The 450,489-nt window shown below is 61.9% G+C and carries 418 protein-coding genes, 5 pseudogenes and 2 riboswitches (2 of these 425 cut by a window edge); of the genes and pseudogenes, 234 read left to right on the top strand and 189 right to left on the bottom strand.

Annotation, left to right across the window (positions count from 1 at the left end; genetic code table 11):
• From M2396_RS03280 to M2396_RS03290, 3 genes are all read left to right on the top strand, one after another.
• A protein-coding gene (locus tag M2396_RS03280) for a YebC/PmpR family DNA-binding transcriptional regulator (protein WP_101320340.1) crosses the window boundary here: on the top strand, positions 1–633 show its 3' portion. Its footprint begins 81 nt before the window's first position; 633 of the gene's 714 nt are visible here — the last part of the coding sequence; the start codon falls outside the window, past its left edge; the stop codon is at positions 631–633.
• Positions 634–696: 63 nt separating this feature from the next.
• Positions 697–1,641, top strand: coding sequence for a LysR family transcriptional regulator (locus M2396_RS03285; RefSeq protein ID WP_259073132.1), 945 nt, complete (start codon positions 697–699; stop codon positions 1,639–1,641).
• Positions 1,642–1,737: 96 nt separating this feature from the next.
• Positions 1,738–3,150, top strand: a complete 1,413-nt coding sequence (locus M2396_RS03290; protein ID WP_188036242.1) for a DOPA decarboxylase — start codon at positions 1,738–1,740, stop codon at positions 3,148–3,150.
• Positions 3,151–3,184: 34 nt separating this feature from the next.
• Here M2396_RS03290 and M2396_RS03295 read toward each other — a convergent pair whose 3' ends face one another.
• Positions 3,185–4,561, bottom strand: a complete 1,377-nt coding sequence (locus M2396_RS03295) for an MFS transporter (RefSeq protein WP_150568932.1) — start codon at positions 4,559–4,561, stop codon at positions 3,185–3,187.
• A 304-nt stretch (positions 4,562–4,865) separates the two neighbouring features.
• Between M2396_RS03295 and quiC the strand changes: the two genes are divergently transcribed.
• The gene (quiC, locus tag M2396_RS03300; RefSeq protein ID WP_101320331.1) at positions 4,866–6,773 is read left to right on the top strand and encodes a 3-dehydroshikimate dehydratase QuiC; all 1,908 of its coding nucleotides are present in this window, start codon (positions 4,866–4,868) and stop codon (positions 6,771–6,773) included.
• 129 nt (positions 6,774–6,902) lie between these two features.
• Positions 6,903–7,574: a TetR/AcrR family transcriptional regulator gene (locus M2396_RS03305; protein ID WP_101320329.1), complete on the top strand. Its 672-nt coding sequence runs from the start codon at positions 6,903–6,905 to the stop codon at positions 7,572–7,574.
• A gap of 5 nt (positions 7,575–7,579) precedes the next feature.
• Here M2396_RS03305 and M2396_RS03310 read toward each other — a convergent pair whose 3' ends face one another.
• A complete protein-coding gene (locus M2396_RS03310; protein WP_259073135.1) occupies positions 7,580–8,587 on the bottom strand; it encodes a GlxA family transcriptional regulator in 1,008 nt (335 codons plus the stop codon).
• Between the two features lie 141 nt (positions 8,588–8,728).
• Between M2396_RS03310 and M2396_RS03315 the strand changes: the two genes are divergently transcribed.
• From M2396_RS03315 to M2396_RS03330, 4 genes are all read left to right on the top strand, one after another.
• Positions 8,729–9,199 (top strand): FAD/FMN-containing dehydrogenase, encoded by a 471-nt coding sequence (locus tag M2396_RS03315; RefSeq protein ID WP_259073136.1) that lies wholly within the window; start codon positions 8,729–8,731, stop codon positions 9,197–9,199.
• Between the two features lie 73 nt (positions 9,200–9,272).
• Positions 9,273–9,485, top strand: coding sequence for a PLDc N-terminal domain-containing protein (locus M2396_RS03320; RefSeq protein WP_101320321.1), 213 nt, complete (start codon positions 9,273–9,275; stop codon positions 9,483–9,485).
• A 67-nt stretch (positions 9,486–9,552) separates the two neighbouring features.
• Entirely contained in the window at positions 9,553–9,981 is a 429-nt protein-coding gene (locus M2396_RS03325; RefSeq protein ID WP_259073137.1) for a RidA family protein, read from the top strand.
• Between the two features lie 112 nt (positions 9,982–10,093).
• Positions 10,094–12,217: an EAL domain-containing protein gene (locus tag M2396_RS03330; protein WP_259073138.1), complete on the top strand. Its 2,124-nt coding sequence runs from the start codon at positions 10,094–10,096 to the stop codon at positions 12,215–12,217.
• A gap of 21 nt (positions 12,218–12,238) precedes the next feature.
• On the opposite strand, the gene M2396_RS03335 is transcribed toward M2396_RS03330, so the two are convergent.
• A complete protein-coding gene (locus M2396_RS03335) occupies positions 12,239–12,607 on the bottom strand; it encodes a response regulator (protein WP_103437753.1) in 369 nt (122 codons plus the stop codon).
• Between the two features lie 254 nt (positions 12,608–12,861).
• On the opposite strand from M2396_RS03335, the gene M2396_RS03340 reads away from it, so the two are divergent.
• From M2396_RS03340 to M2396_RS03365, 6 genes are all read left to right on the top strand, one after another.
• Entirely contained in the window at positions 12,862–16,320 is a 3,459-nt protein-coding gene (locus tag M2396_RS03340) for a response regulator (RefSeq protein WP_220633854.1), read from the top strand.
• A complete protein-coding gene (locus tag M2396_RS03345) occupies positions 16,317–17,138 on the top strand; it encodes a protein-glutamate O-methyltransferase CheR (protein WP_101320309.1) in 822 nt (273 codons plus the stop codon). Before M2396_RS03340 ends, M2396_RS03345 begins: the two co-directional genes overlap by 4 nt.
• Positions 17,135–17,710, top strand: coding sequence for a chemotaxis protein CheB (locus tag M2396_RS03350; RefSeq protein WP_150568939.1), 576 nt, complete (start codon positions 17,135–17,137; stop codon positions 17,708–17,710). The genes M2396_RS03345 and M2396_RS03350 overlap by 4 nt, the downstream gene beginning before the upstream one ends.
• Positions 17,704–18,930 carry a hybrid sensor histidine kinase/response regulator gene (locus M2396_RS03355; RefSeq protein ID WP_101320304.1) on the top strand — a complete coding sequence of 409 codons (1,227 nt, stop codon included), beginning with the start codon at positions 17,704–17,706 and terminating at the stop codon, positions 18,928–18,930. Before M2396_RS03350 ends, M2396_RS03355 begins: the two co-directional genes overlap by 7 nt.
• A gap of 44 nt (positions 18,931–18,974) precedes the next feature.
• The gene (locus M2396_RS03360) at positions 18,975–19,352 is read left to right on the top strand and encodes a response regulator (protein ID WP_101320302.1); all 378 of its coding nucleotides are present in this window, start codon (positions 18,975–18,977) and stop codon (positions 19,350–19,352) included.
• A gap of 98 nt (positions 19,353–19,450) precedes the next feature.
• Positions 19,451–19,852, top strand: a complete 402-nt coding sequence (locus M2396_RS03365; protein WP_101320300.1) for a hypothetical protein — start codon at positions 19,451–19,453, stop codon at positions 19,850–19,852.
• A 1-nt stretch (position 19,853) separates the two neighbouring features.
• On the opposite strand, the gene M2396_RS03370 is transcribed toward M2396_RS03365, so the two are convergent.
• The gene (locus M2396_RS03370; RefSeq protein ID WP_103437747.1) at positions 19,854–20,471 is read right to left on the bottom strand and encodes a LysE family transporter; all 618 of its coding nucleotides are present in this window, start codon (positions 20,469–20,471) and stop codon (positions 19,854–19,856) included.
• Positions 20,472–20,662: 191 nt separating this feature from the next.
• On the opposite strand from M2396_RS03370, the gene M2396_RS03375 reads away from it, so the two are divergent.
• From M2396_RS03375 to M2396_RS03390, 4 genes are read left to right on the top strand one after another with little or no spacing between them, the layout of a single operon-like run.
• The gene (locus M2396_RS03375) at positions 20,663–20,884 is read left to right on the top strand and encodes an MbtH family protein (protein ID WP_101320296.1); all 222 of its coding nucleotides are present in this window, start codon (positions 20,663–20,665) and stop codon (positions 20,882–20,884) included.
• 10 nt (positions 20,885–20,894) lie between these two features.
• On the top strand, positions 20,895–21,614 hold the full coding sequence (locus M2396_RS03380; RefSeq protein WP_259073140.1) for a thioesterase II family protein: 720 nt from the start codon (positions 20,895–20,897) through the stop codon (positions 21,612–21,614).
• Positions 21,615–21,670: 56 nt separating this feature from the next.
• The gene (locus tag M2396_RS03385) at positions 21,671–22,222 is read left to right on the top strand and encodes an isochorismatase family protein (protein ID WP_259073141.1); all 552 of its coding nucleotides are present in this window, start codon (positions 21,671–21,673) and stop codon (positions 22,220–22,222) included.
• 23 nt (positions 22,223–22,245) lie between these two features.
• Positions 22,246–23,301: a DUF1615 domain-containing protein gene (locus M2396_RS03390; RefSeq protein WP_310504216.1), complete on the top strand. Its 1,056-nt coding sequence runs from the start codon at positions 22,246–22,248 to the stop codon at positions 23,299–23,301.
• A gap of 44 nt (positions 23,302–23,345) precedes the next feature.
• Here the strand turns inward: M2396_RS03390 and M2396_RS03395 are convergent, their stop codons facing one another.
• From M2396_RS03395 to M2396_RS03435, 9 genes are all read right to left on the bottom strand, one after another.
• Positions 23,346–24,233 (bottom strand): metal ABC transporter substrate-binding protein, encoded by an 888-nt coding sequence (locus M2396_RS03395; protein ID WP_259073143.1) that lies wholly within the window; start codon positions 24,231–24,233, stop codon positions 23,346–23,348.
• A complete protein-coding gene (locus M2396_RS03400; RefSeq protein WP_101320288.1) occupies positions 24,230–25,129 on the bottom strand; it encodes a metal ABC transporter permease in 900 nt (299 codons plus the stop codon). Before M2396_RS03400 ends, M2396_RS03395 begins: the two co-directional genes overlap by 4 nt.
• Positions 25,126–25,875 (bottom strand): metal ABC transporter ATP-binding protein, encoded by a 750-nt coding sequence (locus M2396_RS03405; RefSeq protein WP_259073144.1) that lies wholly within the window; start codon positions 25,873–25,875, stop codon positions 25,126–25,128. Before M2396_RS03405 ends, M2396_RS03400 begins: the two co-directional genes overlap by 4 nt.
• Positions 25,872–26,789, bottom strand: coding sequence for a metal ABC transporter substrate-binding protein (locus M2396_RS03410; RefSeq protein WP_101320284.1), 918 nt, complete (start codon positions 26,787–26,789; stop codon positions 25,872–25,874). The genes M2396_RS03405 and M2396_RS03410 overlap by 4 nt, the downstream gene beginning before the upstream one ends.
• A 16-nt stretch (positions 26,790–26,805) precedes the next feature.
• Positions 26,806–27,375, bottom strand: coding sequence for a DUF6162 family protein (locus M2396_RS03415; RefSeq protein ID WP_259073145.1), 570 nt, complete (start codon positions 27,373–27,375; stop codon positions 26,806–26,808).
• Positions 27,372–27,692 (bottom strand): hypothetical protein, encoded by a 321-nt coding sequence (locus M2396_RS03420; RefSeq protein WP_101320278.1) that lies wholly within the window; start codon positions 27,690–27,692, stop codon positions 27,372–27,374. Before M2396_RS03420 ends, M2396_RS03415 begins: the two co-directional genes overlap by 4 nt.
• Positions 27,689–28,228, bottom strand: a complete 540-nt coding sequence (locus M2396_RS03425; RefSeq protein ID WP_101320276.1) for a thiamine pyrophosphate-binding protein — start codon at positions 28,226–28,228, stop codon at positions 27,689–27,691. Before M2396_RS03425 ends, M2396_RS03420 begins: the two co-directional genes overlap by 4 nt.
• Positions 28,225–29,424, bottom strand: a complete 1,200-nt coding sequence (locus tag M2396_RS03430; protein WP_259073146.1) for a PepSY domain-containing protein — start codon at positions 29,422–29,424, stop codon at positions 28,225–28,227. The genes M2396_RS03425 and M2396_RS03430 overlap by 4 nt, the downstream gene beginning before the upstream one ends.
• Positions 29,425–29,553: 129 nt before the next feature.
• Positions 29,554–30,882 carry a lysine N(6)-hydroxylase/L-ornithine N(5)-oxygenase family protein gene (locus M2396_RS03435; RefSeq protein ID WP_101320271.1) on the bottom strand — a complete coding sequence of 443 codons (1,329 nt, stop codon included), beginning with the start codon at positions 30,880–30,882 and terminating at the stop codon, positions 29,554–29,556.
• Positions 30,883–31,074: 192 nt separating this feature from the next.
• Here M2396_RS03435 and M2396_RS03440 point away from each other — a divergent pair, with 192 nt between their 5' ends.
• On the top strand, positions 31,075–31,506 hold the full coding sequence (locus tag M2396_RS03440) for a hypothetical protein (RefSeq protein WP_150568948.1): 432 nt from the start codon (positions 31,075–31,077) through the stop codon (positions 31,504–31,506).
• 45 nt (positions 31,507–31,551) lie between these two features.
• On the opposite strand, the gene pbpG is transcribed toward M2396_RS03440, so the two are convergent.
• The 8 genes from pbpG to M2396_RS24160 form a co-directional block, all read right to left on the bottom strand.
• On the bottom strand, positions 31,552–32,472 hold the full coding sequence (pbpG, locus tag M2396_RS03445) for a D-alanyl-D-alanine endopeptidase (RefSeq protein WP_259073147.1): 921 nt from the start codon (positions 32,470–32,472) through the stop codon (positions 31,552–31,554).
• 129 nt (positions 32,473–32,601) lie between these two features.
• Positions 32,602–33,726: a site-specific integrase gene (locus tag M2396_RS03450; protein WP_259073149.1), complete on the bottom strand. Its 1,125-nt coding sequence runs from the start codon at positions 33,724–33,726 to the stop codon at positions 32,602–32,604.
• A complete protein-coding gene (locus tag M2396_RS03455) occupies positions 33,636–33,980 on the bottom strand; it encodes a hypothetical protein (protein ID WP_224785494.1) in 345 nt (114 codons plus the stop codon). The genes M2396_RS03450 and M2396_RS03455 overlap by 91 nt, the downstream gene beginning before the upstream one ends.
• Positions 33,981–34,019: 39 nt before the next feature.
• A complete protein-coding gene (locus tag M2396_RS03460; RefSeq protein WP_259073151.1) occupies positions 34,020–34,343 on the bottom strand; it encodes a hypothetical protein in 324 nt (107 codons plus the stop codon).
• A gap of 57 nt (positions 34,344–34,400) precedes the next feature.
• Positions 34,401–34,685: a hypothetical protein gene (locus M2396_RS03465; RefSeq protein ID WP_259073152.1), complete on the bottom strand. Its 285-nt coding sequence runs from the start codon at positions 34,683–34,685 to the stop codon at positions 34,401–34,403.
• 43 nt (positions 34,686–34,728) lie between these two features.
• On the bottom strand, positions 34,729–35,064 hold the full coding sequence (locus M2396_RS03470; RefSeq protein WP_101320258.1) for a hypothetical protein: 336 nt from the start codon (positions 35,062–35,064) through the stop codon (positions 34,729–34,731).
• A gap of 94 nt (positions 35,065–35,158) precedes the next feature.
• Positions 35,159–35,482 (bottom strand): hypothetical protein, encoded by a 324-nt coding sequence (locus tag M2396_RS03475; protein WP_259073154.1) that lies wholly within the window; start codon positions 35,480–35,482, stop codon positions 35,159–35,161.
• On the bottom strand, positions 35,479–35,835 hold the full coding sequence (locus M2396_RS24160; protein WP_310504228.1) for a hypothetical protein: 357 nt from the start codon (positions 35,833–35,835) through the stop codon (positions 35,479–35,481). Before M2396_RS24160 ends, M2396_RS03475 begins: the two co-directional genes overlap by 4 nt.
• Before the next feature lie 97 nt (positions 35,836–35,932).
• Between M2396_RS24160 and M2396_RS03480 the strand changes: the two genes are divergently transcribed.
• A complete protein-coding gene (locus M2396_RS03480) occupies positions 35,933–36,583 on the top strand; it encodes a hypothetical protein (protein WP_259073155.1) in 651 nt (216 codons plus the stop codon).
• A gap of 13 nt (positions 36,584–36,596) precedes the next feature.
• On the opposite strand, the gene M2396_RS03485 is transcribed toward M2396_RS03480, so the two are convergent.
• Positions 36,597–37,520, bottom strand: a complete 924-nt coding sequence (locus M2396_RS03485; protein ID WP_259073157.1) for a DNA cytosine methyltransferase — start codon at positions 37,518–37,520, stop codon at positions 36,597–36,599.
• 100 nt (positions 37,521–37,620) lie between these two features.
• Between M2396_RS03485 and M2396_RS03490 the strand changes: the two genes are divergently transcribed.
• A complete protein-coding gene (locus M2396_RS03490; protein WP_259073158.1) occupies positions 37,621–38,454 on the top strand; it encodes a hypothetical protein in 834 nt (277 codons plus the stop codon).
• Between the two features lie 73 nt (positions 38,455–38,527).
• Here the strand turns inward: M2396_RS03490 and M2396_RS03495 are convergent, their stop codons facing one another.
• Entirely contained in the window at positions 38,528–39,091 is a 564-nt protein-coding gene (locus M2396_RS03495; RefSeq protein ID WP_259073160.1) for a hypothetical protein, read from the bottom strand.
• A 116-nt stretch (positions 39,092–39,207) separates the two neighbouring features.
• Between M2396_RS03495 and M2396_RS03500 the strand changes: the two genes are divergently transcribed.
• Complete coding sequence (locus M2396_RS03500) at positions 39,208–40,008, top strand: DUF2971 domain-containing protein (protein ID WP_259073161.1); 801 nt, start codon at positions 39,208–39,210, stop codon at positions 40,006–40,008.
• A 167-nt stretch (positions 40,009–40,175) separates the two neighbouring features.
• Complete coding sequence (locus M2396_RS03505; protein WP_259073163.1) at positions 40,176–40,403, top strand: hypothetical protein; 228 nt, start codon at positions 40,176–40,178, stop codon at positions 40,401–40,403.
• Here the strand turns inward: M2396_RS03505 and M2396_RS03510 are convergent.
• Positions 40,393–40,749 (bottom strand): hypothetical protein, encoded by a 357-nt coding sequence (locus tag M2396_RS03510; protein WP_259073164.1) that lies wholly within the window; start codon positions 40,747–40,749, stop codon positions 40,393–40,395. The two genes, M2396_RS03505 and M2396_RS03510, sit on opposite strands and share 11 nt — an antisense overlap.
• Positions 40,750–41,097: 348 nt before the next feature.
• Here M2396_RS03510 and M2396_RS03515 point away from each other — a divergent pair, with 348 nt between their 5' ends.
• A complete protein-coding gene (locus M2396_RS03515) occupies positions 41,098–41,796 on the top strand; it encodes a hypothetical protein (RefSeq protein ID WP_259073166.1) in 699 nt (232 codons plus the stop codon).
• 4 nt (positions 41,797–41,800) lie between these two features.
• Here the strand turns inward: M2396_RS03515 and M2396_RS03520 are convergent, their stop codons facing one another.
• Positions 41,801–42,670, bottom strand: a complete 870-nt coding sequence (locus tag M2396_RS03520) for a hypothetical protein (protein ID WP_259073168.1) — start codon at positions 42,668–42,670, stop codon at positions 41,801–41,803.
• A gap of 175 nt (positions 42,671–42,845) precedes the next feature.
• Here M2396_RS03520 and M2396_RS03525 point away from each other — a divergent pair, with 175 nt between their 5' ends.
• Positions 42,846–43,697: a hypothetical protein gene (locus tag M2396_RS03525; protein ID WP_259073170.1), complete on the top strand. Its 852-nt coding sequence runs from the start codon at positions 42,846–42,848 to the stop codon at positions 43,695–43,697.
• Positions 43,698–43,773: 76 nt separating this feature from the next.
• Here the strand turns inward: M2396_RS03525 and M2396_RS03530 are convergent, their stop codons facing one another.
• Entirely contained in the window at positions 43,774–44,412 is a 639-nt protein-coding gene (locus M2396_RS03530; protein ID WP_259073172.1) for a hypothetical protein, read from the bottom strand.
• Positions 44,413–44,489: 77 nt separating this feature from the next.
• Here M2396_RS03530 and M2396_RS03535 point away from each other — a divergent pair, with 77 nt between their 5' ends.
• Positions 44,490–44,849, top strand: a complete 360-nt coding sequence (locus M2396_RS03535; RefSeq protein ID WP_259073173.1) for a hypothetical protein — start codon at positions 44,490–44,492, stop codon at positions 44,847–44,849.
• Positions 44,850–44,958: 109 nt separating this feature from the next.
• Here M2396_RS03535 and M2396_RS03540 read toward each other — a convergent pair whose 3' ends face one another.
• From M2396_RS03540 to M2396_RS03565, 6 genes are all read right to left on the bottom strand, one after another.
• The gene (locus tag M2396_RS03540; RefSeq protein WP_259073174.1) at positions 44,959–45,774 is read right to left on the bottom strand and encodes a YfdQ family protein; all 816 of its coding nucleotides are present in this window, start codon (positions 45,772–45,774) and stop codon (positions 44,959–44,961) included.
• Positions 45,775–45,800: 26 nt separating this feature from the next.
• The gene (locus tag M2396_RS03545; RefSeq protein WP_181106607.1) at positions 45,801–46,148 is read right to left on the bottom strand and encodes a hypothetical protein; all 348 of its coding nucleotides are present in this window, start codon (positions 46,146–46,148) and stop codon (positions 45,801–45,803) included.
• Positions 46,149–46,236: 88 nt separating this feature from the next.
• Positions 46,237–46,785, bottom strand: coding sequence for a helix-turn-helix domain-containing protein (locus M2396_RS03550; protein WP_259073176.1), 549 nt, complete (start codon positions 46,783–46,785; stop codon positions 46,237–46,239).
• Positions 46,782–47,042, bottom strand: a complete 261-nt coding sequence (locus tag M2396_RS03555) for a hypothetical protein (RefSeq protein ID WP_259073177.1) — start codon at positions 47,040–47,042, stop codon at positions 46,782–46,784. The genes M2396_RS03550 and M2396_RS03555 overlap by 4 nt, the downstream gene beginning before the upstream one ends.
• 17 nt (positions 47,043–47,059) lie before the next feature.
• Entirely contained in the window at positions 47,060–47,443 is a 384-nt protein-coding gene (locus M2396_RS03560; RefSeq protein WP_103437451.1) for a response regulator transcription factor, read from the bottom strand.
• 151 nt (positions 47,444–47,594) lie between these two features.
• On the bottom strand, positions 47,595–47,900 hold the full coding sequence (locus tag M2396_RS03565) for a hypothetical protein (RefSeq protein ID WP_259073179.1): 306 nt from the start codon (positions 47,898–47,900) through the stop codon (positions 47,595–47,597).
• Between the two features lie 491 nt (positions 47,901–48,391).
• On the opposite strand from M2396_RS03565, the gene M2396_RS03570 reads away from it, so the two are divergent.
• The gene (locus M2396_RS03570) at positions 48,392–48,715 is read left to right on the top strand and encodes a DUF1654 domain-containing protein (RefSeq protein WP_259073181.1); all 324 of its coding nucleotides are present in this window, start codon (positions 48,392–48,394) and stop codon (positions 48,713–48,715) included.
• A 52-nt stretch (positions 48,716–48,767) separates the two neighbouring features.
• Here the strand turns inward: M2396_RS03570 and M2396_RS03575 are convergent, their stop codons facing one another.
• Both M2396_RS03575 and M2396_RS03580 read right to left on the bottom strand, forming a co-directional pair.
• Complete coding sequence (locus tag M2396_RS03575) at positions 48,768–49,919, bottom strand: hypothetical protein (RefSeq protein ID WP_259073183.1); 1,152 nt, start codon at positions 49,917–49,919, stop codon at positions 48,768–48,770.
• A gap of 96 nt (positions 49,920–50,015) precedes the next feature.
• Complete coding sequence (locus tag M2396_RS03580) at positions 50,016–50,858, bottom strand: S24 family peptidase (protein ID WP_259073185.1); 843 nt, start codon at positions 50,856–50,858, stop codon at positions 50,016–50,018.
• 113 nt (positions 50,859–50,971) lie between these two features.
• Here M2396_RS03580 and M2396_RS03585 point away from each other — a divergent pair, with 113 nt between their 5' ends.
• Positions 50,972–51,208, top strand: a complete 237-nt coding sequence (locus M2396_RS03585) for a hypothetical protein (protein WP_259073187.1) — start codon at positions 50,972–50,974, stop codon at positions 51,206–51,208.
• A 352-nt stretch (positions 51,209–51,560) separates the two neighbouring features.
• On the opposite strand, the gene M2396_RS03590 is transcribed toward M2396_RS03585, so the two are convergent.
• Positions 51,561–52,055 (bottom strand): hypothetical protein, encoded by a 495-nt coding sequence (locus tag M2396_RS03590; RefSeq protein ID WP_259073188.1) that lies wholly within the window; start codon positions 52,053–52,055, stop codon positions 51,561–51,563.
• Between the two features lie 250 nt (positions 52,056–52,305).
• On the opposite strand from M2396_RS03590, the gene M2396_RS03595 reads away from it, so the two are divergent.
• The 44 genes from M2396_RS03595 to M2396_RS03810 all read left to right on the top strand — a co-directional run bounded on the left by M2396_RS03595 (position 52,306) and on the right by M2396_RS03810 (position 83,550).
• A complete protein-coding gene (locus tag M2396_RS03595) occupies positions 52,306–53,019 on the top strand; it encodes a DnaT-like ssDNA-binding domain-containing protein (RefSeq protein WP_259074216.1) in 714 nt (237 codons plus the stop codon).
• An 11-nt stretch (positions 53,020–53,030) separates the two neighbouring features.
• Positions 53,031–53,714, top strand: coding sequence for a replication protein P (locus M2396_RS03600; protein WP_259073190.1), 684 nt, complete (start codon positions 53,031–53,033; stop codon positions 53,712–53,714).
• The gene (locus M2396_RS03605; protein WP_259073192.1) at positions 53,711–53,923 is read left to right on the top strand and encodes a hypothetical protein; all 213 of its coding nucleotides are present in this window, start codon (positions 53,711–53,713) and stop codon (positions 53,921–53,923) included. The genes M2396_RS03600 and M2396_RS03605 overlap by 4 nt, the downstream gene beginning before the upstream one ends.
• Positions 53,905–54,201: a DUF1364 domain-containing protein gene (locus M2396_RS03610; RefSeq protein WP_259073194.1), complete on the top strand. Its 297-nt coding sequence runs from the start codon at positions 53,905–53,907 to the stop codon at positions 54,199–54,201. The genes M2396_RS03605 and M2396_RS03610 overlap by 19 nt, the downstream gene beginning before the upstream one ends.
• Positions 54,198–54,623, top strand: a complete 426-nt coding sequence (locus tag M2396_RS03615; protein ID WP_259073196.1) for a VRR-NUC domain-containing protein — start codon at positions 54,198–54,200, stop codon at positions 54,621–54,623. Before M2396_RS03610 ends, M2396_RS03615 begins: the two co-directional genes overlap by 4 nt.
• Entirely contained in the window at positions 54,620–55,918 is a 1,299-nt protein-coding gene (locus tag M2396_RS03620; protein WP_259073197.1) for a site-specific integrase, read from the top strand. Before M2396_RS03615 ends, M2396_RS03620 begins: the two co-directional genes overlap by 4 nt.
• Entirely contained in the window at positions 55,918–56,235 is a 318-nt protein-coding gene (locus M2396_RS03625; protein ID WP_259074217.1) for a hypothetical protein, read from the top strand. Before M2396_RS03620 ends, M2396_RS03625 begins: the two co-directional genes overlap by 1 nt.
• A 10-nt stretch (positions 56,236–56,245) precedes the next feature.
• A complete protein-coding gene (locus M2396_RS03630; protein WP_259073198.1) occupies positions 56,246–56,932 on the top strand; it encodes a hypothetical protein in 687 nt (228 codons plus the stop codon).
• Between the two features lie 169 nt (positions 56,933–57,101).
• Positions 57,102–58,058 (top strand): hypothetical protein, encoded by a 957-nt coding sequence (locus tag M2396_RS03635; protein ID WP_259073200.1) that lies wholly within the window; start codon positions 57,102–57,104, stop codon positions 58,056–58,058.
• A gap of 64 nt (positions 58,059–58,122) precedes the next feature.
• A complete protein-coding gene (locus M2396_RS03640; RefSeq protein WP_259073202.1) occupies positions 58,123–58,437 on the top strand; it encodes a phage holin, lambda family in 315 nt (104 codons plus the stop codon).
• Positions 58,438–58,440: 3 nt separating this feature from the next.
• The gene (locus M2396_RS03645) at positions 58,441–58,761 is read left to right on the top strand and encodes an HNH endonuclease (RefSeq protein WP_259073203.1); all 321 of its coding nucleotides are present in this window, start codon (positions 58,441–58,443) and stop codon (positions 58,759–58,761) included.
• Positions 58,762–59,034: 273 nt separating this feature from the next.
• Positions 59,035–59,364: a phage terminase small subunit P27 family gene (locus M2396_RS03650; RefSeq protein WP_259074218.1), complete on the top strand. Its 330-nt coding sequence runs from the start codon at positions 59,035–59,037 to the stop codon at positions 59,362–59,364.
• Positions 59,324–61,132, top strand: coding sequence for a terminase large subunit (locus tag M2396_RS03655; RefSeq protein WP_259073204.1), 1,809 nt, complete (start codon positions 59,324–59,326; stop codon positions 61,130–61,132). The genes M2396_RS03650 and M2396_RS03655 overlap by 41 nt, the downstream gene beginning before the upstream one ends.
• Positions 61,129–61,317 carry a DUF2207 domain-containing protein gene (locus M2396_RS03660; RefSeq protein WP_259073206.1) on the top strand — a complete coding sequence of 63 codons (189 nt, stop codon included), beginning with the start codon at positions 61,129–61,131 and terminating at the stop codon, positions 61,315–61,317. Before M2396_RS03655 ends, M2396_RS03660 begins: the two co-directional genes overlap by 4 nt.
• A 2-nt stretch (positions 61,318–61,319) precedes the next feature.
• Positions 61,320–62,591 carry a phage portal protein gene (locus M2396_RS03665; protein WP_259073207.1) on the top strand — a complete coding sequence of 424 codons (1,272 nt, stop codon included), beginning with the start codon at positions 61,320–61,322 and terminating at the stop codon, positions 62,589–62,591.
• Positions 62,588–63,562, top strand: a complete 975-nt coding sequence (locus M2396_RS03670) for a S49 family peptidase (protein ID WP_259073208.1) — start codon at positions 62,588–62,590, stop codon at positions 63,560–63,562. Before M2396_RS03665 ends, M2396_RS03670 begins: the two co-directional genes overlap by 4 nt.
• A gap of 60 nt (positions 63,563–63,622) precedes the next feature.
• Positions 63,623–64,936: a phage major capsid protein gene (locus M2396_RS03675; protein ID WP_259073209.1), complete on the top strand. Its 1,314-nt coding sequence runs from the start codon at positions 63,623–63,625 to the stop codon at positions 64,934–64,936.
• Between the two features lie 54 nt (positions 64,937–64,990).
• Positions 64,991–65,236 (top strand): hypothetical protein, encoded by a 246-nt coding sequence (locus M2396_RS03680; RefSeq protein WP_188036003.1) that lies wholly within the window; start codon positions 64,991–64,993, stop codon positions 65,234–65,236.
• A gap of 2 nt (positions 65,237–65,238) precedes the next feature.
• Positions 65,239–65,790: a hypothetical protein gene (locus M2396_RS03685; RefSeq protein ID WP_259073210.1), complete on the top strand. Its 552-nt coding sequence runs from the start codon at positions 65,239–65,241 to the stop codon at positions 65,788–65,790.
• A 44-nt stretch (positions 65,791–65,834) separates the two neighbouring features.
• Entirely contained in the window at positions 65,835–66,170 is a 336-nt protein-coding gene (locus M2396_RS24245; protein ID WP_409035088.1) for a phage head closure protein, read from the top strand.
• Positions 66,148–66,582, top strand: a complete 435-nt coding sequence (locus M2396_RS03690) for a hypothetical protein (protein ID WP_259073211.1) — start codon at positions 66,148–66,150, stop codon at positions 66,580–66,582. Before M2396_RS24245 ends, M2396_RS03690 begins: the two co-directional genes overlap by 23 nt.
• Positions 66,583–66,590: 8 nt before the next feature.
• Positions 66,591–67,190, top strand: coding sequence for a hypothetical protein (locus M2396_RS03695; RefSeq protein WP_259073213.1), 600 nt, complete (start codon positions 66,591–66,593; stop codon positions 67,188–67,190).
• Complete coding sequence (locus tag M2396_RS03700; RefSeq protein WP_259073215.1) at positions 67,187–67,366, top strand: DUF2635 domain-containing protein; 180 nt, start codon at positions 67,187–67,189, stop codon at positions 67,364–67,366. The genes M2396_RS03695 and M2396_RS03700 overlap by 4 nt, the downstream gene beginning before the upstream one ends.
• Positions 67,363–68,859, top strand: coding sequence for a phage tail sheath subtilisin-like domain-containing protein (locus tag M2396_RS03705; RefSeq protein WP_259073217.1), 1,497 nt, complete (start codon positions 67,363–67,365; stop codon positions 68,857–68,859). Before M2396_RS03700 ends, M2396_RS03705 begins: the two co-directional genes overlap by 4 nt.
• 58 nt (positions 68,860–68,917) lie before the next feature.
• Positions 68,918–69,265 (top strand): phage tail tube protein, encoded by a 348-nt coding sequence (locus M2396_RS03710; RefSeq protein ID WP_181087283.1) that lies wholly within the window; start codon positions 68,918–68,920, stop codon positions 69,263–69,265.
• Complete coding sequence (locus M2396_RS03715) at positions 69,265–69,564, top strand: phage tail assembly protein (RefSeq protein ID WP_188035996.1); 300 nt, start codon at positions 69,265–69,267, stop codon at positions 69,562–69,564. Before M2396_RS03710 ends, M2396_RS03715 begins: the two co-directional genes overlap by 1 nt.
• A gap of 129 nt (positions 69,565–69,693) precedes the next feature.
• Positions 69,694–72,081 carry a phage tail tape measure protein gene (locus M2396_RS03720; RefSeq protein ID WP_259073218.1) on the top strand — a complete coding sequence of 796 codons (2,388 nt, stop codon included), beginning with the start codon at positions 69,694–69,696 and terminating at the stop codon, positions 72,079–72,081.
• Entirely contained in the window at positions 72,078–73,484 is a 1,407-nt protein-coding gene (locus tag M2396_RS03725; protein WP_259073219.1) for a DNA circularization protein, read from the top strand. The genes M2396_RS03720 and M2396_RS03725 overlap by 4 nt, the downstream gene beginning before the upstream one ends.
• Before the next feature lie 4 nt (positions 73,485–73,488).
• Positions 73,489–74,601 (top strand): phage baseplate assembly protein, encoded by a 1,113-nt coding sequence (locus M2396_RS03730; protein ID WP_259073220.1) that lies wholly within the window; start codon positions 73,489–73,491, stop codon positions 74,599–74,601.
• Positions 74,598–75,089 carry a phage baseplate assembly protein V gene (locus M2396_RS03735; protein ID WP_259073221.1) on the top strand — a complete coding sequence of 164 codons (492 nt, stop codon included), beginning with the start codon at positions 74,598–74,600 and terminating at the stop codon, positions 75,087–75,089. The genes M2396_RS03730 and M2396_RS03735 overlap by 4 nt, the downstream gene beginning before the upstream one ends.
• Before the next feature lies 1 nt (position 75,090).
• Positions 75,091–75,492, top strand: a complete 402-nt coding sequence (locus M2396_RS03740) for a phage GP46 family protein (RefSeq protein ID WP_259073222.1) — start codon at positions 75,091–75,093, stop codon at positions 75,490–75,492.
• Positions 75,482–76,522 (top strand): baseplate J/gp47 family protein, encoded by a 1,041-nt coding sequence (locus M2396_RS03745; RefSeq protein WP_259073224.1) that lies wholly within the window; start codon positions 75,482–75,484, stop codon positions 76,520–76,522. Before M2396_RS03740 ends, M2396_RS03745 begins: the two co-directional genes overlap by 11 nt.
• Positions 76,519–77,109 (top strand): YmfQ family protein, encoded by a 591-nt coding sequence (locus tag M2396_RS03750; protein ID WP_259073225.1) that lies wholly within the window; start codon positions 76,519–76,521, stop codon positions 77,107–77,109. The genes M2396_RS03745 and M2396_RS03750 overlap by 4 nt, the downstream gene beginning before the upstream one ends.
• A gap of 6 nt (positions 77,110–77,115) precedes the next feature.
• The gene (locus M2396_RS03755; protein ID WP_259073226.1) at positions 77,116–78,867 is read left to right on the top strand and encodes a pyocin knob domain-containing protein; all 1,752 of its coding nucleotides are present in this window, start codon (positions 77,116–77,118) and stop codon (positions 78,865–78,867) included.
• Positions 78,868–78,879: 12 nt separating this feature from the next.
• Complete coding sequence (locus tag M2396_RS03760; protein WP_259073228.1) at positions 78,880–79,308, top strand: phage tail assembly chaperone; 429 nt, start codon at positions 78,880–78,882, stop codon at positions 79,306–79,308.
• Between the two features lie 48 nt (positions 79,309–79,356).
• Positions 79,357–79,986, top strand: a complete 630-nt coding sequence (locus M2396_RS03765; RefSeq protein ID WP_259073230.1) for a hypothetical protein — start codon at positions 79,357–79,359, stop codon at positions 79,984–79,986.
• Positions 79,986–80,612: a glycoside hydrolase family 19 protein gene (locus M2396_RS03770; RefSeq protein ID WP_259073232.1), complete on the top strand. Its 627-nt coding sequence runs from the start codon at positions 79,986–79,988 to the stop codon at positions 80,610–80,612. Before M2396_RS03765 ends, M2396_RS03770 begins: the two co-directional genes overlap by 1 nt.
• The gene (locus M2396_RS03775; protein ID WP_259073235.1) at positions 80,609–81,106 is read left to right on the top strand and encodes a DUF2514 domain-containing protein; all 498 of its coding nucleotides are present in this window, start codon (positions 80,609–80,611) and stop codon (positions 81,104–81,106) included. Before M2396_RS03770 ends, M2396_RS03775 begins: the two co-directional genes overlap by 4 nt.
• 13 nt (positions 81,107–81,119) lie before the next feature.
• Positions 81,120–81,329: a hypothetical protein gene (locus tag M2396_RS03780; protein ID WP_259074250.1), complete on the top strand. Its 210-nt coding sequence runs from the start codon at positions 81,120–81,122 to the stop codon at positions 81,327–81,329.
• Positions 81,330–81,376: 47 nt separating this feature from the next.
• A complete protein-coding gene (locus M2396_RS03785; protein ID WP_259073237.1) occupies positions 81,377–81,586 on the top strand; it encodes a hypothetical protein in 210 nt (69 codons plus the stop codon).
• A 293-nt stretch (positions 81,587–81,879) separates the two neighbouring features.
• Complete coding sequence (locus tag M2396_RS03795; RefSeq protein ID WP_310504217.1) at positions 81,880–82,245, top strand: S24 family peptidase; 366 nt, start codon at positions 81,880–81,882, stop codon at positions 82,243–82,245.
• The gene (locus M2396_RS03800) at positions 82,233–82,526 is read left to right on the top strand and encodes a hypothetical protein (RefSeq protein WP_181106521.1); all 294 of its coding nucleotides are present in this window, start codon (positions 82,233–82,235) and stop codon (positions 82,524–82,526) included. The genes M2396_RS03795 and M2396_RS03800 overlap by 13 nt, the downstream gene beginning before the upstream one ends.
• A gap of 481 nt (positions 82,527–83,007) precedes the next feature.
• Positions 83,008–83,208 carry a hypothetical protein gene (locus M2396_RS03805; protein ID WP_150569012.1) on the top strand — a complete coding sequence of 67 codons (201 nt, stop codon included), beginning with the start codon at positions 83,008–83,010 and terminating at the stop codon, positions 83,206–83,208.
• Positions 83,209–83,364: 156 nt separating this feature from the next.
• Positions 83,365–83,550, top strand: coding sequence for a hypothetical protein (locus tag M2396_RS03810; RefSeq protein ID WP_101320128.1), 186 nt, complete (start codon positions 83,365–83,367; stop codon positions 83,548–83,550).
• Positions 83,551–83,632: 82 nt separating this feature from the next.
• On the opposite strand, the gene M2396_RS03815 is transcribed toward M2396_RS03810, so the two are convergent.
• Positions 83,633–83,815, bottom strand: a complete 183-nt coding sequence (locus M2396_RS03815; RefSeq protein ID WP_101320126.1) for a hypothetical protein — start codon at positions 83,813–83,815, stop codon at positions 83,633–83,635.
• 237 nt (positions 83,816–84,052) lie between these two features.
• On the opposite strand from M2396_RS03815, the gene M2396_RS03820 reads away from it, so the two are divergent.
• Positions 84,053–84,874, top strand: coding sequence for a shikimate 5-dehydrogenase (locus M2396_RS03820; RefSeq protein ID WP_259073243.1), 822 nt, complete (start codon positions 84,053–84,055; stop codon positions 84,872–84,874).
• A gap of 10 nt (positions 84,875–84,884) precedes the next feature.
• Here the strand turns inward: M2396_RS03820 and gloA are convergent, their stop codons facing one another.
• Together gloA and M2396_RS03830 are read right to left on the bottom strand one after the other, a co-directional pair.
• The gene (gene gloA / locus M2396_RS03825) at positions 84,885–85,406 is read right to left on the bottom strand and encodes a lactoylglutathione lyase (protein WP_101320122.1); all 522 of its coding nucleotides are present in this window, start codon (positions 85,404–85,406) and stop codon (positions 84,885–84,887) included.
• Positions 85,407–85,630: 224 nt separating this feature from the next.
• Positions 85,631–86,005, bottom strand: a complete 375-nt coding sequence (locus M2396_RS03830) for a histone-like nucleoid-structuring protein, MvaT/MvaU family (RefSeq protein ID WP_259073245.1) — start codon at positions 86,003–86,005, stop codon at positions 85,631–85,633.
• Positions 86,006–86,280: 275 nt separating this feature from the next.
• Here M2396_RS03830 and cobF point away from each other — a divergent pair, with 275 nt between their 5' ends.
• The 4 genes from cobF (at position 86,281) to pssA (ending at position 92,146) form a co-directional block, all read left to right on the top strand.
• Positions 86,281–87,030: a precorrin-6A synthase (deacetylating) gene (gene cobF / locus M2396_RS03835; protein WP_259073247.1), complete on the top strand. Its 750-nt coding sequence runs from the start codon at positions 86,281–86,283 to the stop codon at positions 87,028–87,030.
• 193 nt (positions 87,031–87,223) lie between these two features.
• Positions 87,224–88,102, top strand: coding sequence for a DMT family transporter (locus M2396_RS03840; RefSeq protein ID WP_101320118.1), 879 nt, complete (start codon positions 87,224–87,226; stop codon positions 88,100–88,102).
• A gap of 287 nt (positions 88,103–88,389) precedes the next feature.
• Positions 88,390–90,639 carry a catalase/peroxidase HPI gene (gene katG, locus M2396_RS03845; RefSeq protein ID WP_259073249.1) on the top strand — a complete coding sequence of 750 codons (2,250 nt, stop codon included), beginning with the start codon at positions 88,390–88,392 and terminating at the stop codon, positions 90,637–90,639.
• 193 nt (positions 90,640–90,832) lie between these two features.
• Positions 90,833–92,146 carry a CDP-diacylglycerol--serine O-phosphatidyltransferase gene (gene pssA / locus M2396_RS03850; RefSeq protein ID WP_259073251.1) on the top strand — a complete coding sequence of 438 codons (1,314 nt, stop codon included), beginning with the start codon at positions 90,833–90,835 and terminating at the stop codon, positions 92,144–92,146.
• On the opposite strand, the gene M2396_RS03855 is transcribed toward pssA, so the two are convergent.
• The 4 genes from M2396_RS03855 to M2396_RS03870 form a co-directional block, all read right to left on the bottom strand.
• Positions 92,130–93,317 carry a cupin-like domain-containing protein gene (locus M2396_RS03855; protein WP_259073252.1) on the bottom strand — a complete coding sequence of 396 codons (1,188 nt, stop codon included), beginning with the start codon at positions 93,315–93,317 and terminating at the stop codon, positions 92,130–92,132. The two genes, pssA and M2396_RS03855, sit on opposite strands and share 17 nt — an antisense overlap.
• Before the next feature lie 59 nt (positions 93,318–93,376).
• Positions 93,377–93,880 (bottom strand): DoxX family protein, encoded by a 504-nt coding sequence (locus M2396_RS03860; protein ID WP_259073254.1) that lies wholly within the window; start codon positions 93,878–93,880, stop codon positions 93,377–93,379.
• Positions 93,881–93,997: 117 nt separating this feature from the next.
• Positions 93,998–95,284, bottom strand: a complete 1,287-nt coding sequence (locus M2396_RS03865; RefSeq protein WP_259073257.1) for a HAMP domain-containing sensor histidine kinase — start codon at positions 95,282–95,284, stop codon at positions 93,998–94,000.
• Positions 95,281–96,021 carry a response regulator gene (locus tag M2396_RS03870; RefSeq protein WP_101320108.1) on the bottom strand — a complete coding sequence of 247 codons (741 nt, stop codon included), beginning with the start codon at positions 96,019–96,021 and terminating at the stop codon, positions 95,281–95,283. Before M2396_RS03870 ends, M2396_RS03865 begins: the two co-directional genes overlap by 4 nt.
• Before the next feature lie 210 nt (positions 96,022–96,231).
• Between M2396_RS03870 and M2396_RS03875 the strand changes: the two genes are divergently transcribed.
• Positions 96,232–96,507 (top strand): DUF2790 domain-containing protein, encoded by a 276-nt coding sequence (locus tag M2396_RS03875; RefSeq protein WP_259073259.1) that lies wholly within the window; start codon positions 96,232–96,234, stop codon positions 96,505–96,507.
• 41 nt (positions 96,508–96,548) lie between these two features.
• Here M2396_RS03875 and M2396_RS03880 read toward each other — a convergent pair whose 3' ends face one another.
• The 4 genes from M2396_RS03880 to M2396_RS03895 all read right to left on the bottom strand — a co-directional run bounded on the left by M2396_RS03880 (position 96,549) and on the right by M2396_RS03895 (position 99,446).
• Entirely contained in the window at positions 96,549–97,397 is an 849-nt protein-coding gene (locus M2396_RS03880; RefSeq protein ID WP_150571855.1) for a shikimate dehydrogenase, read from the bottom strand.
• Positions 97,394–97,843 carry a type II 3-dehydroquinate dehydratase gene (gene aroQ / locus M2396_RS03885; protein WP_150569023.1) on the bottom strand — a complete coding sequence of 150 codons (450 nt, stop codon included), beginning with the start codon at positions 97,841–97,843 and terminating at the stop codon, positions 97,394–97,396. The genes M2396_RS03880 and aroQ overlap by 4 nt, the downstream gene beginning before the upstream one ends.
• Positions 97,844–97,956: 113 nt before the next feature.
• Positions 97,957–98,916 (bottom strand): FecR domain-containing protein, encoded by a 960-nt coding sequence (locus M2396_RS03890; RefSeq protein ID WP_101320100.1) that lies wholly within the window; start codon positions 98,914–98,916, stop codon positions 97,957–97,959.
• Positions 98,916–99,446: a sigma-70 family RNA polymerase sigma factor gene (locus tag M2396_RS03895; protein ID WP_259073263.1), complete on the bottom strand. Its 531-nt coding sequence runs from the start codon at positions 99,444–99,446 to the stop codon at positions 98,916–98,918. The genes M2396_RS03890 and M2396_RS03895 overlap by 1 nt, the downstream gene beginning before the upstream one ends.
• Positions 99,447–99,616: 170 nt before the next feature.
• Between M2396_RS03895 and M2396_RS03900 the strand changes: the two genes are divergently transcribed.
• On the top strand, positions 99,617–101,812 hold the full coding sequence (locus M2396_RS03900) for an OsmC domain/YcaO domain-containing protein (RefSeq protein WP_259073264.1): 2,196 nt from the start codon (positions 99,617–99,619) through the stop codon (positions 101,810–101,812).
• A 33-nt stretch (positions 101,813–101,845) separates the two neighbouring features.
• Here the strand turns inward: M2396_RS03900 and M2396_RS03905 are convergent, their stop codons facing one another.
• Positions 101,846–102,028, bottom strand: coding sequence for a DUF1289 domain-containing protein (locus M2396_RS03905; RefSeq protein ID WP_101320094.1), 183 nt, complete (start codon positions 102,026–102,028; stop codon positions 101,846–101,848).
• A 148-nt stretch (positions 102,029–102,176) separates the two neighbouring features.
• On the opposite strand from M2396_RS03905, the gene M2396_RS03910 reads away from it, so the two are divergent.
• The 4 genes from M2396_RS03910 (at position 102,177) to M2396_RS03925 (ending at position 106,573) form a co-directional block, all read left to right on the top strand.
• A complete protein-coding gene (locus M2396_RS03910; protein WP_101320092.1) occupies positions 102,177–102,614 on the top strand; it encodes a DUF2231 domain-containing protein in 438 nt (145 codons plus the stop codon).
• Positions 102,611–103,903, top strand: a complete 1,293-nt coding sequence (locus M2396_RS03915; RefSeq protein ID WP_259073266.1) for a sorbosone dehydrogenase family protein — start codon at positions 102,611–102,613, stop codon at positions 103,901–103,903. The genes M2396_RS03910 and M2396_RS03915 overlap by 4 nt, the downstream gene beginning before the upstream one ends.
• Positions 103,904–104,088: 185 nt before the next feature.
• Positions 104,089–105,591, top strand: a complete 1,503-nt coding sequence (proP, locus tag M2396_RS03920) for a glycine betaine/L-proline transporter ProP (protein WP_101320088.1) — start codon at positions 104,089–104,091, stop codon at positions 105,589–105,591.
• A gap of 85 nt (positions 105,592–105,676) precedes the next feature.
• Entirely contained in the window at positions 105,677–106,573 is an 897-nt protein-coding gene (locus M2396_RS03925) for a PA4780 family RIO1-like protein kinase (protein WP_150571859.1), read from the top strand.
• Between the two features lie 179 nt (positions 106,574–106,752).
• Here the strand turns inward: M2396_RS03925 and M2396_RS03930 are convergent, their stop codons facing one another.
• The gene (locus tag M2396_RS03930; RefSeq protein WP_101320085.1) at positions 106,753–107,046 is read right to left on the bottom strand and encodes a hypothetical protein; all 294 of its coding nucleotides are present in this window, start codon (positions 107,044–107,046) and stop codon (positions 106,753–106,755) included.
• A gap of 153 nt (positions 107,047–107,199) precedes the next feature.
• Here M2396_RS03930 and M2396_RS03935 point away from each other — a divergent pair, with 153 nt between their 5' ends.
• From M2396_RS03935 to M2396_RS03945, 3 genes are read left to right on the top strand one after another with little or no spacing between them, the layout of a single operon-like run.
• On the top strand, positions 107,200–107,865 hold the full coding sequence (locus tag M2396_RS03935) for an ABC transporter ATP-binding protein (RefSeq protein WP_188036144.1): 666 nt from the start codon (positions 107,200–107,202) through the stop codon (positions 107,863–107,865).
• Positions 107,865–110,327, top strand: coding sequence for an ABC transporter permease (locus M2396_RS03940; protein WP_259073268.1), 2,463 nt, complete (start codon positions 107,865–107,867; stop codon positions 110,325–110,327). The genes M2396_RS03935 and M2396_RS03940 overlap by 1 nt, the downstream gene beginning before the upstream one ends.
• Positions 110,317–111,384 (top strand): lipocalin-like domain-containing protein, encoded by a 1,068-nt coding sequence (locus M2396_RS03945; protein WP_259073270.1) that lies wholly within the window; start codon positions 110,317–110,319, stop codon positions 111,382–111,384. The genes M2396_RS03940 and M2396_RS03945 overlap by 11 nt, the downstream gene beginning before the upstream one ends.
• 30 nt (positions 111,385–111,414) lie before the next feature.
• On the opposite strand, the gene M2396_RS03950 is transcribed toward M2396_RS03945, so the two are convergent.
• Positions 111,415–112,371 carry a ribonuclease Z gene (locus M2396_RS03950; protein WP_259073272.1) on the bottom strand — a complete coding sequence of 319 codons (957 nt, stop codon included), beginning with the start codon at positions 112,369–112,371 and terminating at the stop codon, positions 111,415–111,417.
• Positions 112,372–112,593: 222 nt separating this feature from the next.
• Here M2396_RS03950 and M2396_RS03955 point away from each other — a divergent pair, with 222 nt between their 5' ends.
• Positions 112,594–113,961 (top strand): PAAR domain-containing protein, encoded by a 1,368-nt coding sequence (locus tag M2396_RS03955; RefSeq protein ID WP_259073274.1) that lies wholly within the window; start codon positions 112,594–112,596, stop codon positions 113,959–113,961.
• 627 nt (positions 113,962–114,588) lie between these two features.
• Here the strand turns inward: M2396_RS03955 and M2396_RS03960 are convergent.
• Complete coding sequence (locus M2396_RS03960) at positions 114,589–115,137, bottom strand: lipocalin family protein (protein WP_101320073.1); 549 nt, start codon at positions 115,135–115,137, stop codon at positions 114,589–114,591.
• Positions 115,138–115,307: 170 nt separating this feature from the next.
• Between M2396_RS03960 and M2396_RS03965 the strand changes: the two genes are divergently transcribed.
• The 3 genes from M2396_RS03965 (at position 115,308) to tcuB (ending at position 118,975) form a co-directional block, all read left to right on the top strand.
• Positions 115,308–116,234 (top strand): LysR family transcriptional regulator, encoded by a 927-nt coding sequence (locus M2396_RS03965; protein ID WP_101320071.1) that lies wholly within the window; start codon positions 115,308–115,310, stop codon positions 116,232–116,234.
• A gap of 124 nt (positions 116,235–116,358) precedes the next feature.
• Positions 116,359–117,813 (top strand): FAD-dependent tricarballylate dehydrogenase TcuA, encoded by a 1,455-nt coding sequence (gene tcuA, locus M2396_RS03970; protein ID WP_188036140.1) that lies wholly within the window; start codon positions 116,359–116,361, stop codon positions 117,811–117,813.
• Positions 117,794–118,975 carry a tricarballylate utilization 4Fe-4S protein TcuB gene (gene tcuB, locus M2396_RS03975; protein ID WP_188036139.1) on the top strand — a complete coding sequence of 394 codons (1,182 nt, stop codon included), beginning with the start codon at positions 117,794–117,796 and terminating at the stop codon, positions 118,973–118,975. The genes tcuA and tcuB overlap by 20 nt, the downstream gene beginning before the upstream one ends.
• Before the next feature lie 41 nt (positions 118,976–119,016).
• On the opposite strand, the gene M2396_RS03980 is transcribed toward tcuB, so the two are convergent.
• Positions 119,017–119,910: a LysR family transcriptional regulator gene (locus M2396_RS03980; protein ID WP_101320065.1), complete on the bottom strand. Its 894-nt coding sequence runs from the start codon at positions 119,908–119,910 to the stop codon at positions 119,017–119,019.
• 147 nt (positions 119,911–120,057) lie between these two features.
• Between M2396_RS03980 and M2396_RS03985 the strand changes: the two genes are divergently transcribed.
• From M2396_RS03985 to M2396_RS03995, 3 genes are all read left to right on the top strand, one after another.
• Complete coding sequence (locus M2396_RS03985; protein WP_101320064.1) at positions 120,058–121,131, top strand: 4-oxalomesaconate tautomerase; 1,074 nt, start codon at positions 120,058–120,060, stop codon at positions 121,129–121,131.
• A 125-nt stretch (positions 121,132–121,256) separates the two neighbouring features.
• Positions 121,257–122,561 carry a CitMHS family transporter gene (locus M2396_RS03990; RefSeq protein WP_150572467.1) on the top strand — a complete coding sequence of 435 codons (1,305 nt, stop codon included), beginning with the start codon at positions 121,257–121,259 and terminating at the stop codon, positions 122,559–122,561.
• 67 nt (positions 122,562–122,628) lie between these two features.
• On the top strand, positions 122,629–123,882 hold the full coding sequence (locus tag M2396_RS03995; RefSeq protein WP_150572466.1) for an OprD family porin: 1,254 nt from the start codon (positions 122,629–122,631) through the stop codon (positions 123,880–123,882).
• A gap of 23 nt (positions 123,883–123,905) precedes the next feature.
• Here M2396_RS03995 and M2396_RS04000 read toward each other — a convergent pair whose 3' ends face one another.
• Positions 123,906–124,967, bottom strand: coding sequence for an AbrB family transcriptional regulator (locus tag M2396_RS04000; RefSeq protein WP_259073278.1), 1,062 nt, complete (start codon positions 124,965–124,967; stop codon positions 123,906–123,908).
• Between the two features lie 113 nt (positions 124,968–125,080).
• Between M2396_RS04000 and M2396_RS04005 the strand changes: the two genes are divergently transcribed.
• Positions 125,081–125,983, top strand: coding sequence for a LysR family transcriptional regulator (locus tag M2396_RS04005; protein ID WP_101320056.1), 903 nt, complete (start codon positions 125,081–125,083; stop codon positions 125,981–125,983).
• Between the two features lie 9 nt (positions 125,984–125,992).
• Here M2396_RS04005 and M2396_RS04010 read toward each other — a convergent pair whose 3' ends face one another.
• The 9 genes from M2396_RS04010 to nikA form a co-directional block, all read right to left on the bottom strand.
• Positions 125,993–126,355 carry a VOC family protein gene (locus tag M2396_RS04010; protein WP_188036137.1) on the bottom strand — a complete coding sequence of 121 codons (363 nt, stop codon included), beginning with the start codon at positions 126,353–126,355 and terminating at the stop codon, positions 125,993–125,995.
• A gap of 115 nt (positions 126,356–126,470) precedes the next feature.
• A complete protein-coding gene (locus M2396_RS04015) occupies positions 126,471–127,193 on the bottom strand; it encodes an anti-sigma factor domain-containing protein (RefSeq protein WP_188036136.1) in 723 nt (240 codons plus the stop codon).
• Complete coding sequence (locus M2396_RS04020) at positions 127,190–127,756, bottom strand: sigma-70 family RNA polymerase sigma factor (protein ID WP_101320050.1); 567 nt, start codon at positions 127,754–127,756, stop codon at positions 127,190–127,192. The genes M2396_RS04015 and M2396_RS04020 overlap by 4 nt, the downstream gene beginning before the upstream one ends.
• Positions 127,757–127,845: 89 nt before the next feature.
• Entirely contained in the window at positions 127,846–128,388 is a 543-nt protein-coding gene (locus M2396_RS04025; RefSeq protein WP_181089267.1) for a DUF3455 domain-containing protein, read from the bottom strand.
• A gap of 98 nt (positions 128,389–128,486) precedes the next feature.
• Positions 128,487–129,296, bottom strand: coding sequence for a nickel import ATP-binding protein NikE (nikE, locus tag M2396_RS04030; RefSeq protein ID WP_150569042.1), 810 nt, complete (start codon positions 129,294–129,296; stop codon positions 128,487–128,489).
• Positions 129,293–130,063 carry an ATP-binding cassette domain-containing protein gene (locus M2396_RS04035; protein WP_259073283.1) on the bottom strand — a complete coding sequence of 257 codons (771 nt, stop codon included), beginning with the start codon at positions 130,061–130,063 and terminating at the stop codon, positions 129,293–129,295. Before M2396_RS04035 ends, nikE begins: the two co-directional genes overlap by 4 nt.
• Positions 130,064–130,909: a nickel ABC transporter permease subunit NikC gene (nikC, locus tag M2396_RS04040; RefSeq protein WP_259073284.1), complete on the bottom strand. Its 846-nt coding sequence runs from the start codon at positions 130,907–130,909 to the stop codon at positions 130,064–130,066. It lies immediately after the preceding gene.
• Complete coding sequence (gene nikB, locus M2396_RS04045) at positions 130,906–131,847, bottom strand: nickel ABC transporter permease subunit NikB (protein ID WP_101320041.1); 942 nt, start codon at positions 131,845–131,847, stop codon at positions 130,906–130,908. The genes nikC and nikB overlap by 4 nt, the downstream gene beginning before the upstream one ends.
• A gap of 3 nt (positions 131,848–131,850) precedes the next feature.
• Positions 131,851–133,413: a nickel ABC transporter substrate-binding protein gene (gene nikA, locus M2396_RS04050; protein ID WP_259073287.1), complete on the bottom strand. Its 1,563-nt coding sequence runs from the start codon at positions 133,411–133,413 to the stop codon at positions 131,851–131,853.
• 225 nt (positions 133,414–133,638) lie between these two features.
• On the opposite strand from nikA, the gene M2396_RS04055 reads away from it, so the two are divergent.
• A complete protein-coding gene (locus M2396_RS04055) occupies positions 133,639–134,745 on the top strand; it encodes a Gfo/Idh/MocA family protein (RefSeq protein ID WP_150572456.1) in 1,107 nt (368 codons plus the stop codon).
• On the opposite strand, the gene M2396_RS04060 is transcribed toward M2396_RS04055, so the two are convergent.
• Genes M2396_RS04060 through M2396_RS04075 form a run of 4 tightly spaced genes read right to left on the bottom strand, consistent with a single transcriptional unit; the run spans position 134,746 to position 138,210 of the window.
• Complete coding sequence (locus M2396_RS04060; protein ID WP_259073299.1) at positions 134,746–135,309, bottom strand: membrane integrity-associated transporter subunit PqiC; 564 nt, start codon at positions 135,307–135,309, stop codon at positions 134,746–134,748.
• Positions 135,310–135,324: 15 nt separating this feature from the next.
• Positions 135,325–136,980 carry an intermembrane transport protein PqiB gene (locus tag M2396_RS04065; protein WP_101320032.1) on the bottom strand — a complete coding sequence of 552 codons (1,656 nt, stop codon included), beginning with the start codon at positions 136,978–136,980 and terminating at the stop codon, positions 135,325–135,327.
• Positions 136,961–137,617, bottom strand: coding sequence for a paraquat-inducible protein A (locus M2396_RS04070; RefSeq protein ID WP_259073301.1), 657 nt, complete (start codon positions 137,615–137,617; stop codon positions 136,961–136,963). Before M2396_RS04070 ends, M2396_RS04065 begins: the two co-directional genes overlap by 20 nt.
• Positions 137,614–138,210: a paraquat-inducible protein A gene (locus tag M2396_RS04075; protein WP_101320028.1), complete on the bottom strand. Its 597-nt coding sequence runs from the start codon at positions 138,208–138,210 to the stop codon at positions 137,614–137,616. Before M2396_RS04075 ends, M2396_RS04070 begins: the two co-directional genes overlap by 4 nt.
• 162 nt (positions 138,211–138,372) lie before the next feature.
• Between M2396_RS04075 and M2396_RS04080 the strand changes: the two genes are divergently transcribed.
• Complete coding sequence (locus M2396_RS04080; RefSeq protein ID WP_259073303.1) at positions 138,373–139,089, top strand: DUF72 domain-containing protein; 717 nt, start codon at positions 138,373–138,375, stop codon at positions 139,087–139,089.
• On the opposite strand, the gene M2396_RS04085 is transcribed toward M2396_RS04080, so the two are convergent.
• Complete coding sequence (locus M2396_RS04085; RefSeq protein ID WP_259073305.1) at positions 139,075–141,723, bottom strand: excinuclease ABC subunit UvrA; 2,649 nt, start codon at positions 141,721–141,723, stop codon at positions 139,075–139,077. The genes M2396_RS04080 and M2396_RS04085 overlap by 15 nt on opposite strands.
• Positions 141,724–141,919: 196 nt before the next feature.
• Here M2396_RS04085 and M2396_RS04090 point away from each other — a divergent pair, with 196 nt between their 5' ends.
• Together M2396_RS04090 and M2396_RS04095 are read left to right on the top strand one after the other, a co-directional pair.
• Positions 141,920–142,624 carry an SDR family oxidoreductase gene (locus M2396_RS04090; RefSeq protein ID WP_150572450.1) on the top strand — a complete coding sequence of 235 codons (705 nt, stop codon included), beginning with the start codon at positions 141,920–141,922 and terminating at the stop codon, positions 142,622–142,624.
• A gap of 85 nt (positions 142,625–142,709) precedes the next feature.
• Positions 142,710–142,961, top strand: coding sequence for a hypothetical protein (locus M2396_RS04095; protein WP_101320022.1), 252 nt, complete (start codon positions 142,710–142,712; stop codon positions 142,959–142,961).
• A gap of 37 nt (positions 142,962–142,998) precedes the next feature.
• Here M2396_RS04095 and M2396_RS04100 read toward each other — a convergent pair whose 3' ends face one another.
• Together M2396_RS04100 and M2396_RS04105 are read right to left on the bottom strand one after the other, a co-directional pair.
• Entirely contained in the window at positions 142,999–144,324 is a 1,326-nt protein-coding gene (locus M2396_RS04100) for an MFS transporter (protein ID WP_259073310.1), read from the bottom strand.
• A gap of 164 nt (positions 144,325–144,488) precedes the next feature.
• Positions 144,489–145,181, bottom strand: a complete 693-nt coding sequence (locus M2396_RS04105; RefSeq protein WP_101323040.1) for a FadR/GntR family transcriptional regulator — start codon at positions 145,179–145,181, stop codon at positions 144,489–144,491.
• 287 nt (positions 145,182–145,468) lie between these two features.
• On the opposite strand from M2396_RS04105, the gene M2396_RS04110 reads away from it, so the two are divergent.
• From M2396_RS04110 to M2396_RS04130, 5 genes are all read left to right on the top strand, one after another.
• Positions 145,469–146,254 (top strand): transporter substrate-binding domain-containing protein, encoded by a 786-nt coding sequence (locus M2396_RS04110; RefSeq protein WP_259073312.1) that lies wholly within the window; start codon positions 145,469–145,471, stop codon positions 146,252–146,254.
• Between the two features lie 23 nt (positions 146,255–146,277).
• Positions 146,278–146,943, top strand: a complete 666-nt coding sequence (locus M2396_RS04115; RefSeq protein WP_259073314.1) for an amino acid ABC transporter permease — start codon at positions 146,278–146,280, stop codon at positions 146,941–146,943.
• Complete coding sequence (locus M2396_RS04120) at positions 146,940–147,590, top strand: amino acid ABC transporter permease (protein WP_181107562.1); 651 nt, start codon at positions 146,940–146,942, stop codon at positions 147,588–147,590. The genes M2396_RS04115 and M2396_RS04120 overlap by 4 nt, the downstream gene beginning before the upstream one ends.
• Positions 147,577–148,314 carry an amino acid ABC transporter ATP-binding protein gene (locus M2396_RS04125; RefSeq protein WP_103437627.1) on the top strand — a complete coding sequence of 246 codons (738 nt, stop codon included), beginning with the start codon at positions 147,577–147,579 and terminating at the stop codon, positions 148,312–148,314. The genes M2396_RS04120 and M2396_RS04125 overlap by 14 nt, the downstream gene beginning before the upstream one ends.
• Before the next feature lie 84 nt (positions 148,315–148,398).
• Positions 148,399–149,127 carry a bifunctional 2-polyprenyl-6-hydroxyphenol methylase/3-demethylubiquinol 3-O-methyltransferase UbiG gene (locus tag M2396_RS04130; protein ID WP_101320008.1) on the top strand — a complete coding sequence of 243 codons (729 nt, stop codon included), beginning with the start codon at positions 148,399–148,401 and terminating at the stop codon, positions 149,125–149,127.
• Between the two features lie 7 nt (positions 149,128–149,134).
• Here the strand turns inward: M2396_RS04130 and M2396_RS04135 are convergent, their stop codons facing one another.
• From M2396_RS04135 to M2396_RS04165, 7 genes and pseudogenes are all read right to left on the bottom strand, one after another.
• Positions 149,135–151,285 carry a TonB-dependent siderophore receptor gene (locus M2396_RS04135; RefSeq protein WP_259073317.1) on the bottom strand — a complete coding sequence of 717 codons (2,151 nt, stop codon included), beginning with the start codon at positions 151,283–151,285 and terminating at the stop codon, positions 149,135–149,137.
• 66 nt (positions 151,286–151,351) lie between these two features.
• Positions 151,352–151,759, bottom strand: a complete 408-nt coding sequence (locus tag M2396_RS04140; RefSeq protein WP_101320004.1) for a DUF2946 family protein — start codon at positions 151,757–151,759, stop codon at positions 151,352–151,354.
• A 72-nt stretch (positions 151,760–151,831) separates the two neighbouring features.
• Positions 151,832–152,604 (bottom strand): annotated as a pseudogene (locus M2396_RS04145) (ParA family protein).
• Positions 152,605–152,800: 196 nt separating this feature from the next.
• The gene (locus M2396_RS04150) at positions 152,801–153,169 is read right to left on the bottom strand and encodes a hypothetical protein (protein ID WP_150569058.1); all 369 of its coding nucleotides are present in this window, start codon (positions 153,167–153,169) and stop codon (positions 152,801–152,803) included.
• An 85-nt stretch (positions 153,170–153,254) separates the two neighbouring features.
• The gene (locus M2396_RS04155; RefSeq protein ID WP_259074220.1) at positions 153,255–154,286 is read right to left on the bottom strand and encodes a UV damage endonuclease UvsE; all 1,032 of its coding nucleotides are present in this window, start codon (positions 154,284–154,286) and stop codon (positions 153,255–153,257) included.
• A gap of 60 nt (positions 154,287–154,346) precedes the next feature.
• A complete protein-coding gene (locus M2396_RS04160; RefSeq protein ID WP_150569059.1) occupies positions 154,347–155,942 on the bottom strand; it encodes a sensor domain-containing diguanylate cyclase in 1,596 nt (531 codons plus the stop codon).
• 77 nt (positions 155,943–156,019) lie between these two features.
• Positions 156,020–156,487: a hypothetical protein gene (locus M2396_RS04165; protein ID WP_101323038.1), complete on the bottom strand. Its 468-nt coding sequence runs from the start codon at positions 156,485–156,487 to the stop codon at positions 156,020–156,022.
• Positions 156,488–156,784: 297 nt separating this feature from the next.
• Here M2396_RS04165 and M2396_RS04170 point away from each other — a divergent pair, with 297 nt between their 5' ends.
• The gene (locus M2396_RS04170; protein ID WP_150569060.1) at positions 156,785–157,282 is read left to right on the top strand and encodes a GNAT family N-acetyltransferase; all 498 of its coding nucleotides are present in this window, start codon (positions 156,785–156,787) and stop codon (positions 157,280–157,282) included.
• A 139-nt stretch (positions 157,283–157,421) separates the two neighbouring features.
• On the opposite strand, the gene M2396_RS04175 is transcribed toward M2396_RS04170, so the two are convergent.
• The 7 genes from M2396_RS04175 to M2396_RS04205 form a co-directional block, all read right to left on the bottom strand.
• Positions 157,422–158,768 (bottom strand): OprD family porin, encoded by a 1,347-nt coding sequence (locus M2396_RS04175; protein WP_259073322.1) that lies wholly within the window; start codon positions 158,766–158,768, stop codon positions 157,422–157,424.
• Positions 158,765–159,205: a pseudoazurin gene (locus M2396_RS04180; RefSeq protein WP_150569061.1), complete on the bottom strand. Its 441-nt coding sequence runs from the start codon at positions 159,203–159,205 to the stop codon at positions 158,765–158,767. Before M2396_RS04180 ends, M2396_RS04175 begins: the two co-directional genes overlap by 4 nt.
• A 17-nt stretch (positions 159,206–159,222) precedes the next feature.
• Entirely contained in the window at positions 159,223–160,011 is a 789-nt protein-coding gene (locus M2396_RS04185; RefSeq protein WP_150572440.1) for an ABC transporter ATP-binding protein, read from the bottom strand.
• A complete protein-coding gene (locus tag M2396_RS04190) occupies positions 160,008–161,024 on the bottom strand; it encodes an iron ABC transporter permease (protein ID WP_220633756.1) in 1,017 nt (338 codons plus the stop codon). The genes M2396_RS04185 and M2396_RS04190 overlap by 4 nt, the downstream gene beginning before the upstream one ends.
• Positions 161,021–162,034 carry an ABC transporter substrate-binding protein gene (locus M2396_RS04195; protein WP_259073327.1) on the bottom strand — a complete coding sequence of 338 codons (1,014 nt, stop codon included), beginning with the start codon at positions 162,032–162,034 and terminating at the stop codon, positions 161,021–161,023. The genes M2396_RS04190 and M2396_RS04195 overlap by 4 nt, the downstream gene beginning before the upstream one ends.
• 126 nt (positions 162,035–162,160) lie before the next feature.
• A riboswitch (cobalamin riboswitch) is annotated at positions 162,161–162,363 on the bottom strand.
• Positions 162,364–162,391: 28 nt separating this feature from the next.
• The gene (locus tag M2396_RS04200) at positions 162,392–163,558 is read right to left on the bottom strand and encodes a DUF1624 domain-containing protein (protein ID WP_101319984.1); all 1,167 of its coding nucleotides are present in this window, start codon (positions 163,556–163,558) and stop codon (positions 162,392–162,394) included.
• 140 nt (positions 163,559–163,698) lie between these two features.
• Complete coding sequence (locus tag M2396_RS04205; RefSeq protein ID WP_259073330.1) at positions 163,699–165,822, bottom strand: TonB-dependent siderophore receptor; 2,124 nt, start codon at positions 165,820–165,822, stop codon at positions 163,699–163,701.
• 111 nt (positions 165,823–165,933) lie between these two features.
• Positions 165,934–166,138: riboswitch (cobalamin riboswitch) on the bottom strand.
• A gap of 162 nt (positions 166,139–166,300) precedes the next feature.
• Between M2396_RS04205 and M2396_RS04210 the strand changes: the two genes are divergently transcribed.
• The gene (locus M2396_RS04210; protein ID WP_101319980.1) at positions 166,301–167,047 is read left to right on the top strand and encodes an outer membrane beta-barrel protein; all 747 of its coding nucleotides are present in this window, start codon (positions 166,301–166,303) and stop codon (positions 167,045–167,047) included.
• A gap of 57 nt (positions 167,048–167,104) precedes the next feature.
• Here M2396_RS04210 and M2396_RS04215 read toward each other — a convergent pair whose 3' ends face one another.
• From M2396_RS04215 to lpxO, 3 genes are all read right to left on the bottom strand, one after another.
• Positions 167,105–167,674 carry a GNAT family N-acetyltransferase gene (locus M2396_RS04215; RefSeq protein ID WP_259073333.1) on the bottom strand — a complete coding sequence of 190 codons (570 nt, stop codon included), beginning with the start codon at positions 167,672–167,674 and terminating at the stop codon, positions 167,105–167,107.
• 77 nt (positions 167,675–167,751) lie between these two features.
• The gene (locus M2396_RS04220) at positions 167,752–168,096 is read right to left on the bottom strand and encodes a carboxymuconolactone decarboxylase family protein (RefSeq protein WP_181089237.1); all 345 of its coding nucleotides are present in this window, start codon (positions 168,094–168,096) and stop codon (positions 167,752–167,754) included.
• Positions 168,097–168,241: 145 nt separating this feature from the next.
• The gene (lpxO, locus tag M2396_RS04225; RefSeq protein ID WP_259073335.1) at positions 168,242–169,141 is read right to left on the bottom strand and encodes a lipid A hydroxylase LpxO; all 900 of its coding nucleotides are present in this window, start codon (positions 169,139–169,141) and stop codon (positions 168,242–168,244) included.
• A 216-nt stretch (positions 169,142–169,357) separates the two neighbouring features.
• On the opposite strand from lpxO, the gene thpR reads away from it, so the two are divergent.
• Positions 169,358–169,903 (top strand): RNA 2',3'-cyclic phosphodiesterase, encoded by a 546-nt coding sequence (thpR, locus tag M2396_RS04230; RefSeq protein ID WP_259073337.1) that lies wholly within the window; start codon positions 169,358–169,360, stop codon positions 169,901–169,903.
• An 8-nt stretch (positions 169,904–169,911) separates the two neighbouring features.
• On the opposite strand, the gene M2396_RS04235 is transcribed toward thpR, so the two are convergent.
• The 4 genes from M2396_RS04235 to M2396_RS04250 all read right to left on the bottom strand — a co-directional run bounded on the left by M2396_RS04235 (position 169,912) and on the right by M2396_RS04250 (position 174,630).
• Positions 169,912–172,347 (bottom strand): TonB-dependent receptor, encoded by a 2,436-nt coding sequence (locus M2396_RS04235; protein WP_259073339.1) that lies wholly within the window; start codon positions 172,345–172,347, stop codon positions 169,912–169,914.
• A gap of 94 nt (positions 172,348–172,441) precedes the next feature.
• On the bottom strand, positions 172,442–173,416 hold the full coding sequence (locus tag M2396_RS04240) for a FecR domain-containing protein (RefSeq protein WP_259073340.1): 975 nt from the start codon (positions 173,414–173,416) through the stop codon (positions 172,442–172,444).
• Positions 173,413–173,919 (bottom strand): sigma-70 family RNA polymerase sigma factor, encoded by a 507-nt coding sequence (locus M2396_RS04245; RefSeq protein ID WP_150569071.1) that lies wholly within the window; start codon positions 173,917–173,919, stop codon positions 173,413–173,415. The genes M2396_RS04240 and M2396_RS04245 overlap by 4 nt, the downstream gene beginning before the upstream one ends.
• A gap of 111 nt (positions 173,920–174,030) precedes the next feature.
• A complete protein-coding gene (locus tag M2396_RS04250; RefSeq protein ID WP_259073341.1) occupies positions 174,031–174,630 on the bottom strand; it encodes an NAD(P)H-dependent oxidoreductase in 600 nt (199 codons plus the stop codon).
• A 90-nt stretch (positions 174,631–174,720) separates the two neighbouring features.
• Between M2396_RS04250 and M2396_RS04255 the strand changes: the two genes are divergently transcribed.
• Entirely contained in the window at positions 174,721–175,317 is a 597-nt protein-coding gene (locus M2396_RS04255) for a TetR/AcrR family transcriptional regulator (RefSeq protein ID WP_259073342.1), read from the top strand.
• Between the two features lie 31 nt (positions 175,318–175,348).
• Here the strand turns inward: M2396_RS04255 and M2396_RS04260 are convergent, their stop codons facing one another.
• Complete coding sequence (locus M2396_RS04260) at positions 175,349–176,284, bottom strand: AraC family transcriptional regulator (protein ID WP_150572428.1); 936 nt, start codon at positions 176,282–176,284, stop codon at positions 175,349–175,351.
• A gap of 179 nt (positions 176,285–176,463) precedes the next feature.
• Between M2396_RS04260 and M2396_RS04265 the strand changes: the two genes are divergently transcribed.
• The gene (locus tag M2396_RS04265; protein ID WP_101319963.1) at positions 176,464–177,516 is read left to right on the top strand and encodes an NAD(P)-dependent alcohol dehydrogenase; all 1,053 of its coding nucleotides are present in this window, start codon (positions 176,464–176,466) and stop codon (positions 177,514–177,516) included.
• Positions 177,517–177,531: 15 nt separating this feature from the next.
• Here the strand turns inward: M2396_RS04265 and M2396_RS04270 are convergent, their stop codons facing one another.
• Positions 177,532–178,848, bottom strand: a complete 1,317-nt coding sequence (locus M2396_RS04270; RefSeq protein WP_259073345.1) for a hypothetical protein — start codon at positions 178,846–178,848, stop codon at positions 177,532–177,534.
• A 200-nt stretch (positions 178,849–179,048) separates the two neighbouring features.
• Between M2396_RS04270 and M2396_RS04275 the strand changes: the two genes are divergently transcribed.
• Entirely contained in the window at positions 179,049–180,251 is a 1,203-nt protein-coding gene (locus tag M2396_RS04275; RefSeq protein ID WP_150572425.1) for a sugar transporter, read from the top strand.
• Between the two features lie 8 nt (positions 180,252–180,259).
• Here the strand turns inward: M2396_RS04275 and M2396_RS04280 are convergent, their stop codons facing one another.
• Entirely contained in the window at positions 180,260–180,844 is a 585-nt protein-coding gene (locus tag M2396_RS04280) for a LysE family translocator (protein ID WP_150572424.1), read from the bottom strand.
• A 50-nt stretch (positions 180,845–180,894) separates the two neighbouring features.
• Positions 180,895–181,725, bottom strand: coding sequence for an AraC family transcriptional regulator (locus tag M2396_RS04285; protein ID WP_101319953.1), 831 nt, complete (start codon positions 181,723–181,725; stop codon positions 180,895–180,897).
• Positions 181,726–181,916: 191 nt separating this feature from the next.
• Between M2396_RS04285 and nfsB the strand changes: the two genes are divergently transcribed.
• Positions 181,917–182,567 carry an oxygen-insensitive NAD(P)H nitroreductase gene (gene nfsB, locus M2396_RS04290; protein ID WP_259073346.1) on the top strand — a complete coding sequence of 217 codons (651 nt, stop codon included), beginning with the start codon at positions 181,917–181,919 and terminating at the stop codon, positions 182,565–182,567.
• Here the strand turns inward: nfsB and M2396_RS04295 are convergent.
• Positions 182,554–183,489 (bottom strand): LysR family transcriptional regulator, encoded by a 936-nt coding sequence (locus M2396_RS04295; RefSeq protein WP_259073348.1) that lies wholly within the window; start codon positions 183,487–183,489, stop codon positions 182,554–182,556. The two genes, nfsB and M2396_RS04295, sit on opposite strands and share 14 nt — an antisense overlap.
• Before the next feature lie 113 nt (positions 183,490–183,602).
• Between M2396_RS04295 and M2396_RS04300 the strand changes: the two genes are divergently transcribed.
• Positions 183,603–184,802, top strand: a complete 1,200-nt coding sequence (locus M2396_RS04300) for an MFS transporter (protein WP_101319945.1) — start codon at positions 183,603–183,605, stop codon at positions 184,800–184,802.
• Positions 184,803–184,817: 15 nt separating this feature from the next.
• Here the strand turns inward: M2396_RS04300 and M2396_RS04305 are convergent, their stop codons facing one another.
• Both M2396_RS04305 and M2396_RS04310 read right to left on the bottom strand, forming a co-directional pair.
• Entirely contained in the window at positions 184,818–185,972 is a 1,155-nt protein-coding gene (locus tag M2396_RS04305; protein WP_259073349.1) for a cysteine desulfurase family protein, read from the bottom strand.
• Positions 185,973–186,104: 132 nt separating this feature from the next.
• Positions 186,105–187,031 carry a LysR family transcriptional regulator gene (locus M2396_RS04310; protein ID WP_101319940.1) on the bottom strand — a complete coding sequence of 309 codons (927 nt, stop codon included), beginning with the start codon at positions 187,029–187,031 and terminating at the stop codon, positions 186,105–186,107.
• 139 nt (positions 187,032–187,170) lie between these two features.
• Between M2396_RS04310 and M2396_RS04315 the strand changes: the two genes are divergently transcribed.
• On the top strand, positions 187,171–188,400 hold the full coding sequence (locus M2396_RS04315; RefSeq protein WP_188036111.1) for an acyl-CoA dehydrogenase: 1,230 nt from the start codon (positions 187,171–187,173) through the stop codon (positions 188,398–188,400).
• 39 nt (positions 188,401–188,439) lie between these two features.
• Here M2396_RS04315 and M2396_RS04320 read toward each other — a convergent pair whose 3' ends face one another.
• Positions 188,440–189,531, bottom strand: a complete 1,092-nt coding sequence (locus M2396_RS04320; protein ID WP_259073351.1) for a TerC family protein — start codon at positions 189,529–189,531, stop codon at positions 188,440–188,442.
• A gap of 164 nt (positions 189,532–189,695) precedes the next feature.
• Positions 189,696–191,003, bottom strand: a complete 1,308-nt coding sequence (locus M2396_RS04325) for a phosphate ABC transporter substrate-binding/OmpA family protein (protein ID WP_259073353.1) — start codon at positions 191,001–191,003, stop codon at positions 189,696–189,698.
• 193 nt (positions 191,004–191,196) lie between these two features.
• On the opposite strand from M2396_RS04325, the gene M2396_RS04330 reads away from it, so the two are divergent.
• From M2396_RS04330 to M2396_RS04345, 4 genes are all read left to right on the top strand, one after another.
• On the top strand, positions 191,197–192,081 hold the full coding sequence (locus M2396_RS04330) for an EamA family transporter (RefSeq protein ID WP_101319933.1): 885 nt from the start codon (positions 191,197–191,199) through the stop codon (positions 192,079–192,081).
• A gap of 53 nt (positions 192,082–192,134) precedes the next feature.
• A complete protein-coding gene (locus M2396_RS04335) occupies positions 192,135–192,455 on the top strand; it encodes a YbjQ family protein (protein ID WP_150572418.1) in 321 nt (106 codons plus the stop codon).
• Between the two features lie 138 nt (positions 192,456–192,593).
• A complete protein-coding gene (locus M2396_RS04340; RefSeq protein WP_101319928.1) occupies positions 192,594–192,782 on the top strand; it encodes a hypothetical protein in 189 nt (62 codons plus the stop codon).
• A gap of 182 nt (positions 192,783–192,964) precedes the next feature.
• Entirely contained in the window at positions 192,965–193,258 is a 294-nt protein-coding gene (locus tag M2396_RS04345) for a hypothetical protein (protein WP_101319926.1), read from the top strand.
• A 47-nt stretch (positions 193,259–193,305) separates the two neighbouring features.
• On the opposite strand, the gene M2396_RS04350 is transcribed toward M2396_RS04345, so the two are convergent.
• Complete coding sequence (locus M2396_RS04350; RefSeq protein ID WP_101319924.1) at positions 193,306–193,635, bottom strand: hypothetical protein; 330 nt, start codon at positions 193,633–193,635, stop codon at positions 193,306–193,308.
• 296 nt (positions 193,636–193,931) lie between these two features.
• Positions 193,932–195,071 carry a class C beta-lactamase gene (gene ampC, locus M2396_RS04355; RefSeq protein ID WP_259073358.1) on the bottom strand — a complete coding sequence of 380 codons (1,140 nt, stop codon included), beginning with the start codon at positions 195,069–195,071 and terminating at the stop codon, positions 193,932–193,934.
• Positions 195,072–195,194: 123 nt separating this feature from the next.
• Between ampC and M2396_RS04360 the strand changes: the two genes are divergently transcribed.
• Entirely contained in the window at positions 195,195–196,193 is a 999-nt protein-coding gene (locus M2396_RS04360) for a bile acid:sodium symporter family protein (protein WP_101319920.1), read from the top strand.
• Between the two features lie 34 nt (positions 196,194–196,227).
• Here M2396_RS04360 and yghU read toward each other — a convergent pair whose 3' ends face one another.
• Entirely contained in the window at positions 196,228–197,067 is an 840-nt protein-coding gene (yghU, locus tag M2396_RS04365) for a glutathione-dependent disulfide-bond oxidoreductase (protein WP_259073361.1), read from the bottom strand.
• Positions 197,068–197,328: 261 nt separating this feature from the next.
• Here yghU and M2396_RS04370 point away from each other — a divergent pair, with 261 nt between their 5' ends.
• The 6 genes from M2396_RS04370 to M2396_RS04395 are packed head-to-tail and all read left to right on the top strand — an operon-like array spanning position 197,329 to position 202,761.
• Entirely contained in the window at positions 197,329–198,180 is an 852-nt protein-coding gene (locus tag M2396_RS04370; protein WP_188036107.1) for an STAS domain-containing protein, read from the top strand.
• A gap of 3 nt (positions 198,181–198,183) precedes the next feature.
• A complete protein-coding gene (locus M2396_RS04375) occupies positions 198,184–198,546 on the top strand; it encodes an STAS domain-containing protein (protein WP_101319914.1) in 363 nt (120 codons plus the stop codon).
• Positions 198,543–198,947: an anti-sigma regulatory factor gene (locus M2396_RS04380; RefSeq protein ID WP_188036106.1), complete on the top strand. Its 405-nt coding sequence runs from the start codon at positions 198,543–198,545 to the stop codon at positions 198,945–198,947. Before M2396_RS04375 ends, M2396_RS04380 begins: the two co-directional genes overlap by 4 nt.
• Complete coding sequence (locus tag M2396_RS04385; RefSeq protein ID WP_409035074.1) at positions 198,938–199,954, top strand: ATP-binding protein; 1,017 nt, start codon at positions 198,938–198,940, stop codon at positions 199,952–199,954. Before M2396_RS04380 ends, M2396_RS04385 begins: the two co-directional genes overlap by 10 nt.
• A complete protein-coding gene (locus M2396_RS04390; RefSeq protein WP_150572414.1) occupies positions 199,947–200,819 on the top strand; it encodes a sensor histidine kinase KdpD in 873 nt (290 codons plus the stop codon). Before M2396_RS04385 ends, M2396_RS04390 begins: the two co-directional genes overlap by 8 nt.
• On the top strand, positions 200,809–202,761 hold the full coding sequence (locus M2396_RS04395; RefSeq protein WP_259073365.1) for a response regulator: 1,953 nt from the start codon (positions 200,809–200,811) through the stop codon (positions 202,759–202,761). The genes M2396_RS04390 and M2396_RS04395 overlap by 11 nt, the downstream gene beginning before the upstream one ends.
• A gap of 33 nt (positions 202,762–202,794) precedes the next feature.
• Here M2396_RS04395 and M2396_RS04400 read toward each other — a convergent pair whose 3' ends face one another.
• The 4 genes from M2396_RS04400 to M2396_RS04415 form a co-directional block, all read right to left on the bottom strand.
• Positions 202,795–203,898 carry a sigma-54-dependent Fis family transcriptional regulator gene (locus tag M2396_RS04400; RefSeq protein WP_101319906.1) on the bottom strand — a complete coding sequence of 368 codons (1,104 nt, stop codon included), beginning with the start codon at positions 203,896–203,898 and terminating at the stop codon, positions 202,795–202,797.
• Between the two features lie 10 nt (positions 203,899–203,908).
• Entirely contained in the window at positions 203,909–205,126 is a 1,218-nt protein-coding gene (locus M2396_RS04405) for an acyl-CoA dehydrogenase family protein (RefSeq protein ID WP_259073367.1), read from the bottom strand.
• Between the two features lie 225 nt (positions 205,127–205,351).
• The gene (gene mrdA, locus M2396_RS04410; RefSeq protein ID WP_259073370.1) at positions 205,352–207,238 is read right to left on the bottom strand and encodes a penicillin-binding protein 2; all 1,887 of its coding nucleotides are present in this window, start codon (positions 207,236–207,238) and stop codon (positions 205,352–205,354) included.
• 275 nt (positions 207,239–207,513) lie between these two features.
• Entirely contained in the window at positions 207,514–209,019 is a 1,506-nt protein-coding gene (locus M2396_RS04415) for a PLP-dependent aminotransferase family protein (RefSeq protein WP_259073372.1), read from the bottom strand.
• A gap of 92 nt (positions 209,020–209,111) precedes the next feature.
• On the opposite strand from M2396_RS04415, the gene M2396_RS04420 reads away from it, so the two are divergent.
• Positions 209,112–210,341, top strand: coding sequence for a benzoate/H(+) symporter BenE family transporter (locus tag M2396_RS04420; RefSeq protein ID WP_259073374.1), 1,230 nt, complete (start codon positions 209,112–209,114; stop codon positions 210,339–210,341).
• A 49-nt stretch (positions 210,342–210,390) separates the two neighbouring features.
• On the opposite strand, the gene M2396_RS04425 is transcribed toward M2396_RS04420, so the two are convergent.
• Entirely contained in the window at positions 210,391–211,758 is a 1,368-nt protein-coding gene (locus M2396_RS04425) for an APC family permease (RefSeq protein WP_259073376.1), read from the bottom strand.
• 138 nt (positions 211,759–211,896) lie between these two features.
• Positions 211,897–213,279 carry an aspartate aminotransferase family protein gene (locus M2396_RS04430; protein WP_259073377.1) on the bottom strand — a complete coding sequence of 461 codons (1,383 nt, stop codon included), beginning with the start codon at positions 213,277–213,279 and terminating at the stop codon, positions 211,897–211,899.
• Between the two features lie 241 nt (positions 213,280–213,520).
• On the opposite strand from M2396_RS04430, the gene M2396_RS04435 reads away from it, so the two are divergent.
• Positions 213,521–215,011: an aldehyde dehydrogenase gene (locus tag M2396_RS04435; protein WP_259073379.1), complete on the top strand. Its 1,491-nt coding sequence runs from the start codon at positions 213,521–213,523 to the stop codon at positions 215,009–215,011.
• Between the two features lie 33 nt (positions 215,012–215,044).
• Positions 215,045–215,896 (top strand): response regulator transcription factor, encoded by an 852-nt coding sequence (locus M2396_RS04440; protein ID WP_150569098.1) that lies wholly within the window; start codon positions 215,045–215,047, stop codon positions 215,894–215,896.
• Between the two features lie 9 nt (positions 215,897–215,905).
• Here the strand turns inward: M2396_RS04440 and M2396_RS04445 are convergent, their stop codons facing one another.
• The 3 genes from M2396_RS04445 to M2396_RS04455 are packed head-to-tail and all read right to left on the bottom strand — an operon-like array spanning position 215,906 to position 218,953.
• Positions 215,906–216,397: a DUF1543 domain-containing protein gene (locus M2396_RS04445; RefSeq protein WP_259073382.1), complete on the bottom strand. Its 492-nt coding sequence runs from the start codon at positions 216,395–216,397 to the stop codon at positions 215,906–215,908.
• 44 nt (positions 216,398–216,441) lie between these two features.
• On the bottom strand, positions 216,442–217,695 hold the full coding sequence (locus M2396_RS04450) for an arsenic transporter (RefSeq protein ID WP_188036097.1): 1,254 nt from the start codon (positions 217,693–217,695) through the stop codon (positions 216,442–216,444).
• A gap of 7 nt (positions 217,696–217,702) precedes the next feature.
• Positions 217,703–218,953: an MFS transporter gene (locus M2396_RS04455; RefSeq protein ID WP_181107498.1), complete on the bottom strand. Its 1,251-nt coding sequence runs from the start codon at positions 218,951–218,953 to the stop codon at positions 217,703–217,705.
• Positions 218,954–219,336: 383 nt separating this feature from the next.
• On the opposite strand from M2396_RS04455, the gene pstS reads away from it, so the two are divergent.
• The 11 genes from pstS to M2396_RS04510 all read left to right on the top strand — a co-directional run bounded on the left by pstS (position 219,337) and on the right by M2396_RS04510 (position 230,093).
• The gene (gene pstS / locus M2396_RS04460) at positions 219,337–220,368 is read left to right on the top strand and encodes a phosphate ABC transporter substrate-binding protein PstS (RefSeq protein WP_150569102.1); all 1,032 of its coding nucleotides are present in this window, start codon (positions 219,337–219,339) and stop codon (positions 220,366–220,368) included.
• Positions 220,369–220,435: 67 nt separating this feature from the next.
• Entirely contained in the window at positions 220,436–221,401 is a 966-nt protein-coding gene (gene pstC / locus M2396_RS04465) for a phosphate ABC transporter permease subunit PstC (protein ID WP_101319855.1), read from the top strand.
• Positions 221,401–222,294, top strand: a complete 894-nt coding sequence (pstA, locus tag M2396_RS04470; RefSeq protein WP_101319853.1) for a phosphate ABC transporter permease PstA — start codon at positions 221,401–221,403, stop codon at positions 222,292–222,294. Before pstC ends, pstA begins: the two co-directional genes overlap by 1 nt.
• Positions 222,295–222,368: 74 nt before the next feature.
• On the top strand, positions 222,369–223,130 hold the full coding sequence (gene pstB / locus M2396_RS04475) for a phosphate ABC transporter ATP-binding protein PstB (protein ID WP_217862385.1): 762 nt from the start codon (positions 222,369–222,371) through the stop codon (positions 223,128–223,130).
• 54 nt (positions 223,131–223,184) lie between these two features.
• Entirely contained in the window at positions 223,185–223,886 is a 702-nt protein-coding gene (locus M2396_RS04480) for a hypothetical protein (protein WP_101319849.1), read from the top strand.
• Entirely contained in the window at positions 223,883–224,524 is a 642-nt protein-coding gene (locus M2396_RS04485) for a hypothetical protein (RefSeq protein WP_188036095.1), read from the top strand. The genes M2396_RS04480 and M2396_RS04485 overlap by 4 nt, the downstream gene beginning before the upstream one ends.
• Positions 224,525–224,636: 112 nt before the next feature.
• Positions 224,637–224,810 carry a hypothetical protein gene (locus M2396_RS04490; RefSeq protein WP_259073391.1) on the top strand — a complete coding sequence of 58 codons (174 nt, stop codon included), beginning with the start codon at positions 224,637–224,639 and terminating at the stop codon, positions 224,808–224,810.
• Positions 224,811–224,867: 57 nt separating this feature from the next.
• Positions 224,868–225,965 carry a catalase family protein gene (locus tag M2396_RS04495; protein ID WP_220633722.1) on the top strand — a complete coding sequence of 366 codons (1,098 nt, stop codon included), beginning with the start codon at positions 224,868–224,870 and terminating at the stop codon, positions 225,963–225,965.
• Positions 225,966–226,139: 174 nt separating this feature from the next.
• A complete protein-coding gene (locus M2396_RS04500; protein ID WP_181107512.1) occupies positions 226,140–226,649 on the top strand; it encodes a sigma-70 family RNA polymerase sigma factor in 510 nt (169 codons plus the stop codon).
• The gene (locus M2396_RS04505; RefSeq protein WP_259073395.1) at positions 226,649–227,596 is read left to right on the top strand and encodes a FecR domain-containing protein; all 948 of its coding nucleotides are present in this window, start codon (positions 226,649–226,651) and stop codon (positions 227,594–227,596) included. The genes M2396_RS04500 and M2396_RS04505 overlap by 1 nt, the downstream gene beginning before the upstream one ends.
• An 85-nt stretch (positions 227,597–227,681) precedes the next feature.
• A complete protein-coding gene (locus M2396_RS04510; RefSeq protein ID WP_259073396.1) occupies positions 227,682–230,093 on the top strand; it encodes a TonB-dependent receptor in 2,412 nt (803 codons plus the stop codon).
• A 93-nt stretch (positions 230,094–230,186) separates the two neighbouring features.
• Here the strand turns inward: M2396_RS04510 and M2396_RS04515 are convergent, their stop codons facing one another.
• The 6 genes from M2396_RS04515 to M2396_RS04540 all read right to left on the bottom strand — a co-directional run bounded on the left by M2396_RS04515 (position 230,187) and on the right by M2396_RS04540 (position 237,286).
• On the bottom strand, positions 230,187–230,546 hold the full coding sequence (locus tag M2396_RS04515) for a cupin domain-containing protein (RefSeq protein ID WP_259073398.1): 360 nt from the start codon (positions 230,544–230,546) through the stop codon (positions 230,187–230,189).
• Positions 230,543–231,136: a GNAT family N-acetyltransferase gene (locus tag M2396_RS04520; RefSeq protein ID WP_191622733.1), complete on the bottom strand. Its 594-nt coding sequence runs from the start codon at positions 231,134–231,136 to the stop codon at positions 230,543–230,545. The genes M2396_RS04515 and M2396_RS04520 overlap by 4 nt, the downstream gene beginning before the upstream one ends.
• A 257-nt stretch (positions 231,137–231,393) precedes the next feature.
• Positions 231,394–233,517, bottom strand: a complete 2,124-nt coding sequence (locus M2396_RS04525) for a TonB-dependent siderophore receptor (protein ID WP_259074221.1) — start codon at positions 233,515–233,517, stop codon at positions 231,394–231,396.
• A gap of 191 nt (positions 233,518–233,708) precedes the next feature.
• Positions 233,709–233,891: a hypothetical protein gene (locus M2396_RS04530; protein ID WP_259073402.1), complete on the bottom strand. Its 183-nt coding sequence runs from the start codon at positions 233,889–233,891 to the stop codon at positions 233,709–233,711.
• 22 nt (positions 233,892–233,913) lie between these two features.
• Positions 233,914–236,082: a methyl-accepting chemotaxis protein gene (locus tag M2396_RS04535; protein ID WP_259073404.1), complete on the bottom strand. Its 2,169-nt coding sequence runs from the start codon at positions 236,080–236,082 to the stop codon at positions 233,914–233,916.
• A gap of 289 nt (positions 236,083–236,371) precedes the next feature.
• Complete coding sequence (locus M2396_RS04540) at positions 236,372–237,286, bottom strand: LysR family transcriptional regulator (protein WP_259073406.1); 915 nt, start codon at positions 237,284–237,286, stop codon at positions 236,372–236,374.
• Positions 237,287–237,498: 212 nt separating this feature from the next.
• Here M2396_RS04540 and M2396_RS04545 point away from each other — a divergent pair, with 212 nt between their 5' ends.
• From M2396_RS04545 to M2396_RS04585, 9 genes are all read left to right on the top strand, one after another.
• Positions 237,499–238,521 (top strand): zinc-dependent alcohol dehydrogenase family protein, encoded by a 1,023-nt coding sequence (locus M2396_RS04545; RefSeq protein ID WP_259073409.1) that lies wholly within the window; start codon positions 237,499–237,501, stop codon positions 238,519–238,521.
• Positions 238,522–239,031: 510 nt separating this feature from the next.
• Complete coding sequence (locus M2396_RS04550) at positions 239,032–240,441, top strand: hypothetical protein (RefSeq protein ID WP_259073412.1); 1,410 nt, start codon at positions 239,032–239,034, stop codon at positions 240,439–240,441.
• Between the two features lie 25 nt (positions 240,442–240,466).
• Positions 240,467–242,119, top strand: coding sequence for a VRR-NUC domain-containing protein (locus tag M2396_RS04555; protein ID WP_259073415.1), 1,653 nt, complete (start codon positions 240,467–240,469; stop codon positions 242,117–242,119).
• Positions 242,116–244,377 carry an ATP-dependent DNA helicase gene (locus M2396_RS04560; RefSeq protein WP_259073417.1) on the top strand — a complete coding sequence of 754 codons (2,262 nt, stop codon included), beginning with the start codon at positions 242,116–242,118 and terminating at the stop codon, positions 244,375–244,377. Before M2396_RS04555 ends, M2396_RS04560 begins: the two co-directional genes overlap by 4 nt.
• 86 nt (positions 244,378–244,463) lie before the next feature.
• Entirely contained in the window at positions 244,464–246,101 is a 1,638-nt protein-coding gene (gene pgm, locus M2396_RS04565; RefSeq protein WP_259073419.1) for a phosphoglucomutase (alpha-D-glucose-1,6-bisphosphate-dependent), read from the top strand.
• Between the two features lie 198 nt (positions 246,102–246,299).
• Complete coding sequence (locus M2396_RS04570) at positions 246,300–246,773, top strand: MarR family winged helix-turn-helix transcriptional regulator (protein WP_259073420.1); 474 nt, start codon at positions 246,300–246,302, stop codon at positions 246,771–246,773.
• A gap of 30 nt (positions 246,774–246,803) precedes the next feature.
• A complete protein-coding gene (locus tag M2396_RS04575) occupies positions 246,804–247,997 on the top strand; it encodes an HlyD family efflux transporter periplasmic adaptor subunit (RefSeq protein ID WP_259073422.1) in 1,194 nt (397 codons plus the stop codon).
• On the top strand, positions 247,994–249,529 hold the full coding sequence (locus M2396_RS04580; protein ID WP_150572569.1) for a DHA2 family efflux MFS transporter permease subunit: 1,536 nt from the start codon (positions 247,994–247,996) through the stop codon (positions 249,527–249,529). Before M2396_RS04575 ends, M2396_RS04580 begins: the two co-directional genes overlap by 4 nt.
• Positions 249,530–249,587: 58 nt before the next feature.
• Complete coding sequence (locus M2396_RS04585; RefSeq protein WP_101319807.1) at positions 249,588–250,334, top strand: SDR family oxidoreductase; 747 nt, start codon at positions 249,588–249,590, stop codon at positions 250,332–250,334.
• A 557-nt stretch (positions 250,335–250,891) separates the two neighbouring features.
• On the opposite strand, the gene mapR is transcribed toward M2396_RS04585, so the two are convergent.
• The 3 genes from mapR to M2396_RS04600 form a co-directional block, all read right to left on the bottom strand.
• Positions 250,892–252,301 (bottom strand): GntR family transcriptional regulator MpaR, encoded by a 1,410-nt coding sequence (gene mapR, locus M2396_RS04590; RefSeq protein ID WP_188036084.1) that lies wholly within the window; start codon positions 252,299–252,301, stop codon positions 250,892–250,894.
• A 39-nt stretch (positions 252,302–252,340) separates the two neighbouring features.
• Positions 252,341–253,750 (bottom strand): cytochrome c oxidase accessory protein CcoG, encoded by a 1,410-nt coding sequence (ccoG, locus tag M2396_RS04595; protein WP_259073427.1) that lies wholly within the window; start codon positions 253,748–253,750, stop codon positions 252,341–252,343.
• A gap of 121 nt (positions 253,751–253,871) precedes the next feature.
• Entirely contained in the window at positions 253,872–254,111 is a 240-nt protein-coding gene (locus M2396_RS04600; protein WP_101319796.1) for a DUF3203 family protein, read from the bottom strand.
• A 127-nt stretch (positions 254,112–254,238) separates the two neighbouring features.
• On the opposite strand from M2396_RS04600, the gene M2396_RS04605 reads away from it, so the two are divergent.
• The gene (locus M2396_RS04605) at positions 254,239–254,760 is read left to right on the top strand and encodes an MgtC/SapB family protein (RefSeq protein ID WP_259073429.1); all 522 of its coding nucleotides are present in this window, start codon (positions 254,239–254,241) and stop codon (positions 254,758–254,760) included.
• A gap of 542 nt (positions 254,761–255,302) precedes the next feature.
• Here the strand turns inward: M2396_RS04605 and M2396_RS04610 are convergent.
• Positions 255,303–256,202, bottom strand: coding sequence for a hydroxymethylglutaryl-CoA lyase (locus M2396_RS04610; protein WP_259073432.1), 900 nt, complete (start codon positions 256,200–256,202; stop codon positions 255,303–255,305).
• A 20-nt stretch (positions 256,203–256,222) separates the two neighbouring features.
• Complete coding sequence (locus M2396_RS04615; RefSeq protein WP_101319790.1) at positions 256,223–256,624, bottom strand: MerR family DNA-binding transcriptional regulator; 402 nt, start codon at positions 256,622–256,624, stop codon at positions 256,223–256,225.
• A gap of 157 nt (positions 256,625–256,781) precedes the next feature.
• On the opposite strand from M2396_RS04615, the gene M2396_RS04620 reads away from it, so the two are divergent.
• The 3 genes from M2396_RS04620 to M2396_RS04630 all read left to right on the top strand — a co-directional run bounded on the left by M2396_RS04620 (position 256,782) and on the right by M2396_RS04630 (position 259,139).
• On the top strand, positions 256,782–257,663 hold the full coding sequence (locus M2396_RS04620; RefSeq protein ID WP_150569121.1) for a LysR substrate-binding domain-containing protein: 882 nt from the start codon (positions 256,782–256,784) through the stop codon (positions 257,661–257,663).
• Between the two features lie 108 nt (positions 257,664–257,771).
• Positions 257,772–258,656, top strand: a complete 885-nt coding sequence (locus M2396_RS04625) for a pirin family protein (protein ID WP_259073435.1) — start codon at positions 257,772–257,774, stop codon at positions 258,654–258,656.
• 216 nt (positions 258,657–258,872) lie between these two features.
• Entirely contained in the window at positions 258,873–259,139 is a 267-nt protein-coding gene (locus tag M2396_RS04630; RefSeq protein ID WP_101319784.1) for a DUF1652 domain-containing protein, read from the top strand.
• Between the two features lie 74 nt (positions 259,140–259,213).
• Here the strand turns inward: M2396_RS04630 and M2396_RS04635 are convergent, their stop codons facing one another.
• From M2396_RS04635 to M2396_RS04680, 10 genes are all read right to left on the bottom strand, one after another.
• Positions 259,214–260,050: a bifunctional allantoicase/(S)-ureidoglycine aminohydrolase gene (locus M2396_RS04635; protein ID WP_101319782.1), complete on the bottom strand. Its 837-nt coding sequence runs from the start codon at positions 260,048–260,050 to the stop codon at positions 259,214–259,216.
• Between the two features lie 133 nt (positions 260,051–260,183).
• A complete protein-coding gene (locus M2396_RS04640) occupies positions 260,184–261,548 on the bottom strand; it encodes an LLM class flavin-dependent oxidoreductase (protein WP_259073439.1) in 1,365 nt (454 codons plus the stop codon).
• 18 nt (positions 261,549–261,566) lie between these two features.
• The gene (locus tag M2396_RS04645) at positions 261,567–262,547 is read right to left on the bottom strand and encodes an aliphatic sulfonate ABC transporter substrate-binding protein (protein WP_150569124.1); all 981 of its coding nucleotides are present in this window, start codon (positions 262,545–262,547) and stop codon (positions 261,567–261,569) included.
• Positions 262,548–262,684: 137 nt separating this feature from the next.
• A complete protein-coding gene (locus M2396_RS04650) occupies positions 262,685–263,368 on the bottom strand; it encodes a bifunctional 2-polyprenyl-6-hydroxyphenol methylase/3-demethylubiquinol 3-O-methyltransferase UbiG (protein ID WP_259073442.1) in 684 nt (227 codons plus the stop codon).
• A 68-nt stretch (positions 263,369–263,436) separates the two neighbouring features.
• The gene (locus tag M2396_RS04655) at positions 263,437–263,694 is read right to left on the bottom strand and encodes a PAAR domain-containing protein (protein WP_150572562.1); all 258 of its coding nucleotides are present in this window, start codon (positions 263,692–263,694) and stop codon (positions 263,437–263,439) included.
• Complete coding sequence (locus M2396_RS04660; protein WP_259073445.1) at positions 263,660–264,865, bottom strand: DUF6708 domain-containing protein; 1,206 nt, start codon at positions 264,863–264,865, stop codon at positions 263,660–263,662. The genes M2396_RS04655 and M2396_RS04660 overlap by 35 nt, the downstream gene beginning before the upstream one ends.
• Entirely contained in the window at positions 264,865–267,513 is a 2,649-nt protein-coding gene (locus tag M2396_RS04665; RefSeq protein WP_259073447.1) for a T6SS effector BTH_I2691 family protein, read from the bottom strand. Before M2396_RS04665 ends, M2396_RS04660 begins: the two co-directional genes overlap by 1 nt.
• A gap of 10 nt (positions 267,514–267,523) precedes the next feature.
• Positions 267,524–268,411, bottom strand: coding sequence for a DUF4123 domain-containing protein (locus M2396_RS04670; protein WP_259073449.1), 888 nt, complete (start codon positions 268,409–268,411; stop codon positions 267,524–267,526).
• The gene (locus M2396_RS04675; RefSeq protein WP_259073450.1) at positions 268,408–270,591 is read right to left on the bottom strand and encodes a type VI secretion system Vgr family protein; all 2,184 of its coding nucleotides are present in this window, start codon (positions 270,589–270,591) and stop codon (positions 268,408–268,410) included. The genes M2396_RS04670 and M2396_RS04675 overlap by 4 nt, the downstream gene beginning before the upstream one ends.
• A gap of 198 nt (positions 270,592–270,789) precedes the next feature.
• Complete coding sequence (locus tag M2396_RS04680; RefSeq protein WP_259073452.1) at positions 270,790–271,671, bottom strand: DMT family transporter; 882 nt, start codon at positions 271,669–271,671, stop codon at positions 270,790–270,792.
• A 207-nt stretch (positions 271,672–271,878) separates the two neighbouring features.
• Between M2396_RS04680 and M2396_RS04685 the strand changes: the two genes are divergently transcribed.
• Both M2396_RS04685 and M2396_RS04690 read left to right on the top strand, forming a co-directional pair.
• Positions 271,879–272,853 carry a quinone oxidoreductase gene (locus M2396_RS04685; RefSeq protein ID WP_259073454.1) on the top strand — a complete coding sequence of 325 codons (975 nt, stop codon included), beginning with the start codon at positions 271,879–271,881 and terminating at the stop codon, positions 272,851–272,853.
• Positions 272,854–272,873: 20 nt separating this feature from the next.
• Positions 272,874–273,800 carry a LysR family transcriptional regulator gene (locus M2396_RS04690; protein ID WP_150569133.1) on the top strand — a complete coding sequence of 309 codons (927 nt, stop codon included), beginning with the start codon at positions 272,874–272,876 and terminating at the stop codon, positions 273,798–273,800.
• Positions 273,801–273,842: 42 nt separating this feature from the next.
• Here the strand turns inward: M2396_RS04690 and M2396_RS04695 are convergent, their stop codons facing one another.
• Positions 273,843–274,172, bottom strand: coding sequence for a hypothetical protein (locus M2396_RS04695; protein WP_101319757.1), 330 nt, complete (start codon positions 274,170–274,172; stop codon positions 273,843–273,845).
• 205 nt (positions 274,173–274,377) lie between these two features.
• Between M2396_RS04695 and M2396_RS04700 the strand changes: the two genes are divergently transcribed.
• Positions 274,378–275,127: a FadR/GntR family transcriptional regulator gene (locus tag M2396_RS04700; protein WP_101319755.1), complete on the top strand. Its 750-nt coding sequence runs from the start codon at positions 274,378–274,380 to the stop codon at positions 275,125–275,127.
• A 32-nt stretch (positions 275,128–275,159) separates the two neighbouring features.
• On the opposite strand, the gene M2396_RS04705 is transcribed toward M2396_RS04700, so the two are convergent.
• From M2396_RS04705 to M2396_RS04755, 11 genes are all read right to left on the bottom strand, one after another.
• Positions 275,160–276,740 (bottom strand): aldehyde dehydrogenase (NADP(+)), encoded by a 1,581-nt coding sequence (locus M2396_RS04705; protein WP_259073459.1) that lies wholly within the window; start codon positions 276,738–276,740, stop codon positions 275,160–275,162.
• Between the two features lie 85 nt (positions 276,741–276,825).
• A complete protein-coding gene (garD, locus tag M2396_RS04710; RefSeq protein ID WP_259073461.1) occupies positions 276,826–278,379 on the bottom strand; it encodes a galactarate dehydratase in 1,554 nt (517 codons plus the stop codon).
• Positions 278,380–278,457: 78 nt separating this feature from the next.
• Positions 278,458–279,825, bottom strand: a complete 1,368-nt coding sequence (locus M2396_RS04715; RefSeq protein ID WP_259073462.1) for an MFS transporter — start codon at positions 279,823–279,825, stop codon at positions 278,458–278,460.
• 99 nt (positions 279,826–279,924) lie between these two features.
• Positions 279,925–280,836, bottom strand: a complete 912-nt coding sequence (gene kdgD, locus M2396_RS04720) for a 5-dehydro-4-deoxyglucarate dehydratase (protein ID WP_150569136.1) — start codon at positions 280,834–280,836, stop codon at positions 279,925–279,927.
• A gap of 357 nt (positions 280,837–281,193) precedes the next feature.
• Positions 281,194–282,006, bottom strand: a complete 813-nt coding sequence (locus M2396_RS04725; protein ID WP_188036069.1) for a gamma-glutamyl-gamma-aminobutyrate hydrolase family protein — start codon at positions 282,004–282,006, stop codon at positions 281,194–281,196.
• Positions 282,007–282,316: 310 nt separating this feature from the next.
• Complete coding sequence (locus M2396_RS04730) at positions 282,317–283,099, bottom strand: amino acid ABC transporter ATP-binding protein (RefSeq protein ID WP_150569138.1); 783 nt, start codon at positions 283,097–283,099, stop codon at positions 282,317–282,319.
• A gap of 20 nt (positions 283,100–283,119) precedes the next feature.
• Positions 283,120–284,364, bottom strand: a complete 1,245-nt coding sequence (locus M2396_RS04735) for an FAD-binding oxidoreductase (protein ID WP_259073464.1) — start codon at positions 284,362–284,364, stop codon at positions 283,120–283,122.
• Positions 284,365–284,380: 16 nt separating this feature from the next.
• Positions 284,381–285,091 (bottom strand): ABC transporter permease, encoded by a 711-nt coding sequence (locus M2396_RS04740; RefSeq protein WP_259073466.1) that lies wholly within the window; start codon positions 285,089–285,091, stop codon positions 284,381–284,383.
• Complete coding sequence (locus M2396_RS04745; protein WP_259073468.1) at positions 285,088–285,807, bottom strand: ABC transporter permease; 720 nt, start codon at positions 285,805–285,807, stop codon at positions 285,088–285,090. The genes M2396_RS04740 and M2396_RS04745 overlap by 4 nt, the downstream gene beginning before the upstream one ends.
• A gap of 80 nt (positions 285,808–285,887) precedes the next feature.
• Positions 285,888–286,640 (bottom strand): transporter substrate-binding domain-containing protein, encoded by a 753-nt coding sequence (locus M2396_RS04750; RefSeq protein ID WP_259073470.1) that lies wholly within the window; start codon positions 286,638–286,640, stop codon positions 285,888–285,890.
• 25 nt (positions 286,641–286,665) lie between these two features.
• Entirely contained in the window at positions 286,666–287,538 is an 873-nt protein-coding gene (locus M2396_RS04755) for a MurR/RpiR family transcriptional regulator (RefSeq protein ID WP_150571725.1), read from the bottom strand.
• Positions 287,539–287,682: 144 nt separating this feature from the next.
• On the opposite strand from M2396_RS04755, the gene M2396_RS04760 reads away from it, so the two are divergent.
• The 9 genes from M2396_RS04760 (at position 287,683) to M2396_RS04800 (ending at position 303,650) form a co-directional block, all read left to right on the top strand.
• Positions 287,683–288,708, top strand: coding sequence for an Ldh family oxidoreductase (locus tag M2396_RS04760; RefSeq protein WP_150571724.1), 1,026 nt, complete (start codon positions 287,683–287,685; stop codon positions 288,706–288,708).
• A gap of 142 nt (positions 288,709–288,850) precedes the next feature.
• Positions 288,851–290,047 (top strand): amino acid aminotransferase, encoded by a 1,197-nt coding sequence (locus tag M2396_RS04765; protein ID WP_150571723.1) that lies wholly within the window; start codon positions 288,851–288,853, stop codon positions 290,045–290,047.
• 216 nt (positions 290,048–290,263) lie between these two features.
• Positions 290,264–291,556 (top strand): serine/threonine transporter, encoded by a 1,293-nt coding sequence (locus tag M2396_RS04770; RefSeq protein ID WP_101319726.1) that lies wholly within the window; start codon positions 290,264–290,266, stop codon positions 291,554–291,556.
• Between the two features lie 167 nt (positions 291,557–291,723).
• Entirely contained in the window at positions 291,724–292,224 is a 501-nt protein-coding gene (tpx, locus tag M2396_RS04775; protein WP_101319724.1) for a thiol peroxidase, read from the top strand.
• Positions 292,225–292,435: 211 nt separating this feature from the next.
• Positions 292,436–293,704, top strand: coding sequence for an MdtA/MuxA family multidrug efflux RND transporter periplasmic adaptor subunit (locus M2396_RS04780; RefSeq protein ID WP_150569144.1), 1,269 nt, complete (start codon positions 292,436–292,438; stop codon positions 293,702–293,704).
• Positions 293,701–296,799 carry an MdtB/MuxB family multidrug efflux RND transporter permease subunit gene (locus M2396_RS04785; protein ID WP_150569145.1) on the top strand — a complete coding sequence of 1,033 codons (3,099 nt, stop codon included), beginning with the start codon at positions 293,701–293,703 and terminating at the stop codon, positions 296,797–296,799. The genes M2396_RS04780 and M2396_RS04785 overlap by 4 nt, the downstream gene beginning before the upstream one ends.
• The gene (locus M2396_RS04790; protein WP_101319715.1) at positions 296,796–299,903 is read left to right on the top strand and encodes an efflux RND transporter permease subunit; all 3,108 of its coding nucleotides are present in this window, start codon (positions 296,796–296,798) and stop codon (positions 299,901–299,903) included. The genes M2396_RS04785 and M2396_RS04790 overlap by 4 nt, the downstream gene beginning before the upstream one ends.
• The gene (locus tag M2396_RS04795) at positions 299,900–301,405 is read left to right on the top strand and encodes an efflux transporter outer membrane subunit (RefSeq protein WP_259073477.1); all 1,506 of its coding nucleotides are present in this window, start codon (positions 299,900–299,902) and stop codon (positions 301,403–301,405) included. Before M2396_RS04790 ends, M2396_RS04795 begins: the two co-directional genes overlap by 4 nt.
• 163 nt (positions 301,406–301,568) lie before the next feature.
• Entirely contained in the window at positions 301,569–303,650 is a 2,082-nt protein-coding gene (locus M2396_RS04800) for a bifunctional diguanylate cyclase/phosphodiesterase (protein WP_259073479.1), read from the top strand.
• Here M2396_RS04800 and M2396_RS04805 read toward each other — a convergent pair.
• Positions 303,647–303,907 (bottom strand): DUF1652 domain-containing protein, encoded by a 261-nt coding sequence (locus M2396_RS04805; RefSeq protein WP_220633693.1) that lies wholly within the window; start codon positions 303,905–303,907, stop codon positions 303,647–303,649. The genes M2396_RS04800 and M2396_RS04805 overlap by 4 nt on opposite strands.
• Positions 303,908–304,082: 175 nt before the next feature.
• Positions 304,083–304,730: a DUF1345 domain-containing protein gene (locus tag M2396_RS04810; protein WP_150569150.1), complete on the bottom strand. Its 648-nt coding sequence runs from the start codon at positions 304,728–304,730 to the stop codon at positions 304,083–304,085.
• A gap of 213 nt (positions 304,731–304,943) precedes the next feature.
• Here M2396_RS04810 and xerC point away from each other — a divergent pair, with 213 nt between their 5' ends.
• Positions 304,944–305,858 (top strand): tyrosine recombinase XerC, encoded by a 915-nt coding sequence (gene xerC / locus M2396_RS04815; RefSeq protein WP_150569151.1) that lies wholly within the window; start codon positions 304,944–304,946, stop codon positions 305,856–305,858.
• Between the two features lie 18 nt (positions 305,859–305,876).
• Here xerC and M2396_RS04820 read toward each other — a convergent pair whose 3' ends face one another.
• On the bottom strand, positions 305,877–306,575 hold the full coding sequence (locus M2396_RS04820; protein ID WP_150569152.1) for a pirin family protein: 699 nt from the start codon (positions 306,573–306,575) through the stop codon (positions 305,877–305,879).
• Between the two features lie 223 nt (positions 306,576–306,798).
• On the opposite strand from M2396_RS04820, the gene M2396_RS04825 reads away from it, so the two are divergent.
• The gene (locus tag M2396_RS04825) at positions 306,799–309,264 is read left to right on the top strand and encodes a UvrD-helicase domain-containing protein (protein WP_259073484.1); all 2,466 of its coding nucleotides are present in this window, start codon (positions 306,799–306,801) and stop codon (positions 309,262–309,264) included.
• Positions 309,265–309,269: 5 nt separating this feature from the next.
• Here M2396_RS04825 and M2396_RS04830 read toward each other — a convergent pair whose 3' ends face one another.
• Complete coding sequence (locus tag M2396_RS04830) at positions 309,270–314,147, bottom strand: NEL-type E3 ubiquitin ligase domain-containing protein (protein WP_259073486.1); 4,878 nt, start codon at positions 314,145–314,147, stop codon at positions 309,270–309,272.
• A 263-nt stretch (positions 314,148–314,410) separates the two neighbouring features.
• Here M2396_RS04830 and M2396_RS04835 point away from each other — a divergent pair, with 263 nt between their 5' ends.
• Positions 314,411–316,081: an MFS transporter gene (locus M2396_RS04835; RefSeq protein ID WP_259073488.1), complete on the top strand. Its 1,671-nt coding sequence runs from the start codon at positions 314,411–314,413 to the stop codon at positions 316,079–316,081.
• Positions 316,082–316,135: 54 nt separating this feature from the next.
• Here the strand turns inward: M2396_RS04835 and M2396_RS04840 are convergent, their stop codons facing one another.
• The 13 genes and pseudogenes from M2396_RS04840 to M2396_RS24255 form a co-directional block, all read right to left on the bottom strand.
• Positions 316,136–316,705 carry a hypothetical protein gene (locus M2396_RS04840; protein WP_101319694.1) on the bottom strand — a complete coding sequence of 190 codons (570 nt, stop codon included), beginning with the start codon at positions 316,703–316,705 and terminating at the stop codon, positions 316,136–316,138.
• Positions 316,706–316,736: 31 nt separating this feature from the next.
• The gene (locus M2396_RS04845) at positions 316,737–317,123 is read right to left on the bottom strand and encodes a VOC family protein (protein ID WP_101319692.1); all 387 of its coding nucleotides are present in this window, start codon (positions 317,121–317,123) and stop codon (positions 316,737–316,739) included.
• A gap of 138 nt (positions 317,124–317,261) precedes the next feature.
• A complete protein-coding gene (locus M2396_RS04850; protein ID WP_259073491.1) occupies positions 317,262–319,460 on the bottom strand; it encodes an LTA synthase family protein in 2,199 nt (732 codons plus the stop codon).
• 134 nt (positions 319,461–319,594) lie between these two features.
• On the bottom strand, positions 319,595–320,878 hold the full coding sequence (locus M2396_RS04855) for a hypothetical protein (protein ID WP_103437478.1): 1,284 nt from the start codon (positions 320,876–320,878) through the stop codon (positions 319,595–319,597).
• Positions 320,879–320,924: 46 nt separating this feature from the next.
• Complete coding sequence (locus M2396_RS04860) at positions 320,925–321,671, bottom strand: hypothetical protein (RefSeq protein WP_101319688.1); 747 nt, start codon at positions 321,669–321,671, stop codon at positions 320,925–320,927.
• A 37-nt stretch (positions 321,672–321,708) separates the two neighbouring features.
• Positions 321,709–322,389, bottom strand: a complete 681-nt coding sequence (locus tag M2396_RS04865) for a C39 family peptidase (protein WP_259073494.1) — start codon at positions 322,387–322,389, stop codon at positions 321,709–321,711.
• 61 nt (positions 322,390–322,450) lie between these two features.
• Complete coding sequence (locus tag M2396_RS04870) at positions 322,451–323,887, bottom strand: heme utilization protein (RefSeq protein WP_101319684.1); 1,437 nt, start codon at positions 323,885–323,887, stop codon at positions 322,451–322,453.
• Between the two features lie 51 nt (positions 323,888–323,938).
• Positions 323,939–324,511 carry an adhesin gene (locus tag M2396_RS04875; RefSeq protein WP_150569159.1) on the bottom strand — a complete coding sequence of 191 codons (573 nt, stop codon included), beginning with the start codon at positions 324,509–324,511 and terminating at the stop codon, positions 323,939–323,941.
• A gap of 1 nt (position 324,512) precedes the next feature.
• The gene (locus M2396_RS04880) at positions 324,513–324,950 is read right to left on the bottom strand and encodes a hypothetical protein (protein ID WP_101319680.1); all 438 of its coding nucleotides are present in this window, start codon (positions 324,948–324,950) and stop codon (positions 324,513–324,515) included.
• Positions 324,951–325,249: 299 nt separating this feature from the next.
• Positions 325,250–325,801 carry an AAA family ATPase gene (locus M2396_RS04885; RefSeq protein ID WP_259073497.1) on the bottom strand — a complete coding sequence of 184 codons (552 nt, stop codon included), beginning with the start codon at positions 325,799–325,801 and terminating at the stop codon, positions 325,250–325,252.
• Positions 325,798–326,364: a nicotinamide riboside transporter PnuC gene (gene pnuC / locus M2396_RS04890; protein WP_150569160.1), complete on the bottom strand. Its 567-nt coding sequence runs from the start codon at positions 326,362–326,364 to the stop codon at positions 325,798–325,800. The genes M2396_RS04885 and pnuC overlap by 4 nt, the downstream gene beginning before the upstream one ends.
• Before the next feature lie 117 nt (positions 326,365–326,481).
• Positions 326,482–327,216, bottom strand: coding sequence for a methyl-accepting chemotaxis protein (locus tag M2396_RS24250; RefSeq protein WP_371411612.1), 735 nt, complete (start codon positions 327,214–327,216; stop codon positions 326,482–326,484).
• Between the two features lie 138 nt (positions 327,217–327,354).
• Positions 327,355–328,116, bottom strand: a pseudogene (locus M2396_RS24255) (cache domain-containing protein); the annotation flags it as partial.
• A gap of 300 nt (positions 328,117–328,416) precedes the next feature.
• On the opposite strand from M2396_RS24255, the gene M2396_RS04900 reads away from it, so the two are divergent.
• Complete coding sequence (locus M2396_RS04900; RefSeq protein ID WP_259073501.1) at positions 328,417–329,247, top strand: undecaprenyl-diphosphate phosphatase; 831 nt, start codon at positions 328,417–328,419, stop codon at positions 329,245–329,247.
• Position 329,248: 1 nt separating this feature from the next.
• Positions 329,249–329,689, top strand: a complete 441-nt coding sequence (locus M2396_RS04905; RefSeq protein ID WP_259073503.1) for a DUF1294 domain-containing protein — start codon at positions 329,249–329,251, stop codon at positions 329,687–329,689.
• A gap of 16 nt (positions 329,690–329,705) precedes the next feature.
• On the opposite strand, the gene M2396_RS04910 is transcribed toward M2396_RS04905, so the two are convergent.
• Together M2396_RS04910 and M2396_RS04915 are read right to left on the bottom strand one after the other, a co-directional pair.
• Positions 329,706–330,065, bottom strand: coding sequence for an MmcQ/YjbR family DNA-binding protein (locus tag M2396_RS04910; RefSeq protein ID WP_259073505.1), 360 nt, complete (start codon positions 330,063–330,065; stop codon positions 329,706–329,708).
• Positions 330,058–330,960 (bottom strand): LysR substrate-binding domain-containing protein, encoded by a 903-nt coding sequence (locus M2396_RS04915; protein WP_101319665.1) that lies wholly within the window; start codon positions 330,958–330,960, stop codon positions 330,058–330,060. The genes M2396_RS04910 and M2396_RS04915 overlap by 8 nt, the downstream gene beginning before the upstream one ends.
• Positions 330,961–331,092: 132 nt before the next feature.
• Here M2396_RS04915 and M2396_RS04920 point away from each other — a divergent pair, with 132 nt between their 5' ends.
• Positions 331,093–331,704, top strand: coding sequence for an FMN-dependent NADH-azoreductase (locus M2396_RS04920; protein WP_101319663.1), 612 nt, complete (start codon positions 331,093–331,095; stop codon positions 331,702–331,704).
• A 149-nt stretch (positions 331,705–331,853) separates the two neighbouring features.
• Entirely contained in the window at positions 331,854–332,897 is a 1,044-nt protein-coding gene (locus tag M2396_RS04925) for a dienelactone hydrolase (protein ID WP_259073510.1), read from the top strand.
• Here the strand turns inward: M2396_RS04925 and M2396_RS04930 are convergent.
• The 3 genes and pseudogenes from M2396_RS04930 to M2396_RS04940 form a co-directional block, all read right to left on the bottom strand.
• Positions 332,865–334,055 (bottom strand): MFS transporter, encoded by a 1,191-nt coding sequence (locus M2396_RS04930; RefSeq protein WP_259073512.1) that lies wholly within the window; start codon positions 334,053–334,055, stop codon positions 332,865–332,867. The genes M2396_RS04925 and M2396_RS04930 overlap by 33 nt on opposite strands.
• Before the next feature lie 211 nt (positions 334,056–334,266).
• Positions 334,267–335,853, bottom strand: coding sequence for an ABC-F family ATPase (locus M2396_RS04935; protein ID WP_150571703.1), 1,587 nt, complete (start codon positions 335,851–335,853; stop codon positions 334,267–334,269).
• Positions 335,854–335,873: 20 nt separating this feature from the next.
• Positions 335,874–336,347 (bottom strand): annotated as a pseudogene (locus M2396_RS04940) (hypothetical protein); the annotation flags it as partial.
• An 845-nt stretch (positions 336,348–337,192) separates the two neighbouring features.
• Here M2396_RS04940 and M2396_RS04945 point away from each other — a divergent pair.
• Entirely contained in the window at positions 337,193–337,414 is a 222-nt protein-coding gene (locus M2396_RS04945) for a hypothetical protein (RefSeq protein ID WP_259073514.1), read from the top strand.
• A 575-nt stretch (positions 337,415–337,989) separates the two neighbouring features.
• Positions 337,990–338,277, top strand: coding sequence for a hypothetical protein (locus M2396_RS04950; protein ID WP_259073516.1), 288 nt, complete (start codon positions 337,990–337,992; stop codon positions 338,275–338,277).
• Between the two features lie 51 nt (positions 338,278–338,328).
• Here the strand turns inward: M2396_RS04950 and M2396_RS04955 are convergent, their stop codons facing one another.
• From M2396_RS04955 to M2396_RS04980, 6 genes are all read right to left on the bottom strand, one after another.
• On the bottom strand, positions 338,329–338,892 hold the full coding sequence (locus tag M2396_RS04955; protein WP_150571700.1) for a DUF1003 domain-containing protein: 564 nt from the start codon (positions 338,890–338,892) through the stop codon (positions 338,329–338,331).
• A 246-nt stretch (positions 338,893–339,138) separates the two neighbouring features.
• Positions 339,139–339,867: a Crp/Fnr family transcriptional regulator gene (locus M2396_RS04960; RefSeq protein WP_259073518.1), complete on the bottom strand. Its 729-nt coding sequence runs from the start codon at positions 339,865–339,867 to the stop codon at positions 339,139–339,141.
• Positions 339,868–339,989: 122 nt separating this feature from the next.
• Positions 339,990–348,647, bottom strand: a complete 8,658-nt coding sequence (locus tag M2396_RS04965) for a GH36-type glycosyl hydrolase domain-containing protein (RefSeq protein ID WP_259073520.1) — start codon at positions 348,645–348,647, stop codon at positions 339,990–339,992.
• Positions 348,648–349,009: 362 nt separating this feature from the next.
• Positions 349,010–349,588 carry a molybdenum cofactor guanylyltransferase MobA gene (mobA, locus tag M2396_RS04970; RefSeq protein WP_220633660.1) on the bottom strand — a complete coding sequence of 193 codons (579 nt, stop codon included), beginning with the start codon at positions 349,586–349,588 and terminating at the stop codon, positions 349,010–349,012.
• A gap of 60 nt (positions 349,589–349,648) precedes the next feature.
• Positions 349,649–352,765, bottom strand: coding sequence for an efflux RND transporter permease subunit (locus M2396_RS04975; protein WP_101319623.1), 3,117 nt, complete (start codon positions 352,763–352,765; stop codon positions 349,649–349,651).
• An 11-nt stretch (positions 352,766–352,776) separates the two neighbouring features.
• The gene (locus tag M2396_RS04980; RefSeq protein WP_101319621.1) at positions 352,777–353,952 is read right to left on the bottom strand and encodes an efflux RND transporter periplasmic adaptor subunit; all 1,176 of its coding nucleotides are present in this window, start codon (positions 353,950–353,952) and stop codon (positions 352,777–352,779) included.
• A 157-nt stretch (positions 353,953–354,109) separates the two neighbouring features.
• Between M2396_RS04980 and M2396_RS04985 the strand changes: the two genes are divergently transcribed.
• From M2396_RS04985 to yiaY, 5 genes are all read left to right on the top strand, one after another.
• Positions 354,110–354,811 (top strand): response regulator transcription factor, encoded by a 702-nt coding sequence (locus M2396_RS04985; protein WP_101319619.1) that lies wholly within the window; start codon positions 354,110–354,112, stop codon positions 354,809–354,811.
• A 7-nt stretch (positions 354,812–354,818) separates the two neighbouring features.
• Entirely contained in the window at positions 354,819–356,114 is a 1,296-nt protein-coding gene (locus M2396_RS04990; RefSeq protein ID WP_259073524.1) for an ATP-binding protein, read from the top strand.
• A gap of 54 nt (positions 356,115–356,168) precedes the next feature.
• Complete coding sequence (locus tag M2396_RS04995) at positions 356,169–356,600, top strand: PACE efflux transporter (protein ID WP_101319615.1); 432 nt, start codon at positions 356,169–356,171, stop codon at positions 356,598–356,600.
• 186 nt (positions 356,601–356,786) lie between these two features.
• Positions 356,787–358,343, top strand: a complete 1,557-nt coding sequence (ilvA, locus tag M2396_RS05000; protein WP_101319613.1) for a threonine ammonia-lyase, biosynthetic — start codon at positions 356,787–356,789, stop codon at positions 358,341–358,343.
• A gap of 105 nt (positions 358,344–358,448) precedes the next feature.
• A complete protein-coding gene (gene yiaY / locus M2396_RS05005; RefSeq protein WP_259073527.1) occupies positions 358,449–359,597 on the top strand; it encodes an L-threonine dehydrogenase in 1,149 nt (382 codons plus the stop codon).
• Positions 359,598–359,639: 42 nt separating this feature from the next.
• Here yiaY and M2396_RS05010 read toward each other — a convergent pair whose 3' ends face one another.
• Entirely contained in the window at positions 359,640–360,833 is a 1,194-nt protein-coding gene (locus M2396_RS05010; protein ID WP_259073528.1) for a hypothetical protein, read from the bottom strand.
• An 88-nt stretch (positions 360,834–360,921) separates the two neighbouring features.
• Positions 360,922–362,541, bottom strand: coding sequence for an NADP-dependent glyceraldehyde-3-phosphate dehydrogenase (locus M2396_RS05015; RefSeq protein WP_259073529.1), 1,620 nt, complete (start codon positions 362,539–362,541; stop codon positions 360,922–360,924).
• A gap of 175 nt (positions 362,542–362,716) precedes the next feature.
• On the opposite strand from M2396_RS05015, the gene M2396_RS05020 reads away from it, so the two are divergent.
• The 8 genes from M2396_RS05020 to M2396_RS05055 all read left to right on the top strand — a co-directional run bounded on the left by M2396_RS05020 (position 362,717) and on the right by M2396_RS05055 (position 372,465).
• Positions 362,717–364,921 carry a putative bifunctional diguanylate cyclase/phosphodiesterase gene (locus tag M2396_RS05020; protein WP_409035075.1) on the top strand — a complete coding sequence of 735 codons (2,205 nt, stop codon included), beginning with the start codon at positions 362,717–362,719 and terminating at the stop codon, positions 364,919–364,921.
• Positions 364,922–365,133: 212 nt separating this feature from the next.
• Positions 365,134–366,288 (top strand): hypothetical protein, encoded by a 1,155-nt coding sequence (locus M2396_RS05025; protein ID WP_259074222.1) that lies wholly within the window; start codon positions 365,134–365,136, stop codon positions 366,286–366,288.
• 50 nt (positions 366,289–366,338) lie between these two features.
• Positions 366,339–367,457, top strand: coding sequence for a glycosyltransferase family 61 protein (locus tag M2396_RS05030; RefSeq protein WP_259073531.1), 1,119 nt, complete (start codon positions 366,339–366,341; stop codon positions 367,455–367,457).
• Positions 367,458–367,902: 445 nt separating this feature from the next.
• A complete protein-coding gene (gene eppA / locus M2396_RS05035; protein WP_178080767.1) occupies positions 367,903–368,079 on the top strand; it encodes an EPS-associated small membrane protein EppA in 177 nt (58 codons plus the stop codon).
• A 291-nt stretch (positions 368,080–368,370) separates the two neighbouring features.
• Positions 368,371–368,928: a polysaccharide biosynthesis/export family protein gene (locus M2396_RS05040; protein ID WP_101319602.1), complete on the top strand. Its 558-nt coding sequence runs from the start codon at positions 368,371–368,373 to the stop codon at positions 368,926–368,928.
• Positions 368,929–368,954: 26 nt separating this feature from the next.
• Positions 368,955–370,070, top strand: coding sequence for a hypothetical protein (locus M2396_RS05045; RefSeq protein ID WP_259073533.1), 1,116 nt, complete (start codon positions 368,955–368,957; stop codon positions 370,068–370,070).
• A gap of 20 nt (positions 370,071–370,090) precedes the next feature.
• Positions 370,091–371,656, top strand: coding sequence for a Wzz/FepE/Etk N-terminal domain-containing protein (locus M2396_RS05050; RefSeq protein WP_101319597.1), 1,566 nt, complete (start codon positions 370,091–370,093; stop codon positions 371,654–371,656).
• 11 nt (positions 371,657–371,667) lie between these two features.
• Positions 371,668–372,465 carry a CpsD/CapB family tyrosine-protein kinase gene (locus tag M2396_RS05055; protein ID WP_101319595.1) on the top strand — a complete coding sequence of 266 codons (798 nt, stop codon included), beginning with the start codon at positions 371,668–371,670 and terminating at the stop codon, positions 372,463–372,465.
• Positions 372,466–372,496: 31 nt separating this feature from the next.
• Here the strand turns inward: M2396_RS05055 and galE are convergent, their stop codons facing one another.
• From galE to M2396_RS05070, 3 genes are all read right to left on the bottom strand, one after another.
• Complete coding sequence (gene galE, locus M2396_RS05060; RefSeq protein WP_259073536.1) at positions 372,497–373,459, bottom strand: UDP-glucose 4-epimerase GalE; 963 nt, start codon at positions 373,457–373,459, stop codon at positions 372,497–372,499.
• 123 nt (positions 373,460–373,582) lie between these two features.
• Positions 373,583–376,171 carry a cellulase family glycosylhydrolase gene (locus tag M2396_RS05065; RefSeq protein WP_259073538.1) on the bottom strand — a complete coding sequence of 863 codons (2,589 nt, stop codon included), beginning with the start codon at positions 376,169–376,171 and terminating at the stop codon, positions 373,583–373,585.
• 5 nt (positions 376,172–376,176) lie between these two features.
• On the bottom strand, positions 376,177–377,700 hold the full coding sequence (locus tag M2396_RS05070; protein WP_259073540.1) for an O-antigen ligase: 1,524 nt from the start codon (positions 377,698–377,700) through the stop codon (positions 376,177–376,179).
• A 93-nt stretch (positions 377,701–377,793) separates the two neighbouring features.
• Between M2396_RS05070 and M2396_RS05075 the strand changes: the two genes are divergently transcribed.
• The 12 genes and pseudogenes from M2396_RS05075 (at position 377,794) to M2396_RS05125 (ending at position 391,998) form a co-directional block, all read left to right on the top strand.
• Positions 377,794–379,170 carry an oligosaccharide flippase family protein gene (locus M2396_RS05075; RefSeq protein WP_101319586.1) on the top strand — a complete coding sequence of 459 codons (1,377 nt, stop codon included), beginning with the start codon at positions 377,794–377,796 and terminating at the stop codon, positions 379,168–379,170.
• A gap of 251 nt (positions 379,171–379,421) precedes the next feature.
• Positions 379,422–380,888, top strand: a complete 1,467-nt coding sequence (locus M2396_RS05080) for an FAD-dependent oxidoreductase (RefSeq protein WP_150571685.1) — start codon at positions 379,422–379,424, stop codon at positions 380,886–380,888.
• Between the two features lie 122 nt (positions 380,889–381,010).
• Complete coding sequence (locus M2396_RS05085) at positions 381,011–381,628, top strand: acyltransferase (protein ID WP_101319580.1); 618 nt, start codon at positions 381,011–381,013, stop codon at positions 381,626–381,628.
• Positions 381,621–382,577 (top strand): glycosyltransferase family 2 protein, encoded by a 957-nt coding sequence (locus M2396_RS05090; protein WP_101319578.1) that lies wholly within the window; start codon positions 381,621–381,623, stop codon positions 382,575–382,577. The genes M2396_RS05085 and M2396_RS05090 overlap by 8 nt, the downstream gene beginning before the upstream one ends.
• A gap of 8 nt (positions 382,578–382,585) precedes the next feature.
• Entirely contained in the window at positions 382,586–383,107 is a 522-nt protein-coding gene (locus M2396_RS05095) for a serine O-acetyltransferase (protein ID WP_150571683.1), read from the top strand.
• A gap of 56 nt (positions 383,108–383,163) precedes the next feature.
• Positions 383,164–384,141, top strand: a complete 978-nt coding sequence (locus M2396_RS05100; RefSeq protein ID WP_150571682.1) for a glycosyltransferase — start codon at positions 383,164–383,166, stop codon at positions 384,139–384,141.
• A 7-nt stretch (positions 384,142–384,148) separates the two neighbouring features.
• Positions 384,149–385,051: pseudogene (locus M2396_RS24165) on the top strand (DUF535 family protein); the annotation flags it as partial.
• 732 nt (positions 385,052–385,783) lie between these two features.
• Positions 385,784–387,127 (top strand): glycosyltransferase family 4 protein, encoded by a 1,344-nt coding sequence (locus M2396_RS24170; RefSeq protein ID WP_310504229.1) that lies wholly within the window; start codon positions 385,784–385,786, stop codon positions 387,125–387,127.
• Between the two features lie 43 nt (positions 387,128–387,170).
• Complete coding sequence (locus tag M2396_RS05110) at positions 387,171–388,373, top strand: glycosyltransferase family 4 protein (protein WP_259073546.1); 1,203 nt, start codon at positions 387,171–387,173, stop codon at positions 388,371–388,373.
• Entirely contained in the window at positions 388,370–389,560 is a 1,191-nt protein-coding gene (locus tag M2396_RS05115; protein ID WP_220633647.1) for a glycosyltransferase family 2 protein, read from the top strand. The genes M2396_RS05110 and M2396_RS05115 overlap by 4 nt, the downstream gene beginning before the upstream one ends.
• Positions 389,557–390,327 carry a WecB/TagA/CpsF family glycosyltransferase gene (locus M2396_RS05120; protein ID WP_259073548.1) on the top strand — a complete coding sequence of 257 codons (771 nt, stop codon included), beginning with the start codon at positions 389,557–389,559 and terminating at the stop codon, positions 390,325–390,327. Before M2396_RS05115 ends, M2396_RS05120 begins: the two co-directional genes overlap by 4 nt.
• Before the next feature lie 252 nt (positions 390,328–390,579).
• Positions 390,580–391,998, top strand: coding sequence for an undecaprenyl-phosphate glucose phosphotransferase (locus M2396_RS05125; protein WP_103438780.1), 1,419 nt, complete (start codon positions 390,580–390,582; stop codon positions 391,996–391,998).
• Between the two features lie 6 nt (positions 391,999–392,004).
• Here M2396_RS05125 and M2396_RS05130 read toward each other — a convergent pair whose 3' ends face one another.
• Entirely contained in the window at positions 392,005–392,949 is a 945-nt protein-coding gene (locus M2396_RS05130) for a LysR substrate-binding domain-containing protein (protein WP_101319567.1), read from the bottom strand.
• Between the two features lie 146 nt (positions 392,950–393,095).
• Between M2396_RS05130 and M2396_RS05135 the strand changes: the two genes are divergently transcribed.
• Positions 393,096–394,472 (top strand): L-serine ammonia-lyase, encoded by a 1,377-nt coding sequence (locus tag M2396_RS05135; protein ID WP_150571677.1) that lies wholly within the window; start codon positions 393,096–393,098, stop codon positions 394,470–394,472.
• 106 nt (positions 394,473–394,578) lie between these two features.
• The gene (locus tag M2396_RS05140) at positions 394,579–395,886 is read left to right on the top strand and encodes a serine/threonine transporter (RefSeq protein ID WP_103437375.1); all 1,308 of its coding nucleotides are present in this window, start codon (positions 394,579–394,581) and stop codon (positions 395,884–395,886) included.
• A 47-nt stretch (positions 395,887–395,933) separates the two neighbouring features.
• Here M2396_RS05140 and M2396_RS05145 read toward each other — a convergent pair whose 3' ends face one another.
• The 3 genes from M2396_RS05145 to M2396_RS05155 form a co-directional block, all read right to left on the bottom strand.
• Positions 395,934–397,229, bottom strand: a complete 1,296-nt coding sequence (locus M2396_RS05145) for an FAD-binding oxidoreductase (protein WP_181106200.1) — start codon at positions 397,227–397,229, stop codon at positions 395,934–395,936.
• A 14-nt stretch (positions 397,230–397,243) separates the two neighbouring features.
• The gene (locus M2396_RS05150; RefSeq protein ID WP_150569215.1) at positions 397,244–398,332 is read right to left on the bottom strand and encodes a polyamine ABC transporter substrate-binding protein; all 1,089 of its coding nucleotides are present in this window, start codon (positions 398,330–398,332) and stop codon (positions 397,244–397,246) included.
• A gap of 72 nt (positions 398,333–398,404) precedes the next feature.
• Positions 398,405–399,763: a glutamine synthetase family protein gene (locus tag M2396_RS05155; protein WP_101319556.1), complete on the bottom strand. Its 1,359-nt coding sequence runs from the start codon at positions 399,761–399,763 to the stop codon at positions 398,405–398,407.
• A gap of 149 nt (positions 399,764–399,912) precedes the next feature.
• Here M2396_RS05155 and M2396_RS05160 point away from each other — a divergent pair, with 149 nt between their 5' ends.
• The gene (locus M2396_RS05160; protein ID WP_150569216.1) at positions 399,913–400,809 is read left to right on the top strand and encodes a helix-turn-helix domain-containing protein; all 897 of its coding nucleotides are present in this window, start codon (positions 399,913–399,915) and stop codon (positions 400,807–400,809) included.
• Between the two features lie 68 nt (positions 400,810–400,877).
• The gene (locus M2396_RS05165) at positions 400,878–402,791 is read left to right on the top strand and encodes an AAA family ATPase (RefSeq protein ID WP_259073555.1); all 1,914 of its coding nucleotides are present in this window, start codon (positions 400,878–400,880) and stop codon (positions 402,789–402,791) included.
• A gap of 58 nt (positions 402,792–402,849) precedes the next feature.
• Here M2396_RS05165 and M2396_RS05170 read toward each other — a convergent pair whose 3' ends face one another.
• Complete coding sequence (locus M2396_RS05170; protein WP_259073557.1) at positions 402,850–404,235, bottom strand: aldehyde dehydrogenase family protein; 1,386 nt, start codon at positions 404,233–404,235, stop codon at positions 402,850–402,852.
• A 107-nt stretch (positions 404,236–404,342) separates the two neighbouring features.
• Here M2396_RS05170 and ptrR point away from each other — a divergent pair, with 107 nt between their 5' ends.
• Positions 404,343–405,221: a putrescine utilization regulator PtrR gene (ptrR, locus tag M2396_RS05175; protein ID WP_207074213.1), complete on the top strand. Its 879-nt coding sequence runs from the start codon at positions 404,343–404,345 to the stop codon at positions 405,219–405,221.
• Here ptrR and M2396_RS05180 read toward each other — a convergent pair.
• The gene (locus M2396_RS05180) at positions 405,218–405,802 is read right to left on the bottom strand and encodes an NTP transferase domain-containing protein (protein ID WP_259073559.1); all 585 of its coding nucleotides are present in this window, start codon (positions 405,800–405,802) and stop codon (positions 405,218–405,220) included. The genes ptrR and M2396_RS05180 overlap by 4 nt on opposite strands.
• Before the next feature lie 148 nt (positions 405,803–405,950).
• On the opposite strand from M2396_RS05180, the gene hisN reads away from it, so the two are divergent.
• Together hisN and M2396_RS05190 are read left to right on the top strand one after the other, a co-directional pair.
• A complete protein-coding gene (gene hisN, locus M2396_RS05185) occupies positions 405,951–406,742 on the top strand; it encodes a histidinol-phosphatase (protein WP_150571671.1) in 792 nt (263 codons plus the stop codon).
• A 135-nt stretch (positions 406,743–406,877) separates the two neighbouring features.
• Positions 406,878–407,609: a hypothetical protein gene (locus tag M2396_RS05190; protein WP_101323027.1), complete on the top strand. Its 732-nt coding sequence runs from the start codon at positions 406,878–406,880 to the stop codon at positions 407,607–407,609.
• A 6-nt stretch (positions 407,610–407,615) separates the two neighbouring features.
• Here M2396_RS05190 and M2396_RS05195 read toward each other — a convergent pair whose 3' ends face one another.
• On the bottom strand, positions 407,616–408,500 hold the full coding sequence (locus M2396_RS05195) for an alpha/beta hydrolase (protein WP_259073564.1): 885 nt from the start codon (positions 408,498–408,500) through the stop codon (positions 407,616–407,618).
• A gap of 376 nt (positions 408,501–408,876) precedes the next feature.
• Here M2396_RS05195 and M2396_RS05200 point away from each other — a divergent pair, with 376 nt between their 5' ends.
• The 15 genes from M2396_RS05200 to M2396_RS05270 all read left to right on the top strand — a co-directional run bounded on the left by M2396_RS05200 (position 408,877) and on the right by M2396_RS05270 (position 425,576).
• Positions 408,877–409,833 (top strand): AraC family transcriptional regulator, encoded by a 957-nt coding sequence (locus tag M2396_RS05200; protein ID WP_101319540.1) that lies wholly within the window; start codon positions 408,877–408,879, stop codon positions 409,831–409,833.
• 151 nt (positions 409,834–409,984) lie between these two features.
• Positions 409,985–411,343, top strand: coding sequence for a benzoate 1,2-dioxygenase large subunit (benA, locus tag M2396_RS05205; RefSeq protein ID WP_101323026.1), 1,359 nt, complete (start codon positions 409,985–409,987; stop codon positions 411,341–411,343).
• Positions 411,340–411,828: a benzoate 1,2-dioxygenase small subunit gene (benB, locus tag M2396_RS05210; RefSeq protein ID WP_101319538.1), complete on the top strand. Its 489-nt coding sequence runs from the start codon at positions 411,340–411,342 to the stop codon at positions 411,826–411,828. The genes benA and benB overlap by 4 nt, the downstream gene beginning before the upstream one ends.
• 73 nt (positions 411,829–411,901) lie before the next feature.
• Positions 411,902–412,912, top strand: a complete 1,011-nt coding sequence (gene benC, locus M2396_RS05215; RefSeq protein WP_101319536.1) for a benzoate 1,2-dioxygenase electron transfer component BenC — start codon at positions 411,902–411,904, stop codon at positions 412,910–412,912.
• A 109-nt stretch (positions 412,913–413,021) separates the two neighbouring features.
• Positions 413,022–413,783, top strand: a complete 762-nt coding sequence (locus M2396_RS05220) for a 1,6-dihydroxycyclohexa-2,4-diene-1-carboxylate dehydrogenase (RefSeq protein WP_181087962.1) — start codon at positions 413,022–413,024, stop codon at positions 413,781–413,783.
• 54 nt (positions 413,784–413,837) lie between these two features.
• Positions 413,838–415,166, top strand: a complete 1,329-nt coding sequence (locus M2396_RS05225) for an aromatic acid/H+ symport family MFS transporter (protein WP_101319531.1) — start codon at positions 413,838–413,840, stop codon at positions 415,164–415,166.
• A 30-nt stretch (positions 415,167–415,196) separates the two neighbouring features.
• Positions 415,197–416,318, top strand: coding sequence for a muconate cycloisomerase family protein (locus M2396_RS05230; protein WP_186698013.1), 1,122 nt, complete (start codon positions 415,197–415,199; stop codon positions 416,316–416,318).
• Between the two features lie 26 nt (positions 416,319–416,344).
• Entirely contained in the window at positions 416,345–416,635 is a 291-nt protein-coding gene (gene catC, locus M2396_RS05235) for a muconolactone Delta-isomerase (protein ID WP_259073574.1), read from the top strand.
• A gap of 44 nt (positions 416,636–416,679) precedes the next feature.
• Positions 416,680–417,606, top strand: coding sequence for a catechol 1,2-dioxygenase (gene catA / locus M2396_RS05240; protein WP_101319525.1), 927 nt, complete (start codon positions 416,680–416,682; stop codon positions 417,604–417,606).
• Between the two features lie 73 nt (positions 417,607–417,679).
• Positions 417,680–418,879, top strand: a complete 1,200-nt coding sequence (locus tag M2396_RS05245; protein ID WP_259073578.1) for a benzoate/H(+) symporter BenE family transporter — start codon at positions 417,680–417,682, stop codon at positions 418,877–418,879.
• 64 nt (positions 418,880–418,943) lie between these two features.
• Entirely contained in the window at positions 418,944–420,194 is a 1,251-nt protein-coding gene (locus tag M2396_RS05250) for an OprD family porin (protein WP_259073580.1), read from the top strand.
• A 128-nt stretch (positions 420,195–420,322) separates the two neighbouring features.
• Positions 420,323–421,414 carry a metal-dependent hydrolase gene (locus M2396_RS05255; RefSeq protein ID WP_259073582.1) on the top strand — a complete coding sequence of 364 codons (1,092 nt, stop codon included), beginning with the start codon at positions 420,323–420,325 and terminating at the stop codon, positions 421,412–421,414.
• Positions 421,363–422,133: a conjugal transfer protein TraX gene (locus M2396_RS05260; protein ID WP_259073583.1), complete on the top strand. Its 771-nt coding sequence runs from the start codon at positions 421,363–421,365 to the stop codon at positions 422,131–422,133. Before M2396_RS05255 ends, M2396_RS05260 begins: the two co-directional genes overlap by 52 nt.
• Before the next feature lie 115 nt (positions 422,134–422,248).
• Positions 422,249–423,403, top strand: coding sequence for a nitric oxide-sensing protein NosP (gene nosP / locus M2396_RS05265; protein WP_259073586.1), 1,155 nt, complete (start codon positions 422,249–422,251; stop codon positions 423,401–423,403).
• Positions 423,333–425,576 (top strand): NahK/ErcS family hybrid sensor histidine kinase/response regulator, encoded by a 2,244-nt coding sequence (locus M2396_RS05270; RefSeq protein ID WP_259073588.1) that lies wholly within the window; start codon positions 423,333–423,335, stop codon positions 425,574–425,576. Before nosP ends, M2396_RS05270 begins: the two co-directional genes overlap by 71 nt.
• Before the next feature lie 136 nt (positions 425,577–425,712).
• On the opposite strand, the gene M2396_RS05275 is transcribed toward M2396_RS05270, so the two are convergent.
• Positions 425,713–426,720: an aldo/keto reductase gene (locus tag M2396_RS05275; protein WP_259073590.1), complete on the bottom strand. Its 1,008-nt coding sequence runs from the start codon at positions 426,718–426,720 to the stop codon at positions 425,713–425,715.
• A gap of 221 nt (positions 426,721–426,941) precedes the next feature.
• Here M2396_RS05275 and M2396_RS05280 point away from each other — a divergent pair, with 221 nt between their 5' ends.
• The 3 genes from M2396_RS05280 to aldA all read left to right on the top strand — a co-directional run bounded on the left by M2396_RS05280 (position 426,942) and on the right by aldA (position 431,343).
• Positions 426,942–427,514, top strand: coding sequence for an MFS transporter (locus M2396_RS05280; protein WP_259073593.1), 573 nt, complete (start codon positions 426,942–426,944; stop codon positions 427,512–427,514).
• 240 nt (positions 427,515–427,754) lie between these two features.
• Positions 427,755–429,902 (top strand): PQQ-dependent dehydrogenase, methanol/ethanol family, encoded by a 2,148-nt coding sequence (locus M2396_RS05285; protein WP_409035089.1) that lies wholly within the window; start codon positions 427,755–427,757, stop codon positions 429,900–429,902.
• 7 nt (positions 429,903–429,909) lie between these two features.
• The gene (aldA, locus tag M2396_RS05290; protein ID WP_259073599.1) at positions 429,910–431,343 is read left to right on the top strand and encodes an aldehyde dehydrogenase; all 1,434 of its coding nucleotides are present in this window, start codon (positions 429,910–429,912) and stop codon (positions 431,341–431,343) included.
• A 54-nt stretch (positions 431,344–431,397) separates the two neighbouring features.
• Here aldA and M2396_RS05295 read toward each other — a convergent pair whose 3' ends face one another.
• Positions 431,398–433,326, bottom strand: a complete 1,929-nt coding sequence (locus tag M2396_RS05295; protein ID WP_150571658.1) for a sigma-54-dependent Fis family transcriptional regulator — start codon at positions 433,324–433,326, stop codon at positions 431,398–431,400.
• 158 nt (positions 433,327–433,484) lie between these two features.
• On the opposite strand from M2396_RS05295, the gene M2396_RS05300 reads away from it, so the two are divergent.
• A complete protein-coding gene (locus tag M2396_RS05300) occupies positions 433,485–434,018 on the top strand; it encodes a cupin domain-containing protein (RefSeq protein WP_259073601.1) in 534 nt (177 codons plus the stop codon).
• A gap of 39 nt (positions 434,019–434,057) precedes the next feature.
• Here M2396_RS05300 and M2396_RS05305 read toward each other — a convergent pair whose 3' ends face one another.
• Complete coding sequence (locus tag M2396_RS05305; RefSeq protein ID WP_150571656.1) at positions 434,058–435,386, bottom strand: MFS transporter; 1,329 nt, start codon at positions 435,384–435,386, stop codon at positions 434,058–434,060.
• A gap of 161 nt (positions 435,387–435,547) precedes the next feature.
• Between M2396_RS05305 and M2396_RS05310 the strand changes: the two genes are divergently transcribed.
• Together M2396_RS05310 and M2396_RS05315 are read left to right on the top strand one after the other, a co-directional pair.
• Entirely contained in the window at positions 435,548–436,645 is a 1,098-nt protein-coding gene (locus M2396_RS05310) for a sugar diacid recognition domain-containing protein (RefSeq protein WP_259073605.1), read from the top strand.
• A 114-nt stretch (positions 436,646–436,759) separates the two neighbouring features.
• A complete protein-coding gene (locus tag M2396_RS05315) occupies positions 436,760–437,902 on the top strand; it encodes a glycerate kinase (RefSeq protein ID WP_259073607.1) in 1,143 nt (380 codons plus the stop codon).
• Here the strand turns inward: M2396_RS05315 and M2396_RS05320 are convergent.
• Both M2396_RS05320 and M2396_RS05325 read right to left on the bottom strand, forming a co-directional pair.
• Positions 437,893–439,077, bottom strand: a complete 1,185-nt coding sequence (locus M2396_RS05320) for an MFS transporter (protein WP_188035946.1) — start codon at positions 439,075–439,077, stop codon at positions 437,893–437,895. The two genes, M2396_RS05315 and M2396_RS05320, sit on opposite strands and share 10 nt — an antisense overlap.
• Entirely contained in the window at positions 439,068–440,303 is a 1,236-nt protein-coding gene (locus tag M2396_RS05325) for a 3-deoxy-7-phosphoheptulonate synthase (RefSeq protein WP_259073608.1), read from the bottom strand. The genes M2396_RS05320 and M2396_RS05325 overlap by 10 nt, the downstream gene beginning before the upstream one ends.
• Before the next feature lie 371 nt (positions 440,304–440,674).
• On the opposite strand from M2396_RS05325, the gene M2396_RS05330 reads away from it, so the two are divergent.
• The 7 genes from M2396_RS05330 to asnB are packed head-to-tail and all read left to right on the top strand — an operon-like array spanning position 440,675 to position 448,555.
• Positions 440,675–441,916 carry a phenylacetate--CoA ligase family protein gene (locus M2396_RS05330; protein ID WP_259073609.1) on the top strand — a complete coding sequence of 414 codons (1,242 nt, stop codon included), beginning with the start codon at positions 440,675–440,677 and terminating at the stop codon, positions 441,914–441,916.
• On the top strand, positions 441,913–443,646 hold the full coding sequence (locus M2396_RS05335; RefSeq protein ID WP_188035943.1) for a prenyltransferase/squalene oxidase repeat-containing protein: 1,734 nt from the start codon (positions 441,913–441,915) through the stop codon (positions 443,644–443,646). The genes M2396_RS05330 and M2396_RS05335 overlap by 4 nt, the downstream gene beginning before the upstream one ends.
• Positions 443,647–443,657: 11 nt before the next feature.
• Positions 443,658–444,065: a hypothetical protein gene (locus M2396_RS05340; RefSeq protein WP_150569239.1), complete on the top strand. Its 408-nt coding sequence runs from the start codon at positions 443,658–443,660 to the stop codon at positions 444,063–444,065.
• On the top strand, positions 444,062–444,346 hold the full coding sequence (locus tag M2396_RS05345; RefSeq protein WP_103437340.1) for an acyl carrier protein: 285 nt from the start codon (positions 444,062–444,064) through the stop codon (positions 444,344–444,346). The genes M2396_RS05340 and M2396_RS05345 overlap by 4 nt, the downstream gene beginning before the upstream one ends.
• Complete coding sequence (locus M2396_RS05350; protein ID WP_188035942.1) at positions 444,343–445,338, top strand: AMP-binding protein; 996 nt, start codon at positions 444,343–444,345, stop codon at positions 445,336–445,338. Before M2396_RS05345 ends, M2396_RS05350 begins: the two co-directional genes overlap by 4 nt.
• Positions 445,325–446,707 carry an amidase gene (locus tag M2396_RS05355; protein WP_188035941.1) on the top strand — a complete coding sequence of 461 codons (1,383 nt, stop codon included), beginning with the start codon at positions 445,325–445,327 and terminating at the stop codon, positions 446,705–446,707. The genes M2396_RS05350 and M2396_RS05355 overlap by 14 nt, the downstream gene beginning before the upstream one ends.
• Before the next feature lie 12 nt (positions 446,708–446,719).
• Complete coding sequence (asnB, locus tag M2396_RS05360) at positions 446,720–448,555, top strand: asparagine synthase (glutamine-hydrolyzing) (protein WP_259073611.1); 1,836 nt, start codon at positions 446,720–446,722, stop codon at positions 448,553–448,555.
• Here asnB and M2396_RS05365 read toward each other — a convergent pair.
• Entirely contained in the window at positions 448,544–449,515 is a 972-nt protein-coding gene (locus tag M2396_RS05365; RefSeq protein WP_101319480.1) for a LysR substrate-binding domain-containing protein, read from the bottom strand. The genes asnB and M2396_RS05365 overlap by 12 nt on opposite strands.
• A gap of 267 nt (positions 449,516–449,782) precedes the next feature.
• Between M2396_RS05365 and M2396_RS05370 the strand changes: the two are divergent.
• Both M2396_RS05370 and M2396_RS05375 read left to right on the top strand, forming a co-directional pair.
• Positions 449,783–450,385, top strand: a pseudogene (locus M2396_RS05370) (SDR family NAD(P)-dependent oxidoreductase); the annotation flags it as partial.
• 57 nt (positions 450,386–450,442) lie between these two features.
• A protein-coding gene (locus M2396_RS05375; RefSeq protein ID WP_256585772.1) for an SMP-30/gluconolactonase/LRE family protein crosses the window boundary here: on the top strand, positions 450,443–450,489 show its start. Its footprint extends 1,006 nt past the window's final position; the window shows 47 of its 1,053 coding nt (coding positions 1–47); the start codon lies at positions 450,443–450,445; the stop codon falls past the right edge of the window.

Genomic DNA, 450,489 nt, shown 5'->3' on the forward strand with positions numbered 1-450,489 from the left:
ATTCAGATCGCTGCCAAATCCGGCGCCGACCCTGACTCCAACTCGCGTCTGCGTCTGGCGATAGAACAGGCCAAAAAGGCCTCGATGACCCGCGAGACCCTCGAGCGGGCGATCCGCAAAGGCGCAGGCCTGGATGGCGACGCGGTGCAGTACACCGCCGTCAGCTACGAAGGCTTCGCGCCGCATCAGGTGCCGCTGATCGTCGAGTGCCTGACCGACAACGTCAACCGCACCGTCGCCCAGATCCGCGTGCTGTTCCGCAAGGGCCAGTTGGGCGCCAGCGGTTCGGTAGCCTGGGACTTCAACCATGTTGGCCTGATCGAAGCCACCCCGGACAACGCTGACGCCGATCCGGAAATGGCTGCCATCGAAGCCGGCGCGCAGGACTTCGAAGAAGGTGAAGAGGAGGGCGCGACCCTGTTCATCACCGACACGACCGACGTCGACGCTGTACAGAAGGCGTTGCCAGCGCAGGGCTTTACCGTGATTTCGGCAAAAATCGGCTACACCCCGAAAAACCCGGTAAGTGCTGCCAGCCTCAGTGCCGAGGCTCTGGCCGAAGTTGAAGCGTTCCTCGAAGCGATCAACGACAACGACGACGTGCAGAACGTCTACGTCGGCCTGACTGACTGATCAGTGCACGGGGGCCGCACTGCGGCCCTTTCGCGGCGCAACGCTGCTTTTGTGTGGTACGTCATGCATCCTGTCTTCGCCTCGCTCAGTCTCTCCCATCTTCGGACCCTCGATTGTCTGCTTGAGCTGAAAAACCTCAGCCATGCCGGTGCGCGCCTGGGCGTCAGCCAGTCGGCTTTGAGCCGGCAGTTGGCCAGCTTGCGCGAGGCGTTCGATGATCCATTGCTGGTCCGTCAGGGCCGTGGTTACGTGCTCAGCGAGCATGCCGAGGCGCTGGTCGAGCCGCTGCGCCAGGTCCTCGAAGCCTTGCAGGCGCTGCGCGAGCCGGCTGTGTTCGACCCAGCGAGGTGCGAGCGGCGCTTTTGTCTGGCCGCGTCGGATTACGTTGCCGAGCATATGTTGCCGTTGCTGGTGGCGGCGCTTGAAGTTGAGGCACCAGGGGTGTCGCTGGATTTTCGTACCTGGCAGGCAGGGCAGTATGCGCAGCTCGCCAGCGGTGAGATCGACCTGGCCACGACGCTGTTCGACGAGTCGCCGGCCAACCTTCATGGCCGCCTGCTCGGCGAAGACCGCGCCGTATGCCTGATGCGCGCTGATCACCCACTGACCGCCCCTGAGCTTTTGAGTCAGGATGATTATCTGGCCTTCAAGCATGTGCGTATCAGTGGCGGCGGTGACAAGGACAGCTTCATTGATCGCCACCTGCGGGCGCAGGGGCTGCAGCGCCGGATCAGCCTGGAGGTGCCGTTCTTTTCGGCTACCGTACAGGTGATTGGCAACAGCCAGGCGCTGGTGACGGTGCCCGAGCACATTGCTCGGCAGCTGGCCCGGTTGCACGGCCTGGCCTGGCGGCCGTTAGCCTTTGTCGAGCACAGCCAGCGCTACTGGGTGGTCTGGCATCAGCGCTTGCAGGCGTCGGCCGAGCACCGCTGGCTGCGCAACCGAGTCTACGAAGTGTGGCGTCAGTCGCAGTTCGGTGTGCACGGCGGGCATGCGCCTTCGCCATAGTACCTATGCACCAGGCGGGGTTATTGCGCGATGGCCGTGCGCCTAGACTGGGCTGCAGCAACAGCAGCCCATTCTCAGCCCGCGAGGAGCCCGCGCGTGACCCCCGAACAATTTCGCCAACACGGCCACCAACTGATCGACCTGATTGCCGACTATCGCCAGACCATCGCCGAGCGCCCGGTCATGGCGCAGGTCGAGCCCGGCTATTTGAAAGCCGCCTTGCCTGTAGCTGCGCCGGATCAAGGCGAGCCCTTCGAAGCCATCCTCGACGATTTCAACAAGCTGGTCATGCCCGGCCTGTCGCACTGGCAGCATCCAGACTTCTATGGCTACTTCCCCTCCAACGGCACCCTGTCGTCAGTTTTGGGCGACTTTCTAAGTACCGGCCTGGGCGTGCTCGGCTTGTCCTGGCAATCCAGCCCGGCCCTGAGCGAGCTGGAAGAAACCACCCTCGACTGGCTGCGACAATTGCTGGGTTTGTCTACGCAGTGGAGCGGGGTGATCCAGGACACTGCATCGACCAGCACCCTGGTGGCGTTGATCTGCGCCCGCGAGCGCGCCAGTGACTTTGCCCTGACCCGTGGTGGTTTGCAGGGCCAGCCCAAGCCGCTGATCGTATATGCCAGCGCCCACGCCCACAGCTCGGTGGACAAAGCGGCTTTGCTGGCAGGGTTCGGTCGCGAAAACATCCGCCTGATCGCCACCGACGAGCAATTCGCCATGCAGCCAGCGGCGTTGCAGGCGGCCATCGAGGCTGACCTGGCGGCGGGTAATCAACCGTGCGCGGTAGTCGCCACCACCGGTACCACGACCACCACTGCGCTGGACCCGCTGGCAGCGATCGGCGCTATCAGCCAGGCGCACCAACTATGGCTGCATGTCGACTCGGCCATGGCTGGCTCGGCGATGATCCTGCCTGAGTGTCGCTGGATGTGGGACGGTATCGAGCTGGCCGACTCGGTCGTGGTCAACGCGCACAAGTGGCTTGGGGTGGCCTTCGATTGCTCGATTTACTACGTGCGCGACCCGCAGCACCTGATTCGGGTGATGAGCACCAACCCGAGTTACTTGCAGTCGGCGGTCGACGGCGAGGTGAAGAACCTGCGTGACTGGGGCATTCCGCTGGGGCGGCGCTTCCGTGCGCTGAAGCTATGGTTGATGCTGCGCAGCGAAGGGGTGGAGGCCTTGCAGCAGCGCTTGCGCCGCGATCTGGACAACGCTCGCTGGCTGGCCGCTCAGGTCGAGGCCGCAGAAGATTGGCAGGTGTTGGCGCCGGTGCAGTTGCAGACGTTGTGTATTCGTCACTGCCCGGACGGGCTGGAAGGTGCGGCGCTGGATGCGCATACCCGGGCCTGGGCTGATCGACTCAATGGTTCGGGGTTGGCGTACGTCACGCCGGCAACGCTGGAAGGGCAGTGGATGGTGCGGGTATCGGTAGGGGCGCTGCCCACCGAGCGTGAGCATGTCGAACGCTTGTGGGCCAACTTGCAGGCGGTGGTCAGCGCTTGAAACGGCTGGGGCTGCATGCAGCCCCAGGCAGTTTTTACTGAGTTGCAGCAGTGTTGAGGCTGCCTTTGCGGGTGGCTTCGTAGGTATCTTTGTCCATCGGTTTGGCATTCGGGTTGCCGAGGTCTTCCATCGCCAGACGGTGCGTCTCGGGAGCCACGTAGGCAGCCAGGGCGCAGATGCAGGTGATGAAGAACGCCGAGCCACCTACCACCAGCCAGATGTTTTCCGAGCCTGGCGGCGCGATGGCGGCGAATACCGCTGGCAGCATGGCAGTGAACATGGTGCCGATGTTCTGCGCGATAGCCATGGCCGAGACGCGGTAGCGAGTATTGAACAGCTCCGGGAAGAAGCTTGGGAATACCGCGTTGTAACCTTGGTAGACCATACCCCACATCAGGATCGATGCGCAGAAGGCCAGCGGCACGTTCTGAATGCTGATCGCATACAGGTAAGCGAAAGCCAGCAGGCCCGAGCCCATGCAGCCGGCAATCATGGTTGGACGACGGCCGATCTTGTCAGACAGGTTGCCAACGAACGGGATCACCAGCACTGCGACGATGTTGCCGACTACCGGGATCCACAGGTACACGCTCTTGTCGAAGCCGATGCCGTAAGCCGGCTGCACCGCATAGGCTGCACCGAACACGGTGGCAACGACTGGAATCACGTTCATCAGGGCCATGAACATGACCAGGACCATGTGCTTCCAGCTGTACTTGAACGCTTCCTTGACTGGCGAGCGGGCGATCTTGTCCTGCTTCTCTTCCTTGACGAAGGCCGGGGTCTCGTGGACTTCCTTACGGATGATGAAGCCGGCTACCAGGACGAATGCGCTGAGCAGGAACGGAATGCGCCAGCCCCACTCGTTGAAGGCTTCGCTTGGCATGAAGTAGGCCAGTGGCAGGAACACCGCCGCAGCCAGTACCTGACCTGCCTGAACCCCTTGCAGGGTGAAGCTGGCGAAGTAACCTCGGCGTCCGAACGGCGCATGCTCCATGATCATCGAGCTGGCACCGGAGATCTCACCGGCGACCGCAAAGCCCTGAACCAGGCGCAGCAGCACAAGAATGATCGGGGCAATGATGCCAATGTCATGGTAGGTCGGCAGCAGGCCAACGGCCATGGTCGAGATACCCATGAGGAACATGCACAGCAACAGAACGTTTTTGCGGCCGCGGGTATCACCCCAGTGACCGAGCACAACGGCACCCACCGGACGGGCCAGGTAACCGACACCGTAAGTCGCCAGCGAGGCGATGATGGCCATTTTCGGGTCCATCGACGGGAAGAAGATCTGCGGGAAGATCAGTGCTGCGGCTTGGGCGTAGATGAAAAAGTCGTAGTACTCGAGGGCCGAGCCTATCCACCCACTGGCGGTCGCTTTCTTGGCTTGAGAGCTGGAGTGAGCCATTGTTGTCTCCGTTGTTCTTGTTATTGAACTTATTATGTCGTGACGCTGGGCTTGTCGGTACAGGGTCCGCTGAACGTTCGCAGGGCAGTGAGGAGTTCGAATGGTCTGTAACTGGATTCATGGTTGCCCAGGCTCGAGCACCGAATCAATTCGCCAAATTCGCTTTTGTTCGGTAATCGAACAAAAACTAACTGTTTCGTACAAAAGTCATTGATGGCGGGACTTTACCCGCGAATAATCGATTCTGCCAAGCACCTGCAAGGGTTTTTTGGCTGACGCTTCTCAAATAACAAGGAACTCCAGCATGCAGCGTTCGATTGCCACCGTGTCCTTGAGCGGCACTCTGCCAGAAAAACTCGAAGCCATCGCCGCAGCCGGCTTTGACGGCGTCGAGATTTTCGAAAATGACCTGCTCTATTACGCCGGCAGCCCGCGCGAGATCCGCCAGATGTGCGCCGATCTGGGCATCGCCATCACCCTGTTCCAGCCATTTCGTGACTTCGAAGGCTGCCGCCGCGACCGTCTGCAGAAAAACCTCGACCGCGCCGAGCGCAAGTTCGACCTGATGCAGGAGCTGGGCACGGATTTGGTGCTGGTGTGCAGCAACGTGCAGGCGGACGCGCTGAGCGATGAGCAGATCCTGGTCGACGACCTGCGCCTGCTGGCCGAACATGCTGGTGCCCGCGGCCTGCGTATTGGCTACGAAGCCTTGGCCTGGGGCCGTCACGTCAATACCTACCAGCAGGTCTGGAACCTGGTACGCCAAGCCGATCACCCGGCGCTGGGGGTGATCCTCGACAGCTTCCACACCCTGTCGCTCAAGGGCGACCCGAGTGCAATCCGGCAGATTCCGGGCGACAAGATTTTCTTCGTGCAAATGGCCGATGCGCCCATCCTGGCCATGGACGTGCTGGAGTGGAGCCGGCACTTCCGCTGCTTCCCGGGGCAAGGCGAAATGGACCTGGCGGGCTTCCTCGCGCCGATTCTGCAGACCGGTTACCGCGGGCCGTTGTCGCTGGAGATCTTCAACGATGGCTTCCGCGCTGCACCTACCCGGCAGAACGCTGCCGATGGCCTGCGTTCGCTGTTGTACCTGGAAGAAAAAACTCGCCTGCAATTGCAGCGTGAGGCCCAGCCGATCGAGCCTGAGGTACTGTTTGACCCGGCGCCAGCCAGTACCTACGACGGTGTCGAGTTCCTTGAGTTTGCCGTCGATGAAGCGGTAGGGGCACGTCTGAGTGGTTGGCTCAAGCGCCTGGGCTTTGTCGAGGCGGGTGCACACCGCAGCAAGGGTGTCCGGCTGCTGCGCCAAGGCGATATCAACATCGTGCTCAACGCTGAGCCCTATTCATTCGCGCATAACTTCTTCGAAGCCCATGGCCCTTCGTTGTGCGCCACCGCACTGCGGGTCAAGGACGGCCAGGCTGCCTTGCAGCGTGCCACCGCCTACCGTGGCCAGCCATTCCGTGGCCTGGTCGGGCCCAACGAGCGCGAGATCCCGGCCGTGCGTGCGCCGGATGGCAGTCTGATCTACCTGGTCGAGCAGGCCGGTGCCGGGCATACCATCTACGACAGTGACTTCCGTCTGGATGCCGCCAGCGGCGCCAGTGGTGGCCTGCAACGCATCGACCACATGGCCCTGGCCCTGCCGGCCGAATCGCTGGACAGTTGGGTGCTGTTCTACAAGAGCCTGTTCGACTTCGAGGCCGACGACGAGGTGGTCTTGCCCGACCCCTACGGCCTGGTCAAGAGCCGTGCCTTGCGCAGCCAGTGTGGCACCCTGCGCTTGCCGCTGAATATCTCGGAGAACCGCAATACTGCGATTGCCCACGCGTTGTCCAGCTATCGTGGCTCGGGCGTCCACCACATCGCCTTTGACTGTGCCGACATCTTCAGTGAAGTGGCGCGGGCAAAAAACGCCGGTGTGCCGCTGCTGGAAATCCCCCTGAACTACTACGACGACCTCGCTGCGCGGTTTGATTTCGACGACGAGTTCCTCAGTGAGCTGGCCTACTACAACGTGCTGTACGACCGTGACGCCCAAGGCGGCGAGCTGTTCCACGTGTATACCGAGCCGTTCGAAGAGCGTTTCTTCTTCGAAATCATCCAGCGCAAGGGTGGTTATGCCGGTTACGGCGCAGCCAACGTCGCGGTCCGCCTGGCGGCCATGGCCAAGGCCCGCAGCGGGGCAGCACGCAAACCTGTGTTGTAAGGCAAGCGCCGGCCCAGCGGCCGGCGCACCTGTCACAAAACCTGACCAATGCGACCATCTGCGTGCTTCCCTGCGTCGCAGCAGTCACGGATAATCCCTCCAATTCCAATAATTAGCCTGTGAGTGGGTATGAGTGATTCCGTAGTCAGCCTCGGCGAGCCCGCCCTGGAAGGGGCGCGCAAATCGCGCAAGAACAACCCGGAGAAGACCCGCGAGGACATCCTCCAGGCCGCCATTGGCGAGTTCGTTCAGCAAGGCCTGGCCGGCGCCCGCGTCGACGCCATCGCCGAGCGTACTGCCACCTCCAAGCGCATGATCTATTACTACTTCGGCAGCAAGGAGCAGCTCTACGTCGAGTGCCTGGTCAAGCTCTATGGCGACATTCGCAAGACCGAGCGCAGCCTCGATCTGGAGACCTTGCCGCCAGAGCAGGCCATCCGCCGGCTGGTGGAGTTCACCTTCGACCACCACGACCACAACGTCGACTTCGTACGTATCGTCTCGACTGAAAACATCCACTATGGCGAATACGTCAAGCAATCACCGGTCATCCGCGAGATGAGCAGCGTGGTGCTGGAGACACTGGGTCACACGCTCGAGCGCGGCGTTGCCGAGGGCGTGTTCCGCGAGGGTATAGAAGTCATCGACCTGCATATGCTGATGAGCTCGTTCTGCTTCTACCGGGTCTCCAACCGGCACACCTTCAGCGAGATCTTCCAGATCGACATGACCGATGACCAGGTCAAGCAGCGCCACAAACAGATGATCGGCGACGTCGTGCTGCGCTATATCCGTGCCTGAACGGGCTATTCGCCCAGGCGTTGCTCGCGCGACGGCGGATAGCCAAAGTAGGCTGCATAGCACTTGCTGAAGTGCGACACCGAGACAAACCCGCAGGCGACGGCGACTTCCATCACCGACAGGTCCGAGTACTGCAGCAGGCGGCGGCTCTTGGTGATGCGCAGCTCCATGTAGTAGCGCCGCGGCGAGGTGCCCAGTTGCGCCTGGAACAGGCGGTCGATCTGGCGCCGCGAGCGGTCACTGTAAGCGGCCAGCTGGTCCAGGCTGAGGGTCTCTTCGAGGTTGTTTTCCATCAGTTCGACAATGGTGCGCAGGTGCAGGCTCATGGATTTTTTCGCGCCAGGTCCGACCTGGCGGTAGCGCGCCCCGGAGAACGATAGAATCTCCTCGACGCCTTCGGCCAGGGCGTCACCGTACAAGCGCCGTACCAGCCCAAGCATCAATTCCATCGCGCCATTGGGGCTGGCTGCTGTCAGCCGATCACGGTCGAGGGTAAAGCTTGCCGGGGTGATCCGCGTTTGCGGGCTGCGCTCGGCCAGGCTGGCACGCTGTTCGGGGTGAACGCTGCAGCCATAGTCACTCAAAACTCCGGCCCGCCCGAGAAACCACGCACCGTTCCACAGCCCGCCCAACGCCAGGCCATGATGGTTGCAATCCTGCAGTAGACGATCCAGCGCCGGGTATTTGAGTGGAGTACGCAAACCGCCGCAGATGATCAACAGATCAGCCTGCTTGAGGGTTGTCGGATCCAGATCGGTGGCGATCAGCTCAAGGCCCAGGTCGCTTTGCACGCGTTCGCCATCCAGCGACAACGGGGTGAAGCCGAAGCTGTCGGCGCGCAGCAGGTTGGCCGTGACCAGTACGTCCATGGCCACGGTGAAACTGGCCATCGAGAAGTGTTCGAGCAAGACGAAATCGACCTGGTAGGGCTTGTGCACGCTGGCATCTGCGGACTTGGTCCGGAACATGTTGCTGGTGCTGGTCTTCTTGCTGAATTGACGAGGTGTGGCCACTGCCGGCTCCGCTTCCTGGCTGACGCGGTGAGTGTGCTGCGGGCACCGGGCAAAGACAACAGAGGCGGCGCTGGGGTGGTAGTTGAGGTCGTTATTGGCGACATGCTCTATGCTGGCAGGCCGTCAATCCGAGTAATCCAGATGAAATTCGCCGCCGCCCTGTTACTTGCCTGCCTGCCGCTCGTGGCCAATGCCGTTGCAGTTGGTGATCAACTCGCGCCCTGGACCCTGCAGGATCAGCACGACCAGAGCTACACTCTGGATGGCAACACGCGCATTCTGCTTGTGGCCCGCGACATGGACGGCGCCAAGCTGGTCAAGGCGGCCATCGCCGAGCAGCCCAAGGGGTATCTGGAGGCGCGGCATGCGGTGTTCGTCGCGGATATCCAGCGTATGCCGTCTATAATCAGCAAGCTGTTCGCCATTCCAGCCATGCGTGACTACAGCTACCGGGTCATGCTTGATCGTCAAGGTGAAGTCGCCAGCCGTTACCCTGGGCAGGAAGGCCAGGTGCTCTGGTTGCAACTGGACCACAGTCGCGTGGTAGCACAACAGCAGTTCAGCAATGCCAAGGCGCTGCAAAGTGCGCTGGATCAGGTGACGAAGCCCTGAGACGGGCCGAATCGGAATGAACCCTTGCGCCCTCTGCGGGACCAAAGCATTACATGCTCACGGGAGGACGCTTATGGAAATCGGAACGATCTGGATCATCGTCGCCGCTGTGGTCATCGCCCTGGAAATCTGGGCGATCTGGAACATCATCGGCAGCGAACGGCGAGCGGAGCGAAAAATGCTCTGGATCGTCTTTGTCGTCTACGCGCCAGTGCCTGGGCTGTTGTTCTGGATGTGGCGCGGCCCGCGGGCGGTCAAAGGCCGTCATGTGCTGGAAGAAAAATAATCCTCTTGACCTCGAGTTAACCTGAGGTTTGATACTCGGTCGTTCTTTCACTCGATGGAGCGACCGCATGTCCCCCGTTTTCCAATTGTCCAATCCCGACAGCCTTTATGACCCCAGCGCCAATGCTTATTCGCATGTTGCTCAGGTCCGCTCCGACAGCTGCCTGATGTATGTAGCCGGGCAGGGCGGCGAAGACGCGCAGGGTAACCGATCTGCACTGTTTGCTGAGCAGGCGGCCCAGGCGTTGCTCAACCTGCAGCTCGCGCTGGCTTGCAAAGGTGCCGGTTTGGGCGATGTATTCAAACTCACCTTGCTTATCGTTGATCACAGCGAAGAGCGTCTGCGCCAATGGGTGCAGGCGGCAGATCAGGCCTGGGGCGAGCACATGAAGCCCACCTGCACGCTAATCCCGGTGCCACGTCTGGCGCTTGATGGGATGCTGATAGAGGTTGACGCAGTCGCTGCCATCGCAGGGCAGGGCGCAAGCGGCCGCTAGGCTCTGATCAAGTTCACAAAGAACTCTCCTGCGCGGCATAATGCCATTGTCTGCTCCGGCCCGGCCCACCCGCCGGGCCTTTTCTTGTGCGTGTTGCCGATCAGAGAAGCTCATGTCGCTAGTCAGTAATCCCGACGTCATGTATCGCCTGTTGATTCAGAGTGTGGTGGATTACGCCATCTACATGCTCACGCCCGAAGGCGTGGTCGCCAACTGGAACCCGGGGGCGCAACGCGCCAAGGGCTACAGCGCCGAGGAAATAGTCGGGCAGCACTACTCGCTGTTCTACGACCATGAGGATCGCGCTGCCGGGATCCCGCAGCGCAATCTGGAACTGGCCCGCAGCACCGGACGGTTTGAAGAGCAGGGGTGGCGACTGCGCAAGGACGGCAGCGCGTTCCGTGCGCATGTGGTCATCGATGCGGTGCTCGATGCTGACGGGCAACTGCTCGGTTTTGCCAAGATCACCCGCGACGTGTCCGAGCGCCATCGCTACGAGCAGGAGTTGCTCAAGGCCAAGGAGCTAGCCGAGCAGCATAGTCAGGAAATGGCCGACCTGTCGCGTTTTCTCGACTCGGTGATCGCCAACATTCCGGCCAGCCTGATCGTCCAGGATCTCGACAGCCATCGCATCCTGTTGGCCAATCAGCAGGCCGAACGTCTGTTTGGCGGCCAGGGTGCGAGCATGATCGGCCAGTTGCCAGAGGACTGCCTGCAGCCAGAGGCGGCCGATTACCTCCAGCAGCAGTTGACGCGTGGTTCGCGCAGTAGCAAGGGCTACGCCTCGGAAACTCGGGTGAATACGGCCTCTGGCCCGCGAATCTTGCGCAGCCGAGCATCGCTCAGCGAAAACCGCGACGGCCAGCCGGACTATGTGCTGTTCGTGGCTGAGGATGCGACCGAAGAGCTGGCCGCGCATGCGCAGATCCATCACATGGCGCACCACGATGCTTTGACCGGGTTGCCTAACCGCACGTTGTTCCATGAACGCCTGAAGCAGGCGCTGCTGCGCGCAGAGGAGAGTGGCAAGCTCACCGCCGCGTTGTGCCTGGACCTGGACAACTTCAAGAACATCAACGACTCCCTCGGCCACGCCTTCGGTGACAAGCTGCTGCGTGCGCTGGGCACTCGCCTGCGCGGTGAACTGCGCGATCAGGACACCTTGGCGCGGCTTGGCGGGGATGAGTTCGCTGTCGTCCTCAACGGCATGGACAGCCCGCAAGCCGCCTGTGTCACCGCCCGTCGCCTGATCGAGGCGATGGCCCCGGTATTTCGTATCGAAGGCCATCAGTTCAGCGTTGGCGTCAGTATCGGCATCGCCATTGCGCCGAATGACCATGAACACGCCGAGCAACTGCTGGGCTACGCCGACATGGCTTTGTACGAGGCCAAGCGCAACGGCCGCAATCGTTATGAGTGCTTCCATCTCGAACTCGACAATGCCGCCCGTCAGCGCCGTCTGGTTGAAACCGATCTGCGCACTGCCTTGCACCTGGGCCAGTTGCAACTGCATTACCAGCCGGTGGTCGACCAGCAGACCCATGCGGTCACGGGTTACGAAGCATTGCTGCGCTGGGAGCATCCCATTCGCGGCATGATCATGCCGATGGACTTTATTCCGATCGCCGAAGAAACCGGGCTGATTCACGAGATAGGTGCCCGCGCGCTGAATCTTGCCTGCCAGGAGGCGGCCACCTGGGGCACCGATCAGGTGGTGTCGGTCAACCTCTCGCCCGTGCAGTTCAAAAGCGGCAACCTGTTACACGTCGTGACTTTGGCATTGGCGGACTCGGGCTTACCTGCTCACCGTCTGGAGCTGGAGATCACTGAATCGGTTCTGTTGGGTAACAGCGAAGAGAACGTCAATACCCTGCGGGCGCTGAAGGAGCTCGGTGCGTCGATCTCGCTGGACGATTTCGGCACCGGCTATTCATCGCTGGGGTATCTGCGCTCGTTCCCGTTCGATCGAATCAAGATCGACAAGTCGTTCGTCAATGACATGTGTGACAGTCGCGAAGCGATGTCGATCATCCGCGCCATCACTGAACTGTCCAGCAGCCTGATGATCAAGACCACTGCAGAAGGGGTCGAGACGCCCGAACAGATGGAACTGCTGCGCGCCGAGGGTTGCTCGCACTTCCAGGGATTCTTGTATGGACGGCCGGTGCCGGCCAGCGAGCGCTTGATTACAGTGAGCCAAATCGACGGCGCCCGGCCCGCTGCAACCAAGTTGTGACAGCTGGCTTTTAGCTGTGAGTCAGGCCTGCGTTGAGTCTGCAGGCCCGATCATCTGCACGACCTTGTCGCGCAACTGGTCGATACTAAACGGCTTGCCGATCGAGTGCATGCCTTCCGGCACGCTCAAGCTGTCGGCATAGCCACTGGCAAACAGCACGGGTAGCAGCGGGCGAATTTCCCGTGCTTTACCCGCCAGATCCTGACCGCTCATATCTGGCAAGCCGACGTCGGTCATCAGCAGGTCCAAGGGCGTTGCAGGGTCATTGAGGATAGCCAGGGCACTGGTGGCGTCTGCTGCTTCGATCACCTTATAGCCAAGATCCTCGAGCACTTCGACCATCAGCATACGTACGATGCCGTCGTCTTCGACTACTAGAAGGGGGTGCATGTCGGGGTCCTGTACCAGATAAGTGTCTCTACTCTGTGCCCGTATCAGGCCCAGAAGTTCCCAATATAACGTTCACTGCAATCAGATGGAACGATTGGCGCACCCCGTTCTCAAATACTGGCTAAATGCCCCTGCCATAAATGGCAAAGCTGGTTAGACTTCGCTGTCAGACCCGCCAGTGGGACACTGCAGCAGCATCTTGCAGGTGCCGGCACCCTCGGTATTCAACGGTTAATTCGCTCGGGCGTTATCAGATGATTCAAGCAGCTTCTATGGACCAGCAGAGCTTTCGCAAGCTGTTAAGCCGCAACGTCGGCTTGCCACTTGGCGTGGGCCTGCTTGGCGCCGTGGCGTTTGTCGCGGTAATCAGCTACCTGCTCTCGGCCATGCAATGGGTCGAACACACCGACCGCGTGATTGGCAATGCCAACGAAACGCTGAAACTTTCGATCGACATGGAAACCGGCATGCGCGGGTTTCTGATCACCGGTGACGAGCGGTTCCTGGACCCTTACGAGGTGGCCAGGCCGCGTATATTCGCAAGCCTGGACAGCTTGCGCGAGCTGGTGGCAGACAACCCGGCGCAGGTCGACCGGATTGATCGGCTGAGCGCGCTGCAGCATGCCTGGAACGATTTTGGCCAGGAGATGATCACCCTGCGCCGGACTCAGGGCGGATTCCAGCAGGCGATCGCCAACGGCCGCGGCAAGCGTATCACCGACGAGGTACGCAAAGAGTTCGACGACTTCATCGGCAACGAACAGCAACTGCGCCAGGTCCGTAACCAGACCGTCAACACGGTTACCGTCACGGCGATTACCACCTTCGTACTGTTTATCGTCGCGCTCAGCGGCCTGCTGGCGTATCTGGGACGCCGCGATTTGCTGGCGTTGTCGGACAGCTACGTAGGTAACATGCAGGCGCAGCAGCGCGCCAATGAACGCCTTGAACACAATGCCTGGCTGCGTAATGGCCAGACCCAGCTGGCCGAGCAAGTGCTGGGGCAGTTGACCCTGCCGATGCTGGGCGACAACATCCTGCAGTTTTTTGCGACGTACCTGGGCAGTGTGGTTGGCGCGTTGTATGTGCGTAACGAGCACGGCAGCCTGGTCCGTGTCGCCAGTTACGGCCTGAGCGCCGAGGAGCAACTGCGTACGCAGGCGCTGGGCGTCGACGAGGGCTTGGTGTCGGAAGCGGTGCGCCAGTCGCGCGTGGTGCGCCTCGATCAGCTGCCGGAAGATTACTTCCGCCTGAGCTCGGGTCTGGGCAGCGGCTTGCCGCGCAGCGCACTGTTGATGCCGACTCGCGACAATGGCCAGATCAATGGCGTCGTCGAACTTGGCTTCCTGCGCCCGCTGAGCGAGCGTGATCAGGAGATCGTCGAGCGCGTTGCCGAAAACCTCGGCATGTCGATCGAGAGCGCCCGCTACCGTCAGCGCCTGCAAGAGGTGCTGGCCGAAACCCAGCAGCTCAACGAAGAACTGCAGGTGCAACAGGAAGAGCTCAAGACTGCCAACGAGGAGCTGGAAGAACAGTCCCGCGTGCTGAAGGAATCGCAAGCGCACCTTGAGACGCAGCAGGCCGAACTTGAGCAGACCAACGAGAGCTTGTCCGAGCGCACCGAGGCACTCGATCGCAAGAACAGCGAGCTCAATGAAGCCCAGCAAGAGCTGCAGGCCCGCGCCGAAGACTTGCAGCGCTCGAGCAAGTACAAATCAGAATTCCTCGCCAACATGTCCCACGAGCTGCGCACGCCGCTGAACAGCTCGCTGATCCTGGCCAAGCTGCTCGCCGAAAACGACGAGGGTAACCTCACCGCCGAACAGGTCAAGTTCGCCGATTCGATCTATTCGGCCGGCAACGATCTGCTCAACCTGATCAATGACATTCTCGACATCGCCAAGGTCGAGGCGGGCAAGCTTGAAGTGCGCCCCGAGACGACCCAGGTCGAGCGCCTGGTCGAAGGCCTGCGCAGCATGTTCGTGCCGCTGGCCAAAGACAAAGGCCTGGACTTCCAGGTCGTGCTCGAACACCCGCTGCCGGCGACGCTGTTCACCGACCGCCAGCGCCTGGAGCAGATCCTCAAGAACCTGCTTTCGAATGCGATCAAGTTCACCGAGCGTGGTCAGGTCAGCATGACCATCAGCAAGCAGGCCGGCGTCGGCCTGGTGTTCGCCGTGCGCGACAGTGGTATCGGCATTGCGCCGGATCAACAGCAGGCGATTTTCGGCGCCTTCCATCAGGTCGACGGCACCAGCAATCGCCGTTACGGTGGCACCGGGCTGGGCCTGTCGATTTCGCGCGACCTGGCCCATCTGCTCGGTGGCCAGATCAGCCTCGACAGCAGCCCCGGCCAAGGCAGCGTGTTCAGCCTGATCATGCCCGAGCGCTATGAGTCGGATGAGCCGGTCGAGGTGCAGACCCTGCGCCCAGCTGTCGATCAGTTGCCGGCTGCGCCGCAGGTGCCAGCAGCAGTACCGCTGCCGCGCCACGCGTTTGCCGATGACCGCGAGCTGGCGCCGTTCAGCAAGCGCTGCATTCTGGTGATCGAGGACGAGCCGAACTTCGCCCGTATTCTCTTCGACCTGGCCCATGAGCTGGGTTACAACTGCTTGGCCGCGCAGAGCGCCGACGAGGGCTTCCGGCTGGCGGCGCAGTACCTGCCGGATGCGGTCCTGCTCGATATGCGCCTGCCTGACCATTCCGGCCTTACCGTGCTGCAGAGGCTCAAGGAGCAGGCCAGCACGCGCCATATTCCTGTGCATATCATCTCGGTCGAAGACCGTGTCGAAGCGGCCATGCACATGGGCGCGGTCGGTTACGCGGTCAAGCCGACCAGTCGCGAAGAGCTCAAAGAGGTGTTCGGCCTGCTCGAAGCCAAGCTGACCCAGAAGCTCAAACGCATCCTGCTGGTTGAAGACGACGACCTGCAGCGCGAGAGCATTGCCCGCCTGATCGGGGACGACGACATCGAAATCACGGCGGTGGCGTTGGCTCAGGATGCACTCGAGCTGCTGCGCGAGAACATCTATGACTGTATGATCATCGACCTCAAGCTGCCCGACATGCTCGGCAACGAGCTGCTCAAGCGAATGACGGCTGAAGATATTCGCGCGTTCCCGCCGGTCATCGTCTATACCGGGCGCAACCTCACCCGCGAAGAAGAAACCGAGCTGCTCAAGTACTCGCGCTCGATCATCATCAAGGGCGCGCGCTCGCCGGAGCGTCTGCTCGATGAAGTGACGTTGTTCCTGCACAAGGTCGAGGCGCAGTTGTCCAACGAGCGTCAGCGCATGCTGAAGACGGCGCGCAGCCGTGACAAAGTGTTCGAGGGCCGCAAGATCCTTCTGGTCGACGACGACGTGCGCAACATCTTCGCCCTGACCAGCGCCCTGGAACACAAGGGCGCCATCGTCGAGATCGGCCGCAACGGACGCGAAGCGCTGGAGCAGCTGGAGCTTCACGACGACATCGACCTGGTGCTGATGGACGTGATGATGCCGGAAATGGACGGCTACGAGGCTACTCGCTTGATTCGCCAGCAAGCGCGCTGGCGCAAACTGCCGATCATTGCCGTGACCGCCAAGGCGATGAAAGACGACCAGCAGCGCTGTCTGCAGGCTGGGGCCAATGATTATCTGGCCAAACCGATTGATCTGGACCGGCTGTTCTCACTGATCCGCGTCTGGCTGCCGCAACTGGAGCGAATTTGACTAGCGAGCGCAACACCGACATCGAGATCCGATTGCTGATCGAGGCGATCTATCTCAAGTACAGCTACGACTTCCGCGATTACTCCGGAGCGTCGATCAAGCGCCGCATCCTGCACGCGCTGCGTCAGTTCGACTGCCGTACGGTGTCGGCGCTGCAGGAGCGGGTGCTGCATGACCCGGGCATGTTCATGCAGTTGCTGCAGTACCTGACGATCCCGGTCAGCGAGATGTTTCGCGACCCTGGGCATTTTCTTGCACTGCGCGAAGAAGTCGTGCCGTTGTTGCGCACCTGGCCGTCGCTGAAGATCTGGATCGCTGGTTGCAGCACCGGTGAAGAGGTGTACTCGATGGCCATCCTCCTGCGCGAGGAAGGCCTGCTCGAGCGCACCATTATCTACGCCACCGATATCAACCCGAATTCGCTGGAGAAAGCCAAGCAGGGCATCTATTCGATGCAGAACATGCAGGGCTATGAAGAAAACTACCGCAAGGCCGGTGGCCGCCGGGACTTCAGCGAGTACTACACCAGCGCCTACGGCAACGCGATCATGGACAGCAGCCTGCGCGACAACGTGACCTTTGCCGACCACAGCCTGGCCACCGACAGTGTGTTCTCGGAAACCCAGTTGGTGTCGTGCCGCAACGTGCTGATCTACTTCAACAAGAGTTTGCAGGACCGCGCCTTTGGCCTGTTCCACGAGTCGCTGTGCCACCGCGGCTTTCTGGTGCTGGGCAGCAAGGAGTCGGTGGATTTTTCTGCTTACAGCGAGCAGTTCGAGCCCTTGGTCAAACCTGAACGGATCTTCCGTAAATCATGACGGGCGTCGATGCGGTAGTGATCGGCGCTTCGGCGGGTGGCGTCGCAGCCCTGTTCACCGTACTCGGCAGCCTGCCGCAGGGCTTCGCCGTGCCGGTGCTGTGCGTGCTGCACCTGCCGGATGACCGCCACAGCCAGCTTGCCGAAGTGTTGCAGCGCAAGGTGCAGCGACCCGTGCGGGAGGCGCGTGACAAGGCGTTGATCGAGCCTGGGCTGATCTACGTGGCCGGGCCGGCCTATCATTTGTCGGTCGAGCAGGATTTCAGCCTGTCGCTGAGCCAGGAAGAGCCGGTGCATTTCTCTCGCCCGGCGATTGATTTTCTGTTCACCTCGGCAGCCGATGCCTATCGCCAGCGGCTGCTTGGTGTGCTCCTGACCGGTGCCAATGAAGACGGCGCGCGCGGGCTCGCCTACATCAAACAATGCGGAGGCCGGACAGTGGTCCAGGACCCGCAGGACGCACAAGTCGCGCTGATGCCGGAGGCCGCCTTGGCCCTGCACAGCCCTGACTACATCCTTACTCTGAGCGGCATCGGGCAATTGCTCGGCAGCCTGGAAACCAGCGCATGTTAAGCCAGATTACCGCCAAACTGCTGATCGTCGACGATCTGCCAGAGAACCTGCTGGCCCTCGCCGCGCTGATCCATGGCGAAGACCGCGAAGTGCACCAGGCGCAGTCTGCCGAAGACGCGTTGGGACTGTTGCTTGAACACGAATTTGCCTTGGCCATTCTGGACGTGCAGATGCCCGGCATGAACGGCTTCGAGCTGGCGGAGTTGATGCGCGGCACGGAAAAAACCAAGCACATCCCGATCGTCTTCGTCAGTGCCGCCGGGCGCGAGATGAACTACGCGTTCAAGGGCTACGAAAGTGGCGCAGTCGACTTTTTGCACAAACCACTCGACACCATGGCGGTGAAGAGCAAGGTGTCGGTGTTTGTCGATCTGTACCGCCAGCGCAAGGTGCTCGACCGCCAGCTGCAGGACCTGGAGCGCAGCCGTCAGGAGCAGGAAGTGTTGCTCGGTCAGTTACAGGTGGCGCGGGGCGAGCTGGAGCGCGCGGTGCGCATGCGCGACGACTTCATGTCGATCGTGTCCCATGAAGTGCGCACGCCGCTGAACGGGCTGATTCTGGAAACCCAGCTGCGCAAGATGCACCTGTCGCGAGGCAACCTGGCTGCATTCAGCGAAGACAAGCTACAGGCCATGGTCGAGCGCGACGAGCGGCAGATCAACAGCCTTATCAGGCTGATCGAGGACATGCTCGACGTATCGCGCATCCGCACCGGTAAATTGTCGCTGCGGCCGCGCCAGTTCGACCTGGCGCAGCTGGTCAGCGGCCTGGTGGAGAACTTCGAAGCGCAGGCGCTGGCCTCCAACACCCACATTGAGCTGCAATGCTGCGATACAGTTGAAGGTGAGTGGGATGAGTTTCGGATTGAACAAGTGGTAGCCAACCTGTTGTCCAATGCATTGCGTTACGGTCAACGGCAACCGGTGCAGGTACGGGTGTTCGAGCAGGCCGGGATGGCCTGGGTGCAGGTGCAGGACCACGGTATCGGCGTCAGCGCCGCCAACCAGCAGCGGATCTTCCAGCAGTTCGAGCGTGTTGCAGCAGAGCAGGCCATCGGAGGCCTGGGCTTGGGTCTGTATATCTCCGAGCAGATTGTCAGGGCCCATGGTGGGCAGATCCAGATCGACAGCGAGGTAGGCCAAGGCGCGACATTCAGCGTGCTGCTGCCACTGACGGCGCTGTCACAACAAACCGACCAGGCGCAGGCAACCTCTGCTTAAGCCCGGGGTCAGATGGCCAACTTGCTGAATTCCAAGGCGTTGTCATGAGCGAAGATGCACAAGATGTTGTACTGGTAGTCGAGGATGAACCGGCCATTCGGATGATCTTGCGCGACTATCTTTCAGGTGAGGGCTACCACGTGCTGGTTGCCGAAGACGGCCAGCAGGCGTTCGAGATTCTCGCGCGCAAGCCTCATCTGGACCTGATCGTCACCGATTACCGGTTGCCGGGTGGGATCTCCGGGGTACAGATCGCCGAGCCAGCGGTCAAGCTGCGGCCTGATCTGAAGGTGATTTTCATCAGCGGCTATCCAGCCGAGATCCTCGAATCCGGCAGCCCGATTGCGCGCAAGGCGCCGATCCTGGCCAAGCCGTTCGACCTGGATACGCTGCGTGACAAGATCCAGGATCTGTTGCAATGACAGGTTGCTGGCTGATCTGAGCACGGGTATCGATTTGCCCGCTCTCGGATCAGCAACGGCGGTGGTTGCGGCTCGGTGACAACGGCTATGCTAGGCACATGACAGCCAGCCAGCCGATACGTCAACCTTGCCCGCCCGGTGCCTGCGACTGCGGGCGCGATGACTTGCAAGCCGCATCGCCTGCAGCGCAGCGTATCCTGCGCCTGACCCGCCACGAAGAAAAACGTCTGCTCGAACGCCTGGAAAACCTCAAGGGCCTTGAAGATCTGCACCGTTTGCAGCAGCTGATGCATGATCAGCTTGGCATCCGCGTGCACATTGCTCCCAGTTTCAACGAAGTGCGCACCATGCGCGGTATCCTCATCGAACTGGCCGAGCAGCCCGGTCTGTGCCGCAAGACCCGCCAGGCCATCCCCGCAGCCATCCGCCGGGGGCTGGAGCGCAACCCGGAAGTTGCTTTCCGCCTGCTCGATGCGCACGACCTGTTGCGCGACGCCTGAGTCAGCGCATCGCCGCCAGTTTGATCCCGAAGCCAATCAGGCAAGCACCCGCCAGGCGCTCGAGCACATTCGACAGTTTGGGGCTGGCGCGCATGCGTTCGGCCAGGTGATGGGTCAGCAGCACGGCCACCAGCCCGTAAAGCAATGTCAGCGCGGCGATGGTTACCGCCATGAAGGCGAAAGTGACCATGCCTTGGTGCCGAACCGGGTCGATGAACAGCGGAAAGAACGCCATGTAAAACATGATCGCCTTGGGGTTGAGCAGGGTGATCATCATCGTCTGGCGCAGGTAATGGCCGCTGTCCATGCGGCTGACGCGCGGTGCGCCGCCGGCCTTGCTGAGCAGCATGCGCAGTCCCAGATAGGCGAGATAGGCCGCGCCGGCCCACTGCACCACATGGAACGCCGCAGGGTAGGCCGCCAGCAGCGTGGCAACCCCAGCCACCGCCAGCCACATCAATACCTGATCGCCGAGAATCACCCCGCACGTGGCAGCCAGGCCACCTTTGATGCCCGCCTTGCCGGTAGCGGTGATCAGCGCGAAGTTGCCAGGACCGGGGATGGCCAGCAGGATCAGAAAGGCGATGACGAAGGCGCCGTAGTCGGTCACACCGAGCATTGTTGTTCTCCTTGAAGTGCTGGGCAGATGTAACTGGATGTATGACAGCATTGGCGGCGCTTGCAAAGACCACGGGTGACTAATTTTGCCCGGGGCTTTTACGTTCTCTTGAAGTCAGTGCCGTTGAGACGGCCGCAACCATCGCCCCGCGCCGACCGTGCTGGGGCGGGCAACTTCCAAGGAGACAGGCAATGACTTCCGTTTTCGACCGTGACGATATCGTTTTTCAGGTGGTGCTCAACCATGAGGAGCAGTACTCGATCTGGCCTGAATACAAAGCGATCCCGGCGGGCTGGCGCGCAGCGGGCAAAAGCGGCCTGAAGCAGGAATGCCTGGCCTACATCGATGAGGTCTGGACCGACATGCGACCGCTGAGCCTGCGCCAGAAGATGGCAGCAGCGGCGGCGCAGTGAGCGTCTGCCGGTGAGCGTAGTCAACCTGTTGTGCCTTCCCTACTCAGGCGCCAGTGCAATGGTCTATAGCCGCTGGCGGCGCAAGCTGCCTGCCTGGCTGCAGGTGCGTCCGGTGGAGTTGCCAGGTCGCGGTGCGCGCATGGGCGAGGCGTTGCACACCGACCTGCTGGGCCTGGCCAGGCAACTGGCCGCTGAGCAACGGTTGGCAGCCAACGCGCCTTACGCGCTGCTTGGGCATAGCCTTGGCGCACTGCTGGCGTTTGAGTTGGCCCACGAGCTGCAGGCGCTGGGTTGCCCGCCGCCGTTGGCGTTGTTTGCCTGCGGTACCGCCGCGCCCACTCGGCGCGAGGACTACGACGGCAACCGCTGGCGCGAGCCACGCAGCGACGTCGAGTTGATCGCCGAGCTGCGCAGTCTGCAAGGTACGCCTGAGGAGGTGTTGAACAATCAGGAGCTGATGAGCCTGACCTTGCCGATCCTGCGCGCTGACTTTCTCCTGTGTGGCCGCTATGCCTATCGTCAGCGGCCATTACTGCGCTGCCCGTTGCGGGTGCTCGGTGGCGAGACGGATCGCGCCAGCCCCGATCAGTTGCAGGCCTGGAGCCGAGAAACGCTTGGGGAGTTTTCTCTGCAGCACTTCCCGGGTGGGCACTTCTTCATTCATGAGCACGAAGACCGCGTGCTGAGCGTGCTGAGCGAGGTCCTCGAGCCGCTGCGCCTGACTGCCTGATTGACGTCCTCCCTTGCTTGCGAGAGGCTTGAGTTTTCCTCTGCAAGGGATGGGCAATGTTGATTGATCCGCTCAAGGCCACGCTGCTGGTCGTCGATATCCAGGAAAAACTGATTGGCGCCATGAGCGACCCGGCCGGTACCCGGGCGCGAGCGCGCTGGTTGCTCGCGGCAACTGCCGAGCTGCAGCTGCCAACGGTAATCTCCGAACAATACCCGCAAGGCCTCGGGTCAACCCTGACCGAGCTCACGGCTTCGGCTCCGGCCGCGCAGGTGGTCAGCAAGCAGCACTTTTCCTGCGTGGCCGCGCAGTGTCTGCCGGCCAGCTTGCTCGAGCGCGAGCAGGTGATCGTGTGCGGCATGGAGACCCACGTGTGCGTACTGCAAACCGTGCTTGGCCTGCTCGGTTTGGGCAAGCAGGTCTTTGTCGTCGAGGATGCCTGCGACAGCCGTACCGTGGCGAATAAGGCTGCAGCGCTGGCGCGCATGCGTGCCGCCGGTGCGCAGATCGTCACCCGCGAGATGGTCGTGTTCGAGCTAATGGGCAGCGCTGCCCATCCGCAGTTCCGCCATATCAGCAAAACCTACATGGTCGGAGAACAACCCTGAACCGGCGTCTGGCCGGGGCCGGCGTGGTGATTCTGGCCCTGCTGCAAGGGTGTGCCGGTCAGCGCGAGAGTGCTCCCGAAGCAGACCCGGCCAAGGTTCGCGCGCAACTGCTGCGGCTGCTGCCCGCCCAACTCAACGACCGTCAGGGCTGGGCCGAAGACATCCAGACGGCGTTTACAGCTCAGCAACTTGATCCGAGCAAGAGCAACCTGTGCGCGGTATTGGCCGTGACCGAGCAGGAGTCGACCTTTACCGCCGACCCGCAGGTGCCCAACCTGGGCCGCATCGCCCGCGCCGAGATCGACCGCCGGGCCGGCCGGCTGCATATCCCCAAGCTGCTGGTGGACGCTGCGTTGCTGACGCCCTCCGGCAACGGCAAGTCCTATCAGCAGCGGCTGGCGGCGGTGCGCAGCGAGAAGCAGCTCAGCGCGCTGTACGACGAGGTCATCGAACGTTTGCCGTTGGGCAAGACGCTGCTCGGCGGGCTTAACCCGGTGCACACCGGTGGGCCGATGCAGGTCAGTATCGACTTTGCCCAGCGTCATGCCAGCAATTACCCCTACAGCTATCAGGGCACCATTCGCCAAGAGGTGTTCAGCCGACGCGGCGGCATGTACTTCGGCATCGCCCACCTGTTGGGGTATCCGGCGCATTACCCGCGCCAGTTGTACCGTTTTGGCGACTTCAATGCCGGTTGGTACGCCAGCCGCAACGCGGCGTTTCAGGCGGCGCTGAGTCGCGCCAGTGGCGTCAGCCTGGCGCTCGATGGTGACCTGATTGCACCGGGCTCGATCATGCCCGGCGCTACCGAGCAGGCAGCACGCAAGCTGGGGGCGAAGCTGGGCTTGCGCAACACGCAAATACGCAGCCAGCTGGAGGAGGGCGACAGCCTTGCGTTCGAGGAGAGCGAGTTGTATCGCGAGGTATTTGCTCTGGCAGATGCCAAAGCCGGCAAGTCGCTGCCGCGCGCGGTGTTGCCAGGGATCGAGCTGAAGAGCCCGAAGATCACCCGCAAGCTGACCACGGCGTGGTTCGCTGGTCGAGTAGATGAGCGTTATCAGCGCTGTATGAAGCGCTGATGGATGAGCATTTCAGGGGCTGTTGACAGCCCCTGAAACCAGGTCTAGCCGAGCAGAGCGGCGATGACCTGTTCGACACTGGCTTTGAGCCCGGCAACGCTGTCTTGTGGATCACTTTCAACTATGACCAGTTTTGCTCCGGCCGCCTTGATAACCTCGGCGACTTCGGCAGCAGGTTGGCGATGGTGAACCACCAAGGCCACGTCCTGACCTTTGAGCGTGTCGGCCAAGGCCTTGAGCGCCGCGGCATCCCACTTGTCATCCGCCGGCAGCGGCTGATCGACCATATCCAGATTGAGCCCGCTGACCAGATAACCGAGGCGCTCGGACAGGTTCACCACACTGAGGTTGTCGGCCTCGGCCAGGCGCGTCTGGCTGCTGGCGTTGAGTTCCAGCATCTGCCGTTTCAGGCCTGCCAGATTGGCCTGGATCCTGGCCTTGTCGTTCGGCGACAAACGCTCGAGATCGTTGGCCACGACGTCGGCCATGCGCCCCATGTTGGTGGGGTTGAGCCATGGATAGCCGGCAAACGCGTTGTCTCCCTGTACCGCAATGCCTGGCAGCGCGCCGTCTACCGGGCGTGCGGCATCGATCTCGACGATGCGGATGTTGCTGCGTCGGGCCATTGGGTAGAGCGGGTCATCGCGCCAGATCGAACGCAGGCCAATGGCGGCGTCGGCCGTCTGCGCGGCCTTGTCCAGGCTGGCGCCACCGCGGCCACTGAAGTACGACGGCTGGCGGGTCGCTGGCAGGTTTGCCGGCGCCGCGCTGTTGAGCTGTACCGACGTGCCTTCGAGCAGCGCGGTGGCCAGGCTGTGGGTGACCGGCAGGCTGGTCAGCACGGTAACCGTTGCCGGTTTGGCCGCCAGCGTCAGCGCGGGCAGGCCCGCCAGGGCCAAGGCCAGAGTCAGTTGCTTGAGGGTAGAAGTCATGCCGGGTTTCCTTGCAGGCGTGGTACCAGAGCGCGGGCGAGGGCGGCAAGGGCGAAGCAGACGCCGGCCACCAGAATGATCGCCGCACCAGACGGCACCGGCAGGTCGAAGACGATCGGCAGCAGAATGCCGCACAGCGTGCTCACCGTAGCGATCAGCACCGAGATGAAGAAAAAGCCTTTCAGCGACTGGCTGACCAGGCGTGCTGCCGCTGCCGGGATCACCAGCAGGGCGCCGACCAGAATCGCGCCGATGACCTTGACCGAAGCCACGGTCACCAACGTCACCAGCACGACGAACAGATAGTCCAGGGTCTTCACCGCTACACCGCGGACCGCCGCCAGCTGCGGGTTGAAACTGGCCAGCATGATCCGGTTGTACAGCGGCAACGCCAGGGCCAGCACCAGCACTGCGACGATGCCCAGCACCAGCAGGTCCTGAGCACTGACCGTCAGCACCGAGCCGAACAAGACGTTTTCGAGGATGTGCACGTTGATCTTGCCCGCGAGCATCAGCAGCAGGCTTGCGCCCAGTGCCAGCGACACCGACAGGAACACCCCGATCAAGGTGTCCGGCGACAGCCCGGTGCGGTTGCGCAGGAAATTGAGCAGGATGCCGAACAGCAGGCAGTAGCCGAACAGGCTGCCGTACGGCCCGGTGTAGGGCTCGCCGAGCAGGATGCCGATGGCAACCCCGGTCAGCGCGGCATGGCCGACCGCTTCGGAGAAGAAGGCGAAGCGTTTGACCACCACCAGGGTGCCGAGGCCACCCAGCACCGGCCCGATCATCACCCCGGCAATCAGCGCGTTGATGACGAAGCCGTAGGCCAGCGCCTCCGGCAGATAGCCAGCGCTGGCCCATTCCTGGATCAGTTGGCGGAAGGCTTCAAAGCTCATCGGGCGAGGCTCTCGCTGCGAGGGTGGACGGAGAACAGACCAAGCAGCCGCTCGGGGGTCAGGGCTTGGGCCGGTGGCGCATCGAACAGTACTTTGCGGCTGAGGCCGGTCACTCGGTCGGCCAAGCGCAGCACCGCTTCCAGGTCATGCTCGATCCACAGCACAGTGGTGCCGCTCTGGCGCCAGCTGTGCAGCAGTTGCTCGAACACCTGGATACCGGCTTCATCGAGGGCCGACATGGGTTCGTCAAGCACCAGCAGTTGCGGCTCGGGGATCAGCCCTTGGGCCAGCAGCACGCGCTGGCGCTCGCCACCAGACAGCGCGCCCATGCGCCGCTTGCGCTTGTCGAGCATGCCCACCCGGGCCAGTGCTGCATCGATGGCAGGTTGGACCCGGCGCGACAGGCCGAGAAAGGCCGGTCGACGCTGGCACATGGCAGCCATGAAGTCGTCGACAGTCATAGGTAGGCCACGATCGAACTCCAGCGCTTGTGGCACATAGCCGATCACTTCGCGCTCGCCCGGCCAGTGCAAGGTAAGCTGACCCTGATGCGGCATCTGCCCGAGCAGGGTCTTGATCAGCGAGCTCTTGCCGCCGCCGTTGGGGCCGACGATGGCATGCACGCTGCCGGCGACCACGCTGAAACTGACCTGTTCCAGAATCGAAGTCCGCCCGAGAGTCAGGTCGATGCCGGCGAACTCGATGCGCGGGCCCATAACCACGCTGAGGTTGGCCGCCGCAGTCATGCGTTGTTCTCCTGAATCGCTCGGACCACGGTATCGAGGTTGCGCTGCATCTCGACTTCGTACTTCTCCTTGGTGTATTCGCCGTAGGAGATGTGCGTCAGCGGGTAGATGCGCACGCCAGACTCACGCTGGATGGTTTCGACGTAGGCCGAAGGGAAGTCCATCTCCGAGAAGATCACTTTGACGTCGAGCGCCTTTAGCTGGTCGATGGTCTTTTTCAGCTGCGCTGGGCTTGGCTCGATGCCGTGAGCTGGCTCGACCACGGCGGTGACCTCCAGGCCGAAGTCGCGCACCAGATAGTCGTAGGCGGCATGAATGGTCGCTACGCGAAAATCCGCGTGGGGCGCTTCGGTGACCTTGGCCAGGGCGTCGGCGCGCAGCTTGCGCAGGCGCTTGGCATAGGCACGGGCGTTTTGGGTATAGAACTTGGCGTTGTCCGGGTCGAGCTTGCCCAGCTCGCGGGCGATATTGTTGACTTGGGCGATGGTGGTGCTGATCGACAGGAAGGTGTGCGGGTTGACCACCTTGCCTGCACCACGGGCGGCAATCCCGGTCGCGGCCAGCAGCGGCACGTTGGCATTGGCCTCGATGGTTTTGACATCAGGGGTTTCGCTGGCGGCGATCATGCGGTCGGCGAAGTCATCATGGCCGACGCCGTTGAGCACGATCACATCCAGGCCGCCAATGCGTTTGATGTCTTCGGCGCGCGGCTCGTAGGCGTGCGGGTTGAAACCGGCAGGAATCAACGGCACCACTTCGGCCTTGTCGCCGACGATGTTGCTCACGTAGCTGTAATAAGGATGCAGGGTGATGCCGATGCGCAGTGGCTTGCCGGCCTCGGCATGGGCCAGGGCCGGGAGGGCGCAGGCCATGAGCAGGGCGAGGGCGCGGCGGGCGAGGGCGGAGCGAAGCATGGAGGAGTCCTTGGATTCAGTGACGGTGTTGACGGGTAACCCCGGCGTCGTAATGGCTGACCACTTGCTGCCAGCCAGCGGCGATCAGGGCCACCGGCTGCAGGTCGTCCGGGACCACGGCTGCGGTGTCGCGGCGCAGCCAGACATCGGCCCGTTCATCCGCCTGCGCGGGCACGATCAGCAGGAAGCTGCCGGCGACCGCGCTGTCCTGGCTGCGTCCCAGATAGGCGCCGGCAGCCAGCCACTGCCATTGATGGCCACCGCGGCTGACGCTGCTGGCATCGCTGACAAACGGCGGCAGGCCTTCCTCGGCGAGGCTGGCCACTTCAGGCATGGAACCGGTATCTTCGCGCAACTGGCGGATCTCGTCGAACGCTACCAACAGGTCTGTGAATACCCCTTGTTCGGCCGCTGTCAGGTCGCGACGGGCGTCGATCTGGTGGCTCTCGATGCTGACTTCATCCTCACGCTCGCCGCGCAGCGTTACCACCGTGGCGGCCAGCGCCAGGATCAGCAGGGCTGTCAGCAGTACATATAGCGTCTCGTGCCCGGCACCGGCCGGGCGGATCACCTGGGCGCGGCTCATGGCTCGCCTATATCGGCATGGTCGATTTCAACGACGTGCCCGGGGCCGGCGTCGAACAGCACGTAGAATTCACCGTCGGGGCGCTTGAAGGTCAGCGTCGAGTCGTCTCCCAGCTTGCTGCCGACCAGCACCTGCTCGTCGTAGCCGATCACGTCCAGGGTCACGCCGGGTGCGCCGCTGCCATCGGAGAAGCCACCGGTGCATTTGATCTGCTCGGCATCAACCGGTGCGCACTCGCACATCGGATTGTGCGCTAGGGCAGGGCCCGCGCAGAGCAGCAGAATTGGCAGGGCCAGCCTGCGAGTCAGGTGTTTCATTTGGTGCCTCCTTGTTTCTCGAGCCAGGCCACGGTTGCCGGTGAGGCCTGGGCCAGGGGGACGGATGCCTGGTGCATGCTGCCGTCCCAGCCTTCGATAGTGATCCAGACCTGTGCGTCAGACCGTGTGCGCGGCGGTACCGGCAGCGAAGTGATCATGCGGTACGGTGCCCCGAAGAAAATCGTCCCCGCAGCGCGCAGGCTGCGCGGCTTGCCGATACGCAGGTAGACCGCTTTAACCTCCGTGGTGCAGGCTTTGCACAGGGCTGCGTTGAACAGTTTGAAATGACCCGCCGGGCCATCCGCCCTGGGCGCCTCGTCGCGCAGCTCGGCCAGGTCGAGCGTGTACGGGCCTACCTGAATGTCGCTGACCTGATTGGCGCCCAAACCACTGTCGCCGCGGAACATGGCCGCGTCGGCGAAGTACTTGGGCATGAACCCCAGCGGGATCAGGATCAGCAGGATGTTGATGTGGAATCGCCACTTCAGCCAGAACTGCTTGAGCGGGCTCACCGGTACTGCTTGCGCCTTGCTCATGGCTGCGCCTCCACTGAAGTTTCACTGCGTGCCAGTTGCGCACGCGCGACTCGATCGGTGCGCTTGAGCGCTGCGGCGGTGGCCTGGGCGGTGCGCTTGGTCCAGATCAACAGCCCGCTGAGTACCATCAGGGTCAATACCAGGCCGAAGAAGAACCAGATCAGCTTGATCGCCAGGCCGCCGAAGTCGCCGGTGTGCAGTGGACGCATCGACTCGGTGACGAACTCCAGCGCGGAGCGGTCTTCGAGCAGGAACTTGCTGTCGACATTGCTGGTGTAGGGGTTGACCGATGCGGTCTGGAACATCAGCGGGTACCAGCCGCGGCCACCCATTTCGACATGGCTGTAGGCCGTGCTGGGCAGGCTGATGAAGGTGATCTCAAGGCCGGGAATGGCCTCGGTGGCGATGCGCGCCGCTGCATCCAGGTCGATCCGCGGTGCCGGGCTGCCGTCGGCAGTCAGCGGCACGTCTTCGCGGGCAATCACCGGCACGATCGGCTCGCTGGAGATGGTTATATGGTTGTCACCGAGAATGGCCTGGATCAGGAACCAGATGCCGGTAATCGAAATGACCGTGATGAACCAGATCGACCAGACCCCCGCCAGCCGGTGTACGTCACCCCAGAAGATCCGCGAGCCGTGGCCGCTGCGCACCGGCTTGAAAAAGCCGCGCCAGAACTTTTTGTACACCACCAGGCCGGTCACCAGCGAGGCCAGCATCGGCAGGCCGAGCAGCGACACCAGGTACCAGCCCCAGCTGTAGCCATTGGTGAACGGCACCAGCCACCAGCCGTGCAGGGCACGGGTGAAGGCTTCGAAGTTGAAGTCCGGCGCCTTGCCCTGGATCACCCCGGTGTACGGGTTGACGTACAGGGTTGGCGTGGTGCCATCCGGGTTGGTGACGCTGGCGGCGAGGGCAAAGTGCGAACCCTCAGGCTGCACCAGCATGCGCACGGCCATGTCTGGCTCGGCCTTGTGCAGGGCGTCGATGATCTGCTGAAAGCTCAGCCGCTCGGCGCCGTCGCTGGGTTTGCTCGCGCGCACGTCGGAGTTGGCCAGCCAGACGATCTCCTGGCTGACTACGGCCAGCATGCCGGTGAAGCAGACGATCAGGACAAAGAACCAGATCGGCAGGGCGAGCCAGCTGTGGACGAGGAACCACAGCTTGGACTTGGACTTTTTCGTAGATTGGGCCATCGGTCATCTTCTGAAAATAAGGGTCGAGCGCATGCTCAACCGTGTAAGGCTGCATTAATAAAGACGAATGAGAATGAAAATCCTGCCTTTTTAAATGCAACCAGATATTTCAGAAGGCGTCCTGTACCCTCAGGCGTTGCTCGCGGCGGCCATTACCGCCGGGCGGGCGCAGCGCTGGGCGAGGTCCTGATAGAGCGCCTGGCCGATTTCCGCGGCACGGGCGGGCAGCACCGACAGCAACGTATCGCTCAGGCCATGAGTGGTTTCGCAGAAGCCTTGCAGGTACACCGAGGCGTGCATGTCCGGGCTGGCCAGGACTCGATAGTTGCGATCGGCACTGAAGTCGTCCAGGTAGCCCTGCAGCGGCGCCAGCAGTTCTCGGTGCGAGCGGCGTTCGTAGCCGGTGGCGAGGATCACCGCGTCATAGCGGTGAGTCTGTTGCTGGCCGGTGGCGAGGTCGCGCAGGGTCAGTTCGATGCCATCGGCAGTGGCTACGACCGCATCCACGTTGCGCCGGCACAGTACGTTGTGGCGATACTGGTGGGAGACCTTCTGCCGGTAGAGGATGCCGTAGATGCGGTCGATCAGGTCGAGGTCGACCACAGAATAGTTGGTGTTGTGGTACTCGCCGATCAGCTTGCTGCGCAGTTCGGCAGGCTCGTTGTAGACGAGGTCGGTGTAGTCGGGGGCAAAGATCTCGTTGACGAAAGGACTGTCATCGGCAGGCTTGAGCGCAGTGGCACGCAGGATCATGTCGACCTTGACCGACGGGTAGCTGTCGTTGAGGTCGATAAAGGCCTCGGCCGCGCTTTGCCCGGAACCGATCACCGCGATACGCATCGGCTTGCCCTCGGCGCAGGGTAGTTTGGCCAGGCCGCTGATGTAGCGGGAGTGGTGGAAGACGCGCTTGTCGTCCTTGAACCCGGCGAATTTCTCCGGGATTTTCGGCGTGCCGCCGCTACCAATTACTACCGAACGCGTGCGCCGGCTGTACTCACGGCCCTGACCGTCGCGTGAGACCAGCCGCAGGTGCTCGACCCGGCCAGCGTGCAGTTCCGGTTCTATACGCAGTACTTCTTCGCCGTACACGGCCTGGTCGGCAAAATGCTCGGCGGCCCAGCGCAGGTAGTCGTTGTACTCCAACCGGCACGGGTAAAAGGTGCCGAGGTTGATGAAGTCGGCCAGGCGCTGCTTCTGGTGCAGGTAATTGACGAAGCTGTACGGGCTGGTAGGGGTGCGCAGCGACACCAGGTCCTTGAGGAAGGAGATCTGCAACTCGCTCTGAGTGGCCAGCGTATCGCCGTGCCAGCGGTAGTCTTGCTGCTTGTCGATGAACAGGGCGTCCAGGGCATGGCCCTGGCTCTGGGCGAGTTCTTCGAGGGCGATGGCCAAGGCCAGGTTGGAAGGGCCGAAACCCACGCCGATCAAATCTTTGACTGTTTCTGGGGTCTGGCTCATGGCTGCGTTCCCTGAAGTTCGAATGAACAGGCGCGCCGGAGTTTGGCCCCTGCGCCTTCTACACATTTTGGAACGAGCCAGCTTTGAGGGAATTTAGCCAGCCTGCAGCGCAGGTGCTGCTCACTTCAAGATCTGCTGCGCGCGGCCGATAACCTGGTCAACGCAAGGACCACTTCAGGGCAGGTACGGAACATGGTTACAGTTACAGGCATCTCGATCGCTGGCGCTGCTTCGGCGCAAGTCGCCGGCAAAACCAATCAGCGTGATGACGTCGAGCAGGTCGAGAAGGGCGGCGCCATGCCTGTCGACCTTTCAAAAGTCGCTGGCGGCGCCAAGGCGGCACAAGCAGATAGCGGCTCGGACAGCAGCGAGCCGCCGCACATCAAGCAACTGCGCGAACTGATCAAGCAACTGCAAAAGCAGCTCGCCGAAGAGCAGAAGCAATTGGCCGAGATGATGGCTAAAGACACAGATGATGGTGCCATGATCGCTTTGATTACCGCCAAGCAAGCCAGCGTCAGCACGCTGACTGGCCAGGTCATGGCGGCGACCGCGCAGTTGCTCGAAGCCCTGACCAAGACCGGTGACAGCAGCGCCGGCGGTACGGTCAATACCCAGGCCTGAGACGACGCCCGGCGGTTGGCCTGGCGTCGCCCTGGAGCGTCAGGCTCAGTCGGCAACGACCTTGCGTCGCTCCGCTTTGTACTGCATGGCCACGGCCGGTGCAGGTTTGGCCGCACCGGTTTCCAGCCACTGGCGCATGCGGCTGGCGTCGGCGAAGTGGGTGTACTTGCCGAAGGCATCCAGAATCACCATCGCCACGGGGCGGTTGTCCATCCGGGTCAGCAGCACCAGGCAGTGCCCTGCTTCATTGGTAAAGCCGGTCTTGGTCAGCTTGATGTCCCAGTTGCTCTTGTTGACCAGATGGTCGGTGTTGCGAAAGCCCAGCGTGTAGTTAGGCTTGCGAAACGCCACGGTCTTTTCGCGAGTGGTCGACAAGTCGCTCAACAACGGGTACTTGCGCGATGCCAACAGCAGCTTGCCAAGGTCGCGTGCGGTCGACACGTTCAGCGTCGACAGGCCTGTAGGCTCGACATAGCGGGTATGGCTCATGCCGAGGCTGCGCGCCTTGGCGTTCATGGCCTTGATAAAGGCACCATAGCCGCCTGGGTAGTGGTTGGCGAGGCTGTTGGCTGCGCGGTTTTCCGACGACATCAAAGTGATCAGCAAGGTCTCGCGGCGATCAAGCTGGCTGCCCAGGCGGACCCGCGAGTACACACCCTTCATTTCCGGGTTGTTGGCGATGGTCATGGTCAACTGCTCGTCCATAGGCAGTTTCGCGTCAAGCACTACCATGGCCGTCATCAGTTTGGTCACCGAGGCAATCGGCACCACCCGGTCGGCATGGCTTGCGTACAGCTCCTTGTTGCTGTTGAGGTCGATCAGCAGCGCGCTGCCCGAGGCCAGGTGCAGTTTGGCCGGATCGCGCTGAGTCTGGCTCGGCGGCGGCGCAGCGGCAGCGCTAGTTGCGAGGGTCGAAGTTCCAGTGAGCAACAGCAGCAGGCTGAGGATGGACAGAGAAGTTTTCACGTTGAGGCTCACTAAAAGGAGGTATGTCGTTGGCTTTGCAGGGTTTTCCCCAAAAAACCGCTGCATTGTGGAGTATGGCCGAAAGCGTGTCGAATGCCTTATGACTAAAGGGCGCAAGGTGAAAGAATTTTAATCCTGTACCAATTCTGTACCAATTACGCACATTTCCAGCTTCGCCAGTTCCGACCAATCATTGGCCGAATTCAACCACTTCGCATAGGTGGTCAGCAGCACCTGAACAGAGTGCCCGAGCTGCCCTGCAATAAAGGCCGGGTTCATGCCCGACATGAGGCACATGGTGGCGTAGGTGTGCCTGCAATTGTACTGCGGCCGAGGCCTTACCTGCCGCCCAGCGATCGCTTCATTGAAGTGAACTCCAGGCGTGTCAGGCCCTTTCATGAACGGAGATCGACCGGACGGCTGGAAGACGTATGGCGAAACCGTGGACACGCGCCGCGTCTGCGTCTCCCTGTCATCGGCGATCTTCCTTGCCTTCGTGAGCGCGGCCAGTGCCCTGCTGTTGAGCATCACCGTGCGGGTGTATTTGGTCTTGGTCCGCTCCATCACCTGGTTCTCGACCACGATCCGGCAGACGTGCGCAGTCCTTTTATCCATGTCGACCTCGTCCCACCTCAGGGCCATGATCTCGCCCGTGCGCATCCCGGTGTAGAACGCAAACTCGTAGAAAGCGGCGAAGACCTGATTGCACCTGGAGAAGTTGGCGTACATCCACTCGATGAGCGTGTCCGCCTCTTCGACTGTGAACGGGTCCACTTGCTTGCGCGTCTTCTGCGGCAGCTGGATCGCGGCAGCTGGGTTCCTGTCCACCACTTCGTCGTAAACCGCCGCTCGGAACATTGCCTTGACCCGGGCGATCGCGGCGCGCTTGACGGTCGAACTCTTCCACTCGGTCCTCGCGACCACCTCCCTCAGCACCATCGGCGTAACTGCCTTGATAGGCAGTCTCGCCAGATGCGGCATCCAATAGTTGTTCATAATCCCTTTGTAATTCACCCGCGTGTCGTGCACGACCTCCAGGCTGTTGAGCCAGCTTTGCGCGTACTTCCCGAATGAAATCTCGCTGACTGTCGCGTTGTAGCTTGAACACGGGAACAGCTCGGCATAGCGCTTCTCGTCCAGCACGCCATGCTTGGCCAGGCTGACTACTTGAGCGCGTAGATCGGCTGCCGCTTTGATCCCCTTGGCAGTTTGGGGATATGCGAGCGTTTCTGATCGCCGTTCGCCGTTGACCATAAAACGGATGCGGATGGCGTTGCCGATGAACTCGACTCCAGTGGGTAACCCCATTCTCCTTCCAGCCACGCTTCATATCTCCTGATGCTGTAGAAAATCCTGCCGTCGACCTTTTTCCAGACCCCTTCGGGGATGACGCCGCGGCATCGCTTGCCTTCCAGCGCCCGCTTGGTGGTGCCTACCAGCTCCGCCATGCGGTCTTCGGGCACCTTGTCCGACGCCCAGGCAATCGGCTCTCTTTGTTCGTTTTCCATGGGATGGTCTCCACGCCGCCGGTGGCGGCAGGTTGGTGGTCAGTCCAGCTGGTAATAGACGTAGCAGTCGACGCCCTGGTCCTTGAGCGAACGGCACATAGCCTGCACGCCCGCGTAACGCCGGTTGCCGATACCTGCAAACGGCGCCGAGAGGTGCAGCCCGCGCGGGTGATACGTGCTGGCTGGGTAAACATCTCCAGGCAAGCCTTTGATCAGGCTGGCACACAGCCCGCGCAGTGGGATCACAACACGGTCCAAGTTAGCGCTGCCGCCGTCGTCTTGGCATTCGTTGGCAGCCGTCTTGCCGGCCTCGGTAGCGATCCGGATCTTCTCCGGCAGAGTGGCCAGTTCTTCTTTCGTCATGGCAATAGCTCTCCATGCCCGCGCATGTCGGCGGGCTTGAGTTGTAAGGGACAGGGGTTAGGCGCCCTTGAACGGAACGACGTTTTCGAGCTCGCGCTTCACGCCGCCGGCGTCGCGGAAGGCTTTCCACTCGGTATGGTGGGCAGCGCAGTAATGAACGTCAGGGGCAACTTCGGTCGAGCAGTATCGGCACAGGGTGCGATCGCAGGTTTTTCCATCACCAACCGGGTAGTCGCATAGGTACGCCGAGACATCGCCGCATTCAGCGCAGTGCGGCCCTAGGTCGCCGCAGATATGCCCGCATGGATTGCGGTTTTCGTCGTACAGCGTGTAGCAGCTCATCGCGGCCCCCTGTAGATCAGGTAGGCCATGTAGGCGAGGGCGATCATGGCTTCCACCTCTTGCCTACGCGATACACCATCATCATGTTGTGATGGCGCGGAACTTTGAGGACGTGGTCGAAGAAATCGCCCTTTCCAGAGATAAATCCGGTAGGCACCTTGGTTCCTCCGGCGCCGAACTCACGCCAGCACTCTTCGCCGCCGTTCTTTTCCCAGTAGGCGCGCTCGCGCTTTGGGATTTCATCGTAGGTTTTTTCGAACACGGAGATATCTGGGATATCACAGATCCGGCGCCATGCGGGATTGCGTTTGCACCAGTCTGCGGCATGCTGAGAGGCTTGATCTACAGAGTAGAATTCTTTGGTGCTTTGCTCGGTCACGGCATCACCTCCTTCGGCGGATGAACCGGGCACGGCCAGCGCAGTGAGCCGTCGCCGGATGGGCAGGTGCAGGTCTTCGCTTCGATCAGGTCGGTCATGCTCGCCTACGCTCGGGGTTGCCGTAGATGTCGTACTCAGGCCGCGCCGGCGGGTACGCCTCTGCCGTCAGCGCTTGGTCTATGGCCGCGCGCAAGTTCTCGTTGTAGTTCTCACCGAGCACGCGCCGGTTTGGCCTGCCCATGTAGTGGCCGATGATCTCGATACCGATGCTGTAATCGCCGTCCATGCCATTTGAATGGCTTTCGAAGCTGACATCCCAGCAGCACGACTCCAGTGCGCTGAGTCGGTCCCGGTCGCGCCGCAGCTCGGCCAGCTCGTCGCTGGAGACGATGGTGAAATTGGTCTTTTTCTTACTCACAGCTCATACCTCTCATCAATCCAGCGCCCAGGCGCCAGTGCGGGTGTAGGTCCTGAATCTTTTTCGTGCGGGGAGAGCTGGCGCTCGTTGCAGGCCTGGTGGTTGCCGCCCGATATCTCTTGCGCCGACGGGCAGCCTTTACCGCAGTCTTGGGACCAGGAGGCTGACCCTGAGCAGTTGGTAAAGTAGCGAGTCCATCCGCCATCTAGAAAGCGGTAGACGGCGCAGCCATCAACGGCGAATAGCTTCTCTACTTTGAATCCGCTGATGACGGACGAGGTTGCTGGCGGTGTAGCCTCACGACAGCCCGCCAGGGTGGCCAGCAGCAGGAAGCAGAGGGCGAGGCGGGTAATGGCTTCAGCGCGCTTTTTGTAATCCGAAGATGACCGCGGTCGCGCAGGCTCTAGCAAACCTATAATATCCCGCGCAGCCGAATCACGAGGGATGAGTATGGATATCTGTTTCACTATAAATGAGGTGGATTGGGCGCTTACTAAAGATGTCTTTGGCATAGTCAGTACACTTGTTTCCGTTGTCGGTGTCGTGGCCGCAATTTGGTTTGGGCGGAAAGGATTGTCTGCATGGCGACAGCAGCTCAGGGGGAATTCCGATCATGCCCTTGCCATGGGGGTTCTAGTGGAATTGTATAAGTTTAGAGATTCAGTAGCTGCGGCTCGGGAGCCAATGTTTGGACCAGACTTTTTAAACTTCGGAGGACTTTTTTTATCTGCGGATGACAGGTTGCAGAACTACAATGGATTTTCTAAGGAATTAACAGCGAGAGATGATAGGGTTTCTGCAGCCAGAAGTAAGCTAGAGGCTGCAGCAGTGCCTTGTGAAGCTCCATGGAACGATTCGTTAAGAGAGCCGCTTGAAAAGCTTTTGAGCTTGCACAATCAACTGCATCGAGACTTTAGGAGGGTTTTGTTTGTGTCAAATCCTGAGGTTTCTCAAGAAGGTATTAATTTCTACGATAATTTATATGGTGCGTCGCACGTGGCGTTTAACGATGACAAAGAGCCGGCTTCAAGTTTCACTAAAGATTTTGCTCTCTCGTTACAACAGCTGGAGCTGCACCTCAAAGGCAAAATCGCCAAGTAGCAAGTGCTCTAAGTTAAGCGCAATCTAGTAGCGCTGCGATGATCCGTTGTCCGGCTAATGGTGGTACTGCGTTGCCGGCCATATGCATGGTCAGCCGGTGGCTGTCTGGGCGGAGGGTGTCAGGTGGGAACGACATTGCTGCCAGCGCCTCGCTAGCGCCGAGCATCCGCATGCGGTCCCCGTCGACCAGTGCCCAGCGGTCCAGTGTGGTGATGGTTCCGATCGGCCGGTTGATGTCGCGGCCGGTGGTGCCGGAGCCTTTGCCGTAGTAGGGCATGATGAATCGGTCGCCGAAGCGCTGGCGGCCATTGCGTACCCGGTCGAGCGTGGCCTGCGCGCGCCCGGGCTTCTCGATCGGCGACCAGCGACCGGCGTCGAAGTCGAGGAAGCTGGCTGCCGAAACATGCCGCTCTTGAGGCAGTTGAAGCATCAGCGGAGTCTTGCTGCGCGTCAGCACCATGAACAGGCGTCCCCGGTGCTGCGGCACTCCGAGGTCGGCACAGTCGACGATGTGCGGCGCCGCCTGATACCCCAGAGCCTGAACAGCCTGCAACCAAGCCGGGTAGAGCACCCAGTCGGTGAACTCCGGCACATTCTCGATCACTGCCGCCTGCGGCCGGTGGAACTCAAGGGCCGATACCGGCGCCCAGGCCGTCGAGCGCGATGCGTCGTGCTCAGGGTTGCCCGACTTCTTGCCGCGCGCCTTGGCGTGGCCCTGGCAGCAGGGGGAGGCAAGCAAGATGTCGTGCGCTGGCACTTGCTCCCAGCGGGCCTGGTGAAGGTCCTGGCAGACGTGCTGCGTATCGGGGTGATTGGCGCTGTGCCATTGAACGGCCTCTGGCCAGTGGTTTGCCGCCCAGAGAACCTGGACGCCTGCGGCGCGCGCGCCGGTGCTCCATCCGCCGAGGCCGGCGAACAGGTCAATTGCGGTAGTCATAGGGATATCGCCTACTGAAATGTAATGATCTAATGCCGCCGCTTTCAACGAAATACAGCAAACGGAGCTGAATTCCGAGATACCTAGCAGGAGTACAGGTTTGGACAGAGTGTGGTGTTATATTTTGGCTGCTGTAGCTGCAGTAGCGTCGGTGGTAGGGATCGTAATCTGGCGTTATGTCGATGCGTTCTCTACCCATGTGGTTGCCAATAATGAGATGTGGGGGCAGTTCGGCGACTATTTTGGCGGGGTTTTGAATCCTATTCTTTCGTTTTGTGCCTTTATAGCGCTCTTAATTACGTTTAGGCATCAAATTGACTCGGGAGAATTAGCCGATAAGCGCTACTTGGAGCAGCAGCGCGAGCAGCGGTTCTTCAATCTGCTTGATATGGTCGCTTCAAGTGCGAGGGGTGTTACATACACGCCTATACACTATGTCGATAAAAGCCTTAACGTTGTTTACGAGGGTAGAGCTGCTACTGAGGAAATGTGGAGTGTTTTTTGTAGTCGGGTATTGATCGGGGTGTCAGGTCAATTTGAGAGTGATATGCATAGATATCATGCGCTTGAAAGTAAGTATCGATTCCTGGGTAAGGAGTTTGCTGCGTGCTTTGAAGTTTATATAAGTTCGGTGGTTCTACTGCTAGAGTATGTTTCGCGTAATTCAAAATTAGGAGATGATTTCGAGAGATTTGCTATTGGTGTGATTAAGTCGCAGATGACAGAAGCTGAACGACTGCTTCTATATTACTTCTCGATCCTCAATGAGAGATTTGCAGTTCACTCGATACTTCTAAAGTACAAGGGATTTGGCGAAAATATTTTGCTGGAGGACCCCCTGAAAGAATGGCGGGACAGCCTACATAAATGCGCATTGGTCACAAGACATCTGCAGGCTCAAGATAACTCGGGTGCTGCAAGTCCGCCAGCATAAATCGGTTTGAATGAATCAACGCCTGTCGAAGTGTTATCGTTGAATAGGGGAAGGCGCTGGCGGGCATCGCGGGTCAGGCGGCTTTGCGTTGCTGGAGGATTTGCTGGCGCGCAGCATCAAGCTCGCTTGCCATGATCTCCATGGCGCCTTCCACCTGGTCGCCCTCATCGCTGAGCTTGAATCCGAGATGCAGGTACACGGTGCCCTCCAGCTCGAAGAACACCCCGCCACTGAGCCAGATCGTTCCCCAGTCCAGGCCAATGGCCTTCCATGTGTCATCGGCGCTGATTCGTGCCGGGCAGTGCTCGACCCACAACGCTTGCAGTCGAGCATGCTCCGCCTTGATCTCGGCCCGGACCGGTTTTTCGGTGCCTTTGGGTATCTTCGGGGCGTTGCGGAGCGACCGGTAGCCGTGGTCGTCAGGTCGGCACCAGTGGACATCCATCTCCTTGCTGGCGCTGATCTTGACGCCGCCGACGTACTTGTCGTTTCCGCTGTACATCGGTGAGCCTGGGCCGCCGAAGACCTCGGCGAGCTTCTCGCGCTTGAGGTGGAAAGCCTTGAGTTTTTCATCCCAGGCGCGCAGCGCGTCGAGCACAGCCGGGGAGGTGGTTTTGTAGTGGTAGCTGGTGCTCATGGCTTTCTCCATGCATTCGCCGCCCTCCGTGCTGGTGGCGGCATGGTGGCAATTTAGATGCATATGAGGTAAATAGGAGACCAGCATGCCGCTGGGCCCTACTATGGAAAAATTGAATGCAGCTGTTTCATTACACTGACGCTTCTGCGGTTAAGGCGATCCTAGAGTTTGGTAAGATGAGACTCACGGACATGAGATTCCTTAATGATTCAGAAGAGGTTTCCCATGCGACTAAGATGTTGCTCGCTGACTTGCAGAATGGAACTTTTCTTCATCGATTGAGCGAGGATTACGCTGAAACCTCAAGCGCACATGTATTAAATGGTTTGTCCGGGCTGTTGGAGAATAAGTTCTCTGGACATCCCCTATATTCAATGTCGTTCAGCGCGGCCCCAGACTTGCTTAGTCAATGGCGATCTTACGGGTCTTATGCCATAGAGATCAGCAAAGATAAATGGGATGTATTCCTGACGCGGTGCATATATGATGATAAGGAAGCAAAAAGCCGACTGTTTTCCAAAGCGGTGGAAGCATTAAGAGAAATCGGCAGGGATCAGCGCACATATGCCGGTGAGCTTAAATTTAGAGGCGCAGAAAGTTACATGGATTTGGTAAAGGTCCTGGCAAGCATAAAACACTCTGGATTCGCTGAGGAGAAGGAGTGGCGTTTACTTTTGGACTCCAGGTCAGAGCACGCAGATGTGGTTCAGTATCGTGTGAGAAGTGACATGTTGATTCCATTTATTGAAGTTGAATTGCCACTTGAGTGCGTGGATGCTATTCACGTCGGGCCGATGAGGTATCAAGATATGGCTTATGAGTCGATGCTTGAGTACGCTCAGCAGTTAGGCCATCTTAGAAGCTTGGAAAAGGCCATCAAAGTTGTTAAGTCTCCGATTCCCTACCGTCCAGCATAACGGAGTTGTATAAATTCCGGAGCGCGGCCGTGGCTGCCGATGTTCGATGCGACTCATCAATGATTCTGCTGTCAGGCAAGCTGTCCACTGACCATCAATGATGGCAATTTGGCTTGGTATGGGGTATTACGGGTGATCGGCATGGGGCCGGTCATAAGGAGATCGGAATGAGCTTCGAAAAATTCCTGCAGCACAACCTGGAAGACTTGCTGAAAGCTGGCGCATCGCTTGAGCTGAATGCAGCTGTGCGCCTGCAACACAACCTAGAAGATCTCGCCAAGTGCGCAAAGCGCGGCGGCGCAACCTTGACGTTGACGAACGCATCAGGAATTCTTCAGCACAACCTCATTAGCATCGCTCGCGCTGGTGAGGGGGCCGTGACTTTCAAGGACTAGCTGGCGGTATAGCCTCGTCGTCCGGGTCGCAGTGAAGTTCGGCCATGCTGGCTTCATTAAACTGGCGCGCCAGTTTTGGAGATATGTAAAAAGCTGGCGCGTCAGGTCGTTCAAGGCGACGCGCCCGCTCTTCAGGCTCCTGCGCAATCCACGACAAGGCCATGTCCTGCCACAGTTCCTGCACCTGCTTGTATCCGTGACGCTTGAGCTCGGCCGCGAACGCCTTCTTGATCCCAGCCGGCATCGTGATTGTCACCTCCTCGATGCCCAGCTTCTCGGCCTTTGCTTTCTCGCGGGCCCGGTAGTCCGCAGAGTGCTTCGAGGCTCCGGTATTCTGCTCGGCCATGGCCGATACCTCCCAAGCCGCTGGGCGGCAGATTGATGTGCTGCTGGCGCCGGCCGTGCCGGACGCGCGCGGTGATTCGTTTCATAGCTTTCGCTTCGCTTTCTTCTCTGCGGTCGTTGGGAAGCCCAGGTCGAACCCGCGCAGGATTCGGGGCAGCTGCTTTCTCCGATTGATACGTTGCCTGTCGCTCCTTCGAGCAGGCCTTGTGGTTGCCGTGGGCGCGACTACCGCCGCACTCGTCGCATACGTTGGATAAAGTGAACTGGGGCATGCCGACTCGGGGCCGGGAGTAGGAGCGGGGGATGGGCTTCATGCGGCCTCCGCGTTTTCTGTGGGCATGGGGATACCTTGTGTGAGACGATTATTTTTAGATTGGCTACTTCATGGACGGCGAAAAATATGATGGGTTCAAGCTCTGAACGGGAGTCTAGGGACTACAAGTTGGTATTAGCTCTTGGCGTGCTCGCGCTAACTGCACTATTTACAGTTTTCTACGCATACAGAACTCAATTTCCCGGTGATTTTTCTACCGAGTCAGGGGACTGGTCTGATTTTGGAAGTTACTTTGGTGGTGTTTTAGGGCCTATTGTTTCCGTGCTGACATTGATAACCGTCTTCAAAACAGTTCTGCTGCAAAGAGAGATGATTAGGATTCAGGATGATACTTTCAGGTCACAGGTGTCTCAAGCAGCTTCACTCGCAGCAGATGCGCAAAAGGCACGAGTCGATAATAGAAAGTCAGTTGTAATGGATATGATCGACAAGATTGAGCATTCAGTGGTTAGAGATATCGAGTCTAACTACCGAGCTAGTTTTGAAGCGATCAAGATTATGGACGGAATGACCAATCGTGATGAGATAGCGAGAATTGCAGAGGGTGTGGAGATACTCCAAGGCCAGGCAGGTATACTGAACGAGAGGAGAAATGCACTTCAGCGTTTGGTGTTCAGTGTTTCCATGAAGGCTTATACTGAAATTGAGGAAGTTGATGCTGATTTCCAAAGTGGTATGCGACAGATTCGCCCCGATCTTTTCGCTCCCGTGTAATTGATTAATCACCGCAGAAGCAGTCGATGTCTTCTGCCAAATAGTCAAAGTCAAAATCTACCTGCCTGGCGCGCTGATCGGCCGACCAGGCTAGCGAGCGGTAATTAGGGCGGTCCTTCCGGAACACCTGGCCGAACCGCTCTTCGGTACCAGACCACCAGATAACCCTGGACGGATCTTCCTGAATGGTCCTGATCAGCTTGGCCTCGTTCTTCTTCCAGCACAGGTCACAATTGCCGTAATCCGAATCCATGCCCAGGTCGAAAGGCTGATCGGCCCAGAAAGCCGCCACGTCCTCCTTGATGACGCCCGCGACGTAGGAGGGGCAGACGCTGTCCCACCGCGCGCTGCCGCGCTCATTGGCGGTCATCATCCGGCTGTAGCGCCGCGGTTCGTCGTAGCGGATGCCGACGATGCAATCCCATTCATCGTAGCCCAGGGCGCGCATGTGCTTCTCGCCGATCTTCACCTTCAAGTAGGCGGTGCACATGTTGTTGCTGAAGTTCGGCAGCACTGCAGGAAGGTTCTTCTCCGCCTTCCGGTAGTCCTCGTAATACTCGAGCATCATGGTGAAGGGCTCGCCGTTGCGGCTGGCTGTCTCGAAGTCGACGATCTTGTACCAGGGCGCGTCGTCCGGCTGGCCGTATACCCGGCACCACTCCATCCAGACGATGTTAACGCCCCAGTGCTTGGCCATGGCTTCGATGAAGACCAGCGTCTCCTCGCGCTCCTTGCCGGTGTTCTGGAAGAAGGCGTGCACATCTGCCGGGAGCTTGCCGCCGTTGGCCTCTAGGATTTTCCAGAGCATGTGCCCGCTGGTCCGGCCACCACTGACGCCGATCTGCGCCGGCCCATTGATCTGGTAGGGGTTCATGGCATTCTCCATTGCAGGCGCCGCCCTCTCAGGGGGGCGTTCATCGTTGAGAAAGGGATATCTTTGCCGCTTACCAAGCACGGTCAGCGTTTAAGAGATTTCGGAAGCGTTTAAATTGCTGTAAAAAGATCGTATTATGCAACATTAGGTATTAATTTTGCTGCATGGAGCTAGCATGCCTTCTTTTGCATCTATAAATGAAACTAAAACATATAGCGATGTTGCTGAGTCCGTACTTGTTGCTAAGGGTGTTCTGTCAAGTCTCGAGATAGTCGTCGGTCAGTCGAGTGTTTTGCATAAGATATTTCAGGATGCAATTAAAGTGGCAGCGCTTTGGGAGGAGGGGGAAGAGAAGCTAGATTTCAAGATGGCCCTCAATCTACTTTATGCGGATATAATTAACTCGGCTATAATAAATCTAAAGGATGATCCGGGGGTACGCAATCCGCTGATTCATATGGCTAAAAGCGATATGGCAAGAGGAAGTCGATCTCTATCGCGGGGGAAAGACGCGCTATGGGAGCTGGCCCTCGCGGATTCTATGCGTAAGGCAGCGATTACATCTCGGCTTATTGATCCTCCAGACATAATTGCTGATATGAGCTTTGGTTCCTACTCCATAGCGTGCAAAAAAGTCTATTCGGACAAAAATGTTGATACTCAGTTAAAAAAAGGAGTTCGGCAAGTGATTGAGTCTGGAGGCAATGGTATCGTGGCCTTTAATTTAGATGATCTCACTCCGGCAGATACAATTCTGTCGCAGGCCGATGCGGAAGCTAGTTTAAGAAGGCTGTCGCGTTTTAATGACGAATTTATTGAACGGCACCGCTGGGCGCTCCAGGGCGCAGTTAAGGCTAAGAAGATCGATGGCGTTCTTGTATCGACATCAGTTCCGGCGGATATTCATACTGATGCGCGAAGACTGAATAATGTCACGCAGTATACATTCTGGACTTTGAAGGGTGAAACAAAAGGCAGTCAACGTATAAATGAGTTTGTGCAGATATTGGCAAACAATCGTCGTTAAACCCTCCTAAATTCTCTGAATGCCCAGGCGCCGTGATTGAACAGCGAGGCTCGAGTTGGCGAGCAGCACCGGAGGGTCAGGGGCAGTTGTTCGCGCCGCAGTTTGGGCAATTGTTCAGGAATCGGCCATCCCAGCTGATGAAGCGTCCGCAGCCGGAGCAGTTGAGCATCGGCTCGCGGCGCTTGGCGACTGTGGGCGGGCTGGGCATCTTCAAGCCGGCCACGCGCAGGGCCAGCTTATGATCGACGTTCTGGCGATGTACTAGGCGCCGGCGGATCTTCTCGATGTAGGCCGCCGGCCAGAATACTCGCTTGCCCTGGCCGGCGTGGTGGGCATATGTGAACTGGGCGTTTTCCAGAACCATGCTGATGGCCTGTTGCAGGTTCTCGGTCAACTTGCCGCGTTGCTCACTGACCCAGTAGACATCGTTCCCGTTCCAGTCGCCTGGCACGTGCACGTAGACGCGGGCGCCGGGCTGTAGCCCCGCTATGCGCTTGTCCTCCTCCATCAGTTGGCAGTCGACGCCGTAATGCGCCCTGGCATCGATGTACTCCTTCGGCCAGGGGATATCCGTGTCACGGTGGAGGCATGCCTCCTCAAAAGTGAACAGCTCAGCCTGGTCCAGGTTGGTCACGTAGCCCCGGCCTTCCTTCGCCCAGAACGTCATGCCGTCACCCACATGGCTTTTACTGTCCTGCAGGTAGAACTGAGTCATGGCTTTCTCCATGCATGCGCCGCCCTCCGTGGCCGGATGCGGCATGGTGGCAATTTGGTTGGGGATGAGGTATTCGTATGCCTTTGTTACCAAAGGAAATTATCGTGGCGGATTTTGTTCACAAAGGAAACGTGGTAGTTCAAGCAGCAACAGTGGCTATTCATCTTCAGCAATTGGAGGATGAGGGCTTCATCACTAGCGTCCAGCCAAATTATCCACTGGCAATGCACGACGGCCAGCTTGCCGACTACTGTGAACACCTCAACTCTGAGGTGGGCGAGGAGGATGCATTTGGCAGCAGCTGGATCTGCACTCGTGTTGGGGCCTTTTTGACCATCTATCGCCTGGATGGTGAGTCTGGAGACCTTGGGAGAAAAGCCATCAATGATGCTGCGGATGCTTTAGCTCTTGCTGAAGGGTCTAGGCGCGACTGGTAATGGTATTTGGTGCAAATACCTCATCACCCGGGTCCTGCTGAATCATATGCTCTTACGGCTTCAGCTTCGCGCCACGACGGACTGTTGGTGTCGTGACGCGAGTCTAAAGTTATTTCGCGTCGAAGGTACCGAGGGACAGAGCAGCATCAGTCCCTACCTTTTCTTCAAGCACCGCCTTGAACTCTTGCGCGATGGCTTCGCGCTGCGCCTCCTCTCCGAGCCAGCGAAGTTTCAGCACAGGTTGCGAGCCGCTGGTGATCACAGACACGCGCAAGCGGATCACTTGCTCGCCAAGGCCTTCGAACGGGATGACCTTGAAGTCCAGCCATGCCGGCAAGGTCTCCTTGCTGCTGGCCTCGATTGCATCCATGGTGCTGCGGCTTGCGCGAGTTTCGGTGACGGCGTGATCGCTTTCGGACGAGGCCTTGACGGTGATGGTGCGCACTGCGGCGATGGCCTTCGCGATCGACATGGTGGCGCCACTCTCATCGGTCGCAGTCAGGTGCTGGTTCCAGTCTTCGATCCAGTCGCTCATCGCTTTCTGGGCCAGGCTTTGGCCGCACACGGCTTGCACTGCAGCAAATGCCGCCGAGGCTTTCAGGCGCAGCACCGCGCGGTCGTCGGCGTGGCCGGGCTGGCCGGGAGTGCCGATGTTGAACAGGGCAATGCAGCTCATGGCGTCTTGATCGATAAAGCCGCGGGCGTCCGGAGCGGATCGCTCAACCACATAGGCGCTGAAGTCGGCCAGCGAATGGGTAGAGTAGGTGCCACGGAAGCGGTTCCGGCCTTCCTGGTAGCGTTCCAGATCGACCACGTTGAAGTTCTGCGGGACCACTACGACCGGTCCCAGCGCAGGCAGGTCACGGCCGACTGCGGCGATGGCGGTTTCTTGAATTAGTTCGAGAGTTTCTTTGGTGAGTGACATGCGTAGGTTCCTTGCTGTGGGAGGGATCAGGTGCGCGGGTGGACCGGTGCTTCATCGCGGGTGAACAGCTGGTCGTGCTTTTCGGGGAACAGCGAGATGTTGCCGCCGGTGCCGACATACATCGGCGTGTCGAGGCTGGTGTTCTCGCTGCGGGTACCGCGCTTGGTCGGCACCTTGTAGTCGAGCTTGTGTTTGATCTTCACCTGGTGGGAGTCGCCGATCTGGCTGAAGTCCAGGGTAATGGTGATCTTGCCGGCCTTGCCGTGGTCGACTACGCCAGCCGCTACTTCCGACAGGGCGTGGCCGATCTGGCTAGCGAATGCACCACCGTTGAGCTCTTGCAGGAACTCGGTGGTATCAGTTGGTTTGGACATTGAGGCGTCTCCTGATGGGCGATGCCGCTTGGCGGCAGATTGATGTGCTGCTGGCGACGGCCGTGCCGAACGCGCGCGGTGATGCGTTTCATAGCTTTCGATTCGCCTTCTTCTCGGCGGTCGTTGGGAAAGTGAGATTGAATTCCCGCAGGATTCGAGATAGCTGCTTGTAGGAGATCCCCAGCAGCTCGACGGCGTCTTTCCTTTTCAGGCCCGCGTCGCGGTAGGCAACGAGCTTCTCGGCCTTTCTCCTGTCCTCAACGGGGTCGCTGAGCTTTCTGCCGAGGTTGCCCTTTCCCCGCCGGGGGTCAGGCTGGAATTTGAAGCCTCCGTCAGCGGCATAGCGCACCAGAACGCCCTGGCAGATGCCTGTGTGAGCCATTGCCTGGGCATAGGTCATCGTTTTGGCCAGCTCGCGAATCTCTGCAATTCGCTTGAGGCGCGCCGCTGTCTTCTTGTTGACTGGCTTACGGGAAGCATCGCCGAGCTGACCTGGTTCGCGGCGGGCGGGCAGCGGCACATGACCGGGGCCAGGCAGTACCTCCACTGTTCCGCCATGGACGATGAAGCTATCGACGCTCGAACTCAGCCAGTCGCGAGCGATCTGGCGCTGATCCGGAATGTTTTGGCCAATCACTGCAGGCCTCTCTTGCTGGCGGCGCCGGCCTCCATCGCTGAGGCGAAGCGCAGAGCGGCCTGATAGCTGAATGCGAAGCCCAGCACCGAGTCGGTGGCCATGTCGACCACATCCCAAGCCGGTCCTTTGCTGACCACCTGGTAGCTCGGCGCGCCGATCTTCGCACGGGTCTCAGCCCGCAGCGTGCGGCTGTACTCGAGCAGAGCCGCGAGCACAGCCAGCTTTTCCTGAAACGCAGGATGCATGATGGTTTGCATGGGTGTTCCTCGGTGGGTCAGGCGTGAAGTTCGAAGGCCTCAGCCCTGCGAACGATTCGAACTTGGGCGGTGCGCCGCTCGGGCGCTCGGCGATCGCGGCGAATAGGGTCGCCGTCGTTTACTGCTGAGTGCATGGCCATGATCCCGACCAGCAGGATGCAGAGCGGGCTGATGATCTGTTGGCGCATTGCCTTGGTGACAGCTTCGATGCGCCTGCCGGCTTCCAGCTTGAACAGCGCGGCCTCAATGCGGTTAGCCACGGTGCCCGGGCTGACCGCCATCTGGCGGGCGATCTCTTTGGTGGTGAGGCCTTGGGCCACCCACAGGATTGCTTCGAGCTCGCGGGGAGCCAGCGCCTTGCCGAGCTGGCCAATCCATGAGCCGCAGGTGATCGTTTCCATGAAGTGTCCTCGGTGGGCTGCATTGGTCGTGACGCTCGCTGCCGTGAGCCTCCCGGACCAAGGGGAGGGCGAGCGCCACGACAGATGCAGCCTGGTGATGGGGAACCAGGTGGATCGGGCAGTTAACGTCAGGCTGACGCGGTGCTGGTGTTCAGATGACGGCCGTCAGTGTTCTCGACCCATCTGCGTGCTCTGTGGTCAGGTGCATCACGGAGCAGTGATGGCTGCGGGCTTGGATGACCTGCGCGGCCTCAGCGAAGCGCTTGTTGGGCTTCGCCTCACCATCCGGCAAGTGGGTGGTACAGGTGAGACTGGAGCAGTCCTCGCCGTTTGGCCCTTCGCCATCGTGAGCAATATCGAAGCTCGCAACCATCGCGATGCCGTGCTCACGGGTAATGGCGATGATCTGCTGCATCAGCGGGCTGATCTTCTCGTCGTAGGCCTGTTCTTTGTTCATGGTGCTGATCCTCGGTTGATTTCCCGTCTGGCCCTGTTGCCAAGGCCAGCCAGTGAAATCTTGCTTCCGCCCCATGCCGTTGCCGCGGCTATCCCCACCTGGCCGGGTCACACATTTCGTATTCGGTGTTCTTCCCGGCTGGCTGCATGGTTTGGCGTCCTCCGATGGCGGAGTCCGGCAGCTATCCAGAGGCTGCATGGTCGACGACTTAGCTTGTCCCGACCCAGGTGATGGCTTGGGTGCGTCGAGGTGGTCACGTCTGGTTGTGTAAAGAGCGTTGAGCCGTCCGGGCCTCTGCAATCTAAGAGTGACTGCATGCGGTTAAATTTAGCCTTACGCTAAAATTCAGTCAATAGCTCAGAGCTAAATTATTTTCGCTGGGTAGTAAATTGCTCTGGAGAGAAATTCCGATTTGGGGCTTTACGCTCGATTTAGCAGTGAGATAAGCTTCCTCAAGTACTGTACGAATATACAGCTTTCAAGGAGGGAATATGGCTAAACAGAAGATGTCGACACCGCAGCAGCCTCAGGAAATGACGGGCCTAGAGCGGTTAGGTCTGAGGGTTTCATCGATGCTTAATCATCCGGTGGCACAAACACAGCGCTGGGTAACGATCCATCGCCTCGAGACGGATGGGCCGGCGGACTGGGAGGAGGTGATGGGACTGCTGGCCGAGACGCCAGAGCTGGATTTGACGTTCAGCGACAACGGAAGCGTCACGGTGAGGTGGGAGCGAAGCGCCCTTCAGGAGCGCGACGACTTCATAATTGAGGAGGGCAGCGAGGTTAAGTTGGCGGAGGAGGCTCCATTCTGAAGCTCAATGCAAAAGCCCGCCAGTAAGGCGGGCTTTCATGCTACTAGAGGTTTCAAAGCGAACCAGTTTTTCGCTGATTTTCTTCAGCTTCGCACGTGGGTTCGTTAGCAAAAGAATATTGAGCCACTATGTAGCCTTTATCAGTGCTTTGAGCGCGGGCAACCATGGTGATGCTTTTTACGTCACTTTTAAGAGGCGCTGACTGAGTCGATTTCCATTCTGCAATCAGCGAGCGGTCCTTCTTTCGTAATGACATCATCCAGTCTCGAGAGTCCTTCCAGATACTCCCTGGCATAAGAGCATCGAGCACCTGGGGTTTTCCATAGACGGTGGTCAGTGCCGATTGCAGGCCATCGAACGCGTCGCGCAACTGGTGCCCGTAATCGTTGGTATTGACTGTTTTACCTACAGCGCGGATCTCGCACAGCCCGACCGTTGGGGAAATGACAAGACCATATTGTTCAAAGGCGTCGTTGGGTTTGGGTGGAGAATCTAGCATGTAGAGGCTCTGAGCTTCATCTGCTACGGTAAGCAGCTGCCCGGTCATTCTCTCAATCAGATCTTTACTCAATCCGGCCTCTAGGCCAAAAGGTCCACTGCCTGCAGGTAATTCAGGGGCTTGCTTCCCCGCGGATGAAAGCGTCGAGCTCTCCTGAGCGCTGGGCGCGGCCTCAGCAGTAGCGGGCAGCGCCTGCGCTGCAGGCATTGGAAGACTCAAACCGTATTTCGCAACTAGGTACCTCTGCTGCAGCATTGCAAGCGTTTGCTCTTTGGTGGCCACGGCTGCAGCTTTCATCACACCGACTAATCCTCCGTTCACGGCCGCATCGGTTCGTGCTTTAACCAGATCGTCGTTCAAGACTGAGATTTCTGTCTCAATTTTTTTAGCCAGCTCCGGGTCAGCACTGCTGACCTGTATGACTTGTTTAATGGGGGATCCGGATTGGAGAGCATTGAGGCGCTGCTCCAGTAAGCCCACATTGGTCCCGAGTATTTCGACACGGATGCCAACTAGGGCTTTCATAAGCCCACCCGACAGCGTTGCATCCTTTGCTTTCGCGTCACTGAGTTCTGATTGGGTCGCTTTTAGCTCTGTGCGAAGGCTGTCAACGAGCGCCTTCTCTTCAGGGCTCAATTCATTCTTGAAGCAACCAGATGTTATGCTTATAGCTAAAAGCAGTAATGCGGCACTTACCCTGCGCATGACAATCTCCGTGAAAAAATCAATCCTACCACTATGGCTATAAGCTATCACTAGACATAAAAGCCCACCTTAGCGGGCTCGCTCTTCAAGCATGCTTCAAACCAAATGAGCATTCCATACGAGAAGCACCCGAGCCTGGATATAGGTCTCATCCCGGCGAATCATCCGATCCTTATGCTTAGGATTGTCCGAGATCATCTCAAAGTACTCCTCGTCCGCTATCTGCAGCCGCTTTATGTACTCATAACCACCCCAGGAGAAGTAATAAATTCCGTCGCCGATGAAATCCCGGATGCTGACATCGACTATCAGCGGGTCGCGGTTCTTGATCGTCGGCGCCATGGACTGTCCCCATCCAGTAACGAGCTTCAGGTGGTAGTGCTCTTTAAACTCCACGCCCAGTTCACGCAGATGCCTAGGGCTGACGCGTACGTCCTGCAGCATCTCGGGAAAATCATGGGTTTGTTCACCTCCACCCATGGCGCCACGCACATCGTAGTGGGCAATCCACACCTCGTCGCCCACCAGCCCAGGCCGATTGAGATCTGCCTTCAAGATTCCGCGATCGCCGCAGTCCGCTGCACTAGATGGCTCTTCAGCCGCCGCAAGCAACCGTTGCCGCGTTTCTTCGGAAATGCCTTTACCGCTTTTGGCGAGCATTTGCTTGACCAAGTCAGCGGCTGAAAGCCTGCTGTCCGGAGCTTCAGAATGGAGTGGAGGTTCTTCAGTTGCAGGGATCGAATCGAACCAGCCTCTCGGCAAGCCCTCGACCTCCTCAATTCTCCTGGCCACGTCATCGCCTAAATTCTTCGCCGTCTTGGCCGAAAGTATCTGGCTCAAATGGGCAGGGGCCATCCCCCAGCGCTCTGCGCAGGATCCTTTCCTTTGGTTGCCGATCAGCCTGACCAGGTTGCTCTTGCGAATCTCGTAGATATCCATGGAGCGAAGAATGCCAGTGTTTAGCTTTCTGCTAAATGTGCGCAAAGCTAAAATCTCCTTGCTTAGAAATTAGCCATGAGCTAAATTTTGATTTATGTGTAAGGAGAACCCTCATGAATGATCACCTCCGTGATTGGTTGGGCGGCGCCACGAGTGAGCGGCGGCAGCAGGTAGCTTCTAGCGCAAACACCACCGTCGGCCACCTTTGGCAGCTGGCAGGGGGGCATCGAAAGGCATCTGCCGACCTCGCTGAGCGACTTCAGGATGCATCAGGCGGCGAGATAAAAATCGCCGGATTGCGCCCTGATCTCATCCCGTTTGCCCGCAAAGCGCTCAATGGCGTCGTGTAGTCCATAAGCCGATGGGTCGCGCGGATTAGCGTGTTGAGTCGCGGACTTGTTGCAATTGAACGGCTGACCGCGAAACCAATTATTCGTCTACTCGCGTCGCGCCAGTAGATGACCAAAACACCTGTGAATGTAACCAGTAGGAGAGAGTGGATGGACAGGATTTCACAGGGACAAGCAGTGCTGGTCATGATGGCTGGCCGCTGTTCGCAGCTGAGTACCGAGTTGATCCCTTCGATTACCGGTCTTGAGCTTCCGTTTTTTTGGCTTGAGCTTTGGACTGGGGCTGGCGGGACGAGTGAGCTGCTGGGATATGCGAAGTTCGAACGCTCAGAAGCCAGCAGCCCAAGGTGCGTTACGGAAGGAACTTACCAACTAGCGCAACTGCTCCAGGCAAACGCTCCAGTCCCTCATCCAATAGTTTCAGTGTCAGGTGTTTTATGGCCTCGGCGGAGAGTCCTTTCAGACCTTGCACGAGGCGACTCTTCTCTTCGGGCGCAGTGTCACTCTCAAGGATTTTCCTTTCCAGGAGCTCACGGAGGGTGTCCTCGTGAATCTTGATTGTAACCGTGCCGAGAATGGCGCTCAGGCCGCCGTCATCGGCAATGAAATCCATCCCTGCCTCAGTGCAGCACATACCCGAAACATTGAAGAGGATGTCGCCGCCCATCCCAATTTGGACAGCCTCTTTCAACAGGCCATGCTGGTGAAGGTATACCAGGTTTGCCGCGAGCAACTGCTCTTCGAGCGCATCAAAATCCGCGTCCCACTCTTCCATAGGCAGTGCGCGAGGGTAGTGGGCTGCGCAGGCGTTAAGAATGCGCTTTTGAAGGTCTCTGTCCAGCTTCATATGTCCGGCCTCCGATCGGCTTTTCGTGTGGAAGCAAAAAGCTACCACGGATGCGCCGGACACCAATAACGCCCGAACTGCGGGCATAAAAAAACCGCCTGGCAGGGCGGTCTTCTGAAACAACTACGAGGTCGATTATGCAGTCCGCAATCGATACAGGCAATACCCAGCCTGTTGCATCAGCTTTGCCTGTGTTCACCAGTCTGTCGCGCCATGCTGCGCAAGGAGCTCAGTGGTGAGTGTTCAAGCTATGACCTGGGCATTGGCCATTCCTAAGGCCTCGCTGGAAAACCCTGCGGCGCGCCATGTGCTTCTATGTCTTGCGAACTATGCCGGCAGCGACGGCCGCGGGGCTTTCCCTTCTGCTGGAACCCTCTCCTTGGACACGGGCCTCTCTGAGCGCACGGTACGCCTGAAACTGGATGAGTTATCGATTGGCGGGTGGATTGTAGAGGGTAACCAGGCCATCGCTGCAGCTTACATCGACCGCCGCGATCGTCGCCCGGTGGTCTATGACCTTCAGCTAAAGCGGGGTGCATCTACTGCACCTCGTCCTGAGCGGGGTGCAGGAAACCGCACGGGGTGCAGCTCACAGCGGAACGGGGTGCAGGAAAACGCAGAACGGGGTGCAGCAGCTGCACCCAATACGTTAACTAACCATTCTACTCACTCTCTGCGCGACCCTTTCGAAATGTCACTCGACTGGACGCCAGATCAGGATCAACTGAAAGCCTACGCGGTTCGGGCCGGTCTGACTCTCGATCACTTCACCGCCGACGCAATGTCGGGATTCGTACTCCACCACGATGCGAAGGGCCTTGCCCGCACTGAGAAGCAGTGGCTGGCAGCACTGGTCAACTGGGTGAAGACCGATCTTGCTCGAGCAGCTCGCGCTGTAACTCCACGCACTGACGGTGGGCAGAGCAGCAGCTTCGATGATGAAGACACCACATGGATCGACTAGAGGGGCAGCGAATGAACCAGGTATCTGTGGTCGCTCATGGCCTTTGGGCCAAAGTCCAGTCGGGGCAGCCAATCCCCGCAGAGTATTCAATCCCGGCTGACGTGAAGGCTGAACTCAACCGAAAAACCGCTGCCGTGATCAACGACCTGTTCCGCGACCTGCGCACGATCTGCAGTGCCTGGAAGCAGGCTTGGCCAGATGAGGCGACTTACAAGGCCGCCAAGCAGCAATGGCTGACCGCCTTCCTCGAGGCAGGAATCAACACTACGGAGCAGCTGCAGTTCGGTCTGATGCGCTGCCGCCAATCTGGTCGCGAGTTCATTCCCGCGCCGGGCAAGTTCATCGAATGGTGCCAGCCATCCCCTGAAATGCTTGGCCTGCCCCCACTGGCCGCTGCATTCCGAGAGGCGTGCCGCAACGCCCATCCTTCAATGGCCGGCCAGGCCAAATGGTCGCATGACGCCGTGTGGCACGCCGCGAAAGAGGGCGGTTTCGAAAGCTTGAACCGCCTCGCGACCGACCTGAGCCTGAAGCTTTTCGAACGCAATTACACGATCGCAGTACGCCGCTTGGTGGCTGGCGAGCCGCTGCAGAAGATGCCGCTGGCTCTTCCGGCCGAGGTCGCGACACGCAGTACTCCGGAAGTTGGTCACGCCGCACTGGCCGCGCTCCGCGCCCGGATGGCAGGCCAATGATCAAGCTGCCAGCGCCCGACCCCGTCGAGTACCGCTGGGCCCTGTACTGCCGTGGCGATCTGTTCGGCCTTGCAGTCACCGAGCACCCACCCATCGCGCTCTACCGGGATGAGGCTTTGGCCATCGCCCATGGCCAACTCATGTGGCCGAGCGCGTACACGATTATCGATCTTCACGGAGAAGACAGCCCATGCGGCAATCGAAACTGACCAAGGCCGCGCGCGGTCGGGAGTGCCAGGTGCGCATTCCCGAGGTGTGCAACGGCAATCCGGAAACCACCGTGCTCGCACATTATCGTTCGGCTGGCACCTGTGGCGCCGGCAGGAAACCGCACGACATGCAGGGCGCCTGGTGCTGTAGCGCCTGCCATGATGCCTGCGACGGCCGTAGTCGCACTGTCGACCGCGACACCGCCCGTCAGTACCACGCAGAGGGCGTAATGCGTACACAGGCTGCACTCCTCAACGAAGGGGTGCTGGTCGCATGAAACCGCTCGGTATCCATTCAGTTAAGCCGCGCGTCCCACGCGCCAGGCCCGTCGACCGCGAAGGCCAAGAGCAGGCCGCCCTGATGCGGGAAATCGAGCTCCGTTACCCTGAGGTTTTCGAGCTGATCTACCACGTCCCGAACGGCGGTCATCGGGTGAAGGCTATTGCCGCCAAGCTCAAGGCTCAGGGCGTAAAGGCCGGCATCCCTGACCTGGTGCTGCCGATGGCCCGCGGCGGCTACTTCGGCCTGTACATCGAATTCAAGGCGACCGTCGAACCTGCGCCGGTCTCGATCAGCCAGAAGGACTGCCTGCGCCGGCTGAATGCCCAGGGCTACCTGGCCATCGTTTGCCGTGGGCACTTCGACGCCATGGAGCAACTGCGGGCCTATCTGCTGCTGCCCGCCACGGTGGCTGCATGAACTCGACGCGGGCTGTAAAGCTCACTGAGGCCGAGATTCGCCGGCATGGTGCTGACAGGTCGGTGCGCGACCTACGCGACCCGCGCCATCCCGGTCTGTACCTTCGCTTCTGGAGTAGCCGCGACCGTGGCACTTGGCATCTGGTGCGTGGCAAGCGCTGGGTACCGATCGCCCGCTGGCCGGACCTGAGCGTGGCCGCGGTTGTGGCTGAACTGCCTGCGATCCGTCAGCGCCTGCTATGCGATCCAGCCACCGCGTTGGTAGCTTCTGGCATGGTGACTGTGGGTCAGCTGCTGGACTGGTACGGCGACCGTATGTCGCGGGACCGCTCGCTCTCTGCGAAGCGCAAGGCCGGCGCCCGTTCGGCCATTGCCCAGCACCTGAAACCGCGCCTGGAAAGCCTGACCGTGGCGCGCATTACCGCTGACTCTCTGGATAAACACCTGATGTGGCCGTGCCAGGCTGAGGTGTCGCTGTCCTATCTGCGTCAGATGTTCGCGCTGCTGCTTACCGCATTTCGCCAAGCATCAAAGCTGGGGATGATCGATGGCAACCCCATGGCCGGCATGCGATTCAGTGACTTCACCAAGGCAAGGATCCTGCCCAAGGCGGCGCACCTTCGTGACGTGCAGTTGCCTGAGCTGATGCAGCAGTTGGCCCAGGCATTCGCGATGACCCCGGGTGACGCCATGCTGGCCCTGATGATGCTGAGCCACGGCACCCGAATCGGTGAGACCCGTTTGGCGCGGTGGGCGGATGTATCGCTGGCGGCCGCCGAGTGGTTCATTCCCGCTGTGCACACCAAGACCCGCATCGAGCACCGCCTGCCGCTGACTGCTCAACTCAAGGCATTGCTGACCCGTTACCGGGCGATCCTGCAGGCTCAAGGCTATGACGGTGCCTACCTGTTCCCGAATCGCCGTGGTGAGCCCTTGACCGAGACCCAGGCCAGCGCCGTGTTCACTCGTCTGGGGCGGGGCGCCTGGACCAGCCACGACCTGCGCAAGGTCTCCCGCACAACTTGGACCGACCTCGGCATCGACGGGCACATCGGCGAGATGTTGCTGAACCACACGCTCGGCAAGATCGCCAGCACCTACATCCATACCCAGGCCATGCAGCAGCGTCGGGCGGCACTGGAGAAGTGGCACGCGTGGCTTGATCAGATCGGTTTCGCAACCATCCACGGCCTTACAGAGGCCTTATTTGAAATCCCGCAGAATTCGCTACAGGCCACTATCGGCGAGGCCTCGGGCCACCTTACTGAATTTGTTACTAGCGAGGATTCGAAATGATGAGAAAGAGCCATGGTCCGGCCCTCAAGAAGCCGATGATCGACCTGGCTCAGTGCCCTTTGTGCCGTGGGAGAGCGGTTGTCAAGGGCGTGTTTTACGAACTGCCATGCGACCACTGCAGCGCCTCGGGTTGGGTAGCGGCTGCAACAGGCGAGGCCCTGGCCCTGGATGACCTGGTGACCCAGCTCAGCATGAGGTTGCAGGCCGCGATACGGCAGCTCGAGCAGTTGAAAAGACCTCAGGCCGGCGGGCCCGAGGCGGGATATCAGGGAAGCAACCGGCGCGGCGCCGGTGGCACCAACTACACCGGGGATTGAGGGGAAGGACATGGCTTACAGCAGCGTATCGGGTGCGGTAGTTGCCGCTCTGGCGGCGGGCGAGAAGGGATCGGCGAAGGCCCAGGCCTGGCAGAAGCTTTACAAGTCGGCAGAGGAGGAGGGTGGTTGCCTGGCGTCACTGGGTGGCCGCTCTGGCGGTATCGACCGCACCCAGGTCGATTACTGGTTGTCGGCGCGCCTGCACCGCATGCTCAAGGGGCGGCACTGGGATGCCTTGGTCGCCAAGTACAGCACCAACAAGGCGAAGAAGGTTCAGGCGATTACGTTGGTCCGGCCGCTGATCGCGAGCCCGGCGCCGACACTCTTCATCTACAAGGCTGTCACTGCCTGGGCCATTCCGAAGCTCAAGGGAGCGCGTCGCAAGGCCCCGCAATCTGTTTCGGTGAACATCCCGTTGGATGCTTCGTCATGGCGCCGCGAGGCCACCATGAATGCTGCGGTCGCCGCCGGCCATGCCGCAAAGAAGCGCATCGAGGCACTCGAAGAGGATGTGATCATCCTGCCGGACAGCTTCTACGACATGAATACTTGGGACGTCGATGCTACGCCAGAGCCGACTCGCCGGAGATGGAGGCAGTGTATCAACGAAAAACTTGACGGCCTGATTGACGACGCTATGGCCGAGGTTCGGTTGCTCCTGGAAGCTGAGGGCCTGCTGATGGAAGAGGCTGCGTGAATAACTGTTGACATCAGTGAGCGACTGAGCGAAATTAACTCCATCCTGTCATTCCTGCGCTTGTTGAGGGATGTAGCGAACAGCCCGGCTATCTAAGCCGGGTTTTTTTATGGCGATTGGCCATCTCTTGGGTTATGGTTGCCGCGATTTCGATACGGTAGTGATACACATGGACGAACGAGAGCCGCTTAGAATATTAATCACTTCCGAGGCTCAAGCATTTGAGCACCTGTATCGCGCACGGAATGGCGAGTTCAAAGGCAAGGAAGTGCTGATAACATTTTCAGGGTGGCCGACCCTGGATATAAACGTTAAAGGCGATAGATACCACAGCACCATCCCCGCAGGGGTGATGAAAGGGCTTGTGGAGTACCAGGGGGCGCTGAACAAAGCTTTCGCTCTGGTGTCAAACAGTGATACATCGAAATCTTTGACTGACGATGATCGGAAAGCACTTGATGTAACCTTTGAAGTAAAAGAGGGCAGCTCGGATATTTCGAGTGATTTGGCGAAGCAGCTCAGTTTAATTGCGCAGCAGGCGATGAGCCATATGAGTGGGACAGAGATAGTTATCACGGTGCTCGGCATTGCAGTTATTGCAAGCTTAACTTATTTGGCTGCTACTAAAATTCGTACAACTGGTGAAACAGCAGCTGAAAAGCAGCGGCTGGACTTTGCTAAGGAAGTTGTAGAAAGCAATGTCAAACTCGCTCAAATTAACAAGGAAGTCACCGAGTCTGCTTTGTCGGTCATCAAAGGGGCGCACGATGCGGAGCTGATGAAGCTCGGTAAGTCAGTGCTGACGAGGACAGATATCGAGTTCCTGAACCGCCGAACGCGCTCGTTGTCAGATAAGCGACGTATTGATGACTCTTTCCATGTGATAAAGCTTCACACTACGGATCATAAGTGGAAATTGATCCTAGAGCATTCTGTTTATGGTCAGATAAAGGTCGATCTTTATAAGAGTGAGGAGGCCGGGAAAGTTCTTGATGAAATTCAGGCTGCTTTCCGGCAAGAGAAACCAGTGAAGCTATTTATGGTGGCTTCATTCAAAAAAGAAGTTTTGGTGTCCGCTAGTATCGTGGGCACTCCGACCTTAGGGTTGCTATATGAAGATGAGTGAATGAAATTTCGGAAAGCCCGCAGAGATGCGGGTTTTTTTTGCCTTTTTCTGAGCGTGCAACAACATGAATGAAAAAGACCCAGCACTTTGGGCTGTTGTAATGACATGGCTTGCCGCCCACCAGCCGCAGCTCTTTGCTGCCGGCTTGTCTATAGGCATTGCAGTGTTGCGCGTCGTGTACGGAGGCGGCACACGCCGACAGATGTTCTTGGAGGGTGCCTTATGCGGCCTCATCACCCTGGCCCTGGTGCCGCTGCTGGAGTGGATGGGATTGCCGCAGGGCATGGCCACCTTCGCAGGCGGTGCTGTCGGCTTCATGGGAGTGGAGAAGCTGCGCGGATACTCCGATTTGTTTCTATCGCGCAAAGCACAGGGGTGACAGATGTCGCTAGCTGAGGCACGCACAAATCCAAGCCCATACGGCTATCGATGGCAGCAGGCCCGTGCGGGGTGGTTACGCAAGAATCCGCTCTGCGTTAGGTGCGAAAAGACGGGCCTAACCAAGGCAGCCACAGTCGTTGACCACATCACGCCACACCGCGGTGACATGACTCTGTTCTGGGACCGCACCAACTGGCAGGCGCTATGCACCAACTGCCACAGTTCTTACAAGCAGCGCCTGGAGAAGTCAGGGCGCGAGGTAGGGTGCGAAGTCAGCGGTAGGCCGCTCGACCCCCGGCACCACTGGAATCGGCCTTCCTAAGGCCTTCCGGGCGGCGCTGGGGCCCATCCCAGGGGCAGGGGGGGTGAAAATGTTTCTTCGCAATAACTTCTTGACCGTTCGCCCTTCTCCGTGCGCACAGCCGCGAAATGAAATGATTTTTTTTGGGATCAAAAAATGGCCGGGAGACGACCCACCCCGACAGAGCTGAAGCTTGTCAGGGGCAACCCGGGCAAGCGCGCAATCAACAAGAACGAACCCAAGCCCGCCAGGCGTATCCCCAGCGCCCCGGCGCATTTGACGAACGAAGCCCAGGTGGCCTGGGGGCGTCTGACGGTCCTACTTGACCGCATGGGCGTACTCACTGAGGCAGACGGCTTTGCCCTCGAGCGGCTGTGCGACTGCTATGCCGAAATCCTCGCGCTGCGCGAAATCGTCGACGCGCAGGGGCGAACCTACGAGACCACCAGCACCCAAGGTGAAGTGGTGCTCAAGGCAAACCCGGCCGTTGCCATGCTCGCCGACGTTGATCGTCGATTCAAAAGCTACCTGGTCGAGTTCGGCCTCACTCCAGCCGCCCGTTCCAAAGTCCAGGTAAAACAGAATGACGACGAAGAAGACCCGCTCGCGGAGCACTTCGGTTGACGATCCTGCGACCCAGTACGCCAGAGAAGTACATTCGGGCGAGCGAATCGCAGGGCCGGACATCCGAAATGCGTGCGCTCGGCACCTTCGCGACCTGGAGGAAGGTCCAAAGCGCGGGCTGTTCTGGGATCGTGAAGAGGCCAACAAGGCAATACGTTTCTACCGCGCAGTTCTGAAACTCAATGGCGGCGAGTTTGAAGGGCAGCCGTTCGAGCTATTGCCCTGGCAGAAATTCATCGTCGGCAGCATCTTCGGCTGGAAAGGCAGTGACGGCTATCGGCGGTTTCGAGTGGTGTACGTCGAAAGCGGCAAGGGTTCGGGCAAATCGCCGTTGGCTGCAGGTGTTGGATTGAGGGGATTGGTTGGGGACAACGAAGCCCGCGCCGAGATCTACGCAGCTGCAACCAAAAAGGATCAGGCCATGATCCTGTTCCGCGATGCTGTCGCAATGGTGCAGCAGTCGCCGGAGCTGACCAAGCGTCTGGCCTGCAGCGGCACCGGTCAGAACATTTGGAACCTCGCCTACCTAAAAGCCGGCTCGTTCTTCCGGCCGATCAGCTCGGACGATGGCCAGTCCGGCCCCAGGCCGCACATGGCGCTGATCGACGAGGTGCACGAACACAAAACCAACCTGGTCGTGGAGATGATGCGAGCCGGCACCAAGAGCCGTAAGCAAGCACTCATTTTCATGATCACCAACAGCGGCTCGAACAAGCGCGGCCCGTGCTGGGAGTATCACGAATACGGCGCCAGGGTGGCTTCTGGGGCGCTCGTCGACGATGGTTTTTTTGCCTACATCTGCTCCCTGGATGAAGGCGATGATCCCATTCAGGATGAAAGCTGCTGGTTCAAATCCAATCCGTCACTGCAGGACGCCGATCTGCCCGGCATGAAGTACCTCCGCGAACAGGTAACGGAGGCGCGAGGGATGCCGAGCAAAGAAGCCATGGTGCGTCGGCTGAATTTCTGTGAGTGGACGGGGGCCGAATCGCCCTGGATCTCATGGGATGTCTGGAGCCAGGCGGAAGAGCGCGTACCGATGTCGCTTCTGCGTAACCGGCCTTGTGTAGGTGGGCTGGATCTTTCCAGCACCACCGACCTGACGTCTTTTGTTCTGCTGTTCTACCCAACCCATGAGGATCCGCAATGGCGGCTACTACCTTACTTCTGGATCCCTGACTACGAGCTGGATAAGCGCGAGGCCCGGGACAAAGTGCCGTATGCGGCCTGGGTTAAATCGCGAGACCTTGAAACAACACCGGGGCGCGCCATCAGCAAGCTGCATGTACTTCGCCGGATGCAAACAATTTGCGATTTTTTCCAGGTGGACAAAATTGCCTTTGACCGGTGGCGGATCGAGGACATGCGCCAACTGATGACGGAGTACGGGATCGAATTGCCCCCGCTGGTCGAATTTGGCCAGGGCTTCAAGGATATGGGGCCGGCAGTGGACGAGTTCGAGCGGCGTCTGCTCGGGATGGCCGAACTACCTGGTGACGATGACGATGCCTCATCGGAGTTTTTTGACGATGCCCTGCCTGCCGAAACGGTGGAGTCATTGCGGCATGACGGCAACCCCGTCATGACCTGGTGTGCGGGTAACGCTGTAATCGTTTCTGACCCGGCGAACAATCGCAAGGCTGACAAAGCAAAGGCGACCGGCAGAATCGACGGGATTATCGCGTCGATCATGGCGACGGGCATCAGTGGTTCGGCCTCGGCTGGCAGCAGCGGCTCATCTATCTACGACGAAGGAGTCGGCGTTTGAACATCATTGCTATTGCTGCCTGGTTGGCCGGCTTGGTCGGTTTCGGCCTGCTGGTCTATGGGGTCGCCTTGGTCTACGTACCCGGCGCATTCATCATCTCGGGACTCGGCCTGATCGGCTGGGCATGGCTGGCTGACAAAGCCGCCGCCCGTATCCAACCCAAACGTACTCCCGAGGGGGGCTGAGCATGTTTTTCAGCAATCTGCTTGGTGCCAGCGAGGGCTCGGTTTCTGATGGTGGTGGCGGGTTTTGGCGCAGCCTAATCGGCTCTGGTCGTGCGTCATCGGGCGTAACGGTTACCCCCGATAGCGCCTTGGCGATCACGGTATTGCAGAATTGCGTCACTCTTCTGGCAGAGAGCATCGGTCAACTACCACTCGAGATGTACCGGCGGCTCGGCGATGGCAAGCGCGAAGCCGCATCAGACCATCCGCTTTACGACGTACTCCGCTACCAACCCAACCCTTGGCAGACTCCCTATGAGTATCGGGAAGCCAGCCAGTTGGCGTTGGGATTGCGAGGTAACTGCTACAGCTTTATCGAGCGGGGCGACGATGGTGCGGTAAAGGCTCTCTACCCGCTGCGCAACGACAAAGTGCTGGTGATGAAGGGCGGAGATCTCCGGCCGGTGTACCGTATCGGCGGGCACGAACCGCTGCCTATGCGGCTGGTCCACCATGTGCGATGGCACACAAAAAATCACTACACCGGTCTGTCGCCCATTGAACTCCACGCAGATGCGGTGGGCCTGGCTCAGGCCGTCCGGCAGTACGCCGGTAAGTCATTTGCCAATGGCACCGCCGTCAGCGGCGTGATTGAACGCCCCGCGGGTTCTGCTCCAATCAAGGAGCAAGGCAGCATTGACCGCATCCTTGATCAGTGGGGCAACAAATTCTCCGGCATCGACAATGCGAAGAAGGTCGCGATGCTGCAGGAGGGGATGACCTTCAAGCCGGTATCGATGAACAACGTTGATGCCGAGTTGCTTGGCATCCTCAAGGCCACCGGCCTAGATCTGGCGAGGATCTACAAGATCCCACCGCACATGGTCAATGACCTGGAGAAGGCGAGCTACAACAGCCTGGAACAGCTGCTGATCCAGTACGTGATCTTTGCCCTGATGCCGTGGGTCAAGCGGCACGAGCAGTCCATGATGCGCGACTTTCTCCTGCCAGCCGAACGGCGCCAGTACTTCATCGAGTTCAACCTCTCTGGCTTGCTGCGAGGCGACCAGAAAAGCCGCTACGACGCATACGCCATCGGTCGTCAGTGGGGCTGGCTGTCGATCAACGATATTCGCCGCCTCGAGAACATGCCGCCAGTGGCCAACGGCGACAGCTACCTACAGCCGCTGAACATGACCGACGTGGCGCATGGCCTGCCCAATATGAATAACCCTGACGTCCGCGCCCAGCTCGAGCAGCAGCGCGACGACATCTTGAGGATGCTTGCCGCATGAAACGACACCTGCGCGCCGCCAGCCTGCTGTTCAATCAGCCGCTGTTGACGACCCCCGATATGCTGGACCTGGCCGTGCGCTGGGCCAACCAAACCATGAGCCTGAACATCGTCAACTTGAGCATGGGTGGCGGGCAGGCCGATCCCGCGCTGTTCTATGACGAGGATGATTACCAGGCCCAGCAGGATCGCCGTGAGGAGCAACGACGGGCTGCGATAGCCCAGACAGGCGTTGAGGTGATCCCCGTACACGGGGTGCTGGTGAGCCGGGGCAGTCACCTGAATGCCTGTGAAACCATGACCAGCTACGAAGGGCTGCGTGCGGCCCTGAACCAAGCGGTTGCAGACCCGATGGTCGAGCATATCGTCCTTGATATCGACAGCCCCGGCGGGAGCGCCGTCGGTGCCTTCGAGCTGGCGGCAGACATTCGCGCCGCAACCAAGGTCAAGCCCATCACCGGCCTGGTCAACTTCATGGCGTACTCCGGCGGCTACCTTATCGCCGCTGCCTGCTCCGAGATCGTGGTCAGCCTGACATCAGGCGTGGGTTCTATTGGTGTCATCGCCAGCCATATGGACCGCTCGAAGATGATCGACGGCATGGGCGTCAAGGTCACCACGGTGTTTGCAGGGGCGCACAAGAACGATCTGAGCCCAAACGAACCGCTCACCGAGCAATCACTTCAAGTGCTCAACGATATCGTGCAAGAGAGCTACCAGCTCTTTACCACGCACGTAGCTGAATACCGCGGCCGCGATGTGGCCGACATCATTGCTACCCAGGCCGCCTGCTATCGGGGGCCCGCCGCCATCGCTGCTGGTCTGGCGGATCGCCTGGAGTCACCCCAGCTTGCGGTCGACAACCTGTCCCAGGCCGTTGCCTTCAGTCGCGCCCAGCGACAGGGCGGCGCGCAGGTCAGGCAGCGCATCAGTGTGCAGGCCTCGGCCTTCGCCATTCAGTCTCAACTCTGACCGCGTTCGCGGCAGTGACCCAACCGCCAGCTGGCGGTTTTTTTATGCCCAGGAGGCAGCATGTCCCTCGTAACTCAATTGCGTAGCGAACGCGCCACTATCAACAGCCAGATCCAGGCCTTGGCTCAGCTTGAAGTCGCCGGTACCTCGCTCAGCGCAGAGCAGCTCGCGCAGTTCGAACAGCTCAGCGTTCAGTTCAAAACCCTCACCGAGAAACTCACCCGTGCCGAGGCCGCCGAGCAGATGGCAGCAGCCAGCGCGGTGCCCGTGGATGAGGGGGCTCAAGGCCTGAATGGGCCGCCCAGCCACATCAGCGGTCCATTCACTGCCAAGCCTGTGCCTGGCGCCAATATGGCCCAGATGGTTCGCGTACTGGCCGCGGCGCGCGGGGATCAGCACGCTGCAGCCAAGATGGCTCAGAGCTCTGGCTACAACCCTGAAATCGCCATGGCACTCAGCACGGTGACGCCTGGCGCAGGCGGCGTGCTGGTTCCGCAGAGCTTCTCCAGCGAAGTGATTGAGCTGCTGCGACCGAAGTCGGTGGTTCGCAAGCTCGGCGCCGTTTCCCTGCCGCTGCAAAATGGCAACCTGACTGTGCCGCGGATCAAGGGCGGTGCAGTGGTTGGCTACATCGGCAGCGAAGAGGATATGCCGACGACCGATCTGCAGTTCGATGACTTGAAGCTGTCGTCGAAAAAACTGGCGGCCCTGGTGCCGATCAGCAACGACCTGTTGGCGTACTCGGGCACCAACCCCAGCGTTGACCGGCTCGTCGTGAATGACCTGACCGCTTCGGTGGCAACAGCGGAAGACCTGTCTTTCCTGCGCGGCGCGGGTACCGGGAACCTGCCGAAGGGCCTGCGCTTCTGGGCGCCTGCCTTCAACGTTTTTGCGGCGCCGGCAGCGGTGACGCTCGAGGCGGTTGAGCTCGCCTTGTCTGCGCTGATCCTGCGCCTGGAAAACGCCAACTCGAACATGACGGCACCAGGCTTTGCCATGGCGCCGCGGACCAAGCGCTGGCTTGCTGCATTGCGTGATGGCAATGGCAACAAGGCCTATCCAGAGCTGGATCAAAACCTGTTGAAAGGTTTCCCGGTCGGTTCCACGACCCAGATCCCGATTAACCTGGGCGGCGATGGCGATGCTTCGGAAATCCATTTCGCCGACTTCGCGGATTGCTTCATTGGCGAAGACGACGCCATGGTCATCGACTTCAGCAAAGAGGCTACCTACAAGGACAGCAGCGGCAACGTCATTAGCGCCTTCCAGCGCGATCAGACGCTGGTGCGCGTAATTGCCAAGCACGACTTCGGCCCGCGCCACGTGGAGTCGGTAGCGGTAATGACTGGCGTCAAATGGGGTAGCGCCCTCTAACACCACTGGCCCGGAATCCCGGGCTTTCTTGCATTCGGCTTAGGGGAGCATCCCATGTCCAAAGTAATCGTGACTTTTGAAAAAAACTGGCGCGGCTATGCCGCCGGAGAAACCGCTGGCTTTGAGTCCAGCCTTGCCGAGGGCCTGATCGACGGAGGTTATGCGGTCGAGGCTGACAAAAAGGCCACCAAGAAATCGCGGGCTGGTGCGAGCGGTGGGGCGGCGACCGATGACGCCGGGCCTGATGGTGACGCGGCTGCCAAGTCTGATACCAAGCCGGACACCGACGGGAAGCCCTGACCATGGCGCGCCGCATTGAGTACACCGGGCCACCCGTGCTGACGTTAGAGCAGGTGGCATATCAATGCAGGGCCGAGCCAGAGGATCTTCAGCCCGAACTCATTGACCAGATCATCATCCCGGGCGTGACGAGCCAGGGTGAGTCGAAGACCGGCGCGGCGATCCGTGAAGCGATTTATGAGGAGGACTGGCCGCAGCACTACCCGTCGGGGCATCCGCTGGACATCGGCCAGGTGGTCGCCGTCGAGTCCGTTCTGCTGTTGGGGGATGGGGGCCAAGTCATCCCGTTTACTGGTCCGTCCGAGTTAAGCCGGGGAGGGAAGGAGAGCTACCTGCACTTTCCGAGTGGCCGGCCGCACGGTCGGCTGCGCATTCGCTACCGCGCTGGCGTAGATGTGGCGGCTTATCCCGGGGTGTTGAACTGGTTGCTGATGGCCGCCGAAACGGCCTTTACGCAGCGGGGAATGCTGGTTGTCGGGCAATCACTGGCTGAGATGCCCTCCAGCTATCTGGACTATCTGCTGGCGGATATCACCGTGCCTCCGAGGTTCTAGCCATGGACATACGCGAGCCTGCGTCCGGCGAGTTGAAGCACCGGATGGAAGTGAGGAAAAGGTCCGACAAGCCTGTGGGGCCGGGCCTGGAGCCAGAATTCACGCTCGTCTGCCGCCGTTGGGTGAGGGTCGAACCGTTGGGAACGGCGACCTACGCCCATGCTCAACAAATCAAATCGGGGATAACCCATCGCCTCTACTGTCGTTTCATCCCTGATTTGCAGTCGGACTTCGAGTTTGTAGGCCGCGGGCGGGTTTATCGGGTGAGGCGCCCTACGGATCTCGCCGGCCGCCAGGTTTGGTCAGTGGTCGAGGTTGAGGAGCTAGGGCCGGTGAGCCGAGAGGAGGGCAGGCCAAATGGCCAACTCCGTTTCGATTGACGGTTACTTACACGTTGACGGCTTCGACAAGTTCGACCAAAAGGCCTTCAACAAGCGAAAGATTCGCGCTGGCATGCGCAAGGTTGGCCAGCTGATAACCGGCCGGGCGCAGATGAACTTGGCGCTTGGCGGTGGCCAGGAGGGCTATCCGATCAATCGCACGGGAGCTACTACCGATTCGATCGGCTTCAAGCTGTCACGTTCGGGCTTTCTGGTGCGAGTGGCCCCCAACAAGACCGCTAGCATGCAGGAGTTCTACCCGGCTTATCTGCATTACGGCGTTCGCCGAAAGCAGGGAGGCGGGTGGCGTATCAGGCCTCGCGACAACTACATGACCGACGCACTGACAGATAGCCGATCTGACGTGCAACGCATCCTGCAGCAGGCCTTCGCCGCCGCGCTGCTCAACTGAGAACCGACATGAAAATCACGCCTGTGATCGAGCAGCTGCGCGCCTATGCGCATGGGTTTGAACAACGCGTGGCCGGCGGCCTGGATTGGGACCCGACCGCCGACAGCGCCAAACTGGAGATTCCAGCGGCCTATGTGATTGCGGTAGGCGACTCGGCCGATGAGCCAAGCGCGCAGAACGTGATCACCCAGGACGTGCGCGACGCGATCGACGTGTGCGTGGTGCTGCCTACGGTAGACGAGCGCGGGCAGTCGGTGGTCGACGTGCTGCACGACGTGCGCGCCCAGTTGTGGCGTGCGCTGGTGGGTTTCGAGCCTGACCCGGAAACGGGGCCATTGCTGTACGACGGCGGCCAGCTCTTGTTGCTCGACCGCGAGCGGGTGGTTTACCGCTACCGCTTCTATGCCGACCTGCAGTTGGGTCGCTGGGAGCAGACCGGCGAGGGCAAGCCGCAGACCTGGCAGGAATGGAAGCTGGCCGGCCTGCCAGCGCTGGAGGGGATCGACACCCGCTTTGACTTCATCAACCCCCTGAAAGACTCCAACGTCACGGCCCCCGGCCCTGACGGGCGAGTCGAGTTCACCACTCGGGAGAACCTGACCCAATGAGAACCGTAGACCTCAAGCCGGCACCAGGGCGCGATTGCCCGATGCCGCACAACCCCCGCGAGCTGCTGCCCGCCGGCGGCGCCAAGGTGCCCCGTAACGCGTATTGGGAGCGTCGCATCATCGACGGTGATGCCGTCGAGCAGAAAGCCAGCACCCGAGGGAGCAAGACGCCATGAGCGTGAGTTTCAGCAATATTCCCAGCGACATTCGCGTGCCGCTGTTTTACGCCGAAGTCGACAATTCGATGGCCAACAGCGGGGCGTCCAGCCTGCGCCGTCTGATCGTCGGCCAAGTCAACGACGATGCTGACGGCCCGGAAATCGGCCGCCTGGTGCTGGTATCCCGTACCAGCGAAGCCAAGGACATTGGCGGCAACGGTTCAATGTTGGCGGCGATGCACGCTCGCTGGCGTTCCGTGGACGTGGCCGGCGAGGTCTGGTGCCTGCCGCTCAAGTTGACCACCGGCGCCGCTGCAAAGGCCACCGTTACCGTAACGGGTTCGGTCGAGTCGGCGGGCCTGGTCAACCTGCACGTAGCCGGGCAGCGGGTACGCGCCTCGGTGGTTGCCGGCGCATCGGCCGAGGCTGTTGCCACCGCGTTGGCGGCTGCGATCAATGCCGCGATTGACCTGCCGGTAACGGCCACCGTTGAAAACGCAGTGGTCACCGTCGTTGCCAAGTTCAAGGGCGACCTGGGCAACGATATTCAGCTGCAGCTCAATCGCCTCGGGCGCGTCAACGGCGAGGTCACGCCGGCGGGCCTGACGGTTGTGACCTCGGTCATGACGGGCGGGGCTGGCTCGCCTGATGTGGTCACGGCATTGGCGGCGCTGGGTGATGAAGAGTTTGAGTTCATCGCCCAGCCGTGGACCGACTCCGCGACGTTGGACGCGTGGAAAGAGACGATGGACGACAGCGCCGGCCGCTGGTCGTGGGCCAAGCAGCTGTACGGCCACGTCTACAGCGCGAAGCGCGGCACCCTCGGCGAGCTGGTTGCGGCCGGCCGCCTTCGCAATGACCCGCATGTCAGCGTGCACGGCTTTGAACGTGGTGTGCCGCAGCCAGTGTGGGAAGTGACGGCGGCCTGGGCGGCGCGCACGGCTGTGTTCATCAGCGCCGACCCGGCCCGGCCAACCCAGACCGGCGTGCTGGTGGGCATCGACCCAGCAGCGGCAAGCGATCGTTTCACGCTGACTGAACGTCAGTCGCTGTTGACCAGCGGCGTCGCAACGGCCGTCTACAACGGCGGCAGCTACCGCATCGAACGGGCGGTTACGACCTACCAGCGCAATGCGTACGGCCAGCCGGATGACTCCTACCTGGACAGCGAGACGCTGCACCAGTCGGCGTATGTGATCCGCAACCTGCGCAGCATCATCACCAGCAAGTACGGCCGCCACAAGCTGGCCAACGACGGCACCCGCTTTGGCCCCGGCCAGGCGATCGTCACGCCCAAGGTGATTCGCGGCGAGCTGATCGCGGCCTATGGCGCAATGGAGCGCGACGGCATTGTCGAGAATGCCGAAATGTTCCAGCAGTACCTGATCGTGGAGCGCGACCCGAACAACCCGAACCGGCTGAGCGTGCTGTTCCCGCCGGACCTGGTAAATCAGCTGCGCGTGTTCGCGCTGTTGTATCAGTTCCGCCTGCAGTACCCCGACGCGGCCTGATCCGCATCGTTAAACCCCCGGCCCGCCTAGCGCGGGCTTTTTTATGGGAGATCCCTTAATGGGTCAGAAAGTCGCAGGCACCTGCTTTATCAAGGTCGACGGCGATCAGCTGGTGATCACCGGCGGTGTCGAAGCGCCGTTGTCCGCTGTTAAGCGCGAAACCATCGTGCTGGGTCATTACAAAGAAGAAGACCTGATTCCCTACGTCGTTGTAGACGCAGTGAAAACTGCCAACTTTCCTCGGGCCAAGCTGGTCGCGGGCAGCTCGATGACCGTCACGGCTGAACTCGCCGATGGCTCGGTTTACGTGCTGAGCGGCGCGTACCTGGTCGATGAAACCAAAGTGACCGGCGATGACGCCAAGGTCTCGCTCAAATTCGAAGGCATCCAAGGAGACTGGCAGTAATGAGCACCGTTAACCATAAACTCGCAGAACCTATTCAGGCCCACAACGAAGAAGTCAAAGAGCTGACTGTGCGCCGTCCTACTGTCCAGGAATGCCGCGCTATCAAGTCGCTGCCCTACACCATCGGGGAAAGCGGTTATCCCATTCTCGACGTGGAAGTCGCGGCCAAGTACATCGCCGTATGCGCCGCCATCCCGTCCAGCTCGGTGAATCAGTTGGGGTTGCCCGACCTGAATGCCATTGCCTGGCTCATTGTGGGTTTTTTCATGCCCCGCGATTCGAATCAGTCGGAAGCCTGACCGAGCTGGCCTTTGACCTTGCCTGGTGGTGGAAAACCACCCCGGGCGAGGCGCTGGGCTGGACCCTCGACACGCTCTTTGAGTGTGAAGAAAACGCGTGGCGGATTCATAGCCTGACTGGGGGTGGTGGTGGCGGATAAATTCCAGCTAAAGGCCCTGATTACCGGCGTCGACAAGCTGTCGCCGGTCCTCAGCGGCGTGCGCAAGAACGCGGCCATGCTGCGCAAGCAGCTGAACAGCTCAGGCCTTGGCAAGATCACCTTTGGTGAAGCCCTGCAGGGCGGTGCCATTGCGGCGCCGTTCGTCATGGGTATCAAGGCTGCGATGGGCTTTGAAAGCGCCATGGCGGACGTGAAGAAGGTCGTTAACTTCGACACGCCGGAGCAGTTCAAGGCGATGAGCGACGACGTGTTGGGCCTGTCCGAGCGGCTGCCGATGGCGGCTGAGGGCATTGCTCAGATCGTCGCCGCCGGCGGGCAGTCGGGCATCGCCCGGGAAGAACTCAATCGCTTCGCCGAAGACGCGGTGAAGATGGGTGTTGCTTTCGACACGACCGCCGAGCAATCCGGTTCGATGATGGCCAAGTGGCGCACCGCGTTCAAGATGAACCAGAACGAGGTGGTAACGCTGGCTGACCAGATCAACTATCTGGGCAACACTGGCGCGGCCAGCACCGGGCAGATTTCCAACATCCTGACGTCCATTGGTCCGCTGGGCGAGGTGGCCGGCGTCAGTGCGGCCCAGTTGGCGGCGATGGGTTCCACCCTTGCCGGCGTGGGCATCGCGCAGGACGTGGCCGCGACGGGCATCAAAAACTTCATGCTGACCCTGACTGCCGGCACGGCGGCGACCAAATCGCAGAAAGAGGCCTATAAGGCGCTGCGCCTGGACGCCAACGAGATGGCCAAGGGGATGCAGACCGACAGCGAAGGCACCATTACCCGCGTGCTGCAGACCTTGGCCAAGGTCGAGAAAAGCAAGCAGGCGGCAGTGCTGACCAATCTGTTTGGCAAGGAATCGGTGGGGGCGATCGCGCCGCTGCTGACCAGCTTGCCCACCCTGCAGAAGAACTTTAAATCGGTGGGGGACGCGAGCGAATACGCCGGTTCCATGAACAGCGAGTACGCCGCTCGAGCAGCCACCACGCAGAACGCCATGCAACTGCTGATGAACCGGGTAACCCGCCTGGGTATCAGCGTCGGCACGGTGCTGTTGCCGCCGCTCAACGACTTCATGGCGACCATTGGCCCGATCGTGTCTGGTGTCACCAGTTTAGCCGCGGCTAACCCCTGGTTGATCAAGGGCGTGCTCGGCGCCGCTGTGGGCTTCACCGTGCTGCGCTTGGCCACCGCCGGCGCTACTGCAGCGCTGGCACTGATGAACGGCGTAGCAAGCATGAGTCCGATCGGGCTGGTGGTGCGCGGTGTCGCGCTGGCCGCCGGCGTGCTGATCGCGAACTGGTCGACCGTTGGGCCGTACTTCGAAAAAGTGTGGGACATGATCAAAGGGCCGGCGATGGCCGTGTGGGGGTGGATGAAAACCGCTTTCGCCTGGACGCCGCTGGGCCAGATCGTGGCCAACTGGCAGCCGCTGGTGGGCTTTTTCAGCAGCCTGTGGGGGCTGGTGAAGGCGCTGGCCGTGCCGTTCATGGGCTTCATGAAAACCCTGTTTGCGTTCACCCCGCTCGGGATGATCGTCAACAACTGGGGGCCGATCAGCGAATTCTTTGACAGCCTCTGGGGGCTGGTCAAAGCGGTGTCTGTGCCGTTCCTGGACTTCCTCGGGACCATGTTTGATTTCAGCCCGTTGGGCCAGATCGTCAAGCACTGGGAGCCGATCACGGCGTACTTCAAGGGACTATGGGACAAGCTGCGCCCGATCGTTGAACCCATGATGAAATTTATGGGCTTCGACTCGGACGGCGGCGGGGTGATCCAGGCCGCGACGCAAAAGGTCAATGCCTGGACCGAGCAACAGCAAGCGCGTAACGGCGAGGTGCAGCCTGTTCCGGGTGCGCTGGTCAAGCCGATGGCGCAGCCGGTGCAGTTGATGCCGGCGGCCACCAGTACGGCCAGCCTGCTACGGGCGCCGGCGTCAGCGTTTCCACCGATGCCGCTGGGTCAAAACGCTCCTGCGCCGATCGCCAAACAAGCGCCGTTGCCGGCGGTGTCCTATGACCCGCGTGACCCGAGCAGCAAAGACCCGTTCCTGTTGCCGGCCTTGACGGCCAATAAGGTGCGCTTCCCCGGGGCGGGGTTGACGGCCCCGCAAGCGCAGCCCGCCGGCGGGCCATCTTTGGTCCAGCAGGCAGGTACGCCGGGCAGCTTGCCGGCGTCTCGGGGTTCGCTGGTCGAGCAGTCGGGGCGGGCGAACAAAGCCCAGCTCGAAGGCTCGATGGTCGTGCGTTTCGAGGGCGCGCCGCCGGGCATGCGCGTGGAGCAGGGGCAAACCAATCAGCCAGGTCTGCAGGTCAGTCCGCAGGTGGGTTACCGATCGTTAGGAAGGGGTGAGGGATGACAACGTGGCGTGATCAGTTGCACCCGGCCTCCTTTCGGGGGGTGCCGTTTTTTGTCGACAGCGACAGCATGCCCGCCGGGCGGCGCACGCAGGTTCATGAGTACCCCCAGCGGGATAAGCCGCTGGTGGAAGACATGGGCCGCGTCACCCGTGAGATCAAGCTAGAGGCGTTCGTGATCGGCGAGCAGTTCATTGAGCTGCGTGACAACCTGCTGAATGCGCTGGACAAGCCCGGCGCCGGGGAGCTTATCCACCCGTGGTATGGCCGGCTGATGGCCACGGCCACCGAATGCGACGTCAGTCATGAGCGCCGGGAAGGGGGCATGGCCCGGTTTAGCCTGATGTTTGTCGAGGATGGCGAAAAGGGCTTTCCTGCAGGCGTGCCGAACACGGCGCGCCAGTTGGAGGATTCATCCGAAAGCCTGCTGGAATCGGCGATCGCCCGTTACAAGGCGGTCATGGCTGTGGTCAACCGGGCGCGCCTGGCGGTGGTCGCGCTGCAGAACGGGATCGCCGGCATACAGATGGCCATCGCTGCCGAGCTGCGCCAGATCACCGGCCTGATCAGCTCGGTTGAAGCGCTGGTGGACATGCTGATCAATGCCCCGGGCAACTTCGCGGCGATGATCCGAGGGCAGTTCGCCAGTGTCGGCGGCAGCTCGCGGTCGTCGGGTTACCGTTGGGGGGCAACCGACGGCGCTTCGTCGGCAACCGCCGCGAGCCTGGAGGCCGACCCCGAGTTTGCCCGCACGGTCGCAGCGCTGCCCGAGCAGCAACCGGAGTTCGCCAGCTTCGCCAACTCGGCGCGGGCGATCACGGCGCAGATCGAGCAGGCTCAGTTGCTGGCTACCGAAGTACTGCAGGCGGCAGCGAGCAGCGGCAGCAGCCAGGGTAACAGCGTCACCGCCGTGCTGGGCGGCACGGCCACGGCGCAGGTGGTGAACGCCGCCCGCGAGCTGGTCCGTGATGCGCTGATCGTTTTGGCCGTGCGTACTGCAGCAGCCATGCCGGTGGTGCGGGCGCCTGAGCCTCTGAGCGGTTTCCCGTCTCTGGAGCAGCAAGCGATCGCGCCTATCCAACGCCCTGACGTGCCGGTCACTGCCGACGTGGTGGCGGTGCGCGACGCGATCGAGGCGGCGTTGTGGTCCGCTGGCCAGCTCGCCCCGCATGAGCATTTCGAGGTGCTGCAGGTGGTCCGCAAGCAAGTGCGGGCGCACCTGACTGAGGTGGCCCGCGCAGGGGTTCGCCTGACCGTTGTCACGGCGCGTGAGAGCGTGCCGGCGGTGGTGCTGGCTTACCGGCACTACGGCGACGCTACCCGCGCTTCGGAAATCGTTACGCGTAACAAAGTGCAGCACCCGGGGTTCTTGCCTGCCGGGCCGCTGGCCATCGCTCAAGAGTAAGCCTATGGACAACATGAACGCTGTCACGCTGAGCGTGAACGGCCTGGATTATCGCGGCTGGAAGAAAGTCAGCATCAGCGCCGGGATCGAGCGGCAAAGCCGGGATTTCACCCTGGGCGTGACGTGGCGTTGGCCCGGGCAAGATGTAGAAATTCCGGTACGACAGGGCGACTTTTGCGAAGTGCTGATCGGTGAAGACCTGGTGCTGACGGGCTGGGTCTTTTCCACGCCGATCAGCTACGACAGCAAGACCGTCGATCGCTCGGTCTCTGGTCGTTCGCTGACGGCGGACCTGGTCGACAGCTCGGCCGTCAACAAACCCGGGCAGTGGCGCGGGCAGAGCGTGCAAAAGATCGTCCAGTCGCTGGCCGAGCCGTATGGGGTGAAGGTGCTTAGCCAGGTGCCGGAAACCACGCAGCTTGGCGATCACAGCATTGAGCCGGGGGAAACGGTGTTCGAGTCGATCGACCGCCTGCTGACCCTTTCCCGCCTGCTTTCGACCGATGACGCGCAAGGCCGGGTGGTGATCATCCGCCCGGGCAGCGCGGGTCGGGCAGTGGATCGCCTGCAGCTGGGCGAGAACATCCTGACCGGCAGTGCCGAGCTGGACTTTTCCGGGGTGTTTTCTGAATACCGCGTCACCGGCCAGCGTTCGGGATCGAACACGGCGTTTGGCGTTGAGGCCAGCGAGGTCAAGTCGGGCGTGGTCGATCCTCGGGCCACGCGTAATCGGGTGCTGCTGATTCATGAGAGCGGCCAGATGACCCCGGAGCTGGCTCAGGCCCGGGCCAATTGGGAGCGCGGTAGCCGCATGGGCAAGGCGCTGACCCTGCGCTACAAGGTGCAGGGTTGGCGGCAGTCCAACGGCGCGCTGTGGCTGGCCAACATGGTGGTGCGGGTGGTCGACCCGCTGATCGGCATTGATCGCGACATGCTGATCAGTGAAATCGAGTACGTGCTAGATGACGGCGGCACCGTGGCCAACATCGTGGTAGCCCCGCCCGAAAGCTTCGACCCCGAACCGACAGACCCACACAAGGCACGCAAGCTCAAGAAGGGCGGCAAAGCCGACAACTTCGAATACCTGATCCCCGTCGACTGGAAGCCCAGCCAATGAAGCCGCTTAAAAACCTGATTGCTCGAGGTGTCGTCGCGTTGGTCGATGCCGGCAGCAAGCTGCAGGGTCTGCAGATGCGCCTGACCGCCGACGAAGTGAAAGACGGGATGGAGCACTTCGAACCCTACGGCTTCACATCCAACCCGCAGCCCGGCGCTGAGGCCGTAGCGCTGTTCCTGGGCGGCGATCGCTCGCATGGGGTGGTTGTGTGTGTTTCGGACCGTCGCTTTCGCCTGCAGGCGCTGGAGAGCGGCGAGGTGGCCTTGTACACCGACGAAGGCGACTTCCTGCACTTCAAGCGCGGCCGGGTGATCGAGGTCGAGACGCTGACCCTCAAGATCAAGGCGCAAACAGGGGTGGACTTTGATACGCCTTTGATCCGCACCACCGGCCGTATTGAGGCGGCCGGCGATGTGGTTGCCGCCGGGGTCAGCACCTCGCTGCACGTTCATGAAGGCTCGGATAAGCGCCCGGTCAAAGGGGCCTGACATGGAGCTATTCACCGATGAGGCCACCGAACAGGCCTGGCGCCGCGCCGTGGTGATCAGCTTGTTGACCTGGCGGCGCGCTGAGGACGGTGACGTCCTGGACGATGACGAGCGTTACGGCTGGTGGGGTGACACGTTCCCGACGGTCGAGCGCGATCGGATCGGCTCGCGGCTGTGGCAGTTGCGCCGGCGCACGCTGACCGATGACACGGTGCGCGACGCCGAATCATTCGCCCGCGAGTCGCTGGCCTGGCTGGGCGATGACGACCGAGTACGCGCCGTTACCGTAACGGCATCACGCCGAATCAACCGGCTCGACCTGCTGGTCGTGCTGACCATGCGCGACGGTTCGCTGATTGATATTCAACTCGACACGCTATGGCAGGTGATCAATGCCGTTTGAAACTCCTACGTTACCCGCCCTGATTGCCCGTTCACAGTCCGACCTGGCCGGCAGTAGCGCGCTGGTCCGCTCTGATTCCGAGGTGTTGGCCAGGGTGCTGGGCGCAGTGGCCTACGGTCGCTATGGCCATCAGCAATACATCGCCGACCAGATACTGCCTGACACTGCCGACGAAGAAACGCTGTTGCGTATGGCATATGCCCGCCTCAAGCGGGGCCGTCTGGAGGCCGTCAAGGCGTCCGGGCCTGCCGCCTTTACCGGTGGCGCCTCGGCGCTGCTCGACGCCGGCACGCTGCTGCAGCGCGACGACAAGGTGCTGTTTCGCGTGCGGGCCTCGGTGAAGTTGGCCGGCACCGCCGGTAGCGTGGTGCTGGAGGCGCTGGAAGCCGGCGAGCTGGGCAACACGTCGGCCGGCACCCAGTTGCGCCTGGTGTCGCCGGTGCTGGGAGTAAACGAGGTGTTCACCGTGACCGCCCCCGGCCTCACCGGCGGCTCTGAACAGGAGAGTATCGAGACGCTGCGAGGCCGGGTGATCCGTTCGTACCGGGTCATTCCCCACGGCGGCAGCAAGATCGACTACGAGACGTGGGCGCTTGAGGTGGCCGGGGTGACGCGTGCCTGGGTTGTCCGCCACTGGCTCGGCCCGGGCACCGTGGCGGTGTTCTTCGTGCGTGACGGTGACGTGAATCTGATCCCCAATGCCGAGGCGATCGCCACGGTGGCGGCCTACATCGAGCAGGAGCGCCCGGTAACCGCCGAGGTTTACGTTCTGCCGCCGGTTGAAAAGCTGGTGGCCTACCAGTTATCGGTCACCCCCGACAGCAGCGCAGTGCGCCGGGCCGTGGAAGCGGCCTTGATCGACCTGCACAACCGTGAATCGGATTTGGGCGGTGTGCTGCTGGCCACTCACATCAGCGAGGCGATCAGCGCGGCGAGTGGCGAAGTTGACCATAAGGTCTTGGCGCCCCTCGGTGACGTGTCTGCAGCGCGCAATGAGCTGCTGACCTATGGCGGGGTGAACTGGGTATGAGGACTGCAGACGACTACTACGCACAGCTCTGCGCGCTGCTTCCCCCGGGGCCGGCGTGGGAGCGGGAATTTAACCCGGGCATTGACGAAATCCTGCAGGCCGCTGCGCAGGAGCTGGCCCGCGAGGATCTGCGCGCTGAGGCGCTGTTAGCCGAAAGCGAACCGGCCACGGTGCGTGAACTGGTGCCCGACTGGGAGCGGGTCATGAGCCTGCCCGACCCCTGCATGGGTGAAAGCCCAACGTTTCAGGACCGCCAGCTGGCAGTCCGCCGGAGGTTGCTGGAGGTCGGCGGGCAGACGCCGGCGTACTTCGTGGAACTGGCTTTCAGCATGGGTTACCGGCAAGCGCAGGTGATCGAGCACCGGGCACCGCGCTTTGGCCGCTCGCGTATGGGGTTGGCCCGCTTCGGAACCTGGTCGGCGCAGTTCATGTGGACCCTGCAGACGGGGCCGCGCCTGGCTCAGGGGAGCCGCTTCGGATTCAGCCATTGGGCGCAGACCTTCGGCGGCGCCTCTAACGGCGCCCTTGAATGCCTGGTCAGCCGCGCCGCGCCGGCGCACACACTCGAAACAATCAACTACGGATAAGCACCTATGGATTACCCGAAAAGCACGCCCAATGTGGGCTTGGTCGGCGGCAAGTTTGTTGACGAAAACACCGGCACCGGTCAACCCGGTTCGCTGATTCCGGCTACCTGGGGCAACGCGGTAACCGACGAGCTGCTGGCCGTGATCAAGGCCGCAGGCATCGTTCCTGCCGAAGGCGATTTGTCCCAGCTGTTGAAGGCCATTCAGGCTATTGCCGCGAGCGATATCAAGCGCAGCGTACGCGTAGCCACTACTGGCCCGATCGCGCTGTCGGGCCTGCAGACGATTGACGGCGAGGTGGTCAAGGCCGGCGATCGAGTTTTGGTCAAGGATCAGGCCACCGCTTCACAGAACTGGATTTACACCGTCGCCGCCGGCGCATGGGGCCGTGCTCAGGATGCCAACGAGAGCGCCGAATGCACCCCGGGGCATATGGTGATTGTCGAGGCCGGCACGGCCCACGGCGGCTCGCTGTGGCAGCTGTCGAATACCACACTACCCACCCTCGGTACGACCGCGCTGGCCTTCGCCCGCGTGTTCGGCAAAACCGGCGTAGGCGCTGGTACTTATCGTTCGGTGACCGTCGACGCACAAGGCCGGGTCACGGCCGGCAGCAATCCGACCACGGTAGCTGGCTACAGCATCACCGACGTGCACACGAAAACTGAGGTAGTCAATCTGCTGGCTGGCAAGGCCGGCAATGCGACGACGTTGGCTGGCTACGGCATCACCGACGCGTACACGAAAGCCCAGGTGGATGCTTGGATGGCCGGCAAGGCCAACAACGCGATCACGCTTGGCGGCTATGGCATCAATGATGCGTACACGAAAACTGAGGTGAACAACCTGCTTGCCGGTAAGGCCGGTACCGCGACCACCTTGGCTGGGTACGGTATTACTGATGGGCTTAAGGCGGGCGACTACGGCAGCCCAATGGCATCCACGGCCCGGCACTTCCGAATCACTGGCAACCTTGAGGATGACACGACCAGCTGGAACAGCCTGGTAAACGAAGGGCTTCATTGGAAGCTTGTGAAGGGCAGCAACCCAGAGGGTCCAGGTGGCTCTGAATACTATTACTGCAGGACCTACGTGCGCCTGCCTTTTGTCTCTTCGACTGGCTCCGGTGCATTGCAGCAGTTTGCAGAACCCTACGCGACACCGAACGGCGCTTCGGAGTACTGGTATCGCGGCTTGAACGGCACTGGTTGGTCGCCTTGGGTAAAGATTCAGACCTCCGCTGATCATGCCTCCCAGTTGCAAGCCGAGGCCGGTGTTTCGATCGCGAGCTGGATGAGTCCGCTGCGCGTATCCCAAGCCATTGCAAAGGCTGTGGTCCAGGCAACCGAGAGCGTGTTCGGCATCGCAAAGATTGCCACCCAGGCGCTGACGAACGCCGGCGCCGACGATACGTCGATTGTGACGCCGAAAAAACTGCGCTTCGGGTTCAGCATCAACTTGGGGGTCAATGGCTACATCGTGTTGCCCAGCTGGATGCTCGGCTTGATCTTTCAGTGGGGGCGTGTGGCTACCCCTACGGCTGACATTGAATATGCCGTGACTTTCCCCTTGGCATTTCCAACGGCGGTGCGAGCGATCATCCCGACATATGGCTACAGCGGTAACCGCCTGAATGACGGCGTCGTCGCCCAGGTTGGTGACTTCACGCTGCAGGGCTTCCAGGCGAACAGGCAGGATATTTATTCACAAACTAGCGTGCCGAGCGCTTACATCAGCTACTTCGCTGTAGGTTACTGAGGAGGTTTTAGAATGTTTTATAGCCCTGGAACCCTCGGGTTCTACCATCCGAATGTGCACGGCAAGAACATCCCCGCTGATGCGGTGGAGATCAGCGACGAGGATTACAACGGACTGCTAAGTCAGCTCACCGCCGGCAAGCGGATCGTGCCGGGCGACGACGGTTTTCCGTGTGCGGTTGATCAGGTACTGCCGACCGAAGAGCAAACGACAGGCCGTGAGCGCGCCTGGCGTGATGCGCAGTTGTTGGAGTTCGGCGGCCTGCGCGATCGACACCGTGACGAGCAGGACCTAGGCCGCGAAACCACGCTTAACGGGGAGCAGTTCGGCGAATTGCTGGGCTACCTGCAGGCGCTGCGCGACTGGCCCCAGTCAGAGAATTTCCCCGTGCTCGAGCACAGACCGATCGCGCCGCCCTGGATCGTTGATCAAACCCTATAAAGCCCCGCACTGACGGGGCTTTTTCTTACCTGAGATTTGAGGTTCACCATGTTCAAACACTTTGTTCGGGCGGTCATTCAGTGGCTGCTCCTTTTCCCTGTGCGCGTCGTTCTGATCCTGATGGGCGCGCTAGTGGTGCCCTTGGCGTTGCCGTTTGCTCGAACCCTCGGCACTGCCGTGCCTTTCACCCAGGCGCCGGGCAACTGGCAACTGGTAGTGCTGCCCGCTTGGGCGTGGCTGTGGTCGAACGATCGCGACGGTGCCCTAGGCGACAAGCGCGGATGGTGGCACCTGAATGCGCCGTTCGACTTGGGCGCCTATCACTGGTTCTCGAAGCTCTGGTGGCTGGCCCTGCGCAACCCGGCCAACAACATGCGCTTTACCTCGCTGTTCGGCTGCCCGGTGACGGAGTGCGATTACCGCTACTGGGGCGACGAGAACGTTGAGGATCGCCCGGGGCAGGGCGGTCGGCGCTTCCTGTTGGCCACACACAAGCCGACCGGCCGGCGCTACTACGGGTTCTACGGCGTGTGGCAGTGGTCGGCGACACGCGCGGTGGTGGTGCAGATCGGCTTCAAGGGTGAGCCGAAAGACTGGGCGGAGGACTACACCGGCGACCTTTCCCGGCAGTGGGCTGGCATGACGTTTGAAATCAATCTGTTCAAGGATATCTCGTAATGCCAATCACTGAGCAGCAGCTGCTGCAGGTTCTACCCAAGGCCCGCACAGTCGCGGGCATTTTTTTGCCTGCGCTGAGCCGAGCCGCGTCGCGCTGGAAGATCGACAGTAGGCTGCGTGCCGCCGCCTTCCTGGCGCAGATAGGCTACGAGTCAGGCCAACTGCGTGTGCTGGTGGAGAACTTGAACTACAGCGCCGACGCGCTGGTGCGCACCTGGCCCAACAGGTTCACCGACGACACTGCGCCGGCATATGCCCGGCAGCCGGAGAGGATCGCCAATCGCGTCTATGGCGGCCGCATGGGGAATGGCCCCGAGTCATCGGGCGATGGCTGGCGGTACCGGGGACGCGGCCTGATCCAGCTCACCGGTCGCGACAACTACCGGGCGGCTGGCGCCGCGCTGGGCCTGCCGCTAGAGGATCAGCCGGATCTGCTCGAGCAGGCCGATCATGCCGCGCAGTCCGCTGCGTGGTGGTGGGCAAAGCACGGCCTCAACGAGCTGGCCGACGCAGGCCGCATCCAGGACATCGGCAGCATCATCAACACCGGCAAGCCTGGGCGCGTGCCGCATGGCGCTGCTGAGCGCCAAGCGCTGTACGACATCGCCGTGCGGGTGCTCGCATGAATTCATGGATCATCAGGTCCGGCCTGCTGCTGGCGCTGCTCGCCTCATATTGGGGCGTCTACCAGCACGGCCGGTCAGTCGAGCGGGCAGATGCAGCGGCTGTAGCAGCAACACGCGACAGCGGCGATCGCCTGGCCGAAGTGCTCGGTGAGCGGAATGCTCGAGCAGAAGAACAACGACGCGCCCAGGCGCAGGAGGAGGCGAGAGCCAATGCACACGAAGAAAGGACCATTTCTGATGCTGGCGCTGCTGGCGCCGATGCTGTTGGCCAGCGGCTGCACGACGAAGCCGGCAAGCTCGCTGCCACTGTCAGTTGCCCCGGCACGGATACCGCCGCTGTCGCGAGAGGCCAAGCAGCCACCCGCGCCGCCATGGTGCTCTCCGACCTGCTCGCACGGGCTGACGCTCGAGCGGGAGAGCTGGCGAAAGCGTATGATCGAGCCCGAATAGCGGGCTTAGCGTGCGAAGCGTCCTATAATGCGCTGACGCCATAATTGGAGAACTTCATTGAAGCGCACGATCAATGGGTTGCTCGAGGCGGGTGAGCCTCTCATGCTTGAAGCGATCGCAGCACTTCGTCGATACCATGAGGCGGAAGACGCTAATGAGCCGTTCGATCAAGTAGAGCGCTTGCGTCTGATCGCCGAGTCGGCCTACCAAGCTGTGACCGACTATCAGCTTTACGCATTTGATCGTAAGCCACTTACCAGGCATTGAAAGCCTGCTCAACGGCCGAAACGTGCCATTCCACTGAGGGATAGTCTGTGAGCTCGGATGCCAATGACGTATTGATGCCTGACCATGAGATGTATCTGCAGGTCACGGCGGCGTTGAAGCGCTATCACGAAGCGAAAGACATGGGCGCTCCAGCCCTTGAGGTTGAGCGGCTGCGCCAGATTTACGAGGCACACGCCCAAGCCGTCACCGATTACCAGCTTAAGGCTCTGAGCGGCAGAGGCGCGCCCGCGCACTGATCCTTGCCCGCCAGGCGGTGATTGCCGGCGGCGGTCCCCGGCCTTACGATACTGTTTTTATATACAGTACTGGGTGCCGCCATGTCACAACACTTACCTGCGCTTTGGGTCGCTGAGCTCGATGATGTCGCTGCCTTAACAGACGACCCCGAGGGAAGGGCGGCTGTGCTCGAGGTCATGGCCTTGGCCGCTCACCGCAGAAAGGAGGTAGACGCTGACCAGCTCGCGGACATGCTCGAGCTGGCAGAGGCGGCTCGTATCTATGGCCTTGAGGCTGGCCAGCCATGCAGCCCATGAGCGACTTCGCAGAAGCTGGCGGCCTGCAGGCTATTTCCCTCGATGATCTGCTGCAAGTCCGCTCGCCCAGTGTGTACCTGGTCAGGATCGGCGGCGACAGTATGGAGGGTGCCGGGATCTTCGACGAGGACGTGGTGATCGTCGACAAGGCGATCGATGCGCGGTCCGGTCACATAGTCATCGCGGGGGTCAACGGCGAGCCAGTCTGCAAGCGGCTCGACTACGTCGGCCGTCAGATCGTGCTGCGCTCGGAGAATCCCCGGTACGCGCCGCGGTTCATCATGGAGGGGGACGAGTTCTCGGTCTGGGGTGTGGTCACCTACAGCCTGCGCAGCCACTGGCCGATGTCATGTATTTCCTGATCGTCCGGCGGCGCAAGCTGGGCGTAGCCATCCCGACTGATCAGCTGGGGAAGATCCAGGCCCTGAAGGCGGACATCCACATTGGCGATCATCACAGCGCGCCGTTGGGCAGGGTGGCGACGCAGGCCTGGGTGTTCACGCACTCGCCAGGCGCCGATGTCATTCCGCGGCTGCACGATGCGAAGGTGAATGGCATGGCGCAGCTCGGCATCAACATCAATGGTGTGGAGGAGGTCGACGGTGTGCTGTATGCGCAGTCGTGGTGGTGTCGGACGGTGTAGCCATATAAAGAAAGGGGGAGGTCGGCAGAACGCCGGGGAGGGGGATTTGCAGCAGCGCTCAGCCCATCAGAGCCGCGCCTTTGGCAATACTCAAGTATCTACTACGCATGCCCAGCTTTCGCTGGATGGACGTACAGCTGCCTCGTACCACTTTTTGTACCACTGGCATCGTTTTCGAGCGTGTTGCAGGGTGTCGGTGAGGGCTGGAAGGCCCGTAAACACGGGCTTTCCTCCCTTTCCAAAACGTGCCAAACCGCGAAAAACATCTGTGGAGTATGGCCGAAAGCGTGTCGAATGCCTTATGACTAAAGGGCGCAAGGTGAAGGAATTTTAATCCAGTATCCATCTTTTAACGCCATATGCGGCGAAACTGTGGGAGTGGGGCATAGCGCGAACGGGCTACTTCGTAGCTCGAGGTTGCCGAAGACGATAGGCACTTTGTCGATTCATGATTAAATACCGCACTTCAAGGAGGATCATCATGAGCAAGCACAGCACTACCCCTTTTTACGCCGCAGGCGGGTCCATGCTGGTTATCGGTGTTGTTTTCGCCGCTGTAGGCGCTTCTGGTCAGCCTGCGTTTGGCTGGACCGCGGTCGGCCTGTTGATTCCCAGCGCTGTATTGTTGCTGCAGGCGGTTCGGCGCAAACGTCGTTTTAATGACGATGGAGCGTCGAATTGATCAGCACCGGGAAAAAACGATCGGCTTAGCCAATACCCACTGTTAAGAGTTGCTTCTCGAGAGTTAGCGCCGTTGGTCTCGTCGCGGGCACTTGCGTCAATCCCGCGGCTCTCACGCTAAGGCACGGATCATCCGTGCATTGACGAGGGTAGCGCTATGGATATCGACGAAAAAGCACCTGGCAACATCTCTCAGCAGGGCGTGGGCGGTACGACCGACAACGAGACGGCTCATGACCCAATGCCTCCGCTGCCTGAAGATGAAGATGCCGGCCTGGACGAAGAAATGTCTGACGTAGAGACCAACAACACAGTCTCCAGCGAGCATCCAGATCCAGCCTGAGGCGTGCCCCAGCGCGCAAAAAAAAAGCCCGCCAAAAATGGCGGGCAACAAGGGCACAAGGAGCAACACACAACACATTCGTTCAAGCCATCAAGCTGCCGCTCTGCAGCTGATCGGCCATCGCTACTGCACAGGCTTTGGACGCCAGCGGGCCGCTCACCGGCTCGCCATTGCGCATCAGATACCAGCAGGCCAGCAGCCCCTGCTCACGCAAGCGAGTGGGAACTGCGCTACCAACAACCGACATGATCTGGATAGTGGCCATGCTGACCTCCTGTAAGACGTGCGCCAACCTTACCCAGCTGCTGACGGCGTTTGAAATCAACTTTCTCAATAGTGGTCATCAGCTCTATCAACAGTAGTGTCGAGACCACGCTGCGCGATGGCTCCTACTATGGCCGTTGTTACTGTCAACTGAGCGCCGGGAAAGGGTAAAGGTTGTGTAAGCAATGCCCTCTGGTACGCTGGAACAACGATTCAGCTCAGGCAAACGGAGCAGTAGATGAGCCACATTCCCAGCAGAAACACGCAGTTGTGCATCTCCCTGGCCGGCCGTCCCGGGACCTTTGGCGTGCGCTTTCACAATCATCTCTATGAACAGCTGGGCCTGGATTACTACTACAAGGCCATGACCACACATGATCTGCCCGCCGCGGTGGCTGGTATTCGAGCATTGGGGATTCGCGGTTGCGGTGTATCGATGCCGTTCAAGGAAGCTTGCCTGGCGTTGGTCGACGAGGTTGATGCGTCTGCGGCTGCCATCGAGTCGGTTAATACGCTGGTCAACAGCGACGGCTACTTGAAGGCTTACAACACCGATTATCTGGCCGTGCAGCAGCTTTTGGCCAAACATAAGGTAGACCCGGCTACAGCGTTCGCGCTGCGTGGCAGCGGCGGGATGGCCAAGGCAGTAGCCTGTGCGTTGAGTGACGCCGGCTTTCGTGAAGGGCTGATTATTGCCCGTAATGAACAAGCTGGGCGGCAACTGGCCGACATGCTGGGTTATCGCTGGCAGGCAGAACTGGGCGACTTGGCGCCGCCGATGCTGATCAACGTCACGCCGATTGGTATGGCCGGCGGCCCTGAGGCGGAGCAACTGGCGTTCCCCGAAACCGCGATTGCAGTGGCAGAACGGGTATTCGACGTGGTGGCGATGCCGGCGCGCACGCCACTGATCTGCCGCGCCGAAGCGCTCGGCAAACCGGTCATCACAGGGCTTGAGGTGATTGCCCTGCAAGCGCTGGAGCAGTTTGTGCTGTATACCGGCGTGCGCCCCACGGCAACGCAGATCGACGCTGCAGTTGCCTATGCGCGGGGCGCCTAGTCAGCTGTGCTTACAAGGGCGTCGGCTGAATCACTTCGACCCAGTAACCATCGGGGTCTTTGATGAATGCCAGATGGTTCATGCGGCCGTCGCTCAGGCGCTTCTGGAACGGCACCTGCAAAGCTTCAAAGCGTTCGCACGCTGCAACTACATCAGGCACCGAAATGCAGATATGACCAAAACCGCGTGGGTCAGTGTTGCCATCGTGATAGGCAAACGCTGCATCACTTTCAGTGCCGTGGTTATGAGTCAGCTCCAGCACGCCCGGGATCGACTTCATCCACTGGTGACGAGCATCGTCATCAGCCGGAATTTGCGCGGGGTCAACCAGTGCCAGGAAGTACAGGCTGAACTTGGCTTCGACGAAGTCGCGCTTGTCCACCAGTTTGAAACCGAGCACGCGGGTGTAGAAGTCCAGCGACTTCTCGATGTCCTTGACGCGCAGCATGGTGTGGTTGAAAACGAATTGCGCAGTGGCAGCGTCCGTTTGAGCGGTAACGCCAGGCAAGGTGTTGAGATCGTTCAGGCTCATGAAGGCTCCAGAGACGAGGCCGGGCCCGCAGGCACCAGCGGTAAGACAGGCCGTCCATAATACGGGACGTGAGCGGGGAGGCAAAATGAAAGCGCCCTGCACGAGGGCAGGGCGCTGAAATTAGAGGCCCGCGTGTGCGGGCGCAGATGGGGTCGCTAATCCGTTAGCTGGAATTGATCATGGCCCACAAACTGTGAAAAAAGTGTGAAGTGTATGTCCATGTTTCATGGGCGCAACCAGCCGTCGACAGTGCTGGCGCCGTGTTCTTCTTTCCAGGCTTTCAGACCGCGGTGGTTACCGCCCTTGGTTTCGATCAGTTCGCCGGTGTGCGGGTTCTCGTAAACCTTGACCACGCGGGCGCGGCGCTGCTGTTTTGGTGCTGCCCCGGACGCCTTGGTGGCGGGTTTGCTGCTGCCTTTTGGATCAAGGATGGCGACGATATCGCGCAGGCCCTTTTCGTAAGTTTTCATAAGGCCCAGCAGCTTCTGCTCGAACTCGATTTCGCGTTTGAGACCGGCATCCTGCTTGAGCGCCTCGAGCTGGGCGATCTGTTCCTGAAGCGCTTTTTCGGCAGCGCGAAACTCTGCAAGTCTGGACACTTTCATCACTCCTTAAATACGACTGCGTCAAAACGTGACGAACATTGTAAGAAGATTTAACGTCGGTCACGCAGGGATAGTGCTGTTCACTAGTCCCGAGTGTAGTTGCCGACGGCGTCACGGTAAACCATAAACTTTGCAAGTACTCAGGGAACTTTACTAGTTTTATGTGCGTTAATTTATTTGCTGTTCACCCACAGCCTTAACTGCTCGACATAGTGTCGGCTCAAGCCGACACTCAGGGGAATCACAGCAAACCCGAGCGGGAGTGGCTAATGAAGCAGTTGTTATTGATCGGCATCGGCCCTGGTGATCCGCGGCAGGTGACGTTCGAGGCAGTCGATGCGCTCAAACGGGCCACGGTATTCTTCGTCCTCGACAAGGGCGCCCGCTCTGATGAGCTGATGCGCATGCGCCGGGCAATTCTCGAGCGCTACCTGCCCACTGGCGACTACCGGGTGCTGCAAGTCGATGATCCGCAGCGTGATGCATTGGCCAGCGATTACATTGAGGCAGTACAGGACTGGCACCAGCAACGCGCAGCGCTCTACGCAAGATTGATCGATGACGAACTCGGCCCGGACGACGTGGGTGCTTTCTTGCTGTGGGGCGAACCAAGCCTGTATGACAGCACGCTGCGGATTCTCCAGTTGGTACGCCAGCACGGTACACAACTGCAACTCCAAGTCATCCCCGGCATCAGCAGCATTCAGGCCCTGGCAGCTCGTCATCAGATCCCGCTGAACCGCATTGGCGAGCCGCTGACCGTACTTCCCGGGCGGCAGCTCGGCGCAGTGAAGCAGATCGACAATGTGCTTGTCATGCTTGATGGCCAGTGCGCGTTCGCCGACATCGACGACCCACAACTGCATATTTACTGGGGCGCCTATCTCGGCACGGCGGACGAGCTGCTGCTTGCCGGGCCTTTGTTGCAGATGAAGGCGCAGATTGTGGCCGCACGTGAACACGCGCGGCAACGCAAGGGCTGGATCATGGACACATACCTGTTGCGCCGGGAGCTTTAGCGCATCGGTGCTGTCGTACCTGCTGTGAAAAAGTGTTCGATCAGCGAACGCTAAAGCGGCCGGTAGACACGGCAATCCATTACCGGCTATCGCAATTGCGCGCATCTCTTCTAGAATTCGCCCATATCCAGGCCGCCTTTGATGGCAGCCGGATCTTGGCGGAGTAGCTGCCAAGTCCCTATTTGAGTACGCCATGAGTTCGAGTACACCGCTGTCCGGAGTCAATCAGCCGCTGCGAGGCATCGCCCTGGTAGTGGTCGCCACTTTCCTGTTTGCCAGCCATGATGCGCTGTCCAAGTTCCTCGGTGGTCTGTACCCGATCATCATGGTGGTGTGGGTCCGCTATCTGGTGCATACATTGCTGATGGCTGGGATCTTTCTGCCCAAGTCGGGCATGGCGGTGCTGCGTACCCGCAAGCCTGTGTTGCAGACGCTGCGTGCACTGAGCCTGCTGAGTACCAGTCTGCTGTTTACCGCGGGCCTGCAGTATCTGCCATTGGCCGAGGCCACTTCGGTAAACTTTCTTGCACCGGTGTTGGTGACGGCATTGTCGGTACCGCTGCTCAAAGAGCATGTCACCACTGGCCAGTGGGTCGCGGTAGTAATGGGCTTCATTGGCGTGTTGGTAGTGGTACACCCAGGCGGCTCGATGTTCACCCCGGCGATTCTTTTCCCGTTCGGCTCTGCATTGGGTTTCTGCTTTTATCAGCTACTCACCCGCAAAGTAGCTGCCTACGACAGCCCGACCACCAGCAACTTCTTTGCCGGGCTGTGCAATACCCTGGTGATGACGGCATTGGTGCCGTTTTTCTGGAAGATGCCCGAGTGGGACCACCTGCTGCTGATGCTGGCGCTGGGTGGTTTCGGGATGTCTGCGCACCTGCTGCTGACCCAGGCCTTCCGCTTTGCCGCACCAGCCATGCTGGCGCCGTTCAGCTACTGCCAGATCGTGTTTGCCGGGCTGTTGGGCTTTGTGGTCTTCGGCCAGGTGCCAGACCACCTGAGCATGGTGGGCATCGCGATCATCTGCCTCAGTGGTCTGGGCGCTGCTTGGATGCAACGGCGCAAGTAATCTGCTGGCGCGCACGCTGGCTTCGGGGTGCTGACATATTCACGCTATCGGTGGGTAATACTTGCTCTATTAGACCTCTGCCCGCGCTCAGCTAGTCTTGGTGAAGGGACAAGCCTGCGGCTGCGCAGCGCCTGCTGCACAGCACGCCGTATTCAGGCAACCCCTTTGCACGCTTGTGGCGGCCTGACCGCTCCAACTGATGAGCAGACGGCCGAGCCTATGTGCTCGGCTGATCAAGCTGGCCTAGACCGGAACTCTGACAGAACCCGACCCGAAGGTACCCGCAGATGTCGAACGAATCGAAATGCCCGTTCCATCAAACCGCAGGTGGTGGCACCAGCAATCGTGACTGGTGGCCTGACCAACTCAACCTGAACATTCTGCACCAGCATTCAGACAAGTCCGATCCAATGGACCCCGATTTTGACTACGCCAAAGCCTATGCCAGCCTTGATTTTCAAGCGCTCAAACAGGACCTGACCGCGCTGATGACCGATTCGCAGGAGTGGTGGCAAGCCGACTTTGGCCATTACGGGCCGTTGTTCGTACGCATGGCCTGGCATAGCGCCGGCACCTATCGCATTGGCGACGGGCGCGGTGGTGCAGGCTCCGGACAACAACGCTTTGCGCCGCTCAACAGCTGGCCAGACAACGTCAGCCTGGACAAGGCGAGGCGTCTGCTGTGGCCGATCAAGCAGAAATACGGCAAGGCTATCTCCTGGGCTGACTTGATCGTACTGACCGGCAACGTCGCCCTCGAATCGATGGGCTTCAAGACCTTTGGCTATTCCGGCGGCCGAGTCGATGTGTGGGAACCTGACGAAGACGTCTACTGGGGTTCGGAAAAGGTCTGGCTGGGCGGTGACACCCGCTACGGCAAGGCCCAGGCGCCGGGCCAGGGTGACCTGGTTGCCGAGCCCGCCAAGCATGGTGAGGAACAAAGCCGCACCAATGCCGGGCGCGACCTGGAGAATCCGCTGGCGGCGGTGCAGATGGGCCTGATCTACGTCAACCCGGAAGGCCCCGAAGGCAATCCGGACCCAGTCGCATCGGCCAAGGATATCCGCGAGACTTTCGGCCGCATGGCCATGAATGATGAAGAAACCGTGGCCCTGATCGCTGGCGGGCACGCCTTTGGCAAGACCCACGGCGCCGGTCCGGCCGACAACGTTGGCGCCGAGCCCGAGGCTGCCGGCCTGGAACAGCAGGGTCTGGGTTGGCACAACAAGTTTGGCACCGGCAAAGGCCCCGACACCATCACCAGTGGCCTCGAAGTGACCTGGACCTCGACGCCGACGCGCTGGAGCAACGAGTATCTGGAAAATCTGTTCCGCTTCGACTGGGAACTGAGCAAAAGCCCTGCTGGCGCCCATCAGTGGCGGCCAAAGAACGGTGATGGGGCAGGGCAGATCCCCGACGCGCACGACCCAAGCAAGCGCCATGCGCCGTCAATGCTGACCTCCGACCTGGCGTTGCGCTTTGACCCCATCTATGAGCCGATAGCGCGTCGCTTCAAGGATCACCCCGAGCAGTTGGCGGATGCCTTTGCGCGCGCCTGGTACAAGCTGATCCATCGCGACATGGGCCCGCTGGCGCGCTATCTGGGGCCGGAGCTGCCGCAGGAAGAGCTGCTCTGGCAAGACCCTCTGCCCAAAGCCACCCCCTCGGCACTGAGCGAGCAAGACATCGCCTCGCTCAAGAGCAAAGTGCTCGCCTCGGGCCTGAGCGTAAGCGAGCTGGTCAATACCGCCTGGGCTTCGGCCTCGACCTTCCGTGGCTCGGACAAACGTGGCGGTGCCAACGGCGCGCGCATACGCCTGGCGCCGCAGAAGTTCTGGGCCGCCAATCAGCCGCAGCAGCTGGATAAAGTGCTGGGTGTGCTGGAAGGCATTCGCAGCGGTTTCGCCACTGGCGGCCAGCAGATGTCGATGGCCGACTTGATTGTGCTGGCTGGCAGTGCTGCCGTCGAAAAAGCGGCGCGTGATGCCGGCCATGCCCTGTCTGTGCCGTTCCGTCCGGGTCGTGTCGACGCTTCGCAGGAGCAGACCGATGTCGAATCGTTCGGTGCGCTGGAACCGTTGGCTGACGGTTTCCGAAACTTCGCCAAGGGCAGTTACAACGTCAAGGCAGAGCGGCTGTTGCTGGACAAGGCGCAACTGCTGACCTTGACCGCGCCAGAGCTGACCGTGCTGATCGGTGGTCTGCGTGTGCTGGGCGCGAACAACGATGCGAGCAAGCATGGCGTGTTCACCGACAAACCTGGGCAGTTGAGCAATGACTTCTTCCGCAACTTGCTGGATATGAGCGTTGAATGGAAGGCGACCGGCGCGGACAACAATGCGTTCGAAGGCCGTGACCGCAAAACTGGCCAGCCGAAGTGGACGGGTACCCGGGTAGATCTGGTGTTCGGCTCCCACGCGCAGTTACGCGCATTGAGCGAGGTTTACGCCAGCAGTGATGCCAGTGAGAAGTTTGCCAAGGACTTCGTCGCGGCCTGGGTGAAGGTGATGGAGCTGGACCGTTTCGATCTGAAGTAGCCGTTGGCGCCCCGGGCAGCCCCAGGCAATCTGGGCTGCTCTGGCGGCGGCGACATCTCATCCCTTCATTTTTTTGTAATGATCGCGATGGTCGGGCGTGCTGGCGTTATTGCTATGATGGGCGCCACGCAATGCACGGGTGAACCTTGCATTTCACTCGAGACCGGAGGTGATCCGCTTGATCCGCACGTCCATGCCTGTTCCCCAGCTTGGTTTTGCCATCGACCCGCAAGCCATCAGCGCTCTGCCTGATGCTGCAGCTTATCGCACGGTGTTGCTCGAACGCATTGCCAGCGCGCAGCGGCGCATCGTCATCGTGGCGCTGTACCTGCAGGAAGACGAAGCCGGTCAAGAGGTGCTGGACGCGCTTTACCAGGCCAAGGCGGCGCGGCCTGAACTGCAGATTGTCATCGTGGTTGACTGGTTCCGCGCGCGTCGTGGCTTGCTTGGCGCTGGCCGCCAGCCCGGCAACGCCGCCTGGTATCAGGCCCAGCGCGAACAGCGCGGTCTGGACGTCGTCATCCATGGCGTACCGGTACAAACCCGTGAGCTGTTTGGCGTGCTGCACCTCAAAGGCAGCGTCATCGATGATTGCGTGATCTACACCGGTGCCAGCCTCAACAACGTTTACCTGCATCGCTTCGATCGGTATCGCCTCGACCGTTATCATCTGTTCGAGTGCCCAAGCCTTGCCGATGCCATGGTCAGCCTGGTCCACGAGGTGCTGGCCAGCGCTGCCACGCCGCGCCTGGACCAGCCCGCGCCGCCGGCCACGCGCACCATGCGCGCTGCTATCCGTCGCTTGCGCGCACGCTTGCGGCGCATGACCTATCCATTGCCGGCTGAACCGGCCAGTCACGGCCTGCGGGTCATCCCGCTGCTCGGCATTGGCCGTGGCAACCCGCTCAACCGTGCGATCTGCGCGTTACTCGCGGCAGCGGACGAGCAGATCGTCATCAGTACGCCCTATTTCAATCCGCCGCGCCTGGTCATGGCCGAGATCGATCGGGCACTGGCGCGTGGTGTGGCGCTGGAAATCATTGTCGGCGACCGTACTGCCAATGATTTTTACGTCGCGCCTGGTGAGCCATTCAGCGCCAGTGGTGTATTGCCGTACCTGTACGAAGACACCCTGCGCGCCTTTGCCAAACGCCGCCAGGCGGCGATCGACGCGGGTCAGTTGACCTTGCGCATCTGGAATGACCCCGGCCACACCTTCCACGCCAAGGGCGTTTGGATCGATCAGCGCTACAGCCTGCTCACCGGCAACAATCTCAACCCGCGCGGCTTCAACCTCGACCTTGAAAACGGGTTGCTCATCGATGACCCGCTGGGCCAGTGGTTGGCGCCGCGCGAGAAAGAGTTGCAAGCGCTCAGGCGCCATGCGCCGGCGCTGCGCTCGGCCAGTGAGCTGGGCGAGCCGGGCGAGCATCCGCAGCAGGTGCGCAAATTCCTCAAACGCTTGCGTTTCAGTCGGCTGGAGCCGCTGATCAAGCGGGTACTGTAGGGCAGGGCGCTGCTTCGACCACCTCAGGCAGTGGCGAGCGTGGCCAGCCGCGGCCTGAATCCACCCAGAAATTCACCGACAACGATGTCGACAGAGACTCGACTTGATGAAACCAGCCTTCGGGCAGGAACAGCAAGTCGCCAGCCTGCAGCACAACTTCCAGGAACCGCACCTCGCGGCAACGCGGGAATTGCGCGTAATCGGGCGCTTTGGGATCAACGTCACAGCCTTCCAGGCCCCCGTCTGGCGATGTCGCCCAGCAGCCCAGGGCCTCGCGGTGATGGGGCGCGGCAAGTATGAACGACTTTTCTCCCCAGACCTGAGCGAACAGGTTGTCGCTGTCGTCGCGATGCAGGGGCGTCAGCGTGCCTTTGGGGCCGATCCAGATGCGCGGCGGGATGAATTGCTCGGCTTCGAAATAGCCGGGGTAGCGGATGTGTTCGAGCAGTTGTGCCGGCAGGATGTTATTACCCATGTATGCGGGCGGCTTGCCGTCAGTGCTTGCCGCTATGGGGTTGTCCAGGCTGGAGACAAAATCAGCCATGGACGTCGAGCGGAAGTCGCGCTCGGTGGAGAAGGTTTTCTCGACATAGTCGCCGTGGCGGGTAATGCCTTGCAGGTTGGCGAACAGCTCGAGCGAGGCCTCATGACCATTGCTGAACAACGGCCAGTCGTGCAGCGCGTCGCTGATCACCAGCGGAATGCCGTGCAGCATGTAGTGTTGGCGGAACTCGTCCACGGCCAAGCCGTAGCGTGGCCGCCGCTCGATTCGAGTTAACGGCGGCTGCGCTGCAGACAGCGCATCGCTGGGTCGGGCGCTTGGCGGATAGCGGCGATTGGCTTCGACCGCAGGCGCCTGGTTACCGCGCAGCGCCATGTCGATCGCCTGCGGCAGCAGAGTAGCCAGGCCCAGGTTGCCGTCGATGATCAGGCGGCCGCTGGCGAACAGTTCTTCGACATTGGCCTGCCCGGCCATGATCGCCATGAAATCTGCGCTGGCAACGGCAATGCTGACATCTGCCGAGCCGTGCTGGCCGCTGCCGCTTTCGGCACGGCCGCCGGCCTCGTACCAGTACGCAGTATGGCCATCGAAGACGAACTGAAACACGCCCTTGAGGCCAACGCTGGCGGCGTTGGCGAACAAATTGCCCAGAATGCTCTGCAGGTCCACGGCTTACTCGCTTGGTTGGCTCATTTGTACAAATGACGAGGGCCGTGGGCGGAAATTTATCACGCGGTATTGGTGGTAATCGGGCGTCGCTGCCAGAGCCAATGATCCAGGCTCAATCGGCCGGCGCCCCTCAGCAGCAGGGCCAGCAAGACCACTAGGTAAATCAGCGGTAGTTTGAAGTTGCCATAGCCTTGGTCGGTAATCGCATAACCTTTGGCCAGCTCGGCCAGGCTCGACCAGTCGGCAGGCCAGTGAACTGCGGCAATGGCTACCACGGTCAGGATAATCAGTGTCGCCGAGGCCAGCCGGGTGCCCAGACCCAGCAACAGCAGCAGCGGAGCGACCAGCTCGACCCACATCGACAGCTGCCAATTGAATTGTGCAGGCACCAGGTTGAAAGGGAACGGGAAACTCGCTTGCAGGTCGCCAAACCAGTTGCCGCCGTTGAATTTTTCCCAGCCTGATTCAAAAAACTCCCAGGCCAGGAACAAGCGCAGCGGTATGTCGGCAGTCCAGCTTGCGAAATTGTCGAAACTGCTGAAGGCGCGGTTCATAGCGTTCATGGTCAGACTCCGCTGCATGAAGAGGGGGAGAGCAGAGTCTGCAACGCTGAGGTATCGGCAATGTGTCGACCAAACAGCGTTGTGTATCGCTGTGTATTGCAAGCCCCGGCTATGCCTTCAAGGCACCTCGATTTGGGCGCAGAGTCCGCCGCCCGAGCGGTTGCTCAACGTCAGCCTGGCGCCCATCGCAAGCGTCAGTTGCTGGGCAATCGCCAATCCCAGGCCGGTGCCACCGGTCTGACGATTGCGTGAGCCTTCAACCCGGTAAAACGGCTTGAGTACCTCGTCGAGCTCTTCCTGAGGTATGCCCGGGCCGTCATCGAGCACGCGGATGATCGTCAGGTCGTTATGCCGGGATACATCCAGCTGCGCAGCCCCGGCAAACTTCAGCGCATTATCGAGCAGGTTGACCAGCACCCGGCGCAAGGCATGCGGCCGGGTCTGCACGGTACCGCCGGTATGGCCCAGCCGCTCGACCTGGGCTCCGCTGTCCTGGTAATCGAAGACGATACTGTCGATGAAGGCGTCAACATCAACGCGGCACGGCGCTTCGGTGCCGCCGTCCATGCTGCGGGCATAGGCCACGCCCTCGCGAACCAGATGCTCCATGGCGCTCAGGTCGCTCGATAATTTGTCCTTTTCCTGCCCATCATCCATCACTTCCACGCGCAGTTTCATGCGGGTAATGGGCGTCTGCAAATCATGGGAAATCGCCGCGAGGATTTGCATGCGCTCTTTCAGGTAGGCAGCGATACGTGCTTGCAGGGCGTTGAAGGCCACTGCCGCATACCTGACCTCACGTGGGCCGCTTTCATCCAGTTGCGGCCCGGGGGCGTTGGGGTCGAGGTTGTCCACCGCCTGCGATAGCCTCGTCAATGGGCCGATCGCCAAGTGCACGGCGAGCCAGGTACAGATCAGCAGCAGCACCAGTTGTATCAGCAGCACAACCGGCAGCCAGCTGGCTACCGGTGCCAGGGCTGGTGTTACATCGATGGTCAGCGGGGCGCCGTCGGCCAGGCGCAGATGGACCTGGAAGTGCGCGTCCTGATCGGGGATCTCCAGGAACGTCAGGTGATGGTCCTTGCCAATTGCCTTGACCACCGACTCGGCCGCCATCGGCGGGTTCTCGCTGGGCATGGCCTGGCCGCTCTGGCCGTTGTCGAGCCGGTAGCGGTAGGTGCTGCGCTCCAGCCGCGGCAGCCAGGCGGCGCGCTCTGCTGCGGGCAGGCGGTCGAGAATTGCCACCGAGGTGGCTACATCCTGTTCGAGATTGGTGAGCATCATCGAGCGGCTGCTGACAAAGCGCTCATAGGCCTGCAGGCTGAACGACAGCCCGTAGGCCAGCACCAGCCCGCTGAAGAAGATCAAGGCCAGCCGCGAAGCCAGCGTGTGCGGCCATTTCATAGTGTTGGCTCGAGCAGTTGAACCGCCAGCGAGAACACGTAACCTTCGCTGCGTACGGTTTTGATGCAGGTCGGCTCACGAGCATCGTCGCCCAGACGCTGACGCAGGCGGCTGACCAGCAGGTCGATCGAGCGATCGAAGATATCCGCCTCACGGCCCTGGGTAAGGTTGAGCAACTGCTCGCGGCTGAGCACCCGCTGCGGGTGGTCGAGGAACACCCGCAGCAGCCGGTACTCGGCGCCGCTCAGGGCCACCAGCGTGCCTTGCTGGTCAAGCAGGTGGCGTGCGCTGGTATCCAGCCGCCACTGGCCGAAGGCCAATAATCGGCTGCTTTCACTGATGGTCAGATTCGGGGGCAGCATCCGGGTGCGGCGCAGCACTGCGTTGATCCGCGCCAGTAGCTCACGGGCGGAAAACGGTTTGGTCAGGTAATCATCGGCGCCCATCTCCAGACCGACAATGCGATCGGTCTCGTCATTGCGCGCGGTAAGCATCAGAACCGGCGTAGTACGCTGGCGACCGGCGCGCAACTCACGGCACAGCAGCAGGCCGTCGTCGCCGGGCATCATGATGTCGAGGACGATCAGATCGACCGTGTTCGATTCCAGAAAGCTGCGCATCTGCCGGCCATCGGCGACAATGCTGGTGCGCAGGCCGTTCTTCTTCAGGTAATTGCCGACCAGCTCGCGGATTTCGCGATCGTCGTCGACGATTAGGATGTGGTCGATGTGATCCATCAGGCAAGTCCGTCTCAGCGAGAATGGACGCAGTGTACCGAGCGCCAAGGCGCTTGCCTGCGCGGCTTTGTATTGCAGTGTATCTCGCAGTGCTGCAGATACACGGGCTCGCAATAACGCCGCTTCGGCGACACAGGGCAGATACCTGTCGGGGGTGAAATGGCACTCAACGGGAAGCGTGGTCTTCCCCACCTAGCCAGGAGCGTTGCCATGAACTTCAAGACTATTGCCCGTGCAGCCTTGTTCGCCGTTGCCAGCAGCGCCACCATCGCTGCGCAAGCCAGCAGCGTATCGATGGAAAGCAGCAGCGCCATGCACTATCGCTATGGCGATCGGCTGGACGTGAAGAAAGTACTGTCGGTAGAAGATGACCGCAGCAATGCGTGCGGGGTAGTCAACTCGCGCATCGAGTATCTCGATTCGCACCGCCAGCGCCAGAGCGTTGAATACCGCAGCTATGCCACCAGTGGCTGCCATGAAAGCTGAGGCAAGCGGGCTGCAACCTCGGCAGCCCGTCGCCCGGCATTTCAATCCATGCTGGCGAAATGCGCCTGCATCCTGCTGGCGTCTGCGACTCTGCCGCTGATCAGCTCGAATGCCTTGACCGCTTGAAACACCGCCATGTTGCCACCGTCGAGGGTGCGGCAGCCGAGCGCACGGGCGTGGCGCAGCAGTGCTGTCTCAAGCGGGAAGTAGATGATCTCGGCCACCCATAGCCGCGCGTGCAGCAGTTCCACTGGCAAGGGTGTGCCTGGCAGCTTGGCCATGCCCACCGGTGTGGTGTTGACCAGGCCATCGGCATCGGCCAGGGTGGCAGCGAGATCACCGCCCAGGGCAGCTCGGCCTGCGCCGAAGCGCTGATTCAGGTTGTCGACCAGGGCTTGCCCGCGCGCAACATCGACTTCGAACAGCACCAGCTGTTCGACTCCTTCAGCGAGCAGGGCATGGGCCACTGCAGCACCGGCGCCACCGGCGCCCATCTGCACCACCAAGCGCTTGCTGACGTCGCCCAGCCCGCGTCGGAAACCCTCGGCGAAGCCCAGGCAATCAGTGTTATGACCAATGCGCTTGCCGTCCTTGAACACCACTGTGTTCACCGCGCCAATGCCACGCGCTTCATCGGACAGCTCATCGAGCAACGGCAGGATCGCCTGCTTGAACGGGAAGGTGATGTTGAGGCCGGTAAAGCCGGTGCGTTGCGCGGCCTCAAGCAGATCGGGCAGGGCGCTGTCTTCCAACCCCAGCTGGTCGGCATCGATCAGCCGATACAGGTAACGCAGCGATTGCGCGTCGCCCTCGTGCTCATGCAGGGCAGGGGTGCGGGATGCCTGGATGCCACGGCCAATCAGGCCGGCCAGAATGCTTGGTTGGCTCATGCTGCTTGCTCCGCGAACATCTGCCCAAAGTGCGCCAGCGCCATGCGATAGCCATGGCTACCCAGGCCGCAGATCACCCCAACGGCAATCGACGAGACGAACGAGATATGCCGGAACGGCTCACGCTTGTGCACATTGGACAGGTGTACTTCGATCACTGGCAGCTCGCTGGCGACCAGCGCATCACGGATGGCCACCGAGGTGTGGGTCCACGCACCAGGGTTGATCACGATGCCGGCGCAACGACCGCGGGCGGCGTGGATCCAGTCGATCAGTTCGCCTTCGTGGTTGGTCTGGCGGAATTCGATATCCAGGCCCAGATCGCGGGCGCTGTCGGCGCAGCTGTTGGCGAGGTCGGCGAGCGTCTCGCGGCCATACTGTTCAGGTTCGCGGGTGCCGAGCAGATTGAGATTGGGGCCGTTGAGCACGAGAATTCGGGGCGTCATGGCAGATCACTTTGTTGTTTTTGATTGCCCCGATATTTGTACTATCTGGTTAATTCGTCAATCGGCTAGCACGTTTGCTGGTTGAAAATGGGCGATTACCGAACCAGGATGCTTTATAGCGCTACCACTGTGACCCAATAGCGTGTGGTTTGTACTACACGCACGGGCAGGGTCGTGCTCAGTGCGCGCAAGGTCTGGTCGCTGTCGTCGATGGCGAAGGCGCCGCTGATGCGCAGCCCTGCGACCGCGGGGTCGCAGCGTAACCAGCCGGGGCGATAGCGGCTCAGTTCAGCCAGAAACGCATCCAGACGCTGATCATTGGCCACCAGCATGCCCTCGCTCCAGGCGTCCTGACCGGCATTGATCGGTTGCACCGCGCCAAGCTGGCTGGCGTTGAAGCGGCACTGGGTGCCTGCATCGAGCACCACTGGCGCAGCGCCGTTTGGGGTGACACGCACCTGATGTTGAAAAACGCTGACCAGCGTGCTCGCGCCGTCGGCCCTGACGGCGAAGCGCGTGCCCAGCGCCTGAATGCTGCCCTGTGCGGTCTGCACCTGCAGCGGCCGACGAGCAGGATCGGCGGCGCTGGTAAGCAGCAGCTCGCCTCTGTGCAGTTGTATTCGGCGTTGAGTTGCGCTGTAGAGCACGTCGACGGCACTGGCGGTGTTCAGTTGCAGGCGCGATCCGTCGGCGAGCATCGTATTGAGCCGCTCGCCGGTGCGTGTGTGGTAGTCAGCCATCCAGCCTGCGCGTTGGCCTTGGCGATAACCTGCGTAGCCAAGCGCGCCGGTACCCATCATCAAGGCGAAACCTTTGAGCACGGCGCGTCTGCTATCCAGCGCGGGCTGATCGGCTAGGCGCAGCGCTCGCCCGGTAACGTTCGTGGGCATGCCATGCAGACGTTGTTGCAGTTGTTCGATCTGAGCCCAGGCCCAGCGATTGTATTCATCGCGGTCGAGCCATGCTTGCCAGCCAGCCTGGTCTGCAACCGAGGCTTCCTCGCATTGCAAAAGCCCAAACCATCCTGCGGCTTGTTCCAGGGCTGCGCGTTGTCGAGCGTGGAGGACGGTCATCAGCGTTCGGCGCCCAGGCTGAACAGCACGCAATGCTGGGTGGCCTTGGCTACATAGCGGGTAACCGTCACCACCGAAACCTGCAATTGCTCTCCAATCAGCTTGTAGCTCATGCCGTCGAGTTGCGAGAGCAAAAACGCCTGGCGCACGTTTGGGCCCAGGCCGGCGAGCATCGCATCCAGTTCGCACAGGCTTTCGAGCAAAATCGCGCGGGTTTCTTCGCTGATGCTGACCGCCTCGGGTTGCTCGGCCAGGGCCTGCAGCCAGGCGCGTTCGAGCCGAGCCCGGCGAAAATGGTCGATCATCAGGCGGCGGGCGATGGTGGCCAGGTAACTCTTGGGTTCGCGCACTGCCTCAAGCTGATTCTGCGCATCCTTGGCACTGAGCACCCGAATGAACACATCCTGCACCAGGTCTGCGGCAAGCTCACGGCAGTCGACGCGGGGGCGCAGCCAGCTCAACAGCCAACGCTGATGTTCCTGGTAAAGGCACTGCACCTGACGGTTCAGCGGGCGATGGCTGGAGGTCATAAAAGGCTCGAAGCGCAATTGGGAGTCATTATCATTTTATGGGCGGCCTTGACGCTAAGCAAGCACGCCAGCGGCTGCAACCTGTACGCCGCGCTGATCGGCAAAGACTTGCGCGGCAAAAATCCGGATAATGGCGGCCATTTCGTTTCGCTTTATCATGGTAATCCCGCATGGAAATCAAGGTTAACTTTCTCGACAACCTCCGACTTGAAGCCAAGTTCGATGATTTCACGGTGGTCGCCGATCAGCCCATTCGCTACAAGGGCGATGGCTCGGCGCCAGGTCCGTTCGACTACTTCCTGGCTTCGTCGGCGTTGTGTGCGGCTTACTTCGTGAAGTTGTATTGCGAAACGCGCAACATCCCCACCGACAACATTCGCCTGTCGCAAAACAATATCGTCGACCCGGAAAACCGCTACAACCAGATCTTCAAGATCCAGGTCGAACTGCCGGCGGATATCTCCGACAAGGACCGCCAGGGCATCCTGCGTTCGATCGACCGTTGCACGGTGAAGAAGGTGGTACAGGCCGGCCCAGAGTTCGTCATCGAACAGGTGGCTAACCTGGATGCTGATGCGCAAGCCTTGTTGATGCTCGACAGCGATCCGCAGGCAAGCACGTACATCGCTGGCAAGGACCTGCCACTGGAGCAGACCATTGCCAACATGTCGGGCATTCTCGCGGGCCTTGGGATGAAGATCGAAATCGCCTCGTGGCGCAATATCGTGCCCAACGTCTGGTCATTGCACGTGCGCGATGCGCATTCGCCCATGTGCTTTACCAACGGCAAGGGCGCCACCAAGGAAGGAGCCCTGGCTTCGGCGCTGGGCGAGTTCATCGAACGCCTCAACTGCAACTTCTTCTACAACGATCAGTTCTGGGGCGAAGACATCGCCAACGCCGAGTTCGTGCATTACCCGGACGAGCGCTGGTTCAAACCCGGCAGCAAGGACGCCTTGCCTGCCGAGATCCTCGATGAGTACTGCCTCGAGATCTACAACCCCGACGGCGAACTGCGCGGCTCGCACCTGTACGACACCAACTCGGGCAATGTGAAGCGCGGCATTTGTTCGCTGCCGTTCGTTCGTCAGTCTGACGGTGAAGTGGTGTACTTCCCCTCCAACCTGATCGAAAACCTGTACCTGAGCAACGGCATGAGCGCCGGCAACACTCTGGCCGAGGCGCAGGTGCAGTGCCTGTCAGAGATTTTCGAACGTGCGGTAAAACGGGAAATTCTTGAGGGTGAACTGGCCCTGCCTGATGTTCCTGAGGACGTGCTGGCCAAATACCCGGGCATCCTCGCCGGGATCAAGGGGCTGGAAGAGCAGGGCTTCCCGGTGCTGGTCAAGGATGCCTCGCTGGGCGGCGAATTCCCGGTCATGTGTGTGACCTTGATGAATCCGCGCACCGGCGGCGTGTTCGCCTCGTTCGGCGCGCACCCAAGCCTGGAAGTCGCGCTTGAGCGCAGCCTCACCGAGTTGCTTCAGGGACGCAGCTTCGAAGGTCTCAATGACCTGCCGCAGCCGACGTTCGAGAGTCACGCAGTGACCGAGCCGAACAACTTCGTCGAGCACTTCATCGACTCCAGCGGTGTCGTCTCATGGCGCTTCTTCAGTGCCAAGGCCGACTTCGAATTCGTTGAGTGGGACTTCTCTGGTGAAGGGGAAAACTCCAACGAGGAAGAGGCTGCAACCCTGTTCGGCATCCTCGAATCGCTGGGCAAGGAAGTGTACATGGCCGTGTACGAGCACCTTGGCGCCAAGGCCTGCCGTATCCTGGTGCCGGACTATTCCGAGATCTATCCGGTTGAAGACTTGATCTGGGATAACACCAACAAGGCGCTGCTGTTCCGCGAAGACATCCTCAACCTGCACCGCCTGGACGATCGCAGCCTGAAGGCGCTGGTCAAGCGTCTGGATAACTGCGAAGTGGACGAATACACCGACATCACCACCTTGATCGGTGTGGAGTTCGACGACAACACGGTGTGGGGCCAGTTGACCATTCTGGAATTGAAGCTGCTGATCAAGCTCGCCTTGAAGCGCTTCGACGAAGCCAAGGAACTGGTAGAAGCGTTCCTGCAGTTCAACGACAACACCGTGGAGCGCGGCCTGTTCTATCAGGCGCTCAACGTGGTGCTGGAAGTGGTGCTCGATGATGAACTGGAACTGGCCGACTACGAGGTCAACTTGCGCCGCATGTTCGGTAATGCGCGGATGGATGCGGCCGTTGGCTCGGTCGAGGGCAACGTGCGCTTCCATGGCTTGACGCCGACCAGTATGAAGCTGGAGGGGCTCGATCGGCACCTGCGCTTGGTCGACAGCTACAAGAAGCTGCACGCAGCGCGGGCCAAGTTCGCGGGCTAAGCGGTTACCACGTGGGGCTGCTCTGCAGCCCCCTTATTTTTTGCCTTTCTTGATAGCCTTCAAGCGCGCCTTGGCCTTTTGCACAGCCTCGATGCGCTCGCTCTTCTTCATCTTCTTCCACTTGCGAATATCGTCTTTGCTGCGCCCGCAGCCCAGGCAAACTTCGTCGCGGATCTGGCATTTGGATATGCACGGGTTGTCAGCGTCTTTGCCCAAAACTCTAGTCCTCAGCCGGTGCCGCTCAGCAAACGGGTAGCCGCCAGATTACAGCCCTGTCTGCAATTGCGCTGAACTATCGCTTTGGCCGAGCGATCTTCCATTAGGCCTCCAGGCGCAGTCTGTGCAGGGAGGGACCTCTGGATCGATGAAAGGAGCCACCGTGAACGACTCAACCCTCTATCGCTGCCGGCCAGGAGCGCTGCACGCGACTCTGCTGGCCGGTACCGTGCCGCTGTTTCTCGGCGCCTTGCTCAGTGACATAGCCTATTACCAAAGCTACCAGATTCAGTGGGCAAACTTTGCTGCCTGGCTGATTGCCGGTGGCTTGCTGTTCTGCGGATTGGCATTGCTGTTTGCCCTGGTCAATCTGATCCGCGCCGAGCACAAGGGCGGGCGCCCAGTGGTGTACTTCGTGCTGCTGCTGGCTACCTGGCTGCTGGGCCTGATGAACGCCTTTGAGCATGCCAAGGATGCCTGGGCCGTGATGCCGTCGGGGCTGGTGTTGTCGGTCATCGTCAGTGCGTTGGCGTGCATCGCAACCGGCCTCGGCCTGACCAATCTGCGCTCCGGAGGTGTGCGATGAACCGCGTACATGCACTGACATCCTTGAGCATGGCGCTGCTGCTCAGCGCCTGCGGTGGCGAGGGCGACGCCACGCAAACCTACGGCGCCAACCCGAAACTGCCTGATCAGCAGCGCGGCCTGTTGCCGAGCATGAAAATCGCCGAGCCGACCGCCTGGGGCGATCTCAAGCCAACCGTACCGCAGGGCTTCAACGTCACTGCGATTGCCACTGACCTGAAGATCCCGCGGCAGACGCTGGTGCTGCCCAACGGCGATATTCTGGTAGCGGAAGGGCGCGGCGGCAGTGCGGCCAAACTCAAGCCCAAGGACGTCATCGCCAGCTCTATCAAGGCCAAGGGCAATACCCAGGTCAAGGGCGGTAACCGCCTGACCTTGCTGCGTGACGCTGATGGTGACGGCAAGTACGAAGTGAAAACGGTGTTCGCCGAAGGCCTCAACGCACCCTATGGCCTGGCCTACTTCGAGGGCAGCGTGTACGTGGCCAATCAGGATGCGCTGGTGCGCTTTGACTACGCGGATGGCCAGACCAAGGCCAGTGGCCCGCCCAGTAAGGTCAGCGACCTGCCGGCCGAGATCAACCACCACTGGACCAAGGCGCTGACGATCAGCCCCGACGGGCGCTACCTGTACGTCGGCATCGGCTCCAACAGCAATATCACCGAGCGCGGCATGGAGGTCGAAATAGATCGGGCCATGGTCTGGCAGATCGACGCCCAGACCGGCGCGCATAAGCCGTATGCGACTGGCCTGCGTAACCCGACTGCGCTGAGCATCGAACCCACCAGCGGTGAACTGTGGGCTGTGGTCAACGAGCGCGATGAGCTTGGCCCTGACCTGGTGCCTGACTACCTGACCTCAGTCAAAGCGGGGGGCTTCTACGGCTGGCCCTATAGCTACTGGGGGCAGAACGTCGACCCACGTGCGCAGCCGCAGAACCCCGAGAAAGTCGCTGCGGCGATCAAGCCGGATTACAGCCTTGGCTCCCACGTAGCTGCTCTGGGCGTTGATTTTTCGGTGGCGGCCATGGGCGCGCAGTTTGCCGAGGGCGCGTTCGTCGGCGAGCACGGTAGCTGGAACCGACCGAATCCGGTGGGCTACAAGGTGATCTTCGTGCCGTTCAGCAATGGCAAGCCGGCCGGCGAGCCGATCGACTTTGCCACCGGCTTCCGTGGTGAAGATGGCAAGACCCGCGGTCGCCCGGTGGGTGTGACGGTGGATCCGCGCGGTGCGCTGATCATCGCCGACGACCTCGCCAACACCATTTGGCGGGTAACGCGCAGTCAGTAACGCTGCGCTGAGCACCAATACCAGGCCATCTGCGTGGAGCCTCAGCGCAGATGGCCTGTTTGTTGGCGCGAAAAATGTCGGCGCTCAGTGAATTTTTTCGTAACCCTTTGTATCTGATGCCTTAGAGCCTGGCCATTAAAACAATGGCAACCGGTAATGGACACGTCAGTAACAGAGTGGCAGATATGAAATCACGCAAAAAAAGCGTCAAGCCGATCGGCTTGAAAGACATCACCATTGTTGACGACGCCAAGATGCGCAAGGCGATCACCGCCGCAGCGCTTGGCAACGCCATGGAGTGGTTCGACTTCGGCGTCTATGGCTTTGTCGCCTATGTGCTCGGCAAGGTCTTTTTCCCCGGCGCTGACCCCAGCGTACAGATGATCGCAGCCTTGGGTACGTTCTCGGTGCCGTTCCTGATTCGGCCCCTGGGCGGGCTGTTCTTCGGCGCCCTCGGCGACAAATACGGCAGGCAGAAGGTTCTCGCTGCCACCATTGTGATCATGTCCCTGAGCACCTTCGCCATTGGCTTGATTCCGTCCTATGCCGCGATTGGTATCTGGGCGCCCATCCTGCTACTGCTGTGCAAGATGGCCCAGGGCTTCTCGGTAGGGGGTGAATACACCGGTGCCTCGATCTTCGTCGCCGAGTACGCCCCGGACCGCAAGCGCGGCTTCCTCGGCAGTTGGCTCGACTTCGGCTCGATCGCAGGCTTTGTTGCCGGCGCCGGCCTGGTGGTGTTCATCTCGGCCATGATCGGTGAAGAGAGGTTCCAGGAGTGGGGCTGGCGGGTGCCGTTTCTGCTGGCGCTGCCGCTGGGCATGATCGGCCTGTACCTGCGCCATGCGCTGGAAGAGACCCCCGCCTTCCAGCAGCATGTCGACAAGCTCGAGCAGGGCGATCGCGAAGGCCTGGCTGGCGGTCCGAAGGTGTCGTTCAAGGAGGTAGCTACCAAGCACTGGCGCAGCCTGCTGACCTGCGTAGGCGTAGTCATCGCCACCAACGTCACCTATTACATGCTGCTGACTTACATGCCCAGCTACCTGTCGCACAACCTGCATTACAGCGAGAACCGCGGGGTGCTGATCATCATCGCGATCATGGTGGGCATGCTCTTCGTGCAGCCTCTGATCGGCTTCCTCAGCGATAAATACGGCCGCCGCCCGTTCATCCTGTGCGGCAGCATCGGCTTGTTCGCACTGGCCATCCCGGCCTTCATGCTGATCACCAGCGGTGTGCTCGGGCTGATCTTCGCCGGTTTGCTGATGTTGGCGGTGCTGCTCAACTTCTTCATCGGGGTGATGGCTTCGACGCTGCCGGCGATGTTCCCTACGCACATTCGCTACAGCGCGCTGGCCAGTGCCTTCAATATTTCTGTGCTGATTGCCGGCCTGACCCCGACCATCGCCGCCTGGCTGGTAGAAAGCACCAACAACCTGTACATGCCGGCTTACTACCTGATGGTCATTGCCCTGATCGGTCTGATCACCGGTATCACCATGAAAGAAACTGCCAATCAGCCATTGCGCGGCGCTGCGCCCGCCGCCTCGGACATCGAGGAAGCGCGTGAACTGCTGCAGGAACACCACGACAACATTGAACAAAAAATCGAGGACATTGACGAGCAGATTGCTGAACTTGAGGCCAAACGCACGCATTTGGTACAACAACATCCGCGTATTGATTAGCTCGAAACGAGCAAGTCGGATCAGGCTGTGAGAGGATGGCCGGCAAACCATGTGTCTGGCAGAACAGGACCCTGAATTAAACCTGATGAAGACTCCAAAACGTATTGAGCCGCTGATCGAAGACGGTCTGGTCGACGAGGTGTTGCGGCCCTTGATGAGTGGCAAGGAAGCAGCGGTGTATGTGGTGCGCTGCGGTAACCAGGTGCGTTGTGCCAAGGTCTACAAGGAGGCCAACAAACGTAGCTTCCGCCAGGCGGCCGAGTACCAGGAAGGGCGCACGGTGCGCAACAGCCGCCAGGCGCGGGCCATGGCCAAGGGTTCCAAGTACGGTCGCAAGGAAGCCGAAGATGCCTGGCAGAACGCCGAGGTGGCCGCCTTGTTCCGCCTCGCGCATGCCGGCGTGCGAGTGCCCAAGCCCTACGACTTCCAGGACGGCGTGCTGTTGATGGAGCTGGTGGTCGATGCCGACGGCAACGCCGCGCCACGCCTCAACGACGTTCACCTGGAGCCGGATCAGGCGCGTGAATACCACGCGTTCGTGATCCGCCAGATCGTCTTGATGCTTTGTGCAGGGCTGGTGCACGGTGACTTGTCCGAATTCAACGTCCTGCTCGGCCCGGATGGCCCGGTGATCATCGACTTGCCGCAGGCCGTCGATGCTGCCGCCAACAACCATGCTTTCAGCATGCTCGATCGTGACGTGGCGAACATGAGCGGTTACTTCGGGCGCTTTGCTCCCGAGCTCAAGGACACCCGCTACGCCCGCGAGATGTGGTCGCTGTTCGAGGCCGGGGAATTGTTGCCCGATAGCCCGCTGACCGGCGAGTTCGAGGATGACGACCACGACGCCGATGTCGGCGGCGTGCTGCGCGAGATCGAAGCGGCGCGGATGGATGACGAACGTCGCCGTGCCGGTCGTGAAGAAGCCGAGCGTGGCCCGGTCAAGAGCGAGGAGCCGCCACCGCCGCCGTGGCTGCAGTAACCCCTGGCAATAAGATTCGCCTGATTGCTGCCTGCCCACTGGCCGACCATGATTGCGCGATTGTTCAGGTGCAATGCCTGAACAATCGCAATGGTGGCTGCGGGCGGGCGGTCTTACGACCAACCGAGTGAACCAACCTTATAGCTCGAACTAGCGGGCCCGCTCGTAGCCGCCACCCATCACTTGCACTTGGCCATCACCACCTGACAGGTCTTCGGCGTACCGCCTGAACGGCTCGCATAGCGCATGCAGCTGTCCATGGATTTCTTGCGCGCCGCGCTCAACGTGTTGCCCCATGCCAGGCCACCCTCGCCAGCGGTCGGCACTGCCTTGGCGAAGCAGTTCGCGCCTGCTTGGGCATAGCGCGTAGCGCTGGATTTGTTCGAGCATCCCGTCAGCGATGCAAGGCTGCCGATGAGCAGGATCAGCAGCAACCACGATGGGTGGTAGCCAGGTATCGCAGTGCGGGCCATGGAGGTTCCTGTAAGCCTGATGATGTTCGTACCTCAGTTTAGCCCCGATTGCGCCTACCCTTGAAGGGCAGAACGATGCAACCTAATGCTGCAACGCTGCGCCCAAGAGTTAGTGATTAACGCCCGTTGTGCCCTGAGAGGAAGCCCCCACCGATGTTGGTCGTCGAGCAGCTGCGCAAGTCATTCAATACCGCCCAGGGCGTTCTGCCTGTGCTGCAGGGCGTCGACCTGCAACTGGCGCGGGGCAGCAGCCTGGCGCTGATGGGCGAATCCGGTAGTGGCAAAAGCACGTTGCTGCACCTGCTCGCCGGACTTGATCGGGCTGACAGTGGCAGGATACTGATCGAGGATGTACCCCTCGATACGCGGGACGAAACGGCGCTGGCACGCTGGCGGCGCGACAGCATTGGCCTGGTGTTCCAGCAGTACAACTTGATCAGCAGCCTCGACGTTGCCGCCAATCTGGCGTTTCAAGCCCGCTTGGCCGGGCGCCACGATCCTGCCTGGACCGCGCAGCTGGCGGAGCGGCTTGGGTTGACCGAGTTGTTGCAGCGCTACCCCGAGCAGCTGTCGGGCGGCCAGCAGCAACGTGTGGCGATTGGTCGTGCGTTGGCGGGACGGCCGGCGCTGGTGCTGGCCGACGAGCCCACCGGCAGCCTCGATGAAGCAAGCAGTGAAGAAGTCCTGCAACTGATGCTCGAGCTGGTTGCCCAGGCGGGCAGCAGCCTGTTGATGGTGACCCACAGCCGGCAGTTGGCGGCGCGGCTCGAACATCGGTGCTTCCTCAAGGCTGGACGTGTTCAGCCGGAGCCGGATTGATGGCCAGCCTGCTGATCACCTTGCAGGCGCTGCTCAGCCATTGGCGCCGGCACCGCTTGCAGTGCTTCAGTATCTTTACCGGGCTATGGCTGGCAACGGCATTGTGGACCGGCGTGCAGGCGCTCAACAGCCAGGCCCGCAGCGACTATGCCCGTGCCAGTGGTGTGCTTTCGGGCGCCAGCCAGACGCAACTGGTGCCGCGTCAGGGCGAGCATCTAGCGCAAGCGCTGTATGTGCAACTGCGCACTAGTGGCGTGCAGGTGACGCCGGTTCTGGAAGGCCGCCTGCAACTTTCAGGAAGCGCGACTCAGGCAGTGCGCTTGATCGGTATTGAACCGCTGAGCCTGCCAGCGAAGATGGCCGTGGCCGGGGTACAGGCGCAAGCGTTCGAGCTTGCGGCCTTCATCGACAGCCCTGGGCAAGCCTGGATCAGTCCAGACACGCTACGCCAGTTGAACCTGCAACCGGGTGAGCGCGCGCGCACCCGCGATGGTCAGCTGATGCCGCCGTTGGTCCTGCAAGCGGAACTGGCGCCTGGGGTGATCGTGGTCGATATCGGCCACGCGCAGGCCCTGCTCGGCGCGCCAGGACAACTGTCGCGTCTGCTGCTCGAAAAACAACCCACCGCGCTGCCTGCCGACATCGCCGCCCAGCTTATGCTGCAAACCGGTGGCGACGACGGTGATCTGCAGCGCCTGACCGACAGCTTTCACCTCAACCTGACTGCGCTGGGCTTGCTGGCATTCGTGGTCGGCCTGTTCATTGCCCATGCGGCCATTGGCCTGGCGCTGGAGCAACGGCGCGGCTTGATCAGAACCTTGCGTGCCTGCGGTGTCAGCTTGCGGGTGCTGTTGACCGGGCTGGCGCTGGAGCTGGGTGCGTTCGCGTTGCTCGGCGGCCTCGCCGGGGTAGTCAGTGGTTATCTGCTGGCCAGCCTGTTGTTGCCTGACTTCGCGGCCAGCGTGCGCGGCTTGTATGGAGCGCAGATCGCCGGGCAGCTGAGCCTGTCGCCGCAGTGGTGGTTGGCCGGCGTCGGCGTGAGTCTGCTCGGTGCGTTGTTGGCCGGTGTCAGCAGCGTGCTGCGCGCTGCGCGCCTGCCGCTGCTGGCGCTTGCCCAGCCACAGGCCTGGCGCCTGGCCCAAGGGCCGTGGCTGCGTCGTCAGGCGATGGTCGCCTTGTTGCTTGGTTTGGTAGCGCTGGGGTGCTGGCAGTGGGGCAATAACCTGAGCAGCGCCTTTGTCCTGCTCGCGGCATTGCTGCTGGCAGCGGCGCTATTGCTGCCGGCCTTGCTCGAGCTTGCCCTGGCCGGTTTGGCGCGCTTGTGCCGGCGGCCATTGCCGCAATGGTTCGTCGCCGACAGCCGCCAGCAATTGCCGGCGCTGAGCCTGGCGCTGATGGCCTTGCTGCTGGCGTTGGCCGCCAGCGTCGGTGTGGGCAGCATGACCGAGGGCTTTCGCCGCACCTTTACCGGCTGGCTCGATCAGCGCCTGTCGGCAGACCTGTACCTGACCCCGCGCGACACTGCCCAGGCAGTGCAGATCAGCGACTGGCTGGCACGCCAGCCCGAAGTCACCGCGGTGCTGCCCAACTGGCGCGTCGAGTGGCGGCTGCACCAATGGCCGACGCAGGTCCAGGGCATCGTCGATCACCCGTACTACAACAATCACTGGCCGCTGCTGGAAAAATCCGCCGGTGCCTGGGAGCAGCTTGCGCAGGGGCGCGGGATCATGCTCAGCGAACAGTTGGCCAGGCGCCTGCAGCTGGGTCTTGGCGACGCCTTGCAACTGCCCGAGCCATCAGCCCAAACGATGCCGGTAGTGGGCATCTATGCCGATTATGGCAATCCCAAAGGGCACCTGCTGATCAGCGCCGACTGGTTACGCCAGCACTGGCCGCAGGCGACGTTGAGCAATCTGGGCCTGACCTTGGCTGGCGAGCATTTGCCGGCGCTAAAGCGGGCGCTGGGCCAACAGTTCAGCCTCGATGACAGCCGCATGGTCGAGCAGACCACGCTCAAGCGATGGTCTGCTGCGGTGTTCGAGCGCACCTTTGCCGCTACCGCCGCACTCAACAGCCTGACCCTCGGTATCGCTGGTGTGGCGTTGTTCATCAGCCTGCTGAGCCTCGGCCAGAGCCGCCTGGGCCAGTTGGCGCCGTTGTGGGCGCTGGGGGTCGAACGCCGTCGGTTGATCTGGCTGACACTCGGCCAGACCCTGATGCTGAGCAGTTGCACCGTGTTGCTGGCGATTCCGCTTGGCTTGCTGCTGGCCTGGTGCCTGGTGGCCGTGGTCAACGTGCAGGCGTTTGGTTGGCGTCTGCCGCTCTATGTATTCCCCGGTCAGCTGCTGCAACTGGCAGTACTCGGGGTGCTGACCAGCTTTCTGGCCAGCGTCTGGCCGCTCTGGCAACTGGCGCGCAGGCAACCCAGCGATCTCTTGAGGCAGTTTGCCAATGAACGTTAAACCCTGGCTGACCGCGCTGTGCCTGCTGCTTGCAGGCTGCGATGCGCCTGCACCCGAGCCCAGCAGTTTTGCCGGCTTGGGGCAGGAGGCCGGCGCCTTCCAACAGGTCACGCCGGGCCATGAGCTGCAGTTCCCGCGTGATCATGGCGCCCACGACGGCTTCCGCATCGAGTGGTGGTACGTCACCGCCAACTTGCAGGATGCCCAGGGGCGGCAGTGGGGTGCGCAGTGGACCTTGTTTCGTTCGGCATTGCGCCCTGGCGCAGAAACCGCCGACTGGAACAGCCCCAATCTGTGGATGGGCCACGCGGCGCTGACCGGGCCGGGCGGTCATCAGTCCAGTGAGGTGCTCGCCCGCGGTGGCATTGGCCAGGCTGGGGTTGAGGCGCAGCCATTTCGCGCCTGGATAGATGATTGGTCGCTGCAGGGCGGCAATGGGATTGGCCAGTTGCAGATGAAAGCCGCAGGCGAGGATTTCCGCTTTGATCTGCACTTGGTCAGTGAGCGGCCATTGGTGCTGCACGGGGCCAAGGGCTACAGCGAAAAATCCGGCAAAGGCCAGGCTTCCTATTACTACAGCCAACCGTTCTATCAGGTCAGTGGCGAAGTCGAGCGTGACGGCCAGCACGTGGCCGTTACCGGTCAGGCCTGGCTCGATCGCGAATGGAGCAGCCAACCTCTGGCGGCCGGGCAGTCAGGCTGGGACTGGTTTTCCCTGCACCTGGACAGCGGCGCCAAGGTAATGCTGTTTCAGGTGCGCGAAGCTCACGGCGATGCCTATAAAGCCGGCACCTGGGTCAGCGCCGACGGCAAGACCCAGCCACTCCAGGGGGCGCAGATCGAGCTGCAAGTGCTGGCCTCGAGCAAGCAGGCAAACGGTAAAACCGTACCGACCCGCTGGCGCGTGCGGCTGCCGGAGCAGGGCGTCGATGTCCAGGTCGAAGCGCTGTACAAGCAGGCCTGGATGAACACCCGGTTCCCGTATTGGGAAGGGCCGGTGCGGGTCGAGGGCGGCAGCGGGCAGGGCAGGGGTTACCTGGAAATGACCGGTTACTGATCTTTGTGGAGAAGCGCACTGTCGGCCAACTCACACCGCTGCGAGCAGGCCATCCTTGCCCAGGTGATAACGCTGCAGGTCCCGAGCCAGCGTCAGTTGCCCGCTGTAATGGGCCTGCGCCTCCTGGCGCACATCATCGATGGACGGGCTGCGCTGCGGGTTGTCCTGATAACGGGCGCTGAAGTGAGTCAGCACCAGGTTCGGTACACCTGCAGCCTCGGCAAATTGCGCGACAGCCGCCGCAGTGCTGTGGCCGAAGTTCGATTGCGAGCGTTGCAGCACAGGTTCGGTGAAGGTGGCTTCATGCACTAGCACATCGGCACCTTTGGCAACCTCGGCCAGCAGAGCGGGTGAGTCGTTGTCGCCGCAGACGACGATGCGCCGGGCCGCTCGCGATGCCTTCAGGTAAGTCAGCGTGTCGAGCACACGACCTTCATGTTCGACCTGCCGGCCATGGGCCAGATCACCCCACAGCGGCCCGCGCGGGATGCCGTCGGCTTGCAGGCGGTCGGTGTCCAGGCGCGGCTCCGGGTTGATCTCGGTGAACACAAAGCCATAGCTCGGCACCCGGTGCGACAGCTCTACGGTAGTCACCGCAACCTGCGTGCTGCGCCAGTCCTGCAGCGTTTCTACCGCCAGCAGATGCAGTTCGAAGGGCAGATAGGTCTGGCTCACCGCCAGGCTCAGGCGCAGCCACTCATGCAGTGCCAGCGGCATGATCAGTTCGAGCGGTTCGCTGCGCCCGGACATTCCCGCGCTGGCGAGCAATCCCGGTAGCCCGTAGCAGTGGTCACCGTGGACATGGGTGATGAATATCCCGCGCAGATCACGCATCGACAGTGATGTGTGCAGTAACTGATGCTGGGTGCCTTCGCCGCAATCAACCAGATACCAGCTTTTGCCGGACGCTTCGATGACTGCTGTCGCGCTGACGTTGCGGGCCTTGGTGGGTACCCCAGACGAGGTGCCCAGAAACTGCAGGTCCATTGCAGGATCCTCTTGGGTTCGGAGGGCTATTTTAGCCTTGCGTTGGCTGACTGATGAAGACTCTCAAAGCAGATTTGAGCGTTTTGGCTGTCAGGAAAAGTCTCAGGCCCGTAAGACTTTTCGCTCAATGTAGTAGGGCGCATCCTGTTCGCTTTTGGCGGGGAAAAATACCGGTCAGCAGCTGCTAGTTTTCCTGGCTCAACAAGCACAGGGCGTTTGCAGATGCGCGTGATAATTGACGGTAAAGGTCAAGCTGTCGATGGCGATGATACGACAACGGGTGCGGTGTGCATCGCCACGGGTGATGGCTACATCTGTGATGGGCGCATGGTCCTGCGTGTCGGCGACAAGACCACGGCCTGCCCGTTGTGCGCCGAACCAGGCACTGTCGCCGAAGGCGCGCCATGCTTTATCTCCGATGGCAGCGAAGTGGCGGTCGATGGTTCGCTGGTGCAGTGCGCTTGCCCGCCCGGTACCAACCGAGTTGTAGCGCCACCTGACTTTGTTCCACCCTGGCGGGAGACAAGGTCTTCGCGCGTGGTCGGCCCAAGCGCGCAGAGCTTTGGTCAGCCTGTGCACTTCGTTGATAGCCGGCCGTACATCAATGAGCCAGGCTTCCATATTGTCCAGCGCAACATGTCCTTCCCGCAGGTGCTGATGCAGTTAGCCGGGCAGGACAGCACCTTGCCGATCTCGCGCCTGCAGATGCTCAACCCGACGTTCCAGCAAGGCTTCAAGGCCGGAGAGATTTTCGTCATTGGTGACCCCGACAACGGCGACGCCTGCACCCGCGAAGAAGCTCAACTGATGGCCGCCGCACAGCAGGCCCGCGACTCGCTGGCGCTGCTCGACTACGACGAAGCCGAATTCATGATGGAGCACCAGGCTGAAATTGCAGGGCTGCTGACAGGCGCCAGCCAGTCCATGGGTGTCGGTAAGGATGTACTGGAGCAAGGCCTGAGGCAGGTCCGGGCGACCTTGCTCGAAGTCGACCAGTTACACAAACAGCAGTTCGCCAAGTTCGGCCACCTGTACAGCCCGGAGTTTTTTGCTAGTCGACAGAAGTTGCTCAGGCAGCTGGATAGACAGTTGAAGGCGGCGTTTTTGAACAAGCGATTGAACCTTGGCCCTTACGAGCGTCTTCGTCGTGATTTGAAGATTTCTACCAAAAGCCTGGTTCATCATTGGTCAAAAGCCGGTGGGGCGGGGCAGATTCCGGGGTATGCCACGCATTTGGATGAGGTGGCGAAGGTGGCCAAGTACGTCAAGTATGGCGGACACATCGGCACAGCCTTGGGAGGTACATCGTCTTATTTGAAGGTGGAGGAAGTATGTCGAGCGGGCGAGACGGAGGAGTGCAAGCGGATTCGGTTTACAGAGGCGGGCAGTTTTATAGGCGGACTCTCTGGCGGATCTCTCGGTGCAGCCGGTGGCAAGGGAGCCGCTGTAGCGGTATGTGGCTTCGCTGGTCCTTATGCCCCTGTTTGTAGCCTAGTGATGGTGGGCGCCGGTGCAGTAATCGGTGGTAAGTATGGTGGGTCGCTTGGAGAGGTGGGAGGTGAGGTTATCTATGAGAAAACAACGCAGTGATGAATATCCCTGAATCATGGTCGCTAGACCTAAAGCTGTGGCTCTTCGTGACACCATTTGTATTGATGTGGGCAGGGATGGGTTTGTATGTGTTTGTGATTCTGAGTCGGGATTTCAAATGTCTGCAACAGATCGTCTCTACCAATCCGAGATTAATTATTGTGATGCCGAGCAATTTTCGAGCGCTTCATGATAGGTGGTGGTTCGTTATAAATTTTTCTTGGTTGCTTCACTGTCGTCGTCTATATGTACGGCGCGGTCAAATCACTGATGAAGATTTGAGGCTTATCCCTAGGGGCTTGCGTATTCGTCTTAATGTCGGAGGGCTGCTGATGTGTGTAGGGTTCGCGTGGATGCCGCTACTTCATTTAGTTATAACGTTGTGGTGAACCCGTCGCGGCTGGTCTGCGTACCTCTATCGGTGATTTGCTGTGAGTTGAGGTCGGGTGTCCCTGTGGAAAGTCTTTTAGTCTGAAAGAAACTGGGGAATCACATTTTTCAATGTTATAGCTTGAGGGTATCAGTGAGTGAATTAAATCTGAATGATTGTTGTCGAAAAGAAGCTGGAACTGTAAGTATATGGTCGGAAGGTGTCGTGACACGTTAGCCCCTTCCGACCTATATCATCTAATCCGCCTTACGCCACACCAACTCACTCACGTCATACCCTTGCTCACGCGCCGTAGTCAGCAATTTCTCACGCGTTTCACTGCTGATGGTCGGCGTGCGCGACAGCAGCCACAGATACTCGCGGTTCGGGTGGCCGACCAATGCAACCTGGTAATCCTGATCGTGGTACAGCACCCAGTACTCGCCCTTGGTCAAGCCGGGCAGAAGCTTGCTGAACCAGTTGTCGAACTTGACCCAGAGCTTGTCGGTCTTGCCCGGCACCTGTGGTTCGGCGGTGCCGTGGACTTCGTTCCACTTGCCGTCTTCTTCACGGCAGCGATTGGTGACGTCGATCAGGCCGTCGGCGCGCAGACCGTATCGCGCTTCTGACTGCACGCAGTTGCGCTGGAAGAACATCGGCAGGCGGGCGACTTCATACCAGGTGCCCTGGTAACGCTGCAGGTCGACCTGCATGGTTGCCGGCGGTTTCTGGTTGTCGCTGGAGCTTGCGCAGCCGGCCAGCGCCAAGGCCAGGCATGACAGCAGCAAAGTGTTGCGTAGGATCATCAGGCACCTCCTGGAAACAGTCGAATGGTTTGTCTGCAACGTTCGATCCCAGCGCGCTGGGAAAGTGCCGATGTGCGGCCCAGCAGGTTGCAACATCACCGTCGAGCCAGCCATTGAGTTGTGCAAAGCTTTGAGTATAGGGTAGCCGCCCACCATCGCCCGAGGTCTCCATGGAACTGCGCCAATTACGCTACTACCTCGGTGTACTCGAACACGGCAGCCTCGGCCGCGCCGCCCTTGAGCTGGGTGTTGGCGCTTCGGCGTTGAGCCAGCAGCTGTCCAAGCTCGAAGGTGAGCTGTGCACGCGGCTGTTGACCCGCACCAGCACCGGCGTGACGCCGACTGCGGCCGGTTTGGCGTTCCAGCACCATGCCCGGCTGACACTGCGTCAGGCCGAGCACGCTGTGCTGGCCGCGCAGAGCGGGCGCATGAGCGGCTATGCCAGCGTAGGCCTGGCGCCCACAACAGCGTCGATCCTCGGCCTGCCGCTAATTGCGCGCATGCGCGAGCGTTATCCAGACGTGCGCCTGCATCTGGTCGAGATGCTTTCGGGTTATCTGGTCAACCAGCTCAACGCGCGCCATCTGGACCTGGCAGTACTGTTCCAGGCCGATGTGGGGCCGCGTTTGAGCCTGCGACCGCTGCTGCAAGAGCGCTTGTTTGCGTTGGTGCCAGCGGCGCTGGTGCGGGCGGAGTGGGGCGATAGCCTTAGCCTGGCACAGCTCAAGGATCTGCCGCTGGTGTTGCCCAGCGCCCAGCATGGTTTGCGCACGACACTGCGTTCAGCCTTCGAGCGGGTGGGGCATGAGCCTGACATTGTCATGGAGATCGACGGCCTGTCGTTGTTGATGGACGCGGTGTGTGCCGGCCACGCCGCAACCATCCAGCCAGGGGCCACGGTAGCGCGATCGCTGCAGGCGGGGCTGAAGGTGTTCGAGATCAGCGATGCCGACGCCGAGCGGCGCAATGTGATGGTCAGCCTGGCCGAAGACGAACTGTCACCGGCGGCACTGGCCACGCGCATCGTGCTGTTCGACGTGGCGCGTGAGCTGGTCGAGCAAGGCCGGTGGCCCGGTGCACGGATGCTCTCGACCTGACCCTTTAGCAAAACTGCAGGCCCCTGTGCCGACAGCCCGTTTCGCCGTCCTGGGCAGCGCTCTAAAGTCGCCGCCATCGCGAGGAGCAACCGAACGCCCGTCTCCTCGCTGAACAGGAGGCGATATGATTGATGTGCTCGTCATAGGGGGCGGCAACGCAGCCCTGTGCGCTGCGCTGATGGCGCGCGAGGCCGGTGCCAGCGTGCTGTTGCTGGAAGCCGCACCGCGCGAATGGCGCGGTGGCAACTCGCAGCACACGCGCAACCTCAGGTGCATGCACGATGCGCCGCAGGATGTGCTGGTCGAGAGCTACCCGGAAGAAGAATTCTGGCAGGACCTGCTCAAGGTCACCGGCGGCATGACCGATGAAAAGCTGGCGCGCCTGGTTATCAGAGCTTCGGCGACCTGCCGGGACTGGATGCGCAGCCATGGCGTGCACTTTCAGCCGTCGTTGTCCGGTGCCCTGCATACCGCGCGCACCAACGCCTTTTTCATGGGTGGCGGCAAGGCGCTGGTCAATGCCTATTTCCGCAGCGCCGAGCAGCTCGGCGTAGGCGTTCGCTACAACGCACCGGTCAGCCACATCGAACTTGACGGTGATCGTTTTGTGGCCGCCCATATCGGCCCACGTCACGTCGATGGCCGCGACCTGCCCGCCGAACGTATCGAGGCGCGGGCCTGTGTGCTCGCCGCCGGTGGCTTTGAGTCCAATCGTGAATGGCTACGCGAGGCCTGGGGCCAGAACGAACGTGGCGAGTGGACTGCAGACAATTTTCTGATCCGTGGCACACGCTTCAACACCGGCGTGCTGCTGCGTGGCTTGATGGAACAGGGCGCCGACACCATCGGCGATCCGACCCAGGCGCACATGGTTGCCATCGACGCGCGTGCTCCGCTGTATGACGGCGGCATCTGCACCCGTATCGACTGCGTGTCGCTTGGCGTGGTGGTCAACCGTGACGGCCAGCGCTTCTACGACGAGGGTGAAGACTTCTGGCCCAAGCGCTATGCCATCTGGGGCCGCCTGGTCGCCCAGCAGCCAGGGCAGGTGGGCTTTTCGATCATTGACCAAAAGGCGCTCGGGCGTTTCATGCCGCCGGTGTTTGCCGGCACCAAGGCCAATACCCTCGGCGAACTGGCACAGCAGCTCGGCCTGCCCGAGGGCGAATTCGTCGCCACCGTGCAGGCCTACAACGCAGCCTGCCAGGTCGGCACGTTTGACCACACTCGGCTTGATGACTGCCATACCCAAGGCGTGCAACCGGTCAAGAGCCATTGGGCGCGCCCGCTGGATACCCCACCTTTCTACGGCTACCCGTTGCGCCCCGGCGTGACCTTTACCTACCTGGGCCTGCGCACCGATCACACCGCCGCCGTGCACTTTGCCGGCAAGCCCAGCCCGAACCTGTTCGTTGCCGGTGAAATGATGGCCGGCAACGTCTTGGGCAAGGGCTACACCGCCGGCGTCGGCATGTCCATCGGCACCGCTTTCGGCCGGATTGCCGGCACCCAGGCGGCGGCAGCGCTCGGCTATCACCATCCTTCCAGCGAGATTACCCATGACTGCGCAACTGCTTGAACCGCGGCTGGTCGAGCCCAGCAAGGGCCACGGCGAACTGATCGCCGTGCTGAATGTGGACGAAAGCGAAGTCGACCGGCAGATGCGCATCTGTAATGCCTGCCGTTATTGCGAGGGCTTTTGCGCGGTGTTCCCGGCAATGACCCGGCGGCTGGACTTCAACAAGGCCGACATCCACTACCTGGCCAACCTGTGTCACAACTGCGGTGCCTGCTTGCATGCCTGCCAGTACGCCGCACCGCATGAGTTTGCCGTAAATGTGCCGAAGGCGCTGGCCACCGTGCGCGGCCAGACTTACTCGGACTACGCCTGGCCAAGCGCGTTCGGCCGGCTCTACCGGCATAACGGCACGCTGCTCGCCAGTGCACTGGCAGCCGGGTTGTCGCTGTTCCTGCTGCTGGCGCTGCTGGTCAATGGCACGCTGCTACCAGGGCGGCTGGCGGGGGATTTCTATGCGGTGTTCCCGCATAACACCCTGGCGTTGATGTTTGGCGTGGTCTTCGCCGCGGCCATGCTGGCGTTGAGCATCGCCGTCAGACGCTTCTGGCGCGAGGTCGCACCGGCAGACAGCCCGCCCGCAAGCAAGCATGCTGCGGTGGTGGAAGCCTCGACTGCGGCGCTGACACTGAAGTATCTGGACGGTGGTCATGGCCAGGGCTGCACCAACGAGAGCGACCGCTACACCTTGTGGCGCCGGCGTTTTCATCACCTGACCTTCTACGGTTTCATGCTCTGTTTCGCGGCGACGGTGGTCGCCACCGGTTACCACTACCTGCTGGGTGAAATGGCGCCTTATCCGTTGCTCAGCTGGCCGGTAGTGCTGGGTACTGTCGGCGGTGTGGGCCTGGTCATCGGCCCTGTCGGCCTGCTGGTGCTCAACCTGCGCCGCGACCCAGCGCATGGCGATGTCAGCCAGCGGCCGATGGACCGCGCGTTCATCCTGCTGTTGCTGCTGGTCAGTCTGACTGGCCTGGCCTTGCTCGGCTGGCGCGACACCGGAGCGATGGCAATCTTGCTCGCGGTGCACCTGGGCTGCGTGATGGCGCTGTTCCTGACCTTGCCCTACGGCAAGTTCGCCCACGGCATTTTCCGCAGCGCGGCGTTGCTCAAGTTTGCCATCGAAAAACGCCAGCCCGATCCGCACGGCCTGGGGGGCGAATGACGTCCGCTCAGTACCAGCGCAAGCCAGTCGCCGTGCACGGCTCAGCTGTTCGGCCATTTCTCCAGCAGAATGGCCACGAACTTCTCGGCAGCCGGCGACAGCGAGGCGCCGCGCCGGTAGACCAGGCCGAGGGTGCGGGTCACCTCTGGCTCGCTCAGCGGCACGCTGACCAGGGTAGGGTGGTCGGCGGCCGGCATGGCCAGGCTGGGCATGGCGGAGACGCCAAGGCCAGCCTCGACCATGCCCAGCGACGTCGACAAGTGCTGCACCTCATAGAACCACTTGGGACGCCAGCTCAGGCCGGACAAGGCATGGTCGAGCAGCATCCGGTTGCCGCTCAGGCGGCCTACGCCGATCAGGCGATAGTCGGCCAGCTGCGTCCAGGTCACCGAAGCGCGGCTGGCCAGCTCATGGTCACGGCGGCAGGCGAGGACGAACTTCTCCTCGACCAGCGGCACGAACTCAATGTCCGGGTGCTGGCCACTCATCATGTTGATGCCGAAGTCGGCTTCACCGCGCAGTACGGCCTCAAGCCCGTCGTTGGCGCTGAGATCGAGCAGGCGAATACGGATCTTCGGATATTGCTCGTTGTACAGGCGAATCACCGACGGCAAAAAGTAGAACGCTGCGGTCGGGATGCAGGCCAGGGTCACCTGGCCGGTCTGGCGTTCGGCCAGTTCGCGGATGCTCAGGATCGAGTCCTCGAAGTCATCCAGCAGGCGTCTGGCCTTGGGCAGGAAGTCGCGGCCGACACTGGTCAGGCTGACCCGGCGCGTAGTCCGTTCGAGCAACGGCGTACCCAGGCCTTCTTCTAGCTTCTTGATCCGCCGGCTCAGTGCCGGTTGAGACAGATGGAGCACATCAGCAGCTTCGTGGAAGCTGCCCAGTTCGGCGATTTTCACGAAAGATCTTATATCCTGGAGCTCATATTCCATGACGATTCTCTTCAGCAGTCCACGACTTTATTCATTTGCTGCACGCAATAATAGCTACGATCTTTGCATTGGATTGATTTATCGGTCCCTGTCACTCTTGTTTCCAACACATCAATACCCCCTATTGATCAACAAGAGTCAGTAGTCATGCAACGAATTCCTTGTGTTCTGATGCGCGGCGGTACCTCCAAGGGTCCGTTTTTCCATGCCTGGGACTTGCCGACCAATGTGGTCGAGCGTGACGAAATGCTGATCAACCTGATGGGCTCTGGCCATGAGCTGGAAATCGACGGCATCGGCGGCGGCAGCCCGCAGACCAGCAAAGTGGCGATCCTCAGCCCCTCGCTACATGCCGATGCCGATGTCGACTACCTGTTCGTTCAGGTCATGGTCGCTCAGCGCCGCGTCGATACTGCACCTAATTGCGGCAACATGCTCTGCGCAGTCGGCCCATTCGCCATCGAAGAGGGCCTGGTCAAGGCCACCGAAGGCAAGACCCTGGTGCGCATCCGCAACTTGAACACCGGAACCTTCGTCAACTCGCTGGTGGAAACCCCCGGCGGCATCGTCCGCTACGAGGGCCGCACTGCGATCGACGGCGTGCCGGGTACCGCAGCGCCGGTGCAGTTGACCTTCCTCGATGCCGTTGGTAGCAAGACTGGCAAGCTGTTCCCCACCGGTCAGGCCAGCGATGTGATCGATGGTGTCGAGCTGACCTGCATCGACATGGCCATGCCGATGATGATCATCGAAGCCAGCAAGCTTGGCGTTACCGGCGGCGAAAGCCCGGCCGAGCTCGAGGGCAACAGCGCGTTGATGCAAAAGATCGAAGCGCTACGGATCAAGGCCGGCGCGGCGATGGGCCTGGGCGATGTCAGCGGTATGGTCATTCCCAAACCCGTGCTGATCTCGCCAGCTAAATTCGACGGCACCCTGCAGGTGCGTTACTTCATGCCGCACGACTGCCATCGGGCATTGGCCATCACCGGCGCCATAGGCCTGGCGACGGCCTGCGTCAGCCCAGGCACGGTGGTCATGCAGATGCTCGGCGAGCGCGCCAATGGCCTTACTCAGGTGCGCCTGGAACACCCGAGCGGCAGCATCGATATTGCCCTGGAACGCACCGAAGGCAAGCCGATTCAAGCCTCGGTGGTACGCACTGCCCGGCGGCTCTTCTCCGGCTACGTCTACGCGCCGTCCGTGCGCAGGCTCGCCGGCTGATCGCTTTAAACGCTTTGTTTAACGATTGACATACAATCGCTCGCTGCCTTGCCGGGCATCGAGCGAGTCAGGCGCCGTCTGCCCGGCAGACGTGCACATTTACAATAAAAACAAGAGATACAGACATGCTCGCACTCCTCGGTTTGGTCATGGTAGTGACGTTCACCTACCTGATCATGAGCAAACGCTTATCCCCAATCGTGGCCTTGACGGTCGTGCCTATCGTATTTGCGGTGATCGGCGGCTTCGCCCCGGAAACCGGCAAGATGATGCTCGACGGCCTGAAAATGGTTGCGCCGTCGGCAGCCTTGTTGCTGTTTGCCATTCTCTTCTTCGGCCTGATGATCGATGCGGGCTTGTTCGATCCGCTGATCCGCAAGATCCTCAAAAGGGTCAATGGCGACCCGCTGAAAATTGCCATCGGCACCGCGCTGCTGTCGCTGCTGGTCGCACTGGATGGTGACGGCACCACCACCTACATGATCACCTGCGCCGCAATGCTGCCGCTGTACAAGCGCATCGGCATGAACCCGATGATTCTGGCGACCATCTCGATGCTGTCGCTGAGCATCATGAGCGGCATGAGCCCATGGGGCGGGCCGGCTACTCGCGCCATCGCTGCCTTGGGCCTGGACGCCACCCACTATTTCATCCCGATGCTGCCAACCATGATCGGCGGCGCCGCCTGGGTTGTGTTCACCGCGTTCCTGCTGGGCCGTAGCGAGCGCAAGCGCATTGGTAACATCAAGCTCGAGTCCGGTGGTGGCGACTGCTACATTAAGGCGATCCTGGAAGACACCCCGCACAAGCGTCCGCGCCTGGCCTACGTCAACCTGGTGCTGGTTATCGCGGTGATGACTGCGCTGGTGCTGGGTGTGATGCACGCGGCGATCCTGTTCATGATCGGTTTCGTTGCTGCGCTGATGATCAACTACCCGCAGCTGGACATCCAGAAAGAGCGCATCCTCGCCCACTCGGGCAATGCCATGACCGTGGTCCTGCTGGTGTTTGCCGCCGGTATCTTCGCGGGCATCTTCTCGGGCACGAAGATGGTCGACGCGCTGGCGCAGACTTTGGTTGACTGGATCCCGGATGCCTGGGGGCACTGGTTCCCGCTGGTGGTGGCGATCACCAGCATGCCGCTGACCTTCGTCCTGTCTAACGATGCCTACTACTTCGGCGTGGTGCCGATCCTGGCCAACGCCGCTGCTGCATACGGCATCGACCCGGTGGAAATCGCTCGCGCCTCGGTACTTGGCCAGCCGGTACACCTGATGAGCCCGCTGGTGGCATCGACCCTGCTGCTGGTGGGGATGGTTGACCGCGATATCGGCGACTTCCAGAAAGCCACGGTTAAATGGGCGGTGTATACCTCCCTGGTAATCACCGCCCTGGCAGTCCTGACCGGCGCCATTTCGTTCTTCGCCTGACCTTGTTGGACGGGCACCGCTCGGTGCCCGCGCAGCCCTTCAAAAAACAATAAAAGAGTCCTCTGACATGCAATCACTCCTTCTGCGTGGGGCCGCCTGCGGCCTGTTCTGCGGCTGCCTGCCTGTGGCTGTCGCCGGCGGCTTTATCGAAGACAGCAAACTCAAGCTGCAACTGCGCAATGTCTACTTCAACGAGAACTTCCGTGACGAGCAGGGCATGACTGCCCGTGCTGCCGCCACTGCCAAGAGCGAGCGCACCGAATGGGCGCAGGGCTTTTTGCTGGATTACCAGTCAGGCTTCACCCAGGGCACCATCGGTGTTGGCCTCGATGCCATGGCGCTGGTCGGGGTCAAGCTCGACTCCGGTCGCGGCCGCAGTGGCACCGGCCTGTTGCCCGTGCATGACGATGGCCGCGCGGCCGACGAGTTCGCCAGCGCGGGTGTAACCGCCAAAGCCAAGCTGGCCAATACCGTGGTCAAGCACGGCACCTTGCTGCCCAAGACCCCGGTGCTGGTGCATAACGATGCACGCTTGTTGCCGCAGACCTACCAGGGCACTCAACTGGTCAGCACCGATATCGATGGACTGACCCTGACTGCCGGCCAGCTGGACCGCTTCAAGCAGCGCGATTCGTCCGACAGCACCGGGCTCTATGTCGACGGCTATCGCGGCGACGAGACCGGCGATTTCCGCTACGCCGGTGCTGACTATGCCGCCAGCAAAACACTGCGCCTGAGCTACTTCCATGGCGAACTGGAAAACTTCTACCGCCAGGACTTCGCCGGTATCCAGCACGACCTCAAGCTCGGTGGCGGCGTGCTGACCAGCGACCTGCGCTACTTCAGCAGCCATGACAGCGGTTCGGCCTACGCCGGCCGGATCGACAACGACATGCTCAGCGGCCAGTTGGCCTACGCCCACAGCGGCCATACCGTAGGTGCCGGTTACCAGGTGCTCAACGGCGACGCCGGGCTGCCGTACATCAGCGGTGCGACCGTGTACTCGTTCAGCAACGTTGGCATCGGCAAGTTCATCGAGGAAGAAGAAAAGACCTGGATGGCCAGCTACGCCTACAACTTTGCTGCAGCCGGTGTGCCAGGCCTGACCTTCATGACCCGCTACCTGAGCGGTGACAATGGCCGTTCCGGCGATGCTGGCCTGAGCGAGTGGGAACGTGACATCGAGCTGGCCTACGTGGTCCAGTCGGGCACCTTCAAGGGGCTTGGCATCAAGGCACGTAACTACGTCTATCGCGCTGACTTCGCCCGCGGTCGTGACAGCAATCGGCTGTACCTGACCTACGACATTGCGCTCTGGTAAACGCGCAGCAGGGTAAGCGGGTTTCAGGCCTTGGCCAGGCGGATGATCTGTCTGGCGCAAAAGGCACCGGTAATGATCACGGCAAACAGGCGCAAGGTCTGCATTGCCAGCACCAGCCCGACATCTGAGTGGGTTTCCACCGCAATGATGGCCATGGCATCCAGCCCGCCTGGGCTGGTTGCCAGGTACATCGAAAGAAAATCATGCCCAGTGACCCATGCCAGCAACCAGGCGCAGCCGGCGCACAGCGCGATCAAGCCGGTCGCTCCGGCGATCATGGTCGGCAAGCGGCTCCCCACATAACGCACCGTGGCACGATCGAAACGCAGGCCTACGTAGCATCCGATGGCGCCATAGGCAAAGGCCAGCAACCAGCCGGGCAGGGTGATCTGCATCAGGCCACTCAGTTGCAGCGCACTACCGATCAACAACGGTGCCAGCAGCGCGCCCGCAGGCAGTTTGGCGGCCAGGGTTATCCCGATCACAATCACTGCCAGGCATGGCAGCAGTTGGTTCAGCTGTAGCGCAGGGGTGCTGGCGGCTGGTACCAACGCCTTGCTGGCGATATCGCCGGCGCCAAGCAAGTGGCTGACCAGCGCGCCGATCATTACTACGCAGACGACCCGCACGTATTGCATGGTTGACACTACCCGAGGATCGGCACCGTGTGCTTCCGCCATCGAGACCATCGCCGAAGCTGCGCCAGGGGCTGTGCCCCAGGCTGCAGTCGCGGCCGAGATACCGCCGTAACGCACAGTGGCCAGGCCTACCATGGCGCTCAACAGCACAGTGACCAGCGTGGTTATCAGCATCACCGGCCACGACTGCGCCAAGGCCGCCAGTACCGTCCAGCTCATCGAGTGGGCAACCATCAGGCCGACGCAGCCCTGGCCAAAGCGAAACACCTGTTTGTGCAGGCGCAGCCCGGTGCCACTGACGCCAAAGGCGATCGCGGTCAGCATCGGCCCGAGAAACAATCCTGCAGGCACTGCCAACGCATGCAGTAGTTGGCCGCTGGCGGCAGCACAACCGATCAGGGCCAGCCAACGCAGGATCAGCAGGGGATTTGATAGGAACAACTGCACGTGGTGATTCTCCTCGACCCGGTAACGGCGCTTACTGGAGAAAATTATCGACGGCGCAATCGATCAAGTCTATTTTCTACTTTCGATGAACCTATAACTGAAATTCATGAATCATGGACCTTCGCGACCTGACTTACTTCGCCACCATCGCTGAGCTTGGTCATCTTGGCCGGGCTGCCGAACGGCTCAACCGCAGCCAGCCCGCCTTGAGCAAAAGTATCCAGCGGCTGGAAGAATCACTTGGCACGCGGCTGTTCAAGCGCGATGGCCGGCGTATCAAGCTGACCGACGTAGGCGAGTTGCTGCTTGAACGAGGTCGGCAATTGCAGCTGAACATCGCCGAAACCGAGCGCGAGGTCCGCGATTTTGCCGGTGGTCTGATTGGCAACATCCGCCTCGGTTGCGCGGCGAGCATGGCTGAGTACTTGTTGCCGCGGCTGACCGAGTCGCTGTTGCAGCGCGCGCCCGAGCTGACCTTGCAGCTGTCCATCGGCCAGGACGATCTGCTCAAGGAGTCGCTGCGCTCGGGGCGGTTGGATGCCATCATCTGCCCGCTGATCGTCGATGATCCGCACGTCAGCAGTTACCCGATCCTGCAGGATGAGGCCGTGGTGGTAGCCAGTGCCGACCATCCACTGTTTGCCGCGCCGATCACCTTGCACAGCCTTTGCCAATACCGCTGGGTGCTGCCGGCGATCACGGTCAGTTCCAGGCGCTGGATCGACAACGTGTTTGCCACTCGCCATTTGCCGATGCCACAGGTGCAGATCGAAGCCAACAGCATCTCGATGCTGCCCCGCCTGATCGAGCGCACCCGGCTGCTGAGCTTTGTAGCGAGGGAAACCCTTGAGCACGGCCACGGTATGTCGCGCTTGCGTGCGGTGACCCTGGATGAAACCACCATGCACCGCACTGTGGCGGTGTCGATTCGCGCCGAGGGCTATCTGCCACCGGCGGTGGCCGCGATGGTCGAATTGCTCAAGGAACGCGGGCGCAGTTTTTTCGGTGACAACTGAACGGGCCGATCAAGCAGTGCTTGTTGCAGTCCACACCGCCAGCTCGTAGCCGTCCGGGTCGATGAAGTGGAAGCGGCTGCCGCCGGGGAATGAGAAGGTCTGCCGGCTGATCTGCGCGCCAGCAGCCAGCAGCCGCTGCTGAGTCGCATCCAGATCGTCGGCGTACAGAATCACCAGCGGGCCGCCGGGGCGTACCGGTTCGCCGGTAGTGAAACCGCCGCTCAGGCGACCGTCACTGAATTCGGTGTAGGTCGGGCCGTAATCGACGAAGGTCCAGTCGAATGCCTTGGCGTAAAACGCTTTGCTGCGGGCAATGTCGCTGACATTGAATTCGATGTTGTCGATCTGCCGGTCGTTACCGCGAACAGTCATGATGGCTTCCTTGCTCGGTCGTGAACTTGAAGCTGTGAGCATGAGGGCTTTTGCACAGCTTTGTCCACATAGCTCATGCGGTGTTTAATCGAAGCCACAGGTTCCATGCCGACAATCAGATGACTTTCACCGCCCGCCCAATAAACTGAATCGGCCCAGTCGGCTTGCCAGTCTTCGATCCGCCGGCATTCTCCAGTGTCAGTTCGAACAACTGGTTCGCTTCAAGCGGCGGCAGTTTGTCCAGCGGCACCGAAATCTTCTCCCCTGGCTGGACCAGACCCAGCGACACCGGCCCTTGCCAGTCATCACCTTTGGTCCAGAACTGCAGGGTTTTGTCGGCCGGCACAGTGACTTGGCCGAGTGGAATCAGCTCGACCTCACGCGGACTGCTGGCCTGAATCACCCAGCCCGGGGCGCGGTCTTGCGGGGCGACCAGCACGACCAGATAGGAGGTCTGCGGCGGCGTGACAGTCTGGCTCGACAGCGCCACGGCCATCACCAGACATGCCGCCAGGCCAGCACCTGCCAGGCCACGCCACAGCGGCAGCAGGTTCCACCAGGAGGTGTTCACGCTGCGTTCGGGGGCTGCTTCACGTGGAGCGAGGTTGTCCAGGCTGCGGCCAATGCGCTGCCACAGTTGCCTCGAGGGTTGTTGCGCCGGGGCGAGGGCAGTCAACTCCAGCAGGCGTTGCTCCCAAGCATCGATAGCGGCGCGCAAGGCACCGTCATAGGCCAGGCGTTGTTGCACGGCGTCACGTTGCTCGGCGTCAAGCGTGCCCAGTACGTATTCACCGGCCAGTTGCTCCAGCTCATCGGCGTTGCTCTGGTCGTTGTTCATCCCATGCACTCCCGCAATGCTGCCAGGCTGCGTTTGATCCAGGCCTTGACCGTGCCCAGCGGCGTGCTCATGCGCTGGGCGATTTCTGCATGGGTGCAGCCGTCGACGTAGGCGTGCAGGATGCAGTCGCGCCGCGCCGGCTCCAACTGCTCCAGGCAGTGGTAAATCCGCGCCGAATGCGCCTGCGCGGTAAAGTCCACTGGCTGCCACTGCGCAGAGGCTTGCAGCGCCTCGTCGTGTTGCTCATCCAGAGGCACCTGGCGGGCGCCATCACGCACGAAGTTCAATGCCAGATGCCGGGTGACGCTGTAGATCCAGCCACGTGCCGAACCTCTGTCTGGGTCGAAGCTTGCGGCATGCGTCCAGATGCGCACGAAGGCGTCATGGACGATGTCTTCAGCGACCGCCGGTTCGCGTGCGATGCGCAGGGCGACCCCGAGCAAACGCGCGCTTTCCTGCTGATACAGCTCGCGCAGGGCTCTACGATCGCCTGCAGCGCAGGCCAGCAGGCAACGTTGATAATCAAACGCGGTTTCAGGCAAGGACAAATTCTGTTCAGCCATTGGCAAGGGGTGCGGACCCCAGCCGGCTGGCCGGGGTTTGTCGCAGAGCTTAGACGACTTTTGTAGTCAGCACTTGCCGCGCACGTCGATCACTTGGCAGACCAGAAGATGTAGTCGGCCTGATATTTGACAACCTGTTTCTCACCCTTGTTGGCGGCAGTGCATGCGCTGGCGGGAGCTACGCCGCCTTTGGTCGCGGTGCGCTGAATGTAACTCACGCCCTGCATCGCGCCTTTGCCGTCGGCGGGGTTGGCCTTGACCAGCTGGTAGGGGATGTCGCCTTTGCTGGCTGGGGAGACGGCGACCTGGGTGCCGGTGACTTTCGAACCATCCTTGGCCTGCCAGGTTGCAGGTGGGCCAAAGTAGTCGCCGACTGCTTTGCCCTTGCGGTCATTGAGCACGGCTTTGGGGCCGACGAAGAACCACTCGGTCTGGCCGGCGGCATCTACCTTGTCGCGGCACTCGTAGGTGATCTCGCCTACGCCGACGGTTTCCATCATCACTTTGTTGCCGTCCGGCACCTTGACTGCATCCGGCAGGCCCATTTGCGCCTGGGCGGTCTGCATGAACAGGGACAGGCCGCCGATGGCCAGGGAAGCGCTGATCAGGCTGAGAGTACGTTTGCCATTCATGGTGTATCTCCTGGTGAGTAACCGAGTGGCAGCGATGGGCTGCTGACAGTACTACCCGCCAGGAACGGGTTTGGATGCAGGCTGTTGAAAATATTTTTTCACGCGAGATCAAACTCGCTACGCGCACGCTCAGGACGGCTTGGCAGCATCGCTGCCTGCAACTGCTGGCCTGCTGAGTGCTGAAAACTGAGCTCCTGATCGACGGATCGATCCTCGACGATGCGGCCATCCGCAAGCACCATTACACGCTGGCAGAAGTAGCGCACCAGGCTCAGGTCGTGGCTGATCAGCACGAACGCGGTGCCGGTGTCGCGGCGCAGTTGCTCAAGCCGCTGCAACAGTTGCACCTGCAACACCCGGTCGAGATTGGACAGGGCTTCATCGAGCACCACCAGCTGGGGTGAAATCGCCAGAGCTCGAGCGATATTGGCCCGCTGCAATTGACCGCCACTGAGTTGTTGCGGCAAACGCTCGGCGTGTTCGGCCGACAGGCCCAGTTGCTCCAGCAACTGCAACACGCGCTGGCGTTGGGCTGCTTGGCTGATCGTGCTCAGATGACGCAGGGGCTCAGCGATGCTCCAGCCAATCGAGCGCTGTGGATTGAACGCGCTCGGCGCGTCCTGAAACACCAATTGGACGGCGCGCTGAAAATCGCGCGCCGCCTCGCCACGCAAGCGGCTGACGTCCCGCCCGGCGAAGCTGACCTGGCCCTGGCTGGGCCGCTCAAGCCCGAGCAGCAGGCGGGCGAGAGTGCTTTTGCCGCTGCCGCTGCTACCGAGCAGGCCGGTGGTCTGGCCGGCCTCGAACTGTACATCGATGCCTTCCAGCACCTGCAGCCACTTACCTCTGCCGAGCAGCCCGCCACTGCGATAACCGTGTTCAACTTGCTGTACTCGCAGCAGGCTCATGGATGACCCCCGGTCAGCAGATGGTGCGCGTCTAGCAGTGTACGGGCGCTGGCGCTCGCGGGTGCGTCGAACAGACCTTGGGTGTCTTGCCGTTCGACGATGCGCCCGGCGTCCATCACCAGCACGTGGTCGGCGCAGCGTGCGACCACGCCCATGTCGTGAGTCACCAGCAGCACGCCTAGCCCGTGTCCTTCAACCAGCTCCATCAACAGTTCGAGGAAGCGTGCCTGGCTCAGTGCATCGAGGTCGCTGGTCGGCTCATCGGCCAGCAGATAAGGGGTCTGCGCCATCAAGGCCAAGGCGATCATCATGCGCTGAAGCATGCCGCCACTGAGCTGGAAGGCGAACGATTCGAGCACCCGCTGTTGATCGCCCAAGCCAACTGCGGCAAGGCATTCGATCATTTGCTGACGGGCATCGGCGCCATGCACGCCACGCAGCTTGAGCGTTTCCTGAGCATGACTGGCCATGCTCCGCACTGGGTTGAATGCGCTGCGCGGGTTTTGCAGAACCAGGCTCGCAACGTGCCCGCGCACCTGCGCAGGTGCCAGCGAAACGCCGTCTAGCAACAGCTCGCCACCGCTACGCAGCAGGCCCTGCGGCAGCAGATCAAGCATGCCCAGACAGCTCAGCGACTTGCCCGAACCGCTGCTGCCAACCAGCGCGCAGACCTTGCCCCGGTGCAGCTGCAGACTGAGTTGATCGACCAGCAGCGTGTTCCGGCTGGCAACGCTGAGGGTGCGCAACTCGAGGGTGGGGGTGGGCATCTAGTGGCGCTCCTGAGCAGGGTCGAGGCGGTCGCGCAGGGCGTCGCCGAGCAGGTTGAAGGCCATCACCGAGAAAAAGATCATAAGCCCCGGCCACAGCAGCAGTTGCGGATGGGTCCAGATGAACTCCTTGGCGTCGTTGATCATCACCCCCCACTCGGCAGTTGGCGGCGTCACCCCAAGGCCGAGAAACGACAGCCCGGAGACGTGTAGCATCATATGGCCGATATCCATAGTGGCGAGCACCAGCAGCGGCCCGGCGATGTTGGGCACTACATGCTGGCGCAGCCGGCTCCAGCGCGAAGCGCCGGCCAGCCGTGCTGCCAGCAGGTACTCGCGGCCACGCTGGGCGATGACCAGGCCGCGCACCATCCGCGCGTACCAGGCCCAGTGGGAGAGAGCGATGGCGACGATGACATTGGTCAAGCCGGTGCCGAGCAGGGTGACGAAAAAAAACGCCAGCACCAGCGTGGGGAAGGTCATGAACATGTCGCAAATACGCATCAGCAGCAGGTCCAGCTTGCCGCCGACAAACCCCGCGACGCCGCCGACCAGCAGACCTAGTGCCAACACCAGGGACAGCGTCAACAGCACGCTGCCCAGCGACAAGCGGGTGCCGACAATCAGCCGCGAGAGCAGGTCGCGGCCGAGGTGGTCGGTGCCCAGCCAGTGACTCAAGCTGGCCGGTTGCAGGCGTTGGCCGACGTCGATCAAGTCCGGATCATGTGGTGCCAGCCACTGGCCGAACACTGCCAGCAGCACCAGCAAGCTGACCAGCAGCGCGCCTGCCGCAAGGCTCCAGCGAAGTCGCAACGGTTTGTGCGGCACCGCGGCAAAGGCGCTCATGCGTCGACCCCCTGCAGGCGGCTGCGCGGATCAAGCCAGGCATAGCAGATATCCACCAGCAGGTTGCACAGCATCAGCAGGCCGGTCAGCAGCAGGGTGAAGCACTGCATCACCGGGAAATCACGGTTGAGCACCGCCGATACGGCAAAGCGGCCGACCCCGGGCCAGGCAAAAATGGTTTCGATCACCAGCGCACCGCCGATCAGTTCGCCAACGTGCATGCCGGTCGCGGTCACCAGTGGCAGCCAGGCATTGCGCAGGATGTGCCCGCGCCACACCCGCCGCTCGGGCAAACCTCGGGCACGGGCGTAGGTGACATGCCGTTGGCCGCTGGCTTCAAGCAGGCTTGCACGCAGCAGGCGGGCGTTGATCGACATCGACATCAGCGCGATCGCCAGTACTGGCATCACCAGCTGGCCGGGGCTGCCGCGGCCCAGCGCCGGCAGCCAGCCCAGCCAAAGCGAGAACAGCGCAATCAGCAAAAACGCCAGCCAGAAATTGGGCATCGACACGCCGATGAAGGTCACCGCGCGCACTGCGTGATCTGGCCAGCGCCCCTGCCAACGCGCCGCCAGCAGGCCCAGCGGCACTGCGAAGAGCAGGGTGCAGGCCAGCGCCAGGCCGCCCAATTGCAACGTCGCCGGCAGGTAATAGAGCAGATCGTCAAGCACCGGCCGACCGGTCAGGTAAGAGATACCGAAATCCAGCTGCAGCGCCTTGCACAGCCAGATCCAGTATTGCTGGTACAGGGGCAGATCCAGCCCCAGCGCCTGGCGCACTTCAGCCACTGCCGCGTCGGTGGGCGGGATATGCGACAGGCGCAGGTAGTCCAGCGCAGGGTCGGTACTGCCCAGATGCAGCAAGACAAATACCAGCAACGACACGGCCAGCATGACCGGTACCAGCAACAGTAGGCGCAACAGGATATAGCGCAGCATCGGTCAATGTTCCTGGCTGGGAGTCATGGCTTCGAACGGCACATCGAACAGGGTGCTGCCGAACTGCACGTGGTCGACCACGTCGCGGCGCAGGCTGATCGCAGTCAGGTAGGAGATCGGCACATACACAGCCTGCTCGTGCAGGGTGGTGAGGATGAAACGGTACTCCTCGGCGCGTTGCTGTGGGTCGGTGCTGGCGAGTACCTTGGTGATGCGCTGGTCGAGTTGGTCCTTGATCGCCAAGCCACGTTGGGCCATGTAGTCGGCATGGCCGGGGTAGCGCATCGAGCTGACGAACGAGTGTGGATCGTAGGGCGCGCCCCAGGTGTCAGCGAAGATCAAGCCGAAGTCGCCCTCGCGCTGGCGGCTCACCAGCGCACCTTCCTCAACAGCGCGCAGGGTAATCTGCATGCCAAGCTTGGCCAACTCGCCCTGGAACACTTCGGCGAGGCTCTTTTGCAGAGCGCTGGTGCCGAGGAACACCAGTTCGACTGCCAGTGGCTCGCCACCCTTGCTGCGCACGCTTGCCCCGGGCACCAGTTGCCAGCCTGCAGCATCCAGTTCGCGGGCGGCGAGGGCAGGGTCGTAGGCATACGGCGCAAGGCCGAGGTCGGCATAAGGTAGGTTGGGCGCGAACAGTGTGTCGGCGCGGGGCTCTAGGCCATACAGAATATTGTCGATGATCGCCTGTTTGTTCAGGCCATGGTTGATCGCCCTGCGCACCGCCAGGTCGCGGGTTGCGCCTCTGCCAGTATTGATCGCCAGGCTGCGAGTCGCCAACGGTGCTGACAGTGCACTGGCAAAGCCCTGATCGCGCAGACGCACAAAAGTACTGGCGGTGATCTCGCCGGCAGCGCCCTGGATCAGGTCGATCTGCCCCGTCTGCAGAGCCAGCGCGCGGCTGTTGGGGTCGGGGATGACTTTGACCAGCACCTCGCCGTAGGCGGGTTGCGCGCCCCAGTAATACGGGTTGCGGGTGAACCGATCAAATTCGCCCAGGCGGCTCTCGACCCGCTGCCAAGGACCGGTGCCGACTGGCTCGCCAGGTTTGGCCAGCGGCGCACCGAAGCGCAGTGGGCGTACCTGGGCCAGTTCCATCAGGGTCGGGTAGTAGGGGTGTTTGAGGAACAGTTGCAGGGTCCGCCGGTCCGGCGCTTCGACCCGCTCCAGCGTAGTGACCAACTCCAGCCAGCGATGGCGTTTGCTGTTGGCCAGCACCGCATCCAGATTGGCCTTGGCGGCAGCCGCATCGAACGGCGTGCCGTCACTGAAGCGCACGCCGTCGCGCAGGGTGAAGGTGTAAGTCTTGCCGTCGTCGCTGACGTGCCAGCTACTGGCCAGCCAGGGTTCGACCGTGCCGGCTGCGGTGTAGCGCACCAGCGGCTCGTAGACCATGGCCTGTGCGTACATCTGGTCGGGTGCGTAGCCGCGCGGGTCGAGCGGGCCCGCATTGACCGGCCACGAATAAACCAGCGTTGGTGCCTCGCGGTCGGCGTGCGCGCACAGGCTGGTAGCCAGCAGCAAGCCCCAGAGGGCGGACTTTAATGTGCCGGAGGACTGCTTCACAGGTGGGACCCTATCTTGACGGAGGCCGTAGCCTAGAGAGGTCGCCGGGGGGAGTCCAGACAAAATCACTGGCCTGCAGGTAACAAAATACGACTACAGCACAAGCTGATTGCGTTGCATCACTTGTACGCGCCTGGTGAGAACCACAAAGAAAAAAATCGAACTCGCGCCCCGGCTTGCTTGCCCACTTCCTAGCTAGTGAATAATTCCCGCAAGGAGACAGCAATGCCCAGTTCAGATGGCAAAATCCGCTACGCAGTGGTTGGCGGCGGTTCGATCTCACAGGGTGCATTCATGCCTGGGGTCGGCCAGACCGACAATTCGGCGCTCGCTGCACTGGTGACTGGCGACCCTGAGAAGGCCCGTCAGCTGGCCAGCCGCTATCAGCTCAAGGCGTGGGCCTACACCGATTACGCAGCACTGCTCGCCTCAGGTGAAATAGATGCGGTTTACATTGCCACGCCCAACTACCGCCATCGCGAGTTCGTCATCCCGGCGCTGGAAGCCGGCATTCATGTGCTGTTGGAAAAGCCCATGGCGGCCAGCGATGACGACTGCGTGGCCATCCGCGATGTGGCGCAACGCACAGGCACTAAATTGATGGTCGCCTACCGTTTGCATTGTGAGCCAGGCACGCTGGAGATGATCGAGCGTGTGAATAGCGGCGAGTTTGGCCAACCACGGTTGTTCACCTCGATCTTCACCCAGACCGTCAAGCCGAGCAATCACCGTGCCCACAGCGGCTTTGCCGCAGGCCCGGTAGCTGACATGGGCCCATACCCGCTGAACATGGTGCGCCAGCTGTTCAATGCCGAGCCGATCGAGGTCAGTGCGCAGGGCAGCCATTCTCCAGGCAGTCGGATCGACACCTGGGACACCGTCAGCGTGTCGCTGCGTTTTCCTGACGAGCGCCTGGCGCAGTTTACCGTCAGCTACTGCCTACCCGACTCGGAGCGTTTCCAGTTGCTCGGTAGCGGGGGCGAAATCGAAGCCTCGCCTTGTTATGGCTATGGTGAAGATGTCGCGATCAGCTACCGCGCAACCCTCGACGGCACCACCCGCGTGCATGTGCATCCAGTGGTGGATCAGTTTGCTGGCGAGACGGCGTACTTTTCTGATTGCATCCTCAACGACCAGGCGCCGGAGCCAGACGCGGAGGAGGGATGGCGCGATGTCCGCGTGATCATGGCAATCGAGCGGGCGTTGATCACCGGGCAGGCGCAGATGCTCGAGCCGCTGCCGGCCAGGCGCCTGCCGCAGCGTGAGCAGCGTCGCGCGTTGGCCCTCGCCGAAGTGCCGCCCTATGTGAATACCGAATCGCCTACCGAGTAGTCAGACGCCCGGGCCTAGGCTTGGGCTGGCCGCGCAGCCTGCTTGCGGATTGCGCGCGGTCTGGTTGATCAGCGAGGCCAGCCGCATCAGGTTGCGCTGATGGGCCGTAACCACTGCATCGATTGATGCGCTGGCGGGGCTTTGCACCACACTGCGACAATCCAGGCTGGCGCCTGCGGCGACCCGCAGGCGCCACTTGGTATCGAGCAGCGCGTATTGGCCGGGCACGGAATCAAAGCGCTGCACAATGATTCTTACCGAGCGTTGCTGGCCAGGCACGCCACTGCTTAGTTGCTCGGCCAAGGCGCTGCGCAGCTCATCGGCCAGGCTGGCGCCCCACCATTGCGTTTCCAGAATGGCCAGCCCGCTGGCACCTTGGCGGACCACGATCTGGGCACGGTCGACCTGCGCGGGCACGCTGACGCTTTCGATGGCGATCTCGCTGCCGGCCGGGGAGCGGCTGACCTGGGTTGGCATCAGCGTGTGAAACTGGATCGGCTCGCTGCGACACGCTGCCATCAGCGCCAGCGTGACGAGCAGCATGAGCTTGCAGGGTGAAGTCATGGCTATCGCTCCGGGTCAGTTGCGCGGCGGGCCTTGTAGGTCGATTGGTGGCGCATTGCTTGGTCGACCACGGATCAACGCCTCTGGGTTACGCCCCAGGTAATCGGACAGATCGCGCAACGAGCGCGACATGCGCCCGAGTTCGTCGAGGGTCTCACTGAGCTTCTCACGCTGCGGCGAGTCTTCAGCGAGGGTGGCGCTGGCCGACTGCAAGGTCTTGCTGACATCCGCCAGGGTGCTCTGCACCCCCGGCAGGGTGCGGCTGTTGAACTGCATCAGGCCTTTGCGCAGCTCGACCAGGTTACCGTCAAGGTTGCCGGCGATGCGCTCGACCGGCAGCTTGTTGATTTTTTCCAGCATCGCCTGGAGTTGCTCCTGGAGGATTTCCAGGCTGCCGGGCAGGGTCGGGATCGCAATTGGCCTGGCGTTCAGGTCGAAGGCGACCTTGGGCGCTTTGGGGAAGAAGTCCAGGGCGATGTATAGCTGACCGGTCAGCAGGTTGCCATTGCGTGCCTGCGCGCGCAGGCCGTTGGCGACGAACGAACTGAACACCTGGGCGGTGGCGGTCATGTCATCCGGATCATGCTTGAGCGCTTTGAGCATTTTCTGGTGCGCCTGGCCCAATCGCTGCGCATACACCACGATGCCGACGTTGATCGGGAAGCTGCGTTGCACTTCATCAAAGTCCAGATTGACCGAGACCACTCGGCCGATCTCGATACCGAGAAACTCCACCGGCGCGCCCACTTTGAGGCCGCGCATGGCCTGGTCGAAACGCAATGTCAGGTACTGGGCTTTGCCGCTCGGCGGGGCCAGCGCGGTTTGCTGATCGTCGAACAGCTCATAGGTGCGGTCTTCGGCGGCGGCGCTATCGTTGGGGCTGTACTCTGGTGCGCGGAAGGCGATGCCGCCAACCAGCAGGGTCGACAGCGATTCAGTCTTGATCGCCACGCCGTTGGCGCCGACGTTGACGTCGATGCCGCTGGCGTTCCAGAAGCGCGTGTTGTCGGTGACATAGGCGTCGTTGGGGGCGTGGATGAACACTTCGATATTGACGCCTTTGCCGTCGGCATCCAGCGCGTAGGCGACTACCTGGCCGACCGGGATCTTGCGGTAGTACACCGGCGAGCCAATATCCAGCGAGCCGAGGTCCTGGGTGTGCAGGGTGAAGCGCTTGCCGGGTTCGCCGTAGGTGATCGGCGGCGGGTTTTCCAGGCCCTTGAAGCGCTTGGCGCGGCCCTCGGCCTGGCCGATGTCGGCGCCGATATAGTCACCCGACAGGAGCGTATCGATACCGGACACGCCGCCGGCGCCAATGCGCGGGCGTACCACCCAGAACTGTGAGTCTTCGCGGGTGAAGCCCTCGGCTTGCTTGTCCAGCTGGACGGTGGCGTTGACGCTGCGTTGATCATCGCTCAGGGCCACCGCCGAAACGTGACCGATGACCACGCTGCGGTATTTGACCTCGGTCTTGTTCGCCACCAGGCCACTGCCGGTCTTGAAGTTGAGGGTGATGGTCGGGCCTTCCTGCAGTTTGCTGTGAATCACCAACGACAGGCCGACCAGTACCGCTACCAGCGGGACCAGCCACACCAGTGACACGCTGAAACGGCGCGTCTTGATCGGTGGCGGTCCCGGTTCTGCCGGTGCTTCAGTGGCGGGCGACTTCATCCATGGCCTCCTCAGGTCCTGCTTGCCAGATCAGACGCGGGTCAAAGCTCATCGCCGCGAGCATGGTGAGCACCACCACCAGGCCAAAGAACAGAATCCCCACGCGCGGCTCGATATCGCCCAGCGCCTGGAACTTGACCAACGCTGCAACCAGCGCCACTACCAGCACGTCGAGCATCGACCAGTAGCCGATCAACTCGACAAACCGGTACAACTGCGAACGCTCGCGGCACGCCCACCGGCTGCGCCGTTGGACGGTGATCAGCAGCAGCGACAGCGCGACGAACTTGACCCCCGGCACCGCGATGCTGGCGATGAAGATGATCAGCGCGATGTCCCACGCGCCGTGCGCCCAGAACTCCAGCACGCCGCTCATGATGGTGCTGTCGGCACCGTCGCCGAGCATGGTCGTGTTCATCACCGGCAGCAGGTTGGCCGGGATGTAGAACACCAGCGCGGCCAGCATGAACGCCCAGGTGCGGGCCAGCGAATTGACCTTGCGCCGGTGCAGTGGTGCGTCGCAGCGCGGGCAACTAAGTGGCTCGTCGCGCATGTCGCAGGCCAGGCCGCAGCTGTGACACAGGCACAGGTTGAGCTCGGCGGCCGTCGGTGGGCGATTGCTGGCAGTGCGGTTCATGGCAGCGCCCACAGCTCGCGGATATCGCGACCAGCGATGCGGATCAGCAGCAGGCTCAGCGCGGCGAGGGCGAACAGGCCGATACCGGGCAGCACCGCCAGCATCCCGGCCAGCTTGAACACCGCGACCATGGCGCCGAGCAGGCAGACTTCGAGCATGCTCCACGGGCGCAGGGTTTCCAGCCAGCGCATGCACAGTTTGAACGCCGGCGCGCGGCGCTGGCTGAGGGCAAAGGCCAGCACCCAGATCAGCAGCATCAACTGAAACGCCGGCGCGATGATGATGGCGATGGCTGCGACCATGGCAATGAAGGTGATGGGTCCCTGGCTCAGCGCCAGTACTGAATCCCACAAGGTGGCGCTGTTTTTCAGGCCCTGCAGGCTGATGGTCATGATCGGATAGAAGTTGGCGAACAGCCACAGCATGGCTGCGGTGATGGTCAGTGCCAGGCGTTGTTCCACCGTCAGGCCGTTGTAGCGCTCCAGCACGCCGGCGCAGCGCACACACAAGGACTTTTGATGTTTGCCGAGCACAACCTGCTGATAAACGCAGTCGCAGTGCTCGCAAATGATCAGCTGGGCGGTGCTGGCCATGGTCGCCATCGCATGAGGCAGGGTTAAGTGAATATAGAAGTGCTGGCTTATTCGGCAACTTTTTCCTGGAGGTAATCCGCTGACAACGGGTGATGCCGGCTGAACCTCGACCCCGTTCTGCAACTCCACTGGCTGACGGGCAAGTCAAGCAGGGAGGGGCTGATGATTTATCTGGGTTGTGCCGGCTGGAGCATCTCACGTACTTACGCTGCACAGCTGGCAGGCGAGGGCAGCCATCTGCAGCGCTACGCCCGCCAGCTCACGGCGGTAGAGATCAACAGTTCGTTCTATCGACCGCATCGCCCAGCCACGTATGCGCGCTGGGCAGGTGCGGTGCCGCCGGGGTTTCGCTTCTCGGTCAAGCTGCCGCGTGCCATCAGCCATGAACGGCGTCTGGTCGATTGCGCGCAAGCTTTGGCTGAGTTCTTTGCACAGTGCACGGCGCTCGGGTCAGCGCTGGGTTGCGTGCTGGTGCAACTGCCGCCGTCTTTGGCGTTCGAGCCGCTGCTGATGGAGCGTTTCATGGCTGATGTGCGCGAGGTGTATCCAGGGCTTGTGGCATTGGAAGCGCGCCACCCCAGCTGGGCCGAGGCCGGAGCGCTGATGGAGCAGTTGCAGGTGGCACTGGTGGGCGCAGACCCGGCGCGCTTTGCCCTGGACGCGCAGCCGCGTGGCTGGCCAGGCCTTGCGTACTGGCGCCTGCATGGCTCACCGCGTACCTATTTCAGCGATTACCCCAGCACCTGGCTGCAGGCGCTGGGGCCGCAGTTGCTGGCCCGCGCCGAGTCCGGCTCGGCGACCTGGTGCATTTTTGACAACACGGCAGGCGATGCAGCCTTGGGCGATGCCCTTGAACTGCAAACGCTACTGGGTAGTTGAGCGCAGTACACTTTGCAGAAATGGCGCCGTCCGGCTGTGCTTGCAGCGGGCGACCTCGGCGGGCGCGCCGCTGGCGACGACCTGGCCACCCGCAGTGCCGGCGCCAGGGCCGATGTCGATGACCCAGTCGCTTTGCGCCACCACACGCATGTCATGCTCGACCACCACCACCGTGTGCCCGCCGTCGACCAGCCGGTTCAGTTGCAGCAGCAGGCGGTCGACGTCCTGCGGGTGCAGGCCGTTGGTGGGCTCATCCAGCACATACAGGGTGGCGCCGCGCGCGCTGCGTTGCAGCTCGGTGGCCAGCTTGATCCGTTGCGCTTCGCCGCCGGACAGCTCGGTGGCCGGTTGGCCAAGGCGCAGATAACCGAGGCCAATATCGGCCAGCACCTGCAAGCTGCGCCGCACGGGCGGCTGTTCGGCAAACACCTGCAGCGCTTGTTCGACGGTCATGCCGAGCACATCGGCAATGCTCATGTCCTGCCAGGTCACTGCCAGCGTTGCCGGGTTGTAGCGGGCGCCGTGGCAGGTCGGGCAGGGCGCGTAGACGCTGGGCATGAACAGCAACTCGACGCTGACAAAACCTTCGCCTTCGCAGGTTTCACAACGGCCCTTGGCAACGTTGAAAGAGAAACGTCCGGCGTCGAAGCCCTGCGCCTTGGCCTGTTCGGTGGCGGCAAACAGCTTGCGGACGTGATCGAACAGCCCGGTGTAGGTGGCCAGGTTGGAGCGCGGGGTACGCCCGATCGGCCTCTGGTCGACCTTGACCAGCCGCTTGACCGCCTCCAGGCCGGCGACTATGCGGCCGCTGCTGGCCTGCTCAGGCTCGTCTTCCAGGCTCTGTTCGTCAGGCTCTGTGGCTTGCTCCGGCTGGCCCAGGTGAGCGCTGACCAGTTCCAGCAGCGCCTGGCTGACCAGGCTGGACTTGCCCGAGCCGGAGATCCCGGTAACCGCCGTGAAGCAGCCCAGCGGGAACTGCGCACTGAGGTCCTGCAGGTTGTTGCGGGTTACGCCCTCCAGTGTCAGCCAACCCTGGGGGGGCCTTGGTTGCTGATGTTGCGGCCCGGCCTCGGCGAACAGATACGCGCGGGTACACGACTGCTCGATCTCGGCCAGGCCCGCTGGCGGGCCGCTGTAGAGAATCTGCCCGCCGTGCTCGCCGGCGGCTGGGCCCACATCGATCAGCCAGTCGGCGCGGCGCATGGTGTCCAGGTCGTGCTCGACCACAAACACTGAATTGCCGCTGCTTTTCAGCCGTTGCAGGGCCGCGTACAGCGCCTCGCTATCGGCCGGGTGCAAGCCGGCCGAGGGTTCGTCGAGCACATAGATCACGCCGAACAGTTGCGAGTTGAGCTGAGTGGCCAGGCGCAGCCGCTGCAGCTCGCCGGACGACAGCGTGGGCGTGCTGCGCTCGAGTGCCAGATAACCCAGGCCAAGGTCGATCAAGGTGTTGATCCGTTCCAGCAGTTCGGCGGCAATGCGTTGCGCGGCCAGGCGTTTCTCCAGCGACAGATTGGGCGTGTGGCGCACGTCCGGGCCGCCGCTGTGCGCCGGCTCGCCCTTGGCTGCGCGTTGCTGGCGGGCCTCGCGGGTTTGCTGATGGGAGAGGGTAGCGCCGCTTTGCTCTGCGTTGGTCAGGTAGTCGGGATTGGCCACCGTGCGCAATACCACGGCCAGGTCCTGCAACGGCAGCTGCGACAGCTCGGCAATGTCCAGGCCGGCGAAGGTGACGGTCAGGGCTTCGCGCTTGAGGCGTTTGCCGGCGCACAGCGGGCATGCACTTGGGCGCATGTACTGGCTGACGCGCTTGCGCATCTGCGCGCTTTGCGAGTGCATGAAGGTGTGCAGCACATAGCGCTTGGCGCCACTGAATGTGCCTTGATAACTCGGCTCCAGCTTGCGATTGAGCGCTGTGCGGGTCTGCTCGGGAGTCAGCCCGGCGTACACCGGCACAGTCGGGGTTTCCTCGGTGAACAGGATCCAGTCACGCTGTTCTTGCGGTAGATCGCGCCATGGCTTGTCGATGTCGTAGCCGAGGGTGACGAGGATATCGCGCTGATTCTGCCCGCCCCAGGCCAGCGGCCAGGCCGCCACCGCACGCTCGCGGATAGTCAGAGAAGGATCGGGCACCATGCTCGCCTCGGTGACTTCATAGACGCGGCCCAGGCCATGGCACTCCGGGCAAGCGCCCTGCGGCGTATTCGGCGAGAAGTCCTCGGCGTACAGCATTGGTTGCCCGTCGGGGTAACTGCCGGCGCGCGAGTAGAGCATGCGGATCGAACTCGACAAGGTGGTCACGCTGCCCACCGAGGAGCGCGCACTGGGGCTGCCGCGTTGCTGCTGCAGGGCTACCGCTGGCGGCAAGCCTTCAATGGCGTCGACATCGGGTACGCCGACCTGATCGATCAGGCGCCGTGCGTAAGGCGCCACTGATTCGAAATAACGCCGCTGCGCTTCGGCATACACGGTGGAAAACGCCAGCGAGGATTTGCCTGAGCCGGACACACCGGTAAACACCACCAGCGCGTCGCGAGGGATGTCGACGTCGACGTTCTGCAAGTTGTGTTCGCGGGCGCCGCGCACGCTGACGAAGCCGGTGAAGGCGTGCTCTGGGGATGTGCTGCGTGGTGGCATGGAAGACGGCCCTGATCTGCTGGAAATAACACCTTGATGAGTAGGACCGCATCGGCCAATGGCCGTGCGGGTGAGTTTCAAATCCGGATCTACTCAGAAGTTTTTCTACTGGCTCTCGTGATTATTCATGACTGCTGACGAGCCTGCTCTCGGGTGTAGCCTTTTTAGCGTCATCAATGTGTACTCAGGAGCAATCATGTCAGCAGACAAAGTAGCCATCATCACCGCCGGCGGCAGCGGCATGGGCGCCGCCGCCGCCCGCCGACTCGCCGCCGACGGCTTTCACGTCGCGATCCTGTCCTCTTCCGGCAAAGGCGAGGCCCTTGCCGCTGAACTAGGCGGTATCGGCCTGACCGGCAGCAATCAGTCCCCTGCCGATCTGCAAGCACTGGTCGATGCGGTCATGACCAAATGGGGCCGCGTCGATGTGCTGGTCAACAGCGCAGGCCACGGCCCACGGGCGCCGATTCTGGAGCTGAGCGATCAGGACTGGCAGCTTGGCATGGACACGTACCTGCTCAATGTAATCCGTCCCAGTCGCCTGGTTACCCCGATCATGCAGCGCCAGCAAGGTGGAGTGATCATCAATATTTCTACCGCCTGGGCTTTTGAACCTAGCTCCCTGTTCCCGACTTCAGCGGTATTCCGCGCAGGGCTGGCCGCGTTCACCAAGATTTTTGCCGACGAATTTGCCGGCGATAACGTGCGCATCAACAACGTCCTGCCCGGCTGGATCGACAGCTTGCCCAGCACCGAGCAACGCCGCGACAGCGTACCGCTCAAGCGCTATGGCACCAGCGAAGAAATCGCCGCCACCGTGGCATTTCTGGCCAGTGAAGGCGCCGCCTACATTACTGGGCAGAACATCCGCGTCGATGGCGGCATTACCCGCAGCCTCTAACCGCTGAGCAGGCCATGGGCAAGTTCGCAGGAACCCCTCGGCGCTGGGCTGACTCAACCGGGAAACCAGCGCCGGGTAACTGCCAATGAATGTCTTCGATGCCTCCTTGCAGCCACAGGATGAACAGCGGATCTCGGCACTGTCGGGGTGGTATCACCTGCTTGAGGACCGCCAGCAGCGCATGGACTGCCCCAACACCTACCACGAGCGGCTGCTCTATCAGGCTGACGAAATGGACCGCCTGGGCTTGGTGACGTGGCAAGAGTGGCGTGACCTGAGGCTTGAGGCAGACAAGGCCTACCTCTGGGCAGTGCACGGTGGCGACTACCGCAACTAACTGTGCCACGGGGCCTCAACGACCCCGCACACATAGCTCAAACAGCGGGATTAGGCTGCCCTGTCGGCACCTCGTCATGCAGTGAAACCCGCGCAGTCTCCGGCAGCGCCAGGCCACCGATCAACGCCAGCAAGGCGATCACCACCAGATAAAACGCAGGTGCCAGGCTGCTGCCGGTCTGGCCAATCAGCCAGGTCGCAACCAGCGGCGCGGTGCCGCCGAACAGCGTGTAGGCAACGTTGTAGGTGATCGCCGAAGCGGTGTAGCGGGTGCGGGTAGGGAAGCTTTCCGACAGCAGCGCGGCAGTGACTACGCCACTCATCAGCGCACCGACCGCCAGCAGGATCACACCGAGCAAGGCGCCGGACATCGACCCCGAGCTCGCCAGCCAGTAGGCCGGGAACACCGCAACCATCACCCACAGGCAGGTAAAACCAATGGTCTTGCGTCGGCCAATGCGGTCCGAAAGCAACCCGGCCAGTGGGCAGCCGGCAGCGGCGAACAGCAGTGCCACAGTGGTCACCAGCAATGACTGCGCGCGGGTCAGGTTGCCGACCAGTTGCAGGTAGGTGGCAAAGTAGGTGGTGAACATATAGAACGACAGCGCCGTCAGCGAAATGAACGCGCCGAGGTTGCGGATCGCCCGGCCGTGATTGCGCAGGGTCTGCTTGAGCCGCGAATGGCTGTGCACCTTGCCTTCGGCGATGGCCGCGCGGAACGCTGGGGTTTCCTCCATGCGCCAGCGCAGGTACAGACCGACCAGGCCCAATGGCGCCGCGATCAGAAACGGCACCCGCCAGCCCCAGCTGTTCATCGCGTCACTGCTCAGGTTTGCCTCGAGGGCGTAGGCGATCACTGCTGCGCAGGCAAACGCCGAGAAGGTCGACACCGGCACGAAGCTGCCATAGAACGCGCGTCTGTTTTGCGGTGCGTGTTCCATCAGATAAGCGCATGCACCGGCGTACTCGCCACCAGCGGAAAAGCCTTGCAGGCAGCGCGCCAGGGTCAGCAACAGCGGCGCGGCGATACCGATGCTGGCGTAGGTGGGCAGCAGGCCGATGAGGGTGGTCGAGCCCGCCATCAGCAGAATGGTCATCGACAACACGCGTTTGCGCCCGAGCCGATCTCCCAAAGCACCAAACACGATGCCGCCCAATGGCCGCAAGGCAAAGGCCACGGCGAATACGGCAAAGGTTTTCAGCAGGCCGGCGCCGGGATCGGAGCTGGCGAAGAACTGGCTGGCGATCAGTGTGGCAAGGAAGCCGTAGACGGCGAAGTCGAACCACTCGACGAAATTGCCAACGGCCGAGGCCGCGATGACCCGGCGCAAGGTGGCCGGTGATACCTCATGGGAAGTGGACATGCGGAGACGCTCCGATTTGCCATGGCAGCCTGATTGAAAGTGCCGCAGTCGGGCCGCAGCATCGTTGTTATGGCTATCAGTAGATCGGCAGGTTGCGCCGCGCGCATATTCGGGGGCGACACTGAGCTATCTGTTTCAACCAGCAGGCAAGCGGTTGCGCCGGCTTAGACCGGGAACACCACGCCGGTACGCGAAGCCGCGTTGCGGATATGCTCCTGCATGGCACGCTGCGCGCCCAGTTGCGAGCGTCGGGCCAGGGCGCGGAGGATCTTGCTGTGCTCCTGCCAGGTTTCCATGGCCCGCTCCGGACGTATGAACGGCAGCTTCTGGCTTTCCAGAAAGATGTCCTGGCTGGCGGTGATCACGTGCAGCATGGCGCGGTTGCCGGCGGCCTGCAGCAGCGCCTGGTGGAAGGCAAAGTCCAGCCGCGCTGCCGCTTCGAAGTTACCCGCACGCAACTCCTGGCGCATGGCCTCGACATTGGCGGCAAGCCGGTCGAGATCGTCGGCCGTCAGGTTCAGCGCCGCCTGCCCGGCGGCAAAGCCTTCCAGTGCATAGCGCAGTTGGAAGGTGTCGGCGGCAGACACCTGCTCGGCGTACGGCCAACTGAAGCCCACCGGGGTGGCCGGCACCGGGGCCAGCACGAACACGCCCTTGCCGGGCTGTACGCTGACCAGGCCCAACGCGCTGAGGGTCGATAATGCTTCGCGCAACGAGGCCCGGCTGACCCCCAGCTGCTCGGCCAGGTCGCGCTGCGAGGGCAGGGCATCACCGGGCAGATAACCACCGTCATCGATCAGTTTGCGGATTGCCTGCAAGGCGATTTCCGGGACGGCGCGGGGGAGGGTATCGAGCATGCAGTTCAGACCGGTCAGAGGGCAGGGTTCGACCCTTTTACGGGCAATGCGCGGCGCTGGCAAGCCTTGCTCCGTGCTGGCGCAGGGTGAACGGGGTTTGCACAAATGCAGGGCGCAGCGCGGCGTGCTTACCTCAGTCAGCAGGCAACTGTTCAGACCAGTAAGACCGTGGCGCAGACGGGCTGGCCTGCTTTTACGGGGTTTCGCGAGCTTTCTGGCATGGCCCGTGCACTTGTCCTGTGTAACTGCCTGTCCAGTTGCCCACTCTGACCCTGCGAGGCTCGTGCATGACCAAGTTCCGTACCCTGTTTCTGGCTACCGTGTTCTGCGGCGGTGCCCTTGGCGCAGTTCAGGCCCAAGCCGATGCGCTGGCCGACATCACCGCCCGTGGTGTATTGAAAGTCGCTGTGCCGCAAGACTTCCCGCCATTCGGTTCGGTCGGCCCTGACCTCAAACCGCGCGGCCTGGACATCGACACCGCGCAGCTGCTGGCCGACAAGCTTGGGGTCAAGCTGGCGCTGACGCCGGTCAACAGCACCAACCGTATCCCGTTCCTCACCACCGGCAAGGTTGACCTGGTGATCTCAAGCCTGGGCAAAAATCCGGAGCGGGCGGCGGTGATCGACTTCTCGAAACCCTACGCACCGTTCTACCTGGCTGTGTTCGGCCCGGCCGAGACCAAGATCGACAGCATCGATGCCATTGCTGGCAAGACCATCAGCGTCACCCGCGGCTCGATCGAAGACATGGAGCTGTCGGCAGTGGCCCCCAAGGGCGCAACCATCAAGCGCTTTGAAGACAACAACTCGACCATCGCCGCCTACCTGGCTGGGCAGGTCGAGCTGATCGCCAGTGGCAGCGTGGTCATGGCAGTGATCGCCGAGAAGAACCCGGCCAAGGTGCCGGTACTCAAGGTCAAGCTCAAGGACTCGCCGGTGTATGTCGGCCTGGCCAAGCAGGAGCCGGCACTGCTGGACAAGGTCAACGCCACGCTGGAGGCAGCCAAGGCTGACGGCAGCCTCAATCGCAATGCGGAAAAATGGCTGAAGCAGCCGCTTCCGGCTGACCTTTAAGCCGCGCCTGGAGTTGCTGTTCGATGGCCTATCAATTTGATTTCGCCCCGGTGCTGGCCCAGGCTGACCTGCTCCTCAAGGGCGCGCTGTTCACCCTGCAACTGACGGTGGTCGGCACCGTGCTGGGGCTGGCCATCGGCGTGCTCGGCGCGGTGGTCCGGGCCTGGCGTCTGCAGCCGTTTTCCGCGGTGTTCGGGGTGTATGTGGAGCTGATCCGCAACACGCCGTTCCTGGTCCAGCTGTTTTTCATCTTCTTTGGCTTGCCGGCGCTTGGCGTGCGGCTGAGTGAATGGGAAGCGGCAGTGCTGGCGATGGTAATCAACCTCGGCGCGTACTCCACCGAGATCATCCGCGCCGGCATCATGGCCATCCCCAAGGGCCAGCTGGAAGCGGCTGCAGCGTTGGCCATGAGCCGCTTCGAGGCGTTTCGACATGTGATTCTGCAGCCGGCACTGGCCAAGGTCTGGCCGGCGCTGAGCAGCCAGATCGTGATCGTCATGCTCGGTTCGGCGGTGTGTTCGCAGATCGCCACCGAGGAGTTGTCGTTCGCGGCCAACTTCATTCAATCGCGTAATTTCCGCGCGTTCGAGACTTACTTGCTGACCACCCTGCTGTACCTGCTCATGGCCATCGGCGTGCGGCAGTTGCTGGCCTGGCTCGGCCAGCGCTGGCTGATGGGGAGACGCTGATGGACTTCACCTTGTGGGATATCGTCCGCAACCTGCTGACCGGCTTGCAATGGACCTTGTTGCTGTCGCTGGTGGCGTTTGTCTGCGGCGGCGTTGCCGGCTTGCTGTTGCTGCTCGCACGGATCTCGGAAAACCCTTATCTGCGCGGCCTGGCCCGGGGCTATATCGAGTTGTTCCAGGGCACGCCATTGCTGATGCAGCTGTTCATGGTGTTCTTCGGCATCGCGCTGTTCGGCATCGACGTTTCGGCGTGGATGGCAGCAGCAATTGCCCTGACGCTGTTTACCAGCGCGTTCCTTGCCGAGATCTGGCGCGGTTGTGTCGAGTCGATCGGCCGTGGCCAGTGGGAAGCCTCCGGCAGCCTGGCGCTGAGCCGGCTCGAACAACTGCGCTATGTGATCCTGCCGCAGGCCATGCGCATCGCCATCGCGCCGACGGTGGGCTTCTCGGTGCAGGTGGTCAAGGGTACGGCGGTCACGTCGATCATCGGCTTCACCGAACTGACCAAGACCGGCGGCATGCTCGCCAACGCCACCTTTGAGCCGTTCCTGACCTACGGCCTGGTCGCCGTGGGCTACTTCATCCTCTGCTACCCGCTCTCATTGAGCGCCCGTTATCTGGAAAGGAGGCTGCATGCCCCTGCTTAGAGTGTCTGCGCTGCACAAGTATTACGGCGACAACCACGTGCTCAAGGGCGTTGACCTGAGCATCGAAGAGGGCGAAGTGGTCGCGATCATTGGCCGCAGCGGTTCGGGCAAGAGCACCTTGTTGCGCACCCTCAACGGCCTGGAGTCGATCAGTGACGGCGTCATCGAAGTCGACGGCGAGTACCTCGACGCTGCCCGCGCCGACCTGCGCAGCCTGCGCCAGAAGGTGGGCATGGTGTTTCAGCAGTTCAACCTGTTCCCGCACCTGAGCGTCGGCGAGAACGTGATGCTGGCGCCGCAGGTGGTGAAGAAGACCAGCAAGGGCGAAGCGCGGCAACTGGCTGAGCAGATGCTGGCGCGGGTCGGCCTGGGCGAGAAATTCAACGCCTACCCGGATCAACTCTCCGGCGGCCAGCAACAGCGGGTGGCCATCGCCCGTGCGCTGGCGATGTCGCCGAAAGTGCTGCTGTGTGACGAGATCACTTCGGCATTGGACCCGGAACTGGTGACCGAGGTGCTGGGGGTGGTACGCCAGCTGGCCAAGGAGGGCATGACCCTGATCATGGTCACTCACGAGATGCGCTTTGCCCGGGAAGTGGGCGACAAGCTGGTGTTCATGCACCAGGGCAAGGTGCATGAAGTGGGCAATCCGCGGGAGGTGTTCGCCGCGCCGCAAACCGCTGAACTGGCCAACTTCATTGGTGCGGTGGCGCAAGCGTCCTGAGCTGCCCGACCAACTGAGCAGCTAGTGGCCGTGCTCTGCGATCTCAGGTTAGAGTTCGTGCTTGTGCCACTCACGGACCCTGTCATGGCCCAGAATATCTACGACACCCCTGCATTTTTCGCCGGTTACAGCCAGTTGCCACGTCAGACTCAGGGGCTCGCTGGCGCTCCCGAGTGGCCCAGCTTGCGCGCCATGTTGCCTGTACTCGCCGGCAAACGTGTGGTCGATCTGGGTTGCGGCTTTGGTTGGGCGTCGCGCTGGATGCGCGAGCAAGGCGCGGCCTCGGTGCTAGGGCTGGACCTGTCGCAGAACATGCTCGCGCGTGCCCGGCACGATACCCATGATCCGGCGATCGAGTACCGCATCGCTGATCTGGAGAGCCTCACGCTGCCAGCAGCAGCGTTCGATCTGGCCTACAGTGCGCTCACCTTCCACTACATCGAAGACTTGCCACGCCTGATCGCAACGCTGTACCAGGCACTGGTACCGGGCGGCCAGTTGGTGTTCAGTTGTGAACACCCGATCTACATGGCCGCTGCCGGCGCGCACTGGCAGCACGCCGAGAACGGCAGCCTGAGTTGGCCGGTGAGCCGCTACGCAGTTGAAGGCGAGCGGCGCAGTGACTGGTTTGCCAAAGATGTGTTGAAGTATCACCGCACCCTGGCCAGCACACTCAACAGCTTGATCGAGGCGGGTTTCCAGGTTGCCCGGATCGAGGAGTTTGCACCGAGCCCAGAGCAGATCGAGGCCTGGCCGGCGCTGGCTGAAGAGCTTGAACGGCCAATGATGTTGCTGGTCTCGGCACGACGTTGAGGCACCATCAGAAACGCACGTCCATGGCCAACTCGAGCGTACGCGGCGCGCCCATGTAGTACTGCAGGCCGTATGCCTGCTTGGCGTAGACCTCGTCGGTGAGGTTGCGCACCCGTGCGGTCAGTGCGGTGTTGCGGTCGACCTTATAGCGCGCGAATGCACCGAACAGGGTATAGGCCGGTGCCTTCAACGTGTTGGCGTTGTCGGCGTAGACCGAGCCGACATAACGTCCGTCAACGCCCATCGACCAAACCGTATCGAAGCTGTAGGTCAGCCACAGATTGCCGACATTGGCCGGCACGTTGACCGGCGCGTTGCCTTTACGCGATACCGAGACGCCATTGGCGGCCTCGTTGAACTCATCGTACTGCGCATCGACATAGGCATAGTTGGCTTCGGCCAGCAGCGTTGGTGTGACTTGAAAACGCCCAGCCAGTTCGATCCCGCGTGAGGTCTGCTGACCGGCTTGCACCGTCAGGTTGGGGTTGCTCGAATCGCGCACGGCAAAGTCCTTGCGCACGATCTGATACAGCGCAACGGTTGCCGCGCCGCGACCTTCGAGAAAGTCGAACTTGCTGCCGGCTTCCCACTGCTCGCCCTTGGACAGATCGAACAGGCCGACGTTGGAATAGGTGGCGGCGGCCAACGACCCGGCCGGCAGGTCGGCAGCGGTGCTGTACTGCAGGTACACGTTGGCGCTAGGTGTCAGTTCATAGGTCAAGCCGACCCGCCCGCTGAGCGGTTCCCAACGGCGTTCAAAGTAGGCTGGGCTGGTGGGCGAAACCGTGCCGTAGTTGTCCACCTGCATTTCCAGGTAGTCGTAGCGCAGGCCTGTGAGCAAGGCCAGGCGCTCGGTCAACTGCAGGCGGTTTTCAGCGAACACTGCGCGATTGTCGATCTGGTGATGGCGCTGGCGGGTCAGGCCGGTATTGACCCCCGGGATGTCACCGAAACTGCCAGGGTCGAAATGGTCTGGGTCGACCACGTCGCTCCAGCTGCCCGCAGTGGGGTAGAGGTCCTGGCGCATGCGCGAGTAATCCACGCCCATCGCCCACTGGCTCGACAGGCCAAGCAGGCTGTTGGCGTGGCGCAGTTCGATACGGTCGCCCAGTACCGTTTGCTCATGGCGCTGCAGGTATGGGCTGCCGCGCTGCACATTGCCCGCGGCGTTGTAGCTGTACCGCTCAAGGTTGCGGTAATCGCGTTGGGCGTCGTAGTGGTACAGGGTGTTGTGCACGCTGGTGGCGTCGCTGATCTGGTAGTCGAGCATCGAGCGCAGCCAGCGCACGCGCTGTTCATAGCGGCCGTCGGCGACGTTGTAGTTCTCGAAGCGGCGGCTATTGTCGATCTTCATGGTGCTGCGCCCCGGCAGGATCGGCGCGCCCCAGTAGGGGCTGACTTCCTTGTCCTGCTGGTACTCGATGGCCAGCGTGTGGGTGAGGTCGGGGGTCAGCTCACTGAGCAAGGACAACACCAGGCTGTCGGTGTCGCGCTCATTGCGGTCGATGTATCCGTTGCTGTGGCCGCGGCTGAAATCCAGGCGCACGAAGTGGTGGGCCTCGGCCGGGTTGCTGGCCAGCGCCTGATTGATACCGAAGGCGATTTCCGAATCGTCGAAGCTGCCATAGCGCAGGCGGCCATCGATGGTCTGCTGATCGCGGCTGGCCAGCTTGCTGATGTAGTTGATCGAGCCGCCGACTGCACCGGCACCATGCAGGAACGACGACGGCCCACCGATCAGTTCGACGCGATCAATGACCCAGGCGTCCACCGGGCGAGTAGCGCTGCTATAGCCGAGGTTGATGCCGTTGAAGAGCTGGGTGACCTGGTTCTGGGTGAAGCCGCGGTAGCTGACAAAGCCGCCGTAGCCGGGGTTGGCCGAGGCGTTTACGCCGGTCATGGCGTTGATCACGTCCTGGGTGTCCTTGGCCCCGCGTTGTTCGATCACGCTGCGGTCGGAAACACTGACCGAGGCGGGCGTTTGCCGCGCGGTCAGGCCGAGCTTGGAGCCGGTACGGATCGGCTCGTCCAGTTGCACGCCCGAGGGCGCTGCGCGGCTGGCGTCGATGCTGGTGGCGGTGAGTTCGATGGCCGAGTGGTCGGCCCAGGCAATACTGCAGGTGCTCGCCAGGAGCACCAGGGAAGTCTGGCGGATCATGTTGTTGTGGTTTCCACGCAAAAGTCATGGCTGAGCACACACCTGCGGGCAAGTGGCCCGGGCGGCTCAGACGAAGGTTGCTGGCGCTGCGTGGATGGCAGGGGAGGCGCGTGGGTTGAGGGCAGGGCGCACATAGCGTGGCGGCGGTTGGGCCCAGCTGCGCTGGACCATCGGCGACGGCGCGCTGCCGCGTTGGCGCTCGAACCACCAGCCGGTGCTGCTCGGTGCCACCGCTTGAACAAACGATGAGCACACCGGGCAGTCCAGCTGCGCCATGTGCTGATCACCGCTGGAGTCGCCAAGGTCGACCGCCGGCCCGTGCTCGCTGGACAGCGAACAGAAGCCACCGTTGAGCCCGGACAGTTGCAGGCCGCTCATCTGGCCGTGGTGCAAACCGCAGATCAATAGGCTGAAGAGGACGCTGGCATACAGCGCCCAGGCAGTCAGCGCACGGCTCTGGCGGGGGATTTTCATGGCGGTGAATCTACCATCAGCTCAGCATCGCCTGAGTGCTGACTGCCTGTGGTGGATTGTCGCACCTGGGTGTCAGGCGGCGCGTTCCAATACATCGAGCAGGTCGACGAACTCGCGGGCCAATTTGTGCGTGGGTGCCAGATGGACCAGCGGCACGGCCGCCTGGTGCGACTCGCGCATCTTGATCGAGGCGCTCAGGTACACCGGCAGAATCGGCAGGCCTTCACCGCGCAGTTGCTCGACCAGGGTCTGGTGCAGTGCGGTGCGCCCGGCGTACTGATTGACCACCACGCCCTCGACGGTAAGTTCGGCATTGTGGTCGTGGCGCAGCTCTGCAACTTCGGCCATGACGTTGAGCAGCGCCTGGCGCGAGAAGCTGTCGCAGTCGAACGGAATCAGCAGGCGTTCGGCGGCAAGCAGGGCGCTGAAGGTATAGAAGTTCAGCGCAGGCGGGGTGTCGATATAGATCCGCTCGTAATCTTCCGACAGCGCGACCAGCAGCTTGCGCAGCTTGTTGATCTTGAATTTGCTTTCCAGACGGGTCTGCAAATCGGCCAGCTCAGGGCTGGCAGTGACCAGATGCAGGTTGGCGTAGCGTGTCTCGCTGATGGCCACACGGTTCTTCTTGCCTTCAGGGCTGGTACTGAGGGTCTGCCTGAAGAAGTCGGCAATGCCGGGGGGATCTGATCGTTGCTCAAACCGGTCAGGTAGTAGGTGGCATTGGCCTGGGGATCGAGATCGACCAGCAGCGTGCGGTAACCCTCTGCAGCACTGGCGGCGGCGAGATTGCAGGCAATGCTCGATTTGCCCACGCCACCTTTTTGATTGAATACGACTCGACGCATGCTGCGGTTCATCCCTGAAATAAGCCGTGGGGCCATAGATGGCAGTTCAGAGACAATCCTATGAAGTAAACATGACAGTATTAAGACAAGGGTTGTTACATTTTGCCCGGTGCTTGAAACCCGCATCCTGAACGAAGCCGGCACGCACGAATCGCAACTCGAACATGCCGGCGTTTAACGTGCAACGACCAGTGAATTAGCCGCCGCCACCGCCGCCTGCACCGCCGGAGCTGCCGCTACCGGAACTGCCCGAGCCAGTGCCGCTGCCTGAGCCGCCCATGCCACTGCCGCCGGTGCCGCCTTGGTTGTCATCGCTGTCAGTGGTGCTGCCGCCCATGCCGCTGCCACCGGTACCGCTGCCGTTCATGGTGCCACTGCCAGTGCCGTCACGCTGCATGGTGCCGGTGCCCGTGCCGTCGCTGTTCATGGTGCCCGGGCCAACGCCGGTAGCGCCGCCGGTCTGGGTGCTTGGCGCGTCGTTGTCATTCATGTTGGTCGCGGCCATGGCCAGTGGCGCGGTGGCGCCCAGGCAGACTGCGAGACAAAGTGCATGCATCCGCTTCATGGTGTATCTCCCGTTCATGTGAGTACATGCATTGGGCCTTGCCTCGTCGATGAGGGTGCCCCGGGACTGACGGACGGTGTTCCAATCAAATGCCGGCGGCAGCGCCATCAACGTAGCGCTGATAGAAGTCGAGGGTGGCGAGGTTCTTGTGCTTGGCCTCGAACATGATGTCGAAGTCGCCCATGAAGCCCAGCGCGTAACGGTTGGTCCAGTCGTTCCACATGCGCTCGCTGTGCTGGTACAGATCACGCTTGTTGACCTGCTCCAGCAAGGCTGGAATCTCCAGCTTCTGCTGCGCGGTAAAGCCCAGTTCCTGCAGACGCTCGGGCGGCTGCGAGTAGTGCATCACCGGGCGCACGCCGCGCCAGCTGGCGATGATCGGCGCCAGCCGTGGGTCGTCATGGGCGATGTAGTCGTTCTCGTGAATCCAGCAGTGATGGATATCCAGCACCACCGGCGCAAGGTCGGCCAGGCCCAAGCAATCGTCGACGCCGTAGGTCTTTTCATCGTTCTCGAAGGTGATGACATTGCGCGCCTCCTGCGACAGCCGCGGCCAGACGGCACGCACGCCAGCGGCACCCAGACGCCCGGCAATGTGCACGTTGCACTTGAAGTCCTGAAAGCGCTGGCCGTAGCCCATCATGCGGATCATGTCGGCGTGGTACTCGAACTCGGCCAGGCTGTTCTCGACTACGTCGGGGCGGTCCGAGCCGAGTACGCAGTACTGGCCGGGATGAAACGACAGGCGAATATCCGCGCTGCGGGCAAACGCGCCAATCGCGCCGAGGCGTGTCTGCAGGTCAGCCTGAACGTTCGGGTTACGGTAGAACTCCGCCACTTGCGGGTGGCTGTAGAGCGGCAGCAGGTCGCTGCTCAAGCGCACCATGCGCAGGGTTGGCGGCAGCTCCGCCACGTACGCCAGCAGGCGCAACTGGGCATCGAGATTGTGCTCGACCAGCTCCAGCAGCTTTGCCGCAGCGGCTTCGACGCTGGCGCTGTTGAGCCAGCGCAAGGTTGTGGTGCGCGGGTTGAAGGCCTTTTCGATGGCCTCCAGTTCCTTGATCGACAGGCTGCGATGCGGGTGGCGGTACATACAGGCAAAGCCCAGACGGGGCATGGTCATCTCCGGGTCGATGGGGCTGCAGCTTGGACATCAGCGCCGCGGCAAACGCTCAGTTCAGCTGTGCGCCGCCTCGCCACTGTGCGCGACCTGGACCTGATTGCGCCCGTTCTGCTTGGCCACATACAACGCAGCGTCGGCCTCGCTGAGCACCTCGGCCGGCAGGCTGCCAGAGTTGGCCTGCCAATGGGCTACGCCCAGCGACACGGTGATCGCACCGACCGCAGCGAGCGGTGTGTCCTGCACGCAAATGCGCAACCGCTGGGCAACCACGATGGCGATCTCCAGGCTGGCGCCAGGCAGGATCATGATGAACTCCTCGCCACCGGTGCGGCAGAGCACGTCGACTTCACGGCAACAGCTGCGCATCAGCTCGGCCAACTGGCGCAGGGCCTGATCACCCACTGCATGGCCGTAAGTGTCGTTGATCCGTTTGAAGTGATCGATGTCGAGCACGACAGCGGCGAAGTTACGCTCCTCGGCCTTGAGCAGCGACAGGTTGTATTCAAGGCTGCGGCGGTTACCGAGCCCGGTCAAGGGGTCGGTTTGCGCGTCCCGGTTGAGCCGGCCGATGCGCTCCTGCAGCAGATTGAGGCCAAACAGCAAAGCGCGCTTCAACTCGGCCGCTTCGAAGTACCAGGCACGCACCTTGTGCAGATGTTCGGCCGTACCAGGGCGGTCCAGCGCCAGCGCGCCCGCCGCCAGTTGCCACAGCGGCCGGGTGATGGCCAGGGCAAACCACCACAGGGCGAGAAAACCAAGCAACGCCAACGGCGCCGACAGCAGCACCACATTCAGAATCAGCTGACGCATTGGCGCTACTGTCTGGCTCAGCGGCTGCTGCGCGATAACGCCCCAGCCCGTGCTTGGCACTGTGGCAAAACCGGCGAGCATCTCCACGCCGGCACTGTTGTGGATCTGCCGGGTGCCCTCAGACAGGGCGGGGAGCTGATCGATCAGGGAATTACCCTCGACCACTGTCCCGACCCGCTCCGGGTCTGGGTGATAGAGCAGGCGCCGGTTACGGTCGACCACGTACAGGTACGAGCCATCCTTGTAGTAGTGCTCGCCGAGCATGCTGTTGAGGAAGTTGCGTTCACGCAGGTACACGCTGCCGCCGACATAGCCCAGGTATTTGCCTTGCCCATCGAAGATCGGCTGTGACAGCACCACCACCAGGTTATTGGCTGCCGACAGAAAAGGTGTTGATACCAGCGGGCGGCGTTCGCGCAGGGCCTCTTGCGAGCCTGGCGTCTGCACATGGGTGCCGATCAGGTGGCGCAGTGGCGCGGGCGAAACGGCGCGCAGAAACCCCTGCGCGTCGACCAGAAAGGTCGAGTTGAAGGCGATGCTCTGCTGCAGCACCCGCTCGGTCTCGGCCAGCAGCGAGGGCGCATCGTTCAGGTTGTGCGCCTGCACCCCGGCACTGAAGCCCAGTTGCTGCAGCGCGTTGCCCAGAAACGTATCGGTGATTGCTGCAAGTTTTGCCGCGTAGACCCGGTTGGCTTCCAGTGAGTGGTCGATCAGCAGTTGGCGTTGTACCCGGTAACTGGCGAAATAGCTGGTCAGCAGCATGGTCACTGCAGTCAGCGCCGAGAGTACGAGGATGAGTGTGCGCAGATCCAGGCGCAGTCCTTTCTTGGCGTGTGGCAATCCTGACCTCACTGACGGGTTACTGCGAAATACCTTATGCGTTTCGCGTGATTACAGCTACAGCTAAACCGGGCTGTTCAAGGCAGTGCTTGCAGATCGTCCTCGACCTGCTGCATACGTTGCGCGGCGAGGGCCTGTACCGCTTTGTCCTGGGCGCTGGCGCGCATCAGACCGGTGAGCTTCTCGCTGAGGCGTTTGCCCTGCTCGGTGTCGCCGAGTGCCTTGGCTTTCTCGGGGTTTTGCGTTGCCTCGACGATGGTCTCGAATTCGGCATCGCTGAAGTTGGCTGTGCTGTACAGCTTGAACAGGTCGTTGCGCTGGTCCTCGACGGTGAGGTGCTTGCGCAGTACCTGCTTGATCTGCTCTTCGGGGACCTGCGGGTGGGTCATGGCCAGCAGTGAGGCCATCCTGCCGATGTTGTGCTCGTAGGCGGCTTGCAAGGGCAGCTTGGCGAGGATCTGTTGTTCGCGGCTGGGCTGCTGGTCGCAGGCAGCGAGGGCACCGAGCAAGAGCACGGGCAGCAGCAGGTTGAGCAAGCGATTCATCGAGCAGCCCTTGGGCACAGTGGGGTGGCAAGTTTACCGTTTTTCCAGGGCCTGCGTGGCAGTTGCGCTGCGTGGGAAACGGCCTGCACAGATGTCCGGAAAGTAAACACATCGTTTTTGACAGCGGCTGCCCAGCTGCATCTGAATACCCCCTCAAGAACAGTTTTGCCGCGACGTTGCGGACTGATCCGCAGCGCCTGCCGTTTCGCCAGTCAGCTTGAGCACTCCCGTGCAATTGCGCACGGGCTGGCGATCGGGTAGAAGTTGGCTTTCACCTCGCTTCAAGGCCTGAGCGCAATGACAGACTGGATCATCACTTCGGTAGCCGCCGATGCCATCGACGAGGTGGTCGCGTTCGTCAACGACTCGCGGCGGGAGTTGTTTCCGCTGCTGGCTGACGCACCGCTGCCGGCTGACCTTGCCCGGTTCAGCGATACCTACCTGCAAGGTGGCGGCTGTTTCTTGACCGCGCGCGACAACGGCCGGCTGGTCGCAGCCATCGGCTACCTGCCTTACGACCACCGCTTCAGCCAGCTGAATTATCACGACTTCACTGTGGTGGAAGTGGTGCGGCTGTTCGTTTTGCCCGAGTACCGCCGCTGTGGTCTGGCTGCAGCGCTGTTTGCAGAGCTGCGGTTGCGGGCCAAGGCTGCTGGAATCGAATGTTTGTATCTGCATACGCATCCGTTTCTGCCAGGAGCGATTCGCTTCTGGGAGCGGCAAGGGTTTGTCGTCACCGATATTGAACAGGACCCTGTATGGCAAACGACGCATATGCAGTTGCTGCTGGTGTAGTGGGTGAGAAGGCACTGTGGGGGTTGAGCTAAGGCGTCGCCGTCGGCAGGTTGCCGGGACCGTTTGGCGAACCGACTGAGGTAGATAAGCGCAGACGCAGTCAGAGTTTCTCGTTCTGATCAGCTTCGCTCTGCCTGCCTCAAAACCCACCCGTAAGCGGATACTCCACCGCTACCCGAATCTGATCCGCATCCAGCTCAGCTTGCGCCGTGTTCCCACGATGCAGGTCATGCCGCAGAGAGAACACCGTGCCTTTGGCCTTGCCGCTCTGTACTACATAGCGCGCTTCAAGGTCGCGTTCCCAATGTTTGCCGCCACGGCCATAACCGAGATAGGCATAACCGCCGCGTGGATCGACACGAATGCCGTCGATATCGAAACCGCGTACATACAGCGCCGTCAGGTTCAACCCAGGCACGCCGTAGGCGCCCATGTCCAGGTCGTAGCGCGCCTGCCAGGACTTCTCGTTGGGGGCGTTGAAGTCGGACAGCTGCACCGCGTTGCTGATGAAAATGGCGCCGCGGCTGACGTAGTCGAACGGGGTGTCGCCGCGCACTTGCTGCCAGCCGAGACTGAAACCGTGTGGCCCGTGGTTGTAGCGCGAGACCAGGCTCCAGGTGGTGTTGTCGATCTGCCCGGACAAGGCCTTGCCGGTGTCGCGGGTGCGGTACAGGTTGAGGTCGAGGCTGACGCTGCGTTGGTCGCTCAGCGCGTGGCTGAGGGTGCTGCCCAGGTAGTGCTGGTTCCAGGTGTCTTCATAGAGCGAGGTGTACAAGCTGACGCTGACGGCATCGCTCGGGTTCCAGACCATGCCGGCGAGGTCGAAGCTGTCGCCCTTGAGGGCATTCGAGTAGTTCACCACCAGGCCTTGGTTGTGGCTGCTGGCGTTACGGTCGGCGCTCTCGGTGAAGTGCCCGGCAACCAGTTTCAAGGTGTCAACTTCGTTGCTGGTCAACAACCAGCCGGTTGCAGTCTCTGGCAGCAGGCGGCTGTCGGAGGCGTTGAATACCGGCGTTTTTACCCGTTGTTCACCGTAGCTCAGCACCGTGTCGGCCATTCGCAGTTTAAGTGCGGCGCCAGCGCGGCTGTACTCGGTTTTCGGGTGGCCTTGATTGTCCACGCTGAGCAAGCGCGCCTTGCCCGCACGGCCGCCGCCGCTGTCGAGTTGCACGCCGAGGTAAGCGTGGGCATCGACGCCAACCCCGATCAGGCCCTGGGTGAAACCTGACTGCAAGGTGCCCATCAGGCCATAGCCCCACTCTTCGGCTTTGCCGCTACGCTCGCTACGCGGTTTGTAGGCGTTGCGCGCGCCGCTATTGCTGGCGCCGTGACGATAATCGCGCTGGTCGAATACGCTGCGGTTGAGCAGGCTCCAGCTGCTGTCTTCAATCAGCCCGTTGGCCTTTGCCTGGGCAGACTCGGCGGCTGCCAGAGGGGAGAAAGTGATCAGCGGGAGCAGAGCAGCAGCGCGCTTGAAATGGCTCACTGACCTGTTCCCAGTTTCTCCAGCTGTACTTGCAGGCGGGCCTTGGCCCGGGCTGGCAAGGTCGCCGGCAGGGCCGGCATATTGACCGCCGGTTCGCCAACCTGGATCAACATGACCATGCCCATCGCCAGGTGCGGAATGCACTGAATTGCATACAACCCCGGTACGCTGAACTGCTGCTCGTGGGGCTGATTGAGCTTGCTCTTGAAGGCTTCGGCGCCGGCTGGCAGCAGCTCGGCCAGGGTCGCGGCATTGTGCCCGCTCATGCTCGGCACAAAGCGCACGCTGTCGCCGGGAGCGATGTGCAGGTGGTCCGGTTCATAGACCATGGCGCCGTCGCTGCCGCGGTTGAGCATCTTTACTTCATGGATTTCGGCGTGAGCCGGCGGGGCGAGTAGGGCGCTGCACAGCAGCAAGGCGAGAGGGCGCGAAAACATAGTGGGAACATCCGTGTTCAAGGGGCGCGAAAACGCAGTATGCGGGCGCCGTCATAAGGATCGGTGAGGTAGTGAGCGTGCACGCCGAAGGTGCGCAGCAGGCGCTCTGGGGTCAGCACGTCATGCGGCTTGCCGAGGGCTACCAAGCGGCCTTGATCGAGCACCGCGAGGCGGTCGCAGGTCAACGCCTGGTTCAAATCATGTAAAGCCACCAAGGTCGTCACCGGCAGTGCCTGGACCTGTTGCAGCAGGCTCAGTTGGTGCTGGATATCGAGGTGGTTGGTTGGCTCATCGAGCAGCAATACGCCTGGCCGCTGGGCCAGCGCTCGGGCGATGTGCACGCGCTGCCGCTCGCCGCCGGACAGGCTGTGCCAGAGACGCTGGCGCAAGTGCAGGGCGTCAAGATCGGTAAGGGCCTGCTCGACGATGCGCCGATCCTCGGGGGAGTACGGCGCCAGCGCCGACAGCCATGGTGTGCGGCCCAGGGCCACGGCGTCATACACGCTGATGGCATCGCTGGTGTCGGCTTGCTGCTCGACCAGAGCCAAAGCCTGGGCGATCTGCCGCCGGGGCATGCGCGCCAGTGGCTGGCCGAGCAGTTGCACTTCACCACTGCTCGGTTTGAGCAGGCCGGCAAGCAGTTTGAGCAGGGTCGATTTGCCGGAGCCATTTGGGCCAACCACGCCGAGGGTTTCCCCGGCGATCACCTCAAGCTCGACCGCTTCGAGCACATCGTTGCCACCCAGACGCAGGCCAAGGCCTCGGCAACTGAGCGGCGCGAGATTCACGGTGTTGAGGTTGGTCATGCGCGCCCCCGGCGGCTTACCAGAATCAAGGCGAACAGCGGCGCGCCAATCAGCGCAGTGACCACGCCGACCGGAATCACCTGCCCAGGAATCAAGGTCCGCGAAAGGATATCGGCGCTGATCAGGAACAGCGCACCACCCAGGGCACTGGCCGGCAGCAGGCGGCTGTGCCCGGTGCCGAGCAGCAGGCGCAGTGCGTGCGGAATGACCAGGCCGACAAAGCCGATGGCGCCGACAATCGATACCATCACTGCCGTAACCAGCGCCGCGCAGCTGATCAGCAGCAGTTGGCTGCGGCGCACCGGAATACCCAGCGAGGCCGCCGAGTCGGCGCCGAAGGTAAAGGCGTCGAGGGTGCGCCGATGCCACAGGCATACCGCCAAACCCAGCAGCGCCACCGGCACCGCCAGCCACACCGACGGCCAACGCACGCCGCTGAGGTTACCCAGCAGCCAGAACAGAATGCCGCGCGCCTGTTCGGCAGTCGCCGACTTGGTGATCAAGAATGCCGTAAGCGCGCTGAACAACTGCGAGCCAGCGATCCCGGCCAGAATCACCTGGGCATTGCCGCCGCCAGCACCGCTGGCCCGCGACAGCAACAGGACCAGGCCGAACGCTGCCAGTGCACCAATGAACGCGCCGCCCGACATCGACAGCGCAGCGCCACCAAGCCCGAGCAGGGCTACCGCGACCGCACCCGTCGAGGCGCCCGCCGACAACCCAAGCAGATACGGCTCGGCCAGCGGATTGCGCAGCAGCGCCTGCAGGATCACCCCGCAGGTCGCCAGCCCGGCGCCGCATGCGGCAGCCACCAGGGTGCGGGTCAGGCGATAGTTCCAGACGATGCCCGCGTCGATCGGGTCGACTGGGTAACCGGCGTCCCACAGGTGGTTGGCCAGGACCTGCACGACCACGCTGGGCGCCACTGGCGTTTCACCAATGGCGATACCGGCAAGCATCGCCCCCAGCAAGGCGAGCAGGGCAGCGGCGCAGTAGGGCAGCAGACGCATCATGGTTGCTCGGCTTTCCCCGAAGCAAACGCGTTGGACAGCGTCTCCAGGCCACGGAACAGGCGAATACCGGCCTGCATCGCGTCGGCATCGAGGACGATGATGCGGCCCTCGCGAACGGCGTCCATGTGTTTGGTGACGGGGTCACTACGGAGGAATTCGAGCTTCTTCTGGTAGTCATCGGCAGGGAAGCGGCGGCGGTCCATGCGGGCGATGATCAGCCAGGTCGGGTTGGCCTTGGCCAGGGTTTCCCAGCCAACGGTTGGCCACTCTTCGCTGGACTCGACCACGTTGCGCACCCCCAGGGTCTGCAGCATGAAGTCGGCCACGCCCTGGCGGCCGGCGACATAGGGGTCGATGTCGAGGTCGGCACTGGAGAACCAGAACAGGGCGGAGGTCTGCGACAGGTCGTGGCCGGCCAGCTGTTTGCGGGCAGTGTCCAGGCTCTGCTTGAGCTCGTTGTTGAGCGCTTCGCCACGCGCCTGCACGTCGAAGATCTCGGCCAGTTGGCTGACGCTTTTGTAGATGCTGGCGATCTGGAACGGCTGCAGCCGGGTGCCGTCGGCACCGACCAGGTTGTCCTTGCCTTCGCAGTCGGACGGCAGCACATAGGTCGGCACGTTCAGCTCGTTGAACTGCTCACGGGTGCCGACCACACCCTGTGCGCCGATCATCCATTCGAACTGCGCAGCTACCAGTTGCGGGCGCTTGCCGACCACTGCTTCAAAGCTTGGGTCGTTGTCAGCGAGGCGCTCGACCTGGTCGTTCTGCGCCTTGAACTCGGGCAGCACGTTGTTGAACCACAGCGAGGTGCCCACCAGCTTGTCGCCCAGGCCCAGTGCATAGAGCATTTCGGTACCGGCCTGGCCGATGGTCACTGCGCGCTGCGGCGCCTGGGCAAAGGTCTGCACAGCGCCGCAGTTGTCGATGGTCAGCGGATAGTGGGTGGCGGCGGCCTGGGCCAGGCCAGACAGGCTCAGGCCTGCCAGCAGGGTCACGAAACGGGGCAGCATGGGCGGGCGATCTCCTATCGAACAATGCGGGGAATGAACCCACGGACAGGCATCGCCTTGCCCATTGCGCACGGCAACGGGCAGCACCCTGGGAAGGGTGGAGATGGCCAGCCCGGACACCCCGCCGGTTGGTAAATGTTTGCCGGCAGGTCTCCTGACTGGTGCGTCATGGCCTGGCTCCAGCCTTCCCGGGTCAGCAACCCAGTGGCATCGATGGAGCAGGCTCGGCACTTACAGTTGCGGGGGCAGTTCCGTTTCGCCTGCATTCAAGGGCAGGCCTGGGATTCCCTGTTAGTTCCGTGATGGAAACCGGCGGGCGGCATGGTAGACCATCACGCCGCCGGGGGAAAACGCTTTTCAGAGATACTTGAGCCAGCTGATGTCGCGGCGGCGCGCCTTGAGTTGGGCAAACTGGCGCACCGGCAGGTACAACGCCGCCGCCAGCAAGCCTGCAGTCAGCCAGATGAAGCCGATGCTGTCGAAGCCGAAATAACCACCCTGATTGAGCCCGAACAGCGCGACACAGGCCAGGTACAGCAGCTTGAGCACATACAGGTGCAGCAGGTAGAAAAACATCGGCGCCGCGCCGAACACTGCCAACACACTGATCCAGCGCGCCTGGCCGGCGCGTTCGAAGCCGCGCAGCAACAGCAGCCCGGCGCCCAGCGTCAGCGCCAGGAACAGCAGTGACGGTGGGTACTTGGTGATGTTGCAAAAGCTCATCACGGTCTGCATCAGGCTCGGGTAGCTGCTCCAGGGCGCTTCGCCGTAGCCATTGAGCAGGCGCAGGCCGACGAAGCCGAGCAGGGCCGCTACACCCGCCAGCAGCAAGCGCCGTTGGCGCACGCTGGCGACGCTGCTGCGGGCGAACCAGGGGCCGAGGGCGTAGCCAAGGGCAATCACGCCAATCCACGGCAGCACTGGGTAGGAAGTGCGCATGCGCAGGCTGTCGGACACCTCCAGCCAGCCGCGGTCATGCAGGATCGCCCACGGCACATGCATGACCGAGCCGGGCGCAAAGTGCACGCCGTCGAGCAGGTTATGCCCGGCGATGATCAGCGCACTGAGCGCGATCAGCGCCGGGCGTGGCAGCCAGACCAGCAGTGACAGCGCGATCATGCTCACGCCGATCGCCCAGATCACCTGCATGTAGATCACCGTCGGGGGCAACTGGAAGGTCCAGGCGAAGTTGACCAGGGTGAATTCCAGCACCACCAGAAACAGCCCGCGCTTGAACAGGAACGCCGAGGTGGCGCCGCGGCCTTGATACTTCTCGCCATACAGCCAGGCCGAAAGACCGGTCAGCAGGACGAACACCGGGGCGCACAGATGCGCCAGGGTGCGGCTGAAAAACAGCGAAGGTTCGGTGCTTTCGATGGTCATCGGGTCAACCACCTGATGATGCATGAAGAAGGTCTCGCGTACGTGATCGAGCAGCATGAACAGAATGACCAGCCCGCGCAGGGCATCGATGCTCTGCAGGCGTTGGCTGACGAGGGTGGGGGAGGTCAGAGCGCTTGTCATGAAATTTCGCTGGTGAGGTTTTGTGTAACGTTATCTTATAACTATTGGTTTTCCTGTTGAAAGTCTTTTGTCGGCGAGCGTAGTGCCCATGAAGGCCCTGGCTAGCCCGTTGCTGCGCGGCTAGCCAGGGTAAATCGCGTTTAGAAGCTGTAGTCCAGCGTGGCGAAATACGAGCGTGGTGCGCCCAGCAGCCACTGCTCGCCGCTGTAGGCGGCCGTCACGTAGTTGCGGTTTAACAGGTTGTTCAACTGCAGGCCCAGGCGCACATCAGGCAGCACTTGCCAGCCCAGGTTGGCATCGACCACGGTGTAGCTGGGGATGCTCTGGCTATTGCCGGTGTCGGCGTAACGTGTGTCGACATAACGCAGACCGACGCCGGCGTCGACGTTCTGGCCAAAGCCTTTGCTCAGCCACAGGTTGGCACTGCGTCGCGGCACATTGGCCGGGCGTTTGCCGCTGCGGTCGGTGGCAACGCCTGCCACGCTTTCATTGAAGTCGTCGTACTTGGCCCGTAGCAGGGCGGCGTTGGCCGACAGCTGCCACTGGTTGGCCAGGGCCAATTCGAGGGTCGCTTCCAGGCCATCGGAGGTCTGCTGGCCGGCCTGTTGCGGTTGATGGCTGACAGGGTCGTCGACCAGCAGCTTTTTCTTGACGATGTGATAAGCGGCCAAGGTCCACTCGCCACGGCCATCAAGAATGCGCTGCTTGACGCCAAGTTCGGTCTGGCGCGCTTCGGTCAGGTCGAAGTTCATCTGTGCCGAGCTGAGGCTGACCAGGTTTTCCACACCGTCTTCACTGGTCGAGTACTGGCCGTACAGCGCCAGGTCCGGCGTCAGCGCATAGACCAGCCCTGCGCGCCAGTTGCCGCCGCTGAGACTGCGGTCGGTGCGGCTGCCGTCGACCAGGTTATCGCGCTCGATGTGGTTTTGATCACGGCGAATACCGGTGACCAGCGACAGCTGCTCAGTCAACTGCGTGCGGTTTTCGGCGAACAGCGCTGCGCTGTGGGTGGTACTGAACGAACGCGGTTGCAGCGGCGTGGCGCTGACGAACTGGCCGGGCGCGGGCTGCCACGGGTCAATGTAGTCGTTGCCGATATCGTTGTAGGGCCAGTTGTTGGTCAGGCGGAAACGGATCTTGTTGTATTCGGCGCCCACCACGGTCGTGCTGGCCAGGCCAAACAGGCTGTGCTGGAAGGTGAAGCTCTGGCGATCACCGATCTGCTCCTGGTTGTGCTTGATCTCGAGAAAACCATTGCGCAGCAGTTGGCCGACGTCTGCGTCCCAGTTGTAGTTTTCGGCGTTGCGCCAGTGGCGACGGCTCTTGATGTAATAGAGCTGGTTGCTGGCGCTGACGTTGTCGCTGATAGCCCACTCGCTGCTCAGGCGGGTCCATTCATCGTGGTAGCGCAATTCGGCGTCACGCACGTTGTAGTTCTTGTCGCGCAGGCTGTCACGGTAGTGCCCGGCAATCAGCGGTGTGCCGAAGTAGTTCATCGGCTCGGCGTCGCCGCGTTCGTGGGCGAGGGTGAAACTCAGGTCTTCGTTGGCATCGAAGCGCAGTGCCAGGCTCAGGGCCATGCTGCGTGAGTCGCCGCGGTCGATATGGCCATTGCCTTGCTGCTGGTTGATGGTGGCACGGTAGCTGAGGCGCTCGCTCAGGCTGCCGCCGCTGTCCAGGCCTAGTTGCTGGCGGTCCCATGAGCCGTAGCCCAGGCGCAGCTGGTTGTGGATCTCGCCTTGCACGTGCTTTTTCGGGATGACGTTGACCACCGCGCCGGTGGCGCCTTCGCCGTATAACACCGACGCCGGACCGCGCAGCACTTCGATACGTTCGACCAGCCATGGGTCGACCGGGAAAGTCTGGGTGCCGGCACCGGTGTACAGGCGCGCGCCGTCGAACAGGGTCATCACCGAACCATGGCCGTTGAAGCCGCGTGCGCTGAGGCCAGTGCCGCCATCGCCTGGGGTGCCGATGGAGGTGATACCCGGGGTGCGGGTGACCGCATCCTGCACGGTGAGGTTGCTGCGCTGCTGGATCTGTTCGGCGCTAAGGCTGCTGACACTGGCTGGTGTTTCGAAGGCAGTCAGGCCGAGGCGCGAGCCGGTCTCGCTGCTGCTGGTGAGGTCGGCGCTTGCGTCGCGGCGTTCGCTGATCGCGATAGAGGGCAGGGCGACGACCTTGCTCGTCGGCTCTGCGGCCACGGCTGGCGAAGCGGCGGCAATGCAGGCCGCCAGAAGAGTAAAGGTATTGGTACGGGACATGTCGTTCCACTGGTGCAGGAAGTAAGGATCCCGGTGGAAACAACGCAAAGACAAGCGGGCACGAACGCTGGGCGCACGCGCAAACCGGCCTGCGCCCGCCCACCGCGGGTTTGCCAACTGAAAGTTGCAGGCCGGTCTCCGGGCTTGCGAGGGCTGGAAACCTTCACCTTCCCGTGCACGGGCACAGTGGTGTGTCGAAGGTTTCACTCGCTTACCGTTGCGGGGGCAGCGCCGGACTAGTCATGCAGATGACGCACCGGCTTCCCGTTTCACCCTGCGCACGGCGGCGCAGGACACCTGAAACTGGCGCGCATCTGAGCATCGAAATTGACCTTAGTCAAACCTTGGCGCTAGGAAAAATTTGTGACGCATTAGAGGTTTGCGAGTTTTTACTGATTTTTTTCGAACTTTTCACATTTGGTGTGCATCGAACCGCTCGATTGTCACAGAAACACCCACGTCATGGAGACCTTTACCAATGTCCACCCGTAACCTGTTGCGTCATTCTTGCCTGCTGGCCCTGATCGCAGCCCCGCTTGCTGCCAGCGCTGCGCCAAGTACCGATCCGCTGTTCACCTTCGGCCTGCTCGGCAGCTACGACAAATTCAAGTTCGAAGGCGGTTCTGAATCGGAGACCGATCACCTCGGTCAAGGTGGCCTGTTCGCCAACTATGGCAACAAGATGACCGCCGAATCCGGCTTTATCTATCAGATTGGCGCGGATGCTAAATACGGCAAGAAGAGCGACAACAAGCTCAAGGAGGCCAAGGTTGATCTGGACCTGGGCTGGCGTGCTGCGATGGACGCGCGCAACTTCCTCGACTTCACCGTGGGCGGCGGTTATGACTGGTCGCGCTTCGAACCGGAGCTCAACGACCTGGATACCGAGCTGACCTACAAGTCGCCGTTCGCCAAGGCTGCCGTCGGCTACAACCACCAGTTCGATGCTTCGACGCTGCGCGTGGAAGTCGGTGCCCGCCGCACCCTCGACGGCCGCGCCAAGCTCAAGGTCGACGATTTCGGCAGCGACACCGTCGATATGAAAGACCGCACCAACCCTTATGCCGAAGTCAGCCTGCTGATGAACCAGCAGGGCGGTATGCCCATTTACGGCAGCGTCTACTACACCCGCACCGAGTACAAACTCGATGAAGAGTCGGATGCAGCCGACAATACCAAGCTCAAGCGTGATGAGTTCGGCGTGAAGGTAGGTCTGGCGTTCTGATTCAGCGCGTTAGCAGGGGGCCGCATAGCGGTCCCCGTTTACTACGCAGGTCCGCGGCTACTTGCCACGCCGCCGCGACACCCGCGCTTCAATGTTCTTGCGCCCGATCAGCAGCGCAGGTTTCTCCACCACCGGCTCATCCGCCAGCCATTTGTACATCACCAGGCAATCTACCAGCCCCAGCCGGGCATGCCGGTAGGCCTTGGGCAGGCGGCCGACTTCATCGAAGCCAAGCTTGCGCCACAGCGCCACGGCCACCTCGTTAGTCGCCACCACCGAATTGAACTGCAACGCCAGAAACCCTTCCTGGCGGGCAAGCTTCTGTGAGTGCTCGCACATCAACCTGGCCACGCCACGCCCGCGTGCAGCCGGGCAGACCATGTAGCCACAATTGCCCACATGGGCGCCGGGTCCGGCGGCATTGGCTTTGAGGTAATACGAGCCAAGCAGCTCGCCGTCCTGCTCCGCCACCAACGTATGCAGCGGTGCCTCAAGCCACAGCTGGCGCGCCTGCTCGAAGCTGATCTGCGGGTCGAAGGCGTAGGTTTCGCGGGCCTGGACGATGCTTTGCAAGGTGGGCCAGAAGGCCTCGAAGTCGGCGGCGGTCATGGGGCGAATGTGGATCATGGCGGTACCTGCACGGGCTGAGCCGGCAAGTCTGGTGGTGCAGGCGCCGCCGCGCAAGTGCGGCGACGCCGACAGGCTTACTCGTCGGCTTTGCCCAGCGCATCCAGAGCTCGGGTCGAATAGACCAGCGCAGCTCCAGCGTTCATTGCCACGGCGACACCGAGCGCCTCGGCGATCTGCTCGCGGGTCGCGCCCTGCTTGAGGGCTTCCTTGGAGTGCACGGCAATGCAGCCGTCGCAGCGGGTGGTGACGGCAACCGCCAGCGAGATCAATTCGCGGGTCTTGGCATCCAGGTGGTTGGTCTTGGCCCCGGCGCCGCTGGCGGTCATGTAGCCCGCGACGGTGTCCGGTGAGAGTTGCTTGAGGTCGCCGATGCCAGCCATCAGCTGCTTACGGTAGGCGTCCCAGTCCATCATGCTCATTGTCTTCACCTTGTAGGGTTGCGGCAGGAGCTTTCAGGCTAGTCGAGTGGAGAGCGTTGGCGAGCGGGATAATAGTCGAAAGCGTGTTGCACTTAGGTAGCAAGCATTCAGCGCCGCCGGCATGACGGCGCCTTGCCAGGCTGCCTCAGATGTAGATGAACACCAGCACCAGGGCCGCTACCACCAGCCACTTTTCCAGGTAATAGCGCATGCGGTTGCGTTTTTTCAACGCCTTGCCACGCTCGCGGATTTTGTAGATGCGGGTGAACAGGCGGTTGATTGCGCCAGTCTTGTCATTGGCGTTGTTGGGCGCTGCAGCCGCGGCCATCACCTTGCGGCTGAACCAGCGGTTGAAGGCGCTAGCCCAGCGGTACTTGAGCGGCCGCTCGACATCGCAAAAGAGGATGATGCGGTTGTGCTCGGTGGTGTTGGCGGCGTAGTGGATGTAAGTTTCGTCGAAAATCACCGCCTCGCCGTCGCGCCACGAGTATTTTTCGCCGTCGACATCGATATAGCAGCCATCGTCGTTCGGCGTGTCCAGGCCCAGGTGATAACGATAGGAGCCGGCATACGGGTCACGGTGGCGAACCAGCTTGGCGCCTGGGGGCAGGGTGGCGAACATGGCCGCCTTGACCGTACCGATGCCTTGCAGCAGCTCGGTGGTGCGCGGGCACAGGGTCATCGCCGACGGGTGGGTCTCGCCATACCACTTCAGGTAGAAGCGCTTCCAGCCGGTCTTGAAGAACGAATTGAAGCCGACGTCGTCATGGTTGTCGGACTTTTTGATTTCGCCAACGTGCAGCAGTTGCTGGGCTTCAGCGCGGATTTCCTGCCAGTTGTCCTTGAGTGGTTGCAGCTCAGGGAAGGCATCGACCGGCAGGTAGGGTTTGGCCGGAAGCTTGGAAAACAGGTAGAGGAAGCTGTTGATCGGCGCGAGGAAACTCGAATGATCGCCCAGCTGGCGCGTCAGTTTGTGGCGCACACGACCACGCAGATGCACATAGGCAATCGAGAGGACGAAGATTAGTACGAAAGCAATTTTCATCGACAAACACTTGTAGAGAATGGCCATGAGCCATGGCTAGAGCGCGCCAGCATAAACAAACCGCGTACGACTTTGTACTTATTGTTACATTTGATCGACGGTACTTTGGTGGCATTGCCTACGTGTCGCGCAAACGTTTCCGCTAGGATTTTCGGCTCATCTCCGATCCGCGAGGCCGGTACACTCGACTAATCCGTTCATTAATCCGGAGCGAACATGGCCAAGGAAACGCGCCACAGCGGCAGCCCGTTCAAGCGACTGTTTTTTGCCCTGCCAGTCAGTGATGACCAGCGCCGCAGCGTCGCTCAGTGGCGCCGTGAACTTGAGTTGCGCAGCGGCAAGCCAGTGCCCGCCGACAACTTCCATCTGACCCTGCTGTTTCTCGGGGATGTCGACAGTGCGCAGTTACCCGCTCTGTGCGCTGCGGTCGACCAGATCAAACGCCCGGCCGCGCCGTTACGCGTGCTGCTCGATCAATTGCAGGTGTGGCCACGGGCGCAAGCGCTGGTGTTGCAGGCAAGTGATGCGCCGCCCGCCCTGCGTCAGTTGGTGTACGCCCTGGAACAGGCCGCGCTGGGCCTGGGCATCGCCCGCAGCAGCCGTGAGTACCGTGCGCACCTGACCCTGGCGCGGGACTTTCAGGGGCAGGTGCCGGAGGCCAGCGTGCCGGCGGATTTTTACCTCAGTGCGCGGCACTTCACCTTGTACGAGTCACGCAAGGGCCGCTATTGGCCGTTGGCGCAGTGGCCGCTGGAGGTCTGAGAAGCGCTTCAGAACTGCGGCGTGTACTTGACCGAGAACATCAGATTGCGCGGCTCGCCATAGTTGTTGCTGCCGTTGAGCTGGTTGAAGCCGGCGACCCAGTATTTCTTGTCGAACAGGTTGTTGGCGTTCAGCGCAAGATTCACTTCTGGGCTCAGCTGATACGCCACCCGCGCGCTCCATACCGTGTAGCCGGGCACCTCGTAGCTGCGCTCGTAACCCAGGGTGTGGCTCTGGCTGGTGAAGCCCATGCCAGTGCTCCAGCGCTGGCCGTCGACTGGCAGCTGGTAATCGGCCCAGGTGCGCAACATGTGCTTGGGCGTCCACTGGCTGAAAGTGCGGCCTTCGTTTTCCGGGTCATCAAGAAACGTGGTGGTGTTGTAGGTGTAGCCGGCGAACAGCTGCAGGCCGCTGACCAGCTCGCCGCTGATCTCGGCTTCGACCCCCTGGCTGCGGACCTTGCCGGAGGCCATCGAGCAGTACCAGCCATCACATTCCTGGCCCGATGCGATATCGGTAACCGCGCGGTTTTCCTGGTCATAACGGAAGATCGCCAGCGAGGTGTTGACCCGGCCATCGAGCAACTCGCCTTTGAGGCCGGTCTCGTAGTTGCTGCCAACGATCGGCTTGAGTGGGGCATTGCCCAGGGCACGTTCGGTCTGCGGCACGAACACGTCGGTATAGCTGGCGTACCACGACCATTGCTCGGTGAGGTCATAGATGAAGCCGGCATACGGGGTGACCTCACCGGACTCGGTCATACGGCTGGTGGGGTAGCGCGTGCCCGGATCGGTCGGGTTGTTGAAGTCGATCGAGTCCCAGCTGTAGTCGAACCAGCTGACGCGGGTACCTGCAATCAGCGTCAGGTCCTGAACCGGCTTGACGCGCCAGACGCCGTACAGGCCCTTTTGCCGAACGTCGTAGCTGGCTTGGTTATGGCGACCAAAAGGACCGGCCAGCAGGCTGTCGCGGCTCGGTTCCGGGCGGTCATGATCGATGTCGAAGATGTTGCCGCTGCCGGCGTTGAATTTGCGCCAGTAGGCGTCATCCGAGGTCAGCTTGGCGTAGTTGCCGCCGACGGTGATTTCGTGCGCCACCGAGCCGGTATCGAAGTGGCCGACCACGTTCATATCCAGCCCCAGCTTGCTGGAGTGGAAGTCAGTGATCCAGTCGGCGTAGCTGACGCCATCGCCGTTGGCCTCCAGGCCTTCGCCGGACGTCTGCACGCGCTGATGGGTGGAGGTGTTGGTCTCGTCCATGCGCACGGCGGCAGTCTTGAATGTCCAGTCGTCGTTGAAGCGGTGCTCGAGGTCCAGGTAGTAGGTGGTGACGTCGGTTTCGGCGCGGCTCCAGCGTGCGCCGGTGAAGGTCGAGCGGGGTAGATCGACCGGCTTGCCGCTGGCGTAACGCGGGATACCGCGCAGCATCGGCCGAGACTGTTCACGGCTGTAGCTGATACCTGCGCCAACCGTGGTGGCGTCGTTCAGGTCGATGTCCAGCGCGCCATACAGCGAGTGGGTTTTGCTCCATTGATAGTCGATGAAGCTGTCGCTCTGGTCTTCATCCAGCACCATCCGCCCGCGCACCTTGCCGTCGCTGGTCAACGGCCCGCCGGCATCCAGTTGCAGGCCATAGTGGTCCCAGGAGCCGGCCTTGCCGGTGATGGCCACGGTCGGCGCCGCCTGGCCGCGCTTGTGCACCAGGTTGATCGCACCACCCGGGCTGCCGGTGCCTTGCAGCAACCCAGAGGAGCCGCGCAGCACTTCAACGCGATCGAAGAACACCAGATCCTGGGTCGCCCAGTTGCCCAGCGAGTAGCTGTTGCGCTGGATCGGTACGCCGTCGTACTGCCAGTCATCGATCTGGAAACCGCGCGAAGTCACTACCATGCCCGGGCCGATACCCTGCGCGCCGACGATGCCGGTGGTGTGATTGAGCGCGTCCTTGAGGTCGGTGATGCCCTGGTCGTCCAACTGCTTGCGGGTGATCACCGTGACCGACTGGGGAATCTCCCGCAGGGTATGGGTACCTTTGCCCAAGGTGACCGCGCGCGCGGCATAGGAGCCGCTGCCTTCGCTGATGGCGTCGAGGTAGTTGTCATTGATGCTGGTCGCGCCCAGCTCCAGCGCGTCGCCGCCGACATTGGCCGGGGCCACGCTGAAATGGCCGCTGCCAGTCACCCGCAGTTGCAGGCCGCTGCCGCTCAGGGCGGTCTGCATGGCCTGTTCGGCGCTCATCTGGCCGACCACTGCTGGCGCCTGCTTGCCGCGCACCAGGTCTGGCTCCAGCGCGATAATGCTGCCGCTCTGGCTGGCGATGCGGTTGAGGGTGGCAGCCAGGCTTGCGGCCGGCAGGTTGAAGGTCAGGGTCTGCGCCTGAGCCAGGGCGCTCAAGCTGCTCAGAGCGAGGACCAGGGGCAGGGCGCGGGGCCAGGTGTTGTGCACGGTGTTCTCCCGTTGAAAAGTGGCTGTCAGGAGATAGGTGCGACGAGAAATGAAAACCGGACACGGCTGCGAATGATTTTTAAAAATATTCTCACTAGGCCGGCACTGGGCCGATCAGGGTCAGCCACGGTGCGTAGTGCTCGACCTTTATAGGCAAAGCTTCGGCGAGGGCGGCCAAGGCCTGTTGCGGCTGGTCCAGCGGGAACACACCCTGCACGCGCAGGCCGCGCACTGCAGGGGCCAGACGAATGTAACCACGCTGGTAGGGGCGCAGCGCCTCGACCACGGCGTGCAGTGGCTCATCCAGGACCTCCAGCTTGCCTTCGACCCAGGCGGCGCGCTGCAGCTGCTCACCACTGAGTAGCTGGATACCGTCAGCGCCAAGCAGCGCGGCCTGACCTTGCTGCAGGACTTGCTCCTGTCCATTCGGCAGGCTGGCGCGCACGCTGTGCTGTAGGACGGTAACCCGTGTTGTGGCCGGTTCCTGGCCGACCAGAAAACGCGTGCCCAGGGCCTGGATCTGACCTTGCGCGGCGCGCACCCGCAGCGGCCGCAGTGGGTCTTTGGCAACGTCGATCAACAGCTCGCCGTGACGCAGCACCACCAGCCGTTGCTCGCGATCAAAGCGCAGGTCAACCGCGCTGGCGCTGTTCATGCTGAGACGGCTGCCGTCTTCGAGGGTGAAGGTGCGGCGCTGGCCGCTAGCGGTGTGCAGATCAGCCATCCAGTCCTGCGCCGCGTCGCTGCGCCAGCCGGCCCACAGGCCGCCACCCAGCAACCCAAGCCCGGCGAGACTGCGCAGCACCTCGCGGCGTGTGCGCGTCGGTTGCAGCAGCAGTTGGCGGGCCTCACTGGCTTGCCCGGGCACGCGCTGATCCAGTGCTCTCAGCGCTGCGCACGGCCGACCCAGGCGTTGCTGTAACAGATCCCAGGCGTGTTGATGGCGCGGGTCTTGCGCCAGCCACTGGTCGACCCGGCGCAGCAGCGCTGGGTCCGGGCTAGCGGCATTGAGCTCGACCATCCAGTCGATGGCTTGCTCGGTCACGTTGTCCAGGCTGCGCGCACTCATGGCTGCAGCTCGCTCAGGTAGCACTGGCGCAGCGCCTGCTTCATGTAGCGGCTGACAGTGCGTTCGGACAGCTGCAATTTGGCCGCGATGTCGACGTAGCTCATGCCGTCGAGCTGACTGTAAAGGAATGTGCTCTTGACGATCGCGGGGAGGCCATCGAGCGCCTGGTCGATAGTCACCAGGGCCTCGATCAGCAGCAATTGTTCTTCAACTGACGGCGCCACCTGCTCCGGCAGATGGCTCAGGCGTTCCAGGTAAGCCTGCTCAAGTTGACGGCGGCGGTGACGATCGAAAATCAGTCGACGGGCAATCGTCGACAGGTAGGCCCGCGGCTGCAGGATACTGTCTGGATCAACCCGCGCACCGAGCATCTGGCAAAACGCTTCGGCAGCCGTGTCTTCAGCATCGGCGCGGTTACGCAGGCGCTTGTGGATGTGTTGGAGCAGCCAGCGGTGGTGATCGCTGAAAAAGAAGCCCAGCTTGCGGGTCGAGGTGCTGTCCAACGGTTGATATCCGATCGTGAGTGTGAATCGTTCTCAATGGTAGCTGGATCGGGAGAACTCCCGCAATGGCAGTGTGCTTGCGTCTCACTGCCGTATCAGCGGGCAGAGAGGTCAGGCGCTTATCGCAACCTTGTCGAACAGCTTCTGCCCGATCGAGCGCGCGCTCGCCAGATGGGCAAGGCTCTGGCCGCTCTCGCTGTCATCCAGAAGCGCCGAGCCAAGCACCCGAGCACCGCAGTAATCAAAGATTCCATGCTCGATCTGAGTCGCCATGGCATGGCCGTAACCATGCCGAACGAACGTGCCCGCGTCGGCGCCAGCCAGGCCAACCAGCTGTACCGGGAGGCCGTTGAGCTTTTTGATCAGCCGCCCGTCTGGCAAATAATCGAAGGCCCAGCCGTTGCTGAATACCCGCTCGACCCAGCCCTTGAGCAAAGCTGGCATCGACCACCAATAAACGGGGTAGACCAGCACCAGAGCATCGGCGCGTTCGATCCGCGCCTGTTCGCGCAGGACATCAGCCGGGGCTGTCGCCAGGCGCCGATGTACGGCGTGGTCAGCAAGGCCAAAGCGCGGGTCGAATCTCTCAGTGGCCAGGTCAGCAAGGCTGCTGCTGTGGCCTTCGTCGGCAAGGCCCTCCGCGATCTGTGCGGCAAGCGCATGGGTAAGGGACTCAGGATCATGGTGGCCGATGACGATCAGTGCGTGCATGAAGTTTCTCCACAAAGGGCTGCGAGACGCCAGGTGTCGCTATATACTTTCGGTAAGTTACCGTAGGTAAGTTACTTTTGGTAGGTTGTGATGTCAAGTGAGCAGAATCCGCAGTCGCGCAAGCGCCTGTCGCGGGAGCAGCGCCGGAGCCAGTTGCTGGAAGTGGCTCGGGAAATAGTCAGGCTGGAGGGCACCGATGCGCTCAGCCTCGGCCGGCTGGCACAGCAGTCCGGTGTGACCAAGCCAGTGGTCTACGACCATTTCGTATCGCGAAACGGCTTATTGGTTGCGCTCTATCAGGAATACGACGCGCGTCAGTCGACGATGCTGGATGCATTGCTGGCGCGCTGTGAACCGACGCTGGCGGATCGCGCACGGGTGATTGCCGCGGCGTATATCGATTGCGTGATCAGCCAGGGGCGGGAGATTCCCGGCGTCAGTGCAGCCTTGACCGGTTCGCCCGAGATGGAAGCGCTGAAAAACCGGTGCGAAGCGCCGTTTCTGAACAAATGCAGGCTCGCGCTGGCGCCGTTCGCGCCGAGTGGCGATATCGCTGCGGCAGGGTTGCGCGTGCTGGTGGGAGCGGCGGATGCCTTGTCGCAGGCCGCAGCAACCGGCGCGCTTGAACCAGAGCAGGCCAGGCAGGAGTTGCAGGCGACGATTGTCGACATGGTCCTGCGTCAGTAACGCTTTGCAGCGCGCTGCCTGGCTGAGCTGCTCAGACCGGAGCGGACAGATCGTTCAGGCTGCCCGGAGCAAAGCGTTGATAAGGCTGCTCATCTCCCGGGCTCTGGGCGAACTGGCGCTTGTACTCGCGGCTGAACTGCGAGGTGCTCTGATAACCGACCCGGTGCGCCGCCTGTGCCACGCCCAGGCCTTCGCCGATCAGCATCTGCTGCGCCTTGAGCAGGCGCAGGCGCTTGAGGTACTGCATTGGCGCCATGTCGGTGCAGCGCTTGAAGTGCTCATGGAAGGTCGACACGCTCATGTTGGCGCAGCTGGCCAAGGCTTCGACGCTGAGCGGCTCGGCGTAATGCTCGCGCAGATAAGCAAGCGAGGCAGCTACTCGGGCAAAGTGCCCTTGCTGCTCGACCAAGGCCCTCAGCACACCGGCCTGCGGCCCACGCAAAGCGGTGTAGAGCACTTCGCGCACCCGCGCCGGGCCCAGCACCTGGGCATCCAGCGGGTCCTGCAGGCACTGCAGCAGGCGCTCGACGCTATCGCGCATGGCCGCATCGAGTGCCGCCGAGGTCATCGACTGCGGGGTTTGCGCTTGCACACGGGCATCTGGCGCCAGCTGCATGCTCTGCACCAGTTCGCTGAGTACGCTGCGGTCGATGTCCACGGCCACGCCCAGCAGCGGCGCTTCGGCAGTCGCGAAGGTCTCGCACATGAACGGCACCGACAGCGCCTGCACCAGGTAATGACCGGCGCCGTACTCCAGGGTACGCGGTCCCAGCCTTGCCAGTTTGCTGCCCTGGGCGAGGATCATCAGGCTCGGTTCATAGATCTGCGGGCTGCTGGCGACGTAGTGATCCCAGCTGAGCACCTGCACCTGCGGCAGATGGGTGGGGACAAACCCCGGGCGCGTTGCCAGGCGGCGAATCAGGTCGCAGAGCGGGGCGTTGGCGTCGACATGGCGGGTAAGCTGCATAAAGGGCCTGGGCAGAGAATCAGACACTGGCATTCTCGCAGATTGATAGCCTGGCGCCATATCGGATGTAGCGGTTTCGGAGAATCAGGCAAGCATGCCGGAGAATTCACGGTGGTCTCGCTCGCCATCTGGCAGGAGAATGGCTGGCATTGAATCGTTTCACTTGAGAGGTCTTCGCCATGTATACCGCAATCGGTTATGCCGCCCAAACCCCGACCAGCCCGCTGCTGCCGATGAGCTTCGAGCGTCGCAGCCCGCGTGCCGATGACGTCGCCATCGAGATCCTTTATTGCGGCGTCTGCCACTCCGACATTCACCAGGCGCGCAACGAGTGGGGCATCGCTGTGTACCCGCTGATGCCGGGCCACGAAATCGTCGGCCGGGTGACGGCGGTCGGTGCCAACGTCAGCAAGCACAAAGTCGGCGACCTGGTCGGGGTTGGCTGCATGGTCGACTCGTGCCGCGAGTGCCAGGCCTGCGCCAAGGACCTTGAGCAGTACTGCCTGGCCGGCCCGACCATGACCTACGCGACCCCGGACCGGGTCGATGGCAGCAACACCATGGGCGGCTACTCCAACAGCATCGTCGTCAGCGAGCATTTCGTCCTGCGCATGCCGCAAGGGCTGGATCTGGCCAGCGCCGCGCCGCTGCTGTGCGCCGGCATCACCACCTACTCGCCGCTCAAGCACCATGGCGTCGGCCCTGGGCACAAGGTCGGTATTCTCGGCATGGGTGGCCTGGGCCACATGGGCATCAAGTTCGCCAAGGCACTGGGCGCTGAAGTGACCTTGTTCACCCGCTCCGCAGCCAAGGCTGAAGAAGCTCGCCGCCAGGGCGCCGATCACGTCATCGTGTCCAGCGATGCCGAGCAGATGCGCGCCGCCGCCGGGCGTTTCGACTTCCTGCTCGACACTATCCCAGTGCAGCACGACCTCAACCCCTACCTCGACACCCTGACTTTTGATGGCGTGCACATCCTGGTCGGCCTGATCGAGCCGGTCGAGCCACCACTGCATGCAGCCAACCTGGTGCTGAAGCGTCGCGTACTGGCCGGTTCGTTGATCGGTGGCATCGCCGAAACCCAGGAAATGCTCGACTTCAGCGCCGAGCATGGCATCACCTGTGACATCGAGATGCTCGATATCCGCAGCATCAACGAAGCGTTCGAGCGGGTGATCGCTGGCGATGTGAAATACCGCTTCGTCATCGACATGGCCACGCTGAAAGCCTGACTGGCAGGTGAAGGGTCACCAGGCCAGTGGCTTGTCCAGGCCCTTCCAGAACAGCCAGCGGCGTAGCTCGGCGTGCTCGCCAGTGCCGATCTGCCAGTCAGGTCGGCCGCTGTCGAGGGCTATCAGCGAGATGAAGCCGGCATAGCTGGCGGCGACCAGGGTTTTGCCATCTGCGCTGATGTCCATGGCGCACAAGGTCGAGCCCAGGTAGTGCTGCCAGTGCTCCTGACCGTCTTCGCCAAATGCCCGCAGATAGCCGTGCGCATCACCCACGATGTACTCGCCGGCGCGGGCTACGCCAGCGTAGATCCGCGCGCCATCCTCGACCAGCGGCGTGCGCGGGTCTTCGCTGTAGTAGTCGGTATCGAGCCCCGGCAGGTCAGCCGTGCGCACACCCAGGGTGTTGCCGTTGTAGAAATGGCAGGCATTCAGGATCAAATGGTCGCCGCGCTGATTGAACAAGGCAAAGTGTGGGTATTCACCGACGGGGCCGACTTCAGCGACCACCTGCAGTTGATCATCCAGCACCAGATGGCGCACGCCTTGTTCGCCGATTACGAGCAGGCGGCCATCGGGCGAGACTGCGCCATGCTCCATCGACAGGCCCAGGGCGATATCGTCGGGGTCGATCCCTTCTGCCAGATCATCGAGAATCGTCTGCTGCTGCGGCAACAGGCGAGTCGCCCGTTCGCCGGTGAGCACAAATATCCCTTCGCCGCTGACCAGCAATACCCGCTGCCCATCCGGGAAGGGGATCAGCGCGCTCGGTGTGGGCGGCAAATCGAACGGTTCGAACGGATAGCCTCTGGGCAAACCTTCAAGGCCATGGGGCCAAGCCATCCGCGCCACCTGCGGGCCACCCCAGCCGTCAGTGACGCGGATACCCTCGGCGTTGGCCAGGGCGAAATAACGCCGCTGCGGGCAGCGGCCAAAGTGCTCGACGCCGATCACCGGGGTCACCGTGCGCCCATCGATGCGTACCACCTGGCCTTTTTCGTGAGGCATCCCAATCCGTGCCAGCAGGCTGCCGTCATCGAGCATGAGCACGCTGGCGATGCCTTGCCCGTGCTGCTCCAGCAGCGGTACCAGTGGCAGGTGGGCGGGCGGCCAGTCGCTGCGAAATGCGCGGCGTTGCTGCTCATCGACATAGGGCTGATTGATCGCCTGCAGCGCCGCCTGCCAGGCCGGCAGCAGGTGCTCGGTGGCAGGCGCGACCGGCTCCTCGAGGTTGTCCCAGCCCTGCGTGCGGCCTTGCGCGACGTAGTGGTTGATGGCCTTGGCATAGGCGATTACGGCCTGCTGCCATTGTTGCTGGGCGTGCTGCTTGTCCATGAACGGATCGGACTCCTTGTTCCGCGGTCTGTCTCTAGAGTGCACATGTTACTCCGCCCGCACTGCGGTTGTGAGGCCTTGGCTTGGCGCGTACCATGGCCGCCATCCTTGATACATATCTATCCGCACCTGCCGCATGCTTTCGCAGCGGGCTGGGTTGCGCGCTTGTCGTCTTTTTTCAGGAGCTGTAATTCCCATCCATGAATGGTCCGATCCCTACATCCATGCCCGCACCGGTGGGCGGCGGCAGCTGGCTCAGCGTCATTGCGTTGGCCCTGGCTGCGTTTATCTTCAATACCACCGAGTTCGTACCGGTGGCGCTGCTCAGTGACATCGGCCGCAGTTTCGACATGAGCACTGCTCAGGTCGGCCTGATGTTGACCATCTATGCCTGGATAGTCGCGCTGGCGTCGCTGCCGATGATGTTGCTGACGCGCAATATCGAGCGGCGCCGCTTGCTGCTGTGGGTGTTTCTGGTGTTCATCGTCAGCCACTTGCTGTCTTGGCTCGCGCAAAGTTTCACCATGCTGGTGCTAAGCCGTATCGGCATTGCCTTGTCGCATGCGGTGTTCTGGGCAATTACCGCTTCGCTGGCCGTGCGGGTGGCGCCAGCGGGCAAGCAGGCCAAGGCATTGGGCCTGCTCGCGACCGGTACCACCCTGGCGATGGTCCTGGGCATTCCGCTTGGCCGGGTGGTGGGCGAGGCGCTGGGCTGGCGGGTGACGTTCCTGAGCATCGCCGGCGTGGCGCTGGTGACCATGCTCTGCCTGATGAAGTCGCTGCCGTTGCTGCCGAGCCAGAACTCCGGCTCGCTGCGCAGCTTGCCGGTGTTGTTCAAGCGTCCGGCCTTGGTGATTACCTACCTGCTGGTGACCTTGCTGATCACCGCACAGTTCACCGCCTACAGCTATATCGAACCATTTGCCTTGCATGTCGCGCAGATCGGCGGCGATCGCACCACCTTGTTGTTGCTGCTGTTTGGCGGTGCCGGGGTGATTGGTTCGGTGCTGTTCAGCCGCTACAGCGAGCGTTTCCCGCAGCTGTTCCTGCTCGGTTCGATGGGGTGCCTGGCCGCTTGCCTGCTGCTGCTCTGGCCACTCTCGGGCAACTTCACTGTATTCGCCGTATTGAGCATGTTCTGGGGGGTGGCGATCCTTAGCTTCAGTCTGGCGTTGCAGTCCAAGACCCTCAAGCTGGCCTCGGACGCCACCGATGTGGCCATGGCGTTGTTCTCTGGCATCTACAACATCGGGATCGGCGGCGGCGCGTTGCTTGGCAGCATCGTCAGCGGCCAGTTGGGCGTGGCTTACATCGGCCTGGCTGGTGGTTCGGTGGCTTTGCTCGGCCTGATCCTGGCGCTGGTCAGCCTCAAGCGCTTGCGCGAGGCGCCTGCGCTCGGCTGAGCCGGCCGCTACAGCAGCAGCGCCGACCACGCCGAGGCAATCAGCAAGCACGCCAGCAGCTGATTGAACCGGCGCTGGCGCTGCGGCGACTGCAACCAGCGGGCGCTACCAGCACCGAGCAGGGCCCAACTGGTCATGCTCGGCAGAGCCACCAGCAGCAGCACCAGCGCCAGCTGCCAGACCGGCTGGCCCGGCGCTGCATACACGCCGATTACCGCCACGGCCAGCAACCAGACCTTGGGGTTGATCAGTTGCAGCGACGCGGCACTGAGCGCGCCGAAGGGCTGTTGTTCGGCACTCTGGATCGGCTCGCCGGCACTGCGCAGCAACTGCCAGCCCAGCCACGTCAGCCAGATCACGCCGAGCCAGCTCATCACTTGCTGCGCCAGCGGATAGCGCAGCAGCACTTCGCCCAGGCCCAGGCCAACCGCCCAGACGATCGCCGCCGCAGCCGTGGAGGCCGCCACAATCGGCGCCACGCTGGCACGCAGCCCGGCACGGGCGCTATGGGCGAGGATCAGCACGTTGGTCGGCCCGGGGCTGATGCTGGTGACCAGCGCAAACAAGGTAAAGGGCAACAGGGACTGCAGCATCAACGGTAACTCCAGAGGGATGGAGCACCATGGTCGCTGCCGCCGCCGGGTCAGTCTGGAAGCTTTGAGCAGCGCCGCTGGTAGGCTGCTGGGGTCAGGCGATACGCCCGGCGGAACCAGCGGCCGAGGTGGCTTTGGTCGGCAAAGCCAAGCGCCGTGGCCACTGCAGCGGGGCTCTCGCCCAAGGCCAGCAGGCGCCGCGCCCGAGCCAGGCGCAGCTGAATCAGGTAGGCGTGCGGGGCCAGGCCGAAGGCCGCCTTGAACGCGCGACTCAGACGAAAACGATCGACCCCGCAGGCCTGGGCCAGCTCGACCAGGCCGATATCCTGATCGATATGCGCGTGCAGGTAGTCCCGCGCGCGCTGCGCAGTCAACGGCAGGCGTGGGTCGGGATTGAGCCGCTTGCGCCAGTGCAGGTGCTGGGTCAGACAGGCGAGCATGTCGTCCATGGCCGTCTGGCGCACGATGCGCAGGTCCTGACTGTGCACGGCGTCGAAGGCGCGCATGATCGCCCCGCTCAAGCGCACATCGTTGCACTGGGTATCGGCAAAACTGGGCAGGCTATTGGCCGGCGCTTGTTCGAACAAGCTCGGCAGCTCGGCCTGCAGCCAGTCTGGCTCCAGGTACAAGGTGAAGTAGGTGAAGCCGTCGGCAGTCGGCGCCAGGCCATCGTGGATCTCGCCAGGTTCGAGCAGAAATACCTGGCCGGGCGTACTCACATGGCGGGCGCGGCGGCAGTTGAACTGCTGCACGCCTTGCTCGGTGGCGCCGACCAGGTAGCTGTCATGCCAGTGCGGGTCGTAGGCGTGCCCGGTGAAATGCGCGCGCACCGACTCGATGCCGGTATCGGCGTCCTGGCTCAGATCAATCCAGTTGGTCATGGGCGGCAGCTGCTGGTGAGTGGGCCCACTACCTTAACCCACAAGGGCTGGTCAGGTTTAGAACGGATGTGCAGCAGGTTGCGCAGCATTTTCGTCATTGGCATGAAAGTGTTGCTGTATTTTCAGCGGTTTCTATTGGCTACAACAGCGCTAAGATGCGCGTCGAATCCGCACACCTCAGGAGCTTTTCGATGGACACCGTTACCCTGGCCAAGCGCCGTTACACCACCAAAGCCTACGACGCCAGCCGCAGAATCCCGCAAGCGACCATCGATACCTTGCTCGAGCAATTGCGCCACAGCCCGTCTTCGGTCAATACCCAGCCTTGGCACTTCATCGTTGCCGACAGCGCTGAAGGCAAGGCGCGGATAGCCAAGAGCACCGAAGCGTTTGCCTACAACACCGCAAAGATTCGCGATGCCTCGCATGTGCTGGTATTTGCCGCGCGCACCGAAATGCCTGAAGCGCATCTGCAGGCCCTGCTGGAACAGGAAGCCCGTGACGGCCGTTTTCACACCGAGCAGGCCAAGGCCGGCCAGGACCTGACCCGGCGCAGCTATGTCGACCTGCACCGCTTCGATCAGAAAGACCTGCAGCACTGGATGGAAAAACAAACCTACCTTGCCCTCGGCACTGCGCTGCTGGGCGCTGCCGCGCTGGAGCTGGATGCCACGCCGATCGAAGGTTTTGACAGCAAACTATTGGACGCCGAGCTTGGCCTGCGCGAGCGCGGCTTCACCAGTGTGGTGCTGCTCAGTCTGGGCTACCGCAGTGCCGACGACTTCAACGCTGGGCTGGGCAAGTCGCGCTTGCCGGCATCGAGTCTATTCACCTTCCTTTGACCTGCGGGTCCAGCACCAATATCAGCTGTGCGCTGAGCGCTTCGACCAATGCGCTGACCTTGGGCAAATGGCGCCGATTGCGGCGCCAGGCCAGGTGAATCGGCAGGCCCTCGCTGGCGAACTCTGGCAGCACTTCGACCAGGCTGCCCTCATCCAATTGGCGCTGAACCAGCCAGGTCGGTAACTGGGCGATGCCGTGGCCGGCCATGATCGCTATCGCCTGGCCTTCGGCGTCACCGATGGCCAGGCGGCCGCTGATGCTTTTCAGTTGCGTCGCGCCTTGCCGGCCACTGGCGAAATGCAGGGGGGGCGTGCTGCCATCGGCGCAGGCGTACAGCACGCAACCAAGTGCCTGCAAGTCGCGCTCATCATGCGGCGTGCCGTGCTCGGCGAGGTAGCTGGGGGCGGCGCAGAACACCGTGCGCTGGCTGCCCAGATAGCGATGCTCGACACCAGCCGGCCACACCTGCGGCCCGCCAATGCGAACGATGACGTCGATGGCGTCCTCGAGCATGTCGACAAAGCGATCGGACAAAGTGATGTGCGGCTGCAGGCGCGGATGGCGCCGGGCGAAGTCGAGCACGGCGGGCAGCGCATGCAGGCGGCCGAAGCTTGCGGGCAGATCGACCCGCAGCGGCCCGCATGGCTCGTTCAGTTCATCATGCAGGGCCATCTCGGCTTCGGCGATCTCGGCCAGCACTCGGCTGCAGGTTCGCAAGTATGCAGCGCCGCTGTCGCTGAGCAGCAGGCGCCGGGTAGTGCGCTCGAACAGCCTGACCTGCAAGCGTTGCTCCAGGCGCGCCACACCCTTGCTGACGGCTGAACTGGTCAGGTTCATGCGCTCGGCGGCGGCGATGAAACTACCTGCGTTGGCGACATTGACGAAGAAGTCGATGTCCTTGAGATGCTCGGCAACAGGCATGGAGGAGGGCCTTGATTGGTGAAAATGGTTCAGCAAATTACGGAAAATCTACCCGTAATAGGCGTGTAATTCCATATTAAGCTTCGCGGCTGAAAGTTTCCGAGCGATAGACGATGCAAAATTCTTCCCTGACTGCTCCCGCAGTCGCCGACTCCGGGCAGCGCACCGGGCTCTCCATTCTGTTGTTCGCGGTCGGCGGCTTTGCCCTGCTGACCACTGAATTCATCATCCTTGGCTTGCTGCCGGGGCTGGCCCGCGACTTGGGCCTGTCGATTGCAGCAGCGGGCCAGTTGGTGACCCTGTTTGCGGTGACTGTCATGCTGTTCGGGCCGTTTCTCACCGCCTGGTTGTCAGCCTATCCGCGCAAGACCCTGTTCATTGCCATCGTGCTGGTGTTTGCCGCCTCCAACGCACTCGCCGCAGTAGCGCCAAACGTCTGGGTGCTGGCGCTGGCACGGGTCGTCGGCGCACTGGCGTTGCCGGTGTATTGGGGTACCGCCAGCGAGAGTGCAGGGCAGTTGGCAGGGCCCGGCCGTGAGGGCTGGGCAGTGGCCAAGGTCTACCTGGGCATCACTGCGGCGTTTGTCTTCGGCATTCCGCTGGGCACCGTCGCCGCCGGGCTGGTCGGCTGGCGTGGCAGCTTCTGGCTGCTGGCCGGGTTGTGCCTGCTGGTCGCGCTGCTGATGTGGGCCTGGTTGCCGAAGTTGCCGCCCGCGCCGCAGCGGGCGCAAGGCGAACGGCAGACAGTGATCTTGCGTGACCGGCGCTTTATTGCCCATGTGCTGTTGTCGGTGCTGGTGTTTACCGCGATGTTTACCGCCTACACTTATCTGGCAGAAATCCTCGAACAGGTGGCGGGTGTGCCTGCGGCTCAGGTCGGTTGGTGGCTGATGGGCTTTGGTGTGGTCGGCATGCTTGGCAACAGCCTGGCCGGGCGCATCGTTGACCGTAGCCCGCTCGGGGCGACGGTACTGTTGCTTGTCATTCTCGCGACTGGCATGGGCGCGGTTGCTCCCGTGGTCGGCAACCCAGCGCTGCTGCTGATCGCCCTGGCGCTGTGGGGCGTTGCCTACACGGCGTTGTTCCCGGTGTGTCAGGTGCGCGTCATGCAAGCCGGCGCCAAGGCTCAGGCTCTGGCCGGCACATTGAACGTGTCTGCTGCAAACGGTGGCATCGCGGTTGGCGCTGCGCTGGGCGGGCTGGTGATTCAATGGTACGGCACTGCAGCGCTGGGCTACGTCGCCAGCGCGGTGGCTGGCTTGGCCGTATTGGCCACGCTGCTGTTGATGGCAGGCGCGAGGCCGCGCGCCTGAACATGTCGCGTGTGGTTACCAGAAGGTCGGCGCAGCGGTCGCCAGCACGCGGGTAAACACCTTGATTGCAGCATCCACATCAGTCTCTGTGGTGTAACGGCCTAGGCTGATGCGCACACTGCTGCGAGCTTGTTGATCGGTAAGGCCCAGCGCCAGCAGCACATGTGACGCAGTATTGCTGGCGGAGTTACAGGCTGAAGTCGTCGACAACGCCAACTCGCTGGCCAGCGCTGCGCTGTTGAAGCCTGGGGTGGCGATGCGCAGGTTCAGGGTGTTGGCGATGCGTTGCCGCGGGCAGCCATTGAGTGCGACACCCGGCAGTGCCAGCAAACCGTTGAGCAGGCGTTCGCTGAGTTGATGGATGCGCTGTTGCTCGGCCGCGGCAGGTTCGCCTGCCAAGGCGAAGGCGCTGCCCATGCCGGCGATCTGGTGGGTCGCGAGGGTGCCCGAGCGCAGGCCGCCTTCATGGCCGCCACCATGCATCTGGGCACGCATCAGTGGTCGCGCTCGCGGGCCGACATACAGTGCACCGATGCCCTTGGGGCCGTAGACCTTGTGCGCTGAGAAGGACATCAGATCGACGGCCTGCTCGCGCAGATCGAGCGCGACCTTGCCGACTGCCTGGGCAGCGTCTACGTGCAGTATCGCGCCATGGGCACGAACGATCTCGCCAATCGCGGCATAGTCGGTGACGGTGCCCAGTTCGTTGTTGACCGCCATCAGCGACACCAGCCGCGTGTCGTCGTGCAGCGCCTGGCGAACCGCATCGGGCTGAATCAACCCGGCCTGATCGGGCATCAGGCGGGTCACTGCCCAGCCTTGACGCTCAAGCTCGGCCACCGTGTCGAGCACTGCCTTGTGTTCCAGCGCGCTGGTAAGCAGGTGCCCAGGCTTGTCGGCGCCATCGGCGATTCCTTTCAGGGCGAGGTTGTTGGACTCGGTGGCGCCTGAGGTCCAGACCAGCTCCTCTGGCTGCGCGCCAACCCGCTCGGCGACCTGCCGGCGGGCCTGCTCGACCACGGCACGTGCCGCCTGACCATAGGCGTGACCGCTGGAGGCAGGGTTGCCGAAGTTGGCGTGATGGCCGAGGCAGGCGAGCATGGTTTCGATAACCCGCTCATCGACGGGGGTTGTGGCGGCGTAGTCAAAGTACAGTGGGGCGCTGGGCATGATGGACTGATCCGGGCATGTCGCCTGATGGTGGCGAACGTTAGCGACATGCTATCGGTCTACAGCCACAAACTTTTTCCCTTGTTTTCCCGCTAATCCCGGTCTGGTAGGAGAAAATTCTCCTAAAGCCTCTCAAGCAGGATCAAACATTTTTTCCTCTTCCACCACAACCCGCTCACACAGTTCGATGATCTGTTCGCGCATCCAGCGGTTGGCTGGGTCCTGGTCGGTGCTTTCATGCCAGTACAGGTGAGTTTCCAACGGCGGTACGTCAACCGGCAGTGGCAAGTGGCGCAGTTGATGGCGGCGGGCGAAACGCTCTGGCACGGTCATTACCATGTCAGTCTGCTGCAACACCTGCGAGGCCATCAGGTAGTGTTGCGAGCGCAGCGCAACCTTGCGTTGCAGGCCCATCTTGCCCAGCGCCAGGTCGACATAACCCAGGCCGTTACGCCGGCTGGAGATATGGATGTGGCTCATGCCCAGGTACTGCTCCAGCGTCAGCTTGGCCTCGGCCAGTGGGTGGCCCTGACGCATTGCGCAGACGAAGCGGTCCTGCATCAGTTTGACGTGGCGCACCTGTGGGTCGGTGTTGAGCGGCGCATCGACGGCGAAATCGAGGCGGCCAGCGGCCAGCTCCTTGGTGGTTTCGCGGCGTTTGCACAGGAAGCTTTCGATCATCACCGCCGGTGCCAGCCGGCGCAGACGCTGGAACAGCGGCGGCAGCACTACCGCTTCGGTCAGGTCGGTCATGCTGATGCGGAAGGTCTTATTGGCCTGCTGCGGGTTGAAGATGCGGCTTTCCTGCACCGACACCCGCAGCAGCGCCAGCGCGTTGCGTACCGGGCCGATGATGTTCTGCGCCATCGGCGTCGGCACCATGCCTTGGGCGGTGCGCACGAACAGCGGATCGTTGAAGGTCTCGCGCAGCCGCGACAATGCGTTGGACACCGCCGGCTGGGTAATGCCAACGATCTGCCCGGCGCGGGTCAGGTTAGCTTCGGTGTAGATCGCATCGAAGACGATGAACAGATTGAGGTCAACCTTGCTGAGATTCATTGGGCGCCGCTCGACGTGATGTTATCGTTGGATCATATATCGGTTATGAATGTTTATACACGCTGAAAATAGGCTAGGTGGATTGGCGCGCTTGTTCTAGGCTCAGGCCCATGTTCTTCATCCTGTGAAGGTAAGCCCGATGGATTTCGCCTATTCGCCCAAGGTTCAAGCCCTGCGAGAGCGCGTCACTGCGTTCATGGACCAGCATGTTTATCCTGCCGAAGCAGTGTTCGACCGCCAGGTTGCCGAGGGTGACCGCTGGCAGCCGACCGCGGTGATGGAAGAGCTCAAGGCCAAGGCTCGCGCCGAAGGCCTGTGGAACCTGTTTCTGCCCGACTCGGAATACGGCGCCGGCCTGAGCAACCTTGAATACGCACCTTTGGCGGAAATCATGGGACGCTCGCTGCTGGGGCCGGAGCCGTTCAACTGCTCGGCGCCCGATACCGGCAACATGGAAGTGCTGGTGCGCTACGCCAGCGAGGCGCAGAAACGTCAGTGGCTGGAGCCGCTGCTGCGCGGCGAGATTCGCTCGGCGTTCGCCATGACTGAGCCGGATGTTGCCTCATCCGACGCCACCAACATGGCGGCCACGGCCGTGCGTGATGGTGATCAGTGGCTGATCAACGGGCGCAAGTGGTGGACCTCCGGCGCCTGCGACCCGCGCTGCAAGGTGATGATCTTCATGGGCCTGTCCAACCCGGATGGCCAGCGCCATGAACAGCACTCGATGATTCTGGTACCCACCGACACGCCCGGGCTGAAGATCGTCCGGCCATTGCCGGTGTTCGGCTACGACGACGCCCCCCATGGCCACGCCGAAGTGCTGTTCGACAATGTGCGCGTGCCCTATGAAAACGTCCTGCTGGGCGAAGGCCGCGGCTTCGAGATTGCCCAGGGGCGGCTGGGGCCGGGGCGGATTCACCACTGCATGCGTTCGGTGGGCATGGCCGAGCGCGCGCTGGAATTGATGTGCCGGCGCTCGGTCGAGCGCACGGCTTTTGGCCGGCCCCTGGCGCGGCTTGGCGGCAACATCGACAAGATCGCCGACTCGCGTATGGAAATCGACATGGCCCGCCTGCTGACGCTGAAGGCGGCCTACATGATGGACACCGTTGGCAACAAGGTCGCCCGCAGCGAGATCGCGCAGATCAAGGTGGTCGCGCCCAATGTCGCGCTGAAAGTGATCGACCGGGCAATCCAGATCCATGGCGGGGCAGGGGTCAGCGGTGATTTCCCGCTGGCCTATATGTACGCCATGCAGCGCACCCTGCGCCTGGCGGACGGGCCGGACGAAGTGCATCGGGCCGCCATCGGCAAATATGAAATCGGCAAGTATGTGCCGGCGGAGTTACTGCGCATGGGCCGCTGAGGGTGACGCGCCTGGGCAGCGCGCCGAACCTGCACTTGGCTAGCGGTTCCTCAGCGAGTCAGGATCTTCAGTGATCGCTCCCTCCTGAGTTGGGCGTGGTGTTGGCCGGTGATGAGCCACGGGGTCTGGTCCATGACCAGACTGGCCAACCGCTGTCGCGTCATTGCGGGTCTTGAGCAACGACAGCACGACCCCGCCCAGCAAGAGTGCAAAGGTCACCCCTAGCGAGAGCAGCGCCGGCACCTTGCCGATCAGGCCGTGATAGAAAATCTTGCAGCCGATGAAGATCAACACCAGTGCCAGCGCGTACTTCAGGTAGACGAACCGGTGCATCAGGGCGGACAGCGCGAAGTACAGCGAGCGCAAGCCAAGGATGGCGAAGATGTTCGAGGTGTAGACAATGAACGGGTCTTGAGTAATGGCAAAGATCGCCGGCACGCTGTCGACGGCAAACACCAGGTCGGCCAATTCGATCAACACCAGCGCCAGAAACAGCGGTGTGGCGTAACGCAGCGCTTTGCTTTCACCGGGCGGCGTCAGCCGGACAAAGAATTTTGCCCCGTGCACGTCGTCAGTGACGCGCATATGCCGGCGTACAAACCTCAGCACCGGGTTGTTGGCCAGGTCCGGTTGGCTATCCTCCTTGGACAAAGCCATTTTCACCCCGGTAAACAGCAGGAACGCGCCGAACAGGTAGAGCACCCAGGCAAAGTTCTGCACCAGCGCAGCGCCAACGCCGATCATGATCGCGCGCAGCACCACTACCCCGAGGATGCCCCAGAACAACACGCGGTGCTGGTAGCGGCGTGGGATGGCGAAGTAGCTGAAGATCATCGCCATGACGAACACGTTGTCCATCGACAGCGATTGCTCGACCAGGAAGCCGGTGTAGAACTCCAGCGCCGACTGCGCCCCCAACTCGAACCAGACCCAGGCGCCGAACAGTACGCCCACGCTGAAATAGCCTGAATACAGCAGCAGGCTTTCACGCATTTCGATTTCGCGTTCTTTGCGGTGCAGGACGCCAAGGTCAAGCACCAGCAGTCCAACCACGATGACGACGAAAATCAGCCACAGCCAGGCGCTGGTACCGAGTACGGGAGTAGTGAGGTAGGTCTGTAGAGCTGTCATGAGCCCCTCCTTGATTGTCGACGTTGCATGGCAACAGTGATCCGACATGGCGGCGTGGCAGCCGTCAGAGGGGCCCGGTATCACATGGGTTAGAGCCTAGACCCAGATGCCGGAGCTGCCGAGTGGCAGCCTGTTACATTTCTTTGCGTGGCCATCTGCATTCCTCAATACACCCACACCTCGACCCGGCGATTGCGGTGGCGGCCTTGCTCTTGCTCGTTGCCCGCTACCGGCAGCTCGGCGCCCATACCCAGCACGTCGATGTTCTGCACGCCTTCATGGGCCAGTTCGCGGCGCACTGCCATGGCCCGCAGGCGCGAGAGCAAGGCGGCCCTGCCCGGTGTTTCCTTGGGATCGCCGAAGCCGACCAATAGCGTCCTGGTTTGCTCGTGGCCGGCCTGCTGCAGGAAGTCTGCGACGCGGTGTACGTCGCGCAGCGCTTTGCTGTCCAGGCTCGCACTGCCTTCCTGGAAGCGAAAGTTCACCGTCAGCCGACGCCCTTCCAGAGCAAGGCTGCGGTAGCGCGCCGGCATGTCTGTCTGGGTAGGGATCGGCAAAGCTTTGACTTGCTGATTGACGAAGCCTTGTTCAGCAACGATGACCTGGCCGGCCGGGCTTTGGGCAAAATCAGCCAGCGCCTGGGCCAGCGGCTGCGGACTGGCCGGCAGGTAGAAGTACAAGCGCCGCGACAGCGGATAATCTTCACTGGCAACCAGCGCGCGGCTGGGCGGCAGGGCCGGCGCATCGCCGGCAGCAATGGCCAGGACCTTGGCACCATGCACGGCCGCAAGGCTGCTGAAGCCAATCGCTTGGCGGTCGCTCTGGACTTGCTCGACCAGCGCGTCGCTGGACTCGAAGCGCCGGGCCTCGCCACTCAGTGCGCTACGTACAGGGTCGAGGACCAATGCCTTGAAGGTCTCGAAGGTGCCGGAGCGGTCATCACGTGCATACAGTCGGATAGCACCGCCCGCTACGCCCAGTTGCTCCCAGCGGGTTACCTGGCCGGCAAACACCTGGGCCAGCTGCGCTGTGGTGAGGCTGGTCAGTGAATTGTCTGGATGGACGATCACGGCGACACCGTCGAGGCCGATGACCTGCTCGGAACGGCCGCTGCGCAAGTCGCCGAACGCCTGCAACTGATCTACCTCGACGTCACTGATCGGTCGCGAGGACGCAACCAGGTCTGCCGCGCCACTGCCCAGTGCAGCGAAACCGGTACTGCTGCCGTGAGCTGCGATCAGCACGCTGAGGAGTTCGCCATCGCGACCCTGCGCCGTAATGGCGATCTCGTTGGGCACAGCCCCTGCGGAATGCTCGATCGCCGTCGCGCCCTTGCTGCGCAGCATCCCCTGAACCAGCGCAGGCCCAAGCGCAGTGCCGATCGTGTTGGAGCCCTGAATACGCAGTTGCACCGGCTCAGCCAGGCAGAGCAGTGGCAGCGACAACAGCAGGAGTGAGAGCAGACGCGGCATGCCGGAGACCTGGGGCACAGTGATGCGCCGCAGATTACGACAGTTGCATGACTGGCAGATGACGGTGCTGGCTCAGCCGTGCTGCGCCAGACTGTAGCGCAACCCTGGCCTGCAACTGTGCGGGTCACGAGCGGCGAAAAACCCTTATGCTGTTACGAAATATATCTATAACAGTTTGGATAAGGACCTGATGATGCCGCTCAAGGACCTGTTGATCGCTCTGGTGGTGATCATCATCTGGGGAGTCAATTTCGTGGTGATCAAGGTAGGCCTCGATGGCTTGCCGCCGATGCTGCTGGGCGCCTTGCGCTTCTTGCTGGTGGCGTTCCCGGCCGTACTGCTGGTGAAGCGACCGAACCTGCCGTGGCGCTGGTTGATCGCCTATGGCGCGACGATCTCCCTGGGCCAGTTCGCCTTCTTGTTCCAGGCCATGCACAGCGGCATGCCGCCTGGGCTGGCGTCGCTGATCCTGCAGTCGCAGGCGTTCTTCACCCTGGGCTTTGCCGCGCTGTTTCTCGGCGAGCGCTTGCGCCCGGCCAGTGTCCTTGGCTTGCTGGTAGCGGCAGGCGGGCTTGTATTGATCGGCAGTGAGCACAGCAGCCATGTGCCGCTGATTGCGCTGTTGCTGACGCTATGTGGCGGTGCGATGTGGGGCATGGGCAACATCATCACGCGGCGCTTTGGCTCGGTGAATCTGGTGGCGCTGGTGGTGTGGGGCGGGCTGATTCCGCCGCTGCCGTTTCTGGCCTTGTCGTGGATGCTTGAGGGCCCCGAGCGAATCAGTCAGGCGTTGACCCATATCAGCTGGAGTTCAGTGGGCGCGCTGCTGTTTCTGGCGTATGCGGCAACCATGCTTGGCTACACCCTGTGGAGCACGCTGCTGTCGCGCCATCCAGCCGGCAAGGTTGCGCCGTTTTCATTGTTAGTGCCGGTAATTGGCCTGAGCTCATCGGCGTGGTTGCTGGGTGAGCGGCTCAGCGCTATTCAGGGCTGGGGCGCGCTGCTGGTAATGGTCGGCTTGTTGATCAATGTGTTTGGCAGTCGGCTGAGCCAGCGCCTGCGCGCGGCGCTTTGCTAAGATCGCTTCTTTTGCCCCGGCCATGCAGGCCGGGCAGCAGCAGGAGTATGTGCATGATCATCTCTACCACCAGCCAACTCGATGGCCGTCCGATTGGTGAATACCTGGGCTTGGTCAGCGCCGAATCGGTGCAGGGGATCAACTTCGTCCGCGATTTCTTTGCGCGCTTTCGGGATTTCTTCGGGGGGCGTTCGCAGACCCTTGAAAGTGCATTGAAGCTAGCCCGCGAGCAGGCTACCGCTGAGTTGATCGCCCGCGCGCGGCAGATGAATGCCGATGCAGTGGTCGGCGTGGACTTCGAAATCAGCATGCCCTCGGTGCAGGGTGGCATGGTGGTGGTGTTCGCCACGGGCACTGCAGTCAGGCTCAGATAAGGCCAAGTGCCACTGGTCAGTTATGGGCTTTTCGCCCGAGCAGTCCGAGAATGACCGGCTAGTCTCAGTTCAACAGCCGGGCTTTATCGGGCAAGCGAGGGGCTTGCCGGCGCGGTTAACTGTGCAGGGAGTTGGGCGATGAGCGAAGCTTTTGTCGAAGACCTTAATGACGTGTTTCCGATCAACAATCAGGTGCGCTGCGGGCAAGCGGCGTTTCGCCTGGGTTTTGCCCATATGACCCTGGATGACTCCGAGCAGATGCAGCCGGTGGCGTTGCAGCGCTGCAAGAAAGGGCGTTTCACCCCGCGGATTCCGGCGCGCAAGTAAAACAGTATCATTGGCACCGTGCAGCGGTCCCAAGCCAGGAAGGCCTACAGGATTTACGCCCAACGGCACACTTATGATGAGCTTTGTTGATTCTGCGCAAGTTAACAGTGAGTTGCACTCGCAGATGTAACAATGCTGTGGTCTGCTTGCGCTGCACTTTCAGAAAAGGAGGATTGACTGCAATGCGCATCAGGGAAGAAGCCTACCGGCATTGGGCCCAGTCACCGCTGCCCAGCCGCAGCCATGAAGAACAACTCAGCGACGGTATTACCATTGACGTGCAGGTCCGCCTGTCACGGCTTGGCGCCACGCAGATGTTCATCGGCATGTACAGCGACAACGGCACAGCATTGCTGGAAGAGTACTATCCGACACGGCCCGGCGAGACGACTACGCGGGCAATGGTGTGGGGTGTCAATCGGGCGCGGGCCATGAGCCTTGACGCTGCGCCGCAGCCGCAGCGGCTACGCGCATGAAAAAGCCCGGCCTTTGCAGGCCGGGCTCAACACCACAGTGAGGCCGCTCAGTTCAGTGGCTCGATCACCTTGGCTGCTTGCCGCTCACGGGCGGCAGGCCATTCCTGTTGCAGCGTTTCCAGCACGCGGCCAACGAACTCGGTGTCGGCTGCAGCCTTTTTGCCAACAAAGCCCTGGCCGCGGCGGTAGACCCTGAAGCTGGCGCAGGTGCTGGGCAGGTGCGCTGCAAATTCGTCTTCAAGGCTGTTCGGCGGCAGACGATCAAGGCGAACCTCGCCAGTCTGGCTGATCCACAGCAGGTGATCGTCAAGGCTGTCCTTGCGTGCAGCGAACAGCTCGGCCAATTGGTCAACAGTCGGTTTGTCGTTCAAATTCATGTTCATCATAAAGCCCCTATTACCCGTCGTTTAGTGATTTCACACTTGGCGCTCTACAGATGTAGCGCGCTTCCAAGGCTGCTACCGCAGCATTGCAACAGGGGCTTTTCACATGCTGCCTTTTGGACAGTTCCCTCTCCACGAACGACTTGCGTTACCGCGCAAGCCGTCTGGAATACCCTTGCCACCGCTCCCGATCAGGGAGACGGCTTAATCATGCCCAACGCCGATCAACGGCGTCAACAGTTTTGTAGTGAATATTTTTCCTCACTACATAATGTCCGACAATCCATCAGTCACTGCCCGGAAAGGATCTGGTAGGCCGCTTCGACACGGGCTTCATTGGGGTAATTGCGGTTGGCAAGCAGGGCGATACCCAGGCCTTTGCTGGGGATAAATGCAACGTAGGCACCGAAGCCACTGGTTGACCCCGTCTTGTTGTACCAAGCGCTAGCGTCGGCGGGGCTGGCCGGGCTCAAGCGGGTTACAGCCTGCGGCTCGCGGACCATACCGGCACCGTTGCCCGCGAGTAGTGTGGGCAGAGTCACGGGATGAGGGTAGCGCTCCCAACCAAGGCCCTGAGTCATGCGGCCCACCTGAAAGTAACCTTGGTGGGTGAGGGCGATGGCTTGCTTGAGTGGTGCAGTCAATTGCTCGGGCTGTACCTGCACGCGCACATAGCGCAGCGCGTCGACGATCGTCGTCTTGATGCCGTAGGCCTCATCAGCGAAGGCGCCGGGCGTGACCCGTACTGGCCGCTGCTGCGCGTCATAACCCTGGGCGTACTGGCTTTGTGCGCTGGCAGGCACCTGCAGGTAGGTGTGGTTGAGGCCAAGCTTTGGCAGCAGCGACTCTTCCATCAACTTCGCGAAGGGCAGCTTCTGCGCGCGCGCTGCCAGGTCGCCAAACAAGCCGAGGCTGGGGTTGGAATAGCAGCGCTGCGTGCCTGGCGCAGCCTTGCGTTGCCATTGCTGGAGGAACACCAGCGCCTGGGCGTCGCTCTCGACGTCATCCGGGAACTGTAATGGCAGGCAGTCGGCGCTATACGCGCCCAGCTCCAGCAGGGTGGCCTGGCCCAAGGCCGTGTTGCTCAGCGCAGGTTGATAGCGGCTGGCTGGCGCGGCCAGATCGACTTTACCCTCGGCACTGGCCAGCGCCACCAGTGTCGCTGTGTAAGTCTTGCTCAACGACCCGACTTCAAACAGGGTCTCGCGGCTTACCGGCTGGTGGTCGACCTTGTTAGCTTCGCCATAGGTAAAGATATGTTCTCGGCCATCGGCGAACACAGCAACTGCCATGCCTGGGATCGCGTGTTTTTCCATCAACGGTTTGACCACGGCATCGACCCGAGATTGCAGATCATCAGCAAGGCTGTGCGTACTGGCCAGCGAGCAGGTGAGGCCAAGCAGGGTGAGAAGTGTGCGGGAAGTGAGCATGGGATTCCTGTCTTCAGTGTATGCGGTGTCCGTTGCGCGACATTGGCGGGCGTTCCAGCGTTAGCGCAGATAAGCCGCAGACCTTATCGTCGTGCGCTGCACGATGACAACAAGGAATGAGTAATGAAGTACCTCCGCATGCTGTTCGACAACTTCACCCTGGCCCTGCTCGGCGTGGTGCTGATCGCTACGCTGCTGCCGTGCTCGGGCCAGGGTGCAGTGGTGTTCGGCTGGTTGACCAACCTGGCTATCGGCCTGCTGTTCTTCCTGCATGGGGCCAAGCTGTCGCGCGAGGCAATCATCAAGGGTGCTGGCCACTGGCGTCTTCACCTGCTGGTGTTCTCCTGCACCTTCGTCCTGTTTCCGCTGCTGGGGCTGGCGTTCAAGCCGCTGTTCGTGCCGTTGGTAGGCAACGAGCTGTACCTGGGCGTGCTCTATTTGTGTGCCTTGCCGGCCACGGTGCAATCGGCAATCGCCTTTACCTCGCTGGCGCGCGGCAACGTCCCGGCAGCGATCTGCAGCGCAGCGGCTTCGAGCTTGTTGGGGATCTTCCTCACCCCGCTGCTGGTGATGCTGCTGTTGGGTGCCGACGGCAATACTGGCTCGGGCCTGGACGCGGTGCTGAAAATCACCCTGCAGTTGTTGGTGCCATTCGTGGCCGGCCAGATCGCCCGGCGCTGGATCGGCGACTGGGTCAAGCGCAACGCGCGCTGGCTGAAGATCGTCGATCAGGGCTCGATTCTGCTGGTGGTCTACACCGCGTTCAGTGAAGCGGTTGTCACCGGGCTCTGGCACACCGTGTCGCCACAACATCTGGCCGGCCTGTTCGCCGTGTGCGGGATACTGCTGGCGGTAGTGCTGTTGGGCGTGCGGGTGCTCGGCCGAGCGCTCGGCTTCAGTGTCGAAGACCGCATCACCATTTTGTTTGCTGGCTCGAAGAAAAGCCTGGCTACCGGTGTGCCCATGGCGCAGGTGCTGTTCGTCGGTAGCGGGATCGGCGCGATGATCCTGCCGTTGATGCTGTTCCATCAAATTCAATTGATGGTCTGTGCAGTGCTGGCCCAGCGTTATGCCAGCCGCAAGGAAGAGGTCGAGGGCGAAGCAGCTTCGTCCTCAACGTAACTGGCCGGGGCGCAGCCCCGGCACGGGTTACTGGTTAATCCAGGTCTTGCGCAGAGTGACGCTCTGCAACCTGCGTGGCCTCATCGCCCCAGGTGCGGTTGACCCGCGTGCCGCGTTGTACTGCCGGGCGCTGGGCAATTGCTTCGGCCCAGCGTTGCACGTTGGGGTATTCCTCGACGGCGAGGAACTGCGCCGCGTCATACAGGTTGCCGCGCACCAACTGGCCGTACCAGGGCCATACGGCGATGTCGGCGATACTGTACTCGTCACCGCCCAGATAAGGGCTTTCGGCCAGGCGCCGCTCAAGGACATCCAGCTGGCGCTTGGCTTCCATGGTGAAGCGGTTGATGGCGTACTCGATCTTCTCCGGCGCATACACATAGAAGTGGCCGAAGCCGCCGCCCAAGTAGGGTGCTGCGCCCATCTGCCAGAACAGCCAGTTGAGTGTCTCGGTTCGTGCGGCTGGGGCGCTCGGCAGCAGCTCACCGAACTTCTCTGCCAGATACAGCAGGATCGAGCCCGATTCAAACACCCGCACCGGTGGCTGTTGGCTGCAGTCAAGCAGTGCCGGGATCTTCGAGTTGGGGTTGACCGCCACAAAACCGCTGGAAAATTGCTCGCCCTCGCCAATGCGGATCAGCCAGGCGTCGTACTCGGCGCCGCTATGGCCGAGTGCCAATAATTCTTCAAGGAGAATGGTCACCTTGACGCCGTTGGGCGTCGCCAGCGAGTACAACTGCAGCGGCTGTTTGCCCTGTGGCAAGGCCTGCTCGTGGGTGGCGCCTGCCACCGGACGGTTGGTGCTGGAGAACTTGCCGGCCTTGGCGGGCTCGTTGTGCCAGACCTTGGGCGGTACGTACTGTGAGTCGCTCACAAAGAACTCTCCTAGAATGCGCGGTTTCTGTTAAAAAGCTCACCTATAGATCTATGCCACGGCGGTGTCGTTCAGGGCAAGTGCCTTGTCGGCATGGCGTGCTGGCCCATGAATGGCAAACATGACCTAGAGTTAGCTGCAGCGCAGCGGGCATGCGAGCGATTTATTGCAGTTTTTCTCAACTATTCATATCCGCGGATGTCATTCAATGCGAAGTGAATGATCGATGGCATCTCAGCAAGTTTTCGGAGTTAACCGCATATGGCAGCACTGCAAGGCAGCACCCTGGAAGCGATCGTCGGCAATCAGCCAAAGTTGCTCAATGATTGGCAGACAGCGCTTGAAGCCAGCGGCGCTTCGCGTAACGTCAAAGAGCACGACCTGCGTCAGCAAACCCGTGAGTTTCTGCAACTGATCGTAGATGGCTTGCGCCATGAGGGCAGTGACAACCCAGCGGCTGCGGGCTGGGAAGAAACCCGCCGCTTCCTCGACAAACTCTCCGCCAGCCGTGCCCAGCTCGGCCAGGAGTCGCATCAGACTGCCTCGTTCATCTTTTCGCTGAAAGGCCCGCTGTTTGCGCTGCTGCAAACCCAGTACCGCGATCAGCCAGCCGAGCTTGCCGAACAGCTGTGGCAAATTTCCGAGCTGTTCGATGCGTTTGGCCTGCACACCATCCGCACCTATCAAAAGACCCGTGAAGGAGTGATCAAGCGCCAGCAGGAAGAGCTGCTCGAGCTGTCCACTCCAGTGGTCAAACTATGGGAAGGCGTGCTCGCGCTGCCATTGATCGGCACACTCGACTCGCACCGCAGCCAGACCGTCATGGAGTCGCTGCTGCAGCGCATTGTCGATACCGGTTCGGAAATCGCCATCATCGACATCACCGGCGTGCCGACCGTGGACACACTGGTTGCTCAGCACCTGCTCAAGACCGTCACCGCAATCCGCCTGATGGGCGCTGATTGCATCATCAGTGGCGTGCGCCCGCAGATCGCCCAGACCATCGTGCACCTGGGCCTGGACCTGGGCACCCTGACCACCAAATCGAACCTGGCCGATGCACTGAAACTCGCGCTCAAGCGCCTGGGCACCGACATCGGCGAGCGGGCGTAAACGATGGAGCGTATCCCGATCCTGCAGATGGGCCAGTTTTTGCTGGTGACCATCCAGGTAGACATGCATGACGAGCTGGCGCTGCGCCTGCAGGATGACCTGACCAGCCGCATCGACCAGACCAACGCCCGCGGTGTGCTGATCGATATCTCGGCGCTGGACATGGTCGATTCGTTCATCGGCCGCATGATCGCCACCATTTCCGGCCTGTCGCGCATTCTTGATGCCGAGACGGTGCTGGTGGGCATGCAGCCTGCGGTGGCCATCACCCTGGTTGAACTGGGGCTGACTTTGCCCGGTGTCAGTACGGCACTGAACGTTGATCGCGGCATGCACCTGCTGCGCCAGCGGGTAGGCCAGTCATGAACGTCCGCGATAGCGGCAGTCATCCGGTACGCATCGAGCAGGATGTGGTGCTTGCGCGTCAACTGGCGCGCAAGCTGGCCAGCGAATGCGGCATGCGCCTGGTCGACCTGACCAAGATGGTCACCGCCGTCAGCGAGCTGGCGCGTAACACCGTGGTGTATGGCGGTGGCGGCGACATGGACTGGGAGATCATCGACGGCCTTGGCCGGGTGGGTCTGCGTCTGGTGTTTCGTGACGAAGGCCCGGGTATCCCCGATACCAAGCTGGCCCTGACCGACGGCTGGACCTCTGGCAACGGCATGGGCCTGGGCCTTACCGGAGCGCGCCGATTGGTCGACGAGTTCGAGTTGGATACTGCCCCAGGGCAAGGCACTCGGGTGACCATAACTCGATGGACATGACTTTTGCCGCCAGCCTGACCCAGGTGTTGACGCTCGATGACAGCAGCCAGGTGGGTCATGCCCGGCGTACCGTGCAAAAGCTTGCCGAAGACCACGGTTTTGATCAGGCCGACGCAGGCCGTGCGGCGCTGGTTGCCACTGAGCTTGCCAGCAATGTGCTCAAGCATGCCGAACGCGGCGAACTGCACCTGCGTGTTTTGCCGCATGGCGCGGCGCATGCACTCGAGATCTTGGCCATCGACCGAGGCCCTGGCTTTGACGTGCATGCCTGCCTGACGGACAGGTATTCCACAGCCGGTACCCAAGGCATCGGCCTTGGCGCGGTCAGCCGCCAGGCGCAGGTGTTCGATGTGTATGCGGACGAGCGCGGCGCGGCAGTGCTGGCGCGTTTGCATCGTCGCGATGTCAAGGGCGCCGACGTACGCATCGGCGTCAGTCAGCATTCTTTGCATAACGATCCAGCCTGTGGCGACACCTGGTATGTCGCCCGCGATCAGCAGCGCCTGAGTGCTCTGGTGGTCGATGGCCTCGGTCATGGCAGCGAGGCTGCCTCTGCCGCCATGGCGGGCGCTACGGAATTTGCTCGGACCCCATTCAGCGAGCCCGAACAGTTGCTCGCCGAAATGCACAACGCCATGGGCGGCACCCGCGGCGGCGCGGCGGCGATTGCCCAGTATGACGCTGCAGCGGACAACCTGGCCTTTATCGGTATCGGCAACATCGGTGCGACGCTGGTAGGCGGCGAACGTCCGCGCGGGCTGACCTCGTATCCCGGCATCGTCGGCGGTCAATACCGCAAGGGTCAGGTGTTTAACTACGCTCAGGTACAGGGAAATCTGTTGATCATGTACAGCGACGGGCTGCAATCGCGTTGGAACCTGCAAGCCTATCCGGGCCTGGCCCCGCGCCACCCGGCGATCATCGCTGGGGTTCTGCACCGGGATTTTTGCCGCGGTCGTGATGATGTCACCGTATTGGTCATTGACCTGGAGGCTGCTTATGCCTGAACAGATTCCCGGTTCGGCCGAGCAGGCCGCCCTCATCAGCCGCTTGCAAGCCGACAACGAAGCGTTGCGCGATGAGCTTGAAGAGACCAATCAGGGCGTGCTCGCACTATATGCCGAGCTGGACGTGCAGGCTGAGCAATTGCGCCAGGCATCCGACCTCAAGAGCCGCTTCCTGGCCTACATGAGCCACGAATTCCGCACGCCGCTGGGCTCGATCCTGAGCATCACCAGCCTGCTCGCTGACGAAATCGACGGGCCGCTGAGCAAAGAACAGCAGTTGCAGGTGGGATTTATCAGCTCGGCAACCCGCGAGCTCAGCGACATGGTCGACGACTTGCTCGACCTGGCCAAGATCGAGGCCGGGCGGATCAATATCTCGCCAGCCTGGTTCGATATGCTCGACCTGTTCGCCGCCTTGCGCGGGATGTTCCGGCCGATCGTCGACATGGGCGCGGTCGACCTGATCTTCGAAGAACCGCAGGGCTTGCCGCAGCTGTATACCGATGACAAGAAGCTGGCGCAGATCCTTCGCAACTTCATTGCCAACGCCCTGAAATTCACCTTGCGTGGCGAGATCCGCGTGTCGGCCCGTCTGCACGGTACTGACCGCGTCCGCTTTGCCGTCAGTGATTCGGGTATCGGTATTGCCCCGGAACTGCTCGGCGCCCTGTTCGAAGATTTCGCCCAGGTCGACTCGCCTTTGCAGAAACGCCTGCGCGGGACTGGCTTGGGCCTGTCCTTGTGTAAACGCTTCGCTGCGCTGTTGGGCGGAGAAGTGGGCGTAGAAAGTGAACCCGGGGTCGGCTCGACGTTCTTTGTAATCATCCCGCTTGCCATCGCCCAGGAGAGCGCCGATGAGCTCTGAGATCCGCCTGCTGATCGTCGACGACAACGCCACCACGCGCTACGCGCTGCGTCGGCGGCTGGCCCTGCACGGCTATCAGGTACTCGAGGCAGGCACTGGCGGCGACGGCCTGGAGATGATCCGCAATGAACAGATCGATGCGCTGATCCTGGATGTGAACCTGCCGGACATGAGCGGTTTCGATGTCGTACGCCTGTTGCGCGCCGATCCCGAGACAGCGCTGCTGCCGGTGATCCATGTCTCGGCTGCGTCGATCCTGACCGGAGACATCATTACCGGTCTTGAGGCCGGAGCCGATGCCTACCTGGTGCACCCGGTCGACCCGGATGTGCTGCAGGCGACTCTGCGCACCTTGCTGCGGGTGCGTGACACCGAGCGTGCACTGCGTGACAGCGAGGCGCGTTTTCGCGAGATCTTCAGCAACGTGTCGGCGCCGATTGCGGTGCTGGATGCCCAGTTCAAAGTGCATGAGTGCAACCATGCATTCGCTCAGCTGATTCAGGATAATCAGCAGCCTGAAGTGCTGCTGGAATGCTTCACCCCGGGCCAGGAACTGGCCCTGGCTGCCTTGCGTCAGCACCTGGCAGACGGCGAGCGCTGGCGCGGTACCTTGGGCATGACGGTGAAAGGCCAGTTGCGCGACACCGACTGGCAGTTGTCGCCATACCGCACGCCGGGCCTGTGCCTGGTATTTGTCGAAGACGTTACCGAGCATCGCCATCGCGAGCGCTCGCACCTGGCCAAGCTCGACGATGCCAACATTCAGCTGGCCCGCGAGATGGCCCAGCGCGCGCGCACCGAGGCGCAGCTGCTGCAGTTGCAGAAAATGGACGCCCTGGGCAGCCTGACTGGCGGTATCGCCCACGACTTCAACAACCTGCTCACCGGGATCATCACCAGCCTGGAGTTGATCCGTAAACGCGTCGGCGAGAACCGCCTCGAGAAAGTCCCCCATTATGCCGATGCCGCGCTGAGCTCGGCGATGAGCGCGGCCTCGCTGACTCATCGTCTGCTGGCCTTCGCGCGGCAGCAGCCGCTGGATACCCACCCGGTCGACGTCAACGAGCGCGTACGTTCGCTGCAAGAGCTGCTGACCCGCACCATCGGTGAACGCATCGATCTGCAGTTGCAACTGAGCGAGTGCCCGGCGACCGCGCTGGTCGACCCGGTGCAACTGGAAAGCGCCGTGCTCAACCTGGTGATCAACGCCCGCGATGCGTTGATCAAAGGCGGGCATATCTGGGTCACTACTTCAGCAGTCGTGGCCCGCGCCGACCCCAATCTTCAGGATGGCGCTTACATCGCCGTGACGGTGCGCGATGACGGCAGTGGTATCGCCCCGGACCTGCTGGAGAAGGTCTTCGACCCATTCTTCACCACCAAACCTTTGGGGCAGGGCACCGGCCTTGGTCTGTCGACCATCTACGGCTTCGCTCGTCAGTCTGGTGGGCATGTCGCGTTGCGCAGCGTGCAGGGACAGGGCACAGAAGTGACCTTGCTGCTGCCTGCGAGCAATCGCGAGGCGGTTAGTGAAGCACTGGTTGCGCACGTTGATCAAAGAGGCGCAGGTGAGCATGTGCTGATCGTCGAGGACATGGCTTCGGTACGCCTGTCGGTGGCTGAGGTGATGGCTGACGCCGGCTACCGCTATACCTTGGCGGAAACCATCGAGCAGGCGCTGGACCATCTGCGCAACGACAGCAGTATCGAACTGCTGCTCACCGATGTCGGTCTGCCAGGCATCAGCGGTCGCGAGCTGGCTGATATGGCCCGGGTTTATCGGCCAGGCTTACCGGTGCTGTTCATGACCGGCTACGCCGAAACCGCGCTGGATCGGCAGGCGTTTCTCGGCTCGGGCATGGATATGCTGATCAAGCCGTTCCAGATTGGCGAGCTGCTGGCCAAGGTCTGTCGTTCACTCGGGCGGGTCAGCCCAGACTGACCCTGGCTGCAGCCTGGCGAGCCGGGCTGCAGGTCAGATGGACAAACCCACCACACGGCTATGCACGCTTTCCTCCTGATTGCGGCGCTTGTTCACCACCAGTTCGCCAATCGCGATCAAGCGGGTGCGCGTGACATTGCGCGACAGCCCCAGCAACTGCGCGGTATGCACCTGGTTGTAGTGACAGAAGTGATACGCCGAACGCAGCAGGGCGTTCTCGACTTTCTCGAACAACTCACCGGAGTGCTCCTCAAACAGCCGGCTGAACGCCTGCTCCAGCAGCTCTTCTGCCGAACCACCATGGCTGGCGGCGGCATCCTCCTGGCGCTCCAGGCGCAGGTTGGACATGCGCAGATCCTGCGCCTGGATTTCACCGTTGCCGCAGGTCAGCAGGCTGTGATGGATGACGTTTTCCAGCTCGCGAATATTGCCCGGCCAGCTGTATTCGACCAGCTTGGCCTGCGCGCGTGGGCTGAGCTCGACCGGGCCATAACCCAAGCGCTCGCTGTAGCGGCGGATGAAATGGCGCACCAGCGGCATGATATCGCCGGGGCGATCACGTAGCGGGTGCAGCGACAGCGTCACTACGCTCAGGCGGTAGTACAGGTCTTCGCGAAAATGCCCGGCATTGATGGCTTTTTCCAGCTGCACGTTGGTCGCTGCCAGCACCCGCACATTGATCGGGATGCTCTTGCGCGAGCCTAGCCTGACCACCTCGCGCTCCTGCAACACGCGCAGCAGCTTGACCTGAATCGGCAAGGGCAGGTCGCCTATCTCGTCGAGAAACAGCGTGCCGCCGTTGGCTTCCTCGAACCAGCCGGCCTTGGCGGCGAGCGCGCCGGTAAAGGCGCCTTTCTCGTGGCCGAACAACTCGGCCTCGACCAGCGACTCGGAAAACGCCCCGCAGTTGACCGCGATGAACGGCCCGTTGCGACGCCCGCTGAGGTCGTGGATATGGCGCGCCACCAGCTCCTTGCCCGTGCCGGTCTCGCCGATGATCAGCACGCTGGCCTCACTTGGCGCAACCTGTTGCAGGTGGGCCAGCAGCGCCTGCGAACGGGGGTCTTCGAAGACCTGCGCAGTCGCCCGGATCGAGGTGGCCAGTGAAGGTGACGGAGGGAGGGTGAGCAATTGCATGGGCGTGCCTTTAGGAATAGAAGGACGGGACAGGGCGCTTGCCGTTGAGGGCCCACTCGCCGAGCTCGTGGATGCGGTAATCCACGGGGTCGTGCAGGGTTTGCGTGCGCAGGTTGCGCCAATGCCGGTCGAAGCGCAGTGAGGCATGGGTGGCGCGGGCACCGGTGACTTCGAACAGGCGGTTGCAGATATCCAGGCCGTGGCGGGTTGCCGCGACCTTGGCCGTGCCGATGGCCAGCGCGAGGTCGCCGCGTTGCTCTGCACTCAACCCATGCTCCTGCTGCCAGGCAGCATCGAGCTGGTCGGCGGCGCGCTCGATCAGCAAACGCACGCTTTCCAGGCCCACCCAGAACTCGCCGTAATGACGCAGCACATAAGGGTCTTCGCTGACCTGTGCCGCGCTGGAGCGGAACCAGGGGCGGCTTTCCTTGAGGCTGTACTGGCGCGCTTCGGCAAAGGCGCCTTCGGCGATGCCGAGGAACAGGTTGGCGAAGTGCAACTGAGCGATCAGCGGGCGCAAGGCGGCGAATGGCGTGCTCAGCGGGCCTGGATCGAGCAGTAGTTCGTCCTGCTCGACCCGCACCCGTTCGAAGGTGGCGCTGCCGCTGTCGGTCTGGCGTTGGCCAATGTTGTTCCAGTCGTTGTGCAGGCTGATGCCGGTGCGGGCGCTGGGGATGGCCGCGATCAATAGCTTGCCGCCGGCACGTTCGTCCACGGCCGAGGCGATCAGCATCTCTGAATCGCTGGCGCCGGAGCAGAAGCTCTTTTGCCCGGAGAACTCGCACCAGCCGTCGAAGTGCTTGACCACGGTGCGGGTGTCCAGAGGGTTGAGGGCGTTACCCCAGAACCAATGCTTGCGCGCCGTCTGCTCGAACCATGGTTGCCATTGCTCGGACCGCGAGAACAGGCGCACGGTGGCCAGCATCAAGTGATGAAAACCGAACACATGGGCAATCGAGCTATCGACCCGGGCGAATTCGCGCACCACTTCGAGCGTTTCGCGCCAGTTGGCGCCCTGGCCGCCATAGGCGGTGGGGATGGTCAGCGCGAGCAGGCCACTGCTGCGCAGGGCGTCACGCTCGCGCTTGGGCGTGCCGCCGCGTTCGTCGCGCTCGACTGCGGTTTGAGCAAACTGCTCAGCCAGCTCGCGGGCAATGCCAAGGGCCGAGGAGCGAGCGGGGCGGGCAATACCGCCGGCCAGGGCAGCGTTGTCGAGCGGGTTGCTCATGGGCGAGTCTCCAGGTCAATTGAGCGGGGGACTTTGCTTGAGCAATCGTCGAGGCTGTTGGGGCTTGCTGTTGATGGGGTGCTGCGCTGCAGACAGTTGGCCAGCTGTTGGCGGCTGTACAGTGCAGACAGTTATAGAAGAACTGGGGTTATTTAAAAAGGAATAAGAAAGAATACTCTTATTCCTTTATAGGGTTTCTGTATGCGTGGCCGTCTGCGCAGCGAGTCAGGAATGCGGCGAAGCGTGCTCGCCACCGGCATATTCGGGCTTCAGATGGCCCTGGCTGTCCAGCAGCCAGGCATCCATCACCTCGCGCACCACCGGACCGGCGACGCGGCCGCCGGCTTCGCCGTTTTCGATCATCACCGCCACCACAATCGAGGGATGCTCGGCAGGGGCGAAACCGACGAACAAGGCATTGTCGCGGTGCCGCTCCAGGGTCTTGTTGCGGTCGTAGCGCTCGCCCTGACGAATCGCCACTACCTGCGCGGTACCGCTCTTGCCGGCAATTCGGTACTGGGCGCCAGCCGCCGAGGCGCGGGCGATGCCACGCGGGTCGTGCATGACCATCTGCATGCCCTGGCTGACCTGGTCCCACGCGCGCTTGTCGTGCAGGACGATATCCGGCATCGGGTGCGGATCCTGCGGCGGCTCGCCACCAATGCTCCGGGCCAGGTGCGGGCGGTGCCACACGCCTTTGCTGGCGAGCAGGCTGGTGGCTTGGGCCAGCTGCAACGGGGTGACCTGCATGTAGCCCTGGCCAATCCCCAGGATCAGCGTTTCACCGGGGAACCACGCCTGACGGCGAGTCGCGCGCTTCCATTGCTGCGAAGGCATCAGCCCGGCGGCTTCCTCGAACATGTCCAACGAGACCTTCTGGCCGAGGCCGAACTCGGCCATGTAGTCATGCAGGCGGTCGATGCCCAGCTTGTGCGCGAGGTCATAGAAGTAGGTGTCGTTGGAGCGCATGATCGCGGTGTACATGTCTACCCAGCCATCGCCGCTGCGGTTCCAGTTGCGGTACTTGTGGTCGTAGTTGGGCAGCTCGTAGTAGCCGGGGTCGAACACCCGGTTGGCGGGCGTCATTACGCCGCTGTCGAGGCCGGCGATGGCCACCTCCGGCTTGATCGTCGAACCCGGCGCATACAAACCGCGCAGCACCCGGTTGAACAGCGGCCGGTCGATCGAATCGCGCAGCGCGGCGTATTGCTTGAAGCTGATGCCTTTGACGAACAGGTTGGGATCAAAGCTTGGGTTGCTGACCATCGCCAGCACATCGCCGGTGGCGGGGTCGAGCGCCACCACCGAGCCACGGCGATCGCCCAGGGCTTTTTCGGCGGCCTGTTGCAGCTGCACGTCAAGGCTGAGGATGATGTCCTTGCCCGGGATCGGGTCCTGATGGCGGAGCACGCGCATGACCCGGCCCTGGGCGTTGGTCTCGACCTCTTCGTAGCCGACATGGCCGTGCAACTGATTCTCGTAGAAGCGCTCGACGCCAGTCTTGCCGATCGACTGGGTACCGCGGTACTCGGTGCTGTCGAGGGTCTTGGCTTCCTTCTCGTTGATCCGGCCGACATAGCCCACCGAGTGCGCAAAGTGCTCATTGAGCGGGTACTCACGGATAAACTGCGGCTCTACATCAAGCCCCGGCAGGCGGAACTGATTGACGGCGATCAGGGCGATCTGTTCTTCGCTCAGGCCCACCATCAAGGTCACCGGTTCGAACGGTTTACGCCCACGGCGCAGATCCTTGTTGAACTGCTGACGGTCGTCGTCGGCCAGGCCGAGAATCTGCGTCAGGCTGTCGAGCACCTTGGCTGAATCGCCGGCGCGCTCGCGGGTCATGGTCAGGTTGAAGCTGGGCTTGTTGTCGGCCAGCACGACGCCGTTGCGGTCGTAGATCAGGCCGCGCTCAGGCGCGATCGGCAGCACGTGCACGCGGTTGTTTTCGGAAACGGCGCTTTGCTGATCGTGCTGCAGCACCTGCAGCACGTACAGGCGAGCGATCAGCACCGCAACGAGGCTGCAGGTCAGCACGGCGCAGACCAACAGGCGGCGGTTGACCAGCTGCTTTTCCTGTTCGTGATCCTTGAGGGGGATGGGTTGGGGCATGCGCGTTCTTCGGGGTGGAGAGGTCACCGGGTCGGCGATGCTACGCAAGCACCCGCTGCTGCTCAAGCAAGCCGCCCCCGGCGAGCCTGCCCGGATGGCCCGTCAGCCCCGGCAGCACTGAGCCGCAGCCTTGCATGAATATTCATTCATGTGACTCATCAGGGCACGGCTTGCTGCACTGCTACTGCATGGCGTGCTCGTCTGATCGAGGCCTCTTGCAGCAGGGTAATCACCCCGTATCGGACTTGCGCCCCAGGTGGCGACAGCGCACTGGGTCAGCCACCTGACTTCAACGCCATGGCCAAACGCGACATGGCCGTCTCGATTTCATGCTCGGTCAGGGACGAGTAGCCCAGCAGCCAGCCTTGCTGCTTGTGCTCGCCCGCGTAGAGCCGGCTCAGGCCAGGCAACTGCACGCCGGCGCTGGCCGCTACGCGGATGGTGTCCTGCTCGCTCCAGCCCGCCTCGAGCAGGCAGGGAATCTGCAGTCCGCCTTGCGGGTGCAGGGCGGTGGCAATGCCTGGCAGGTGCCTGGCAATGGCATCCAGCATGTACAGGCGGCGCCGGCTGTAGAGTTTGCGCATGGCGCGCACGTGGGCGTTGTAATGGCCGTCTTCCATGAAGCGCGCCAGGGTCAGTTGCAGGATCTGCGGGGTATGCCCGTCGATGATGCTGCGGGCGCAGGCAAACGGCTGCACCAGTTGTTCGGGCAGGATCATGTAGCCCATGCGCAGGCCGGGAAACAGGGTCTTGCTGAAGGTGCCGAGGTAGATCGTGCGCTGGTAGCGGTCCAGCCCCTGCATGCAGGCGGTGGGCAGCCCGTCGTAGTGAAACTCGCTGTCGTAGTCGTCCTCGATGATCCATTTGCCGTGCTCGGCCGCCCAGCCGAGCAGCTCCAGCCGGCGCGCCAGCGGCAGGGTGGCGCCGGTGGGGTATTGATGCGACGGCGTCACGTACAGGCAATTGGCAGCGCTGCGATCGGCACGCAGCAGGTCGATGCGCACGCCTTGTTCATCGACGTCGATCGGCACGACCTTGGCCTCGGCCGCTTCGAAAGCTTTTTTCGCGCCAAAATAGCCGGGGTTTTCCAGCAGGATGGGTTTGCCCGCGTCTACCAGCAACTGCGCGCACAGGAACAACGCTTGGCGGGTACTGCTCAGCACCAGAATTTGCTCGGGCTTGCAGTTGGCGCCGCGCTCGAGGTTGAGGTACGTGGCGATGGCCTTGCGCAGCGGCTCGGCACCCTGCGGGTCACCATGCAGCAAGACGTTGCCGCGGTAGTCCTTCATGACCTGGCGTTGCAGGCGCTCCCAGGTCTCAGTGGGGAAGCTGCGGGTTTCCGGCAGGCCTGTAGCAAAGGCCTTGATCGCCTGCTGGTCATGGATGCCGCCGCTGGCGAGGATCTGCTGGCCGCGCTGGCTCAGCCCGGCCGCTTGCGTGGCGGCTTGAGCACGGCGTGCGTCGCGTTGTTGCATGCGCCGGCGAGCGGCGCCATGCAACTCGCTGCCCAGGGTTTGCGCGACGTAGCTGCCGGCGCCGCCGCGGCGGTTGATGTAGCCATCGCGCTGCAACTGCACATAGGCGTTCTCGACGGTGTCGCGGGACACGCCGAGCGAGCGCGCCAGCACTCGCGTGGCGGGCAGCTTCAGGCCGGCACTCAGCGAGCCTTCGAGAATCAGTGCACGCAGTGAACGCTGGATTCGCTGGTGCAGATCGAGGCTGGCAAATTCGCTGTCGGCCAAGCGCATCTGCAGGGTTTCAAGTTCGAACGTTTTTGCCATGTGGTCTGCCCTGACTGCATGAATTGGCCTGAAGCGGCAGGCCAGTCTATCCGTAGACTCTGCGCCTCGCCACTGCCTGGAGCTTGTTCACCATGTCACTCAATGCCTCTCGCTCGTCACTGCGCCCGAGCGATCTGCTGCACCCGATCATTGCCGGTCTGGTATCGGTCATCGTCAACTATGGCGGCACCTTCATCCTGGTGTTCCAGGCGGCCAAGGTGGCCGGCCTGAGCCCTGAGCTGACGGCCTCGTGGGTCTGCTCGGTGTCCATTGGCGTGGGCGTTACCGGGATGTACCTGAGCTGGCACTATCGCGCACCGATCATCACCGCCTGGTCGACGCCGGCTGCGGCGTTTCTGGTCGTCGCGCTGGCAACTACGCCTTATGCCGAAGCGGTAGGCGCCTACATGGTCTGTGCCGCAGCCTTCGTGCTGCTGGGCTGTTCCGGCTGGTTCGACAAGGTCATTGCACTGATTCCACCCGGGGTAGCAGCAGGGCTGCTGGCCGGGATTCTGCTGCAGTTTGGCATTGGTGCGTTCAGCAGCGTCAGTCTCGATCCGCTGCTGGCCGGGCTGCTGATTGCCTGCTACCTGCTGCTCAAGCGCTTCACTGCGCGTTATGCAGTGGCCGGCATTCTGCTGCTGGGGTTGAGCTTTTTGCTGGTGCAGGGCCGGCTTGACCTGTCCGGCCTGCACTGGCAACTGACCGAGCCGGTGTTCACCGTGCCGCAGTTCTCGTTCAATGCGCTGCTGAGTGTGGCTTTGCCGCTGTTTTTGATCACCCTGACCGGGCAGTACATGCCGGGCATGCTGGTGTTGCGCAACGATGGCTACGACACCAGCGCCAGTCCCATCGTGACGGTGACCGGGCTGGGTTCGCTGTTGATGGCGCCGTTCGGCTCGCATGCGTTCAACCTGGCAGCGATCACCGCGGCCATCTGCACCGGCAAGGAAGCCCACGAACAGCCGTCCAAGCGCTGGATCGCCGGCATCGCCGCTGGCTTGCTATATGTGTTGGTAGGGATGTTCGGGGCGACCCTGGCGGCGCTGTTCATGGCCTTGCCGGCAAGCTTCATCACCACCCTGGCCGGGCTGGCCTTGCTGGGCACCATCGGCGCCAGCCTGGCCAGCGCTACCGCCAGTGCGAAAACCCGTGAAGCGGCGTTGATCACCTTTCTGGCCGCTGCCGCCAACATTACCTTGCTGGGTATTGGCGGTGCGTTCTGGGGCTTGCTGATTGGTCTTGCTGCGCATGCGCTGCTCAATGGGTTCAACACCACCGGGGCGCGCGCCGTGGGGAGCAAGGCTGCGGTCACTCGCTGACGGCTTTGCCGTAGGCCGACCTGGACAGCGCTGCCGCGCTGTTCGTTGGTCACTCAGCCAGCTGCAACTCCGGCAGCTTGACCTGGAACGCCCGGGTCAGCCCAAGCAGGCACAGCAAGCCCAACCCCATCCAGCTCAAGCCGATCGCGAATGACATGCTCGACAGGCTGCTCCACAGCCACAAGGTGCTGAGAAAACCCAGTGCCGGAATGGCCCCATACAGCAGGTAATTGCGCGTACCGCGCAGTTGCTGGTCGACCAGGTAGTGTTTGACCACCGCCAGGTTCACCGCAGAGAAGGCAAACAGCGCGCCGAAGCTGATCATGTTGGCCACCGTGTCCAAGGTCAGCACCAGTGCCAGCAGAGACATCACACTGACCAGCATGATAGCGCTGGCCGGCACCCGCTTTTTCGTCCGCAACCGGCCGAACACCCGCGGCAGCGCGCCGTCGCGGCCCATGGCGAACAGCACCCGCGACACGCTGGCCTGGGACACCATCGCCGAGGCAAAGCAGCCAGCGACATAGGTGGCAGTGAAGGCGCTGACCAGCAGCTCGCCGCCGACCCGGCGCATGACATCCACCGAGGCCGAGTCGGGGTCGGCAAAGCTGGCCCAGTCGGGGAACACTTGCTGGGCAAAATACGACACCAGCAAGAACAGCAGGCCGCCGACCAGCGACACCACCATGATCGCCAGCGGGATGCGGTACTGCGGGTTGCTGGTTTCCTCAGCCATGGTTGAAACCGCATCGAAGCCGAGGAATGACAGGCACAGCACGGCCGCGCCGGTCATCACCAGCGGCACACTGAAACCGTCGTGGTAGAACGGCTTGAGCAGCGACACTGGCTCGCCCTGGCCACTCAGGCTGCTGACCGACAGCGCCACGAAGACCACGATGAACACCAACTGCACCACTACCAGAATCCAGTTGACCCGAGTGATCGACTCGATGCCGATCAGGTTGAGAAAGGTCACCAGGCTGATCGAGCCGAGCACCCAGACCCAGGCCGGCACCGCCGGGAAGTACTCGGACATGTAGATGCCGATCAGCAGGTAGCTGAGCAGCGGCAGGAAGATGTAGTCGAGCAGCAAAGTCCAGCCGGCGATGAAGCCGAAGTAGCTGCCGAAGGCTTTACGGGTGTAGCTGTACACCGAGCCAGAATAGGGATGGGCCTGGACCATGCGGCCGTAGCTGTAGGCGGTCAGCAGCATCGCGCCGAGGGTCAGCAGATAGGCCGTGGGCAAGTGCCCTTTGGTCATCTGGGTGACCAGGCCATAGGTGGTGAACACGGCCAGCGGGACCATGTAGGCCAGGCCGAACAGCACCAGCGCGGGCAGGCCCATGGATTGGCGAAAGCGGCGAGCCGCCGGGGCTTGCGCACAGTGAGTGTCGGCTGAGCTTGTTGTTATAGTCATTGCGAACTCCTGGAAGGCGAATACAGGACGCTGCAGTAGGCGAGGTGTACTCGCTACCGGTGATGAAGCCGTATCGAGAGGGGGCGCAGCGCTGCACGCAAGGCGCCCAGCCGGATCGGGCTGGGCGTTGCGCTCGGGTCAGAGGCGGCCGATGCTGCGCGCGGTGCGGTCGACGGCCAGTCGGGTTTTTTCGACCAGCTCATCAAGCTCGCTGCGGCTGGCGATCAGCGCCGGGGCCATGATCATGCGGCCCAGCGTCGAGCGGATGATCACGCCTTCCTCAAAACCATAGGTGCGGCACTGCCAGGCCAGGTCGTTTTCATTGGCGAAGCGTTTGCGGGTTGGTTTGTCCTCGGCGAACTGCAACGCCGCCAGCAGGCCAGTGCCCTGAATCTCGCCAATCAGGGGGTGCTCGGCAAACGACTCACGCAGGAGTTGCTGCAGATAAGGACCGGTGTCGTCCTTGACCTGGCGCACGATGCCTTCGTCACGCAAGGCCTTGAGGTTGGCCACCGCCACCGCTGCGGCAACCGGGTGGCCGGAGTAAGTCAGGCCGTGGGCAAATACACCGCCGCGCTCGACCAGCGCCTCGGCGATGCGCTTGCTCAACACCAGCCCGCCCATGGGGATATAGCCGCTGGTCAGGCCCTTGGCGATGGACAGGGTGTCGGGCTCGAAGCCGAAGTGCTGGTGGGCGAACCATTCGCCGGTACGGCCAAAGCCGCCGATCACCTCATCGGCGCACAGCAGCACGTCGTACTGGCGGCAGATGCGCTGGATCTCGGGCCAGTAGCTTTCAGGCGGAAAGATCATGCCGCCGGCGCCCTGGAACGGCTCGGCGATGAAACCAGCGACGTTGTCCGCACCCAGTTCGAGGATCTTTTCTTCAAGCTGCAGCGCGCAGCGTCGGCCGAATTCGGCGGGTGTCAGCTCGCCGCCGTTGGCGTACCAGTACGGCTCGTCGATGTGGGCGATGTCGGGGATCATCCCGCCCATCTCATGCATGAACTTCATCCCGCCCAGCGCGGTGGCGGCCAGGGTCGAGCCGTGGTAACCGTTCCAGCGGCCGATCATGACCTTCTTCTGCGGCTTGCCCAGCACCTGCCAGTAACGGCGCACGGTGCGGATCAGTACTTCGTTGGCTTCGGAGCCGGAGTTGGTGTAGATCGCGTGGCTGTAATGGCCCGGCAGCAGGCTGAAGAGCAGTTCGGACAGCTCGATTACCGCCGGGTGAGTGGTGTGGAAGAACATGTTGTAGTACGCCAACTGATCCATCTGCGCGGCAGCGGCGCTGGTCAGGTCCTTGCGGCCGTAGCCCAGTTGCGTGCACCACAAGCCGGACATGCCATCCAGATAACGGTTGCCGTCGTTGTCCCACAAATTCAAACGCTCGCCGCGGACCATCACCCGCGGCCCTTCGGCGTTGAGGGCCTTTTGATCGAGAAACGCATGGATGTGGTGGGCCGCGTCGGCCTTTTGATAGTCCTGGGTGTTTCGTTGCGGGATGAAGGGTGCGTTCATGACGTTTGTTCTCTTTTTTGGGAGTCGCGCAGGGCGGATGCAACTGAAGTCCCGGAAATGCTCCCACACCTCGAAAACCACCGAAATCACCCTTTGGGGTGAGCTGCGAGCTGGTGTGGCTGCAGAGCTTTTTCATGGGTCCGGACCACATTTTTGCGAATTTGCCTGCCGCTGCGAGTGGCGCACGATTGTCTCCAGTCAATAACAACGGACCGGCAAACGGTCGCAAGAGGAGTGCAGCGTGTTCGACCTCAACTACTGGCAACAGCGGGCCCAGCGCCAAACCTTCATCGACACCGCGCTCATCGGCGGCCGGGCGGTGCAGTCGTCTACAGGTGCGACTTTTACCGCTATCAACCCCTCAACCAATCAGGTGTTGGCGCAGGTTGCCGCCTGCGGTGAGCGTGAAGTGGACCTGGCAGTGCGTTCTGCGCGCCAGGCCTTCGACCAGGGGCCGTGGGCACGCATGTCGCCAGGTGAGCGCAAGAAGATCCTGCTGAAACTGGCCGAGCTGCTGCTGGTGCACCGTGAAGAGTTGGCCTTGCTCGACTCGCTGAACATGGGCAAGCCGGTGATGGACGCCTACAACATTGATGTGCCGGGCGCAGCCGGGGTGTTTGCCTGGTATGGCGAGGCGCTGGACAAACTCTACGATCAGGTCGCGCCGACGGCTGCCAACACGCTGGCCACCATCACCCGCGAGCCACTGGGCGTGATCGCTGCGGTGGTGCCGTGGAACTTCCCCCTGGACATGGCGGCCTGGAAGCTGGCGCCGGCACTGGCTGCCGGGAACAGCGTGGTGTTGAAGCCTGCCGAGCAGTCGCCGTTTTCCGCCTTGCGCCTGGGCCAGTTGGCTTTGGAAGCGGGCATTCCAGAAGGGGTACTCAACGTTGTCCCGGGCCTCGGCGAGCAAGCCGGCAAAGCCTTGGGGCTGCACCCGGATGTCGATTGCCTGGTGTTCACCGGCTCGACTCAGGTGGGCAAGTACTTCATGCAGTACTCGGCCCAGTCCAACCTCAAGCAGGTTTGGCTGGAGTGCGGTGGCAAAAGCCCGAATCTGGTGTTTGCCGACTGCCAGAATCTCGATCTGGCAGCTGAAAAAGCTGCGTTCGGGATCTTCTTCAATCAAGGCGAAGTGTGCTCGGCCAATTCACGGTTGTACGTGCAGCGAGCTATCCACGACGAGTTCGTCGATCGGGTGATGGCCAAGGCGCAGGCGTGGCTGCCGGGTGATCCGCTCAACCCGGCGAGTGCCGCCGGGGCCATTGTCGACAGCGAGCAAACCGCGCGGATCATGCGTGCTATCGGGCAAGCGCAGGAGGAGGGCGCGCAGTTGCGTTGCGGAGGCGAGCAACTGACGTTCAATGGCTCATCCAACTTTATCCAGCCCACTGTATTTACCGAGGTAAAACCGGGCAGCAAGCTGGTCCGTGAAGAGATTTTCGGCCCGGTGCTGGCCGTCACCGCCTTTGACGATGAGGCGCAGGCGGTAGCGCTGGCCAATGACAGTGTCTACGGCCTGGCGGCCTCGGTGTGGAGCGACGACCTCAACCGCGCGCACCGGGTTGCCAAGGCGCTGAAGGCTGGTACGGTGTCGGTCAACACCATGGACGCGCTGGATGTCAGCGTGCCGTTCGGTGGCGGCAAGCAGTCCGGCTTTGGCCGTGACCTGTCGCTGCATTCATTCGACAAGTACACCCACCTGAAAACCACCTGGTTCCAGCTGCGTTAAGCGCTGGCCCAAGGCGCACACGAGACGCCCGTGATGAGTACAGACCGGCTTGGATCCGAACAGTGGTTTCAGCACATGGCACAGGTGACCGATTGCATCGGCACCTCGGCATTTGTCGAGTCGCTGTATTCGGCGCTGAACCTGCTGGCGCCGGCCAATGCCATCACGGTGTTTCTGTTTCCCCATGAAGGCCTGCCGTCGACGCTGTTCGAGCGCGACGATGAGGGGCCGTGGATGCCTGAGGGTAACGTGCGCAAGTATCTGGAAGGCTTCTATCTGCTGTGCCCGTTCTACCGCGCGAGCCTGGAGGGCATTGCGCCCGGCTGCTATCGCCTCAGCGATGTCGCGCCGGACCACTTCAAGCGCAGTGAGTACTACCTGTCGTTCTATCAGCATGCTCGGCTGGAGGAAGAGATCAATTACCTGGTGCCACTCGGGCCGAAGCTGACCATCGCCGTTGCGCTGGCCAGCACCTCGCGATTGAGCAGGCAGCAAGTTGCCGAACTCAAGCGCATCGCACCGTGGGTGCTGGCGGTGGTGCGTCGGCATTGGGGCGACCTGGATGCGCACATGCTTGGCGGGCGTTTCGAGAGTGCGCTGGGGCGGCAGATCAATGCAGCGTTGGTGAAGTTTGGCTCGTCGTTGCTGACCGAGCGCGAATGCCTGGTCGCGCAGTACATGCTGCGTGGGCACTCGATACGCTCATTGGCAGAGCGACTGGGTATCAGCGAGGACACGGTCAAGACCCATCGCAAACACTTGTACGCCAAGCTCGACATCGGCAAGCAGTCCGAGCTGTTCTCGCTGTTTATCGCCTCGGTCGCGCAGGCGCAGGAAGGGTTGAGCAAAGACCCGCTGGAAAGCTATCTGCGCCGTCGGCCCTGAGCGGGTGGCTTAGATAAGGATGTAGTCGCTGCGCTGGCGAATGCCCTGATGCTCGCCCTCGACCAGATGCACATAGCGCCCAGCCAACAGGTCGATCGGCAGGCAATCATCAACGTCGAGTATTGCGTCGGTATGCGGCTTCAACCAGCCAGCGGCCATGCGCTGTTTACCCAACTGCTTGGCCTCGGCTTTGTCCCTGGCAGCCACCAGCAGATAACGGTGCGCTTCGCCGAATACCTGCCGCTCGTAACCGCCCAGATTGAGGAAGAACAAGCGCAGTGCGCCGGGTTGCGGCGCTGCCTGGCTGAACTCGACGCGGTAATTGTCGATGCCGTGCACTTCCAGCCAGGAGTCGATGTGCAGCCCTTTCAGGCTGCCGAACCAGGCATTGCGTAGCTCAGGGTAGAGCTGCTCGAGCGAGTCGCCCTGAGCAAAGACTACATCGTGAACTTCGATGCTGGCGCGCGGATGGCGCCCGCCGAGCATGACAACGTAAAGCATGAATTATCCTCGTGCTGGGCGCTGCGGCTTTCGCCAGCGCCCGCTCAAAACGTCACGGCCCACAGCGCAGCCGCCAATGCCGGCGGCATGACCAGCAAGCCCAGCCGCAGGAAGCGCCAGGCGCTGACATTCTCCCCCTCACGGCGGATGGCTACCAGCCACAGCAGGGTCGCCAGCGAACCGGTGATCGACAGGTTGGGGCCCAGGTCGACGCCAATCAGCAGCGCCGCCGTGGTTTGCCCAGGCAACTGCACCATGTGCCCCATCGAGCCTGCGATCAGCCCGCTGGGCAGGTTGTTCATCAGGTTACTGGCAATCGCCACAGCGACCCCGGCAGCCCAGCTGGCTTGCGCTGGCGACTGTTCGGCGAGTGCCGCCAGGGCATGCGCCAGATGATCGATGACGCCGGTCTGGGCCACGGCTTCGACCAGCACGAACAACCCGGCCACCAAAGGTAGTACGCCCCACGCGACATGGCGCAGCACCGGCATCGGGCTGCGGCGCTGGCTCAGGTGAATCAAGGCGGTGGTGGTCAGGCCAGCGCAGAAGGTTGGCAGGCCCAGCGCAGTGTCCAGCGCCGAGGCGGTCAGCAGCAGTGCCCCGGTCAGGACAATGCCCAGCGCGCACAGCTTGGCCCCGGGAGTCAGCGGCTGCGAGTCGACGGTAAGGGCCAGTGGCTGCATGATCTGTTTACGCTGGGTCAGGCGCAGCACTATGTAGGTCAGGCTGATGGCTGCCAGCGACGGCAGGCTGAACTGCCTCAGCCACTCCAGCAGCGGCGGCATCTGGCTGCCGAAGACCACCAGGTTGGCCGGGTTGGAAATCGGCAGAACGAAGCTTGCGGCGTTGGCGATGAATGCGCAGATGAACAGATAGGGCAGGGGCTCGGCCTTGGCCGCCTTGCACGCCGCATACACCGCCGGGGTCAACACCACGGCGGTGGCATCGTTGGAGAGGAATACGGTGACTAGGGTGCCGACCAGAAACACCAGGTCGAACAAGCGCTGCCCGGAGCCGCGGGCGTGGCTTACGGCATAGCGCGCCAGCCAATCGAACAAGCCTTCCTGACGCGCCAGTTCGGCCAGCACCATCATGCCGATCAGAAACAGGTATACATCACCCCCTTCGGCCATCGCAGCCAAGGCTTTTTGTGGCGCAATCAGGCCGAGCACGGTGAGCAGCAGCGCGCCGCCCATGGCCCAGACGTATTCGGGGATACGCCAGGGACGCAGGATGACGCCACAGGTGGCGAGGGCCGCCACCAACCAGATGATCAGCGCAGTATCAACAACAGGCATGGTGGATTCAGCTTCCTGCCACAGTAGGGACGACCGTCGGCGCTTCGGCCGAGCGGGAGGAGGTTTCCGGCAGCGCGACCAGTACCAGCACGAACGCCGCAGCGGCGATGCCAGCCAGGGTCAGGAAGGCTGCGTCATAACCGGCCGACTGTACCACCAAACCAGCGATGCCCGGGCTTAGTGCAGCGCCGAGGCTGAACACCGCAGTCAATGCGCCGAGGCTGACATTGAAGCGCCCGGTACCCTCGGTCAGGTCCTTGACCACGATCGGGAACAGCGCGCCGAAGATCCCTGCGCCGATGCCGTCGAGCAGCTGCACGCCGACCAGCCAGAAGGGATTGTCCGAGAGGACGTACAGCGCGCCTCGTAGAGGCAAGATCAAGAATCCCACCAGCAGAAACGGCTTGCGCCCCCACTGCTCGGCCTTGGCGCCAACCAGCAGTGCCATCGGCACCATCACCAGTTGCGCCGCGACAATGCAGGCCGAGGTCAGCGGTGTGGCCAGGCGCAGGTCCACCTGGGCCAGCTTCTGGCTTACCAGCGGCAGCATTGCTGCGTTGGCCAGGTGGAAAAGCGCGCAGCACACGGCGAACAGCAGCAGTGTGCGGTTGTGCAGCAGCAGGCTCAGTCCGGCTGGCTGAGTGTCGCCGGTTGGCGTGTGGGACAGGCCACGGGCCAGTTGGTGGTCGATGGCCGCTGCTGGCACCCGTTTGACGGCGATAATGCTGGCGATCGTCAGCGCGGCCATCAGGTAGAACACCACGACTGGTCCATAGAGGTAGGCCAGGCCGCCGGCGAGCAACGCCGAGCAGGCGTTGCCGGCATGGTTGAAGGTTTCGTTGCGCCCCACGCGTCGGGTGAAAGCCTTCGGGCCGGTGATACCCAGGGTAATGGCGGCAATTGCCGGGGCGAACACGGAGCCTGCGATCGCGCTGATGGTCTGGGTCAAGGCCACCAGCCCGAACGATGAGATCAGCGGCAGCAGCAAACAGCTCCCGGTAACCAGCAGTGCCGCAATCGCCACCACGGCGCGCTTGGCGGGCGTGCGGTCGATCAATGCACCCGCCGGTGTCTGCGCCAGCAGCGCGGTGACCCCGGCGATGGTCATGACCAGGCCGATGCTTGCCGGCTGCCATTGATGCACCGCGAGCAGATAGATCGCCAGATACGGCCCCAGGCCATCGCGAACATCAGCCAGAAAGAAGTTCAGCCAGTCGAGCGCACGATCATGAGAGTCGGTTTGCCGGAGGTTGTCCAAGGTTTGAGTCTCGCAGGGGGGGTGTGGGGATGAAGCGTTATCGACACCCGTCAGATCACACCTCACTTGAGCAGAATGACTGGTGTAATGAGCAATAGGTTCCAGACCCACAGCGCCTGTAGGAGCGGCCTTGTGTCGCGAAAGGGCTGCGCAGCGGCCACAGATCTCAGCTTCGCCGCCGAAATCTCCGGGCCCGCTCTGCGGGCCTTTCGCCACACAAGGCCGCTCCTACACAGGTCTGCGTGATGGCGCGAGTCTCGGCCTACCCCAGCACCTCTGAAACGCCTGTTTCAGCGATAAACACTTCGTATGCCACTCAACCGTCACAAAGCTGTAACAAGAGTGCTGCAATGTGTGCGGGCCATCACACGGAGCGCTTTTCCATGATACGCCTGATGAAGTCTGCTGCACTTGCCGTTGCGGTATCTCTTAGCGCCACTTCGGCAACCTTCGCCGCAGAAAACGTGCGCCTGACCGGTTCCGGCGCCAGTTTCCCAGCACCGATCTACCTGACCTGGTTCAAGGATTTCAGCAAGAACACTGCTGGCGTCACCGTTGACTACCAATCCAAGGGGAGCGGGGCAGGGGTTCAGGACTTCCTGAACAAGACCGTCGACTTCGCCGCCAGTGACTCGGCGATGAAAGACGAAGACATCGCCAAGGTCGGCGAAGGCGTACAAATGCTGCCAATGACCGCCGGCGAAATCGTTCTGGCCTACAACCTGCCAGGCAATCCCAAGGGGCTGAAACTGTCGCGTGAAGTGTATTCGAACATCTTCCTCGGCAAGGTCACCCAGTGGAACGACCCACAGATCGTTGCCGCCAACCCGGATCTGAAGCTGCCTGCCACGCCGATCACCGTAGTTGTTCGTGCTGACTCCAGCGGTACCACCGCGGTGTTCACCAAACACTTGTCGGCAATCAACCCTGCGTTCAAAGAAGCACTGGGTGAAGGCAACACCGTCAACTGGCCAGCCACTGACAAGTTCATCAAGTCGCCGAAAAACGACGGCGTAACCGCTACTGTTCGTCAGACCCCAGGCGCCATTGGCTACATCGAATACGGCTTCGCCAAACTGGCCAAGGTCGACTTCGCCCAGCTGGAAAACAAAGCCGGCAAATACGTCGTGCCAAACGCCGAGAGCGGTGCCGAAGCGTTGGCTGCGGTGAAAATGCCGGAAAGCCTGGTCGCTTGGCTGCCGGATCCGGACGGTGCCAAGTCGTACCCGATCACTTCCTACACCTGGATGCTGTTCCGCAAGGACAACGGCAACCCGGCTAAGGCCAAGGCGATGCGTGAAATGGTCGAGTACAGCCTGACCAAGGGTCAGGAGATTGCTGACTCGATGGGCTACATCCCGCTGCCGCCGTCGGTTGTAGAGCAAGTACGCAAAGCTTCCGCAAACATCCAGTAACACTGCCAGGTCGCTGCGGACTGAGCGTTCAGCCCGCAGCGTTTGCTCCCTGTCCCGGAACTCGCCAATGAACACACCTTTTGCCATACCGGATAACCCCGACTCAGCGTGCCGGCCACCGTCCACCAAGGACTTTCTGGTTGACCGCGCCTTCCGTGCGCTCGCCCGCATCGGCGTGGTGCTGATCCTGGCGCTGGTGGTTGCGCTGGTTTTCGAAGTCGGCCGCAAGGCACTGCCCGGCATGGAGAAGCACGGTTTCGACGTGCTGTTCGGCACCGTCTGGGATGTCAACCAGGGCAAGTACGGCATTCTTCCCGCTATTTGGGGCACGCTTTACAGCGCCCTGATCGCTTTGCTGATCGCAGGCTTTTTCGGCGTCAGCATGGCCATTTTCCTGACCCAGGACTTCCTCCCTGCAAAGCTTGCAGCGGTGTTTCGTACCATCGTCGAGCTGCTCGCCGCGATCCCCAGCGTCGTTTACGGCCTGTGGGGCATCTACGTGGTGATCCCGGCGATCCGTCCGTTGACCGCGTGGCTGAACAGCGAACTGGGCTGGATCCCCTTTTTCGGCTCGTCCCTGAGCGGCCCAGGCTTGCTGCCTGCGGCGCTGGTACTGGCCATCATGATTCTGCCGACCATTGCCGCTGTGTCCCAGGACGCCCTGACCAGCGTGCCGATGAAAACCAAGCAGGCCGCCTACGGCATGGGTACCACCCACTGGGAGGCCATCCTCAAGGTGATGGTGCCAGCCGCTGCAACCGGCATCTTTGGCTCGCTGGTGCTTGGTCTGGGCCGCGCCCTGGGTGAAACCATGGCTTTGGCGATGTTGGTGGGCAACGCCAACACCATCACCCTGTCGCTGTTCGCCCCGGCCAACACCCTGGCCGCCTTGCTCGCGCTGAACTTCCCGGAAGCCGGGCCGAACGAGGTCGAGGTGCTGATGTACGCCGCACTGGTGCTGATGTTCATCACCCTGCTGGTGAACGTGCTCGGCTCGATGATCATGCTCTACGCGCAACGGGGTAACAAATAATGACTGACCTCTCGTCGCCAACAGCTGCAGTGCCAAGCCTGCAACGCCGGTTCGAAGGGCGCGCCCTGCGCAGCTTGAGCCTGACCACGCTGGTCTGGTGCACAGCGTTTCTGGCCAGCGTGCCGCTGATTTCCGTGCTGTACATGCTGATCATGCGTGGCGGTGCTCGCCTGAATCTTGAAGTGTTCACCGAGCTGCCACCCACCGGTTTCGAAATGGGCGGTGGTTTCGGTAACGCCATGGCCGGTACCTTTGTCATGGTCGGCATCGCCGCAGCCATCGCAGTGCCAGTGGGCATCATCGCCGCTGTGTTTCTCGCCGAGCTTGGCCCTGAGAGCAAGTTGGCCAACGCCTCGCGCTTTGCTGCGCGGATGCTCACCGGGCTGCCGTCGATCCTGGCTGGGGTATTTGCCTATGCGCTGGTGGTCATGACCACTGGCACCTACTCGGCGCCTGCCGGTGGCGTGGCACTGGCGGTACTGATGCTGCCGATCGTGGTGCTGACCGCTGAAGAAGCCATGAAGATGGTGCCCAAGATCATGAAAGACGCCGCCTACGGCATGGGCTGCACCCGCGCCCAGGTGGTCTGGAAGATCGTCCTGCCCACCGGCCTGCCGGCGATCCTCACCGGCGTCATGCTGGCGGTTGCCCGCGCTGCCGGCGAGACCGCACCGCTGCTGTTCACGGCGCTGTTCAGCAACTACTGGATCTACCATGACGGCAGCCTGGCCGTGATGAACCCGACGGCATCGCTTGCCGTACTTATCTACAACTTCTCCGGCATGCCCTTCGACAATCAGCTCGAACTGGCATGGGCCGCCTCGTTGGTATTGGTGATGATCGTGCTGGTAGTCAATGTCGTCAGCCGTATCTTCGGCAAGCCCAAGTACTGAACTCAGGAGCAACTGAATTGAACGTATCCACTGCGCGAAAAGCCGCTCCGTTTGTCAGCCAGGCACCCGTGGTAATGGACTGCAAACTGGACAAGATTTTCTACGGCAACTTCCTCGCTGTGCGCGACAGCCACGTGCCGATCGAGAAGAACAAGATCACCGGTTTCATCGGCCCGTCCGGCTGCGGCAAGAGTACTGTGCTGCGTAGCCTCAACCGCATGAACGACCTGGTCAAAGGCTTCCGCTTCGAAGGCCACGTGCACTTCCTTGGCCAGGACGTCTATGGCAAAGGCGTCGACCCGGTGGTAGTGCGCCGTTACATCGGCATGGTGTTCCAGCAGCCCAACCCGTTCTCGATGAGCATCTTCGACAACGTTGCCTTCGGTCTGCGTTTGAATCGTTACAAGGGTGACCTCGGCGATCGCGTCAAGCACGCGCTGCAGGGCGCTGCGCTGTGGGACGAGGTCAAGGACAAGCTAAAGGCCAGCGGCCTGTCGCTGTCCGGTGGCCAGCAACAACGGCTGTGCATTGCCCGTGCCATTGCCACCGAGCCCGAAGTGCTGCTGCTGGATGAACCGTGCTCGGCGCTGGACCCGATTGCAACCCGCCGGGTGGAAGAGTTGATGGTCGAGCTGAAGAAGGACTACACCATTGCCCTGGTGACCCATAACATGCAGCAGGCGATCCGTGTGGCTGATACCACGGCGTTCTTCTCGGTGGACATTTCCCAAGGCACACGCACTGGTTATCTGGTCGAGATGGGGCCGACCACGCAGATCTTCGAAAGCCCGCGTGAGCAGCTGACCAATGACTACATCAGCGGCAAGTTCAGTTGATTCGAGCCAGTCTCAGCGCTGTCGCCTTTGTTAAATTGTTTCTCGGGATTACCAATGTCTGCAACACGTCGTCTTGATCTACGCGCTATAGAGCGCGCACTGCGGGAGGTGCAGAGCCGCTTCGGCGAGCTCAGCCAGCACTTCACCGAGCAGCGCGATCCGTTCACCGACGAGGTGCTGCAGAATGTGCTGGAAGGCTATGCCCTGGTAGACGATTATGTTGCCCGCGGCATCGACCTGTTCGACCTGCAGCAGCTGAACCTGATGCTCGAGATCAACGCCACCGTGCTTTGTGGCAGTGACCCGGCACGGCGGGTGGAGTTCGCCCAGCACCTGGCTGCAACTGAAGAACACTTCTTCAACAACGTCGAAGGCGGCATCAAGGATTTGTACAACTGGTACTGCTCGTACCACAGCGATTCGGTGTGGAAGCGCGCAGCCGGTGTGTATGTACGCATCCTCAGCAAGCCGCAACTGTTTATCGAAGGTAACAACCGTACGGGCTCGCTCCTGGTCAGTTACCTGTTGATGCGCGAAGGGCTGCCGCCGTTTGTGCTGACGCTGGACAACGCCGAGGGTTATTTCAACCCGTCCTCGGTCATCCGCAACTCCGCCAAACACGGTGTCAAAGCCTTGTACGAATTGCCCAAGATCAAAAAGAAGTACGCCGCCTTCCTCGAGGCCAAAGCACCGGCCGCTACGGTGTTCTTCCTCAACACGCCGCCTGCGCGCCGTTATCAGGGAACTCACCGATGAGCCGCTCGCCAGTGCTGCAACAGTGCCAGGCCGGCATCGCTCGTGGCTGGCAAGCGGCAACGCGCCTGCTGGGCCGCCCACAGGTTCGTATTTCGTTTGATATCGACGACACCTTGGCCTGCCACCACCACAATTGCCCGGCCGAGAGCAGCAAGCTGCCAGGGTTCATGCATGACTGGCTGGGTGAACCGCTGCGCGCTGGTACTCGTGAGCTGATTCGCGATCTGCGCCGGCAGAATTGCAGCGTGTGGATCTATACCTCGTCTGGCCGCACCCCGGCCTATATCAAGCGCTGGCTGTTGCTGTATGGCATCCGCGTCGACGGCGTGGTCAACAATGACCGGCATTTGCATATGATGGCCGAGCATGGGCTGTCACGGCCACCGTCCAAGCATCCGGGCCTGTTCGACATCGATCTGCATGTGGATGATTCTGACGGAGTTCGGGCTGAGGGTATCGATCACGGTTTCCGCGTCGTGGTCGTCTCTCCGCAGGATGACAACTGGACGCAGAAGGTCCTGGAGGCCACTGCCAAGGTGCATGCGCAGCTGGCTTGGCATCAACCGCAGCGCTACGGCCAGCTGACTCGCCAAAGTGCGGAGCCGCAGTGGTCTGCAAATCAGTCGCTTGGGCAGTAGATCGAGCAGCATCCATTCGTCTGAGTCAACGTCGGATAATTGAACGTCATTCCCGCTTATGGCCCTGAGGTTAGTAGAGGCGAACATTTTCGCCTCAACCTTGGAGGTCACCATGCAAAACAAGCTTTTGCTGGCTGCAGCTCAGTTCAGTACGAATACGCCTTCCTACCAGAGATACGCCGATGGCGTGACACACGAGTTTTTCGGCACCGCTGCAGTGGTGAAAAAAGCCGCCGAGGCGCAGGCCTATGCTGGGCAGCGGTTGAAGGCTGATCTGGGCAAGTAAACTTTTGGCTCTATGAAGATGCCAAGTTTCAGCCGTGAGCTTGGCCGGAGAATTGTGATGAGTGATCAATCCAAAGTAACTGTCGCCACTGCGCCGCTCATGTTCCAGCCCTCGTTCGAGCAGATCCCCGATGACGAGGCGCAGACCAGCAAGGAACTGGCGCAGACGCTTCACGACATCATGGAAAAAACCTTCGCCGATGAGGGCCACGCCAACCGCAGTGTCCACGCCAAGGCCCATGGCTTGCTGCGCGGGCGTGTGGTCGTAATTGGCGACTTACCGCCTGCCTTGGCTCAAGGCGCATTCGCTCGCGCTGGCAGTTATTCTGCCTATCTGCGGTTCTCTACCAACCCCGGCGATATCCTCGACGACAAGGTGTCCACTCCCAGGGGGTTGGCGCTGAAGATTGTCGGCGTTGATGGACCTCGTTTGCCTGGTAGTGAGGGCGAGGTGACTCAGGATTTCGTGATGCAGAACGCCAAGGCTTTCACTGCGGCTGACCCAAAGGCGTTTCTCAAGACGCTGAAACTTCTGGCCAAGACTACTGACCGAGCGCCAGGCATGAAGAAAGCGCTTTCAGCGGTTTTGCGCGGCGTCGAGTCGGTGGTCGAGGCCATGGGCGGGGAGAGCGGCACACTAAAGAGCCTCGGCGGCCATCCGCAGACTCATGTCCTCGGTGAGACCTTCACCACTGTGGTGCCGGTGCTGTACGGTCCTTATTATGCCAAGCTTGCCATAGTGCCTGTTTCGCCCGAGTTGACGGCATTGACCGATCTGAAGGTAGATCTGGACGACAACCCTGACGGCCTGCGTGCGGCTGTTGCCGAGCACTTCAATACACACGGCGGGGTCTGGGAGATCCGTGTCCAACTGGCGACCGATCTGGATAAAATGCCCATCGAGGACGCTTCGGTTGAATGGCCTGAGGATCTCAGCCCGTATCTCACGGTCGCTCGACTGGAGGTCGAAGCGCAGCCTTCGTGGGATGACGCCAAGGTTCATGAAATCGACGATGGCATGGCTTTCAGTCCTTGGCATGGTCTGGCTGCCCATCGTCCGCTCGGGGGCGTAATGCGAGTGCGCAAGCCTTCGTACGAGATGTCGTCGGAGTTCAGGGGTAGCCATAACGGCTGTCCTATTCACGAACCCCGTTAGAAGTGCTGTACGCGCTGGTAGCACTGCATCAGTGCGGGCTACCAGCGAGCAGCGCATGAGCATCCGGCTTACCGCCCTGGTTGAGTAGCTGACCCGGTGGAGGAAATGATCTGGTAACCGACTCTATTGTTAAATAGAATCAATACCATTCATTGAAGTGCAGAGCCTCACCCCATGGTTGACGCCGTTACGCCACCCGATCAGCGCCTGAGCGTCCTGTACCGCGAGCATCGCAGCTGGCTGGAGAACTGGTTGCGCCACCGCGTCGGCAATAGCTGGGATGCGGCCGATCTGAGTCAGGATACCTTCCTGCGGGTACTCTCCAGCGCGCAAAAGCTCGAGGAATTACGCGAGCCACGGGCCTATCTGCTGACCGTGGGCAAGCGTCTGCTGAGCAACTTCTACAGCCGGCGTAGCCTGGAGGCGGCCTACCTCGAAGCGCTGGCGCAACTGCCTGAGGAGTGCGTGCCGTCTCCAGAACAGCGCTGGCTGCTGCTGGAAACGCTACAGGCGCTGGACGAACTGCTGGATGGCCTGCCACGGCTGGTGCGCCGGGCATTTCTCTGGAGCCAATTGCACGGCCTGGGCTATCGCGAGATCGCCGAGCGGCTCGACGTGTCGGAGCGCACGGTCAAGCGCTATATGGCACAAGCCTACGAACACTGCTTGCTGGTGCAGCTTTGATGCGCACGGCGCCCACCAGCGAGATGCAAGAGGTTGCCCGCGCAGCGGCGCGCTGGTTGGCGTTGCTGGAGTCAGGCACGGCCACCGAAGCAGATCACATCCGCCTCCAGCACTGGCGCAACAGCAGCGCCAACCATGAACACATCTGGCAGAAAGCGCAGCAACTGCGCCAGCGATTTGAAGCGCTGCCGCCGGCCTTGGCCATGGCTTCACTGGATCGTCCCGACCTTGCGCGCCGTGCCGCAATCAAGCGCGCATTGGGTATTGCCGCAGTCTTGCCAACCACCTGGTTGATCGCCCGTCAGGTGCCCGTGCAGGTGTGGCTGGCCGATGTGCACACCGCCATCGGCGAACAGAAAACCCTGCAACTGGCCGACGGCAGCCTGCTGCAGTTGAACACCGACAGCGCGGTCAACGTCGACCTGAGTAAGCGTGAGCTGACCTTGGTGCGCGGTGAGATGGCACTCAGGGTGAATGACAGCGCTGGGCTGACCATTCACTTGCCGTACGGTCGGGTTGTGGTTGGCCGCAGTGATGTGTGCGTGCGCCTCAATGACCGCGACTGCCAGATCAAAGTCGCCAGCGGTGCAGCCCAATTACACCCGTTGCAGGGGCCGGCGCTGTTCTTGCGTGAAGGTGAGGAGGTCAGGTTGCGGCCTGGCGGGGCGGGTGAGGTCGGTCGCTTCGATGCTTCGCTGCCCGGATGGCGCGAGGGTGTGCTGATTGCCGAGAACCAGCCGCTGGGCGATTTTCTGCGCGAGCTGCGGCGCTTCCGCCCGGGGTTGTTGCGTTGGGCGCCTGAACTGGAAAGCCTGCGGGTGATCGGCAGTTTTCGCCTGGACGATACCGACCGTGTGCTGTCTCTGCTGGCGGCGAGCCTGCCGCTCGAGGTGCAGTCACGCACCCGCTATTGGGTCACCTTGATGCCCCTCAACGCTCATGTGTAACAAAACTCAGGCGTAACCCATGTCCCTTTTTTTCGCCTCACCGGTCATTCCAGGTAAGTGAACAGAAAACGAGAGCTTGCCCCCTATGTCCATCGTGATGCCTGGCCGTTCAGGCCGTGAGTCTTTGTTGCGCGTAAGCCTGGTGCTGAGCCTGAGTGCTACACCACTTTTCGTCCCGGTCAGTTGGGCCGATGACGTTGACCGGCGCAGTTACGCAGTGTCAGCTGGTAGCCTGGGTGTCGCGCTGACCCGTTTTGCCACGCAATCAGGGGTGAGCCTGTCGGTGAGCCCTGAGTTGGTCAATGGGCGCTCCAGTGCCGGGCTTTCGGGCAGCTACAGCGTTGAGGAAGGCTTCGCCCAACTGCTGCAAGGCAGCGGATTGCGGCTGCAGTCGACAGGCGCTGATGCGTACACCGTGGTGCCAGTAACGCAGGATGCCAGTACCCTGGAAATTGCGCCGACCACGATCAGCAGTGGGCACGTGGCCGATGACGGCGTGCCCTACGCCGGTGGCCAGGTCGCTCGCCGCAACTCGCAGGGCCTGCTTGGCTCGCGTGACTTCATGGACACGCCGTTCAGCATGACCACCTACACCAGCCAGACGGTGAAGAACCTGCAGGCGCGCACCCTCAACGATCTGGTCGCCAGTGACCCCTCGGTGCGCGCGACCAACCCTGCAGGTGGCCGCTTCGAGCAGTTCACCATCCGTGGTTTGAGCCTGTTCAACAGCGATGTTTCCTACAACGGCTTGTACGGTGTATTGCCAACGTATTCAATCGACATGGAAATGGCCGACCGCGTCGATATCCTCAAAGGCCCCAGCCAACTGATCAATGGCATTTCGCCGCGTGGCAGCGTCGGCGGGGGCATCAACGTCGTACCCAAGCGGGCAGGGGACAGACCGCTCACCGAGTTTACCGGCAGCTACGCCTCGGACGGCCAGGCGGGCGGCGCCGTGGATATCGCCCGACGCTTTGGTGAGGGTGATCAGTTCGGCTTGCGCTTCAACGCGGTCAAGCAGTCCGGCGACACCACCTGGGATCACCAGAGCGTCAACCGTGAAATGGCCGTGCTGGGCCTGGATTTTCGCGGTGAAAGGCTGCGCCTGTCCACCGACCTCGGCCACACCCAGCGCGACACGGACGCCCCGCAGGAGCGAGTGCTGATCGGTGCCGACGCCAAGGTGCCAGACGCCAGGGATGTACACCGCAACTACGCCCAGGCCTGGACCAAGGCGCGTACCGAGGACACCTTCGGCACGGTGAACGGCGAATATGACCTGAGCGATTCGCTGATGGCCTATGCCGCGTTCGGCGCGCGCGAGAGCAACCACGACTTTTTGCGCCACAACGTGCCGGTCAGCAATGACGCCGGCGATTTCAGTGTGCTGCCGCGCGATTTTACCCGCGACGAATCGGTGCGCACTGCAATGGCCGGACTGCGCAACTGGTTCACTACCGGCCCGGTCAGCCATGAGCTGAACCTGTCAGCCAGCTACTTCTACATGGACTTCACCAACGGCGGCGCACGCTATGCCGCAAGCCCTAGCAACCTGTACAACCCGGGCGCCATCCCAACACCCGGCACCCCGACCCGCCCTGATGCCGAGGTATACACCGAGAACCGGTTCACCGGCGTAGCCCTGGCCGATACGCTCGGCTTTTTAGACGACCGAGTGCTGCTGACTCTGGGCGCACGCTGGCAGCGGGTCAAAGTCGACGACTGGCGCAATGGCGCGAAAGGCCTTACCGGCTACGACGAGGAAAAGCTTTCGCCGTCGGGTGGTGTGGTGTTCAAGCTCAGCGAGCAGTTGTCGCTTTACGCCAGCTACATGGAAGGCCTGAGCCAGGGCAAGATTGCACCCTCGACCTCGCGCAATTCTGACGACATCTTCGCGCCCTTCATCAGCCGCCAGATCGAGGTAGGCGCAAAGTACGACCTCGGTACCTTCGGCCTGACCGCCAGCGCCTTTCGCATCAAGCAACCTGCCTACGAAACCAACGCTGCCACTCGCGTGTTTGGCCCCAACGGCAAGCGTGAAAACAAGGGCATCGAGCTGAGTGTGTTCGGCGAGCCGCTCGAGGGCGTCCGCCTGCTCGGTGGCGTGATGTTCATCGACAGCGAGTTGACCGGCACGGTCGGCGGCATTGCCGACGGCAACCGCGCCCCGGCCACGCCTGAATACAACGTCAGCCTGGGCGCCGAATGGGACGTACCTGCGCTGCAAGGATTGACCCTGACCACGCGCGGCATTCACTCCAGCTCGCAGTACCTCGACCAGGCCAACAGCAAGAAGATCGACGGTTGGGAGCGCTTCGACCTCGGTGCGCGCTACGCCTTCAAGGTTTCGGACAAGGATGTGACGGTGCGAGCCAGCGTCGAGAACGTGCTGGATGATCGCTACTGGGTTTCGGCCGGGGCGTCGGATGACAGTGAGCCTGGGTTGAGCTTGTCGACGCCGCGGACGTATCTGGTTTCGGCGACTGTTGGGTTTTGATCGATAGGCTTGAAGGGCTGGCCCGGCGCGGGAGTGTGGCGCCGGGCGGGTGTCCGTGACCGCGTCGTGGTCAGGTTGATTTTCGTGCAGAACCTAGCCCGCCGGCACCAGAATCACGAAGTTCTTCCTCATGTCTTCCAGCACAGTCCACTTGCCCTTGGCGCCCGGTTCGATAATGAACGTGTCGCCAGCGGCCAATGTGACCGGGGCGCAGCCCTCAAGCTCGATGACGCAGCGGCCGCTCAGGACGTGGCAGAACTCCCAGACTTTGTAGTCGATGCGCCAAGCGCCGATGCTGGCTTGCCATTCCCCGCAAATGCGACCTTGCTGTTCATCGTGGTAGTACTTGGACGTCAGGGTGTGCGGGGTGCCTTCCAGGACTTCTTCGAAAAAGGGCAGGTCGCGTACCGGTTGGATATCCAGTTCGCGGAATACGGTGAGACTCTTGTTCATTGATTGTTCTCGGGCACGTTGTGGATAGGGCGATACATCAAATGGGCTTCACCGCTCACGCGCAGCATCGGGTGCGCAACGATCTGGCAGGTTTTGACGATTTGAAAACCGTGACGTTCGTAAAAGCGGCGGGCACCGTGGTTTTCCGCATAGTCGATCAGGCATAGCCCATCCAGCCCAGCGTCGTCGGCGCGCTGCTGCGCGTGGCGGAGAAACTCGACGCCCAGCCCCTGGCTGCGCCATGCCTCATCCAGCGCCAGGCTGGAGATGTACAAGGTGTCGGGTATTTCCATGTCGGCATAAGGCGCGAGGACCGGGTCGGCCTCGGCAGGCGCGTCAGGGCTCGCGCGCAACGCATAGCTATGCATCATGCCGATGACGCGTCCGTCGGACGTGGCCATCAGGCAGTTCTTGTAGGAGAAGTCGCCTTGCTCCCTGGCATAGCGAGCCGCACCGACACTCAGCAACGCTTCCCCTGGTGCGCCGAGCTTGCTCCAGATGTAGTCGGCCATGCCCTCCGAAGTCAGTTGAAAGAAGCGCGCGATGTCGTGCGCGTCCGAGGCGTGAGCGGGTCTGAAGTCGATAGACATGTGGGGTGCTTCCATGGGCTCGGGTGGTTAGTTTTGAAGGATTGCGCCTTTAGCAGCGGGCAGGGTAGGCGAGTTGGACGCTACCCATCATGCTCTGGGCGAACACCGTCAGCACGACATGCGACGTTGCGCTCATGCTCAGGGTTATCTGAGGAGTCGCTGTGCCTGGCTATTCTTGATCGGTCGCGCTGCCTTGCATTAGGCAGGTAAGGCCGCGCGCCGCAGCAAGTTGCTTGCTCAGCGCGCGGCGCTGCAGATCACCAGGTGAAGTTCACCGAGGTCAGCAGGGTGCGCTCGTCACCGTAGCTGCAGGCGGTGAAGCTGCACTGTACGTAACGCTTGTCGGTCAGGTTGTTGGCGTTGACGGTCACGGCCCAGTTGTCGTCGATCCGGTAGCGTGCCATGGCGTCGAACAGGGTATAGGCTGGGGTGGCCGAATCGACGCCCGAGGCCTGTGTTGTACCCATGTAACGGGCGCCGGCCCCCACAGTCAGTTGCGCAATGCCCCAGTTGACGAAGTCATAGCTGGTCCACAGGGCTGCCTGGTGGTAGGGAGTCTCGTCGGTACGTTGACCCACTTCGGCGGCAATAGCGCTCTTGGTGGTGCGTGCATCGGTATAGGCGTAGGTAGCGATCATGCTGAGTGCCGAGGTGATATCCGCCTTGGCTTCCAGCTCCAGGCCGCGTGAGCGCACTTCGCCGGTCTGGCGGTACTCTTCGGTGGCTGGATCCTGCTTGAGAACATTGGTCTGGGTCAGCTCATAGACTGCTGCGCTTAGCAGCAGATTGCTGTCCTTGGGCTGATAGCGCACACCCACTTCGTACTGTTTGCCTTCGGTGGGATCAAATCTCTGGCCAGTGACTTCCGCAACGGAAACCGGGAAGAACGACTCGCTATAGCTAATGTAGGGCGCCAGGCCATTGTCCGCCAGGTAAACCAGGCCGGCGCGCCAAGTGGTGGCCTCGTCGCTCTGGCTGGCTTTGGCGTCATTGCGGTGCGCCTTCTGCTGCTGGTCGGCCCAGTCGTGGCGGCCACCCAACTGCAAGACCCACTTGTCGTCGAACTTGATCTGATCCTGGAAATAGACACCTTTTTGCAGCGTATCGAGCTGCGAGCCACGGTCTGTGGCGGGGTTTCTGTTGACCACTACGGGTTGACCATAGTTGTAGCGGCTCAAGTCCAGGCTGGGGGCTGACCCTCGGAAGTTATGCGAGTCGTAAGAGATATCGTAGCCGTCGAAACCGACCAGAGCAGTGTGCTCGACGCTGCCGAGCTGCCACTTGGATACGATGTTGGTATCGGTGGCCAAGGTTCGCGCACGCTCATGGCGATCGCTGTATTGCCGTGCAAGGATGCCGGTATTGGCGGCATTGCGGATAGCAGCCGCGGACGTCTGCGCTTGCAGGTATCTCCACTTCACATCGGACTCGGAATAACGCAGCTTGTGATTGACCGTGAAGTGCTCGTTGAAGTTGTGGCTGAACTCGTAACCCAAGGCCGACATCTCGCCGTTCATGTCGTCGTAGTCCGGCTCGCCGATAAAGTCGTGGCGACCGATAGTGAAAGCACCTTTGCCCACACCTTCGACCAACTGATAGGCCAGAGGCGCGGGGAAACGCGTATCGGTCTTCTGGTAGAAGGACAGCAGCGTAAGCGATGTGTCTTCGTCAGGGCGCCAGGTCAGCGCCGGGGCGATGTAGAACCTGTCGTCGTTCAGATGATCCTGCTGGGTGTCGCTGTTGCGGCTGAGCAGGGTAAGGCGATAGCTGAGGGTGTCGCTACCGGCCAGTGGGCCGCTGAAATCGGCGGAGAGCTGCTTGCGGTCATTGGAGCCCGCCTGCAGATTCAGCTCATGCAGCGGCGCCTCGGTTGGGCGCTTGCTGACGCCGTTTACCATGCCACCGGGCGAGAGCTGGCCGTAGAGCACCGAGGCAGCGCCGCGAATGACCTCGACGCGCTCCAGGCCGTACGGTTCCTGAATGCCGTCGTAGGAGTTGGTCTGCAGACGCAGGCCGTCGCGCAGCGAGCCGCCGGTGGCGGATTCGACCGAGAAGCCGCGGATGCGGAAGCGGTCAGCAGTCCGGTTGAAAGCGGTCGAGCTGGCCGTGAACCCTGGGGTGTAGCTCAGCGCCTGGGCCATCGTTTCCGCCTGGCGGTCACGGATCTCGTCGCTCGTGACTACCGACAGCGACTGCGGCGTCTCGATGATCGGCGTGTCGGTCTTGGTCGCGCTCATGTTGCGTTTGGCGACGTAACCGAGCACATGCTCGGTGGGCCGTTCGATGCTTTGCCCGGTAACATTGGTGGCGTCAATCTCCACGGGCGCGGGTACCGGATTGGCCTCAGCGGCCTGCAGGCTGCCTGAGCCGAGGCTGGCCATGGTCAGTGCCAGTGCGCTAAGGCTGAAGGCTGGGCATCGGGCGAAATGTTCGGGGCTTGGGTGGGTAACCTGGCGCATGGCGAAGGAACATCCTTTGGTCTTCTCATTATGTTCGCGCGAAGCGGAGGACGCTCTGTGGCCCTTCACGGCAGTGCGCGATGGCAGTCAGCAACAGCGCGCGAACTCTACACCTAAATAAGAAGGATTTGCACCTGCACGATGATAATGGTTATTGATAACTCGTTGCTGCAAGCTATGGCCTTTTCATGCTCCGAAGCTTGGATGCTGCCTGACAAGAGATTGCCGGCCACGGCGTCGTGATCGTTGATCATCTGATTGACCATGGCCGGACACATCAATGGGGTGCGCTGCATTGCTGGCGCCCTTGCGGCGTTATCAAGCAGCCGCCACCTGTCCGCTGCTGATGCTGCTCACTTCAAACTGCCCCACCAGTTTTTGCAGTTTGTTGGCATTGAGCCGCACGGTCTCGGCACTGCCTTGCAACACCACTACCGTCTCACGCATCTGCGCCGAAGAGTGGTCGACCTGTTTTATTGTCTTGCCGTAGTCAAGGCTGCGCTTGTTCAACTGCTGAATGACCGCAAACATGCTTTCCACCGCTTGATGCAACTGCACGTTTTCCGAGGACGCATCTTCGGCCAGGCGCAAGCTGTTATCGACGTCCTTGACGCCTTCCTTCATGAAGCTGACGGCGGTTTGTGTTTCATTCTGCAAGCCCTCGACCATCTGCCGAATATCATCGGCAGCCCGAGAGGTACGTGAGGCGAGGCTACGTACCTCATCGGCAACCACGGCAAAACCTCGCCCATGTTCGCCTGCGCGCGCGGCTTCGATGGCAGCATTGAGTGCCAGCAGGTTCGTCTGGTTGGTGATGTCACTGATCAGCCCGGTAATGTTGCCGATTTGCGTCATGCGGCTGTCGAGTAACTGCACGCTTGCGGAAGAGCGCTCGACCACATCCCGAATCGACTGGGTGCCTGTCTGCACCGCGAGAAACTGCTCGCGAGCACGGGTTACGACTTCGTCCATCGCCTGTTTCATTTGTTCGGCACTGGCAGAGGCTTGTTGAATTTCACCCAGTTGCTCTTCAACGATGATCATCATGCAATGCACCGCTTCGGCCACCTCGGCCGAGGTGATGCCGGCTTCCTGGCTGCGCCCCAGCATCATCTGATTGGTGGCGCCGACGGTGCGACTGGCCTTCACTACCTGGCCGACCACCGAGTCCAGATTATCGATGAAGCTGTTGATCCAACGCCCCATGTCGCCGGTCTCGTCGTTGGCCATTCGCGCGGTGTCCAGACGCTGACGAAGGTTGCCCTCGCCCTCGGCAATGGTCCTGATCACGCCTGTCATCTCGCTCAACCGTTGCGCAAGCCGTTTAGGCCCCAACAGGCTGAACAACGCAGCGGCGCAGACCATGCCCAAAACCTCCAGGGCATCGATCATGCCCTGTGTGAGGCCGCTGTAATGTTGAATCGTGTAATTGCAGGCAAAGAGCCCTGTCATGGTTGCGAGATAAGGTTTCATCAGGCCATAACTGAGTGAGCGTCGACGGTAAACTTCCTCCAGATCGGCCTCGCACATCATTCCCCAGCGATCAGGTGAGCCTGGCAGTTGGAACGTAACTCCCTTGCCCACCACCGGGATGTGCCGATAGTCCGAATAACCGGGATACGTCACGAACAGATTGGAGCCCATGCGGATTGTTTCGCGCACACCTGGGTGCAACTCTTGGGTCGCCGGGTCGGTGAAGCGCAGTTCCAACTCAGTGTGCCGTTGAATCTGCACGGTCTTGTAGGGCGTGCGTACGCCACTTTTCAGATTGTCTGCGTGGGTAAACGTGCCGTCCTCGAAACGTGAACGCGACAACGCGGTTCCCGCTGCGACCGCAGGATCGAAACGTGATTGCGCCATGAACAGATAATTGTCGCCCGACTCGGCATAGATGTGCCCGGCCTCACGTTGAATAAGATCGCCCAAGACATCGTTTGGCACGCGACCGCAGAGGCAGCCGAGAACTTTTCCATCGGCCATCAATGGCTGATAAAACATCAACGTGACTTCATCGTGAAAGCGTGAAGTCGATGGACCGATCTGCAACGTCAATGGATCGATGTAGGGACCATGTAGAAACGGTGCTTTCAACCCTTCGGCCAATGCGCGGGTGTTCTCAAGCTTATTGTTGCCGCGTCCGCTCCAGGTGGAGGTGATGACCTTGCCGTCGACACCCACAACAAACAGCTCGGAAAAATCTTCGGCTTGGCTGAGCTTGTCCATCAGCGCACGCCTGTCGGTATGGGCAATATCACGACCGAGCGTTTCCGCCAGTTCCGCGAGGTGATCCCATTGCTCACGGGTCCAGTTGTGTAGCAACTGCACGCGGGTTTGTGCAATAGCTTCAAAGGTTTGTTCGATCACAGGATAAGCCGACTTATTAAGCCGGCATGACCACCCCATCGCAATCTTTCCTGTTTTGCCGAACCAGGGTAGCCAGTTCTTTTCGCTAGAGGATAACTGCATGAATTTACTTGAAAGCGACATTTGCCTCTCCAACCGCGACACTCGGATGGCAAATTGATAGCAAATAGCAAGCCAGGTCGTAAGCACCCTACCAATTACCTTAATCGTAGGGTCGTCTGCGGTCGGCAGCGTTGCGCGCGCTTGAGCCTATGAGCCTGGGTGCTTCAACGTGGTGCGCAGGAGCTCTGCATGCACTGAAAAACGCTGGTTGAGTGTAGGGGGGCTGTTGCAAGCGTGCTCCACTTGCTACCGATTACGACCGTGCTGCAAAATCGAAATCGCACGCTACCTGAATCCCCCGTGATTTCAGTCACAAGCTGTCCGGATCCCCAAAAAACATCTGTATCCGCGACCTCAACCACCGCTCTGCCGGGTCATTATCCTGCGCTCCACGCCAAGCCATGTGCAGCTCAAAGCTCTGCACCTCAATCGGCAGATCCTCCGCCCGCAACCCACCGCCTGCGGTCAGCACTGCGGCGGTGTAATCCGGCACCGTAGCGACGATATCGGTCCCGCCCAGCAAGCTCCCAAGTCCATTGAACTGCGGCACCGCCAGCACCACATGGCGCTTGCGGCCAATCTCATCCAGCGCTTCATCGATGAACCCGGACAGGTCGCCAGAGAACGACACCAACGCGTGCGGGCGAGCGCAGAAGTCGTCCAGGGTGATGCTGCCGGGCATGCTGTCGGCGCGCAGCAGCTTGGGCTTGCTGCGGCGCAGCACCTTGCGCTTGGCATTGGCCGGGAGGTCGTTGGTGTAGCTCACCCCTACCGAAATTTCGCCGGAGCCGAGCAGGGTCGGCATCAGCAGGTAGTTGACCCGGCGCACCACCAAGACGATGCCTGGCGCCTCGGCGCGGATGCGTTTGAGCAGTTGCGGCAGCAGGGCGAATTCGGCGTCGTCGGACAAACCAATGCGAAACACCGAGGTGCTGGTAGCCGGGTCGAACTCGGCGGCGCGGCTGACGGCGGTGGAGATCGAGTCGAGCGCGGGCGAGAGCAGGGCGAAGATTTCCTGAGCACGCGCCGAGGGCTCCATGCTGCGGCCGGTACGCACGAACAACGGGTCGTCGAACAGATTGCGCAGGCGCGACAGCGCGGCGCTGATCGCGGGCTGGCCGAGGAACAGCTTCTCGGCGGCGCGGGTCACGCTGCGTTCGTGCATGAGGGTCTCGAACACGATCAGCAGGTTGAGGTCTACACGACGCAGGTCGTTACGGTTCATCGATGCGCTTAGCCTATCGCCAGAGGTGGGCAGGGGTGAATCTTACGGCCAAAGGCTGTTACCCTGCACCGATTTCCGGGAGCCAATCTGCGATTTTGCAGGGTGCCCAATCAATGACAGGCATGTCGACTATTAATCGCCACTGATGGTCTAACGGTGAAAGCCCGGATAAAGTTCGTGGTAATACGAGATTCACACAGGCGAGGTATGCGATGTCCCGCATGATCCGATTCCACTCCTTCGGCGCCGCCGATGTGCTCCGCATCGAGGAGCAGGGCGCGCCGTCGCCCGCTGCCGGCGAGCTGCAGATCCGCGTCGAAGCGATTGGCGTCAGCTGGTATGACGTACTCTGGCGGCAGAACCTGGCACCGTCCAAGGCGCGCTTGCCAGCCGGCATCGGCCATGAAATGGCCGGTGTGGTCACCGCTGTAGGCGCTGGCGTCGACGATATAGCCGTTGGTGATCGGGTAGCGAGCTTCCCGGCCACCAGCGCCAATGATCATCCGGTGTACGGTGACGTTATCGTCTTGCCGCGCACGGCGATCACCCGCTACCCGGATATTCTCTCTCCGGTCGAAGCGAGCGTGCATTACACGCCGCTGCTGATCGCCTACTTCGCCTACGTTGATCTGGCGCGGGCCAAGGCCGGCCAGACCGCGCTGGTCACTGATGCCAGCCACTGCGCCGGGCCGGCATTTGTCCAGCTGGGCAAGGCGCTGGGCTTGAAGGTGTTTGCTGCAACCAAGGACCCGGAACAGCGCGAATACCTCTTGGGCCTGGGCGCTGACAAGGTCATCGTCACCGAGGAGCAGGATCTGCTCATGCAGATCGGCAAGTACACCGATGGGCGCGGCGTGGACATGGTCCTCGACGGCCTGGGTGGGCCGCAGATGTCGCTGTTGGGCGATGTTCTGGCGCCGCGTGGCAGTCTGGTGCTGTATGGCCTGCAAGGTGGCAACCAGACGCCGTTCCCAGCGTGCGCGGCGTTTCAGAAGAACATCCAGTTCTACGTGCACTGCATCGGCAACTTCATCGGCAAGCCGGAGCTGGGTATCAGCCAGGACCAGGTCGCCTTGCAGCGTGCGCTACGCGATATCAACCAGTTCACGGCTGACCAGTTGCTGACGCCGCAGATCATCAAGGTGTATCCGTTCAGTCAGGTGGTCGAGGCTCATCGCTACATGGACGAGTGCCCATGCGGTGGCCGGGTGGTGCTGGACATGGGCCAGGTTTGAAACCTGCTGCCGCCAGGCTGGCGGTAATCAGTCCCACCTTTGAGAGGGCCGCATTGCGGCCCTTTTTCGTTGTTGATTGCGGCTAATTCCGTATCAAAGCGTTACTTCGGATAAATCCTACACGCTTTAAGTAAATATCCTACAGCTTACCCTGTCGCTGAAACTTCTCCGTCTAATTTACGATTGAGCTGCTTGATTGTTGTGCTTGCTTGCTGATGGTTTTCTCGTTAATTCTTGGATGAAGCGTTTATTCCTAGAACTGTGGCGTTAATCGCCCAGGACGAACTCATCAGCTTGCAAGGCTCACAGGACTCGCCGCAGTCGCAGGCGCTCAGGTGCTGGTCCGGAAGAGGGGCGAGCGAGCACGTGTGTCTAGAAGGTGTGTAGCTCAGCAACTAAATCATGGTTTCGCAATTGCTTGTGGGAAATTTCCCAAAAGTTTATCGACATATTGAGATTGCCCATACTTGGTAGTTCGAGGATGAGTGGTCTGAAACAGGGAGTGCCGTCATGAGCAATATCCATGAACAAGCGTTGGAATATGTCTACACGCAAGTGCTTGATCACTTGATGGGGCATATGTCGCAAGCACTGCGCGCTTCGATGCAGCTGCTGATTCAACGGCTGATGGTCGCAGCGGGAGGGGTTGACTGTCTTGGCCAGTTTCAACTGCTGGTGATTCACGGCGCAGACCGTGACAGCGCTTTGTTGCTGAGCACGCTGCGCGCAGCTCAGCTGACCATCGCCCAGCGTGCGCCGCAGACGTTCAGGCTGAAAGTGCTGGTTGCCTCGCTGCCGGCGGCCAGCGAGGCCGTGTTGGACTATCACGAGCGGTGTTTCAGCACCTTGTTTCTGCAGGACGATCCGCGCGTGGAGTTGCTGATGATCCAGGGCCAGCACCTGGTGCCCTTCAGCCGCAGGCCGCAAACACAGCACGCGGACTGGATACCGACCCGCGATGCGTTATTGCTGTTTGGTCATCTCAATGGCGGCGCGGCGGAGGCGCTGTTTGGCAGCCGCCTGCATTTGCAGATGGCCAGCGCGTGTAACCAGGTGCTGAGCGATGCGCAAGGCATACTGGCACTGATCACCATGCTGTCGCCCCGCCAGCGGTATCGCTACCTGGCGTGGTGCCGGCGTTGTTTGCGCCTGGCTGACGAGCCCGGCTTGCACCCGCTCTCGCTGGACATCGCCTACCTGATCAGGGCGCTGGCCTGGCTGCATGACGTTGTCGCTACGCCGTCGCAAGCTGCGCTTGGGCCTACCGATAGCAGCGATGGTGCGTCCTTGCAGGTGATCGCAGTTGGCGACCTGCTCGATCAAAAGCCGGCAGACCTTGAGTTCGAGCGGCTGTTGAAAGCGCCCCTCGTCGCGGCTGAGTGTTTGCCACCGCTGGCGGTGTGCTTTGAGGTGGATGCCTTGATCCAGCTTCGCCAGTTGCGCGAGCGCATTGTCCAGCGTCGGGTCAAGGGCGCAAACCTGCGGCTGGGCCTTAAACCACGCACAGAACAGGCCGCCGACGAAATGTCGCAAGCGCGTCTGATGCAGGTGCTGGAACTGACCGAGAAGCAGTTGATCTGTTTGCTGCATGCCCCATTTGCCGGTCACGGTGCTGGCCTGGTGAGCTTTATCGAGTGCTATCACCCGGGGATGCTGGTGGCCATGCCCTACCTGCATCGGGCCCTGCTGGGCAAAACATGCCCCGATGGCGTCCTGCATTGGCTGGTCGAGGCAAGCGGCTTGAGCCTGGTGCAGTTGCGTGCGGTATATGGGCGGCAGGTGGGGCAGCCCGCCAGGCGCATGCTGGAGTACCTGGCCCGACGCGACATGGCCCTGTGCTTGCTGCGCAGTGCCGATGAGCTGACGACCACTGATCCGGAGTGCTTGCCAGGATCAGCTGTCTGTATGTATAACCAGTAGCTGTCCCGGCTGCCTGACCCGTATCGTGATTGCCCATTCCGTCGAAGACCCGCTCTACTACCTGCATAATTTTCGCCAGGTGCTGGGGTGGGTCGCCCAGCGTTACCACGATCTGCTCGATGAGTCCGAGCAGGCTTTTCTGATTGCGTTCGAGCGCCTGCCGCAGCCCGCCCAGGCGCTGCTGGTACGTATGGTGATGCGCAAAGGTGAGCTGTTTCGCACTGACAAGCTGACCTATGCCGAGATTGGTGATGCCCACTCAGCCCTGCGACCGCTGGGGGAGCTGGGCTGGATCTGCGAGCGCGCGCCACTGACGATCGAGCAGTTGTTTGCCTTGCTGCGCAAAGACGAACTGGCAGAGTGCTTTGCCGCGCAGTTGGTCAGGCCACGGGCAGCCAAGGCTGATCTGCTGCTGCAGCTGCAAGCCCTGCAGCTGGAGCCAAGGCCTCTGGCCCAATGGTTCGCCGGCTTTGACGTGAAGGTCATCCACTGGCGATTGCAGCCGCTGTGTGATCGGTTGCGCCTGCTGTTTTTTGGCAACCTCTACCAGGATTGGTCGGACTTCGTGCTCGCCGATACCGGCGTGCTGCGCTTTGAAAAAGTCCCTTTCAGTGATGACTCGCGCGCCCTGCGCAAACGTGCCGAAGTCGACCTGGCCATGGCCCTGCATCACTGCGCCGAGCGCCTGGAGCAGGGCGAGGCGCCGGCAACCTTGCTGGCGGAACTCGACGGCCTGCACAGTGACAACCCCTGGCTGGCGCGGCGGCGCTCGCGGTTGTTGTTCAGCGTTGGTCAGCATTGCGAACGCCTGGCCGAATGGCAGCTGGCATTGGCGGTCTACGAGCAGAGCCGGCACCCTGAGGCACGTATTCGCCAGGTGCGTGTGCACGAGCGCAGCGAGCAGTGGAGCAGCGCGTACAGGCTTGCTGAGCAGATGGCCAGTGCGCCTGCCAACCCGCTCGAAACACAGGCCCTGGCGCGCATGCTGCCGCGCCTGGCACGCAAGCTCGGCGGGCCACCGACGCCGCGGCGGCGGGTTGGCGCGGTTACCCTCCTCGAACTCGAACTGCCCGCCGAGATGGCTGCGCTGGGTGTCGAGCGGGCCGTGCAGGAGCACCTGGCACAGGAGGGTGGCTCGGTGCACTACGTCGAGAACACCTTGTTCAACAGCTTGTTCGGGCTGCTGTGCTGGGAGCCGATCTTCGCGCCCGTGACCGGGGCGTTTTTTCACCCGTTTCAGAGCGCGCCGCAGGACTTGCATGACGCTGACTTTCGCGAGCGCCGCAGCGCGCTGTTCGACAGCTGCCTTGGGCGGCTCGATGATGCCAGCCATGGCGAGTTGATCCGCGCGTGTTATCAGGCCAAATATGGCCTGCAGTCGCCGTTCGTGTTCTGGTCGATGCTGCCCACGGAGCTGCTTGAACTGGCCCTGAGCTGCCTGCCGGCAATGCATCTGAAACAGTGCTTCCTGCGCTTGCTGCAGGACATCCGCAACAACCGCACAGGCATGCCTGACCTGATTCAGTTCTGGCCGGAGCAGGGCAGCTATCGCATGATCGAGGTCAAAGGACCGGGCGATCGGCTCCAGGACAATCAGCTGCGCTGGATCGAATTCTGCCGCGAACACGGCCTGCCGGTTACCGTCTGCCATGTGCGTTGGGCGGCTGCCCAGGCATGAGTTATACCGTCGCCGTGCGCGCCTTGTGCGAATTCAGCGCCAAGGTCGGCGACCTCGACCTGCGCTTTACCCCATCACCCACTGCGCAGGAGGGTATCGCCGGCCATCGCCGGGTAGTGGCACGCCGCGAGGTGGGTTATGAAGCTGAAGTCAGCCTGCAAGGCCAATACCTCAGCCTGCAGGTGCGTGGCCGCGCCGATGGTTATGATCCGGCGCGCAACCGCCTCGAAGAAATCAAGACCCACCGCGGTGATCTGGCGCGCCAGCCTGCCAACCATCGCCAGTTGCATTGGGCGCAGGCCAAGGTCTACGGCTGGTTGCTGTGCCAGGCGCGGCAGTTGCCCAGCATCGACATAGCGCTGGTGTATCTGGATGTCGACAGCGACCGTCAGACGCTGATCAGCGAGCACTACAGCGCAGCAGATCTGCAGCTGTTTTTCGAGGTTCAATGCCAACGCTTTCTTGCCTGGGCCCAGGCACAGGAGCAACGTTTGCAAGCGCGCGACCAGGGCTTGCAGGCAATGAGTTTCCCCTACCCGCAGTTTCGCCAGGGCCAGCGCCAGTTGGCCGAGACACTGTACAAGGCCGTTAGCACCGGTCGCTGTCTGATGGCTCAGGCCAGTACCGGCATCGGCAAGACACTCGGCACGTTGTTTCCCTTGCTCAAGGCGGTGGTGCCGCAGCAGCTCGACAAAGTGTTCTTCCTGACCGCCAAGACCCCGGGGCGGGCACTGGCCCTGGATGCACTGCGCCAGCTCACCGCCGCCAGCCCGCAGCCGGCTCTGCGCAGCCTTGAGCTGATCGCGCGGGACAAGGCCTGTGAATATCCAGGCAACGCCTGCCATGGCGAGTCGTGCCCACTGGCCAAAGGCTTTTACGATCGCCTGGCGGCTGCCCGCGAGGCCGCTGGCGCTGTGCTGCTGCTGGATCGCGAAGCGTTGCGCGAGGTCGCGCTGGCGCATCAGGTGTGCCCTTATTATCTGGGTCAGGAGATGGCGCGCTGGGCTGACGTGGTCGTGGCGGACTACAACTATTACTTTGATGCCCACGCATTACTGTTTGGCCTCGCGCAGCTCAATCAGTGGCGCGTGGCAGTGCTGGTGGACGAAGCACACAACCTGGTCGAGCGTGGTCGGGCGATGTACAGCGCCAGTTTCGATCAGGGCCAGTTGCTGACACTTCGGCAAAGCAAACCGCAAGGGCTGAGCAGCGCGCTGGATCGGCTCAACCGCCAATGGAATGCCCTGCATAAAGACCAGCGTGTCCCGTATCAAGCCGGCGAGCGCCTGCCAGAAGCCTTTATCGGGGCGTTGCAGCAATGTGTTGGCTTGATCCAGGAGCAGCTCAACCAATCGCCTCTGGGCATTGATCCGCTGCTGCTGCAGTTTTTTTTCCAGGCCCTGCAGTTCACGCGCATTGCCGAGCTGTTCGACGAGCACTTTCTGTTTGATGTCAGCGTGCGTAATGGCCCGCGTAACAGACGCCTGAGCACGCTGTGCCTGCGTAATGTGGTCCCGGCCCGCCTGCTTGGGCCGCGCATGAGCGCTGCGCGCAGTGTCACGTTGTTTTCTGCCACGCTCAGCCCTCGGCATTACTATGCCGATCTGCTTGGGATGCCGGCCGACACGGCCTGGCTCGATGTTGCCGCGCCGTTCCAGGCCGAGCAATTGCAGGTACGCATCATCAGTCAGGTGTCGACGCGTTACCGCGAACGGCAGGCGTCACTGGCGCCTATCGTCGAGCTGATCGCCGAGCAGTACCGCAGCAAGCCTGGCAACTACCTGGCCTTTTTCAGCAGCTTCGAGTACTTGCAACAGGTGGCCGCACTGCTTGCCGAGCGCTATCCGCAGTTGCCGCGCTGGGAGCAGGCCAGCGGCATGGACGAAGCTGCGCGCGAAGCGTTTCTGGCGCGCTTTGTCCCGGATGGCGAGGGCATTGGTTTTGCGGTGCTTGGCGGCGCATTCGGAGAGGGCGTCGACCTGCCGGGAACCCGCTTGATCGGCGCATTTGTTGCCACGCTGGGTTTGCCACAGGTCAACTCGATTAATGAGCAGTTCAAGCAACGCCTGGGCCGGCAGTTCGGCGCCGGCTTTGACTACGCCTATCTGTACCCCGGCGTACGCAAGGTAATCCAGGCCGCAGGGCGGGTCATTCGTGGCGATCAGGACCGCGGCGTGTTGCTGTTGATCGACGAGCGCTTCGCTGAAACACGTGTTCAGCAGATGTTTCCCAAATGGTGGCAGATAGCTAGCGAATAATCCCCGCAGGCCCCATCGCACGGCATTGCAACTCCCAGTACACTGCGTGTTCCAACACTCACATTCGTTGAACTCGAGGTTTTTGCATGACGCTCAGTCCTTTGGCAGGCAAGCCGGCTCCGGCCAGTGTGCTGGTCGATATTCCCCGCCTGTTGACCGCCTATTACACCGGCCGCCCTGATGCGTCCGTGGCAGCCCAGCGCGTGGCCTTCGGCACCTCGGGGCATCGCGGTACGTCGCTGGAGTTGAGCTTCAACGAGGCGCATGTGCTGGCGATCACCCAGGCCATCTGCCTGTACCGTGCGCAGCAAGGCATCGACGGGCCGCTGTTCATCGGTGCCGATACCCATGCGCTGTCCGCGCCGGCGGCCGCCAGCGCGCTGGAAGTGCTGGCCGCCAACGGCGTGCAGGTGATGCTGTCCAAGGACGATGAATACACGCCAACGCCTGCGGTGTCGCACGCAATCCTTTGCTACAACCGCGGCCGCCAGAGCGGCATGGCAGATGGCATTGTCATCACGCCGTCGCACAATCCACCGCAGAGCGGTGGCTTCAAGTACAACCCGCCCAATGGCGGGCCGGCCGACAGCGACGTGACCAAGTGGGTCGAGGCCAAGGCCAACGAACTGCTTGGCGCAGATCTGGCTGGGGTAAAGCGCATGGACTATGCGCAAGCGCTGCAAGCGCCGACTACCCAGCGTCACGACTACTTGGGCAATTACGTCGCCGACCTGGAAAACGTGATCGATTTCGAGGTAATCCGCTCGGCCAACCTGCGTCTGGGCGTCGATCCGCTGGGCGGTGCCGGGGTACGTTACTGGCAGGCGATTGCCGACCACTACCAATTGAACCTGGAAGTGGTCAACACCGAGGTCGACCCGACCTTCCGCTTCATGTGCGTCGACTGGGACGGGCAGATCCGCATGGACCCGTCCTCGCCTTACGCCATGCAGGGCCTGATCGGCCTGCGCGACCGCTTCGATGTGGCCTTTGCCTGCGATCCTGATCACGACCGCCACGGCATCGTCACCGCCGATGGCCTGTTGCAACCCAACAACTATCTGGCCGTGACCATCGACTACCTGTTCCGCAACCGCCCGCAATGGCGCAGCGATGCTGCAGTGGGCAAAACCGTGGTCAGCAGTGGTTTGATTGACCGCGTGACTGCAGCGCTTGGCCGCACCCTTTACGAAGTGCCAGTCGGTTTCAAGTACTTTGCTGCGGGCCTGTTCGACGGCTCGCTAGGCTTTGGCGGCGAAGAAAGTGCCGGCGCCTCGTTCCTGCGTCGCGACGGATCGGTCTGGGCCACGGACAAGGACGGGCTTATTCCAGCCTTGCTTGCCGCGGAGATGACTGCCCGCACCGGACGTAACCCGAGCCAGATCTATGCCGACCTCACTGCGAAGCTGGGCAAGCCCTACGCAACCCGAGTCGAGGCCAAGGCCGATCCACGGCAGAAAGCCCTGCTGAGCAAGCTGGCGCCCGAGCAGGTGACGTCGACTGAACTGGCGGGCGAGCCAATCGAGCAGATCCTCAGCCACGCGCCGGGTAACGCTCAGGCGATCGGCGGGCTCAAGGTGATGACGGCCAATGGCTGGTTTGCCGCGCGGCCGTCGGGCACCGAAGACATCTACAAGATCTACGCCGAAAGCTTTATCGACGAGGCGCACTTGCAGCGCCTGGTCAAGGAGGCTCAGGTGCTGGTGGATGCAGCTATCGCCTGATAAGCGAGCTGAGTTGAATATCGAAAGCAAAGAAGGGGCCTTGTGCCCCTTTTTTGTGGGAGAGCCTTGCGGCCTTCAGAGATAAGGCATTGCCGCCAATCATCGGCAATTTACATAGCCCCCTAATCAAGGCTTTGACATTCACTGCCTAAGCAGTAATATTTGCACACACATTTGTCTGAGCTGGGGTGCAAGCCGATGTCGCATTTCAGTCCTGAAAACTTCCAGACCTGCACGATCGGCATGCTGCTTGGCCGAGCGGCGCTGCTCAAGGACCGCATTCTTGATGCGCATCTCGAGGGCGAAGGGGTTACGGCCGCGCAATTCAAGGTGCTGATCATCGTCACTCAGTACCAGGTCGACACCCCGGCCGAGCTGTGTCGCTATCTGGGCCTGGACAGCGGCTCGATGACGCGCATGCTCGACCGCCTCGAACACAAAGGGCTGATCCTGCGCAATCGCTGCCCGGACGACCGCCGTCAGGTGCGCCTGGCCCTGACCGCCGACGGTCAGCGCCTGGCAGATCGCGTGCCCGAAGTGGGCGCAGCGGCAATGAACGAACTGGTCGGCGTGCTCCAGCCTGAAGAATTGCAGACCCTCGAAGGCCTGTTGACCAAGGTCCTGCTCAATGCCGGCGACCCTCTGACGATCCGCCGCTTCGGCGATCGTTGATCCCTGTTACGAATTCCCCAAGGTACTGTCATGGCCACTCCTGCGGACACAACCCAATCTTCCCCGGCTCCCGAAAATTCGCGCAAGCGCAAGACCTGGCTGCTGGCCGTGCTCATGCTGGTGGTACTCGGTGGCGCTGCTGCCTGGGCCTGGTACAGCCTGGTCGGGCGCTGGCACGAGAGCACCGATGACGCCTACGTCAACGGCAACGTGGTGGAAATCACCCCGCTGGTGACCGGCACGGTTACCAGTATCGGCGCCGACGATGGCGATCTGGTGCAGGCCGGCCAGGTCTTGCTGCGATTCGATCCCGCCGACAGCGAGGTTGCCTTGCAGTCATCCGAGGCCAAGCTGGCGCGTACCGTGCGCCAGGTCCGCGGCTTGTACAGTAACGTCGACTCGCTCAAGGCACAGATGCAAAGCCGCGCTGCGGAATTGAAGAAAGCCCGCGATAACTACAACCGGCGCAAGGTCCTGGCCGACAGCGGGGCGATCTCCCGCGAAGAGATCTCCCATGCCCAGGATGACCTGAGTTCCGCACAAAGTGCCTTGGATAGCGCCCAGCAGCAGCTGAACACCAGTACTGCGCTGGTCGACGACACGCTGTTGGCCTCGCACCCGGAGGTGATGGCTGCCGCTGCCGATGTACGCCAAGCGTATCTGGATAACGCTCGCACTACCTTGGTTGCACCCGTTACAGGCTATGTTGCCAAACGCACCGTGCAGTTGGGCCAGCGCTTGCAACCGGGCACTGCGACCATGGCCGTGATCCCGCTGGATGAGGTGTGGATCGACGCCAACTTCAAGGAAACCCAGCTGCGCAATATGCGCATCGGCCAGCCGGTAGAGATCAGCGCCGATCTGTATGGCAGCGACATCAAGTACACCGGCACCATCGACAGCCTCGGCGCCGGTACCGGCAGCGCGTTTGCCTTGCTGCCTGCGCAAAATGCCACCGGCAACTGGATCAAGATCGTCCAGCGGGTGCCAGTGCGTGTGCACCTTAACCCCGAGCAACTGCGCGATCATCCGCTGCGCATCGGCTTGTCGACGGTGGTTGAAGTCGACCTGCATGATCAGACCGGCCCGACCCTGGCGCAACAGCCTCCGCAACAAGCCAGCTACAGCACCCAGGTGTATGAGCGCCAACTGGTCGACGCTGACCGGCTGATCGCACGCTTGATCCATGACAACAGCGCCGCAGGCAAGACGGCGCAGCGATGAACAACAACGGCGCTGCGCAGTTCACTCCGCCAAGCCTGCTGCTGACCACCATTGGTCTGTCGCTGGCGACGTTCATGCAGGTACTCGATACCACCATCGCCAACGTCGCCTTGCCGACCATTTCCGGCAACCTCGGTGTCAGTTACGAGCAGGGCACCTGGGTGATTACCTCGTTTGCGGTGAGCAACGCGATTGCCTTGCCGCTGACCGGCTGGCTAAGCCGGCGTTTCGGTGAGGTCAAGCTGTTCATCTGGGCGACGCTGTTGTTCGTGATGGCGTCATTTCTGTGCGGGATCGCCCAGTCGATGCCTGAGCTGGTTGGCTTTCGCGTGCTGCAAGGGGTGGTCGCCGGGCCGCTATACCCGATGACGCAGACCTTGCTGATTGCAGTGTATCCACCGGCCAAGCGGGGGATGGCGCTGGCGCTGCTGGCGATGGTGACGGTTGTTGCACCGATTGCCGGGCCGATCCTGGGCGGCTGGATTACTGACAGCTACAGCTGGCCGTGGATTTTCTTCATCAACGTTCCAATTGGCCTGTTCGCCGCTGCCGTGGTGCGCCAGCAGATGCGCACGCGACCGGTCGTGACCAGCCGGCAACCGATGGACTACATCGGTTTGATCACCTTGATCATTGGGGTGGGGGCGTTGCAGGTAGTGCTCGACAAGGGTAACGACCTGGACTGGTTCGAGTCGTCGTTCATCATCATGGGCAGCCTGATCTCGGTGGTGTTCCTGGCCATCTTCATCATCTGGGAGCTCACCGACCGCCACCCGGTGGTGAACCTGCGGCTGTTTGCCCATCGCAACTTTCGCGTCGGCACCATCGTGCTGGTTGGCGGCTACGCAGGCTTTTTCGGCATCAACTTGATCCTGCCGCAATGGCTGCAGACGCAGATGGGCTATACCGCCACCTGGGCCGGGCTGGCCGTGGCGCCGATTGGCTTGCTGCCGGTGATCATGTCGCCTTTCGTGGGCAAGTATGCGCACCGCTTCGACCTGCGGGTGCTGGCCGGCCTGGCATTTCTCGCGATCGGCGCCAGCTGTTACATGCGCGCCGGCTTCACCAGCGAGGTGGACTTCCAGCACATTGCCCTGGTGCAGCTGTTCATGGGCATCGGCGTGGCGCTGTTCTTCATGCCGACCTTGAGCATTCTGCTGTCTGACCTGCCACCGCAGCAGATCGCCGATGGCTCAGGCCTGGCGACATTCCTGCGGACCCTGGGCGGCAGCTTTGCGGCATCGCTGACAACCTGGATCTGGATTCGCCGGGCCGATCAGCATCACGCCTATTTGAGCGAGCACATCAGCCAGTACGATCCGGCCACTCGGCATACGCTTGAGCAACTGGGGGGCGCCAGCCCGCAGAGCTACGCGCAGCTTGAGCAGATCGTCAACAGCCAGGCCTACATGATGTCGACGGTGGACTACTTCACCCTGATGACCTGGGTATTCGCCGGCCTGATCCTGTTGGTATGGTTTGCCAAGCCGCCGTTTACGGCCAAGGCCGGGCCGGCCTCAGCGGGACATTAGTTGTCAACTCAGGCAAGCAAGCGTTAGCCTTGTGCCATCAGTCGCCCAGGGGCAATCGATGGACAAGGTTATCGTGATTACCGGCGCCAGCCGTGGCATCGGCGCTGCTTCAGCGCGGCTTGCCGCTGAGCAAGGCTATCGTATCTGCATCAATTATCATGCTGACGATCAGGCAGCCGAGCGCATCCTTGCCGAGGTCCGCGAGCGCGGTGCCGAAGCGATTGCCGTGCGTGCCGATGCCAGTGTCGAGGACGAGGTCATCCAGCTGTTCCAGCGCGTTGACCATGAGCTTGGGCCGGTAACGGCACTGGTCAACAACGCTGGTACCATCGGCCCGCAGAGCCGCCTGGAAGACATGTCCGAGTTCCGCCTGCTCAACCTGATGAAAACCAATGTGGTCGGGCCGATGCTGTGTGCCAAGCATGCTTTGCTGCGCATGGCCCGTCGGCACGGCGGCCAGGGTGGGGCGATCGTCAATGTGTCGTCGTTGGCGGCGCGCCTTGGTTCACCTGCGGAGTACGTTGATTACGCTGCGTCGAAAGGCGCGTTGGATACGTTCACCATTGGCTTGGCCAAAGAGGTGGCCGGCGAAGGCGTGCGCGTCAATGGGGTGCGGCCCGGTTATATCCACACCGGCTTTCATGCGCTCAGCGGTGATGCCGAGCGCGTGCACAAACTTGAGGCAGGGTTGCCGATGGGGCGGGGCGGCCAACCAGAGGAAGTCGCCGAGGCGATTCTCTGGCTGCTGTCGGATAAGGCGTCCTACTCGACCGGCAGCTTTATCGAACTAGGCGGCGGGCGCTAGCCGAAATCCCCGTCATTCAGGGCCGGCTTGCGATGGTGCTGACGCCGGCAACAGTTGACTGACGCGTTGGGCCAAGGTCTTAAGGTCAAAAGGTTTGAGCAGTATCTGCGAATTCATGCCTGTGCCGTTGTCGGTGCCTGTCGCGTCCAGCGTCTGCTCGAGCTGCTTTGGCTCACCGGAGGGCAAGACCTGGCCGTAGAACTCGACCCAGAATTCCGCCTGACGGGTGGCAACTGGCGAATAGTTCTGCCCAGTGGGTCGATCCCGGCATGGGTGAAGCAAGCTGTATTAGTCAGTACATGCCGATAGTCGCTCAGCGGGCCTGCCGGGCCGTCGAAGAATTCGATGATGCAACAGCCCATGTCCATGGTGTCGAAGACAAAGCGATAAAGACTTTGCTCGCTTCACTGGCGCTGCGCGAGTTGTGCTTCAAGGGCGTTGTTGCGTTGCTGCAAGGCGTCCAGTTGCTGGCGCAAGGCGCGCAGTTGAGGGTCGTGCATATTTGCATCCTGCGCTATATCTCACTGCGCAACTGTAGCTTGACTGGTCGGTCACCGCTAGAACGAGCGCACAATTCGCCCCAAGGTTTCCATGGCTTGCTCGGCGCTCGCATCCCATGGGCTGCCGTAGTTCAAGCGGATGCAATTGCCGAAGCGCCGGGTCGGCGAAAAGATCGGCCCAGGGGCAATACTGATGCCTTGTGCGGCAGCCATGTGAAACAGCTTCAGCGCATCCATTTGTTCTGGCAGCTCAAGCCACAGGAAATATCCACCAGAGGGCTGACTGACCCGCGTCTGCGCCGGGAAGTAGCGCGCAATCGCTGCCAGCATGCTCGCCTGCTGACCCTCCAGCGCATAACGAAGCTTGCGCAGGTGACGGTCATAGCCGCCGTGCTGCAGGTAATCGGCGATGGCCGCCTGCGCAGGCATGGATGCGCACAACGAGGTCATCAATTTGAGCCTCTCTACCTTCTGCGCAAAGCGCCCGGCCGCGACCCAACCAATGCGATACCCCGGCGCCAGGCTTTTGCTGAACGAGCCGCAGTGCATTACCAGGCCATCGGTGTCGAAGGCTTTGGCCGGTTTGGGCGCTTGCTGCGAGTAGTACAACTCAGCATATACGTCGTCTTCGATGAGCGGGACCTGATGGTGCCGCAGCAGTTCTACCAGTTCCTGCTTCTTGTGCTCAGGCATGCTCGCACCGACCGGGTTCTGAAAATTGGTCATGCACCACACCGCCTTGACCGGGTGCTTGTCCAGGGTCTGTGCAAGCACCCCAAGGTCCATCCCTTCACGCGGGTGCACGGGGATTTCCACAGCCTTGAGCTTGAGCCGCTCCAGTACCTGCAAGCACGCATAAAATGCCGGCGCTTCGATGGCCACCAGGTCGCCTGGCTCGGTGACTGCCTGCAAGCACAGGTTCAATGCCTCGAGCGCGCCATTGGTGATCAACAGCTCTTCCATCGGCAACATCAGCCCGGCGACCATGTAGCGCAGGGCGATTTGCCGGCGCAGTTGCGGGTTGCCGGGCGACAGGTCGGTGACCGCCATGCGCGGGTCCATCGCGCGGCTGGCGCTGGCCAATGAGCGCGACAGGCGTTGCAGTGGGAACAACGCAGGGCTGGGGAATGCCGAGCCAAACGCAACCGTATTGGGATCTTTGATCGAGTCGAGGATGGAAAATACCAGCCCGCTGACGTCAACCTCGGTTGACTCGCTGACTGGCGCCATGATCTGCGGCTCACTCATCTGCTGCGGCGCATGCGCATTGACGAAATAGCCTGAGCGCGGTCTGGCACGGATCAAACCTCGCCGCTCGAGCAGGTAGTAGGCCTGAAACACTGTCGACGGGCTGACCCCGTGGGTCTGGCTGGCGTAGCGCACAGAGGGCACCCGCTGGCCAGGGCCGAGTACCCCGGAGCGGATCAGTTCAGCAATGTCATCGGCAAAGCGTTCGTAGCGTTTCATGGGCGGTCGGCAGGCATGGTGATGGCTCAGTGTAAGGGATCAGCGGTTCAAGGGCGCGACGAAGCGGCTGCGCGCGCTGCTGCGAATGCTTGGCTCGTCGCTGTCCTGGATCTCGAAGGTCAGGTCCTGGGCGCTGCTGCTAGGCCGCTCTGCAAGCATCGCGACCGATACCGGCAGCTCGCCCATTTCGCCGGCGCGCAAGGTGAATTCGGTGCTGCCGTGCAGCTCGAAGCCGTCCGCATCCACCAGGCGCAGCTGGTAGCGCTGTGGCTGCTGGGTCTTGTTGATGACCTTGAGCAAGTAGATGTTCTCGATCTGGCCCAAGGCGTTTTCGCGGAACAAGCCGCGGTCCTTGATCACATCCAGCGACACCATCGACCGCTCCTGCAGGGCGAGCACCAGGGCGCCGATCATGACCACCAGCGCGGTTACATAGCCGAGCAGGCGTGGGCGCAGCCAGTGGGTGGAGCCGCCTTGCAAGGTGTGCTCGGACTTGTAGCCGATCAGCCCGCGCGGGTAGCCCATCTTGTCCATCACCCCGTCGCAGGCATCGATGCAAGCGGCGCAGCCGATGCAGGCCATCTGCAGGCCTTGGCGGATATCGATACCGGTCGGGCAGACCTGCACGCACAACGTGCAGTCGATGCAGTCGCCCAGCTGCTGCGCGCGCGGGTCGCTGCCTTTCTTGCGTGGGCCTCGCGCTTCGCCGCGACGCGGGTCATAGGCGACGGCCAGGGTGTCCTTGTCGAACATCACACCCTGAAAGCGCGCGTAGGGACACATGTGCATACACACGGCTTCGCGCAGAAAACCGGCATTGAGGTACGTGGCGCCGGTGAAAAACAGCACCCAGAACAGGGCAACACCCGTCAGCTGCAAACTCAGCAGCTCCTGCGCCAGGGGGCGGATAGGCGTGAAGTAGCCGACAAAAGTCAGCCCGGTAAAGACGGCAATGGCCAGCCACAGCGCGTGTTTCAAGCTCCGCCGGGCAATTTTGTTTACGCTCCATGGCGCCGCCGCCAGCTTGATGCGCTGATTGCGATCGCCTTCGCTGATTTTTTCGCACCACATGTACAACCAGGTCCAGGTGCTCTGCGGGCAGCTGTAACCGCACCAGACTCGGCCTGCGAAGACGGTGATGGCAAACAGGCCAAAGGCGCTGATGATCAGCAGCGCCGACAGCAGGATAAAGTCTTGCGGCCAGAAGGTGGTACCGAATACGTGAAACTTGCTGTCAGCAAGATCCCACAGCACTGCCTGGCGGCCATCCCAGTCCAGCCAGGCCGTACCAAAGAACAAGGCAAACAAGGCACCGGCAAAACCGATCCGAAGATTGCGGTAGATGCCGCTGAAGCTGCGCGTGTGAACGGCGCCGCCGCTGTAACCGCTGCCTCTTTGGGCTGCTGGGGGTGTTACCTCAATCACGTGGTACGGAATTTTATCGCTCATATCGCGCGGCTCATCAGGCTTCAACAGACCCGGGCACTATGGGCCGGTGACTGTTTGCAGCACAGACTCAGCTAAGGCGATAAAAACCGTATCAGTTATCTCGTGGGCCGCACCCAAACCCTTAGATTACCGAGCCAGGCTCACTTGCTTTCAGATGCCTGCGGCTATCTACCGCACCGATAACAGTGAGCGCGTCAGCCTCCGCTTCGGTGATCGGTATGCGCTCCCCGGCAAGCACAGCGACGGACATGCGCAGCTGCTCGTCAGTGACGATCTCGACTTCCGGGCCAGTGCCCTCGATCCGCAGCTTGTCGCTGATGAGCGTGCAGTGGCGGCTGTTCTGGTCAACTTCTATAGGCATGTCAGCGTCCTCTGGGTGGTTGCTATTAGTGACCGCACGGTTGCCCGGGTTGCTGCATTGGCTGATCGAACGGCACTTCGGCGTGGGCTGAGGGGTCAACCGTCAATACGGGCAGAGGAGGGTGTTGATGGAAAGCGGCTGGGAGAGGATTCTGGTTACTATCCAGACCGAGTTTGCCGATGTGACCAACGTCGAGGAGGTCACACGCATTCTGGTGCGTTTGCTGATGGCCGCGGTGTTGGGCGCCGTGCTGGGCTTTGAGCGTGAACACCGCGGCAAGTCTGCTGGCGTGCGTACGCACATGCTGGTCTCCGTGGGTGCAGCACTGTTCGTGCTGGCGCCGAGTATGGCCGGCGCAGATGCTCAGGCGCTGAGCCGGGTAATTCAGGGCATCGTTGCAGGTATCGGCTTTTTGGGTGCGGGTACCATTCTCAAAGGCAATGGCAAGGATCCCAGCCACGTCAAGGGGCTGACTACTGCGGCGGGCTTATGGATGACCGCAGCCATTGGGACGGCTGCCGGGATGGGGCGGGAGGCGACTGCGCTGATCAGTACGATCCTGGCGCTGCTGGTGCTGAACACCATGCCCAAGCTGGTAGACAAGGTCGAAGGAGGCAACGATCAGAAGCAGCGGGAAGAAGAGGGCTGATAGCACTGAGGGGAGCCGAAGCTCCCCTCAAATCGTTGCTGCCTGCTCTGTTGTTATTATTGAAGACGGGCCTTTTGTTGTTTTTGTAAGCCTGCCTCGGTGCTGCGAGCAACCCCCATGCGGGGTCAAGAGCAAACGTATTTTTTTGAGCGCTGACCTGCTTTCATCATGTTGATCCGACCGTGACTGTGGCTACCTGGAGGTAGTTTTGTTGTTCTGTGTCAGGCCGCGGGGTTAACCCCCAGGAAACCAGTTCTACTCCAAAAAAATCTGCTTGCTACGCCTCTGCCGTGTTGTTCTTGTTATGTCAGAGCCGTTACCTGTTGTTTTTATTGGGTGTCACGTTTTTGTTCTTGTTATGCCAGAGATATAGCAGGTGGCGTGCCAACTTTTTAAATCCATTTAAAATCAAGGGCTTGGCTATTTTCTGCATCTTTTCACTGCGGGAAATTCTGTCGAATTGTTTCCCTGTTACCCGAATTTCCGCTGCGCAACGTGGGGGCGGTAACACCAGGCCCACACATTGATGACATTAGCGTGACTCATTGTGCGCTACGGGCCCGCGCGACACGCGAGCCTGTCGGTCGCCCCAGCACCTGGCTGATGCGCTGGCCGACGGCGATCAGCCGGTCGAGGTCTATGCCGGTTTCGATCCCCAACCCCTGCAGCAGGTACAGCACATCTTCAGTGGCGATGTTGCCGGTAGCGCCCTTGGCATAAGGGCAGCCGCCAAGCCCGGCGACCGAGCTGTCAAACACCTGGATACCTTCCAGCAGGCTCGCGTAGACGTTGGTCAGGGCCTGGCCATAGGTGTCATGGAAGTGCCCGGCCAGTTGTGCACGCGGCACCTGCGCCGAGACCACTTCAAATAATCTGCGTGTGTCACCGGCAGTGCCGGTACCGAGGGTGTCGCCCAGCGATACCTCATAGCAGCCCATGTCATGTAGCGCCTTGGCGACCGGAGCAACCTGCTCGGCGCTGACCCTGCCTTCATAAGGACAACCAAGCACACACGACACGTACCCGCGCACCCGCACACCATGGCTGCGCGCTGCTTCCATGATCGGTTCGAAGCGCTGCAGGCTGTCACTGATCGAGCAGTTGATATTGCGCTGTGAGAACGCCTCGGTAGCAGCGGCGAATACAGCTACCTCTTTGACACCCGCAGCAACCGCGTCTTCAAAACCACGCAGGTTCGGCGCCAGCGCTGCGTAGGTGACCGCAGGAAGCTGCTTGATCGCGCTGAATACTTCGGCCGAGCCGGCCATCTGTGGGACCCACTTGGGCGAGACGAAACTGCCCACCTCGATGTAGGACAAACCGGCCTCGCTCAGGTCATCGACCAGGCGCACCTTGTCGGCGACGCTGATCGGCTGGGCTTCGTTCTGCAGGCCGTCGCGCGGGCCGACTTCAACCAGGCGAACGTGTGTTGGCAATGACATGGCAGGGTTCCTGTGGCGATTCAGCACGTGCTGTCGGAAGGTTTGGGCGTGGCGGCAAGCGCTTGCTCGCAACGCTCCTGAGCGGTATCCAGTTCAAGGTGCATCTGCTCAATATCGAGCATCTGCTGCTCCAGCTGAGCGCGCCGCTCGGCAATTTTCACCAGCATGCTGTTGAGCTGCTTGAAGTTGCCGCCGCTCGGGTCATAGAGCTCGATCAGCTCGCGGCACTCGGCCAGGGAAAAGCCGATGCGCTTGCCGCGCAGAATCAGCTTGAGCGTGACTTTGTCGCGGGCACTGTAGATGCGCTCCAGCCCGCGCCGCTCAGGGCTGATCAGGCCTTGCTCTTCATAGAAGCGGATGGCCCGAGTAGTGATGTCCAACTCACGGGACAGGTCGGAGATGCTGTAGGTCTGGGTGCTCATGCTTGGGCTCGGAAGATTTATCGCACTAAGCTACTGGGAGCTTTACGTTTACGTCAAGGCATCCTGGGCTTATCCGCCCTTGGCGGAGCACGTGGGTGGTTCAGCGCTGGCAGGCATGCTAAAAGTCAGACTGATCATTTATAAATTGAATCCTCTGATGTCTATCAGCGTTAAATCGAATAGGGCGTTGTTCGATCTCGACTTGTTGCGGGCGATCGTTGTGGTGGCCGATTGCGGCAGCTTCACAACTGCCGCAGCCCGCTTGCACTCGACTCAATCGACCATCAGTCAAAAAGTCAGGCGGCTGGAAGAAATGGTCGGCCATCGCCTGCTGGTGCGGGGCAATCGTGATGTGTTGCCTACCGATGCCGGGCAGACCTTGCTTGGCTATGCCAGGCACATGCTGGCGCTCAACGATCAGATGCTCGAAGCCCTGGCCGGCGCGATGGTCGGCACTACGGTGCGGCTTGGGGTGCCGGAGGATTTCGTCGGCGGGCGCACGACCAATGCGCTGTCTGACTTCAGCCGGCGCCATCCGCAGGTCAAACTCGAGGTGACCAGCGGGCTTTGTCGCGACCTTAGCCAAGCCTACGACAATGGTGAGCTGGACCTGGTGCTGCTCAAACAGCGGCGCAACAGCCGCGAAGGGGTGGCCTGCTGGCCCGAGCGCCTGCAGTGGATCGATAGTGCGCGGCTGCCGGCGTTCGAACTCGATCCAATTCCTCTTGTGACCTTCCCCCCGCGTGGGCTGTACCGCGATGACATGATCAACGCCATCGAAGGCATGGGCCGGCGCTGGCGCATCAGCTTCACCAGCTCCAGCCTGAGCGGGATTCAAGCGGCGGTTGCCGATGGTATGGGTGTGAGCCTGCTGCCGCCGCGTGCTGCGACGGCTGAACACCGCGTACTGGGTAGCGAGCACGGTTTGCCGGAGGTCGACAGCTACGAGATTGTCATAGTGCACAGGCCAACTGCCGAGCAGATGGTGCGCTCGTTGGCGCAGGTGCTGACAGAGCTTCTGATGGTCCATGCCATCTGACAGGCACGCAGATTGTCCTGTCAGCGAGACAATCAGTGCTGTTTACACCGTCTACTGCTCGATTATCACCGCAGGTAAGCTTGTACCCAGTCAAAAAGGAGACCTCTCATGAAAGACATTCTGGGCGTTCATCAAGCCCCTGCCGGGCACTGGGTGGGCGATGGTTTTCCGGTGCGCAGCCTGTTTACTTATGACCAACTGGCTCGGCATATCAGTCCGTTTCTGCTGCTGGACTACGCCGGCCCGCACGATTTTGCGCCCACCACCGCTCGGCGCGGCGTTGGCGAACACCCGCACCGCGGCTTTGAGACCGTGACCATCGTCTACCAGGGCGAAGTCGAGCATCGCGACTCCACGGGCGCCGGCGGTTTGATCGGGCCGGGGGATGTGCAGTGGATGACCGCTGCCGATGGCATCATCCATGAAGAATTCCATTCGCCAGCGTTTGCCCGCAGCGGCGGAGCACTGGAGATGGTGCAGCTGTGGGTCAATCTGCCGGCGCGGGACAAGCGTGCCCCGGCGGGTTACCAGACACTGCTGGCAGCGAATATTCCGGTTGTGCCGCTGGCAGACCAGTGCGGCAGCCTGCGAGTCATTGCCGGCGAGTTCGAGGGCGCCGCGGGCCCGGCGCGCACATTCACCGCGATGGATGTCTGGGATGTCCGCCTCAACGCCGGCGCAACGCTGCAACTGCCGGTCGCCACTGGGCGCAACGCCGCCATAGTCGTGCTGCGCGGCAGCGTAACGGTCAATGGTAACCGCGTAGCCGGCCCGGCCAGTTTGGTGCTGCTTGACCGAGCCGGCGCGGGGGTCCACCTCGAGGCGCAGGCGGGTGCCGTCCTGCTGCTGCTCAGCGGTGAACCGATCGACGAGCCAATCGTTGGCTACGGGCCTTTTGTGATGAATAGCCAGGCGCAGATTGCCGAGGCGTTGGATGACTTTCAAGCGGGTCGATTTGGACGTATGGGTGGTAGGCATGGCCCCGCCCACTGAGCGGCAGGCATAGGCGGACCGCCCGTCGCGCGAGGGCGATGGCAGATCGAACGGTCGTCATGGCTCGGCGATCTTCCACTAAGGTGCTAGTGGGTGGCTGGGCAGTGGGTGTTCTGGCGAATGGACCGCCGCTTGTAATTGAGCAACCTCAGCTGACGCCTCGCCCTTTACGGTGCACTCAAAGACAACAGGCCATCCCATGAAGAGGGTCGTACCATGTCGTTGATAGGTGTTTCAATGTTGGAAATGCGGCAAATCATCGAACAGGCCTGCCTGCCTGATCGGTGCGAGGTCAGTTGCCCTGATGGTGCCAGCCTGACCATCCGGCTGGGCGAGGGCCAAAGCTTGAAGCACTGCGTAACCCTGACTGATGTGCCGATCGACAGCCTTAACAGTTGCCGCGATCTGGTGGGTTTGGTTGCAGAGCTGCGCGCTCAGCAACGTCAGGCACAGCAGCCGGTTGCAGCCAAGCGGATCGCCTGACAGCGAGTCGTCGATGTGTGCTGCGGCGCCGATCGCGGCAAAGGGCCGCAGCTAAGCGGCCCCGTTGTGCTGACTCAGCGCTGCGGATTGAGTGTCAGGTGCACATGACGGTTGACATCCTTGTACAGCAGGTAGCTGAACGGACCCGGGCCGCCGGCATAGCAAGCTTGCGGGCAGAACGCGCGCAGCCACATGAAATCGCCAGCTTCAACTTCAACCCAATCCTGATTCAGGCGATACACGGCTTTGCCTTCCAACACGTAAAGACCGTGCTCCATCACATGCGTCTCGGCGAACGGAATCACGCCGCCGGGCTGGAAGGTGACGATGTTGACGTGCATGTCATGGCGCATATCGGCCATGTCGACAAAGCGCGTTGTGACCCAGCCACCGTTGGTGCCCGGCATCTCGATCTTGGTCGCATTGTCGCGGTGGGTGACGAACGCTTCTGGAATATCCAGGCCTTCGACGCGCTGGTAATGCTTGCGCAGCCAATGGAAAGTGACGTTGGCCTTGCTGTGGTTACGCAGGCTCCACTCGGCGCCTGGTGGAATGAACGCATAGCCGCCAGGCGCCAGGGTGTGATGCTTGCCCTGCAGGGTGATGTCGATTTCACCCTCGACCACGAACAATACCGCTTCGGCGTTCGGGTCCAGCTCTGGACGCTCACTGCCGCCTTCCGGAGCGACTTCAACGATGTACTGCGAGAAGGTCTCGGCAAAGCCGCTCAGAGGGCGAGCGATAACCCACATGCGCATCTTGTCCCAGAACGGCAGGTGGCTGGTGACGATGTCACGCATCACGCCTTTGGGGATAACGGCATAGGCTTCGGTGAACATGGCACGGTCAGTCAGCAGCTCGGTTTGAGCGGGGTGCCCACCGTGAGGGGCGAAGTAGGAATGATTCGACATGGACAGTCTCGACTTGTTGTTCTCTCCCCGTGCCGGAAACCGCACCGGCCGGTGCGCCGCAGGGGATGCACGGACAGGATAGGGTCCGTGCACAGCCATCCACAAATTAAATGTTGAAATACCCGCTATTCGATTACTGAATGCTCACCTTGCGCCCCGCGTGGTTCTCGGGCAAGCGATCACCTTGACCGAACAGCTTGTGGCGCAGGGTGCCTTCCGCGTAGGCCTCAGGGTAGCGGCCGCGCCGTTGTAGCTCTGGAATCAGCAGCTCGACGACATTGCTCAAATCATCCGGTTGTACGGCGTAAGTGAGGTTGAAACCATCGACACCGGTCTGGTCGAGCCAGCGCTCCAGTTGGTCGGCAACCTCGCTGGCGGAGCCGATCAAGACTGGGCCGCGGCCGCCAAGGCCGATGAATTCGGCGGCTTCGCGCACCGTCCACTGCCGGCTTGGGTCGGCCGCGGTAAAGGCGGCCAGGGCTGCGCGGCCAGCATCATTCTCGACATATTCAATTAGCGCATCCGGATCGAGGCCGGCGAAGTCGATGCCGGTCCAGCCGGACAGCAGCGCCAGCGCGGCGTCAAGATCCACATAACTGCGGTATTCGGCAAAGCGCGCATGCGCCTGCTCACGGCTGTCCGCGACGATCAACAGCGCCTGCGCGTAAATCAGCACCTCGTCAGGGTCGCGTCCCGCCGCGGCGCTGGCCTGGCGCACGCCGTCGGCATAGCGGCGCAGCACCGTCGGCGTCGGTCCGCTGATGAATACGCACTCGGCGTGCTCCGCAGCGAAGGCCTGACCGCGCGCGGAGGCGCCGGCCTGGAACAGCACAGGCGTGCGCTGCGGCGAAGGTTGGCACAGGTGCATCCCGGGGACCTGGAAATGCTCGCCGTGATGGCCAATCGGATGGACCCGCGAGGGTTCAATGTAGCGGCCCGATTCGCGATCCAGCAATACGGCATCGTCATCCCAGCTTTTTTCCCAGAGCTTGTACAGCACCTGCAGGTATTCATCGGCCAGGTCGTAGCGCTGGTCATGGCCCAACTGCCGAGCCAGGCCAAGATTGCGTGCAGCGCTGTCCAGGTAGCCGGTGACGATATTCCAGCCGACCCGGCCATTACTCAAGTGGTCCAGGGTCGACATGCGGCGGGCGAACGGGTACGGGTGCTCGTAGGTCAGCGAGAAGGTCACGCCGAAGCCCAGATGCTCGGTAACCCCGGCCATGGCCGGGACCAGCAGCAGGGGATCGTTGACCGGGACCTGCACGCCCCCACGCAGGGCCGCTTCGGGCCCGCCTTGGTAGACGTCGTAGATGCCCATGACATCGGCAATGAACAGCGCGTCGAACAGGCCACGTTCAAGCAGACGAGCGAGGTCAGTCCAGTAATCTAGCCGGTTGAACGCCACGCTGGTATTGCGCGGATGGCGCCATAGCCCGGGGGACTGATGACTGGCGGCGTTCATGCTGAAGGCGTTGAAGCGAATCGGGCGGGGCATGCGAAGCGTTCCTTGGCGTCAGGGCAGGACGGCGGTCGGGTACACCGCGTCAGCCACGGTCAACTTGTGTGGGATCAGACCCAGGCCCTGGAAGGTGTCGGCCAGTTTTTGCTGTTCGGCAACGATTGCCGGGGTAATCGGCACGGCGTTGTAATTGCGTCGCTCGCTGGCTACTTCCAGCACCTCAGCCTTGATCCCTAGTTGCGGTGCCAGCAGGCTGGCAACTTCCGCAGGCTTGGCATTGGCCCACTGGCTGACTTTGGCCAGCTCGCTGAAGAAGGTCTTCAGCCATTCGCGGTGCTGGTCGGCAAAGCTCGCGGTGGAGAGATAGAAGGTCCGGTTGTTGGTCAGGCCGCTACCGTCGCGCAGGTTTTTCAAGCCCGGTTGCTGCTCGGCTGCTGCCAGGAACGGGTCCCACAGCGTCGAAGCCTGCACGCTACCCGACTGTAGGGCGGCGACGGCATCGGCGGCGTTGTTGACGTATGCCGGGGTAATGTCCTGATAGCTCAAGCCAGCTTGCTGCAACGCCACGGCCAGCAGGTATTGGGCATTCCAGCCGCGGCCAGTGGCAACTCGCTTGCCCTTGAGCTCCTGCACGCTGGTGATGTGATCCTGTTCGCGTACCACCAGGCCAATCCCGCGCGGGTAGGGCTGTTCAGCCGCCAGATAGACCACAGGCTTGCCAGCGGCCTGGGCGAACACCGACGGTGCATCAGCGGCGTGACCCAGGTCGATCGCACCGGTGCTCAGCGCTTCTAGCAGTTGCGGGCCGGCGGCGAATTCGTGCCAGCTGACTTTCACGCCCTGTGCAGCGAGCGCCTTTTCCAAGGCGCCCGTGCCCTTAAGGATGTTTACGCTGTTGAATTTCTGGTAGCCGATGCGCAAGGTCTTGGCATCGTCGGCTATGGCTTGTGACCAAGGCAGTATGGAGCTGACGACACTGGCCAGCAGGCCGCCGACCAATAGGCGGCGAAGAGGAGAAAAGGCACGGTTGGACAAGGCGGGTGCTCCTGAGCGAAGGCTGGAATGTGGGCTCCAGCGTAAGGGAGGCGGCTCAGGGCTTTCAATTTTTTTATTCCATTTGGTTAGATTGTTTTGTTATTTTTATATCCTTTTGTGTTTACGGGGTTTCAGCGTTATTCCTTGTGTTTCAGCTCTGCGACCAGCAGTAGCGATTGCGGCACGGGGCTTTGTGGATGCTGCGGTTCCTGCAGTTGGAGGAGGGTTAGTCCGGCCATATCCAACGCCGCGAGCCAGCTTGTCAACGTGCGCATGTACCACGGCATTGGCTTCCAATCACCCTCGAACCCAGCGAAGGATTCTTCACGCCAGCCATCTTGATAATCACCATTGGCGGCGCTCCACGGGTGTAGCGACTGGATCACCACCACGCCGCCCGGAGCCAGTAAGGTGGTCATCGCGCTCAGCAGCGGGATGATGTCCTGATGAAGCAGTGCGAAGTTGGCGCAAATCGCGTCGTAGCATTTGCCGAGTCCCACATCGCCGCTGGCGAGTTGTTCGTAGCTGCAGTGGTGGACGGGTGCTGAGCCGGCTGCGCGTGCTGCCTCGACCAGGGTTGAGTCGCCATCCACGCCTACGGCTTCGATACCCCGAGCAGTGAGGGCGCGCAACAGCCATCCCTCACCGCAGCCGAGGTCGAGAACCCGCTGTGGCTGGCGTGACAGGATGGCCAGCAGGATCGCTTGATCGGTGACCTGGCGGCGGCTTTCGATACTGCCACTGCGCACGGCTTCGATCCAGGCGTGGGCGTTGTCATGCCAGCTTTGCTGGAGGCGGGTTTCAGGGGCAGGGGAGGACATGGCTGGCTCCGGCAGTGACAGATAGGTACAAGCTTAGGCGGTGCACTGGGCCCAGTGACATCGATACTTCAGCCGACCAGCCAGCCGCTGTCGCCCTCGATCAGCGTGCCGCCATGGTCAGTGGTGTCCCCAAGTCGGGCCACGGCCTTGCCTGCGATGGCGTAACTTGGCGAGCCGCTTTCAATGACGGCGCCGCAGCTTATGCGGTCGCCAACACAAGCAACCTCGCGCCCGCCGACCCTTGTCGCAGAAGTGCCCGAGACCACTTCGCCGATGCCGTGAATTGGGCAGTCATGTTTGTGGCCGATCAGCACAATGGGTTTCATCGGTGAAGGACTCCTTGGCTGTAGTGGACTGGTTGCCGGGCTTGGCTCGTCTACGGGTAGCGCGTGGTTTTTTCGCCGGCCGCTGGCCCGGGCGTATGGCCCACAGATGGGCGTTCGCACGCAGGCGCTCCTGGATATGAGGCGGCCTGTCGGCCAAAGTGGTTAGCGGCGGGATGGGTTTGCCGGGCAATCCTGCTTCGCGGATGATTTTTGGCCACCGAGGTTTCCAGCACAGCAGCAGGCTTAGCCAGTGGCCCAAACCGAGAATGAGGAAGGCGGGCGAAATAAGAATGAGGCCTAACTTGATGATCCGCGACGAATTCCAGAAGTAGTGGGTAAGGCCCTCGAACTGCGGAGTGAATGCCTGCCATGGCCAAGGGAAGTGTGAAGTGATGCGTGGGCGGGGTAGGCCCTCGGGGCCTTCGTCCATGAATCGGCGGATGAATTCCCATTCGGCTTGAATTTCAGATTGACTGTTTCCTGCCTTGCCGACCCATGCGCACTCTGGGTAATGGCTCAGAGTAAACGCTGTAGGCCAGTGAAGGAATAGAGGTAATCCGATACCTCCTGCTATTGAAGAGCTACTATTCGCCCCTGAACTACATACCCCAATCCATGGTAATGTCACTAGTCCGCCGCAGTAGCTGGGACGGTGTAAATATACCTGCTGACTCCTGCGGTTGAAGCGTATAAGCAGTTGGCGTGATGTGAATATTTCCAGTCTAGATACTGGGAGGCCGAGTTTTAGATAGCCTAGCGCCAGGCATGCACTAACAAGACCAAGGTAAGTGCTCAGCACAAGTGCGCCGATATCTACCGTGCTGCCATTGGTTGGGTGGCGATACGGTACTGCCCAGGCGAAGAATGCTGCTCCTGTGAAGCCGATGCAGATAACGAAAATAATTGCTAGCGAAACGATAGTAATAAGGCCCCGTTTTTCCTGCCACATACCACATCGCATCTCCAATATATCCTGATTGAATGCGTAAGTTGGGCCTCGTGTATCAGGCGTCGGGCTTGCGCTCAAGCGCGCTGCTGTCAGCGCCTCGATCTCATCGCTTTCGTACGCCGGGATGTTCAAGGAATTAATTTTGGTAGGTGGTTTTTTGCTGGACTCCTTGGTGTTGAGCTTTATGACGGACTGCCAATAACCCCATTCAAAAAAGAACATTAAAGAATCTCCGAAATAGAATTGGCTAATGCGGCAAGTTCTTCATGATCTAGTTCATAGCGTTCGCTGCCGCTGCTTCGGCTAAAACAGCACCTGTCGCACCACTTTTCAAAAGCGTTCTCATCGATAATTAGGATGGCTAGCGTTATGATGATCGCGATCGCGCCGCCGATCCAACTCATTCGGTTTAGTATTAGTAAAAGTTGTCGATTGCCTGCCAAGATATTGGACCATGAAGCAAAAATCCTTGCAGATCCGCTCAGGTTTTTACTCTGCAGACTTTGAGCTAGCCATTGGAAGTAGGCGCCTGCTTTGGAGAACGCGATTCCTCCCTGCCCGCTGATAAGGGACAAGGTCGCGATTGCCCTCGCAGAGTAAGCGCCGACTAACAGTCGTTTTTTGGAATCGCGTGTAGGCCCGTTAATCGCAGCCATACTGACTGCATCGCTTACATCCCAGACGATGCTCACTATTCCTCCTACGCTGGCCATTGCGGCTCCCCAGACTCGATACCGCCCTAGGCTTATATTAGCTCCCCTCGCTAAGGCCCCCCTCCGGTCAAGAGATGCCAGTGCTTGCTCTGTCCCAACTGCCAACAACTCCATCCCCGCTGCCGCGCTCGTCAACGCCCCCGCAGCCACCTCGCTCCAGAACCGTCGATCCTTATCTTCTCGCCTGCCTTGCAGCAGCAACAGACTCGCTTCCAGCAACAGCAGCGCGCTGCTGACCCGCAGGCGGTAGAAGCTGTTGCTGTGCGCACCGTTCAGGCTGTCGACATAGGCCTGATCAAGCCGGCGCATGATCGGTGCGGCAACGCGGCCCGGGGAGGGGGTGTGACCGGCTTGGGCGTGTTCGGCCATGCGCAGGTTGAGTGCTTGCTCACCCAGCGAAGCAGTAAGGAGAGTTACCAGACGCCGATGCAGTGCTCGGTCTACAGCGTTGGGCGCACCGGCGCTCAGGGCTTCACGCCCTAAATGACCAATCCAGGCCAGTGCGCCAGCAGTATTGACGTGGCCATGTTGGGCTAACCGCTCCAAATGGCTGTCGATTGCGCTGAATTGGGCCGCCAGTGCCTTGGCTTGTTGCAGTGCGGTTTCCAGTTTTTGCCAGTCGTCCGCTGGCCCGTGGAGAATGCGCATATCGCTTTGGGTCTTTGCCAGTACCTCGGCAACCGATTTCTGATTGAACACATAAGCGCGCATGGCCAAGTTACTCGCTTCAACTTCGCCGCTCTGCCACCAGCGGCTGAGCAATTGCGCGCCTTTGACGGTGCCTTCCATACCCAGCACGCAGAGGCCGGTCTGGTGTGCAAAGCACAGACCGCTGGTGAGGTCTTCCTGGTCATAGAGATCCAGTGCTGCAAGCAGTCGCGGATGCTGCAGCCACATCAGGTGGTCGCCTGCCCGGGCATCAGCCTGGCGTTGCGCTTCGCGGCTGACGGTCTCGAACCAGCCCAGCTGAACGTGCATGGCGGGCAGATCGACCCTTGGCAAGTAGCGCTCTTCGAAAGCCTTGGCAAACTCGCCAGTGGCAGCACGCGCTTCGAGATCCTTGCGCTTGAACTGTGCATCAACTTCAAGAATGCCTTCGCGTGTGTGCGCCCACCATTCGCGGGTTGGACCGGGCGGCAGGCTTTGTTCGCCATCTGTCAGGTACTCACGCAGACTCTGCGTGTGGCGGCTCAGCAGCGCGCCGACCTTGCGCTCACTGAACTCGGCGTGCAGTTGAGTGAACGCTTGTGCCACCAGCACCTTGCGCTCGTTGCTGATCCCCGGCTGCTCTGGTTCAGCGCCGGGGGTGGTGGTTTCCAGCCAGCCTTTGAGGTGTTCCAGGCCCGCGTTGCGCCAGGCATTGAGATCCTGGGTAATGCCGATCGCGTCTTCCACCACGATGGCGATACCTCGCGGCGTATCGCTGTTCGGCTTTGGCTTGAGCATCTGCCGAGAGGCCACCAGCGACATGATCTTCGGCGTCGAAGACAGCTGTGCGTCAAGCATCTTGCGCAGGTCTGGATCGTTCTCTGCGGCGAAATCGGCCACTAGGTCGAGTTGACCGTAAGTCAGCACATGGGATTCAGGGACTGAGCAGGAGGGGACGGCATACTTGGCCACGTTCACAGCCGGCACGCTGGAAGCCTGGTGGAACAGGCGCATCAGCGTAGCTCTGCTCAGTGGGTCAGGGCTGTAGAACAGCCGCAGCCCGATCAGGTCATCGACATCGTGGATAGTCAGAGCCCATGCCAGGTTGCGCATCACGTCCTGCGCCGTCAGCGAGGCCGGCGGGGCTTGCCAGGGGTCATCGAAGCTGGTGATGGCCAGTGAGCCATCTGCCGAAATGCGGAACGGGTCAAGAAATAACAACCTGTTGCCGATTCGGCGAGCTTCCATGACGTAAAGGAATCCTTCACGCAGTGGCCGTATCGCGTAGGCAGCCTGAGTCAATGCGCCAGCCTGATGCGCGTGATGCAGGTTGTCTGGCAATTGCGGCAGGCGCTCGCGTAAGGCGGAGTTGCCGCCGACGGCAGCGTAGCGCAGTGGCAGAATGGTGAAGCTGCGGGTGCAGCTGACTGCAGGGCCTGCGGCTAACGGTACGCTGAGGGCCTCGCAGGCAGCCCGATTAATAGCGAAGAGCTTGTCCATGCTGATCATGGTGGTGTCCTTATCGAGGCTGGCAGGAGAGGGGCGCTTGCAGGGCGTCTGCCAGCGGGCGTTTGAGCTCGCTTGCTTCGGCAACGGCCTGCGTCCATGCGGCCGACTCAGCCAGCGCATCGCCGTTGAGGGTCATCATGGTCACGTAGCTGATCAGGTCCTGCTGGCGGCTCAGGCCAGCTTTGCGAGCTGCACTCAAATGCGCGCGAGCAATGCCTAGGCGAATGGTATGGCATTGGCCGGTCATGCCCGCAGCTGCCATCGCTGTGCCGATGGCGTCGGCCAAGGTGTATTCCAGCGGGTCGCCGGTCAGCGCCTGCCAGCACGCGGAGTCCAGCTCGAAGGCGTTGCCTTGGCTGATCGGCGCGCGATCCTCTCCCTCGAGGCATACCCAGCGCTCGCGACCTGGGTCAGGTACCGGTAGCCATATTTTATGGATAGGCGCGAGCCACTCGCGTACCGCCGGCAAGTCGCGCCGTGCATGCAGAGCCTGGAGACTGCGTGCGATGTGCCAACGCAGCAGGAAGCTATTGCCATCAGGCGCGACCGTGCGATTGGCCTGGCTCAGGTGCACGAGCAGTTCTGGCGGCGGCATCGCACTGACGATCCACGCGCAGATGCCCTCTTTGCCGTAGTGTTCGACATCCCAGTAGTTGCCCCACTGACCGTCCAGGCCATAGTCGGGCGCTGGAGTGATCAACCGTGGTCCAAGCGCCTGCAGGTTGGCGAATTCGGGCTGCTGAAGTAATGGCAGCGCGTATTCCTTGATACGGCGCAGCAGTTCGCTGCGATCTCGCTCGCTCAAGCGGCTTATCTCGACGATGCCAGTCAGGCGGTAACGCGGGTTGCGCAGTACTTCGACGATCTCGTTTCCAAGATTGGTGGCCGTTGTGGTCATGCGTTGACCCCTTCGAGGCGGACAACACTGCGCCCCTCTTGAATCGCTTTGAGCAGGCAACTCAGGCAGACAGGCTCACCCGGCTCAGGCTTGCCGCTGATGCTGAAGGCGTAGGAACTCCCCTCAGGTGCTTGACCGATAGGGCCTTTGAAATTTATCGCGACACCGTCGAGGGTTATCCCGGAAGCATCCAGGCGTAACGTACCGCCCGGCGATTTGATCGAGAAGCTGCCAGCGACCTCGATCTCGAAGTCCTGGGTCTGGTAGCGAATCGCTTGGCCGGCTTTCAGGTCGACGTGGCCAGCGACCTGTTGTTCGAGGTGCCCGCCGATATCGACGGTGTGGTTGGCAGTTGTGGTGTCGCGGCGGTGGTTGCCGACCTGCTCGGTGCGGTCCTGAGCGATCGTGATGCTGTGGTGACGGCCGATTTCGAGGACGTCATCGCGACCAGTCTGATGCTGACGATCCTGGCCAATCGACACCTTTTCATCATTGCCGATCGACTCTGTGCGGTCATGGCCGACGTTGAGGGTTTCATCACGCTCGACTTGCTCGGCGCGATCATTGCCGACTTGAGTGGTTTCGTTGTGCCGGACCACGTTGTTCTGGTCTTTCTGGGCGTGAATGAACACCTCTTGTCGGTCCAGCTCATCCTCGAAGCGCAGCTCATTGAAGCCTTGCCCTTTGTGGGTCTGGCTTTTGATGGTCATACGGGTTTTGTGCTGCGGCAAATCATAGGGCGGCAGCTGGTTGGCGCAGTAGGTGCGGCCGGTAATCAATGGCTGATCGGGATCGGCATTGACGTATTGAACGATCACTTCCTGGCCGATTCGCGGTATGGCCATCGACCCCCAACTACCGCCTGCCCAGCCCTGGGCGACGCGGATCCAGCACGAGCTGAACTGGTTGTCCTTGCTTTCTCGGTCCCACGGAAAGCTGACCTTGACCCGCCCCCACTGGTCGCAATAAATCTCTTCCTCGGGCGGCCCGACCACCGTCGCCATGTGCGGCCCGTCAATCCGCGGCCTGGCCAACAATGCGGGCTTCCAGTCGATGCGGCCCGGTACCAGCTCAGCATGCTGGACATAGTGTGTGCCCTGGTCGGCATCCGCCGCCTCTTCCTGCAGACTGGTGAACTGGCTGCCGACGTGACGCACGCTGATCACCCGCCAGTGGGCGTTGAAGTCCTCACGGGGATGATCGATCAGATTGAAGCTCAGCCCAGGTTGCAGACGAACATCGTCGCCTTCCACTTCAGCCAGGCGCACCGCGTGGCGGCGTGCGGTCAGCCGCGTCTGGGTGAACGGCTTGCCAACCACATCAAGGTTATAGCGGCCGGGATAGTCGAAGCGTTCGTACTTGTTGCAGGGCAGCTTCCACTGGCTGGCAACCACCCCGTGTTGTTGGCGGTAGGCTGGCCGCAGGAAGGTATAGTCGCGCTGCTGCTGGTGAGTGGTTGCCACCTGCTCGCAATAGCGAAGCCTGCGCAGGCAAGGGCCGGCGGGATCGCCGCCACTGTTGGAGTGATACAGCACGCTGAGCGGATCGGCAGTGTCATCATCGGCATAGCTGCGTAGATCGTCTGCGGGCTTGATGACGCTTCTGTTGATCTGCCCGAGGCTCATCACCCGGTCGGTCACGCGCAGGGTATGGGCAGTAGCGCTGTGGTCAAAGCTGTAGATGTAGCCTTCTTCTGCAGCCAGACGTGCAATGAAGTCGAGGTCGGTTTCGCCGGCTTGCACGCAAAACTCGCGGACCTGATGGTCGCACGTGGTGCTGAATTCGATCTGGGTCAGGCCTTGGCGCTTGAACATGACCTCGAGGATCTGCGCTGCGCTCTGCTGCTGGAAGATTCGCCAGTTGGAGCGCAGGCGTGCGCGTGCCAGTTGTGGTTCGATGACGGCTTGATAGCGGGTGCGATAGAAACCACTTTCGCCCTGGCTGAGGCTGCTGATCAAACCATGCACGTAGCGTACTGGCTGCTGGTCGCGGCAAATGGTGAACAGCGCTGGCTTGTCAATCAGCTCGGCGAAATCGACATCAGCTCGGTAGCTGATCAGCTCCAGCGTGAGCTTGAAAGGCGTACTGAGGGTTTCTTCGAGGGTGAACGACACCACTTCGAACGGCGTGCGGCTGGCCAGAGGCTCGAAGCGGAAGCTCAGGTCGGATTGGCTGGGCATGGGACGTCCTTTTCAGCGTCTGCAAGCGTCGCCGATAGGGCCGATGAGTTGCCGACGGGGCTGGGGCGGGCCGCTGTTTTCACGGCTTTGATTGCCTGCCAACCATACCGGGGTAGGGCTTTTGAGGGACCTATCCGGCTTCTGAGAAGGGCGTAGGAAAATTCGCTATCGAGGGTGAAAGGCTACCCGGCTGGCTACCTAGGCCCGACGCGTCGGCAGCAACGCCAACGCAACCCCACCGAGCACCACCAGCGAAGTCAGGCCCAAGCGCCAGGTCAGTGGCTCGCCGAGCAACAACACCCCACCAAGCGCTGCCAGCACCGGCACACTCAACTGCATGGTCGCCGCCTGCTGCGAGCTGATGCACCTGACCACGCTATACCAGAGGCTGTAACCGGCACCGGAGGCCAGCACGCCGGATCCGAGCGCATACAGCACGCCTTCGCCGCTCCAGTGCAGCGATGCGCCGCTCAGCGCCATTGCCACAACAGCGCCAAGCACCAGCGGCAAGCTGCGCAGGAAGTTGCCTGCAGTTGCCGCCAGCGGATCGGCTGACCCTTTGCCCAGCAGTGAATACGCGCCCCATGCAATGCCTGCGGTAAGCATGACCAACGCGCTGGCAAGCGGCGGTGCGTCGGTGCCGGGTAACAGCAATGCAAGCAGTCCGGCGAAGGCAATCAACATCCCTAGCAGCACCTTGCGCTGCAGCAGTTCGCCTCGACACATGCCGAAAGCGTACATGCTGATCTGTACTGCCCCGAACAGAATCAGCGCGCCGGTGCCTGCACCCAGTTGCAGGTAGGCGAGCGAGAACAGCCAGGCATAGGCGAACAGGGCCAGTCCTCCGGTCCAGCTGCCTGCCGGATTGCGAGGCCGCCGAGTGCAGTACACCAATGCGGCGAGCACTAGCGCGCCACTGCCGAGCCGGATCGCCGTGAAGGCGGTGGCATCAATGGCGCCGTCGCGCAGGGCCAGACGGCAGAATACCGAGTTGGCGGCAAACGCCAGCAAACTCAGAAGAATGGGCAGCAGCAGCGATCGGGGGGTTACCGGCACGCTGAACGTGGTCTTGTCGTGCATAAGCAACAGTTGCCTGAACGGCTTGGCGAGCAAGCCTGCGTCGGGTGGTCGTGGACGTAGTCTTGCCGGGCTTGGGCTGGACCGCAACGGTACTTTCGAGATGTATTGCTTCGTGAGGTGCACGAATCATCTGTGCCAGGCCTGATTGCTCGACGGCAGATGGATATCTAAGCTGCAACGGCATTCCACCAACCAGAGAAATTGGCCATGTCCGCACGAATCGTTCTGACCGACACCGGCACCACAGATGTACTGCAACTGGAGACTGTGCAACCGCAGCAGCCGGGGCCGGGTCAGGTCTGGCTTGAACAGACCGCCATCGGCGTCAACCCGCTCGACCTGCTGCAACGCAAAGGTGCTGCGCCGCTGGTGCTGCCAAGTGGCTTGGGGCTGGAGGGTGCAGGGCGGGTGACGGCTGTGGGCGAGGGCGTCGCCTCATTGCAGGTTGGCGATCGGGTTGCCTATGCCACCGGCCCGATTGGCAGCTACGCCAGTGGCCGCTTGTACCCGGCCGAGCGTCTGGTCAAGTTGCCGGCCTCGGTCAGTGATGAACAGGCCGCCGCAGTGTTGTTCAAGGGCATCACCGCACAGTACTTGATCAAGACTACCTATTCAGTAGGTCCCGGCACTCAGCTACTGGTCTACGGTGCTGGTGGCGCGGTGGGCCAGTTGCTGGTGGCGTGGGCCAGGCACTTGGGGGCGACGGTGATTGGTGTTGTGTCCCGGCCTGAAAGTGTCGGTCGCGCACAGGAGGCAGGCTGCGCGCACGTGCTGGTATTTGATGCGGCGAGCTTGGCCGCCCAAGTCAAGGAACTGACTGCGGGGCAGGGCGTGGATGTGGTGTATGACAGCATCGGTAAAGTGTCGCTGCAGGCCTCACTGGACAGCCTGCGAACGCGCGGGCTGCTGGTGTCGTTCGGGGCGACCTCGGGTGCCCCTGCGCCCATCGAGGTGAGCACGCTCAATGCCAAGGGCTCGCTGTACCTGACACGGCCATCGCTGGCCGCCCATACTCAGACTGCCGAGGAATATCAGCAGCGCGCGGCAGACGTGCTGGACGCTGTCAGCCAAGGTATCATCCTGCCGCGTATCTGGCGCCGCTACCCGCTGGCTGATGTTGCCCAGGCTCATGCGGACCTGGAGCAGGGCCGTTCCGAGGGGGCGCTGATACTGATCCCTTGACCTTGTTTGAGAGCCTGCCCATGGACGCCTTCGACAGCCGCCGCGCGGATGAACTGGCAAGCTTGCTGGCCTTGCACGAGCAAGGTTCATTCGCCGCTGCCGGGCGCCAGCTCGACCGCCACCCGTCGGTGCTGTCGCGGCGTTTGAGTGCGCTCGAACAGCGCCTGGGAATTCGTCTGGTCGAACGCACTACCCGCCAGTTGCGTTTCACCGATGAGGGCGAGCGCCTTGTGCAGCGGCTGCGCCAGGCCAGCCGCTTGATCGATGAAGCCGAACAGGAAGCGGCCGAGGGCGCTGCGACCGTCCGGGGGCGTCTACGCCTGGCGCTGCCGGCGGCGATGGGCAGGCGCTGGCTGAGTGGGCTGCTGGCCGACTTCGTCCTGGCGCATCCGCAGGTAACGATGGAGGTCGAGTACTCAGACCGTTTTGTCGATCTGGTGGCTGAAGGTTTTGACGCGGCAATCCGTATCGGTGAGCTGGCGGACAGCCGGTTGGTGGCAAAAAAGCTCTGCGATCATCTGCGCATTCTGTGCGCATCGCCGGAGTACCTGGCCAAACATCCCACGCTTCAAGTCCCTGCTGACCTTGCCGAGCATAACTGCATGGGTTTCAGTGGCTTGCGCTCGTTTCCTGAATGGAATCTAACGGCCGGCGCGCGGCATGTAAGCGTCAAGGTCTCAGGTTCACTGCGCAGCAATGACAATGAAGCCTTGCTGGAGGCTGCCCGCCGGGGTGTCGGCATTATCGCTGGCGGCGACTGGTTGATGATCGAAGACCTGGCCGCCGGCAGGCTGGTACGCGTGCTGCCAGACTGGCAACTGGATGTCACGGCCGGAATCTACCTGGTACGGCCCTCGGCGCGATTGCACACTGCAGCCGTCGGCGCACTCAAGGACTGGCTGCAGCGCTCATTCCATTCAGGGCCACCATGGCGAATCAAGGCCTAGAATATTCATCAGGAAGTTCTTATAAGTTACTGATTTATAGCGTTATCGCTTGGCAATAGCGTGTTGCACGCACTGGTCATAATAGGTTTTCTTGATGGCCGCAGGCTTGAGTCGGGAGCGGCTGTTGTAGGTCTGTTCTGTGATCCCGAAGGCGGTCATGCGCATCCACGGTTTGGGGAACTTGCGCGCCTGCAGGCGCTTGCGCGTGGCGTACACGTTGACCCCGGAAAGCTTGGCTTGCTGCGCCTCAGCGGCAATCTGCGACCCCCAGCTACACACGTTGCGATCGTTCTGGCTCAAGGCTTTGGCCTGGGCTGTGATAGCGAAGGTCGCCAGCAGGCAGCCGGCCATGGTTGCTAGAAATACCCGCATGATGCTGTCCTAAGCTTCTGAAGGAAAACGAAGTTTGCCTTCGCTTTCGAGGTTTGGGGGCCAGCAATTTGCCGCCATCCAGCACGGACGCCGAGGTACGAAACAGGCAGTGCCAAAGTATCAATAAAAACCCGCAGTCTGCGTATGTGATCGTACAACTGCTTGCGCTATCATGGTGCCTGTCTCTCAAGGTGAACTACAGGGCATGACAGAGCAGCAGGTACAGGCAAGGACCCGGCGCAAGCCGCGCAGTCTGGCCCAGGAATTGGTCACGGTGCTGACCGAACGCATCCGCAGTGGTCAGCTCAAGCGCGGCGACAAGCTGCCGACCGAGTCGCAGATCATGGCTGAGGAAGGCGTCAGCCGCACCGTAGTGCGTGAGGCTATCTCGCGGCTGCAGGCTGCCGGGCAGGTCGAGACCCGTCACGGTATCGGCACGTTCGTGCTCGAGGCCTCACCTGGCAGTGGCTTTCGCATCGATCCCGCCACCGTGGTCACCCTGCGTGAAGTGCTCGCGGTGCTGGAGCTACGCATCGCCCTGGAGATCGAGTCTGCCGGGCTGGCGGCGCAGCGCCGTACCGACGAGCAGTTGAGCGGGATGCGTGCAGCCCTGGATGAGATCAACGAAGGTGCTGCGCACGCGTCCGATGCGGTATCGGCAGACTTCCAGTTCCACCTGCGGATCGCCCAGGCCAGCGGCAATCATTATTTCGCCGACATCATCAATCACCTTGGCACCAGCATCATCCCGCGCACGCGGCTCAATTCGGCGCGCATTGCCCAGGATGACCAGGCGCATTACATGAGCCGTCTGCGCCACGAGCACGAAGCGATCTACGAGGCGATTGTGCGGGGCGATAGCGAAGGGGCGAAGATGGCGATGCGCATGCATCTGTCCAATAGCCGTGAGCGGCTGCGCCAGGCGCATGAGGCGGCAGAGGCGCAAGGGGTGTAGATTTCTGGGGCCGCGCAGCGGCCCCAAAAAGCTTAAAGCGAGCCGTCACTCCACTGCCCATTCACCAACCGACGCAACCCCAGCGGATTGCCATCCTTGAGCGCCTCAGGCAGCAACGCCTGCGGGTAGTTCTGGTAGCACACCGGCCGCAGGAAGCGATCGATCGCCAATGTCCCCACCGAGGTCCCGCGCGCATCCGAAGTTGCCGGATATGGCCCGCCGTGGACCATCGCATCGCAGACCTCAACGCCAGTCGGATAGCCGTTGACCAGGATCCGGCCAACTTTCTCTTCCAGCAGCGGGACCAACCAGGCATACGCCTCGAAGTCTTCTGCCTCGCCGATCAGGGTTGCGGTCAACTGGCCACGCAGGCCTTGCAGGGCTGCGCGCAGTTGCTCGTTGTCCTGCACCTCGACCGCCACGGTGGCCGGGCCAAACACCTCTTCCTGCAGCAGTGGATCGGCATTGACCAGCAGGCTGGCGTCCGCTTTGAACAGCTGCGCACGCGCCTGTGAGCCTTCCTGCGCCTGACCCGCCAGGTGCTCGATGCCGGCATGCGCCTGTAGATGCTCAAGGCCGCTGACATAGCTGCGCAGGCCGCCGGCATTGAGCATGGTTTGCCCGGCCTGAGCATCCAGCGCCTGGCCAACATTGGCCAGCAAGGTGCTGAACTCAGCAGAACGCAGGCCAATGACCATGCCTGGGTTGGTGCAGAACTGCCCCGCGCCCATGCACACCGAGCCTGCCAGCTCGCGGGCGATGGCTTCGCCACGCTTGGCCAGCGCACCCGGCAGGACGATCACCGGGTTGATGCTCGACATCTCGGCAAATACCGGGATTGGCTGCGCACGTTCTGCGGCTATGCGGCACAGTGCGTCGCCGCCTTTGAGCGAGCCGGTGAAGCCAACCGCCTGGATCGCTGGATGCTTGACCAGCCACTCACCGACGCCGCCACCGAAGACCATGTTGAACACGCCTTTGGGCATGCCGGTGCGCTCGGCGGCGCGGGTGATCGCGCAACCGACCAGGTCGGCCGTGGCCATGTGGCCGCTATGCGCCTTGAACACCACCGGGCAGCCTGCGGCCAATGCTGCTGCGGTGTCGCCGCCAGCGGTGGAGAAGGCCAGCGGGAAGTTGCTTGCGCCAAACACCGCGACCGGGCCGACACCAATACGCATCTGGCGTAGATCGACCCGCGGCAAGGGTTGACGATCAGGCAGGGCCAGATCGATGCGCGCACCGAGGTAGTCGCCACGGCGCAGCACCTGTGCAAACAGGCGCATCTGGCCGCTGGTGCGGCCGCGCTCACCCTGGATGCGGGCAGCGGGCAGGGCGGTCTCGCGGCAGACAATGGCGACAAAGGCGTCGTCCAGTTCGTCCAGCTCGGCGGCAATGGCATCGAGGAACTCGGCGCGACGGGCAGGTGCCAGCTGGCGGAATTCAACGAATGCTGCGGCGGCAGCGCGGGCGGCCTGGTCCACTTCGGTTTCGGTGGCCTGCACGAAGCTGTAGGGCAGCGCTTCGCCAGTAGTGGCGTCCAGGCTTTGCAGGCGTTGGTTGCCAGCTGCGCTGCGCTGGCCGTTGATGAAGTTGTGGCCAAGAATCTCAGGCATGTCTTGCTCCTGTTGAAGTACACAATGGATAGGACAGATCCCTCTGCGGCCCACGCTGCAAGCGCGGCGGCAGAGGGCAAAGCGATCAGGTGATCGGTGCCGGGTTGAACAGGGTGATGTCGTTGTGCAGGCGGTGCTGTTCGGCCCAGGTCTGCTTGCGGCCGCTGGCCACGTCCAGGTAGTAATGGAACAGCTCCCAGCCCAACTCTTCGATGCTCGAGCGGCCGGTGGCGATGCGCCCGGCGTCGATGTCGATCAGGTCTGGCCAGCGCTGGGCCAGCTCGGTGCGGGTACACACCTTGACCACCGGCGCCATGGCCAGCCCGTACGGCGTACCGCGGCCGGTGGTGAACACGTGCAGGTTCATCCCCGCCGCCAGTTGCAGGGTGCCGCAGACAAAATCGCTGGCAGGGGTTGCGCAGAAGATCAGGCCCTTGCGCTCGACCCGTTCACCCGGGCCAACCACCCCTTGAATGGCGCCGCTGCCGGACTTGACGATCGAGCCCAGCGACTTCTCGACGATATTCGACAGGCCACCTTTCTTGTTGCCCGGGGTGGTATTGGCGCTGCGGTCGGCCGCGCCTTGCTCCAGGTAACGGTCGTACCAGTCCATCTCGCGCACCAGTGCATCGGCTACGGCCGGTGTTTGCGCGCGGGAAGTAAGCATGTAGATGGCATCGCGGACTTCGGATACTTCCGAGAACAGCACGGTGGCACCGGCGCGCACCAGCAGGTCGGCGGCAAAACCCAGCGCGGGGTTGGCGGTGATACCGGAGAAGGCATCGCTGCCGCCGCATTGCATGCCCAGGATCAGCTCTGCGGCCGGTACGGTCTCGCGGCGGCGCTGGTCGAGCTTGATCAGACGCGCTTCGGCCAGCGCCATGATCTGTTCGATCATTTCGACAAAACCGAGGCTGGCGTCCTGCAGGCGGTACAGCCACGGGTCGCTGAGGTCTACCGAGGGGTCGTTTTCATGCATGACCTGGCCGGCCTGCAGTTTCTCGCAGCCCAGGCTGATAACCAGGGCTTCGCCGCCCAGGTTCGGGTTACGCGCCAGGTTGCGCACGGTGCGGATCGGGATGTAGGCATCACGGGCATTGATTGCCACGCCGCAGCCATAGCTGTGAGTCAGTGCCACCACATCATCGACATTGGGGTATTTGGGCAGCAACTCGCTGCGGATGCGCTTGACCGCATGGTCGAGCACGCCGGTCACGCATTGCACGGTGGTGGTGATGCCAAGAATATTACGCGTACCGACGGTGCCATCGGCGTTGCGGAACCCTTCAAAGGTAAAACCCTCCAGCGGCGTCAGAGGGGCAGGGACGGCGTCACAGCGCGGCAGGCTGTCGAGTTCGGGGGCGGCGGGCATCGCCAGCTGGCTTTCCTGCACCCAGCTGCCTTTGCGCAGCGGTTCCAGGGCATAGCCGATGATCTGCCCGTAGCGCCGCACCGGTTCGCCCTGGGCGATATCCAGCGTGGCGACCTTGTGGCTTTGTGGTACTGCTTCAACCAGGGTCAGGCCGTCGGCAAAGCGGGCGCCTTCGCCCAGGCCACCGTCGTTGACCACCACCACTACGTTGTCATCCTCGTGCAGGCGCACGTAGCGGGGCGAGTCGGAAGTTTCGATCAGCTGCATGTTCAGGCCCTTCTTGTAGTTATCTCAGGCTTTGTTCGAGACGCCTGCACCCGCTTCAGCAGGTGCAGGCGCAATCACTCAGTGGCGCGAGCTGGCCAGTTCGCTGCTGGTCGGCTGAGCCGGTTCATCGTTGGGCACGTCACGCAGCTCGATACGTTTTATCGGGCCGACGATCACCAGGTAGCTCAGCACCGCGATCAGGGCGTTGGCACCGACATACACCAGGGCCCACTTGAACGAGCCAGTAGCGCTGATGATGTAACCGATGATGATCGGCGTGGTGATCGAGGCGATGTTGCCGAAGGTGTTGAACATGCCGCCGGACAGCCCGGCGATCTGCTTGGGCGAGGTGTCCGATACCACCGCCCAGCCCAGCGCACCAAGGCCTTTGCCGAAGAACGCCAGGGCCATGATCGCCACCACCATCCATTCGGCGTCGACGTAGTTGCAGATGACCATGCTGGTAGAGAGCAACAGGCCGACCACGATCGGCGCCTTGCGGGCGAAGGTCAGTGAATGACCACGACGCAGCAGACCATCAGACAATACGCCACCCAATACACCGCCGACGAAGCCGCAGATCGCTGGCAACGAAGCGATGATGCCCGCCTTGAGGATCGACATGCCGCGTTCCTGCACCAGATACACCGGGAACCAGGTCAGGAAGAAGTAGGTGATGCCGTTGATGCAGTACTGGCCAAGATAGATACCGACCATCATGCGACTGCTCAGCAGCTGCTTGATGTAGGCCCACTTCGGCCCGCTGGCGCCGGCTGCCTTGGGTTTATCCATGTCGACCAGGCCGCCGTTGCGCTCGATATGGTCGAGTTCTTCGGCACTGATCATCGGGTGTTCTTTAGGGTTGTAGATCAGCTTCATCCAGGCCGCCGAGAAGGCGATACCCAGTACGCCCATGACCACGAATACGTGTTCCCAGCCCCAGGCATGGACGATCCAGCCCATCAGCGGTGCGAACAGGACAGTGGCGAAGTACTGCGCCGAGTTGAAGATGGCCGATGCGGTGCCGCGTTCAGCAGTCGGGAACCAGGCCGCCACGATGCGGGCGTTACCCGGGAACGACGGCGCCTCGGCAAAACCGACCATGAAGCGCAGCATGAACAGGGCGATGATCGCGTTGGCCACCGGTAGGTAACCGACAAACCCCTGCAGCACAGTGAACAGCGACCAGGTAAAGATACTGAAGGCGTAAACCTTCTTTGAACCGAAGCGGTCGAGCAGCCAGCCGCCGGGGATTTGCCCGAGCACGTAGGCCCAGCCGAAGGCCGAGAAGATATAACCGAGGGTGACCGCGTCTATCCCTAAATCTTTCTGCAGACTGGAGCCAGCGATCGAAATGGTCGCTCGGTCTGCATAGTTGATCGTGGTCACGACGAAGAGCATGAACAAGATCAGATAACGTACATGCGTTTTTTTCGTCGCTTGCATGAAGGTGTACTCCCACTAGTTATTTTTGTGCGGGGATCGATAAGACCGGAGCGGGCGTGGCCTCGCTCCGGTTGCGGCATTGGCAGGCCGCGGGGTCGCTTATTGCGGGCCCATCTTGTCCATAAGGGCGGCGAGCATTTCATACTCTTCGCCGGTCAGGTCGGTCAGTGGCGAACGCACTGGGCCTGCGTCGTAACCGGCGATCTTGGCGCCGGCCTTGACGATGCTGACGGCATAGCCGGCTTTGCGGTTACGGATGTCCAGGTACGGCAGGAAGAAGTCATCAATCAGTTTGCCGACGGTGGCGTGATCTTCGCGAGCGATCGCATGGTAGAAGTCCATCGCGGTCTTGGGCACGAAGTTGAACACCGCCGAAGAGTACACCGGCACACCCAGCGCCTTGTAGGCAGCTGCATACACTTCAGCGGTCGGCAGGCCGCCGAGGTAGCTGAAGCGATCGCCCAGGCGGCGACGGATCGACACCATCAGCTCGATATCGCCCAGGCCATCCTTGTAACCGATCAGGTTCGGGCAACGCTCGGCCAAGCGCTCGAGCAGCGGCGCGGTCAGGCGGCAGACGTTACGGTTGTAGACCACTACACCGATCTTGACCGACTTGCACACGGCTTCAACGTGGTCGGCTACACCGTCCTGGCTGGCTTCGGTCAGGTAGTGCGGCAGCAGCAACAGACCTTTGGCACCCAGACGTTCGGCTTCCTGGGCGTACTCGATGGCCTGGCGAGTAGAACCACCGACGCCGGCCAGAATTGGTACCGAATGCTCGCACGTATCGACTGCAGTCTTGATCACCTGGCTGTACTCGCTGGCGGCCAGGGAGAAGAACTCACCGGTGCCGCCGGCGGCGAACAGCGCAGTCGCGCCATACGGGGCAAGCCATTCCAGACGCTTGATGTAGCCCGCCTGATTGAAGTCGCCCTGGGCATTGAAGTCGGTTACCGGGAACGACAGCAGACCGTGGGAGAGGATGGACTGCAGCTCTAGTGGATTCATTGTTATTGGTTTCCTGTGGCGCTTTTGGGGTGGTGAATCAATCTGAGAGGTAAGTTATCGTACAACCTAAGAAATGACTAGTCCCTTGCCACAGATTTTTTCTCGTAGTCGCTTTCCGCACAAATGCGGCAGGTACTCGCAGGGGGATAGGTGTGGGTCAGGGCGCGGGATGGAGGGAAATAATAAAGCAGCCGTTAGTCATCATATCTCTGCACGGATGGCAGAAAAAAGGATCGCGGGGACAGGCACACGCCCGCCCCGCGCTGCCACGGTAGGTGTTCTGGGACCAGCAGAGGGTGACCGGGGAAGCGGGGGCGGCCTTGCGCCGCCCCGCGATCAAACTAACGAAGCAGGGACTCAGGCAGCCTGGTTGCGCTTGCTGGCCTGGGACTTGCGGACCTGAGCACGGCAAGCATCGCCAAACGCCTCGAAAATCTTGATCGAGTCAGGGTTTTTCGCCGCTTGCCACTCGGGGTGCCACTGCACAGCGAACAGGAAGGGCGAGATGCTCGGGCCGTGGATGGCTTCGACCAAACCGTCTTCAGCCTGGGCGATCGGCTCAAGGCCCTCACCCAGTTTGCGCAGGCCTTGACCATGCAACGAGTTGACTCGGATCTGGTCAGTGCCCAAGGCATCCCGCAGCCAGCTGCCTGGCTTGATGGTGACGCTGTGCACGGCCTGGTATTGCACTTCAACCGGATCCTCGGGGTTTTCCCGGTGATCGTTGAAGCCCGGCTCGGCGTACACCTTCTGGTAGATATCGCCGCCCAGTGCGACGTTGATTTCCTGCATGCCGCGGCAGATGCCGAAGATTGGCAGGCCACGGGCCAGAGCCAGTTTGACCAGCGGGATGTCGAACAGATCGCGGTTCTTGTCCTGGCCTTTGCCTGGCGTCTCGTTCTCCTGGCCGTACAGGGCCGGGTCGATGTTGCTGCCAGCACCGGTCAGATAGACGCCGTCGGCCATATCCAGATAACGCTCGAGGTCATCGGTGCCGCAGCAGGTCGGAACCAGCACAGGCAGGCAGTCGGCGAAGTCGACCAGGGGGGTAATGTATTTGTGGGTCATGACCTGATAGTCATGGCCTTTGCGCTCTTGGCTGCCCATGGTCATCAGGACGACGGGTTTGCGCAGGGAAGTTTGCTTGTTGCCAATGTTGCTGTTGGACATATGTCACCTTGGGACAGGTGCTTCCTGTCGATATTGTGCAGGCGCACGGCCTGGGCCTTGTGTGCGGCCTGGAGCCCCGAGCACTGCCGGCTCGCTGAAGGAGACGATGCCGGTCGGGGCTTGTCTCTAGCTTGCCAGAGCCGTTCGATATGTCAAACGAGGCGTGAGCGCTTTGGCGCCGGTTTCAGGGCGCTTGAGGGAAGCGGAGCCTTGGCTGGCAAGGGTTTGGCAGGGGTTTTGGTAAATATAATTAACGACGCAGTTGGATCATTGCAGCGCTGCAATGATCCAGCCCTTGCACTGCGGCTTATCAGTGCAGAATCTGCTTGAGAAATGCCTGGGCCCTGGCAGTTTTGGGTTGCCCAAAAAACGTTTGTGGCGGGCTGTCTTCGATGATCTGGCCACCCTCAAGAAACAGCACACGCTCTGCCACCTGGCGGGCAAAGCCCATTTCATGGGTGACGCAGAGCATGGTCATGCCGGTGCCTGCGAGCTTCACCAGCACATCCAGGACTTCGGCGACCATCTCCGGATCGAGCGCCGAGGTTGGCTCATCGAACAGCATGATCCGCGGCTTCATGCACAGGGCACGGGCAATCGCTACGCGCTGCTGCTGGCCGCCGGAGAGCTGGCTGGGGTATTTGTCGGCCTGACTGGCGATGCCGACCTTGCTCAGGTACATCCGCGCCCGCTCTTCGGCGTCCTTGCGCGACAGCCCGCGCACGCTGGTTGGGGCCAGCAGGCAGTTGTCGAGCACGCTCATGTGCGGGAACAAATTGAAGTGCTGGAACACCATGCCGATTTCGCTGCGCACCTGAGCGGCCTGACGCGAGGGCTTGGCCAGGTCGATGCCGTCGACATGAACGCTGCCTTGCTCGGCGATCTCCAAGCGGTTGATGCAGCGGATCAAGGTCGATTTGCCTGAACCGGAGGGTCCGCAGAGGACGATACGCTCGCCTTCGCGGACCTGCAGGTTGATATCGCGCAGCACGTGGAAGGCGCCGTAGTGTTTGTTCAAGCCTTCTATGTCGATCAGCACTGGGCGGCTATCGGCTTCAGGGGCAAGGCTGGCAAGGTTCAAAGGTGCGGTCATGTTGTTGTTCTCCCGCTGGTTTAGTCAAAGCGCGCTGCGCGGTAAGGCGCAGGGTCGGTGAACGGCTGCTCGCCGGTCATCATCTCGGCGAGCAGGCGGCCAGTCACCGGGCCGAGGGTCAGGCCGTGATGGGCGTGGCCAAAGTTGAACCACAGGCCCTTGTGCCGCGGTGCGGGGCCGATTATCGGGCGCATGTCCGGCAGGCAGGGACGCAGGCCCAGCCAGGGCTGCTCATCCAGGCGTTCGCCGAGCGCGGGGAACAGCCGACGAGCCAGGGCTTCGCAGCGCTGCAACTGGATCTCGTTGGCCGGGGCGTCGCTGGCCGCAAACTCGATGCCGGTAGTCAGGCGGATGCCCTGCGCCATCGGCGCCAGCACATAACCACCCTGGGTGTCGCAGATCGAATGCTGCAGTTGCGCGTCGCCGCGGGTGCCATAGTGCATGTGATAGCCGCGCTTGATGCCCAGCGGGAACCGATAGCCCAGCGGGCCGAAAAGCTCGGCCGATTGCGGCCCCAGGCAGACCACCACCTCGTCGGCCGTGACCGCGCCACGCTGGCTCTGCACCTGCCACTGACCGTCAAGCTGGCGCAGGCTGCGCGCATCACCATGGAGGAACTGCCCGCCGCGTTCGACGAACAGCGCGGCATAGCCGCGGGTCAGGCCGCCAGGGTTGCGCACGGTCTTCGGGTCGAGCCAGTGAATGCCGCCTACCACGCCGCCGTCCAGTTGCTGCTCGCGGGCCTGCAGTTGGTCACGTTCGAGGATTTCGTACTGCAGGCCATAGCGCGCCAGGTTTTTTACGTCCTCCTTGGCCTGAACGAACAGCCTCGGGTCGCGAAACACTTCGATCCAGCCTTTGGCCTGGACCAGTTCGCTCAGCCCGGCAGCGTCAATCAGCGCGTCGTGTTCCTCGACGCTACGCTGCACCAGCGGCAGCATATCGGCGGCGGCGCCGGCCAGCCGGCCGGGTGCTGACTGGCGCCAGTAACGCAGCAGCCAGGGCGCCGCCTTGGGCAGGTGCAACAGGCTGTAGCGCACATCCGGCTGGCGGTTCAGGCCATAGCGCAGCAGTGCGCCGACGTTGCGCGGGAAGGCATAGGGGATGACGCTGGAGCGTTCGATCAGGCCGGCGTTGCCATGGCTGGTGCCGCTGCCGGGCTGGTCACGATCGATCAGAACGACCTGGCGGCCGCGCGCTTGCAACTGCAGCGCGGTACTGACACCGACGATCCCGGCGCCCAGAACAATGGTTTGGCAATGCATGGAGCGTATCCTTGGGTCAGTTCAGGTGGCGGCCGAGGCGGCCTTCCAGGTATTTCAGGGTGCGCCGGACGATTTCCACGATCAGCAGGTAGAGCACGGCGGCCCACAGGTAGATCTGGAAGTCGAAGCTGCGCGAAAACGCCAGCTTGGTCACGCCCATCAGGTCGTAGATGGTGACCAGCGAGGCAATCGCACTGGCCTTGATCATCAGGATCAGCTCATTGCCCAGCGGGCCGATGGCGACCAGCAGCGATTGCGGCATGACCACCTTGAAGAACGTGGTCGCGCGCTTGAGGTTGAGCGCGCGGGCGGCCTCGAACTGGCCTGGGGCGATTGCCAGCAGGCTGCCGCGGAAGATCTCGGCCTGATAGGCGGCCGTGTTCAGGGTGAATGCCAGCAGCGCGCAGTACCAGGCCTCACGGAAGAACCACCACAGCCCGACGTCCTGCCAAAAGCTCTTGAACGAGCCAAGGCCGTAATACAGCAGAAACAGCTGCGCGAGCAGTGGTGAACCGCGGAAGAAGTAGATATAGCCAGCCGCCATGCGATTGAGCACGGTCTTGTTGGAAATCCGCGCCAGCGCCAGCAGCAGGCCAAGCACGGCGCCGAGGGTGAATGAAATGGCCACCAGCTTGGCAGTCACCAGCAGACCATCGATGAAGCGCGGCCCGTAGCGCTGCAGCAGGTCGGGGTCGACCACCAGCGCCAGTAATTGTTCGAAGCTCATGCCCGCGCTCCTTGCAGGTGGCGGCTATAGCGCCGTTCGATGAAGGCAAACACGCGCCCGGACAACGCCGAGAACAGCAGATAGCCCAGGCAGGCGACGCCATAGAAGAACATCGGCTCCTTGGTCACGCTGACGGCGAGGTTGGTCTGGCGCATCAGGTCGACCAGCGAGATAGTCGAGACCAACGACGTGTCCTTTAGCAGCGACAGCCAGTTGTTGGACAGGCCGGGCAGGGCGATCCGGGTCAGTTGCGGCAGTACCACCTTGAAAAAACCGGTGCGTTTGCTCAGCCCCAGGGCCGAGCAGGCTTCGAGCTGGCCCTTGGGCAGGGTCTTGAACGCTGCCAGCCAGATTTCGCTGGAAAACGCAGCAAACACCAGGCTGAAGGCGATCATGGCCGCCAGGAAGGTATTGATCAGTACCTCACCTTCATAGCCCATCGCCGCCAGCAGCCTTTGTGCCGCGATCTGGCAGCCGTAATAGATGATCAGCAGCGTGAGCAGTTCAGGCAGGCCGCGAAACACCGTAGAAAAGGTGGTAGCCCAGGCCCGCGGCAGGCGCTTGCGTGAGCGCGCGGCCATTGCCACCAGCAGTCCCAGCGGCAAGCCGATCGGCAGGCAGGCCAGCGCCAGTGACACAGTGACCAGCGCGCCGGCCAGCAACGCCGGGCCCCAACCACCGCTGGCAAAAGACAACAAAGACAATTGATCGAGCATGGGTGTTTCCCCAGCCAGGTGAACGTGGCGGCGCGCAAGGCAGGGCGCCCACGGCGCGAAGCCTGCCTTGCGCTGACCGATCAGTTATAGATGTCGAAGGCGAAGTACTTGCTGGCGATCTTCTGATAGGTGCCGTTGGCGACAATCTCGCTCAGCGCCTTGTTCAGCCGCTCGCGCAGTTGCTCATCGTCCTTGCGTACGGCAATCGCCGCATTGGCCTTGGTCTGGTTGACGTCACCGAGCACCTTGCAGCAGTCCTTGCCGTTTTTCTGCTGCCAGTCGAGCAGCGGAAACTTGTCGGCGATGACTCCGTCCAGGCGGCCGGCAGCCAGGTCGGCATTGGCCTCATCCATGGTCGGGTAGAGCTTGACGTTGGCGCCCGCCGGGCCATACACGTCCTCGGCATAGATAGCCTGGGTCGAGGACGACTGGGCGCCGACCGTGTAGCCCTTGAAATCGGTCTGGGCATCGGTGATCGGGCTGTCCTTGGCGACCGCCACGGACAGTGGTGTGCGGTAGTAGTGGTCGGTGAAGGCGATCTTCTTGCGCCGTTCTTCGGTGTCGATCATCGAGGCGACTACGGCATCGTACTTTTTCGCCATCAGTGCCGGGATGATGCCTTCCCAGTCTTGCGCCACCAGCGTGCACTCGACTTTCATCTGCTCGCACAGGGCGTGGGTGATGTCGATGTCAAAGCCATGCAGCTTGTTATCGGCATCGACATAGTTGAAGGGCGGATAAGCGCCCTCTGTGGCGAAACGCAGGGTCTCGGCGCTGGCCGCACCCGCCAGCAGCAGGGCACACGCACCCACCATAGCCATGGTCTTGTTCATCTCGCACCTCTGGGTTGCACTCTTGCTATTGTTGTTTGTCCGCGGGCCACGAGGTGTAGCCGACGAACTCGTTATGTAGAGCGGCAGTCGCTTCCAAGCGTTTTTCAACATCCGGCCCGAGCTTCTTGCAGACCTCGTTGACCATCAGGTGCACCCACGACAGCATCGCCGAGGTGGATTCCCAGAACAGATTGAATTCGGTGGGGATGCGGAACACCTCATCAGCGTTGGCATCGGCCCAGTCACAGAAGGTGTCGGTCACCAGCGTGACCGGGATGCCTGCCTGGCGTGCCTTCTGGCACAGCAGCAGGGCATGGCGCGAATAGCGGCGGGCCTCGAACACCACCAGCGCGCAGTGTTCGGGGCGAGTCAGCAGCACGTCGCCAAAGTGCCCGGCGCTGCCATCCACAGCCTGTACGCCATCGCGCAGGTAGTGCAGCAAATGGGTCATGCACTGGGCGACGCCGCGTTCGGTCTGAAACCCTGCGACATATACCCGTGGCCGCTGCGCCAGGCGCTGAGCAACCCGGTGCCAGGCCTCGCTACGGCTGTATTCATGGACGCGCACCAGTGCGGCGATTTCCAGCTCCAGGCTGCCGGCGCTCTGGCTGTCGTCGTGCTGCTGGCGGTATTCCTGCAAGCGGTCACCGACCAGCCACGGCCCGTCGCCGAGGTCGTTCTGCAGGTCCTGCTTGAGCGCCTTGAGGTGGGCGTAGCCGAGCGAGCGGCAGAAGCGGCCTACGCTGGATTCGCTGACGCCGAGCTTTTCCGCGATGCTGGCGGAGGTCTGGAACGGCACTTCATGCAGGTTGCCGAGCATGTAGCTGGCGATCGTGCGGCCTGAGGCAGCTGCGCCGTGCAGGCTGTTCTCCAGGCGTTGCTTGATCGATTGGCTCATGTCGGACTCCGGTCGGGTAGGGCGTGGAATAGAAAATGAATGTTTTCTGTCATCAAGTCAACAATTGACAGATAGCTGTCATGTGGCTGACAGTTTTCACTCGTGGCACACTCCGAGCCAAACAATTTCAACAAGGAGCTCCAGATGTCTGCATCTTCGACCAGCGGTACCGTGCGCATGCCCTTTGCCGAACTGCAGACGTTATTGCAGGCGATCCTTGAACAGCACGGTTGCAGCGAGCCGGTGGCGGCAGCGCTGGCATTCAACTGTGCCAGTGCCCAACGCGACGGCGCTCATAGCCATGGGGTGTTTCGTATCCCGGGCTACGTGTCGACGCTGGCCAGTGGCTGGGTTGACGGCAAGGCGTTGCCCGCGGTGACCGACGTCGCCTCCGGCTATGTTCGCGTCGATGCCGGCGGTGGCTTCGCCCAGCCCGCGCTGGCGGCGGCGCGGCCGTTGCTGCTGGCCAAGGTGCGCAGTGCCGGGATCGCGGTGTTGGCGATCCATAACTCGCATCACTTCGCGGCGCTGTGGCCGGACGTCGAACCGTTCGCCGATGAAGGCCTGGTGGCCTTGAGCGTGGTCAACAGCATGACCTGTGTAGTCCCGCACGGTGCTCGCCAGCCGTTGTTCGGCACCAACCCGATTGCCTTTGCCGCGCCCTGCGCCGAGCATGACCCGATCGTGTTCGACATGGCCACCAGCGCCATGGCCCATGGCGATATCCAGATCGCGGCCCGCGAGGGGCGGCAATTGCCGCTGGGCATGGGGGTAGACGCCAAGGGCCAGCCGACCACCGACCCGCAGGCGATTCTCGACGGCGGCGCGCTGTTGCCGTTTGGCGACCACAAAGGCTCCGCGCTGTCGATGATGGTCGAGTTGCTCGCGGCGGCGCTGACCGGCGGTAACTTCTCCTGGGAGTTCGACTGGTCAGCGCATCCCGGGGCGAAGACGCCATGGACCGGGCAACTGCTGATCGTCATCGACCCGAGCAAGGCCGAAGGCGAGCGTTTTGCGCAGCGCAGCCGTCATTTGCTGGAGCAGATGCAGGCGGCCGGCCTGTCACGCATGCCCGGCGAGCGGCGCTATCGTGAGCGTGCCACGGCCGAGCGCGAAGGTGTCGCACTGAGCGAAACCGAGCTCCAGGGCCTGCGCCAATTGCTCGGCTGATCGTCATGTTGCATGGGTTGAAATACCTGGGCCGTGCAACCTTGCACAGACCCGTTGCAGCAAGGTGATGTTTCTCTGCCCCGACTCCGGGTATCCTCGCTCAAGCTTTTCCGAACTGTGCTGATTCAAGGAGCTGTGCGCTGTGTTCAAACATGTCGATGCCTATGCCGGCGATCCGATCCTCTCGTTGATGGAAACCTTCAAGGCCGACCCGCGTGCGGCCAAGGTCAACCTGAGCATCGGCCTGTACTACGATGCTGCCGGCATCGTGCCGCAGTTGGCGGCAGTGGCCGAGGTTGAAAAACGCCTGGCCAACCAGCCTCACGAGGCTTCGCTGTACCTGCCAATGGAAGGTCTGGCCAGCTATCGCCAGGCGATCCAGGCGCTGCTGTTTGGTAACGACCACCCGGCAGTGACCGGCGGCCGTGTGGCTACCGTGCAGACCGTAGGCGGCTCGGGCGCGTTGAAAGTCGGCGCCGACTTCCTCAAGCGTTACTTCCCGCAGTCCGAAGTCTGGGTCAGCAATCCGACCTGGGACAACCATCGCGCCATCTTCGAAGGTGCGGGTTTCAAGGTGAATACCTACCCGTACTTCGACACCACTACCCGTGGCGTCGACTTCGCCGGCATGCTGGCTGCGTTGCAGACTCTGCCCGCAAACAGCGTGGTGCTGCTGCACCCGTGCTGCCACAACCCGACCGGTGTCGATCTGGACCAGAGCCAGTGGCAGCAGGTTGTCGAAGTGGTCAAGGCACGCGAGCTGATCCCGTTCCTCGACATTGCCTACCAAGGCTTCGGCGAAGGCCTGGAGCAGGATGCCTACGCCATCCGCGAAATGGCCCGTGCCGGCGTGCCGTGCCTGGTCAGCAACTCGTTCTCGAAGATATTCTCGCTGTACGGCGAGCGCGTTGGCGGTCTGTCGGTGGTGTGCGACGACCAGGCCAGCACCCAGAGCGTGCTTGGCCAGCTCAAGGCAACCGTGCGCCGCAACTACTCCAGCCCACCAGCATTCGGTGCGCAACTGGTTGCCGGCGTGCTCGGCGATGCCAGCCTCAATGCACAGTGGGCAGCAGAAGTCGAAGTGATGCGCCTGCGTATCCTCGAGATGCGCCAAGGTTTGGTCGACCTGCTCGGTGAGCTGCTGCCAGGGCAGGACTTCACATTCTTCCTCGAACAGCGCGGCATGTTCAGCTACACCGGCTTCAGCGTCGAGCAGGTCCGCCGTTTGCGTGACGAGTTCGGCGTTTACCTGATCGACAGTGGCCGGGTGTGCATGTCCGGCCTGCGTCCAAGCAACCTGCGCCAGGTTGCCGAGGCGTTCGCCGCAGTCCAGCGCTAATCAGGGCAGGGGCCGGCAATCGGCCCCTTCCAGCCGGTCTGGCAACACGGGGTTGCCCCTGGGTTGTCATGACAAGTGCAACCGCCGCTCGGACAGGGCTTCGCAAGCGCCACCTTTCAGTGCACAATCGCGCCCCTCTTTTTCGGTTGAGGTGCGCGAGCCTAGTGTTTCGCCACGCTCAGCCTGTTGCAGTCTTGCGAGTGGAGTTGCACCCGGATGAATGAGCAGGCCTCAAGCGTTGAACAACGCTTCGAACAAACCACCAGTGCCACCCTCGGCAGCTGGGCACGACAAGATACCACCTGGATGCTCGGCCTGTTTGGCACCGCGATTGGCGCCGGCACCCTGTTCCTGCCGATCAACGCAGGCCTGGGCGGTTTCTGGCCGCTGCTGATCCTCGCCGCGCTGGCGTTCCCGATGACTTATTACGCCCACCGCGGCTTGACCCGCTTCGTGCTGTCCGGGCGTGGCGGCGACATCACCGAGGTGGTCGAGGAGCATTTCGGCCTCAAGGCTGGCGCGCTGATCACCGTGCTGTACTTCTTCGCGATCTTCCCGATCCTGTTGATCTACAGCGTGGCCCTGACCAACACCGTCAGCAGCTTCATGGAGCATCAACTGCACATGACCCCGCCACCGCGGGTGTTGTTGTCGTTTGGCTTGATCCTCGGCCTGCTGGCCATCGTGCGTTGCGGTGAACAGGCTACGGTCAAGGTCATGAGCCTGCTGGTGTACCCGTTCATCGTCGCCCTGGCCTTGCTGGCGCTGTACCTGGTGCCGCACTGGAGTGGCGGTATTCTCGATACCGCGATGCAGGTGCCATCGGGCTCGGCGTTCCTGCACACCGTGTGGCTGGCAATCCCGGTGATGGTGTTCTCGTTCAACCACTCGCCGATCATTTCCGCGTTTGCTGTCGACCAGAAGCGCCGTTACGGCGAGCACGCCGACGAGCGCAGCGGGCAGATCCTGTCGCGTGCGCACCTGTTGATGGTGGCGATGGTGCTGTTCTTCGTATTCAGTTGCGTGCTGACCCTGGACAGCGCCCAGTTGGCCGAAGCCAAGGCGCAGAACCTGTCGATCCTGTCGTACCTGGCCAACCACTTCAGCAACCCGACCATTGCCTTTGCTGCACCGCTGATTGCCTTCATTGCCATCGCCAAGTCGTTCCTGGGCCACTACATCGGTGCCAGCGAAGGCCTCAAAGGCATTATCGGCAAGACTGGCCTGCGCCCCGGGGCCAAGGCTCTGGACCGCATGGTGGCAGCGCTGATGCTGGTGGTGTGCTGGATCGTCGCTACCCTCAACCCGAGCATCCTGGGCATGATCGAATCGTTTGGCGGGCCGATCATTGCCGCGCTGCTGTTCCTGATGCCGATGTACGCCATCCGCAAGGTGCCGTCGATGCGCAAGTACAGCGGGGCGATGTCCAACCTGTTTGTGGTCTTCGTCGGCCTGGTCGCGATCAGCTCCGTAGTCTACTCGCTGGCCGCCAGCGTGCTCGGCTGGTGATGGCTTCCATATAAGAGGATGCCCGGACCGCCTGCTGCGCTCCGGGCATTTTTTTGTTCACACGAATTCCCCGGCAGTAGAACAATTTCATCGCTACCCATAGGCTTGAGCGCCTCTTCATGCTTAACTCGGTGTCCTTTTCAAACACCCGCATAAGGATTCCGCTCATGGCTCAAGTGACCCTCAAAGGCAACCCGGTTCAGGTCAAAGGCAACCTCCCGCAAGCTGGCGCTCAGGCACCTGCGTTCTCGCTGGTTGGTGATGGCCTGGCTGACAAGTCGCTGCAAGACTACGCCGGCAAGCGCAAAGTGCTGAACATCTTCCCAAGCGTTGACACGCCAACCTGCGCGACTTCCGTGCGCAAGTTCAACGCCCAGGCCAACGAGCTGAACAACACCGTTGTGCTGTGCGTATCGGCCGACCTGCCGTTTGCTCAGGCGCGCTTCTGCGGTGCCGAAGGCCTGGAAAACGTCCAGAACCTGTCGACCCTGCGTGGCCGCGAATTCCTCGAAAACTACGGCGTAGCCATTGCTGACGGCCCGCTGGCTGGCCTGGCGGCACGCGCTGTTGTCGTCATCGACGAGAACGACAAAGTGCTGCACAGCGAGCTGGTTGGCGAAATCGCCGAAGAGCCGAACTACGAGGCGGTCCTGGCTGTCTTGAAGTAAGCGCAGCGGGGCCGCTCTGCGGTCCGCGCACGCAACAAGCAATACCCTGAAACGGCCTGGACCCTGCTCCAGGCCGTTTTCATTTAAAGTTCATCGCGTTAGCAACGTCAGCCCAAGGTAAATGCCCTGTAAAGCTGCTTTGCTAAACCGATATCAGTGCTTATCGTTCACCCTCCCAAGTCGCCGTTTCCGAACAAGGTTCGTTCAAGCCATGCAAGCTCCTGTCTCCCGCTCCCCCCGTCGCTGGCTGTTTGGCCTGCTGATCCTGGTCTTGGTGGCCCTGTTGGCCTGGTGGCTGTGGCCTGCCGCGTCGACGCCCAAGGATCAAGCCGGGCGCGCAGGCAAGAGCGGCCGGCCTGGTTTTGGCAGTTCTGCCGAGGCCGTGCCAGTGCGGGTAGAGCCGGTGCAGGTGGGCGACTTCCCGCTGTACTACAAGGCCCTGGGCACCGTGACCGCCAACAACACGGTCAACGTGCGCAGCCGCGTCGCCGGTGAGCTGGTCAAGGTCCACTTCAAGGAAGGCCAGCAGGTCAAGGCCGGCGACCTGCTGGCCGAGATCGACCCGCGCAGCTACCGCATCGCTTTGCAGCAGGCCGAAGGCACCCTGGCGCAGAATCAGGCGCAGCTGAAAAACGCCCAGGTTGACGTGGCCCGCTATAAAGGTCTGTACGCAGAAGACAGCATCGCCAAACAGACCCTGGACACCGCCGAGGCGCAGTTGGCGCAGTTCCAGGGCCTGATCAAAACCAATCAGGCCGCAGTCAGCGACGCTCGACTCAACCTCGACTTCACCCAGATCCGCGCACCGATCAGCGGCCGCCTGGGCTTGCGTCAGCTCGACCTGGGCAACCTGGTCGCGGCCAACGACACCACGGCGCTGGTCGTGATCACCCAGACCGAGCCGATCAGCGTCGCCTTCACCTTGCCGGAAACCGAACTGACCACCGTGCTCGAGCGCTATCGCAGCGGCGCTGTTCTGCCCGTCGAGGCCTGGGACCGCAACGAGAGCAAGCTGCAGTCCAGTGGCGTGCTCGGCAGCCTGGACAACCAGATCGACACCACCACCGGTACTCTCAAGTTCAAGGCGAGCTTTGCCAACAAGGATCAGGCGCTGTTCCCCAACCAGTTCGTCAACGTGCGCCTGCTCGCCGACACCCTCAAACAGGTGGTCATGGCCCCAGCGGCTGCGATCCAGTTCGGCAACGACGGCAGCTTTGCCTATGTGGTCAACGCAGAGAGCAAGGTCAATATCCGCAAACTGAAGGTTGGCCCGAGTGATGGCGAGCGCAGTGTGATCCTCGACGGCTTGGTCGCCGGTGACCGCTTGGTACTGGAAGGTACCGATCGCCTGCGTGAAGGCAGCGCGGTAGAAGTGGTGGAGGACAGCTCGCAAGTACCGACCACCCCCGGTCAGCATCTGCAAGGCCAGGATGGCAGCGGCACCAGCGAGGCTGGCACGTCGGGCAAGGCGGGCGCATGAACCTCTCGCGGCTGTTCATCCTGCGCCCGGTCGCCACCACGCTGAGCATGCTGGCGTTGGTCCTGGCTGGCCTGATTGCCTACAAGCTGTTGCCGGTAGCGGCCTTGCCCCAGGTCGATTACCCGACCATCCGGGTCATGACTCTATATCCCGGTGCCAGCCCGCAGGTCATGACCAGCGCCGTCACTGCGCCGCTGGAACGCCAGTTCGGGCAGATGCCGGGCCTGACCCAGATGGCCTCGACCAGCTCCGGCGGCGCCTCGGTGCTGACCCTGCGCTTCAGCCTCGATATGAACATGGACGTTGCCGAGCAACAGGTGCAGGCCGCGATCAACGCCGCCAGCAACCTGTTGCCCAGCGACCTGCCAGCGCCGCCGGTGTACAACAAGGTCAACCCGGCTGATACGCCGGTACTGACCCTGGCAATCTCGTCCAAGACCATGCCGTTGCCCAAGCTCAACGATCTGGTCGATACCCGGGTTGCGCAGAAGCTTGCCCAGATCAGCGGTGTGGGCATGGTCAGCATTGCCGGCGGCCAGCGCCAGGCCGTGCGGATCAAGGTCAACGTCGATGCCCTGGCGGCCAACGGCCTCAATCTGGAAGACGTACGCACCTTGATCGGCGCGTCCAACGTCAACCAGCCCAAAGGTAACTTCGACGGCCCCACCCGGGTGTCGATGCTTGATGCCAACGACCAGCTGCGCTCCCCCGAGGAATACGCCAACCTCATCCTCGCCTACAACAATGGTGCACCGCTGCGCCTGAAAGACGTGGCTGAAATCGTCGATGGCGCCGAAAACGAACGCCTCGCGGCGTGGGCCAACGAGAACCAGGCCGTACTGCTGAATATTCAGCGTCAGCCCGGCGCCAACGTTATCGAAGTGGTCGACCGCATCAAGGACCTGCTGCCGTCGATCACCGACAACCTGCCGGCAGGCCTGGATGTGATGGTGCTGACTGACCGCACCCAGACCATCCGCGCTGCGGTTACCGATGTGCAACACGAGCTGCTGATTGCCATCGTGCTGGTGGTGATGGTGACGTTCGTGTTCCTGCGCCGGGTCAGTGCCACCATCATCCCGTCGATTGCCGTACCGCTGTCGCTTATCGGTACCTTTGGTGTCATGTATCTGGCGGGTTTTTCCATCAACAACCTGACGTTGATGGCGCTGACCATCGCCACCGGCTTTGTCGTCGATGACGCCATCGTCATGCTGGAGAACATTTCCCGCCATATCGAGGAGGGCGAGACGCCGATGCAGGCCGCGCTCAAGGGCGCCCGGCAGATTGGCTTCACCCTGATCTCGTTGACCTTCTCGCTGATTGCCGTCCTCATCCCGCTGCTGTTCATGGCTGACGTGGTCGGCCGCCTGTTCCGCGAGTTCGCCATCACTCTGGCGGTGGCGATCCTGATTTCGCTGGTGGTATCGCTGACCCTGACGCCGATGATGTGCGCCCGTTTGCTCAAGCGCGAGCCCAAGGAAGAAGAGCAGAGCCGTTTCTATCGCGCCAGCGGCGCCTGGATTGACTGGTTGATCGAGCACTACAGCCGCGGCCTGCGTTGGGTATTGCGCCATCAGCCGCTGACCCTGCTGGTTGCCATCGCCAGCATGGTGCTGACCGTGGTGCTGTACATGGCCGTGCCCAAGGGCTTCTTCCCGGTGCAGGACACCGGGGTGATCCAGGGCATCTCCGAAGCGCCGCAGTCGACCTCGTTCGCCGCCATGAGCGAGCGTCAGCAAGCGCTGAGCAAGATCATCCTGCAGGACCCTTCGGTGCAAAGCCTGTCGTCCTACATTGGCGTGGATGGCGACAACGCCACGCTGAACAGTGGCCGCTTGCTGATCAACCTCAAAGCCCACGGTGAGCGCGACGTCAGCGCCACTGAAGTGATCGCACGCCTGCAGCCGCAAGTCGACAAGCTGGTCGGTATCCGCCTGTTCATGCAGCCGGTGCAGGACTTGAGCATTGAAGACCGGGTCAGCCGTACCCAGTACCAGTTCAGTTTGTCGTCGCCAGACGCCGACATGCTCGCCACCTGGAGTGGCAAACTGGTTCAGGCCCTGCAACAGCGGCCCGAACTGCGCGACGTGGCCAGCGACCTGCAAGACCAGGGCTTGCAGGTGTACCTGGTGATCGATCGGGATATGGCCAGCCGGCTGGGCATCAACGTCTCGCAGATCACCAACGCGTTGTATGACGCCTTCGGTCAGCGGCAGATTTCCACCATCTACACCCAGGCCAGCCAGTACCGAGTGGTCCTGCAGTCGCAGAACGCCGCCAACATCGGCCCGGCGGCGCTGGAGTCGATTCACGTCAAGGCCAGTGATGGCGGTCAGGTGCGGCTGTCGGCACTGGCACGTATCGAGCAGCGCCAGGCGCAGTTGGCGATCTCCCACATCGGTCAGTTCCCGGCGGTGATGATGTCGTTCAACCTGGCACCCGGTGTGGCGCTGGGTGAGGCGGTGGCGGCGATCGAGCAGGTGCAGCAGGAGATCGCCATGCCGATTGGCGTGCAGACCCGCTTCCAGGGCGCTGCCGAGGCCTTCCAGGCATCCCTGTCGAGCACCTTGTTGCTGATTCTGGCGGCTGTGGTGACGATGTATATCGTGCTCGGCGTGCTCTACGAGAGCTACATCCACCCGATCACCATCCTCTCGACCCTGCCGTCGGCGGCGGTCGGCGCCTTGCTGGCGCTGCTGATCAGCGGCAATGACCTGGGCATGATCGCCATCATCGGCATCATCCTGCTGATTGGTATCGTCAAGAAGAACGCGATCATGATGATCGACTTTGCCCTAGAGGCCGAACGCAACCAAGGCATGACCCCACACGATGCGATCTACCAGGCGGCGCTGCTGCGCTTCCGGCCGATCCTGATGACTACGCTGGCGGCGTTGTTCGGCGCGGTGCCGTTGATGCTTGCCACCGGCTCCGGCGCCGAGCTGCGCCAGCCGCTAGGGCTGGTGATGGTTGGCGGGCTGCTGGTCAGCCAGGTGCTGACACTGTTCACCACACCGGTCATCTACCTGTACTTCGACCGCCTGGCCCAGCGCTGGCGGCCACGCGATGACGCCAAGCAGGCGCAAGCATGAACCTGTCCGGGCCATTCATTCGCCGGCCGGTCGCGACCATGCTGCTGAGCCTGGCGATCATGCTGCTGGGCGGGGTCAGTTTTGGTCTGCTGCCGGTGTCGCCGCTGCCGCAGATGGACTTTCCGGTAATCGTGGTCTCGGCCAACCTGGCCGGCGCCAGTCCCGAGGTGATGGCCTCCACCGTAGCCACGCCGCTGGAACGCAAGCTTGGTGCCATTGCTGGCGTTACCACCTTGACCAGCAGCTCCAACCAGGGCTCGACCCGGGTCATTATCGGTTTTGAGCAGGGCCGCGACATCGATGGTGCCGCGCGGGAAGTGCAGGCGGCGATCAACGCCACCCGCAACCTGCTGCCCAGCGGTATGCGCAGCATGCCCACCTACAAGAAGATCAACCCGTCGCAGGCGCCGGTGATGGTCATCGCGTTGACCTCCAGCGTGCTGCAGAAGGGGCAGCTGTACGACCTGGCCGATACCATTCTGTCGCAGAGCCTGGCCCAGGTCAGTGGAGTAGGGGAAGTGCAGATCGGCGGCAGCTCGCTGCCGGCGGTACGCATCGCGCTCGAGCCGCAGCTGCTCAACCAGTACAGCCTGTCGCTGGATGAGGTGCGCACGGCGGTGAGCAATGCCAACCAGCGTCGGCCGATGGGCTTTGTCGAGGATGCCGAGCGCAACTGGCAGGTGCGCGCCAACGATCAGCTGGAAAAAGCCAAGGACTATCAGTCGCTGGTGATTCGCCAGAAGGACGGCGCCATCCTGCGTCTGTCGGATGTCGGCACGGTCACCGATGGCGTCGAGAACCGCTACAACAGTGGTTTTTTCAACGACCAGAGCGCGGTGCTGCTGGTGATCAACCGGCAGAACAACGCCAACATCATCGAGACCGTGGCGCAGATCAAGCAGCAACTGCCCGCGCTGCAGTCGCTGTTGCCCGCCAGCGTCAAGCTGGACATCGCCATGGACCGCTCGCCGGTGATCAACGCGACGCTCAAGGAAGCCGAGCACACCTTGCTGATTGCTGTAGTGCTGGTGATCCTGGTGGTCTATCTATTCCTTGGCAACCTGCGTGCCTCGCTGATCCCAAGCCTTGCGGTGCCAGTGTCGTTGGTCGGCACCTTTGCGGTCATGTATCTGTGTGGCTTCTCGCTGAACAACCTGTCGCTGATGGCGCTGATCCTGGCCACCGGGCTGGTGGTCGACGACGCCATCGTAGTGCTGGAGAACATCTCCCGGCATATCGAGAACGGCCAGCCGCCCATGCGCGCGGCGTTTCTCGGCGCCAAAGAGGTGGGCTTTACCCTGCTGTCGATGAACGTCTCGCTGGTCTCGGTGTTCGTCTCGATCCTGTTCATGGGCGGCATCGTGCGCAGCCTGTTCCAGGAGTTCTCGATCACCCTGGCGGCGGCGATAATCGTCTCGTTGATCGTTTCGCTGACGCTGACGCCAATGCTCTGCGCGCGCTGGCTCAAGCCCCACGAACAACAGCCCAACCGCCTGCAGCGCTGGAGCGACCGCCAGCATCAGCGCATGGTCGCCGGGTACGACCGCAGCCTGGGTTGGGTCCTGCGCCATCGTCGCCTGACCTTGTTCAGCCTGTTGCTGACCATCGGCGTCAATGTGCTGCTGTATGTGGTGGTACCCAAGACCCTGATGCCACAGCAGGACACCGGCCAACTGATGGGTTTTGTGCGTGGCGACGACGGCCTGTCGTTCAGCGTGATGCAGCCGAAAATGGAAATCTACCGGCGGGCGCTGCTGGCTGACCCGGCGGTGCAAAGCGTGGCCGGCTTCATCGGCGGCAACAGCGGCACCAACAATGCCATGGTGCTGGTGCGCCTGAAGCCGATCAGCGAACGCAAGATCAATGCCCAACAGGTGATCGAGCGCCTGCGCAAGGAGCTGCCCAAAGTACCCGGCGGGCGCTTGTTCCTCATGGCCGACCAGGACCTGCAGCTGGGCGGCGGTGGCCGCGACCAGACCTCTTCGCAGTACCTGTACACCCTGCAGAGCGGTGATCTGGCTGCGCTGCGCGAGTGGTTCCCCAAGGTCACCGCGGCGATGCGCGCGCTGCCCGAGCTGACCGCCATCGACGCCCATGACGGAGCCGGCACTCAGCAGGTAACGCTGGTGGTCGATCGTGATCAGGCCAAGCGCCTGGGCATTGATATGGACATGGTCACCACGGTGCTCAACAATGCCTACAGCCAGCGGCAGATCTCGACCATCTACGACAGCCTCAACCAGTATCAGGTAGTGCTGGAGATCAACCCCAAGTATGCCTGGGACCCAAGCACGCTGGAGCAAGTCCAGGTGATCACCGCCGACGGCGCGCGGGTGCCGTTGTCAGCCTTTGCCCGCTACGAGAACAGCCTGGCCAACGACCGAGTCAGCCACGAGGGCCAGTTCGCCTCGGAAGACATCGCTTTTGACGTGGCCGAGGGCTACAGCACCGATCAGGCCATGGCCGCGGTCGAGCGGGCAGTGGCCCGGCTGGGCCTACCGGAAGACGTGATCGCCAAGCTTGGCGGTACCGCCGACGCGTTCAGCAAGACTCAGGAAGGGCAGCCGCTGATGATCCTCGGCGCCTTGGTGCTGGTGTATCTGGTGCTGGGGATTCTCTATGAAAGCTACATCCACCCGCTGACCATCCTCTCGACCCTGCCATCTGCTGGCGTGGGTGCACTGCTGGCGATGTACGTAACAGGCGGCGAGTTCAGCCTGATCTCGCTGCTGGGGCTGTTCCTGCTGATCGGCGTAGTCAAGAAAAACGCCATCCTCATGATCGACCTGGCTCTGCAACTGGAGCGCAACGAAGGCCTGTCGCCGGAAGAGTCGATCCGGCGTGCTTGCCTGCTACGCCTGCGCCCGATCCTGATGACCACCATTGCCGCCATCCTCGGCGCCTTGCCGCTGTTGCTGAGCAATGCCGAAGGCGCCGAGATGCGCCAACCGCTGGGCCTGACGATTATCGGCGGGCTGGTCTTCAGCCAAGTGCTGACGCTTTATACAACGCCTGTGGTCTACCTCTACCTCGATCGCCTGCGTCACCGATTCAACCATTGGCGCGGTGTACGTACCGACGCTGCACTGGATACCCCGCTATGAATTTTGCCCAAACTCCGCTTCACCGTGCCTTGCAGCTGCTGGGCCGCGGCCGTGGCTCGCGCCTGTTTGGCGCCAGCCTCTGCGTGCTGATGCTCAGTGCCTGCACCTTGAGCCCGGATTACCAGCGGCCCGAGCTGAGCACGCCTGCCCAGTTCAAGCAGGCCGAAGGCTGGACTCAGGCCAAACCGTCGGATGCGATTGCCCGTGGCGCCTGGTGGGAGCTGTACGGTGATGCCCAGCTCAACAGCCTGGTCGAGGAGCTCAACCGCAGTAACCAGACCGTTGCCCAGTACGAAGCGCAGTATCGTCAGGCCACCGCATTGATCCGCAGCAGCCGCGCCTCGTTGTTCCCCAGCCTCGATTTGTCGGCAGGCAAGAACCGCTCGGCGCAGGGCACCGGTAGCAGTAGCTCGAGCCTGTCGAACAACAGCAGCGGTATCCGCAACACCTACACCACCCAGCTTGGGGTGAGCTGGGAGATCGACCTGTGGGGCAAGCTGCGGGAAACCCTCAATGCCAACGAAGCCAGTGCCGAGGCGAGCTTTGCCGAGCTGGCAGCGATGCGCCTGAGCTTGCAGTCGGAGCTGGTGCAGAACTACCTGCAACTGCGTGTGATCGATGAGCAGAAGCGCTTGCTCGAGGCCACCGTGGCCGCTTACGAGCGCTCGTTGAAGATGACCGAAAACCAGTACCGAGCTGGCGTGTCCGGGCCGGATGCGGTCGCCCAGGCGCGCACCCAGCTCAAAAGCACCCAGGCCGACCTGATCGACCTGATCTGGCAGCGCGCCCAGTATGAGAACGCAATTGCCGTGCTGATGGGCAAGGCCCCCGCGGACTTTGCCCTGGCTGACAGCAAGTCGATCCCGGCACTGCCGCAGGTGCCGCTGGCGCTGCCGTCGCAATTGCTCGAACGGCGCCCTGACATTGCCTCGGCGGAGCGCAGTGTTATGGCTGCCAACTCGAGCATCGGCGTGGCCCGCGCGGCGTATTTCCCGGACTTGAGCCTGAGCATGAGCGGCGGCTACTCGAGCAGCAGCTTCAGCAACTGGATCGAGCTGCCGAACCGCTTCTGGTCGGTCGGACCGTCATTGGCCATGACCTTGTTCGATGCCGGTAAACGCAGCGCCGAAGTGGACCGCACCGTCGCGGTGTACGACCAGACCGTGGCGCAGTATCGGCAGACCGTGCTCGATGGCTTCAGGGAAGTGGAAAACTACCTGGTCCAGCTCAAGGTCTATGGCGATGAAGCAGTCGTACGCCAGGAAGCGCTGGAGGCCGCACGCCAGTCGCTGCGCCTGACCGAAAACCAGTACCGGGCCGGCCTGATTGGCTACCTGGACGTGGTCAATGTGCAGGCCACTGCGCTTAGCAACGAACGCAGCGTGCTCAATTTGCTGCAAGGGCGGCTGATCGCCAGCGTGCAATTGATCGCCGCGTTGGGTGGTGGTTGGGATAGTCAGCAGGCGTTCAGCCAAGCGCAACAACAGGGCAAATCCGACTAGGGTTTGACGCCGTGAAAGCGGCGTTTTCCCCGCTTTGGACACGCCCGTTCTGCATGCTGGCATTCTTATGGCCCAGTCCCGCGAAATGCCGTGCGTTTCGCCAAGGCTTGAGTACAATCAGCGGCTTTTCCGGGCCCTCCCTGCGCCCGATGCCGGAACCCCCATGCTAATCGGTAGTTATTCCCCCGCGCTGGTGTTGATCTCACTGTGCGTGGCTATTCTTGCGTCCTATACCGCACTGGACCTGACCGGGCGCATTGCCACGGCCAAGGGGCGTGCCGTTCACCTGTGGATGTGCGGCGGGGCGCTGGCGATGGGCAGCGGGGTCTGGTCGATGCATTTCATCGGTATGCTCGCCTTCAGCCTGCCGATCGACCTGGGCTACGACCTGACTCTGACACTGGTGTCGTTGCTGATCGCGGTGCTGTCCTCAGGTTTTGCCCTGTGGTTGATCAACCAACCCAGCCTGCCTCTGCTGCAATTGGCCTGCGGCGCGTTGATCATGGGCACCGGCATCAGCAGCATGCATTACATGGGCATGGCCGCGATGCGCATGCAACCAGGGATCGATTACGATCCTCAATTGTTCAGCGCTTCACTGGCGATTGCGGTATGTGCATCCGCAGCAGCGCTGTGGATCGCTTTCCGCCTGCGCCGGCAGACCCCTTACGTGCGGCAAATCCGCGGCGCTGCGGCCGTGCTGATGGGCATTGCGATCGTTGGCATGCACTACACCGGCATGGCCGCGGCAAGCTTTCCTGAGGGCAGTTACTGCGGCGCGCTTGGCACAGGCCTGAAAGGCGATGGTCTGGTCTACCTGGTACTGATCACCACCCTCGCCGTAATTGCAGTGGCCTTGCTCACGTCGGTGCTGGATGCACGCCTGATTGCGCGGACTACCGAACTCGCCCGCTCGCTGACGCTGGCCAACCAGGAGCTGACCCAGCTGACCCTGCACGATATCCTCACCGGCCTGCCCAATCGCACGCTGTTGGCTGACCGCATCGAGCAGGCCATCGGCAAGGCGAGCGAGCAGGGCACCTGCTTTGCCCTGATGTTCATCGACCTGGACGGGTTCAAGCCAGTCAACGATGCCTTCGGCCATCATGTCGGCGACCAGTTGCTCAAGGCCGTGGCCGAGCGCCTGCGTGGCCACTTGCACAGCCAGGACACGCTGGCGCGCATCGGTGGCGATGAGTTTGTGCTGCTGGTCGAGCTGCAAGAGCCGGGTGACGCAATGGGCGTCGCAATCAAGCAGGTGAACCTGGTGTCGCGGCCGTATCGAGTGGCGGAACACGACCTGCAGTTGACTGCCAGCATTGGTATCGTGCTTTATCCAGGCAACGGCATGGATCAGCACGAGCTGCTGCGCAACGCCGATGCGGCGATGTACCACGCCAAAAACGCTGGCAAGAACGGCTACAGCTTTTTCGACGTCTCGATGAACAGCGATGCACGCCAGCAGTTGCAGTTGCTGCAGGACTTGCGTGTCGCGCTGCAACAGGGCCAGTTCCGCCTGCATTACCAGCCCAAGTTCGACGCCGTCCGGCGGGTGCCGATCGGTGCCGAAGCCTTGCTGCGCTGGGAGCATCCGCAACATGGCCTGCTGTACCCGGACCGCTTCATCAGCCTGGCCGAGAAAACCGGGCTGATCATTCCAATCGGTGAATGGGTGCTTGGCGAAGCCTGTCGGCAGATGCGTCAATGGCTCGAGCAGGGGCATAAAGACTGGCGCATCGCGGTAAATCTGTCGGCCATCCAGTTTTGCTACGCCGGTCTGGTCGACGGGGTTGCCCAGGCATTGCAGCGCAATCAGCTGCCCGCCAACAACCTGACCCTGGAGATCACCGAGACCACCGCCATGCGTGACGCGGATGCCAGCCTGCTGGTATTGCAGAGGCTGTCCGATATGGGCGTGGATATTTCCATCGACGATTTCGGTACCGGCTACTCGAGCCTGATGTACCTCAAACGTCTGCCGGCCAATGAGCTGAAGATCGATCGCGGCTTCGTCCGCGACCTGGAGCATGACAGCGACGATGCAGCGATCGTCTCGGCAATCGTGGCTCTAGGCCAGGCGCTGGGCCTGCGTATCGTTGCCGAGGGTGTCGAGACCGACAGTCAGCAGGATTTTCTCACCCGTCTGGGCTGTGACTCGTTGCAGGGTTATCTTATGGGCCGACCGGTGCCGGCAGAGCAATTCATGGCAGGGCTCGCGCCGCGCGAAGCGCCTCAGGTCAGCTAGACCGCAGTGCGCAGGACAAAGGAGGGGATGAAAGCGGCCATTGCATCTTCGACAGCTTCAATGATGCGCTCGACATCGCTGGCGGCCATGATCGCGCTGCAGGGGATACCGGCGATGGCCAGCACGGTTTCGCCCGACTCGCGATCGAACAGGCGCACAATCATGCTGCGCGGGGCATCCATGCTGGCTTCAAAGCCCAAAGGATGGAAGTGCCAGCGCATCACCTGGCAAGCATTGGGAAACGTCATCTTGTTCATGCTTGCCTCCTCGACCTTGTGTAGGAAAGGGTTGAGTGTTGCGCTGTCAATTGGCGCCAAGGACTGTAACCTTAGCACCTGAGGCGGTAGTTTCTCGTACAAAAGATGACATTTATACCAATGCTTGACCTCGGTCACGGCTAGCGCATTGAGGCAAACGTTTTCGTCGGCATATTCAGCCCAACAAGCCCGCAGCGATATTGATGGTGATCCCCAGAATCGCCGTATTGAAGACAAAACCCACCAGAGATTGCGCCAGAACCACCCGGCGGATACCGCGGTCGGCAACGCCGACGTCGGAGGTCTGGACGGCCACGCTGAGGGTGAAAGCGAAGTAGTGGAAGTCCCAGTAGTCCGGGTTGCGCTCGCCATCGGCAAAGCGCAGGGGCGGTTCTGGCAGTGCCGAGGTGTAGAACAGTCGCGCGTAATGCAGGCTGAAGATGCAGCCGATCAGCAGCCAGGAGCCGGCTACGGTCAGCCCGGTGTACAGGTAGTGCACCGTCAACTCGCTACCGTGCAGGTCTTGCCTGGCTGCCAGTTGCAGTACCACTGCAGCCAGGCTGGCAATTGCCGCCAGGCAGACCGCGAACAGCACCAGGCCGGCATTCTCGTCTTCGATCTGCGCGACCTGGCGAACCTTGGCCGGTGTGGCCCGCCAGCTGAGCCACAGCACCAGCAGCACATACAGCCAGACACCCAGGTTCCAGCCGGCCAGCAGGTGCTGGATCAGGGTTTCGGCCGGAATCAACCAGCCGCCAACCAGCCCGGCAAGGGTGGCGATCGTCAGGCGAGGGTGAGAGCGGGTCAGGCGGTGCAGTGCCATAGGGCCTCGCTGGCAGGGGCGATGAGCTTTACTTTAGCGCTTTGGGCTGGCGCGGTGCATAACATCGCAAGCGTCGGTGCACACGGGCACTTGCTGGTCAGCAACGGCGTGGTGTTTCCGGTACCATCAGGGCAGCTCGAAGGGCCAAACCTGTTGCATATCAAGATGATGGCATTGATTGCAGCTTGAAGTTCAAGGAATAGGATCCATGTTTTGACCGATTCTCTGCAAAACCCCCTGTTGCAGTATCTCGCCCGGCTGGCGCCTTCCAGTCAGCTGACCATGCGCTACATTCTGCAGGACGCCGCCGACCGGCTCGGCTTCATCGACTGTGATATCGCCGACGTGCCCTGGCACCGGCTTGAGCCTGGGCACATCATCGCCCTGGTCGCGGCGCTGCGCACAGACGGTTACGCGCCCAATACCTCTTCGCTGTACGTCAATGCCGTGCGTGGGGTGATGAACGAAGCCTGGCGCCAGGGCTTGATAGGGCATGAACAGCTGCTGCGCATGCGTGAGGTCAAACCGGCGACCGGCAGCCGGCTGCCGCCCGGGCGCAATCTGCGGCGCAGCCTGATTCGTGAACTGATGGATGCCTGCGCCGCCGACTCGCGGCCGCAAGGTGTGCGGGACGCTGCGATCATTGCACTGCTGTACGGCACCGGCATGCGCAAGTCCGAGTCGGTGGATATCAACCTGGCGCAGGTCGATTTCACCGAGCGCAGTTTGCAGGTAGTGGGCAAGGGCAACCGGCAGTTGGTCAAGTACGCACCGGCCTGGGCGTTCGAAAAACTCCAGGCGTGGCTGGACTTGCGCCGTGAGCAGCTACCTGTCGGCGAAGCCGATGATGAGTTCCTGTTCAATCGCATCCGCCGCGGCAATCACATCACCCGCGCGCGCATCACCAAGCATGCGATCTATTACATCGCTCGCCAGCGCGGCGCGCAGGTCGGGGTCAAGATCATGCCGCATGATTTTCGCCGGGCGTTCATTACCCGGGTCATTGAAGAGCATGATCTGTCGATTGCGCAGAAGCTGGCCCACCATGCCAATATCCAGACCACGGCGGCCTACGACCGCCGCGATGACAACGAGCGGCGCAGGGCGGTGGATCGGTTCGACTACTGAGGCGTTTGGCTATGCAGGTCAGGCGACGTCGATCAGCACGATTTCGCTGTCTTCCAGCGCCGTCACGGTCAGCACCGGCTCTTGCTCGATGGCCAGACCATCACGCGTCTCCACCCGCACGCCGTTGACCTCGATACTGCCTTTGGCGGGTACCAGATAGCCCCGGCGGCCTTCATCGAAGCTGTAGCGTGCGGTTTCACCGGCCCTTAAGGTGGCGGCTACCAATCTTGCGTCGGCACGGATCTGCAAACTCTGCTCGTCGCCGCTGCGACCGCTGGCCAGGGTCACAAAGCCTTCACCGCGTTCGCCTTTGGGAAACGGGCGAACGTCCCAGGCCGGTGCTGCGCCAACACGTTCAGGGATGATCCAGATCTGAAAAATCCGCGTGTCGACCTTCTCCAGGTTGTACTCGCTGTGGACGATGCCGCTGCCAGCACTCATGACCTGCACATCGCCGGCCTCGGTACGGCCCTTGTTACCCAAGCTGTCCTCGTGGCTGATCGCCCCTTCACGGACGTAGGTGATGATCTCCATGTCCCGATGCGGATGCGGCGGGAAGCCGCTGCCGGCGGCGATCAGATCGTCATTCCAGACCCGCAGGTTGCCCCAGTGCATGCGCGTTGGGTCGTAGTATTCAGCGAATGAAAAATGATGATGAGCATCGAGCCAGCCGTGATTGGCGTGGCCCAGGCTGGCAAAAGGTCTGAGGTGCAGCATGACTGTCGGCTCCCTGAATAGCGTTGGATGGACGCCATGATGCAGCTAAAAAGAATCGAATATAAGCGTAAATAACGGCTTAAAACCATCGTCTTAGCCGATGTATAGAGCTGCAGTCAATTATGCGATTCATCGGCTAATAGGCTGATGTGCAAGCAATTGCTGGCGATTTTTACGCGTTGCAGCCACCATAAGCCGATGTATTGATCGCACTGGAGTGACCGTGTCGCACGAGCTTCCCCAAAGCCCCGCCCAACTGATTCCACCTGCCCAGTTGCCCTGGTTGCGCCGTTTGGCCGCACGACTGTTGGGCCGAGGCTTGAGCCGGCTGCAAGCGCAGCACCGCGACTCGTGGTTTCTCGGCCACGCCACCGGGCAGCGCAGTGGCCATGTCGATGGCTTGCGCGAGGGCTTTGAGCAGGGCCGCGCCGAGGGTTATGAAGCCGGCCGGCAGGTACTGGTGATTCGTGATACCCGTCCAGAGCAGGGCGCAGGCCCCGGGCAAGACAACAACCTGTTCGACGACTGGCGTTTGCCGGTCACTGCTGAACTGAAAAAGCGTTTCAAGGCTGATGTTGCCCAGCGTCTGCCCGCAGCTGCACAGCCCAGCGCCGCGCAGTGGAAGCTGATCTTCAGCGACACACCGTCGACCTGTGTGGTGGCGGGCGCAGGCGCTGGCAAGTCGACTTCGCTGGTCTTGCGCATCTTGTTGTTGCGCCACTACCTGGGCTACGAGCTGGATGCGATGACCGTGGTGACCTTTACCCGCGAGTCACGGCTGGATTTCATCAAGCGTCTGCAGCAGGTCTTCGACCACTGGCAGATCAGCCTGGCGCCCGCTGCAGCCCGTGAGCTGGTGCGTACTTTTCATTCGCGTATCCTGCCGCTGGTGCGCAGCCTGCCGGGCTTTGGCCAGCTCCGCGCATTCGAGAACCTGGGCAATGACAACGAGGGTCTGAGCGAAGCCGATAGCAACCCATTCGATCTGCGCCTCAATGATGCCCAGCGCCAACAACTGAACAGCTGCTACAGCGACCTGCTTGGGGGCAGTCCGCGCTTTGCCGAGCTGATCTCAGCTCTGCGTCGCGAGGCCTTGCAGCTCAAACCGTTGGACCCGGATCACCCGGATGTGCAAAAGCGCGCGCAAGTGACCCAACTGGCTGCTCAGCGCGATGAAGAACTGTGTGATGTGATTGAGGATCTGTGGTTCGGCGCGGGCGCCTGGCCGATCAAGGGCATCGAGCCTTGCCGCGAAACGGTGCAGATCCGCGGTAGCCAGTTTCACGTGCACGGCCGCCTGGCTGGGCAGGACGCCCTGGTGGTACTTGGCTTTGATCCAAGCGAAAGCGCCCAGTACCAGCGTCCCGGGGCCAAGCTTACCGTCCGTGCAGAATGGGCGGTGAAGCGCACCCTGTTTCAAGCATTCTGCGATAAGCCACTGATCTGGCTGGATAACTACGCGAGCGCCAAGCGCTTGGCTGCCACTTTGGCAGGTGATGCGGTGGCTGGTCCGGGCTTTGAGTACAAGGTCAATGGCGAGCTTGCCCCGGCGCCTTTGCTCGATGCATTTGTCAGCGCCGCCGCCTTTATCGAGAACCTCGGGCTGGATGTCAGCGCCGCCGTGAGCGCCATGAGTTTCCCTCCTGGCGATAACGATGCGGTGTTTTTCGAGGCGCTGGCGTTGTTCTGGAAAGCGCTGGAGTCACATCTGTTGGCGCAGTCTCCACCGGTGATGAGCTACAACCGCATGTTCGCCTTGTTTGGCGAGAACAACCCAGAAAATCTGCGGCTGTTGCCCGATCCATTGCTGCGCCCGTTGGCGCACCTGATGATTGACGAGTTTCAGGATGTCTCGCCACAGATCGTCAGCTGGTTGCGAGCCAGCCTCGCGGAGATTCGACGGCGCGGCCCAGCCATGCATGTCGCACGCAACGCCCAGCATGCATCACTGATGTGTGTGGGTGATGATTGGCAGTCGATCTACGGCTGGCGAGGCAGTTCGCCCAAGTACTTCATCGAATTCAGCAAGACGTTTCCGTCGCCGGCGAACACGCGGGTGATGCTTATCGACAATTACCGCAGTCAGCAGCACGTGATCGATGCGGCAGAGCACATGGTCAAGGGCACCGCGGCGATCGCCGGTAAGAAAGCCCGGGCCAGTGGCCCCGCGGCAAGCCTGCCATTGTCGCCGGTCAAGGTGCTTGAGCGGGATGAGGCTGCGCTTGGTCAGGCGGTGATCGAGCACTATAAACGCGGCGAATCAGTGATGATACTGTTTCGAAAAAGCAGCGATAAGCTTCTGATTTCAGAGCATATAAAAGGAGTATGCGCGATGGATGCGAGTGTGCCGGCAGCGCAACGTCGACTGCGTCAGCTGACCTACCACAGCGCCAAGGGGCTGCAGGCCGATACGGTATTCATGCTCGGGGACTGTCAGTACCTGACCAGCTCTCCATACAAGAATCAGGTCTATCGTCTGGCTGGGCTAGGCCGCGCCGGTGATGCGCAGGCATTTGATACGGCGCAGAAGGAAGAGGTGCAGCGGCTTGCCTATGTCGCCATGACCCGAGCGGTCAGACACTGCTATTGGCATGTCGAAGCGGCTCGCAGCGAAACCGCAAAACTGCCGCGGGCGGCTACCCAGGTAGATGGCCGGCAGGCCTTCTTCGAAGACCTGCGCGGCAGTTAGCAGCGTCAGGCGGTGGTGCTTTCCAGGCTCCGGGTAATGCTCTCGAACAAGCCTTGCTCAACGGCTTTCTGCTCCAGTAGCAGTGCATCGATCGCGGTTTGATACTGAGCCGAGTTCAGCGGGATCCTCAGCAGATTGCCGCTTGTGTCCAGCAAGGGTAGGCCCAGCGCCGTCTGCAATGTATTGATGACCGATGCCGAGAGCTGGGTGACCGGCTCGTTGCTTTCGTCCAGGCAGTAGTCGATGTAGTCGAGCCCGGCACGCCAGTAGTCGGTCAACGCCAGGAACTGATCAGCGTTTTGCCGGCGCACGCTATGTTCCCACGCTGGTTGCTCCAGCAACCAGCTGTGCCGGGCCTGAGTGTCCAGATCAAGGCGGCGGACTTCGTTGGCTACGTTGCTGCGGATTTGCGCGTTGAGCATCGCTATCTGTTCGTACAGCATGCCGCTGCTCGGTTCCGGATAGTCGAGAACGGGCGCCAGTTGCTGACGCAAGGCCAGGCGAATCTCGATGTCGTCGATCAGCCCTGCATGCAGCTCCAAGTCCGGTGCGGCGTTGACGTCGTCGAGCGGGTCCAGCGCTGGCAGGTTGACCTCGTCACCGGTGAGGTCGGCTTCTTGCAGCGCGGCCTTGCGCAAGGTGCGACGCAGCGCGATGCGGTCGGCCAGCGCGTCGACCTGAGCACGCCTGAACAACTTGCGGTAGAGCTGCAACTGAGTTGCCAGAGGGCTTTCACTGCGGCTGGCAAGGTGAGTGAGTACTTCGATTTCCAGTGCGCTGAAGCCATCCGTGCCGGCATCCCCACACGTTGGCGGGAACGCCTGGGCGACCTCGTCGAGCGATTGACGCAGCGCGCTGTCTGCCGCAGCTTGCTCGAGCAATGCCCAGACGCGCTTGGCCAGCGCCTCAGGCTGACGACGCGCTTCGGCAGACTGCACCAGTCGTTCCAGCACCCCGGACAGTTCAGTGTTCTCGCCATGATCGAAGAGTGAGATCCAGAGTTGCTCCTGTGCCGGCGTGGCATTGCCTCGCCAGAACATTTGCCACTGCGCCACCTCTGCCTCGTGCTCGTAGACGTTGACACCGATGTTGAGCAAGCGCGAGCGTGTCTCTGCCTCCAGGTTGTTATAGTTGAAACGCCAGATTCGCCCCGGCAAGCCCGCACCCAGGTCTCGAGCGTACGGCGTGCGCATCACCGCCGCGAGGTCCGGTACGGTGTGGATCCGATTGAATGACAGTTCCAGCTGGCGCAGCTGGTACTGTGGCTGGCTCATGAGGGTGGTCAAGCCCGGTGGCCAGGCCTGCAACAGACAGTGGCCCAGCGACAATTGATTCAAACGTGCCATGTAGCTCAAGTCAGGCGGCACACCCAGCGGGTTGAAGTCCAGATGCAGGGCCTGCAGGTTGATCAGATTCTGGAAGGCCTCGGCCAACGCCTGATCGAGGACGATGCGGTTGTTGCTCAGTCTCAGTGCGTCGAGCCGCAGGATGGCCAGAAAGGTCATCTGGGCATGATCCAGAGTGAGCTGGTTATAACCCAGATCGAGAATGCGCAGGCGACGCATGGCCCCCAGAACTTGATGTGCAGTGGTAGAGAGTTCACTCAGGGCGCAGCCGGAAATCTTCAGCTGGATCAGATCCGGAGCCCCACGCAGCGCGGTAAAAATCGCTTCGCCGGGCAGTTGCGGATGGCTAATCAAGGTCAGTTTTTCCAGCTTCGGGAAGTTTGCAAAGAAATCGGCGTGAAGTCGTTGCAACTGCAGACCGTCGATTTTCAACGAGCGAATGTGCGGGAAACGCGCGGTCAGTACCGGCAGCTCGGCCAGGCGAATGTGTTCAAGTGTCAACGTGTCGCGCTCGGCACCACCTTCACGGCGCCAGGAACGTTTCAACACCTCGGCGCAGTGCTGGCGCTCGTCACGTTCAAGGATGTCCGCTGCGGCATTGGTCCATCGTGCCAGTTCATGGTGCAGGGTCCGCTGCTCGGTTTGCAGCTGCTGAATGGCTGCTGCGAGGTTGTCGCCCTGGGCCAGTTCGGCTTGTAACTGGTTGATTTGGCTGCTGTCCAGCTCTGGGTATAGGGCTTGCAGTCGTCGTGCTGGAGTGGTTCCGCGCGGTCGTGGTACACCGCGACCACTGAGGGGATAGCCGATCCGCCCGTCTGCCAGGCGCAGTGGTGAACGCACGCTCGAGGGTAGCGGCTGTTGCCCGATCAGCTTGGCAGCCTGGGCACGGTCAGCTGCTGCCGCGCTGAACAGCTGCGTGTCACGCAGTTCAGATTGGCGGGCTTGCAGACCCTCGATCAACAGGCTGGTGTCGGTGTTGGCGAGAAACGGGCGATACAGGCCAAGAATCGCCCGATCGAGGCGCGCGCGTGCCTGCATCAGGCGTGCCTCCTCAAGCACTCGCAGCGGAATACGCCCCGATTGAGCATTCATCTGCTGGCGTTCGACGCTGCTGGCGTGTGCTTCGATTTCTTCGGCAGCCACTCGGGGCAGGCCGGCAAATTGTCCGCGCAGGCGCGTGACCGCAGTTGTGGCTGGTGCCTGAGAACCGGGGTAAAGTTTGTCGAACACGTCCTGACGGCTGGCTTCGAGGTTGTCGGCCAACTGGTTCTGCAAGGCTTGCGCGCGCTCTGTTTCGGTCACGCTGGCGTCACTCAGGACGCTGGCATCTTCCATCTGCGACAGAACGACCTCGGCCAGCTCGCCGTTTTCCAGTTCACTGCGGCTGATCAGGATCACCACTTCACCCAAGGCTTGCGCCTGGGCTCTGTAGAAGGTCGACGCACCCCAGCGTTCGCTGCCTTCGAAGACCTGAATGACATGATCCTGCGGCCAGCGCGGTAGCTGCACCAGCTCGGGCAGGGCGAAGTTGTAAGAGGCCGCCAGAGGGCGGGCGTAGCGTACGCTATCAATGATCTCGCTGACTTGTCGATCGGCTTCAAGGCGGGCCAGGGCATCTTCGAGCAGTGACGGCATCTTCTCGCCTGCCACATGCACGCGTTGCAGCACGCCGTCGTCAAGCCCCGTGCTGCGCCAGGCGCTGTCGAGGTCGGACGCACTCAATGATTCAGCCAAGCGGCCAAGCCGGCGCAGCAACGTCGGGCGATCCCACTCCAGTGGCGATTCGTGGGCCAGCCGCCAGGCTCCGCCGGCGCTACGCTCGAGCGCCGGTGAATACGCCTGGCGATTCTGCGGATGCAGTACCCGCCAGGCATCGTCCGCAGCTTGCTCCGTTTGATAAAGTGCTTGATCGATGCGTACGTAGGTCTGCCCGTCGAGGTGATACAGTCCCGCTTGATCGGGTGCCTGCAAGGCAGATATCTGGATGTCGCTGGCGTAGCCGGACAGGCTTGCATGCCAGAGTCGTTCTTCATCGCCCACGCGGATACTCTGCATTGCGTCGATAAAGCCGGAGGCCTTGAGGACAGCGCCACCGCCGCCGATTGCGCCGACGACCGCAATATTGAGCAGGATCGATTCCAGCTGCGCGATGGCCTCGGCGTTGTCGCCGTCTTCCCAGGCACTGATGCCCTGGAAAACACTGCCCATGATCTGCGCTGCGCCCAGCGTAAGCATGAGCGGGTTTAGCACCGGGATGAAGAAGGCGGCTACGTTAAGTATCGTCATGCCCATGTCCAACCAGTGGAGCAGTTGTTTCTCGCGCACGTTGGCGTCGATGTCGGCAGTGGGCACGGCAATGCTGCGCGCATCGCTCTTGAGCCTGGCCACGTGCCTCGCTTCGAGGGTTGACCAGGGTTGGCTGGGCAACGGCGTGAAGACGATATCCAGATGAACCGATCGCCGTGGGACCAGCGCCTGCCCGTCGTGGTCCTCGCTGTTCTCGTACAGTGCCCGCATGAGTTTGACCTTTAGCTGCGATTGCTGGCTCTGAGGGACAAAAGCGAGCAAACGCTTGCGCACCTGCGGGTCGAGCAGTGCCTGCTTGAAGGCAGTGAAACTGTCTGCGATCGATGCATATTCCCTGATCTGATCTGTTGTCCCGGGGATGTACAGTATGGCCGGGCCGCCCTCGGCACTTCCCGCCCGAGAGATGAACATGACTTCGTGGATCGGTACGCCCAGCAGCAGGATCTGCGAGCATTGCAGTGCTTGGTCGGCGCTGGCGTTGTCAGCACTCAGCGCGTGCGCTGCGGCGGCGTTCTGACTGCTCAGCAGGCCTTTGAGCGAGGCAATGCGTGCCTGCAGTCGAAACTCGTCGCGGCGCGCCTTGATCGCGGCATCGCGGATCTGGCTGGCCTGCGTGCCGTCATAGACACTGCTCAAGTGATCTTGAAACTTCTGGCCCAGATCCAGCGCCCGGCAGTGCCCGATGAAGTCGGCAAGGCTCAGTTCCGGCAGGCCAGTGATCTGCTCTGCGCTGCTCTGCAGCCGGCTCAGGCGCGTGGTGTCCTCAAGCCCTTCAAAATTGTGCAGGGCAGCTTCAAGCAAACTGCGCAGTTGTGGTTGACCTTTGGCAATCACCGGCAACGGCGTGGTTGGCACGCTCGGCCCACCCGGCGGGACGGTCGGTTGCTCGACCTGCGTGGCTTGATAGACATACTGTGCCTGGTCAACCGAAGTGCTGAGCGCAAGCCGCTGTTGCAGTAGCGGGCGGCAGAAGGTACTGATGCCCTTGAGCGGACTCAGCAACGCTTTCAGCATCTGCTGGCTGCGGTCGCGCTCAGCAACTGCCCGGCGAATGGCATCCTGCTCGATGGGCAGGGCCTTGGCGTACCACGGGTAAGGTGCGCCCGTGGAATCCAGATAGTCCTTGCGTGCGCGGGTGAGCACCTGTTTGACATGGTCAGGGTGCAGCTCCTTGCTCCAGGTGGGCAGGCTACGGACGATTTGCGCGTGATGAAACGGGGGGTTGCTCATGGTCGCACTCCTGTCGAATTGGAGCGCCATCGAACCCTACGGCAGATCGGCCCTGGCGGTATATAACGCAGTTCAGGCGCGACATCTGTAGCCGGCTGGCGATCCCGGCAAAGGCGATTATGCTTGAGCTTACCTTGCTGCGATCCGAGGCGGTCTGCTTCGTCGTGCTTCGCGCAACCGTGATCCAAGACAAGCCCAAGGGCCAGGGTGCGGTGCTCGACTGTGTAGTACTCCGGCCTACTCATGCACGACGGAGGCAACCCATGGCGGCGATCAACAGCACATCGACGGGCAGCGCGCCCAAGCACAGCATTACCAAGGAGGAGCGCAAGGTCATCTTTGCCTCGTCCCTGGGCACAGTCTTCGAGTGGTACGACTTCTATCTTTACGGTTCGCTGGCGGCGATCATCGCCAAGCACTTCTTCGCCGGTGTCAACGAAACCACGTCGTTCATCTTCGCGCTGCTGGCCTTTGCTGCAGGCTTTGCCGTGCGCCCGTTTGGCGCAATCGTGTTCGGCCGCCTCGGCGACATGATCGGGCGCAAGCACACGTTCCTGATCACCATTGTGATCATGGGGGTGTCTACCGCAGTGGTCGGGCTGTTGCCCAGTTACGCGACCATCGGTGTAGCAGCCCCGGTCATTCTGATTACCTTGCGGCTGTTGCAAGGCCTTGCGCTGGGCGGTGAGTACGGCGGCGCCGCGACATACGTTGCTGAGCACGCACCCAAGGGCAAGCGGGGTTTCTTTACCGCCTGGATCCAGACCACCGCGACCATGGGCCTGTTTCTCTCGCTGCTGGTGATCCTTGCCTGTCGTACGGCGCTGGGTACCGAGGCGTTCGAAGCATGGGGTTGGCGTATACCGTTTCTGCTGTCGATCGTGCTGCTGGCTGTCTCGGTGTACATCCGCCTGCAGCTCAACGAGTCGCCGGTATTCCTCAAGATGAAGGCTGAAGGCAAGCAGTCCAAAGCACCGCTGACCGAATCGTTCGCCCGCTGGGATAATCTGAAGGTGGTGATCATGTCGCTGCTTGGCGGCACTGCGGGGCAGGCGGTGGTGTGGTACACCGGGCAGTTCTACGCGCTGTTCTTCCTGCTGCAGACCCTGAAGATCGACCCGCAGACGGCCAATCTGCTGATTGCTGGCTCGTTGTTGATCGGCACCCCGTTTTTCATCATCTTCGGTAGCCTGTCCGACCGCATCGGCCGCAAGAAAATCATCATGGCCGGTTGCATCATTGCGGCGTTCACCTACTTTCCGATCTTCAAGGCCCTGACTCAATACGGTAATCCGGACGTGTTTGTCGCCCAGGCGCAGAACCCTGTGGTGGTGATTGCCGATCCTGAGCAGTGTTCGTTCCAGTTCGATCCGGTGGGCAAAGCCAAATTCACCAGCTCTTGCGACGTGGCCAAGAGCTTGCTGGCCAAGCGTGCGATTCCCTACCAGAACCAGCACGCCGAACCTGGCAGCCTGACCCAGATCCAGATTGGCGAGCGGCAGGTGCCCAGTTTTGATGGCAGCAGCCTGGCCAGTGCAGAGTTCAAACTCCGCAATGACGCGTTCACCGCCACTCTCGGCGCAGCCTTGAAAGAAGCCGGCTACCCGGAAAAAGCCGACCCGAACAAGATCAACTATCCCATGGTGCTGTTGCTGCTGACGATTCTGGTGATCTACGTGACCATGGTTTACGGGCCGATTGCCGCCTGGCTGGTCGAGCTGTTCCCGGCGCGCATCCGCTACACCTCGATGTCGCTGCCGTATCACATCGGCAACGGCTGGTTCGGTGGTTTTCTGCCGACCGTGGCGTTCGCCATGGTCGCGGCCACGGGCGATATCTACTATGGGCTGTGGTACCCGATCATCATTGCGCTGATGACGGCGGTGTTGGGGATCCTGTTCCTGCCCGAAACCAAGGATCGGGAAATTACCTGACGCCCTGGGACTGCCTGCGGGAGCGGCCTCGGCCGGCTCCCGTCGGGCCTCGGTTCAGGCTATGTCAGCGCGTAACGTGAAGGCGTAAGCGGTGTCGACTGGCGCACGGTCAATGCGCCGCGCAGCAGATTCGAAGATGAACTCGAACGTGGGCTCATACAGGCCATCGCGCAGCACGGCACCGGCCAGTACCTCAACCTGGTACCAGCCGTTTTCCAGCTCGATGATCGGCCGGTTGCGCATTTGATAGCGCGCCAGTAGATCGCCCATGGTCTTGTTGGTGAAATGCTGCAGAATCCGCCAGGTGAACAGCATCACCGCACGATTTTCCACCCGTAACCAATAACCCTCTCGGCGGTGTTTGAGTTGGCTACCTGGCTGGAGCAGGGCGGCGCTGACTTCATCAAGGCTGAAGATAACGGTATAGGGCAGGTTTTCGATGCCGGCCAGAGGCAGCACCACGCCTTCCAGCACTGCCCGATCCCCGCTGTCAGTGTGGGTGAATTCATAGGCAAGGTCGTCGGGCAGGCCGTTTTCTTCCTTGAAACGGGCGAGCAGCTGGATGTCGCCAAGCAAAAAATAATCAATCTGATCGTTGAGCACTTCGTTGAATTCGTAGCGCATGGGTCATTCCTTGCGTTGACGACGCTGGTGCTCAGTGGCGCTGAGCGATCTGGATCAGGTTGCCGCAGGTGTCATCGAACACGGCGACGGTGACCGCGCCGAGGTCGGTAGGTGGTTTGGTGAAGGCGACACCGGCTGCGCAGAGGCGGGTGTACTCAGCCTGGATATCCTTGACCGCAAATGAGGTGGCGGGGATCTGGTCCTGGCGCATGGCGATTTTGTAGGCTTTTGCCGCCGGGTGGTCGTCAGGCTCGAGGAGCAATTCGACGCCGTTGGGGACGTCAGGCGAGGTCAGGGTCAGCCAGCGATGCCGACCCATGGGTACATCTTCTTTGGGGGCAAAACCCAATACGTAGTGATAGAAAGCCAAAGCCTTGGCCTGATCGTCGACAAGAATACTGGTGACCACAATCTTCATGGGGCACATCCCTCTGTGACGCTATTGTTTTTATTCAAGTAAAGACGCTCGGGTGAACTTCACCAGTGCGTCTTTCAAGTAGAGGCAGCGCCGCTTTGCCGAGTTCCCTGGCGGCTGCACAATAGCGTTGCAGTAGCGTCAGCTGGACTGGGCGACGTGCCCGTCCAGCTCGTCGAGGTTGTCTTCTTCGCCAGGCATGGCGGTGATCACACTGAAGTCGCTGATTTCGATCTCGCCTTCGCCGTAGCCCAGCAGGTGGAACGAGAAGGCCTTGCGTACACTCGGGTTATCGAAATCGAACTCCAGAACCATGGGCTCGTCGGCGGTCGCGACCATTTGTTCCGGCAGGCCGACTTGCACGTCCTGTTCGAACTCCTTGGCCTTGAGCTGCAAGTGCGCGACATGGGCCGGGTCCAATGCGCGAACCTCCAGGCGAATGCGCGTGCGCGAACCTTCGGGCATTTCCAGGTACTGCGCGCCGATGAGGTTGTCTGTCCAGTCATTGTCGGCGTGTTTGCCCAAGGCGATGCGGTTGGTACCGCCAAACTGGTAGCGCAGGTTCAGCGGGCTTTGCAGCAGCGAGCGGTCAAGGGTGGTGGCCAGATCGGCCAATTGCTGTCCGACGTCGTCGCTGCTCGGGCCGAGGTATTTGGCCGTGTCGGCAATGAACCCAGTGCTGGCGTAATTGCGGCAGCGCTGCTGGAAGTCACACTCGGTATAGGTGCCTTGGCCGTTGTGGTAGCGCAGCATGCCGTTGGTGAACGAGATCATCTCGCGACCGCTATCGTACTCGCGGAACAACGAGCGGCCGCCCAGCGCCGCCGGGATCGGCAATTCGAAGTAATCGAGAATCGACGTGGTCAGGTCGACATGCCCATAGGTGCCGTTCTTTATCTGTGGCAGGCTGGCCTGTTCCGGCGCCAGGGTCAGGTTGAAGCCCCAGGAGGAAGCCAGGCGCACACCGTCGATGCCATGGGATTCATCCGAGGTAATCACGACCAGCGTGTCCTTGAGTACGCCCTCGCGCTCCAGCGTATCGAGAAACGCGCCCAGCGCATCGTCCAGATACGCCACTGCCGCCTGCTTCGGGCTGTCGAAGCGCTGCAGGTAGTCCTCAGGTGCTGAGTAGGGCTGATGAGTGCCTACCGTAAGCAGGTTGAGCATCCACGGCTTGTTCTGTTTGCGCAGTTGGCTCAGGTAGGTGTGAGCGCCTTCGAAAAACGCGCGGTCGTCCTTGCCCCAGGGGAATTCCAGATAGTTGGCGTTGCTGAACCACTCCAGCCCATGCACATCTTCGAAGCCAATGTGCGGCATGACCCGGTCCTTGGCCATGAAGCGCAGTCCGGCGCCCTGCAGAAAATGCGTGCTGAAACCCGCTTGACGCAACTGCGCGGGCAGACAGGCCTGGTTGCGTTGCTCCTGGGTCAGCAGTTCGACACCCTTGGGGGTGCCGTTGGCGAGCTTGTCATAGTCGCCGCAGAGCATCGCGTATAGCCCGCGGATGGTCTGGTGGGTGTGCAGAACGTAATCCGGAGTGTTCATGCCACGCTCGGCCCAGCGGCTGAGGTTGGGCATCAGCTCCTCGTCAAAACGGCTGTGCAAGGCCTTGCGGTTGGCGCGCACGTAAGCGCCGGGAATCCCCTCCAGGGTGATCACCAGGACGTTGCGGGCGCTGCCAGGGCCATCGAGCAGCCGCGGCGCGTTGAGGTCGGACTGGGTCAGACCGGCGCTTTCCAGCACCGGGACCGGCAGATTGTCGCCAAAGTGCTTGTTTGCCTTGCGCTGCAGATCACCCGCGCCTGCCGAAAGCAACTGGTGGGGCAGGTTGAATTGGCGCCACTGGTCAGCGTCGGACGGTAGCAGGTGCTGGCCGGCCCAGTGCGTGCCAAGCAACAGTACTGGCAGTGCCCAGGCTTTGCGCGGCAATGCCTGCGGCACGGCGCCGCGCGTCAGCCAGATGCTCGCCAGCCAGGCCACTACGGCTGCCAGCAACACCCAGGGCAGCCAGGCGTGGGCGAGGGCGCCACCGGTGGAGTTTTCCATGAATTGGGGGTCGAACAGATAGTTCAGGTCGGCGCTGGCCGGCAGCCTGCCTACCGCGCTGACCAGCTCCGCCGAGGCCACCAGCAGCGCTGCCCAGGCGATCAATACGGGCATCACCAGCCACCAGGCGCAGCGGTGCAGAGCCAGCATCAGCAAGCTGCCAATGGCCAGATCGGATAAGTAACCAAATGGGTTGGACCAGCCCAACAAAGCGCGCACGCCCAAGGGGATCAGCAAGACCAGTACGGTCAGCGCCCACAACCGTGCGCGGGGGTGGCCGAGTATAATTTTCACCAAAGCGTCCTTCCTGCCATCAAACAGTCACACAAATCTGTTGGATGATAACAGGCGTAGCTCGGCGAGGCCGGATTGGACAAGGCAAGTAACCAAAACGCGGGTCGCCGAAGCGCCCGCGTGTGCTTGCCGGATCAGAAGTAGTAAGGGAATTTCAAGCTGAAGGAAAAGTCTGGCGAGTCGTCGGTCAGGCCGATCGACAGGTTTGGCACGATGGTCAGGTTGTCGGTCGCAGCCAGGGTCATGCCGATGTTGAAGTTGGCAGCGTTGTAGTCGCTGTTGCTGATCGACTGCCAGTCGCCACCGTCAGGCTTGATCTTGCTCTTGCTGGCAAACTGGTCCGACACCGAGAAGGACATACTCATCTTCTCGTTCAGGGCAAAGGCGATACCGGCACCGATCTGCCACGAGTTGCCCAGTTTGACGTCGCCCGGCACCTTGCTGTTGGCCTGGGCACTGATGTCGCTGAACGAGTCTTCCATGTTGTAGGTGTAAGACAAGCTACCGAACAGCACCGCCGGGTCGAAGGTCTTGACCAGCGAGATGCCCGGCGTGATCGCCCATACGCCGTTGCCGGTCGGCAGGCTTTCGGGCACCGACAGGTTGTCGTTGGTGGGGTCGTTGACCAGCTTGATGCCGTACGGATCCTTGCCGGTCGGGGCTTTGACTCGCAGGGTGAATACCGCGTCCGGCCAATCTTCCGATTCATCGAGGAATTTGTAGGCAACGCCGACGTTGACATCACCTATGGTCGGGTCGCGCGTCACGGTGGCATCCGAGGTGACGGGGCCGGCTCCGCCAGCGCCGCCTGAAGAGTAGGTCGACTCGCGGTACACCACAGGCACGTTTATATCGAACTGCCAGCGCTGATCGAGGTTGTAGCGCGCCGTCAGGTCGAGGGTCCAGTTGTCGGCCTTGATCCGGTCCAGGTTGATGTTGCCGAGGAAGATCGAGTCCAGCGCGAGGAAACCATTGAGGGTCAGTGCGCGGGTGTCGTAGTGGGTGTAGGTGATGCCGGTTTCGACACTGAACTTGCCGCGGCCAAAGAAGCCGCTGGCCTCGTCATACAGGTTGGAAACGCTCTGCGCCGGCTCCGAGTCGTCCTGCAGAGACTGCCCGTACGAGCTACCGGATGCACCTGGCGCTCCGGCGGCCACGCTCTGGCCACCCTTGACCGATTCGGCAGGGGAACGGGTCAGGCGCTTGGGCGGTGGCGCGGCCGGTGGCGCAGCTTCAACCTGACGCACTCGTTGCTCAAGCACCATCAGCGCATTCTGCTGCGCCTCGTAGCGCTGTTTGAGCTCGATCAGTTCTTGTTTGAGCGCTTCGACCTGAGGGTCGGCAGCGGCGTAAAGCAATGTCGCCGGAGTCAGGCTACTCAGACAAACGATAGCTCTGATCGTGGTCAATCGATGCATGGGTTAGCCGTCCCTTCTGACTACATGTGATGAGACAGAGCGTAGATCAGAATCCTAGAGTGCGAATGCCTTTGAGCTGGTCCAGATTACCGTTCATGGCACCCGCGCCGGCGACGTTGTCACGCAGCACGACATTGAGCGAGGTGATGTTGCGAACCTGGTTGCCAGCGCCGAGCAACGTGGTGTTTTGCATCAGTCCACCTTGGGCCAGGCGTTGCACTGTACTGCCCTGGTTGTTGCCTGCGGCGATGTTCAACTGAATACCGGAACCGCTTGAAGAAACGCTCAACGAGCCTGCACCGTTGGCGCCGACCAACTGCGTGCCGGCCGCTAATACCTGGCCTTGGGGTTCGCTGGCAGGAGCCTGGTTGCCGCGGCTGACATTGATGTCGACATCGTTGTAGGCGGTGTTGTGATCGCCAGCGGCACGCACTACCTGAGTGACGCCGGTGGTGCTGTTGAGTCCGTTGCCGCCTGTCACGGTGCCAGTGCCAGGGGCTTGCGTCGAAGCTGTGCCGGTGCCTTTTTCGTCAATCAAGGACACATAGAACTGCGGCTTGATGGTGGATTGCTGGATCTGCATCGACGAGCGTGCGCCGATCACCTCGCCTTTGGCGTTCTCCCAGGTGCTGCTCATGACCAGGCCAAAGCTGACAATGCGCCCCGGCAGCACGTAGCGGCCGCGCAGGTTGGCCAGTTCCTGGTCCTTGAGTTCGATCGGTTGCAGTACCTGGGCATGGCTTGGCAGGCTGGCGGCGAGGCAGGTCAGTGCCAGCCACAGTGGAATCTTCATCGCGTGCTCCCGGAGCTTGCTGCCCCTGTTGTTAGTGTTAGAAGAAGTCGCTCTGGATAAAGCCGAAGTCCATCAACTCGGCGTCTTGCAGCGGGGTGAAGCCATTGACGCGGCTCTTGGCGGTCAAAGGTTGGGGTGGGTCGAGCAGGGCATTGCTCTTGTCGTAGCCCTGGCCAATGATGGCGAAGATGATGCCGTTCCAGCCCTTGATGAAATCTTCGGTCTTGTAGCGTTTGTGGCCCAGGACCGGGTCGCCGATATAGACGAAGCCCTTGTCGACCTTCTGCATCACTACGAAGTGCTTGTAACCGCGGATATCCATCAGCACCACGACCGGGATACGGATGCTGTGGAGGGTGTCGGTGGTGACGCGGTAGCCGCGAGCGCGCATGCCCAGGCTTTCCACATAGCGCTTCATGTCCAGCATCGAGAAGCCTTGCACGCGGACGATGTCCTGATCGGCGTGGGCAAGCATGCCCTCGATGATCTGTTCTTCGTTGACGTCCAGCCAATAGGCCTGGCGCAGAATGGTTGCCAACGCTGCTGCGCCGCAGCTGAAGTCGGTCTTCTGCTGCACCAGGTCAGCGAACTTGCGCTCGCGAACACTTTGAATGGGTTTGTACACCACCGCACCATTGGGCAGCACGGAAAGTGGCATTTGCGCCGCTTCACTCAGGCTGGCCAGGCAAAGCAAACACGCCAGGGCGATAATGCGCATGATCGGGCCTTCTGCTTCGGGTGAGAAAGGCCCCCTTGGCAGGGGGCCTTCGAGGCAACACTCAGAACGAGGTGTTGGAGATCGCCAGCGAGTTGCTTTGCTGGTTGCCGACACCGGATGCGACGTTGACGCCCAGGTTGCCGCTGCCGCCGTTGACCGAACCGCTCAGGGTAGCGGTGTTGGTCACAGGGTTGGCCCAGCCGGTAGGAGTCAGGACCTGGAAGGAAACAGTGTTGCTCAGGTCATACGAGTTGGCTTCGCTGTAGCTTTTGGAAATGTCGTTGGAAGACTCGGAAGCCGCCTCGACTGATTTTTCATAGGCAGAAGCAGAAGCGTTCTCGTAGGAAGACTCGCGGGATTTATCGTAGGAAGAATCGCGCGCTTTGTCGTAGGAGTAGTCACGCGACTTGTCATACGAAGAGCCGAAGGATTTTTCGAACGAAGAATCGTAGCTGGTCTGGTGCGAGGTATCGACCGAAGCGTCCAGCGAGGCGTTGAGCGAGCCGCTGGCGGTTTCGCTGCGGGTGCGTTCACGGTCGCCGTTGGTGAAGGTCACCGAACGCGCTGCGTCGGCTGCGGCGGCAAGCGTTGCGCTCAGCGAAGCCGAGCTGCTGCTGTTGGCGTTGCCGCTGGCCGAGCCATTGACATTGGCATTGTTGGAGCCACTGGCGTTGGCGCTGCCCGAGCCGCTGGCTGACCAGCTGTTCGATCCGCTGGCGCTGGAGCTGTGCGAGCCGCTCGACGCGGCGGCGTTGGAGCCGCTCAGGTTGAGGCTCGACGAGGAACTCCGGTCGTCGGTCGAATTGAAGGTGCCTTCGCGTGACGAGGAGCCGCTGGAGGAGGTGGTGAAGCTCAGCGTTTCGACGGTGTAGCTGCGATCTGCACGGTTGTTGACGGTTAGCCCTGGGCCGTTTTGATCGGCGCGGGCAGTGGCGACCGAGTTACCGATAGGCGAGTTGGTATTGGCGATCGCCATGGTGTTTTTCTGTTGGTTGAGGTCGCCGCCGGCAATGTTGATACCGACGTTGCCGCTGGTGCCAGATGCCGAACCGGACATCACCGCGGAGCTCTGGGTCGACCAGTTGTTGACCTTGTTGTTGTTGCTGTATTGCTTGACGTCGGCAGTTGCGGTGGCGGTGCCGAACACGAAGCTGTTGTCCAGGCTGGAATCAGAAGCAGCGTTGGCGATGGCCGCGGCGTTATCCTGTTGGTTGCCGTTACCGGCCGCAACGTTGACGCCGACGTTGCCGCTGGCGCCGGAGCCGGAGCTGCTCATTTCGGCTTCGTTGATGGTGCCTTCATTGTGAATCGTGTTGCCTGTACTGCTTTGGCGGTCGATTGCATTGGCAGTTGCGCTAATAGGGATGATGGTCGTGCGGGGCTGGTTGTTGTTGCCATTGCCATGCCCGTTGCCACGCCGATCATCAGCTTGTACAGCTACAGCCATGATCGCAGCAATTGCGAAAACCAGAGGCTTGATTGCCATCGAAGGTTTCATGGTGATTCTCCGTACTTATTTTAGGTTAAGTGTTGTTCTTACCTGTTTGGGTCAGTCCACGACCCGGACGCTCAGGGTGTTGGCCGTTCGATTTCCTACCCCGGCGCTCTGATTCAACTGAATGACCCCACGGCTGCCGGTGAATGCCTGGTTACCGGTAGTGACCTGGCGACTGCCAAGGTTCGGGTCAGCTGGATCGGAGTTATTGAGCAGCGCCACGTTCTGTTGCATGAGGACGCTGTCGTCGATGCTTTGCGGCTGGTCACTGATGCTGATGCGCAGCGCATTGGCTTGCTGGTTGCTGGCGCCGCTGCTCTGGTTTACCCCCAGAACACCGTTGCCGTTGGTAAAGGCGTTGCCTTGAATGCTGGCAGTGGCGTCCATGTTGGCGTCTACCGTGGTGTGCAGGCGCTGGCGGATCTGCGTGGTGGCGCTGGCGCCGTGGCCATTGGCAAGGGCGCGGGCGTTGGCTTGCTGGGAAAAATCACCCGCAGCCTGGTTGACCGCCATGTTGCCCTGGTACTGGGCGCCGGAGCTGTCGATGCTGGCGTTGTTGACGATGGGTGACTGGGCGAACGCAGGGGCTGTGAGGAGCGTGGCCAGCATCAGCAATGAGCGCTTCATGTCATTGGCCCCCGCCGATGCTTTTCAGTACGCCGAGGCCTTGCTGCACGTTGGAGTTGACCATGTTGGCGATGCCGCTGCCCGAGCCTGTGGAACGCCCGCCGGCCAGGTTCGGCAGTTGGTTCTGGGTGCTGATGTTGCCGCCCAGGTTGGTGGTCTGCTGGGTGATCAGCGAACTGATGCCCGCGCCGCTGCTGATCGAGGCGAAGTCGCCATCGCTGAGCTCGTTGGTTTGCCTGAGAATCTGCGCGGAAGGGTTGGTGTTGACGGTGACTGGGCTCGGGTCGGGGATCAGCGGTGCTCGCACTGCATTGCGCGTCTGCACGTCGCGGGTGATGACGATCAGCCCATTGTCGGCCTGGGCCGGCAGCGCCAGGCTTGCCCCCAGTGCGCAACCTGCCAGTAACAGGTGAAAGGTGCCTTTATCGAGTGTCGCCACGGTGGCAATTCCTTCTTCGGATCGCTGGCCCTGATCAGCGTTGCGAAGGAGGAGAGCAGGAGCCGTGCCGCTTTTACTAATTGCTTGGGAATCAGTCAGCTACGGCCACATGCTGTTTACGCATCGCAGCAGCTGTTTCAGCACTGACACAGTTTCCCGGGCAAACAAGCGACGCATCGGCTCTGGCCATACCTGAACGGCGTTTGGTCGAAGCTGTATCACCAGCGTGACAGCACCGCTGTTTGCGCCGCAGGGCACGTAAACACAGGGACTTGGACCCAGTTCGGTGTGTCAGCGAGTTAACACTCGGTAGCGCAGGCCGGCGATTTGCCATCAAGCAGGCGCTGGACTGCAGCTAAAACCGCAGCGCTGCGTTGCGGCCAGCTGCCGCCGATGATTTGCACCGGTTGCTGGTGGCGTTGCAGCCAGTCCAGGCTGTCTGCAAAAAAGGCCTGACGCTCGTGCAGGTCCGGCTGGCAACGCTGACCATCGGCGACCCAGTCGGCCCCGGCCGGGTCGAGCAGCAGGTGCAGGTCGTAGCGCCGCGCCAACAGCGCCTGTTCGATATCAGGCGGGCAATCGCCGAACAGAGCCTTGCTCCAGAGCATGTTGCTCAGCAGGTGGGTATCGAGGATCAACAGATCAGGCTGGCGGGCCCGCGCGCTGTCCTCCCAGGCCAGCTGCCCATGGGCAATGGCCGGGATGTCGGCGAAGCATGTATCCCGGCCCTGCTCGTCAATGAAGTGGCGGACGTACTCGCCCACCAGTTCGCCGCCGAAGTGTGCCTGGATTTCGCCACTGAGCCAGCTCTTGCCACTGGACTCCGGACCGCACAGCACCAGTACCTTCATGCCTGCACCAGGGCAGGGTCGCGCCGCCACTCGAACCAGCCGCGTACGGCGATCAGCGTGAACAGTGCATACAGCGCGGCAGTCAGGTAGAGGCCTTTGTACAGGAACAAGCCGACGAAGATCACGTCCAGTACGATCCACAAAGTCCAGCACTGCAGGCGCTTCTGCGCCATCCACAACTGTGCCACCAGGCTGAAGCCGGTCAGCGCTGCGTCCAGCCAGGGCTGCGCGGCATCGGTCCAGTGCGCCATCGCCGCGCCCAGTGCCAGGCTGGCCAGCAGGCCCAGGCCCAGCCCGGTCAGCATCGGTGTGGTCTGCAGGCGCGAGACCTGGCGGGCGTCTTCGCGGTGGCCAGGGCGAGTCCACTGCCACCAGCCATACAGCTGCAACACGGCGTAGATCAGTTGCAGGAGCATGTCCGAGTACAGTTTCACTTCATAGAAGACCCAGCTGTACAGCACCACCATCACCAGCCCGATCGGCCAGCACCAGGGGTTCTGCTTGACCGTGAGCCATACGGCGATGACGCCGAGGGCGGCGGCGAAGAGTTCCAGGCCGGACATCGGCGATCCTTGGGGCAGGGGAAGGGCGCGATTGTAGCCTGTGGGACGGGGTAGGTGTAGCTGTCTGCGTAAGGCCACTGGATCAGGCAGCAAGAGCTGATCCAGTGGCTGTAGGCATCAGACGCGGAACTGGCGCAGCAGTTGTTCCAGTTCTTCGCTCAACTGGCCCAGGGCGAGGCCGGCAGCGCTTGACTGGCGGGCCGCCTCGGCGGTTTCCAGCGACAGCCCGGCAGTGTCGGTGACATTGCGGTTGATCTCCTCGACCACGTGCGATTGCTGCAGGGTGGCACTGGCAATCGAGGCGTTGAGCGCAGTCAGGTTGTTCAGCACCTGGCTGATCGCATCCAGGCTGGAACCGGCTTCGCGGGCCTGTGCGACAGTCTGGCGGGAGGCCTCGCTGGAGGTATCGATGGCTTTCACCGCAGCCTCGGACTGGCCTTGCAGGTGCTCGATCATGGTCTGGATTTCAGCGGTCGACTGCGCCGAACGTTGCGCCAGCAAGCGTACTTCGTCCGCCACGACGGCAAAGCCGCGGCCTTGCTCGCCGGCCCGCGCTGCTTCGATGGCAGCGTTGAGGGCCAGCAGGTTGGTCTGCTCGGCAATCGAGCGGATCACCTCCAGTACACCGCCGATCTTGGTGCTGTGCCCGGCCAGTTGGCGAATCACCTGAACGGCCTCGTCGATGGTCAGCGAAAGGCGGTCGATCTGCGCCAGGCTACCGTGGATCGCCTGCTGGCCATGGCTGACCTGCGCTTGCGCGGCGCGCATTTCGCTGGCGGCCTGTTCGGCGTTCTTGGCCACATCCTGCACGGCATAGGTGACTTCGTTGACTGCGGTGGCCACCTGGTCCATCTGCAGCGATTGCTGGGTGCTGCGCAGTTGCGCTTGCCCGGCGTTGTCGCCGACCTGGCCGGCAGACTGGGCAAGGGCATGGGCGGCACCCTGCAATTGGCCAATCACCCCCTGCAACTTGCCGTTGAAGCGGTTGAAGTGCTCGCCCAGGTAGGTGACTTCATCCTTGCCATGGGTATCCAGGCGCTGGGTCAGGTCGCTTTCGCCGCTGGCAATGGTGCCCATCGCCTGTACGGCCTGCTGCAACGGACGGGCAATGCTGCGCGCGATGAGCATCACCAGCAGCGCCATCAGCAAGGCGATGCCCAGGCCGATCAGGCAGGCATCGCGTACCTGGCGGGCGAACTCGGCTTGCACGTCATCGACATAGACGCCGGAGCCGATGATCCAGCCCCACGGCTTGAACAGCTGGATATAGGAGGTTTTCGCCACCGGCTCGCTGGCGCCGGGCTTGGGCCAGCGATAGTCGATCTGCCCGGCGCCCTGACTGCGAGCCACGGTGACCATCTCGTTGAACAGGGCAAACCCGTCCGGGTCGCGAATGGCCGACAGGTCTTGGCCATCGAGCTTGGGGTTGACCGGGTGCATGATCATCCGCGGGCCGAGGTCGTTGATCCAGAAATAGTCCTGCACGTCGTAACGCAGGCCGCGCACCACTTGCAGCGCCTGTTGCTGCGCGGCGTCACGGCTGAGCGTGCCTGCGGCCTCAAGCCCTTGGTAGTAGGCCAGCACCCCGGCTGCGGTCTGTACCACGTGTTCGGTCTTTTCAGCCTTGGCCCGATACAGGTCACCATGGATCTGGCGCAGCATCACCAGGCCCAGCACCACCAGCATTGCCACTGCCACCAGCAGGATCAGCCACAAACGACGGCTAATCGACATCGACCTCAAGGTCTTCATAACAGGGCACTCCCGGATTGTTCTTGTTATTCAGGGGCATCCAAGCATGTGTGGCCTGCGAACCGTACTCGACCAAAGGCCAAGTGCCTGGCGCGGCATTTCATGGTGGATCCAGGCAAGCCTAAAACAGGCTCGTCTGTTAGCATCTCGGCCGCTCAAGATGAAACCTTTAGGCATCTCGAACTTTTCGACTGGCGTAGCGACCAACAGTCGCTGTAAAACTGCCGGGCCGCGACGCGGCCACTATCAGTAAATCAAGAACAACGGCGCTGCAGTCAGCAGTGCCACAGCGGGGGAACAATGGATTTTTGGAGTGCCTTTCAGGCAATCATCTTAGGCATCGTCGAGGGACTGACCGAGTTTCTGCCGATTTCCAGTACCGGCCACCAGATCATTGTCGCGGATCTGATCGACTTTGGCGGCGAGCGGGCGATGGCCTTCAACATCATCATCCAGCTCGGTGCAATCCTGGCGGTGGTGTGGGAGTTTCGCCGCAAGATCATCGAGGTGGTGCTGGGGCTGCGCAGTGAGCCGAGCGCACGGCACTTTACCCTCAACCTGCTGGTAGCGTTCCTGCCGGCAGTGGTGCTTGGGGTGCTGTTCGCCGACTTCATCCACCATCACCTGTTCAACCCGATCACCGTGGCTGCGGCCCTGGTCGTCGGCGGGGTGATCATGCTCTGGGCCGAGCGCCGCGACCACCGCATCGAAGTCGAGCACGTCGACCAGATGAACTGGACCCACGCCTTGAAAATCGGCCTGGTGCAGTGCCTGGCGATGATCCCCGGCACTTCGCGCTCTGGTTCGACCATCATTGGCGGCCTGCTGTTTGGCCTGTCGCGCAAGGCAGCTACCGAGTTCTCGTTCTTCCTGGCCATGCCAACCATGGTCGGCGCTGCGGTGTACTCCGGTTACAAGTACCGCGACCTGTTCCAGCCCACCGACTTGCCGGTGTTTGCCATTGGCTTTGTGGTGTCGTTCATCTTCGCCATGATTGCCGTGCGTGGGCTGCTCAAGTTCATCGCCAACCACAGTTATGCGGTGTTTGCCTGGTACCGCATCGTGTTCGGCCTGCTGATCCTGGCGACCTGGCAGTTTGGCCTGATCGACTGGGCAACGGCGCAAGGCTGATATGGCCCGCCCGCAACCGGCAACCTCACGCCCGCGCGGCCACGCCCAGGGCGAGGGCGTGCGCAACCTGCGCGTGAAGCTGCTGGCATTGGCTGGGTTGTGTTTGCTGCCGGGACTCGGCGCCGCGCAGATGGCCTGGAACGGGCAGTCATGGCTGCCCTTGGCGCTGTATCCGTGTGTGAGCCTGATCAGCCTGTTGCTGTATTGGCAGGATAAACAACAGGCTCGCAACCAGGCCTGGCGCACGCCAGAAAAGGTCCTGCATGCCAGCGAGCTGCTGGGCGGCTGGCCCGGAGCGTTGCTGGCGCAGCAGCTTTTCCGGCATAAGACGCGCAAGTTGTCGTTTCAGCTGACGTTCTGGGCCATCGTTGCGTTGCACCAGCTGTTCTGGCTGGATCAGGTGCTGCTGGGTGGGCGTTGGCTGGCGCTGCTGCCTATATAAGCGGCAGCGTTGCCGCTCAAAGCAACAAACCCGCTTGCAGCCGTTTTGGCAGCTTGTGCACCACCAGCTGGTGCGAGCGCTGCAGCAAGTCAGCCAGCTCCTCGCGCCCCATCGCATAGGGCGCTGCCACGCTGATCCAGCGGGCACGGGCCAGATAGGGCGCAGGCTTCACCCCCGGACGGTCGACGTAGCCGAGAAACAGCTCATCGGCGACCTTGAACGACAGCCCGGCACCGCCCAGATCAAGCACCGCGAACATCTTGTTGCCGGCCACCGAAAACACCCGGATACCGCCCCATTTGTAATCTTCTCGCGCGCCCGGTAAACCCAGGCAGAAGGCTGCTGCTTGTTCGGGGTTCATGCGTGCTTCAGACATACCGCTCTCCACAGGCCTCAAAGGCTGCTGCCAGGTGATCAATCCACACACGCACCGCGGGCAGCATGCCGCGCCGGTGCGGGTAAACTGCCTGCAGCCAAGCGCCAGGCAGCGACCATTCCGGGAGCAGCCTGACCAGCTCGCCACGCTCCAGCTCTTCTTCACAGTACAGACTTGGCAGGAGTGTGAAGCCCAACCCGGCGAGCACCGCAGCCTTGCGCAGGATGAAGTCATCAATCGCCAGCCGTGGCTCCAGCGCCAGCTCCTGCTCACGGCCATTGGGCCCGAGCAGGCGGATGTGCACCAGCCGGTCCGCTTCGGTCGCGCCGAGGACCGGCAGCGTCGCCAACTGCGCCGGCTCGGTCAGGCCTTCGGCGAACCCTGGGGCGGCCACCAGATGCATCTGTGCCTGACGCAGACGTCGGGTAGCCAGGGCAGGGTCTTCATCGCCCAGATCGCGTACTCGCATGGCGACGTCGATGCCCTCGCCAATCAGGTCCACGCGGCGATTGAGCAGGACCATGTCGAGCTGCACCAGCGGGTATGCCAGCAGAAAGCGATTGATCACCTCCGGCAGGAACGTATGAGCCAACGCTACCGGGCACGACACTCGTAGACGCCCGCGCGGTTCGCTGGTCATGCTTGCGACCGCTTCGTCGGCCATCTGCGCCTCGAGCAGCATGGCCTGGCAGTGCTGCAGGTAACGTTCGCCGATCGCCGTCAGCTTCAGCTGGCGGGTGGTGCGTTGCAGCAGGCGCGTGCCGAGGCGCTCTTCCAGCTCGGCGATGCGCCGCGACAGGCGTGACTTGGGTATCCCCAGCTGGCGCCCGGCGGCGGCAAAGCCACCGGCTTCGACCACCCTGGCGAAATAAAACAGGTCGTTAAGATCTTGCATTCACGTAGCCCATTGTTCTACCGATGGGACAATCTAGTGCATTCTTAGCTACTAATCATCTATTCGATAGCTCTATAGGATTCTCTCCATCGAGATCGCTCCTATCGCGGTCGCCAATCCTGGAGAGTCCCCATGAAACTGTTGCACATCGATTCGAGCATCCTCGGCGACAATTCCGCTTCCCGCCAGCTCAGCCGCGAAGTGGTCCAGGCCTGGCAGGCTGCCGACGCCAGCATCGAAGTGGTGTACCGCGACCTCGCTGCCGACGCCATCAGCCATTTCTCGGCTGCCACCCTGTTGGCTGCAGGCACCGCTGAAGAAGCGCGTGATGCCGCCCAGGCGTTCGAGGCCAAGCTGAGCCAGGAAACCCTGGACGAATTCCTCGCTGCCGACGCGGTAGTGATCGGTGCGCCGATGTACAACTTCAGCGTGCCGACCCAGCTCAAGGCCTGGATCGATCGCGTTGCGGTAGCCGGCAAGACTTTCCGCTACACCGAGGCCGGCCCAGAAGGCCTGTGCGGCAACAAGAAGGTGATCCTGGTGTCGACTGCTGGCGGCCTGCACGCCGGCCAGGCCACTGGCGCTGGTCATGAAGATTTCCTCAAGGTGTTCCTGGGCTTTATCGGTGTCACCGATCTGGAAATCGTCCGCGCTCACGGTCTGGCTTATGGCCCTGAGCAGCGCACTGCAGCCATCGATGCTGCCCAGGCGCAGATCGCCGGCGAGCTGTTCGCAGCCGCCTGATCACGGTTCAACCAGCTAGAAGCGGGCAGGTGGCGGCGAATTTTGCTGTCATCTGCCCGCAATCGTTGTGTGTTTCATCCAGTTTTCATCTGCCCTGAGCCATAGGGCCTTAAGCTGATGTCATCCGCCCATCTGCGGGGGAGACGCCGGTGACCTACCTCTCACGAACGATTGCCGCGCTGGTAGTGCTCACCAGCCTGATTGGCCATGCGAATGCCGCGCCTTGGGTCGCTGGCCTGCACGCTCTGCAACTCACCGATCCGGTGGATGCGCGGCCCATGCACGCCTTGGCTTTCTATCCTGCCAGTGGCGCGACCCACAGTCTGCGTATCGACGGCTATCAGCTGCGCGCTGCCGAGGAAGCGCCGGTGGCGCTTGGGCATTTTCCGCTGTTGGTCATTTCCCACGGCAATACCGGGAGTCCACTGGCGCTGCATGACCTGGCCACAGGCCTTGCCCGCCAGGGCTTTGTGGTCATCGCCTTGACCCACCCTGGTGACAACGCCCGTGATCCGAGCCGGCTGGGTACCCTGAGCAATCTGTACGGGCGCCCGCTGCAGGTCAGCGCGGCGATCACTGCCGCCCGGGCAGATGCGTTGCTGGGTCCCTATCTGGACGACGGCAAGGTCGGCGTGATCGGCTATTCGGCAGGTGGCGAGACCGCGCTGATCCTGTCCGGTGCGCAGCCTGATCTGGAGCGTCTGCAGCGCTATTGCCAGGAACGGCCGACCGACGCCGATGCCTGTAAAACCCATGGTGTGCTGATTGCCGACCGCAATGAGCTGGCGCCCCATGCCGACCCGCGCGTCGGCGCTGTGGTGTTGATGGCGCCGCTTAGCCTGATGTTTGGTAGGCATGCTTTGAGCAACGTCCACCTGCCGGTATTGATGTACAGCGGCGACAACGATCAGTTGCTCGCGCTGGAGCACAACGCCGATGCGCTGGCGCGGAAGTTGCCGGTGACACCCGATTACCGCCTGCTGGCCGGCGCCGGGCATTTCGTATTCATGGCGCCTTGCGATGACGAGCAACATGCACGCATGCCGGTGCTCTGCCAGGACGCTGCCGGTATCGACCGGCGCCAGATCCACCGCTCGTTGCAGCGTGAAACGGCTGATTTCTTCACCCAGGCGCTGGGTGCGCCAGAGCCGGCAGAACGCTCAGCCGCGCTGATTTCGCCGCGCCAGCAGTAGCGTCAGGCCTACTCCTGAGAGCGCCAGCAGGGCGGTTACGCAAAAGATCGAGGCGTAACCTAGATGCACGGCGACCGCGCCCATTACCGGGCCGGCAATGGCCAGCGCCAAATCGAAGAACACCGCATAGGCGCCCAGGCCGGCACCACGGCTGCTCGGTGGCACATGCTTGATCGCTTCGACGCCAAGCGCCGGGTACACCAGCGACAGGCCAAAGCCGGTCAGGCCAGCGCCAAGCAGAGCAAACCCCGGTGAGGGGGCCAGCCACAGCAACGTCAAGCCGACCACTTCGGTCGCCATGCAGGTTATCGCCACCGTATAACCACCAAAGCGGTTGACCGCGTTGACGAACAACAAGCGCGAAATGATGAAGCACACACCAAAGGCGCTCAGGCACAGCGCAGCGCCGGTCCAGCCGCGTTCGAGGTAGTACAAGGTGACGAAGGTGGTCAGCGTGCCGTAGCCGATCGACGCCAGCATCAGGCTCGTGCCGCACGGCGCCACGCGCACGAACGCTGACCAGAAGCCAAGGCGCTCGCCACGCACTACCACCACATCGGGTCGTTGACGCAGGGCGAACAGGCCAACCACTGCGAGGATCACCAGCAACGGGCCGAGCACGCTGAAGTTAAGCCCAGCCACCAGCAGCACGCCGACGGGTGCACCTATCGCAATGGCACCATACGAGGCAATGCCATTCCAGGAGATCACCCGTGCGGTGTGCTCGGCACCGACCTGATTGATGCCCCAGCTCAAGGTCGCTACACCGATCAGGCCTTGCGCCAGCCCGAGCAGCACGCGGCCGCAGAGCAGCAGCGCCAGGCTTGCTTGCGGCCAAGCCAATGTCCAGGCCGAGAACAGCGTCAGCACTCCGCAACCGATGATCGCCAACAGCCCGTAGCCAATTGCACGCTTGCCGCCCAGGCTATCCGCCACCCGCCCGGCAAACGGGCGGCTGAGCAGCGTGGTCAGGTATTGCAGGCCAATGGTCACCCCGGCGATTACCGCGCCATAGCCGAGTTGGTCATGCACGTGGCCGGGCAGCACCGCGATCGGCAGGCCGATGCAGAGAAAGGTAATGAAGGTGTAGAAAACGATCGCAAGAATCTGGCGGGTGATGGCAAAGCCTTGATCAGGGGAGGGCACTTGTGCAGTCATGGGCTCGTTCGCTGGCGGGCGGTGGGGCGTGCCCCATCATGGCGGTTGCGCGAGGGAAATGAAAGCAGGCTAACGAATTGCCAGTACTACGGCGTGGATTGGCGTGGCCCTGTAAACGACGACGGGGCAAGCCCGCGCCCACATGACCGAATGCCTCGGTTCACATGAGCGCAGGCTTGCCCCGCACTGGGTTCAACCTGTCAGCGACAGATCAGACCACGACGCCCTGGCTACGCAGGTAGTCGTCGTAGGTACCGCTGAAGTCGACTACGCCTTCTGGCGTCAGCTCGAGGATGCGAGTGGCCAGCGACGACACGAACTCACGGTCATGGCTGACGAACAACAGCGTGCCCGGGTAGTTTTCCAGCGCCAGGTTGAGCGCTTCGATCGATTCCATGTCCAGGTGGTTGGTCGGTTCGTCCATCACCAGTACGTTGGGCTTTTGCAGGATCAGCTTGCCGAACAGCATGCGGCCTTGCTCACCACCGGAGATGACCTTGACCGACTTGAGGATCTCGTCGTTGGAGAACAGCATCCGGCCCAGGGTGCCACGGATCATCTGCTCGCCCTGGGTCCACTGACCCATCCAGTCGAACAGGCTGACGTCATCTTCGAAGTCGTGGGCGTGGTCCTGCGCGTAGTAACCCACCTCGGCGCTGTCGGTCCACTTCACCGCACCTGCGTCTGGCTGCAGTTCACCGACCAGGGTACGCAGCAAGGTGGTCTTGCCGATGCCGTTGGGGCCGATGATGGCAACACGTTCGCCGGCTTCGACGGTGAAGCTGAAGTCCTTGAACAGCACCTTGTTGTCGAACGCCTTGGCCATCTTCTCGATGGTCACGGCCTGACGGTGCAGCTTCTTGTTCTGCTCAAAGCGGATGAACGGGCTGACCCGGCTCGACGGCTTGACTTCGGCCAGCTGGATCTTGTCGATCTGCTTGGCCCGCGACGTAGCCTGCTTGGCTTTCGAGGCGTTGGCCGAGAAGCGGCTGACGAAGGTCTGCAGCTCGGCGATCTGGGCTTTCTTCTTGGCGTTGTCCGACAGCAGCTGCTCGCGCGATTGCGTCGCTGCAGTCATGTACTCGTCATAGTTGCCAGGGAACAGGCGCAGCTCACCGTAGTCCAGGTCAGCCATGTGGGTGCAGACGCTATTGAGGAAGTGCCGGTCGTGGGAAATGATGATCATGGTGCTGTTACGCGCCGTGAGGATCGTTTCAAGCCAGCGAATGGTGTTGATGTCCAGGTGGTTGGTCGGCTCGTCGAGCAGCAGCACGTCCGGGTCCGAGAACAGCGCCTGGGCCAGCAATACGCGCAGCTTCCAGCCCGGTGCGACTTCGCTCATCGGGCCGTTGTGCTGCTCCAGCGGGATACCCAGGCCAAGCAGCAGCTCACCGGCGCGCGAGTCGGCGGTGTAGCCGTCCATCTCGGCGAACTCGGTTTCCAGTTCGGCGACGGCCATGCCGTCTTCTTCGCTCATTTCCGGCAGCGAGTAGATGCGGTCACGCTCGGCCTTGACCTTGAACAGTTGCTCATGGCCCATGATCACCGTGTCGATCACGGTGAAGTCTTCGTAGGCGAACTGATCCTGGCGCAGTTTGCCCAGGCGGGTGTTCGGCTCGAGCATCACCTGGCCACCGGACGACTCGAGGTCACCGCCGAGGATCTTCATGAAGGTCGACTTGCCGCAACCGTTGGCGCCGATCAGGCCGTAGCGGTTACCGTTGTTGAATTTGACCGAAACGTTTTCGAACAGCGGCTTGGCGCCGAATTGCATGGTGATGTTAGCGGTGGAGATCAAAGGGCTTACCTATCAGTCACTTACGGGGCTGGCTTTTCAGCTGATACCGATTTGATACCAATCTTGAGTTTTTCCAGCTCGCTCCAATCGGAGCTTGAGTTGAGCCAACGGGCATACGTCGACAGCAGCTTTTGAACGCTGTGACCCAGCTGTTGGGCAATAAATGCGGGATTGAGGCCGGACATTGCGCACATTGTCGCATAGGTGTGGCGGCAGTTGTATGGGGGGCGACGTCTGATCCCCATTTCATTCAGCACCGGCGCCCACTGTTTGTGTAGATCCGACGTCTGCCTGATGATGGTGTTGGCCTCAGCCAGGGTGAACGGGTCGATTTCTTTCCTCGAGCGCTTTGGCAGCTCAATCAGCGCTGCTGGGTTCTTGGTCAGCATACCCTCACGGGTTGCAGCATCCAGAATCGTCGCGAGTCTGGTGATCGCGTTGCGCTTCACGTCCGCTGACGTCCAGTCTGTTTCAGCGATGACGCGGCGGAGCAGGTCCATGTGAAACGAATGCAGAGGGAGTTGCGGAAGATCTCGACCCCTTTGGGTAGATCCATTGGCTTTCCAGCCATTCGTCATATCTCCTTTTGCTGTAGATGATCCGACCGCCGTGCTTGATTCAGACGCCTTCAGGCAAGTCGAGCAAGATGAGTTGTTTCTGAGCCTGTCAGCGTGCCAGTCGTCGAGAATCACGTTCCACAGCCTTCAAATGGCACTGCGAAGTGACGCACAATAAGAGGGGCTTCTATGGACGACCCTCGAATATGTCTTCATAACCAAGGATGGTGATCATGAATTTCAGGTGTCTTTTACCCCTTCTGCTATTGGCCGGCTGTGCTTCGCAATCAAATCATCAGGGTGTCAACTGGGGTGAAGGCGCTTGCCCCAAGCCCGATCCAAAAGATATCTCTGCTACCAACCACCTAATTATCCAAGATGGCAAAACCCTGAAGTGTCAAATCCGTCCATACGTATGGAATATGGCTTGCCAAGGAATTGTTGACGGGAACACTGATGGAGTTGTTTGTCAGGACAAAGGCGGAAACCAGATGATTTTCTTGTTTGATGAGAAGGGAGTGCTGACTACCCACCGCAGTTTGAGAGCCGGATAGAGCGGAGTTGAGCAACGGCGATCATGACTTCACCCGATAGATAGCTTCGATCAGATGCTCTCCGTTGCGCACGGCTTCAATCTTGGTCTTGGCTCCGCCGGCTCCGCTTTCGTATGCGGTGAATATTAGCGTCGCTCGTCGGCTTTTTGAGTAAGTAGCGAACCTTCACGCCGCTTGCCAAGGTCGCTTGATCAGTGGCTACTATTAATTACTTGCGGATGAACTCTCATGGACACTGAAAGGCATGAGCGCCAATATCAGGCGTACCAGGCTCTCAAGGATCTGAGCGACTTGGCTGCTGACACGATGAAGCAAATAGCCTACGAGCAGATGGAACAGATTGATTGGGAGGAAACGTGCCGCCAGCACCGTGATGCCTTCGCGCGCTGGATTGAATATGCCGATGCACAGATAGGCGGCATGCGCCCGACTGTAACCATCCGGCGCTGAGGCGCGCCAGGCTTTGCACCGGTCGACATCATCCTCTTAGAAGTCAGGCAGGTCAGGGTGCTGGAACATTCCGTATTCGTCGCGACGACCGGCGCTGGCTGGATCAGCTTGATATCTTCAGACATGACGATTCCTTGGCCGCACCTCTAAGGTCATTCGGTGTAATCGGGAGGATTAATGACTTAAGTGGTACTGCAAGGGTCTACCGAATAAGCGTGCCATTCGGCTGGCCTTGGACATCGGTGATTACAGTGACAAAGCTAGACAGGGAGAGGCAATTTCAAGCTTATGAGCTGCTACGCAAGCTGGACATGCAAACCGCTGCGACGATGAGCCAGGTGGCCTACGGGTGCACTACTGGTGCTGGATGGGACTATGTCTGCGCCCAGCATCGGAAGGCGTTCGATGAATGGATGAGCTTCGCCGCAACTCTGGATAAGCCCAATGTCGATTCGTAAGGCGGTTCCGCTCGTCCGGTGAAGCCCTCGGCCTCTTAAGCCGCAGTTGATTACCGCCTCGCTTTCGCTATCTTGCTTACTACAACCCCATAACTATCTGAGTCGTAGGAGTACGGCATGCGAATCCGCGGCGATATTTTCTGGGGTTGGGCTGACCCCACGCTTCACCACCGAATTCATGATGAGACTCTGGACGATGGAACGTTTATTGATGTCCAGGTACGTCTGTCGCGAACTGGTAGCACTCAGATGTTCATCGGGGTATATGCACCACGTGGTATGGCCATTCATGAGGAGGCCTACGATGCACGTCCTGGTGAGTCGATGAGCAGGGCGCTGGCTTGGGGCGTGGGCCGGGCACGGCACGTGGCCACTGAAGGTTTGCCTGCCTCGGATGTGCTCTGAAGGCGCTGGCGGGCGCTAGGGCTGTTTGAAACTGGTAGTAGATGAGGGGTCTTAGTTACTAGATGTAGGCGCTTTCTCTGACGAAGTAAGCAAGTGCGAGTGCATCTGCGAAGTGAGTACCTCGATTCTTTCACTCATTTGCTTTGTTACTTCCGTGAGGTGTGTATTTTGCTCCAATAACTGCAGTAGCTGCCGGCTGTGAATCTCTGCGTCCCGCTGCCGTCTTTGATTGGCCATGGCAATTGCCTCTCGATGTCGTGCGTCTGCTTCAGAGGTCGCTTTGTCGCGGTCGGCTTGGCGAGTTTGAGCCAGAAGAATTAAAGGCGCCGCGTAGGCCGCCTGCAGACTAAACGCTAGATTCAGTAGAATGAAGGGGTAGGGATCGAACGCTGACAGTCCCGATAAGCTGATACCAATCCAGATAAGAACCACGAGTGACTGGGAACCTAGGAACAACGGTGTGCCAAAAAAACGGGCGAAAGCTTCGGCTCTGCGGGCAAATGCATCATTACCAAAGGGGTGGTGCATATGCTCATGGGCGCGATGAAACCTGAGATGGTCGACGTCTTCAGGAGCTTCATGAGGTTTAGACTGATCAGAGGTTAACGGGTCCATCTGCTGGCTCCGTGGTGATTTCTCATGTCCAGTCTAGACTAGCCCCCAGAAGTCCCGGTAGGCGCCGCCTTTAGCGAGCAGGCGTTATCGTTGAATAGGGGAAGGCGCTGGCGGGCAGCGGGGGGGCGCGTGAGGAGCTCAGGTGGGTGAGGAATGGTGAAAATCGATGTCCGCAAGGAATCGGTCAACCTGCGACAGGGGTTAGCCGATGTCCTCTATCGACCCAACGCCGCCTTTCGGACATCTTCATGGGTCGCTTGGAAATGGAAAGTAAGGCTGCAATCGTTCGGTTTCTCTTTTGACCACGGCGTAGCATTCGCAACTCAGCTCCTCCAGGCGAGTCCTGTCCAGGATCTTGATATGTCCCCGACTGTATTCGATGACCCCCAGCCGCTGGAGCTTGCCGGCAGCGTCGGTCACGCCTTCGCGGCGTACACCCAGCAAGTTGGCGATCAATTCCTGGGTCATGATCAGTTCATTGCCTGGTAGGCGATCAAGCGACAAGAGCAGCCAGCGGCACAGTTGCTGGTCGATGGCGTGGTGGCGATTGCACACCGCCGTCTGGGCCATTTGCGTGATCAGTGCCTGTGTGTAGCGCAGCATCAGCATCAGCATCTCTTCATGGCGGTTGAACTCGTCCTTGAGTTGCTGGCCGGGCAAGCGATAGGCATGCCCGGCACTTTGCACAACGGCACGACTGGGTGTGCTTTCGCCGCCCATGAAGACTGCCACGCCGATCAAGCCTTCGTTTCCGACCACCGAAATCTCGGCGGAGGCGCCGTTCTCCATCACGTACAACAGTGACACGATGCAATCGGTGGGGAAGTACACATGTCGCAGGGCACCGCCGGATTCATAGAGCACTTTGCCCAGTGGCAGCTCGACAGGTTCGAGATGGGGTAGGAGGCGCTCCAGCGCTGGCCCCGGAAGCGCTGCCAGCAGGTAGTTCTGTTGTGGCCTGGGTACAACGAACATATCAGCCGCCCTTCGAGGGAAAATTTCCTGAGGGGGACAGGTTACTCCAAAGCGCACCAAGCGCGGCAACGCACCGAATCCGCCGCAGCAATCTGCGATGCTAAAGGAAACGTCGCCGCATCTCAGCGCTCAAGATCGGCTTCGACAGTTCTGTCGTGCCCTTGTATTTCTGGCTGATGCGCTTTGACCGGGCATGTCACCAATACCTGATGTTGCTTGCCATCATCCGACAGTTGAAGCGTGTCCTGGCCTAGCAACTCGCCGTCCAGCATGATCGCAAGCGTAGTGGTCGTGCCTGGCCGCACTTCGATATGGTAAGTCGTTGCCCCATAACGGTATTGCAGCGTGTAACCAGGCCATCCCTGCGCCAGTAGCGGTTCGATGTGCAATGAAGTGCCGACACGCCGCAAGCCGAGCAATGACTCGACGATGAAGCGGTACGTCCAGCCGGCCGACCCGGTGTACCAAGTCCACCCCCCACGGCCCGCATGGGGCGGCGTGCCATAGACGTCGGCAGCCATGACATAGGGCTCGACCTTGTAGGTTTCGATCCGCTTGGCGACTTCATGGCCCGCGGGGTTGATCATGTTGAGCAACCGCCACGCCCTGGCATTGTCGCCAAGCTTGGCGAAGGCCATGCCGGCCCAGACGGCGGCATGGGTGTACTGGCCACCATTTTCCCGAACACCCGGCACATAGCCCTTGATATAGCCGGGCTCAAGCGCGCCCTTGTCGAAAGGTGGATCGAGCAGCAGGACCGCGCCTGTGTCGGGCCGTACCAAGTGCTGCTCGACCGAGGCCATGGCCGTGCGGCGTCGGGTCTGCGAGGCGGCGCCCGACAGTACCGACCAACTTTGCGAGATCGAGTCGATGCGGCATTCGTCATTGTTGGCCGAGCCCAGGACCTGGCCATCGTCAAACCAGGCGCGCCGGTACCATTCGCCGTCCCAGGCATGCTCCTCGAGACTGGCCTGCAGCAGGGCGGCCTGCCGGGAACAATGTTGGGCGAAAACAGAGTCGCCATGCAGTTGGGCAGTGATGGCAAACTGCTGCAGAACGTCGAAGCCGAAGAAGCCCAGCCACACGCTTTCACCGCGGCCCAGCTGGCCGACCCGGTTCATCCCGTCGTTCCAGTCGCCCGTGCCGATCAAGGGCAGGCCGTGGCTGCCGCGCTGCAGGCTGTGTTCGATGGCGTGGACACAGTGCTGGTAGAGGCTTTCCACGAGGTGCGATTTGCCCGGCAGGTCGTAATAGGATTCTTCCCCGACATTGAGCGGGCGGCCCTCAAGGTAACCCACGGGTTCTGCCAGCACGCTGAGGTCGGCGGTGACATTGACATAGTGGCTGGTCGCCAATGCCAGCCACAAGTAATCGTCTGAACAGCCACTGCGCACCCCCCGATCGAGCGGCGGATGCCACCAGTGTTGCACGTCGCCTTCGGCATATTGATGGGCTGCGCACAGCAACAGATGACCACGCACGCTGGCGGGGTCGGCATGGATCATCGCCATGCTGTCTTGCAGTTGATCGCGAAAGCCGATGGCCCCGCCGGACTGATAGTAGCCACTGCGGGCCTGGAAGCGACAGGCGATCACTTGGTACATCAGCCAGCCATTGACCATGACATCGATACTCGGGTCGGGAGTCTGGATTTGAATCACGCTCAGTTGCGCACGCCAATGCTCGCGTACCGCCGCCAGTTGCGCGCTGGCCGCCGCCAGGCCGCGGTATTGATGAACCAGGCGCAGGGCTGACGCCTTATCCCTGGCTGCACCGAGCCGGAAGACCACGTCCTGCTCTTCACCGTTGTCGAGGTCGAGGGCAACCTGTATTGCCGCGCAGGGATCCAGGCCGCCACCGGTACGGCCCGACAGCCGCGCGTGCTGCAGTCCTGCAGGTGTCTTGAGACTGCCATTGCGGCCGATGAATTCAGTGCGATCGCCGCTGATGCGAATGTCGCTCGAGTCGGTATCGAGGAACGCCACCCGTTCGCCAAACTCGATCGAATAGGCGTTCCTGGCGAACAATGCGCCGCTGCTAGGGTCGGCTTCCGTCACCACATGCATCGCCGATTTGCTGCGCAAGTCGCCCAGTACCCACTCGACATAGCAGGTCGTCGACAGGCGTCTGGCGCGGCCTGAGCGATTACGAATCTGCAAGTGTGAGAATTTGATCGAAGCGTCCAGCGCCACATACACCCACAACTCGGTGTGGATTCCGTCTTCGTCGTGCTCGAATACGCTATAGCCAAAGCCGTGCCGGGTCCGGTACGCGCCAGTACCGGGACAAGGCTGCGGCGTCACCGACCAGAAATACCCGGTGTCTTCATCGCGCACATATATCGCCTCGCCGCTGGCGTCGGCGATCGGGTCGTTATGCCAGGGGCTCAGGCGAAATTCGTGAGCGTTTTCCATCCAGGTGTAAGCGCCACCACTTTCGGATATCACCGTGCCGAAGTGTGGGTTGGCCAATACGTTGGCCCATGGCGCCGGCGTCGGCCTGCCAGGCTGCAAGGTCATGACGTACTCGCTGCCATCGGCACTGAAGCCGCCATAGGCATTGCCCAGCAGCAGACCTTCGATAGCCGGCAGGGTCGCTTGTGTTGCCGTTGCCTGGTGCTTGAACGTGGGGACGAGCGCCGGGTGTACCGGGATGGCATGGCGCCGATGAACCTGCTCGGCGATGCCGCCGTTGTCTTCGCTCAGCACCAGGCGTGCAACCGACAGGATCAGCGTACGGTCCTCGTTCGACAACTGCTGTGCCGGCCGCACGAAAATGCCCCCGGGATGATCGATCAACGAGGCTTCGCTGCCGGATGTCACCACACCTATGATCAAGTCCTGGAGTTGCTGGCGATAGCCGGCCTGATCTTCGTTCCAGATCACCAGGTCGACCATCAGCCCCTTTTGCCGCCAGTAGGCATGGGCCTTGACCATCTGGTGCACGAGTTCGATGTTCTCGACGGTGGAAATCTGCAGCAGGACGACGGGCAGGTCGCCGGAGATCGCCTGGCCCCACAGGCTCGATTGATTACGTCGATTGGCCATCAAGATGCTGTTTTCCGCGCGCAACGAGGCATTGGCGTAGAGGATCGAAGCAGCCATCTGTTCAAACAGGCGCGCATCATCCTGCGAGACATTGAGTTGGCGCAGCAACACTTGGCTGTGGGTCCAGGCCAGGTCGAAGACCCGATCGGCGAGGTGGCGGTCGCGGTATTTATTGATCAGGTACAGACAGCCGTCACGGCTGTCCGCGACGCCGGTCACCAGGTCAATGGTCGCCGTTTGCCCGGGTTCCAGCGTGATACTGCAGCGGATGGCTACGATCGGATCCAGCACCGAACCTGCGCTGCCGGACAGCTGCTGGACATGGCCATCGAGCGCCGCTGGTGCGCAAGCGTTGCGTCCGCGACCTATAAATCGCGCTCGATCGGTCTCGTAGGAAATGGCGTCGATGTCCACGCCGTGGGCGGCCAGCAGGTGGCACATCCAGGGCACGGCTTCCTCAGTGGAGCGCCGCCTGCGGGTGCAGACGATGGCCTGCAGCGCCGGCACCAGTTCGGTCTGCACGAACAGGTTGCTGAAGGCCGGGTGCATGGCATCACTGACTGCCGGCGCCAGTACCACCTCGGCGTAGGAGGTAATCTCCAGGCTACGGCTTACGCGGCCGCGGTTGGTGATGTGCAGCCGGCGCAGTTCGATATCGTCTTCGGGAGACACGACGATCTCCGTGTGCGTATCGAAGTCGAGCTCGCGAACACGAAACTCGGCCCGGGAGTCGCTGAAAATCGCCTCATGGCTCTCTGGCCGGTGCAGGGTCGGCTGGTGGGCCGAGGACCAGAATACGCCGCTGCTGACATCGCGCAGGTAGCAGAACATGCCCCAGTTGTCGCGGGTCGCGTCTTCATGCCAGCGGGTCACGGCGATGTCGTTGCAACGGCTGTAACCGCCCCCGGCACTGCTGAGCATGACGTGGTAACGGCCGTTGGAGAGCAGCTGCACAGCGGGGCGTTTGCGCCCGGGATCGGCGAATATGCGCAGCCTGGTTTCCTGCGTCTCCGGGTTTTCCCCTGTGGCACGTGCCTGGGTTGCATGCAGGTAGGGCGCGGCGGTTTTCGGTACGCGCTCCTGCAGCAACAACACGGTCGCCTGGAAGGCCGGGATCGACTCGAAACGGCGCTGCATGGGAAGGTCCAACAGCACGCTGGTCAAGGCCAGCAGGCTCATGCCCTGATGGTGCGCCATGAACGAGCGCACGACCGCATAGCGCTGGCCGCGCGGCAGGCGTGCCTCGGTGTAGTCGACCGCTTCGTACAGGCCATAGCGCCCTGCCGAACCCTGGGCCGCCAGGCGTTGAAGGTTGCGACAGGCCGCTTGCGGCTCGACCATCAGCGCCAGGGCGCTGGCGTACGGTGCAATCACGGTGTCCTCGGCCAACCCGCGCATGAGCCCAAGGCCTGGAACGCCGAAGGCCCGGTACTGATAATTGAAGTGGGCGTCGAGGGTGTTATAACCCGACTCGGACACGCCCCAGGGGATGCCCAACTGGTTCCCATGCTCGATCTGCAAAGCGACGGCCGCGCGACAGGTCTGCTCCAGCAGCGTCCCTTCATAGCTAGGCATGATCAAGTTGGGCATCAGGTACTCGAACATCGATCCGGACCAGGAAAGCAGCACCGGCCCCCCACGATTGTTGCTGAGCAGGCGTCCGAGGGTGAACCAGGCCTGTTGCGGCAGCTGGCCCTGGGCGATGGCCACGAAATTGGTCAGGCGTACCTCTGAAGCGAGCAGATCATAATAGCCGTGGTCCAGCCTGCGTTCGTCGGCGTTGTAGCCTATCGAGAACAGGTCACGCTGGGCATCGTAGAGGAAGGTGAAGTCCATGCTGGCCAGTGACGCGCAAAATTCGGCCAGGTGCTCAAGATGAATGATTCGTGCGCGGGCCAGGCGTTGTACCTCCTGAACTTGCGCCTGATCTGCGGGCAGCCACAGGGTGCAATCGAGCTCGGCCATTTGCCGCAGGGTGAGTGCGGGTGGCTTGTCCCGGGCGGGTGCCGACGGTAGCTCGAAGAGTAGTCGTTCTGCCCGCAGATCCGTGCACTGCGCCTGTAATGCCTGTAGCCAGTAATGGGCTTCTTCAGCAGCCCTGGGCGGACTGTCGATTGTTAAAGCAGCCGTTAGATCGAGTAATGGCAGGAGGTTGTCCGGGGTGTCCTGGACCAGCGCCGACTCTACCTTTACGCGCAGTTCAAGCACGGCACGGTCATCGAGGTTTACGCCCTCTAACGCCTGTTGAAGCACATCGAGGGTGTCGCCCAGGCCGCTCAGGGTGCTTCGGTCAAACAGAGGCGTGTCGATCAATCCCAGCAGCCCCGGTCGTAAGGTGAGCAGCATGCCCGCCAGGTTGCCGCTGTCCACGGTGGACAAATACCTAGGCGCCAGCGGCTGCAGGGTCTTGGTGTCGTACCAGTTGTAGAAGTGCCCTTGATGACGCTCTAGGCCGGCCATGGATTCAAGCATTGCAGTGATGCGTTCCAGCAAGCGCCCGCCGCTCAGGTAACCGAAATCGTGGGCCGCCAGGTGCGAGAGCAAGGCCATGCCCATGTTGGTCGGGGAGGTCCGGTGCGCAATGGTCAGCTTGGGTACTTCCTGGACGTTATCCGGCGGCAACCAGTTGTCCTCAGGGCTCACGTAACGATCAAAGAACGCCCAGGTCTGGCGTGACAGCATGCGCAGGAAACGCAGGTCTTGCGCTGACGGACTAAACCCCGCGGGTGTGGTCGGCAGGCTGATCCACCAGGCAATCGCCGGGCTTGCCAACCACACCAGCAGCAAAGGCGCCGCCAGTGCAAGTACGGCGAGGGAGGGGAGCAGGGCCGCGAATAGCAGCATCGCCAGTGCCGGGGCAATCCACATGCTTTTATACATGTCCGACAGGCCGGTGCCATTGGACCGCTCCACCTCACGGGAAGGTTGCCATTGCAGCAGGCGACGTTTGCTGATCAGCATGCGCCACAATGAGCGGCCAATCGCATCGAGGCTCAACAACGCATCGGACGGCAACCAGACAATCGACAAGAGCGCGCGCATGAAATGCTGGCCCGAGGTCCGTAATGCCGCGCTGAGGTGTTGTCCCAGGGGAATATCGGCCGCTTTCTGCACCAGCGCCAGTACTGACTGCAGCGTCGGTTGGACAAAGACCAGGATGACCACCGCCAATGTCCAGGAGATGGCTTCGCTCGAACCCAACCATCCCCAGACCAGCATGGCCAGGAAGGCGCCTGGCTCCATGCTGCGGCGCAGGTTGTCGAGAATCTTCCAGCGGGCAAGGTTGCTCAGGGGGTTGGATGCGAATCCTCCCTCGGGCTTCGGTGCCCACGGCAAGGCCCAGTACAGCACTTGCCAGTCTCCGCGAATCCAGCGGTGTCGGCGCTTGGCATCGGCGCTGTAGCGCGACGGATATTCCTCATACAGTTGTACATCGCTGAGCAACCCGCAGCGGGCGTAGCAGCCTTCGATCAAGTCATGGCTGAGGATGCGGTTATCGGGCAGGCAGCCTTCGAGTGCCTGTTCGAAGGCATCGACGGCATAGATGCCCTTGCCGATGAAGGAGCCGTTGTGGAACAGGTCCTGGTAAACATCGGAGACGGCGCGGGTATAGGGGTCGATACCCGCATCGCTGCCAAACAGGCGGGCGTAGGTCGAACGTGCCGTGCTCGGCAAGCTGATCCCTACGCGTGGCTGGAGGATGGCGTAGCCGCTGACGATCTTACCGCTCTGTAGATCGAATACCGGATGGTTAAGCGGGTGCATCATGGTACCGATGCACTGACGCGCGACATCGCGGGGCAGCAAGGTGTCGGTGTCCAGGGTGATGACGAAGCGTACCGCGCTCAGTGGCGCGACATCACCGACGATCAATGCGAAGCGCTCCTTTCCTTTACCAAGCAGCAACGCGTTGAGCTCCGCGAGCTTGCCGCGCTTGCGCTCATACCCCATCCAGACCCGCTCGGTCGAACTCCAGTGCCTGGGCCGGTGCAGCAGGAAGAACCGGTCGACCTGGCCATCGGCATACTTGTGGTTGAGCGCCTCGATCAATTGCCGCGCCAGAGCTAGCAGTTCGGCATCCTCGGGCATCACCTCGGCAGGAGCGTCCATGAAGTCACTGAGCAGCGCAAAATGCAGATTGGCATCGCGATTGGCCAGGAATCTCACTTCCAGGCCTTCCACTAGCGCCTCGATGTCGTCGGCGTTGGCAAACATCGTCGGCACCGCCACCAGCGTCCGTGCCTCGGCCGGTATGCCTTTGCTGTAATCTAGGCGCGGCAGAAGCGAGGAGACTACCGTGAGGGTCACCAGCCAGTTGACCAGCCCAATCGCCAGACTGCTGGTCATCAATAGCGCTGGCACGGCGAGCAGGACCAAGCCCCAGGTTGGCGTGCCGCGGTGATAAGCGCTGCTGAGAAACGGCCAGGCTAACAGCAGCGTCAGCAGCAGTGCAGGGCACAGGTAGAACTTCAACGGGGCGCTCTGCAGCAGGCGCTTCCAGCGTTGGTGCAGCGGCACGCTGGCGTGCAGCGCCTGCTCAAGGTGGGGCAAACCGCCAGCCACCAGGTAATAGCCCACATGCCCGTTCACATGGCTCACGAGCTGTGGAGTGCTAGCCAGTTCGATGGCCGCTTGTGCCACCTCGGTTTCAGACTGCACGCAATGCCGGGCGAGGCGTTCGATCACATGGCGGTAACGATCGCGGGTGGCAAAGTCCATGTTCGCGTAGACGCCTGCCGGATCCGTGCACAAGACCTGTTCGACATGGCTGAGCAGCTCAACGAACTCGCGCCAGTCGGTCGCCGTCAGCAACCGCAGGCTGGCGAAGCTGTTGCTGATGGACACCTGGTCACCGGCTTGCTGCTGGGCATCCATCTGCACCAGGCGTTCTACGGTCAGGCCCGACTCGCCTAGCGTTTGTTCTATCCAGGCCATCGGCAATATCAATGCTGCGCTTTGCCCGTGCAGCCTGCGCGCCAGTTCTGCTACGAATGATGGCGTCATCGGCGGTGCCGATCGCGCCATGTCGGCAACGGTCAAGACCACGCTCTTGGCGTCGCGCTCGGCCATCTCGATCAGGCGATCGGCCCAGTCATCGGCAAGGTTACGGTCATCGCGGTTTGCCATGACCCGAGACGCCACGCGCCGCAAGTTCTCAATCAGCGCAAGGCGCAGCATGATCGGGATGGCCCACAGCTCGCCCAGGGTCAGCGGGGTGATGGTCTGATAAGAGGCGATGAAACAATCCAGGCTGGGCGCATCAACCCAGCCATCGCCGTGAGCGATGGTTTCCAGCGCTATGTCGTAAACCCGCGGCAGGCCGGCCGAAGGACCTTCGGCCAGGCGTGGCAGCTCGCGACTATAGCCGTCGGGCAGGTGGGTTCTGGCGGTACGGATGTTTTCTTCGATGAGGTAGAAGTTGTCCAGCAGCCATTCTGCCGCAGGGGTGGCGCGTCGGCTGGACAATTGCACGGTCATGAGCGCTGCGCAGCTGCGTTCCAGCAGCAGTTGATTGTCAGTCAGGCGGCCCAGCAAGGCGTCCTTTCTTGACAGGCGCCCGAGCACATGTTGGCGGGCCAGTACGATGCCGTGATCTGCCATCTGCTGCGCATTGAACAGGTCGGAACGCAGGATGGGCTCGTATTCGAACTTGTGCCGCGCTGCACTCCACCGAAGCCAGATGGCCGGTGAGCGCCATAGGCTGGACAGGGTGCGAGTCAGGATATTTTGCATGAATTCCTTCGCACGACCCGCGCAGGGCAAGTCGCATGTGGAATGAAGGCGGTTTTACGCCAGGCCAGGTGTGCGGGGCGTTGCGCCGCCGGGTGCAGCGTTCCACTGACGAGTGTGGGGTGTTCATGGGGGGGGAGTCTGTTCGCTAGCGAACATAGGCAGGATCGCCGCTACGGGCTGTGTTAGAGGTGCACGATCCAAGAGGCCGCTTTTGGCTGGCTGCTGCTTTTGGCGAGAGACAGCAATCGGCCATTGGCTGTCCTCCACGAAAGGCTAACTAGTAATCATCATCTAAAACACAAAATCTGATAAAAATCAGTATATTGGAGCATAAACCTAAGTCAGTATCTAAAGTCGAAAGATCACGACCCAAGCAACTCCGGAGTATTGAAATTCGACAACCTGGGATCCCCCACAGCACAGTCCAACCCACAGCACCCCCCAACCCCCACCAGAGCCCGCTGCAAACTCCGTTCCCCCTCCAGCCAAGCCCGCCGCAACAACGGCAACACCCGCCGAGGCAAAACCGCAAACATCGGCTGCCAATATCCCCCCTGACGCACCATCGCCGGCAAATCCTGCCCAACCGCAAGCTCAAGCAAATCCTCGATCAAGCGACGGTCAATCAACGGCGCATCACACCCCAACACCACCACCCAGTCATGCCGAGCCACCGCCAACCCCGCAATCACCCCAGCCAAGGGCCCCGGATAATCCGCCTCGGCATCAGCCACCAACTGATCAGCATACCCACGGTACAGCTCTTGATTTCGGTTACAGGAAATCACCACATCATCGGTCAACGGCCGCACCACCCGCTGCACATGCGCCACCAACGGCTCCCCACGCCACTCCAGCAACCCCTTGTCGCGCCCACCCATACGCGCCCCCCGGCCACCGGCAAGGATCAATACAGAACAGGCAGGCAATCGCGCAGACATAAAAAAGGGCTCCTGGCAGTCAAGCCAGAAACCCTCCCATGTCACACCCAGCTTGTCCAGTCAGCCGCGCTCGCTTGCCTCAACGCCAGCCTTGCGTCGCCCAGCCAAGCGCATCACTACCACGAAGAACACCGGCACAAACACCACCGCCAGCGTCGCGCTGAGCATGCCGCCAATCACCCCGGTACCGATCGCCTGCTGGCTCGCCGAACTCGCACCGCTGGCAATCGCCAACGGCACCACGCCGAGAATGAACGCCAGCGACGTCATCACGATCGGCCGCAGCCGCAGCCTTGCCGCCTGTACCGCGGCATCAACCGGATCATGGCCCTGATCGACCAGGCTCTTGGCGAACTCGATGATCAGAATCGCATTCTTCGCCGACAAGCCAATCAAGGTGATCAAACCAACCTTGAAGAACACGTCATTGGGCATGCCGCGCAGCGTCACTGCCAGCACTGCACCGAGCACGCCTAGCGGTACCACCAGCAGCACCGCAGTCGGGATCGACCAGCTCTCGTACAGCGCCGCCAGGCACAGGAACACGATCAGCAGCGACAAGGCCAGCAACAGCGGTGCCTGGCTGCCGGACAAGCGCTCTTGCAGCGACAGCCCCGTCCACTCCAGCGCAGTGCCGGCGGGCAATTGATCGACCAGGCGCTGCATTTCGTCCATGGCGTCACCTGAGCTGTAACCAGGCGCTGGCTCGCCGCTGATGGAAACCGCCGGATAACCGTTATAGCGGGTCAATTGCACAGGCCCGGTGACCCACTTGGCCTGTACGAACGCTGCCAGTGGCACCATCTTGCCGCTGTCATTGCGCACGTGGATCTTCAGCAAGTCCTCGACCTGGCTGCGCTGATCGCCCTCGGCCTGGACCACTACCCGTTGCATGCGGCCCTGGTTGGGGAAGTCGTTGACGTAGCTTGAGCCCACCGCGGTATCCAGCACTGAACCGATATCAGCGAACGAGATACCCAGCGCGTTGGCCTGACGCCGGTCGATTTCAAGCTGAATCTGCGGGCTTTCCGCCAGCGACGACTCACGCACGTTGACCAGCAGCTTGCTCTTGCCGGCCTCCGCCAGGAGCTGGTCGCGGGCGGCCATCAGCTGCGCATGGCCAAGGCCGCCGCGGTCCTGCAGGCGCAGCTCGAAGCCGGTCGACTCGCCGAGGCCGTCGATGGGCGGCGGCAGCACCGAGAACGCCACGGCGTCCTTGATCTGGCTGAACGCCTGATTGGCCCGGTCCGCGATGGCTTGCGCGCTGTCGGCAGCACCACGCTCGGACCAGTCCTTGAGCGTGGTGAACGCCAACGCGGCATTCTGCCCGCTGCCTGAGAAGCTGAAGCCAAGAATCAACGTGGTATTGCCAACCCCAGCCTCGCCGCTGTTATGCGCCTCGATCTGCGCCGCCACCTGTTCGGTGCGGGCGCGGCTGGCGCCCGGCGGCAGTTGGATATCGGTGATGGTGTAGCCCTGGTCTTCGGTCGGCAGAAACGCCGTCGGCAACTGGCTGAAGCCATACCCCAGCACCGCCAGCAACACGCCATACAGCAGCAGATAGCGACCGCTGCGCTTGAGCGCGTGCACTACCCAGCGCTGGTAACCGTCGCTCATGCGCTCGAAACGGCGATTGAACCAGCCAAAGAAGCCCTTGCTGGCGTGCTCGCCACCTTTGGCTACCGGCTTGAGCAGGGTGGCGCACAGGGCAGGGGTCAAGCTCAGGGCAAGGAAGGCCGAGAACAGGATCGACACCGCCATCGACACCGAGAACTGCTGGTAGATCACCCCCACCGAGCCTTGCATGAAGGCCATCGGCAGAAACACCGCGACCAGCACCAGGGTGATGCCGACAATGGCGCCGCTGATCTGGCCCATCGCCTTGCGTGTTGCCTGCTTGGGCGGCAGGCCTTCCTCGGCCATGATCCGCTCGACGTTTTCCACCACCACGATGGCGTCGTCGACCAGGATGCCAATGGCCAGAACCATGCCGAACAGGGTCAGCACGTTGATCGAGAACCCCATCGCCATCATCACGGCAAAGGTCCCCATCAGCGCCACCGGCACCACCAGGGTCGGGATCAGCGTGTAGCGGATGTTCTGCAGGAACAGGAACATCACCGCAAACACCAGCAGCATCGCCTCGAACAGGGTCGTGATGACCTGCTGGATCGAGACCTTGACGAATGGCGAGGTGTCATACGGGATGTCGTACTTGACCCCGGCCGGGAACAGCGGCGCCAGTTGCTCCATCTTCTCGCGAACCAGGGTCGCGGTCTGCATGGCGTTGGCGCCGGGCGACAGCTGCACGGCAAAAGCCGTCGACGGTTTGCCGTTCAGGCGCGTGCCGAATTGGTAGTCCTGCGCGCCGATCTCGACCCGGGCGACATCGCCGACGGTCACGCTGGAACCGTCCGGGTTGGCCCGCAGGACGATGTCGGCAAATTCCTGCGGCGTGCTCAGTTGGCCCTTGACCACCACGTTGGCAGTGATTTCCTGGGTTGGCCTGCTCGGCAGATCGCCAATGCTGCCGGGTGCCACCTGAGCATTTTGCGCGGCGATGGCCACCGAGACGTCGTTGGGCGTGAGGTTGAAGCCGATCAGCTTGGCCGGGTCGATCCAGATCCGCATGGCCCGTTCCGAGCCGTACAGCTGCGCCTTGCCAACACCCTTGAGGCGGCGGATCTCGTTCATCACGTTGCGCGCAAGGATGTCGCTGAGGGCAGTTTCATCGAGGCTGCCGTCCTCGGAGGTGAGGGTGGCCAGCAACAGGAAACCGGTCGAGACTTTTTCGACTTGCAAACCTTGCTGGGTGACCGGCCGCGGCAAGCGCGACTCGACCACTTTGAGGCGGTTCTGCACATCGACCTGAGCCAGGTCCGGCTGAGTGCCCGGCTCGAAGGTGGCGGTGATGGTGGCGCTGCCCAGGCTGCTTTGCGAGTTGAAATAGAGCAGGTTGTCGGCGCCGTTGAGCTCCTGCTCGATCAGGCTGACCACACTCTCGTCCATGGTTGCAGCGGAAGCACCCGGGTAGACGGCATAGATCTCGATCTGTGGCGGCGCCACGTTGGGATACTGCGCCACCGGCAGCTTGGGAATGCTCAGCGCCCCCGCAAGCAGGATGAACAGCGCTACGACCCAGGCGAAAATCGGCCGGTCAATGAAAAACTGCGGCATGAATCAGGCCCTCACTGGCCGTTGTGCTGGACGATGGGGTTGGCGTCAGCTGTTGGGTCAACCTGCACCTGATCGCCGGCCTTGATGTGTTGCAGGCCTTCGATTACCACGCGGTCGCCAGGCTGCAGGCCTTCATTGACGATCCAGCGATCGCCCTGGGCATTGCCCAGGACCACTTCGCGGGCAACGACCTGGTCCTGCTGATCGACCAGCATGACTTTGGCCACGCCTGCGCTGTCACGCAGGATGGCCCGCTGCGGCACGCTGATGCCCTTGGGTTGTACCGCCTGCTCCAGGCGCACGCGCACGTAGCTGCCGGGCAGCAGGTCGAGGTCCGGGTTGGGGAATTCGCTGCGTAGGGTGATCTGGTTGGTGCTCGGGTCGACACTGATGTCCGAGAACAGCAGCTTGCCCGGCAGCGGATAGGCACTGCCGTCATCCTGAATCAGGGTGGCCTTGGCTTGATCCTCGCCGACCTGGCTTAGCTCACCGGCCCGCAGCGCCCGGCGCAGGGCGGTCAGCTCGCGGGTCGACTGGGTGACGTCGGCGTGGATCGGGTTCAATTGCTGGATCGTCGCCAGCGGCGTGCTTTCGTTCTGGCCGACCAGCGCGCCCTCGGTGACCAGCGCGCGGCCAATGCGCCCGGCAATCGGCGCGGTGACGGTAGCATAACCCAGGCTCAGCCGGGCGCGATCGAGCGCGGCTTTGGCCTGGGCAACTTCGGCGTCGGCTTGCAGCAAGGCGGCGTGGGCGTTGTCGTATTCCTGGCGGCTGACGGCCTTGTCGGCCACCAGCTCGCCGTAGCGTTGATCCTGCAGGCGCGCTTGATAGCGGGTCGCCTCGGCGCGGGCCAGGGTGGCGCGGGCGCTGTCGAGGTCTGCCTTGAACGGCGCCGGGTCGATCAGGAACAACACATCACCCTGTTTGACGTCGCTGCCCTCGCGATAAACCCGCTTGAGCACCACGCCAGCCACCCGTGCACGCACTTCGGCGGTGCGCGGGGCAAGGATGCGACCGCTCAGTTCGCTGGTGATCGCCAGCGGCTGGACCTGCACGGTCTCAACCCGCACCTGCGCCGGAGGCGCTTGGTCGTCTGGCTTGGCAGCGCTGTCGCAGCCGGCGAGCAGTACACCGAGCAGCGCCAAAGGCGCCAGATGGCGCAGGGGGAGTGTTGGATAGTTAGACATACGCAGCTTTCCGATAATGACCGGCGCTATGCTAAAGCACCTGGCCACCAATAAGCTGTGAAGCACTGTAGGGCGTATGTGAAAAAGTGTAAGGAAAACGGCTGCGGCTGCGTAGGATCTATATCCTCATTACTTACTTCCCTCAGCCAAGCTACTTATGCCGAACATTCTTCTGGTTGAAGACGACAGCGCGTTGTCCGAACTGATTGCCAGCTACCTGCAGCGCAACGATTTCCACGTCACTGTCATTGCTCGCGGCGATCAGGTGCTGGACGAATGCCGGCGGCAGCGGCCTGATCTGGTCATCCTCGACCTGATGCTGCCCGGCCTGGATGGTTTGCAGGTATGCCGTTTGCTGCGCCAGGAATCACAGTGCCTGCCGATTCTCATGCTGACTGCCCGCGACGATAGCCACGACCAGGTGCTGGGCCTGGAAATGGGCGCTGACGATTATGTCAGCAAGCCCTGCGAGCCGCGGGTGCTGCTGGCCCGAGTACGCACCTTGCTGCGCCGCAGCAGCGTCAATGAACCGCACCTTGAAAGCGATGTGATCCAGGTCGGTGGGTTGCTTATCAATCTGGCCGAGCGCACGGTGAATTGGCGCGGCGAGGCAGTCGAGCTGTCCAGCGGTGAGTACAACCTGCTGGTGGTGCTGGCGCGCAACGCCGGTGAAGTGCTCAGCCGCGACCGCATCCTGCAACAGTTGCGGGGCATCGAGTTCAACGGCACCGATCGCTCGGTGGACGTGGCGATCTCCAAGCTGCGGCGCAGGTTCGACGACAACGCTGGCGAAGCGCGCAAAATCAAGACCGTGTGGGGCAAGGGTTACCTGTTCAGCCGCGGCGAATGGGAGTACTGAAGGCACCATGCTGAAGATTCTGGTACGCCTTTACCTGCTGATCATCGTTGCCTACGCCGGCGCGTTGTTGTTGATCCCCGATGCCATCGTCGGTGCTTTCCATGAACGTTTCATGGCCTTCAATCAAGACCAGGCCAGGGGCGTGCAAACCCTGATCGTGCGCCAGTTCCAGCAGGCACCGGCTGAGCAATGGCCGGCTGTCGAGCGTGAAGTGGCGGATATTTTCCGCCCGTTGCAGGTGCAAATGCTGCGCTGGGATCAGGCTGCGCTAACGGCGCCCGAACGCGAGCGCCTGCAGGCAGGCTTGCATGTTGTGCGCCTGGGCGACTGGGGTTACTACCGAACGGCAATGGCGGCGCTGAACAGCGAGTGGCTGGTAAGCCTGCACAGCCCGCCCGATCCGGTCGACATCAACCTGCTGTCCTGGGGCGTGACCGTGCTGATCGGTGCCGCCTTGCTCGGCTGCCTGTTGGGCTGGGTGTGGCCACACTGGCGGGATCTGCAGCGGCTCAAGAAAACCGCGCGGCGTCTCGGCGAAGGGCAACTAACCGCGCGCACGCAGATATCTGCGCGCTCCAACATCGGTGAACTGGCCGGTGTGTTCGACACCATGGCCAGCGACCTGGAGCGGCACGTCAACGAACAACGTGAACTGCTCAATGCCGTCTCGCACGAACTGCGCACGCCGCTGACCCGGCTGGATTTTGGCCTGGTGTTGCTGTTTGACGAAGTGCCGCCAGCCAACCGCAAGCGCTTGCTGGAGCTGGTCGGCCACGTTCGCGAGCTGGATGAGCTGGTCCTCGAGTTGTTGTCCTACAGCCGGCTACAAACCGCCGGGCAGGCCAACGAACGGGTGGAAGTGTCGCTGCTGGAGCTGGTCGACAGCGTCCTTGGCGGTTTTGCCGAAGAGCTTGATAGTCGTGGTGTTCAGTGGGAAGTAAAAGCCGACGCCAACCTGCCGCGCTTTGTCCTCGACCCGCGCCTGACCGCCCGCGCCGTGCAAAACCTGGTACGCAATGCCATGCGTTATTGCGACGAAAAGCTGCTGCTGCGCCTGCGCCTGGAGGACGGCGCTTGTCTGCTTACGGTTGAGGACGACGGCATCGGCATACCGCAGGAGGAGCGCGAGCGGATCTTCCAGCCGTTCTATCGGCTGGACCGCAGCCGCGATCGCAATAGCGGCGGCTTTGGCCTGGGCCTGGCGATCAGCCGGCGGGCAATCGAAGGGCAGGGCGGCACACTTACGGTTGCCCAGTCGGCGCTCGGCGGGGCGCAGTTCCGCATACGCTTGCCGGCGGCTTGAACATCGCCGGCAAGCGGCGTACCGTTTGCGGGCCGTTTCTCCCAGGAGTCGTACATGCAAGGCAAGGCCCGCAAGATCGTTCAGGCCATCTGCTACGAAGTCATCGCCGTGGCCTGTGTAGCCCCCGCCCTGGCGCTGATGTTCGATGCCGGCATGGCCCACTCGACGGCGCTGTCGGTGCTTATGTCCGGGGTTGCGATGAGCTGGAACATGGCCTTCAACTGGGCGTTCGAGCGCTGGGAGGCGCGCCAGACCAAACGCAAGCGCACCGTCCTGCGGCGCATCCTCCACGCATTGGGCTTTGAAGGCGGGCTGGTTGTGTTGTTGCTGCCACTGGTGGCGTACTGGCTGGATATAAGCCTGTGGGCGGCATTGCTCACCAACCTGGCGCTGTTCGCGTTTTTCTTCGTCTACGCGTTCGTGTTCCAGTGGGGCTTCGACAAGGTCTTCGATGTGCCGCTCTCGGCGCAGCAAGCCAAGTGTTGACGGCTTGTAGCGCAACAGGATAAGTTCCTTACCCATGAATACCTTCCCGCAGCGTCGCGCCCTGAACATTATTATTACCGCCATTATCGGATTGGCGGGCTAGCGCGTACGTGCACCTAACCCGCCCTGGAGGCGGGTTTGTTTTCTCTGACTCCTGGGCAATACCGCAACCACCAGGAGTCATCGATGACCAATCTCAACGTCAACCCGCGTCTCACGCCCGCGCAACTGCTAACCGAGCAAGTGCGGCGTATTCTTGCTGCGCCGGTGTATGACCTGGCCATTGAAACTCCACTGCAAGGCGCTGCGGCGCTGTCGGCCAGCCTTGGCAACCAGGTCCTGCTCAAGCGCGAAGACCTGCAACCGACGTTCTCCTTCAAGATCCGCGGCGCTTACACTCGCCTATCGCGGCTGACCGCAGCCCAGCGCGAGCGCGGCGTGATCACCGCTTCTGCCGGCAACCATGCTCAGGGCGTCGCCCTGGCCGCTGCCCATCTGGGTTTGCAGGCAACTATCGTCATGCCCACCACCACGCCAACCCTGAAGATCGAGGGTGTGCGTTCGCGCGGCGGCAATGTGGTGTTGCATGGCGAAAGCTTCCCCCATGCGCTGGCCCACGCGCTGCGCTTGGCCGACGAGCATGGCGCGACCTTCGTGCCGCCGTTCGACGACCCTGATGTAATCGCCGGGCAAGGCACCGTAGCCATGGAAATCCTCCGCCAGCAGCCGGGCGCGCTTGATGCGATCTTCGTGCCGGTAGGTGGCGGTGGCCTGATCGCCGGCATTGCTGCCTACGTCAAATACCTGCGCCCCGAGATCAAGGTGATCGGCGTCGAACCGCACGATTCCAACTGCCTGCAAGCGGCACTGGCGGCGGGCGAACGGGTGATCCTGCCCCAGGTCGGCACCTTTGCCGATGGTGTGGCGGTGGCGCAGATCGGCGCGCACTGCTTTGAGCTATGCCGGCACTTTGTCGATGAAGTGATCACCGTCAGCAGCGACGAGCTGTGTGCGGCAATCAAGGACATCTATGACGACACCCGCTCGATCACCGAGCCATCCGGCGCGCTGGCCGTGGCCGGGATCAAGAAATACGTCGCCCGCGAGGGCGCAAAAGGGCAAACGCTGGTGGCGATCGACTCCGGCGCCAACGTCAACTTCGACCGCCTGCGCCATGTTGCCGAGCGGGCAGAGCTGGGTGAGCAGCGCGAGGCGATCATTGCCGTGACCATTCCCGAGCAGCCCGGCAGCTTCCGCGCCTTCTGCCAAGCGCTGGGCAAGCGCCAGATCACTGAGTTCAACTACCGCTTTTACCCAGGCAAGGAAGCCCGCCTGTTCGTGGGCGTGCAGACCCACCCGCTGACTGACCCTCGCGAGCAGTTGTTGGCCAGCTTGAGCGGGCAGGGCTATCAGGTGCTCGATCTGACCGACAACGAACTGGCCAAGCTGCATGTGCGCCATACCGTCGGCGGGCATGCTGCCCCAGGCAGCAATGAGCGGGTGCTGCGCTTCGAGTTCCCGGAGCGGCCAGGGGCGTTGATGGGCTTCCTCGAGCGCCTGGGCAAACGCTGGAACATCAGTCTGTTCCACTACCGCAACCATGGTGCCGCCGAAGCGCGGGTGTTCGCCGCGCTGGAAGTCCCCGACGAGGAGCTGGTGGGCCTGCCGGCTGCGCTGGATGAGATGGGTTACCGCTACTGGGACGAGACCGACAACCCTGCCTATCGGTTATTCCTCGGCTAAACCGATAGTCGGTCTGCCTGGCGGATTGATCGTTGCTATGGATCAACACTGTGGGCCGCGATTGGGCAGATTCTCAAGGTAGACAGACCTTGAGGATCCGCCCCCATGAGCAGCACCTTTTTCATTCCCGCCGTGAATATCATGGGCATTGATTGCCTGGACGAAGCGATGACTGCCATCGCTGGCTACGGCCTGCGCAAGGCATTGATCGTCACCGACCAGGGCCTGGCCCGGGCTGGCGTTGCCGAGCGCATTGCCGGCCTGCTCGCCATGCGTGATATCGATGCCGTGGTGTTTGACGGCGCGCGGCCCAACCCAACCATTGCCAACGTCGAAGCAGGCCTGGCCGTGTTGCAACGTGAACACTGCGACTGCATCGTCTCGCTGGGCGGCGGGTCGCCCCACGACTGCGCCAAGGGCATCGCCCTGTGCGCTACCAATGGTGGGCGGATCAGTGACTACGAAGGGGTTGACCGCTCGACCAAGCCGCAACTGCCGCTGATTGCGATCAACACCACCGCCGGCACCGCCAGCGAAATGACCCGTTTCTGCATCATCACCGACGAAGCCCGCCATGTGAAAATGGCCATTGTCGACCGCAACGTGACGCCGATCCTCTCGGTCAACGACCCGGCGCTGATGGCTGCCATGCCCAAGGGCCTGACTGCAGCCACCGGCATGGATGCCCTGACTCACGCCATCGAAGCCTACGTTTCCACCGCTGCCACGCCGATTACCGACGCCTGCGCGCTAAAAGCCATCAGCCTGATCAGCGACAACCTGCGCCAGGCCGTCGCCGATGGCAGCGACCTGCAGGCGCGGGAGAACATGGCCTACGCGCAGTTCCTGGCCGGCATGGCCTTCAACAATGCGTCGTTGGGGTTCGTGCATGCCATGGCGCACCAACTCGGCGGCTTGTATGACTTGCCCCATGGCGTGTGCAATGCGGTGCTGCTGCCGCACGTGCAGCGCTTCAACGCCAAGGTCAGCTCGCCGCGTTTGCGCGACGTCGCCAAGGCGATGGGGATCAAGGTGTGTGGGCTGGATGCAGAGCAAGGCGCTGGCGCAGCGATTTCGGCGATCGAGCACCTGGCCGCGGCGGTTGGCATTCCTGCAGGCCTGGCAGAACTTGGCGCGCGTATGCAGGACGTGCCGCTGCTGGCTGAAAATGCGTTGAAGGACGCCTGTGGCGTGACCAATCCACGCACCGCCAGCCAGGCGGAAATCGAAGCAATCTTCCGCGCGGCGTTCTGAGCCGTTCCAGCGCGGCCGGGCCCCACGCGGGGCCAGACCGTTTCAGCGCTCGCGCATGAAAAACCCGGCGACAAACTTGCGGAAGGTCTCCAGGCTTTTGAAGTCGGCGTAACGCTTGAAGTGCTCGGTGTCGGGCTCCGGCCCGACCGGCTGTTCCAGCAGTGACACTGACAACACCCGGTCCTGATCCGAGGTCAGCACCAGCTCATCCATCACCTGGCCTCCAATCACCGGCCGGCGCATCAGCACCTTGACCCCTTTGCTGGCCATCCAGTCGATCAGCGACACCAACGCCTTGAGCGGTTCGCGTTCTTCGTCGCGGTACACCGGGAACAGATGCGCGCGTGACAGCACCGGCACGCTGGCAACGTGGATCAACTCATAGAAGTTGCTCCCGGCAGTGGCCGGCGAGTACAGCGCCAGGGCCAGCAGCGGACCGCTGGTGCGGTTGCCACCCCAGTACAGATGATGGCCCTGGAAGTCGAAGCCATCCTCACTGCGGGGATTGAACAGCTTGCGCCCCTTGATCTGATCGACGCAGTCGAGGAGCAAGCCATGCCGACGGTGATTGCCGAACACCGTCGCCTCACGCAGGCGTGCTTTGAGCATCATCATGTGCTTCATGTCCAGCCGCGTTTCCAAATAGTTGCTGGCCGGCACGCGCTCGATCAATGGGTAACGGCTGGCCACGCTGCGCAGCTCGGCGAACTGCGCGGTGAGGTCCTTTTTCAGGTGGCTGGCATAGACGTTGAGGCCGCTGATTTCGATCCAGGTCAGCAGCAGCGACAGCAGGTGCTGTTGTGCCCTGCGTTCGGCAGCCTCGTTGACCGGGCCGGCGGGGCCTTGCTCGCTGGCCTTGCGGAAGTCGCCAATCAGGCCCAGCGGCGTGTCTGGCGCAAGCCACGCGGGCGGCGGCGTGCTCTCCTGGCGGCTCTGTTCAGCCTCGCGCTCATCCTTGCTGAACGGGCAGCCAGGGGTATGTTCGGGGGTGTCCGGATTATTGCGCAGGACCAGCCTGCCAGTATCGCCATTGAGGGCAATGTTAAGCACCGGCAAGGCGTCCTTGCGACAGTCGCAGGCCAGCCACTGGTTGGCGCTGCGCACCTTCATCAGCATCTGGTTGGCCTGCAGCACAGCTGGCCCGCTCAGGCTGCCGGCAGCAAAGCCTGCCAGCAGTTCTTCCTCGGCCAGGGTCAGGCTTCGCACCAGGCTGGCGTTTTTTTCGATGATTCGCATGTGGAGCAGCTCCCAGCTACAAGCCCCAAGCTTCAAGCAAAGCGCGGCTGCTTTCAACTTGAAGCTGGAGGCCGACCCCTTGCAGGCGCTAGAAGATGTAATCGGTGGTCAGGAAGCTCGACTGGCGATTACGGATGATCTCGCTGATCAGCTCCTTGTTGGCCTCCTGGAACTTGGTGGCTACCAAGGTACGGATCGAGAATACCCGCAGTGCGTCGTGCACCGACAAGGTGCCTTCAGCGCTGTTCTTGCGCCCGTTGAAAGGGTAGGTGTCCGGCCCGCGCTGGCACTGCGCATTGAGGTTGATCCGGCCAACCTGATTGGCGAAGGTATCGACCAGGCTGCCAATGGTGGCCGGGTCATTGCCGAACAGGCTGAGCTGTTGACCGTAGTCGGAGTCGAGCACGTACTCGATCACCGTCTCCAGGTCGCGGTACGGCACCACCGGTACAACCGGGCCAAACTGCTCTTCTTGATAGACGCGCATGTCGGCGCTGACCGGGTAGAGCAGGGCAGGGAAGAAGAACGAACCGCGGCTCTGCCCACCACCTTCATTGAGCACCCGTGCACCTTTGCCAGTTGCATCGGCAACCAGGCCGTTGAGGTAGTCGACCTTGCCGTGCTCGGGCAGCGGCGTCAGCGCCACACCCGGGGCCCACGGCATGCCAGGCTTGAGGGCAGCCAGTTTACGCTGGAACTTGTCGAGGAACGCGTCGACCACATCCTCGTGCACGAACAGGATCTTCAACGCGGTGCAACGCTGGCCGTTGAACGACAACGCGCCGGTGACGGCTTCGTCGACCGCATTGTCGAGGTCGACCTGGGGCAGCACGATGCCTGGGTTCTTGGCATCCAGGCCCAGCGCTGCGCGCAGGCGGTGCGGGCGCGGGTGGAGTTTTTTCAGGTCGCTGGCGGCCTTGTGCGTACCGATAAAGGCGAACACATCGACCTTGCCGCTGGCCATCAACGCGCTGACGGTTTCTCGCCCGCGGCCGTAGATCACGTTGATCACACCCGGCGGGAAGCTGTCGCGGAACGCTTCCAGCAGCGGCCTGATCAGAAGCACGCCGAACTTGGCCGGTTTGAACACCACGGTATTGCCCATGATCAACGCCGGGATCAGCGTGGTGAAGGTCTCGTTCAACGGGTAGTTGTAGGGCCCCATGCACAACGCTACGCCCAGCGGCGCGCGCCGGATCTGGCCGAGCGTGCCTTGCTCGAGCTCGAAGCGGCTGGAGCGTCGGTCGAGGTCTTTCAGGGCATTGATGGTATCGACGATGTAATCGCAGGTGCGGTCGAACTCCTTCTCGGAATCCTTGAGGTTCTTGCCGATTTCCCACATCAGCAGCTTGACCACCGCCGTGCGTTGCTCGCGCATCCGGTCAAGGAACGCCTGCACATGCTCGATCCGCTCGGCCACACGCATGGTCGGCCAGGCACCGCGGCCTTTGTCGTAAGCGTGGACTGCAGCGTCCAGCGCCGTCAGTGCAGTGTCGGCGTCCAGCAACGGTGCGCTGCCGAGGATGACTTGCTGCTCTTCATCGCCATGCTTGAGCCAGATCGGGCTGCGCACGGTGGCCAGCGGGCCAGGCCACTGGCGCAGTTCGCCATTGACCAGATAATCGCGTTGCTCCAGCGGCGGCCCGAGGCGCCAGGCCTCGGGGATGTCATCGGCGGTTGGAAACAACGAATCGAGCAGACTGTCCATGAATACTGCACCTCACGATTAGTGTATGGGTGAAACGCTTCAGCTGTCCGAGCATGCGCCCGCACGAGGAAAAACACCAGTCTGGCTCAACATTGCCCAACCTGCGCCGATACACAATCCATCGACCTGCGACCGCGCATTCATGATCAGTGCTTTCCTCGACCAAGATCCCTCAGTGCCCGCCGCCAACCCGGTGCGGCGCGGTATCAACCGCCTGTTGCCGGTAGGCTTTGCCTTGATCGGTATTGGTCTGTCAGTTTTGCTGGGCCGCATAGACATGCAGCGCCAGCAGCTCGAGCAGGTGGCGCATGTGGCTACACAATTATCGGGGGTGAGGGTCGCTCTTGAGGCGCAGTTGCGCGCTGCGTTTGGCGAGACCGAGGGCATCGCCCAGCTGATCACGGCCGATGGCGTGATCAGCGCCGAGCACTTTCGAGGCATGGCGCGTGAGGCGCTGGCCTCGGTGCCGTACATGCGCCATGTGGCCCTGGCCCCAGGCGATGTGATCAATGACGTGCACCCACGTGGGGGCAATCTGTCCGTCATTGGCCTGGACTACCATACCCTGCCTGACCAATACGCCATGCTCGAGCTCGCCCGGCAACGGCAACAGCCTGTACTGGCCGGCCCGGTCAAGCTCCACCAGGGCGGTGAAGCGCTGATTTACCGGCGCCCGGTGTTCGTCAACGGCAAGCGTGGGGTCAAATTCTACTGGGGCAATGTCTCTACCGTTGCCGATATCGACCGTTTGCTGCAGGCCGCCGGTATCGGCCCGGAGCTGCCGATTGACCTGGCCGTGCGCGGCAGCGACGGTAAAGGTGCCGAAGGCGGCATGATCTGGGGCAATGCCGGGCTGTTCAAAGAGCCGCTGCTGACGCAGACCGTCGAGGTGCCGGGTGGCCGTTGGCAATTGGTCGCCGAACCTCGCGAAGGTTGGCCTGCGCTGGCCTTGTTCACTTCGCCGCTGTTCCTGTTCGCCCTGAGTTTTACCGGCTTGTTCAGCTTGTTCGTTGCTCAGCTCAACCGTAGCCGGCGTCTGCTGCAACGGCGTAACCGCGAGCTGCGCGAGTCGCAGGCGCAGCTTGTGCGGCTGGCCCACTACGACACCATTACCGGGCTGCCCAATCGAGTGTTGTTCCAGCAGCAGTTGGCCGCTGCCATCAATCAAGGCCATGGCCTGGCTGTATTGATGCTGGACATCGACGGCTTCAAGCAGGTCAACGACAGCCTCGGCCACGCGATGGGCGACCTGTTGTTGCAACAGGCAACGGCGCGGTTTCTGCAAGAGCTGAACAAAGGCGATCGGGTTTGCCGCATGGGCGGTGATGAGTTCGTGTTCATGCTGCAGGGCAGCCAGAGCCAGGTCAGCCAGCAGGTGCAGGGGATCCTGCGGGCGTTGCAGCGGCCCTTCGATCTCAATGGCAACGCGGCGCTGGTCACCGGCAGCATCGGCCTGGCCTGGTGCCCGCAGCAGGGCAATGATGTCGACAGCCTGCTGCGTCATGCCGACACCGCGATGTACGTCGCCAAGGAAAACGGCCGCAATGCCTGGCGCCCTTACCATCCGGACATGACTGCACGCCTGCAGCAGCGTCTGGAGATGGAGCGCAACCTGCGCCGCGCCTTGCAGGACAATGAATTCGAGTTGTGGTATCAGCCCAAGATCGATCTGTTCAGCGGCCGGGTAGAAGGCGTCGAAGCGCTGCTGCGCTGGCGTGATCCGGTGCATGGTCTGGTGGCGCCGGGCGAGTTCGTGCCTTTGGCCGAGCAGACCGGTTTGATCATCCCGCTGGGCGAGCGCGTGTTGGAACTGGCCTGCGCGCAGTTGGCCAGCTGGCGCAACACAGACTGCTTGCCAGGACCGCTGGCCATCAACGTTGCGGCGCTGCAGATCGAGCGCAGTGATTACGTCAGCAGCCTGGCCGGCGCTTTGGCCAGTCATGGGCTGCCAGCGCAGTTGCTGGAAGTGGAAATTACCGAAAGCCTGTTGATGGAGAGCCAACAACAGGCCTGCGCCGTGCTCGCGCAACTGCAGGCAATGGGCGTGGCGACTGCAGTCGATGACTTCGGTACCGGCTACTCATCCTTGGCCTATCTGCGCTCGCTGCCCATCGATCACCTGAAGATCGATCGTGCGTTCATCAAGGACCTGCCTGACGATGATGACGCGGTAGCCGTTGCCCGGGCAATTATCGACCTGGGCCATGCCTTGGGTTTCCGGATCACCGGTGAGGGGATCGAAACCCAGGCGCAGTACGACTTCCTGCGCAACGCAGGTTGCGATCAGGGGCAAGGGTATCTGATGGCGCGGCCGATGCCCGCAGCCGCCCTGCAGGCGTGGCTGGCAGCGCGTCAACGCAGCCCAGTCAGTACAACCTGAAAGATAAAATTTGACGCCATAAAAGCATGCGCCATGCTGTCAAAATGCCGCTTGCAAAGGGGCTACCTTGCATCTTTAATTGTTACCAATTATGAGTGCGAAGTCATACAGCTATTGCATTAACTTTCAATAAGTTAGGCGCGTTTTCCTGCGCGTTGATGATGACCCTGCGTTTTGCCTGGATGGCTTTTGCCAAGGACATTGAAGAAGACATGAAAGAGAACCTGCAGGCAGTTGCTCGAAAATTCATCTCTCCCTCGATGCGCTACGAGATGCGGCATGTCTCGAATCGATTACGTGATGTGCTCAGCCGTGCCTGTGTCTGGCGCTGGGAAGTCAGCCGCTTTCGGCTCAAGCAAGAGAGCCCTTATCAGATCCTTTACATCGGCAGAAAGCAGCAGCGCGAAATGGCCAAGCTGTTGATCGCCGGCAAGGGCCAGGCCGCTGTCGCCGAAACCTACGCGGTGGCGCCTTCAGGTGGCGCCGATCAAACCGTGGTGATCAGCGAAATGCCCACCAGCGGCGCGTTGTCGGTGCCGCATTATCTGAGCGCCGTAGTGCCGCTGGGTCGTCCCTTGGAAGACATCACCGCCCGCTATGACAGCGAACTACGCCGCAGCATTCGCAAGCACCGGCCGCTGTACCAGATGCGCCAGACTCTCGATGACGCTGAGATCGCCATGGCTGACCGTGAGCTGTTGCGTCCGTACGCCACCGCTCGCCAGGGTATTCATGCTGCCCAGTTTGCTACTGAGGAAGTGTTTCGCATTGCCAAGGGTGTTGGCCGCCTGGACCTGATCACGCTGGGCGATGACGTGGTCGCCTGCCATCTTGGCTGCGAAATCACTCGCGGCGGCAAGCGCTACTGGAGCACCCTGCGCTTTGGTTACTGCGAAGCGATATTCAGCGATGCCAAGAAGCTGCGTGAGGTCAATTCCATCACCACCTACATGGCCCTCGAATGGGCGTTGGCTAATGGTTATGACTATTACGACATTGGCCTGTGCCTGGCGCGTCCGGATGATGGTCTGCTCAAGTGGAAACGACGGCGGGGCGGGGATGTCGATTCGCTGGGTAACCATGCCTATATGTTTGTGCGCTTGCCCAAGACGGGAGCCGCACAGTTTCTCTGGGATACGCCCCTGTTCGCGGTCGAGGGCAACAAATTGACGTTGCACCTGGGGTTGCCCGAGGGGCCCAGTGATGACGAGGTCGCCAGCCGCTACCACGAGATGGTGTTCGGCGGGCTGCACAAGATCTACCTGTACGGCGGCCATGGCCATGGCGAAGGGTTTTTGCAGACCCTGCGCAGCCGCTATGCCAGCTTGCAATCGCCCCCCACGATGGAGCGGGTTGTGTCCACCTAGCGGCCGCTAGTCAGGACGAATTGGCGCACCGCCCTGTGGGAGGAGGCTTCATGCCAAGCAATATCTCGAATTTCAGTGGCCAGCCAGCCTCGCGCCAGCACACCTGGACGCTTGCCGCATATCGGAACATTGCCCGGCAAAAGTTGGCGCGGTCAGCTGCGAGATCCCTGCAGAGCCTTGCGGTAAAGAGCTGGGATATCGCTCCGGGTGAGCGCACCATCACGCCACCGGCAATTTACCTGCCTGATCAAATGCAGCGGGTAACCGGCTGGGAGGCGCGTTTTTTCCCCTATGTGCATCCCGGCCCGACCATGGCCGGCGGCATCCAGGTCGAACATGGCCCCACCCGGGGCTATTTGCTCAAGGATGTCTGGCTTATCGATGGCGTTCTGTACAAGGACAACGCCAGCCTATGGCTGTCGGCCAAGCCGCGCACCCTTCCCGGGATCGCGGTGGAGCACGAGATCGAGCGCGCAGCGATCTACTGCACGCAGAATGGCAATTCGTGGTTTGGCACCTGGCTGATGGAAGACTGCGTGACCTATGCGCTGGCATGCGATGAGGGAGTGCCGGTAACGACTGCGCCCTCGGCACGCTTGCCGCTGTTCACTCAGGCGCCGCCCTATGAGGCCTGGTTGGGGATGAACCCGCTGCGCCTGCACACGGCCTTCTTCCGCGAGTTGGTCCTGTTCGATGACCAGAGCCACAACCGCAGCCGGCATGCACGCTATCGCGCCATGGGCGACAAGTTGCTATCCCATGTCAGCCATGCGCCGCATCCGGGTGTGTTCTTGCTGCGCGGCGGCGCTGGCGAGCTGCGCCTGCTGCGCAACGAACTGGCGATTGCCGAGCACCTGCGCACGCAGTATGGGTTTCGCGTCATCGACCCGCTGCGCAACGATGTGCCCACCATTGTGGCGGCGTGCGCGGGTGCCAGGATTGTTGCGGGTGTCGAAGGCAGCCAGCTCGTCCACGGCGTCAACGTATTGCGAGAGGGCGGGACCATCCTGACCCTGCAACCGCCCAACCGTTTTGTCAGTTATTACAAATACTTGGCCGATCGCGATGGGCAACATTTCGCGCTTGTCGTCGGTCAACCAGAAGGTGACGGCTTTATTATCGATAGGGATGAACTCGACCGAACTCTCGATCTGCTGCCAGCAGGCTAATACCCCATTGCCTGGCAATTGTGCAGGTGGATGTCTATTTGGCACGTGTTAATTGCAATTGATTACATTGCCTTCTCGTTTATGAAACAACTTCAGAAAATATATATCGCCAAGCGGAATAACCGCGCCGCGTTTGCTAACCAGTTAAACTCTGATTTGCGCCTGCGCATTGGTCCATTGACGCGAAGTGTTCGCATTTAAGTGGTCATCAAGCCCCGCTTTTACCGCGAAGATTAGCGAGCATAGGCGCTTTTGGCCGTTGTTAGCTGATTAGGCAAAACAGCATATTTCAGTTGTCGTGTTTTTGACGAAAACAGTGCCCCCCGATTGAGTTTTATTATGGTGTCGGATCATTGACGTAATATCATTGTGCCCATAAGCTCATTTCAACACCCCATGCGATCTGCACCCAACTCATCTGTTTGTCCTCTTTCTGGAGGGGATTATGCGTTCGACCCTGTTTATCAAATCGATTTTCCTGCTGGTGCTGTTAAGCGGTGCTGCTCGTGCCGCTGATTCATATGTAAGCCAGAACAGCGTCATCCCGCTGACGACAGCGGCATGGTTGTTTGCGTTTGCAGTTGTGGGTTTTGTCGCCGTCGCCAATAGAAGAAAAATCTGATCGGCTTCAAGCGTTTGGCTGGTTTTCAATTGTGTGGGTGGGCGCCAGGTCTGATCGATCAAGATAGAGCAGCAGGGTTGGCTAGGAGCGGCTTGTCAATTCTCAAAGCCTAGCTATATTCCAGATGCCAGTGGCGCTAACGCCGGGTGATTGACAGGGCATTGCGGCAACGGCCGTAAAGCAGCGCAGAGCCGCTGCAGCGGTGGCAATGCAGCTTTGCAGTAGAGCGAGAGGTTGTGCGTAGTTCTCATTCAGTGCTCTTTTGACGGCCGCCTGGCCGGAGGGACCCCCATGGTGCGTTTGTTAGGTTCACTGGTCTGCGTGCTTGCGGTCTGGTCCGGTACGGTCAGTGCCGATGAAAAGAGTTCGCCTTATCTGCTGAGTCCGGGCGACAAGGTCACTGTTTCGGTGTGGGGCGATAACAGCCTGCGCCAGGAAACCAAAGTGCTGCCCGACGGCAGCATCACTTTCCCGCTGGCAGGCCGAGTTGATGTCGCTGGGTTGGATGTCACCACGGCGGCAAGCCGTGTCGCCCGCCAACTCGAAAAGTACATGCCAGACCCCAACGTCAGCGTCGTGGTAACTGAGGTCAACGGCAACCTGGTCTATGTGCAAGGCAAGGTGATGAAGCCTGGCCCGGTACAGATGTCTGGGCCGACAGCGGTGCTGCAGGCCTTGAGCATGTCCGGCGGCCTGGACAAGTTCGCCGATGAAAGCGCGATCAAGGTGATCCGCCGTGTCGGCAATACCGAGCGGGTCTTGCCGGTGCGTTACAAGGATTTGGTTTCGGGGCGTGATCTGTCCACCAATATCCAACTTCAGGCTGGCGATACGCTGGTCGTCCCTTGAGCGGGCTGGTTAGCGCAAAATCGACCGTGCCGCTGCTTCGCGCAACAGGTGTTGTAACGGCAATCTGCATGTTGCCGTACTCGGCCTCGGTCCACGCTGCCGTCTGGCAGTCTTCGGCAACATTGCCCAGCACTGTCGAATACGACAGCAACCCGCTATTGCTCAGCTCCCAGGAGCAAAGCGTGGTGCGCACCATCATTGCGCCCAATTACAGCCTGGTTGGCAAATACGATCGCGATGAGCTGCGCTTCGGCCTGGGCCTGACGGTGCTGCGCTCATCCGACAAGTCGGTGGTCGATGACCGCGAAGACCCTAATCTGAGTATTGGCTGGCAGCGTGAGACCGAAACCGGTGGTTTTGGCTTGCGTGGCCTGTACAGCGAAAGCTCGACACTTTCCGGCACAGTGCTTGAAACCGGTGTGGTCACCACTGACGGCACCCAGAAGCTGTATTCGCTGATCGGCAACTGGAACCGCGCGCTGACCGAGCGGACCACCCTGGAAAACGAAACCACCTACAACCGGGCCCGCTACGACATCAACACGCTCACCGGCTACGACGAACTGGCCAGCGAACTCACCCTGACCTACGCCTGGAGTGCGCAGACCCAGTTCTTCACCGGCATCACCGCCAGGCGCTACGAGCCTGACGATGACACCACCGCCAGCGCTTCCAACAGCTACGCGCCGGTGGTCGGGGTCAAGTACCAGTTCTCCGAGCGGCTCGAGGGCAGCCTGCGCGTAGGCGTCAACCAGGTCTCTGGTGATGGCGGCGGGCGCCGCGGGGAAGGCGGTGCATCGCTGCGCTACAACGGCGAACGGCATGACGCCACGTTGACTGCCGAACGCAGCACGGTGGCCAGTGCCGAGGGCGGCTTTGCCGAAGTCGACGCCGTGCGCGGAAGCTGGAGTTATGCAGTCGATGAGCTGACCCGGGTCGGCGTCGACGCGGCCTGGCAAGACAGCAAGGGCCAGACCCCGAATACCTTGCAGACCTACGGCGTGTGGGCCAGCCGGGAGCTTTCGCAGTTCTGGGACGTGCGCTTGTCCTTGATGCACCGCGAGCGCAAGCAGAACGACCTGGGTGACGCCGTTGGCACCATTGTCGGCCTGACTCTCACTTACCGAATCCCCGACCTCTGACGTTCAGCCTGGTGGCCACTATGAAGTCTGAATACGAGCTGTCCCTCAAGGATTACATCGCCATCATCAAGGACCGTGCGCTGCTGCTCGGGGTGACCATCGTGGTCATTCTGGCCATCAGCGTGGCGATCGCGCTGAGCGTGCCACCGTTGTATCAGTCCACCGGCACCATTCTGGTCGAGTCGCAGCAGATCTCGCCCGAACTGGTCTCGGCCAACAACAGCAGCTTCGCCGATGAGCGCATCGAGGTGATTCGCCAGCGAGTGATGACCCGCGACAATCTGCTGCGGATCATCGACAAGTACCAATTGTTTGCCGACAAGGGCCGCCAGTTCAGCGAGTCGGACAAGATCGATCAGATGCGCAACACGATCGTGGTCAACACCCTCAGCACCTTCGTCAAAGGCCGCGGTGAAACCACTGTAGCCTTCAACGTGTCCTTCGAGCACAAGCGTCCCGAGGTGGCTCAGGAAGTCGCCAACGAGCTGGTCACGCTGTTCCTCAATGAAAATGTCAAGCAGCGCACCGAGCGCGCCACCGAAACCACCGAATTCCTTACCCAGGAGGCAAACAAGCTGGGCGCTGAACTGGCCACCCTGGAAAATCAGCTGGCTGACTTCAAACAGGCGCACGCCAACACCTTGCCCGAGAACCAGGCGTTGCGTATGAGCATGTTGTCCCGCGCCGAGCTTGAATTCCGCGAGATCGATCGTGACTACAAGGCCGCTCAGGAAGAGCTGCGCTACCTTGAAGTCGAGCTGTCTGCCGCCAACGCCGGTGTCACCAGCAAAGCCGATGGCAGCCGCGGCGGTGCAGCTGACTTGCCGCAGGATCTGCCCAGCCTCAAGGCTGAATACGCTCGCCTGCTGACCACCTACACCGAAGCCCACCCCGATGTGATTGCCGTCAGACGCAAGATCGATGCGCTGCAGGCGGCAGGTGGCGGTCCTAAAGCGTCTTCGGGCGTCAGCCTCGAGGTTGCCCGCGCCCGTACCAAAATCGGCGCCGCGCAGCAGCGCATCGCCTCGCTGGTTGAGCAAAAGCGTCAGCTCTCGGCCAAGATCGAAGGCTACGAGGCCGAGATTCTCGAGGCGCCGCAGGTCGAACGCGGCCTGGTCACGTTGATGCGCGACCACGACAACGCCCGCAAGAAGTACGAGGAAATCCGCGCCAAGGAAATGGGCGCAAAAATCACCGAAAGCCTGGAGCAGGAAAACAAGGCCGAGCGCTTTGTTCTGCTCGAGCCGCCGCTGTTGCCGGAAAAACCCGTCAAGCCCAATCGCAAGAAGATCGTCGCCCTTGGCGCGGTACTGGCACCGGCTGGCGGCGCGGCACTGGTGATGCTGATGGAAATGCTCAACCAGCGCGTGCGCGGTGTTGGCGCACTGGAAAGCGTGGTCGGCAAGCGGGTATTGGTTGCGGTGCCGTTCATCGCCACCCAGGCTGAACTGGCCAAACGCAGGCGCTGGCGAGTACTGGCGGTGCTTGCTGCACTGGCACTGGTGGCTATCATGTTACTCATGGTCCACCTGTTCTACATGCCATTGGACCTTCTGCTTTATAAAGCTATGGCTCGGTTTGAATAGGGAAAGCAGCGATGGACAGACGTACGCCGGCTACTGGAAGCAACCTTCATCCTGTAACAGCGAGTGCCGCGCAACCAGCACCGGTGCTGCAGCAGCCCGAGGCTTTGGGCCAGTTCGATTACGTCAACACCACGGTGGTGCCGCTGCGCGCGGAGCACCTGGAGCGGCATCGAATCGTCGCCTACAACAAGAACTCGAACATGAGTTGGGCCTTCGACCTGTTGCGCACGCAAGTGCTGCAAACCATGGAAGAGAACGGCTGGCGGACCTTAGCGATCACTTCGCCAACGCCTGAGGCCGGCAAGACCGTGCTGGCCATCAACCTGGCCATGAGCATCGCCCACCACACCACCAAGACTGCGCTGCTGGTTGATTTCGACCTGCGCCGGCCGCGGGTCGGCAGCAGCCTGGGCTTGCCGATGGGCAAGGCGCTCAACGAATACCTGAACAATCAGGCTGGGCTGGAGGAGGTGCTGGTCAACCCGACCCTGCCGCGCTTTGTCGTGCTGCCGACCCGTGAGCCGGTGCCATTGTCCACCGAGGTGCTGTCCTCGCCCAAGGTGAACAACCTGATCCATGACCTGCGCGAGCGTTACGAGTCACGCATCTGCATCTTCGACCTGCCGCCGTTGCTCAGCTCCGACGATGCAATCACCGTGCTGCCCAAGTTCGACTGCGTGCTGCTGGTGGTCGCCAACGGCAACAACAGCAAAAAGGAAATCGAAGACTGCCTGTACCACCTGGCCACCGCCAACCTGATTGGTGCCGTGCTGAACAAGGCCGAAGCGCAGACCCGCTCTTACTACTGAGTAGTGTTCAACCCTGACCAACCCTTGGTGTTTAGCGCCAGGGGTATTGCTGCTCCCAGTTCCAGGCATGGCCAAGGATGTCATCAAGCAGTGGGTACTGGGTGTGCCAGCCGAGGATCTGTCGAGCTTTACTCGCGTCGGCCACCAGGCTCGGCGGGTCGCCGGCGCGGCGTCCTGCCTCGATGACATTGATTGACCGCCCCGTGACACCGCGAGCGGCAGCTATCACCTGCTCCACGGAAAAGCCCTCGCCATTGCCCAGGTTGAGCGCCGTACTGGCGCCGCCGGCCTGCAGGTAGTCGATCGCCAAGGCGTGCGCCGAGGCGAGGTCGTTGACATGGATATAGTCGCGGATGCAGGTGCCATCCGAGGTACTGTAGTCGCGGCCAAACACGGTCACTGCCGGGCGCCGACCTGAGGCCGCCTGCAGGATCAACGGGATCAGATGAGTTTCCGGCTCATGACACTCGCCCAGCATGCCATCGGGGTCAGCCCCAGCCGCATTGAAGTAGCGCAGGCACACCGAGCGCAGCCCGTAGGCGCGATCGAAGTCTTCGAGCATCTGCTCGACCATCCATTTGCTGCGTCCATAGGGGTTGATCGGCGCCTTTGGATGGGCCTCGTCGATTGGCACATACTGGGGGTCGCCGTACACTGCGGCGGTCGACGAGAACACCAGCTGCCTGACGTCTGCCTGCATCATCGCCTGGAGCAGGCAGAGCGTCGCGGCGACGTTGTTCTGATAATACTTGCCGGGGTCAGTGACCGATTCGCCCACCTGGATGAACGAGGCGAAGTGAAACACCGCATCGAAGCGATGAGAGGTAAACAGCGCATCCAGTGCTGGCCGGTCGGCGATGTCCAGATTGACCCAGACGACCCCACTGTGGGCCGGCATGACGTCGGCGACCACAACTTGATGCCCCGCCAGCAGCAAGTGCTTGACCATATGTGAACCGATGTAGCCTGCGCCGCCGACAACTAGAAACTTCATCCAATTCTCCTGGAATCTGTAGTTGTTCCGTCCACTCCTGGGTGGGTCAAACAGGTGCATCTAAGACGGGTCGAGCAAACGCGGACTAAAGCTGACTTCTGAGAGGGTAGGTGGCAAAAATGGCTATTTCAAGAACAGCCAATTACTCATGTGCTGGCCATCGAAAGTGATCACATATCGCCCGTCCTCGTAGCTGACGGGCAACTGCTGCTGTTTGCCGGTATACAGCTTCAAACCTGGCCCAGCCTTGATGCTGACGCGACCTTGCAGCGGCTCGACGTGAAACGGCGTCATGTCATCCGGGCGCGGCACCGCGCGGGTGCCCAGCGAGATCAGCAGCGCACGCGACTGGCTGAACGGTTTGCCATCCAGGCTTTGCACGGCCACGCTCGCGTATGGCGTTTGCAGGTCGAGCCCCAGTTGCGCGAGGCTCATCGAATGCCCGCCCAGCCAGCCAGTCGCCGCTTGGGTCAGTGGGGTGTCGATGGTGTACACGCCTTGCTGCCAGTTGCGTTTGAGCTCGCCAGTGTCAGAGCTGGACTCGCTGGCATCGGCTGTCAGCAACGATTGGTCCGGGTCCTGCAGCACCTGCGCGCCCGCAGCGATGGGGCTGGGCCGCAGCCAGGGCAGCTCGGGGGAGGCCGGTAGGGCGATCTGCAACTGGCCTTTTTCCATTGCGCTGCGCAGCAGGACCGAGTTGGCCGGGGTGATCAGGCGGTTGAACAGGGTGGCGGGTGAGGGCGCAAAGACGTAGCGGGTCTGCGCGGGCTGCACATCACCGCGCCGGTAGAGCAGGGCGGCGGCGGGCATGGTCGCCATCAGGCCAGGGTCGTTGTAGGCGTTCCAGTTGTCGGCGCGGATCCACTGGGCGATGAAAGCCTGCTGGCTGTAGGCGTACTGCATCATCGCGTCCCAGCCCTGATGGCTGGCGGTGCCGGCAATGTACAACGGCAGCGAGTGACGATCGGGGCTGGGGAACGGCTGGGCGTTCCACTCGGTCACGCTCATCGGCAGGCCGGCAACCTGCGCCGCAGCCAGCCAGTTAACAAGGTTGTCGCTGGTCAGCGGGTTTTTTTCCAGCTGGCCGCTGGCACCGTAGCTGTGGGCATCGATCATATCGCCAGAGGTCAGCGCCGGTAGCGTACTCAGGCCATTGCCGCCCCAACTGCTGGTGGTGACGATCGGTACTTTCACGCCGAGCCCGCGCAGGTGCTCGATCAGGCTGACGTTGAACTGGTGCTCGAGGTCGTTGAGAAACAGCTTCGACGGGCCAGGTTCCCAGGCACGCCAGGTGCGGTCTGCCGGCAAGTCGTGGCGCTGGGCAAAGGCTTTGGCCAGCTCCATGTAGCGCTGACTGTGGCGCGGTACACCCTTGTCCGGCAGCAGCGCGTTACCATAGTGCTGGACGATGTCGTTTTCATTGGTCAGCAACAGCGCAGCAATCGCCGGATCATCCTTGTAGGCCATGCCGGTGTAGGCGTTGACATGGGTGACGTACTGCTCGGCAAAGCGCTTCATCGCTTGCTGGATCGAGGCGTTGACGTAGGCATAGCCTTTGAGGTCGATGTAGTTCTTGCCCTTGGCCAGCTCGGCGAAATCGCTGATCTGGTCGTTGATGGTCAGTACCCGTTCGACGTGCATGTCCAGCCAGACGTAGATGCCTTCGTCCTTCAGGCACTTGATCCACCAGTCGAGCTTGCGCAGCGATTCGGCATTGAGCTGTTGGGTATCGCGCAGTTTGCTGACATCGCCAAAGATATTCGGGCTGACCCAGGGCGAATCGTGATGGTGCAGGCGGATCAGGTTGAAGCCCAACGCTGACAGGCGCTTGGCCTGTTGCTTGATCTCGTCGTCGGGGGTGTTGTACAGCGCATAGGCAGACAGATTGGTGCCCCAGAAGCGCACAGGGGTGTTGTCGGCAAAGGCCAACTGCTCGCCGTCCGCCTTGACGAAGCCGCGCTTGCCGGCCGGTTTCTCCCCGGCATTGAGAAATGACAGGTCGACCGGAGCGGTGCGCCAGTCGAGCTGGTCATCCGGCCAACTGTTCGGGTCGGCCAGGCCAAAACGTTCTTCCGTGGTCTGGCCAATGTCGATATCGCCGCTGACCGTGAGCGTCGCCTTGATCTGCTGGCGACCGGGTACAATCGGGTCCTCATAGAAAAACGCACGTATTTCACTGGGGTCGCCGCGTTCCATGAACACTCTGGCCAAGGCGGGCTGGAAGCGCATCTCGATGCGTCGGCCCTGGGCATCGTTGCCCCACGACCAGCCACTGTTGCCCGGCAGCAACACAGGCTTGCCCATCTCGCCGGCAATCAGCGCCGGGTCGAAGTTGAACACGATGCCGCCGCCCATGATGTCGGTTTTCCTGCTGTGGGCGTCAAGGGTGATGTCCCAGCTCAGGATCTGTGCCTGCGGCTTGGCGATGCTCGCGGTCAGATCAAAGTCGAGGTCCTTGCTCTTGCCCATCAGGCTGTACGCATAGGGCGCATTGACCTTGAGCGCGGTGTAGAAGCCGGTCCAGCTCCAGTCCGCGCCCCAGAAGTCGAAGCGTGACGCCATGACCGGGCCGCCACCACGGGTCAGGCTCGGCAGGCCATTGCTTTGGTCGACGCTGACTGACCACTCTGCCGTCCACGCCGGCAGCGGCAGCAGCACCAGAGCGAGCAGGGCCGAGGCCCGCATGAGGGGGCGCATACGCAGTGAGGTCATTGTCATTACCTGGATTGAAGGCTGGCGAATGCGCTACCGGCTTCGGCCTGGCGGGCACGGCGCACCATCTGTATGTAAGCCACGCTTACCCCGGCAATCGACCAGTACACGACAGGGATCACGGTAATACTGCTGACGGTGAAGATGATCACCAAAATGCCCAGCAACGTCGCCAACAGGGCGCGGCCGAGCAGGCGACCTTCTTCGTTGCGGTCGGGGAAGGCGCGCAGCGCCTTGCGCAGGCCGAACAGGATGCTGACGAAGAAGCCGACAAACAACGTCAGCCCGACCAGCCCGACCCGCAGGGCCAGGTTGATATAGGTATTGACGATGTCGATGATGCCTTCGCCCTGGATCATCGACTGCATTTCCGGGGTATTGCGGAAGTCGAACGAGCCAAACAGCGGATTGCGCTGGATCACGATCCATGAGTTGTCCAGCAGGCGTTCGCGGTAGGTGATGTTCTCTTTTTCCAGGTTGCCAATGAACGGCAGCAGGTCGAGCACCTTTTCCCCGCCAGGCATCACGCTCAGCAGCGGCAGTGTCAGCACACCGGCCATGGCCAGCAGGCTCAGGCGCTTGACCGCGTTGCGCCCGGTGGCGATGAATACGCCGACAATGATCACCGCACCGATCCACGGCCCGCGTGACAGCGGCACGATCAGCCCGGCCGCCAGCAGCAATGCGCCGAGCAGGCACTGCAAACGGCTGCGTACATAGCTACTGAGGAACAGGAACAGGCCTATCGCCACGCTGATCACGTAGCCCAGCGCAATCGCCTGGCCGGTAGTAGCACTGGCCCGCAGCGAGCCGCCGCGGCTGAGGTAGCCGGACATGCCCCACTGGGTGCCCATGGCATCGGTCAGCGCGTTGTATAGCAGCCAGTGGCGGGAAAACTCGGCCACGGCAATCAACGACAGCAGAAACGCCGCCAGCACGAACGCCAGCAGCGCATCCTTGAAGTCGCTGATCTGCTTCAGGCCGCGGCTGGCAACGTAGTAGGGCAGAAACACATCCGTGTACAGATAGAAGCTCTGGCGCAAGGTATCGGTCAGGGTGGTTTCGCGCAGGTACAGCAGGCCCATCAGAATCAGGCTGGCCGCCAGCAGCTTGTCCGGCAGGGTGCGGCCGAAGGCCAGGGTGTCGCCTTGCCTGCTCAGGGCAAGTGCGGTGGGCAGCAGCAGGCACAGCGACAGCAGGCGGATGTGGTTCATCTCGAACAGGTAATTGACCACGCCGAAGCCGGGTATTTCCACCGACGCCGGCGGGATCAGGAACAGCAGGATGAAAAACAGTGCCAGCACATTGTGTTCACGGCGCCGCACCACATACAGGATCACTGCGGTGGCGGCGGCATATAGCCAGAAGCTGTAGGAAAAAAACGCCAGTAGGGTCAGGCCAAACCAGAGGTTGCGGCGGCGCTTGAAGTCCGCCGGCGGAATGATATCCAGTGCCGGTTTGCGCGCCATCACAAACACCACGCTGGCCACGAACAAAATAACGATCAGTGCACGAAAATGTTCTGGCATTGGCTAGGGCACCTATCCCTGGATTATTGAGACTCGCATCATGGCTAATTGAAACTATAGTGACTTCTAGCCATTCAGTCAGAGATTGAAGTCATGCCGTCGATTGAAGCGTCCGCTGCCGTGAGCCTGCGCTCCAGGGCAATCTGGGCCGGAGCCTGGAACCTGGTGTCGCTGCTGGCTTCACAGGGCATGCGGCTGGGCGGCAACCTGATCATGGCGCGGCTGCTGTTGCCGGAAATGTTCGGTGTGATGGTCATTGCCGGCACGGTTTCGATGCTCCTGCATTTGCTGTCCGACGTCGGTCTGCGGCAAAACATCATCCAGAGCACGCGCGGCGACGATCCGCTGTTTCTCAATACCGCCTGGACCGTGCAGATCGTGCGCGGTTTCGTGCTGTTTGGTCTGACCCTGCTGTTGGCACTGGCCGCCTGGTATGCCCAGCGGGCTGACCTGTGGCCTGCCGAGTCGGCCTACGCTGCCCCCGAGCTGCCGATGGTGCTGGCTGCCACTGGCCTGTCGGCGATCATCTGGGGCTTTCAGTCGACTAAGATAGATGTGGCGGTGCGAACTTTCCAACAGAAGCGCGTGGTTTTGATCGAACTGGCGTCGCAGTTCATCGGATTGCTGGCGATGTTGCTGATTGGTTACTTCACCCGTTCGATCTGGTCGTTGGTGCTGGCCGGGTTGATTTCGGCGCTGGCAGGCACCTTGCTTGGCCACCTGGCGATGCATGGCCATGGCAACCGCCTGCAGTGGGACCGCGACGCACTGCAGGAGCTGATCGTGTTCGGCCGCTGGATCCTGTTGTCGTCGATGGTCGGTGTGCTGGCGATGTACGGCGACCGCATGTGGTTCGGCGCGAGCATGACGGTGGCGCAACTGGGGGTGTACTCGATTGCAGTGTTGATTCTGGGCGCGATCCAGACCGGGCTGTTGCGCCTGGGCGGCTCGGTGGCCTTGCCCGCGTTCAGCGAGGCAGTCCGGGAAGGCGACATGGAGCGGCTCAAGCGCCTGTATTACCGGTTTAAGCTGCTGGTCGACCTGGCCATGCTGTTTACCTGCGGCGTACTGCTGACTGCCAGCCCGTTGCTGATCGGCTGGATGTATGACGAGCGCTATGCCGAAGCCGGCCCGATGCTGGCGATTCTGTCGTTGTCGTTCTTCACCCTGCGTTACACCATGTCGCATCAGCTCTGGGTGGCCCTCGGCCTGACCAAGTATCAGGCCATGGACAACATCATCCGGCTGGTTTCGCTGTGGGCCTTGTTACCGCTGTTGCTGGCCCTGGGCGGCGTCGAATACGCGATCTGGGGGGTCGCCCTGCACACCTTGCCGACTTTGATCCTGGTGGTCTGCGTCAACTGCAAGCTGGGCATGTTCAGCCTCAAGCGCGAGCTGGTGGTGCTGCCCATGCTGGCGGTCGGGGCGTTGTTCGGCGTTGCGGTCACGCATTTTTTCGCTTGGCTCTGACGCTTGTCGGGCCAGCTACTAAGATGTCAATAATCCACGGGCACAGGTCTTGGAATTATGGGGAAGCTTGAATTTTGCAGTCGGCTGTCCGGTCGTAGAGGCTTTCTTCGGGGTTGTGTGGTGTTGGGGATCGGCGGGGCGATGTTTGGCGTGAGTGCCAGCGCGGTGGCAAAGCCTGCCGAGAAAAAGGCCGGGTTCGTGGTGATAAACGGCTGGGTATTGCCTGCTGACTATTTTCGGGACGGGCCGGCATGATCAAGGACTATCAGGCAGACAAAACGCTGCGCGATGATTACGACGTGTGCATCGTCGGTGCCGGCCCAGCCGGCATCACCCTGGCCCTGCGCCTGGCCGCCGGCGGTTGGCGGGTGGTGCTGCTCGAAGCGGGCGGTCATGAATACACCCCGCAGTCGCAGGCATTCTACAAATGCACCTCGACCGGCCTTGAGCTGTACGCTGAAGAAACCCGCCTGCGCTATCTGGGCGGCACCTCAAACCATTGGGCAGGGCGCTGCCGCCCCTTCACCGCATCGGACTTCTCTGTGGCACCACCCGGCGAAATGCCCGGCTGGCCAATCGCCTATGCGGAAATCGAGCAGTACCTTGCTGCTGCCATGGACATCGTCGATCTGCCCGCAGGCGCCGAATTTCACACCATGAATGCTGGGCTGAAGGGCGGCGAGTTCGAAGCAGACCGGTTTCTGCTCAGCCCGCCCACGCGCTTTGCGCAAAAATACGCAGCAGCGCTCAACGACACCCCTGGCCTGGACGTGTTCATCAACTGCAACTGCGTCGATATCGAATTCGCTCAGGATACTGGCCGCGTCGGGGCTGTACTGGTGTCCGACTACAACGGCCAGCGCGCGCGGTTGCAGGCCAGGCACTTCATCCTCGCCACTGGCGCGATCGAGAACGCCCGGCAGTTGCTCAACAGCGAGTCGCTGCGCGCCGCCGGCGTGGTCAGCAAGGACGGCCCGGTCGGCCGCTGCTTCATGGAGCACCTGAACGTCGATATGGGCACCTTTATCCTCAAGGACGGCGAGGATACTGAGTCGCGCCAGTACTACACCACCGACGCCTTCGTTGCCGAGTACCAGGCAGGCAAGGGCAATGTTTCCACGGCGGTGCTGGCCGATGTACAGACCTACGGCAGAACTGCCGAGGTGAAGCACTTTCTGGAAAACCTCGCCTGTGAAATGGGCGTGGCCAGCAAGGTCGAGTTCATCGCCAAGTTCAGTTGTCCTGGCGACGGCATCATCGGCACCATGATCGAGCAGTTTCCCAACCGGCAAAGCCGTATTTCCTTGCTCGACGAGAAGGATGAGCTGGGCGTGGCCAAGGTCAATGTCAATTGGGTGGTGAGTGCAGACGACCGGCATACCATCAAGTGCATCGGCGCCGAGATGGCCAAGCAGTTCGCCGAAATGGGCCTGGGCTTCGTCAAGCTCAACGATTTTGTCTACGAGAGCAGCGTGCCACTGAAGATGGCCCCGCATGCGCATCACATGGGCACCACGCGCATGGCCGCTTCGCCTGAATTTGGCGTGGTGGATGCTGACTGCAAGGTGTTCGCGACCGACAATCTGTATGTCGCCGGCAGCAGTATTTTCGCCAAGGGCGGCGCCTCCAACCCGACCATGCCGCTGATCCAGTTTGCCCTGCGCCTGGCCGATCACCTCAACGCCAGGCTCCGGGCAGCAAGCGGTGCGGTTGTTTGAACGAGTAGTTGCTTCACTGCGGTTGATAACGGGTTGGGTGCGCAAACGGTCGCAAGGACAAAACGAGACCGCAGACGCCTCAGCAACAGTCCAGGGATTGCTTTATTGGCGAGGCAAGCAGCATGTATGGATGGATACGCAACACAATCACGTCGTTTGTGTACTCGACCGGGCGCGGTGGCGCAGCCTATAAAAAAATCTGCAACCCCAATGCCCGTGACTGGGGCGCGTACATGGCGCGCTGGGGCAAGTTTTATTCGGTCGGTACCAATATCCACATCAACCCAGGCTGCAACATCACCGACCCGGCGCTGTTGCGCCTGGGCAGCAATGTCGGCCTGTCCGACTGCACCCTGATCGGCCACGATGCCGTGGTGGCATTGATCGAGGTGTGCTATGGCAAACAGCTCGATTCGGTGGGCTTCATCGATATCAAGGACAACTGCTTTGTCGGTCACGGTGCCATCGTCATGCCGCGGGTGACCATCGGCCCCGACTCGGTAGTGGCGGCAGGCTCGGTGGTGACCAAAGACGTGCCACCCGGCACGGTGGTGGGTGGTAACCCGGCCAGGTTCATCTGCACCACTGCCGAGATGATCCAGCGCGTCGAGGAACGCTGTAATGCCTACCCCTGGATCGACCTGATCAAGAAGCGCGAGGGCGCCTACGACCCGGCACTGGAACCGATGCTGGCCGAGGTCAGGCGCCAGTACTTCTTTGGAGACAACAACAATGGCTAGCAAGCCGGTCGACGTCATGGTCGTCAACTTCAACACCGGCGCCTTGTTGCAGCCGATGTTCGATGCCCTGCGCCGCGCCGACAGCGAAACCCTGGCCAGCTATCTGGTGGTGGACAACGCCTCGGTCGACAACTCGCTGGAACGCCTGGCCGAGGTCTGTCCCGAGGCGCTGCTGGTCAGCAATCGCGACAACGTGGGTTTTGGCCGCGCCAACAATCAATTGCTCGAGCACCTGCAGGGCCGCTATGCGTTGCTGCTCAATACCGACGCCTTCGTCGCCAGCGACACCCTTGAAAAAACCATCGCCTACATGGACCAGCACCCGGACTGCGGCGTGCTCGGCGTGCGCCTGGAAGGACGCGAGGGCGACCTGCAGCCGTGCTGCCGCTACTTTCCCACGCCCTTGAACGTGTTCATTGCGCGTACCGGCCTCAAACGCCTGTTCCCGGGCGTGAAGATGGTCGATGAAATGAACTGGGACCATGATTCGGTCCGCGAATGTGACTGGCTGCCGGGCTGTTACTACCTGGTACGGCGGGAAGTGCTTGATCAGGTCGGCTTGTTCGATCCGCGTTACTTCCTCTATTACGAGGAAGTCGACCACTGCAAGCGGGTCAAGCAGGCTGGCTGGAAGGTGGTGTTCTATCCGCACACGACGGTGGTGCACATCGGCGGCGAGAGCTCCAAGTCAGTGGCCAAGCTCGAGGCTGCCAGCCGGCAGATCTCGGCTTATCAGATCGAAAGCGAACTGCTCTATTTTCGCAAGCACCACGGCGTCTTGGGGCTGATCCTGCATATGCTGCTGGTGTGCGTCGGCGATCTGGTCCTGGCCCTCAAGGCCTTGCTCAAAGGCCGCGGCTGGCCAGCGATCAAGGCGTGCTGGCAGCACAACGTGGCAACCTGGAAGCTGCTGTTTGCCACGCGCCTGGCCAGCCAACCGACACGCTAGGAGAGCCCATGTTCGACAATATTCGCGCTGACTTGCAGGCCTACGGCGGCGACTGGGGCGCCCAGGGCTTCTGGGTGATGCTGGTCTACCGTTTTGGCCGCTGGCGTTACGGCGTGCGCCCGGCGCTGCTACGCAAGTTGTTTTCGCTGATTTACAAAGTGCTGTTCAAGTTTGTCCAGATCATTACCGGCATCGAGCTGCCTTGCGAAGTCGTGGTCGGGCGCAATTTCGTCATCGATCACTTCGGCGGCATCGTCATCAGTGGCTATGCTCGATTTGGTGACGACTGCCGAATTCGCAACGGCGTGGTGGTTGGCCTGAAGAACGTCAGCGAGCCGATTGCGCCGATCATCGGTAACAACGTCGATATCGGTGCGGGTGCAAAAGTGCTGGGCAACATCCGCATTGGCAACAACGTGGTGATCGGTTGCAACGCTGTGGTATTGATCGATGTGCCGGATGACGCCCTGGCGGTCGGAGTGCCAGCAACCGTCAAACTGAAAAAACCTGCATTGTTGGCGCAGGATTGATGACAGCAGAGTGAGCAGATGCGCGCGGTTGCGCTCCGGTTTGGCGAGTGAGGCTCATGGTGACAGGTATCGGCGTAGTGGTGATTGGTCGGAACGAGGGCTTGCGACTGGAGCGTTGCCTGGCCTCGCTTGCAGGGTCAGCGGAGCAGGTGGTGTATGTCGATTCAGGCTCCAGCGACGGTTCGCTGCAACGCGCTGCTGATCATGGTGTGGCAGTGCTGGCGCTGGATCTATCCATACCGTTCACCGCGGCGCGAGCGCGCAACGAAGGTTTCGCCTGCTTGCAGCGGCTGATGCCCGGGATGCGCTACGTGCAGTTCGTTGACGGGGACTGTGAAGTGGCCCGTGGCTGGTTGCCCGCCGCGCAGGCTTTTCTCGATGCCCAGGGCGATGTCGCGGTGGTCTGCGGCCGGCGCCGTGAGCGCTTCCCTGAGCACTCGGTGTACAACCTGCTGTGTGACCTTGAGTGGGACACGCCGATCGGCCAGGCCAAGGCCTGCGGCGGCGATGCGTTGATGCGCGTCGAGGCATTTTTGTCGGTGTCGGGCTTTCGCCCGGAGCTGATTGCCGGCGAAGAGCCGGAGCTGTGCGTACGCCTGCGCAAGCGGGGCTGGAAGATCTGGCGGCTGGACGCGGAAATGACCTTGCATGACGCGGCCATGACCCGTTTCAGCCAGTGGTGGCAGCGCACCTTGCGCGGCGGCTATGCCTTTGCCGAGGGCGCCTGGTTGCATGGCGCGGCGCCCGAGCGGCACTGGCGGCGCGAGTCTCGCCGAGCCTGGCTGTGGGGCCTGCTGATTCCGCTGTTGATCATCCTGCTCAGCCTGATGCTTGGGCCGGTGTGGTTGCTGCTGCTGTTGATCTATCCGCTACAAGCGCTGCGGCTGGCCCGTCGCGGCGCTCGCTCACCGCGTGAGAACTGGCTGCAGGCGGTGTTTCTGGTGCTGGCGAAATTCCCCGAGATGCTCGGCCAGGTCAAGTTTTTGCTGAACAGGTTTGCCGCCGGCAAGTCGGGTTTGATCGAGTACAAGTGAGATGCCGATGATGGTTAGATCGTTAGCGAAAAGCGTGCTCGTGTTGCAACCGGGCTACTCGCTGCGGGCACTGAACAACAAATTCAAGCTGGTACTGGCGATGGCCAGGCAGTGGCCTGAGCTGAGCGCCTTCATGCAGCGCACCTCGTCGGTGCTGGGCAAGCAGCGCATGGCCCGTCTCGGAGTGGACTGCATCGGTGTGGTGCAATGGCCCTACATCAGCAAGTCCTGGAAGGCGCCGCTGCGCTTGAGTGTGCTGGCCTCGCACTATGAGGTGGTCAGCCGCTACCTGCCCACCTTGTTGTTGCTGGGGCGCGACGAGTCGCTGCAACTGTGCGACCTGTCGGCCTTTTCGCCGGGCTGCAGCCTGGTGCTGGACCGGCCGATCTGGTTCAAACGCGAAGGCGAACTGGTGCTCAACCTGTTCCAGGGGGATCTGCGGGTCGCGTCGCTGGCATTCACCCTGTGCCATATGGACGGCCAGTTGAACCTGGTAATCGGCGCGGTGCAGGGCATCCACAAAGGCATCGACAGCGAACGCTCGCTGGCAATCTATCGCGACCTGACCAAGGACTTCGAAGGCATGCGCCCGAGAAGCTTCCTGATCGAAGCGCTCAAGAGCCTGGCACGCACCATTGGCGTGACGCGGATCTATGCCGTGGCCGACGCCTACCGGCATCACCGGCATGCCTATTTCGGGGCAGACAAAGGTGAAGACCTGGCCGCCAACTACGACGTCATCTGGCTCGAGCATGGCGCGGTAGCCTCCGCGCATCAGGACTTCTACAGCCTGCCTGTGGCCGCGGCGCGACGCTCGGCCGACGACATCGCTGCGAAGAAACGGGCCATGTATCGCCGCCGCCACGCGCTGCTGGATCAGGTCTTTGCCAGCATCGAGGCGGCCATTCCCGGCGGGGTTGGCCAGCGTCAGTTGCACAGCCACCGGCAGCGGCTTGGCTCTGCACTGAGGCTGCCTGAAGATGAGCCGGCGATCGGTTCTCGAACCTTCAGCACCAAGGTCGCCAAGTTGATCCGCCTGCTGACCACCGAGCCGCGCGCAGATCAGCGCTTGCGAGCTTACTTGCGCAAGGCGGGTGTCTACCCGACCTTGCGCAAGATCGTTCGCGAGCTGCTCAAGCAAGGGCCGCGGCTGCTCTGGAAGAGCCCGGCGGCGACCCGCACCAAAGTGCCGCTGGCCGCGCCGGCAGTGGCTGCCAGCGAGCTGTTCCCACGGGATGTTCTGCTGCTCAGCGAATTCAGCGCCGACCAGCAGCCGAAAACCCGCCCGGCGCAGTTGCAACGCATGTTTCAAGACCTGGGTCATCACTGCGTTTCGTTTGACTGGCGCGATGCTGGCGCCTGTCAGATTGCTTTGCAAACCTGCTCGGTGGTGATCTTCCACCAGCTACCGGCGGTAGCCGAACTGGCCCCGCTATTTGCCGAGGCCAAGCGGCTCCAGGTCAACTGTTGGTGGGACAGCGACGAGCTGATCTTCGACCCGGTGGCTTATGGCCAACGCGACGATGTTGTCGGGCATAGCGAAGACACCATCAACCGCCTGCTGGCCGCCGTAAACCAGCATCGCCAGGCCCTGTTGGCCTGTGACCAGGCGCTGGCGGCAAGCCCGCCGCTGGCCACGGCCATGCGCGAGGCAGGGGCGAGCCAGGTGTGTCTGGTAGAGACCGCAGAGCAGCTGGGGCAAGTGCTTGCCGCGCCGCCCAGCAAGAGTGTGCGCCGTCTGCTCTCGGCCAACATCTTTTTTGCGCCACGCAGCTTTGGTGGCGCCACGGTCATCGCCGAACAGATGTCGCGGCTGACTGGCGCTACCGGCCGTTGGCAGCAGTTCGTGTTCACGGCCATCCCCGATACCGACGTGCCACGCTACAGCCTGTATCGCTACGAGGCGCAGGGCGCGGCAGTGCTGGGTATGGGCTTGTCGGAACAGATATCCGACCGGGACATGTTCGAGAACCATTCCACCGTGCCGATCTTCGAGGCCGTACTCAAAAGCGTCGCCCCGGACCTGGTGCACCTGCATTCGATCCAGGGCCTCGGCGCGCAGCTGGCCGATTGCTGCGCACGCGCCGGCATCCCATTTGTGGTGACCTTGCATGACGCCTGGTGGATCTGCGGGCGCCAGTTCATGATCAACGATCAAGGCCGTTACTGCGGGCAGACCAGCATTGACCTGGCGGTGTGCGCCACCTGCGTCGACGACGCGGCGCTCAACCAACATCGGCAAAAGCTCCTGGCGGACACGCTCAAGCAAGCCAACCTGTTGCTTGCACCGAGCCGCTTCTGCAAGGACCTGTACGCTGCCAACGGCTTCGATCCGGAGCACATCCAGGTCAACCGCAACGGCATCATGGCGCCGGCGGCCGGTTACCAGAAGCAGCCGGGGCAGACCATTCGCTTTGGCTTTGTCGGCGGTGATTCGACGGTCAAGGGCATCGACGTGATCATCCGCGCCTTCAGCGGCCTGGACCGGTCCGACTACGAGTTGAAGGTGGTCGACAACCTGCTGAACATGGGCTTTCGCTCGTTCAACCGGCACAGCATCAAGATCCCCGGCACGGTGAGCATCATCCCTGGTTACACCCAAGCCACCATGGATGCGTTCTTCTCGGGCATCGATGTGCTGCTGTTCCCCACTCAATGCAAAGAAACCTTCGGCCTGGCAGTACGCGAGGCGCTGGTTCGCGACGTCTGGGTGATCAGTACTCACTCCGGCGGCACGGTCGAGGACATCATCGAGGGGGTCAACGGCACGATCATTCCCTTGAGCGGCGATGAGACCTACCTGCGCCAGGCAATCGTGGCGATTCTCGATGATCAGCCACGCTTCGCTCGGCACCGCAATCCATTCAAGGACAACATCATTGTCTTCAGCGACCAGGCTAGCGAGTTGCTGGGCTTCTATGACGAGGTGCTCAGCGAGGCCGATGCGGCTGCCCGCGAGCCCTCGGCGTTAGGCAGCTGCCAGTAGCAGGCGCGGTTCATTTAATTATTCAGGGATTGATCGATTGCCTATGCGCATAGCTTATTTCATCAATCAGTACCCGAAGGTCAGCCACAGCTTCATTCGCCGCGAAATCCTCGCGCTGGAGCGCCAGGGCATTGAAGTACAGCGGATCGCCCTGCGTGGTTGGGACGGCGAGTTGCAGGACAACGACGATATCGCTGAACGGAGCAAGACCCGCTACGTCCTTGAGGACGGCGTCAAAGGGCTGCTCAAGCCATTGCTTGAAGTTCTGCGCGCTCAGCCGCGGCGGTTTTTCAGTGCGCTGTGGCTGGCCCTGGGCATGAGCCGACGGGCTGACCGCAGCTGGCCTTATCACCTGATCTACCTGGCCGAGGCGTGCCGTGTGGTGCAGTGGTTGCAGGCTTTCGGCGCCGAGCATGTGCACGCTCACTTCGGCACCAATTCGACCGAGGTGGTGATGCTCGCGAATGCCTTGGGCGGGCCGCACTACAGCTTCACCGTGCACGGCCCGGAGGAATTCGACAAACCGCAGTTTCTGCATATCGGTGAGAAGGTCCGCCGTGCGGCGTTTGTCGCCGCCGTCAGCTCTTACGGCCGCAGCCAGCTGTATCGCTGGGTGGCGCACGCCCATTGGGACAAGGTCAAGGTCGTGCACTGCGGGCTGGAAGCGGCCTTCCATGCAGGCCCGCCGGTGCCGGTTCCGGCAGTGCCGCGGCTGGTGTGTGTCGGCCGCTTGTGCGAGCAGAAGGGCCAGTTGCTGTTGCTTGAGGCGGCGCAGAAGTTGGCCGCGCAAGGTACGACGTTCGAGCTGGTGCTGGCCGGCGATGGCGAGATGCGCGCAGAGCTCGAGACCCTGATTGCCCGCTATGGGCTGCAGGGGCAGGTGCGTATTACTGGCTGGATCAGCAGCGGCCAGGTTCGCGAGGAGCTACTCGCCGCTCGCGCCCTGGTCTTGCCCAGCTTTGCCGAAGGCCTGCCAGTGGTGATCATGGAGGCCATGGCCTTGCGCCGCCCGGTGCTGACCACCTATGTGGCGGGCATCCCTGAACTGGTGCGCCCTGGCGAGAATGGCTGGCTGTTCCCAGCAGGGGCGGTACAGGAGCTGGCAGCGGCGATGGCCGACTGCCTTGGGCAACCGGACGAGGTGCTGCAACGTATGGGCGATGCAGCCCATCAGCGGGTGCTGGAGCGCCACGACATCGATACCGAAGCGGCCAAATTGGCCAGCTATTTCAGGGCGGGCGCATGATCACACTGACAAGTTGGCTGCTGGCGCTGTTGGCGCTGTTGATTCTGCTGCCGGTCCTGGTGCTGTTTGCCCAGGTCGTGCTGGCGTGCCTGCCGGCGCGGCCGGTGCCTTTGGCTGCCGGCCCCAGGCCGCGGGTGGCCGTGCTGGTGCCGGCGCACAATGAGTCAGGGGGTGTCAGCGCCACCTTGGCCAGCATCCGTCAGCAATTGCTCGACAGTGATCGCCTGCTGGTAGTCGCCGACAATTGTACTGACAGCACCGCAGCACTGGCTCGCGCGGCCGGCGCCGAGGTGGTCGAGCGCGAGCATCCGCATCTGCGTGGCAAGGGCTATGCCCTGGACTACGGCGTGCGTCAGCTGGCCGCGGCGCCGCCGGAGGTGGTGATCATCATCGACGCCGACTGCCTGTTGAGTGCTGGCTCGATTGAAACTCTGGCGCGTTGCAGCCTCGCCACCGGCCGCCCGGTGCAGGCCCTTGACCTGATGTGCGCGCCTGCCGGGGCCGGGCTCAAGGTGCAAGTCGCCGAGTTCGCCTGGCGAGTAAAGAATCTGGTGCGGCCGCGCGGCTGGGCCCGGATCGGGCTGCCATGCCAATTGATGGGCACCGGCATGGCCTTCGCCTGGGCTGATCTGGCGAAGGCCAATCTGGCCACCGGTCACCTGGTCGAAGACCTGAAGCTGGGCCTGGATTTTTGCCGTGACGGCAAGCCGCCGTTGTTTTGCCCGCAGGCCCAGGTCACCAGCCTGTTCCCCACCAGCGACGACGGCCTCAGCAACCAGCGCACCCGCTGGGAACACGGCCATCTAGGCGTGTTGCTGGCAGAAGGGCCGAAGCTGCTGGGCGCCGCTTTGCTGCAACGCAACGGGCCGTTGTTGGCCATGGCGCTGGACCTGCTGGTGCCACCATTGGCCTTGTTGGTATTGGCCCTGATGGCCATCTTCGTCGTCAGTTGGCTGGCCTTCGCACTGCTCGGCGTGGCCTTTGCCGCAGCCATCGCCAGCCTTGCGCTGGTGCTGATGGGCGCAGCAGTGGTGCTGGCCTGGGCGCGCTTCTCACGCGAGCTGATTCCGTTCTCGGTGTTGCTCTATGCGCCATTCTACGCAGCGAAAAAAATCCCCCTGTACGTGGGTTTTTTGCTCAAGCGTCAGGTGGAATGGGTGCGTTCGAAGCGGGATGACAGTCAATGAATGAGCGGCCATGGCAACAACGCTGGGACGCTATCCTCGGCAAGCTGCTGGTGGTTGTCGATGGGGCTGCCGAGCAACAGCTGATTGCGACCCTTGCGGCGCCCGACCAGGCAACGGTGCTGGGCTTCGTCAATGCTCATGCGCTGAATCTGGTGGCTGCCAGCGAGGGCTATTGTGCGTCGCTGAGCGCGGCTGACCTGCTGCTGCGCGATGGCGCCGGCATGGGCCTGCTGTATCGCCAACTCGCACTTGAGCCAGGCCTGAACATGAACGGGACCGACCTGATTCCCAAACTGATCGCGGCGTACCGGGGCAAACGGGTCGCGCTGTGGGGCACCGAGGAGCCATTCGTGAGCCAGGGCGGTGCTCGCTGTCAGGCGCAGTTTGCAATCGAGCTGGTCTCGGTCGAGCACGGGTTTGCCAACGCTGAACATTACCTTGAGCTCGCCAGGCAGTATCAGCCGCAGTTGATTGTGCTGGGCATGGGCATGCCCAAACAGGAGGCTATCGCAGCGCAACTGGCTGCGGCCGCTGGGCCGTGCCTGATCATTTGTGGCGGCGCCATCCTGGATTTTCTCGGAGGCAAAGTCACCCGCGCGCCGCACTGGGTGCGCCGCTTGAAAGGGGAGTGGGCCTACCGCTTGCTGCGTGAGCCCAGGCGTCTGTTCAAGCGGTATGTGATCGGCAATCCGCTGTTCATGCTGCGTGCGTTGCGCTACCGAAAAGCTGCCGCAAGCGCGGTGCGCAGCGCGCCGAAGCGCATCTGAAATGACCTGCTGAAGGTGGTGCCGGGCACTGCGAATCTGCCAAAAACCGTCGCCACGATGATTCGCCCCGTCGCCTCTCCGTGGTACTGCTACAGTGATATCAAATGCCCCATAACCCCCCCGGAACTACGCCGAATTCAATCGTCGGCGTGCGTGCAGCATTGGCTTGGCAGTGTGTTCAGTCAGTTGGTTGTAATACCAAAGTTGTAAGCAGTGATGTATCGCTGCGCTCACATCTGATGAGGTCTGATGATGGTTTTCGAGCCCCGAAGCAGTCGTTCCTTGCTCCAGCGCAGAAGTGGCGTGAGTAACGCCATTCAGGCTGGGCTTGACGGTATCGCGGTGACTGGCATCGCCTGGTACCTGATCGTTGATCAGTTCGGCTACATCACTTCCGACTACGTGATCATGCTGCTGTTGCTGATCGGTGCGCTGGCAGTGATCTATGACCACTACGGTATCTACCGCAGCAACGTCGGCCTGTCGATCAAGGCGTTTCGCTTGTTCAAGGCGTGGTCGGCGACGTTCTGTTTCTTGATGGTGATGGCGTTTCTGACCAAGCAGAGCGAAACCTACTCACGCTTGCTGGTGGGCAAACTGTTCGTCAGCGGCTATTTCCTGCAGCTGTTCCTGCACTACACAGTGCGCGAAGTGCAGAAGCGCTTCATGGCCAATGCGCTGCGTACCGACAATGCGCTGATCATCGGCACGGGCGATCTTGCCAACTTTCTTTACCTGAAGATCAGCAACAACCCCTGGTTTGGCGAGCGTGTGGTGGGCTGCGTGTGGATCGACAAGCCCGACGAGCAAAGCCGCGTCGCCGGTGACGGCAAACCGCCGGTGCTGGGGCACATCTCCGAGCTCGATGGGCTGGTAGCCAAGCATGCGATCCGCACGGTGTATCTGGTGACGCCGCTGGGCGGCTCGGAGGTCATCAACGACGTCTATCTGAAGCTGCTCGACAAGTGCATTGCGGTCAACTGGGTGCCCGATATCTTCTCGCTGCGGCTGATCAACCACAGCGTGCGGGAAATCGCCGGGATCCCGGTGCTGACTCTGTCGGAAACCCCGCTGACCGGCATGAGCCTGTTCCTCAAGAACCTGGAAGACCGCGTGCTGGCCGCGTTGATCTTGCTCTGTGCTTCGCCGGTGCTGCTGCTGATCGCCCTGGCGATCAAGATCGACAGCCCGGGGCCGGTGTTCTTCCGCCAGGAACGCATGGGCTGGACCGGCGAATCGTTCCGCATCTGGAAATTTCGCAGCATGCACATTCACCCGCTGGAAAACGGCGTGGTCAAGCAGGCGCAGAAAAACGATCCGCGGATTACCAAGGTCGGCGCCTTTATCCGGCGTACCAGCCTGGATGAGTTGCCACAGCTGTTCAATGTGCTGACTGGTGAAATGTCGCTGGTTGGACCACGGCCGCATGCGCTGCATCACGACACGCTGTATTCGCAAGACATCGTCGATTACTTCGCCCGCCACAACATCAAGCCGGGGATGACCGGGCTGGCCCAGGTCCGTGGCTTCAGGGGCGAAACCAAGGACATCGGCCAGATGATCCAGCGGGTCGACTCGGACATCGAGTACATCAACAACTGGTCGTTGTGGCTGGACTTCGTGATCCTGGTGCGCACGCTCAATGCGTTCACCGGCAAACAGGCGTACTGAGCCGGCTCACACATCCAATGCCAGCGGGTGGAGCGCGCGAAACGCCTGCGCTTCTTCCACCAGCCAGTCATGCACGGCACGCGCGCCCGGCTGGTTCAAGCCGCCGGGCGGGTAATGCAGCACGTAGCGCTTGTGGTTGGCCAGCGCTACGCCGAACGGCACGATCAGCGCGCCGCGCTCGAGCTCATCATTGAGCAGGGTGCGCCGCGCTATCGCCACGCCAACCCCGGCAATGGCGGCTTCGATGGTCAGGTGATTGCGGTTGAAGGTGTGCCCGCGGCGCACATTCAACTCACCGGCACCAATGCCCTGCAGATAAAACTCCCACTCAGCGTACTCCGAACTGCCGCGCCAGGCGGTCATGTCGTGCAGCAACGGGTAATGCACCAGGTCAGCCGGCCCGTGCAGCGGCGGCCGGCCACGGAGCAGGGCAGGTGAGCACACCGGGAATATCTGCTCGTCGAGCAGCGGCGTCGACAGCATGCCCGGATAGCTGCCGTCATTGAGGTCGATCGCCAGGTCGAAATCATCCGGGTGCAGGGCCTGGTTGCTGTCTTCGGCCACCAGCCGCAGCTCAAGATCCGGGTAGCGCTGTTGAAAGCGCGGCAGGCGCGGGGTCAGCCACTTGGCCAGAAATGACGGGATCGAGCGCAGGCGCAAGGTGCCACGAATATCGCCGGCGTCCAGCCGCAGCAACTCCGCTTCGATGCTGCCGTAGGCTTCGGCGACCGTCAGCGCCAGGCGCTGGCCTTCGGCGCAAAGCTCGACACCACGGGCCTTGCGCAGGAACAAACGGTAGCCCAGATGCTCTTCGAGCTGGCGCATCTGTTGGCTGACCGCGCCGGGCGTGATGTGTAGTTCCTCGGCGCAGCGGGTGAACGACAAGTGCCGCGCCGCACAGGAAAACACATGCAGCCAGACATAGAACTGGCCAGTAATTTGCCTTCTCATCGTTTAGTCCTGCTAAAGGCTAGCTTAGAAACTTTCGTTGGTCATTGCCGTGGCGGCGCGGCAGTATCGCCCAACTTGGCAACACCGTTCAATTTTTCCAGAGAGCCGTGCGCAGGTGTTCAAGGCCGCCACGGTCAGGCATTAGCATGGCTATCAGTGTTTTCGACCTTTTCAAGATTGGCATCGGCCCCTCCAGCTCCCACACCGTAGGGCCGATGCGCGCCGCCGCAACCTTCGCCCAGGCGCTGCGCGAGCGCGGGCTACTGGCTCAGGTACAGCGGGTCGAGGTGCGCCTGTATGGTTCGCTGTCCGCCACCGGCGTCGGCCATGCCACTGATCGCGCCTGCCTGCTGGGGTTGATGGGGCAGTGGCCTGACCAGATCGATCCGCACAGTATCGAGCCGCGTATCGCCCAGCTGCTGCAGGAGCGCTGCCTGATGCTCGACGGCCGCCAGCCGGTAGACTTCGATTATGGCCGCGACATGCTCCTGCTGGACGAAAGCCTCGCGTACCACCCCAATGCCATGACGCTGAATGCCGAGGGCGAGCAGGGCTGCCTGTTCAGCCAGACCTATTACTCGGTCGGTGGCGGCTTCATCGTCGAGCAAGCCGAGATCGATGCGCCACAGAGCAGCGCCGAGCAGGTCAAGCTGCCTTACGAGTTTTCCAGCGCTGCCGAACTGCTCAGCCTGTGCAAACAGCACGGCCTCAGCGTCAGCCAACTGATGATGGCCAACGAGCGCGCCTGGCGCAGTGAAGATGACATCCGCGCTGGGCTGCTGAAAATCTGGGCCGCGATGCGCGAGTGCGTGGCCAACGGCATGCGCAATGACGGCATCCTGCCCGGTGGGCTCAACGTCAAGCGGCGTGCCGCGCGGCTGCACCGCAGCCTGCAGGAAGTCGGCAAGCCCAACGTGATCGGCTCGACCTTGAGCGCGATGGAGTGGGTCAATCTGTTTGCCCTGGCGGTCAATGAAGAAAACGCCGCTGGCGGGCGCATGGTCACCGCGCCTACCAACGGCGCCGCCGGCATCATCCCCGCCGTGTTGCATTACTACATGAAGTTCAACCCCAGCGCCTGCGACGACGATGTCGTGGCGTTTCTGCTGGCGGCGGCGGCAGTGGGCATTCTGTGCAAGAAAAACGCGTCTATTTCCGGCGCCGAAGTGGGCTGCCAGGGGGAGGTCGGTTCGGCCTGTTCAATGGCCGCCGCGGGCCTGGCCGAGGTGCTCGGCGCGACCGCACCGCAGCTGGAAAACGCCGCCGAAATTGCCCTTGAGCACAACCTCGGGCTGACCTGCGACCCGGTCGGCGGGCTGGTGCAGATCCCCTGCATCGAGCGCAACGCGATTGCCGCCGTCAAGGCCATCAACGCTGTGCAGATGGCCCTGCGCGGCGACGGCGAGCACTTCATCTCCCTCGACCGGGTGATTCGCACCATGCGCGACACCGGCGCCGACATGCACGCCAACTACAAGGAAACCTCACGCGGCGGCCTCGCCGTTGCGTACGTCGAGTGCTGACCCGTACTCGACGGGGCTGAATGCGCATCTGCCAAGGCAGCGTGCATTCAGCTCCAAGGCACTACCCGCTGTATCAGCGACAAAAATAACTACAAGGCGATATCTGATGACCGATGTACATAGCACCACGACTGTTCGTGCGGATGCGGCCGTTGCGGCTGCAGCGGTGGATGCAACCCGCTGGAACCGCCATGACACCACCTGGGCTCTGGGCCTGTATGGCACGGCGATTGGCGCCGGAACGTTGTTCCTGCCAATCAACGCTGGGGTCGGCGGCTTCTGGCCGTTGATGATCCTCGCGCTGCTGGCGTTGCCGATGACCTTCTATGCACATCGGGCCTTGACCCGCTTTGTCCTGTCCGGTCGCAAGAGCGGCAACGAGGACATCACCGAGGTGGTCGAGGAGCACTTCGGCACCGGCGCCGGCAAGCTGATCACCTTGCTGTACTTTCTGGCGATTTTCCCGATCCTGCTGGTGTACAGCGTTGCCCTGACCAATACCCTGAGCAGTTTTCTCGAGCATCAGTTGCACGTGACGGCGCCGCCGCGGGTGCTGCTGTCGCTGCTGCTGATCTGCGGTCTGATGGTGATCGTGCGCTGCGGCCAACAGATGATCGTCAAGGCCATGAGCATCCTGGTCTATCCCTTCGTCGCCTCGCTGTTGCTGCTGGCCCTGAGCCTGATCCCGAACTGGAACGGCGCCTTCCTCGCCCAGGCCAGTGAAGGCATCAGCGTCAACAAATTGCTGCTGACGTTGTGGCTGGCGATCCCGGTCATGGTCTTCTCGTTCAACCACTCGCCGATCATCTCGGCCTTTGCCGTCGACCAAAAGCACCGTTATGGCGCCGACGCTGACCGCAAGAGCGGCCGCACGCTGGCAACCGCGCACGTGATGATGGTGCTGACGGTGATGTTCTTCTGCTTCAGTTGCGTGCTGGCGTTGAGCCCCGCCGACCTGGCGGCCGCCAAGGAGCAGAACATCTCGGTGTTGTCGTACCTGGCCAACCACTTCCAGACCCCGGTGATCGCGTTCGTGGCACCGCTGATTGCCCTGGTGGCAATCACCAAGTCGTTCCTCGGCCACTACATCGGCGCTAGCGAGGGCTTCCAGGGCATGATCGTCAAGAGCCTGCGCGGGCGCGGCAAAGCCTGGCCGGCCAAGCGTCTGGAGCGGGTTACCGCGCTGTTCATGGTGCTGACGTGCTGGGCGGTCGCCACCCTCAACCCGAGCATCCTGCGCCTGATCGAAAGCATGGGCGGCCCGGTGATTGCCTGCCTGCTGTTTCTGATGCCGATGTACGCCGTACGCAAGGTGCCGGCGCTGCGCAAGTACTCGGGCAAGCTGTCCAATGTGTTCGTTACCTTGATCGGTTTGATCACCTTGTCGGCGATCTTCTACAGCTTCTTCGCCTGACCCAGCTCAACCCCGCGCCGATTCGGCGCGGGCCTGCACCCGTGGGCTCAGCCCAGTACTTCGCGCAGCCGATGCCAGAGCATGCCCGCTGCCAGCAGCGGCGAGCGCAGGGCCTTGCCGCCCGGGAAGGTCAGGTGCGGCACCGCACTGAAAACATCCAGGCCCTGGCTGTGGCCGACGGCGATGCCTTCGGCCAGCAGCTTGGCAGTCCAGTGCGTCACGTTCAGGCCATGCCCGGAATAGCCCTGGGCATAGTAGACGTTGGGGTATTGGCTCAAGCGGCCCACCTGCGGGAAGCGGTTGGCGGTGATGCCGATCATGCCGCCCCATTGATAGTCGATGCGTACATCGGCCAGTTGCGGGAACACCTTGCGCACCTTGGGCAGCATGTAGGCGGCGATGTCTTTCGGATCGCGGCCCGAATAGTGGCAGGCACCGCCAAACAGCAGGCGGTTGTCGGCGGTCAGGCGGTAGTAATCAAGGCCGACCTTCTGGTCACACAAAGCCATGTTCTGCGGAATCAACGCCTGTGCCACCTGTTCAGGCAGTCGCTCGGTCGCCACCACGTAGCTGCCAGCGGGCAGCACCTTGCCGCTCAGGCGCGGCTCGAGTTCGTCCAGGTGCGCATTGCAGCCAAGCACAAGGCTCTGCGCGCGCACCTTGCCGTGGGCGCAGTGCAGGGTCACGCTCGGGCCATGCTCGATGCGCAGCACCGGGCTTTGTTCAAAGATACGCACGCCCAACTTTGCCGCAGCGCGCGCTTCGCCCTGGACCAGGTCGAGCGGGTGCAGATGGCCTGAACCCATGTCGATCAGCCCGCCTGCGTACTGCTCGCTGGCGACCACTTCACCGATGTGTGCCGCATCAACCAGGCGCGTGGCATGGCGGTAACCGAGCTCGGCCAGTTGTGCTTGCTCGTCCTTGAACGCGGCAAACTGGGCGGGCGTGTTGGCCAGCTCGCAGAAGCCCCAGCGCAGGTCACAGTCGATGGCGTACTGGGTAATGCGCTGGCGCACCAGCTCGACCGAGTCGATCCCGGCCTGTTGCAGATATCGCACGCCGTCCTGGCCGACATAGCGGGCAAAACCGCTGACATCATGGCCGATGCCGCGAATCAGCTGGCCACCGTTGCGCCCGCTCGCGCCCCAGCCGATGCGCCGGGCTTCGAGGAGGATCACCGACAAACCGCGCTCGGCCAGTTCCAGCGCAGTATTGACCCCGGTCAGGCCGCCACCGACCACGCAGACGTCGGCGCTCAGTTGTTCTTGCAGCGCAGGGTAGGGCGCGCTGCTGCGCGCCGTGGCGGCGTAGTACGAGGCAGCGTGTTGGCTCTCTAATGACATGGCACAGGCTCGGCTCAGCGGTTGGATTTGATCTTGCTCCAGGAACGGGTCATGACCCGCATGATTTTCGGGCTCGGTGTGCTCGATACATAGAGCTTGTCGAGCACCTCTTGCGGCGGGTAGATCTCGGGATTGTTGACCAGCGCCGGATCCATGTGCGCCTTGGCCGCGAGGTTGGCGTTGGCATAACCGACGGTGGTGCTGACTTTGGCGATTACCTCAGGGTCGAGCAGGTAATTGATGAAGGCCAGGGCCTGTTCAGGGTTGCTGGCGTCCTTGGGAATGGCCAGCAGGTCGAACCACAGATTGCTGCCTTCCTTGGGAATGCTGTAGGCGATTTTTACGTCGTTTTTCGCCTCAACCGCGCGATTGGCCGCCTGGAATACGTCGCCCGAGTAACCGAAAGCGATGCAGACATCGCCATTGGCCAGGTCGGAAACGTACTTGGAGGAGTGGAAGTAGGTAATGTACGGCCGTATTTCCACCAGCTTGGCTTCGGCCTTCTTGTAATCGGCTTCGTTTTCGCTGCGCGGGTTCATGCCCAGGTAGTTGAGCATGGCCGGGAACAGTTCATCCGGCGAGTCCATGAAGGCTACGCCGCATTTTTGCAGTTTCTTCAGGTTTTCTGGCTCGAACAGCACTGCCCACGAATCGATCTTGTCGATGCCCAGCGCCGCCTTGACCTTGTCGACGTTGTAGCCGATGCCGTTGGTGCCCCACAGGTACGGCACTGCGTATTTATTGCCGGGGTCGTTCTGCTCCAGCTGCTTGAGCAGCTTGGGGTCGAGGTTGCTGAAGTTCGGCAGCTTGCTGCGGTCCAGCGGCAGGAAGGCGCCGGCCTTGGCCTGGCGGGCCAGGAAGTGGTTGGACGGCACCACCACGTCGTAGCCAGTGCGCCCGGCGAGCAACTTGCCCTCCAGGGTTTCGTTGGAGTCGAACACGTCATAGATCACTTTGATGCCGCTGCTGGCCTGGAAGTCGGCCAGGGTGGTTTCACCTATATAGTCGGTCCAGTTGTACACGCTGACGCTCGGCTGGGCCTGAGCGGCGGCGCCGAACATCAGGGCGAATGCTGCGGGGATCACGGACTGCAAATGACGCATGTCGACACCTCTCTGTTTTTATTCTGGGTCGTGATGTTGCGTAAGGCGGGGCGCTCGGCGCCCCGCAGATGATCAGACACTCATCATCAGGAACTCGCGCTCCCACGAACTGATCACCCGTTTGAAGTTCTCGTGCTCGGCGCGCTTCACCGCGACATAACCCTGGACGAACTGCTTGCCCAGGTAGTCCTGGATGATTTCGCATTCCTCCATGTGCTGCAGCGCGTCTTCGATGGTAATCGGCAGGCGCAGGCTGCGTCGCTCATAGGCGCGGCCTTGCACTGCAGCGCTCGGCTCGATCTTGCCAACCATGCCCAGGTAGCCGCAGAGCAAACTCGCAGCAATGGCCAGGTAAGGGTTGGCATCGGCGCCCGGCAGGCGGTTCTCGACGCGCATGGCCTCGGGGCTTGAGGTCGGTACGCGCAGTCCGGCGGTGCGGTTTTCTTCACCCCACTCGACGTTGACCGGGGCCGAGGTGTCCGGCAGGAAGCGGCGGAACGAGTTGACGTTCGGCGCGAACATCGGCAACACCTTGGGGATGTACTTCTGCAGGCCACCGATGTGGTGCAGGAACAGCTCGCTCATGCTGCCGTCGTCATTGGCGAAGATCGGCTTGCCGGTGGCGATGTCGACCACGCTCTGGTGCAGGTGCATGGCGCTGCCGGGCTCATCGGTGATCGGCTTGGCCATGAACGTTGCGGCGACGTTGTGCTTGAGCGCGGCCTCGCGCATGGTCCGTTTGAACACGGTGATCTGGTCGGCCAGGTCCAGCGCGTCGCCGTGGCGGAAGTTGATCTCCATCTGCGCCGGGCCGTCTTCGTGGATCAGCGTGTCGAGGTCCAGGCACTGGATCTCGCACCAGTCGTAGACGTCCTCGAACAGCGGGTCGAATTCGTTGGCGGCGTCGATCGAGAACGACTGACGGCCGCTTTCAGCGCGCCCGGAGCGGCCCATTGGCACTTGCAGAGGCAAGTCCGGGTCTTCGCAGCGCTTGGTCAGGTAGAACTCCATCTCCGGCGCGACGATTGGCTGCCAGCCCTTGTCGGCGTAGAGCTTGAGGACTTTCTTGAGAACGTTGCGCGGCGACAGCTCGATCGGGTTGCCTTGTTTGTCGAAGGTGTCGTGGATGACGATGGCGGTGGGTTCGATGGCCCACGGGATCTGGTACACCGCCGACGGGTCGGGGCGGCAGATCATGTCGATGTCGGCCGGGTCGAGCAGGTCGTAGTAGATATCGTCGTCGACATAGTCGCCGGTGACGGTCTGCAGCAGCACGCTTTCAGGCAGGCGCATGCCGCGCTCATGGAGGAACTTGGCCGTGGGTGCAATCTTGCCGCGGGCGATGCCGGTCAGGTCACTGATCACGCATTCGACTTCGGTGATGCGGTGTTCTTTCAGCCAGGTGGAAAGCTGATCGAAGGGGGCGTTCATACAGACCTCTTGGTTGGGTTTTGATCGCGCCACGCGAAGGGATCTTCCCAGTCGCTGCGCTGAAGGCTATCTTGGGCGCAGCCCGCAGGGTTGATCTATCCACTTCTTTCGCCAGCAAATGCACCAAAAGAGTGCGTATAGGATGCCGCGTGACCAGCGCCAATGGCTTGCAAGTTCAGGCTTTCCAGACCAGTGATGTCAGTGAACAGGTGCGCACAACGCCCGGCTGGCAGCAGCAATACCGGCAAATGTCGCCGGGGTTGTTCAATGGCCAACTGCGCAGCCTGGAGCTTGAGGGCGTCGAGGTCTACGAAGAACGCCTGAACACCCGCGTTGAGCAGTTTTTCAGCGCGCCCAGTGGGTCGTTGACGTTCTGCTTTGATCGCAGCGAGAACAGCCTGTACCTGCTCAATGAAGACAGCCGCAATATCTGGATCACGCCCGAGAACTATCAGGAAGTGGCGGTGGTGTTCAGCCGCGACTTTCTCCAGCGCCATGGGCTGGATGTCGCCCGCCTGGAAGGCTTGTTCATGACCCCGCTGGACTCGGTGCAGAACAACCTGTTCGGCAGCTGGCTGAGCGCGACCCTGACCCGGCTGGGCGAGGCTGACAGCCCATTGCAGGGCAGGGCGTTGGGCGAACAGCTGCTCGAGGATTGCCTGTTCATTCTCGACAATGCCAGCCAACGCCTGCAGGGCGATGCCCATGGCCGGCGTAGCGAGGCGCGCGCGGTCATGCGCCGGGTCAGCGACTGGGCCGCCGATTGCCCCGACGAAACACTCAACCTCGTCGAGCTGGCCGAAGTTGCCGGGGTGTCTGTGCGCCAGTTGCAGCAGATCTTCAAGGCCTTCACCGCCATGCCGCCTGCGCACTGGCTGCGCCTGCGCCGCTTGAACGGCGCCCGCCGTGACTTGTTGCGTGGCGCTGGGGCGACCGTGGCCGAGGTGGCCATGCAGTGGTCGTTCTGGCACCTGGGGCGCTTCTCGGAAAGTTACCGGCAACTGTTTGCCGAGCTGCCCAGCGAGACGCTGAAGCGGGCCAGGTAGCCCGGTACAGTTCTGCAGATCAGAGCCATTGCTGGTATCGTGCGCGGCAGTAATGTACCGAGGTCCTGATGTTTTATCTGCCCCTGACCAGCGAACAGGCCGACGGCCTGGCCAGTCAACACGCCAGCGAGTTCTTTGTGCAGGCCAGCCTGCTGGAAAGCGCTGCGGTGCTGTTTATCCAGAATGTGCCGCGCCAGCAGGGTGCGCCTTCGGTCGAAGCGCAGCAGCGGCGCTTTGCCGAGATCGTGCGGATTGCCGATGAGGTCGAAGCGGCGGCGCCTTCGCGCTTCCAGCAGCAGGTCGCCAGCCGTTTTGACCCAGAAGTGTTCGCCATGGGCCTGGGCATGCTCGGCGAGAACGGCATCGGCCTGCTGGCGGCCGAGCAGCCGGTCGATGTTGCCGACCTGCGCGACAGCGAAGGTGGCTGGAGCTTTGCCTTTGCCGATGCCTATCGCGAGCAGGTAACGCCGTTGCGACCGGTCAGCTTGCCGTCGTTGCCGAGCAATCTGCGCCTGAGTGACCAGCAGAACCGCTTGCTGCGCGAGTTTCTCTCGGGGGTTGACGAGTCGGTGGCGGTGCAGGGTTTTGCCGGCACCGGCAAGACTTTCCTGATCAACCAGTTCGCCCGTTTGCTCGACCCGCAGCGGACCTTGCTGCTGGCCATGACCGAAGGCCAGCTACGCGCCCTGCAGGCGCGGATCAAGGACGCCTCGGCGTTTACCGCGCGCACTTTTGGCCAGTTGGCCGATGAAATTCTTGACCGCGACCTGACCAGCAACGGCTGGCGCCTGCGCGACGTCTACCGCAGCAAACTGTCGTGGCGCCCGCAGGAGGCGCAAGTCGTACAGTGGCTGGCAGTGCCGGACATCGGCCCGTTGGCGGCGCGTGAAGTGGTCGCCCTGTGCATCAAGGCGGTACGCAGCTTCTGCCGCAGCGCAGACACCGCCATCGAACTGCACCATTTGCCGTGGATGGGCCACGGCTTTTCGCCGTTGGATCAGGAGGTGCTGCTGGAAAAGGCGCGCCTGTACTGGCAACAGCTGATCCGCCCCTCGGCGCGCGAGATTCAGCTGCCGGTGCGCGATTATCACCGGGTCAAGCTGCTGTCGCTGACGCTGGAAGTGATCGACAGCCAGTTCAGCCATGTCATCGTCGATGAAGCCCACGAGCTGTCGGCGCCCATGCTCGCCGTGCTCGACCGCAGCCCGCAGGCAATCATTACCTTGGGCGACGACCTGCAGAACCTCAACGGCCTCAGCCCGCACCACGGCAAGTTCATCCGCCAGCGCTGCATCGATCACTCGCTGCGTGCCGGGCCGGCCATGGAGGGCGTGCTGAACCCGCTGATCCTGGCCCACCCGGCCGCAGTGCAGGCGGCCTTTACCGGCAGCGCCGAGCACTACACCCGGGTCAGTTTCTTCGACACGGTGACGGTGCCCGAGCAACCTACGGCGCTGCTGGTGGATGACGAATGGGGTCTGTTCGGCTGGTTCCAGCGCCTGACCCATCAGGGCGTACCGTTTGTTTTGCTCAAAGGTGCGCGCAAGGAGTTCGAGCTGTTTGTCGAAGACTGCATCGAGCTGTACCGCTACGGCACGCGCCCGCGGCACAACATGCTGTTCCGCTATGCCAGCTGGCAGGCGCTGGAACAGGACAAGGGCGACGACAAGGCCTTTGCCGCCGTTGCCAACCTGCTGCGCAGGGGCTACACGCCGGAAGATTTTGCCAAGGCCAAGAGCCGTTATCGCTGGGACAAGGCGCCCAAGCTGTTCCTGGCCAGGGTGCGCGACGTGAAGAACATGGAGTTCGCCCGGGTCATGGTCTCGCCAGAGCTGATGGTCGCGCCTGCCGCCGCCGGTAACCGCAATGAGCGAGCGCGCATGCTCGCGGGGCTGTACACCGCCTGTTCGCGGGCCAGGCATGAGCTGATTGTGCCGGGTGGCATGCTCGACTGGGTGCAGGACCAGGTGCGCGACAACTAGCTGGCAAAAAAAAGGGGCAAGCCGCACAAGCGACTTGCCCCTTTTGCTTACGCTGCTGTCAGTTGCGATCCAGCCACACCGTCTGCACGTTGCAGAACTCGCGCACACCGAAGTGCGACAGCTCACGGCCAAAGCCGCTCTTCTTCACGCCGCCGAACGCTACCCGCGGGTCAGAGGCGCAGTAGCCGTTGATGAACACCGCGCCGGTATCCAACGCCGAGGTCATCCGCTCAGCCAGGTCGAGGTTGGCGGTGTAGATGGTCGAGGCCAGACCAAACTCGCTGTCGTTGGCCAGTTCCACGGCGTGGTCGGCGTCACGGGCGCTGATGATCGCTGCCACCGGGCCAAACAACTCCTGCTTGAACGCGGTCATTTGCGGGGTAACGCCGGCAAATACGGTCGGCTCGTAGAAGTTGCCGAAGCCCTCAGCCTTCTTGCCACCCAGCAGCAGCACCGCGCCTTCAGCCAAGGTTGCCTGCACCTGGCCGTCAAGCTCGTCGCGCAGGTCATAGCGGGCCATCGGGCCGATGTAGGTGTCAGCCTCAAGCGGGTTGCCGACCTTGAGCTGACGCGTGGCTTCGACGAACTTCGCGGTAAACGCCTCGGCGATGCTTTCTTCGACGATCAGGCGCTTGGCTGCTGCACAGACCTGGCCGGTGTTCTGATAGCGGCCGATCACCGCTGCCTTGACCGCTGCATCGAGGTCGGCGTCCGCCAGTACGATGAACGGATCGGAACCGCCCAGTTCCAGTACGCATTTCTTCAGCGCAGCACCGGCTTGAGCACCAATCGCCATGCCGGCGCGGACACTGCCGGTCAGGGTCACGGCGGCAATACGCGGGTCATTGATCGCCCGGGTCACGCCGTCCGGGGTGACGTTGAGCACTTCGAAGATGCCTGCTGGCAGGCCAGCCTGATTGATCACGTCGAGCAGCAGATAGGCGCTGCCCATGACGTTCGGGGCATGCTTGAGCACATAGGTATTGCCCGCCAGCAGTGCCGGGACCGCGCCGCGCAGCACTTGCCAGAGCGGGAAGTTCCACGGCATCACGGCCAGAATCGGCCCCAACGGGCGGTATTCGATGCGCGCGGTGGCGATTTGCGTAGGCTCGGCAGCCAGCATCGCCGGGCCGTGCTCGGCGTACCATTGGCACAGGCCAACGCACTTGGTCACTTCGCCACGTGCCTGGCTGATCGGCTTGCCGATTTCGCGGCTGATCATCACCGCCAATGCTTCGTGATTGGCCTGCAGAGCATCGGCCAGGGCGTTCAGATACTCGCTGCGCTGCCCCAGTGACACCTGGCGCCATTGGTTGAAGCCAACCTTGGCACGTTGCAGCGCCGCTTCCTGTGCGGCGTCGGTGTCGAACGGATAGTGGCCGATCTGCTCACCGCTGAACGGGTCGACAGAAATGGCGTGGGTCAGGCTGCTGATCTCGCTCATGGCGGAGGTCCTCGTTGTTGTAAGTTGACGAAGCTCAGACTAGTGGCGTGCAACCGTATTGAAAACTGAATAATAATGAGCGCAACGTTCACGTTTGGAGAATGACTGTGGATCTGGTGCAACTGGAAATTTTCAAGGCAGTGGCAGAGCACGGCAGCATCAGCGCCGCTGCCCAGCAGATTCACCGCGTGCCGTCGAACCTCACCACGCGGATCAAGCAGCTTGAGGAAGACCTCGGTGTCGAGCTGTTCATCCGCGAGAAAAGCCGCCTGCGCCTGTCACCGGCGGGCTGGAATTTTCTCGAGTACACCCGGCGCATTCTCGACCTGGTCCACGAAGCGCGGCTGACCGTGGCCGGCGAAGATCCGCAGGGCACGTTCGCCCTGGGTTCGCTGGAAAGCACCGCCGCCGTGCGCATCCCGGCCTTGCTGGCCAGTTATAACCAGCGCTTTCCCAAGGTCGATCTGGACCTGTCGACCGGGCCCTCGGGGACCATGCTCGAAGGTGTGCTGTCCGGCCGCCTGGTCGCAGCCTTCGTCGATGGCCCGGTACTGCACCCAACGCTGGAAGGCATGGCCGTGTTCGATGAAGAGATGGTAGTGATTGCGCCACTCAACCATGCCGCAATCAGCCGCGCCCGCGACGTCAACGGCGAGAGCATCTACGCCTTTCGCGCCAACTGCTCGTACCGCCATCATTTCGAGAACTGGTTTGTCCAGGATCAGGCCGTGCCCGGCAAAATCCATGAGATGGAGTCCTATCACGGCATGCTTGCGTGCGTCAGTGCTGGTGCCGGCCTGGCGTTGATGCCGCGCAGCATGCTCGACAGCATGCCGGGCTTGAGCACGGTCAGCGTTTGGCCGTTGTCGGAAGACTTTCGGTACTTGCAGACCTGGCTGGTGTGGCGGCGCGGTACTGTGTCGCGCAGCTTGAGTATGTTTATCAAGCTGCTGGAGGAGCGGCGGGTGCTGGCAAGCGCTGCCTAGTGTTTATCCCGGCTGGGCACATCACCCGGCCGGTCGATATCCAGCAACACCCCAGGATCACCCAATTCAATATTGCGCACCGCCTGCGGATTGCCCAGCAGCACGCTGCGGGCGCCTTCATCGCCGGTCAGGGTGCACAACTGCGGCCACCAGGCGCGACCGAACAGCACCGGGTGGCCGGGCTTGCTTTGATACGTCGGGCGGATGATCAGGCGACGGTCCGCCTTGGCCAGCAGCGCGGCGAGGGTGGCGGGCTGGATGAACGGCATGTCACCCAGCATCACCAGCAAGCCCTGAGCATTGGACGCGGTACTGATCTGCGCGACGCTGGTAGCGATGCTGTGGCCAAGTCCAAGCCGGCTGCTGCTCGATTGCAGGATGCGCACGTTATCAGCCATGCCGACCGGGGCAGGGTCGTCGTCACGCAGCGCCAGCCAGACTTCGCCCAACTGCGCGCACGGCAGTTGCAGGCTGGTCTGCAGCAGGGTCTGGCCGCTGCTCAGCAGGTGCTGGCGTTTGTCACTGCCAAACCGGCGGCTATGCCCGGCGGCGAGTACCAGAGCGGTTACGGTACATGGCATCCTGAGGGTGTCCCGTGGCAAATGAGGAATCGGTCTGGCCGCTAGACTACCTTAACCCCAGCATCACTGGCGCACGCAAGGCGGTACGCCATCACCCGGCAGGCTCGGGTATGATGCCAACCCCTATCGTTGCCAGAGGCCCGCCACCATGACCTTGAACGCTGAACAGATCGGCGAATACCGTGCATTTGCCGAGCAGTTGGCGCAGGCCGCTGCGGCTGCGATCCAGCCGTATTTTCGCGCCAACCTGGCGGTCGAGGACAAGGGCGGGCGCCTGTACGACCCGGTGACCGTGGCCGACAAGGCCGCCGAAGACGCCATGCGCTCGCTGATTCAGGAACGCTATCCAAGCCACGGCATCCTTGGTGAAGAGCAGGGCGTGGCGGTTGGCAGCAGCCCGCTGACCTGGGTGCTTGATCCGATCGATGGCACCCGCGCCTTCATCACCGGGCTGCCGCTGTGGGGCACGTTGATCGCGCTCAACGACGGCACCAAGCCGGTGGTCGGGGTGATGAACCAGCCGTTTACCGGCGAGCGCTTCATCGGTACCCCAGAGGGAGCCTGGCTCGGCAGCACGCCGCTGAAGACCCGTGCCTGCAGCGATTTGGCCTCAGCCACCCTGATGTGCACCACGCCGGACATGTTCGATAGCGAGGCGCGCAAGGCCGCCTTTGAAGCCGTTGCCGGCCAGGCGCGGCTGATGCGCTACGGCGGCGACTGCTACGCCTATTGCATGCTCGCCAGTGGCTTTGTCGATGTGATCGTCGAGGCCAGCCTGCAGCCGTATGACGTGCAGGCGTTGATGCCGATCATCGAAGGGGCGGGCGGGGTGATCAGCGCCTGGGATGGCAGCTCGGCGCAGAACGGCGGCTGTGTCGTGGCCTGCGGTGACCCTGCGTTGCATGCGCAAATGATCGAGTTGCTGCGTCACGCCATGTGACCGGCTGAGTCCCTGCAATACCGTTGCGCAGGCCTGGCTGGCCTGCGCAACTGCACTTTTTCGCCATTTCGCGCTCTATGTCTGGTCAGGCAGAGCCGATCCCCGGCCCCGTCGTTGATCAAGACCCCGGTGCCGATGCTTGTCCCCGTACTGCGAACCTGCCCCCGCCTGCTGCTGGCCGGCGCCCTGACCCTGCTGTGCGCGTGCACCGAGCAACAGGGCCGCGATATCGTCAGCCAGTTCAGTGATGGCAAACCCAGCGAGCTGTTCCAGACCAGTGTCGACCGCATGGCCACCCTGGCGATGCGCGACAACCTGCAAAGCCTGTACCTGCTGATGAACAAGCTGTACGCACGCAATCCCAACCAGTGGAAGCAGTCCGGCTACCTTGACGCCGCTACCGCCGAGCGGCAGATCCGCCTGGCCATCGAGCAACGCCAGCCGCTGCCGCAGCTTGGTCAGCGGCGCGATCTGGCAGCCCTCAGCTACGCCTTGAGCCCGGAATTTCGCGGCGATCGGGTCGGCGCCTTCATCTATGCCATCGGCAGTATGCTGATCACCGCCCACGGTGGACGCAGCGAGTTCTACATGACCGATGCGATCGACCCGCTGTTCGTCAACAACGCCGCGCGCAACATCGAAAAAGCCACCTGGATGCTCAGCCAGCGTCAGGACGCCAATGGCGTACTGTTGCTGTTCTCCAACGAGATTTCCGAAGAGGGCAGCAACCTCAGCTTCGCGGTCGAGTTCGGCAAGATCGTCGCCCGGCTCGACCTGTTGGCGCAGATGCTCGATGAACGCTACCGGCGGATTGGCTTGAACTACGCGCAGAGCTTGTTGCTGATGAACTTCCTGCCGGTGCAATAGGCCGCGCTAGAGCAGTGCCTTGATCGCCTGGCGATAACGCGGACCGGCCAGGCTCATGCTGTTGTTATGGCTGGCACCAGGCACCAGCAGCAGGGTCTTGGGCTGCTGCGCGGCCTCGTACAATTGCTGGCTGAAGCGTGGCGGCACGTAGCGGTCGTTCTGGCCGTGCACCAGCAGTACTGGCATGCCGACCTGGTCGATCTTGTCGATCGAATCGAATTTTTGCGACAGCAGCCAGCGCACTGGCAGGGCGGTATCGGCTACCACTGCCGCAACATCGCCGAGCGAAGTGAAGGTCGATTCCAGGATCAAGCCGCGCGCCGCGCTCGGGCTGCCGTCTTTTTGCGCCTGGCGGCTCAGCTCGGCCGCAAGCTCCACAGCCACCGCGCCGCCGAGCGAGTGGCCGAAGATCAGCCGCTTGTTGCGGTCCGGTTGCAGCTGGGCAAAGCGCTCCCAGGCCACCTGCGCATCTTCATAGACGGTCGCCTCGGACGGCAGGTCGCCGCGGCTCTGGCCGAAACCGCGGTAGTCCACGGCCAGCACCGAGTAACCCATGGCATGCAGTTGCTCGATGCGAAACAGCTGGCCGGTGAGGTTCCAGCGCGCGCCGTGCAGGTAGAGGATGGCCGGTGCATCGGCGCGCTGGGCTGGCCACCACCAGGCATGCAGGCTCTGGTTGGCGGTGAAGCTGCGCGGGCGCAGGTCGAGTTCTTGCACACCTGCGGGCAAGCCACGGAACCAGCTGGCCTGGCCGGGCTCGATGCGAAACACCAGCTCGCGCTCCTTGTGTTGCAGTACGCTGCAGCCGGCCGGCAGGCCGATCAGGAGCACGGCCATGCACAGCCAGCTGAGCCAGCGACGTTTGAGGTGAAGCAAAAGAGAAGAGGGCATGCAGGCGTTTTTAGCAGAAGCGCCGATTGCGGTGTAAGGAAAGTAACCGAGCGGTGTAGTCGGATGATTGCAAGCTGTGTCAGTAAAAAGGGCTATCAACCCTAGGCGAAGACTGATCTAGAGCCTGCGCCTATCCCCTGCGTTCGATAATCGGACAAATGTTGGCCGCAAGAGCGCGCTGTTCGCCCGGCCGTTACTGAGGTCGCATTGCCTGGCAGCCCTTGCATTGCGTAGTGTGTAGCCAAGCCACCGGTTGTCGCTTGCCTGCTGTACCCGGCGACCGGCCCGATAGACTGAGCGTGTACGACCGCGACCACTCGCCGTTGAGGCAGTAGGAAGCGGCGACGATAACAAGAATGAGCCGAGTGCCTTGCCTATGGAAAACCGCCTGTTGAGCGAGCGTAGCAGTGTGTTTCACCACGCTGATCCGTATGCCGTCTCCGATTACGTCAACCGGCATGTAGGCCAGCACTGCATCGGCCTGTCGCGCACCACCCATCCGCAAGCCAGCCTCAGCCACCGCAAACTGGCCGAGCTGGACCTGTGCCGCATCAGTTATGGCGGCAGCGTGCGGGTTACTTCGCCAGCGCTTGAAACGATCTACCACCTGCAGGTGTTGCTGCACGGCAATTGCCTGTGGCGCGGGCCACAGCGCGAGCACCACCTGGTGCCGGGCGAATTGCTGTTGATCAACCCGGATGATCCGGTCGACCTGACCTACTCGGAAGACTGCGAAAAATTCATCCTCAAGGTGCCGACCCGGTTGCTCGAATCGATCTGCGACGAGCAGCGTTGGCAGCGGCCCAGCGGTGGCGTGCGGTTTTTGCGCAATCATTACCGGCTGGATGAGCTGGACGGCTTCGTCAACCTGCTGGGTATGGTCTGCCATGAGGCGGAGGTTAGTGACTCGTTGCCGCGGGTGCAGGGCCACTACAGCCAGATCGTCGCCAGCAAGCTGCTGACCTTGATGAGCACCAATGTCCAGCGGGAGAACCTCGGCGCGCCGGGCGCCAGCCTGGAGCGCATCCTCGATTACATCGAACGCAACCTCAAGCTTGAGCTGCCGGCGGAGGCGTTGGCCGAGCAGGCCTGCATGAGCCTGCGCTCGTTGTATGCGCTGTTCGATCGGCATCTGGGCACCACGCCCAAGCAGTATGTACGCCAGCGCAAGCTGCAGCGCCTGCACGAGTGTCTGGCTGACCCGAGCTGCTCGGTGCGCAGCGTAACCGAGCTGGCGATGGATTACGGCTTCATGCACCTGGGCCGCTTTGCCGAGAGCTACCGCCAGCAATTCGCCGAATTGCCTTCGGAAACCTTCAAGCGCCGCACCTGAACCTCCGCTGGCGCCGCCCTGGCGCCACATCCTCAGCCCCCTCCAGCAAGCCTGCAGAAAACGGATAGCACTCTGCACAATCCGGATATTGCCCCCGCCGCGCTCGTCCTAACCTGACCTGGCCTGAACAATAACAATGGAGACCCTGGCCATGTTCCTGGGATTCGACTACCTCAATGCCATGCTCGAGGACGACCGGGAATCGGGCGTCTACCGCTGTAAGCGGGAGATGTTCACCGACCCGCGCCTGTTTGACCTGGAGATGAAACACATCTTCGAAGGTAACTGGATCTACCTGGCCCACGAAAGCCAGATCCCTGAAAAGAACGACTTCCTGTCGCTGACCATGGGCCGCCAGCCGGTGTTCATCGCGCGCAACAAGGACGGCCAGCTGAACGCCTTCCTCAATGCCTGCAGCCACCGCGGGGCGATGCTCTGCCGGCACAAACGCGGTAACCGTGCCAGCTACACCTGCCCATTCCATGGCTGGACCTTCAATAACAGCGGCAAGCTGCTCAAAGTCAAAGACCCGAGTAATGCCGGTTACCCAGCCAGCTTCAACTGCGACGGCTCGCACGACCTGACCAAGGTGGCGCGCTTCGAGTCGTACCGCGGCTTCCTCTTCGGCAGCCTCAATGCCGATGTGAAACCGCTGCTCGAGCACTTGGGCGAATCGGCCAAGATCATCGACATGATCGTCGACCAGTCGCCCGAGGGCCTGGAAGTGCTGCGTGGCTCCAGCTCCTACATCTACGAAGGCAACTGGAAGCTCACTGCCGAAAACGGCGCCGACGGCTACCACGTGAGCTCGGTGCACTGGAACTACGCCGCTACCCAGAACCAGCGCAAGCAACGCGAAAGCGCTGCCGAGATCAAGACCATGAGCGCCGGTGCCTGGGCCAAACAGGGCGGCGGCTTCTACTCGTTCGACCACGGCCACCTGTTGCTGTGGACGCGCTGGGCCAACCCGGAAGACCGCCCGGCCTACGAGCGCCGCGAGCAACTGGCGGCAGATTTCGGCCAGGCCCGTGCCGACTGGATGATCGAGAACTCGCGCAACCTGTGCCTGTACCCGAACGTGTACCTGATGGACCAGTTCAGCTCGCAGATCCGCATCGCCCGGCCAATTTCGGTGAACAAGACCGAAATCACCATCTACTGCATCGCACCCAAGGGCGAGAGCAGCGAGGCCCGCGCCAAGCGCATCCGCCAGTACGAAGACTTCTTCAACGTCAGTGGCATGGCCACCCCGGATGACCTCGAAGAGTTCCGCTCGTGCCAGACCGGCTACGGCGGCGGCACTGGCTGGAACGACATGTCGCGCGGCGCCGAGCATTGGGTCGAAGGGGCCGACGAGGCCGCCCGCGAGATCGAGCTCAAACCGTTGCTGTCAGGCGTGCGCACCGAAGATGAAGGCCTGTTCGTGCTACAGCACAAGTATTGGCAGGAGACCATGCTCAAGGCACTCGAGCAGGAGCCGCAACTGATCCCAGTGGAGGCCGTGCGATGAGCGCTTTGTACGACACCGTGCGCGACTTCCTCTACCGCGAAGCGCGCTACCTCGACGATGGCCAGTGGGAGCAGTGGCTGGAGCTGTATGCCAGCGATGCGACCTTCTGGATGCCATCCTGGGATGACAACGACCAGCTCACCGAAGACCCGCAAAGCGAGATTTCCCTGATCTGGTACGGCAACCGAGGAGGGCTGGAGGACCGCGTGTTCCGCATCCAGACCGAGCGCTCAAGTGCCACAGTTCCGGATACCCGCACCTCGCACAACCTGAGCAATATCGAGATTGTCGAGCACAGTGGCGAGCAGTGTCAGGTGCGCTTCAACTGGCACACCCTGAGCTTTCGCTACAAGACCACCGACAGTTATTTCGGCAGCAGCTTCTACACCCTTGACCTGCGCGGCGCGCAGCCGCTGATCAAGGCCAAGAAAGTGGTGCTGAAGAACGACTACGTTCGCCAGGTCATCGACATCTACCACATCTGACTTCTGGTCAAGACGAGTACTGAGCAGCGTGCCGCAGGGCGCGCTGCGGGCAGGCTCGTCCGCGAGGTGCAACATGAGCTTCCAGATCGCACTGAATTTTGAAGACGGAATCACCCGCTTCATCAATGCCGAAGGCCACGAAACCGTTGCCGATGCGGCCTATCGGCAAGGCATCAACATCCCCCTGGACTGCCGTGACGGCGCCTGCGGCACCTGCAAGTGCAAGGCCGAGGCGGGCAGCTATGCGCTGGGTGAGGACTTCATCGAAGACGCCCTCAGCGCAGAAGAAATCAGCCAGGGTTACGTGCTGACCTGCCAGATGCGCGCCGAATCCGACTGCGTGCTGCGCATCCCGGCATCGTCGCAGCTGTGCAAAGCCGAGCAGGGCAATTTCCAGGCCGAGATCAGCGATGTGCGCCAGCTGTCGGCCAGCACCATTGCCCTGTCGATCAAGGGTGAAGCGCTGAGCAGCCTGGCCTTCTTGCCAGGCCAGTACGTCAACCTGCAGGTGCCGGGCAGCGGTCAGAGCCGCGCGTATTCGTTCAGTTCGTTGCCCAAGGATGGCGAGGTCAGCTTCCTCATCCGCAACGTTCCCGGCGGCCTGATGAGCAGCTTCCTTACCAGTCTGGCCAAGGCCGGCGACAGCATGAGCCTGGCCGGCCCGCTGGGTAGCTTCTACCTGCGCCCGATCCAGCGGCCGTTGTTGCTGCTGGCCGGCGGCACCGGCCTGGCGCCGTTCACGGCGATGCTGGAAAAGATCGCCGAAGTCGGCAGCGCGCATCCACTGCACCTGATCTACGGCGTGACCAACGATTTCGACCTGGTCGAGCTCGACCGCCTGCAGGCGCTGGCTGCGCGCATCAGCAACTTCACCTACAGCGCCTGCGTTGCCAACCCCGACAGTAAGTACCCGCAAAAGGGCTACGTCACCCAGCACATCGAACCGGCGCACCTGAACAACGGCGATGTCGACGTGTACCTGTGCGGCCCGCCGCCGATGGTCGAGGCGGTCAGCCAGTACATCCGCGAACAAGGCATCACCCCGGCCAACTTCTATTACGAGAAGTTCGCCGCCGCGGCCTGAGTTTCCTTGGGGGCTGGCCGCATCGTGCGGGTGCGGCTGGCCTCTTTTTTATTGCCAATGGCAGCAGCGTCGCCGCGCGCAGACGAAGGCGGCGCTGGGGAGAGCAGAGATGAGCAACAGATTCCAAGGCAAGGTCGCGCTGGTCACCGGCGCGGCCCAAGGCATTGGCCGCGGCGTGTGCTGGCGGCTCAAGGCCGAAGGCGCGCAAGTGGTAGCCGTAGACCGCTCCGAGCTGGTTCATGAACTGGCCGGCGAGGGCACGCTGACGCTGATTGCCGACCTCGAGCAGCACGCCGAGTGCGCCCGGGTCATGGCCAGCGCGGTCGAGCGCTTTGGCCGGATCGACATCCTCGTCAACAACGTCGGCGGGACCATCTGGGCCAAGCCGTTCGAGCACTATGAGCCGGAACAGATCGAGGCCGAAGTGCGCCGTTCGCTGTTCCCGACCCTGTGGTGCTGCCACGCAGCGCTGCCGTACATGCTCGAGCGTGGTGTCGGCGCCATCGTCAACGTGTCGTCGATTGCCACCCGCAGCATCAACCGCGTGCCCTATGGCGCAGCCAAGGGCGGCGTTAACGCACTCACCGCCTGCCTGGCCTTCGAGACCGCCGAGCGCGGCATTCGGGTCAACGCCACTGCGCCCGGCGGCACCGAAGCGCCACCCCGGCGGGTGCCGCGCAACAGCGATGCGCAGAGCGAGCAGGACAAGGCCTGGTACCAGCAGATCGTTGCCCAGACGTTGGACAGCAGCCTGATGAAGCGCTACGCGAGCATTGACGAACAGGTCAACGCGATCCTCTTTCTCGCCTCCGACGAGGCCTCTTACATCACCGGCGTGACCCTGCCGGTCGGCGGCGGCGACCTCGGCTGACAGTCGCCCAGCCTGCGTTTACCTCTCACAACAAAAACAACAGAGACCGATGCCATGCGAACCCTGGATGTTCACCCGATCATTGATAACGCGCGCTTTTCACCGTTCCACTGGATGGTCATGGCCTGGTGCGGCCTGCTGCTGGTATTCGACGGCTACGACCTGTTCATCTATGGCGTAGTGCTGCCGGTAATCATGAAGGAGTGGGGCCTGACCCCGCTGCAAGCCGGCGCGCTGGGCAGCTACGCGCTGTTCGGCATGATGTTCGGTGCGCTGCTGTTCGGTAGCCTGGCGGACCGGATCGGGCGCAAGAAGGGCATCGCCATCTGTTTCGCGTTGTTCTCCGGCGCGACCATCCTCAATGGCTTTGCCAGCAGCCCCAGCGAGTTCGGCATCTACCGCTTCATCGCCGGGCTCGGCTGCGGCGGCTTGATGCCCAATGCCGTGGCGTTGATGAACGAGTACGCACCCAAACGCCTGCGCAGCACGCTGGTGGCGATCATGTTCAGCGGTTACTCGCTGGGCGGCATGCTTTCGGCAGGTGTCGGCATCTTCTTGCTGCCGCGCTTTGGTTGGGAGTCGATGTTCTTTGCCGCAGCGCTGCCGTTGCTGTTGTTGCCGGTGATCCTCTACTACCTGCCCGAGTCGATTGGTTTTCTGGTGCGCCAGGGCCGTAGCGACGAAGCCCGTGCCCTGCTCAAACGGCTTGATCCGGACTGCGACGTGCAGGCCGACGATGTGTTGCAGGCGAGCGAGCGCAAAGGCAAGGGCGCTTCGGTGCTGGAGCTGTTTCGTGACGGCCTGGCAGTGCGCACCCTGGCCCTGTGGCTGGCGTTTTTCTGCTGCCTGCTGATGGTCTACGCGCTCAGCTCGTGGCTGCCGAAACTGATGGCCAACGCCGGCTATAGCCTGGGTTCAAGCCTGTCGTTCCTGCTGGCACTGAACTTCGGCGGCATGGCCGGGGCAATTCTCGGCGGCTGGCTGGGTGATCGCTACAACCTGGTCAAGGTCAAGATCGCTTTCTTTGTCGCCGCGGCGCTGTCGATCAGCCTGCTTGGGGTGAACAGCCCGATGCCCGTGCTGTACTTGCTGATCTTCATTGCCGGCGCCACCACCATCGGCACACAAATCCTGCTGTATGCCGGCGCGGCCCAGCTCTATGGCCTGTCGATGCGCTCGACCGGCCTTGGTTGGGCCTCCGGTATCGGCCGCAACGGCGCCATCGTCGGCCCGCTGCTGGGCGGCGCGCTGATGGGCATCAACCTGCCGCTGCAACTCAACTTCATCGCCTTTGCCATCCCCGGCGCGGTTGCCGCGCTGGCCATGGCCGTGCACCTGGCCAGCAGCCGGCGCCACGGCCTGGCCGCGCTGGCGCAGGCGTAACCCTTTGACTGACGCAACTGGAGGCCTTGCATGACAAGCCCGACTATCGACCGGCTGGAGGCGATCATCGTCGACCTGCCGACCATTCGCCCGCACAAGCTGGCGATGCACACCATGCAGCAGCAGACCTTGGTGGTGCTGCGCCTGCGCTGCAGCGACGGCGTCGAAGGCATTGGCGAAGCGACCACCATCGGTGGCCTGGCCTACGGCTACGAGAGCCCGGAAGGGATCAAGGCCAACATCGACGCGCACCTGGCCCCGGCGCTGGTCGGCCTGCCAGCCGACAACATCAATGCCGCCATGCTCAAGCTGGACAAGCTGGCCAAGGGCAACACCTTCGCCAAGTCGGGCATCGAAAGTGCCTTGCTCGACGCGCAGGGCAAACGCCTGGGCCTGGCGGTCAGCGAGCTGCTCGGTGGCCGGGTGCGCGACAGCCTCGAAGTGGCCTGGACCCTCGCCAGTGGCGACACCGCCCGCGACATCGCTGAAGCCGAGCACATGCTGGAGATCCGCCGCCATCGGCTGTTCAAGCTGAAGATCGGCGCCAACCCGCTGGAGCAGGACCTGCGCCATGTGGTGGCAATCAAGCGTGAGCTGGGCGAGCGCGCCAGCGTGCGCGTCGACGTCAATCAGTACTGGGATGAGTCGCAAGCCTTGCGTGCCTGCCAGGTGCTTGGCGACAACGGCATCGACCTGATCGAGCAGCCAATAGCGCGGATCAACCGCAGCGGGCAAGTCCGTCTTAACCAGCGCAGCCCGGCGCCGATCATGGCCGACGAGTCGATCGAAAGCGTGGAAGACGCCTTCAGCCTCGCCGCCGACGGCGCTGCCAGCGTGTTCGCTTTGAAGATCGCCAAAAACGGCGGCCCTCGCGCCGTGCTGCGTACCGCGCAGATCGCCGAAGCCGCCGGCATCGCCCTGTACGGCGGCACCATGCTCGAAGGCGCGGTCGGCACCCTGGCCTCGGCCCACGCCTTTTTGACCCTGCGCCAGCTGACCTGGGGCACCGAGTTGTTCGGGCCGCTGCTGCTGACCGAAGACATCGTCGAGCAGCCGCTGCGCTACAGCGACTTCCAACTGCATGTACCACGCACGCCCGGATTGGGCCTGAACCTGGATGAAACCCGCCTGGCGCGTTTCGCCCGGCGCTGATTGCGACCTTACCCAAGGAGAAACCCATGCTGTTCCACGTGAAGATGACCGTGAACCTGCCCGTTGACATGGACCCGGCCCGGGCCGCCCAGCTCAAGACTGACGAAAAGCAGCTGGCCCAACGCCTGCAACGCGACGGCACCTGGCGTCACCTGTGGCGCATTGCCGGGCACTACGCCAACTACAGCGTGTTCGACGTGCCCAGTGTCGAGGCGCTGCACGACACCCTGATGCAGTTGCCGCTGTTCCCGTATATGGCCATCGAAGTGACCGGCCTGTGCCGGCATCCCTCGTCAGTCCACAGCGACGACCGTTGATCGAGCCTGACTCACCCAAGAACAATTATTAGAGGTAAGCAAACATGACCGTGAAAATTTCCCACACTGACGAACTGACCAAGTTCTTCGAACAAGCCGCAGGGTTTGGTAACGATGAAGGCAGCCCTCGGCTCAAGCAGATCATCCTGCGCGTCCTGCAGGACAGCGCGCGCCTGATCGAGGACCTTGAGATCAGCGAGAACGAGTTCTGGCACGCCGTTGACTACCTCAATCGCCTGGGCGGTCGTGGTGAGGCCGGGTTGCTGGTCGCGGGCCTGGGTATCGAGCACTTCCTCGACCTGTTGCAGGACGCCAAGGACACCGCCGTCGGCCTTGCCGGTGGCACTCCGCGCACCATCGAAGGGCCATTGTATGTCGCCGGCGCGCCGATTGCCGCGGGCCAGGTGCGCATGGACGATGGCAGCGAGGAGGGCGTAGCCACGGTGATGTTCCTCGAAGGCCAGGTCCTCGATCCGGCTGGCCAGCCTGTGCCCGGCGCCACGGTTGACCTGTGGCATGCCAACACCCGTGGCACATACTCGTTCTTCGACCAAAGCCAGTCCGAATACAACTTGCGTCGGCGCATCGTCACCGATGCCGAGGGCTATTACCGCGCGCGCTCGATCGTGCCATCGGGTTACGGCTGTGACCCGCAAGGCCCAACCCAGGAGTGCCTGGACCTGCTCGGCCGGCATGGCCAACGCCCGGCGCACATCCACTTCTTCATCTCGGCGCCGGGCTATCGGCACCTGACCACGCAGATCAACCTGGCTGGCGACAAGTACCTGTGGGACGACTTCGCCTACGCCACCCGTGACGGCCTGGTCGGCGAAGTGCAGATGCGCGAAGACGGCACGCGGGGCGTGAGCGGGCGCTATGCCGAGCTGCGCTTCGACTTCCAGCTGCAGCGCGCGCCGGACAGCGAGGCCGAGCAACGCAGCGGTCGGCCGCGGGCATTGCAGCAGGCGTAATCGCCCTCACTTGATGTTGCTTGAACAACCCATGCCGGACATCCCGTCCGGCCCCGGTCTGGCCAGAGGTCCCATGAAAGACCTGATCAAGGATTGTTCGTTGTCTGCCATCGTCGCCGGCCTGCTGGCGACGATGATTTCCTACGCCGGCCCGCTGGTGATCATCTTCCATGCTGCCGAGGCTGCGGGCCTGTCCCACGGCCAATTGTCGTCGTGGGTGTGGGCCGTGTCGATGGGCAGCGCCGTGCTTGGCGCGGTATTGACCCTGCGTTATCGGGTGCCGGTAGTTATCGCCTGGTCGATTCCAGGCTCGGCACTGCTGGTGACTGCGCTGCCGCAGATTGGTCTCGAGCAAGCGGTCGGCGCCTATCTGGTGGCCAATCTGATCTTGCTGTTGATTGGCCTGAGTGGTGCGTTCGACGGCTTGATCGCACGGCTGCCGGGCTCGATTGCGGCAGGCATGCAGGCCGGCATTCTGTTCAGCTTTGGCGTTGAAGTGTTTCGCGCCTTGCCGGTGCAACCGACGCTGGTCGTGGCTATGTTCATCACTTATGTGCTGATGCGGCGCTTGCAGCCCCGCTATGCGGTGGCGGCGGTGTTGGCCGTTGGCGCGTCGATCACAGTGCTCAGCGGCCAGCTGCGCAGTGAGGCGTTGGTTCTGGAGTTTGCTACCGCGCAGTTGATCACCCCGCAATTCAGCCTGTCGGCAATGTTCAGCCTGGCCTTGCCGCTGGTGCTGGTGGCCCTGACCGGGCAGTTCATGCCGGGCATGGCCGTGCTGCGCAATGCTGGTTACCAGACGCCGGCAAGCCCGTTGATCAGTGCCAGTGCCCTGGGCGGCATGCTGTTGGCGCCGTTCGGCTGCCACGGACTCAACCTCGCCGCCGTGACGGCCAGCCTGTGCACCGGCCGCGAAGCTCACGAAGACCCGCGTCGACGCTACATCGCGGCATTGGCCGGCAGTGGCTTGTATCTGCTGCTGGGCATCGCCGGCGCGACCCTGATGTCGTTGTTTGCCGCTTTTCCTGCTGCATTGATTGCCGCCCTGGCGGGGCTCGCCTTGTATGGCGCGATCAGCGAGGCACTGGCCCGCAGCCTGGCCGAACCGAGCGAGCGTGATGCCGGGTTGTTCACCTTTCTGGTGACGGCCTCCGGTGTTGCCTTCCTGGGCTTGTCGGCGGCGTTCTGGGGCTTGCTGTTCGGCCTCTGTGCGCATGCCTTGCTGCGTTTGCGGCGGCCGCAGGCGGGGGATGCCTTGCGCCGTAACCCCTGAAAATCCGTAGTGCAAAACCGTAGTAGCGATCCATCCATAAAAACAAGATCAAGAGAGCTTCGCGATGAACCCTAACCCCTGTGTCGCCCTGGGCATAACCTTGCTCAGCCAACCCCTGCTGGCTGCTGAAAGCGGCTTTTTCGAAGACGCCAAAGCCAGCCTCAGTGCTCGCAACTACTATTTCAGCCGGGATTTCTCTGACATCGTCGGCGCCAACCAGCAGTCCAAGGCCGAGGAGTGGGCCCAGGGCTTCATCCTCGAGTTCAAGTCCGGCTACACCCCTGGCCCGATCGGTTTCGGCGTCGATGCACTGGGCTTGCTCGGGATTCGCCTCGATAGCAGTCCGGACCGGGTCAACAGCGGACTGTTGCCAGTGTATGGCGACGGGCGTGCGGCAAGCGATTACAGTCGCCTGGCTGGCACCTTCAAAGCACGCGTATCGCAAACCGAGCTGCGCGTTGGCGAGCTGCAGCCGAACCTGCCGGTGCTGACCTTCAGCGACATTCGCCTGCTGCCACCCACCTATCAGGGCGTCAGCCTCAACTCCGCCGAGATCAACGGGCTGACCGTGCAGGCTGGGCATTTGTCTTCGACGCACCTGCGCAACGAAGGCGGGGATGACAAACTCAACGCCATGCTTGGCCATTTGCCGATGCGCCAGGTCGCGAGTGACGCGTTCAATTACCTGGGCGGTGACTATGTCTTCAACGACAATCAGACCAGCGCCAGCCTGTGGTATGGCCAGCTCGAAGACATCTACCAGCAGGGCTTTGTCGGCCTCAAGCACAGCAAGCCGTTCGGCGACTGGGTGCTCAGCGCCAACCTGGGTTATTTCACTGCCCGCGAGGACGGCGATGCCTTGCTTGGCCAGATCGACAACCAGGCGTTCTTCTCGTTGCTGACAGCCCGGCATGGCGGACATAGCTTTCACGTCGGCTATCAGGGCATCTATGGCGAAAGCCCGTTTCCACGGGTATTCGCCAATATCACCCCGCTGGGCAACGAGGTGCCCACCTATGAGTTTGCCTACACCGATGAGCGCTCCTATCAAGCGCGCTATGACTACAACTTTGCCGCCATGGGCATCCCTGGCCTGACCGCGACGGTGCGCTACATAACCGGCAACAATGTCGATACCGGCCGCGGCTTCGAGGGCAAGGACCGCGAGCGCGATCTGGATATTGGTTATGCGGTGCAGAGCGGGGTGTTCAAGGGTTTGGGTATTCGTGTCAGAAACGCGGTGGCGCGCTCGAATTATCGCAGCGATATCGACGAAAACCGGCTGATTCTGGCCTACACCTGGCAGTTGCTGTGAGCCCCGCGCCGCTCACAGATGGCTGAGTTGCCAGCCCGCTGCAAACGCTGCGCTGCGGCGATAGCGTTTGCACAATAACCGGCGATGCAGGTAGGTTGCCAACAGACTTTTTTGTGGAAACCTGACCCTTGGACTCACTCACTCAAGCGGTGCTCGGCGCAGCGCTGCAAGGCACGGTGCTAGGCCGTATTCAAGGCCGCCGGGCATTGCTCTACGGCGCCGCCCTGGGCACCTTGCCAGACCTCGACGTGATCATCCGCTATGCCGATCCGGTGTCGCAGATGACCTTTCACCGTGGTTTCTCGCATTCACTGTTCGTGCTCACCGGCCTGGCCCTGTTGTTGGCCTGGTTGGTGACCTGGCTTGGCCATAAATACTGGCCGGAGCGCGGCTATCGCTGGCCAAGGCTGTTCGCCGCGTTCTGGCTGGTGCTGATCACGCATCCGGTACTCGATGCCTTCACCGTGTACGGCACCCAGTTGTTCTGGCCGTTGCAACTGATCCCGGAAAGTTGGGCGGCGGTGTTCATCATTGATCCGGTGTACACCTTGCCGCTGTTGTTTACTGTGCTGTTCGCGGCGATTCGCGGCATGCAGGGCAGGGCGATTGCGCTGATGACCTGCGCATTGCTGTTCAGTACGGCCTACCTCGGTTTTGGCCTGGGCGCGCGTATGCATGCCGAGCAGCGCTTTGCGGCTGCTCTGGATCAGCAAGGCGTAGCAGTGACCGAAGTGCGTGCCGTGCCTATCGCCTTTAACAGCCTGGTCTGGCGGGTGCTCGCGAAAACCGCGGACGGCCATTACTTCGAGGGCGTCAGCAGCGTGTTCGATCGCGAGCCGCCGGAAATGCTGCGCCATTCGCGCAACCTCGAGGCAGCCAAGCGCCTTGGTGATGACCCACTGCACGCGCGTCTGCGCTGGTTCACGGGAGACTGGCTGCGTTACGACGAGGTCGGTGATGCCTTGGTGGTGACCGACCTGCGCATGGGCATTCCCGGCAACTACACGTTCCGCTTCCAGATGGCCAGCCGCGACAGCACTGGCCAGTGGAGCGTCGGCACGCCAACAGCCTGGTCGGGCACATCGGCCAACTCGATGTTCAACCTGGAAGACCTTGGTTTGATCTGGCGCCGCATCATTCATCAACAACCGCCGCTGCCGTTGGCGGCATGGACCGCCAAGTACCTGCAGCCAATGGTGAGCAGCGAGTCCGGGCAATAACCGTGCGCTCGGCCGGGCTGGATTTGGTCAAGTGGACGGCGATCGTGACCATGGTCGCCGACCACCTGCGTTACCTATGGCCAGCTGCCGACGGTTTGTTCGTCATCGGCCGGCTGGCATTTCCGTTGTTCTGCCTGGCGTTGGCAATCAACGTCGGGCGCAGCGACCCGGCTATGTGGCCCAGCCGCAGCGCGGCGCGCTATCTCGGTTGGCTGCTGGTATTTGGCGTGCTGTCCGAAGGCCCGTACCGCTGGCTGGACACCGGTTCGCAGACGCTAAACGTGATCCCGACCCTGACGCTCGGGTTGTTGCTGGCTTGGGCAATACACCATCGACAGGCGCTGGCCTGCCTGCTCGGCTTGAGCGCTGCGCTGACTGCAGCGCTGTTCAGTGATCACCTGATGTACGGCTTGCCTGGCGTCCTGCTCCCCGCCGCGATACTGATCGCCAGGCGCTACGGCGGCGCCGGCTGGCTGCTGCCGTGTGCGTTGGCGGTGGCGGGCAACGTGACCAACAGTTGGTTACGTGCGCATCCGTTGCAACCCATCGCTCTGGTCATCCTGAGCACCGCAGCAATGTCGTTGCCAATAGGCCTGTGGCTGGCGCGTCAGGAACGCTGGCAGGTACCGCGGGTCGGGCGCTGGGGTTATGCGTTCTATCCGCTGCATCTGGCGCTTATCGCCGGCCTGCAACGTCTGGCCGCAGCCCTTGGTATTTAGCGCGAGGGCCGCGTACAACCAATGCCACCCCGACCCCCTACCCAAGTAGCATTCGGCTGAGCCGCAGGCTTGCCTATCCTGCGGCCATGGCTGTATCTCTCTCGGAATTCGACTTATGAGCGAAGGCGTCTTCAGCGCACTGTCGCGGGCTACCTGTGCTACTCAGGCAGCCGGTGAGCTGGCTGATCAACTGCGGCATGCCGAGCTAGGCTTTGTGCTGTTTTTCTGCTCTGCCGAATACGATCTGCCGGCATTGGCGGCTGCGCTACAGGCGCAATTTCCGGCGGTGGGGCTGGCCGGCTGCACCAGCGCCGGCGAACTGACCCCGGAGGGCTATGCGCGCGGTTGTATCACCGCGGTCGGTTTCGACCGGCGCTACTTCTCCATCGCCGCTGGCCTGGTGGAAGCGGTACCCGGTTTCAGCCTGCTCGACGCGCAGGCGCTGGTTGCCCAGCTGGTCGAAGACTGCCGACGCAACAGCCTGGCACCGATCAAGGCGCACAGCTTTGCCTTGACCCTGTTCGACGGCCTGTCCAGCCGGGAAGAGGTGGTGCTGGCTGCCTTGGCAGCGGCGCTGGGCGATATCCCGCAGTTCGGCGGTTCGGCAGGTGATGACAATCACCTCAGCCGCACACATGTGTATTACAACGGTGCCTTCCACAGCGGTGCTGCGGTTTTGTTGCTGGTCAATACCTGGCTGGAGTTCGAGGTGTTCAGCGCCGATCACATTCAGCCGCGCAGCGAGAAACTGGTAGTGACCCGCGCCGACCGTCAGTTACGCCGGGTCTATGAGCTGAACGCCGAGCCGGCAGCCGCTGAATACGCCCAGTTGATCGGTGTACCCGTGGGTGCGCTCGATCATCGGCTGTTTGCGGCGCACCCACTGGCGCTGCGGATCAACCAGAACCACTACGTGCGGGCCATTCAGCAGGTACATGAGGATGGCAGCCTGAGCTTCTACTGCGCGGTGGAGAACGGCATCGTCCTCACCGCAATGCGCCCCGGTCCGCTGCTGGCCAACCTGCAATCGTTGTTCGAGGGCCTGCGCCAGCGCCTCGGGCCGTTGCTGCTGACCATCGGCTGCGACTGCGTACTGCGCCGCCTCGAGCTGGAGAGCGAGGGCGCTGCTGTGGCCGAGGTCAGCGCGTTGTTGCGCAGCCAGCAGGTGCTGGGCTTCAACACCTATGGGGAGCAGTTCAATGGCATGCATATCAACCAAACCTTCACCGGCGTTGCCATCGGACAGCCGCGCGAGCGCATCGCCGGCTGAGCAGATCAGCCAGCTGCAACGCGACAACCACAAGCTCAAGCGCATCAATGCAGCGTTGATCGAGCGGCTGGAGTCCGGTGCGGCGCGACCGGACGATGCCTTTGCCGCGTTCCAGCATTCGGTGGTGTTGGCCGAGCAGGTGCGCGAGCGCACTGATGCCTTGAACCAGGTATTGGTCGAACTCAAGGCCAGCCACCTGTTGCTCAGCGACGCGCATCAGCGCGCCGAAACTGCCCACCAGCGGCTGGTGGATGCCATCGAGAGTATTTCCGATGCGTTCGTGCTGTTCGATGCCGACCTGCGCGTGGTGCTGTTCAACCGGCGCTTCAAGGCGCTCTGGGCCAACAGCCGATTGCGCGTGGCCAGCGGTATGCAGCTGGTCGAGGTGAAACGGCTGATGCACAACCTGCTGCGCGAAGAACCCCGTGCCAGCAGCGACGAGCAACCGTTGTATCGGCTGCGCAACGAGCGCTGGTTACAGGTCAGCGAACGGCCGACCCGCGATGGTGGCCGGGTGATGCTTTTCACCGACGTCACCCGGGTCAAGCTGCGTGAGAACCACCGCCGCGAGCAGGCCCTGGCGCATAAGTCGTTCCTGCTGCAGCGGGCGGTCGACAACCTGTCGCAGGGCCTGGCCATGGTCAACGCCGAGGGCGTGCTGGAGCTGTGGAACCGACGCTTTCTCGAGGTCAGTGGCCTGGCACCGATTGCCAGCCATCGGCAGTTTGCCGACGTGATTGCCGACAGCGAGCTGGCCTTGCTGACGCCCGCCAGCCGCGACGACCACGACCAGCCGCTGCCGGAGTTGGAGCAGCGTCTGTTCGACGGGCGCATGCTGGAAATTCGTACGCATCCATTGCCCACAGGCGGTTTCGTCAACACCTTCACCGATATCACCGAGCGCTACGCCCATGCCGAAGCGCTGCATCAGGCCTATCAGCACCTGGAACTGCGCGTGCACGAGCGCACCGCCGAACTGACCAGCCTCAATCGCCAACTGCTGGGCGAGATTGACCAGCGCCGCCGTATGGAAGCCAGCCTGCGCGATGCCAAGGCCGATGCCGAGCAGGCCACGCTGTCGAAAACCAAATTTCTCGCCGCAGTCAGCCATGACCTGTTGCAGCCGCTGAATGCCGCCCGGCTGTTTACCAGTGCCTTGCTCGAACAGCCTGGCGCAGGCCCGTTGATCCACAACGTCAGCAACGCCCTGGATGGCGTCGAGAGCCTGCTCGGCACGCTGGTGGATATCTCCAAGCTCGACGCCGGGGTGATCCGCGCCGATGTCGCCAGTTTTGCCCTGAGCGACCTGCTCGACAACCTCGCGGCCGAGCACGCTACCGTAGCCGCCAGCGAAGGTCTGCGCCTTGACTACGTGCCGAGCCGCTTGCGCGTGCGCAGTGATATGCAGCTATTGGCGCGGATCCTGCGCAACCTGCTCAGCAACGCCGTGCGCTACACCCCCAGCGGGCGGATCGTGCTCGGTTGCAGGCGGCGCGGCGACAAGGTGTTGATCGAGGTGTGGGATACCGGCATCGGCATCGCAGCGGACAAGTGCCGCGAAGTGTTCCAGGAGTTCAAGCGCGGCGAGGCGCAGCGGCCGGACCAGGATCGCGGCCTGGGGCTGGGCCTGGCGATTGTCGACAAGATCGCCGGCATCCTCGGGCATCCCATCCAGCTGCGCTCGGTGCCCGGCAAAGGTTCGGTATTCTCGGTCGAAGTCCCGTGCTGCCAGCGTCCTGTGAGCAAAGGCTCAGCGTTGCAGCAGGACATGCCTCACCTGCAATCGCTGCAGGGCGCGCGGATCTGGGTGCTGGATAACGACGGGGCGATCTGCGCCGGCATGCGCAGCTTGCTCGAACAGTGGGGCTGCAAGGTCACCACGGCGGCCAGTGAAGCGGACCTGCAGCGTCAGGTCGCCCTGCCACGGGCGCGGGTCGACCTGTTGATCGCCGATTATCACCTGGACCATGACCGCACCGGCATCGAGGCGGTAGCGGCGATCAACGCCTGCCGCGACCGGGCCATACCGGTGCTGATGATCACCGCCAATTACAGCAACGAGCTCAAGCAGCAGGTGCGCCTGCTTGGCCACACCCTGATGCACAAACCGGTGCGGCCGATGAAGCTCAAGACCGCGATCAGCCACCTGCTTGGGTCGTCAAGCGGCATGTAGGAGCGGCCTTGTGTCGCGAAAGGCGCGCGCAGCGGGCCCGGCTATTTGCGGTGCTGCATAATCATGGGGCCGCTACGCAGCCCTTTCGCGACACAAGGCCGCTCCTACGGGGGACAGCGGCCAGTTAGCGGCTTTGTTAGCGTGCCAGGCGGCCGCTGACAAAGTGGGCTACATCGTTGAAGCCTGGAGTCGAGGCGTGGCCTGGGGTCACCAGCGCATCGATGAAGGCTTCATCTTCGGCGGTGATCTTCACCTGCAGTGCCCCGGCATAGGTGTCCCACTGCGCTTCGGTGCGCGGCCCGACGATGGCCGAGCTGACCAGCCGATTGTTCAGCACCCAGGCAATCGCGAACTCGACGATACCGACGCCTTTGCCCTCGCAGTAGGCCTGGATCTTGCGCGCGATGGTCAGTGACTCCTGACGCCACTCCACTTCCATGATGCGCTTGTCCTGGCGCCCGGCGCGGCTACCGGCGTCAGGCTCGGAACCCGGTGCGTACTTGCCGCTGAGCACGCCCCGCGCCAATGGGCTGAACGGCACCACGCCGAGCCCGTGATAACCCGCAGCAGTCAACTGCTCAGGTTCGGCCTGGCGGTTGACGATGTTGTACAGCGGTTGGCTCACAACCGGCTTGGCCACACCCAGGCGCTCGGCCACGTTGCAGATCTCGGCGATGCGCCAGCCGCGGAAATTGGACACGCCCCAGTAACGGATCTTGCCCTGTTGCAGCAGATCACCGATGGCCCGCACGGTTTCTTCCAGCGGCGCGCTATGGTCTTCGCGGTGCAGGTAGTAGACGTCCAGGTAATCGGTGCCCATGCGCGTCAGGCTGGCTTCGATGGCATTGAACAGATGTTTGCGCGACAGCCCGCTGCGGTTGGGCAAGCCGTCCACTGCACCGAATCCCGCTTTGGAGGCAACCACCCAGTCCTGCCGGTTGCGCGCCACCGCCTCGCCAACGATCTGCTCCGAGCGCCCGCCGTTGTAGACGTCGGCGGTATCGACAAAGTTGACGCCCTGATCCCAGGCCTTGTCGATGATCCGCAGCGAATCCTCGGCGCTGGTCTGCTCGCCGAACATCATGCTGCCCAGGGTCAGGGCTGAAACCTGCAGGCCGCTTTGGCCAAGAGGGCGATAGAGCATGGGGAAGGTCCTTGAGTGGGGAGGGGAATGACCTTTTTTACAGGCAAGCGGTGGGGTTTGAAAGGGCAAAACAGCGGGGTTGTTGCCTGATCCTGCCTGTAAATGTGCGCGGCATTGTGTCGCGCAGCGCCAACAGCATTTTCAAATACTCAACATGATGTTTATACGCAGCTGATAGTTAGCGAAATCCCTCACAACGCAATGGGATTTTTTTCCTGCCTGTGCTTATTGCCACGCGCCTAACGAGACTGTCCGCAATGGCATTTGCCTGCCACTTCTCTTTCATTGTCACGTCACCCTTGCTGTTCATGGATCTGCTGGGGATGACCGACTACGCCTTTTCACTGATATTCATTGCTTACGGTGCGGCTTATATCATTGGCGGCGTGGTCGCCAGTGCCTTGAACAAACGCATCGAGGTGAGTGCACAGATCAGACTGGGGCTGCTTTTGATCGGCGTCGCCGGGTTGTCGCTGTTTCTCTGGCTGTACGTGCTGAATCCGACCGTCACCGCAATCATGCTGTCGATGGTGGTCTGCAGTGCCGGTACAACGATTGTGCGCCCGGCCGCGACTACCTGGGCGTTGAGCCTACACCCTGAGATTGCAGGGACGGCAGCCGCTCTGAATAACACGCTGGTATTTACCGTTGGCGGCTTGTGCAGCGCAGGGGTCGCGTTGGCAGAAGGGGACTTGCTGCGCGCATTAGCGATGGCATTCGTCCTTGCAGCGCTGATCGGGAGTCTGTTGCTGAGACGTCTTCGCAGCCTACCATCGAAGCTTCTCTCGGGCTGAAACACCTGTTCCATTCCTGCGCCACGTGTGCCGAAACTGCGGCGACTCTTAAGCTCGCCGGCTTACGATCGACAGTGGATAAAGCTCTCTACGACGGGGCTTTCAGTGGTATCTCTGGCGCTGGCACAGCCGTTGCTCCTGTTCTTCACGACACATTCCCTGGGTGTCGCCAATAACAAGAACGGAGATTCCCCGATGACCCAATCAGGTCCGCACCGCCGGCCCATGCCGGGTGCCTTGATGAGAACCGCAGGTTGCGCCGTCCTGGCGTTGGCTTGCCTGGCCCCGGCGTTTGCCGCCGAGGTCGATGGCAAGCGCATCATCGACGCCGACAAAGAGCCCGGCAACTGGATGAGCCATGGCCGTACCTACGATGAACAGCGCTACAGCCCGCTGAACACCATCAATGACCGCAACGTCAATCAACTGGGCCTGGCCTGGAGCTACAAGCTCGATCTGGACCGCGGCGTCGAGGCCACGCCTATCGTGGTCGACGGCGTGATGTACACCACCGGGCCATTTTCGGTTGTGTATGCCCTGGACGCACGCAACGGCAAGCTGCTGTGGAAGTACGATCCGCAGTCCGATCGCCATCGGGCCGGTGAAGCCTGCTGCGATGCGGTCAACCGTGGCGTAGCCGTGTGGCAGGGCAAGGTCTATGTCGGCGTGCTCGATGGCCGCCTGGAGGCCATCGATGCCAAGACCGGCAAGCGCGTATGGTCGGTCGACACCCGCAGCGACGACAAACGCAGCTACACCATTACCGGCGCGCCGCGTGTGGTCAATGGCAAGGTGGTGATCGGCAACGGCGGCGCCGAGTTTGGCGTGCGTGGCTACGTCACCGCCTATGATGCCGAAACCGGCAAGCAGGCCTGGCGCTTCTTCACCGTGCCTGGCGACCCCAAGCTGCCGCCTGAAGACAAGGCGATGGAAATCGCCAGCAAGACCTGGCACGGCGATGCCTTTGTCGAGCAGGGCGGCGGTGGCACGGCGTGGGATTCGTTCGCCTATGACCCAGAACTGAACCTGCTCTATATCGGCGTCGGCAACGGCTCGCTGTGGGATCCGAAATGGCGCAGCCAGGCCAAGGGCGACAACCTGTTCCTGTCGTCTATCGTGGCGGTCAATGCCGATACCGGCGAATACGCCTGGCACTACCAGACCACGCCGGGCGATGCCTGGGACTTCACGGCCACCCAGCACATGATCCTCGCCGAACTGCCGGTCAACGGCAAACAGCGCAAGGTATTGATGCAGGCGCCGAAAAATGGCTTCTTCTATGTACTCGACCGCGCCACCGGCGAGTTGCTCTCGGCGAAGAACATTGTGCCGGTCAACTGGGCCAAGGGCATCGACATGAAGACTGGCCGGCCAATCGTCGATGATGAGGCAGCTGCCTACTGGAAGGACGGCAAGCGCAAGCTGGTGACCCCGGCATTTTGGGGCGCACATGACTGGCACCCGATGTCCTACAACCCCAACACCGGGCTGGTGTACATCCCGGCGCACATCATGTCGGCCTACTACGAGCACATCCCGGAAGCGCCCAAGCGTCACCCGTTCAAGAGCGTGTACCAGCTCGGCCTGCGCACCGGGATGATGCCCGAAGGCCCGGAAGGCCTGCTGGAAATGGCCAAAACCTGGTCAGGCAAGTTGATCGCCTGGGACCCGGTCAAGCAGGCACCTGCCTGGGAAGTGCCGTATATCACCATCTTCAACGGCGGCACCCTGAGCACGGCGGGCAACCTGGTGTTCGAGGGCAGTGCCGATGGCCGGGTGATCGCCTACGCCGCCGACGATGGCAAAAAGCTCTGGGAATCACCGGCTGCCAGCGGCGTGATGGCTGCGCCGATCACGTATTCGGTAGATGGCGAGCAATACGTGACCTTCATGGCCGGCTGGGGCGGGGCGTTCTCGACCTTTGCCGGGGCCTTGTCGCTGCGCGCCGGCGTGCAGCCGTTCGCCCAGGTGCTGACTTACAAGATCGGCGGCAACGCCACCCTGCGTGAGCCCCCACCGCCGGCCGACACGCCGAAACCGCCAGCGCTCACTGCTGACGAAAAAACCGTAGCCGCCGGTGCTGCGCTTTACGACGGCAACTGCTCGCAGTGCCATGGCATCCATGCCGTCAGCGGCGGCGTGCTGCCGGACCTGCGCAAGCTCACCGCGGAAAAACACCAGATGTTCCTCGGCATTCTCTATGGCGGGCGCATCCCGGACGGTATGCCTTCGTTCGCCGAAGCGCTCAAGCCTGAGCAGGTCGAACAGGTGCACCAATACCTGATCAAGCGCGCCCACGACCTGCAAAGCGAAGGCAGTGTCTGGCAGCGTTTCAGCGCCAAGCCCGCAGCCGCCACGCCGCTTGCCGACAATACCTCCAAGGAGTGACATGACGATGCCCGATAATCTGTACCAGAACTATATCGACAACGCTTTTGTAGCCAGCGAACAACTGATCGAGGTGTTCAACCCGGCCAACGGCGAGCTGTTGGGGGCGGTGCCGGAGTCACCCGTTGAGCAGGTCGAACGCGCGATTGACGCAGCGCGCCGTGCGCAGAAAGGCTGGGCGACAAAACCTGCCATCGAGCGCGCCGGTTACTTGCGCCAGATTGCCAGCAAGGTGCGGGCCAATGCCGAGCGCCTGGCGCGCATCATCACCCAGGAGCAGGGCAAGGTGCCGGCGTTGGCCCTGGTGGAGGTCAACTTCACTGCCGACTACCTCGACTACATGGCCGAATGGGCGCGCCGCCTGGAGGGCGAGGTGCTGAGCAGTGATCGGGCCAACGAGCACATCTTCCTGCTGCGCAAACCCCTGGGCGTGGTGGCGGGGGTGCTGCCGTGGAATTTCCCGTTCTTCCTGATTGCGCGCAAGATGGCGCCGGCGCTGCTGACCGGCAACACCATCGTGATCAAACCCAGCGAAGAGACACCGATCAACTGCTACGCGTTTGCCCGGCTGGTGGCCGAAACCGATCTACCGCCAGGGGTGTTCAACGTGGTCGGCGGCAAAGGTGCGAGTGTCGGCCACAGCCTCACCAGCCATGCCGGCATTGACCTGGTCAGCTTCACTGGCAGTGTCGCCACCGGGGCGCGGATCATGGCTGCGGCAGCGCCAAACATCACCAAGCTCAACCTCGAACTGGGCGGCAAGGCGCCCGCTATCGTGCTGGCCGACGCCGACCTGGACCTGGCCGTGCGCGCGATCGTTGCCTCGCGGGTGATCAACACCGGGCAGGTGTGCAACTGCGCCGAGCGAGTGTATGTGCAGCGCGCGGTGGCGGATGCCTTCATCGACAAAGTCGCGCAGACGATGGCCGCCACGCGCTATGGCGACCCGTCGCTGCAGGCTGACCTGGACATGGGCCCATTGATCAATCAGGCCGGGCTGGACAAGGTCGCGCAGATGGTGCGCACGGCAGTCGGGCAAGGCGCTCAGGTGATTACCGGCGGGCAGGTGGCTGATCTTGGTGCGGGCTTCCACTATCAACCGACGGTGCTGGCCGGCTGTTCGGCGGACATGGAGATCATGCGCAAGGAGATCTTCGGCCCGGTCCTGCCGATCCAGATCATTGACGACCTGGATGAAGCGATTGTCTTGGCCAACGACAGTGATTACGGCCTGACCTCGTCGCTATATACCCGCGACCTGAACGCCGCACTCAAAGCCAGCCGCGAAATCGATTTTGGCGAGACCTACATCAACCGCGAGAACTTCGAGGCCATGCAGGGTTTCCACGCCGGAGCACGCAAGTCTGGGGTGGGCGGGGCGGATGGCAAGCATGGGCTGTATGAGTACACGCGCACGCAAGTGGTGTATATCCAGGGCTGAGTAACATGGGGGGCAGCACTGGCCGGCACGCTCGTGCAGCGGCCAGTGCTGCGCTCAGTCAGCCTGATTCGGCGGCACGATTGCGTGTCGTTTCATCTTGCGGTACAGAGTCGATCGGGAGATTCCCGCCGCGTCTGCTGCCGCGCTGATATTCCACCGCTCGCGCCGCAGTACATCGAGCAAATGCCGGGCTTCGGCATCCTCGACCTGAGCCTCCAGGCGCAGTGGCTGTGCAAGGACCGGCGTCCGCGGCGCACTCGCCAGCAGCTCCTCCGGCAGACAATTCAGGCTTATCACCCCGTTCTCCGCCAGCGCAGCTGCGTAGCGCAGCGCGTTCAGCAATTGGCGCACGTTGCCAGGCCAAGGGTGGCCCAGCAGGCAGCGGTGAGCCTCGGCGTCCAGCTGCAGCCCTTGCGCTTCGGGCAGCCGTCGCAGCAGGTGCTCGATCAACTCGGCGCGATCGCTGCGCTGGCGTAGCGCCGGCAGGCTCATGCGCATGCCGCACAAACGGTAAAAGAGGTCTTCACGGAAGCGTTTGTCAGCAATCATGCTGGCCAGATCCTGGTGAGTCGCCGACACCACCTGAATATCCAACGCCACTGGCGCTTCGGCCCCCAGGGGTTGCAGCTCACGCTCGGCCAGCACCCGCAGCAAGCGGGTTTGCAGGTGTGCAGGCATGTCGCCGATCTCATCGAGGAACAGCGTGCCGCCATTGGCCAGTTCCAGCTTGCCCTTCATGCCTTTGCGGTTGGCGCCGGTGAAGCTGCCGCTGCGGTAGCCAAACAGCTCGCTTTCAATCAACGACTCGGGGATCGCCGCGCAATTGAGTGCAACGAACGGCCCGGCCTGACGGCGACTGGCCTGGTGCACGGCGCGGGCAAAGGCCTCTTTGCCGGTGCCGGTTTCACCGGTGATGAGGATACAGATGTCCTTGTCCAGCACCTTGCGCAGACGCTGCACGCTTTGCTGCAACTGGCTGTCGCCGCCGGCAAGTTGCTCAAGTGTCGGGTGGCGGGCTGTAGTTGGGGCCGGCGCAACAGGCTTGGCGCGCAGCCCGTAACCGGCCGGCACACGCAAACCGACTTCGATGATCAGCTCGCTGCCAGGCTCGCGCAGTTGGGTGCCGCAAGCGCCGCCACGGGTGAGCATCAGCAGCTCATCGATAGTGGCGGGCAGCAACTGCTCGATGCGCAAGCCCAGCAGGGCGCCAGGCTGGGCCATGAATGCAGCCCGGTTGGCGCCGATCACCCGGCCGCCTTCATCCAGCGCCAATAGCTGCTCATTGGCCAGATCGGTGATGTCGTCGCGAGGCTTGAGGGCCAAGGTGAGACGGTCGCGGTAACGTTGGCGGAAATGGGTGTTCTCGATCAGCCGCGCGTACAGCGTAACCAGGTGCAGGGTCAGGTGCTGCGCCTGTTTTGGCCCATCGTTGAACAGGCAGGTTGCGTTGAGGCAGCCAAGCAACTGATTCTGCGCATCGAAGATCGGTGACACCGAGCAGCTCAGGCGGGCGTTGGCGGCAAGAAAATGCTCCTGGCGGTGGATGGTCAGCGCCTGACCCGACGCCAGCGCGGTGCCGATGCCATTGGTGCCAGCGATCGATTCGTCCCAGCGCGCGCCGACAATCAGCCCAGCGCGTGAATAACGGTCGTGATCGGCTGGCAGGCGCGCATCCAGAGTAATGCCGTCGGCATCGCTGAGCAGCACGGCGAAGCCAGCATCGACCACCCTTCGGGCCAGGCCGTTGACGCCTTGCCCGGCGATGCTCAGGTAGGCCTCGTGCTGAGCCTGATGCTGGCGAATCTCGGCGGCGCTGAGGATATTGTCGACATGGCGCAGGCCTGGGTCGAGGTGGTGCTGGTTGATGCTGCGAAACCACGATTCGGCGATCACCGCTTCCGGCGCGAGGCCGCGCTCGGCGAAGTGGCAGTCGATAAACGCAGCCAGTTCCCTGGCGCGGGTGTCGGTGGCAGGCGCGGTCATGGGCGCTCCCCGTGCTGTTATTGTCGTGGGCCGGTTCGAAGTGCCGGTCAGACTGCAACCATAGCGCAAAAGCCTGAGGCAGTGAGCGCCTGCTTGAAATGGAACGCCTGACGGCATTCAAGCTTCTCAACAGAATACAAGCCTGTGAGGGGCAGATCATGGACCAGCAGCAATCTATCGCGCCGCGGCCGGTTGAGCCGCGCCAGCTACGTTTCGCCGACGACGGCTCGACGCCGAACAGCGTGTTGCCGGTGTTGCTTTATGCGATGCAGTGGCCGCACGGCACGGACCGAGCGGCGGCCTTTGAGGCGCTGTTCGAGGTGCACGGGTGGCCTGCGTTATGGCGAGATGGGGTGTTTCCCTATCACCACTTCCATCCCAACGCCCACGAGGTGCTTGGCGTAGCGCAGGGTGAAGCGCGGCTGACCCTGGGTGGTACCGCCGGGCAGACCATCAGCGTCAAAGCGGGAGACGTGCTGGTGCTGCCGGCGGGCACCGGCCATCGCTGCATGACCTGCAGTGAGGACTTTGTCGTGGTTGGTGGTTACCCGCGGGGGCAGGAAGACTACGAGGTCGAGCGGCCCAACGCCCGTGGCCACGCGCAGGCGGTGGCGCGGATTGCCAAGGTGGCGTTGCCGGAACTGGACCCGGTGCTGGGCAAGGAGGGCGGGGTTGTCGCGTTGTGGCGTTGAGGTGTTGCCGGGCGCCAGGCCCGGCAACGGTCAGCCGTTTCAATCGGCGCGGGCGCTGCTCAAGGCGCCTGCACGGGTGACGCGCAGGGCCACCAGGCTGCCGATCACGATCAGCCCGGCCAGCGAGTACAGTGCAGCATCGGTGGAACCAGTCTGATCCTTGATGAAGCCCACCAGATACGGGCTGAGGAAGCCCGCCATCTGCCCGACCGAGTTGATGATCGCCAGGCCAGCCACCGCAGTGGCAGCACTGAGCAAGGCAGTCGGCATCGGCCAGAACATCGGCAAACCGGTGAGAGCGCCCATGGTCGCGATCGACAGACCAAGAATGGCAATCGGCGGATGGCCGGCAAAGTTGACCGCGATCAGCAGGCCGATCGCGCCCATCAGCATCGGCACCACAAGGTGCCAGCGGCGCTCGTTGCGCAGGTCAGCCGAACGGCCTACCAGAATCATGAACACGCCGGCCAACAGGTACGGGATCGCGCTCAACCAGCCAATCAGCAGTGGGTTGTCAAAGCCCATGCTCTTGATGATCGACGGCAGCCAGAAGTTGATCGCGTACACGCCGCTCTGGATGCAGAAGTAGATGAAGCCAAAGGTCCAGATCAGCGGATTGGTCAGTACCGACAGCACGCTGTCACCGCTGGTGACCGGCTTGCGTGCTGCATCGGCGGTAAGGTCGGTTTCGATGATCTGCCGCTCGGCCGGGCTGAGCCACGGCGCTTTCTGGTAACCGTCGCTGAGCAGTTTGATCGCCAGTATGCCCAGCACCACTGTCGGCAGGCCCTGGATCAGGAACATCCACTGCCAGCCGGCCAAACCGTGCTGGCCAGCGGCAAAGTGCTGCAGAATCCAGCCCGAGAATGGTCCGCCAAGCAGCCCCGAGACCGGAATCGCCGACATGAACAGGGCCATGATCCGCCCGCGTCGATCCGCGGGGAACCAGCGCGAGAGGTACAGCACCACGCCCGGGAAGAAGCCGGCTTCGGCGGCGCCGGTGAGCAGGCGCAGGGCGTAGAACTCGGTCGGCGTGGTGACGAACATCAAGCAGGTCGACAGGCTGCCCCAGGCGATCATCATCAAGGCGATCCAGCGCCGTGGCCCGAAGCGGTTCAGCGCCAGGTTGCTGGGCAGGCCGCAGAGCACGTAGCCGATGAAGAAAATCCCGGCGCCGAGGCCATAGACGGTTTCGCTGAACTTCAGTGCATCGAGCATCTGCAGCTTGGCAAAACCAACGTTGACGCGGTCGAGGTAGTTGAACAGGTAGCAGATGAAAATGAATGGAATCAGCCGCAGTGTGATGCGCCGGTACAGCGCATTGCGGGTGCTATCGTGGCCTTGGTCAGGGGCAGAGCTGTGTGCCATGATCGGGATCTCTGTTGTTATGATTGTTACCGCGTCGCCTGTTTCGGCGCTCGCCTGACGAGTCTCGGCGAGCGCAGCGCGGCTGTCTTTGTGCTTATGCACTGGTGTCAGCGCTGGCCGCTGTGCTGCGGCCCAAATCCTATCACTGCAAGGACCGTTGAATGTTCGAACTGGACCATGACCTGGCGCAGGATATCGTCGACCGGGCGATGGCCATCCTGCCGTGCAACGTCAACGTCATGGACAGCCAGGGCCTGATCCTCGGCAGCGGTGAAGCAGAGCGCATCAACACCCGCCATGAAGGTGCCCAGTTGGTATTGGCCAATGGCCGGATCGTCGAGCTCGATAATGACGCGGCCAAGTGCCTCAAGGGCGTGCAGCCCGGCGTCAACCTGCCGCTGATGCTCGATGGTCGCTTGATCGGCGTGCTCGGCCTGACCGGTGATCCGCAGCAATTGCGCACCTACGGCGAGCTGGTGCGGATGACCGCCGAAATGCTCCTGGCCCAGCGTCACCTGCAAGTCGAGCAACAATGGCGACGCCAGCGCTGTGATGACTTGCTGGCATTGTTGCTGGGCAGTAGTGGTGATTCGACGCGTTTGCTCGACGAGGCCCAGCAACTTGGCCTCAAGCCTCAATTGGCACGGGTGCCGTGCCTGTTCGAGCTGGAGTCCGGACCGCCCGCAGAAGCCTTGGCCACCTGGCTGATGAGCCGTTACCCGGATGGCTGGTGCGTCAGCCCGGCCCGTCAGTCGCTGTTGTGGTGTCGGCCGGCAGCGGTCGCGCTGGATGAACAGCGTCTGCTCGAACGGCTGCAGCGCCATGGCTGGCACGTCCAGCGCCTGGCCGTGGGCCCGGCAGCGCAAAGTCTTGAGCAATTGCGACGCGGCTACCGGCGGGTGCGTGATTTGCTTGCCTATGGGCGCGAAGTGCTGCCTGCCGAGCGCTTGCTGAACCTGACCCGCTACCGCTTGCCAGCACTGCTGTGGCGTCACCGCAACGACGACGCGCTGGATGAATTGCTCGAGCCATTGCTGCGCATTCGTAGCAAGGACGCCAGCGGCCAGTTGCTCAATACCTTGCGCGCCTGGTGCGGCCATGATGGCCAGAGCCAGGCCTGTGCCGATGCCTTGGGCATCCACCGCAACAGCCTGCGCTATCGCCTGGAACGTATCGCCGAGCTGGGCGAAGTCGACCCACAGCGGCTGGACGGCATGTTGACCCTGTATCTGGGCTTGCAGCTGTTGCGCGCCGACTGAGCTGAGTGGCAAAGGCGTTTGCCCAAACAACGGCGCTGGGCTTTTGTGCATCTGACCGAGGCCTGCGGATGACGCAACTGTCAGCATCGCTGCAACAGGATCAGGAGAATCCCCATGAAAATTGTCATCGCCCCCGATTCGTTCAAGGACAGCCTCGACGCCGCTGCCGTCGCCCAGGCCATTGCGCGCGGCCTGGCCGAGGTGTGGACGGAGGCCGAACTGGTTGAGTGTCCGATGGCCGATGGCGGCGAAGGCACGCTGCAGGCGATTGTCGCGGCCAGCCACGGTGAGCTGCGCCGGCAAGCGGTGCGCGGACCGCTGGGGCAGACGGTCGAGGCCAGTTGGGGCTGGCTCGCCGAGAGCCGCACGGCAATCATCGAAATGGCCGAAGCCAGTGGTTTGCAGCTGGTCCCCGGCGAGCAACGCGACGCCTGTCGTAGCAGCACCTGGGGCACCGGCGAATTGATCGGCGCGGCATTGACCGCGGGGGCCCAACGCATCGTCCTGGCGATTGGCGGCAGTGCCACCAACGACGGCGGCAGCGGCATGCTCCGCGCACTTGGCTTGCGTTTGCTCGACGCCGATGGCCAGGCGCTGGCCGAAGGCGGCCTGGCCTTGACGCAACTGGCCCGGATCGACGCCAGTGAGCTTGATCCGCGCCTGGCTGAGGTGCAGGTCGAAGTCGCTGCAGACGTCGACAACCCACTGTGTGGTCCGAATGGCGCCTCGGCGATTTTTGGTCCGCAAAAAGGCGCCAGCCCTGAGCAGGTGACAGCGCTGGATCTCGCCCTTGGCCATTTTGCCGACCATTGCGCGCAACTGCTGGGTAATGACCTCAGGGAGTCGCCCGGTAGCGGCGCTGCCGGCGGCATGGGCTTTGCGGCCAAGGCATTCATGGACGCGCGTTTCCGCGCGGGAGTGGAGGTGGTCGCCGAGCTGGCCGGGCTGGATGCACTGGTGCAGGGCGCCGATCTGGTCATCACCGGCGAAGGCCGCTTTGACGCGCAGACCTTGCGCGGCAAAACGCCCATGGGCGTGGCCAGGGTTGCCAAACGTCATGGTGTGCCGGTGGTGGTGCTGGCCGGCACCCTGGGCGAGGGTTACCAGCAACTGTACGCCCATGGCATCGATGCCGCGTTTGCGCTGGCCAGTGGGCCGATGACCTTGGCTCAGGCGTGCAGCGAAGCGCCGGCACTGCTGCAGGCGCGCGCCAGCGATGTTGCCCGGCTGTGGCAGTGCGCCAAGGCTCAGCGCTGAGTTTCAGCTTCATAGGGCACATCGGCAGGCGTCTGGCTGAGTAGCACAGCAATTGCCAACAGCCCGGCGCCAACGCCTGCCAGCGGCAACCACGCCAGGCCGAGCTGACCGATCAAAAGGCCACCAAGCCCGCCGCCGAGCGCTGTGCCGAGGTTGAACGCAGCAATGTTCAACCCCGAGGCCACGCCGCTGGCGTGCGGCGCCACGCTTTTGGCCAGGTTGAGCAGGCGCAACGTGGACAGCGTGACGATGGCGAAGAACACTGCCCCCAGCACCCCGACCAGGCCGAGCACGGCCCATGGCGACTGCCTGAACACATACAGCAGCATCAGTGTGACCACCAGCATGAGCAGGGCCAGCAACAGGCAGCGGTTTATCGCAAAGCGGTCGCCGGCATATCCGCCAACCAGATTGCCAGCAATCGTGCAGGCGCCAAACAGCAGCATGCCCGCACTCAACAAACGTGGCCCGGCCTGGCTCACCTCCAGCAGGTACGGCGACACGTAACTGAAAAAGCTGAACACCGCGACGCTGACCAGCATGGACACCGCGGCAACCGACAACAACGGCCGCAGTAGCACGGCGCGCAGGCCGCTCAGCCCCGCGCCAGGCTGAGCATCCGCCGCACCAGCCTGAACCGGCATCCAGCGCAGCAAGCCGATCAAGCTCAAACAAGCGAGCAGCGCCAGCGCGACAAATATCACCCGCCACGACCAGAAGCTGCCCAGCAGCGTGCCCAGCGGTACCCCGAGTGCCAACGACACCGTCAAGCCCATCCATACCACCGACAATGCCCGCCCAGCCTGTGCGGGTGCTACCAGCTTGACTGCGACACTGGCCGCTAGCGCCATGAACACGCCGTGGGCCAGGCCAATCCCAAAGCGCACCAGGTGCAAGGTCAACACCTGCTCGACGCTTGCCAGCAGCAGGCTTCCCACCCCCAGCACTGCTACCGTCAGCAGCATCAGCGAGCGGTCACGCCAGCTCGCCAGCGCCGCAGTCAGCAACGGTGCGCCGATGGCGGCGCCCAACGCGTACGCCGCAATCGCCGCGCCCACCGCAGCGACTGAACTGCTCAGATCGCCCGCCATTGCCGAAACCAGACCGGCGACCACGAACTCAGACAAGCCGAAGGCAAAGGTGCACAGCGAAAACACGTATATGGCTAACGGCATGGCGGCATCCGGCTCAAGTGCTGGGCCAAGGCCAACGCCTGTTCGCCATTCAGGCGTGGATCCACCTTGCTCAGATAGCAGCGGTGCAGATCCTCCGGCTGCAGGTGGCCTGGGCCGCCGAGGCACTCGGTCACGGGTTCAGCGGTCAGTTCCAGGTGCAGCCCGCCGAGGACCGAGCTATGCCAGGCATGCACGGCGAAGGCCGACTCTATCTCCGCCAGGATGTCATCGAAGGCGCGGGTCTTGGTGCCGCAGGGCAGGGTGCGGGTATTGCCGTGCATGGGGTCGCACAGCCACAACACCCGCGCGCCAGCGTGCTCTACTGCGTCGATCAGCGGCCCGAGGTGCTGTTCCAGCAGCGCCGCACCCATGCGGTGGATCAGCGTCAGCCGGCCCGGCTGGTTGTGCGGGTTAAGCTGTTCGATCAGCTGCAGCAGTGCGCTGGCCGAGGTTTCGGCGCCGACCTTGACCGCCACCGGGTTGCTCACCCCACGCAGGTATTCGACATGGGCGCCATCGGGCTGGGCGGTGCGCAGGCCAATCCACGGCAGGTGGGTGGACTGGTTGAACCAGCAGCCATCGTCCTGTTGCCGGGTCAACGCCTGCTCGTATTCCAGCAGCAAGGCTTCGTGGGAGATGAACAGCGCTTGATCGCACGGGCCATCGCTGTCCATGAAACCCTGCAGGGTGCGGATGTCGCGCAAGGTCGCGGCCGAGTGAGCATAGGCTGCAAGCAAGCGCTGCGGATCTGCCCGCCGCGCTGCTGCGCTGAACTCGGCCTGGTTGACGATATCGCCGCGATACACCGGCAGACTCAGGCCATCGCGGGTTTCGATATCACTGGAACGTGGCTTGGCGTATTGCCCGGCCAGGCGGCCGATCTTGATCACTGGCCGCTGTACACCCCGCGTCAGCAGCTGGCTCATCTGCTGCATCAGCTGCAGAAAGTGATTCAGCGCGGCCTGATCGGTCTGGGTGAAGTCTTCGGCGCAATCACCGCCTTGCAAGACAAACGCACGGCCCTGCTGGGCCTGGGCCAGCAAGCCCGTAAGCAGGCTGATCGACTGCCGACTGACCAGCGCGGGGGTCTGGCGCAAGCTCGCCAGCGCCTGCTCGAGGGCAGGTTGGTCGTGATACAGCGGTTGCTGCGCAGCGCTGCGGTCGCGCCAGGAATTGAGGCTCCAGGCCAGTGGGCCGTCGAGCACGTTGGCGGCTTGGGTCAGCATGATCGGTGTCGCTCCCTGAGTGTCGTCGTTCGCCCTGCACCTGCTGCAAGGAGCGGCGATAGTGCGCAGCGACGACAGCTCGAGGGAAATACAATAAAGGTCTCAATCTGATATGCGCAGTTGCCCCAGAGCGTACGGGGACGGGGAGCAGGCGGCAGCCGCTGATATGGGCTAAATCGTTGTATTTCCAAGGCTATTAATACTTGCGACCTATCACCGCCGGTTCGCCAAAAGTATTTTACTCAAGGTCTGCACTCGCCAATTCTCGGCGCAACTTATTCGAGAGGGGCGGGGCGATGTTGGTTCACAAGGAAAACGACCATTCAGTCGTAGCGGCAGCCGAGGGCGAACTTCGCCAATTCGGCAGAAATATGCCTTGTCAGAATTTTTACACCGGCAAATTGCAGGCCGCCTGGGAACGAGCTCGCAACAGCCGCTATTACGCGGACATCGGCCCGTTCAACAGCGCAGCCTTCGCTCAGTTGCCGGTCACGCCCAAGGCCAGCCTCAAGGCCACTCCGCTGGATTTTTGCACGGTCGGCCTGGGTGATGCAGCGCGCTATTACGCTACCACCGGCACCACCGGCGAACCGACGCCAACTCCACGCCTGAAGCAAGACATCATCTGGAATGCCATCAGCGTCGCCAGCCAATGGCGCGCGGTACTCAGACCAGGCTCCAGGGTCGCCAACCTTATGCCGTCGGATATCGTCCCGGTCGGCGATCTGATTGCCAACGTCTGCGACTACCTGGACGTCTCCCACGTGCGCCTGTATCCGTTTACCACCGGAATCACCGACTGGGAGCGGGTGTGCAAGACCTTCGCCACCTACCAGCCGAGCGTGCTGTTCATTGCCCCTGGCGTGCTGGTCCAGCTGACTCGCTACCTTAAACAGCGGGAGATGCTCGACGGCTTCGCCCTGTCGGTGCAGACGATCATGCTGCTGGGCGAGGTCAACACCCAGCCATTCCGCCAGCGCCTGGCGCGCTGGTGGCAGTGCGAGGTATTCGATGCCAGTTACGGCAGTACCGAGACCGGCACCCTGGCGACAGTTGGCGAAGATCAACAGATGCGTCTGGCCTGCACCACCAACTACTTCGAACTGCTGCTGGAGGACGGCCAACTGGTGCCGCTGGCGCAAGGTCTCAGCGGGCGTCTGGTGGTAACGCCGCTGAACCTGTATGCGCGGCCCTTGCTGCGCCTGGATACCGGTGACAGCGTGACCATCAGCGGCGCCTGCGAGGCCGGCCAGCTCAGCCCGAGCCTGCTGATCAATGGCCGCGACAACGATGCCGTGGTAGTCGGCGGCGTGGCGTTGGATATTCGCGCCGTCGAGGAAGTCGTTTACGGCAACTGCGACGCCACGGGCTACATGATCGAAGTCGACCGCGACAAGGACAGCGCCGCGCTGATCCTGGAGCGCGATGTGCTCTGGGACACTGGTCAGGAGGCGGCGATCGAGGCGCGCTTGCAGGCCCATTCGCAAGCTCACATGCGCCTGCGCTGGAGCCGCATCCTGTTCATCAACAACCTGTCGGTGTTGAGCAAGAGCGGCGCTTCGCAAAAGAGCTGGAAAAAGACCAATCTGCGCTTTGTTGGCGGTGCGCAATGAGCGCGGTGTTGCCGAAATTTCCGCAAGGGCAGGGCCTGGCCAATCATCAGGCTGACCTCTGGTGCACCTACGCTGCGATCCGCAGCCTGGCCTGGGTCGAGCGCCTGGGCAGTGCCGATGTGCCGCAGCTGCAGGCGTATATCCAGTCACGGCGCAACCGTGATGGCGGCTATGCCTGGAGCAAGGGTATGCCGTCCGATGCCTGGGCCACGTTCTATTGCACCGAAACCCTCAAGGATCTGGCGGCGCCAGTCAGCGACACAGACGCCACTGCCGCATGGCTGCACACCTTGTTCGATGGCGACGCCTACGCCATGTGCCCGGGCCAGACGGCAGATGCCTGGGCCACGCATTACACATTGCGCACCTTGCTCGAAGTCTGCCACGGCGAGGTCCAGCAGCGTGAACCGCTGTACCGCTGGCTTGAGGGTCTGCAATGCGCCAATGGTGGCCTGAGCTGGTCGGCTGAGTTTGCCGAGCGCGATGTCGCCGATACCCGCGCCTGCTTCTATGGCGTGATGGCCGCCCGCGCACTGCAACGAGCCGGGCTGCCGGCGCCTGCGTGGGACCGCACGCGTTTGATCGCCTGGTTGCAGGCGCAGCAGCTGGCTGACGGCGGCTTTCGCTTCAGCGAGTCGGCCGAGTCGGCTTGCCTGTGGGCAACCTACCGCGCCACTGCAAGCTTGGCAGAGTTGCACGCACTACCTTTGGACGCACAGCGTTGCAGCGACTGGATCGTTGCCCGCCGCAGCAGCGCAGGCGGTTTTGTCCGCTGGCGGGGATATGACGGCGAGGACGTCTGGGCGGTGTTCTGCGCGGTGGGCTCACTCAAGGCACTCGGGCAGCCAGTCGCCTGGCTGGCTGATGATGTCGCTGACTATATCGCCAGCCTGGCCACACCCGGTGGCGGCTACACCTACCGCGAAGCGAGCACGGCGGCGGATGTTCTGACCAGCGCCGCCGGGATCCTCGGCGGCAGCCTCGACAGCGGCCAGCGTGCTGCGGCGTTGCGCTGGATCGAAGGCTGCCAGATGCCCAACGAGGCCGGGATCATGTACATGCCCGGGCGCGGTGCCGAGGTGCGCTGCACGGCCTGGGGGCTCGCTGCCGGGGCGTTTGCCGAGCAGCCGCAGGCCCGTCAGGCAATCGGCAAATGGCTGGCCTCGTTGCAAAATCCGGACGGCGGCTTTGGCTTCTGGGAAGGCCGCGGCTCGGACATGGTCTCGACCGCAGCTGCGGTGGCCATCCTGCAGTGGCTGGGAGACAACAGCGGTGTGGCGCTGGATAGCCTGCAGCGGTTTGTCGGCACCTGTCAGCATGAAGACAGCGGGCGGCTGACCTACAGCGCCTATCCGCGGGGCGCGTCATCGCTGCGCGCCGGTTTGCAGGCGCTCAGTTGCCTTGCCTACCTCGGCCACCCCGTGCAGCAGGCTGCGGCAGTGCTGCTGGCGGCGCACAAGGTTCGTCAGGGTGGCTTCGCCAATCACGGTCAACGTATCCCCGACCTGCTCAGCACCTATCAGGCGGTGGCCATGGCGTTGGCATTCGAGCTGCCGGTGGACATCGCTCACCTGCGCTTCTTCCTCGACAAGGTGAGCACCGCGCAAGGCTTTGCCTGGTCGCCGCTGTATCTGGAGGGCAGTGATGCGCTGTCAACCTGCCTGGGCCGTCTGCTGCAGGCATTCGTCGACGGCAGCCGCCGCCATTTGCCCAACCTGCAACTCTCATAAGGACACCAAGCATGCCGACCATTACCGTCGCCTGCGCGCCGCTGCCGCTGATCGAGCGCAAGCGCATTGCGCTGGGTTTTACCCGCGTTCTCAAGAGCCTGGGCGCCGACCCCGCGCACTGCATGGTGTTCTTCGCGCCGCTGCCGCTGGACTGCGTGTTCAGCGCCGGTATGCCTTTGCCCAGCCAGGACCGTGACGGCCAGCCGGCGCAGTTTCATGTGCGCATCACACTCTCCAGCGAGCGCGACATGCTCGCGCAGCAGACCCTGGCCGACGGCCTGTACGCGGGGCTGCGCAGCCGCTACAGCACAGCTTTCATCTATCTGCAATTCGACCCGATCGCGCCTGAACAGGTGTTCTACAGCGCGGGCGCGGCATTGATCAACGCAAGCACTCAACAAGGAAGCACCGGCTCGTGAATACCCCCTCCATCGAACTCCAGATCCGCCAGACTCTTGCCCAACTGCTCGGCCCCGAGGTCCTCGGCATCGACAGCCAGGCCAGCTTTCGCGACTTTCTCGGTGAGCGCTTCGACAGCCTGATGGCAGTTGAGGTGATTACTGCCGTCGAGGACCGCTTCAGCATCGAGGTGGACTACCTCAGCGACGATGTGCGCTTCTGGTTCGAGACTCTGGACAAGATGCAGCGCTTCGTTGCGCAGAAGGTCGAAGACCAGCTCACCCTGCAGGCCGCCGAGTGAGTGCTGAGCAGGTGTTCCACACTTCTGGTTCCAGCGGCGCGCCGCGCCAATGGCTGCGCAGCCGCGCGCAAATGGAGCAAGAGGCGCGGCTGATCTATCAGCGCTGGGCGCCGCAGGTCAGCGAGATCATCAGCTTTGCGCCGGTCAGCCACAGCTACGGGCAGATCCTCGGCGAAACCGGTGCGCGCGTACATGGGGCGGCGCTACAGCTGTGCTCGTTCGAACAACAGCAACTGCCAACGCTGGCTGGCCACGGCCAGTGCGCGATCCTGGCCATCGCCAGTACCTGGAAGCTGCTGCCAGCACTGCTCAAGCGCCTGGCTGGCCAGCGCCCGCTGTTGATCGTGCACAGTGCATCGATGCTGCCACCCGGTGCACTGGCTGTGATCCAGCAATTCGCCGGTGCGCAGGTGCGTTTTATCGAGGTGCTCGGCTCGACCGAAACCGGCGCGATTGCCGTCCGCGAACTGGATGCCAGTAGCACGCCGGAGCAGCCGTGGACCTTGCTTGACGACGTTCAGCTACTAACACCCGCTGGCCAGCCCGCGCCCCTGGAAATCGCCAGCCCACGCATTGCCCGTGAGCAGGGCCAGGCCTGCGCAGCGCCAAGCCACCGTTGTGACGACCTGGTGCAGGTCCTCGACCCGCGCCGGGTGCAGTGGCTGGGCCGGGTCAGCAGCCTGATCAAGGTCAATGGCGTTCGCCTCGACCTGGCCCGGCTAGGCGCCGAACTGGGCACGCTGCTGGGCTGCGCAAGCCTGGCCTGTGTGCCGCTACGCGACGGTTTGCGTGGCGAGGCCTACACCATAGTGCTGGGCGATTCTTCAGTCAGCAGCGGGGCTGTGCTGGCTGCGTTTTCTCAGCTCACGCCCGGCACGCCGCGGCCGCTGCATATCCATCACGTCGATCACTTACCGCTGTCTGCCACAGGCAAGCCACAAGCCTGGGCGGCGGCATCAACTGTCAAGGAATACACCGATGTCATACGTTAAAACCGACAATGCTATCGACGCCTACCTGGCCAACTGCGGTCCCGCAGCAGTTGGCCAACAGGTGCCCAATTACCTGGCCCTGACCCTGCGTGAGCGCTATGCGCAACTGCAGGCCAATCCAGCACTGGCCGCCGATTGGGCAGCGCAGTATGAGCAATGGGCGGTGCATGCCGACGGCCACTACCGTTGCCTGGTCAGCACCCGCCCGGCCGAGTCGCCGTGGTTCCGCCTGGGCGTCAAGGACACCGTTGACGTTGCGGGTTTGCCGACCCGACTGGGCCTGCGTAGCTACCGTCACTATCCAGCGCGCAGCGCCGAAGCACTGACCTGGCTGGACCCGCGGGTGGCCTTGACTTGCAAGGTGACCACCACCGAGCTGAACATCGCCTTTGGTGGCGGTTGCCGCAACCCGCTTTACCCGAGTATCGACCCTTCGGGCTCGAGCACAGGTTCCGCGGTGTCGGTGGCGGCGGGGCTGTGTGATATCTCGCTGGGCACCGATGTGCTCGGCTCGGTCCGCTGGCCTGCGTCGCACTGCGGCATGGTCGGCTTGCGCATGACGCACAAGGCCGGGAATCTGGCCGGCGTATTCCCCCTGTCTCCGCGCATGGACGCCCTTGGCTGGGTCGCGCGCAGCGCCGATGACCTCGACCTGCTGCTACCGATGCTTGGCATCGATGGTCTGCTCGGCGAGCAACTGCCGCTCAAGCAGCAGTACCGGGTCGGTTTCCTTAGCCATGTGCATGAGCCGGGCCTCACCAGCGCGCAGATGCTCGCCATGCTGGCTCAGGCGCGCAGCGCCGTGGTGCAGCTTGAAATGGCCGACAGTGATGTCGACATGCCTGAACTGTGGGCGTGCCGCGGCGACGCCTGGCAACTCTGTGCCCGTGATGCGTGGCTGGCCTCTGCGGCGTGGCAGCAGGTGTTCGACTGCGAGCTGCACTGGTCGACGCAGAGCGCGCTGGCCGTCGGTGCCGGTGTCAGCGAGGAAGAGTACAACGCCATCCAGCAACGTATGGACAGCGTTCGCGCAGGCATCGACAGCTGGTTCGATAACGCCCAGGTGGACTTCGTGGTATTCCCGATGGACCCCAATCGGCCGTTCGAACGGCGTGATCCGCAGCCCGGCGACTCGACCATCCCATCACCTGCTGACACCGACTACTCACAGAAGATCAGCTTCACCCCGCTGGCCAGCTTTAGCGGCCTGCCGGCTATCACCGTGCCGATCTGCCTGAGCCCGGATGGCAAAGCAGCGCTGTCGGTGCAGATCATGGGCCGACGCGACAGCGAGCGGCAGTTGCTGGACATTGCCAAGCGCCTGCAAGCGCTGGTCGGGCGGGTGCCGGCCGCTGAGGCTGGTCAATAAGGAGCGGCAACCATGTGTGGAATTACAGGCTGGGTCGACTTCAGTCGCGACCTGGAGCAACACGCGCCGCTGCTGGCGGCAATGACCGACACCCTGGCCCTGCGCGGCCCGGACGCCAGCGGCAGCTGGCGCCACCGGCATGCCTTGCTCGGCCACCGGCGGTTGGCAATCATCGACCTTGCTGGCGGCGTACAACCGATGACTTACCGCTTCGGCAATGGCCAGCAAGTGGCGCTGGTGTATACCGGCGAGGTCTACAACCACAACGAATTGCGCGAGCGGCTGCGTCTGGCCGGGCATCAGTTCCAGACCCGCAGCGACACCGAAGTGGTGCTGCATGCGTACCTGGAGTGGGGCGAGCATTGCAGCGAGCAGCTGTCGGGAATGTTCGCCTTTGCCGTGTTCGACGAGCGGGACGGGCACTTCCTGCTGGTACGCGATCGCCTCGGGGTCAAGCCGCTGTACTACGCCGAACATGGCCAGGGCCTGCTGTTCGGCTCGGAGATCAAGGCGATTCTGGCCCATCCGGATTTCAGCAAACAGCTCGACGTGGTGGGGCTGGTCGATGCCCTGAGCTTGTCGCGGGGCACCTCGCGCACGGCGCTGCGCGGCATTCGCGAGCTGCCACCGGGGCATCGGCTATCGTGGCGGCCGAACGGCCAGATCAAGCTCAACCGCTATTGGCAGTTACAACGACGTGAGCATCAGGACGACCTGCAAAGCACCATTGAGCGCACCCGCGAACTGTTGGGTAAAGCGCTGGGCGAGCAGCTCTATGCCGACGTACCGGTATGCTCGTTGCTGTCCGGCGGGCTTGACTCGACCATTCTCACAGCGATGGCCCAGCGCAAGTTGCAGGCCGAACAGGGCGGTACGGTCAATTCGTTCTCGGTGGATTTTGTCGGCCAGGCCGAGCAGTTCCAGGCCGATGCCTTCCGCCCGGAGTGCGACGAGCCGTATGCCTTGGCCGCCGCCGCGCATATCGGCAGCCAGCACCAGACCATCCTGATCGACAACCGCGAGCTGGTTGCCGATCAGGCCAGGCAGGCGGTGTACCTGGCCAATGATTCAGCGGCGACCTTTGGCGATGTCGATACTTCTCTGTATCTGCTGTTCAAAGCCATCCGTGGCCACTCGACGGTGGCGATCTCAGGCGAGGCCGCGGACGAGGTATTTGGCGGTTACGCCTGGTGTCGCGATCCGCAGGCCATCGCTGCGGCGCGGATGCCGTGGCTGTCACGGATGCAACTGCTGCAGGCAGAACTGATCAACCCGGACTTCAACCGCCACTGCGATTTTGCCGGCTATCAGGACAGCGCCTATCACCAGGCACTGGATCAAGTGCAGCATCTGCCGGGCGACGACGCTGTCGAGCGGCGCATGCGCGAGATCAGCCACCTGCACCTGCACCACTGGCTGCCGATCCTGCTCGACCGCAAGGACCGCCTGAGCATGGCCGCCAGCCTTGAGGTGCGTGTGCCGTATACCGATCATGAGCTGGTCGAGTACGTGCACAACGTGCCGTGGTCGATAAAAGGTAGAGGAGGCGAGGAAAAGTGGCTGCTCAAACAGGCGACGGCTGATCTACTGCCACCGGCCGTGCTGGCGCGCAAGAAAAGCCCTTATCCGACTTCGGCAAACCTGGCCTACGAGCGCTTCCTGCGCGAGCGCACCCGGCAGCTGCTGGCAACGGCTGACAGCCCGGCATTCGCGGTCATCGATCGAGCTCAGCTAATCACGCAACTGGATCACGCCGAGGGCTATTTCAACTCGCAGCTGCGCCGTAACAACCTGGAAACAGCACTGGCACTGGATGCCTGGCTGCGCCATAACCAGCTATCGGTGTAGATCGCGCTTGAGGATGCTCTCCTGGGCCGCGAGGTCGAGGAGGGTGTCGCTGAAACACTTCGGTGCGCCAAGGTCCAGCATCGAGATGAAACTGCCCAGCGCCGGCGAAGCGTTCTGGTTGTTCCAGTTCATGTACAGGCCCATGCTGGCGTTGGGCTGATCACCAACGGGCTTGATCGGGCGGAACAGGACCCGATCGCGCAGCGTCGAGTTGGCGATCGATTCCGGCACCAGGGCTACACCGAAGCCACAGGCGACCAAACCGATCAAGGTGTGAATCTGCGACGCTTCCTGCACCACCTTGGGATAGAAGCCTGCCGACTCGCACAGCGCCATCAGCTGGCTGTAGTAGCCATTACCCAATGCCTGCGGAGTGAACACGAAGTCTTCTTCGGCGAATTCGCGCAGGTCGACGTTGGCGTGGCGGGCCTTTTCGTGATGGGCCGGCAAGGCCATCACGATCTGCTCATTGAGAATCAGGCGTGATTCGATGATATCCGGCGGCAGTGGCAGCTTGCGCATGAAGGCGATGTCGGCTTCGCCGGCCAACAAGGCGGCGGCCTGGGCCGCCGACGGCATTTCACGGATGGTCAGGCGCACGTTCGGGTAGCTTTCGCGAAAGCGCCGCAGCGAGTTCAGCAGCGACTCGTAGTAGGCAATCGAAATGGCCGTGATGGTCAGCTTGCCGCACACGCCCTCGGAGACATTGCGGGCGTACTCGATGCCTTGCTCGAGTTCCTTGAGGGTGCGATAAGCGGTTTCCAGAAATGCCATGCCAGCGGCGGTCAGCTTGACCCCGCGCTTGTTGCGCAGAAACAGGCTGAAGCCGAGTTTGTCCTCGAGGCGGTTGATCGCTTGGCTCAAAGGCGGCTGCGCCATGTGCAGACGAATAGCTGCCTTGTGAAAGTGCAACTCCTCGGCCACGGCGATGAACTGCCTGAGCAAACGGGTCTCGATCATTCTACTTTCCTTCATCGAGGCGAACTGGTGCAGGGGCGTGTGCTCACAGGACTTCTGCAGGCGCGCCATCATAATGTGTGCTTGGGCGGCGCAGAAGCCTGCTCGCCCGGGCTGTTGCTATCTGTATGAGTAACCGGGTGGGGCTCGGTCATCCGCTTGCGGGGTTTCGGTGATATCTATTAGATATCAAGTTTGCATGCTTTTAGTATTAAGTCATTGATTTTTTTATTGTTATTGTCTGTGAATGAGAATCGGGGGGATTCGTCGATGCCATTCACAAATAAAGTCGCGATTATTACCGGTGCAGGCCAGGGGCTTGGCCTGGATTACGCCAAGGCACTGCTGGCTCAGGGCGCACGGGTAGTGATCAGTGACCTGGGCACCGATCGCGCCGGCGAAGGCGAAGATCAGGCACTGGTAACTGAAGCGTTGCAGGCTCTCAAGGCCCAGGGTGGCGAGGTGGTTGCCCACATTGGTCGGCTGGACGATGAGGCGGGTTGCCAGCAATTGATCGAGCTTGCCATCGAGCAGTTCGGCCAGCTCGACATCCTCATTCACAATGCCGGCTGGGTCGGCTATCAGGACATCGAAGACCAGCAGGAGGCATTTCTCGAACGCGCTCTGGGCATCAGCGTGCATGCGCCGGTGTGGTTGGCCAAGCATGCCTGGAAGCACCTCAAGCGCTCGGCGGCGCCGCGAGTCGTACTGACCACCTCTGACCGCGCCATGTACCAGCGCTATGCCCAGCCAGGGCTGGTAGCTTATGCCGCAGGCAAGATGGCCCAGGTCGGGATCATGAATGCGCTGAGCATGGAAGGCCTGGCCCACGGCATCCTAGTCAATGCGATTTCGCCTGTGGCCAAGACCCGCATGTGGGGGGTGAGCCAGCCCAGTGAGGACCTCAAGCCTGAATGGGTGACCCCAGGCCTGCTCTACCTGGCCAGTGAACTGTGCCGTGACACCGGCTACATCCT

The organism is Pseudomonas sp. BIGb0278 (assembly GCF_024809895.1).
GTDB classification, from domain to species: Bacteria; Pseudomonadota; Gammaproteobacteria; order Pseudomonadales; family Pseudomonadaceae; genus Aquipseudomonas; species Aquipseudomonas shirazensis.

What these genes read in the sequence shown, in the direction of transcription:
- benA (WP_101323026.1), top strand. Translation starts at nt 409,985, where the DNA reads ATGTTCCTGGGATTCGACTACCTCAATGCCATGCTCGAGGACGACCGG.
- M2396_RS03420 (WP_101320278.1), bottom strand. Translation starts at nt 27,692, where the DNA reads ATGAAACACCTGACTCGCAGGCTGGCCCTGCCAATTCTGCTGCTCTGC.
- M2396_RS03870 (WP_101320108.1), bottom strand. Translation starts at nt 96,021, where the DNA reads ATGGATCACATCGACCACATCCTAATCGTCGACGACGATCGCGAAATC.
- M2396_RS04110 (WP_259073312.1), top strand. Translation starts at nt 145,469, where the DNA reads ATGACCAAGTTCCGTACCCTGTTTCTGGCTACCGTGTTCTGCGGCGGT.
- M2396_RS03750 (WP_259073225.1), top strand. Translation starts at nt 76,519, where the DNA reads ATGAGGACTGCAGACGACTACTACGCACAGCTCTGCGCGCTGCTTCCC.
- M2396_RS04415 (WP_259073372.1), bottom strand. Translation starts at nt 209,019, where the DNA reads ATGGCAAAAACGTTCGAACTTGAAACCCTGCAGATGCGCTTGGCCGAC.
- tcuA (WP_188036140.1), top strand. Translation starts at nt 116,359, where the DNA reads ATGATTGATGTGCTCGTCATAGGGGGCGGCAACGCAGCCCTGTGCGCT.
- M2396_RS04375 (WP_101319914.1), top strand. Translation starts at nt 198,184, where the DNA reads ATGGAGCGTATCCCGATCCTGCAGATGGGCCAGTTTTTGCTGGTGACC.
- M2396_RS04185 (WP_150572440.1), bottom strand. Translation starts at nt 160,011, where the DNA reads ATGACCAACCTCAACACCGTGAATCTCGCGCCGCTCAGTTGCCGAGGC.
- M2396_RS04125 (WP_103437627.1), top strand. Translation starts at nt 147,577, where the DNA reads ATGCCCCTGCTTAGAGTGTCTGCGCTGCACAAGTATTACGGCGACAAC.
- M2396_RS03400 (WP_101320288.1), bottom strand. Translation starts at nt 25,129, where the DNA reads ATGAGCTTTGAAGCCTTCCGCCAACTGATCCAGGAATGGGCCAGCGCT.
- M2396_RS04855 (WP_103437478.1), bottom strand. Translation starts at nt 320,878, where the DNA reads ATGCATCGATTGACCACGATCAGAGCTATCGTTTGTCTGAGTAGCCTG.
- M2396_RS05270 (WP_259073588.1), top strand. Translation starts at nt 423,333, where the DNA reads ATGGCATGCATATCAACCAAACCTTCACCGGCGTTGCCATCGGACAGC.
- M2396_RS04275 (WP_150572425.1), top strand. Translation starts at nt 179,049, where the DNA reads ATGAATGGTCCGATCCCTACATCCATGCCCGCACCGGTGGGCGGCGGC.
- M2396_RS04905 (WP_259073503.1), top strand. Translation starts at nt 329,249, where the DNA reads ATGGCCCGCCCGCAACCGGCAACCTCACGCCCGCGCGGCCACGCCCAG.
- M2396_RS05200 (WP_101319540.1), top strand. Translation starts at nt 408,877, where the DNA reads ATGGAAAACCGCCTGTTGAGCGAGCGTAGCAGTGTGTTTCACCACGCT.
- pstC (WP_101319855.1), top strand. Translation starts at nt 220,436, where the DNA reads ATGAACACACCTTTTGCCATACCGGATAACCCCGACTCAGCGTGCCGG.
- M2396_RS05055 (WP_101319595.1), top strand. Translation starts at nt 371,668, where the DNA reads ATGGACAGACGTACGCCGGCTACTGGAAGCAACCTTCATCCTGTAACA.
- M2396_RS04450 (WP_188036097.1), bottom strand. Translation starts at nt 217,695, where the DNA reads ATGCCTGTTGTTGATACTGCGCTGATCATCTGGTTGGTGGCGGCCCTC.
- M2396_RS03940 (WP_259073268.1), top strand. Translation starts at nt 107,865, where the DNA reads ATGGCCAGCCTGCTGATCACCTTGCAGGCGCTGCTCAGCCATTGGCGC.
- M2396_RS04660 (WP_259073445.1), bottom strand. Translation starts at nt 264,865, where the DNA reads ATGTTCTTTTTTGAATGGGGTTATTGGCAGTCCGTCATAAAGCTCAAC.
- M2396_RS04170 (WP_150569060.1), top strand. Translation starts at nt 156,785, where the DNA reads ATGACAGACTGGATCATCACTTCGGTAGCCGCCGATGCCATCGACGAG.
- M2396_RS05320 (WP_188035946.1), bottom strand. Translation starts at nt 439,077, where the DNA reads ATGCCGTTAGCCATATACGTGTTTTCGCTGTGCACCTTTGCCTTCGGC.
- M2396_RS03495 (WP_259073160.1), bottom strand. Translation starts at nt 39,091, where the DNA reads ATGAGCACCAGCTACCACTACAAAACCACCTCCCCGGCTGTGCTCGAC.
- M2396_RS04240 (WP_259073340.1), bottom strand. Translation starts at nt 173,416, where the DNA reads ATGAGTGCGCGCAGCCTGGACAACGTGACCGAGCAAGCCATCGACTGG.
- M2396_RS04845 (WP_101319692.1), bottom strand. Translation starts at nt 317,123, where the DNA reads ATGAAGATTGTGGTCACCAGTATTCTTGTCGACGATCAGGCCAAGGCT.
- M2396_RS03945 (WP_259073270.1), top strand. Translation starts at nt 110,317, where the DNA reads ATGAACGTTAAACCCTGGCTGACCGCGCTGTGCCTGCTGCTTGCAGGC.
- M2396_RS05230 (WP_186698013.1), top strand. Translation starts at nt 415,197, where the DNA reads ATGACAAGCCCGACTATCGACCGGCTGGAGGCGATCATCGTCGACCTG.
- M2396_RS03685 (WP_259073210.1), top strand. Translation starts at nt 65,239, where the DNA reads ATGGCGCGCCGCATTGAGTACACCGGGCCACCCGTGCTGACGTTAGAG.
- M2396_RS04440 (WP_150569098.1), top strand. Translation starts at nt 215,045, where the DNA reads ATGAGTACAGACCGGCTTGGATCCGAACAGTGGTTTCAGCACATGGCA.
- M2396_RS05015 (WP_259073529.1), bottom strand. Translation starts at nt 362,541, where the DNA reads ATGGACAGTCTGCTCGATTCGTTGTTTCCAACCGCCGATGACATCCCC.
- ccoG (WP_259073427.1), bottom strand. Translation starts at nt 253,750, where the DNA reads ATGAGCGATAAAATTCCGTACCACGTGATTGAGGTAACACCCCCAGCA.
- M2396_RS05100 (WP_150571682.1), top strand. Translation starts at nt 383,164, where the DNA reads ATGGTGACAGGTATCGGCGTAGTGGTGATTGGTCGGAACGAGGGCTTG.
- pnuC (WP_150569160.1), bottom strand. Translation starts at nt 326,364, where the DNA reads ATGTCCGGCCTGGAACTCTTCGCCGCCGCCCTCGGCGTCATCGCCGTA.
- M2396_RS03915 (WP_259073266.1), top strand. Translation starts at nt 102,611, where the DNA reads ATGAACCGCGTACATGCACTGACATCCTTGAGCATGGCGCTGCTGCTC.
- M2396_RS04210 (WP_101319980.1), top strand. Translation starts at nt 166,301, where the DNA reads ATGTCCACCCGTAACCTGTTGCGTCATTCTTGCCTGCTGGCCCTGATC.
- M2396_RS05305 (WP_150571656.1), bottom strand. Translation starts at nt 435,386, where the DNA reads ATGGCACACAGCTCTGCCCCTGACCAAGGCCACGATAGCACCCGCAAT.
- M2396_RS04875 (WP_150569159.1), bottom strand. Translation starts at nt 324,511, where the DNA reads ATGAAGCGCTCATTGCTGATGCTGGCCACGCTCCTCACAGCCCCTGCG.
- M2396_RS04070 (WP_259073301.1), bottom strand. Translation starts at nt 137,617, where the DNA reads ATGAACCGCACTGCCAGCAATCGCCCACCGACGGCCGCCGAGCTCAAC.
- M2396_RS04430 (WP_259073377.1), bottom strand. Translation starts at nt 213,279, where the DNA reads ATGAACGCACCCTTCATCCCGCAACGAAACACCCAGGACTATCAAAAG.
- M2396_RS03705 (WP_259073217.1), top strand. Translation starts at nt 67,363, where the DNA reads ATGAGCGTGAGTTTCAGCAATATTCCCAGCGACATTCGCGTGCCGCTG.
- gloA (WP_101320122.1), bottom strand. Translation starts at nt 85,406, where the DNA reads ATGAGCCTGAACGATCTCAACACCTTGCCTGGCGTTACCGCTCAAACG.
- M2396_RS05140 (WP_103437375.1), top strand. Translation starts at nt 394,579, where the DNA reads ATGACCGATGTACATAGCACCACGACTGTTCGTGCGGATGCGGCCGTT.
- M2396_RS04525 (WP_259074221.1), bottom strand. Translation starts at nt 233,517, where the DNA reads ATGGCCAGCCTCGGCTCAGGCAGCCTGCAGGCCGCTGAGGCCAATCCG.
- M2396_RS05325 (WP_259073608.1), bottom strand. Translation starts at nt 440,303, where the DNA reads ATGCTGACCCAAGCCGCCAACGTGCTCGACGGCCCACTGGCCTGGAGC.
- M2396_RS05025 (WP_259074222.1), top strand. Translation starts at nt 365,134, where the DNA reads ATGAAAGAGAACCTGCAGGCAGTTGCTCGAAAATTCATCTCTCCCTCG.
- M2396_RS04370 (WP_188036107.1), top strand. Translation starts at nt 197,329, where the DNA reads ATGGCAGCACTGCAAGGCAGCACCCTGGAAGCGATCGTCGGCAATCAG.
- M2396_RS04600 (WP_101319796.1), bottom strand. Translation starts at nt 254,111, where the DNA reads ATGCCTATAGAAGTTGACCAGAACAGCCGCCACTGCACGCTCATCAGC.
- M2396_RS04115 (WP_259073314.1), top strand. Translation starts at nt 146,278, where the DNA reads ATGGCCTATCAATTTGATTTCGCCCCGGTGCTGGCCCAGGCTGACCTG.
- M2396_RS03590 (WP_259073188.1), bottom strand. Translation starts at nt 52,055, where the DNA reads ATGAAGCTGGACAGAGACCTTCAAAAGCGCATTCTTAACGCCTGCGCA.
- M2396_RS05365 (WP_101319480.1), bottom strand. Translation starts at nt 449,515, where the DNA reads ATGATCGAGACCCGTTTGCTCAGGCAGTTCATCGCCGTGGCCGAGGAG.
- M2396_RS03990 (WP_150572467.1), top strand. Translation starts at nt 121,257, where the DNA reads ATGCTCGCACTCCTCGGTTTGGTCATGGTAGTGACGTTCACCTACCTG.
- aldA (WP_259073599.1), top strand. Translation starts at nt 429,910, where the DNA reads ATGCCCGATAATCTGTACCAGAACTATATCGACAACGCTTTTGTAGCC.
- M2396_RS05030 (WP_259073531.1), top strand. Translation starts at nt 366,339, where the DNA reads ATGCCAAGCAATATCTCGAATTTCAGTGGCCAGCCAGCCTCGCGCCAG.
- M2396_RS03595 (WP_259074216.1), top strand. Translation starts at nt 52,306, where the DNA reads ATGACCTGGGCATTGGCCATTCCTAAGGCCTCGCTGGAAAACCCTGCG.
- M2396_RS04705 (WP_259073459.1), bottom strand. Translation starts at nt 276,740, where the DNA reads ATGCCTGAGATTCTTGGCCACAACTTCATCAACGGCCAGCGCAGCGCA.
- hisN (WP_150571671.1), top strand. Translation starts at nt 405,951, where the DNA reads ATGACCTTGAACGCTGAACAGATCGGCGAATACCGTGCATTTGCCGAG.
- proP (WP_101320088.1), top strand. Translation starts at nt 104,089, where the DNA reads ATGAAATCACGCAAAAAAAGCGTCAAGCCGATCGGCTTGAAAGACATC.
- M2396_RS04405 (WP_259073367.1), bottom strand. Translation starts at nt 205,126, where the DNA reads ATGAGCAACCCGCTCGACAACGCTGCCCTGGCCGGCGGTATTGCCCGC.
- M2396_RS04670 (WP_259073449.1), bottom strand. Translation starts at nt 268,411, where the DNA reads ATGACCACAACGGCCACCAATCTTGGAAACGAGATCGTCGAAGTACTG.
- M2396_RS04550 (WP_259073412.1), top strand. Translation starts at nt 239,032, where the DNA reads ATGAGCAATATCCATGAACAAGCGTTGGAATATGTCTACACGCAAGTG.
- M2396_RS04400 (WP_101319906.1), bottom strand. Translation starts at nt 203,898, where the DNA reads ATGCAATTGCTCACCCTCCCTCCGTCACCTTCACTGGCCACCTCGATC.
- M2396_RS05190 (WP_101323027.1), top strand. Translation starts at nt 406,878, where the DNA reads ATGCTTGTCCCCGTACTGCGAACCTGCCCCCGCCTGCTGCTGGCCGGC.
- pstA (WP_101319853.1), top strand. Translation starts at nt 221,401, where the DNA reads ATGACTGACCTCTCGTCGCCAACAGCTGCAGTGCCAAGCCTGCAACGC.
- M2396_RS03625 (WP_259074217.1), top strand. Translation starts at nt 55,918, where the DNA reads ATGAGAAAGAGCCATGGTCCGGCCCTCAAGAAGCCGATGATCGACCTG.
- M2396_RS04640 (WP_259073439.1), bottom strand. Translation starts at nt 261,548, where the DNA reads ATGCCCCGCCCGATTCGCTTCAACGCCTTCAGCATGAACGCCGCCAGT.
- M2396_RS04540 (WP_259073406.1), bottom strand. Translation starts at nt 237,286, where the DNA reads ATGAACCGTAACGACCTGCGTCGTGTAGACCTCAACCTGCTGATCGTG.
- M2396_RS04755 (WP_150571725.1), bottom strand. Translation starts at nt 287,538, where the DNA reads ATGAGCCAATCGATCAAGCAACGCCTGGAGAACAGCCTGCACGGCGCA.
- M2396_RS04075 (WP_101320028.1), bottom strand. Translation starts at nt 138,210, where the DNA reads ATGGCCAGCACCGCCCAGCTGATCATTTGCGAGCACTGCGACTGCGTT.
- M2396_RS03510 (WP_259073164.1), bottom strand. Translation starts at nt 40,749, where the DNA reads ATGGCCGAGCAGAATACCGGAGCCTCGAAGCACTCTGCGGACTACCGG.
- M2396_RS03520 (WP_259073168.1), bottom strand. Translation starts at nt 42,670, where the DNA reads ATGAACCCCTACCAGATCAATGGGCCGGCGCAGATCGGCGTCAGTGGT.
- M2396_RS04390 (WP_150572414.1), top strand. Translation starts at nt 199,947, where the DNA reads ATGCCTGAACAGATTCCCGGTTCGGCCGAGCAGGCCGCCCTCATCAGC.
- M2396_RS03820 (WP_259073243.1), top strand. Translation starts at nt 84,053, where the DNA reads ATGAGCCACATTCCCAGCAGAAACACGCAGTTGTGCATCTCCCTGGCC.
- M2396_RS03680 (WP_188036003.1), top strand. Translation starts at nt 64,991, where the DNA reads ATGTCCAAAGTAATCGTGACTTTTGAAAAAAACTGGCGCGGCTATGCC.
- M2396_RS04605 (WP_259073429.1), top strand. Translation starts at nt 254,239, where the DNA reads ATGGAAAGCGGCTGGGAGAGGATTCTGGTTACTATCCAGACCGAGTTT.
- M2396_RS05245 (WP_259073578.1), top strand. Translation starts at nt 417,680, where the DNA reads ATGAAAGACCTGATCAAGGATTGTTCGTTGTCTGCCATCGTCGCCGGC.
- M2396_RS05300 (WP_259073601.1), top strand. Translation starts at nt 433,485, where the DNA reads ATGGACCAGCAGCAATCTATCGCGCCGCGGCCGGTTGAGCCGCGCCAG.
- M2396_RS03285 (WP_259073132.1), top strand. Translation starts at nt 697, where the DNA reads ATGCATCCTGTCTTCGCCTCGCTCAGTCTCTCCCATCTTCGGACCCTC.
- M2396_RS03795 (WP_310504217.1), top strand. Translation starts at nt 81,880, where the DNA reads ATGAGCGACTTCGCAGAAGCTGGCGGCCTGCAGGCTATTTCCCTCGAT.
- M2396_RS04795 (WP_259073477.1), top strand. Translation starts at nt 299,900, where the DNA reads ATGAATTTTGCCCAAACTCCGCTTCACCGTGCCTTGCAGCTGCTGGGC.
- M2396_RS03350 (WP_150568939.1), top strand. Translation starts at nt 17,135, where the DNA reads ATGACGGGCGTCGATGCGGTAGTGATCGGCGCTTCGGCGGGTGGCGTC.
- M2396_RS04570 (WP_259073420.1), top strand. Translation starts at nt 246,300, where the DNA reads ATGTCGCATTTCAGTCCTGAAAACTTCCAGACCTGCACGATCGGCATG.
- yiaY (WP_259073527.1), top strand. Translation starts at nt 358,449, where the DNA reads ATGAGCAGCACCTTTTTCATTCCCGCCGTGAATATCATGGGCATTGAT.
- M2396_RS04790 (WP_101319715.1), top strand. Translation starts at nt 296,796, where the DNA reads ATGAACCTGTCCGGGCCATTCATTCGCCGGCCGGTCGCGACCATGCTG.
- M2396_RS04695 (WP_101319757.1), bottom strand. Translation starts at nt 274,172, where the DNA reads ATGCGGGTATTTCTAGCAACCATGGCCGGCTGCCTGCTGGCGACCTTC.
- M2396_RS04870 (WP_101319684.1), bottom strand. Translation starts at nt 323,887, where the DNA reads ATGAAACCTTCGATGGCAATCAAGCCTCTGGTTTTCGCAATTGCTGCG.
- M2396_RS03895 (WP_259073263.1), bottom strand. Translation starts at nt 99,446, where the DNA reads ATGACCTCCAGCCATCGCCCGCTGAACCGTCAGGTGCAGTGCCTTTAC.
- M2396_RS04060 (WP_259073299.1), bottom strand. Translation starts at nt 135,309, where the DNA reads ATGACTTCACCCTGCAAGCTCATGCTGCTCGTCACGCTGGCGCTGATG.
- nikE (WP_150569042.1), bottom strand. Translation starts at nt 129,296, where the DNA reads ATGAGCCTGCTGCGAGTACAGCAAGTTGAACACGGTTATCGCAGTGGC.
- M2396_RS04650 (WP_259073442.1), bottom strand. Translation starts at nt 263,368, where the DNA reads ATGTCCTCCCCTGCCCCTGAAACCCGCCTCCAGCAAAGCTGGCATGAC.
- garD (WP_259073461.1), bottom strand. Translation starts at nt 278,379, where the DNA reads ATGCAGCTGATCGAAACTTCCGACTCGCCCCGCTACGTGCGCCTGCAC.
- M2396_RS04010 (WP_188036137.1), bottom strand. Translation starts at nt 126,355, where the DNA reads ATGACTGTTCGCGGTAACGACCGGCAGATCGACAACATCGAATTCAAT.
- M2396_RS03410 (WP_101320284.1), bottom strand. Translation starts at nt 26,789, where the DNA reads ATGCTTCGCTCCGCCCTCGCCCGCCGCGCCCTCGCCCTGCTCATGGCC.
- M2396_RS03605 (WP_259073192.1), top strand. Translation starts at nt 53,711, where the DNA reads ATGATCAAGCTGCCAGCGCCCGACCCCGTCGAGTACCGCTGGGCCCTG.
- M2396_RS04785 (WP_150569145.1), top strand. Translation starts at nt 293,701, where the DNA reads ATGAACCTCTCGCGGCTGTTCATCCTGCGCCCGGTCGCCACCACGCTG.
- M2396_RS04960 (WP_259073518.1), bottom strand. Translation starts at nt 339,867, where the DNA reads ATGTTCGTTGTACCCAGGCCACAACAGAACTACCTGCTGGCAGCGCTT.
- M2396_RS04745 (WP_259073468.1), bottom strand. Translation starts at nt 285,807, where the DNA reads ATGCTCGATCAATTGTCTTTGTTGTCTTTTGCCAGCGGTGGTTGGGGC.
- tcuB (WP_188036139.1), top strand. Translation starts at nt 117,794, where the DNA reads ATGACTGCGCAACTGCTTGAACCGCGGCTGGTCGAGCCCAGCAAGGGC.
- M2396_RS03775 (WP_259073235.1), top strand. Translation starts at nt 80,609, where the DNA reads ATGAATTCATGGATCATCAGGTCCGGCCTGCTGCTGGCGCTGCTCGCC.
- M2396_RS05145 (WP_181106200.1), bottom strand. Translation starts at nt 397,229, where the DNA reads ATGTCATTAGAGAGCCAACACGCTGCCTCGTACTACGCCGCCACGGCG.
- M2396_RS24250 (WP_371411612.1), bottom strand. Translation starts at nt 327,216, where the DNA reads ATGGACCAGGTGGCCACCGCAGTCAACGAAGTCACCTATGCCGTGCAG.
- M2396_RS05170 (WP_259073557.1), bottom strand. Translation starts at nt 404,235, where the DNA reads ATGAGCGAGATCAGCAGCCTGACCCACGCCATTTCTGTCGACCCGTTC.
- M2396_RS05335 (WP_188035943.1), top strand. Translation starts at nt 441,913, where the DNA reads ATGAGCGCGGTGTTGCCGAAATTTCCGCAAGGGCAGGGCCTGGCCAAT.
- M2396_RS04800 (WP_259073479.1), top strand. Translation starts at nt 301,569, where the DNA reads ATGCTAATCGGTAGTTATTCCCCCGCGCTGGTGTTGATCTCACTGTGC.
- M2396_RS04930 (WP_259073512.1), bottom strand. Translation starts at nt 334,055, where the DNA reads ATGACTGCACAAGTGCCCTCCCCTGATCAAGGCTTTGCCATCACCCGC.
- M2396_RS03600 (WP_259073190.1), top strand. Translation starts at nt 53,031, where the DNA reads ATGAACCAGGTATCTGTGGTCGCTCATGGCCTTTGGGCCAAAGTCCAG.
- M2396_RS03360 (WP_101320302.1), top strand. Translation starts at nt 18,975, where the DNA reads ATGAGCGAAGATGCACAAGATGTTGTACTGGTAGTCGAGGATGAACCG.
- M2396_RS04350 (WP_101319924.1), bottom strand. Translation starts at nt 193,635, where the DNA reads ATGAATTTGAACGACAAACCGACTGTTGACCAATTGGCCGAGCTGTTC.
- M2396_RS04445 (WP_259073382.1), bottom strand. Translation starts at nt 216,397, where the DNA reads ATGCTTTACGTTGTCATGCTCGGCGGGCGCCATCCGCGCGCCAGCATC.
- M2396_RS03435 (WP_101320271.1), bottom strand. Translation starts at nt 30,882, where the DNA reads ATGAGCCAGACCCCAGAAACAGTCAAAGATTTGATCGGCGTGGGTTTC.
- M2396_RS05010 (WP_259073528.1), bottom strand. Translation starts at nt 360,833, where the DNA reads ATGCGAATCATCGAAAAAAACGCCAGCCTGGTGCGAAGCCTGACCCTG.
- M2396_RS04295 (WP_259073348.1), bottom strand. Translation starts at nt 183,489, where the DNA reads ATGCCTGTTGCCGAGCATCTCAAGGACATCGACTTCTTCGTCAATGTC.
- M2396_RS03580 (WP_259073185.1), bottom strand. Translation starts at nt 50,858, where the DNA reads ATGGATATCTACGAGATTCGCAAGAGCAACCTGGTCAGGCTGATCGGC.
- M2396_RS04330 (WP_101319933.1), top strand. Translation starts at nt 191,197, where the DNA reads ATGCCGCTCAAGGACCTGTTGATCGCTCTGGTGGTGATCATCATCTGG.
- M2396_RS03770 (WP_259073232.1), top strand. Translation starts at nt 79,986, where the DNA reads ATGCCAATCACTGAGCAGCAGCTGCTGCAGGTTCTACCCAAGGCCCGC.
- M2396_RS03485 (WP_259073157.1), bottom strand. Translation starts at nt 37,520, where the DNA reads ATGACTACCGCAATTGACCTGTTCGCCGGCCTCGGCGGATGGAGCACC.
- M2396_RS03740 (WP_259073222.1), top strand. Translation starts at nt 75,091, where the DNA reads ATGGAGCTATTCACCGATGAGGCCACCGAACAGGCCTGGCGCCGCGCC.
- M2396_RS03890 (WP_101320100.1), bottom strand. Translation starts at nt 98,916, where the DNA reads ATGACCGTCCTCCACGCTCGACAACGCGCAGCCCTGGAACAAGCCGCA.
- M2396_RS05095 (WP_150571683.1), top strand. Translation starts at nt 382,586, where the DNA reads ATGTTCGACAATATTCGCGCTGACTTGCAGGCCTACGGCGGCGACTGG.
- M2396_RS03585 (WP_259073187.1), top strand. Translation starts at nt 50,972, where the DNA reads ATGAATGATCACCTCCGTGATTGGTTGGGCGGCGCCACGAGTGAGCGG.
- M2396_RS05195 (WP_259073564.1), bottom strand. Translation starts at nt 408,500, where the DNA reads ATGCCCTCTTCTCTTTTGCTTCACCTCAAACGTCGCTGGCTCAGCTGG.
- thpR (WP_259073337.1), top strand. Translation starts at nt 169,358, where the DNA reads ATGGCCAAGGAAACGCGCCACAGCGGCAGCCCGTTCAAGCGACTGTTT.
- M2396_RS05310 (WP_259073605.1), top strand. Translation starts at nt 435,548, where the DNA reads ATGTTCGAACTGGACCATGACCTGGCGCAGGATATCGTCGACCGGGCG.
- M2396_RS05090 (WP_101319578.1), top strand. Translation starts at nt 381,621, where the DNA reads ATGGCTAGCAAGCCGGTCGACGTCATGGTCGTCAACTTCAACACCGGC.
- M2396_RS05250 (WP_259073580.1), top strand. Translation starts at nt 418,944, where the DNA reads ATGAACCCTAACCCCTGTGTCGCCCTGGGCATAACCTTGCTCAGCCAA.
- M2396_RS03570 (WP_259073181.1), top strand. Translation starts at nt 48,392, where the DNA reads ATGGCTAAACAGAAGATGTCGACACCGCAGCAGCCTCAGGAAATGACG.
- M2396_RS04165 (WP_101323038.1), bottom strand. Translation starts at nt 156,487, where the DNA reads ATGAATCGCTTGCTCAACCTGCTGCTGCCCGTGCTCTTGCTCGGTGCC.
- M2396_RS04300 (WP_101319945.1), top strand. Translation starts at nt 183,603, where the DNA reads ATGCAAAATTCTTCCCTGACTGCTCCCGCAGTCGCCGACTCCGGGCAG.
- M2396_RS04500 (WP_181107512.1), top strand. Translation starts at nt 226,140, where the DNA reads ATGGTTGACGCCGTTACGCCACCCGATCAGCGCCTGAGCGTCCTGTAC.
- M2396_RS03980 (WP_101320065.1), bottom strand. Translation starts at nt 119,910, where the DNA reads ATGGAATATGAGCTCCAGGATATAAGATCTTTCGTGAAAATCGCCGAA.
- M2396_RS05225 (WP_101319531.1), top strand. Translation starts at nt 413,838, where the DNA reads ATGCGAACCCTGGATGTTCACCCGATCATTGATAACGCGCGCTTTTCA.
- M2396_RS03430 (WP_259073146.1), bottom strand. Translation starts at nt 29,424, where the DNA reads ATGGCCCAATCTACGAAAAAGTCCAAGTCCAAGCTGTGGTTCCTCGTC.
- M2396_RS24245 (WP_409035088.1), top strand. Translation starts at nt 65,835, where the DNA reads ATGGAAGTGAGGAAAAGGTCCGACAAGCCTGTGGGGCCGGGCCTGGAG.
- M2396_RS03985 (WP_101320064.1), top strand. Translation starts at nt 120,058, where the DNA reads ATGCAACGAATTCCTTGTGTTCTGATGCGCGGCGGTACCTCCAAGGGT.
- M2396_RS03455 (WP_224785494.1), bottom strand. Translation starts at nt 33,980, where the DNA reads ATGGAAAACGAACAAAGAGAGCCGATTGCCTGGGCGTCGGACAAGGTG.
- M2396_RS03355 (WP_101320304.1), top strand. Translation starts at nt 17,704, where the DNA reads ATGTTAAGCCAGATTACCGCCAAACTGCTGATCGTCGACGATCTGCCA.
- M2396_RS04675 (WP_259073450.1), bottom strand. Translation starts at nt 270,591, where the DNA reads ATGCCCAGCCAATCCGACCTGAGCTTCCGCTTCGAGCCTCTGGCCAGC.
- M2396_RS04270 (WP_259073345.1), bottom strand. Translation starts at nt 178,848, where the DNA reads ATGGACAAGCAGCACGCCCAGCAACAATGGCAGCAGGCCGTAATCGCC.
- ampC (WP_259073358.1), bottom strand. Translation starts at nt 195,071, where the DNA reads ATGCTCACTTCCCGCACACTTCTCACCCTGCTTGGCCTCACCTGCTCG.
- M2396_RS03425 (WP_101320276.1), bottom strand. Translation starts at nt 28,228, where the DNA reads ATGAGCAAGGCGCAAGCAGTACCGGTGAGCCCGCTCAAGCAGTTCTGG.
- M2396_RS04385 (WP_409035074.1), top strand. Translation starts at nt 198,938, where the DNA reads ATGGACATGACTTTTGCCGCCAGCCTGACCCAGGTGTTGACGCTCGAT.
- M2396_RS03965 (WP_101320071.1), top strand. Translation starts at nt 115,308, where the DNA reads ATGGAACTGCGCCAATTACGCTACTACCTCGGTGTACTCGAACACGGC.
- M2396_RS04510 (WP_259073396.1), top strand. Translation starts at nt 227,682, where the DNA reads ATGTCCATCGTGATGCCTGGCCGTTCAGGCCGTGAGTCTTTGTTGCGC.
- M2396_RS04685 (WP_259073454.1), top strand. Translation starts at nt 271,879, where the DNA reads ATGTCCGCACGAATCGTTCTGACCGACACCGGCACCACAGATGTACTG.
- M2396_RS04520 (WP_191622733.1), bottom strand. Translation starts at nt 231,136, where the DNA reads ATGTCTATCGACTTCAGACCCGCTCACGCCTCGGACGCGCACGACATC.
- M2396_RS04965 (WP_259073520.1), bottom strand. Translation starts at nt 348,647, where the DNA reads ATGCAAAATATCCTGACTCGCACCCTGTCCAGCCTATGGCGCTCACCG.
- M2396_RS04580 (WP_150572569.1), top strand. Translation starts at nt 247,994, where the DNA reads ATGAACAACAACGGCGCTGCGCAGTTCACTCCGCCAAGCCTGCTGCTG.
- M2396_RS05295 (WP_150571658.1), bottom strand. Translation starts at nt 433,326, where the DNA reads ATGACCGCGCCTGCCACCGACACCCGCGCCAGGGAACTGGCTGCGTTT.
- M2396_RS05135 (WP_150571677.1), top strand. Translation starts at nt 393,096, where the DNA reads ATGGCTATCAGTGTTTTCGACCTTTTCAAGATTGGCATCGGCCCCTCC.
- M2396_RS04305 (WP_259073349.1), bottom strand. Translation starts at nt 185,972, where the DNA reads ATGCCCAGCGCCCCACTGTACTTTGACTACGCCGCCACAACCCCCGTC.
- M2396_RS03465 (WP_259073152.1), bottom strand. Translation starts at nt 34,685, where the DNA reads ATGAGCTGCTACACGCTGTACGACGAAAACCGCAATCCATGCGGGCAT.
- M2396_RS03810 (WP_101320128.1), top strand. Translation starts at nt 83,365, where the DNA reads ATGGATATCGACGAAAAAGCACCTGGCAACATCTCTCAGCAGGGCGTG.
- M2396_RS03840 (WP_101320118.1), top strand. Translation starts at nt 87,224, where the DNA reads ATGAGTTCGAGTACACCGCTGTCCGGAGTCAATCAGCCGCTGCGAGGC.
- M2396_RS03745 (WP_259073224.1), top strand. Translation starts at nt 75,482, where the DNA reads ATGCCGTTTGAAACTCCTACGTTACCCGCCCTGATTGCCCGTTCACAG.
- M2396_RS03395 (WP_259073143.1), bottom strand. Translation starts at nt 24,233, where the DNA reads ATGACTTCTACCCTCAAGCAACTGACTCTGGCCTTGGCCCTGGCGGGC.
- M2396_RS03530 (WP_259073172.1), bottom strand. Translation starts at nt 44,412, where the DNA reads ATGACTCAGTTCTACCTGCAGGACAGTAAAAGCCATGTGGGTGACGGC.
- M2396_RS03900 (WP_259073264.1), top strand. Translation starts at nt 99,617, where the DNA reads ATGGAAATCAAGGTTAACTTTCTCGACAACCTCCGACTTGAAGCCAAG.
- M2396_RS04810 (WP_150569150.1), bottom strand. Translation starts at nt 304,730, where the DNA reads ATGGCACTGCACCGCCTGACCCGCTCTCACCCTCGCCTGACGATCGCC.
- M2396_RS03305 (WP_101320329.1), top strand. Translation starts at nt 6,903, where the DNA reads ATGAGTGATTCCGTAGTCAGCCTCGGCGAGCCCGCCCTGGAAGGGGCG.
- M2396_RS03875 (WP_259073259.1), top strand. Translation starts at nt 96,232, where the DNA reads ATGAACTTCAAGACTATTGCCCGTGCAGCCTTGTTCGCCGTTGCCAGC.
- M2396_RS03925 (WP_150571859.1), top strand. Translation starts at nt 105,677, where the DNA reads ATGAAGACTCCAAAACGTATTGAGCCGCTGATCGAAGACGGTCTGGTC.
- M2396_RS04730 (WP_150569138.1), bottom strand. Translation starts at nt 283,099, where the DNA reads ATGACCGCACCTTTGAACCTTGCCAGCCTTGCCCCTGAAGCCGATAGC.
- M2396_RS05080 (WP_150571685.1), top strand. Translation starts at nt 379,422, where the DNA reads ATGATCAAGGACTATCAGGCAGACAAAACGCTGCGCGATGATTACGAC.
- M2396_RS03805 (WP_150569012.1), top strand. Translation starts at nt 83,008, where the DNA reads ATGAGCAAGCACAGCACTACCCCTTTTTACGCCGCAGGCGGGTCCATG.
- M2396_RS04340 (WP_101319928.1), top strand. Translation starts at nt 192,594, where the DNA reads ATGAGCGAAGCTTTTGTCGAAGACCTTAATGACGTGTTTCCGATCAAC.
- tpx (WP_101319724.1), top strand. Translation starts at nt 291,724, where the DNA reads ATGGCTCAAGTGACCCTCAAAGGCAACCCGGTTCAGGTCAAAGGCAAC.
- M2396_RS04055 (WP_150572456.1), top strand. Translation starts at nt 133,639, where the DNA reads ATGCCCAGTTCAGATGGCAAAATCCGCTACGCAGTGGTTGGCGGCGGT.
- M2396_RS03375 (WP_101320296.1), top strand. Translation starts at nt 20,663, where the DNA reads ATGACTTCCGTTTTCGACCGTGACGATATCGTTTTTCAGGTGGTGCTC.
- M2396_RS05315 (WP_259073607.1), top strand. Translation starts at nt 436,760, where the DNA reads ATGAAAATTGTCATCGCCCCCGATTCGTTCAAGGACAGCCTCGACGCC.
- M2396_RS05165 (WP_259073555.1), top strand. Translation starts at nt 400,878, where the DNA reads ATGTTTTATCTGCCCCTGACCAGCGAACAGGCCGACGGCCTGGCCAGT.
- M2396_RS03620 (WP_259073197.1), top strand. Translation starts at nt 54,620, where the DNA reads ATGAACTCGACGCGGGCTGTAAAGCTCACTGAGGCCGAGATTCGCCGG.
- lpxO (WP_259073335.1), bottom strand. Translation starts at nt 169,141, where the DNA reads ATGAAAATTGCTTTCGTACTAATCTTCGTCCTCTCGATTGCCTATGTG.
- M2396_RS04620 (WP_150569121.1), top strand. Translation starts at nt 256,782, where the DNA reads ATGTCTATCAGCGTTAAATCGAATAGGGCGTTGTTCGATCTCGACTTG.
- M2396_RS04310 (WP_101319940.1), bottom strand. Translation starts at nt 187,031, where the DNA reads ATGAATCTCAGCAAGGTTGACCTCAATCTGTTCATCGTCTTCGATGCG.
- M2396_RS04090 (WP_150572450.1), top strand. Translation starts at nt 141,920, where the DNA reads ATGTCAGCAGACAAAGTAGCCATCATCACCGCCGGCGGCAGCGGCATG.
- M2396_RS04715 (WP_259073462.1), bottom strand. Translation starts at nt 279,825, where the DNA reads ATGCAAGCGACGAAAAAAACGCATGTACGTTATCTGATCTTGTTCATG.
- M2396_RS03630 (WP_259073198.1), top strand. Translation starts at nt 56,246, where the DNA reads ATGGCTTACAGCAGCGTATCGGGTGCGGTAGTTGCCGCTCTGGCGGCG.
- nikC (WP_259073284.1), bottom strand. Translation starts at nt 130,909, where the DNA reads ATGAGCGCCTTTGCCGCGGTGCCGCACAAACCGTTGCGACTTCGCTGG.
- M2396_RS05355 (WP_188035941.1), top strand. Translation starts at nt 445,325, where the DNA reads ATGTCATACGTTAAAACCGACAATGCTATCGACGCCTACCTGGCCAAC.
- M2396_RS04665 (WP_259073447.1), bottom strand. Translation starts at nt 267,513, where the DNA reads ATGATCAGCATGGACAAGCTCTTCGCTATTAATCGGGCTGCCTGCGAG.
- M2396_RS05285 (WP_409035089.1), top strand. Translation starts at nt 427,755, where the DNA reads ATGAGAACCGCAGGTTGCGCCGTCCTGGCGTTGGCTTGCCTGGCCCCG.
- M2396_RS03615 (WP_259073196.1), top strand. Translation starts at nt 54,198, where the DNA reads ATGAAACCGCTCGGTATCCATTCAGTTAAGCCGCGCGTCCCACGCGCC.
- M2396_RS03415 (WP_259073145.1), bottom strand. Translation starts at nt 27,375, where the DNA reads ATGAGCCGCGCCCAGGTGATCCGCCCGGCCGGTGCCGGGCACGAGACG.
- M2396_RS04380 (WP_188036106.1), top strand. Translation starts at nt 198,543, where the DNA reads ATGAACGTCCGCGATAGCGGCAGTCATCCGGTACGCATCGAGCAGGAT.
- M2396_RS03450 (WP_259073149.1), bottom strand. Translation starts at nt 33,726, where the DNA reads ATGGTCAACGGCGAACGGCGATCAGAAACGCTCGCATATCCCCAAACT.
- M2396_RS05275 (WP_259073590.1), bottom strand. Translation starts at nt 426,720, where the DNA reads ATGCTCTATCGCCCTCTTGGCCAAAGCGGCCTGCAGGTTTCAGCCCTG.
- M2396_RS03575 (WP_259073183.1), bottom strand. Translation starts at nt 49,919, where the DNA reads ATGCGCAGGGTAAGTGCCGCATTACTGCTTTTAGCTATAAGCATAACA.
- M2396_RS04805 (WP_220633693.1), bottom strand. Translation starts at nt 303,907, where the DNA reads ATGAACAAGATGACGTTTCCCAATGCTTGCCAGGTGATGCGCTGGCAC.
- catC (WP_259073574.1), top strand. Translation starts at nt 416,345, where the DNA reads ATGCTGTTCCACGTGAAGATGACCGTGAACCTGCCCGTTGACATGGAC.
- M2396_RS04320 (WP_259073351.1), bottom strand. Translation starts at nt 189,531, where the DNA reads ATGACAGCTCTACAGACCTACCTCACTACTCCCGTACTCGGTACCAGC.
- M2396_RS03460 (WP_259073151.1), bottom strand. Translation starts at nt 34,343, where the DNA reads ATGACGAAAGAAGAACTGGCCACTCTGCCGGAGAAGATCCGGATCGCT.
- M2396_RS04690 (WP_150569133.1), top strand. Translation starts at nt 272,874, where the DNA reads ATGGACGCCTTCGACAGCCGCCGCGCGGATGAACTGGCAAGCTTGCTG.
- M2396_RS05110 (WP_259073546.1), top strand. Translation starts at nt 387,171, where the DNA reads ATGCGCATAGCTTATTTCATCAATCAGTACCCGAAGGTCAGCCACAGC.
- M2396_RS04425 (WP_259073376.1), bottom strand. Translation starts at nt 211,758, where the DNA reads ATGACTATAACAACAAGCTCAGCCGACACTCACTGTGCGCAAGCCCCG.
- M2396_RS04900 (WP_259073501.1), top strand. Translation starts at nt 328,417, where the DNA reads ATGGATTTTTGGAGTGCCTTTCAGGCAATCATCTTAGGCATCGTCGAG.
- nosP (WP_259073586.1), top strand. Translation starts at nt 422,249, where the DNA reads ATGAGCGAAGGCGTCTTCAGCGCACTGTCGCGGGCTACCTGTGCTACT.
- catA (WP_101319525.1), top strand. Translation starts at nt 416,680, where the DNA reads ATGACCGTGAAAATTTCCCACACTGACGAACTGACCAAGTTCTTCGAA.
- M2396_RS03535 (WP_259073173.1), top strand. Translation starts at nt 44,490, where the DNA reads ATGCCTTTGTTACCAAAGGAAATTATCGTGGCGGATTTTGTTCACAAA.
- M2396_RS04910 (WP_259073505.1), bottom strand. Translation starts at nt 330,065, where the DNA reads ATGTCTGAAGCACGCATGAACCCCGAACAAGCAGCAGCCTTCTGCCTG.
- M2396_RS05125 (WP_103438780.1), top strand. Translation starts at nt 390,580, where the DNA reads ATGGTTTTCGAGCCCCGAAGCAGTCGTTCCTTGCTCCAGCGCAGAAGT.
- M2396_RS04835 (WP_259073488.1), top strand. Translation starts at nt 314,411, where the DNA reads ATGGCGGCGATCAACAGCACATCGACGGGCAGCGCGCCCAAGCACAGC.
- M2396_RS04820 (WP_150569152.1), bottom strand. Translation starts at nt 306,575, where the DNA reads ATGCTGCACCTCAGACCTTTTGCCAGCCTGGGCCACGCCAATCACGGC.
- M2396_RS03910 (WP_101320092.1), top strand. Translation starts at nt 102,177, where the DNA reads ATGAAAGGAGCCACCGTGAACGACTCAACCCTCTATCGCTGCCGGCCA.
- M2396_RS03385 (WP_259073141.1), top strand. Translation starts at nt 21,671, where the DNA reads ATGTTGATTGATCCGCTCAAGGCCACGCTGCTGGTCGTCGATATCCAG.
- M2396_RS03935 (WP_188036144.1), top strand. Translation starts at nt 107,200, where the DNA reads ATGTTGGTCGTCGAGCAGCTGCGCAAGTCATTCAATACCGCCCAGGGC.
- M2396_RS04025 (WP_181089267.1), bottom strand. Translation starts at nt 128,388, where the DNA reads ATGAATGGCAAACGTACTCTCAGCCTGATCAGCGCTTCCCTGGCCATC.
- pssA (WP_259073251.1), top strand. Translation starts at nt 90,833, where the DNA reads ATGCCTGTTCCCCAGCTTGGTTTTGCCATCGACCCGCAAGCCATCAGC.
- M2396_RS04975 (WP_101319623.1), bottom strand. Translation starts at nt 352,765, where the DNA reads ATGCCGCAGTTTTTCATTGACCGGCCGATTTTCGCCTGGGTCGTAGCG.
- M2396_RS03365 (WP_101320300.1), top strand. Translation starts at nt 19,451, where the DNA reads ATGACAGCCAGCCAGCCGATACGTCAACCTTGCCCGCCCGGTGCCTGC.
- M2396_RS03640 (WP_259073202.1), top strand. Translation starts at nt 58,123, where the DNA reads ATGAATGAAAAAGACCCAGCACTTTGGGCTGTTGTAATGACATGGCTT.
- M2396_RS03405 (WP_259073144.1), bottom strand. Translation starts at nt 25,875, where the DNA reads ATGACTGCGGCGGCCAACCTCAGCGTGGTTATGGGCCCGCGCATCGAG.
- M2396_RS04285 (WP_101319953.1), bottom strand. Translation starts at nt 181,725, where the DNA reads ATGACCAACTGGATTGATCTGAGCCAGGACGCCGATACCGGCATCGAG.
- M2396_RS03555 (WP_259073177.1), bottom strand. Translation starts at nt 47,042, where the DNA reads ATGCAAACCATCATGCATCCTGCGTTTCAGGAAAAGCTGGCTGTGCTC.
- M2396_RS03335 (WP_103437753.1), bottom strand. Translation starts at nt 12,607, where the DNA reads ATGCACCCCCTTCTAGTAGTCGAAGACGACGGCATCGTACGTATGCTG.
- pgm (WP_259073419.1), top strand. Translation starts at nt 244,464, where the DNA reads ATGACGCTCAGTCCTTTGGCAGGCAAGCCGGCTCCGGCCAGTGTGCTG.
- M2396_RS03325 (WP_259073137.1), top strand. Translation starts at nt 9,553, where the DNA reads ATGTCCCCCGTTTTCCAATTGTCCAATCCCGACAGCCTTTATGACCCC.
- M2396_RS05330 (WP_259073609.1), top strand. Translation starts at nt 440,675, where the DNA reads ATGCCTTGTCAGAATTTTTACACCGGCAAATTGCAGGCCGCCTGGGAA.
- M2396_RS03665 (WP_259073207.1), top strand. Translation starts at nt 61,320, where the DNA reads ATGTTTTTCAGCAATCTGCTTGGTGCCAGCGAGGGCTCGGTTTCTGAT.
- mapR (WP_188036084.1), bottom strand. Translation starts at nt 252,301, where the DNA reads ATGAAACGCTACGAACGCTTTGCCGATGACATTGCTGAACTGATCCGC.
- M2396_RS03880 (WP_150571855.1), bottom strand. Translation starts at nt 97,397, where the DNA reads ATGAGCCAACCAAGCATTCTGGCCGGCCTGATTGGCCGTGGCATCCAG.
- M2396_RS04250 (WP_259073341.1), bottom strand. Translation starts at nt 174,630, where the DNA reads ATGCACGCACTGATCGTCATCGGCCACCATGATCCTGAGTCCCTTACC.
- M2396_RS03370 (WP_103437747.1), bottom strand. Translation starts at nt 20,471, where the DNA reads ATGCTCGGTGTGACCGACTACGGCGCCTTCGTCATCGCCTTTCTGATC.
- M2396_RS04065 (WP_101320032.1), bottom strand. Translation starts at nt 136,980, where the DNA reads ATGAAGTCGCCCGCCACTGAAGCACCGGCAGAACCGGGACCGCCACCG.
- M2396_RS04615 (WP_101319790.1), bottom strand. Translation starts at nt 256,624, where the DNA reads ATGAGCACCCAGACCTACAGCATCTCCGACCTGTCCCGTGAGTTGGAC.
- M2396_RS04220 (WP_181089237.1), bottom strand. Translation starts at nt 168,096, where the DNA reads ATGAGCATGATGGACTGGGACGCCTACCGTAAGCAGCTGATGGCTGGC.
- M2396_RS03960 (WP_101320073.1), bottom strand. Translation starts at nt 115,137, where the DNA reads ATGATCCTACGCAACACTTTGCTGCTGTCATGCCTGGCCTTGGCGCTG.
- M2396_RS04535 (WP_259073404.1), bottom strand. Translation starts at nt 236,082, where the DNA reads ATGTCGCTTTCAAGTAAATTCATGCAGTTATCCTCTAGCGAAAAGAAC.
- M2396_RS03690 (WP_259073211.1), top strand. Translation starts at nt 66,148, where the DNA reads ATGGCCAACTCCGTTTCGATTGACGGTTACTTACACGTTGACGGCTTC.
- M2396_RS05070 (WP_259073540.1), bottom strand. Translation starts at nt 377,700, where the DNA reads ATGCCAGAACATTTTCGTGCACTGATCGTTATTTTGTTCGTGGCCAGC.
- M2396_RS04860 (WP_101319688.1), bottom strand. Translation starts at nt 321,671, where the DNA reads ATGAAGATTCCACTGTGGCTGGCACTGACCTGCCTCGCCGCCAGCCTG.
- M2396_RS03860 (WP_259073254.1), bottom strand. Translation starts at nt 93,880, where the DNA reads ATGAACGCTATGAACCGCGCCTTCAGCAGTTTCGACAATTTCGCAAGC.
- M2396_RS04095 (WP_101320022.1), top strand. Translation starts at nt 142,710, where the DNA reads ATGAATGTCTTCGATGCCTCCTTGCAGCCACAGGATGAACAGCGGATC.
- M2396_RS04995 (WP_101319615.1), top strand. Translation starts at nt 356,169, where the DNA reads ATGCAAGGCAAGGCCCGCAAGATCGTTCAGGCCATCTGCTACGAAGTC.
- M2396_RS04545 (WP_259073409.1), top strand. Translation starts at nt 237,499, where the DNA reads ATGTCCCGCATGATCCGATTCCACTCCTTCGGCGCCGCCGATGTGCTC.
- M2396_RS04215 (WP_259073333.1), bottom strand. Translation starts at nt 167,674, where the DNA reads ATGATCCACATTCGCCCCATGACCGCCGCCGACTTCGAGGCCTTCTGG.
- M2396_RS04990 (WP_259073524.1), top strand. Translation starts at nt 354,819, where the DNA reads ATGCTGAAGATTCTGGTACGCCTTTACCTGCTGATCATCGTTGCCTAC.
- M2396_RS03440 (WP_150568948.1), top strand. Translation starts at nt 31,075, where the DNA reads ATGGTTACAGTTACAGGCATCTCGATCGCTGGCGCTGCTTCGGCGCAA.
- M2396_RS04080 (WP_259073303.1), top strand. Translation starts at nt 138,373, where the DNA reads ATGATTTATCTGGGTTGTGCCGGCTGGAGCATCTCACGTACTTACGCT.
- M2396_RS05150 (WP_150569215.1), bottom strand. Translation starts at nt 398,332, where the DNA reads ATGCGTCATTTGCAGTCCGTGATCCCCGCAGCATTCGCCCTGATGTTC.
- M2396_RS03735 (WP_259073221.1), top strand. Translation starts at nt 74,598, where the DNA reads ATGAAGCCGCTTAAAAACCTGATTGCTCGAGGTGTCGTCGCGTTGGTC.
- pstS (WP_150569102.1), top strand. Translation starts at nt 219,337, where the DNA reads ATGATACGCCTGATGAAGTCTGCTGCACTTGCCGTTGCGGTATCTCTT.
- M2396_RS04190 (WP_220633756.1), bottom strand. Translation starts at nt 161,024, where the DNA reads ATGATGCGTCTGCTGCCCTACTGCGCCGCTGCCCTGCTCGCCTTGCTG.
- M2396_RS04255 (WP_259073342.1), top strand. Translation starts at nt 174,721, where the DNA reads ATGTCAAGTGAGCAGAATCCGCAGTCGCGCAAGCGCCTGTCGCGGGAG.
- M2396_RS05155 (WP_101319556.1), bottom strand. Translation starts at nt 399,763, where the DNA reads ATGAACGCCCCCTTCGATCAGCTTTCCACCTGGCTGAAAGAACACCGC.
- M2396_RS04980 (WP_101319621.1), bottom strand. Translation starts at nt 353,952, where the DNA reads ATGTCTAACTATCCAACACTCCCCCTGCGCCATCTGGCGCCTTTGGCG.
- M2396_RS05180 (WP_259073559.1), bottom strand. Translation starts at nt 405,802, where the DNA reads ATGCCATGTACCGTAACCGCTCTGGTACTCGCCGCCGGGCATAGCCGC.
- M2396_RS04920 (WP_101319663.1), top strand. Translation starts at nt 331,093, where the DNA reads ATGAAACTGTTGCACATCGATTCGAGCATCCTCGGCGACAATTCCGCT.
- M2396_RS04135 (WP_259073317.1), bottom strand. Translation starts at nt 151,285, where the DNA reads ATGATCCGCCAGACTTCCCTGGTGCTCCTGGCGAGCACCTGCAGTATT.
- M2396_RS04725 (WP_188036069.1), bottom strand. Translation starts at nt 282,006, where the DNA reads ATGTCCAACAGCAACATTGGCAACAAGCAAACTTCCCTGCGCAAACCC.
- M2396_RS04195 (WP_259073327.1), bottom strand. Translation starts at nt 162,034, where the DNA reads ATGCTGCCCCGTTTCGTGACCCTGCTGGCAGGCCTGAGCCTGTCTGGC.
- M2396_RS03930 (WP_101320085.1), bottom strand. Translation starts at nt 107,046, where the DNA reads ATGGCCCGCACTGCGATACCTGGCTACCACCCATCGTGGTTGCTGCTG.
- M2396_RS03560 (WP_103437451.1), bottom strand. Translation starts at nt 47,443, where the DNA reads ATGGAAACGATCACCTGCGGCTCATGGATTGGCCAGCTCGGCAAGGCG.
- M2396_RS03540 (WP_259073174.1), bottom strand. Translation starts at nt 45,774, where the DNA reads ATGTCACTCACCAAAGAAACTCTCGAACTAATTCAAGAAACCGCCATC.
- M2396_RS04155 (WP_259074220.1), bottom strand. Translation starts at nt 154,286, where the DNA reads ATGCCCCGTCTGGGCTTTGCCTGTATGTACCGCCACCCGCATCGCAGC.
- M2396_RS05115 (WP_220633647.1), top strand. Translation starts at nt 388,370, where the DNA reads ATGATCACACTGACAAGTTGGCTGCTGGCGCTGTTGGCGCTGTTGATT.
- cobF (WP_259073247.1), top strand. Translation starts at nt 86,281, where the DNA reads ATGAAGCAGTTGTTATTGATCGGCATCGGCCCTGGTGATCCGCGGCAG.
- mobA (WP_220633660.1), bottom strand. Translation starts at nt 349,588, where the DNA reads ATGTCTGCGCGATTGCCTGCCTGTTCTGTATTGATCCTTGCCGGTGGC.
- M2396_RS03765 (WP_259073230.1), top strand. Translation starts at nt 79,357, where the DNA reads ATGTTCAAACACTTTGTTCGGGCGGTCATTCAGTGGCTGCTCCTTTTC.
- M2396_RS03865 (WP_259073257.1), bottom strand. Translation starts at nt 95,284, where the DNA reads ATGAAATGGCCGCACACGCTGGCTTCGCGGCTGGCCTTGATCTTCTTC.
- M2396_RS04200 (WP_101319984.1), bottom strand. Translation starts at nt 163,558, where the DNA reads ATGACAAGCGCTCTGACCTCCCCCACCCTCGTCAGCCAACGCCTGCAG.
- M2396_RS24170 (WP_310504229.1), top strand. Translation starts at nt 385,784, where the DNA reads ATGCGCGAGGCAGGGGCGAGCCAGGTGTGTCTGGTAGAGACCGCAGAG.
- pstB (WP_217862385.1), top strand. Translation starts at nt 222,369, where the DNA reads ATGGACTGCAAACTGGACAAGATTTTCTACGGCAACTTCCTCGCTGTG.
- M2396_RS03755 (WP_259073226.1), top strand. Translation starts at nt 77,116, where the DNA reads ATGGATTACCCGAAAAGCACGCCCAATGTGGGCTTGGTCGGCGGCAAG.
- ilvA (WP_101319613.1), top strand. Translation starts at nt 356,787, where the DNA reads ATGACCAATCTCAACGTCAACCCGCGTCTCACGCCCGCGCAACTGCTA.
- M2396_RS03710 (WP_181087283.1), top strand. Translation starts at nt 68,918, where the DNA reads ATGGGTCAGAAAGTCGCAGGCACCTGCTTTATCAAGGTCGACGGCGAT.
- M2396_RS04950 (WP_259073516.1), top strand. Translation starts at nt 337,990, where the DNA reads ATGCGAATCCGCGGCGATATTTTCTGGGGTTGGGCTGACCCCACGCTT.
- M2396_RS04830 (WP_259073486.1), bottom strand. Translation starts at nt 314,147, where the DNA reads ATGAGCAACCCCCCGTTTCATCACGCGCAAATCGTCCGTAGCCTGCCC.
- M2396_RS04655 (WP_150572562.1), bottom strand. Translation starts at nt 263,694, where the DNA reads ATGAAACCCATTGTGCTGATCGGCCACAAACATGACTGCCCAATTCAC.
- M2396_RS04885 (WP_259073497.1), bottom strand. Translation starts at nt 325,801, where the DNA reads ATGAAGGTACTGGTGCTGTGCGGTCCGGAGTCCAGTGGCAAGAGCTGG.
- M2396_RS04035 (WP_259073283.1), bottom strand. Translation starts at nt 130,063, where the DNA reads ATGCCCACCCCCACCCTCGAGTTGCGCACCCTCAGCGTTGCCAGCCGG.
- M2396_RS03955 (WP_259073274.1), top strand. Translation starts at nt 112,594, where the DNA reads ATGCGCGTGATAATTGACGGTAAAGGTCAAGCTGTCGATGGCGATGAT.
- M2396_RS03730 (WP_259073220.1), top strand. Translation starts at nt 73,489, where the DNA reads ATGGACAACATGAACGCTGTCACGCTGAGCGTGAACGGCCTGGATTAT.
- M2396_RS03315 (WP_259073136.1), top strand. Translation starts at nt 8,729, where the DNA reads ATGAAATTCGCCGCCGCCCTGTTACTTGCCTGCCTGCCGCTCGTGGCC.
- M2396_RS04015 (WP_188036136.1), bottom strand. Translation starts at nt 127,193, where the DNA reads ATGAACAACGACCAGAGCAACGCCGATGAGCTGGAGCAACTGGCCGGT.
- M2396_RS05085 (WP_101319580.1), top strand. Translation starts at nt 381,011, where the DNA reads ATGTATGGATGGATACGCAACACAATCACGTCGTTTGTGTACTCGACC.
- M2396_RS03715 (WP_188035996.1), top strand. Translation starts at nt 69,265, where the DNA reads ATGAGCACCGTTAACCATAAACTCGCAGAACCTATTCAGGCCCACAAC.
- M2396_RS04490 (WP_259073391.1), top strand. Translation starts at nt 224,637, where the DNA reads ATGCAAAACAAGCTTTTGCTGGCTGCAGCTCAGTTCAGTACGAATACG.
- M2396_RS04865 (WP_259073494.1), bottom strand. Translation starts at nt 322,389, where the DNA reads ATGCGCATTATCGCCCTGGCGTGTTTGCTTTGCCTGGCCAGCCTGAGT.
- M2396_RS05120 (WP_259073548.1), top strand. Translation starts at nt 389,557, where the DNA reads ATGAATGAGCGGCCATGGCAACAACGCTGGGACGCTATCCTCGGCAAG.
- M2396_RS04205 (WP_259073330.1), bottom strand. Translation starts at nt 165,822, where the DNA reads ATGTCCCGTACCAATACCTTTACTCTTCTGGCGGCCTGCATTGCCGCC.
- M2396_RS03760 (WP_259073228.1), top strand. Translation starts at nt 78,880, where the DNA reads ATGTTTTATAGCCCTGGAACCCTCGGGTTCTACCATCCGAATGTGCAC.
- M2396_RS03505 (WP_259073163.1), top strand. Translation starts at nt 40,176, where the DNA reads ATGAGCTTCGAAAAATTCCTGCAGCACAACCTGGAAGACTTGCTGAAA.
- M2396_RS03525 (WP_259073170.1), top strand. Translation starts at nt 42,846, where the DNA reads ATGCCTTCTTTTGCATCTATAAATGAAACTAAAACATATAGCGATGTT.
- M2396_RS03950 (WP_259073272.1), bottom strand. Translation starts at nt 112,371, where the DNA reads ATGGACCTGCAGTTTCTGGGCACCTCGTCTGGGGTACCCACCAAGGCC.
- M2396_RS04750 (WP_259073470.1), bottom strand. Translation starts at nt 286,640, where the DNA reads ATGAACAAGACCATGGCTATGGTGGGTGCGTGTGCCCTGCTGCTGGCG.
- M2396_RS04515 (WP_259073398.1), bottom strand. Translation starts at nt 230,546, where the DNA reads ATGAACAAGAGTCTCACCGTATTCCGCGAACTGGATATCCAACCGGTA.
- M2396_RS04280 (WP_150572424.1), bottom strand. Translation starts at nt 180,844, where the DNA reads ATGCTGCAGTCCCTGTTGCCCTTTACCTTGTTTGCGCTGGTCACCAGC.
- M2396_RS03645 (WP_259073203.1), top strand. Translation starts at nt 58,441, where the DNA reads ATGTCGCTAGCTGAGGCACGCACAAATCCAAGCCCATACGGCTATCGA.
- M2396_RS04260 (WP_150572428.1), bottom strand. Translation starts at nt 176,284, where the DNA reads ATGCAGCTTACCCGCCATGTCGACGCCAACGCCCCGCTCTGCGACCTG.
- M2396_RS04735 (WP_259073464.1), bottom strand. Translation starts at nt 284,364, where the DNA reads ATGCATTGCCAAACCATTGTTCTGGGCGCCGGGATCGTCGGTGTCAGT.
- M2396_RS04265 (WP_101319963.1), top strand. Translation starts at nt 176,464, where the DNA reads ATGTATACCGCAATCGGTTATGCCGCCCAAACCCCGACCAGCCCGCTG.
- M2396_RS04395 (WP_259073365.1), top strand. Translation starts at nt 200,809, where the DNA reads ATGAGCTCTGAGATCCGCCTGCTGATCGTCGACGACAACGCCACCACG.
- M2396_RS05340 (WP_150569239.1), top strand. Translation starts at nt 443,658, where the DNA reads ATGCCGACCATTACCGTCGCCTGCGCGCCGCTGCCGCTGATCGAGCGC.
- M2396_RS04635 (WP_101319782.1), bottom strand. Translation starts at nt 260,050, where the DNA reads ATGTCGAATCATTCCTACTTCGCCCCTCACGGTGGGCACCCCGCTCAA.
- M2396_RS04180 (WP_150569061.1), bottom strand. Translation starts at nt 159,205, where the DNA reads ATGTTTTCGCGCCCTCTCGCCTTGCTGCTGTGCAGCGCCCTACTCGCC.
- M2396_RS03675 (WP_259073209.1), top strand. Translation starts at nt 63,623, where the DNA reads ATGTCCCTCGTAACTCAATTGCGTAGCGAACGCGCCACTATCAACAGC.
- M2396_RS03565 (WP_259073179.1), bottom strand. Translation starts at nt 47,900, where the DNA reads ATGAACAAAGAACAGGCCTACGACGAGAAGATCAGCCCGCTGATGCAG.
- M2396_RS03635 (WP_259073200.1), top strand. Translation starts at nt 57,102, where the DNA reads ATGGACGAACGAGAGCCGCTTAGAATATTAATCACTTCCGAGGCTCAA.
- kdgD (WP_150569136.1), bottom strand. Translation starts at nt 280,836, where the DNA reads ATGAATCCACTAGAGCTGCAGTCCATCCTCTCCCACGGTCTGCTGTCG.
- M2396_RS04360 (WP_101319920.1), top strand. Translation starts at nt 195,195, where the DNA reads ATGAAGTACCTCCGCATGCTGTTCGACAACTTCACCCTGGCCCTGCTC.
- M2396_RS04495 (WP_220633722.1), top strand. Translation starts at nt 224,868, where the DNA reads ATGAGTGATCAATCCAAAGTAACTGTCGCCACTGCGCCGCTCATGTTC.
- M2396_RS04020 (WP_101320050.1), bottom strand. Translation starts at nt 127,756, where the DNA reads ATGGCTGAACAGAATTTGTCCTTGCCTGAAACCGCGTTTGATTATCAA.
- M2396_RS03295 (WP_150568932.1), bottom strand. Translation starts at nt 4,561, where the DNA reads ATGGCTCACTCCAGCTCTCAAGCCAAGAAAGCGACCGCCAGTGGGTGG.
- M2396_RS04140 (WP_101320004.1), bottom strand. Translation starts at nt 151,759, where the DNA reads ATGAAAATCCCCCGCCAGAGCCGTGCGCTGACTGCCTGGGCGCTGTAT.
- M2396_RS04130 (WP_101320008.1), top strand. Translation starts at nt 148,399, where the DNA reads ATGGCCCAGAATATCTACGACACCCCTGCATTTTTCGCCGGTTACAGC.
- eppA (WP_178080767.1), top strand. Translation starts at nt 367,903, where the DNA reads ATGCGTTCGACCCTGTTTATCAAATCGATTTTCCTGCTGGTGCTGTTA.
- M2396_RS04625 (WP_259073435.1), top strand. Translation starts at nt 257,772, where the DNA reads ATGAAAGACATTCTGGGCGTTCATCAAGCCCCTGCCGGGCACTGGGTG.
- nfsB (WP_259073346.1), top strand. Translation starts at nt 181,917, where the DNA reads ATGGACACCGTTACCCTGGCCAAGCGCCGTTACACCACCAAAGCCTAC.
- M2396_RS05040 (WP_101319602.1), top strand. Translation starts at nt 368,371, where the DNA reads ATGGTGCGTTTGTTAGGTTCACTGGTCTGCGTGCTTGCGGTCTGGTCC.
- M2396_RS04610 (WP_259073432.1), bottom strand. Translation starts at nt 256,202, where the DNA reads ATGTCATTGCCAACACACGTTCGCCTGGTTGAAGTCGGCCCGCGCGAC.
- M2396_RS03995 (WP_150572466.1), top strand. Translation starts at nt 122,629, where the DNA reads ATGCAATCACTCCTTCTGCGTGGGGCCGCCTGCGGCCTGTTCTGCGGC.
- mrdA (WP_259073370.1), bottom strand. Translation starts at nt 207,238, where the DNA reads ATGCCCCAACCCATCCCCCTCAAGGATCACGAACAGGAAAAGCAGCTG.
- M2396_RS04945 (WP_259073514.1), top strand. Translation starts at nt 337,193, where the DNA reads ATGGACACTGAAAGGCATGAGCGCCAATATCAGGCGTACCAGGCTCTC.
- M2396_RS04585 (WP_101319807.1), top strand. Translation starts at nt 249,588, where the DNA reads ATGGACAAGGTTATCGTGATTACCGGCGCCAGCCGTGGCATCGGCGCT.
- M2396_RS04335 (WP_150572418.1), top strand. Translation starts at nt 192,135, where the DNA reads ATGATCATCTCTACCACCAGCCAACTCGATGGCCGTCCGATTGGTGAA.
- M2396_RS05075 (WP_101319586.1), top strand. Translation starts at nt 377,794, where the DNA reads ATGCCGTCGATTGAAGCGTCCGCTGCCGTGAGCCTGCGCTCCAGGGCA.
- M2396_RS03670 (WP_259073208.1), top strand. Translation starts at nt 62,588, where the DNA reads ATGAAACGACACCTGCGCGCCGCCAGCCTGCTGTTCAATCAGCCGCTG.
- M2396_RS04780 (WP_150569144.1), top strand. Translation starts at nt 292,436, where the DNA reads ATGCAAGCTCCTGTCTCCCGCTCCCCCCGTCGCTGGCTGTTTGGCCTG.
- M2396_RS04760 (WP_150571724.1), top strand. Translation starts at nt 287,683, where the DNA reads ATGTCTGCATCTTCGACCAGCGGTACCGTGCGCATGCCCTTTGCCGAA.
- M2396_RS05260 (WP_259073583.1), top strand. Translation starts at nt 421,363, where the DNA reads ATGGACCGCCAAGTACCTGCAGCCAATGGTGAGCAGCGAGTCCGGGCA.
- M2396_RS03800 (WP_181106521.1), top strand. Translation starts at nt 82,233, where the DNA reads ATGTATTTCCTGATCGTCCGGCGGCGCAAGCTGGGCGTAGCCATCCCG.
- M2396_RS03700 (WP_259073215.1), top strand. Translation starts at nt 67,187, where the DNA reads ATGAGAACCGTAGACCTCAAGCCGGCACCAGGGCGCGATTGCCCGATG.
- M2396_RS03545 (WP_181106607.1), bottom strand. Translation starts at nt 46,148, where the DNA reads ATGTCCAAACCAACTGATACCACCGAGTTCCTGCAAGAGCTCAACGGT.
- M2396_RS04150 (WP_150569058.1), bottom strand. Translation starts at nt 153,169, where the DNA reads ATGAAGCGGATGCATGCACTTTGTCTCGCAGTCTGCCTGGGCGCCACC.
- M2396_RS05050 (WP_101319597.1), top strand. Translation starts at nt 370,091, where the DNA reads ATGAAGTCTGAATACGAGCTGTCCCTCAAGGATTACATCGCCATCATC.
- M2396_RS04480 (WP_101319849.1), top strand. Translation starts at nt 223,185, where the DNA reads ATGTCTGCAACACGTCGTCTTGATCTACGCGCTATAGAGCGCGCACTG.
- katG (WP_259073249.1), top strand. Translation starts at nt 88,390, where the DNA reads ATGTCGAACGAATCGAAATGCCCGTTCCATCAAACCGCAGGTGGTGGC.
- M2396_RS05065 (WP_259073538.1), bottom strand. Translation starts at nt 376,171, where the DNA reads ATGACCTCACTGCGTATGCGCCCCCTCATGCGGGCCTCGGCCCTGCTC.
- M2396_RS05130 (WP_101319567.1), bottom strand. Translation starts at nt 392,949, where the DNA reads ATGAGAAGGCAAATTACTGGCCAGTTCTATGTCTGGCTGCATGTGTTT.
- M2396_RS04485 (WP_188036095.1), top strand. Translation starts at nt 223,883, where the DNA reads ATGAGCCGCTCGCCAGTGCTGCAACAGTGCCAGGCCGGCATCGCTCGT.
- galE (WP_259073536.1), bottom strand. Translation starts at nt 373,459, where the DNA reads ATGAAGTTTCTAGTTGTCGGCGGCGCAGGCTACATCGGTTCACATATG.
- M2396_RS04630 (WP_101319784.1), top strand. Translation starts at nt 258,873, where the DNA reads ATGTCGTTGATAGGTGTTTCAATGTTGGAAATGCGGCAAATCATCGAA.
- M2396_RS03500 (WP_259073161.1), top strand. Translation starts at nt 39,208, where the DNA reads ATGCAGCTGTTTCATTACACTGACGCTTCTGCGGTTAAGGCGATCCTA.
- M2396_RS04105 (WP_101323040.1), bottom strand. Translation starts at nt 145,181, where the DNA reads ATGCTCGATACCCTCCCCCGCGCCGTCCCGGAAATCGCCTTGCAGGCA.
- M2396_RS03655 (WP_259073204.1), top strand. Translation starts at nt 59,324, where the DNA reads ATGACGACGAAGAAGACCCGCTCGCGGAGCACTTCGGTTGACGATCCT.
- M2396_RS04530 (WP_259073402.1), bottom strand. Translation starts at nt 233,891, where the DNA reads ATGCAGCGCACCCCATTGATGTGTCCGGCCATGGTCAATCAGATGATC.
- nikB (WP_101320041.1), bottom strand. Translation starts at nt 131,847, where the DNA reads ATGCTGCGCTATATCCTGTTGCGCCTACTGTTGCTGGTACCGGTCATG.
- M2396_RS04085 (WP_259073305.1), bottom strand. Translation starts at nt 141,723, where the DNA reads ATGCCACCACGCAGCACATCCCCAGAGCACGCCTTCACCGGCTTCGTC.
- M2396_RS03815 (WP_101320126.1), bottom strand. Translation starts at nt 83,815, where the DNA reads ATGGCCACTATCCAGATCATGTCGGTTGTTGGTAGCGCAGTTCCCACT.
- M2396_RS03330 (WP_259073138.1), top strand. Translation starts at nt 10,094, where the DNA reads ATGTCGCTAGTCAGTAATCCCGACGTCATGTATCGCCTGTTGATTCAG.
- M2396_RS04840 (WP_101319694.1), bottom strand. Translation starts at nt 316,705, where the DNA reads ATGCGCTACGAATTCAACGAAGTGCTCAACGATCAGATTGATTATTTT.
- M2396_RS04700 (WP_101319755.1), top strand. Translation starts at nt 274,378, where the DNA reads ATGACAGAGCAGCAGGTACAGGCAAGGACCCGGCGCAAGCCGCGCAGT.
- M2396_RS05220 (WP_181087962.1), top strand. Translation starts at nt 413,022, where the DNA reads ATGAGCAACAGATTCCAAGGCAAGGTCGCGCTGGTCACCGGCGCGGCC.
- M2396_RS04740 (WP_259073466.1), bottom strand. Translation starts at nt 285,091, where the DNA reads ATGAGCTTCGAACAATTACTGGCGCTGGTGGTCGACCCCGACCTGCTG.
- M2396_RS04680 (WP_259073452.1), bottom strand. Translation starts at nt 271,671, where the DNA reads ATGCACGACAAGACCACGTTCAGCGTGCCGGTAACCCCCCGATCGCTG.
- M2396_RS04770 (WP_101319726.1), top strand. Translation starts at nt 290,264, where the DNA reads ATGAATGAGCAGGCCTCAAGCGTTGAACAACGCTTCGAACAAACCACC.
- M2396_RS04505 (WP_259073395.1), top strand. Translation starts at nt 226,649, where the DNA reads ATGCGCACGGCGCCCACCAGCGAGATGCAAGAGGTTGCCCGCGCAGCG.
- benB (WP_101319538.1), top strand. Translation starts at nt 411,340, where the DNA reads ATGAGCGCTTTGTACGACACCGTGCGCGACTTCCTCTACCGCGAAGCG.
- M2396_RS04315 (WP_188036111.1), top strand. Translation starts at nt 187,171, where the DNA reads ATGGATTTCGCCTATTCGCCCAAGGTTCAAGCCCTGCGAGAGCGCGTC.
- M2396_RS04100 (WP_259073310.1), bottom strand. Translation starts at nt 144,324, where the DNA reads ATGTCCACTTCCCATGAGGTATCACCGGCCACCTTGCGCCGGGTCATC.
- M2396_RS03610 (WP_259073194.1), top strand. Translation starts at nt 53,905, where the DNA reads ATGCGGCAATCGAAACTGACCAAGGCCGCGCGCGGTCGGGAGTGCCAG.
- asnB (WP_259073611.1), top strand. Translation starts at nt 446,720, where the DNA reads ATGTGTGGAATTACAGGCTGGGTCGACTTCAGTCGCGACCTGGAGCAA.
- M2396_RS04420 (WP_259073374.1), top strand. Translation starts at nt 209,112, where the DNA reads ATGTCACTCAATGCCTCTCGCTCGTCACTGCGCCCGAGCGATCTGCTG.
- aroQ (WP_150569023.1), bottom strand. Translation starts at nt 97,843, where the DNA reads ATGACGCCCCGAATTCTCGTGCTCAACGGCCCCAATCTCAATCTGCTC.
- M2396_RS03695 (WP_259073213.1), top strand. Translation starts at nt 66,591, where the DNA reads ATGAAAATCACGCCTGTGATCGAGCAGCTGCGCGCCTATGCGCATGGG.
- M2396_RS04325 (WP_259073353.1), bottom strand. Translation starts at nt 191,003, where the DNA reads ATGCCGCGTCTGCTCTCACTCCTGCTGTTGTCGCTGCCACTGCTCTGC.
- M2396_RS03340 (WP_220633854.1), top strand. Translation starts at nt 12,862, where the DNA reads ATGATTCAAGCAGCTTCTATGGACCAGCAGAGCTTTCGCAAGCTGTTA.
- M2396_RS03725 (WP_259073219.1), top strand. Translation starts at nt 72,078, where the DNA reads ATGACAACGTGGCGTGATCAGTTGCACCCGGCCTCCTTTCGGGGGGTG.
- M2396_RS04985 (WP_101319619.1), top strand. Translation starts at nt 354,110, where the DNA reads ATGCCGAACATTCTTCTGGTTGAAGACGACAGCGCGTTGTCCGAACTG.
- M2396_RS03320 (WP_101320321.1), top strand. Translation starts at nt 9,273, where the DNA reads ATGGAAATCGGAACGATCTGGATCATCGTCGCCGCTGTGGTCATCGCC.
- M2396_RS04005 (WP_101320056.1), top strand. Translation starts at nt 125,081, where the DNA reads ATGGACCTTCGCGACCTGACTTACTTCGCCACCATCGCTGAGCTTGGT.
- M2396_RS03480 (WP_259073155.1), top strand. Translation starts at nt 35,933, where the DNA reads ATGGATATCTGTTTCACTATAAATGAGGTGGATTGGGCGCTTACTAAA.
- M2396_RS04345 (WP_101319926.1), top strand. Translation starts at nt 192,965, where the DNA reads ATGCGCATCAGGGAAGAAGCCTACCGGCATTGGGCCCAGTCACCGCTG.
- benC (WP_101319536.1), top strand. Translation starts at nt 411,902, where the DNA reads ATGAGCTTCCAGATCGCACTGAATTTTGAAGACGGAATCACCCGCTTC.
- M2396_RS04575 (WP_259073422.1), top strand. Translation starts at nt 246,804, where the DNA reads ATGGCCACTCCTGCGGACACAACCCAATCTTCCCCGGCTCCCGAAAAT.
- M2396_RS04560 (WP_259073417.1), top strand. Translation starts at nt 242,116, where the DNA reads ATGAGTTATACCGTCGCCGTGCGCGCCTTGTGCGAATTCAGCGCCAAG.
- quiC (WP_101320331.1), top strand. Translation starts at nt 4,866, where the DNA reads ATGCAGCGTTCGATTGCCACCGTGTCCTTGAGCGGCACTCTGCCAGAA.
- M2396_RS04955 (WP_150571700.1), bottom strand. Translation starts at nt 338,892, where the DNA reads ATGGACCCGTTAACCTCTGATCAGTCTAAACCTCATGAAGCTCCTGAA.
- M2396_RS04915 (WP_101319665.1), bottom strand. Translation starts at nt 330,960, where the DNA reads ATGCAAGATCTTAACGACCTGTTTTATTTCGCCAGGGTGGTCGAAGCC.